Genomic DNA, 453,128 nt, shown 5'->3' with positions numbered 1-453,128 from the left:
GACACCACGCTCGAAGCCGTGTCGAAGATCCGCAGCGCGGTGCCCGGCGGCGTGATCAGCGCCGGCAACGCCAGTCAGTTTTCCGATGGCGCCTCGGTCGCGATCGTCATGAGCTCGGACGTGGCGCAGGCCAAAGGCTTGCAGCCGCTGGGGATCTTCCGCGGGTTCGCGGTCGCCGGCTGCGAGCCGGACGAGATGGGCATCGGGCCCGTGTTCGCGGTGCCGAAGCTGCTGAAGAAGGCGGGACTGTCGGTGGCCGACATCGGGCTGTGGGAACTGAACGAGGCGTTCGCCGTGCAGGTGCTGTATTGCGCCGACACACTGGGCATTCCGATGGACCGGCTGAACGTCAACGGCGGCGCGATCGCGGTCGGCCATCCGTACGGCGTTTCGGGCGCGCGGCTGGTTGGGCATGCGCTCATCGAAGGCAAGCGGCGCGGCGTCAAGTATGTCGTCGTTACGATGTGCATTGGCGGCGGGCAGGGCGCCGCGGGCCTGTTCGAAGTCGTCTGACGTAATGACCGGCGTTCCAGCGAATGCTGGAACCTATACTGATCGTGAGTCGCCCGCTCAGCATGGGTTCCTGCCTCCGCAGGAACGACAACCAGAACCATAACAACGGAGCAGCAATGATCAAACACATCGTGATGTGGAAGCTGAAGGATTTCGCCGAAGGCGCCGACCGCGCCGCCAATGCGGCAAAGATGAAGGAGAAGCTGGAAGCCTGCGCGAACATCGTGCCGGGCATCCTGAAATTTGAGGTGGCGCTGGCCCAGCCAGGCCTGGAAGCGACCTACGACGTGGTGCTGTATTCGGAATTCGACAGCAAGGCGACGCTCGACGCCTATGCCGCGCACCCGACCCACGAGGCGGTCAAGCCCTTCATCGGCGCGGTGCGCTCCGAGCGCCAGTGCATGGACTTCGAGGCCTGATATGCGAACCTCTCAAGAACTGTTTTCGCTCGCCGGCAAGACGGCGCTCGTCACCGGCGGCTCGCGCGGCCTCGGCCTGCAGATGGCCGAAGCGCTCGGCGAACAAGGCGCGCGCGTGGTGCTGTCGGCCCGCAAGCAGGAAGAACTCGACGAAGCAGTCGCGCATCTGAAAGCCCGCGGCATCGACGCTTCCGCCATCGCCGCCGACCTGTCCGACGACGCGCAGGTGCAGCCCTTCGTGGACGAAGCCATCAAGCGGCTCGGCCACATCGACATCCTGGTCAACAACGCCGGCGCCAGCTGGGGCGCGCCCGCCGAGGACTATCCGGTCGAAGCGTGGGACAAGGTGATGAACCTGAACATCCGCAGCATCTTCCTGGTTACGCAGGCGGTCGGCAAGGCGTCGATGATCCCGCGCCAGTACGGCCGCATCATCAACATTTCCTCGATCGCCGGCCTCGCTGGCAATCCGCCGAACACGATGAAGACGATCGCCTACAACACGTCGAAGGGCGCGGTGGTCAACTTCACCCGCACGCTGGCGGGCGAGTGGGGCCGCTACGGCATCACCGTGAACTCGATCGCGCCGGGCTTCTTCCCGTCGAAGATGACCAAGGGCGTGCTGGCGACGTTCGGCGAGGAAGTGCTGGCCAAGGATGCGCCGCTGGGCCGCATCGGCGACGACGAGGACCTGAAGGGCGCGACCATCCTGTTTGCGTCCGACGCGGGCAAGCACATTACCGGGCAGACGCTTGCCGTTGACGGCGGCGTGTCGGCCGTCTGAGGAGACGCGCATGAAAGACTTCAAAGGCAAGGTGGCGGTCATCACCGGCGCCGCCAGCGGCCTTGGCCGCGAATTCGCCAACCGCGCAGCGGCATTGGGGATGAAGCTGGTGCTGGCCGATGTCCAGCAGGATGCGCTGGAGCAGGCGGGGTTCGAGCTTGAGAAAACTGGCGCCGAGGTGTGCACGCTGGTGTGCGACGTGCGCAATGAAGATGAAGTGCGCGCGCTGGCCGCCGCCGCGGTCACGCGCTTCCACGCAGTGCACCTGCTGTTCAACAATGCCGGCGTAGGCTCCGGTGGCCTGATCTGGGAAAATTCGAGAGCCGACTGGGAGTGGGTGCTCGGCGTGAACCTTTGGGGCGTGATTCATGGCATACGGATGTTCACGCCGCTGATGCTCAAGCAGGCGCAGCTCGACCCAGCGTACGAAGGGCATATTGTGAACACGTCGTCGATGGCCGGGCTGCTGAATGCGCCGGCGATGGGCGTCTACAACGTATCCAAGCATGCGGTGGTGTCCCTGACGGAGACGCTGTATCACGACCTGCAGCTGGTGGATGCGCCGATCGGCGTGTCGGTGCTGTGCCCATATTTTGTGCCGACCGGGATCAGCCAGTCGCACCGCAACCGGCCCGACGACGTCAGGATGGAGGCCGCGCCGACGGCCAGCCAGAAGGCGGCGCAGGCGATGACGCAAAAAGCGGTAGAGTCGGGGAAGGTGTCCGCAGCCGACGTGGCGAAGATGACGTTCGACGCGATCGCGGCGGGGCAGTTCTACATTTTCTCGCATCCGGGTGCGCTGGGAGGCGTGGCGACGCGGATGGAGGACATCGTCAACATCCGCAATCCCAGCGATCCGTATGCGGCGACGCCGCACGTGCGCGATGCGCTAAAAGCGAAAATGGGGTCAGGTCCGCAGGACCAGACCCCGGCTGCGTGACGCGGCGCCGACAGTATCGGGGTCTGGTCCCGCGGACCTGACCCCATCTTGATTACTGCAGCAAGCGCTCGTGCAGCTCCGCCGGCGCGTCCGCGTACACCTTCACGACGGTCGACGTCCGGGTCCCGTACCCAGGCGTCTCGATGCACACCGCCGACAGCACGCGCTCCAGCCCGATCTCGATGCCGGTATCGGGCAGCCGCATGTCCGGCGCCCGGGTGGTATCGGCCAGCATCTCGAAATACGCATCCTCCGGCGCGCCCTGGCACAACAGGCTGGCGAACTGCGCCTTGGTGCGCACTACCTTCGGCCACGGCGAATCCAACAAGCCGTTGGAGATGCCGTAGATGCCCGGCGCCAGCGCCTTGCCGTTGCGTTCATCGCCGTCGGCCCGGTTGGAAAACCAGTACAGCGATTCGCGGTCGCCCAGCACCAGGTTGAAGCCGTTGTAGTCGCCAGCCGTGGGCGCAATGCTGGCGATGTACTCCGGCGCGGACATCGTCCCGAGCAGATAATCGGCCACCAGCGCGCCGCGTGTGGGCGCATCGGTGCGTCGATCCAGCGGACTGCGGATGTTCGTCAGCGCGGCGAACTTGCCGCCGGCCGATTCGTCCGTGATGCCCATCCAGCTGCCGCCGCCCCGCAAGTCGCGCCCGGCGTACACATGCGGATGCTCGGGCCACCGGCCGGCCGGAACTGCTGGCCGGTCATAGAATTCGTCGCGGTTGGCAGCGGCGACCAGCGGTGCGCCCGGAACAACCTGCCATGCAAAAACGATCAGGCACATTTTTCTAAATCCGTGAAAATTTCGGTATGGCGCGGGCCGGCGATCAGCTCGGCCAGCCTGGCATCGCGCACCGCGTCGGCCAGCGCCTGCTCGAAGCCGGCGCCGGTGGCGCAGTAGATTTCCATCCAGGTCTGCAAGCCGTCCTTCGCCTGCGGCCGGCGCTTGACCTGGCCGGCGCCCAGGCGCTGCTGCATCGCGCGCACGCGCGGCGCCAGGGCGGCGGCGTCGCTGTCGCGCACCTGGTAATAGATATACAGGTCATTCATGCCGGATCAGACCTCAAGCGCGTCGAGCAGGTAGGGCATGGACTTCAGGATCAGCGGCTCGCCATCGGCCGAACCGAGACGGATGTCGCCTTCGCCAAGCGCCGCGAGCTTCATCTCGACCAGCACGTCGACTCCGCCGGCGCCGTTTGGCGCGGCATTGACCAGCATGCCGCAAGGCTGGCCGGGGTCGGCCGCGGCGAACACCTCGTCGCCGGCTTGCGCGCCGGTGCTGTCGATGGTCGCCAGCACGGTCCGGCGCTTGAGCTTGCCAAGATACTGGCTGCGCGCGACAATTTCCTGTCCCGGGTAGCAGCCCTTCTTGAAGTTGACGCCGCCCAGCAGCTCGAAATTGACCATTTGCGGGACGAACTGCTCCTGCGTCCTGGCCGTGATCTGCGGTATGCCGGCGTGAATCGCCGACAGTTGCCAGGCCTGGTTGCCGCCCAGCGCGAGCGTGGCGCGCAGCGCCGGCATCACGGTGCTGGCGGTCTCGGGCGTCATGAGCCATTCGTAGCGCGGCGCCTCGAACGCGTCGGCGACGCGGATCACGGTGCCGATGGCATGGTCCACCTTGCCGTACGGCGCGGCAGGCAGCTCGCCGATGTGCTGGCGCAATGCCGCTTCGGCCGCGGCGCCGCCCAGGCCGAGCGTCACCAGGCCGGCGCCGGCGTCGGCCAGTTTGGCCTTGGCGCGCAGCACGAACATCGACAGGCGCTTTTGCAGCGGCGCCTGGAGTTCGCGCGGCAACTGCAGGAACACCGATTCGGCGTTGCGCCACATGAGGAAGGTCGCTTGCAGGCGGCCCTTGGGCGAGCAGTAGCCGGCCAGCCGCGCTTCGCTCGAACCCAGGTGCTCGACATCGTTGGTGAGCTGGTTATGCAGGAAACTTGCCGCATCGTCACCGGAGACCGAGATCAGGCCGAGGTCGCTGATGACGGCGACAAATCCGCCCGCCAGGTCCGCTGCGCTTAACGCGCGGCCAAAATCGGCCGCTTGCAGGGTATCATCCGGGCTGTGACGCGCGCCTTGGGACGCGAGATAGGCATTCCAGTTATCCATAAATTCCCAAATACTTTCTGTTTAAAGCATTATCATTACGGGTTCATTATAAAGATGTCGAGAAATTCCCGCCGGACTCCCCGCAAAACCAAAAAAACAAGCATGGGCTTCATAAAGAAAACTTTCATCACCGGCATCATTGTTGCAGTCGCGGCTGTCGGCGCTTTCACCTGGTGGTCGAAGCAGCCGATCACCACCGGAGAAGCGGTCATCCCGTTCACGGTCCTGCCAGGCAGCGGCGTGGGCGTGGCGTCGCAGCAGATCGCCGCGGCCGGCGTGCCCGTCAATCCTTTCCTGTTTTCGATGCTGGCGCGGGTGACGCAGAAGGCCTCGCGCATCAAGGCCGGTTCCTACGAGCTGAAACCGAACACGACGCCGCGGCGCCTGGTCGACCAGCTGGTGCGCGGCGAGTTCGCGCAGGAATCGCTGACCATCATCGAAGGCTGGACCTTCAGGCAGATGCGCGCGGCGATCGCCGCCAACAAGGGCCTCAAGCACGAGACCGCCGACCTGTCCGACCAGGAACTGATGGCGAAGATCGACGCCGACTTCAAGGCGCCGGAAGGCCTGTTCTTCCCGGACACCTACCTGTTCGCCAAGGGTTCGCCCGACATGCACATCTACAAGCAGGCGCATGCGGCGATGCTGGCCAAGCTGAACTCGGCCTGGGAAAAACGCGACCCGAGCCTGCCGTACGCCTCGCCGTACCAGGCGCTGGTGATGGCGTCGATCGTGGAAAAGGAAACCGGCCAGAAGTCTGAGCGCACGATGATCGCCGGCGTGTTCGTCAACCGGCTGAAGATGGGCATGCTGCTGCAGACCGATCCGACCGTCATCTACGGCATGGGCGAGAAGTACGACGGCAAGATCCGCAAGAAGGACCTGGAAACCGACACGCCGTACAATACCTACACGCGCGCAGGATTGCCGCCGACGCCGATCGCCTTGCCGGGCGTGCAGTCGCTCGATGCAGCGCTGGGGCCGGCCAAGACCGATGCGCTGTATTTCGTCTCGCGCGGCGACGGCACCAGCAAGTTCTCGGGCAACCTGACCGACCATAACAAAGCAGTCAATCAATTTCAACGATAAGCGTTTCATGACCCAAGACAGCAGCGCAGCACCAGGCAAGTTCATCAGCTTTGAAGGCATCGACGGCGCCGGCAAATCGACCCACATCGCCTTCGTGGCCGACTTCCTGAAGGCGCACGGCAAGTCCGTGGTGTCCTCGCGCGAACCGGGCGGCACCTCCGTCGGCGAAAAACTGCGCGATATGCTGCTGCACGAGAAGATGCACCTGGAAACCGAAGCCTTGCTGATGTTCGCCAGCCGCCGCGAGCACATGGCGCAGGTGATCGAGCCGGCGCTGGCGCGGGGCGAATGGGTGATCTCCGACCGTTTCACCGACGCCAGCTTCGCCTACCAGGGCGGCGGCCGCGGCCTGGACCGCGCCAAGATGGAGGCGCTGGAGCAGTGGGTGCATCCGCACCTGCAACCGGTGCTGACCTTCCTGTTCGACGTGCCGCTCGACGTGGCGCGCGCGCGCCTGGACGCGACCCGCACGCTGGACAAGTTCGAGCAGGAGCAGGCCGACTTCTTCGCCGCCTGCCGCAACGAATACCTGCGCCGCGCCGCGCAGTTTCCGGAGCGGATCGTGGTGGTCGATTCGACCAAGTCGATCGAGGAAACCCGCGCGACCCTGACCAGCATCCTTGAGAAGTTACTTTAACTTTGCAACGCAGCCTCAAAACCGCCATTCCTGCGAAGGCAGGAATCCATGCTGAGGCAGCACCTCCGCAATCGCTTGCAAGTACCTGATTCCATTACATGAATAACCCGATCTACCCCTGGCAGTCCGAGGCCTGGCAGCAGCTGCAAGTGCTGCGCGAACGCCTGCCGCACGCGATCCTGTTCTACGGTGAGGCCGGCACCGGCAAGGCCGATTTCATCGAAGCCTTTGCCCAGTCGCTGCTGTGCGAAAACGTCCAGGCCGATGGTTTTGCCTGCGGCGCCTGCGCGTCCTGCGGCTGGTTCTCGCAGCACAACCATCCCGATTACCGCCGCGTGCGCCCGGAGGCGCTGGAAGACGAGCCGCCGGCTGAAGGCGAAGAGGGGGCCGACGCCGACAGCGGCAAGAAAGCCAAGTCGGCCAAGGCGCCATCGAAGGAAATCAAGATCGAGCAAATCCGCCAACTGGCTGATTTCATGAACATTTCGACCCACCGCCAGGGCCTGCGTGTGGTGGTGCTGTATCCTGCCGAGGCGCTCAACACGCCGGCCTCGAACGCCTTGCTGAAAACCCTGGAGGAACCGCCGCCTGGCACCGTGTTCCTGCTGTCGTCGAACAGCCTGGACCGCTTGCTGCCGACCATCCTGTCGCGTTGCCGCAAGTTTGCGCTGCCGATGCCCGACCACGCCGCCGCGCTGGGCTGGCTGAAGGAGCAGGGCCTGTCCGACGCCGACAGCTGGCTGCGCGAGCAGGGCGGCGCGCCGCTGGCCGCGCTGGCCCAGTCGGAAGCGGGCAACCGCGAGGAAATGGACATCCTGCTGCAGATGCTGGCGCGGCCGAATGTGGAAAGCGCCCTGCGAACCGCCGAAAAATTGAGCAAGGCCCCGCTCGCCGCGCTGGTTTCTTGGCAGCAAAGGTGGCTGTACGACGTTTTCTCGTACAAACTTTCCGGCAGCATCCGCTATTACCCGCGCTACAAGAAGGAACTTGCAGCTTTGGCCGAGTCCGTGCACACTGCTAAACTGTTGCTGGCAATCAAGAATACGAACGAGCGCCGGGCGACGGCCGACCATCCGCTGTCGCCAAAACTGTTTGTCGAAGCGATGCTGCTTGACTACACTGGATGCTGCGCCCCATGAAAGGACTGGAATGACAGGCAACCCAACCGACCCGAGCGCGCCGAGCATTCCTCGGCCATCGGTGCTGTCGCTTGCCATCAAGGAAAAAGCGGCCTTGTACGCGGCCTACATGCCTTTCCTCAAGAACGGCGGCATGTTCGTGCCCACCGCCAAGCCGTACAAGATCGGCGACGAGATCTACCTGATCCTGGCGCTGATGGACGACCCCAACAAGTATCCGATTGCCGGCAAGGTCGCCTGGATCACGCCGCCCGCCGCCAATAACAACAAGGCGCAGGGCATCGGCGTGCATTTTCCGGACGACGAAACCGGCCAGCGCGCCAAGCTGCGCATCGAGGAAATCCTGGGCGCCGCACTGCGCTCGGCGCGCGCCACCCATACCCTCTGATTCTGGCAAGCGCGCCTGCCGGCATCCGGCTACAATCGCGGGATGTTTATCGATTCCCATTGCCATATCAATTTCCCCGAGCTGGCCGCTCGCATGCCAGAACTGCTCGCCAAGATGGACGAGAACAAGGTTACCCACGCCTTGTGCGTCTCGGTCGACCTGCCGGATTTCCCGCAAGTGCTCGCCCTGGCCGAGCAGTACTACCACATCTACGCCTCGGTCGGCGTACATCCCGATTACGAGGACACGCCGGAACCGACGGTGGATATGCTGGTCAAACTGGCGGATCACCCGAAAATCATCGCGATCGGCGAGACCGGGCTCGACTACTACCGCCTCGAGGGCGACCTCGAGTGGCAGCGCGAGCGCTTTCGCACGCACATCAAGGCGTCGCGGATCACCCGCAAGCCCCTGATTATCCACACGCGGGCGGCGAGCGAAGACACGATTCGCATCATGCAGGAAGAGGGCGCAGGCACCGACAAGGGCGGCGTTGGCGGCGTGATGCATTGCTTCACCGAGTCGCTGGAGGTGGCGCAGGCGGCGCTGGCGATGGGCTTCTACATTTCGTTTTCGGGCATTGTCACCTTCAAGAGCGCAAAAGACCTGCAAGCGGTCGCGCGCGCGGTGCCGCTCGAACGCATGCTGATCGAAACCGATTCGCCCTACCTGGCGCCGGTGCCGTTCCGCGGCCGCATGAACGAGCCGGGGTTCGTGCGCCATGTCGCCGAGTACATCGCCACGCTCAAGGACGTGCCGCTGGAACAGGTGGCCAAACAGACCACGGACAATTTCTTCAACCTTTTCAACGTGGTACGGTGACAAGCTGATGTCGATACTGATCCGTCGCATGATTCGTTGCGTCTGTATCATGATGCTGGGCTGCATCGGATCGACCGCCGCGCTGGCCGCCACCACCGACGAAGTTACCGGATTCTTCCGCGCGGTGCAGATGGACGACGCCACCACGGTCAGGCGCATGATCGCCGCGAAAACGCTGGGGCCGAACGCGATCGACCCGCGCAGCGGCGAATCGGCGCTGATCCTGGCGCTGCGCGAAGGGTCGAACCGCGTGGTCGACACATTGCTGACCGAGCCGTCGATCGACCTCGAAATCAACGCGCCCAACACCAATACCGCGCTGATGATGGCCGCGTTCAAGCACAACAAGACGGCCGTGATCGCCATGCTGTGGAAGGGCGCCAAGGTCAACCGGCCGGGCTGGACGGCGCTGCATTACGCGTCCGCGAGCGGGGACGACGACATCGCCAGGATCCTGCTGCTGCATGGCGCACAGATCGACGCCGAGGCGCCGGCCAAGTTCACGCCGCTGATGATTGCCGCACGCGAAGGCCAGGAATCGACCGTGCGAGTGCTGCTGGAAGAGGGCGCCGACGCCACCCGCCAGAACAGCGAATCGCTCACCGCCGCGCAAATCGCCCTGCGCGCCGACAAGCCGCGCATCGCCGCGGACATCGACGCGCACCTGGCCGCGAAAAAATAGGCCAAACCCCGAAATGGCATGGAAAAGCAATTGACCTTGCCGCATGGTATTCCCGCCCGATTGTCGATAATGGCTACGCCGTACCGATAACACGCATTAAAAGGAAAACCATGTTGAACGAACGCGAAATCGAGAGCTGCTACCTGGGGCAATTCATCCCCGTCCATTACCATCACAACATGCTGATGGACCAGAACCGGATGCACGGTTTCAAGTCGGCGATCAATTACGCGGTCAAGCCTGGCGCCAAGGTGCTCGAGCTGGGCGGCGGCACCGGCGTGCTGTCGTGGTTCGCGGCGGCCAAGGCCGACAAGGTCTATTGCGTCGAGTTCAATCCGGACATGGTCAAGGAAGCGCGCAAGTTCATGGCGATGAATCCGAATGGCCACAAGGTCGAGGTGATCCATGCCGATGCGTTCGAATACCTGCCGCCGGAGCCGGTGGACGTGGTCATCTGCGAGATGATCCACGTGGGCATGCTGCGCGAGAAGCAGGTCGAGGTGATGGAATCGTTCAAGCGGCGCTACCTGGCCCGTTTCGGCGGCCCGCTGCCGGTGTTCATGCCCGAAGCGGTCATCATGGCGGTGCAGCCGCTGCAGCTGGAATACGATTTCGAAGGCTTCTACGCACCGATCGTGCAATTCCAGGAAACCACCGTTGTCTATCCGGGCACGGTCGAATTGGCGGCGCCGGCGGTGTACAGCGTGATGGACTTTAGCCAGCCGACCGACACGCAGATCGCGTGGGAAGGCCAGTTCGTGGTCGAGAAAGCGGGCACGCTGAACGCGCTGCGCTTCATCACCAAGAACATCCTCGCCGTGGTGCCGGAAGAATCGGGCACGATCGACTGGCTGAACCACTACATGTCGCTGCCGCTGGCCACGCCGCTTGCGGTGCGTGCGGGCGACGTGCTGAACGTCAGCTTCCACTATCGCGCAGGCGGCTCGTTGCCATCGCTCGAAGCGACCATGCGCGCGGAAGTTGTGACCCAGGGCGTGGCGGAGCCGGCCCAGCGCGCGGCCGAATTCGCCTGATTTTCAGGCATTTCACGGTCTGGCTGCGGCAGGCGCAGCGGTTTTCCCGACGCCGGCCAGCGCCAGGCCGTAAAATGTGGGTCTTCGGATCCACATTTTTGAGCATCTCCCATGGAAAACATCGACCAGCGTTATCTCGTACAACAAAACAAAATCAGCGACGGCGAAACCAAGCCGCCCGTCTTCGCCAAAGTCATGCGCGGCAAGGACGGCAAGTTCGAGGGCGTTTCCTTCATCAAGAACAAGGAAAAGGCGACGGTGATGACGGTGGCCGAGGCCAAGCAGGCGATCGACTGGGCGCTGAGCAAGAAGCCCAATTCCAAAGAGTACGCCACCAAGATCATCTGCCTGGGCCAATAAGCCACCGCTTATCCTCAAATTTCGCCTCTCGTTCGCGCTGGCGTGCGTTTCGTCGCACGGTGTTTGCCCGCCGGCAGCGCGCGCCTTACAGTAGCCTCACGTAAATCGTCTTCCTGATGGAGAACGCAATGATGAGTTTCCTGGTGTGGTTGGTGCTGCTGTTCCTGTGCTGGCCGCTGGCCTTGCTCGCGCTGGTGCTGTATCCGCTGGCATGGGTGATCCTGCTGCCGTTTCGCCTCATCGGCATCGGCGTCGAGGCGGTGTTCGAACTGCTGCGCGCGGTCGTCATGTTGCCGGCGCGGATACTGCGCGGCAGTCCCGGGCGCTAGGATCGCCAGTGTGCTGCAACTAACAGACGGCGCGCCGGCGCCGGCCTAAGGTAAGACTCGGACCCGATTTTCACCCCGAATGCATCGGTCCGTCTTCACTGATAGGAAAAATCATCATGCGCTTGGACATTTACCGCAGGGCCGAGAACGACGGCAAGTTCTCTTATCTGGCCGTCCCGGAAACCCGCAATATTCCCGAAGAAGCCACCAACACCGACTGGCAGGTCGAGGCGAGGGCGGTCGAGGTCGAAGACGACGCCGAGCACCTGGAAGACTACGAGATCAATCGCGTGTCCGAGCAGATCGCCGAAAAAGGCTACGCAGTAACCTCGTTGCATTGAATTCAGACGGCCGTGCCGTCGACATCCCCACGATCGGCCAGTACAAGTCCGTTGTACTGGCCGATCGTTCGCTTTCGCTCTCCCTATAGATTTTCGTTCTGGACCTCGATTCCTTTAGAATTGGTGCACACTGCCGTTCGCTCAGCATTGAAGCAGACGCCGCATAACCAATAACAAAGGGACAAGCAACCATGGACAAGTCGAAAAGCGCGCTGACTAATGACAACGATTCGGCGTCGCAGTTCATCGACGCGAAGATCGAGGAGTTGGGCGGTTGGCGCGGCGAGACGCTGGCGCGGGTACGCAGCATCATCAAGCAAGCCGTTCCCGAGGTCGTCGAAACAGTCAAATGGCGCGGCGTCCCGGTGTGGGAACACTCGGGCATCATCTGCACCGGCGAAACTTACAAGACTGCGGTAAAGCTGACCTTCGCCAAAGGCGCGACTCTGGACGATCCGGCTCGTCTATTCAATTCCAGCCTAGAAGGAAACACCCGACGTGCCATCGATATTCACGAGGGCGAGACAATTGACGAAGCGGCGTTGAAGGCGCTCGTTCGCGCCGCCGCCGTCTTGAACGTTTCGGCATCCACCGTGCGTAGAAAGGCTGTTCGCTAGTCCTGTATGCAGCGGTTCGCGCGATCCAATGCGAAAAATGAACGGACTGTAAGGTCACACCGATTTTCGGATAATTTATATTATGTCAAATGATGTTCGGACGATGCCGGGCTTTCGTTCTCTTCTTTAGGATCTTAACCAATCTGCGGACCCAGCCTCAAAGACCGCGCCGCAGCTGCCGCCTCCCTCTTCAATCGCCTGCCCGACAAACGGCGCGCCAATTGGCGATCCGACCGCGCACTCGGCGCGGCTGGATTGGCGCACGCCTACAGTTTGATCTTGCCGTGTTCACCGGGCTCGATCTCCGGGCGTGTGCCGGTAATCGCCGCCTTGGCCATCTCGAACATCTGCGTGACCTTGTTCTCGTTCGAGTCCCAGAAGTGGACGGTGCGTGCCGCCACCCGCACCAGCACCACGTGCGGATCATCGACGCCGTTCGGGAACCAGGCGGCAACCATCGGATTCCACAGCGAGCGGATGCGCTCGCGGTCCACCACTCGTTCGGCAGTGCCGCTGATCGACACGTACAGGCTGTCGGCCGGCTCCGCGAAGCTGAGGTTGACCTTCGGATTGGCGGCGATGTTCTCCCACAGGTCGGTCGCGGTCGACGTATAGAACCACAGCCCGCCGTCGGCGTCGACTTCCTGGTTGGTCATCGGCTGGCTGGTCAGGTGGCCGTGCGCATCCACGGTGGTGAACATGGCGAAACGCACCGGCTTGATCTTGTCGCGAAGTTCGGCGACATGGGCGGAATGGTCGTAGGCGGACATGGGAATTCCTTCACTCGTTGGTAAGAATAGTTTAGCGAAGGTTGATCGTAGCCGCTGTCATGGACAAACTCTGTGCGCGCGCGAACGGAAGGGCTTGCGAAAAGGTCCATGCGACGCGACCCTGGGGTTGAACGCGCCGGCGAATCTGCCGTCGGGGCGACTAGGTTCAGGCCGCGCGACAAAAACGGGGTCAGGTCCGCAGGACCAGACCCCAAAAACAAAAGACCCGTACGCTTTCACGTACGGGTCTTTTGGAGGAAGGACTGACTTACTTGGCGGCGGTAGCGGCCGGCTGGTGCAGCACCTTGACCTTGGCTTTCTGCTTGATCACTTCGGTGTAGTTGTACATGTCCTGCTGGCCCAGCGCACTCGCGATCTGCTCGAGCTCGGACTTGCGGCGGGCCGCGTCCGGCGCCGCTGCCTGCGCCACTTTGCCGATGCGGTACACGCCGTAGCCCTGGCCCGGCAGGTCCACGCCCACGTAGGCCGGCAGCTTCGACACATCGGCTTTCAGCACGGCCAGCGCGGCCGCCGGATTGATCGCCGGCTGCTTGATGCGGCTGACGACCTTCGCCTCGCCGAAACCGGCAGCATCGCCCGACGCCTTGGCTGCGGCCAGCTTGGCCTCGCCCGCCTTGTGCGCCAGCTTGGCCGCTTCTTCGACCGTTACGCGCTGGCGGATCACCGCCTCGACTTCGGCCAGCGGACGCTTGCTCGCCGGCCTGAATTCGACCACGCGGCCGGCGATCAGGGTGTTCGGACCGGCCTGCACCGCTTCCGTGTTGCGCTTGTTCTTGACTGCGTCGTCGCTGAAGATCGCGGCGAGGAACTTGGCGTTGTTGTACGGCGCCGCGGCCAGCGCCGGCGATGGCGTACGGGTCAGGTTGTCGACCGTCTCGATCTTCAGCTTGAGCTTGTCGGCGGCAGGCTTCAGGCTCTCCGACTGCTCGTACAGCGTATTGTTGAACTGCTCCGCCAGTTCCGAGTACTTCTTCGACATCTTCTGCTTCTTCAGTTCGGCGGCGATCTCGTCCTTTGCCTGCTCCAGCGACTTCTGCATCGCCGGCTTGAGCGAGGTGACGGTGATGATGTGGAAACCGTATTCCGACGGCACCACGCCGCTGATCTCGCCCTGCTTGAGCTGGAAGATCGCGTCTTCGACGGACTTGACGAATGCGCCCTTCTCCACCACGCCCAGGTCGCCGCCCAGTTCGGCCGAACCCGGATCCTGCGAGTTTTCCTTGGCCAGCTTGGCGAAATCGGCTGGATTCTTTTTCACTTGCGCGAGCAGCGCGTTGGCCTTGGCCTGTGCGGCTGCCTTTTCGGCGGCCGTCGCGTCCTTCTTCACTGTGATCAGGATGTGGCTGGCCTTGCGCTCTTCCTTGGTGGCGAAACGCTGCTGGTTCTTGGCGTAGAAATCGGCGATCTCGGCGTCGCTGACGGCGACCTGGCCTTCCAGCGTCTCAGGCGTGAAGAGCACGTACTCCGCCTTCACCTGCTCGGGAATCTGGAACATCGCGCCGTTCTTGTCGTAGTAGGCCTTGACCATCTCGTCGGTCACCTTGACTTGCGAGGCGTACTCGCTGGCCGGGAGCACCAGTTCCTGCACTTCGCGCTCTTCGTCGTTGATGTCGGACAGGCGCGTGGCGACCGTGCGCGGCGCGAACGCGGTCGCTTCGACGGCGCCGGTCAGCTGCTGCATCGCCAGGTCGCGGCGCACGCGGGCGTCGAGGCCGACCGTGGTCAGGCCCTGCGCGGCGGCGACCGCCTTGTAGCGTTCGACGTCGCCGCTGAACTGCTCCTGGTAGAAACGGGCCAGGATCGCGTCGGTGATGGTCAGGTGGTTGCGCGCCACTTCGCCCGACAGCGCGCGTTCGGCGATCAGGTTGTCGAGGATGGCCTTCTTGGCTTCCGGCGTTTCAAACAGCTTCTGGTCGAATTGCGCGCCCATCATCTGGCGATAGCGGTCGATCTGGCTGCGCTGCGCCGATTCCCACTCCTGCTGCGTGATTTTCAGGCCGTTCACGTTGGCGACGGCGTTCGCGTCGCCGCCCTTGTCTTGGTAGCTGCTGACACCAACGAGCACGAACGACGGCAGGATCAGCAACATCAGCAAAATCTGCATCAGGCGCTTGTGGGTACGAATAAATTCAAACATGGTCAACCAATTCTTGTCGAGAGAATGCGATTAAATTTCAGACAAAAAAAAAGACGAACTCACGTTCGCCTTTCTTTCTTAATGCTGGCGGAGCGGACGGGACTCGAACCCGCGACCCCCGACGTGACAGGCCGGTATTCTAACCAACTGAACTACCACTCCTAATTCGGTGTGTTTTTTGGCGGAGCGGACGGGACTCGAACCCGCGACCCCCGACGTGACAGGCCGGTATTCTAACCAACTGAACTACCGCTCCGTTAAACACAATTTACTGCCAACCCGGATGTCACTCCTGGCTGCTTCTGGCGATTGTCACCTCGCCAAAGGCAATTAGTTTACTGCATCTTTCAGCGCTTTGCCAGCTTTAAATTTAGGAACTTTAGCGGCAGCGATTTTGATGGCTTCATTGGTGCGCGGATTGCGGCCGGTACGCGCTGCGCGCTCGCCCACGGTGAAGGTGCCGAAGCCGACCAGCGTGACGCTGTCGTTGTTCTTCAGGCTGGTGGTGACCGCTTCCATCATGGCGTCGAGTGCGCGCGTGGCGGAGGCCTTGGTGATGTCCGCCGACTTCGCGATTTCTTCGATTAGTTCTGTCTTGTTCACTCGATTCCCCATCCCTTGTTAAGTTCACGCGGTAGCGCGCGGCGGAAAAAATCCGCAGGGCGTATTAAACAAGCCGCCACCGTGTGTGTCAAGCGTGATCGCCGATTGCCGAATCGCAGATGGGGTCAGGTCCGCAGGACCAGACCCCGATGCTGCCAGCGCCGCGTCACGGCGCCGGGGTCTGGTCCTGCGGACCTGACCCCATTTTTGACGACACCACAAAAAAACAGGCACCACGAAGGCGCCTGCTTGACTGCTTGAAGAACCGCTTAGTGCTTGACGACCTCGCTCTGGCCATCGGCCTGCGCCGCCGCCGGCACGGCAGCCACCGGCGCCGCTTCGACGATCGCCTCAGGGAGGCGTTCCAGCGCGATCTCCAGCACCTTGTCGATCCAGCGCACCGGCACGATCTCGAGCTTGTTCTTCACCGTGTCAGGGATCTCGGCCAGGTCCTTGACGTTCTGCTCGGGGATCAGGACCGTCTTGATGCCGCCGCGCTGAGCCGCCAGCAGCTTCTCTTTCAGGCCGCCGATCGGCAGCACTTCGCCGCGCAGCGTGATCTCGCCCGTCATCGCCACATCGGCGCGCACCGGGATGCCGGTGAACACCGACACCAGCGCGGTCGTCATCGCGATACCGGCCGATGGACCATCCTTCGGCGTCGCGCCTTCCGGCACGTGGATGTGGATGTCGCTCTTCTCGAACACTTCGTTCTTGATGCCGAGGCGGTTGGCGCGCGAACGCACCACCGTGCGGGCCGCTTCGATCGACTCCTTCATCACGTCGCCCAAGGTACCGGTGCGCACGACGGCGCCCTTGCCCGGAATCTGCACCGCTTCGATGGTGAGCAGGTCGCCGCCCACTTCGGTCCACGCAAGGCCGACCACCTGGCCGACCTGGTTTTCCTTTTCGGCGACGCCGAAATCGTAGCGCCGCACGCCGAGGAACTTGTCGAGGTTCTTGTTGCTGACGATGACCTTTTTATCGGACTTCTTCAGCAGGAGCATCTTGACGACCTTGCGGCAGATCTTCGAGATTTCGCGCTCGAGCGAACGCACGCCGGCTTCGCGGGTGTAGTAGCGGATGATGTCGCGGATCGCCGACTCGGCCACGCTGATCTCGTCTTCCTTCAGGCCGTTCGCCTTGACCTGCTTTGGCAGCAGGTAGCGCTGGGCGATGCTGGTCTTCTCGTCTTCCGTGTAACCGGACAGGCGGATCACTTCCATGCGGTCGAGCAGCGCCGGCGGGATGTTGTACGAGTTCGAGGTCGCCACGAACATCACGTCCGACAGGTCGAAGTCCACTTCAATGTAGTGGTCCGAGAACGTGTGGTTCTGCTCCGGATCGAGCACCTCGAGCAGCGCCGACGACGGGTCGCCGCGGAAGTCCGCGCCCATCTTGTCGATCTCGTCGAGCAGGAACAGCGGGTTGCGCACGCCGACCTTCGACAGCGACTGCAGCACCTTGCCCGGCATCGAGCCGATGTAGGTGCGGCGGTGGCCGCGGATCTCGGCTTCGTCGCGCACGCCGCCCAGCGCCATGCGCACGAACTTGCGGTTCGTCGCACGCGCGATCGACTGGCCGAGCGAGGTCTTGCCGACGCCCGGAGGGCCGACGAAGCACAGGATCGGGGCCTTCAGCTTGTCCACGCGCTGCTGGACCGCGAGGTATTCCAGGATGCGTTCCTTGACCTTGTCGAGGCCATAGTGGTCGCCCTCGAGCACCTTCTCGGCGTTCGACAGGTCGTTGTTGACCTTGGACTTCTTCTTCCACGGCAGGCCGACCAGGGTGTCGATGTAGTTGCGCACCACGGTCGCTTCGGCGGACATCGGCGACATCAGCTTGAGCTTTTTCAGCTCGTTGGTGGCCTTGTCGAGCGCCTCTTTCGGCATCTTGGCGGCGATGACTTTCTTTTCGAGCTCGTCGATGTCGGCGCCGTCTTCGCCCTCGCCCAGTTCCTTCTGGATGGCTTTGACCTGTTCGTTCAGGTAGTACTCGCGCTGCGACTTTTCCATCTGGCGCTTGACGCGGCCGCGGATGCGCTTTTCGACCTGCAGGATGTCGAGTTCGCCTTCCAGCTGGCCGAGCAGGTGCTCGAGGCGCTTGGCGACGTTGAAGATTTCCAGGATGACCTGCTTCTGCTCGAGCTTGAGCGGCAGGTGCGCCGCCACGGTGTCGGCCAGGCGGCCGGCGTCGTCGATGCCCGACAGCGAGGCCAGGATCTCGGGCGGGATCTTCTTGTTCAGTTTGACGTACTGGTCGAACTGCTGGACGATCGCGCGGCGCATCGCCTCGACTTCGGAATCGTCGCCGATTTCCGAATTGATCGGGGTCAGGTCGGCGATGAAATGGGTCGGCGCATCGCTGATGTGGTTGATGCGGGCGCGCTGGGCGCCTTCGACCAGCACCTTGACGGTGCCGTCGGGCAGCTTAAGCATCTGCAGGATGTTCGCCACGCAGCCGATTTCGTAGATGTCGGACGCCGACGGCTCGTCCTTCGCGGCGGCCTTCTGGGCGGCCAGCATGATGCTCTTGCCCTGCTCCATCGCGGCTTCGAGGGCCTTGATCGATTTAGGGCGACCAACAAACAGTGGTATTACCATATGCGGAAACACGACCACGTCGCGCAACGGCAATAAGGGCAGCGTCGTTTGCTCGGTTAATTTCGAAGTTGTCATGGCATACCTTATAGAAAGCGTGAATACGATGTTGGCACTCGCTGCCTGAAAACAAGGCCGGTCTGCAAAAATATTTTCGACAAGTAATTCTATTGCATCGTCGATGTATTACGTGAATTACCGGCACGGTCCGAAAGGTTTATTAAACGCCAAATAAAAAAGCCACCGCACGGCAAGTGCCGCGAGTGGCTTTTCGATTGAAGCCTGATTCTTTTTTTGAGATAAATTGTACCGCCAAGAATTAACCCGCACACCGGATTTGTCGCATGTGTGCGGGGAAATTTCAGTTTTCCCCCGATGCTTTGGCCGGTTCGCTGTAAATCAGTAACGGTTTGGCGCCATTCGTGATCGTATTTTCATCAATTACGACCTTGACGACGTTTTGCTGATTTGGCAATTCGTACATCACATCGAGCAAAGCATGTTCCAGGATCGAACGCAAACCGCGCGCGCCGGTCTTGCGCGCCAATGCCTTGCGGGCAATTGCGTGCATCGCGGCCGGACGAATTTCCAGCTCGGCGCCTTCCATTTCCAGCAACTTGGAATATTGCTTGATCAGCGCGTTTTTCGGCTCGACCAGGATCTGGATCAGCGCGTCTTCGGTCAGCTCGTTGAGCGTGGCGACGACCGGCAGGCGGCCGACCAGTTCCGGAATCAGGCCGAACTTGATCAGGTCTTCCGGCTCGGCTTCCAGCAAAATTTCGCTGTTGGCGCGCTGGGTCTGGCTCTTGACGCTGGCCGAGAAGCCGATGCCGCTCTTTTCCGAGCGGTTCTGGATGATCTTGACCAGGCCGTCGAAAGCGCCGCCGCAGATGAACATGATGTTGGTCGTGTCGATCTGGACGAAGTCCTGGTTCGGGTGCTTGCGCCCGCCCTGCGGCGGCACCGATGCCATCGTGCCTTCGATCAGTTTCAGAAGCGCCTGCTGCACGCCTTCGCCCGAGACGTCGCGGGTAATCGACGGATTGTCCGACTTGCGCGAAATCTTGTCGATCTCGTCGATGTAGACGATGCCGCGCTGGGCCTTCTCGACTTCGTAGTTGCAGCTTTGCAGCAGCTTCTGGATGATGTTCTCGACGTCCTCGCCGACATAGCCGGCTTCCGTCAGCGTGGTCGCATCGGCGATCACGAACGGGACGTTGAGCATGCGCGCCAGGGTCTGGGCCAGCAGGGTCTTGCCCGAGCCGGTCGGTCCCACCAGCAGGATGTTCGACTTGGCCAGCTCGACGTCATCCTTCTTGCCCAGGTGCTTGAGGCGCTTGTAATGGTTGTAGACCGCCACCGACAGTATGCGCTTGGCAGTCTGCTGGCCGATCACGTACTGGTCGAGCAACTCGGCGATCTCGTGCGGGGTCGGCAAGTCGGACTTGGCGCCCGTCACCGCCTCGACGCTGGTGGTCTCGTCGCGGATGATGTCGTTGCACAGATCGATGCACTCGTCGCAGATGAACACGGACGGGCCGGCGATGAGCTTCTTCACCTCGTGCTGGCTCTTGCCGCAGAACGAGCAGTACAGGAGTTTTTCGCCGCTGGAGGATTTTTTGTCTGACATGGGGCAGATTTCTAAAAGATTGCTGTGAATATAACGCTAATACGGGTGCGCAACAAGGTGCCGATAAGTGCCATGCTACCCGAAATAAAAACGAAACGCCCGAACGTTGAAGCGCTCGGGCGTTTTCAGCAACACCACCCGGGGCCCGACCAGAAGCCTGACCCCGGCGTGCATCATGCTCGGCTGGTCAATACCTTGTCGATCAGTCCATAGTCGGCGGCTTCTTCGCCCGACATGAAACGATCGCGGTCGGTATCTTTGTGGATCTGTTCCATCGTCTTGCCGGTACGGTCGGCCAGGATCTTGTTCAGGCGCTCGCGCAGGTACAGGATTTCCTTGGCCTGGATTTCGATGTCCGAGGCCTGCCCTTGCGAGCCGCCCGAAGGCTGGTGAATCATGATGCGCGAGTTCGGCAACGAGAAACGCTTGCCCTTGGCGCCAGCGGCCAGCAGGAAGGCGCCCATCGAGGCGGCCATGCCGGTGCACAGCGTCGAGACGTCGGGCTTGATGAAGTTCATGGTATCGAAGATCGCCAGGCCGGCCGAGACCGAGCCGCCAGGCGAGTTGATGTAGAGCGAAATGTCCTTGTCGGGATTTTCGCTCTCCAGGAACAGCAGCTGCGCCACGATCAGGTTTGCCATCTGGTCATTGACCGGGCCCACCAGGAAAATCACGCGTTCCTTCAGCAGGCGCGAGTAAATGTCGTAGGCGCGCTCGCCGCGCCCACTCTGCTCGACCACCATCGGCACGAGGCCAAGTGCTTGTGTGTCCAATGCCGGATTATGATTCATGGCTTCTCTTTCCTCGTTATCTGACCGCAGCTTAAAGCAACTTTAAGCTTGTGCGTTGCTGCCCATCAATTCGTCGAAGGCTACTTCTTTCGCGGTGACCTTCGCCTTGCCCAGGACGTAGTTAACGACGTTTTCTTCCAATACAAGGGCTTCGACCTCAGCCAGGCGGCGACGGTCGCTGTAGTAGTACTTCAGCACTTCCTTCGGATCTTCGTAGCTCTGCGCGAAGTCTTCGATCTGGGCCTTCACCTGCTCTTGCGTGGCTTGCAGGTTATTTTCCGAAACCAGGCTCGACAGGATCAGGCCCAGGCGCACACGGCGCTCTGCCTTGGTGGCGAACAGCTCTGGCGGGAATGGCATGTTCTTGACGTCCATGCCGCGCTGCGCCATGTCCTGGCGGGTCATCTCGGCCAGGCGCTCGGTGTCCTGGGCGATCATGACCTTCGGCACCTCCATGTCGGTGACCTTGACCAGGGCGTCCATCACGGCTTCCTTGTTGCGGGCCTTGACGCGGCCGGCGACTTCGCGCTCGAGGTTGGTCTTGATGTCGGCGCGCATCTTGGCGGCGTCGCCGTCTTCGATGCCCAGCGACTTGGCGAATTCAGCATCGACTTCCGGCAGGTGGGCCCACTCGAGCGCCTTCAGGGTGATGGTGAACTGGGCAGTCTTGCCGGCCACATCCTTGCCGTGGTAGTCCGCCGGGAAGGCCAGGTCGAAAGTCTTCGACTCGCCCACTTTCAGGCCAACGGTCGCCGCTTCGAATTCCGGCAGCATGCGGCCTTCGCCGAGCACGAATGCGTAGTCTTCAGCTTTGCCGCCTGGGAACTCCACGCCGTCGATCGAGCCGACGAAGTCCACGGTCACGCGGTCGCCGTTGGCTGCGACAGCTTCGCCGCCGTCGCCGTGTTCGCCAGCTTCGCCCTTGGTGTGGTAGTGCACGCGCTGCTTGCGCAGGATGTCGATGGTCTTGTCGATCTCGGCGTCCGACACGTCGGCCTTGACGGTCTCGATTTCGACGGCCGACAGGTCGCCGACGGCAACTTCCGGATAGACTTCGAAGGTCGCGTCAAAGCTCAGCATGCCTTCGGCGCTGTCTTCTTTCGGCTCGATTTTCGGGAAACCGGCAACGCGCAGTTCGTTTTCGTTGGCGGCCTGGTTAAAGGCGCGGCCAACTTTGTCGTTCAGCACGTCCGATTCGATCTGGTAGCCGTACTGGGCTGCGACCATCTTCAGAGGAACCTTGCCTGGGCGGAAGCCCGGCGCCTTGGCCGTTTTGGCCTGCTGCTTCAAGCGCTTTTCAACTTCCGTACGGACGTCAGCCAGCGGAAAAGAGATCGTCATGCGACGCTCGAGTTTACCCAGGGTTTCGACTGCAGTTGCCATTGTAAAAATCGTCCAAAAAAAGTGTCAATATCATTCGTGGTGCGAGGAGGGGGACTCGAACCCCCACACCATTGCTGGCGTCAGGACCTAAACCTGGTGCGTCTACCAATTTCGCCATCCTCGCGGGATCGCAGCCGGATTGTACCGGATGCACCTGGTCGGCCGGCCAATACCAGCCGCCGGAAAACACAAAGGGCGCCCGACAATGAAACCGGCCGCCCTGCACTGCCTTGGTTAGGGGCTACAACTTCAACCCGGTATTTTACTGTATTTTCTGACACGACAGGGCTTTTTTCGATGTCGCCCCAGGCTTGTCGTTCCTGCGCAGGCAGGAACCCATACTGAGCATGAGTTAGTCAGCATGGGCCCCTGCCTGCGCAGGGGCGACGGCCAGGATCTTCCCCTGCGGGTCAGACCCCAGCCGCCGGCTTCTTCACCCGGAACCAAGCCGCATACAGGGCCGGCAGGAACAGCAGGGTCAAGCCCGTCGCCACCACCAGCCCGCCCATGATCGCCACCGCCATCGGCCCCCAGAACACGGAGCGCGACAGCGGGATCATCGCCAACGCCGCAGCGGCTGCCGTCAGGATGATCGGCCGGCAGCGCCGCACCGCCGACTCGACGATCGCGTCCCACGGCTCGGCGCCGTTGGCGATGTCTTTTTCGATCTGGTCGACCAGGATCACCGAATTGCGGATCACCATGCCGAACAGCGCGATCACGCCGAGATTGGCCACGAAGCCGAACGGCCGGTGCAGGATCAGGAGCGCCATCGCTGCGCCGGCGATGCCTAGCGGGCCGGTGAGGAACACCATTACCGCGCGCGAGAAGCTGTGCAGCTGCAGCATCAGCAAGGTGAACACGATGAACAGCACCAGCGGCACGTTGGCCGTGATCGACGCTTCGGCCGCCTTGCTGTCGGCCGCGGCGCCGGCCAGCTTGATGGCGTAGCCGGGCGGCAGGCTGGCGCGCAAGCCCGCCAGCTTCTCGCCCACCTGCGCCGATACGGTCGGCCCCTGGATGCCGTCGGCCACATCGGACTGCACCGTGATCGCCCATTCGCGCCCTTCGCGCCACACCACGCCGGGCTCCCACACGAAATGCGGCCTGGCGATCTGCGAGATCGTGATCGTCTTGCCCGACGCCGTCGCGATCGTCGAGTCGTTCAGCAGTTCCATCGTCGCGCGCTCCTCGTACGGCTCGCGCACCACGATGTCGATCAGCCGGTTCTCTTCACGGAACTGGCCGATCGGCGTGCCCGACAGGATGGTGTTCGCCGCGCGCATCACGCTTTGCGACGACACGCCGAGCGCGCGCAGCTTGTCCTGGTCAAGCTCGAGGCGCAGCACCTTCACCGATTCGTTCCAGTTGTCGTTCACGCCCAGCGCATTGGGATTGGCGCGCAGGATGTCCTTGACCTGGTCGGCGAGCTTGCGCACGATGTTCACGTCCGGGCCGGCGACCAGGAACTGCACCGGATACGGCACCGGCGGCCCGTTCGGCAGCAGCTTCACGCGCCCGCGCACTTCGGGGAAGTCTGTCTTGAACACCTCGACGATCTTCTTGCGCAGCGTCTCGCGCGCGGCGAGGTCGGTCGGCAGCACGACGATCTGCGACACGTTCGTCTGCGGGAATATCTGGTCGAGCGGCAGGTAGAAGCGCGGGCTGCCCGTGCCCACGTAGCTGGTCACGCTTTCCACGCCCGGCTGCCTGCGGATGAAGGCCTCGAACTTCTTCACCTGCGCTTCGTTGGCCGGGAATGCCGCGCCCTCCGGGAGCCACATCTCCACCATCAGCTCGCGCCGGCTCGAATCGGGGAAGAACTGCTTCTCGATGAAGTTGAAACCGAATACGCCCAGCGCGAACACCAGCAAGGTCAGCGCGATGGTGGTCTTGCGCCACTCGACGCAGCGATCGACCAGGCGCCGGAAGCGCCGGTAGCCTTCCGTGTCGAACACGTCGTGCTCGCTCTCGCCGTGCGCATGCGGTTTGACCTTCAGCAGCAGGAAGCCGATGTAGGGCGTGAACATCACCGCCGCCACCCACGACACCAGCAGCGCGATCGCGTTCACCGAGAACATCGTGAAGGTGTATTCGCCCGCGGCCGACTTGGCCAGCCCGATCGGCAGGAAGCCGGCCGCAGTGATCAGGGTGCCGGTCAGCATCGGCATCGCGGTGGAAGTGAAGGCGAAGGTCGCCGCTTCGAAGCGCGACAGGCCCTCCTCCATTTTCCGCACCATCATTTCAACGGCGATGATGGCGTCGTCCACCAGCAGGCCAAGCGCGATGATCAGGGCGCCGAGCGATATCTTGTGCAGGTCGATCGACAGCACGTTCATGAACAGGAAGGTAATCGCCAGCACCAGCGGGATGGTCAGCGCCACCACCAGGCCGGGCCGCACGTCCAGGCGCAGCGGCTTGGTGTGCAGTCCGAGCGCGACGAAGCTCACCCCCAGCACGATCAGCACCGCCTCGATCAGGGTGTGAATGAACTCGCTGACCGACTCGGTGACGGCGCGCGGCTGGTTCGACACGCGGTGCAGCTCGATCCCCACCGGCAGCTGCGACTTGATCCGCGCCAGCGTCTCATCGAGGCCTTTGCCCATTTCGATGATGTTGCCGCCCTTCTCCATCGACACGCCCAGCCCGATCACCTCCATGCCGTTGAAGCGCATCTTGTCCTGCGGCGGATCCTGGTATTCGCGCTTGATGGTGGCGATGTCGCCCAGACGCACCGTACGTCTGGAGTCTGACCCCGCGGGGTCAGACCCTGGCGCCTGCAACTGCAGATCTTCGAGTTCCTTGACCGTCTTGAGCGCGCCGGTCACGCGCACTTGCAGGTTGTCGGTGGGCGTGACGAGCACGCCGGTCGATTCCACCGCGTTCTGGGTGGCGATCTGGCTGACGATGGCCTCGAACGGCAAGCCAAGCTGGGCGAACTTCTTGTGCGACAGGAGGATATTGATCTTCTCTTCCTGCACGCCGAATTGTTCGACCTTGGCCACCAGCGGCACCCGCAGCAATTGCTGGCGCACGAAGTCGGCGTAATCCTTCACCTCTTTATAGCTGAAGCCTTCGCCCGACAGCGCGACGATCGAGCCGTAGGTGTCGCCGAATTCGTCGTTGAAGAACGGGCCACGCACGCCGGCCGGCAAGGTGGCGGCGATGTCGCCCAGCTTCTTGCGCACCTGGTACCAGGACGCCGCGGTCTCTTTTGGCGGCGTCGATTCGCGCAGCTGCAGGATGATCAAGGTTTCGCCCGGCTTCGAGTAGCTCTTGATCTTGTCGATGTACGGCGTCTCCTGCAGCTTGCGTTCGAGCTTGTCGGTGACCTGTTCGGCCATCTGCACCGCGGTGGCGCCCGGCCACACGGCGCGCACCACCATGTTACGGAAGGTAAACGGCGGATCCTCGTCCTGGCCGAGGCTGGCGTAGCTGACGATCCCGCCGATCAGCAGCGCGGCGATCAGGTAGCGCGTGAGCGGAATGTGTTCGAGCGCCCAGCGCGACAGGTTGAAGCCCTTCATTTCGCGGCCTCGGCGGGCATCAGCTTGACCTTCTGGCCGGCCTTGAGCAGGTTGGCGCCGGCCGTCACGACCACCTGGCCCGGCGCGGCGCCCGAGACCAGCACCACGTCGTTGCCGGACACGCCGCCGATCTGCACCGGCGCCATGCGCACCGCGCCGTTCTCGACCACCCACACCGACGTCACGCCCTTTTCCTGCACCAGCGCGCTCAAAGGCACGACGATGCGTGGGCTGGCGGAGTTGGACGAAAACTGCACTTGCGCCGTCATGCCCAGCTTGACGCCCTGCTGCGCCGCTGGAATCGACACCTTGATCTGGTAGGTGCGCGTGGCGGGATCGGCCACCGGCGACACTTCGCGCACCTTGCCCGGAATGACCACGCCCGGATTGGCCCACAGCCGCACCGTCACGTCGGCCACCTTGCGCAAGGTGTCGACCTTGTCCTCAGGGACACCGATGACGATCTCCTTTTCGTCCAGCCGCGCCACCCGCACCACCGGCGCGCCAGGAGTGACCACCTGGCCCACTTCGGCATCGACCGCCGTTACCACGCCCTCGATGTCGGACACCAGCGTGGCGTAGCCGGCCTGGTTGGACTGGCCGCGGTAGCCCGCCTGCGCCGCATCGACGCTGGCTTGCGCCGCCTTGTACGCGGACACCTTCGCGTCGATCACGGCCTGGCTGACGAAGTTCTTGCTGCGCAGCTCCTGGTAGCGCTTCATCTCCGCGCGCGCCAGATCGCGGTTCGTTTCGGCGGCTCGCAAATTTGCCAGCCCCTGGGCCGCGGACAGCTTCAGGTCCTGCGGGTCGAGCTGCATCAGCACGTCGCCGCGCTTGACCGCGCTGCCGACATCGACCTTGCGCGCGGTGATCTTGCCGCCGACTCGAAACGCCAGCCGCGATTCGAAGCGGGGCTTCACCTCGCCGGAAAACTCGGCGTTGACGCCGACGCTGCCGGCAGCCAGCGTCATGGTGCGCACGGGACGGATTTCCTCGGTCTTTTCGGGGGCTTTGGAGCAGGCGGACAACAAGGTGGCAAAGGCAGCGAGCGCAAAGGCCCGGCGCGCGAATTTGGATGCGGACACGATGATTTCCTTTATTATGCGGCAGCTAAGGCGACAAGCTTTCTATTTTGAAATTATTATAACCGCAATTCCAAACAAATGACTTTTGCGTCATTTACTGTCCATGCCTGTCGATCACTACGAAAATTTCCCGGTTGCCTCCTTCCTGCTGCCCAAACGGCTGGTGCCCGCGGTCGAGGCGATCTACGCGTTCGCCCGCAGTGCCGACGACATCGCCGATGAGGGCGACGCCACGCCCGCAGAACGCCTGGCAGGGCTGGCGCGCTACGAACAGGCGCTGGACGCGATCGCCCGCGGCGAAGCGACGGACGACCCGATGTTCGCGCGCCTGGCCGCCGTGATCAGCCAGTACAAGCTGCCGCTGCAGCCGTTTCGCGACCTGCTGTCCGCGTTCCGGCAGGATGTCGCTGTCAAGCGCTACCCGGATTTTGCCGCCCTGCTCGACTACTGCCGGCGCTCGGCCAACCCGGTCGGGCTGTTGATGCTGTGCCTGTACGGCGCCGCGGATGAGAATAATGTACGCGAATCCGATGCGATCTGCTCTTCCTTACAGCTGATCAACTTCCTGCAGGATGTCGCCATCGACCGCGAAAAAGACCGCATCTACCTGCCGGCAGACGACCTGGCGCGCTTCGGCGTGGACCCGGCCGCGCTGCGCGGCTGGACGGCCGATGCGCGCTGGCGTGAGCTGATGGCGTTCGAAGTGGCGCGCGCCCGTGCGGTGATGCTGTCGGGCGCCCCGCTGGCGCTGCGCCTGCCGGGCCGCATCGGCTGGGAACTGCGGCTGGTGGTGCAAGGCGGCCTGCGCATCCTCGAATCGATCGAACGCGCCGATTACGACGTCTTTACGCGCCGCCCGAAACTCGGGCCTTTCGACTGGCTGATCGTCGCCTGGCGCGCCTTGTGGATGAGGGGTCCGGTCCTGCGGACCTGACCCCATGTTAAGAATCTCGACAGATCAAGATGGGGTCAGGTCCGCGGGACCAGACCCCGGCGATGCGTGCGCTGCCGGTCTCGCCCGATCTTTGTCGCCGCCGCAGCCAAAAATCCATGCGTCCACGGCCCGCATTGCCTGCCGGACCTATAGAATAGCGGCTTCGATTCGCCAATAATTGCATTTTTATCCATGTCCCCCGACGAATACTGCCAGCAAAAAACCGTCCAGAGCGGCTCCAGCTTCTACTACAGCTTCCTGTTCCTGCCGCCCGAACGGCGCCGGGCGATTACCGCGCTGTACGCGTTCTGCCGGGAAGTGGACGACACGGTCGACGAAGCGACCGACGAATCGATCGCGCGCATCAAGCTGGCCTGGTGGCGCACCGAAGTGTCGGCCATGTACAAGGGCGGCGGCACCCATCCCGTAATGCTGGCGCTGCAGCCGCACCTGGCCGTCTACAACCTGCAGGAGCAGCACATGCAGGCGATCATCGACGGCATGGAAATGGACCTGAACCAGTCGCGCTACCTCGACTACCCTGCCCTCAAAAAATACTGCTGGCACGTCGCCAGCGTGGTCGGCATCCTGTCGGCCAGCATTTTCGGCGTGACCAATCCGCGCACGCTCGAATACGCCGAGAAGCTGGGCCTGGCCTTCCAGCTGACGAACATCATCCGCGACGTTGGCGAAGACGCGCGCAAGGGCCGCATCTACCTGCCGATCAGCGAACTGCAGCAGTTCGGCGTAACGGCGGCGGACCTGCTCAACGCGCGCCACAGCGACAAGTTCGAGGCGCTGATGAAGTTCCAGTCGGCGCGCGCGCAAGCCACCTATGACGAAGCGTTCGCGCTGCTGCCGCTGGAAGACCGGCGCGCCCAGCGTCCCGGCCTGATGATGGCGGCGATCTACCGCGCCGTGCTCGGCGAAATCGAGCGCGACAACTTCAACGTGCTGACCCATCGCACTTCGCTGACCCCGCTGCGCAAGCTCTGGCTGGCGTGGAAAACCTACATCCGTGGCTGATTCGGGCAAACGCGTCGCCGTCGTCGGCGGCGGCTGGGCGGGTTGCGCCGCGGCGGTGGAGCTGGCCGGCGCCGGCTGCGCCGTCACGCTGTTCGAAGCGGCGCGCACCTTGGGCGGACGCGCGCGCGCGGTGGAGCTGCACGGCCGGATGCTCGACAACGGCCAGCACATCCTGCTTGGCGCTTACAACGAGACGCTGCGGCTGCTGAACCGGGTCGGCGTGGATCCGAAGGCGGCGCTGCTGCACCTGCCGCTGCAGATGCGCTATCCGCCTGCCAGCGGCGGCATGGACTTCGTCGCACCGCGCCTGCCCGCGCCGCTGCACATGGCAGCCGCGCTGCTGCGCGCCAGCGGCCTCGCGTTCGCCGACAAGATGGCGCTGGCGCGCTTCTCGTCGACCGCGCGCTGGATGGGCTGGCAACTGAACGTCGATTGCAGCGTCAGCGAACTGCTGGAGCGCTTCGACCAGACGCCGCGGCTGGTGCAGCTGATGTGGCGCCCGCTGTGCCTCGCCGCGCTGAACACGCCGCCTGAGCGCGCGTCCGCCAGGGTATTTCTCGCGGTGCTGCGCGACAGCCTGGGCGCGAAGCGCGCCGCTTCGGACATGCTGCTGCCGCGACTGGACCTGCACACCTTGTTCCCGCGCGCGGCGGCAGCCTTTGTCGAACAGCGGGGCGGCGCCGTGCATTGTGGCGCGAAAGTGGCAGCCATCGAGGCAAGCGGGGGTGGCTGGCAGGTGGAGGCGACCGGCGCCGCGGTCGGCGGCGCATGCAGCTTGGCGTTCGATTCGGTAGTGCTGGCGGTGCCGCCGCCCGCCGCCGCGGCCCTGGCGCCGGGGCTGGCGGAGTCGCTGTCGGTGTTCGGGTACGAACCGATCACCACCTGTTACCTGCAATACGATGCCGGCGTGCGGCTCGTCCAGCCTTTCTACGCGCTGATCGACGATCCGGAAACCGGCCGCTGGGGCCAGTTCGTGTTCGACCGCGGTCAGCTCGACGCCGGCCAGTCGGGCCTGTTGTCCGTGGTCGTCAGCGCGTCGCTCGACGCCGCGGCGCTCGGTCAGGCGGCGCTGGCGCAGGCGATCGCACAGCAACTGACGGAAATATTCGGACTCGCCAGCCCGAGCTGGACCCAGGTGATCACCGAAAAGCGGGCGACGTTTTCCTGCACGCCGGGCCTGCCGCGGCCGCCGGTGCAAACCGCGCTGCCCGGACTGGCGCTGGCCGGCGACTACACGGCCAGTGACTATCCGGCAACCCTCGAAACGGCGGTGCGCAGCGGGGTGGCGGCGGCGCGGGCGTTGGCATGAGTCGAAGTCCAACGCCTGGGCTCAGCGGCGCGAGCGATTATCGCCCTATAGCGTCGCCTGCCCCGCGAATCTTGCAGCCTGTCGCATCCCGGTGGTTTCGCCCGGGCGCGGTCGGTACAGTAGCACCATCGACACTGGCACCTTCCACCGGACACCATCATGAACCTGCAACTTGGCATTCGCACCCTGGCACTGCTGGCAATCGTTGCCGCAAGCACAGTCGTGATTGTCCAGCCGGAGCTGATCGGCGGGACGAAGGCGGCCGCCAACATTGCACTTGTAGCACCACACGGAAATTGAAATGGGCAAACTGGAATTTCTCGACGCGCTGAAGCGGGCCATGACCGGCCTGGCGCCGGAACTGCAGGCGAAGACGCTGGCGTATTACGATCAGCGTTTCGTCGACGGCGTGTCCGCCGGTCGCACCGAAGAGGACATCGCGCAGGAACTCGACGACCCGAAGAAGATCGCGATGACTTTGCGCGCCAGCTCGCACCTGTCGGCATTCGAGCAGAAGCGCAATCCCTTCAACCTGCTGCGCTTCATCGTCTCCGCCATCGGCCTGGCGATCTTCAACCTGTTCATGGTGGTGCCGGCCGCGGTCTACGCCTCGCTGCTGGCCGCGATGTACGCCGCCGCGCTGGGCTTTTACATCGGCGGCATCGCCATTACCGCCAGCGGCCTGTCCGGCGCCAACGAGCTGGTGCTCGACGGCCCGCTGCGCCACTTCGTCATCGACGGCAGGGACGTGGGCGACGCCGAGACCAAGATCACCATCGGCGACACCGGCATCCGCGTGTCCCAGGACAAGCCGCAGGACGCGCCGCCGGCCCACGCCACCGACAACGCCGACGGCGAACCATCTCCGGAAGTCATCAAGCGCGCCGAGGAAGTGGCCGGCCGCGGCATCCGCATCTCGACCGACCTGGACGCCGGTTCGCGCACTACCCAGACCTTCTTCGGCCTGGCCATGGTGGTCGGGTCGATCATCCTGTTCCTGCTCAGCCTTGTCGTGACCAAGTACACGTTCGTTGGCATCAAGCGTTACGTTCAAATGAATTACTCGCTGCTCAAGGGCAGCTGACCGCGACGGAGACACGCATGCGCTCATTAATGAAAGTTGGATTCAGCCTGCTGGTGCTGGCCTTCCTGCTGATCGGCCTGTCGTACAGCATGCTGAGGGCCCAGGGAATCAGCAATCCCTCGAACGGCGCCGGCCGCGCCGTGCAAACCGAAACGCGCACGGTCAGCGGCGACATCCGCGGGATCGACCTGAACGGACCGATCGACCTGACCTTGCGCCAGGGCGCCGTGCCCTCACTGGTGGTGCGCGGCGAACAGCGCCTGCTCGGCAACATCGACACCACCCGGGGTTCCGACGGCACCCTGCACATCGGCACCACCGGCATGCTGCTGCACCATCGCCATCCGCTGCAGGTGACGCTGGTGCTGCCGTCGATCGAGGACATCGCGGTGCGCGGCAACGGCGACAGCACCATCAACGGCTTCAGCGGCGACCGCATCGAAGTGAACCTGGACGGCTCGGGCAACGTCAAGTTCAACGGCCGCTACAAGGAAGTCAGGGCCGAAATCCACGGCAGCGGCGAGCTAGAAATGAACGGCGGCGCCAGCGACAAGGTCGAAGTGGCGGTGGTCGGTTCGGGCAGGTTGACAGTGGTCGGCTCGACCAGGCAGTTCAAGGCCGAGCAGACCGGTTCGGGCGACGTCATTGCGCGCCACCTGAGTGCCGACGAGGTCAACCTGCAGATGATGGGATCGGGCGACGCGGTCGTCACCGCGCTCAAATCGGTGGATGTGACGCTGCGCGGCAGCGGCGACGCGGTCGTCTATGGCGGCCCGGCGCAGCGCAACGTCAGCCGCAACGGTACCGGCGAAGTCGCGTTCAAGCCGTAACGGACGTCGCACCTTATTCGACAGACTGAAGACCGTCATCCCTGCGAAGGCAGGGACCCATGCTGAATCCTCTTTACCTGGTTCGCACGCTCAGCGTGGGTCCCTGCCTTCGCAGGTAGGACGCTCGGGAAGCCAGTTCAGGACCCCGCGCGCTGCGGCTCGGCCGCTCGCAAAACACGCGGTCAGCAGATAGCCTCCGGTCGGCGCCTCCCAGTCGATCATCTCGCCCGCCACGAACACGCCCGGCAAGGCGCGCAGCATCAGGGTGTCCGGCTCCAGCGCATCGAAACGGACGCCGCCTGCGCTGCTGATCGCCTCGTCGATCGGACGCGCGCGTTTCAGCACCACTGGCAGGCGTTTGATGGCCGCCGCGAGCCGTGCCGGATCGGCGAATGCTTCCTTGTCCAGGCATTCGCGCAGCAGTCCGGACTTCACACCCTTGATCCCCAGCCGGCTTTGCAGGTGGCTCGACATCGAGCGCGCGCCGCGCGGATGGGTCACTTCGTCGTACACCCGGTCCTCGCTGAAATCCGGCGCCAGGTCGAGCCAGATGGTGGTGCTGCCATGCTTGGCGATCTGGTCACGCAGAGGCGCCGACAGCGCGTAAATCAGGCTGCCTTCAACGCCCGTCGCGGTGACGACGAACTGGCCCTTGCGCCGCACGGGTTTGCCGTCAGCACCGATGGATTCGATCGCCACCGTCAGCAGCGGATCGCCCGCGTGACGGCTGCTGAAATGCTCGCTCCAGTCGACATCGAAACCGCAGTTGGACGGCGCCAGCGGCGCCACCGCGACCGCCTTTTCTTCCAATAGCGGAACCCACGCGCCGTCCGATCCCAGGCGCGCCCAGCTTCCGCCACCGAGCGCGAGTACCACTGCGTCGGGCTGCGCCAGCTGCTCGCCTTCGGGGCTGGCGAACACCAGCTCTTCGCCGCGCCATCCCAGCCAGCGATGGCGCATGTGGAACTGCACGCCGGCTTCGCGCAGGCGGTGCAGCCAGGCGCGCAGCAACGGCGCCGCCTTCATATCGGTCGGGAATACCCGGCCCGAGCTGCCGACGAAGGTGTCGATGCCGAGACCATGGATCCACTCGCGCACCGCCGCCGCATCGAACTGCGCCAGCCACGCGCCGACCTGCTCCGCCCGCGCGCCGTAACGCCCGACGAAATCCGCGGCTGGCTCGGAATGGGTGATGTTCATGCCGCCCTTCCCCGCCAGGAGGAACTTGCGGCCGACCGACGGCATCGCGTCGTACAGGTCGACGCGCGCGCCGGCCTGGCTCAGCACCTCGGCCGCCATCAGGCCGGCCGGGCCGCCGCCGATCACGGCAACGCGGGGATTCATTGGAGCCATGCGGGTTTTCGATCTGAACGTGGAAAGGGCCGAATTGTAGTCGAGATCAGGTCGCGAAAATAGATGTAAAGGGTACTTGACATCCGAAATTGGCGCGTCTAGTATGTAAAGCATACTTTACTACATGGAGACGCAAAATGCAGCACGAAAAACGAGTCGCGAAGTCCTACCGCCGCGAACTGTGGCTGTCGATCCTGGTGTACGCGATCCTGCTGGTCGGCTCCATCCGCCTCGGACGTCCGATGGCCGAAGGCGCCCTGCGCACCGCCATCCTGGTGATGCCGATGGCCGGCTTCGGCCTGATGATCTGGGCCATCGCACGCAACTTGTCGCGCATCGACGAATACCAGCGCGCCCGGATGCTCGAAGCCTTTTCGATCGCCGCCGCCATCACCGCGGGCCTGAGCTTCACCTACGGCTTCCTCGAAACCGCCGGTTTCCCCAAGATCTCGATGTTCGCCGTCTGGATTGTGATGGGAATCTCGTGGGGCCTTGTCAATGGCGTGCGCGGATGGCTGTCGCGATGAACAACATCATCCGCCAGCTGCGCGCGGAGCATGGCTGGAGCCAGGCCCACCTGGCCGACCTGCTCGACGTGTCGCGCCAGACCGTCAACGCCCTCGAGACCGGGCGTTACGACCCCAGTCTGCCGCTCGCCTTCGCCATTTCGCGGCTGTTCGGCAAGCCGATCGAATCGATTTTCAACCCTGACCAGGAGTCATCATGAAAGCAGCACTGTTGTTGGCATTGATCCTCGGCGCCTGCGCCCCATCCTTTGCCGCGGAAGCGCCGGCGCCGCAGAACCGCTACGCAGCCACCATCGCACCCGCGGAGAGCTTCGAAGTGAACGGGATGCTGGTCGAGCGCCACGGCCAGCGCGGCTCGCCGATGATCCTGATCCCCGGATTGAGCGGCGGTTCGTGGGCCTGGCAGGACACCGTGCGCCGGTTCAGCGCCGAGCACGTGGTGTATGTCGTGACGCTGGCCGGCTTCGACGGCCGCGCGCCGATGGCCGGCAACCCGATCGACAATGCGCGCCAGTCGCTGCGCCAGTTGATCGTCTCGCGCAAGCTCGACAAGCCGGTGCTGGTCGGCCACAGCCTGGGCGGCGCGCTGTCGATCGCGTTCGCCGAGCAGGATTCGGCCCTGATCCGCGGCGTGGTGGCGATCGACGGCCTGCCGGTCATGCCCCGGACCGAGAGCATGCCGGCGGCACAGCGCGCGGCCATTGGCGGCGCCATGAAGGCGCGCATGGCCAGCTCCAGCGCCGAGCAGTTCGCCCTCGACCAGCAACAGTTCATGCGCGGCACCGGCGTGGTCGACATGGAGCGCGCCGACGAACTGGCGAAGCTGTCCGCGCGCAGCGATCCGGGCGCGGTCGGCGAAGCGGCGGCGGCGCTGATCGCGGCCGACTTCCGCCCCGGCCTGAAGGACATCACCGTGCCGGTGCTGCTGGTCGCACCCTACTTCGAGCCGGACGCGGTGCAGCGCGGCCTGACGCGCGAGATGGCGAAGGACTATTACACGTCGCTGATGGCCGGCACGCCGAAGCTGCAGGTGGTGTCGATCGCGCCATCGCGCCACTTCGTCATGTTCGACCAGCCCGACATGTTGGCCGATACGCTGCGCGGCTTCCTCAAGTCGCTGTAGGCAAGGAGGGGCTGGTTCCGCGGACCTGCCACTCTCCGGGAACGATCAGTGACAGTCGGCTTGCCAGCAGATTCCCGGTTGACTCAGACGGGCCTTGAGAAATGAGATGAACAGCTTGGTGCGCGCGGGCAGGTGCCGCGTATCGGTGATGACGTGCAGCGCGACCGGTTCCAATTGCCAGTCGGGCAGCACCCGCACCAGGCGGCCCGCCGCCACATTCGCACAGGCGATTTGCGGGTCCAGGCCCGCGATGCCGACCGAATTCGCCGCCCATTCCATGCTCAACGCCGCACTGTTCGAGATAAATCGCGAACCGCCCATGATCTCGACGATTTCATCGCCGCGCATCAGGCGGCGCCACACATCGGTCTCCCGGCTGGAGCGTGTCCCCATGCAGATGACGTGGTTGGCCAGATCGTTCGCGTGGGTGAGCGGCGCCGCGCGCGCCAGATAGCCGGGCGACGCATACAGGTAGCGAGGCAGCAGTGCGATCTGCCGCGCCACCAGGCTCGAAGGAGCGGTCGGCGCAGCCCCCAACCGGATGGCCATGTCGAACGGATCGGACTGCAGGTCCACCACGCGCGAGGACAGGTCGAAATCGAATTTGATCAGCGGGTAGGCCGCGGCAAATTCACCGAGCATGGGCGCCAGGTAGCCGACGCCGAAATCCGGGGTCATCGACACGCGCAGCGTGCCCACCGGCCTTTCGGCGACGTCGCGAAACGACTCGTGCGCGCAGAGCGCTTCCTCCACGATGCTTTGGCAGCGCTTGAAATACAGCTCGCCGGCGACCGTCAGTTCCACCCGCCTGGTGGAGCGGTGCAGCAGCAGCACGCCGATGGCCTTCTCCAATTCGGCGATATTGCGCGAAAGAGTCGAATTCGGCATGTCGAGCGCCTCCGCCGCGCCGCGGAAACTCTTGCGCTTCGCGACCTCGACGAACAGCCGCATGTAGTTCAACACATCCATTCGATTGCTCCATTTTCGGGATACTTAATTCAATTATAAGCATTTATCCCACATCCGGAACAGTGCAGAATGGAATCTTATCCACTTAACAAGGAGTCCATCATGCCTGACGTGCTTGCCTACGACACCCCGATCCGGCCGATCAAGCCCGCCGACAGGAAGCCGGCGCCCGCCCAATGCCCGTCCGACGCACCGCCTGCGCGCAGCACATTCTTCTCCGAGTGGCGCAAGGTCCTGGCGGGACGTCTTGGCAGGTAGAGGCAGGCAGGCAGAGGCAGGCAGGAACTAACGTCCGCCTGCCCGAATCCGCTCTATGGAAACCAGCGCTGGCCCGCTTGACCTTGCGCAGGCATCGCACCCAAGCAATGAACTGTTGAGCACCGCCGATGCCTAAGCAGTAGCGCTCGACCCGAGCCTGACTGGGCATCCGATGACCGCCGACCTGTCCGTACCGCCCCTTGGTGGCGCAGTGGCGAAATCCACTGTCCTTGCCGTGACGCGCGCTTTCATCGTCGGCCTCGGCGGCGCGCTCGCCGGCATCACCGCCGTCCTGTACGCCTGCGGCTACCTGGTCTCGCGCGCCCACCTGAGCATGCTCGGCCTGTATGGCCTGATCGATTTCAGCCACGACTACATCTTGCAGGAAGGCGCCAAATTCTTCCTCGTCACCGCCTATTCGGTCGGCCGCGATATGGTGCTGCCGCTGCTGGCCATCATCACGCCCATCGCCCTCATCGGCATCGTGCTTGGACTGCGGCTTCGCGCCACCGCCGCACGCTGGTGCGATGCGCTGCGCTCGCGCTTCCTGCACGTCGACGCCCGTCCGCTGGCGCGCGCCATCGCCTTCATCGTACTGTTCATCCTCTTTCTCTGGCATTCCGACATTTACCTCGACAAGTTCGAGCGTCCGCTGTGCTACGCCAACCTGCTGTATGCCGATGGCGGCACGGCGCAGTGCGGCGCGGCCGGCGGGCAAGGCGCCGACAGTCTCAGGAACGCGCTGATCGCCGCGGACAAAGCGCTGCTTCTTGCCGCCTTCCAGGAGCTGGCGATCGGACTGGCCGAGGCCATCCTCATCGCCTATCTCACCTGGCGCGTCACCCTCTCCTGGCGATGGCGCGCGTGGTGCGTGGCGCCCCCGTACTTCGCCACTGCGCTGTACCTGCTGTTGCTGCCGATGGACTACGGCGTGCTGCAGCGGCCGGCCAATTATCCGCGCATCGCGTTGACCTTCGACGGCGCGCCGGCGCTGGCAGCCGACGCGCCGGTTTTCCTGCTCAATAAGTCGTCCAGCGATTTCGTGGTGTGGGACGCGGCCAGCCGCAAATTGTTCTGGATACCCGCCGGCAGCGTCAAGCGCGCGGAGATCGACGGCGCTTACGATCTGTTCGATGCGCGCTGGCGCAAGAACCTCAGGCAAGGAGAGAAAAAATGAAAACCATCCCGCCGGCCGTAGCGGCCGTGCTGGCGTGCGCACTCGCCGCCGGTCCTTGCCCGGCGCGCGGACAAGCAGCGCCGCCGAACCTCAAGCTGCCAGAGGTGCGGGGCGATACCATCGCCAGGCTGGCCGTCGACGGCCCGCACGCCTTCATCAACCGCAGGCCCGCGCCCAGCGGCAGCTATGTATTTGACGGCGATACCGTCACCACCGGCCCGGGCACGAGCGCACTGCTGGTCCTCAACGATGGCGGCAGCGTGCAGCTCGACCAGAACACGGATCCCGAGTTTCGGCTGCTGCGCCAGGGCGCATGCCTGCTGATGTCGATCCTGCGCGGCCAGGCGGCGATCGACACCAAGGGCGGCTGCATCGAATTCCGCAACCAGCGGCTCAATACCGCCGGCGTGGCGCGCAGCGTGGTCAACATTCGGGTGACGAACAGGGAGGCTCGGGTGACCGTCATCGAAGGCAGCGTCGAGATGATGGCGCCGCGCATGGCGAAGCTTGGCGCGTACGACCAATATTTCGCCGCCAGCAACGGCAAATCGGCAATCAGGCGCATGACGGCGGCTGACGCACGCGCCGCCGGAGCCTGGCGGCAGCGCTATTTTCGCGCCGAGCAACCGGAGGCGGACGGACCTTCGGACACGGACAGCAGCGGCGCCGCCGCGGGCGCATCTTCCGGCTGGTGCTGTTTTCCGGCGGGCGCCGGCGCGCCGTCCAATCCGGCCGCATGCGGGCGCCAGCACGGGATCTTCCATCTCGGCGCGACCAACCCGAATGTGTGTCGGCCTTCCTACTCCCAGTAGCGGGCGATGCGCGCCTCTAGGTGGGGGCCGCCGTCAGCTGCGGCAGCGACGCCATCAGGTCGGCGAAGCGCTCGCCCTGGATCATCACGTGTTCGCGCGCCAGTTGCGCGGCCAGCTCACCGTCGCCCTTGACGATCGCCTGCACCATCGCGTCGTGCTCTGAAAACGAGGTGCCGACCCGGTCGCGCACGCGCAGTTGCAGCCGCCGGTAAGGCCGCAATCGGCGCGACAGGCTGCGCGCCTGCTCGATCAGGAACTGGTTGTGGCTGCCCGCATACACGGCGTAGTGGAACGCCTCGTTCTTGTAATAGTAGTCGTCGGGATCCTTCGACAAGCTGGCCTCCTTGCAGGCTTCGTGCGCGGCCAGCAGCGCGGCCTGTTCGGCCGGCGCCATGCGGCGCGCGCCCAGCCTGGCGCAGACCGCCTCCAGCTCCGACATCACCTCGAACATCTCGACCAGCTGCTGCGGTCCCAGTTCGGCCACCAGCGCGCCGCGGCGCGGGCGGATCACCACCAGTCCCATCGACGCGAGCTGGATCAGCGTTTCGCGGATCGGCGTGCGCGACACCCCGAACCTGGCCGCCAGTTCGGTTTCGTCCAGATGCTGGCCGGGCGCCAGCGTGCCGACGGCGATCATCTCCTCGATCGTTTCGCGCAGGCTTTCTGAGCGGCTTTTCATGTTGAATCTTCCAGACACTTGTATATAGTGATTCATTATAAAAGCTCAAATGAGCTTGACAACGTATTTTTTAAGTTTAATCTTGTATACATAAAGAAGAACGTTGCATACGTTTCCAGTCGGCAAGCGTCTGTCGCGATTCACCCGGAAGTTCATAAAAACCATCTTGGAGGATGACATGTCGGTAATGACCCGCAGGACCGTATTGGGCGCACTCGCCACCAGCCCGCTCTGGCTGAACACCGCCTGGGCACAAGGCAGCAAGATCAAGATCTCGCACCAGTTCCCCGGCGGCACAGTCAGCGAAGGCGACTTCCGCGACCGCCTGGTGCGCATGTTCGCCGCCGAGGTGGAAAAGCGCAGCAAGGGCGCCCTCAAATTCGAGATCTACCCCGGGTCGTCGCTGATGAAGACCAACGCCCAGTTCTCGGCCATGCGCAAGGGCGCGCTCGACATGTCGCTGGTGCCGCTGTCGTACGCCGGCGGCGAAGTCCCCGAGGTGAACATCGGTCTGATGCCGGGCCTCGTCACCTCGTACGACCAGGGCTACGGCTGGAAGAATGCCGAAGTGGGCAAGGAACTCAATCGCATCCTGCTCGAAAAAGGCATCGTTCTGGTCAGCTGGATTTGGCAAGCCGGCGGCGTCGCCTCGCGCACCAAGCCGATCGTCGATCCGGACGACGCCAAGGGCATGAAGGTGCGCGGCGGTTCGCGCGAGATGGACCTGATGCTCAAGGCCGCAGGCGCTGCCGTCGTCACGCTGCCGTCGAACGAGATCTACGCGGCGATGCAGACCGGCGCGATGGAGGCGGCGCTCACCTCCTCCACCTCGCTCATTTCGTTCCGCCTCGAGGAAGTGTCGAAGGCGCTGACCACCGGCCGCGGCGGCGCCTACTGGTTCATGTTCGAACCGCTGATGATGTCGAAGTCCGTGTTCGACAAGCTGACCAAGGAACAGCAGGCGCTGATCCTCACCGTCGGTGGCGAGCTCGAAACCTTCGCGCGCAAGGCCGCGATGGACGACGACCAGGCAGTGGCGGCGGTGTACCAGAAGGCCGGCGCCAAGGTGGTTGACCTGAATCCGGCGATCGTCAAGAAATGGCAGTCCATCGCGCGCGCCCACGTCTGGAAGGACTACGCCGACAAGAATGCCAACTGCGCCAAGCTGCTGGCATTGGCGGAGAAGACATTGTGAGCCATGGGTTCGAACTGGAGCCGGCCAAGGGGCCGGCAATTCCAGACCTGCCCGCGCTGGCCGGCTTCTCGCTCATGCTCGACCGCTTCAACGGTGTTCTCCTGAAGCTGTCGATGATCGCGATGATCTTCACGGCGCTGATCCTGACCTACTCGGTGGTGGTCCGCTACTTCTTCAAGACCCCGACCGACTGGCAGGATGAGGCATCGGTGTTCATGCTGGTCGGCGTGACCTTCTTCTGCACCGCCTACGTGCAGTCCTACCGCGGCCACATCGGCATCGAGGCGCTGTCCACGCTGCTGTCGCCGGCGGTCAACGCGGTGCGCCTGTTCATCGTGGACCTGGTCTCCTTCGTGTTCTGCGCCTTCTTCTCCTGGAAGTCGTGGGCGCTGTGCCACGAAGCCTGGGTAGACGGCATGACCACCTCATCCACCTTCGCGCCGCCGCTGTGGATTCCGTATTCGATGATGGCGGCCGGCATGACCATCCTGACCCTGCAGATCCTGGTCCAGGTTCTTGCCCACCTCACCAACAAGCGGAGCACGCGATGAGCGATCTGACTTTGGGCGCGCTGTACGGCGCCGTCACGCTGGTCGTGATGTTCTCCGGGATGCCGATCGCCTTCGCGCTGGGCGTCGTCGCCACCTCGTTCATGTACTTCTTCATGCCGTCGTCCTCGCTCGACACCATCACCCAGAACGTCTACGAGGAGATGGCGTCGATCACGCTGCTGTCGATCCCGTTGTTTATCCTGAAGGGCGCGGCGATCGGCAAGTCACCCGCCGGCAAGGACCTGTACTCGGCCATCCACACCTGGCTGCACAAGGTGCCGGGCGGGCTGGGAATCGCCAACGTGTTCGCCTGCGCGCTGTTTGCCGCAATGGCCGGCTCGTCGCCCGCCACCTGCTCGGCGATCGGCTCGGCGGGCATTCCGGAGATGCGCAAACGCGGCTACTCGCCAGGCTTCGCGGCAGGCATCATCGCCGCCGGCGGTACGCTGGGCATCCTGCTGCCGCCGTCCATCACCATGATCCTCTACGCGGTCGCCGCGGAGCAGTCGCTCGGGCGCCTGTTCCTGGCCGGGATCGGCCCCGGCCTGCTGCTGGTGATCCTGTTCGCCGGCTACGCCGTGTACCGCGCCCGTAAGGAGTATGCGATGGCGCTGGCCTTGTACGAAGGCGGCGGCGCCAAGTCGGCCTACCTCGAGGTCGAACATTTCACGCTGCGCGAGAAGGTGGAAATGCTGCCGCGCGTGCTGCCCTTCATCGTCCTGCTGATCGGCGTGATGATCGCGCTGTACGGCGGCTACGCCACGCCGTCCGAAACCGCGGGCCTTGGCGCCATGCTGGCGATGGTACTGATCGCCATCGTGTACCGGGTGTGGCGCCCGAAGGACCTGTCGCCCATCCTGACCTCGACGATCAAGGAATCGACCATGCTGCTGCTCATTATCGGCATGTCGTTGCTGTATTCGTACGTGATGAGCTACCTGCACATCAGCCAGTCCGCCGCGCAGTGGGTGGTGGACATGCACCTGTCGCGCTGGCTGCTGCTGGCGGTGATTCTGCTGATGGTGATCGTGTTCGGCTTCTTCCTGCCGCCGGTGTCGATCATCCTCATGACCGCGCCCATCATCCTGCCGCCGTTGAAAGCCGCCGGCTTCGACCTGATCTGGTTCGGCGTCGTCATGACGGTGGTGATGGAGATGGGCCTGATTCACCCGCCGGTGGGCCTGAACATCTTCGTCATCAAGAACATCGCGCCCGACATACCGCTGAAGGACGTGATCTGGGGCGTGATGCCGTTCGTCGGACTGATGTTCGTCGCGGTGATCCTGCTGTGCCTCTTCCCCGGCATCGCCACAAGCCTGCCGAACATCCTGATGGGAGCGAAGTAGTGAACGCGCCGCCGAAAGCCTGGAACACCCTTGAGACGAACCGCGCCGGCCGGCTGGCGCGGGCGCGCGACGTGTTGAAAGACGCCCTCGACGGCAAGGCTGTCCCGGCGGCGCGCATCGGCGACCTGCTGCACAACGTACTCGAATGCGGCGACCGGGTCTGCCTGGAGGGGAATAACCAGAAGCAGGCCGACTTCCTCGGCAAGGCGCTGGCCGCGCTCGACCCGGCGCGCATCAACCAGCTGCACATGCTGCAGTCGGTGCTGGCGCTGCCGGAGCACCTCGACGTGTTCGAGCGCGGCGTCGCCTCGCGCCTCGATTTCTCGTTCTCCGGCCCGCAGGCCGGCCGCGTGGCCAAGCTGGTCGCCGCCGGCAAGCTCAATATCGGCGCGATCCACACCTACCTCGAGCTGTTCAGCCGCTACTTCATCGACCTGCCGCCGCGCGTGTGCCTGGTCGCGGCCGAAGCGGCCGACCGCCACGGCAACCTGTACACGGGCCCGAACACCGAGGACACGCCGCCGATCGTCGAGGCCACCGCCTTCAAGAACGGTATCGTGATCGTGCAGGTGAACCGCATCATGGAGACGCTGCCGCGGGTCGACATCCCGGGCGACTGGGTGGACTTCGTGGTGCAGTCGCCCGATCCATACTATATCGAGCCGCTGTTCACACGCGACCCCGCGCTGATCTCCGAAATCCAGGTGCTGATGGCAATGATGGCCATCAAGGGCATCTACGCGGAGTACGGCGTGCAGCGCCTGAACCACGGCATCGGCTTCGACACCGCGGCGATCGAACTGCTGCTGCCGACCTACGCCGAGTCGCTGGGCCTGAAGGGCAAGATCTGCCGCCACTGGGCGCTCAATCCCCACCCTGCCCTGATTCCGGCGATCGAAGCCGGCTTCGTCGAATCGGTCCACTCCTTCGGCTCAGAGCTGGGAATGGAAGACTACATCCGCGCGCGGCCCGACGTGTTTGCGGTCGGACCCGACGGCAGCATGCGCAGCAACCGCGCGCTGTGCCAGGCGGCCGGCCACTACGCCTGCGACATGTTCATCGGCTCTACGCTGCAGATCGACATGCAGGGCAATTCGTCCACCGCCACAGCCGGGCGCATTGCCGGCTTCGGCGGCGCCCCGAACATGGGGGCGGACGCGCGCGGGCGACGCCATGCCAGCGAGGCTTGGCTCAAGGCCGGCCGCCAAGCGCGCGAAGGCCGCAACACGATCCCGCGGGGCCAGAAGCTGGTGGTGCAGATCGTCGAGACCTTCCGCGAGCATATGCAGCCGGCCTTCGTCGACAAGCTCGATGCGTGGGAACTCGCCGAGCAGGCAGGCTTCGACATCCCGCCGGTGATGATCTACGGCGACGACGTGACCCACATCCTCACCGAGGAAGGCATCGCCAACCTGCTGCTGTGCCGCACCGACGAGGAGCGCGAGCAGGCGATTCGCGGCGTGGCCGGCTACACGCCGGTTGGCATGGCGCGCGACAGGCGCATGGTCGAAAACCTGCGCGACCGCGGCATCATTCAACGCGCCGAGGACATCGGCGTGGACAAACGGCTCGCCTCGCGCGACCTGCTGGCCGCTAAGAACATGAAAGACCTGGTGCGCGCGTCCGGTGGGCTGTACGCGCCCCCGCGCCGCTTCCGGAACTGGTAAGGAATCGAACACATGGAAACGCTGGAATATCGGTTTGAACACGGCACCCGCGTGCTGCCCCCGCAGCCGCAGGTGGTCGGCGTGGTCGGCTCGGGCAACCTGGAAGTGCTGATCGAATCGGCGCCGCTGGCAGGCGCCTGCACCATCGAAATCAAGACCGCGGCTGTCGGCTTCGGCGCGACCTGGCAGGCGGTGATGCAGGACTTTCACCAGCGCTGGCAGCTGAAGGACACGCGCATCGCCATCAACGACATGGGCGCCACGCCGGCGGTGGTGAGCCTGCGCCTCGACCAGGCGGTCGAGACCATGCTGGAAGGGGCGCCATGAGCAGCTATCTCGAACTGACCGCGCGCGAGCGCATCGCCCGCTTGTTCGACGGCGACAGTTTTGTCGAATTCCTGCCGCCGTCGGCGCGCATCGTCAGCCCGCACCTGGGCCAGCTGGACGCGCCTGTATCGTTCGACGACGGCGTCATCGTCGGCCGCGCGCTGCTGGCCGGGGAACCGGTCTTCGCGGCGGCCCAGGAAGGCGGCTTCATGGGCGGCGCGGTGGGTGAAGTCCACGGCGCCAAGCTGGTCGGCCTGCTCAAGCGCGCCGTCATCGAGAAAATCGGCGCGGTGGTGCTGCTTTTGGAAACCGGCGGCGTGCGCCTGCATGAAGCGAACGCCGGCCTGATCGCCGTGTCCGAAGTGATGCGCGCGGTGCTCGATGCGCGCGCGGCCGGCGTGGCGGTCATCACGCTGGCCGGCGGCAGCAACGGCGTATTCGGCGGCATGGGCATCGTCGCGCGCTGCACCAATGCGATCGTCATGTCCGAAGAAGGACGCCTCGCGATGTCGGGGCCGGAGGTCATTGAAACCGCCGGCGGCGTCGAGGAATTCGATTCGCGCGACCGCGCCCTGGTGTGGCGCACCACCGGCGGCAAGCACCGCTACCTGCTGGGCGACTGCCAGGCAGTGGTGGCCGATTCGGTGGAGGCTTTCCGCCAGGCCGCCATCGATACCGTTGCCGCCTTCCGCGGGCAAACGACCGCATTGAGCCTGCAGGACCTGGAGCAGGAACAGGCGATGCTCGGCGAGCGCATCGAGCGCTTCGGCGCGATGTCCGAGCCGCTGGATATCTGGGCCGCTCTGGGCGTCGCGCGGCCGGAGGCAATTCCAATGCTCGATGCCGCCGATTTCATGGCGGCCGTCGCTTCGCATCAACTGGGAGGCCGCTGATGGACTGGAAAGCACTCGCCGGCGCCCTGTTCCCGCGCGGCCACGCGATCACTGAAGAAGACAACTTCCTGAGCGGCAGCGCGCAGGCAGGCGAGCAGACCATCGCCGTCGTCGGCACGACCGGCCATGCGCCCATCGGCGTAGAAATCGCGCTGGCGCAGGCGCGCTTCGTGCTGGAGACGGTCCGCGAACATCCCGGGCGGCCGATTCTGATGCTGGTCGATACCCAGGGCCAGCGCCTGCGCCATCGAGATGAAATGTTAGGCATCAACAGCTACATGGCGCACCTGGGCAAATGCGTCGAACTGGCGCGGCGCCAGGGTCACAAGGTCATCGCGCTGGTGTACGACCAGGCGCTGTCGGGCGGCTTCATCACCAGCGGCCTGATGGCCGACGCCTGCTACGCGCTGCCCGACGCCACCATCCGCGTGATGGGATTGCCGGCGATGGCGCGCATTACGAAAGTACCGGAAGAGCGGCTGGTCGAACTGGCCGCATCCAATCCGGTGTTCGCCCCGGGTCCGGAAAACTACCTGCGCATGGGCGGCGTGCAGGAAATCTGGAGCGGCGACCTGACGGCGCAACTGCAGCAGGCGCTCGACGCGTCGAATGGCGGCGATTTGCGCGGCGTGCTCGGACAGGCGCGCGGCGGCCGCAAGCTCGCGCAGCGCGTCATCGATGCGATCGTCTCGGGTAGCGATGTACTCGCGCCATGACATGGTCTGGCTGACGGGGCGCGGATGGGACGCGGCGCTTGCGCGCGCCCTCCCCGGCCAGCACGGGGCGATGGAACAGTGGAAGCAGCAAGGCTGGCCTGTGGTGGTGCGCCGCGATGAAGCCGGCGCCGCGCCGGGCACGGTCAGCCTGGGCCTCGCCATGCCGCCCGATGCGGTCGGCGTCAAACGCCGCATCGCTTTGCACGCGCTGGAAAGCGATGTTGCCGAAACCGCGCCGCCACTCTCGCTGTCCGACGCCGCCCACGCAGCACCCGCGCACTGGCGCCCCGATCTCAGCGCGTTGGTCCGCTCGGGCCTTCCCCTGCGCGCATTTGGATCCCTGGCGCTGCAGGCGATTACGGGCCAAGGCTACCTGACTGCCAAATCGGACATCGACCTACTGTTCCATCCGCGTACCCGCGCCACGCTCGACGCGGGGCTGGCATTGATGGCCGCAAGCGCGTTGCCGCTGGACGGCGAAATCGTTTTCCCGTCGGGGGATGCAGTCGCGTGGAAAGAATGGGCCGGCGCGGAGCGGGTGCTGGTCAAAGGGGCCGCCGCAGTTCGGCTGGCGCCTGTCGCGGAGCTTCTGGCGACCCTGGAGGACGCGTGAACCTCGTCGCGCCCGCAATGCTGGCGCCGGTCGCGCGCCCTGCAACCAATCCGCGCCGCTTTTGCGCGGAGGTCGCACGCATCGCCGTCGGCTGCCTGCACACCGAATTGATCCTGTACCCCAAGCCTGGACTGGTGTCGCTGGTCGATAACGGCAGCCACACCGACATGACGGCGGCCACCTTCGTTCGCAGCATGTTCGCGCTGCGCCACTATTTCGCCCGCATCTGCCGCGCGGGCTTCGACGACGCGCCGTTCGCCGTGTTGAAGCAGCTCGGCATCGAAGCCGAGGCGCGGATGATGCGCGCGACCGGCGGCATCAACACCCATCGCGGCGCCATTTTCAGCCTTGGCATGCTGTGCGCCTCGATCGGCCTCGCCCGTGCGCAAGGGATAGCGCCAGGCGCCAATGGCCTGCGCGCCGTGATGCTGATTCGCTGGGGCGAAGATTTGGCGGCGCATACCCGTCCCGCCGGCGCCACGTCGCATGGATTGCAGGCCGCGGCCCTTCATTCGGCCAGCGGCGCGCGCGAGGAAGGCGCGCTTGGCCTGCCGTCCGTGTTCGAGGTTGGCCTTCCCGCGTTGCGCCGCACACTGGCCGCGGGCCGCAGCATGCAATTCGCCCGCATCGACGCGCTGTTTGCGCTGATGGCCCATGTCAGCGACACCAATGTTCTGTATCGTGGCGGCGCGCAGGCCGCTTCGACGGTGCGCCAGCATGCCTCGTGTTTCATCGAGATGGGCGGCACCGCGCATCCGGAATGGCGCAGCTACGCCATCGCCTGTCATCAGGCGTTCGTGGCCGAACGCATCTCGCCTGGCGGCGCGGCCGACCTGCTGGCCGCCACCTGCCTCGTTCACGCGTATTTGGGTGGTATCGGGCCATGAGCGTGCGATTGCTCCTGCTGTGCCCCGGCCAGGGCGGGCAAAGCCCCGGCATGTTCGATCTCGCACGCACCGATGCGCGGGCCGCGGCACTGATCAGCAACCTTGGCCAGTTTGACAGGGATACTCTGTTCGAGAATCGCATTGCGCAACCTTCAGTTGTCGGCGCGACGCTGGCGATGTGGGAAGCGCTGAAGACGCGACTGCCGGCGCCGTCGCTAGTGGCCGGCTACAGCGTCGGCGAACTGTCGGCGTACGGGGTGGCCGGCGCGCTGGCGCCGGTCGATGCGGTCCGCATTGCGGCACGGCGCGCGCAGCTAATGGATGCGTCGGTCACCGCGCCGCAGGCGCTCGTCGCCATCAGCGCCATGCCTGTCGACCGCGTTCGCACGATCGCCGGCGCGAATGGCTTCACGGTCGCCATCGTGACTGGCCACGATAGCTGCATCGCCGGCGGATTGGAAAACACACTGGCAGGCCTTGAACACGTGATCGCACAGGCCGGCGCCAGGCTGCAGCGGCTACCCGTTGGCATCGCCTCCCACACGCCATTGATGGCCAGGGCGGTCGCGCCCTTCATCGCAGAACTTGAGACTGCCGACTTCGCGCCGCAGGCGTGTCCGGTGCTGTCGGGGATCTGCGCCGAAACCATCGTCGGCAAGTCGCGTGCCATCGAAGCGCTGTCGCGCCAGCTCGTCGAGACGATCGTCTGGGATGCCTGCATGGACGTCGCCATCGAAGCCGGCATCAACATTGCGCTGGAACTTGGGCCCGGCGCGGCGCTTGCGCGCATGCTGCAGGCACGACATCCGCAGATCCCGTGCCGCTCGGTCGCGGATTTCCGCAGCATTGACGGAATCGTTTCCTGGTTCGAGCGGGTGAGTTAAGATAGATCCATCAGTTCACGGGAGCGATCATGCAGTCAACGCGTCACTGGATCATGCAGTTCCTGCGGGAAGCCGCCATCCTATGCGCCATCCTGGTCGCCGTCGACCTCGCCATCGGCGTCAAGCTGGCCGACAGCTTCTGGATGTCGCTTGCCTACTCTGTGGCTGCGGCGGCAATCTTCACCGGCTACCGCTACCACCAGTCGCGCAAACCCTAGCCGCCGGTCACCGGCGGGAAGAACGCCACTTCGCAGCCTTCCGTCAGCCGAACCTGGGGGCCGCACATGATCTGGTTATACGCCATGCGCAGCGAGCGATCGGGCGCCAAGGCTTCGGCCCATACACCTCCGCGTGCCGCAAGGTGGGTGCGCACCGCGCCAACGGTCGTCACGTCGGCAGGCATCTCCGTCTCCTCTTGCGACAGGTCGAGCGTCTCGCGGACGCTGGCAAAAAAACGCAGCTTGATTTTCATTGGTTGCCTAATGCAGTAATTCGCTGAACGGGATAAAGCGCACGCTGTCGCCACGCGCGATCGCCTGGTTTGGTGGATTGTCGATCAGCCCATCACCCCACACGGTAGAGGTGAGCACGCCCGAGCTTTGATTCGGGAACAGATCGAGCCCGCCCTCGGCGTTGATACGGGCGCGCAGGAATTCGTTGCGCCGGTCCGGCCGGGACCAGTCGAAGTCGGCGCGCATCGCAAAACCGCGCGGCGGCTGCACGGGCGCGCCCTGCAGGCGCAGGATGAATGGCCGCACGAACAGCAGGAAGGTGATGAAGCTCGATACCGGGTTGCCCGGCAGGCCGAGGAAAAACGCATCGCCGCCTTCGCGCCGCACTTCGCCGAACGCCAGCGGCTTGCCTGGCTTGACGGCGATCTGCCACATGTTCAGGCGCCCTTCCGCCTCCACCGCCGGCTTGATGTGGTCCTCTTCGCCGACCGATACGCCGCCCGAGGTGATGATCAGGTCATTGTCGCGCGCGGCGCTACGCAATGTGGTGCGCGTGGCTTCCAGTGTGTCGGGCACGATGCCAAAATCGGTGATCGTGCAGCCGAGGTTCTCCAGCAGCGCGCGCAGGGTAAAGCGGTTCGAATTGTAGATCGCGCCGGGCGCCAGCTGGCCGCCGGGCGCTTCACCGGGCATGGTCAGCTCGTCGCCGGTGAAGAATACGGCCACGCGCAGCTTGCGCACCACCGGCAGCGCGGCCAGCCCGACCGAGGCGGCCAGGCCAAGCTCCTGGCTGCGCAAGCGCGTGCCGGCCGGCAGAATCACCGCGCCCGCGGTGATGTCTTCGCCGGCACGGCGTATCCATTCACCGGATGCTGGCGCGTGCCTGATCGTCACCGTGCCGTCCTCGTGCGCTTCGCATTGTTCCTGCATTACGACGGCATCGGCGCCCTCGGGAATCATGGCGCCGGTGAAGATGCGCGCGGCGCAGCCGGGTTCGAGGCGCACGCCGACGTGACCGGCCGGAATGCGCTGGCTGACGGTCAGCCGCGCCTGGCCGCTCGCGCAATCGGCGGCTCGGACCGCGTAGCCGTCCATGTGCGTGTTGTCTGCCGATGGCACCGCGATGGTGGATGCCTGCGGCGCGACGAGCACACGGCCGTTGGCGCACAGCGTTGGCACGATCTCGGAATCGATGACCGGACGCGCCGCATCGAGCATGAAGTCGAGCGCCTCGCGCACTGTAAGCATTGGCCGTTTGATTGTGGCGTCGCTCATATTACAGCCCCGTCTTCTCTGCGATGAAGGCCTTCACCTTTTCGACGTCGGGCGGCATCACCACGAATTTCTGCGGCAGCGATTCGATATCCTCGAAGCCGGCCGGACGTTCGGCGTCCATGCCGATCGCTTCCAGGATGGTCTCGTTGAACTTGGCGGCGAGCGCGGTCTCCAGCACGATCATCGGCACGCCAGCCTCCACGTGCTCGCGCGCGACCTTGACGCCATCGGCGGTGTGCGTGTCGATCGTGATGCCGCAATCGTCCTGCACGTCGCGGATGGTGTCGATACGATCCTTGTGCGTTGAACGGCCGGACAGGAAGCCGTACTGGGCGACCTTCTGCCATTCATCGCCATCGCTGCCCGGCTTGCCCGACAGGTCAAAGCCGCCGGCGGTGTCGACTTTCTGGAACAGCGTTCGCACGCGAGCCGGGTCGCGGCCGACCAGGTCGTAGACGAATCGTTCGAAGTTGGACGCCTTGGAGATATCCATCGACGGGCTGCTGGTGTGATAGGTTTCGGCGGACTTGCGCACGCGGTACACCCCGGTGCGGAAGAATTCGTCGAGTACGTCGTTTTCGTTGGTCGCGGCAACCAGCTTGTCGATCGGCAGGCCCATCATGCGCGCGATGTGGCCGGCGCAGATATTCCCGAAGTTCCCCGACGGGACGGTGAACGAGACCTTCTGCGCATTGTCGGTCGTTGCGGCGAGGTAGCCGCGGAAGTAGTACACGACCTGCGCGACGACGCGCGCCCAGTTGATCGAGTTGACCGTGCCGATCTTCTGCTTCGCCTTGAACGGCAGGTCGTTCGACACCGCCTTGACCATGTCCTGGCAGTCGTCGAACACGCCTTCGACGGCGATATTGAAGATGTTGGGATCCTGCAGGCTGAACATCTGCGCGGTCTGGAATGCGCTCATTTTCTTGTGCGGCGAGAGCATGAATACGCGGATGCCCTGCTTGCCGCGCATCGCGTATTCGGCCGCGCTGCCGGTGTCGCCAGAGGTGGCGCCGAAGATGTTCAGTTCCGCCTTGTCCTTGGCCAGCGCGTATTCGAACAGGTTCCCCAGCAGCTGCATCGCCATGTCCTTGAACGCCAGCGTCGGGCCGTTCGACAGCGCCTGCAGCATCAGGGTCTTGTCGCCGTCCTGTTCGAGTACGCGCAGCGGCGTGATGTCGGCGGCGGACTCGCCTTCGCGGACGTTACGGTAGACATCGGCCGTGTAGGTCTTTGCGGTCAGGGCTTTGAGGTCGGCGTCGGGGATATCGGTCGCGAATTTTTTCAGGATTTCATATGCAAGGTCGGCATACGAGAGCTTACGCCAGGCATTCAGTTCTTCGCCGGTCACCTGGGGATATTCGGCAGGCAGGTACAGGCCGCCGTCGGGCGCGAGGCCGCCAAGCAGGATCTTCGAGAAAGGCTGGGATTCTGACGCCGAAGCGGCGCGGGTGGAGACGTATTGCATGCTGGGGAAAGTCCGGTGGACGCTGCGATCGAGCGTTAATTATAGTGCGACCGGGGATTTCTTGCGGTGGAAGGATTTTGGCAAACGGCGCGGACAAAAGCGGGGTCAGGTCCGGCGGACCTGACCCCATCTCTTAACAGGCGGCGTGGTTGACGGTGACGACGTGGATCGCCAGGCCGCCCAAGGACGTTTCCTTGTACTTCTCCTGCATGTCGGCGCCGGTCTGGCGCATCGTTTCGATGACCGAGTCGAGGCTGACGAAGTGGGTGCCGTCGCCCTTGAGGGCCAGCGACGCCGCGGTGATCGCCTTGATCGCGCCCATGCCGTTACGCTCTATGCACGGAATCTGCACCAGGCCGCCGATCGGATCGCAGGTCATGCCGAGATGGTGTTCGATGCCGATTTCGGCGGCGTTTTCGATCTGCTCGTTGGTGCCGCCCAGGGCTGCAACCAGTCCGGCCGCCGCCATCGCGCACGCCACGCCGACTTCGCCCTGGCAGCCCACTTCGGCGCCGGAGATCGATGCGTTCTTCTTGCACAGCATACCGATCGCCGCCGACGTCAGCATGAAGTCGCGCACGCCCTTCACCGGATCGCTTGGACGGCAGTCTTCGGCGTAGTAGCGCAGCACCGCGGGAATGATCCCGGCCGCGCCATTGGTCGGCGCCGTGACGACGCGTCCGCCGGCCGCATTCTCTTCGTTGACCGCCATCGCGTACAGGCTGACCTGCTGCACGGCGTCGTGCGGCAAGTCGTTGGCGCGGTTGTCGCCATTCTTCGACGCCAGCACCTGGCGCCACAGATTGGCGGCGCGGCGCTTCACATTCAGGCCGCCCGGAAGCTGGCCTTCGGTGACCAGGCCGTGCGCGATGCAGTCGCGCATGACCTGCCAGATGTTGTCGAGGCCCGCGTTCAGTTCCTCGCCGCTCATGTTGGCGCATTCGTTCGCGCGCAGCATCTGCGGAATCGACAGGCCGCTGTTGCGGCCCAGCGCGAGCAGCTGGTCCATCGTGTCGAACGGGTATGGGACCGGATTGGTGCATTGGCCCGCACCCTGGCGCGCATGCGATTCGCCGGCGGCGTGGATGAAGCCACCGCCGACCGAGTAGAACACGCGCTCGATGACGCTGCCATCGGCCAGCTTCAGCGTGAAGCGCATGCCGTTCGGATGCTCGGGCAGCGACGAGGCGCGGTGCCATACCAGTCCAGTCTTGGCGCTGAACGGCACTTCCTTCTGTCCCAGCAGCCTGATGGCGCCATCGAGTTCGACTTCGGCCAGCTTGTCTTCCACTTCGTCCGGGTTGACGCCCTGCGGCGTCTCGCCCATCAGACCGAGGATGACCGCCTTGTCGGTCGCATGGCCGATGCCGGTCAGTGCGAGGGAACCATACAGCGCCACTTCGATGCCGACCGCGTCATCGAGCGATCCGCATTCGACCAGGAAGCGGCGCGCCGCCACCATCGGCCCCACCGTGTGGGAGCTCGACGGCCCGATGCCTATCTTGAACAGGTCGAATACACTCATGTCCATCTGTTTTGTCTCCGGTATCTTTTATAGTTTTTATACGACGATCAGGCGGTCTGGCCGACGTCGATATTTTCGAGCATGTCGGCGACCATCTTCTCGATGCCAACCTGCGGCTTCCAGCCCCAGTCCGCGCTTGCCACGCTGTCGTCCAGGCTTTGCGGCCAGGTCGCCGCGATGGCCTGGCGGCTGTCCGGCTTGTAGCTGATCTCGAAGTCCGGCAGCACGCGCTTGATGGCGGCGGCCAGTTCGCGCGGGTTGAATGACACGCCCGCCACATTGTACGAGGAGCGGATCGCGACCGAGTCGGCCGGCGCGTCCATCAGTTCGATGGTGGCGCGGATCGCATCGGGCATGTAGATCATCGGCAGCGTGGTCTCGGACTCGAGGAAGCACTCGTAGGTCTCGCCCTTCAGCGCCGAATGGAAAATCGCGATGGCGTAGTCGGTGGTGCCGCCGCCCGGAGGCGACTTGTAGCTGATGATGCCAGGGTAGCGGATGCTGCGCACGTCCACGCCGTACTTGGTGAAGTAGTACTCGCACAGGCGCTCGCCGGCCAGCTTGCTGATGCCGTAGATCGTGGTTGGATCCATCACCGTGTACTGCGGCGTGTTGACGGCCGGGGTGTTCGGGCCGAAGGCGGCGATCGACGATGGCCAGAAGACGCGCAGCGGCTTGCCCGCTTCGCCGCGCTCGCGCGCCACTTCAAGGATGTTCAGCAGGCCGTCCATGTTCAGCGTCCAGGCCTTCAGCGGCGCCTGTTCGCCGGTCGCCGACAGCAGCGCCGCCAGCTGATAGACCTGGGTGATGCCTTCGTCGGCCACCAGTTGCGCCAAGCGCGCCTGGTCCAGCACGTCGAGCTGAGTGTAGCGCTCGGCGTGGTAGACGTTGTTGGCGCCGATGTCGGAGGCGATGACGTTCTGCGCGCCGTGCTGCGCGGCCAGCGCGCCGACCAGTTCACTGCCGATTTGACCGTTTGCGCCGATGATGAGGATGCGTTCCATGTGTGCCTTGTTCTTTATTGCGTCAATGAGTTGAATCAGTTTTTCAGGATGCCGAGTTCGCGGCCGGCCTGCTCGAAGGCCTTGAGTACGGTGTCGAGCTGCTCGCGGGTGTGCGCCGCCGACAGCTGGACGCGCACGCGCGCCTGGCCCATCGGCACCACCGGGTAGAAGAAGCCCGACAGCAGCACGCCCAGCTCATACATGCGGGCGGCGAATTTCTGCGCGATCGGCGCGTCGAACAGCATCACCGGCACCACCGGGTGGGTACCTGGCTTGATGGTGAAGCCGATGCGTTCGATCTCCTTGCGGAAGTATGCGGTGTTTTCCTCAAGGCGGTCGCGCAGCTCGGTCGAGCTGGTGATGCGCTTGAGGACAGCCAGCGATGCGCCGGCGATCATCGGGGCCAGCGTATTGGAGAACAGGTACGGGCGCGACTTCTGGCGCAGGGTGTCGATCACTTCCTTGCGCGCCGAGGTGAAGCCGCCCATCGCGCCGCCCAGGGCCTTGCCCAGGGTGCCTGTGATGATGTCGATGCGGCCCATGACGTTGTGGTGCTCGTGGGTGCCGCGGCCGGTCTTGCCCATGAAGCCGGAGGCGTGCGACTCGTCGATCATGACCAGCGCGCCGTATTTGTCGGCGAGATCGCAGATTTCATTGAGCTTGGCGATGGTGCCGTCCATCGAGAACGCGCCGTCGGTGGCGATGACCTTGTGGCGCTTGCCGGCCGCGGTGGCCGCTTTCAGCTGCGCCTCGAGGTCGGCCATGTCGTTGTTCTGGTAGCGGTAGCGCGCCGCCTTGCACAGGCGAATGCCGTCGATGATCGAGGCGTGGTTCAGCGCGTCCGAGATGATCGCGTCGTTCTCGTCGAACAGCGGCTCGAACAGGCCGCCGTTGGCGTCGAAGGCCGCCGCGTACAGGATGGTGTCTTCCATGCCGAGGAATTCGGAGATCGCATTTTCCAGTTCCTTGTGGACGGTCTGGGTACCGCAGATGAAGCGCACCGACGACAGGCCGTAGCCGTACTTTTCCAGCGCCGCGGCCGCGGCTTCCTGGGTCTGCACGTCGCCCGACAGGCCGAGATAATTGTTGGCGCACATATTGATCAGGTGGCTGCCGTCGGCGCCATCGACTTCGGCGCCCTGGCGCGAAGCGAGCACGCGCTCAGGCTTGTACAGGCCCTGCTCGCGCAGCGTGTCCAGGTTGGTTTGCAGGCCGCTGAAAAACGCGTTCTTCGCTTGATCGCTCATTGTTATCCTCGTCGTGGGTGAATGCCGGCTTGACCGACTGTCTCTGTATGCTGTACCGTTGTTGCGTATCTTGCACCAGTTCGATAGCTTTAAGCTAATTCCGCTATCTCGAACTCAAATTCAATATAATGGATACTACCCAAGCCTGTTGAACTTGGCAAGTCCCGCCGTGGAATTCCCCTGGAAATGCATTTTGAACAAGAGCGCCGATTACTCATGAAGACACCTGTTTCGACCAATTCGCCGCCTGAGGTGGGCGCTACCTTGCAGCGCCTGCGGCTGGCGCGTGGACTGACGCTGGAAGACCTGTCGCGCATCGCGGGGGTTTCCAAGTCGATGTTATCGCAAATCGAGCGCGAGAAGGCGAACCCGACGATTGCCATCACCTGGCGCCTGGCCAATGCGCTGGGCGTGCAGATTGGCGAATTGCTGACGGCCGAAGCGCCCGCGGTGGAGGCGATCCGCGTGCTCGAAGCGCACGAGACCCCCACCCTGCCCGGCGCGCATGCCGGCTACACGTTGCGCATCCTGGGGCCGATGGATTTGGCCGGCAAATACGAGTGGTATGAACTGACCCTCGCGCCAGGGGGCGAGCTGGCGTCGCAGGCGCACGATCCTGGCACAGGCGAACATCTGACGGTGCTGCACGGCGCGCTGGAAGTGCAAGTGGGCGCGGACAAGAAGAAGATCAAGATCGGCGGCACGGCGCGCTATGCGGCCGACCAGGGACATGTGATTCGGAATACCGGGAAGACTGAAGCGAAAGCATTGCTGGTGGTGGTGCACCGCTAACGATTATTATGTCAGCGGAGGTTCAATATCATCCACTCACGCATCGCCTGATTCATCCTGTCCTGCCACCCATCACCGGTTGCCCTGAATGCGTCGAGAATATCGACATCTATGTGAACCATTACCGGTATCTTGTCTATCGGTACGGCCTTCCTGGCGGCGCGAGCAAATTCCTCAAACGATACCTCGCGATCGCCAATCATAGGCGTTCCCTTATCGAAAAACTCCGCCGTCAGTTCAGGTGCATCGTCCGGATCAACCCACTCTGTGGGCGAATTGCGCAATTTCCCGCTCATTGGCATACCTCATCGAAATTATCCGTCGTTTCGCGCCACGCGCGGTCCACACCACGATGACCCAACGCCCAGCGAGCGCACCGAAAGTACGGACGCGTTGCTCACCGTAATTAAACCTTGAATCAATAAAGTTAATCACTGGTCCGGCAAAAGACGTCGACCGCTTTCAGGAAATCCAACCCACGGTTGTCGATCGTCCATTCGCGCTTCCGGGGATCAAATTCAATCAACATTCTCAGTGTAGATTCGAGAAATTGGAGCGTCAAGGAGATCGGATCCCCCTATGACTCAGCAATTCGGCCAAAGTTCACGCTGGTGATTGAACACCAATTCAATAAAAAAGGCGCTAGACAAGTTCTCGTCTAGCGCCTCGATTTCGGTCAATGCATCGCTTACTGCGCGGCCACCTTGGCAGGCGCGTCCATCTTCAGGGCGCGGGTCAGGAAGCCCCAGCGATCGGCCACTTCTTCGATCTGCTTGGTGGTCGGCTTGCCGGCTCCGTGGCCGGCCTTGGTGTCGATCCGGATGATGATCGGCGCCCCGCCCGCCTGCGCGGCCTGCGCGGTCGCGGCGAACTTGAAGCTGTGCGCCGGCACCACGCGGTCGTCATGGTCGGCCGTGGTGATCATGGTCGCCGGGTAGCAGCTGCCGGCCTTGAGGTTGTGCAGCGGCGAGTACTTCACCAGCGCCTTGAACTGCTCGGGATCGTCGGCCGAACCGTAATCCGAGGCCCATGCCCAGCCGATGGTGAACTTGTGGAAGCGCAGCATGTCCATCACGCCGACCATCGGGATCGCCGCGCCGAACAGCTCCGGACGCTGCGTCATCGCCGCGCCGACCAGCAGGCCGCCGTTGCTGCCGCCGCCGATTGCCAGCTTGGCCGGCGACGTCACCTTGTTGGCGATCAGCCATTCGGCCGCGCCGATGAAGTCGTCGAAGACGTTCTGCTTCTGCAGCTTGGTGCCCGCTTCATGCCAGGCCTGGCCGTATTCTCCGCCGCCGCGCAGGTTCGCCATCACATAAACACCGCCCATTTCCATCCATGCCAGATTGGCCGGCGAGAAGCCGGGCGTCATCGAGATGTTGAAGCCGCCATAGCCGTACAGGTAGGTCGGATTCTGGCCATCGAGCTTGAGGCCCTTTTTGGAGACGATGAACATCGGTACCTTGGTGCCATCGCGGCTGGTGAAGAACTGCTGGCGAGTCTCGTACTGCGACGGATCGAAATCGACCTTCGGCTGGCGCAGCACGGTGCTGGCGCCGGTCTTCATGTCGAGCCGGTAGATCGTGGTCGGGTTGGTGAAGCCGGTGAACGAGTAGAACGTCTCGGTATCGCCGCGCTTGCCGCCGAAGCCCGCCGCCGAACCAATGCCCGGCAGCGTGACCTCGCGCAGCGCGCGGCCGTTACGGTCGAACACCTTGACCATGCTGCGCGCATCGGCCAGGTACTCGGTGACGAACTGGTTGTTGACGCGGCTTGCCGACACCAGCGTGTGGGCGCCCTCCGGCACGATGACCTTCCAGTTCGCTTCCTGTGGCTTGCGGGTATCGATGGCGATCAGGCGCTGGCGCGGCGCCTTGCTGTCGGTGACGAAGTAGAACACCGGGCCGTCGTTGTCGACGAACTCGTAGGCCGATTCGAAGGCATCGATCAGCGGCAGCACCTTGGCGTCGGGCCGGGTCAGGTCCTTGAAGAACACGCGGTTCTTGTGCGCGGTACCCTGGGTGGCGTTGATCAGCAGGTAGCGGCCGTCGTCCGTGACGTGGGCGCCGAAGCCCCACTCCTTCTGATCGGCGCGGTCGTAGACCAGTGTGTCGGCGCTTTGCGGCGTGCCGATTTTATGGAAGTACAGCTTGTGGAAGTAGTTGACATCGGCCAGCTTGGTCGCTTCTTTCGGCTCGTCGTAGCGGCTGTAGAAGAAGCCCTTGCCGTCGTGCGTCCAGGAGGTCGAGGAGAACTTGACCCACTTGATTTCGTCCTGCAGATCCTTGCCGGTGGCGATATCGCGCACCTTCCAGACGTTCCAGTCGGAGCCGGAGGCGGCGGTGCCATAAGCGAGCAGCTTGCCGTCGGGGCTGACGGCGGTGCCCGACAGCGCAACGGTGCCGTCGGCGGCCAGGGTGTTCGGGTCGAGCAGCACGCGCGGCGTGTCCGACAGCTTGTTCATCGTGTAGAGCACCGACTGGTTCTGCAGGCCGTCGTTGCGGCTGTAGAAATAGCGGCCGCCTTCCTTGTACGGGACGCTGTAGCGCTCGTAGTTCCACAGTTTGGTGAGACGCTGCTTGATCGCTTCGCGCGCCGGAATCTGGCCCAGGTAAGCCTGGGTGACCTTGTTTTCGGCGTCGACCCACTGCTTGGTCTCTTCGCTGTTGGCGTCTTCCAGCCAGCGGTACGGGTCGGCGACGACGGTGCCGTGATAGTTGTCGGTCTGTTCGACCTTCTTGGCGACCGGGTAGGCCAGCGGGGCGCTGGCCGGCGCGCAGGTCTGGGCCAGCGCGTTCACGCCGAACGTGGCGAGCAGCGCGGCGACCAGCGATGCATGTCTCATATGCATGGTAAGGATCTCTCGATATGGTTTTTATGGGGCGGCGGATTGCGCCTGAGGCGATTCTAGCGGATTTCGCTCAGCTGATGGTATCGGCGTAAGGCAGCGCCGAGCGCACCGGCGGCACCCAGTTGCGGATCCAGTCGACCAGCTTGTCGCCCGGGATCGGGCGGCTCATGAAGTAGCCCTGGCCCTCGTCGCAGCCCAGCGCGGCGAGCAGGCGCCACACCGCTTCGCTCTCGATCCCCTCGGCCACCACGCGCAGGCCCATGTTGTGGCCAAGATCGATGGTGGAACGGACGATCTTGGTGTCGCCGATGTCGTTTTCCATGTTCAGCACGAAGGACTTGTCGATTTTCAGTTCGTCCACCGGCAGGCGCTTGAGGTAAGCGAGCGAGGAGTAGCCGGTGCCGAAATCGTCAATCGACAGATCGACGCCCATCGCGTGCAGGCGCTCGAGCGTCTGCTGGGCGCGGATCGGGTCGTCCATGATCGCGCTTTCGGTGATCTCGAGGCAGAACGATTCGGGCGCGACCCGGTGGCGGCGCAGGATGTCGGTGAACTTGGCCGGCAGGTCCTGGTCGAGCAGGTCGCGGGTCGACAGGTTGACCGAGACTTTCAGGTGGATGCCCTTGTCGGCCATGTCGCGGCACAGCGCGGCCGACTGCTCCAGCACCCAGCGCGTGAGCACGCGGATGAATCCGGTCTGCTCGGCGAACGGGATGAATTCGTCCGGGAAGACATTGCCGCGCTCCGGGTGGACCCAGCGCACCAGCGATTCGACGCCAACCACTTCGCCGGTGTCGAGCTTCATCTTGGGCTGCACGTGCAGGCGGAACTCGTTGCGCTCGATTGCGGTGCGCAGTTCGGTCAGCAGCGACAGGCTGGTTTCGCTGCCCTTGTCGATCATCGCGTCGTAGACCACGGCGCCGTCGTTGCGCTGCTTGGCGGCGTACATCGCCACCTCGGCCATCGACAGCAGCGCCTCGGCGTCGGCGCCGTGCGCGGGGTAGCCGGCGATGCCGATGCCGGCGCCGATGTCGACGGTCTGGTCGTCGAGCGAGAGCGGCTGTTCCAGCGCGAGCAGGATCGCGGCGGCGATGACCTGGGCCTTGCCGGCGTCGGCGCCGGGCAGCAGCACGACGAATTCGTCGCCGCCGAGGCGCGCCACGTGGGCCTCGGGATGGGCTTCGACCACCAGCACCTGCAGGCGCCCGGCGACCTGGCGCAACAAATCGTCGCCGAAGCTGTGCCCCATCACGTCGTTGACATGCTTGAAGCGGTCGAGATCCATCATCAGCACGAACACCTGCTGCTCGCGCTTTCTGGCCTGCTCCAGCGATTCGTTGAGCAGCATGACGAACTGGGCGCGGTTGGGCAGGTTGGTCAGCGGGTCCCAGTACGCCAGCCGGCGGATTTCCTGTTCGCGCTTGGCGATACCGTCGCGCATGCTGTCGAAGGCCTTGGCGAGCGCGCCGATTTCGTCGCCCCGCTTCAATCCGGTCTGGGCGCGGTAGTCGCCGCGTTCGAGCCGGCGCGCGATGCCGGCCAGCTGGCGCAGCGGCTGGGCGATGCGCTTGGCGGTCAGCACGCTGGCCACCGCGGCGACGATGATGCCGACGATGGTGAGCACCACCAGGCGCCGCTCGAGGCGCGAATATTCGGCAGTCGCCTCTTCGATCGAGCGCGCAAGCACGACGCTGGCGCCGGACTCGCCGGCGCGGCCGATGTCGACCAGGCGCGCGCTGTACTTGCCGCCATCCATGTCGACGTCGAAGGTGCGGCCGGTGAGGCCCTGAAGCTGCGCCGCCATCGCGCCGGCGGCGCCAGGGGCCACCGTCGCGTCGCCAGCGAGCCAGCGGCCGTCGGGGCCGCGCGCGAGAATCGCCACTTCCAGCGCCGACAACTCCTTCATGTCCATCGCCAGCTGGCGGTCGATGGCAAAGCCCATTACCACCCAGGCGATGGTGATGGGCGCCTTGACCGGCATGACGACGATCTGGTACGGCTTGCTGTCGACCAGGGCGACGCCGGTGGCGCCTTCGCTTTGCTCGGCCTGGTCGAGCAGGCCGAGCACCAGTTTTTCCAGTTCGGCGGGCCGCCCGATGCCGGTGGAGACCTTGACCTTGCGTTCGCCGTCGACCAGCATGGTCAGGTTGGCGCGGGCGCGGCGCGCGCTGTTCTCGAGCGCGGACTGAATGGTCTCGCGGTCGCCGCTGCCGTCGTTGCCGACCGCCTGGACGAAGCCGGTGTCGCGCGCCAGCACCTGCGCGCTGAAGCGGCGCTTCTGGGCGTTCTGCTCCATCAGCTTGCGGAACACTTTTTCGCCGTTGGTCAGTTCGGCCGTGATCGAGGCGCGCGCGTTGCTGTCGATGCCGCGCTGGATCAGCACCAGGCCGAGCATTTGCAGCACGATGATCAGCGCGAGGAACAGCGTGGCGATGCGCCCTTCCAGGCTTTGGAAACCCAGCTTCATGGTCAATTGCCCGGATCGCCGTCGACCGGCGGCTTCATCGCGAGCCGGAAGCTGGCGGTGGCGGGCGCGTCGCCCGCAAGGACCAGCAACGCCTGCTCGGCCTGGGCGTTGGCGGCCATCGCGAAATGCCAGGCCTTGAGCGTATATTTACCGACCGCCGGCAATTCGATCCGGGCAATCCCCTGGGCGTCGGTCTTGGCAAAAAACGGCGTGTCGACCACCTTGACGTAAGCGACCATGCGGTCGTGGATGTTGCAGCCCAGGACGACGGTGCCAGCCTTGTCGAACACTTGCGGGGCTGCGGCCACGCCGGAGTACAGCTTCTGGTCGAACTTCTTGGCTGGCGAAAACGAGTAGATGTGGTGGCGCACCTTGTCGTTGTTCGGGAAGGAGATCTGGCTGCCGGCCTGGACGACGCTCACCAGCGGCAGGAACTTCAGCCCACGCTGCTCGATGGTGGCCGGCCTGGGGTTCCTCGGCGCCGCGGCGCCATTGTCCGGCTCGGCGTACAGCACCACGTCCGCCAGCGCCTTGCCGGCGGCGTCATGGACCTGGACGGCAACGCTCGAGGCGAACGCGGCCTGGGACAAGGCGGTGAAGCTGGCAACAATGGCGCCGCGCAGGGCAAGGTTCATGAAAATCGGAGGGTGGTCACAGTTATTGCCCATGTTACGGCATCGCGCCGGGCAAATGTAGAGCTACGGCAAAAATTCCCGATGGAATTTTCCGTTACTGCGGAAAAACAACGTGCGGTTGTCCTCAGTTGCGCTGCGCCAGCGCCTGCGACGCCGCGGCGTGGCTCACCTGCCACTGGCGGGTAAGGTCCAGCGCCGAGCCGATCTCGGCCGGCGAGAGGCGCCGCGCGACGATGCTCTTGTTGGCGCTTGCGGTTTCGTGGCCGCCCTCGGCCGCCAGCAGCAGCCACATGTAGGCGTGCACGATGTCGCGGGCCACGCCGCGCCCGGCTTCGTACATCGATCCCAGGTTGAACTGAGCCAGCGCGTGGTTGCGTTCGGCCGCCTGGCGATACCAGTAGACCGCCAGCGCATCGTCCTGCGGCACGCCGTGGCCGCCGGCGTACATCACGCCCAGGTTGTTCTGGGCGCTGGCGTCGCCCTGCTCGGCGGCCAGGCGATACCAGTGGGCGGCCCGGACGTCGTCGCGCGGCACGCCGCGGCCGTTGGCAAAAATGACACCCAGGTTGAACTGGGCATTGGCGGCTCCCTGGTCAGCGGCGCGCCGGTACCATTCGAGCGCGCGCCGCTCGTCGCGGGCGGCGCCGCGGCCGTTCGCGTACATGTTGCCAAGGTTGTATTGCGCGTTCGGATGTCCCTGCTCGGCCGCGCGCTGGTACCAGTTCAGGGCGCGGATCTCGTCCTGGTCCACGCCCTTCCCGCTCGACAGAAACACGCCGAGCTGGTACTGGGCCTCGCGGTCGTTCTGGTCGGCGGCGCGCTGCAGCCAGGCGACCGCGCGCAGCGGGTCGGCGCGCACGCCCAGCGCATCGGCGTACGCGATGCCCAGGTGGCGCTGGGCCACGGCGGCGCCCTGCGCGGCGGCCTGGCGGAACCAGCACAGCGCCTGCGCGTCGCTGGCCTCGACGCCGAGGCCGCGCTTGTACATCAGGCCGAGGTTCAGCTGCGCCTGCGCATGCCCCTGCACGGCCGCCTTGCGAAACCAGGCCATCGCCAGCGGATAGTTGACGGTGGCGCCGTGCCCGAACAGATAACACTCGGCCAGCAGGTTCTGGGCGCTGGAGACACCCTGCTCGGCGGCCCGGTAAAACCAGGCCAGCGCCAGTTCGTGGTTCTGCTCGAGGCCGCGGCCCTTGCGGTACATCTGGCCCAGGTTCTGCTGCGCCGAAGCGTCGCCCTGCTCGGCGGCGTTGCGGAACCAGTAAGCAGCCTCGGGATCGCTCTTTTCGACGCCGCGGCCGTTGTAGTACAGAGCGCCGAGGTGGTTCTGGGCGAACGCCAGCCCCTGCATGGCGGCCTGGCGCAGCCATTTGAAGGCGGCGGTATAGTCGCGCTCGATGCAATCGCCCTTCTTGTACATCAGGCCAAGGTTGAATTGCGCATAGGCGTCACCGCGCTCGGCAGCCTGACGGAACCATACATAGGTTTCGTAGTTGTCGCGCGTGTTATTCGGGCGGTTCATGACGCTCCTCGGCAGGATATCCTGGCTGCAACTTCGGGTAGCGGATTGCTAATTATTGCTAAAAGTCTAATGGTATGGACAAGCGAGGGTTTGACTGCGCACAATCGTGCATCCGTGCTGGCGCATGAAAAAACCCCGCGGTGATTGATCACGGCGGGGTTTAAGTGCGGCTGGCAACAATCAGGCGGCGGAATCCGCCGGTTTCGGTCCCAAGGCGTACATCAGCATGGCCAGCAGCGCCAGGCACCAGACGATCAGCGCGCCGGACGGCAGGTCCAGAAGCACCGACAGGATCAGCCCGCTGGCGTAGCCGCCGACGCCGGTCAGGTAGGCAAACGCCAGCTTGCGATTTTCCGGATAGTGGCGAACCGCCAGACTCGGTACGATCAGGCTGGCGAACACCAGGTAGACGCCGACCAGCTGGACCGATGCCGTCACCGCCAGCGCGAACACCAGGTAAAAGCCCAGCCGCGCCAGGCGCGCGTGGAACACGTACAGGATCGCCAGGATGATCGCGGCACCCAGCGCCGGCATCAACAACTGGCCGTAGCCGACCCACAGAATCTGGCCGGCGAGCAAGTCCTGCAGATGCTCGCCGCCATGCGGGTTGTGCGCCACCAGCAGCAGGCCGGCGCTGGCGGCCAGGATGAACATCACGCCGATCTGCGCTTCCTGCACCTCCGGCCAGCGCTTCTCGGTCCAGGTCAGCAGCAAGGCGCCCAGCACGGCGGCGACGCCGGCCGCCACCTGCACCGCCCAGCCGTGCGGGTCGAGGTCGCCCGAACCGGCGACGATCACGCCGAGCGCGGCGATCTGGGCAATGGCCAGGTCGATGAACACGATGCCGCGCTTGAGCACCTGGGCGCCCAGCGGGATATGGGTGGCGAGCACCAGCAGGCCGGCCAGGAAGGCCGGCAGCACGATCATCAGGTCGAAGGATTCCAGGTTCATTTATTCGCTTCCACCAGGCGCTGGACCGTGACGTCGAACAGGCTGAACAGGTCGGTCGCCTTCGCGTCGCCACCAACGGTGAACGGCAGCAGCACCGCCGGAATCTTGGCGTGCTCGGCCAGCCACTGCGAGGCGCGCGCGTCCTGGTAGCCGGCGCGGATCACCATCTTGGCCGGCTGGCGCTGCAACTGGGCCAGCAATTCGCCCAGGTGCGCCGCGCTCGGCTCGACGCCCGGCTTGGCCTCGAGCGTGCCGACCTGGCGCATGCCCAGCCAGTTCATCAGGTATTCCATGTTCTTGTGGTGTTCGACCACGGCAATCCCGCGCAGCGGCGCAGCCTGCTTCTCCCACTTGAGCATGGCGGCGTTCCAGCGCGCCGAGAAATCGGCCTGGCGCGACTGGAAGTACGCGGCGTCGGCCGGATCGAGTTCGGCCAGGCGCTTGGACAGCGCGGCGGCGACCAGCGCGATGTTGTGCGGATTTTGCTGGATGTGCGGATTGCCGGCGGCATGCACATCGCCCTCGCTGCGATCGAGCTTGTTCGGCACGTCGAGGCGCGGCACGAACGAACCGGCCTCGAAATGGCCCGGCTGGCCGGCGGCGATCTTGGCGTTGCCCGATTGCTGCACCAGCACCGGCAGCCAGCCCACTTCCAGTTCCAGGCCGGTGCACACGAGCAGGTCGGCGTTGCGGGTGCGCGCGATCAGGCCGGGACGCGCCTCGATACGGTGCGGATCCTGCAGGCCGTTGGTGGCGCTCGATACCTTGACCTTGTCGCCGCCGATTTCCTTCGTCAGCGCTTCCCATTCAGGCTCGCAGGCCAGCACGTTGAGGGCGGCGTGGGCCGACACCGAGAACAGCGAAGCGGCGCCCAGCAGCAGCGCGGACAGCAGTTTGTGATTGTGTTTCATGTCGACTCCTTAGAACGAGTGGGCCGCGTGCGTGCCCAGGCTCATGATGTATTGCAGGAAGATCTGGTTGTCGGTCACGCCGGGACGGGACTGGTCGCGCGCCAGTTGCAGGCGCAGGCGTGAAAATTCCGAGGGGCTGTAGTCGACCATCGCGCTGGTGCGCTTGGGCGAATAGGCCGACAGCAGGGGGAAGCTGGCAGCCGTGCCCGGCGCCGGCGTGCCGGAATCTAGGCGGTCGTAGCGCAGGCCCGCGCGCCAGTTCGGGATGAACTGGAACACGCCCTGCAGGTACCAGCCCGACTGCGTGCTGTCGTAGCCGCTCACGGCGGAGGCCGCCGCCAGCTCGCCGGATTCCTTGCGGCGGAAGTATTCGCCCTGCAGCTTGAGGTTGCGCTGGGTCGGGTTGCCGTTCGGCGCCCATTTGTAGATGGCGTCGGCGACGACCATGCGCGAACTGCCCGAGAACGCGGCGGCCTCGCCCATGTTGTCGAATTCGCGGTTGGCCGCACCGGTGCGCAGCAGCGACAGGCCGGCGCGCCAGCTGGCCGAGTCGCCGATGTCGTCGCCCACGTGGGCGTACAGCGCGCCCGCGCCGGCGCCGTTCTTGTTGCGCGCATTGCCGGGGAAGCTGCCGCCATTGCCCAGTTCGGCGCCGATTTCGACCAGGGTGTCGGTCGGCGCCAGCCACTTGGCCTGCAGTCCGTCGGGCTTGTACTGGCCGCCGAGGAAGGCCTGGTAGGCCAGCGGCGCATCGACGAAGTCCCAGGTGTGGGCGTGCTGGCTGTTCAGGTAGCCGATCGAGGACAGGAAACGGCCCGCCTTCAGGTTGATGCCGTTGGCGATCGCGCGGGTCTGGACAAAGGCCTCCTCGACGCCGACCGTGTCCTCGCCCGACAAGGCGAAGGTCAGCTGGCCGGAGAACATCGGGTCGATATTGGCGGCGAAGGTCAGTTCCGATTCGCCCAGGTTGAAGCCGCGCTTGCCGGGGCCAACTTCGCCCACCGGCGGCACAAAGCCCTGCAGGCGATACTTCTCGGGATCCTGCGACAGGTTGGCGTAGGTGCCGCCGAGCACCAGCGAGATGTTCGGATTGAACGCATTGGCGGCGGCCGGGGCGGCCGGGGCGGCTGCGACGGGCGCCGGGGCCGGCGCCGGGGTTTGCGCCGCCAGCGCCGCATTCTGCGCCTGGGCCGCGGCGGCCTGCGCGTCCTGCAGGCGTTGTTCGAGAGCCTGCAGGCGCGCCTCGTACGATTCCTTCATTTCCTTGATCTGGGCGCGGATGGCGGCCAGTTCCTTGTCGTCGGCGGCCGATGCGGCCAGTGGCGACGCCAGTGCGGCAGCCAGCGCCGCACCGAGTACGGTGGTCTTCAACATGTTAATTCCTTGCAAACAGAGAACAGCGAGGCGCGGCGCGACAACGCGCGCGGCGACCGGGAAACGGGCTGTGTCTAGGCGAAGGAAGGTGGCGCGCGCGACTGGAACACGCAGACGGTGCGCTCGCAGCCGGGCTGGGTGGGACTGGCGCCGAGGGCGCAGGTGGCGGTGCCGTCCGGCGCAAAGCTGCGGGTGTCGCAGCCGACAGCGCCGGCGATCTGGGCGAAGGCGAGGCATTGCTCGCAAGTCTGGTCCTGGGCGAAGGCGGACGACACGCCGCTCGCCTCCGTGGCGACGTGGTGCACGCGCGCCGCGCCGGCCCAGTGCGTCATCGCGTGCGACATCGCCATCTGCTGCGACATCAGCAGCAGCAGCGACAGCAGCACTCGGACAATGGATCGGCGGGTCATGATGCCGGTATTGTAATGCGATCAGTCCGCTGGTGTCGTTTTTTTTGCTTGCGCGTATTTATCGAGGAAGGCCGGCACTTTCGCGGCGGCGAGTTTGTTGACCGACACCAGCAGCGCCGACTCGACCTGCGGCACGCCGACCGACTTGCCGAGGTGGCGCGCGATGTGGTTCAGCAGTTCGGCGCTGACCTCGGCATCGGCCTCGGCGCGGTGGGCCGCGCTGCGGAACTGGATGCCCAGCTGGCGCGACAGGGCCCCGAGCTTGTAGCTGGGCAAGCCCGGGAACAGGCGGCGCGACAGCTTCAGCGAGCACACCAGCGCCTGGTGGGCCGGCGCCAGGTCGAGGCGCTCGGCCTCCGCCTTCAGGAATTTCTCGTCGAAGCTGGCATTGTGGGCCGACAAGGTGTCGCTGCCGATGAAGTCGAGCAGCTCGGGCACCACCCGGCACACCGGCGGTGCGTTGTCCACCATCTCCTGGCTGATGCCGGTGAGCGACGTGATGAAGGACGGAATGCGCGCATTGCAATTGATCAGCGAGACATAGCGCTCGGTGACGCGCCCGCCGACGATGCGCAGCGCCGCCACTTCGGTGATGCGGTCGCCCATGGCCGGCGACAGGCCGGTGGTCTCGAAGTCGAGCATGACGATTGGACGGTCGAACACGCTCATGCGCCACCCGGGCCGAATTTGCGGGCGGCGTCGATCGCCAGGCCGGCGCCGATCGAGCCGAACAGGTCGCCTTCGACCTTGCGCGCGGCCGGCAGCAAGGCGCCTATGCGCGCGCGCAGCGCAATCACGCCGCTCGAGCCGCCGGTGAAGAACACGGTGTCGACCTCGCCGGCCGCCACACCGGCGTCTGCCAGCAGTTTCAGCACGGTCTGGTCCACGCTGTCGAGCAGGTGGGCGGTTGCGGCCTCGAACTCATGGCGCTGCAAGGCCAGCGTTTCGGGCGGCGACAGGCGATCGAGCTCGATGCTGGCGCTGGCCGAGCCGGACAGGGCGATCTTGCCCTCCTCCACCTTGAGCGCGAGCCAGTGGCCGGCGCGCTCGTCGATCAGGCGCTGCAGGCGGCCGACCTTTTCCGGCTCGCGCGCGTCGCGCACGACGTCGGCCAGCTGGGTCCAGGTTTTCTTGGTGTAGGCCTGGTTGATCGTGTGCCAGGTCGCCAGGTTGAAGTAGTAGCTCGACGGAATTTCGCTGTCGTTGCTCATGCGGCTGCCGTAGCCCAGCAGCGGCATCACCGACGACAGGCTCAGGTATTTGTCGAAATCGGTGCCGCCGATGTGCACGCCGCCGGTGGCGAGGATGTCGTCGCGCCGCTCGGCCCGCTCAGTGCGGCCGGGTCCCAGGCGCACCAGCGAAAAGTCCGAGGTGCCGCCGCCGATGTCGGCGATCAGCACCAGTTCCTCGCGCTCGATGCGCGACTCGTAGTCGAAGGCCGCCGCGATCGGCTCGTACTGGAAGGCAATGTGCTTGAATCCCACCGAGCGCGCCACCTCGGCCAGGGTGTCTTCGGCCAGCTTGTCGGCTTCCGCACTGTCGTCGATGAAAAACACGGGCCGGCCCAGCACGACCGAATTGAACTGGTGGCCGGCGGCCTGCTCGCTGCGGCGCTTGACCTCGCCGATGAAGTGCGACAGCAGCATGCGGAACGGCAGCGCGCGTCCCGCCACTTCGGTCTGGCCGTCGATCAGGCTGGTGCCGAGCAGGCTCTTGAGCGAGCGCATCAGGCGGCCCTCGTAGCCGGCCAGGTAGTCGGCCAGCGCGGCGCGGCCGTACTTGACCTCTTCCTCGTCGGCGTTGAAAAACACCACCGATGGGAGGGTCGGCTTGCCGTCTTCGAGCGCGAGCAGGGCCGGATGGCCAGGACGAACTACTCCGACGGTGGAATTTGACGTACCGAAATCGACGCCGCAAGCGTTGGCCATGGGACCCTTCAACTGATTAAGGGGCGGTATGTTACCAGAAGCGGACCGATCGGACCAATGCGCGGAAAAAGAAGTGTTGGCTTTCGGTTGGCCGGCGCTGCGGCGCGACCGGTGCGCGCGCGGCTGTGGCAAAAAGTCATTTCCACGTGGAAATTAGTTGTAATTGGGCAAGTTCGTGCGTTACACTGGGCCATCCGCAACCAGGGCTGGTCTTGCCCCGCCCGATGACACACGCCACGCCGCCCCTGTCCCCCACGATCGCCGACATCAAGGCCCTGATCCACCGCGAAGCGCGGCGCGTCACCTCCTACGATGTCGCCATCGCGGCCGGGGTGTCGCAGTCGGCGGTGTCGCGCTGCTTCAAGCCGGGCGCCAGCGTGTCGAAGGCCACCTACGCGCGCGTGATGCAGGCCGCCGCCGAGCTGGCCTACACGCCGAACGCCGCCGCGCGCAGCCTGAACACGCGCCGCTCGAACCTGGTGGCGCTGATCGCCCCGGACCTGCTGCACCAGCAATCGCCCGAACTGCTGGCCGAGCTGAGCCGCCAGTTTTCCCTGCGCGGCATGCGCCTGGTGCTGTTTTCCCAGCCGCGCGAAGCGGCGCCCGGCTCGCTGTCCGAGGTGTGGGAACACCAGCTCGACGGCGCGATCGTCGCGGCCAGCCTGTCGGAGCCGCAGCTGGCCGAGTTCGAACGGCGCGCCCTGCCCTTCGTGCTGTTCAACCTCAGCGTGCGCGACAAGAACGTCAACGCCGTGCTGTGCGACCAGGTCGGCGCGGCCCGCACCATGGTGGCGCGGCTGGCCGCGGCCGGCCACAAGCGCTTTGCGATGATCGACGGACCGGCCGGCTCGGCGATGGCGCAGCAGCGCCGGCGCGGCGTGGCCGAACGGCTGGCCGAACTGGGCCTGGCGCCGCCCTTGTGCGTCAGCGGCGAGCACGACTACGCCAGCGGCGCGCGCGGGCTGCGCGAAATCGTCGCCCGCCTGGGCCATGCGCCCGACGCCATCATCTGCGGCAACGACGCGATGGCGATCGGCTGCCTCGACACGGCGCGCCATGAGCTGGGGCTTGCCGTGCCGGGCCAGTTGTCGGTGACCGGCTTCGACGGCATGGCGCAGGCCGGCTGGCTCAGCTACAACCTCACCACCTTGCGCCAGCCGGTGCGGCAGATGGCGCAGGCGACGGCCGACATGCTCGCCGGCCTGATCGGCACCGGCAATGCCGGTTGCGAGCGGCGCGTGTTTTCGGCCAGCGTGGTCGAAGGCGCCACCGCGCGGCTGGGCCCGACAGCCTGACGGGGTTCGGGGTCCAATCCTAATGCCGTTAAGTTAAGCCGTCGTACCTGCGCAGGCAGGTACCCATACTGAGCGTGCTTTGCCGCGTCGGCATGCTCAACATGGGGGAAACGCATGCGTTTCCCCTGCGCGGGTACGACGGTTTTTAGGCTGACGCCACTCCGTGCAGTGCTGACTTATTCCTTGACTAACGGCATTAGGGTCAGGTCCGGCGGACCCGCCCCCATGCGGTTAATGAATCGTCAGCGACTTGCTCGAGCCGCCCGCCTTCTTCGGCAGGGTCAGTTCGAGAATGCCGTCGTGGTATTCGGCGTTGGCCTGGGCGTCGTCGACCGACTGCGGTAGCGTGAAGCTGCGATAGTATTGCCCCCAGCTGCGCTCGGTGCACAGCATGTTCTCGCTCTTTTGCTCGCTTTGCTGCTCCGTTTGCGCGCTGATCGAGACCTGGTTGCCGTCGACGTTGACCTTGATGTCTTCTTTTTTAATGCCCGGCATTTCGGCCTTGACCACATAGGCCTTGTCGGTCTCGGACACGTCCATGCGCGGCGTCATGCCGGTCGAGCGCAGGCGCGGCCCCATCAGTGATTGATTGAACACTTCGTCCAGGCCGCGGAACGGATCGAGCCGCGCCAGTTCGGCAAAGGGATCGAAGCGGGTCAGGTTGCTTGCCATGATAAATACCTCCTCATAAACAGGTTGTTTCAGGGGTTGCGTTCGGCGCCCCGGTGCGCCGCGCCGAAGTGGCGCGCAAACCAGTCGACCGCCAGCGCGGCGGCCGCCTCGAGCGTGCCAGCCTCCTCGAACAGGTGGCTGGCGCCGGGCACGATATCGATGCGCGAGTCGCAATGCAGCAGTTCCAGCGCGCCCTCGTTGAGCGACACCACCTGCTCGTCGTTGCCGCCGACGATCAGCAGGGTCGGCGTGCGTACCTGCTCGAGCGCCATCGCGCCGGCCAGGTCGGGCCGCCCGCCCCGCGAGACCACGGCGGCGAACTGGCCCGGCTGGGCCGCGGCAAGGCGCAGCGCCACGGCCGCGCCGGTGCTGGCGCCGAACAGGCCCTGCGGCATCCCGCCATAGCCCTCGCGGGCGCGCACCCACGCGCAGGCGGCCGCCAGGCGCGGCTCGAGCAGCGCGATGTCGAAGCGCATGTGGTAGTCCTTGTCTTCGTCGGGGGTGAGCAGGTCGAGCAGAAGGGTTGCGATGTCGGCGCGATGCAGCTGGCGCGCGACGTAATGGTTGCGGGGACTCTTGCGGCCGCTGCCGCTGCCGTGGGCAAACACGACGATGCCGATGGGATCAGGCACCTCGCCGAGGATGCCTTCGAGCTGCACCGCGCCGGCGCCGATGCCGACTTCGGTGTCGGTCGCCGGGCTTGGGGGTCGGGTCGATGTCATTGTCTTGCCTCCCACGTCGCTTCACGTGGCCTATGAGACAAGTCTAGGAGGCCGCTCAATAAGGTTCTTTGATATAGATCAAAGTGGGCGGCCTCGCGCCGCCGGTCAGAGGTCGGCCAGCAGCACCTTGCCGCCGGCGCGGTCCGCCTGCAGCGCATTGATCAGCGCGTCGAGGTCGGTTTCCAGCCGTGCCAGCGTGTCCGGCTCGAGCCCGGCCAGCGCGCCGGGCAGGATGCCGGAAAACGGCGCCGGCGCCGCTTCCAGCACGGCCGCGCCGGCCTCGGTCAGGTGCAGGCCCAGCGCGCGCCGGTCTTCGGTGTCCTTCACCGCGCGCACCATGCCGCGCTCGAGCAGCACCTTGACCAGGTTGCTGGCGGTGGACTGGTGCACGTCCATCGAGCGCCCCAGTTCGCTCACACCGACGCCGGGCCGCGAGCGGATCACCGACAGCGCCCACACCTGGGCGCCGCCGATGCCGGCCGCGGTTTCCACCTGGCGGAAATGCACCTTGACGGCGTTAAATACAATCCGGAACTGGCGCAGCACGCGGCCGGCCTGGTCGGTTCCTGGGTCTGGGGTCGGGGTCGGGAGATCTGAAGGCATGCCCGCATGATAACGGAATCTCGGCGCGGCGCAAATCGCGGGTCGGCCGCCGCCGCGCCGCCGCACCTTTTTCGTGCGTCCGCACCAGCCTGGCCTACCCTGCGCACCGTTGACGAAATTTTACCAGCGGCATCAAATTATCCGTACAATCCCCGCATACCGAAATGATGCAACTGGCACGCCACGTGCTTGAATCGCATCTGATAAGCCTTCACTTTCCAAATAGGGAATTCCATGACCACGATCGACAACGCCGCACGCATCAGCACCTTGATCAGCCAAAACGAGCCGGCCATCCTGGCCGACTGGATCGCCAACCTGAACACCGTGATGGTGCGCAACGACGCCAGCGCCGACGAGCAGCTGCGCCGCCACTGCAGCCAGTTCCTCGGCCTGTTCAGCCAGGCGGCCAGCAAGGGCGGCGTCGAAGACATCGACCACCGCGCATGGGACGACGTGCGCAACCTGCTGACCGAAATCTCGGCCTCGCGCGCGCGCCAGGGCTCGACCCCGAGCGAGACCGCCACCTTCGTGTTCTCGCTCAAGCAGTCGCTGTTTACGGTGATGGGCAAGGAACTGTCGGCGCAGCCGGAAGAACTGGCCGCCGCGCTGTGGAGCCTGTCCACCCTGATCGACAAGCTCGGCCTGTTTACGATGGAAGTATTCCAGAAGAGCCGCGACCAGATCATCGTGCGCCAGCAGCAGGAACTGCTCGAGCTGTCGACCCCGGTGGTCAAGCTGTGGCAGGACATCCTGGCGCTGCCGCTGATCGGCACCCTCGACAGCGCGCGCACCCAGGTCGTGATGGAGAGCCTGCTGCAGAAGATCGTCGAGACCGGCGCGGCCATCGCGATCATCGACATCACCGGCGTGCCGACCGTCGACACCCTGGTCGCGCAGCACCTGATGAAGACCATCGCCGCGGCGCGCCTGATGGGCGCCGACTGCATCATCAGCGGCATCCGCCCGCAGATCGCGCAGACCATCGTGCACCTGGGCGTAAACCTGGAAGACGTCATCACCAAGGCGACGCTGGCCGACGCCTTCGTCATCGCGCTGGGCCGCGTCGGCGCCTCGATTTCGCGCGGCTAAGCCATGGAACGCATCCCCATTCTGCGCATCGGCAACCTGCTGCTGGTGACGATCCAGGTCGACATGCATGACCGCCTGGCGATGACCTTGCAGGACGACCTGACCGACCGCATCGTGCGCGACGAGGCCAAGGGCGTGCTGATCGACATCTCGGCGCTCGACCTGGTCGATTCCTTCATCGGCCGCATGATCAGCAACACCGCCTCGATGGCGCGCGTGCTCGACGCCCAGACGGTGCTGGTCGGCATGCAGCCGGCGGTCGCGATCACCCTGGTCGAACTGGGCCTCACGCTGCCGGGCGTGAAGACCGCTTTGAACGTCGAACGCGGCATGGCCATACTCGGAAAGACCTACCCGCGATGAGCGTTCGCTTCACCTCGGACCTGCTAACGCCCGCAAAGACAACGGTGGCACAAGCCGTGCTGCCGCTGGTGAGCGACGAGCATGTCGTGGCCCTGCGCCGCACGGTGCGCGAGCGCGCCGTCGAGATCAAACTGAGCCTGGTGGACCAGACCAAGCTGGTGACGGCCGCGAGCGAGCTGGCGCGCAATACCATCAAGTACGGCGGCGGCGGCGAGGTGCAGGTGCTGTGCCTGTCCGACGGCGTGCGGCACGGCGTGCAGCTGATGTTCGCCGACGACGGCCCCGGCATCCCCGACCTGGCGCTGGCGCTGACCGACGGCTACACCACCGGCGGCGGCCTGGGTCTGGGCCTGTCCGGCGCCAAGCGCCTGGTGGACGAATTCGCGATCGACACGCGTCAGGGCGAGGGCACGGTCGTGTCGGTGGTCAAATGGAAGCGCTGACCACCTCGCTGCGGCCGCATCACACGATAGCGATCACCCACGCCAGCGACATCGCGGCGGCACGCCGGGCCGGCCAGAGCATGGCCGACGCCATCGGCTTTGGCGACGTCGGCGCCGGGCGCCTGGCGCTGCTGATCAGCGAGGCGGCCACCAATATCCTCAAGCACGCGGTGGAAGGACGCATCTTCCTCTCCGAAGCGCGCAGCGGCGCCCACCGCGGCATCGACGTGGTGGCGCTCGACGCCGGGCCGGGGATCGGCAACCTGGCTCTCGCGCTGCGCGACGGCGTCTCGAGCGTCGGCACCGCCGGCACCGGGCTCGGGGCGATGCGCCGGCTGGCCGATGAATTCGACGCCTATGCGCCGCGCGACAAGGGCGCCGCCTTCTTCATGCGCCTGTGGAACGGCGCGCCGCCGCCCGCGCCCTACCCGCCGTTCACCTTCGGCGCCCTGACCGTGCCGATCGCCGGCGAAGACCAGTGCGGCGACGCCTGGGGCATGGCGTGCAGCCACGGCGCCCTGTCGCTGATGGCGATCGACGGCCTCGGACACGGCGCCGACGCCGCGGTCGCGGCCCATGCGGCGCTGACCGCGATGGCCGCGCGCCCCAACCTGGCGCCCGGCGCGCAGGTGGACAACTGCCACCTCGCGCTGCGCGCCACCCGCGGCGCTGCGCTGGCCGTCGCCCAGCTCGAATTCGGCGCCGACAAGCTGCGCTTTGCCGGCATCGGCAACATCGCCGCCTGCGTCATCGACGGCACCGCGCGCAAGCAGATGGTGTCGCACAACGGCATCGTCGGCCATAACATGCGCAAGGTGCAGCAATTCGATCACGCCTGCCCGCCCGGCTCGCTGATCATCATGCATTCGGACGGTCTGTCAACCAGCTGGGACCTGGGACAGTATCCCGGACTGTCGGTCTGCAATCCGGCCCTGATCGCCGCCGTGCTGCTGCGCGACTTCGGCCGCGCGCGCGACGACGCCAGCGTGCTGGTGGTGCGTTACCTGGGGCGGCCCTGATGGATAGCACGCGCATCCTGAACCAGGGCATCGAAGGTCCGCAGGACGTGGTCACGGTCCGCCAGCGCGCTCGCCAGGTTTCGGGAATGCTCGGCTTCGGCCAGCAGGAACAGGTGCGCATCGCCACCGCGGTGTCCGAGCTGGCGCGCTGCGTGTGCCGCCGCGTGTACGGCGGGCGTGCGGTATTCGCGCTGGAACAGGATGCCCGCCAGCGCAGCCTGTTGGTGACGATCCGCGACAACGGCGGCGCCGAACGGGTAGCGCCGAGCGCGTTCGAGCCGGATGCGGCCGGGCGCGAATTCGACACCGCCATCATCACCGCGCGCCGGCTGATGGACGGCTGCGAGGTCAGCTACCACACCGACCACGCCCTGACGGTGTCGATGCGAAAAACGCTGCACACCAGCCAGCGCATCGACCAGGCGCACCTGGTCCAGCTTGGCGCCCACCTGGCCGCCAGCCCCGAGCCGAGCAGCTTCTCCGAAGTGCAGCAGCAGAACCAGGAACTGGCGGCCGCGCTGGCCGAACTGCGCGAGCGCCAGGACGACCTGCTGGCGCTCACGCGCGAACTGGAAGACACCAACCGCGGCGTGGTCGCGCTGTACGCCGAGATCGAAGAAAAGGCCGAGCGCATTCGCAAGGCCGACGAAATGAAGTCGCGCTTCCTGTCGAACACCAGCCACGAACTGCGCACGCCGCTGTCGTCGATCCGCGCGCTGGCCCAGCTGCTGCTGGACCGGATGGACGGCGACCTGTCGGTGGAACAGGAACGCCAGGTCAGGTTCATCGCGGGCGCCGCCAACGACCTGTCGAACCTGGTCAACGACCTGCTCGACCTGGCCAAGATCGAGTCGGGCAAGGTGCAGATTACCAGCGCGCCGATCGACGTCGGCGACCTGTTCGCCTCGCTCAAGGGCGTGCTGCGGCCACTGGCGCAAAATCCCGCGGTCGAACTGGTGTTCATCGCGCCCGATCCGCCGGAATCGTTCGAATCGGACGAAAGCAAGGTCGCGCAAATCCTGCGCAACTTCGTCTCCAACGCGCTCAAGTTCACCGAGGCCGGCCAGGTGGTGGTGCAGCTGGCGCCGCAGGCGGAGCCGGACATGATACAGTTTGAAGTGTCCGACACCGGAATCGGTATCAGTTCCGAGCACCTTCAGCTGATCTTCGAGGAGTTCAGCCAGATCGAGCATCCGCTGCAGCGCGGCGCCAAGGGCACCGGCCTCGGTTTGCCGCTGTGCCGCCAGTTTGCCGCGCTGCTGGGCGGCCAGGTCGAGGTGCGCAGCACGCCCGGCGCCGGCTCCGCCTTCACCCTGACTCTCCCCCGTTATCCTCTCCAGCCCGAACGGGCCGCATGATATGAACCACCAAGACATCCTGATCCTCAACGTCGACGACAACGACGGCGCCCGCTACGTGAAAACGCGGATCCTGCTGGGCGCGGGATTTCGCGTCGAGGAAGCGGCCAACGGCACCGACGCGCTGGCGATGGTGGCGCGCAGCATGCCGGCGCTGGTGCTGCTGGACGTGAAGCTCCCGGACATCAACGGCATCGAGGTGTGCCGCCGCATCAAGGCCGATCCGGCCACCTGCGACGTGCTGGTGCTGCAGACGTCGGCCGCGCTGACCGGCCGCGACGACCGCATCCGCGGTCTGGAAGGCGGCTCCGACAGCTACCTGGCCGCGCCGATCGAGGCCGACGAACTGGTGGCCAACGTGCGCGCGCTGCTGCGCCTGCAGCAGACCAAGGCCGAGCTGAAGAACAGCGAAGAGCGCTTCCGCCAGCTGGCCGAAAACATCGGCGACGTGTTCTGGATGTTTTCGCTGCACGACGGCGCGCTGCTGTATGTCAGCGCCGCCTACGATGCGATGTGGGGCCGCGCGGGCGCCGCCTTGGCCGAGGCGCCCGAAGCGTGGATGGCGAGCGTGCATCCGGACGACCTGCCGGCGCTGGAGCAGCGCTGGCGCGAGGTGCGCGAGCACGTCGCCTACGACGAAGAGTACCGCGTCGTGATGCCCGGCGGCGCCGTGCGCTGGGTGCGCGACCGCGCCTTCCTGGTGCGCGACGCGATGGACCAGCCGTACCGGATCGCGCGCATCACCAGCGACATCTCGGGCCGCAAGGCGCTCGAAGGCCGCCTGCGCGCCGCCGACGAAAACAAGAACGATTTCCTCGCCACGCTGGCGCACGAACTGCGCAACCCGCTCTCCCCGATCCGCACCGCGGTCGAACTGCTGGAACACCAGGGTCCCGAGATGGCGGCGGCCCATGCCAAGGCGCGCGCGGTGATCTCGCGCCAGGTCGACCACCTGACCCGGCTGGTGGACGACCTGCTCGACGTGGCGCGCATTTCGGAAGGCAAGCTGACCTTGCGCCAGGAGCCGGTGGTGCTCCAGGACGTGCTGAAGGTGGCGCTGGAGACGGCGGCGCCGGTGCTGGCGGCGCGCCATCACAGCATCGACGTGGTCGCGCCCCAGCAGGCCTTGTGGGTGTGGGGCGACGCGGTGCGGCTGGCGCAGTCGATCGGCAACCTGCTGCACAACGCCGCCAAGTTCACCTCGCCGAACGGCAAGGTGCGGCTGGTGGTGGAAGTGGTGGCAGACGGCGCCACGGTCGACATCACGGTGCAGGACAACGGCATCGGCATTGCCGCCGCCAACCTTCCGCACATCTTCGACATGTTCACGCAAGGCGAGTTTGCGCCCGACCGCGCGCATGACGGACTGGGAATCGGCCTGTCACTGGTATCGACGCTGGTGGAGCTGCATGGCGGCCGGCTGACCGCCAGCAGCGCCGGCGCCGGCATGGGCAGCGCGTTCACCATTGCCCTGCCTTTGATGGCGGGGCCGGCCGGTGCGGAGGCGGTCGCGCCGGAGGATGGGGCGAACGGCGCGTCGGCCCTGTCGATCATCCTGGTGGACGACAATGTCGATTCGGCCGAAATGATGCGCGACCTGCTGTGCGCGCTGGGCCACACGGTCGACATCGCGCACAATGGCGCCGACGCGCTTGCGCTGGCGGCGGCGCGTGCGCCCGACGTGATGATCCTCGACATCGGCCTGCCCGACATGGACGGCAGCGAACTGGCGCGCCGCCTGCGCAAGCTGCCGGCGCTGGCGGCCACGCGCCTGATCGCCCACACCGGCTACGGCGCGCCGCACGACCGCGACAAGACGCGCGAGGCGGGATTCGACTTCCACCTCGTCAAACCGGTCAGCATGGACGACTTGCAGGCGGCCTTGCGGCCGAATCAGCCGTAGAGGCGAGGTAGATCAAGCCGGCGCCCACCCAGCCGGCTGCCGGCGCGCTACACTGAGGCACCTTGCCCCGGAGGACGATGATGCGTGTTGCATTCCTGCTGTCCCTGCTCGTTCCCCTGCTGTTCGGCTGCAGCACTGCCTACAAGACGCCGGTGTTCGCGGCCAAGGATGGCGGCTCGACCAGCTTTCCCGGCGCCGCCGAACTGCTCGACGCCGAACACCGCCTCAACGTCATCCTGGTCCACGGCATGTGCACGCACGACGAGAAATGGGCGCAGGATACCGCCACCGCCTTCCTCCGAGGGATGGGGCAATCCGATACGCAGGCCGGGCTTGCGCCGGTCCCCGTTCCCGGCAGCGCGATCCAGCTGTTCCAGCGCACCGTGCCGATCGGCCAGCGCGGCGAAATCAACCTGAGCGCGATCGTCTGGTCGCCGGCGACGGCTCCGCTCAAGCAGCAGTTGTGCTACGACCAGAGCGAGCGCACGCAGGGCGCCTGCGCGGAGCCGCGCTATCCCTACCAGCGCTACCGCATCAACCGCCTGATCAAGGACAGGCTGCTCGACGACTGCCTGGCCGACGCCGTCATCTACCTGGGCAAGTCGCGCGGCACGATCAACGGCCAGATGCAGGCGGTCATTGCGAAGGCGCTCAACGTGGCGCCGGACGCGAACAACCTGTTCATCGCCGACAGCCTGGGGAGCAAGATGGTGTTCGATGCGATCTTCAAGATGGCGATGAACCGCACCACGGCGCAGGAGGGCCAGCGCATCTTCAACAACACGGCGCAGATCTTCATGCGGGCAAACCAGATTCCGATCCTGGCGCTGGCGGACACTCCCTCGCAACAGGCCAGGATGTTCTCATGCGAGAGCGACGGCTACCCGGCCGATCCGATCGGCGACCTGGTGCGCCGCCAGGGCTGTCCGGGCGCCGAACGGGCTCGCGTCAGGGCTCCGCTGGTGGTCGCGTTCAGCGATCCCAGCGACGTGCTGTCCTATACGCTTGCGGGCAGTCCGCACGCACGATCCCAGCCCTACCCGGTGATCGACGTGATCGTCTCGAACGCGCCGGGCTACCTGGGATGGCTGGAGCGCCCCGACCACGCGCACCTGCACTACGACGAGAATCCCGAGGTCAATCGCCTGATCGGCTGCGGCAATCGCAGTCCCGCCTATTGCCGCCAGCCTGCCAGGTGACGTCAGCGATACGCGCAGCGCACGGCCCACACATCGTAATCGGCGCCCGACAGGCGCGCGTCCACCGTCAGCACGACCGGCCGGTCGCTGCGGTATTCGAGGCTGGCCTTGTTGCCGTCCTGGGACAGGATCGACGCCAGGAAAAACCGCGACGAGCGCTCTTTGGCGCAGTAGCTGTTGCCTGCCATGAGCAGCCGGGCGCGCGCCAGCACGTTCTGCTGGCGCTGCAGCAGGCGGATGACGTCGCGGTCGGCCAATCCCGCCGCGCGCCGCACGCGCCCCTCTTGCGATGCGCAGTCCCGCGCGCCCAGCCACGATTGCTGGTACGGTGCCGACGCGCGCCACTGCGGGTCCAGCGTGAATTGCACCACGTCGGCGGTGCACAGCGGGCCCGCCATACGCGGCGCGGCCAGCTCGAATGGCGCCGATTCGACGCGCCAGCGCCGCTCCCCCGCTGCTCGCGTGGCGGACAGTGAAGGCGGCCCGGACGCTTCCGGATAGGCGCGATGAAAGAAGCGGGCGAAGGAGGACTGCTCGGCCGCTGTCGGCTTGCGCTGCTGGGCGGGAGCGCCGGCTTCGGCGAAAGCGCTCGCGGCCGCCAGCACTGCACATAGAACAATCGGACCCAGCCGAAGGAGAGTAATTGGCATGGCGCATTATAGGCGGGCTGCGCTTGTGCGGGTGGCCAAATAGGCGCACGATGAACCTCTGAAGTTCAGATTGGCCGTGGAGAACGAAATGGCTGTACACGACACACAGGGCACGTTTCGCGGGCTGCCCCTGACGGAAGAGCAGAACGCCGAGGTGATGCACTACATTAATCGGCAGAAGCGCCGCGGTGCTCCGGTCGACGAGCACGAGATCAGCGCAATGCTGGCGGACATGCTCAATCCGCCCTCACAGGAAGACGTCGGCGCCGCCGCACTTGGCACCAGCACGTGCGGCGACGCGGAGCGCGCCAGCGGGTCGGTGGACGACGTCAGGGACCTCATCGAAGCGCAGGAAGACAAGAGCGCCGCGATGGAGTCGGAGGCGATGAAGCGCGCCGGCAGCTAGTGCGGGCCCGCTGACGCCCGAACGCCGGCAAGCCGCCCTCACTTGCCCGGCTTGAGAATCACCTTGGTCCAGCCCTTGGCGCGCTTGTCGAAATTCTCGTACGCTTCGGGCGCCTGCTCGAGCTTGAGTTCGTGCGAGATGATCATCGACGGCTTGGCCCTGCCCGCGTGGATCAGCTTGCCCAGGCTGCGGTTGTAAGCCTTGACGTTGGCCTGCCCGGTGGCGATGCGCTGGCCCTTGAACCAGAAATTGCCGAAGTCGAAGGCGAGCTTGCCCACTTTTTCCAGCTCGTCCTGCGCGTTCGGATCCTCCGGCACGAATACGCCGACCACGCCGATGTTGCCGGTCGCCTTGACCGTCTTGACCAGGTTATTCATGGTCAGGTTCGGCACTTCCTTGCCGTGCATGTTGCAGCACTGGTAGCCGACGCATTCGCAGCCGCAGTCGGCGCCCTGCCCGCCAGTCAGGTGCAGCACCTGCTCGACGCCGCCGCCTTCGGTGTCGTCGATGGCGATCGCGCCGATCTTCTCGGCCAGCTTCAGGCGGTCCTTGTGGGTATCGACCACGAACACCTGGCTGGCGCCGCGCAGCATGGCCGACGTCGCCGCCATCAATCCCACCGGGCCGGCGCCGTAGATCACCACCGAGTCGCCCGCCTGCACGCGCGCCAGCTCGGTTGCGTGAAACCCGGTCGGAAAAATATCCGACAGCATGACGTAATCGTTCTCCTTTTCCCTGGCGTCGTCGGGCAGCACCAGGCAGTTGTAGTCGCCGTAAGGCACGCGCAGCAGTTCGGCCTGGCCGCCGCTGTAGGGCCCCATGCCGGCGAAGCCGTAGGCCGCGCCGGCGTTGCCGGGATTGCAGGTCAGGCAGTACCCGGACAGGCCCTTTTCGCAGTTTGCGCAAAAGCCGCAGCCGATGTTGAAGGGCAGGCAGACCATGTCGCCGACCCTCACCTTGTCCACCGCCTTGCCGATCTCGATCACCTCGCCGAGGTTTTCGTGGCCCAGGATGCGGCCGGCTTCCATGTCGGTGCGGCCTTCGTACATGTGCAGGTCGGAGCCGCAAATATTGGTGGTCGTGATGCGGACCAGTACGTCGGTGGCCTTTTCGATCTTAGCGTCGGGCATTTCCTTGACCTGCACATCGCGCGGGCCGTTGTAGACAAGTGCTTTCATTGTTTTCTTCTTTCTGGAGAATGGTGCGGGTGGACGAAACCGGCATGAAGGCGGAACAACAACTGTGAGGCCTGAGGGGGCAAGCCTCTGTGCGCTGCTTAACGATGGCAGAGGGCGACAACTACTTACGCAGATGTCGTCCCGCGCCGTATAATGGATGCTTCGTCCCGCAACATTGCGCCGCCCCCCTCTCCATCGCCTTCATGATTCCCCATCCCCTCATCCTCAACGTCGACGACAACGATGCCGCCCGCCACGCAAAGACGCGCCTCCTGATGAACGCGGGTTTTGCCGTGCAGGAGGCCTCGAATGGCATCGACGCAATGATGATGGTAGCCAAGCTGCTCCCCAGGCTCGTCCTGCTCGATGTCAAGTTGCCGGATATCTCCGGTGCGGAAGTATGCCGCCGCCTCAAGGCCGATCCCGCCACGCACGGCGTGCTGGTGCTGCAGACTTCAGCGGCGCTGGTGAGCCTGCACGACACGCGGCTTGGCATGGCAGCCGGCGCCGACTCCTATCTGGCGGCGCCTTTCGAACCAAGCGAACTGATTGCGCGAGTGCGATCGCTGCTCGCCGCGTCCCAGTAAATCGACGACCCCACTTGAACCCGGCGCCGCGCCGGGCGTGCGCTTTCGACGAAAAGGCCGGTGAGAAGCTTCACCGGCCTTTCTTTTTGTTAATTAAGTTACCTTCCTGCTATAATTTTTCGCCGGCCGCGCCCCGCCTTGCGGCACTCACCAATGGATGACACCAGACCTATGAGCGTAGCTCCACCCCCTGCTGCGAGCTCGGACATCCGGTTCCGCGAAGTGTTCGACCAGGCCCCCATCAGCATGCAGCTGCTGTCGGCCGACGGCTTCACGCTGCAAGTCAACCGGGCGTGGGAAGCATTGTGGCAAGGTACGTTCGGCGATGCGCTCAAGGAGTACGTGCTTCACGGCGGCTACAATTTGCTGACCGACCCGCAGCTCCAGGCCAAGGGAGTGACCGCCTACCTGCTGCGCGCTTTCGCTGGCGAAGCGGTCGATATCCCGGCGATCCTGTACGACCCGGCGGAGCTGGGCATCATCGCCCGCCCGCGCTGGGTCACTGCGTGCGCACAGCCGATCAAGGACGCCTCCGGCCGCGTCGTCGAAGTAATCCTCATGCACGAAGACATCACCGAACGTGTCGAGTCCGAAGAGACGCTGCGCCTGTCCGAAGAGCGCTTCCGGTCCCTCGTCATCGCCAGCAGCCAGATGGTGTGGACCAGCGCCGGTGACGGCATGATCACCGAGGACTCGCCGAGCTGGCGCGCATTCACGGGGCAGACCTACGATGAATGGAAAGGCGTGGGCTGGCTCGACGCCGTGCATCCAGACGATCGCGCGCGCACCGCCGCGGTGTGGCGCGCCAGCGTTGCCGCCCAATCGATCTACAACGTCGAGTACCGCGTGCGCCGCGCCGACGGCGAGTACCGCTGGACCAGCGTGCGCGCCGTGCCGCTGCGCCATCAGGACGGGTCGATCCGCGAATGGATCGGCACGAACACCGATATCACCGAGCAGCGGCGCGCGCGGAAGCCGTGCGCCAAAGCGAACGGCGGCTGCGGCTGCTGCTGGACTCGATGCAGCAGAAGATCTTCACCACCACGGCGGACGGCAACGTCGATTACCTCAACCCGGCCTGGAGCCAGTTCACCGGGCTGGAGGCCGGCTCGATGCGCGATTGGAACTGGACGCAGATCATCCATCCGGACGATGTTGATGTGAGCGTCCGGCTGTGGCAAGAGGCGCTCGCGAACGGCGCCGAACTCCAGGTCGAACAGCGCTTCCTGCGCGCGGACGGCCACTTCCGCTGGCACCTGTCGCGCGCCGTGCCGGTGCACGACGAGGCCGGGCGCCTGGCGATGTGGATCGGTTCGAACACCGACATTCACGACGTCAAGCTGGTCGAGTCCGAGCTGGCGCGCAGACTGCGCGCGGAGCGCCGCCATTCCGCGGTGCTGGCCAAGGTGGCGGCGGCGTCGAACCAGCTGCACACCTCCGCGTCGATGGATGTCATTGCCGCGGAGCTGGTCGACATCGTGCGCGACATCCTCGACGTGCACCAGGCCGCGATCTCGTTCGATACACACGATAACCGCGCCCGCGCAATCAATGCCGCGTCGGTGTCGGGAAAATACGCGGGCATCTCCAGCGGTCCCGCCGGCCCGCAGCTGTGCGCGATGGTCTGCCGCGGCAACCAGCCCTTGCGCCTGACGCGAGACGCACTGCTGGCGCATCCCGGCTGGACAGGATTGGGCAGCGAAGCCGATCGCGCCAGCGGATGGATGGCGGTACCGCTCAAGGCCCAGGATGGATCCAACATCGGCATCCTGCAGGCCTGCGACAAGGTCGAGGGCGAATTTTCGGAAGAGGACGAAGCGATCCTGACGCAGCTCGCGTCGATTGCCGCCAGCGGCTTCGAGAACGCGCGCCTGTATGAAACGCTGCAGGAAGAGCACCGGCGCAAGGACGAATTCCTCGCCATGCTGGCCCATGAACTGCGCAATCCGCTTGCGCCGATTCGCGCCGCGGCCGACCTGCTGACGATCGCCAACCTGGGCGAAGAGCGCATCCGCAAGACCAGCGCCGTGATCTCCCGCCAGGTCGAGCACATGTCCAGCCTGGTGGCCGACCTTCTCGACATTTCGCGCGTCACGCGCGGCCTGATCGAACTGGAAGACCATTCGCTCGACATCAAGCGCGTGGTGGCGGACGCGGTGGAACAGGTGCGCCCGCTGGTCGAGGCAAGGAACCACGAGCTGACCGTCATCTCGTCGGCCGATTCGGCGTACGTCATCGGCGACCATATCCGGCTGGTGCAGGTGCTGTCCAACTTGCTGAACAACGCGGTCAAATACACGCCGCCTGGAGGCCGCATCGTCATCCACACGGAGGCGACGGCCAGCTCGGTCATTCTGAGCGTAGAGGACAATGGCGTGGGCGTTGCGGAGGAATTGCAGCCCTACGTGTTCGACCTGTTTTCGCAGGCGGCCAGAACGTCCGACCGGACCCAGGGCGGCCTCGGGATCGGCCTGGCGCTGGTCCGCAGCCTGATCATGCTGCATGGCGGCTCGGTGACCTGCCACAGCGGCGGCGCCGCCACCGGCAGCCGCTTCACGGTATCGCTGCCGCGCGTCGATCCGGTCCAGCTCAAGGCCGCGAAGGAAGAGCCGCACGATGGTCGCGGCGCGGCGGCGCGCAAGCTGCGCATTTTGCTGGTCGACGACAATGTCGATGCCGCGGAAATGCTGGCGATGCTGCTCGAAGCGGCCGGCCACGAAGTGCTCGTCGAGCACAACGGAGCTCGGGGACTGGAGCGCGCGCGGCGCGACAAGCCGGCCGTCTGCATCCTCGACATCGGGTTGCCCGACATGGACGGCAACGAGTTGGCCAGGCGCTTGCGCCAGCACCATGACACCGCGGAGGCGCTGCTGATCGCCGCGACCGGCTACGGCGGCGCGCACGACAGGGGCAACACGCTCGCTGCCGGATTCGATCATCACATGGTCAAGCCGGTCGACTCGGCTGCGCTGTTCGACTTGCTTGCACCGCTCGTGCCGGCCGGCTGAACCAATGCCGAGTGCGCGCTGACGGCGGTTGATAACGCCAATCTCCGGCCATCAAAAGCCCATAGCGAACATGTGAAGCAAGCTGACTTTATATCTTCGCTAACAGATGCCGCGTGAGGAATAGGATGACGGAACTGCCTACGAGCCATACAAGCATGAACGAGAGATAGCGGATCGCGAGCGGATCGAGTGCCGGCTTTGGCAACACAGTTAAGTTGCCTGAAATGCCGATGTCGGAAAGTGCCCACGTAAGGCACATCGCCATCAGGACGTACGAGGCTACTCCTCCAATTCCGACAAACCACCAAAGATGTCGAAGCGAGCCACTCCATGCATACGCGAAGACACCTACTGCAAACGCTGGACCGAGAAGTCCAAAAGGGATCGCAAGACTGAATGGGTTCATCGTAGAAAAATTCCAAAGTGGTTGCAATGCGTAAGTTTAACGAATTGCAACGTTAGCGGAATAATTCAGAGCCAACAAAGTAGGTCCAATAGTACTCACTTGGTCGATCCATTGGATGGGCCTCGAAATCACACACCCGCCGTGACCTTGTGTAGCCCGGTAGAGCCCCTCACCGCAGGATACTCTCAACATTGATAGCTACGCACAGGGCGGCAGCTTATCTATTCTGGCTACTCGGTTCAGATTCCCAACGCCGTATTGGAGCGCTATGCCTACCTTTATATTAAACGGGCCCGTGAATCAGTTCGGGCCCGGGAAGAAAGTATGCACGTTTACCGGCGGTACATTGCTCCATCCAGCCATGAAGCAGGGACCGGACGGGTCAAATTGGGCATTGCTTTCGCCAAATGAGGTGATCGACCTGTCTATCGCCCAACCTCGTTTTCAGCACGTTCCGCCTCATCACATCGATCACGTATGCGCACAGAAAAGTGGCTGGGCATTCAGGGTGTTCGATTCATCTTCGCCTCATGGGGTGGCGTTCCTGCACATCCAGCCGCCTGCAGCACTGGTGGAGAGAATGGGCGAAGATCCCAACATCCTTGAGTTTTCCGGCGCCGATATTCTGAGATGTTATCTGCATGCTGCAGATGGATCGCGCAGCCCGCGACTGTGGCGGAGGCACATGCCTAACTGGGACGAGATTGCCGTTAATTTCTGCATCAACCACGTGGCATGACACATCCCCCGTGCTGGCGAGCTCAATCTACACGAGTTACACAGCTCGCTTTCCCGGCAACGCACCCCAAGCCGGAGCGTAGTGTACATCTGGTTCGTCTTCACGAATCCTCCAGCACCAAACGCAAAAAAGGCCTGTGAGCAAAACTCACAAGCCTTTGATGTACAGCGTATTCTTGGTGGGAAGTGCAAGTTTCGAACTTGCGACCCCTGCAGTGTGAATGTTGGGCCCTAGACGTGTGCGGACTCCAGCGGAACAGGCGTCTCATAGGAGAACGCCCATTTTTTGTCCGTCAAAGTTCGCCGGAGTCCGACGCGATTTCCCGTACTTTTCCCGTACATTTTCTGTGGTGAACTTCGACGTGGCCATTGGTGTCAAACCGCCAGATGACTCATTTGGACGATCATGCCTAACAGGATCGACACCGTTTCAGGTCGCGCCAGACTGCCAGTTCGCCGCGAACCATACTGGGCTCGCGTCAGTCAAGGGCTCTACGTTGGATTTCGCAAGATGTCCACCCGCTCAGCTGGAACTTGGCTCGTTCGTTTCCGAGACGGGTTGGGAGCCGAGATTGAAAGCGGTATGGGCACACTGGAGCATTTTTCGGGAGCGGAGCGCTTCGATCGCGCGGCGGACGCGGCTCGCACTGTGGCCAACGACCGGCCTGTCCACGCAGTTACTAATGCCACTGTGTGGGATGCGTGCACTCAGTACGTTGAATGGATACTCGGTGTCAAGGATGGAAAGGCTGCCCGGGATTTAAACAGTCGCTATGAACGTTGGGTTCTCGGCGACCCCATTGAAACGATCGAGTTACGCAGCCTCAATCGCGATGATGTCCAGGCCTACCGTAGGCGTATGGTCGCCACGCCAGTGACCATCAATAGACGAGGCGATACTCGACTACGTTCAAAGAGCACCGTGAACAGAGACATCGCCGCAGTTCGTGCGGCGCTCAATTACGCTTACGCGAACGGGTTGCTAGGGTCCGATCGGGCATGGCGCGAACCATTGAAGGCGTTCGAGAATGCCACCAAACGGCGCCAGCTGTATCTCGATCGCGATCAGCGCCGGCGCTTTCTGCGATCTGCGCCCGCCGATTTAGCGCTATTCTTGCAAGGTCTATCGCTGTTGCCGCTTCGGCCGGGCGCTCTTGCTGCGCTCACCGTAGCAGATTTCGATCGCCGCTTGAACGTGCTGAATGTGGGGAGGGATAAGAGCGGGGGAAGCAGAAGCATTAAGCTTCCTCGCGAGACCGCAAATCTGCTCGCTACAGCGGCCGAAGACAGAATTGCCGACGCTCCCCTCCTCGCCCGTGCGAATGGACAGGCATGGAACAAGGATGCATGGAAGTGGCCATTAAAAGACGCCGCTGCGAGGGCCGGCCTTCCCGAGAGCACCACTGCATATACGTTACGTCACAGTGTCATCACAGATCTGGTTCACGGAGGATTGGACCTGCTTACCGTCGCGCAGATTAGTGGGACTTCTGTCGCCATGATCGAAAAGCATTATGGACATCTGCGCGGTCAAATCGCCGCAGATGCGCTTGCCAAATTAGTATTGTAGTTTCGGCGATGCCCATCCGTCTTCTGCTTAAATTCAATCCTAATCAGTCCCAACGCCACTGCGCTATACAAAGGCGACGGTGGGATTCGTATTGAGACGTGCGACCCGCACGGATACTGGCTTTCGCCGAGATTGATTTTTCCGCATACCCTTACCTATACCCTTACTATGGCTTACTCAATGAGGAGTAAGGCGCGTTTGGCGTTCAAGTGATTTTACGCCGATGATTCGACACCTGGGGTGAATGCCGTGCGGGAACTTTCTGGCCGGACACTTAAAATTTGCCAACCTTGTTCTTTGGACAAGCGAGAAACTCTCAAGACAATACGAATTCTTCGCAGGATTTGAATTGACGGTTGGGACAAGTGCTCCTGTGACCGCGGTCAGCCATGGGCCCATAGTCTCGTCCTTGTGAAGCGGCTTTGCATGCCGTATTGCTGAGTTAGGAATCAACAGTTGCGCAGTTTGGGTATCTGTAGTCTGCATTTTCGTGTCCCGTGTATCAGGCGTATGCCGCAGTTGAAAAAGTTTTTGGCAGCCCTGCAAGATGCATGTCCCCATGGAGCGTCTCGCCGGCGAGCCATCCGGCGACCTTTGCGCGCAGTCCTAGCAGCCGCGCGATATCGATGCCGCTTGAGGTTCGGCACCAATACCGAGGCGCGCAGGCCCGGCAGGGTGTTCGCAAACGCCAGCAGGTCGGCGATGTCGGCGAGCTGTGGAAGCAGCTTCGCAGGCACGAACGAGCCGACTTCAATTTCACGCAGGCCCGCGGCGTAAGCATCGCGAATCCATTCGAGCTTTTGCTCGGTCGGCATGACGGTGGCGATACTTTGCAGACCGTCGCGCAAACCGACTTCGCGAACGACCGCGGAGGAAGGTAGCTGTTGCATGTAGCGCTCCTCAGCCAATCTGTTTGAGTTCTGTCTTAAGGCGCTGGCAGCGCGCTACATATTCCGATGCGTTCTTGTGCATGCCCGCGATGTCCGCTTCGGTCAAGGTGCGCAGCACTTTCGCCGGGACGCCGACGATCAGCGAGTTATCCGGAAACTCCTTGCGCTCGGTGATCAACCCGCCTGCACCGACCAGGCAGTTCTTGCCGATTTTTGCGCCATTCAGGATCACGGCCTGGATGCCCACCAGCGAGCCCTCGCCTAACGTGCAGCCGTGAAGCACGGCCTGGTGGCCGATTGAGACGTCCGCGCCGATCGTCATCGGATAACCGGGATCGGTATGAAGCACGGCGCCCTCCTGCACGTTCACGTTCCGTCCGATGTCGATCAACTCGTTGTCACCGCGGATGACGACGCCGGACCAGACGGTGGAACCGGCGGCAAGGGTGAAATTTCCAATGACGGTTGCAGCGTCCGCGATGTAGGCGCTCGGATCGATCGTTGGCGTCACGCCAGTTAATTCGTAGATGGCCATTCTGAGTGTCCCCGTATCGATGCGCTTGTTAGGCGTGCGATTGAAGTGGAGTATAAAACTGCCAGATCGCATCTAAAGCGGCACTTTGGAACCCTAGAAATTCCGGAACGGAATTTCACGCCTCAGCTTTTGAGGAAGCATGCACTTACCAAACACAACAGTCAGCTTGGAATTTTTAAGGGGAGAAAACCTTGAGCAGCAAACCGCACAGGAGGATATCCAGTTGGAAAATTGGCGGGATTGGGGCCGCAGCCGTCATGCCGTAATTGACTTCGTTTATTACGCGTAAAAAACAGCCCAGGCGAAGTGGGCTATTTTTCTACTCTGGAGGCGAGGTTGTCAGCAGCCTCTCCCGATGAGAAACAGTGCCTGATTGATCATTGCCCACCACCCTATCCTCCATTCGTAGTCTGGATCTTGGTTGCCCTACAAGTATTGTCCAACTCAGTGTACGGTCCGCTTGCAGCGTTAGGTGACTTTGCCATTCGGGCTTTCCAAATGCCCTTAGCTGCACTTCGGTAAGTATTGGTCTTTGTCAAAACAACGTACAGACAGCTATAGCAAGATGGGTAACAGATTCACGCACATGGGTTGCAATTAGCGCGAGGCGGGGGGAGGCGTCATGGTAGTGAAATTGTTCTCAGCCATGCTCGGTGCGCTGCTACTGGCATGGATCGTTGTGTATGAATTTGGATGCCGCTTCAACAATTGGTGGTCTGGCGTAGAACTCGACGCCGCGTCATCGATGTACCTCCTGATCTTAGCGTTCGTTACGGGTCTTGTTCTGCGCGTGCTCGCGCAGGACGATTCACCATGACTCCGAGCGGCCCACCAAAGCTTCTGCTCGGCCGCGGCATTTCCTATATCCGGGTGTAATGCGCTAGGCGCGGATTCATTTTCGATTCACGCGGCATTCATTTTATGGCGTTCATTACAGGTTAAGTGCGGCAGCGGAAACAGCCTCACGTGCGTTAAGAATATCAATAATACCGCTATCGATAGCCCCTCGGAAATTCGCTGCTCGACTTGTCGATGAGACGTCGCTTCTGCTGTTAATCACCAACGCCTTTGCTGGCCGACAGAACCCCAGCCAAGGGTCGAGCGAACGCAAAAATCGCCGGGCGGCGGCAAAAAGCCATCGTCCCGGACAGCGTCTTAAACGACGCTGTAAAAAGCGCCGAGCCGGAACGCGAACAAGTCGTTTGATGTGGTATCCGATTACAGGCTGGCAATGACTGATCCACCTGTTGGCAATTTCCGTCTGCTACCATTGTCAATACGCCGAACCGCGGCGTATCGCAGCCCCGTCCCGGCGTTGGCGCACGACTCGTAGAGACCCATGAAGCTTCCGGCCTCCCTGCCCTTGCCGCTGTTCCGGCATCGCCGCGCCACCTTCAAAGACCAGTTCAAGCTACTTGCCGGCGCCCTTATCTATCCGGCGCAGACCTTGCGATGGCGCCAATTCCTGTCCAGCCACCCGTCGATGGCGCGCATGGCGCGCCAGTATCCGCGCGTCATGCACAAGATCTACCGCCCCTACCTGTCGCGCCAATTGCACTGCGCCGACCGGGTCGATGCGATGATCGGACACTACCAGCACATCTCCCGGTTCGGGCTCGAAACGCTGGTCGCACGCGCCGCGGCGCGCCCTGTGAAGCTGGCCGCATTCGAGGGGAAGAATGGGACGCCACTGGAACTGCGCCTGTGCGCGGCCAACGTCGGCCATCGCGAGGGCGAACTTACGCTGCAACTGTTCTGCGAGGAGTCGTTCGTCTATGCGATCAGCTTCACCCTGTCGGCCGCTCCCGGCGTGACCAGCATTCAGCTGGGCGCCCTGCAGGGCGTGCGCTCCGACGAAGGCGCGCAACTGATCAAACTTGTGACCAAGGCGCTGCACGGCTCTCGTCCGAGGAAGTGGATGGTCGCGCTGCTGCGCGACATCGGCGACTACTTCGGCTGCAAGACGCTGCGCATGGTCAGCAACAGCAACCGCGTCACCATCAACTGGCGCCGCCATCGTCGCATCTCTTCCGACTATGACGCGTTATGGCAAGAGCTGCAGGCCAAGCGCCGCGGCGACGGCGATTACGAAGTGCCCTGCGCGACAGCGCCGATGGAAATCTCCCCCGATGTGCCGTCGCACAAGCGCGCCGAGGCGCGCCGGCGCAACGAACTGCTCGCCGCGGCGTGCGGCCAGATCAGGTCTGCGCTCGACCAGCGCCGGGTGTCATCCGTTCGCGTCAGGCTCTCCGCCGTGCCCGCACCGCTACGCCTCGGGCTGCGCTTAGTAGCCGGAGCTCCCCCGGTCAGCGCATCCGTCGGTGCAGAGGAACGCCACGCGCAGTGCGATGGCGATGATGGCCAGCGAAGGACTGACCGCTCCGCACGACACAAAGAAGCGGGCGTCGACAACATGGAGATTGTCGAGGTCATGTGCCTTGCAGTTGACGTCCCCTCGCCGTCTGATAAATCGAGAAGGCGGCAACGGAGAATATTGCGGCCACTAAAAGCCCATTCAACAAGGTGGCACGTTGAACACTCATAGGCGTTTTGCTTATCTGTCATTAGTTTGCCTGCTCTTGCCGACTGCTGTCTGTAGTGACCGGCAGCTGCCAACAGCTTTTTTACCCGCCGATACCGCTCAGTGCAAGACAGTTGTTGCCGATTTGGCAAGTTAATGGTGCGTCAAAGGAAGCCGAGGCGGTGATATAGACGCAATGAGATTCCTTAACCACGGAGGTCTCATGGATTCGACGGCAGCGAGTACCTGTTTCCGACCGGCCTAAGAAAATCGCCACATCTGTCTACGCGCCAGTGCGCGCATCGTTACCAACCGGGTAGAAGCAATCGGCTTGGACGCGACCGCTTATGGAACCCACTCGATGCGGTGCGACGACCATACATGTACTACGCGGAAACCCATCTGAACGAACACAACTCCTCGCTAATTCTGTCCTAATACTTGAGTCGTATTCTCGGTTCCTTCGAATGTAGCCCCGTTTCCATTGGGCCATTCGCTTTGGAGGGCTTATGAGAAAGATCCTGACAGTTGCTGCCGCCGTATCATCGCTTCTGCTTTCAATTGCCAACGCTTATGCTGGCGACGGAACGCCAGCCAAGGTGGGAGCGGAGGCGAAAATCACGGAGCAGCAGGCCAAAGCCATTGCCTTGACCCGCGTTCCCAACGGGGTGGTTAAAAGCGCAGAACTGGAACGCGAACATGGACGACTGGTCTGGTCTTTCGATGTGGTGCGTGCGGGGCAAGGCGGTGTTACTGAAATTCAGGTGGACGCGCTAACCAGCAAAGTCGTATCCACCAAACACGAGACCGCGGTCGCTGAAGCGAACGAACTAAAGGCGGAACGTCTCGAAGCGACCGCGGCTAAGCAACGGCGACACCCTTGACTATGCGTCTCCCCCCCCTCGTCCCTGCGCCCCCAAGCGGCGCGATTGGCGGGGTGCGCGAAAAGGCCACGCCTGATACCACGGAGCGAACATGAATATATCAAATGAAATCTCCCTTTCGAACCGACTCTCTGAGCTGGGCAAGGTCCCAGCGGTCACACTTGGATTTTGGCTGATCAAGATCGCCGCCACCACCCTTGGCGAGACGGCCGGCGACGCGGTGACCATGTCGATGAATCTGGGCTATCTGACGGGTACCGCAATCTTCGCGGCAATCTTCGCGGCTGCGCTATTTTTTCAGATTCGCGCATCCCATTTCCGCCCCTTCCTGTTTTGGACCGTGATCGTCGCCACCACCACGGTAGGCACCACCCTGGCCGATTTGTTCGACCGTTCGCTCGGAATCGGATACATGGGAGGCTCCGCGCTGTTAGTTGCATGCCTGGCTGCGTCTCTGTATGTCTGGCATCGATCGCTCGGCTCGATATCGATCAAACGCCTGGACACTCACAAGGCCGAGTGCTTCTACTGGGCGACGATCCTGTTTTCGCAAACCTTGGGAACCGCTCTGGGCGATTGGGTTGCCGATCCAAAGTCCGGTTGGGGATTCGGCTATGAAGGCGGGGCACTGCTGTTTGCCGGAGCATTATTGATCGTTATCGCCGCTTACCGATGGACGCGGATTTCACACACGGCGTTGTTTTGGGCGGCTTTCATCTTGACCCGACCACTCGGCGCCACGGTCGGCGATCTGCTCGACAAACCAATCGCAAGCGGTGGATTGGCGCTCAGCCGATATTCAGCATCGGCCGCCCTGATCACCTGCATGCTTGCACTGATTTTCATTTTGCCCCAGCGCGCTGAAAAGCTCGAGCCGATTCGAATCGAGCGAGACTAACGCCCGTGCCGCGACCGCCAGGCCTGCCAGGCTGCGGTCACGTCGACGCCGCCCTTCCCTGACACCGGAAAAACAATGACTGGCATCCCTGTCCCAAGTAGTAGCCACAAGCGCTTAATCCTCCTGTTTGCTGGCGTACTCGTTCCACTGTTTGCGTTCGGGTTGCTCGCTGAAGAGGTCTTCGACAAGGAGATCTTTTCGTTCGACCAGCCGATTTTGTTGTTCCTGCACGCACATTCCACCCAGCGATTGGACCAGTTGATGGTATGGAGCTCTCGCGCGGGTTCCGCGCTGATGCTGGTGCCGCTGACCGTGATTATCGCGGCGCTTCTGTATCGACAGGCTGACCGCAAGCGGACCGCGTTTTGGGTGCTCGCCGTCGGTGGTGCAGCTTTGCTGAATCTGTTGGCAAAACTCAGCTTCGCACGCGCGCGTCCAACACTGTGGGTCTCCATTCTGCCCGAAACGACATTTAGCTTTCCCAGCGGGCATGCAATGGCGACGATGGCCCTGGTGACGGCAAGCGCATATCTGATGAGACATCGCGTCAACGCACGCGCGACAATCATCGGCTTCGGTGGTGTGTTCGTAGTCCTGGTCGGCATCTCGCGCGTCTATCTCGGCGTGCATTATCCATCCGACATCCTGGCCGGGTGGCTCGCCTCCTTTGCGTGGGTCACCGGTGCGGCGGTGGCCCTCAAGCTACGCTAACGCCGGCCAATCCTGCCCCTCGTATTCGCTCGCGCGCAGATTGACCTTGCCCGGCACGCGAAATTCGATACAGCCGGATTTATAGTCGTACGATATGGGGCCGCACCGCTTCGTGCACCGTAACAGCAGGCGCATGCTCGACGAACGAATCGAACCAAAGATAGAGCACCGGCGTGATGAACAGGGTGATCGCCTGCGATAACACCAGGCCGCCCACAATCGCCACGCCCAGCGGTTGGCGCAATTCCGCTCCGGCGCCGAGCCCCAACGCGATCGGCAACGCTCCCATGATCGCGCAGAACGTGGTCATCATGATCGGCCGAAAGCGCAGCAGGCAAGCCTGCCGAATCGCCGCCGCCGGCGACAGGCCCTCGTTGCGCTGTGCATCGAGCGCAAAGTCGATCATCATGATGGCGTTCTTCTTGACCACACCGATCAGCAGCAGGATGCCGATCATCGCGATGAAAGTCAGCTCCAGTCGGACCAGGCGCAGCGCCAACAGCGCCCCGACAGCGGCGGAAGGGATGCCGAGCAGGATAGTAATCGGATGAATCCAGCTTTCGTACAGCATGCCAAGAACCACGTAGATCACCGCCACGGCGATTAGAATCAACCACAACTGGGTGCTCTGTGCCTGCTGGAAGAGCGCGGCCTGGCCGGCGAACGCACCAAACACATAGCTCGGCAATCCGATCTGCTGTTTGGCCACGCCGATTGCCTGGGCCGCGTCCGACAGCGATTTTCCCGGCGCCAGGTCGAACGATACCGTCACGGCAGGAAGTTGGCCCTGATGGTTGACGGCCATCGTTCCCCGCGTGCGTGTGACCGCGGCAAACGCAGTCAGCGGAACCAGCGCTCCAGCCTTGCTACGTATGTATAGCTGTCCTAGCGCCGTCTCATCGCGCCGGTTCTCAAGCGCCATCTCCATGATGACCTGGTAGCTGTCTTCCGGCGCGTAAATGGTCGACACCTGTTGGCCGCCGTAGGCGCCATACAGCGTGCTGCGCACCGTGATCATGTCGACGCCGAGCAAGGCCGCCTTGTCGCGGTCGATCGTCAGTCGCGCTTGCAGCCCGTCCTTCTGCGCATCGGTGTTCAGGCCCACGAAGACGTCTGACTGCTTCATCGCGGCCACCATCTTGTCGGCCCACACATCGAGCTCGCCCGGGCTGACCGTCTGCAGCGTGTATTGGAATGTGCTTTTCGAGCCGCGCCCGCCAATGCGCAGGTTCTGGACAGGGCTGAAAAATACCTTGATCCCGGGAAGGAAGGCGGTCTCGGCGCGCAGGCGCTTGAGCACTTCCGGCAGCGCCGCGCGCTGGCCCTTGTCCTTTAGCGTCAGCGTGAATGCAGTGGTGTCATGGTCGACCTTGCTGACCACGTCGCGCACGTTGGGATCGGCGCGCAGCTTCTGCTCCAGCTGCACCGTCACGGCAAGGCGCGAATCGTAGCCCATGTCCTGCGGCGTATCGACGTTGACCGACACCTGACCGATGTCCTCCTGCGGAAAGAAGCCCTTCGGCGCGCTCAGGTAGAGCCAGGCAGTCAGGCCGAAGGTCGACAAGGCGATCAGCAGCACGGTCGTGCGATGGGACAGCGACCATTCCAGCCCGCGGCCATACCCTCGCAGGCTGGTCTGGAACAGGCGCTCGAAGGCGCGGCTCCAGCCCGGCGCCTTACGTGCGTCGTGGCCGCCCTTGATCAGCATGGGCACCATGATCGGAATCAGCGTCAGCGCCACCGCAGCCGACACGACGATCGACAGCGACACGACAATCGCGAACTCGTGAAACAGCAGGCCGGTCACGCCGGGCATGAAGAAAATGGGAATGAACACGGCGATGAGCGAGATCGAAATCGAGATCACCGTGAAGCCGACTTCGCGCACGCCTTGCAACGCCGCCTTGCGCGCCTCCATGCCGTTTTCGATATGGCGCATGATATTTTCAAGGACAACGATGGCGTCATCCACCACCAGGCCTACGGCGATCGTCATTCCCATCAACGAGATGTTGTCCAGGCTGAGGTTGAGCGCGTACATCAGACCGAACGTCCCGAGCAGCGAAATCGGCACGCTGATCGATGGCACCAGCGTGACCGCGAGGCGGCGCAGGAACAGCAGGATCACCATGATCACCAGGGCAATGGTCAGCAACATGGTCAGGTTAACGTCGTGGACCGCGTTGCGGATCGAGACGGACCGGTCCGACAGCGGCGTGATTTTTACTGACGCCGGCAGCTGCGCGCGCAGTTTGGGCAGCATCGCGAAGATGGCATCGACGGTGGCGACCGTATTGGCTCCAGGCTGACGCTGGATCGACAGCAGGATCGAGCTGGCGCCGTTGATCGCGCTGGTATTCTGGACGTTCTCGATGCTGTCCTCGACACTGGCGACGTCCGCCAGGCGGATTGGGCGGCCGTTGACGGTGGCGACGACCACCTTGCCGAAATCGGCCGCCTTCATCATGCCGCCGGCGATATTCAGCATCATCATCTGGCGCTTGCCGTCGAATTGCCCGGTCGGGGCATTCGAGTTACCAGCCTTGAGCGCGGCCGACACTTCCGGCAGGGTCAGGTTCACCGCTGCCAGCCGCGCCGGATCGACTTCGATGCGCACCGCGTAACGCTTCTGCCCCGTCACGTTGACCTGGGCCACCCCGTTCAGGGTGGACAGCGCGGGCACGATCAGGTTATCGGAGAAGCCGTTCAACTCGGTCAGTTTGAGCGACGGCGACGACAGGCCGATCAGCAGGATTGGCGCGTCGGCCGGGTTGACCTTGCGGTACGATGGCGGCGTGGTCATTTCAGCCGGGAGCGAACGGGTGGCGCGAAACAGCGCCGCCTGGACGTCGCCCGCGGCCGCATCGATCGGACGCGCGGGATCGAATTCCAGCGTGATCTGGGTCTCGCCCTGGATGCTGGTGGAGGTCGTGTTGATCAGGCCCGGAATCGCGGAGAACTGCTTCTCGAGCGGCGTAGCAACCGATGTCGACATCGTTTCGGGACTGGCGCCCGACAGCCTAGCTCCCACCTGGATGGTCGGCGTGTCGTAGGTTGGGAGCGCGGCGATCGGCAGCTGCAGCCAGCATGCGACGCCGGCGACGACGACGCTGATCCACGCGAGCATCGTCGCGATCGGCCTGGAAATGCACAGTTCGGAGATCTTCATAACGCCTTCGCTCCCGCTCGGGAGTCGATTGCGACAATCGCGCCGTCGGCCACGTTCTGCGCGCCATCGAGCACAACCCGTTCTCCCCCAGCCAAGCCCTGCACCACCGCCACGCCCGCCTGAATCCGCAACAAGGTGACCGGCTTGACGTGCGCGCGTTTGGCGCCGTCGACGACGTACACGAAGCGCCCCGACGGCCCTTCCAGCACCGCCTGCGGCGGCAGCACCACCGCGCCGCGGCTGGCGCCGGCTCTGATCACGACGCTGGCGAACTGGCCTGGCCACAAGCGATGTTCGGGATTCGTGAAGCGCGCCTTGAGGCTGATTGTCGCGCTGTCCGTGCTCACCGTGTTGTTCACGAAACTGAGCTCGCCGTCGATCACCTGGCCGTCGCCCCCCCGCAGCGAGGCCTTGATGCTGCCGGCGCCGCGCGCGGCAAGGATGGGCGAGAGCGCGCTCTCCGGCAGGTTAAATTCGACGCCGATTGGGTCGAGCTTCATGATGGTGACCAGCGGACTGGCGGCGGAAGTCTGCGCCAGGCTGCCCGGATGCACGGCGAGCGCGCCGGTCTGGCCCGAAATCGGCGCGACGATCCGCGTGCGGCCCGATTGCACCTTGGCGCCCTCGATATCGGCGCGGGCCGCCTTCAACTGGGCCTGCAGCGCGGCGACCTTGCTTTGCGCGGTGGCGACGGTGCTGGGCGACATGAAGCCCGATTTGACCAGCTCCTGCGAGCGCGCATAGTCGCGCACCGCGTCGTCGAGCTGGGCCTGCACCTGTGCGGCCTGGGCGGTGGAGTGACTGACCTGGGCCGCGACTTCGGCGCCGTCGAGCACAAACAGCAGCTGGCCTGCTTTCACCTGGTCGCCCTCGTGAAACGCCACCTCGCGGATGGTCGAATTGACCTGGGGGCGCACGTCTACCTGGTCAAGCGCGACCAGGTGACCCTGGGTCGAAAATTCGACCGGCAGGTCGACCACCTTGACGTCGACCAGCGACACCAGCGGCGGCGCCTTGGCCTTTACCTCCTTGGCTGCCGGCTGGCCGTTCATGTACCAGGCCGCACCGCCGGCTGCGAACACGCCGGCCGCGACCGCCGCCAGGATCATCTTGTTGTTGCTACTTGAAGCCATGCGTATCCTTGTTATTCAATTTTTGACGATAGCGAAATACCAGCCCGGTGGCCTCCTTGCGCTCGTGCAGGCTGATCACCCCTCCGAGCTTGAGTGCCGATTCGCGCGCGATCGCCAGGCCGATGCCGCTTCCCTGCCCCTGCGCGCCGGGAATGCGATAGAACGAATCGAACACGCGCTCGCGCTCGGCGGCGGGGACGCCGGGGCCGTCGTCGACCACCTCCACGACGGCCTCTCCGGCCTGTTCGAACACCCGCACCGACACCAGGCCGCCAGGAGGGGAATAATTCAGCGCGTTTTCCAGTGCGTTGCGCAGTATCTGCCGCAGCAGGTTGGGAGTCGCGGCGATCGACAGCGGCGTCACGTCGCCCAGTCCCAAGTCGATGCCCCTGCGCTCAGCCTGTGGCATAAATTCCGCCAGCAGTTCGCGCGCCATTCCGGGCAAGTCGATGCGCGCCGCGGCGGTTTCGCCCGACTGCGCCTTTGCCAGGTTGAGCAGCTGTTCCGTCAGGCGCCGGGCGCGCTCGATACCTTCCTGCAGCGGCGCCACGCGCTGGCGCACCGTCTCCAATGACTCCGCGTTGCGCAGGTTTTGCGCCTGCAGCAGGAGCGCGGTCAGCGGACTGCGCAATTCGTGGGCCGCGTCGGCGATGAAACGGCGTTGCTGCATGAGCATGGAATTGGCGCGTTCGATCAGGCGGTTGATCGCATGAACGAACGGGGTGATTTCGGCCGGCACGTCGCGGTCGGAGACTGGATCGAGGCGGTCGACCGACTGCTCGTCGAGGCTGTGCGCCAGGCGGATCACGGGCGCCAGTTCGCGCCGGATGATCCGCACCGTCAGCACAGGCAGCAACAATACCAGCAGCAGGAACGGCAGGAAGGCACGCACTGCGCTGTGCCTGGCGATCTCGTCGCGCGCTTCGGTCGGCTGGGCAACGACGGTCCGGCTGCCGCCCTGTCCTTCATCGACGTAGACGCGCAGCTCCTCCTTGCCAGTCGACACCGTGTACCATCCCTCCCTCAGAGGGGCGCGCCACCAGGGCGGTGGCGAATCGCCCGGGAAGCGCAGCACGGTCAGGCGCGCGTCGGGGTCGCCCCCGGGGCCGCCGGCGCGCGTTGAGGTGACGGAGACAGGGCCTCGCCTGGACGCGATTTCGGCCACCTGTTTGAGCAGGTCGTCCTGGAATTCGCGCGCTTCCAGGAATACGAAGCCAAACGACACAGCGGCGGCCAGCAGCGCGGCGATCATCATGGCCGCGCCGATGGTCAGGGATAAGTGGCGCTGCAGCGAGCGGTTCATCGGCCCTTCTCCACCATCCATCCGGCGCCGCGGACGTTCTTGATCACGCCGGCGCCCAGCTTTTTCCGGACCGAATGGATCAGGAAGTCGACCGCGTTGCTCTCGACCTCCTCGTTCCAGCCGTAGATGCGCGCTTCCAGTTCGCTCCTCGTCAGGATGGTCCCGGGACGCAGCAGCAGCGCGTGCATCAGGGCGAACTCGCGTGCGCTCAGCAGGCAGCGCTCCGTGCCGGCGCATGCTTGATGGGTGGCGGGGTCGAGTTCCACCAGGCCGTTGCCGAGCCGCGGTGTCGCCTGGCCAGCGGCGCTGCGGCGCGTGATCGCGCGCAGCCTCGCGAACAACTCGCTTGTCTCGAACGGTTTGACCAGATAATCGTCGGCGCCCAGGTCGAGGCCATCGATCCGGTCCTGCAGGCCGTCGCGCGCCGTGAGGATCACCACCGGGGCAGTGCTGCCGGCGCCGCGCAGCCGGCGCAGCACTTCCAGCCCATCATGGTCCGGCAGACCGAGGTCAAGCAGCACCGCCTGATAATCCTCCATCGCGAGCGCGCTGTGCGCCGACGCGCCGTCGCGCACCCAGTCGACGGCATAAGCGCCGTCGCGCAGCGCGGTGACTAGCGCCTCACCGATCATCGGATCGTCTTCCACCAGCAGGACACGCACGCGCTTACTTCGGCTTTCCGGCGCCGGCCTTGTCGAACGCCGCGAGCAGATCGGCCATCGCCTGTTGACAGGCGGCGGCGTCCACGCGGTCGGCACGCAAGGCTGACAACGCCCGGTCGATCGCCTTATCGAGCACGTGCCAGTCGGTCGCCGCGCGCGGCTTGAGGCCCGCTTCGGCTTCGTCCCAGCTGGTCTCGAGGTCCTTGATGCGTGCCTTCGCTTGCGCAAGCTGGCCTTTCGCGACCAGCGTCGAGGTGTCCTGGGCGATGGCACGGAAGCGGCCAAGGTCGCCAAGCTTCGATGCTTCACCGGCGCGCGCCGGCGCCAGTTGCAGGCCGGCCGGGCCAACACTCGTCACGGCCAGCAACGTCGCAACGCAGGTTGCCAGCGAGTGGCGAAGAATAGTCTTTGCTTGCATGTGTCGACTCCTGATGGTTAAGGGATGATGGGCGCCGGGGTCCGTGACCGGCTGATGGAAATGACCAGCGCTGCGATCACGGCAAGAAAAGCGGCGCTGGTATTGATGTTGCCCCAGCCGATGCCGCCGTACTCGGTCGACTGCGACAGCAGGTCGCCCAGAGAAGCGCCCAGCGGCCGGGTCAGAATATACGCCAGCCAGAACGTCAATACCGGATTGGCGCCAAAGCGGTAAGCGGCGAAGATGGCGAAAATCAGGCCGCAGAACACCATCACGCCGATACGAAAGCCAAGCCCCAGCGCCTCGGTTGCCAAGTCGCCGGCTGCGGTTCCAAGCGCAAACGTGAGCAGGATGACCACCCAGTAAAACAATTCGCGGCGCCGGGTGACGATGGACTGGATCGATAGCGTGCGCTCGCAACTGTACCAAACCGCGAACGCCACGGCCAGCGCGGCGCTGAACACCGCGGTGCTGGCGTACAGGCTCACGCCGAGTTTGTCGGTCAGGAAGTCCGTGAGTTGCGTACCGACAACGCTCAGCAGAACGACGGTGAGCCAGTAGGTCCACGGCACGTAGCGGCCGTTGCGCAACTGCAGCGCCAGCGCCAAGGCCAGCAGCGTCCCCATGATTGCATCGGTGACCAGCGGTCCGAGGCCGGCATTGACCGCCAGATAGTCGGCGCCGGTCTCGCCCACCGTGGTCGAAAGAACTTTAATAATCCAGAAAACCAGCGTTACCTCGGGCACCCTGTTGCGAACCAGGACGGAATCGGTGGCTGTCATCGGATGCATGGAATCTCGCTAATCAATAGAATTGTCGATATCCGAACGATAAGGCGGAATAATTAGCGCCGAATTAGGAGCAGCGCTTCCCGAGTGCTGGTTGCACCCGATGTGCCTGAATTGTTACCCCATGGGAGAATGACCGACGCAGTGTAAGAATTGTCGTCCGGATTCGCCAGTGACGGTTCAAGCGCTGCAAAATGAGGGCGCTTTCGCCATCAGACCAACGCGCAAAGTTTCGCGCTCGGCCTGATCAATGTCGAGAAGGCGCGCGCGGGGTCGCCGAATTCCTGTTGCATTGCGATTGTTGCGTCGATCTGTGGAGCGGTTTCACGGTCCTTACGCGGGCTGAGCCTCCTCATGGTGCCTCCAGGAGGCAGCCGATGAAACGCCAAAGATATGCTCCATTTTCGCGCCGCAATCACAATTACCAAGTCGCAACGATTCGGATAGACCGCGGACATCTTGCACTGATATCATCCTAACCCTTTTCTCTGCGATGTCATGCCGGTGGATTGGTCGCGTGCACGCATCCATTTGCTCCCGCACTCGCTGGCGCGGAATATCGTCAGTCAAGCCTACAATCACGGCTCATGCATTGAGCCTTCCACCGACATGGAATCGATTATGCGAATCTGCATCCATCTGCGCGCCGCCGCGCCGTTTCTGTTCTCGCTGCTGGCGCTCGCCGCGCCTGACGGCGCCCGCGCCGACGAGGAACAATGGAACGCGAAATTCCAGTCCACCTACATCTGGCAGCACAAGGATGCGTTCAGCTCGCCATACACCGGTGTCAACAGCTTGGCGCCGGCGGCCGAAAAAAGTTACTCGTTCACCGCCACCGCGGCATTTGGATTCAGGCCATGGGCCGGCGCGGAACTGTACATCGATCCAGAACTTGCGCAAGGCGTTCCCCTGTCGCACCTCGCCGGCCTCGGCGGCATGACGAACGGCGAAATGGCGCGCACCTCGGGCGCCAACCCGACCTTTTACCGTGCCCGCGCCTTTCTGCGCCAGGTGTGGGGACTGGGCGGCGGCAGCACGCAGGTCGAATCGGCCGCCAACCAGCTGGCCGGATTCACGGACCGCAGGCGCCTGACGCTCACCGCCGGCAATCTCGCGGTGGTCGACCTGTTCGACAACAACGCCTACAGCCACGACGCCAGGACACAGTTCATGAACTGGTCGCTGATCAGCTACGGCGCTTACGATTTTGCCGCCGACTCGCGCGGCTACACCTGGGGCGCGACGATCGAATACGTCGACGGCGATTGGAGTTTGCGCGCGGGCCGCTTCGTCCAACCGCGCGAATCGAACGGGCTGGCGCTCGATCCGAAGATCTTCCGCCGCTACGGCGACCAGGTCGAACTCGAGCATCGCCACGAGGGCGGTGCGGTCCGCCTGCTCGTGTTCCGCAACGTCGCCAATATGGGCACCTACACGGACGCACTCGCGCTTGGCGCACCGCCCGCGGTGGCCGGTGTGCGCAGTCGTCATGCGAAAATCGGCGTCGGCGCCAGCGTTGAACAGGCATTGACGGCGCAGGCCGGCGTGTTTGCCCGCGCCAGCTGGGCAGACGGCAAGACCGAGACCTACGCCTTCGCCGAAATTGACCGGTCGATGTCCGCCGGCGCGCTGGTCAAAGGCGCGGGTTGGTCGCGCCCCGCCGACACCGCCGGCGTCGCGCTGGCGCGCAACGGTCTGTCGGCGCCGCACATCGCTTATCTGGCTGCCGGTGGCGCCGGCTTCTTCCTCGGCGATGGCCGAATTACTTATCGGCCCGAAGTGGTGGGCGAATGCTTCTACAACCTGGCACTGCGCGACGGCGCCCACTTCGGCTTGAACCTGCAGCGCATCGCAAACCCCGCATATAACCGTGACCGCGGCCCGGTCACCGTGGCCTCCGTGCGGCTGCACGCCGAATTCTGAGCATGCCGATGAGCGAACGCAAGCAATTCTTCCCGCGCCAGGTCGTCGAAGCGGGCGGCAACCGGTGGGACTGGGCGCTGCTGCCGATCGTGCTGGCGGCCCTGGTCCTGCTGGCTTACGGCGCGGCGCAAATGGCGCATCCCTATCGCTTGGGCCAGCCAATGACGCTGTCGCTCGCGCCGGCCCAGCTGCCCTATTATCTGCTGCGCACGACGCTGCGTATGTTCCTGGCGCTGGGCGCCTCGGTGGTGTTCAGCTGCGTGTTCGCCACGCTGGCCACCAAATACCGCGCTGCCGAAAAGGTGCTCGTGCCCCTGCTCGACATCCTGCAGTCGATCCCCATCCTCGGCTTCCTGTCGATCACCGTGACCGGCTTCATCGCGCTCTTCCCGGGCAACCTGCTGGGCGTCGAATGCGCGGCGATTTTCGCCATCTTCACCTCGCAGGCATGGAACATGGCATTCAGCGCCTACCAGGGGTTTCGCACCGTACCGGGCGAATTGGTGGAGGCGGCGACCGTCTATCAGCTGTCTTCCTGGCAGCGCTTCTGGCGCCTGGAACTCCCGTACGCCATCCCCGGCCTGCTATGGAACATGATGATGTCGATGTCGGGCGGTTGGTTTTTCGTCGTCGCCGCCGAAGCGATCTCGGTCGCCAACCAGAACATCAAGCTGCCCGGTATCGGGTCGTACATCGCCTTGGCCATCGAGCAGCGCAACCTGTATGCGATCGGCTGGGCCATCGGCGCCATGCTGGTGGGGGTGCTGATGTACGACCAATTATTTTTCCGCCCTCTGCTCGCATGGGCCGACAAGTTCCGTTTCGAGGAGACCGGCAGCGAAACCGCCCAGCAATCGTGGCTGCTGACGTGGCTGCGCCGCACCGAACGAACCAAGGCGCTCGGCGCCCGCTGCATCGCGCTGCTCGAACGTTCGCTTGCGATCTTCCGGCTGCGCCACGACGGCACGTCGGTGCGCGCCCAAGCCGGCGTTGGCTCGATCGTCTCGGAACGCGCCTGGGATGCGATCATTGCGGCGCTGGCCTTCTATGCATTGTGGACGCTGGTGCACTTCGTCCAGAGCGAAGTGGGATGGGCTGAAGTTGGCCGCGTGTTCCTCCTCGGCTTCTACACCTTGAGCCGCGTGCTGCTGTTGCTGCTGCTGGCCGCCCTGGTGTGGGTACCCGTGGGCGTGTGGGTCGGGCTGAATCCGCGCCTGGCCCAGCGCGTGCAGGCGATGGCCCAGTTCTTCGCCGCCTTTCCGGCCAACTTGATGTTCCCCGTGGCGGTGGTCGGCATCGTGCATTTCAAGCTCGAGCCGGACATCTGGCTCTCGCCACTGATGATCCTGGGTACCCAGTGGTACCTGCTGTTCAACGTCATCGCGGGCGCATCGACGATCCCGACCGAACTGCGCTATGCGAGCCGCAATTTCGGCCTGTCCGGATGGCTGAAGTGGCGCCGTTACCTGCTGCCGGCGATCTTCCCGAGCTTCGTCACCGGCGCGATCACCGCTACTGGCGGCTCGTGGAACGCGAGCATCGTCGCCGAATACGTCACCTGGGGCGACACTACGCTGCAGGCGCACGGCATCGGTAGCTATATCGCCGAGATGACTGCGAAAGGAGACTTCCCCCGCATCGCGCTCGGCATCGCCATTATGTGCATTTACGTGATGGGTCTGAATCACTTCGTCTGGCGGCGCCTGTATCAGATGGCGGAAAACCGCCTGCATTTTTAGGAACATCCGATGTCCACTCCCATCCTCGAACTGAAAGGCGTCGGCAAGGCGTTCCGCTCCGCCGATGGCACTGCGCGCAATGTCCTCGAAGGCGTTGATTTCGCCCTGCACGAAGGCGAGATCGTCGCCCTGCTCGGCCAGTCCGGCTCCGGTAAGTCGACAATGTTGCGTATCCTCGCCGGCCTGATCCGCGCCGACCAGGGCCAGGTGCTGTACCGCGGCATGCCGCTGGCCGGCGCCGCGCGCGGCATCCGCATGGTGTTCCAGTCGTTTGCGCTGTTCCCGTGGCTGACGGTGCAGAAGAACGTCGAACTCGGCCTGGAAGCGCAGGGTGTCCCGCTGGCCGAGCGCGCGCGCCGGTCCGACAAGGTAATCGACCTGATCGGCCTGTCGGGCTTCGAGGGCGCTTTGCCGCGCGAATTGTCCGGAGGAATGCGCCAGCGCGTCGGCATCGCCCGCGCACTGGTGATGGAGCCAGAGGTGCTGCTGATGGACGAGGCCTTCTCCGCGCTCGACGTGATGACCGGCGAACGCCTGCGCGAGGAAATCCTCGAACTGTGGGAGTCCGGCAGCATCCCCACCAAGGCGATGCTGGTGGTGTCGCACAATATCGAGGAAGCGGTCATGATGGCCGACCGCGTGCTGGTCTTCTCCAGCAACCCGGGCCGCGTGCGCGCCGAATTGCCAATCGCACTGCCGCGTCCCCGCTCGGTCGAATCGGCCGAAGTGCGGCTGCTGATCGACGAGGTGTACGGCCTGATGACGGCGGGCAGTGCGCGTCCCGGCCGGACGGCGGAAAAGGAAGTCAAGCTGCAGCTGGGCGACCGTCTGCCGGAAGCGGACAGCGCGCGCATCGAAGCGGTGCTCGAACTGCTGCAGGAGGAACCGTTCCGCGGCAGCGCCGACCTGCCGCAACTGGCCGAAGAATCCGACCTGACCGACCGCGAACTGCTGGAAGTGTCGATCGCGCTGGCCTTCCTCGGCTTTGCCAGCCTGGCCAACGGCGACATCGGCATAACCGCGCTGGGCGAGCAATTCGTCGCGGCGGACCATGCGCAGCGCCAGGCGATTTTCGGCAAGCAGCTGCTCGAACACGTGCCTCTGGTGGCCTACATCTGCCACGGACTGGAACAGGACCGCTCCGGCGACCTGCCCAAAGAGCTGTTCCTGCGCCTGCTGCGCTTTACCCTCAACCCTGAGGAAGCCGAAAGCGCGCTGCGCGTGGCGATCGAGTGGGGCCGCTACGCCAACCTGTTCGAATACACTTTCCACACCGGGACGATTCAGCTGCCGCGCCCCGACCTGGTCGGCGAAGGTTGAAAAAACGGCCCGCAAGCGCGGGGCGAATGTGCTCTCGCACAGGAGAAATTCTCGCTCGATCGGCTACATGCCTTGTTCGACGAACTGCACCGGCCGCCATTTCAGCAGCACGTTCTCGAGCGCCGTCAATGCGTACTCCGCGGCCAGCGCAACGACCGCCAGCACAATCATCGCGGCGAACACGCCGGCCGCGTTGAAGGTTCCTTGCGCGGTCGAGATCAGCAGGCCGATGCCATGGCGCGCCCCGAGGAATTCGCCGACCACGGCGCCGACCAGCGCAAAACCGAAGCTTACGTGCAGGCTGGCCAGTATCCACGTCAGCGCCGATGGGAACACCACCGTGAACGTCACCTGGCGTTTGCTGGCGCCGAGGATATAGGCGTTGGCGATAAGGTTCTTGTCCGCTTCGCGCACGCCCTGGAAGGCATTGCCGAACACCACGAAGAACACCATCACCACCGCCAACGCCACCTTCGAGCCCATCCCGAGGCCAAACATGATGATGAAGATCGAACCGAGCACAACGCGCGGGATGGCGTTGGCCACCTTGATGTAGACGCTGAAGACGTCGGCCGCGAGCCGGTTCCTGCCCAGGCCAATCCCGAACAGGATGCCGAGGGCGCTGCCAATGATAAACCCGAGCGCGGTCTCCTCCATCGTCACCAGCAGCTCCTTCCACAAGGGACCTTGCGAAGTTCCCTCGGTCAGCCACACCTTTAGCTGGTCATAAATCGCCGACGGCTGGGAGAAGAAGAATGGGTCGATCAGGCCATACCGCACCGCAGCTTCCCATCCGGCGAGCGTGCAGACCGCAACCGCAATCCGCAAGAAAAGGACCAGGCGCCGATGATTGATCGCGCGCGCGATGGCTTTTCGTTCATCTTCCCGGTCGACCGGCGGCGCCGTCGTGCCATTCAGGGTATTCGTATTCATCTCGCTCCGATGTAAATCTGTACTTCGTCTTTGAGGTCCGACCAGATCCGCTTCGACAAGTCGATGAATTCGGGGGAGTAGCGCGCCGTGGCAACCTCGCGCGGACGCGCGAGCGGAATCTCGTAGCTGCTCTTGACCGAACCCGGGCCCTTGGTCAGCACTACCACGCGGTCGGCCAAGGCGATGGCTTCCTCGATGTCATGGGTCACGAACACGACCGACGCCTTCTTCTCGGACCACAGCCCCAGCAACTCGTCCTGCATCAGCGCCCTGGTCTGTACGTCCAGCGCCGAGAAGGGTTCGTCCATCAGCAAGATCTTCGGCTCGTTGATGAAGGTCTGCGCCAGGGCCACGCGCTTGCGCATGCCGCCCGAGAGCTGGTGCGGATAATGCCGTTCGAATCCGGCCAGCCCGACCCGGCGCACCCACTGCGCCGCCATCTCGGTCGCCAGCTTCTTGTCGGTGCCGCGATAAATCGGTCCGAGCGCGACGTTGTCGATCACGTTCTTCCACGGGAAAACCGCGTCGGACTGGAACACGAAGCCGATATCCGGATGGATGCCGGTGACGCGCTGGCCGAAAACGCTGACCGAGCCGGAAGACGGCGGATTGAGTCCTGTGATCATCCCCAGCGTGGTCGATTTTCCGCATCCGGTTGGTCCGACGATTGCGCAGAAATCGCCTTCGTTGACCGTCAGACTGAAGTCCGCCAGCGCCAATGTGGTCTTGCCTGCGGGGCTGATGAATTTGCGCGTGACGTTGCGCAGTTCGATCGCGACATTGGACATTATTTGACGGCCTTGACGAACTCGGTGCTGAAGGTGTTGGCCAGGTTGATGGACTTGCCCTGCACCGCCTTGTCGAAGCCGTTCAGCACCTTCAGCACCGTGGGCGGGCCGTTCTCGGGCATCACGCCGTCGGCGGTAAACATCATCTTGCTGGCCTCGAGCGCGTCGATGTACTGCTGGCGATTGACGGCTGAATACTCGGCCGGCATCTTCTCGGCGATCTCCTTGGCGCTGTGGGTGCGAATGAAGCGCAGCGTCTTGACGAACGCAGTGGCCAGTTTCTGCACCTGCTCCTTGTGCGTATTGACCCATGCGGTCGGCATGTACAGACAGGCCGCAGGATAGGTGCCGCCCAGCGCCGCTTCGGTTTCCTTCACCGTACGCAGGTCAACAAGGACGGTGGCCGCGCCGGTCGACAGGAGGCGCGAAATGGTCGGCTCGGTAGTCATGCCCGCATCGATCTTCCCCTGTCCCATCGCGGCGATAAAGCTCGCGCCCGCACCTACCGGCAGGGTGGTGAATTCGGTGTTCTTGATACCGGCCTTCGCCGCCAGGTACAAGGTGAGGAAATTGGTGGACGAACCGAGGCCCGTGACACCCAGCGTGCGGCCCTTGAAGTCCGCCGGCGAGCGCACCTCTTTCGCGGCCGCCTTTGATACCAGGATCACTTCGCCAGGCGCCTGGCTGAACTGCACCACCGACTCGACCATCTTGCCGCGCGCCTGCAGGTCGATCGTATGGTCGTAGAAGCCGATCACGCCCTGGGCTGCGCCCGACAGCATCTCGGTCTCGGCGTTCACGCCCGCCGGCTCGCTGAGCAGCTCGACGTCGAGTCCGGTCTCCTTGAGATAGCCGAGCTGTTCGGCCAGCTTCGCCGGCAGGTAGATTTGTTTCTCGATTCCGCCGACCATAATGGTGATTTTTTCCGCTGCGGACGCGTGCATGCAGCCCAGAAGCATTGCAAAGGCGGCGAGCGGCTTGAGGATGGTGTTCATGGTGTCTCCTTCGAATTATTTTGGGAACTGAACAATATAAGGGGCGGCGGCTTTCAAAATGCTTTCCTTTTGATTACCGCCTCGTGAGCGATCAGAACTTGAAGCGCATGCCGACCGCGGCTTCGTTCTGTTCCTTGAAGCCGTTGGCCTGGGCGGCCAGGTAGGTGCCGTCGGTCTTCAGGCGATCGACCGCCAGGTATAGTTCGGTGCGCTTGTCGAAGCGATAGAACGACGATGCGTACAAGGTCTTGCGCTTGCCGGTGCCGGTACGGGTGGCACTGGCGGTGTTGGCGAAGGCGTTGAGCACGTAGCCGCTGCCGTTGACGGCCGCATTGTTCGCATTCATGGTCTGCCAGCCCAGCTCGTAGTCGAAGCGGCCGGCCGGCGAGAAGCGCGCCGAGATGGTGTAGGCGTTGTCGTCGCGGTTCCCGATCGCCGCTGGCTGGTCCGCCGTGTAATGGACGTAGCCGGTATTCAGGCGCAGCAGGCCGAACTGGTAATTGCCGCCCACAGAATACGAGGTGTGCCTGAAGTTGTTGACGTTGGCGCTGGTGACGAAGCCGGCGATGTTGAGTTTGCCGCCGTTGTACGCCAGACCCAGCGATTTGGTGGTGCCACTGTCGAAGTCGCCCGGTACGCCGCCGAGCTGGTAACCGAGGCCGACCATGAACTTGCCGACCTGCTTCTTCCAGACGATGCCCTTGTCGTAACGGGTGCCGGTGGCGCTGCCCGAATAAAAAATGAACTGTTTGAAGTCGTTGTTGTTGCTGTAGCCGCCCTCTTCCATTGTCACGCCCGCCGAACCGTAGGGATCGCCGTAGATCTTGGAGAACTCGCGCGCCAGGGTGTTCTGGCGGCCCAGCGTGATGCGGCCGATGGTGTCGCTTTCCATTCCCAGCCAGGCGTCGCGGTTGAACAGCACGCCGGGCGAGTCCATATTGCCGGTCGGTAGTTCATACTCGCTCTCGAGCTTGAAGATCGCCTTCAGGCCGCCGCTGTCCTTCAGCACGTGCTGGCCTTCGATGCCCCAGCGATTGCCGCTGAACCAGGCGATTGGCATGTCGTTCAGGGTATTGCCGGCCTTGTCGGCATTGGTACGGCGGCTCAGGCTCATGTCGAGCAGGCCGTACAGGCGCACGTAATCGGCGCCGCTCTTGAGCATGACCCCTTCGCCGGGCGTCTGGCTGAGCGCATCGTCGGCCGCTGCGGCTTTCGGATGGGCTTTCGCGGCGGCGCTGGCGCGGATCTGCTCGAGCGCCTGCTGGGCCTGCTGCGCCGCAACCGTTGCGTCGGCTGCCGCCTTCTGTGCCTGCGCCAGGGCCTGCTGCATGTCATCGGAGGTCTGGGCATGGACGCCCTGCGCCAGCGTCGCCAGAACGGCGACCGCGATCAATCGTTGCTTCATTCTTGTGTCTCCTGGGGTTAGAAATGGACGTCTGCCAGACCCGTCTGATGCGGTTTTGGCCAACAGCAGCCAATGTAGAGCGCCCTACCCTTCTATTTGCCTTCAATAAACAGTGGCGGAAAAAATAATTGCCGCGTAATGAACGATTTGCCGAAATGCAGTACGCTGTGGCGATGAAACTTTTGCTAGTAGAAGATAATCAGGAGCTGTCCGGATGGCTGAGCCGGCTGCTCACCCAGTCCGGCTTTGCCGTCGAGCAGGCGTTTTCCGGCACCGATGCCGCGCACCTTCTGCTCACCCAGGCTTACGATGCGATCCTGCTGGACCTGACCTTGCCGGGACTGAACGGACAGACCTTGCTGCGCAGCCTGCGCGCCAAGAACAATCAGGTGCCGGTGCTGATCATCAGCGCGCAGAACACCTTGCAGGACATCATTGCGCACCTGGACTTGGGCGCCGACGACTACCTGGCCAAGCCGTTCGACATCCAGGAACTGGAGGCGCGCCTGCGCTCGCTGCTGCGGCGCGCGAGCGGCAAGGCCAATCCCGTCATTTTTTGCGGCGGGCTATCGTACGACACCAACACCAAGCAGTTCAGCAGCAAGGGCGCGGTGCTGGGGCTGACGCCGCGCGAGCACGCGGTGCTCGAGACTCTGATCCGCCACAGCGGCAAGACGGTGTCGAAACAGAATCTTGCCGACAACCTGTGCACGCTCGACGACATGGTGTCGGCCAAGGCGCTGGAGATTTACATCGTCCGGCTGCGCAAGAAGCTGGAGCAATCGGGTGCGCAAATCCTCACCTTGCGCGGCCTCGGCTACATGCTGAGCTATGTCGCCGCCTGACATGCGCGGCGTTGGCAGTCTCAAACGCCGGCTCGCCTTATGGGTGTTGTTGCCCGCCGTGCTGATCGCGGCGGTCGATTTCATGTTTGCGCGCAGCGACACCGATGGCGTGGCGACCCTGGTGCAGCAGCAGCTGCTCATGGGCGCCGCCAAGATCATCTCCGAACCGTTGGCGAAGATCGATGGCGGCTACGAGATCAGCATTCCGCCGGCGGCGTTCGAACTGTTCGCCAACAAGACCCAGGACCGGGTGTTCTACTCGGTGCGCAGCAAGAGTGGCATCCTGCTCGCGGGCGATGCCGATATGCCGCTGTACGCCGGAGCGCTGGAGATCGAGCAGGAAAAGTATTTCCTCGCATCGATGCGGGGCGAGCCAGTACGCGTGATCGCCTACAAGCATGCGCTGCCAAGCACGCGGTCGACCGATTACGCCATCACCGAAGTCGCCCAGACCCTGCATGGTCACACCGCATTCCGGCACGATTTGATGCGCACCGCCGTGCGCGAGACGCTGATTCTGTTCGTCCTGCTGGTCTCGGGCCTCGCATTCGCGGTGCGCTGGACGCTGCTCCCCTTGATTGCATTCGGCGCGCAGCTGCGCGACCGACGTCCCGGGTCTCTGCAAAAGCTCGACGCAGACACCTCGCTCGCCGAGCTGCGCCCGATCATCGTCGCGTTGAATGATTACGTCGTCCGCCTCGACCACACGCTCGGATCCTACGAGCAGTTCGTCGCGAACACCGCGCACCACCTGCGCACCACGTTCGCGATCCTTACGTCGCAAATCAACTTCGGCCGGCGCGATCCGAGCGCGAATGCCGCCTGCATGGAAGTATTCGGCGCGATGCAAAAGTCGGTCGCGCATGGCGGCCGCGCGATCAACCAGCTGCTGGTGCTGGCGACCGTGGAACAGAAGCGCCCCGACGCCGCGTCGGTGGCGGTCAACCTGGCGGCAACTGTCACCAGCGTCATCGAAGAACTCGCGCCGCTGGCGCAGCAAAAAGGTATCGAGCTCGGTGTCGACGCCCTCGACGAGCAGGCGACCGTGATGTGCTCCGCCTACCTGTTGCGGGAATTGATCGCCAACCTCGTCGACAACGCGATTCAGCATCTGGCCGGCAATGGAACCGTCATCGCCTCGGTGCTGCAAGCGGCGGACGCGACGGTGCTCGAGATCACCGATTCGGGCCCGGGCATTCCCGAGCACCAGCGCGCGCGCGTGTTCGAACGGTTTTACCGGATCGACCAGACCAAGGCGCAAAGTTCCGGCCTCGGCTTGGCCATTGTGAAGGAGATCTGCGACGCGATCGGCGCGCAGGTTGCCCTCTGCGCCGGCGATCACGGCGCCGGCCTGCGCGTCACCGTGCGCTTCCCGATCGCGGGCAACCATGACTGAGGCGAGCGGATACGTCGCGCAGTTTCGCCAACACTGGCCGCAGTATGCGATCGAAGCGGCGGGGCTGGGCGCCTTCATGCTCGTCGCCGCCCTGGTCGACACGGCACTCGAGTCGCACCGTTTTCCCCTGCACGTGCTGGTCGCCAGCGCGCTGCTGCGGCGCGCCCTGATGGGAGTGGCGATGGGCGGGACCGCGGTGGCGCTGATTTATTCGCCGTGGGGGGCGCGCTCGGGCGCGCACTTCAATCCCGCGCTGACCCTGACTTATGCGCTGCTGGGCAAGATCGGCCGCTTCGATGCCGCCATGTACGCGTGCGCGCAGTTCGCCGGCGGCGCGGCGGGCGTACTGCTCGCCCATCTGCTTGCCGGGCCGGCGCTGGCGGAAGCGCCGGTTTCCTTCGCTGTGACCGTGCCGGGCAGCTGCGGTGTGGGCGTGGCGTTCGGCATGGAAATGCTGATCTCGGCCATGCTGATGGGGGCGTCGCTGTACGCCAGCAACCAGGTGCGGCTAATGCGCTACACGGGTCTGATCTGCGGCGTGCTAATCGCGCTGTTCGTCACCTTCGAAGCGCCGTTTTCCGGCATGAGCATGAACCCGGCGCGCAGTGTCGGCTCGGCCCTCCCGAGCGGCATCTGGACCGCGATGTGGCTGTATTTCACCGCGCCGATCATGGGGATGGGCTTGGGCGCGCTGGTATATCGCGCCACCGGACCGGCCGTCGTGGCGTGCGCGAAGCTGAATCACGACACCGATGCGCCCTGTCCGTTCCGCTGCCATTTCACGGCCAGGGGCATTCACGTTCCGAGCCTGATCCGAGGCGCCGAATCCGAGCTCGCCAAACTCGATAAACGTATCCGCGGACGATGACGACGCGCCTTACGATACGATGAGTGCCGGCACGGTCGGTGTCGCTCGTAACTCCTTCGCCAGACCGGTAAATTGATAACTATGCCAATTCTTAATAATTCACCCTTGCGATCTGACCGCATCCAGGCCTGGCGCTGATGTTGGGCAGCTTGCTTCTCCCGCCAGGCGTTCATGCAACCGCCCTGTCGCTTCTGGTCGCGCGTGCGCTCCGAGCCTTCGCGGACGGCTATGTCGCTGTCTTGCTGCCGGCGTACCTGCTTGCCCTGAGCTTGGGGCCGTGGGAAGTGGGAGTGCTGGCGACGGCCACGCTGCTCGGGTCGGCGTGCGCAACATTGGCCGTCGGAGCGTGGGGGCACCGCGTGCACCATCACCGCCTGATTCTGGGCGCCGCCGCGCTCATGGCAGCCACCGGCTTCGCATTCAGCATGGCGTCGACGTTCTGGCCGCTGTTGGCGATCGCCTTCGTCGTAACACTGAACCCCAGCTCGGGCGACACGAGCGTATTCCTGCCGCTTGAGCATGCGCGCCTGGCCGAATGCGCCGACGGCGACGCGCGCACTTCCCTATTCGCCCGATACAGCCTCCTGGGGTCGCTTTCGTCCGCGCTGGGCGCCTTGGCAGCGGCGCTGCCATCCCACATTTCGGCCGCAACCGGTCTCTCCGCGGTCGATGGCTTACGCTGCATCTTCGGGCTGTATGGCCTGGACGGCTGCGGGGTGTGGATGCTTTCCCATCGCTTTCCGTCCCCCATGAAGCGGCGCCTCAGCCACGAACTCCGCTCGGCCGGTCGAGCCCTACTGTCGTCCGCCTGGCCGCCCTCTTCTCAGCCGACTCGTTCGCCGGAGGCCTCGTCGTCAACGCACTGCTGGCGCTCTGGCTGTTCAAGCGGTTCGACATGTCGGTGGCGTCTGCCGGCCAATTCTTTTTCTGGTCCGGGGTCTGCGCCGCCGCGTCGCAGCTTGCGGCGCCGCCGCTCGCGCGCAGGATCGGCCTGGTGAACACAATGGTCTTCACGCACATCCCGGCGAGCCTCTGCCTGATCGGCGCCGCCTTCGCTCCCACCATCTGGCCTGCCTTGGGGCTGCTGGTCGTCCGAGCGCCGCTGTCGTCGATGGACGTGCGGGCGCGCAGCGCCTTCGTCATGTCGGTGGTGACGCCAGCCGAGCGCGCGGCAGCCGCCAGCTTCACCCCGTCCCCAGGAGCATGGCGTCCGCCGCCCCGTTATTGGCGCCGGCCTTTTCGCTGCCGGCTTGCTCGCCGCTCCCCTGGTGGCGTGCGGCTGCCTGAAAATCGCCTACGACTTGGCTCTCTGGAAGTCCTTCAAGGACACCGAGCCTTTGCCCTGATGGAGGACGCGCGCGCCTATCTGCGTGTCGTCAGATCACCAACGGGTTTTGTTCGCCTCTCCACAATCAGCCAAAACCGCTCGTCCTCATCGCCCGGCCGGGCGCCCGACCAGACCAGCCTTTGGGCGCCGCCCGCTTCCACCGATGGCGTTCGCGTGGCGGGCCCCTCGACCAGCAGCGCGCCACAATGCCGCGAAGAGGCGCGCGTTGCCGTCATGCCGAGATAATAATGGAGCATCGCAAGCTCGCTTTCACCCAGGCCCGATTGCGACAGGCACTTCACGCCCGGCGGCAAAGCTTCGCGCACGGATTCGAACACGCTGCGATAGCTCTTGGCGGCGTCGATCCATGGCCCCCACAAGATGGCAAAGGACGCCCAGGTGACGGACAAACCGACAAACCAGCAGCGTAGCCCATACCCCCTGAAAACCCGCGCGCTCGCTGCGAGCCATAGCGGTATCGCCGTCGCCGCCAGCGCCGCGGCAAATCGCCATGCATCGAACACCGGATGAAACTGCGAAGGCAGGTAGTTCGCAACGATCGGCCAATCCGGCACACTTCCAGTCGCCATCATCGACGTCCAGCCAGTCCAGACCGCGATTGTCATTGTTCCGAACAAGGCGCAGGCGCCGCACGCCCACCATCGATCCAGCGTGCTTGGCAAGGACTCGGCGGCGGGCGCGGCGAGCAGCGCCAACGGCAACAGGATAGGCAAAGCGTAGTTGTCGCGGGCCGAAGCGGAACATCCGAGCACGAGCAGCAGGACCGCGCACAGCGTCAACGCGAGCTGAATCGCCGGGTCGTTCATCGCACCGCCGCGCCTTCGCCACAGCGTGAGCAGCGCCAGCGGCCAGCCAGGCAATGCAATCCAGGGAAGGTTCTCTATCCAGAACCACGGAGGGTGCGCAGCGCCGAGTTCGGCCACCGAAAATCCAAGGAACCTGCCGATGTTATTGGCCCATATCCATTCCTTCAGCAGTTCGGGCGAGCGGCCGAGCAACAGCATGGGCCAGATCGTCAGCCACGGCAGCGCGGCCAGGCAGCCCATCCAAAGCTCGCGCAGGTAGCTGCGCCGGCGCCACTGAACGAACAGCAGCGGCAGCATGAGCGCGCTGCATGCGAGGACGCCGGGGCCGAGCAGCCCTTTCCCCATGAATGCGATCCCGGCGCCAGTGCCGAGGATCAGTCCCGCGTGCTGACCATACCGTGCGGAGCGCAGCAGGCCACAGATAGCGACGCCAAAGCCGAACAGCATCGCAAAATCAGTCAGCATGAGGTGGGCGTACCGCTCCAGTCCGAGGCAGGACAACAGCACCAGCACGCCGACTTTCGCATGCCTGCCGTCCCAGCACGCGCGGACGGCAATCGCTGTCGCGATACAGGTGCCGACCAGGAACAGGGTCGTCGCAAGACGGGCCGCGTCGTGCGGCGCCAGGAAAGGCGAGGACATCCGCACGCAAAGCGCAGCCACCCAATAAAACAGCGGAGGCTTTTCCATGAAAGGCGCGCCGGCCATCGTCGGCACCATCCAGTCGCCGGAATCGAGCATGTTGCGAACAATATCGGCTATGTAGGTTTCGTCCTGCTTCCAGGGATCGTGGCCGATCATGCCCGGCAGCAGATAGCAGGCGACGAGCGCTGCAAACGCGATCAGGCCGTTGCCACGCGCCGACCATCGAACAAGGCGCGCGCCGCGCGATGCGCCAACAACAGCGATGGGCAAGCAGTGCGAGGCGCGAATTTTTCTGATGGTCTCCATTCGATTCCCATGGCCGCATCGTCAAGACAATCGTACCTCCTCCCGGCGCCGATTCCACATTCCGTGGCGCAAAACAAACAGTGTGTAATCGAGTGGTAATGGACCGATGCACACGGCGTACCCTGGGAAGAATGTTTAATGTTTGGCAGTCACGTCGGAAGTATATTTAACGCGCCGCGCCTGAACTTGTATATACCATTTTTCTAGCGCGTTAGCGACGTGGGACTACGCCGGAGCAGTCCGCCGGTAATTCCCCCTGTAGAAATTACCGGCTCGAGCATCCGGCGCGCCGCGTCGGAAACCGCGCTGCCGATCACCACGCTCAAGCATGAAGACATCGTGCATACCGGCGCCACCACGGCGCAGGACCTGGTCGCCCTGGTTCCTGCGAATTTCGGCGCTTCGGTGCTGGCAAACAACGGCGGCTCGACCGGGCGCCCTCCACCGCCAATCTGCGCGGACTGGGCTCGAACTACACCCTGGTGCTGCTCAACGGACGGCGCGTCTCCAACCACGGGCTGGGCAACAACCCGGTCGACCTGAATTCGATTCCGCTGCCGGCAACCGACCGTGTTGAGTTGCTGCCCGACGGCGCGTCGGCCACCTACGACGCCGATGCCATCGCCGGCGTCACCAATTTCTTTATCAGCAGCCAATGATGATGAAAACGTAATGATGAGGAGCCAGCGCGCGGGTTTATGCTGGCACTGTCGGTTCAAGCGTTAAGGTCATTGAACCGTCCCGCTTAAATGTGAACTTGAGGTGTCGATCATGGCCGTCATTCCCAACCGCACCCTACTTTCCGGCAGCGCCCCTGCTGCAGTCGCCCGGGTACACGCCCAAAGCCCCGTGTCCGCCGACGAACGTTTCGAGGTGACCGTGCGCCTGCGTCGCAAGGCGCCGCTTCCCGCGGCCCATGCGTCGATCGCCGCCACCGTGCAAGCGCGAAGCTATATGACGCGGGAGGAGTATGCCGCCACCCACGGCGCCGATCCGGCCGATATCGCCAAAGTCGTCGCCTTCGCGCAGCAGGCCGGGCTGGTGGTGGTCGATACCAGCGTGGCCCGCCGCAGCGTGTTCCTGTCAGGTACCGCGCAGCAGTTCGTGGACGCATTCGACACCGAGGTCGAGCAGGTCGAGCTCGATTCGGGGGTGTCGCGGCGCCGCACCAAGCCGATCACCTTGCCGGCCGACCTGGCCGACATCGTCGAAGGCGTGTTCGGCATTGGCGACACGCCGACCGCCATTCCCCATTTCCAGGTGCTCGCGGCGCCGGCAGTCATGCGCGCTGGCGCCGCGGCCAGTTCCTTCACGCCGCCCGAGCTGGCAAAGCTCTACAACTTTCCGACGGGCCTGGACGGCGCGGGCCAGTGCATTGGCATCATCGAGCTCGGCGGAGGCTACCGCTCGGCCGACATCAAGGCCTATTTCAGGCGGATGAACCTGCCGGTACCGCAAGTCAAAACCATTTCCGTCGATGGCGCCAAAAACCGTCCCACCAACGCCAACAGCGCCGACGGCGAAGTCATGCTCGACATCGAAGTGGCGGCGGCCATCGCGCCGAAAGCCTTGATTGCCGTGTACTTTGCGCCGAACACGGACAAGGGCTTCCTCGATGCCATCACGATGGCGATCCACGATACGGTCAACAAGCCATCGGTGATCTCGATCAGCTGGGGCAATCCAGAGAAGAACTGGACGGCCCAGGCGATGCAATCGTTCGACCAGGCCTTCCAGACGGCGGCGGCACTGGGCGTGACGATTTGCTGCGCCGCTGGCGACGCCGGCTCGGGCGATGAGAACCCGGACCACACGCAGCCAGACGGCCTGGCGCATGCCGACTTTCCCGGCTCCAGCCCGGCCGTACTGTGCTGCGGCGGGACGCGCCTGACCGCCGCCGGGGTCGAGACCGTCTGGAACGACGATCCGCTGCGCAGCGCCGGCGGCGGCGGCGTCAGCGACTTTTTCCCGCTGCCCGCCTACCAGGCTGCGGCCGGTGTGCCGGCGTCGGCCAATCCCGGCGGACGGGTTGGACGCGGCGTGCCCGATGTGGCGGCGGACGCCGACCCGGTCACCGGCTACATGGTGCGGGTCGATGGACATGAATACGTGTTCGGCGGCACCAGCGCGGTCGCTCCTCTGTGGGCCGGACTGATCGCGCTGATGAATCAGAAGCTGGGAAAACCCGTGGGATTTCTCAATCCCTTGTTGTACGACGCGGCGGTCAGCAAGGCGTCCTTTCGCGACATCACGACGGGAAATATCGGCGCCTATGAAGCGAAGCCCGGCTGGGACGCGTGCACTGGCTTGGGCAGCCCAAACGGGGCCAACTTGCTGCACGCTTTGGGCGGCTGAATCGGGGCGCCTGCCGTTTGACAAGGAGAAGACCATGCCGCATCCTCACCACGCGCGTCGCACAATCATCGCCATTTCGGTGCTCAGCTGCGCCACCTGCTTTGCCGGCCTTCTGTTCGCGCAGAATGGTTCGCCTGACATTCCTCGAGGCGTGACGACCAAAGTGCTGGGCAACATCGACCTCAACGGCCAAATCAACGACATCGCCGGCCGCCAGCTTCGCGCGCGCCTCGCGACCATGGAACCAGGCGGCCACCTCCCTGTCCATAACCACGCGGGCCGGCCCACGCTCGAATACATCCTCCAGGGCACGGTAATCGAAGTACGCAATGGCGTGGAAATCCCGCACAAAGCTGGCGACGTCGTCATTGCCACCCATGACGTCTCTCATGGCTGGGAAAATCGCAGCACGGCGCAGGTGATGCTGCTGCCGGTGGACATTTATAAACCATAGAAAAACGTTCTCATTTTTCAGCTGCGGGCGCCGCGCCAAATACCGAGCAGTAAGTCACGCTTCCTTCCAGGTTCGCGCCCGCGCCGCCGTTGCGATCGATCAGCTTGAGCCACCCGTTCGGATGCGACGCCGATGGCGTGCCGCCGCAGTTCACATGCACCCAGTGAAGCCCAAAGCCCTTCGTGTAGAGCGCGCCGCACACCTCGACCTTGTCGTTCAAGCGAATCGAATTGATCGGCGCCGGCACCGCAGCAACCCGGGGATCGAAACCGGCGGCGAACACATTATCGATCGCTACGTCATAGGTTTTGCCATCCTGGTCGGCCAGCAGCGACAGGTGCGTGTGCGAGAGTTCGATCCCTTTGCGGAACTGACCGTGCGCGAACCTCGGTCCCTGGACGACGACGCCGGTGCGATAGGCGCCGGCCGCGGCCACGCAGTCAGCCTCCTCACCGGCCCGGCTCGATGTGCTGATCACCAGCAGCGATAAACCAATCAGTAGCGCTTTCACAGCGTCTCTCCTTCGGTTGCGCACCTTTCGGCTTCTGGTCCAAACAATGCTTCATGCTACTACTGCGCCGATCAGTCTCCACAGACTGGGATCAAAGCGTGTTGTTCGCTTGCGTTACGGTCGATCTATCTTATGACAAGACGACTGCGCCGAGCCCTCATCAAAATTACGCAATCGCAACGATTCGGAGAACAAGCGGACATCTTGGACTGCTATCATCCGGCGCTTTGCGTCGCGATGGCATGCGGTATGATCGCGCTCACTGAGACATCATCGCACTCCGCGTGCAGGAGAGAATATTTGCCTATCGCATCATCGATCAAAATTGCCGGAATAACTCTGTTCACGATGTCGCTTGCCGGCTGCACATTCAATTTTCGCTTGCCTGCATCCGAACCAGTGCGCCTGACCGTGTTCCAGAACGGGCATGCAGGACAGGAGCGCAGCCTCGCCGCGGCCGATTCGATGCGGGAAGCCGCGAATCGCTGGCTCGCGGCCAACCCGGATGGCTGGAGCTACGCGTTCCAGACGCGCGATCCACGCCTCTACCTGCGCGGCAAAAGCTTTTACATGAACGTCTCGGAGACGGAAGTCGCGGTGAAATATTGCCGCGGATTTTACAACTGCCATTTCTGGGTCAAAAAAGACGACCGGCTGTTTATCCAGATGAGCACCGAATTGAAACGTCCCGGCTAAGGCGAGCTGAACGATACGCCCTGGCCTCGCTTGAGCGCTATTATCAAGTCGCAATCACTCCTCCACATGGCGGAAGGATCCCTCCGCTACCATTTCTACAGGCGCAATCCGCACCGTCACCGATCTTGTATCGCACGCTCCAACGAAAGCAATCAACACCATGTAATGCCTAGTCATTGAGGATGAAGTCGAAACCTCACGCTATATCTGCAAAGGCCTGCAAGAGGCTGGCATTTCGCCCGTCCGCTGCTACGCCGGTGAAATTGGCTTGCAGCACGCATTGGACGAAACCCGGGACGTCATCGTTGTCGACCGCATGCTGGCTGGATCGATCGATGGCCTCACCCTCATCGGCCAGCTGCGCGCACAGGCAAGCGCACGCCGATCATCGTCCTCAGCGCGCCGGCCAGCACCGATGTGCGTGTGAATGGACTGCGTGGCGGCGCGGGACGACTACCTGACAAAGCCGTTCGGCTTTTCCGAGCTGCTGGCCCGGATCGAAACTGTTGCGCCGCGTTGGAGCGGCACGGCAAAGCACGCGCCTGCAGGTCGCGGACCTGGCGATCGACGTGAATACGATGCGGGTGGCGCGCGCCGGCAAGGCGAACACGCTGCAACTGCGCGAATTTCGTCAGCTCGAGTTATTAATGCGCAATGCGGGTCAAGTAGTGACGCGCACCATGCTGCTCGAAGGCGTGCGGGAATATCACTTCGAACTGCAAACTAATGTGATCGACGTGCAGATCAGCCGGCTGCGCACCAAGCTCGACAAGGACTTCGGCCGAAAGCTGATTCACACCGTTCGCGGCGGTGGCTACCGCCTCGCTGCAGGCTCCGTTCCGGTCGATGCTTAAGCTGCCCGGTTCGGTCGCCGCCCGCCTCGTCATCAGCTACGGTCTCCAGGGGATCGTAGCGATGGTCGCCGTGTCCAGTGTGTTCTATTTCGGTACGGTCGGTGTTCTGCACAAGAACATCGACGAGAAGCTGCTCACGCCATCCCAGCGCTTCGCCAGCGAGACGCCAGACGAACTGGCCGAGAAAATCCGGCGCCAGTGAAACGATGGCATTGACAGCGACCGGGAAATCTATCTGCTGCTGGACGGCGGCGGCCAGCGCCTGGCAGCCAACTTCGAGAAATGGCGTGGACTCGAGAGTGACGCCACGGCAACCAGACCCGCGACCGGGTGCGCAACGGCGCGCCATCGCACGCGCGGATTCTGCACCAGCGCTTGCCGCGCGCCGAAACGCTCGTGATTGGCTACGATCTCGACGAGCGCAGCGCGATCGGCCGCATGATGTGGCGTTCGCTCGCAGAGGGCGCCGCGCTTTCGCTGGTGTCCACGGTGCTCGGCGCGCTGCTATGCCGGCGCCAGGTGGCGCGGCGCATCGGCGATATCCGGCGCGCCGCGAACGACATCGGCGCGGGCGATCTGCAGCGCCGTGTGCCGATCTAGGGCAGCGACGAGTTCGGCTTGCTCAATCGCGACATCAACACCATGCTCGACCGCATCGGCCAGCTGATGGAAGGCATTCGCAATGTGTCGAACGCGATCGCCCTGACCCGCGCACACCGCTAACGCGCATCCGGGGCAAGCTGGACGATGCGCTGCGTAACGAGGCGTCGGTCGAGGTGCTCGGCGGCGCTGCGCTCGGCGCCATCGACGATATCGACGACCTGATTCGGCTGTTCGAGCGCCTGCTGCAAATCGCCGAAGTCGAATCCGGCGTCGGCATCCATTCGGCCGAACCGATCGATTTGCAACGCGTCGCCTTCGACATGGCCGACATGTTCGATGCCAGCGCTCAAATGGCGGATGTGCGACTGCACGCCGGACCGGGGCCGCCGGTGCCGGTGCTCGCCGACCGAAACCTGGTCGCCACGGCGATCGCCAGCCTGATCGACAACGCGATCAAGCACGCCGGCGCCGGCGCGACGGTCACCGTCAGCACCGCCCTGCACGCGACCGACGCATCGATCACTTTGCGCGATAAGGGCCCGGGCATACCTGCCGGCGAGCACGCCAAGGTGGTCCAGCGTTTCTATCGGCTCGACAAGAGCCGCGCCATTCCCGGCAACGGCCTGGGACTGTCGATTGTGCATGCGATTGCGACCGTGCACGGCGGCGAATTGCGACTTGAAGATACCGCATCAGGGCTGTCAGCGCGCATACGGCTGCCGCGCCACTGATTCCCCGCTTGTTGCAGGGAGCTCTCAACCACGGGCTTTCCTCAGTCTTGCCATCGCATTGCGCATTTGTAATTGCCTTTTCAGGAGAACCTAACTTGGGTCAAGAAAACGCGCGTTCGGCCCATCTATGATCGCGTTGCGGATACCGGCCGAGGCCGCGCACATCGAAAAAAGTTCGGCGATCACATAACAGGATGAGACAACAATGAAGATGACATCTATCGCGGTTTTGGTTTCGGCGATGTTCGGCATGGCGGCATCCGCCAGCGCCGCTACGTCGGACGAAGTCGCCACGCTGCAGCAACAGATGGCGGCGCTGCAGCAGCAAATGGTCGCGCTGCAAAATAAGCTCAACACCGTCGCCGCAACGCCCGCCCCTGCTCCCGCGCCGGCACCAAGTGGCGCGGCAGCGGAGCCGCTGACCGCCCATGTCGGCGGCGCCAGCGTCACCCTGTACGGCTTCGCCGACCTCTCCGCGGATGCGACCTCGAACGGCAAGGAGCACCTGAACCAGGTCTCGAGCAACCTGTCCTACCTCGGTGTGCGCGCTGAGAAAGACCTTGGCGGCAGCGGCCTGAAGGCCATCGCGCAGGTCGAGACGCTGGTCAACGTGTCTGGCACACCGACCGAGACCAGCGGGCTGGGATCGCGCAATTCCTATGTTGGCCTGGCCGGCTCGTTCGGTAAGATCATGCTCGGCAAGACCGATACGCCGTATAAGCGCGCCACCGCGATGATGGATCCGTTTGCCTCCAGCATTGGCGACTACAACACCATCATGGGCAACACTGGTGGCGACCTGCGCGCCGAATTCGACGCGCGCATTCCGCATGCAATTTTCTACGACTCGCCGAAATGGAGCGGTTTTTCGATCAATGCTCTGTATTCGCCGGGCCAGAAATACGCCAACCTTGCGGACTCGGACAAGTACGCATTCGCGCAGGGGGAAAAGGTCTGCTCGGGCGCCACGCCGGGCAGTTCGGGTTCGTTGCCCGATCCGGGATCGACGCTGTGCAACGATGGCGCCTTCACCAACGCCTACAGCATCGCCGGCGCCTACGAGCAAGGTCCGCTGCTGCTGACGCTAAGCTATGAACGCCATCAGGCGGTCGACCGCAGTTCCGACAATGGCGGTGTGGTGTCAAACGAAAGCGCGGCGAAGGCGGCTGTCTCGTTCCATGCGCGCGGCAACCGGCTTTCGGCTGTCTACGAAAAGTTCTACCGCAATGGCGGCGTGGCGCCGGGCCTGAACGAGCGCGCGCGCAGCGGCTATTACCTCAGCGATGTTCAGGACCTGGGAAATGGCCTCGATCTGATGGCCGCCTGGGCCCACGCCGGGCAGACTCCCGGCGGTCCCGACTTCGGCGCTGCCGACGACAAGGCCAATATGTACGCCGTCGGCATGAAGTATCACTACGACAAGCAGACCGCGCTGTATATGACCGGGGCGCTGCTCAAGCAGGGTGCGGGCGCACACTACGCCCTCGGTGCCGGTGGCCACGGAACAGCCATCGCGTCGCCGCGCAATGATGCTGGCGACAATATTCCGGGCCAGACCATCAAGGCGCTGAGCGCGGGCATGCAGTACGCGTTTTAATGGGAGACTTCCGAATCGGGTATTGCTAACCGTTCTGTAATGCATCGCGCAACAGAAAGCGGTGATAATCAAGCTGTTTTCCAAGAAGGGTGTTCTTATTGGCCGCGTCGATCAACGCGGCCTTTTTTTTTGATTGTCCTCACGGCGCGACCACGATGCTGCCATTCATTTCCTCGTGACCGCTCCCGCAAAAGTTATCGCATAAAAAGGTGAACCTTCCGGGCCGGTCAGGTCGGAGGCGTAATCGTACCGGCTGGCCGATCGCAAGGTCGGTTCGAATCCGCCATTCCGGAATGCTGAACCCGTGCACGAAGTCGAGCGCGGTCAGCTCGAGCACGACCGCTTCGCCCACCTTCAGTTCGATCAGGTCTGGGGCGAATCGAAATTTGCGCGCCTCAATCTTGATCACTCTTCCCGCCTCCTCCGGCGGCGCGGAATGGACGGCACCGGCCAGCATCAATCCAGCACACCATGTCAAAGGGACCTCAATCAAAAAGCGCCGTCTCGAGCCTTGCATGATTTATCCCCTCCCGATCGGGAATTCAGTCATTTGGTAGGCAGCAGGCCTCGCCAACGCGTCGACTTCGCGGAACCCGAGCCCCTTGTTGGGCATGGTCGGATCCCATGGCAGTGGCGTGCGTTTTTCCTGCGAGCCGGGCGCCGGCAAGGGAAAGATCAGTGACTTGGCCGAATGGTGCGCGATGTGACCGGTCATATGGTGGTTCTCCTGGTGAATGTGACCGTAGAACACCGTCACGTTCGGATAAGGCATCAACAAGGCGATCGCCTGCTCGCCGTCACGCGTCGCCCAATCCCACTTCGGCTCCAGGTCGAACAGCGGGCGATGGGTCAGGACGACGATGCGGGCATCCGGGCGCTGGGTGGCCAGGTCGGACTTCAGCCACGCCAGCTGCGGCTCGCCGACGCGCGCGCCCGGGTCGGACACATTGTCGAGGGCGATAAAGTGCACACCTTTGTGATCGAAGCTGTAATGCGTGGGCCCGAACAACTCCTGGAAAGCCGCTCCCTGGTCGAGCGAAGCGTCGTGTTCGCCAGGCAGAAAGTGCACCTGCTTGACGTTCAGGGCCGCGACGATTTCCTTGAACTGCGTCATGCGGCGGCGCCGCTCCACGGGATCGTCCGTGGTGTGCGTCAGATCACCGGTGAAGACGATAAAGTCCGGACGCACTTCAAGCCCGTTGACCTGCGCCACGGCCTGATGCAATGTGTGCGCTGCGTCGGGATTGGCAGGGCCTTTGTAGCCCCAGTGCGAATCGGACAGCTGCACGAAAAAGAAGTCGTCTCTGGGCGTTGCTGCCACCGTCTGGAACAAGCCCGACATGAAGACTGCCCCGCCGCCGACGACGCCCAATTTCAGAAAATTCCTTCGATCGATCATGATGTGCTCCGCGCCTCATCAGGCTCAGGTTCAATAATGGAGGCCGCTTCCATGCCATAATTGGGTCGGGCATATGGGGCGGATCTAACAGTCAGAACCCGAATTCGGGCACAAATATTCCCCGCCGCCGCGATTTTTTTCTGACGTTGCGGGAATAAGCGCGCCCCGCGCCGAGTCTCCTTTACCGGGAGCGACCACGATGGGTACGTTGATCGGAGACGACGGGAACGACGCGCAGGCGCGTTTCGAGGCCATTGCGATGCCGCACCTGGACGCCGCATATAACCTCGCGCGCTGGCTGACGCGCAACGAGCACGACGCCGAGGATCTGGTGCAGAGCGCCTACCTGCGGGCATTCCGTTTCGCCTCGAGCTTTCGTGGCGGCGATGCGCGCGCCTGGTTGCTCACCATTGTGCGCAACACTCACTACACCTCTTTGCGCGACGGCCGCGCCGAACGCAGTGCCGTCAGTTTCGACGAGGAACTGCACACGGATGCCGCTGGCCAGTCGGGCGACAACGACCCCGCCTGTATCGTCGGTCGCCGCAACGCGGCGCTTACCGTGAACGAAGCGCTGGAGCAATTGCCAACGGCTTTTCGCGAGATACTGGTGATGAAAGAATTGGACGACCTCACGTACAAACAGATCGCGCAGGTGGCCGATATACCGATCGGCACCGTGATGTCGCGCCTTGCACGCGCGCGCAAGATGCTGCTCGACTGTCTGCAGCACGGCGCAGCAGGAGATTGAGATGGAATGCAAACATTCCCAGGAATGGATGTCGGCTTACCTGGACGAGGAGCTGGAAGCATCGACGCGGGTCCAGGTCGAAATCCATCTGGCCGGTTGCGCACAGTGCGCGCAGACGCTGGCGCAGCTGCAGGCCCTGCGAACCAGGCTTGCAGGGCACGCGATGCGCTACGCCGCGCCCGCGCACATGCAAGAGCGAATCCACACAGCGATCCGGGCCCAGCGCCAGGACCGCCCGGTTCACACTGTCAAACCGTGGCGCTGGAACTGGCTCGCCGCAGGCGCGGCCGGTGTCGCCGCCACGGCACTGGTCCTGATCGCTGCATGGAACCTGCCCATCCGGCAGCGCGGCGATCTGCTCGCGCAGGAAGTCGCCGCAAGCCACATCCGCTCACTGATGCCGAATCACCTCGCCGATATCGTCTCCACCGACCAGCACACCGTCAAGCCCTGGTTCGCCGGCAAGCTCGATTTTTCGCCGCCGGTGATCGATTTGGCGCAGCAGGGATATCCCTTGATTGGAGGGCGCCTCGATTTCCTTGATCAGCGGCCGGTCGCATCGATCGTCTACCAATATCGGAAACATATTCTCAACCTGTATGTGTGGCCTGCGGCCGCGCCCGACATGGCGCCGCAGGCAAGCAGCCGACAAGGATTTCAGTTGCTGCGCTGGCGCCAGGGAGGCATGCAGTTTTTCGCAGTGTCGGACTTGAATCCGCAGCAGATGGGCGCGTTCTCGCTTGCGCTGCGCACCCGGCTCGACGCGTCGCCGGGGCAGCAAGCCACCGCGCAAACGCGTTAATTTTTGCGTTCGCCGCAGCGATTGTTCACGCCGCGGCGAATAAGCCGGATTATCGGTCGTCTCCATCGCGGCCCGCCGATGCGGCGACGACCGGTCGCACGGCGACCAGGGAGCCGCTCAGCACCCATGCTTTCTGGCTTGGCGCGAAGCGGGGTGCCAGGTAGCCGTCGTTAATCTCGCGCGTCACGGCGAAACGGTGGAAGGCGGTCGCCGGCAGGAACAGGCGCGTGTTATCGGCAAATCCGTCGCTCGCTGAATCGACATCGCCTTCGGCCGCGGAGATCACGCCGTCGTTGTTGCTGTCGATGCGTTTGACCTCGCTCGCGTACGCATCAAACAGCCGTTGCGGGAAGCCCACTCCCGGCTCGAACGAGGCCAGGCGTTCATAGGTGTCGAAATAGATCTCCTGCGCCAGGCCGCTCGGAATGAAGCGCTGACGGAATTCGCGCTGGCCATCGGCCGTGGCATCGAACTTGTCCGGATCGCGCGGCCCGGAGCCTTGCGCCAGGCCCGCATTGTTCGGATTGTCCCCATACCTGAGCGCGTTGTTCTTCACGCCCGCGGGACCCGATCCCGGAATCAAGGACGACAGCGCGCCTACGTTGCCAGCCTCGAACGTGCCCATGATGCCGCCTGTGAACGGCAATTCATAGAGCGGATGAATCCAGTTCGTCGTGTAGTTGAACTCCCAATAGCCGTGGCAGTCGGTCTGCTGCAGGCAATTGAATGCGCCCATGCTGAGCTGAATCGGCACGACGTTGGTTTGCCGATCCGGGAAGTGATCGGATGCGCTCGGCAGGCGAACGGCATGTCCGTCGGTGGTGAACGTCCTGCCCGGGATATTCTGGCCAGATCCCATCGCCGCCAGCTTCTCCGCATCTTCCCGGGTGATCGTTCCGAACTGCGCATGCCCGCCAGGCCGCGGCCGTGCGACGCCGGGGACGGTCAGATCGTGGATCATCCACCCTTCATACCAGCCGCTTTCGTTATTGATCACGAACAGGTTCGAAAGATCCGTGAACACGTCGATGAAGGCACGAACGCTGTTGGGATCGGTTGGCAATCCTGGTTTCGGTTCGACCACCACCCGCACAGAACCAATGGACGGCAAACCGCAATTGCCACCGGTCGCGGTCAGCATCGCCGTGTCGTTGGCCCCAGGCAGGCGGGCAGTGAAAGGGTTTGGTTCGAACCCGTTCGAATCGAGCAAATAATATTGAAACAGCTGGCTGGGTTTGTCCGCCTCCGCATAGGCTTGTATCGGCAGGAAGGTGTGCGGCCGACCTGCCATTCGCTGCAGCCGGTCCTGCAGCGGGTCGGGCAAGTTCTTCACGTCGCCGCGCGTACGCACGGCTTCCTGATCAGCGGCGGCATTCGGGTTCGCGTGGCATGGCGGCGGCGGTTGCTCGGCAAACGCCGCTTCAACGAGCACCCCATTAAGGCCCGCCATGGTGATTACGCCTAGTGTCCAACGACGAACAGCGTAGCGTCGGCCTGAATTGCATTTTCGGTCCATGATTGTTCTCCGATCTCCACAGTTTTCACGCTTCGTAGGAGGTGCCGACACCGCTTCGTTGTCACCCTTCGCCAACGGTATCGCACCGGATCGCCGCCATGCGTTGTTCACCGGATGCTGGATCAGCAATGCATGATCGGGGTAGGAGGTTAATAACCGGGGGCGCCGCAAGGTTCAATTTTGAGAGCGCCGGGCATCGCACCGGTCGTTCCTCGGTCCGACAATGCTGGTGCTTTTTGTCGGTGTCTACAGTGCCACCGCGTCGAAGCGCGAGGAGTACTGAAACGCCGCAGCGCGGCGCCACGCGTTGGTCAGGCGATCCCGTACGCAGTATCGGTTTGTAATTTAACATTTAGCAACACCTGTCGGGAAAATGCGACCGGTGACGCCGTAACCGAGAGTTAACCCGGTCGGGATACGACCTTCGGTATAGTTAAGCCTTGTCACCCTCGATAATTCTGCCGTGCCAAAAGCACGGCTTTTTTTTGTTGAAGCCAGGCGGCCGCGATCCCGCACCTGGTTTGTCGAGAAGATGCGAGCCACCCGCGGCTCGTTACATAGTCGCAATTACGGATCCACTTCCCAGAAAGATCCGTCTGCTACCATTTCCCCTACGTAGAATCGCCGGTTTGCGCCCAGCCCGTTGCGGTTCGCTCGCACGAAACATTAAAAACCATGAAGCTTCCTACCTCGCTGTCCCTGCCACTGTTTCGGCATCGCCGCGCCACTCTCAAAGACCAGTTCAAGCTGATTGCCGGCGCCCTGGTCTATCCGGCACAGACCTGGCGCTGGCGCGCCTTCCTCGCCAGCCACCCGTCGACGGCGCTCCTGGCGCTGCAGTATCCGCGCGTCCTGCACAAGATCTACCGGCCCTACCTGTCGCGCCATTTGCACTGCGCCGACCGGGTCGATGCGATGATCGGCCACTACCAGCACATTTCCCGGTTTGGGCTCGAAACCCTGATCGCGCGCGCCGCGGCGCGCCCTGTGACGCTGGCCGCGTTCGAGGGGAAGAACGGGACGCCCATGGAAGTGCGCTTGTCCGCAGCGAACGTCGGCCATCGCGAGGGCGAGCTGACGCTGCAACTGTTCTGCGAGGAGTCGTTCGTCTATGCGATCAGCTTCACGCTGTCCGCCGCTCTTGGTGCGGCCAGCATTCAGCTGGGTGCCCTGCAAGGCGTGCGCTCCGAAGAAGGAGCGCAGCTGATAAAGCTGGTGACCAAGGCACTGCACGGTTCGCGCCCAAAGAAATGGATGGTCGCGCTGCTGCGCGACATCGGCGACTACTTCGGCTGCAAGACGCTGCGCATGGTCAGCAACAGCAACCGCGTCACGATCAACTGGCGCCGCCATCGCCGCATCTCCTCCGACTATGACGCACTGTGGCAGGAGCTGCAGGCCGAACAGCGTGGCGACGGCGACTACGAAGTGTCCTGCGCGGCAGCGCCGACGGATGTCCCGGCCGATGTGCCGTCGCACAAGCGCGCCGAGGCGCGCCGGCGCAACGAGCTGCTCGCCGCGGTATGCGGACAAGTCAGGTCGGCGTTCGACCAGCGCCGCTTATCAACCATGCGGAGCAAACTCAGGCGCGCGCGATCCCCGGCAGAGGCGCCCGTCGCGCCCCTGCACGAGGGCCTGCGCGCCGCCGCCTGAAGTACCACGTCCCCAACCTTGCGGCCCCAAAGCGAGAACCTTTATGCAATGCCTGGTCATCGAAGATGAAGTCGAAACGTCGCGTTATATCTGCAAGGGGCTCAAGGAGGCCGGGTTCATGCCAATGGCAAGCCTTAACGCCGACGAAGGCCTGCACCGCGCCCTCAGTCATGGCTGGGACGTCATCATCGTCGACCGCATGCTGGCCGGATCGATCGACGGATTAAGCCTTGTCGAAACCTTGCGCGCACAGGGCAAGCGAACCCCGGTGATCATCCTCAGCGCGATGGCCAGCACCGATGAGCGCGTGGCCGGCCTCAGAAGCGGCGCCGACGATTACCTGACCAAGCCTTTTGGCTTCTCTGAACTGCTGGCCCGCATCGAGGTGCAACTGCGCCGTGGCAGCGCCGCGAATCAGAGCTCCCTGCTGCAGGTCGCCGATCTCACGCTCGATGTGCGCACCATGCGCGTTTCGCGCGGCGGCAAATCGATCCCATTGCAGCTGCGCGAATTCCGCCTGCTCGAGTTCTTGATGCGCAATGCAGGCCAGGTTGTCACCCGCACGATGCTGCTGGAAGGCGTATGGGAGTATCACTTCGATCCGCAGACCAATGTCATCGACGTCCAGATCAGCCGCTTGCGCACCAAGATCGACAAGGATTTCGGCCGCACGCTGATCCACACCGTGCGCGGCGTCGGATATCGCATGGCCGCAGATCCCGTCGATACCGATGCTTAGCCTGCGCGGCTCGATCGCAGCGCGCCTGCTGCTCAGCTACGGGCTGCTTGGCGTCATGTCGATGGTCGCGGTCGCCAATGTGTTCTATTTCGGCACCATCGGCGTGCTCGACAAGAACATCGATGACGGCATTCAGACCCAAGCGCAGCGATTCGCCGGCCGCGCGGCCGCCGCGTCGCCTCAATTGCTGGCCGAGGAGGTGCGGCGCCAGCTCAACGACGGCATCGACAGCGACCGCGAGATCTATTTGCTGCTCGATTCCTCCGGCTCGCCGCTGGCGGGAAATGTGGCGAAATGGGCGGCAATCGACAGCTCCCCCGCCGGCATCTTCAGCCGCGACGTGGTGCGTAACGGCGCGCCCTCGCACGCGCGCCTGCTGGTCACATCGTTGCCCCTTGGGGGCACACTGGTGATCGGCTACGATCTCGGCGAACGCAGCGCGCTTCGCAATATGGTTGGTCGCTCGCTTGCCGAAGGCACCGCCCTGTCGCTCGTGTTCACGGTGATTGGGGCCCTCCTGTTCCGGCGCCAGATTGCGCGCCGTATTGGCGATATCCGGCGCGCCGCAAACGAGGTTGGTGATGGCGACCTGAAGCGCCGTATCCCGGTCTCGGGCACCGACGAATTCGCGCTGCTCAATCGCGACATCAACACCATGCTCGACCGGATCGGCCAATTGATGGACGGCATTCGCAACGTGTCGAACGCAATTGCCCATGACCTGCGCACACCGCTCACCCGCATTCGCGGCAAGCTCGATGACGCGCTGCGGCACGAGCGGTCCGTCGAGGTGCTGGCCGGCGCCGCGCAGGGGGCGATCGAAGACATCGATGAGCTTATTCGCCTGTTCGAGCGCCTGCTGCAAATTGCCGAAGTCGAGTCGGGCATGAACGTGCATGCGGACGAATCAATCGACCTGCAACGGATCGCCTCCGACATCGCCGATCTGTTCGACGCCACCGCGGAAGCGGAGCGCGTGCGCCTGTCGGTCGCGCCCGGCGCGCCGGTCCTCGTGCACGCGGATCGCAACCTGATCGCCAACGCCATCGCGAGCCTGATCGACAACGCCATCAAGCATGCCGGCCCGAACACCACTGTCAGCCTCAGCACTGCAATGACTGCGCGCGGCGCTTCCATTACCGTGCGCGACGACGGTCCGGGAATACCCGCCGGCGAACATGGCAAGGTGATCGAGCGCTTCTATCGCCTCGACAAAAGCCGCGCCATTCCTGGTAACGGCCTGGGCCTGTCGATTGTCCAGGCGATTGCCACCGCGCATGGCGGCGAGCTCAGCCTCAGCGACGCAGATCCAGGCCTGGCCGCACGGATTGACCTGCCGCGCGAGACCTCCATGGCAGCCACGACGCGCGCCAGATAAACCTCTGCCGGGGCGCGACCCGAAAATTCGCACATTCTCAATTAACAACGAACCAGAACTATTCAGCCAAAGGAGGGAGCAAATGAATACATTGGAGAAGGACTATGTTGTTTCCTATTTGACGTTGCGGCAGATGATCGGCTGGGCTGGCTTGCTGATGCCACTGGTGGTGCGCGGTGGCGGCTTGTTGTTCGAGGACATCGCCAGCAATGAATCGATCAGTGCATATTACTACACCGACATGCGCGATATTTTCGTATCCACGCTGGTACTGGTGGGCGCCCTTCTGGCATGTTACAGAACACCGCAACTGCGCGACAACCTCGCCTCTACAGCAGCCGGAATCGCTGCAATCGGAATCGGTCTGTTCCCCATGAACCCCTCCTATGCGGCAGAACTCATCGCCCAGCACCCCCATCTCACCAGCGCCGACTGCTATTCCATTCACGGCGTGCTCGGGTACCATTTTATATTTGTGGCCACCTTCTTCGCGCTCTCGTTTTACCTGGTCTATTTCCGATTCGCCGCCAACACGCCTGTGCATCCGGGGCGCAACAAGCTCATGCGTAACCGGATTTACAAGCTGTGCGGCCTCGTCATGCTGCTGGCGTTTGCGGCGATCGGCTGGATTGCCTTGGTGGCGCGCGGCGCATCCATTTTCTGGCCCGAGTCGGGCGCGGTGGGCGCCTTTGCGATCGCCTGGCTGGTCAAAGGGCAGACTGTATTGAAAGATACGCATTCTCCCCAAGTCGCCGCGCCGATGTAGGCCCATTGGCAGGCACAGCTCGAAACCGCGCGGCCGCTGGCGTGCCGGACCAACCTCGGCTGCGCCGCGCAAATCAGCGTTCGGACCAATTCGATACGCCTGGTGGCCCGACGAGCATCGCCGCCTGGTTGGGCACGGCCCGCGACGGGCGGGCCGTGTCACGCATTCAGAATGGCTTATTTGCCGATCTCCTTGCTGACCGCGTTTTCCTGCTGGTTCAGCGTCTTTTGTTCGAGCTTGGTGATGTGGCCACCGTTTTGGCTGGCCATCGCGCGCTCTTCCTGGCGAATCTGACGGTCCTTCCTGCGCAGACCGGCGGCCTGCGCCTTGGTCAAGTCGCCCTCCTTCACTTCGGCGCGAATGCGCTTGTTCTGATTCGCCAGGCGGTCGTTCACCTGGTCGCGGCGCGGGTGATGCTTTTCCCATTTGGTCTCGGCAGCGAAAGCGCTTCCTGCCACGCTCGCCATGACGGCGACCAGGGTGGACAGGACGAGTGCTTTATTGACGCGGTTCGAATTTTTCATCTTGGGTCTCCAGACTGTTGAGTTGATCGGATTGATCGGTGTGACAAGCTATCAACGCTGCTGCAGCGCGCCGCGACGACTTCGAACCTGTATCAATCGTAAGAAATTGCAACACGGAAATTTATCTTGTTGCCCCGGTCTTCGATGTCGGATTGATGGCGTTGACAATAACGCCATGTCCGTAGTCGTCTTCTGATAGCGAACTAACAGACGCCGGCCGGCACCCGCGCCATAGTGCCGATATGGCGCTACGCGTCCCACCACATTTATCGAGGTCCATCATGAAATTGAAATTTCTCTCCGCGTCTTTGTTACTCGCCCTTTTCGCTTCCGCAGGAATGGCCAACGCAGGCTGCGGTAAGGGTGCGCTGGTCGGCGGTGTCGCCGGCCACGTGGCAGGCAAACACGGCCTGGTAGGCGCCGCTGCTGGGTGCGCCATCGGCAGTCACATGAGCAAGAAGAAAGCGAAGGAGCAAGCAGCACAGCAGCCTGCGGCGGCGCCGGTCGCCGCGCCAGCGCCAGCGAGGAAATAGCCTTCGCATCGCGCCGGAGCATCGTCGACGACCTGTCGGCGTGACGTCGCTGCGCCGTAAGGCGCTGGAGTGACTCGCTTTTCGGCAAGGAAGAGCGCAATGGGCTGACTCAGCGGGCGCCATGCCCGCAGTTGCGGCGCGCTACGCTTGCGGGCGAAAAACTATGTAAGAGTGCCGACACGACTTGCGTCTTGTCGCGCCGGTCAAGCCGCGCTCGGCCTGCCAGAGCTGGCTCCGTCCCCGGGTGCTTCCACGATGGAATGTGCCCAGTTCATCAGCGGCTACACTTGGGGTGGCATAGTCCATGCCTACGTCAAGCAGGGCGGCGCAGTGGCCCCGGCGCAGTCGATCCAGCTGGCAGGATTTGCGCGAGCCGGCGCCCCGCCCGTTCCTGCAGATTGCACCAGCATCGGAACCAATATCGGCACGGTTGTCGCTCTCGACGCGAATGGCGTCCTCGGCGTCGGTCTGCTGCATGAGGATTGTGGCAACGCCAGCGCCACGAGCGCCATCAGCGGCACATACTACGCTTGCACCGGATCGACCTGCGCGGCGACCCAGGTCAGCAATCCCGTATTCGTCTTCGCGACGGACAACAATGGCATCGTGTTGACCTTGCCCGCCGTTGCCGCGGACGGCGCCAAATCCCTGAGCGGCACGCTGACGTTTGGCATTGGCACGCAAACCGACAACAGGATCGCCAGCGAGGTCCAATACGCCGCGGACTCTTCCGGCAATTTCACCACGACGGATTCGAAGGTAACCAGGGTGGTCCGTATGGGGCTTTACTAGTCGTATGACGCACGGATGCCGAGAGGACGTCAGTTCAAACCAAGGCGAGCGCGCCAACCCATCCGCGCCGCTATGCAATGCACTAGGGGCTTGCGTGAGGTTGGCTCATTCAGTTTCGAGTTGCGCAGACGGCGCCCGGCGTTGCGATGGTCGAAATAGCAGGCTTGGCCGAAACACAGTTGCCCATATAAACCACGAAGAAAAAGCGACACCCGCAATCGCGAGCAGCACGCCCACCCACGTGTCGGGAAGAACGCCTGGGGCGGTCAACACAGAATCAGTTGAATCCGAAGGGTTCACATGGACTGTGACTGCTGCGCCAAGTTGGAAATTCTTTGTGACTGATCGCGCACCAGAATATGAGCCGCATCCGTTGCCATACGCCACACGATCACCCCTGAAAGTCGTTCCATCAATCACGTAGGAATATTTCACGACTGGGTAATATGACGAACCCTTGCCGCAACCGCGAACAGGTTCTGATTCGATCACTATTCCCTCGACAGTCGGCCAACTGCCAGCCGCATTCGCAGCCGCATAGTCGAGTCCGAAATGAACTAGCCCAAAAATGGAAAGCGCGCCGATAAACGTGCAAAAGATCAGAAGATAGACCCTTTGAAATACACCGGGATTCGCTTGCTGTGCTTCTTTTTCCATGGTCTTGGTATCGAGTTTGCATTACATCAGCAGACACAGTCGCGAAAAAAAATATCCGATATTCAGCTGAGCAACCAGTCGCCAGGACCATTGGTCGGCGCTGACCCAACCGATAGCATTTATTCAACTGTATCCCAAATCAAGATGACTCGTCCAGAACATCGGGGTTTCTTCTTTTTCTAAAGAGTCACTGCGTTGAGGGCGATGCTCGCTCCACTAACTCTGGTCGGACTAGCCGCTGGCGTCGGGCCATTGCAAAGCCGCAGCGTCACCGCCATCAGAAAAAAAAGCCGCCTGCTCGCGGCCGTGTTCGATGGCCGGTCCACGACCGCATGCGCGTACCGCCCCCCTCAACAGCGAAACACACACGCGTTGCCTGGTCATCGAAGACGAATTTGAAACTTCCCTCTATATTCGCAATGGCATGAGGAGGTGGGGTATTCTGCGGTCGCATGCCGCGCCAACCCCGACCGGCTGCACCCGCGCCAGACTGTCAACGGGACTTCATCATCGTGGACCGGATGCCGGGCGGGTCGAGCGACGGCTTGGCTTTGGTCGAGCAACTGCGCGCATACAGCAATCAAACACCGGTGATCGTGCTCGGCGACCTGGCCGATACGAACGGTCGCGCCACCGGACCGCGACGCGGCGCTGCCGACTGCATCTCCGAAGCTGTCAGCTTGTCCGAATTGCTTTCCCGCGTCGAGGCGTTGGAGCACGGCGCCCGTGCGTCCCCTGGCAAACGGGCGCGCGAAGTTCAGATCATCCTTTACGCACCAGAGTCGATAGCGAGTTCGGCGCACCATTGGTGCACACGGTGCGCGGTGTGGGTCAGTGCCTCGCCGCGAAACGATCACCCTTGAATACCCGGCAGTCGCCATATCGCAATTTCGTCCTTCCCGTTGAAGGGGCCCGGTTTCATTATCGAGTGGATGTTCGTGCGAGCGCTCAGAAAAACGTCGCGAGAGCGATCGCCAATCCCACCGCCGCAGTTCCTACCGCCCCCCATAACAGCCAGCGGCGGCGAGTCAGTACCGTGATTGCGGCCAGCGCGATCGCGATCTGCAAGAACGTGAGCGCCAGCGCCAGCCTTTCGTGCGGACGCAATTTCGCTTCGGACTCTTCGCCCAATTTGCGCGACTCCGCCTGCAGCTTGAGCGCTTCTGCCTGCACCGCCGCCTTTTCCTTGTCCTGCTTCGACTTGTCGTCGAGGAATCGCTGCTTTACTAACTGGTCGGGCGCGAGCGCGCCGACCGCGTCATCCAGATGCCCTTTTACCGATTTCGCCTGGTAATAGGACCATTGGTCGCTCGCTTCAGCCTGTTTCAGAATGCTCTGATTTTTGAGGAACATCGCCTCGTTCTGCGCACTTCCACTCTGATAGCTGATCAGCGCGGCGACGGTGGCCAGCACGGCCGTCATTAGTGAAACTTTCTGTGCCAGGCCGTCCCGCTCCTTCTCGACCAGATCCTCCACGTGGTGTTCGTGCGGACTCGGCACTTCATAGTCATCATCCATTATTTTTCTCCATTTGCACGAAATTCGACGGCCAGCGGCGGTGCGCGCTTCCATGTCTGCGGCGCGCGGCGCCACCCCTGCCTGATGAACGGACGGTCCTGTCCAGACAAATACAATGCCGATGCGATCATCCAGCGCTGGGTCGGAGCGGGCCTCATCATCGATGCCGCCGCCAGCGCTAGCAGGCAGGCGACCACCAAGGGCCGGCGCATCTCCAGCTGCTGCGGCGCCGCCAAGGACCGCACCACCAACGCACTCGCAGCCGCTCCAATCAGCATGGCACCCACGACTTCCGCTACCGAATGCGCGTGCAGCTTGACCCGGGCCACTGCCACGCACGCCGCGACAATCAATCCAGACAAAAGACCGCACCAACGCAGGGGACGTGAGCGGCGGTGCAACGCCGACACGAAAGTGGCGGGCAGCACTGCGGCGGCCAGCGCGGCGTGTCCGCTGAAGCCAGTGAAATCCAGTGACCGGATGCCGACGCCCCACCCTAAGAAGGCGATCTTGCTGGCGGCCGTAAGGCATACAAGGCCGAGGATCGAACCGCACCACCACCGCAGCGTATGCCAGTTGCCGCTCGCAGCAAGTCCGCATCCGAGCGCCGTTGCGATAGGGATCATCACATTGAACGAACCGATACGGCTGATGAGCATCCAGCCGCTCATGCGCGGGCGTCGCCCGTCGTCCCCTGACTATGGGTATTGCTACATAATCGAATCAGTGACACGGTCAAAATCACACACCTGGAATTGAGTTGCATTACATTGCAGTTAGCGATCGGAGCGCGCAAGCAGCGCCTGTCGCTCTGTCGGCGGACCAGAAGCATCCGAGGCGAGCTACACGGAAGAGTACTGCATCGCACCCATTTTCTTGAGTTCATGGCCAGAATTTAATCTGTGCCCCCTGGCGCGGCAATCATCCTATCCCTGTAGTGCCGCATCGGAATCATGTCGAAAATTTAATCCGGGAGCGCGTTCGCGCCTGCTGTATTTCCCGTGCCGGCTGCTATTCTGAAATTCGAACCGCGCTACGAAAGAACGGAGGAATATCATGGATTCCGCTTCGGGAACAGGGCGCGACGTGCCCTTCGCTTGCGCCAGTTCGGCATCGCCTTGATGTGCGCCGCGGGTACATTGCCCGCATTCCAAGCGTTGGCGGACGGCGCCACGCACAATCACCGGCCACACGTCTTGATCGCCGATCAGTCTAACAATCGCGTGATCGAGGTCGATCCCGCCACCCACCAGGTGGTCTGGCAGTTCGGCACGGGCTCCGACGAGCCGGGCCCGAACAGCGTCGTCGGCGTCAACGACGCCGAAGGGGTCGGGCGATTCACGCTGATATCCGGTACCGCCATCCCGACGGGTTCCCCGCCCCTACCGGGCTGCTCGAATCCAGTCAACGGCTGCCCGGACAACCAAGTGATGCTGGTCAGCCATCGGGCCAGGATCGCATGTCAGTAAGGGCAGGCCGGCGTCAGCGGCGCGGGCTTCCACCAGCGCAACACACCGGTGCACGCCGTCGTGCTGTCGGAGTTTCAGCGACGTCGCGGACTGCATGTGATGATTACCGACCAGGCCAACGAGCGCGTGATCGTGGTGGATCGTTCTTGCCGCATCGTGTGGCAGTACACCCTCATTAGCGACCAGTTCAATCAGCGCGTGATCGAGGTAGACCACGCAAGACAAATCGTGCTCCAGCAGAGCGCCCTCAACATGGCCGGGGCCGGATTCAACCAACTGAACGGTCCCTGCGATGGCAAGAAGATCGGCGACTTACCGGGATCACGACGCCGGTCGATCCCGAGGCCGACGATGCGCGATGAGCGCCCCATGATGCCAGGTCATGCCACTGTTGCGGCAGGGCGGTCGGAGGTCCGATGAACGGCCGCGCGGGAAAGCAGAGGTTCCGGGTTGCATCAGCGCTGAGACGGCTCACGGCATCCTCATCACTACGGCATTGCCATCGGTCCAGAAGGGGTCGCCGGCCGCATTCTTATTGCGCTGCGGCCCCGCAATAGCAAGCATGCCGTCGCGGGTGGCGCCGACTTTGCCGAGCTCGCCCGCAACAAAGGCGCGCTCGTGGTCGATTGCGGGGTCGATGCGGTGCGTCGGCAGGTGCAGCGGCTTTGAAAGTTCCATGCCCACGTCGAAGCTGGCAGTAGCGACCCAGACCGGGCGGCAGTCCGGGTTCAGACAGGCGTCCGTGCGCCACACCCGCGCATGATGTCGCCGCCGAATCGTGGGCGCCCCGAGGTCGGGCTTTTCAAAGGTATAGCTCTGCGGCTGGTTCATGAAGAAGGCCGGCGTCGCCGGGCCGCTCGGATCGGGATCGTTGCGCAAGGCTGCAATCCCCTCCTTCAGCAGGAGCACGGGCGTCGGCGGATCCGCGCGGGTCCAACCGGCGTGTGCGAATGCCTCGTTGAGCTGGTCGGCCGATCCGACCAGCACCATCGATACCGGTTCCATTCGTCCACCGGTCAGGTCCTCGGACCATGGCGACAACGCGGCGGGAAGCGCACTGCTGAGACTTTCGAGCGCCTTGTTTGGTGCGGGCGAAGCGCCAGGCAGCAGTGTCGTGCGACCGTACAACACCATAGGCGCGATCAAGGTCAACACCAGCGCCCCATAGCCGGCGACACGTGCCGCACCCCTGCCCTCTGGCAGCTGAAAGGTGTCGAGCCAGGCAATCGGCTTTGCGTAGTAAAAGAAAAACAGTGCACTCAGCACCATCAGCGCCACCGCGAGACTGCCGAGCAGATCGGACGGCCAGTGCACGCCGAGATACAGCCGGGACAAACCGATCAGCCCCACCAGGATCATCAGCAAGGGCGCAGCCACGGCGCGCATTCCATCGCGCAATCGCCCGCCCAGCAACAAGCCGGCAATCCATCCGTAGACCACCACAGCAGTCAGGAAATGCCCCGATGGAAAACTCGCTTCGTGCGCAGTGACAATTGCATCGCTCGGCCGCGGACTGTGGACGAGCGCCTTCAGCACGACGGAAATGAGCGAGGACGCGCCGATTGCCAGCACGAAGCTGGCGGCCAGTCGCGCCTTCTTGCGCGAAAGTGCCAGCAGCGCGAAACCGCAGCACAGAAGCGCTAACGTGACAGGGCTGCCCAATTCGGTGATGAACAACATGAATCGAGTGATGTCGCTTGTCCGAAACAGCGGAACCGCATTATGCAGTCGAAGATCAAGGATCGCCAGCGGATCGCCCGACGCGAGTCCGCGCAGTACCCGCAGCAACGCCCAAGCGCCAATGCCGATCAGGAGCAGTGTCACTGTGGCCGGCAGCCCGAAGGGGTCGCGCAGAGTCAGCCGATGCAGCAGCGCGCGGGTCGCACGTGGAAAATGCATGCGCAGGGCGTCCAAGCCGCCGCGGCGGGCCAGCCACCGCGCGAGCGGGTCGACTTCAGGGGCGATCCGCCGCCATAACTGACGTTCGTGCTCAAGGAACAGCAACACCAAGTAGAGCAACCCCGCCGGAAATAAGAACAGCAGGCAGAAGAGTACGAAATAGAAGATGAAGGCTGGGAGCATCGATCGCTTCGCATATCGCTGGAATCTGCAGCAGCGCGACCAGGCGCGCGGGGGCCGCAGCGAAAGTACTTCGTTTATTCGCCTGGATGGGTCCATGCGCAAGTGCCATGATCCGCGCCCGCGCCAGCCATGTCTGTTCGAGAATTAACGCTGAGTCCTCGCCGCTGGCAAGGCATCGTCCTCGGCCGTGTCCAGCACAGGGCGCTCGAAAGCGCTTGCGGTATCAGGGTTTCGCGCTTGCTTCGGACGCGGACATCCCACTCCGCCGGGCTCGCGCCGAGAGCAAGCCTTGCGCCGCGCTCACAGCATCATCGACGCTCAGGTCGCCGAGGGCGGTCTCCGCCAATCCAGGAATATGCGCCCGGCCAAGCAGCGATAACACAGGAGGCTTGAGCCGGGCGAACAGCACTAGCTTTTGCTCGGCAACGAGGGCGGCGCAAAAATCTCTGATCGCTTCAAAACTCGAACTGTCCAGATCGGGTGATTCTTCGAGGCTGAGGATGACCGCCAGCGCGTCCTCGCCGGCGGCCGTGACCTGGCGCCGCGCTTCCGCCATGATCCGGTCGGCGTTGGCGAAGAACAAGCCGGTATCCGGACGCAGAATGAGAATCCCGTGCACCGGCTCGGCTTGCGGATAGACGATCCTGCTGACGAAATCGTGTCCATCGCCGAGCCGGGCGAGAACGGTGACGGATGACTCCGACAGCCTGCGCAGCAGCATCACCAGGCTGACAGCCACTGCCGCCAGCAAGCCATCCAAAATCCCAAACACCAGCACGGCCATCACGGCCGCGGCCACCACCAGTCGGTCGCGATGGAGCGCAAAGACGGGACGGAACACGGCTGGATGCAAGGTGTGACTGACCGCGTGGATGACGATCGCCGCCAGCACCGGTTCCGGCGTCAGCGCTATGAGCGGCAGCATCGTAAGGACGATGACGAGGAGCGCCGCTGCGGCGCACCAGCCGGCCCACCGCGACGAGGCGCCGGCTGCCTCGTTAGCTGAAGTGGCCGAATAGCCAGCCCCTGACGGCATGCCATGAAACATACCGGACACGAGGTTGGCGACGCCGATGGCGAGCAGGTCACGGTTGGGTGCGACGGCGTCGCCATGTTTCATCGCCAAACTGCGAATGGAACTGTACGATTCCGCATACAGGATCATGACCATTGCCAGACTGAGCTCGCCCACGCGCAGCCATTGGACATAGGACAGCGCCGGCACGGTGGGAACCGCCAGGTCCAGATGAATGGTCCCGACCAAACCGATGCCGTATTGCGACAGCTGCAGCCATTGGCCAGCGCCCACGCCGCATGCGATCACCAGCAGCCCGCCGGGCAGGCGCGGCACGCGCGCAAGGAAGAACAACAGTGCCAGTGCACCAACGGCGACGCCGAGCGCGGGCCAGTTCCAGACCCGCGCCTGGCCAACCAGATCGATAACGAAGCGGATCATGTCGCTGCGCGCCGGATGCACGCCGACCACATTGGCAAGCTGTTTGAGAATGATGACGATGGCCAGGCCAAATGCAAAGCCGCGCAACACCGGCTTCGCGATGAAATCGGACACGTTGCCGATTTTGGCCGCCCCCGCCAGGACGAAAAACAGGCCGGTTAGCATCACCATCGCGACGGCGACAGTCAGCCTGAGCGCATTGGCGCCATTGCTCATGGTGGCCGACGCCGCAGCCAGCACCGCCGCCGATGAAGAGGTCGCAGAGACGATCGCAAAACGGCTGGTACCGAGCACCCCGTAGCAAACCAGTCCCGCGAACAGGGCGATCACCCCCGCCTGGGGCGCCAGATTGGCAATGCTGGAATAGGCCACCGCCTCCGGCAGCAGCAAGCCCGCCAGCGACAGCCCGGCGATCAGGTCAGGCCAGGCGGGCGCCGCGAACCTCGCGCGCCTGCCAGGCACCGCTTGCGAGTCCGGCATCTATGCCTTCTCCGCCACGCCGCACCATCCGGGTAAATAGCGCGCCTCCTGGGCGCCGGCGATCTTGATTGCCCTGTGCAAGGCCGCCGGAAAATCGTGGTCGAGCAGCTTGCGCCCTATGCGTGCGCGAAAGAAGTCGGCCCACAGGAATTCGCTGAATGGCGTGACGTCCTTTGAAAAGCCGCCCGCCTGCCGCACCTCGCCCGCCAGGCTCCGGTAGGGATCGTCGTGCATCGCCGTAAGCCGGCCAGGTATCGCATCGAATCCGCAGCGCTGGCCCTGACTGTCGTAGGGGTGGACCCATTGGTGATGATCCATCACGTTCCAGAAGTGCGGCAATCCCAGCCAGGAGAGGTCCGTCAGCAGCATCAGGCTGACCGTCTTAACGTCCTCCTCCAGCAAGGCCAGGCCAAAATGGTGATGGTCGACGATGTAAAAGCGCTCGCCCGGGCCGGCGACGGCGGGAAACCAATGGCTGGACAAGGCGGCAATGCGCGCTTTGCGGCCCATCGCCCCCCAGTGCTTGCGCTTGAGGGCGACCTCTCGCTTGCCGACCGTGATCTGGGTCGGGTGCAGCTTTTCGAGCCTGGTGTGAATCAATTGCGGGTGAGCGTGCATCACTTGTCTCCTGCAGAAGGGCTTGTACCGCGTACGCGCGACGCGCGAATTCTCCGGGCGAGGCACCGCTAATTGCGACACGCCTCGATAGCGTCAGCACGTGCCCAGATGGGCGAACCAGGATGGGTCGTGCATGCCGGTATTCTGACGGAACGGTAATGCCTATGCGCGGAGAAACCATCGATAATCCATGAGGTAGCTCCCTTGAGCGTTGTTTTGGAGGCCGCGTGGATCAACGCGGCCATTTTTCTTGCGCACCCTGAATAACCGACGCGTTCGCCACAGACACCATGAATCTGCAACGGCCCACTTCGACCACCGCCACATACGGCGTTGCGGAATCCCTATGCTTTCGGCTGCGTCGCGGGCTTCTTGCGCGCGGCATTCTTCTTGAACTTCGGCGTGGCTAACAATGGAAGAATTGCCGCCTCAAATCCCTTTTCAGACAGCCTATTTAGCAGCTGCAGTCCCGCAAAGATGACATCACCTTTCTTGGCGGCGTGTCCCAGGCGCACGCTGCGCGACTTTAACTCATCGAGCAAGGCCGATTGCGATGCGGTCATTCGATGCGAAACTTTCAGACGATTCTCTTGCTTAGGCGCCCGCTTGGACCGGGCGACGACAGGCGCATCGACGTCCGCTGCGGCGGCAACGGCGTACGGCGGAGGCGCGGCAATGCTCTTCACCACAGGGGCGGCGTTCGCCGATACGCGACGTCGCGGCGGCGTTGGCACCTTGGTTTTGGTTGGCGGCATGGCTGGACTCCTTTGATGTCATGATCGATCATATGCCTGAGCAGCGCGCGGCGCAACGGGCGCGCCGTTGGACCAGCCGATGCAGTCGTTTCGATTACGCGACAACGGCCCCATCGCACCCTTTGCGTATGGCCAGCCCAGCGTCGGAATGATCTCGGCGCTTCCCGAAATGGGTCACATTAATTTTTCGAAAGGCTTGAATGAACACCTTGCAAATCCTGATCCTTGCCGCAGTCCAGGGCATTGCTGAACTGCTGCCGGTCTCCAGTTCCGCGCATGTCATTGTCGCGGAAAAGCTGATGGGACTCGATCCCACCGCGCCGCAGATGACGCTGCTGCTGGTGATGCTGCACACCGGGACAATGTTCGCCGTGATCGTCAATTTCTGGAAGTCCTGGCGCGAGACTTACTTCAGTTCGGCACAACAATTCACCAGCAATGGCGCCCGCCTCATGGTGGCGACAGCGGCGACGGGCGTAGTCGGCCTGGCGCTGATGCAGGGGATCAAACATTTCGTCGCAGCGAACGCATCCAAATTTGAGATCGAACAATTGTTCGGCAATGCACACCTCATGGCCGCAGCGCTGGCGGCGGCGGGGATCCTGATTATCATCTCGGCGCGAATAGCCGCGTCCGGCTTGAACAACGTATCGATGCGCAGCGCCCTGTGGATAGGCGCGGTGCAGGGGCTTTGCCTTCCGTTTCGTGGATTTTCGCGCTCCGGCGCGACGATTTCGACCGGGCTTGCGCTGGGAGTCGAGCGACGCCGTGCAGAACAGTTCAGCTTCGCCTTGGCAGTGATCCTGACACCGGTGGTGATCGCCAAAGAAGGCTACCGGCTGTACACGGTGGAGCACGCGGCCGGCGCTGCGGGCGCGCACGACCTCCTCCATTCCCTCGCGCCAGGCTTGCTCGGCATGGTGCTGAGCTTCCTGACCGGTCTGTTTGCACTGCGCTGGCTGTCACGCTGGCTCGAGCAAGGCCGGTGGTACCTGTTTGGCCTGTACTGCCTGATCGCCGCACTGATCGTTGTATGGGTCGGCTGAGCAGACCGGCGCGCGTCTTGGACTTCAACCCGTCCATCCTGGTGAAAACGATGTGCACCTTATGTTCCACGAACGCCGAACTTCAATATCCCCGCGCCCTATCGTTTGCGCCCCTGTCGCTGACTTCGTTGCAGGATTCGGGGGCTACCGTTCCACCGCATCGGTGCGCGAGTCGGGCCGAAACGCCGCTGCGCGGCGACATGTATTGAGAAGAGTGGCAAGGGTGGCCGAGCCGACCCTTTTCAATCCCAGAAGCGCTGCAGGATCCTGGGCGAGAATCTTCGCCGGCGTATCCATCCCGAGCATCATCATGGCACGCACGGTATGGGCAGACAGGCCCGGCACGCTGTGCAGGAATGAAGGGAAGAACAGCTCGACCATTTCTGGAAGCGCGAGCGCCGGATGGTCACGCAGGCCGGGCCAGCGCGGCGCCGTCATCTCGCGCGACAGCATTCCGATACGCTCGTCGATACTTATGTCCGACTCGACAATCTCTCGAATCGCGATCAGGCACGCGAGCAGTTCACCGCCCTGCCAAGGCACCATGCCAATCAACGACGGCACCAGCTGAGTCCCGTCGCCCGCAACACGCCAGTATCCCGTAATCCGTCCCTCTTCCATGTCGTGCGAACGAACGCCCGGAGCGTTTACCGCGCCATGCAAGCGCAGGGCACGCAGTGGCGTGGTCAGCCGAAGATGCGAGCAAAACCACAACGGCGCGGCGAAAGCCGCGGGAGAGCGCTCCAAACCGACGTGTCGCGCGCGCCGTTTCTCCGCCAGCCGTTCCGAGCATTGTGACCACCAATTCATCGTGCCCCCCACTCATGACTGTCAACGAACATGATAACGACGCAATCGCCGCGTCCGATTGGTGGCGGGCATGCATTACCGAATTGTAATTGCCGGCCTGCCCGCTGGAAACGTTGTTGTCGAGATCGCGTACCCGCCGAGCTGCCATTTTGAATTCGGCCATAAGGGCCGCGCGCGGTGTCGACTGCTGTCTTGCAGCCGATCCGGTCGTTGAATCTTCTCCCCGGGATGTGAGTGACGCGCAACCGCGGGCTATCCTTGGGATGCCTGCCGCTGCGACGGTCCAGCTTGCGTCAACTTCGCATCTTTGGTGAACCAGCGAACACAGCGTTGACCACAAACTCTCTATCATGTGGGTTTGCGGGAAGGCATCTTCCACCACGTGCTGTTGGCGCATCGAATCCATGCGCCCACCGGACCTGAGCGCTCCCTTCATTTCCTGATGCGCAGTATCGCGGCGAGTACGGTTTGCGCGCGCCCGCGCTCCTCTTTCGCAGGAATAAGAATGAACACACTAAAAGACGCTCCACCCGCTCACCTCCAGGACCACTTTGGCAAGGTGCCTGCCGTCACCCTCGGATTTTGGCTGATCAAGATTGCCGCCACGACGCTGGGAGAGACTGCCGGCGACGCAGTGACCATGTCAATGAATCTTGGCTACCTGGTGGGAACCGCAATCTTTGCTGCCATTCTGATCGTCGCGCTGATCGTCCAGATCCGCGCGAAGCAGTTCCACCCCTTGTTATTCTGGAGCGTCATCGTTGCCACCACGACCGTGGGCACGACCCTGGCCGACTTTTGCGATCGTTCCCTGGGAATCGGGTACATGGGAGGATCAACGCTCCTGTTCGCCCTGTTGATGGCATCATTGTTCACGTGGCATCGTTCTCTCGGTTCAGTATCGATTAACCGTCTCGACACGCGCAAAGCCGAATGCTATTACTGGGTGACGATCCTGTTCTCGCAAACCCTGGGCACAGCGCTGGGAGACTGGGTCGCCGATCCGAAAACCGGCTGGGGCTTCGGGTATGAAGGCGGAGCCCTGCTGTTTGCGGGCGGACTGTTGCTCGTGATTGCCGCGTACCGCTGGACCAGGATCTCGCACACCAGCTTGTTCTGGGCGGCATTTATTCTCACCCGCCCCCTCGGCGCGACGGTGGGAGATCTGCTCGACAAGCCGCTGGCAAATGGCGGCCTGGCGCTCAGCAGATATACCGCTTCCGCCGCACTGGCCACCTGCATGGTCGCGCTGATTTTCTTGCTTCCCCAGCGTGCCGAAAAGCTGGCGTCGGTGCGCCCCGACTAGATACGTCTATCAAAACCCTACTTGCCAGTAGAGCAATACGGGCCATACACTGAGCCTTGCGAACGGCCGGTTGAGTTAGCAGCCAGGAGCGGATGGTCGCCAAATGCTCAATCCGGAGTTGCCCGACGGCTTCTTAATGTCACCATCCATTGTGTTTCACGCAACCACTACGCAAATTGGCAGGTGGCCCGTTACAGGTCATAACAATTATGCCGGTATCTATGTCCCGAGAAGAGCTAGTTGCTTGGGCTGAAAGGTCAGTCGCGTTCTTTGGTCTCGATCTCACGAGAATAAGTACTGTTCTACTTGCACAGGCATATGCGTTCGAGATCAATAGCATGTTCAGCACTTTTGACCTCACCCAACCAATCAAGGTGCTCGAAGGTGTCAACGCCTCAAGCGGCACGCCTACGGAAGATCAGTTTCGCCATGCGCCGCTTGCGGGCCTTTACAAGAAGCACTTTACTAGTCCACGGTTTCTCACAAAGAACCTGCTTAACTTTCTTGGCAGCAACGAGGGCGGTGGCCATTTCAACGATGCCTGAGATGAAGCAGCCAAAGTAAGCGGTTCTGAGTGCATCGACGAAATCTTTACCAAACACCTCACTCATCACATTGTCTTCGATCCAATCGAGATGAAGACATCCGCAGCATGCGCTCCAGCCAGACCGGCGGGCGACCGCGCCACCCGAAGGTATGCGTGCCTTTTTCAACACCCGCTGCTAAGCTAAGAAAGCAGGCTCCTCTGGCGAGCAATTACGAGCTAGACTGTGCTTCTTTTAAGTCGCGATCTAATCAAATGACAGCGGTTCGACATGAAAAGGAATGGTATGGAATCGACCGGACAGGCATTCGCGGCCCACCATCGCTGGGATCGAAATTTCTTTCTCTTCATGATAGGCTTGATCTGGCTGGGCGTCATTATGGGCTTCGGCCCCGGAGTGCTGAAACACTTCACCGGCGAGAGGCAGGACAATCCCCTGATCGTTCACCTGCATGCCGCCGTCTTTGTCGCTTGGCTGGCCCTATTGACCACGCAGGCCCTGCTGATACGCACAAACCGCCGCGCCACGCATAAAAAGTTGGGAGGCGGGCTGGCGCTCTTGGCTGTCGTCATGATCGCCATCGGGCCGTTGGCCGAGGTCGCGATCCAGGTCGACCGGTTTGGCACACCCAGATCCAGACCTGCTTTTTTGGCTGTCTCCATTTTTCTAATGGTCGCCTTTGCCGGCCTGGTTGGCGTGGCCCTCAAACGGCGCGCCGATGCTGCGCTGCATAAGCGCTTGATATTGATGGCGACAATAATGATCGCCAGTGCAGGCTATGCGCGCTGGACCGGCAAATGGATCACTGAAATGATCGGCCGCGATCATTTTTGGGGCAATTTCACCTTCCTCTACCTGGGCGTAAATGTACTGTTTGCCATCATGGTCGGTTACGACCTGGTCACGCGGCGACGCCTCCATCCCGCAATGGTCGCGGGGCTGGTTTGGCTGCTGACCATCCAGTTGATCTCGGTGTGGTTGTATTTTTCGCCGTGGTGGCTGCGCTTCTGCACAACCTTGATCGGCCACTAGCCGCGCCACTTATCTAGACTGGTCATGATCATCAAAATTTGGTGACTGTTGAATGACAATTGGCACCCAAAAACGCGGCTCTGTTGAGAGGGTCTTCTTCACAGAAATCAGCAATTGTTCAGCGCTTCCCAGAGGTCGATCTAGGCGAGACAAGCGTGCTGGGCTGCGTGTTCACGTCAATCCAGCGGGGGCGATACAACTTGCGACGCTGAATGGATCAGCTGCAAAGTGGAGCAAGAAAGTTCATTGCTACTGGAGGCGCGCGTCGCCTGGAAGAGATGATTACGACGTTTCTCCCATGGAATACCGCCTGATAGCTGACCAAATCCGCATGCGAATGTGAAGTCTTCTCTCCATTGAGAGGTATGTGGTTCGCTATATACAATCGTCCGCTTTGGGTCGTAAGCGGACCTAGCGCTAAGTTTTTCTTCGACCCTAACCAGGCATTTTCAAAATACGACGTTTCCACGTCAGCCTCGTTCCCACTTAGCGAGCTTCCCGTTTTTCCTGTTCACCGGGTCGGCGGTTGCCGTACACTGATCGACCAAAATTGGGAGACAGCTGCCGTTCGGCACGGAGGAGTGTACGGGGTTGTTGCTATCCCGGCAAGCATGAAGTTATGGCTGATCTTTTGCAGCAAAAGATCAGCCAGGTTTTACCGACGTCGCCAGGTAGCGATAGTGCCGGCAGCGACGATGAAAAAAAGCACCCCGGCGCCGATCGGGTGTTGGTCGAGCACGATGACAAGCTGGGCGATGGCGTGCAGTGTGTCGGCGGAAAAAAAATTTTGCATGTCGAACTCCTGGATTGATTGGATAGAGACTGTGTCGTCACGATCAGCTCCATCTGTCCATTTTCAAGCGCCCTGACTCTTTCCGAAAGACCTGTGCAAGCACGGTACTTACTGTGCATGCAGAATGCTATTTGACAGCCGAGTTCCACTCACGTACCCATTTGCAAATTACCGGCTCACTGGTCAGTTCATCAGGCCATTTGTCCTGCATCGCTCGCGCGAACTCGGTCGTGTAGATGTAGCTATTCGGCTGCTCTCTCCACCGCTGCCAGTGCTCTTTAACTTGAGCTTTGATTACCTGTTTGGGGTCCTTTAAATAGCGTTTTGCCGCAGCTTTTGACATTCGGTCGCTGTGGACTTTAAGGTCAAACTGATAGCCCATATGTTGCCGGTTTAGTGAACGTGCCGTGAGAGCAAAATACCATGCAGCCCCATAGCTCTCTATTACGTTGTCACCGTCCGGCGCACTGCGCAAGAGCAACGCATGGTCAAGAATTGCTAACCCGAAGGCAGCACATAGATTGCCTGGTGTTGCAAGCGGATCTTCGCCCCCAGTGAAAGGGAAAATCTCTGTTGACACGTAGTCAGTGCCCCACTCGTCCCCGTCCTCACCCCATCCCTCAAACATCAATCGCAATGAATTTCGTGACGACCACCCTTCCCTCATGGGCTCACCACGCAAAATCTCTTGAACACTTAATGCACGATTGCGCAGCTCCTTTGCTACTGTTCGATTAAAAATACTAACTGTCCAGTCAACAAGCTCACAAATCTCGCTCGTTGGCCGATCGAACATTGAAATGCGGATGTCCTCCGCATCCTCTTGAGGTGGGTAAAAGTCCATTCCCCGTGCTTGCTCTCGTAGTTCGACAAGTAGATCTAAAACATAGTCAGGGCACCAGTCATGGACATCTTCTTTGGGACCAGGTGTCAAATATCGGGTAAAAATTTCTGATTGAAATAAGAATTTGTCTTTGGCGTTTCGTCTGCCTCGGACAGTGGGATTTTGCATTGACGCCTCCTTGGTGCGTTGCCACGGCGATCAGAAGCGCCACATAAAGTGGACTTCCAATGATCATTAAAGCAACACGTTATCATATTGGCATTAGTGTGCTAGGGGCGGCTCCCGCGAAAGTTGGCCCGTTTTTCGAAAAATAGGCAAAAATTTTCTCGATCCATAGGCGACAGGACGCGCGTTTTTGAAACCGGCTACAAGAATATTTTTTTCCTACTCAATTGCGGAGCCGCCTTGGGCGGCACGCCGTCGTGCGGACTCGGTTCGCCGCCTGACGCTCCCGGGTTTGCCGAAGCCCACGCGCAGGCGTCCGCCGAAGACAAAAGGTACGGCCACCTGCCGGAGTGCGATGCCAACCTAGACCGCTACCATATCGCATTCCTGCCGGCGGCCGATCAAGGCCAATCTGGCGTTCCCACCGGGGACTTAGCTCGCACACAGTTCGCGCATTTCGAGAGTCTCGGCGCCATGGTCGATCCCGACAAGTCCACCCGCTCGCGCCTGTACCGTGGCTTCCGCATGCCGGATGGCCGTACCGTGACCCTTTTCGAGCGGACGACCGTTGTGAGATTGAGCGTTCGCAAACAGGAGCTGGAAAGCGTTGCGAGCTCGTGATATGTTGTCGATTTTGAAAAAGGCAAGCTATGAGTGATCAGATTCGTGCCATGTGGCCACGCTTTGACGAATTGGCCGCAAAAGCTGAATCGTCAGAAGTGAGACTTATAATCGAAGCGATAAAGTTGCAATCCGGGTTGATGAATATGCGGCTTGGCGCAATCGAAAGCCTGAACGCCGTGCAGATGCGACAGGCCGGTGCGGCTGCGATGAACCCGCTTGGGCCCAGGCGCTGACCATCACGCCTGCGGCTTGATGCCCGAACGGCGGCAACCGGCCAAAAGCAGAACACATTTGATTGATAAGCAGTCGCGTTTTTTACTCGGCGGTGAGTTTTCGTGAGCTTTCGCGCAAAATTGGCGTCGTACAATTCCAGAGTGTCCATGACTCGAAAATGACGATGCGCAACGCGATCCTTTCCTGCCTGTTGCTCCTTTCAGGCATCTCCGGTCTCCACGCTGAGACTAGCTCCGCCCCTACCCATATATATGTCGCCGACGGCGAATTAATCTATGTGGGCGAAATTGACGAACTAGCGAACCAGCTCCTTTTCACGCTGTACGACAGCTTGACGGACAAACCGACAGTACTTTCCATCCAGAGCCAAGGAGGCAACGTGATTCCGGGAATGGCTCTTGGCCGCTGGGTACGAGCGCGCAAGCTTGACGTGAAGGTCATGGAATATTGCCTTTCCTCATGCGCCAACTACGTGTTCCCAGCCGGAGGACGCAAGGTTGTCAGCAACTTTGCAGTCATTGGGTTTCACGGCGGGGCAAACAGTTTGTACCTGCGCGTCGCCGAGGCCACCAACAAGATGCTGTCCGCAGGGCCGTCGGAGGAGATCAAGAAAATGGCGTCCGGGATGTTAAAAGATATGCAGGCCACTGCACAGCAGGAGCTGACCTATTTGAAGGCTCTCGGCGTGCGGGAGGACCTCGTCTCGTTGGGTCAGGAGGAGCGCTACCAGCCGATCTACAAAAATAATCCGAATACCGTCGGCTGGACTTATTCCGTTGACGACTTTGCTCGCATGGGCGTGCGTGACATCGTCGTGGTCAATCCTCCCTGGTCACCAAAGCTGTTGTCGGCGCAACAGCAATTTTGGATCCTTCCGCTGCAGTAAGGGCTTGCGCCTACCACAACAGCCGACAACCCACCGACGAGCATCGCCGGTCGATAGCGATGGTGTCGGGTTAGACTGCTTTCGGCCAAGAGCAGACATCGGAACTCTCACACTGGGCTCAACCCGCTGGAATCTCTGCCAATTCGTAATAGACCGGTAAGCCCAGCTCGTGAGCTAGCCTGACATCACCATCGGCGCCGCCTGAAGCGCCCGAAATACGCAGCACACCATCGCAGTGACTCAGCATCCGGGCCGCCACTGGATATAGGAACTGTTGGCTGATGCAGTCGCCTACTTCAGTCGAACCTGCTTGAGTCGCGAGCGGAAGCGCGGCCCATTCGCCAATCATGGGCATGTGACCGAGTCGGTACACCGCCAACGCGGCCGCCTCCAAGCGTTCGAGGTTTTTTGCGATGAGCACGGTGTCGCCATTTGTACCCGAGCGGTAAGGTCCTGCAATGAGGATCATTTTGGATGCCATGGTCAAACTCCTGTGAACAGATGTAGGGCCGCGTACTGCAGCAGCATGATAGTTTTGCCGTCCTGTATCTCACCGGACGCGATCGCCTCCAGCGCTTGGGGGAACGGAAGCTCCAGCACTTCGATGTCTTCGCCCTCCGCCTCGACTCCACCGCCTGAGTCGACCTTTGACATTGCGTCATACTCGGCCACAAAGAAATGCAGTTTTTCAGTGACTGACCCAGGACTCATGTAGGCATCGAATATCGGCCGCACTGCGTGTGTGCGGTAGCCCGTTTCTTCTTCGGCTTCCTGGCAAATACGTTCCTTCGGAGAGCTTGCGTCCAGCAAGCCAGCCGCAGCTTCGATCAACATGCCCTCATGTCCATTGACGAAGGCAGGTAACCGGAATTGCCGCGTCAGCACTACGGTCCCTTGCGCCAGGTTGTACAGCAATACCACTGCGCCGTTGCCACGGTCATAGGTTTCGCGACTTTGACGCTGCCAGACGTTATCGCGTCGAAGGTAGTCGAAAGTTGTCTTCTTAAGCACGTACCAGTCGTCGGACAGGATCTGCACATCGACGATACGGACACGCTCAGCAGTTGGGATCATCTCTACTCCTCGAGTTAGCTGCTTCATGCTAACATGCAAATTCGTTCAACTTCAAATGGTTTCGTGACTTCATGCTTACCTCTCAGCGCAAACGCGAAATTCTGGACACCTTGACCCGCGACGGCCAAGTAATCGCAAAAACTCTAAGCGAACGATATGCGGTATCGGAAGATACGATTCGGCGCGACCTCCGAGAGCTGGCTGCCGAAGGCCTGCTGCAACGGGTGCATGGCGGAGCGTTACCAGCCTCCCCGGCAGCGGCAGACCTGTCGGTGAGGGAGAATCTGTCTAGTCCATCCAAGGAGCGTATCGCCCGCACGGCCGCCCAGTTGGTTGCCCCCGGACAGACAATCATCCTCGACGGCGGCACTACCTCAATCCAATTGGTACGTTGTCTACCGAAGACTCTGGCGGCAACGGTAGTGACACACAGCCCAAACGTGGCAGTCGAGCTTGCTGGCCACCGCGACATTGAAGTGATCCTGATCGGTGGGCGACTGTTCCGTCATTCCATGGTGACCGTTGGCGCGGCGGCTATCGAGGCACTCGGGCACGTTCGTGCAGATATGTTTTTCATGGGCGTTACCGGCGTGCATCTTCGCGGTGGCCTGAGTACGGGCGATCTGGAAGAGGCATACGTCAAACGCGCGTTGTCCGTCCAAGCGGCAGAGACCATCGTGTTAGCCACCATCGAAAAGATCAACGCGGCGTCCCGTTGCAAGATTGGTGATATTGGATTGGCGAACAGCATGGTGCTTGAGCGAGACACGCCAGCCGACTTTGTTGCCGAGCTAGAGCGGCTCGGTATTACAGTGGTGTTGGCTTAATGTTCACAGAGTATTTTGAAACAGAGAGGCTAGATCGACGCGAACGTCTGGAATGGGTCGGTTGCGGCCGCTCGTGACAGAGCGTGACTTTTTCAGCTCGGCAAGGTGCTATGCTCGGCCAAACGGCCGAGTTCGGCCAAAAGCAGTCCTTTGCTCACCTTACAACCCAAATAGGTAAGTATGAACATCATTTCCGACGTTTTCGTACTGATCGGTGGAGCTTCAGCAACCACTGTGATTTTCTTCTATCTTCATAGCCGTTCCTCGATAGCCATCCGTCACACTTGGCGACTACCATACTTATTTCTTGGCCTTCTGTGGGCGATCTGCGTGATTGCCGACCGCTTTTTGGGGGTACTGCCATTATGGCCGTCTCATGTAGCCTTTGGTTGCTTCTTGGCTGCTATGGCTGCAAATTGCTACCTCAATTTTAAAAATGAAAAAGGCGTCCAATAGAACGATTGATCCGAACTGGTTACAAACTTTCCAACCGCTGTCTTACGCAGGCGACACGCTACGCAGCGTTTTCTTAGATAAATTTTGAGGCCCACCCGAACGTCTGGTTTGGGTCGGGTCCTGCCGGTCGTGACATTGCGAGAGTTTTCGATTATGACTAGATGTTATTCTGAGTCCAACGGCAGGATGCGGCCAAGAGTGCCCCTTTGAGGTCGCATGAGATAGACGTCCTCCTTCGCGCGGCAACGGACATACACCGAGGTCGGATACCGGCCTATAGTGTTGAAAAATTCAGTTACGAAACTGATACAAACTTTAATGAAAAATGAGCCGTTAAAGCCTCCTTTTCGACGTGTTGCACGCTGCCTCACATGTCTAGCATTGCTTGTTGGAATGCTGGTAATCATGCTTTTCGCGGCCATGTATTTACCGTCACCGATCAACAATATTTTGAATCCGCATTCCACAGGCGGAGGAATCACACTGCTGGTTCTATTCGGACTAGCCGTCATCAATTTTATTGCATTGATGTACTTCGTGTCGATCGCTGCAGTGGATTTGTATCGACAACCGGCCATGCGAAAAGCTTCCCATTGCTCGATAGTGATACTTGGCGTGCTTGGAATCCTGTTGCTCGGTTCCTGGCTGAACTGGTTTTATCACCGGTAGAACAGCAAATCGATCTTCGCTCCAATTTGGAGACAGAAATCCTCGTGTAGGAATTTTATGAACAATCGTATTTCCGTTCGCAGCAGTCCCCATTCGACTAGTAGCGGTCATTCGGATATTCACTTAGCTGTTCGAGGAGTCCGATGCTCATTTCTATCCAGCTCCAATTTAGTGCCGGTTTCGAGATAGTGGCCGTACAGGGAGATGTGGTCGCGATTCAGTTCCTGGAGACGGGTGTCGCGTTCTAGTGGCGTCAGCAGGTCGCGGAGGAAACTTGAAAGAGATAGCTAAGCCCGATAATTCGACAGCTCCCGATGAGACCGTCAATGCCATGCGTAGCCTTCGGCGCGCGCGCCAGTTCATGTGGGTATCGACCGTATTGGTAGCCGTGAGCTTGTTCGCGGTCATCGCATGCACACGCCTAGAATGGTCGCGCATCGTCCCGTATCTAATGTGGAACCACGTCGCCATCATTGCCGTATTCGCATTTGGCATGTTTGCTGTGCGCGGACTCAGCGGGCGCCCGCTCCACCGTTCCATGCCGCGACCCGGCGAGTTATTTGCCCGCCCAATCCTGATTGTCGCCGTGGTAGCTGCACTAGTCGCCGCTCCCAACTGGGTCGATACGCCATGGGACATGGGACCAGCGCCCGACGGCAGCATCGCGACCAGTCATAACTGGCATGCGTCGCCCGATGGCTCACATTACTTCGAGAGCTTCAATCGAGGGGCAGATCGCGAAATTAGCCAGGAGCAATATGATCAACTCAACCGCGGCTTGTATTCGATGTTTGCCCGAATTTGGGTTCTGTTCTCGTTCCTTGCCTTGATGACGTGGCGCTTCGTCGCACTCAGCAGGGATGCGCCGCCGAAATCTAATAGCGCGCCAAGCGCTCCCGCTGTACCGGCGGTCACCAATGATTCGTCCCGGTCAAAATCGACTGCCCTGATTGCAGCGATCTGGACCTTGGCAATTGGCGCCAACCTGGCGAACTTTGCACTAGGTGGGCAACAGGAATTCTGTTCGACGCCCATGCCCCCGGAGATGCAATTGATCGTCATGGCTATGCCTATCGTATTTTTCTGTGTTACGTCGATATTCATGAAGCGGGCTCTTTTCGTTTCGCCGTGGATTGCGAGCCTGATCGACCGAAAGAGGGGAGCCGGATTCAGCGCGAGTTTCATGGTCCGCCTGAAGCCGCTGTTATTGTTCTCGGCAACGAGTCTCATCTGTGCGGCGGGGACGGCAATGCAATGCGCGAAAGGTGGCGAAGGGCCAGTCGATTGGACGGTGCCGGGATTTCTGCTGTCATGCAGCGTCGCGTTTGCACTCACGCATGTGATGATGCGTTGGCGACGCGTGCCCGGCGTTTAGGCGGTTACGCTGCGCGATCTGTTCGGCGGAGCTCTTGCGGCCACCGCAACCGGCCCACAGCCGCCGTTGGCCTGATCAACAGCAGTATTTCCGAACGTCCGCAATGGGTCGGGAGCAGACGTCATAATGGATGATCCGCTATAAAATTCGTCTTCAGCTTATTTTTACGTTGAAATGACATGCTTCTCATCCGTTTGTGCTTTGCAGCGCTTTTTTCTCTTCTTACAGTAAATCTGTGGGCAGCAGATACCATTCGCCAGCGTCGTACGGTCGTTGTCGATGGAACCCTCGAGGAATGGACGCTCAGGTGGTCAGGGCCAGTGCGACCTGTTTGCTCAGCCTTGGAAATGACCCAAGCAGTTACATGTCCCTGTAGTGGCTTTACGTACGGCGAACAGGGTCATTTGTTCCTGGAGCGAAAACATAACGACGCGTTGCTCGAAAGTATGGACTTATCTCCACTATTTGCCGAATTCGACAACCCGGCTGATAACGGAAATGCCGCACTGGTGCTTTTACCGCGCAGGCTGAACGACCCTAGCGACGATTTCGGTGACCGCACCAAGGTGCGTGAGTTTGAAATCGAACTGCGGAAACGATCGCCTGTCGATGTTATGGATCTCAGAGATTTTACGCAAGACGGAATGAAGGCGAGTTTCCTGCTACAGGTAGGGAACGTGCCTTGTGGCAAACAGGAAGCCATGCTTATTGGTATTTCCCGGAAGTTTCCTAAATTGCACGCTTTCTCAACGGCCGCTCATCCGGAGCGCCCACTTGTTCTGCAACGCGGCGCATGGATGGCCTTGTTGGCAGCAGGTAGGAAAACCACAATTACGGATTTGGCGTGTGGTGACCACGGCAGTGAGAACGAAATAGAGCAAATCATTTACTCTCATGAGGGCAGTTTTTCTGTACGGGAAAATACATACTCTTGTGAGAAAGACGGGGCACGAGGACCACAGCTTCGAAGCGTAGACAAATGATCAGCTCCCCGGAGCATCCCTGATTACCGTCGCTGGCCGGAAGCAGGCATTCAGTTTCTGTACGTCCTAGGCCGAGTTTGGTTGAGAACTGTCGGTCGCGACAGTCTGCAACCGGCCAAAAGCGGACCTTCCGTTGTCGAGCAAGGTCCAGTGACTCGACGTCGTTTGAGAGCCGATACCTACGGAGTGAGGTGATCCGCGTTTGCGCGCCCTGCATTAGGGAACGCACGACGTATCGAGCGTCGAAATTTCTCTCGATGGAACATGATACTAACAAGCACGTATTTTCGTGCGCTAACCGGAGTTATCCCATGAAAATATCAGCACTTTCCATCTTGGCCTGCTGTTTGATCAGCGGCTCAGCATTTTCACAAGCCGCATCGACCCCGCCAGCAAAAACCGCCGCTAGTGCCCAAGCTGCCGCTGTCCATGCCATGTGCAAAGACGGCACAAGTTTTGACGGCGCAAGCATGCGCGGTGCGTGTAGCGGCCACGGTGGAGTGGATAAGAAGGCGTCGACAGCAGTGGCAGCTTCCACCGCCGCTAGTTCAGCTACAACGCCCGCTCCGAGTTCTAGCGTGAAAGCAACAAATGAAGCGACTGCATCAGCCGCACCGGCCGCCGGCGGAGGAGCCGGTAAGGTGTGGGTCAATACTTCGAGCAAGGTCTATCACTGCGCCAACGATAAATATTACGGTAAGACCAAAAAAGGCGAGTACATGACTGAAGCAGATGCAAAGAGCAAAGGGTTCCACGTCAGCCATGGAAAGGCTTGTGCCGCCTAAGGCGATTCGGCCACAGGTCAACGAAGCGGGCAATTGCCCGCTTTTTTACGCCTACAGGTAATGGAAAGCAGCTGCCCTTCTTGGCCCGGATTGCGGTCGGAGTCGACCTATTGAGTCTCCACATACGTAGACGGATCGATTTCTTGAGGACCACTCCGCTGAAATGTTTGGCTTCAAAAACCGCAAATTCTATTGCTAGATCGTGACGAGTGCTCAGGTCCACGGTTTGACGAAAATCGGCCAAGCCCTGGCGCTCCTCCTCGCCCATGTGATCGCTATTGGCCTTATTTACCTGGCTCACCGCTTCAAACCAACTTTCACTGCCAGCGCGGAGCGTTTGTACTTTAGCAATAGTATCGCGAATTTCGTTGTGACATGAATGGCATCTTTCGTTTCGCTTTTTGCATCAGGCGTACCGCCCTCCCACGTCCCATTCCTAACAGAGTGGGGTAGAAAAACGGTTCTGCGGCTTTTGCGTGTGCTTCACGAAAAGCACGAAGGGGAATGCTTGGCTGAACGATATCGCGCAATTCAAAATAACACATCCGTGCGAACCGCCACGAAATTCAATCACCACGCAAGCACACAGAGGATAAATGCGCTTGCGCGTCAGTCGCAGTGCCACGCAAAATATCTTCGGCCCGCACACGACCTGCGACCTCGTGCTATTTCTGTGGGAGTGGCCGAGTGAACGCGAGTTTGGAAAAATTACAAAATCGGTCTGACCAGCGGAATCGTTTGCTGATCGTTTCCCTGAACGAACAGGCGCTTCGCGGAGACGTTATCCGGAAAAGCTACTCTTGAATTGAACGCGACATGGAGCGTTAATCATGTGTTCCAGGGGAAACCATATGGCGGCGCGGCAGCGGGACACGCCGCAAGACCGCGACCACTATTCCATCCCAAGCAGTCGCAGTGCCCGCTCAAGTGCATCGATCTCGCGCTCAAGGTCGATGAACGAGCCATCAGCACCGAACGGGATCTGCGCATCATGAAGCAGCTCCAGCGCCTGATGCACCTTGCAGAGATCTGCAATGACGATGCTGTCTCGCTTCGCCTGCCTTATAAAATTACGCGCCGTACTCATAGTCATCAATGGTGAAACGAAGCCGCGCGCAGTCGGGCGCTGCACGACGCAGAAATCATAGTTCAATTCCCTCACCTTCGAAATTACAACCGCGACAGGTTAATGCTCACGTGGCGCGTTCTTACACATGCGTAATCAACGGTCCATTCGAATGACTGCGCTGGCGCAGTTCCGGTTCACCAGCGACACCGGAGTTATCGCAGGCGACCACAACTGTAGAGGCGAAAGTCGGCGACGACAAGCGCTGCAAGTCGGCCACGCACCGTGCTACCGCTGCTGTATCGGCCAGGCTTGTGACGATGCAAGGCAACGGAATGCTGATTCGCTTGGGGTAACTTCACGATCGCCCCCGTTCGCTCAGAAGGCGGGGCATGCCACCGTGGTCGAGCCGACCATTGCAAGATCGTACCGGATCGCAGCAGGAGCTACAGGCCGAGCGCAGCGGCAACGACGATCACGAAGTTATCTCCGCGTCGGCGACGATGGAAGTTTCCCCCCATGTGCCGTCGCACAAGCGCGCCGAAACGCGCCGGCGCAACGAACTACTCGCAGGGTTTGCTTCCAGGTCACGTCAGCGCTTCACCAGCGCCGGGTGTCATCGATGCTCGTCAGCTCTCTACCGTGCCCGCACCGCTGCACGTCGGGCTGCGCGTCGTAGCCTGAGCCCCCCCGTCAGCGCATCCGCTGGCGCAGATGATCGGCCACGCGCAGCGCGTTGGCGATGATGGTCAGCGAAGGATTGACTGCACCGCACGACACAAAGAAACTGGCGTCGACAACATAGAGATTGTCGAGGTCATGCGCTTTGCAGTTGACGTCCAGCGCGGACGTAGCGGGATCGCTGCCGAAGCGAATCGTTCCGTTTTGGTGGGCTGTGCCGCCAATCGGAATATCCTTGCCGAGATACAGATTGCGAGGTAGCAGGTGCGGATGGCAATCCATCGCATCGAGCATCTCGCGCAGCTTTTCGCGCAGCCGGTGGTGGCCTTCCATATTGTTCGGCGCAAGATTGAGCACGATGCCGCCATCGTCGGCCAGCGTGACGCGGTTGGCCGGGTCGGGCAAGTCTTCCGACGTGAGCCAGAAATCGATCGCGTGGCCGGCCAGTTCGGATAGCGCCAGCTCCGGATGAAACGGCAGCCAGGCTGGTAGTTCCGCGGCCATTGTGGCGCCGTGGGATTTGCCGAGCATCTGGATGTGGCCGAGCGGGTATTCCCAGTCGGGCGCGCCGAAGTAGTAATCGTTGATTGCTAAGGTCTTCTGGAACACGGTGTCGTTGCGGCGCCGGCTCACCGCCATGAAGGCCGAATTATTGTGGCGCATGTAGTGGCGACCGACGACATCGGAACTATTGGCCAGTCCTGTCGGATGCTGGGGCGAGGCCGAGCGCAGCAACAGTGCCGCGGAATTGATCGCACCGCAGGCAACGACGACGATGTCGCCACTGTAGATTTCCGACGCGCCGCCGCGGCGAACGTGAACACTGTTGACGTTGCGTCCGCCCGCATCGGTGCCGAGCTTCTCCACATAGGCATTGGTCAGCAGCGTGACGTTCGGATACGTCAACGCCGGCTCCAAGCAAATCGTCTGTGCATCCGCCTTGGCGCCGAGCAGGCATGGAAAGCCGTCGAAGGCATCGCACCGGATGCATGGGCTGTGCCGGTCGACCTTGCCCTCATGCTCGTCCAGCAGTATCCCAAGCGGCAAGGGAAACGGATGCAAGCCCTCGCCGGTCAGTGCCGTGGCGAGTTCGGCGATACGCGGTTCGTGGGACACCGGCGGATAGGGGTAAGGTCGCGATGAAGGCGGCTCGGTCGGATCCGCACCACGGGCGCCGTGTACATGGAACAGCGCTTCTGCCGCGCAGTAATACGGCTCGAACTGCGCGTAGCTCACCGGCCAGGCCGGCGAAACGCCGCCGTGATGGAGTATTTCGCCGAAGTCTTCCGCGCGCAGGCGCAGCAAAGCGGCGCCGTAAAATTTCGTATTTCCGCCCACGTAGTATTGAATTCCGGGCCGGAACGCGCGGCCTTCGCCGTCCCGCCAGATCTCCGGCGACTGGTATTTGGCCTGCACGAACACCGCGGACGGATTCCAGTTGTCCTGTTCGCGGCGCAGAAAATCCCCGCGTTCGATGATCAGAATGCGCTTGCCCTCGGGCGCAAGGCTAAGGGCAAGCGTGCCGCCGCCGGCGCCACTGCCGATGATGACGATGTCGTAGTGATTGGGGTTCATCTCGCGCGCTAACCTCCATGCGCGAAGCTTGGGTAGTCGGTCATGCCGCCATCGACCAGCACCGTCGTCCCCGTCACGTACGAGCCGAGATCGGACACCAGCACCGCCGCCATCTTGGCAATCTCCCCAACCTGCCCCATGCGGTTCAACGGGATCTTCTCCAGCAGGTCCGGCAAGCCGGCCGCGTCGCTCCACACCTCCTGGTTGATCGCGGTCTGGATCGCGCCGGGCGCCAGCGCCAGCACCCGCACGCCGAACGGCGCCGCCTCCTGCGCCAGCGTCTTGGTCAGCATCGACAGCCCCGCCTTGCTGGATGTGTAGGCGCTGTAGCCGGTCCAGGCAATGGTCTCGTGCACCGACGTGATATTGAGGATGACGCCGGCGCGCCGAGCGGTCATGCGCTTGAGCGCCGCCTGCGCACAGTAAAAGGAACCGAACAGGTTGACCTCGACTACCTTGCGCCAGCTGGCCGGATCGGCGTCCCATCCCAGCGCGCTGTGCCCATCGATGCCGGCGCAGTTGATCAGGATGTCGGGCGATCCGCACTCGCTGTCGGCGCGTTCGAACATCGCCTGGACCTGGCCCGGATCGGACACGTCGGCTTCGATCGCGGTCGCGCTTCCGCCAGCGGCGCGGATCGCATCGACCGTTTGCGTCACCGCCTCCGGATTGCCAAAATAATTGGCGACAACATGGGCGCCGCAGCGGGCCAGCGCCAACGCAATGCCCTGGCCGATGCCCGTTGCCGCGCCAGTGACCAGCGCGACTTTTCCTGTGAGTTCGATTTGCATTGTTATTGAGCCTTGTCTGGAGTGACGGCGGCATCGAGCCAGCCGCCGGTGACGGCGGCATCGAGCCAGCCGCCGGTGAAGCCGGCCCGGCGCAGGCCGGCCTGAATGTAGGAACAGTGGCGCATCAGGTTCCACACGAAGCCGGTGCGGTAGTTCTCGATCATCACGATGGTCGGGCCTTCATTGATGCCGAAATGGTAGGGCGAAACCCAGCCCGCCTTGTGCTGGCGCTCGCCCTCGAGATGGTAGGTCGGCGAGAACGATGCCTTGAAACCGTAAGGATTCACTTCGTGCAGGCGCATGCGCCAGAATGCTTCGATCGTCGGCAGCACCACCTCCGGCGCGAACGGCAGGCTGGCCACTACCGCCCAAGGCGCCAGCGTACCGTCATCGGGGCCGTAGGGCACGCCGCGCGCGACGTAATCGAAGAAGATGCGCTGGACGCCCTTGACCTTCTTGCCGACGTAGCCAGGTCCGTCGCTGGCGGTGACGCCCCAGCAGAATTCGCCGTACTGCTCGAAATTGAATGGATTGCGGATCGCATACTGCTGCTGCACCAGTGTCGCGCGCCGGCTGTTTTCGAAGTAATCGATGCCCCGCTCCTGCATGAAGCTGTCCTGCACGCCGCGCAGGTCAAGCCAGACGTGCGACATCTGGTGGATGAACAGCGGCCCGGCATACAGGTAATCGATATCGTAGATCGACTTCCATTCATAGCTGGCCAGCCAGGCGGCGTAACTGGCCGGCTCGACCGGCAGTGTCGGCGAGCCGAGCGCCAGGATATACAGGATCAGCGCCTCGTCATACCCTTCCCAGTGATACGGCAGGAAACCGGTTTCCGGCTTCCAGCCGTGGCAGATCAAGGGCGAACCGGCAAGCATCCATTGCCAGTCGACGCGGCGGTAGAGCAGATCGGCCAGGCTGCGGATGGTGGCCTCGTGTTCGTTGTCGGCGTCGAAGAACGCCGCCGCCGCGAGCACGCCGGCCATCAGCAGCGCTGTATCGATGCTCGACAGCTCGCAATCCCAGGCGCGCTTGCCCGTCTCCATGTCGAGGAAATGATAGTAAAAGCCCTTGTAGCCGGTGGCGCCGGGCGACTCGCTTTGCTCGCTCTGCGCGAAGAACTGCAGCGTCGTCAGGGTGCGCCTGGCCGCGTGCTCGCGCGACATCAGGCCGCGCTTGACGCCAATCGGATACACCGTCAGTGCCATGCCGACCGCGGCGATGCTGGCCGGCCAGTCGTCGGCCGACTTGTCCTTCACCAGACCGTTGCGCAGGTTGGTCTCCTTGACAAAATAGTCGAAGGAATCGCGCTGCAGGCTGGTCAGGAATTGGTCCTGGCTCCCTTCATCGATCATGCGTTCTCCCAGTCTACCCGCAGGAAAGCGAGCGCCTGCGCCGGAATCCCGAACTCGAGCCGCAGCGCGTCGCCATCCTGCACGAACCCCACCGCCGTGCGTGGCGGAACCGATACCGCCACCAGTTCCGCGACCTGAGCCTTGGCAAGATACTCGGGCCGGCCCATTTGCTCCCACTGCCTGGCCGGGTTGCAGTTTTCCTCATCGATACGTTCGATCCAGACGGCGCGCACCCGCCGCGCGGCGCAGCCGTACAGCGTGAGGGCCACGGTCTCGTCGGCGATCGGATGGCGCGGCATCGCCTGATTGATACACAATATATTGCATCCGGCCGCGTCGGCGCCCTGTTCGCCTACCCACAGCACAACGGTCGGATGCTCTTGCGCGACCGGATGATGTCGATCCCCCAGCCGCCGCAGCATCTGGAAGGCGCGGTAGATCGGCTTGGGGATGCCATGCAGGTTCATCAGGCCAAAGCCGCCGTGAAACGGCAGGCTGGGAAAATAGTTTTCCTCGAATATGTCGGTAAAGGTCCAGTAACTGTAAGCGTCCACGACATCGTCCACGCTCATCAGGATGCGCACCGCGAGCGCCGCCGCCCACGCATGATCGTGCAGTGGGTCGCGTGGATTCGACGTGACGTTCCACTCGGTGTAGAGCAGCGGCCGGCCCTGCCCCTGTTCGCGCGCGGCCAGAGCGCGAACGCGCATCACGTCGAGCGGCGCATGCTCGAGTTGGGTGACCGTATCGGCACCAATTTCACCGAAGGCGTCGGTCGGATAGAAATGCGTGCTGATGAAATCGACAGGCAGCTGGTTCACTGCGCAATAGCCGAGAAACTCCTCGATCCAGGCGTTCTGCGCGGTGGCGGGACCGCCGACGCGCAAGCGCGGATCGACCGCCTTGATCGCATTGGCGGAACTGGCATACAACTTGAAATAGCCTTCCTGTCCGCCGGTCCAGAACGCCTCCAGGTTCGGTTCGTTCCATACCTCGAAATACCATTGGGCCACCTCGTCGATGCCGTAGCGATCGACCCAGTGCGCCACCAGCCGGCGCACCAGTTCGCCCCACTGCGCATAGTCCTTCGGCGGCGTGATGTTGGCCTTGTAATGAAACACGATGTTCCCGCCCGACGACAGCGTGGCGGGCATGAAGGACAGTTCGACGATCGGCCGCATCCCGATCGACAGCAAAAAGTCGAAAATCTGGTCGGTGTTGAAGAACGAATACAGGAATTTCTCGTCCTGGCAAATCAGGGTGCCCATATCGTCGCACAGGATGCCGTGGAAACGCACGTAACGGAAATCCAGATCCTGCCTGGCCTGGCGCAGTTGCGCCTGCCAATCGGCGCGCAGCGCGGTGGGTGCATGGCAACTGCCGACGCTGGTCTGCCAGGGATGGCGCAGCGGAATCGCCGCTTCTGCGAGGTCACACATTAATTGAATCGACATTGAGCGCCCGTGAAATGGAATGGCGCGAGTGTATCGAGGCCGATGCTGCCAAACGGTACGCTAGCGAACAGTCCGGTAAAGTGCGGCCTTGGATTACCTATTCGTAATCACCGGCCCATCCCCATGACACCATGCACTTGTTACCATTTCGTCCAATCATATTTGCAGGAAGGACACCGTGCACACACTTCATCGCTTTGCAAAGAGCCGGCCCAGGCTGCTCATCGCGTTCGCGCTCGGCGCCGCCGCAGGCGTCCTGCTGCCGCCGCACTGGCGCATGGTGACGCGGCTATTGGGAGGCTGGAACGTCACAATCTGGTCCTACCTGGTTCTGATGGGCTGGCTGATGCCGCGCGCAAGTCATGCGCGCGTGCGGCGCATGGCGGAACAGGAGGACAACAGTGCCAAGGTCGTGTTGGCGATCATCTCCATCCTGGCCGTCGCCAGCATCGCCGCAATCGTTCTCGAGCTGACCGGCGTGCATGATTTGCCGTTCTCGCGCCGCGTCGGTCATTACATCTTTACCGGGGCAACGGTGTTTGGCTCCTGGTGCATGGTGGCGGTGATCTTCACCTTTCACTACGCCCATCTGTTCTATCGGGCAGATCCGGCCCGGCGCCCGTTGCGGTTCGCCGACGACGAGCAGGCGCCCGACTACTGGGACTTCCTGTACTTTTCGTTCACTATCGCGGTCGCCGCGCAGACCTCCGATGTGAGCATCATGAGTCGGAGCGCACGTAAGACCGTGCTGACGCAGTCCTTCCTGAGCTTCGTCTTCAACACCGCTATCCTCGGCCTCTCAATCAACATCGCCGCGGGGATCGTCGGAGGCTAGCGGCCCAATTCGGTTCATTACGAATTTGTAATTGCGGCAGAACCGCGGGCGAAATCACGTAGTGCATAATTTAGTACTCTCAACTTAATTTCGGAACCGCATACCATGCCATTGTCGAACACGATCAAGCGCGCACTACCGATGCTGCTGGCATGGGGGGCGTTCTGCCACGGCGCCGCCGCCGCGGAAGGCGAATACCGCCTCGCGGAAAAGACGGTACTGCCCGGCGCGGTGCGATGGGACTACCTGTCGATGGACGCAGCGTCCCATCATCTGTACCTGACCCGCGGCGACCATGTCGATGTATTCGATACGGCGGACAAACGCGTCGTCTCCACCATTTCCAATACCGCTGGCGTGCATGGCGTGGCCATCGCCAGCGATCAGGACCGCGGCTACACCAGCAATGGCGGCACCAACTCGGTGACCGTGTTCGCCTTGTCATCTTCGGCACCTCTTGCTACGGTATCGGTTGGAGGCAAACCGGATTCGATTGTCTATGACCCGAAAAGCCGACGCGTCTTCGTCGCCAATGGCGCGGACAAGAGCCTGAGCGTCATTGACGCGAGCACAAATAAAGTCGTCGCGACCGTGATCCTGCCAGGCGTCCCGGAGACGGCGGTAGTTGACGCCAAGGGGCTGCTGTTCATCGCTATCGAAGACAAGAACGCGATCGCTGTCATCGACACGGAAACCTTGCGCATCGTTCGCCGGATCGATGTATCGTCAGTCTGCGACGAGCCGGCCGGCCTGGCGATCGATATGGCTTCCGACCGGCTTTTCGCCGGCTGCCACAACCAAAAAATGGCAATCGTCGACGGCCTGACCGGCAAGATTCTCGCGGCGCCGGCGATCGGGCGCGGCAACGACGCGACGGCCTATGACCCCGAGCGCGGTTTGGCTTTTGCGTCGAATGGTGAAGGCACGCTCACTATCGTCGATGCGCATGCGCCATATGCGATCCTGCAAACCGTCGCCACCATGCCGCGCGCACGCACCATGGCGCTCGATCCCCGCACCCATGCGATTTATCTCGCGGCGGCCCAGATTGACGACGCGCCGGCGCAGCAGGTCCAAGGTCAGCAGCCCAAGACAAAACTGAAGCTGGACACGTTCACGGTACTTACCGTTTCGCCGCGCTGAATACCAGCGTCACGTCCCGACCGTTTCGCTTGTTTGGTGACATCGGGCGCGGACGTGGCCGGATCGCTGCCGACCCGGATCGTAACCTATTGATGGGCGGTGTCGCCAATCGGGATGTCCCGGTAGGCCGAGGTGAGCCAAGTCGATCGCGCGCAGTCCGGCGGCGATCGTATCGCCGCAGAACTGCCGAGCATCAGGATATGTCCAGCCGGGAATCGTGGACGGGCGTGCCGGTACAATAATTGACCGGCCGCTGCCGATTCTAGGTTAGCGGCCTTCTGTCTATAAGGCCGCTTCCGACTGCAAACATCTAGTGGCTTCGTGCCAGGAGCCGCCGTTTTGCGCCAATTCGATATTAGCTATCGAAAAGCCACCATTCGATAGCCAGCTATACGGTTAATTATCCGATTGACGAGGAAGATGACCTCACCGCTGGCTGGGTGGTGCTTCTGACGAATAACCAGTTCAACTGGAAGTTCGGGCTGGACTCCCTATGCAAGCTGCAGCGGTCACATCGTACCGCTTCCCGCCCAAGCGATGTCGACGTCAGTCTGTCAGCAACGTCCTCCGTTACCGGTCAAGTCCGGCAACACCAAAGCAGCGGCCACAGCGGCTTTTAGATCCTTTCAAGCGTTAGATTAATGTACATGCCCAGCGACGATTTCGCCCATTCCGGATGATTGACCTTGCATATCGCTTCAGGTTACAGCGGGTCGAAAACCTCCAGACGGCCAAGCAGCATGTGCAGTTCAGTCTGCCTACGGATACCGAGCTTGGCGAAAACTCCCTTCAGTTGCGTGCGCGCCGTATTGACGGAGATCTGCAAGGTGTCCGCTGCCTCCTTTAGCGACAGGCCCCGGCGTAACTGCTCAACCAAACGAACTTCGGCAGGACTCAGGCCAAACAATTCGTGCAGGCCCGTCCCTCCCTCAGGCTGGCGTTCTGAAATGTCAATCACAACCACCAGCGCGCTGGGCCCGCCGCGCTTCCACCCCTGTTCCCAGGTGTCGGGAAGCGGGATCACATTGAGAAAGACCGGGCGGCCGTCGGTCTGCTGTAGACGGACGATGGATGCGACGCGGGCGCCGGCACCGCATGCCCGCGTGACAGCCGACAGGACCTTACCATGGATGGGTGAACGGACAGTAAAAGGCTGCTCAGGCCTCGACAGCCAGGCGCTACCGGGCCGGTTGCTGAGCACCGGATGCCCGGCCATATCGACAATTATCAGCGGCATTGAAACCCGGTCGAGGACATCGTGCAGGAGGAAATTGGGCTGGGTCAGTGCCAGGAGACGAGAACGCAGTCGGGCCGCACGCTGGATATGCGGCATGAGCGTTTGCAGGCGCCGTGCCACTGGAGCCTGGTCGAGCATGCCCATGCGCGAACTCAAGGTCAGGAAACCATCGTGCCCGACCGAATCGCGAACCACCGGCGCTGTCATGGTCGAATCGAGCTCGTAGCGGCACAGGAAATCCTGGTAGAAAGGCGCGCGCCGCATCACCCCCGCACCGAGGTCGCGTTCGTCCAGGTACCATCCGCCAAGGGGCTGTTGGTCAACCCAGGCGCGCGCAGGATCGATCCAATGATAGTGGCGGGCATATTCTTCGCTCAACTCCGGCGGCAAGCCGATCTGTTCCCCGACCATGCCCTGATCACGGCGCCGGTCCCATACGACCAGGCAGGCAGCCTGCGAGCCTGTTGCTGCGGTAATCTTTCGCAGGGCCTCATCCCATCCGCGTGGCGCCAAAATGCCATCGTAGAACGAGCCAGCGAGCGCAAGAACTTCTGTATCTCCCATTGCTGCCCCTAGTGCAGAAATTGCACATAGTAGCTACAATTTTACACCTCGTCACTCATCCTATTGTAAATTTAATAATATGTTAATCGAGCGGTTGTGGCGGTCCATCCTGGCTGAAACGCCATGGTCACACGGGCTTCCAAATCAATCGGTATGGCGAGCCTGAGGTACCGAATCACGTAGGAACTTGTCTAATATCCGGTCAGGCATTCATTGCAAAGGATAAACCGGTCCACTGTCGGGCCCTCGTCTTAAAACACACCCCAATCGTCGTGGCGCTACATGTCTTGCCTTCGAATCATCAGCCGCCAGCTGCGGCATTTGGCGCCCTGGCGCACTGGGGAACACTGCCAACAAACGCATACGCAGGGGGCGCTCACCCGCCCGAAGCGGAACGGCAAAAATGCATTTCGCCACGCACTTCGCAGCGGCAAGCCTGTGCGGTACCGGAATCGGCCTGTGCTTTTTCCTGAGCCCGCTGGCAAGCTTCCCTTTCGCTGCGCGCGGTGCCCAGATGATCGGTGAAACCATCCTGCTTTTCACCGGGCCGCGGGGAGGCCACGACCGGCGCCGGTGAGCCCGGCGACCTGGGCGCCTTTGCTTCGCGCAGCCGGCGGTACGCGTCATCGAGGGTGTTGATATCAAGGTAACCGCTTTGTAGTCCACCTGCTGTCTTGAGGTGCTGTTCAGCGCACGTGAAGTCCCGACTGCCGATGCACCTATCGACGGCCTTGAGTTCCTTCACGAAGTCGAGCTGATCCTTCTTCTGTCGCGCCTGCTCTTCGTACCGCAGAATGTCCCCGGCGCTACCTGCGCCGCGAACCGGTAGGGGCTCGCTCGAATGGTCGATCGCCGGCGGCGCGCCGAGTTGGCTCGGCGCGCTGTAGGCGGCTTGGGCAGTCAAACGTTGGTACAGTTCACGCGCTGATGCCGTGCTACGCAACGCTGGGGAGTTCGCCCAGTCGGTGACGTGCTGCGCAGCGACCGCCACGACAACGACCGCGGCCACGCTTGCGACAAAAGGCGTCGTTGCGGCGATAACCCCAGCCGCGCTCGCCAGCTCTCCATGGGCAGCTGCTTGTGCAACTAGTCGCCCTGTAAAAGCTGCGGCTCCTACAAGCGAAGCATTGAGCATTTCTTGCATGGGGGAGGGGTAAAATTCGCGGGCGCCGGCACTCCTATCGCTGAAGAAGCGATGGATTAAATCGTCTACCTGGGCATGCGCCACCGGTAGAACTTCAAACTGCTTCCAACTGCGCGCCAGCACAGCAGTCACGTCGAATTTGCTTACTACCGCCTGCATTACCTCTGGGGTAACGTCCACTACATCGACGAGTGCTCCGTATCCCTGAAAAGCAGCGCTGGTCATGAGTCCCTGCCGCCAGCGTGTTCCGTCGCGAAACAGTACAGAGCCGGTTATCCAGCGGCGATCCGGTGAGTACAAACGGTATTCAATCCGTTCGTTACCGACCCGCTGCACCGTGATGCGCTCGCCGGTATCAACGGCCGCAATTTCGTTAAGACCATCACGATCATCGATAGTAAGGCGGATGCGCTGCGCCACAGTCCCCCCGAACACGGACCAGCTGCCGTTGCCATGGGTGATGGTACGCACGAGGTGAACCGGCCGTCCAAGATAGGTCGCAGTGAACAATAGTGTGTTATCGGCCACCTGGGCGTACGCCAGATCGCGCAGCTCACCATGTCCTGGTTCGCCGCGCGCAGCATTCGAATTCAGACTGAATATGAGGAAGCCCAGCAAGAAGCTGGCAAGCAGGAAATGGCGCATCATGATTCCTTGTTGGCGCGTGCGCGCGGCGGTTACCGTGCTTACTTGAGGGGTACGACGTCCACGCCGATCACGTCACGCTGTTTGCTACGTTCGTAATCGACCCTTGGCCGACCGTCGTGGCAAGCACTGCACGGCACGTTCGGGTAGCTGGTCGAAAAGGCCTTGCAGGCGCTCCTGCGTTCGCGCACTATTGCTTCGTTCACAGACGGCAGCGCACTGGCATTTTGCAGGCATTCCAATGCATGGTTCAGCCGGCATTCATCGCTACCTTGGTCGACGTCTCGGATCGTACTCATCACATTGTTGTAGCATGCGACGGAGGCTTCGGTCAGTCCACTGTAGCGGTCGACGATCCCCTTGCCGCCCGATTTCAACGCCATGGCCTCGGCACAGGGCTGCAAGCACGCGTTGGCCCCGCCCAGTTGCTTCACCAAGGCGCAGGTCCGTTTGGCGTCTTGCGACTGTGAAATGAAGCCCGTCGACTTTTGCATGCACACTTCCAAGGCGACTAGTGCGCACCGCGTGTCGACAACAGAATTGAGCGACTTTGGCAGGCTTTTGGCGCTTTCGGCACAGGCCTGTGCCCGGGCTTGAAATTCCTGGGTACCTGGCGATATTGACGGCAGACTCTGCGCCAGCACACCAGTAAAAGAGAGCGAGCAGGCAAGTATAGTCATCAGGCGAAAGCATTGCACCATTTCGAGACCCTCGACGTTTTTTAAGTGGTAACTGTGAAGACGCAGATCAACCGCACCCAATGCTTTTTACGTAATTGACGAGCGTGTTGTATTGCGACTTTGCAGTCGCTGCGGCCGTCGCGTTCCCGGCCGAGCAGTTGGCGATTGCTTGCTGGCGCATCGCTTCAGCATTTTGGACCTGGGGCAGGCACTGTCCGTCATTCTTGTACTTTGTAAGCAGCGCGTTGTAGCCTAATGTGTCTGGAAAAGTCGTGTTGTTGCAGGTAGCACTAACGGGGGCAGCAGAACTGATGTCGTCGCCGACGCCGACGCCGCAACCGGCAATGCCAAACGATGCAAGACATGCTGCGCCTAATACCAGTCGATAGTCTTTTTTCATAATTTTTCCCTTAGTAATCGGTTTTACAGGGTTGTCCGGGCTCCGCTTTTAAAGACGCGGTCAAACAAACGCCGTGATTCCAGACTACGTCAGGCAATAACTGTTGTAATCCCATAAACAGGGTATTGACAATTTGGGAAGCGCTGAACAATTCGAGTTGTGCCGGCAAAAATGAAATTGGCGCTGACCGCGAGGGATTTTTCGAACGCAGTCGATTTTCTGACTTTGCAGGTGCCACTGTCCGAGTTTTTCTTGGCGATTCCTCGCCTTTTTCATACTGCTGGCGCAATTTGGGTTAGAGTGTTGCGGCCACCGATTGAATCCACAGTCAGGAGCGGACGCTCAATGACGTAGTCCAGTCGATCAACGACAGCTCGTGCTGCCTCCACGTCCTTCCCAGTGGCGGTGTACGAAAACATCACGATCGAAATCCCAATTACTGTCAGTGGCGCCGGAAAAAGATGGGAACTAAGTCGCGCGGACATGCCGCGCGATGGAAAAATGCAATGAATTGACTTGGACGTGCAGTCGACAGATGACGCCCCTGTCGAAAGCCGAAGCAAAACGTGCATGTGCGAAATGCCACCGAGTAAAGGCCACATTCGACCTAAAATTTTTCGCGCATAACGGCGTAACTCTGCCCGCACCTAACAGAATTCAGCAAAGTCTATCCTTCGACATCCGAGAAAATCAACTGCGCCAGCCAGGACTGGGCGACGCATTTTCCTGACAATGCGTCCATTTCAAAGCCGCTGATCGTCACGGTTCCGTCGCCCAGCCAGCGCACAACCGCATCGCGCAGGGGAGGCAAGACGTCCACTCCAGATTCTGTCGTTCTCAAATAGGCAGTGCACACACTGCGGCGAAACTGCCTGTCATGTTGATCACACATGCTAAGCTTACCGACGTGTACCGGCTGCTGTGTCACCGCGCGATTGCGCGGCAGCGGTCTGCCGCCATCCTCAAACATTTGTGCCACCTTTACCAACATCTCGCCCCCGAAGAACTACTGTATGCGCATACAGTATAGCGCAAGCCGCTCCGACGGCAAGGTGCGCGGACCGATGGAGCTCCTTCTAACTCTGAAATAACGGGTGCAACAACGTCCGCATCACGCAGTAGCCAACGAACAGCGCAACTGTGACACCCAGCACTGCCGCAGTAAGCTCGACTCCAAAACGAACCACGCCGACCCCGAGCGCGACCATCACCCGCCATCCCAGCGCAATCAACCGGAACGGCACCGCGAGCTTCCAGAACAAGAACATCCCCCACGACCAGCAGGAACTAAAGACGTTAAACCGGCCTGGCTTGCCTGCCGCTCCGCCCAAATAATCCATTGTCGCCTCCATCGTTTACTGTCGATCGCGGGTAACTTCCCGGTCGCGCGCTTTGCGTCTCGTCCCTGCCGCCACCTCCAACGCCAGTTCGAGCGCAAGCTGTCGATCCTCTTCTCGTTCGGAGGCCGCCAGTGTCTGTGCGAGTCCCTGATAACCGGCCACCACCTGGGCCTCGGCCATGCGCGCCCTCTCGATGCGCTGCGGATCTGGCACAGCAATCCCGATCCGATCGAAGCGCTCCCCCCGCTCCTTCTTGTGGCGAACGCTTTGCTTGTCGCCACGTCGGGATTGCAAACGTTGCAGCCGCGGCGTCGCTTCGCATTCCACGCCATGCTCACGCAGGCGCTCCGCAAACGCTTCCCGCCAGCGCTGCAGGTCCGCCTTGCGCGGGTTCAGCCTCACACCGTCAAGCCCGATTGCTTTCACGCAGAGATGGACATGCGGGTTCGGAGACGGAACAGCGTCTGGGTCCGTATCGAAGGTATGCAAGGCCATCGCGTACTGATAGCTCTGAAACTCGGAAGCAGCAAATTCGCGGGCTGCACGTAGCACTGCGACATCTCTCGTTCCGTCGGGCATGGACAGAATGATGTTGAAGGCCTGACGCGTCGTCGCATTGTCGTCGATCGCGAAACCGCCAAAACGCCACTCGTCGCGCAAGGCAGCGAGGTCGTCTTTTCCAGTGAACTTGTCACCCTGTTGATCTTCCAGCGGGAGCTGGCCGTTGCGCGAAATGTAATCGAGGTGCGCCTTGATATGGCGGATAGTCTTCCCGCCTCCCGATATCCGCACCATGACCTGAGGTCGCCGCTTTACCAGCGAATGCACTCTGCGGCGCACCTGCGAGGCATCCATTCGCCCCGAACCGGCGCCGGCTGCCTGCGGCGCCAGTAGGCGCAGTCCTGTCATCCCTTTGCGGATCCGCTTCTTCACCGGCCCGCCATTGAAAACGCGGTTGCCCCATTCCTGCAGCGCATCGTCGACTTGGCGCGCGTTCATCAGTGACTCCAGCGGCTGGTGTTGGCCGTCATTACGCTGGCGACCTGGCCCGCGTGCTGCATGACGGTGGTGCGCAACGCCTCGATCAAGTCCCTTCCACCCGTGCCTATCGGTATGCCGTGGTTAGCGGCCCGCGCCAGCTGATTCAGGTTGCGACCGATCGCGAGCATCTGCAGGTTTGACCGCGCCAGCATCTCGAGCTCGCGCTGTCCGAGTTGCGGCGTCTTGTCCAATCGCGCGTTTATCAACGCGACGATCCAGCGCGTCAGCGAGAAGCCCTCGTGTTTCGCAATCGCTTCTGCGCGGGTCAGTTCGGATCGGGTCAGGCGGATCTCGCGCCGTATCTTTTCAGCGGATCGCGGGGTCTCTTGCGGCGCAGGTTCGGGAGCCGCGCCGGCGGTGAGCTTGGCGACGATGTGTCGGAACGCCTCGCTCGGGGTTGTCGAATGCGCCTTGCAGTAATCCAGCCAGGCCTGCTTGTATTCACCGAGGTCGATGTTGATACGGTTTGGGCGCAGTGCGGTCGTCATGGTCGTCTCGCGAGGTGGTCACGTCGGTCGATGAGTCCATGGTAGTCAAACGTGCGTGGAGCACTTTGACCGGCGTCAGCCTATCCTGCATTAGTCCTCAAGACCCCAATTATTTTAAAATTTAAAATGCCTGCGAGATATGGCTGCAAAATGTATCGCGACCAGGGGCGCAATGACCACAATTCGCCCCCAGGCACAGGTACACGCGCCCGCCCTCACTCTCGCAAAAAGACGCACAAACAAAAACGGGGCGGCTAACCGCGCCGTCCCTTCTTCCACCATCAGGCATCAACACGCCGAGATCATTTCAACCTCAATGGCTCCGGACATCACGCCACGTTGCCTAGCGCCCGCTTCGCCCCCTCGTGCAGCGAAAGCGGATGACCGGACGCTAGAGTTGAGTGACGGCTGTCGCCCCTTAACACACGTTCGCTTTGCGCTGGCACTCCTGTCATTCGACTCGCTCACTTCGCACATGCGAACGTAGAACAACAACGACTGTGCAGGAGGACGTTGTTCATGATGGTACCAACGACTGGCACAAGCGATTCGGCGTTGCCCCAGCATGCGGCGATGCGCGTTTACGCTCATCGGGAGTCCGCATGGGAAGCCTCGCGGAGGTGAGATACCGGGTTTGGCGGTTCCACCACACACGAGGAGGTCCGTTGATATCGGCGCAGCACATCACGGGCAATGAGGTAAGCCTGAATCTGCTTTTCGCTTATATACGACAAGCCGTGATGCCGCATCGCCGCGCGTTTGTATTTCGCTTTTTCCGATTGGGAAGTAGCGCGCCCTGAATTCATGATCAACTCCTTTCTCCGACAACAATCGGCGGCTGCAAGTATTGTTGCGTCCTTAAAGGTAAATACCACTTTCGGCGTTTCGACTCGCTTCCAACTTCATAGAAGCTCAGGATGCGAGGCCAGGCAACTGACTGCGAAGTCCAGTCATAATGAAGTGGATTCCGATGGCCGCCACGAACAGCGCCATCACCCGCGTTGCTACATTGATTCCGGTCCTGCCGAGCAATCGGTTGATCGGCAAGGCCAGACACAAGGTTACGCCAACGAGAGCGGCAGTCGAAACCGCCGAGCCGACCAGAGCTGCCTTCGCCTGCCAGTCTCCTATGTCGTTCGCCAAGGTGATCATCACGCCAATCTCCGCCGGGCCGACCAGCAGCGGGAACGCAAGAGGCGTAACGGCGATGGCCCGGTGGTCGGACCTGGCTTCGCGACGCTCTTCCGAAGTTTGCATAAAGCCACCGTAGTGCGCCTGGAACATTTCAAACGCGATGAAAAGTGCGAACAGTCCGCCGGCAATGCGGAAATCGTCGAGCCCGACATAGAAGAATGCCAGGATGTCACGACCAAACAGCGCCGAAGCCGACAAGAAAGCCGCTACCGCCAGGCTGGCAATCACAATGGTCTTGCGCCGTGTGCGTGCCGCCATGCCGTGAGTCAGGCTCAGAAAAATCGGGATTACGCCGATCGGATTGGCAAGTGCGTAAAGCAGCGTTGTGGTGCCAACAAATTCGTTCTGATGCATCTTATTCTTTTCCAGATAACATGGCGCGATGCCCCAGCAGGCCCTCGCCTGAAAGGACGGGCGTCCACATTGCACCTTTCTGAGCGCATCGCAGTCTCAATGCCGCCGGCGCTTAAAACGGCGCCGGGCGCCGGCCAGGCCACCGGAGGTTCCCAAGGAGCCATACGGTGGCCGCGTTCACCGTGCAATCGATTAGAAGGCCTCAGCGACTTGCTTTCGAATTTTGGCAAACCAGCCGGATCCGCTTTTGCCGGCCGCGGAGGCTTTCTCGATGGATTCCAGTTGGGCGTACATCGGCTGGAAGTCGCTCTTCTTCCCATAGCCGAGCATCTCAGCCATCTGCAATTGGGCGCGCACGCTCTTGAGTTGGTTCGCCAGCTTTTCGTTATCGTCTTTACTGCGGTCCTTTTTCTCCGCCAGAGCCTGCGCATCCTTCAGGAGGTTTTCGGCACGCAACTTCGGCAGCGGGATCACCTCGGTGGTGACTACCAAGGTACTGAGGGCCATTTCCAGCTGCGTCTTGGCCTCCTCGATTTTCCCCGCGTCGATCAGCGGCGTAATGCCCTTAATCGCCGAGGGGTAGGTCGCCAGCGGAATGTTCGTGGTTCGAATCTGAGTCTCGCTAGCAAGCGCTTCCACCAGGGGCCGCGCTCTGGGAATATCACCGTTTGAAAGTGCCCTTTTGGCGTCGGCAATTGCAAGTTTGAGCGTCTCCGGTTCGGCAAACACGTCGAACGTCACTACCTCGGTGGCAATGGGCGCGAGCCTGAGAGAAGGATCGCGAGCGACAATGAGCTCCAGCTTGCCGGTGGCGTCCGCAAGCGCTTTGAGCGCCACATCATTCTTCTTGTCCTCAAGTGCCTTGAGTGCCTGCTGCGTCTGGGCGATTGCTGCCGCAGCATCGGTCAGCAGCTGCTTGCGCTTCTCGGCGGCGGCGGCCGCAGTCTGCTTGTCAACCTGGGATTGAACCGCCTTGCTGGCCCCTGCCTGCATCTGCAGCTTGCTCGGGGTGGACGATTCTGCGGCAAGCAGCGGGGCCGCCGTTACCAGACCGACGCTCAGCAGTGCTGCCGCCAGCCCCTTCAGCGCATTTGAGCGCTGTGAATATTTACGATCACCTCCATTCGATGAACCGATTACCTCGTTTGGATAGGTCAGCATGAATGGCTTCATAGTGATGTCTCCTTTCGATTCATTAGATTCATGTCGGCCAGCGTCCGCCGGCGACATGAGCCCAGTAATGTAGCTCCAAGCCTGAAACATCCTTCATCCGATGACGTGGGCCGCCCGGCTTTGGCCGACCGGCGCAGCACCTCTGATGCTCAGGCTGTCCTTACAGCAATATGAACAGCGCGGGCCGCTTCCGCTTTGGGAAGCTCGATGCGCAGCACCCCGTCGCGGTAGTTGGCCCTGGCTTCTTCAGCCCTAACGCGCGCAGGTAATGCCACATCGCGTCGGAAGCTGCCATAAGCACATTGCACGACACTGTAGTGGCCACGTCCGATCTCTCGATCAGACCGTTTCTCACCCCACACGGTGAGAGTGTCGCCGTCCAATTCGATGTTGAAGTCTTCACGGCGCATTCCGGGTGCTTCGATGCGGACGATCACCTTTTCGTCGTCATCGAACACGTCCGATGCCATGAAGGCCCATCCGCCAAACGGCAACCGGCCTTCTTCGCGCGGGGACGGCGTACCCGATTGCGCCCCCGCGCCCGGCGCTGCCCAGAAGCGCGTCAGAGCGCCGCCGGCGCGGGCGCTAAGCTCACGCCAGCCCTCAGCCAAGGATTGCCACGCGTGGTCCGCGCCTTGCTTGAATTGCTCTGCAAGCTTCGTCATGGTGGTTCCTCCCTAACCTTCGGCCCAAGGTCAACCCGCCGATACGGGGATTCGCCGAGGCTGTGCCTGCGCCTGCTTGGGAATGCGCAGGCTGAGCACGCCGTCTTTCAGGTTGGCTTCGATGTGCGCCGTGTCGAGTTCGCGGCTCAAGGTGAAGCTGCGGCGGTATCGCGGCACGCGGACTTCGGCGTACACCGCCTCCAACCCATCTGGCGTGAGCTGCTGCACGCCACCCTCGATCAGCAGGGTATCGCCCTCGATCTTTATCTCCAGTTGGTCCCTCGGCACGCCGGGCATGTCAGCGAGCAACGTAATGCCGACAGCGTCCTCGAACACGTCAACCACTGGTTGCACAGCCCGTTGTGGCTCCTGATCGGCGCCTTGACGGGTCACTTGAGTGTTGTCGTTCATGATGAATTCTCCTTGTATGTTCGATGAGTTACTGCACGGTGATGCGCTTTGGTTGGGCCGATTCGTGACGGGCGATGCTTACATGCAACACGCCGTCGCGGTAAGTGGCATTGACCTGCGACGGATCGATGTCATCGGGCAAGGAGATGGCGCGCGCGAAGCTTCCTGAGCCGCGTTCGCGAGCGTACACCTGAACCTTCGGATCATTCGCAGGGATGCCTGCTACGCGTTCACCGGAAATGCGCAAAACGCCACGCTCAAGCGTCACTTCGGTTTTCGAGGCGTCCAGGCCGGGGGCGAACGCATAAATTTCCATGCTGGAAGGCGTGCGGCCGACATTGACTGCGGGCACCGTTCCGGAGGCGACGGAGCGGATGCTGGTCGGGAAACCAGAGACGCCAAACGCATCATCGAGTTCACGGCGCAGTCGCTCGAACTGGCCGAACAAGCTGTTGGGGTGATTCAAGATCGAGTCGTACATGGTATGTCCTCCGATTCAAAAGTTGCACCGGCAGGAGACCAAGACCAGCCGGCTCGAATCCGAAAATGGGGATTGACAAAAACGGCTTCAAGGGGGCGTTTCACAAAAAATGAACCTCCGCGGTGAGTTGCGTCCAGCGCACACTCCCGGCCGCATTCTGGCTTGGGGGAAGATTGGCGCAACGGGCGGTGCGGCCCGCGCTGCCGCCTTTGGATTGGTGCCGAGGCGCGCGCGCTTCACAGTGCAAACGGCGGCTCGAGGGCCGTGCCACGAGGTAACTGGCGCCGCCCTGACGGCATCCGGCGCGACTCACCTCAGTCTGCCAGCAAGTGGGCGGTGCGCGGTGCGCGAAGCGCTGCGCCGGGGTGGCCTGCAGATGGGCGCGAAGCGCCGAGCGTGCCGTGGCGGTGCGCGAAACGCTGCGCCGGGGTGGCCTGCAGCTGGGCGCGAAGCGCCGAGCGTGCCGTGGCGGTGCGCGCAGCGCTGCGCCGGGGTGGCCTGTAGCTGGGCGCAAAGCGCCGAGCGTGCCGTGGCGGTGCGCGAAGCGCTGCGCCGGGGTGGCCTGCAGCTGGGCGCAAAGCGCCGAGCGTGCCTTGGCGGTGCGCGAAGCGCTGCGCCGGGGTGGCCTGCAGCTGGGTGCGAAGCGCCGAGCGTGCCGTTGACGTTGCCGTTGCGAGAGGAGGACTGAAGGCAGGTCGCAGGCCTGGTCCGCAGGACGGAGCGCAGCGACCCGCAAGGAGGACGGGCCCGCAGGGCCTCGCCAGTCCAACCGACGAACCGCTACTACTTCGCCGCATCGACCAGCCGACTCACCAAGATCTCTGCACAAGGCACTTCCGCCTCGCGCTGATCGTCACACCACTGCACCCAGATCAACGCCTCGGTCGAAGGCCGCACCCGAAGCCGCATCACCGCCTCCCGCCCCTTCCAGGTCACGATCAACAGCGGCCGCCTGACCCGGTTATCCCTGCGTGCCGCCAAGCCGCGCAAAACGCCGCGTGCAGTGTCGGGCCCAGGCTGCGGCGCCCCAACAGGCGCGAGCCCGCCGGGGACCCGCGCCGCCCCCGCATCCGCACCGCCTGCCGCGCCGCCTGCAGGCAGACCGTCCGCCGTTGCCACCTCGCGCCGTCCGTTCCACTCCGACTCGAGCCGCTCGATCAGCGCCGCCCCAATCTCCGTGGCCGCCGCACATGCCGCCTCCACCATCGGCGCATCGCGCCGCCACAGGCGCAGCAAGCGATACAGGTACAAGGGCGTGCGGCACTTGCGCGCGTGATACAGCTCCAGCAGAAACGGCGGCGCCGCACCCGTGAGGCACAGCAGATGACTGAGCGCACTCGGTCGCATCCCCAAGCGTGCAGCGACCGCGATCTTCTGCTCGCCGGAGGCGATCTTCTTCGCCGCAAACAAGGCCAGCTCGAGCGGCTGCATCGGCGCGCGCCGCTGGTTCTCGGCCACCTGGGAATAATCGTCGAACTGGCGTGGATCCTCAGTGACGATGTAGGGCGCATCCGCCAGGCCGGCAGTCACTGCAGCCCGATAGCGGCGCGCCCCGAACCGGATCCGCAGCCGCCCGCCTTCCACCCGCCGCACCACGATCGGCTGCAGGATGCCGTGCGCAAGGACGTCGGCGACCAGCAGCTGGAATTCCTCCGCATCGTCCTCGAAGCGCGGATTGTCGGGATCTTCCTGGAACAGCGACAAGGGAGCGCGCGCCGCGATGCCACCAGCGTCACCACGCGGCGCATAATATTCATCGAGCATCGACAGGTCCAGCGCCATCGTCAAGCCTCCTTAAAAATACGCCGCTCAATCTCCTCGAACACCGGCCGCACCTCGCGCCACGCCTCGCGCGCGGCCGTACGCAAGCTCCCGGCCCCGACCTTGCCCTGTCCGCTGACCGAAGCATGGCGCAGCTGCCACAGCGGCACGCCGGCCGCCTGCGCTTCCGCGATCGCCGTCCGGGTCTGAATGAAGGCATAGCGCAAGAGCTCGCCAGGCAAAGAAATCAACAGCTGCGGATGCGCCTGCAGTAACTGCGTCAGATTCGCGCGCTGAAACGGCGTCGCCTCGACCATGTTCGGCAACAGCCCGATCAGATCCAGCTTCGGATTCATCAAGTCCCGCACCTTGTGCACGCCGTACCGCGGATGGCGCAGCAGCGAACCGATGCCATCGAGCGCCTCCTGGTTCAACTGCACCGGCGACAGCACGCAATCGGCGCAGATCAGCGCTGCCGCATACCGGATGTCCGGATTCGGGTTGGTGTCGATCACGCAGACGTCGAACTGCGCGCCGACCGCATCCAGAAAGCCCCGCAGGTTGGCCACATACGAATTGTGATGTTCCGGCTGCCTTTCCAGTCCACTCAAACGGACATCCCCGCTCACCACCACGAACGGAAAATCGATTAACGCCGTGACCGGTCCTTGCAGAACATCGCTCGCGGCACATCCGGCCAGGCGCGCCAGGCCGCTCTTGATCAAGGGTACCGACGAATTGCGCTGGTGATCCAGATCGAGGTGCAGCACGCGCTTGCCGCGCTCGGCCAGAAAGAACGCCAACTGCGTAGCGACGAAGCTCTTGCCCACCCCGCCCTTCTGATTCGCCAATGCCATCGTCTTCATCGTTCTTTCACCTCGTTTGGTCCATCCATCCACGTGCGTCCACTCCCGCGACAGCAAACACAAAGAGAATCGGAGCGGGGCCCAGCGTCCCGCACTTTGCCATGCCTGAACGATGCGTTGTCGAGGATCGCCACCTTGTCTGTTATGCATCAATCGCCGCGAGAACCCGAAGGCAATACTGAAACTATCGCAACATATGGGCGAGCCATGACAGGCGAGCCAGAGGAGCATGGTGCAGTCATGGCCAACATGCGGTGTGCACGCGAAGAAGAATTGATCCCCACCGTCGATGCCGGCGGCCTGGAAGAGATGCGGATCACCCGCGTCGGCGAATCGACCTACGTCCTGAGCGTCAAGCTCAAGTCTCCGCGACACCGGATCTACCTGTCCACCCGGCGCAACCCTGCGGCGCCGCGTCACTTCAAGCACATCGAGGCCGCCGCCGCCGCAGGTCGCAGAATGTTCAACGCCAGATATTTCACCCTGGTCCTGCACTGAGGCGGTACACGCACTATCCTGCGGTCCATCGAATGCGACACCGAGCCCACGCACGACCCGCACGCCAAGACCGACCAGGCACGCCCGATGTGTACAGCGTCAGCCTCAAGGGGCGAATCACATCGAACGCAACCTGAAGCCGGCATGCCCGCTTCGCTGAACGGACCACTTTGGCGCAAGCTCAAGCACCCTGATGCAGATCGCTGCTACCTTGCGCGCATGCTCCCCACAACAAGCTACCCGCGCTTCGCACGATACTCCGTATCGATCCTGCCGCGGCGCCGGTTCAACACCGTTGAAGGCGGAACAGCGACCCACGCCGCCAGCTCGAAAAAAAACGGAGAGTGCCTTACATGAACGTCCCCATCGACTTCGACGCGATGCTGCAAAGCTGCGCGCCGGCGGTGCACGCTTCCACGATGCGCCGGCTGGTCGAAGTCGAATCCTCCTTCAATCCCTACGCGATCGGTGTCGTGGGCGCCCGCCTGCAGCGCCAGCCCCGCACCTATCAGGAGGCGCTCGCCACCATCATCTGGCTGCACGCCAAGGGCTACAACTACAGCGTCGGCCTCGCGCAAATCAACCGGTACAACTTCAGCACGCATGGCCTGACACCGGCATCGGCGCTGCTGGCTTGTCCGAATCTGGCGGCTGGCGCCGCAATCCTGACCGATTGCTTCCGCCGCGCGAACTCGCAGGATCAGCCCCAGGCCGCCTTGCGCGCCGCGTTCAGCTGCTACGAGTCGGGCAATTTCACGACGGGTTTTCGCGACGGCTATGTGCAAAAAATCGTCGCCCCTCAACACTCAGCCGTGGCACGCACACCACATCAAGCTCAACGGTCCAACGTTGCTCGCGCCGCAACTGAACAGCCTGGTTCGGACGCCGGCGAACCACGCGGCACCGCGCCGCACCTCCGCACCAATCGGCGCCGCTCAATTCCGTAGAACGCCCTCAACCACGGGCTTTTGAGCCATATCCAATGTCTGCGATTTGAGCCGCCAAAACCATTGTTTTGGCTTTTTGTTTGCCATATAGTCAATGCTGTCGCCATTGCAAAACCACCAACATACGAGTACGTGGAGCAACCTCATCCAGTTCATTTTTTTGTTATGGAGCGCCAGACCATGCAATTCCAGCCATCAGCATCGCAGCACGCAAAATCCAGGAAGGCCGCCCTTCTTCGCCTTATTGCTGCGGTAAGCGCCCTCACCAGCGCGCCTGCCTTCGCGCAGATCACCAAGGTCGACACGGTGATGACCAACGTCCAGAACCTCCTTATAGGCATCGCAGTCACGGTTTTCACAATTGCGATCCTGTGGGCGGCGTATAAGATGGCCTTCCAACATGCCAAGTGGTCGGAGATCAGCAATATCGTCATCGGCGGCATCCTAGCGGGCGGCGCGCCCGGCATCGCAGCGTGGCTGATCAACTAAGCCATGTCCACTTTTCGCGATCCGATCTTCCGCGGATGCACGCGCCCGGCCACGTTCGGCGGCGTGCCCATGGTGCCGGGCCTGCTCGTGACCGGCGCGTTCCTGATCGCCGGCGGCTGGCTGTGCTACCTCGCCAGCGCCTACGCTGCGCTGTTCATGCTGACGCTGTACATCCCGATCATGATCGCGATGCGCGCCGTGACGCGCAGGGATGACCAGCGCCTGCACCAGCTGATGATGCGTGCGAAAATGCGCTGGCGCCAGCGGGCAGGCGTGCGGCAGTGGTCGGCGATCTCCTACTCGCCGCTGCGCTACAAGCGCCGCAAGGAGGCATGATGCACACCGCGATGCATCCGCGCCAGCGCGCCGCGGCACAGATTGCCAGCGCCGACTATCTTCCCTTCGGCACCCCGATCCGTCACGACGTCATCAAGCTGCGCCACAACGGCGACTATTGCGCCACCTGGCGGCTGGAGGGGATCTGTTTTGAGACCGCCGACCAGTCGGCCATCCAGGAACGGCACGACGCGCTGCACCAGTGCCTGCAGTCTCTGGGCGGCGGCCAGCACGCGCTGTGGTCGCACAAGGTGCGCCGCAGGGTGCGCGAGCGCCTGCCGGCGCGCTTCGACAACGCCTTCGCCCAGGCCTTCAGCGATCGCTACTATGCAGGCTTCGATGCGCGTGCTGCCGACGGCGGCCAGCTGCTGCATCCGCAGATGGTCACCGAGCTGTACCTGACCCTGATTTACCGGCCGCGGCCCGGCGCCGGCGGACGCCTGCTCAAGCGACTCCTCACCCGCAGCGCGGCTGAAGTGGCCGATCGCGAGGCGGAGGAACTGGACGCCTTCGACGACCTCGCCAAGCAACTGAACACCAGCCTGAAACGCTATGCGCCGGAGCGCCTGGCCACGTTCCAGCGCGGCGATGTCACGTTTTCCGAAGCCGCCGCCTTCCTGGGATTTCTGACCAACGGCGTCTGGGAGGACGTGCCGCTGCGCCGCGCCAGCCTGTCGGATTATCTGCCAACGTCGCGCCTGCTTTTTGGCGACCGCAATGGGATGCTCGAAATCTGGCACCCGCTCGCCCACAAGTTCGCCGGCTTCCTCGACTTCCAGGATTATCCGAAGTTCTCCGAACCGGGAATGAACAATGCGATCCTGTATGGCGACTACGAGTACATCGAGACCCAGAGTTTCTCCATCCTGAACAGGCGCGATGCGAAGGCGGCGCTGCAGCGCCAACAGGGGCAACTGACGTCCTCCGAAGACGCGTCGGCGATGGAAATCGCACAGATTGACGAGGCCATGAACGCGGTGGGCAGCGGACTGCTGGAGATGGGCGAATACCACTACACCCTGGCGGTCTTCGGCGATTCGCCGACGGCAGTGGCGCGCAACATCTCCGAGGCCAGGACCGCGCTGCAGGACGGGCCCGGGTTCCGAACGGCCGTCATCGACGCCATTCCCGAATGCGCCTGGTTCGCCCAGCTCCCCGGCAACTGGACGATGCGCCCGCGCGAGGCCTCGATCACCAGCCGCAATTTCGCCGCCCTGAGCCCCCTGCACAACTTCGCCCGCGGCAAACGCAACGGCAACCCATGGGGCGAGGCGTTGGCCTTGCTGCAAACGCCCAGCGGCCAGCCCTTCTATTTCAATCACCACGTATCGGCCGACGACCACGACGCCACCGACGAGAAAAAGCCGGGCAACACCGCCGTCATCGGCCAGATCGGTACCGGCAAGACCACGCTCGTGCTGGGGCTGATGCTGTTCGCCCTGAAGTACCCGGGCCTGCGCGGCGTGTTCTTCGACAAGGACCGCGGCGCCGAGATCGCGATCCGCCGTCTCGGCGGCAAGTACAACGCCCTGAAGCGCGGCGAGCCGACCGGATTCAATCCCTTCCAGCTGGCGCCCACCGAACACCACATCGGCTTCTGCGAAAGGTTCGTTCGACTGCTGGCCGGTCCCGCCGCGCCCAACCAGATAGCGGCCGAAGACGCCGAAATCAGCGCCGCCGTGCGCACCGTCATGAGCGAGAACGTCCATATCGAACTGCGCCGGCTGGCGTCGGTGTGGCAGAACCTGAAGGTCGTCCAGGGTGGCAACAGCGTGCGCGACCGCCTGGTCAAGTGGATCGGCAACCACCAGCACGGCTGGGCCTTCGACAATCCGCGCGACACCCAGGATTTCAGCGACCCAACGATCCGGATTCACGGCTACGACTACACCGAGTTTCTCGACGATCCCGAGATCCGCACGCCGATGATGGCCTACCTGCTGCACGTGACCGAATCGCTCATCGACGGCAATCCCTTCATCTACTGGATGGAAGAATTCTGGAAGCCGCTCTCCGACCCGTACTTTGCCGACTTTGCGATGAACAAGCAGAAGACCATCCGCAAGCAGAGCGGCCTGGGCGTCTTCATCACTCAGTCGCCGTCCGACGTGCTGCGCCACGCCATCGGCAAGACGATGGTCGAGCAATCCGTGACGAAGATTTTTCTCCCCAACCCTTCGGCCGACCATGACGACTACGTCGAGGGATTCAAGGTCACCGAACAGGAGTTCGAGATCATCCGCAACCTCGGCGAAGACAGCCGCCTGTTCCTGGTCAAGCAGGGGCACCGTTCGGCCATCGTGAAATTCGACCTCGGAGCGATGCCCGACGTCCTCAACATCCTGTCCGGCTCGCTGGACAACGTCGAACTGCTCGACGCGATCCGCGCCGAACTGGGCGACGACCCGGCGGTGTGGGAGCCGGAACTACACAAGCGCATCGCCGCACGTCGCACCCTCATGCGTCACTAAAGGAGCCCCATGGTACCGAACCGCCCCACCCTGCTCGCCACCATGATGTTGATGGCCCTGTTCTCCGGCTGCACCGACCGGGACCGGGAGCTCGCGCGCCGAACCGGCGATGGTTCGGACACCTTCAAGTACCAGCCGCCGGCCGGGTCGACACCGCCACCACCGAAAAAGGAAGTGGACAAGCCGCCTGCAAGGAACGGGGCGGACACGTTCCACTACAAGCCAGATCCCCGAGGCTTTCCAACCGCACCTAAACCAGCAGGAAAATAATCATGGGGATCGCCCAAGAAGTTGAAGCCGCGATCGACGGACTTCTCGACACCGCTGTGTCAAGCAAAAGCGCGGCGCTGTGCGCGGCGCTGGCGCCGATCGCCCTGACCGGCGCCACGATCCACCTGATCGTCATCGCGTTCACCATCATGCGCGGCGATGCGGGCGACCCGGTGCAGACCGTTGTCTGGAAATCGTTTCGCATGGCACTCATTGCCGGGATTGCTCTTTCGGCCGGCGCCTACCAGACCAATGTGCTCGAAGGGACCGCGGCGCTCGAATCTGCGCTTATCGAGTCGATGTCCGGCTTATCGTCGGTCGGAGCACTGATCGACGATTTCGCCAAGCCATTCGATGAACTGGGCGTACAGCTGTGGAATCAGGCGGTGGTCGGATTCTGGCCCAATTTTGGCCTAATGGCCGCAGCCGCCGCGGTGGCGATCGCAGAATGTTTTATCTTCAGCCTCGGCCTCGGCTTCTATTTGCTCGCGAAAGTTGCCCTCGCCATCGTGCTGGCGATCGGCCCGGCGTTCGTCCTGTGCGCGATGTGGCCGGCCACGGAAAAGTACACCGAAAGCTGGATTGGACAGGTACTCAATTGCGTCGTGCTCAAGGTGCTCGTTGCAACCAGCATCGTCATGTTGACCAGTTTCGTCAGCCAGTACGCCGCCCATATCTCGGCCACTCCTGACACAGCCAACGTAATTTCCGCCACGACCTCCCTGCTCCTGTGCTGCGGCGCCCTTGGCGTCGTGATGTTCAACCTGCCGCAGATCGCCGCGGCCTTATCGGGAGGCGTGTCGATCGCCGGCATCGGCCGCACCGTGGGCCGGGCACTACTCGACCTGATGAACAGGCCAGCAAAGGCAAAACCGGCGCCTCCCGGCAAGCCTGCCGGTGGCGCCATTTTCCCCGGAGGCGGAAACAGTACGGCGGGACCGCCCCCGCCCCCTCGCGCTCCGCTCTTTCAGCGCAACACCATTGAACGGCTTCGCAAAGCCGCATAGGAGACCCCATGAAAACGAGAATCCAGCGCGCCATTGGCGCACTCACAATCGCTGCCATGCTGGCGAGCGCCTCGCGAGCGTCGGCGATGCCCGTGTTTGATGCGACCGCTTTGGCGCAGGCCATTAAACAGGTTGAAGCCTGGCGTCAGCAGTTCGCGCAGATGAAGGCGCAGCTCAAGCAGATGGAGGACCAGCATGCGGCACTGACAGGCTCGCGCGGGCTGGGGAACATCCTGAATAACCCTCAGCTGCGCGCTACTGTCCCGGCCGATGTCGTGCAAGTGCTCGATGACGTACGTGCGCACGGCGCCGGCGCGTTGACTTCCCAAGCCGCCGGCATCCGCAATGCATCGATGATCTACGACTGCCAAGACCGCACGGGTGTGGACCGGACCACTTGCCAGGCCTTCCTGAACAACAGTGCCCAGGTCGGCGCGCTACAACAAAACGCGATGGTCCACCTGAATCAGCGCATGAACCAGATCGAGGGACTGCGCGGACAAATCAACGCAACTACCGATCCAAAGTCAATTGCAGAACTGACCGCGCGCCTGGTCGCCGAATCCGCACAGGTGACCAATGATGCAAACCGCCTCGTGGTTCTCAACGCGATGGCGGATTCGGCCGACCGCGCAAACCAGCAAGCCCTCAAGGAACGCGAGCTGTTGCGGTTGTCGCGCCGTGGCGACGGCAGCGATACCTTCGTGTACCAACCCTACGTCGCAAGATGAACGACATGTCCAAAACCGCCCACAAGGCTGAAGCCGTTCGCGTCCCTCCTTCGGGCGAACAGGCGTATTTCGCCGACGCGCTCGGATGGGAAGCCGACCGCGAAGCGCGCCGTGAGAAATCCGAACAGCGCGCCTGGCGGGTGGCCGGCGCGGCCTCGCTGCTGGCGGTGATTGCGCTAGTCGGGATCGCTACTCTGGCGCCCTTCCGGCGCAACGTCCCGTACCTGTTCGCGATGGAGAAAGCGACCGGCAACGTGGAATTCGTGGGTGCCATCGACGACCGCCGCATCGCCGGCTACCAGGAATTGCTCGACAAGCACTGGGCGCAACGCTACATCGTGGCGCGCGAGTCGTACAACTACAAGCTGCTCCAGTCCGACTACGACACCGTGCTCGGCATGAGCAATGAGCCGGTCGCGCGAGACTTCGCGCGCCTGTACGAAGGTGCGTACGCCCGCGACGCGAAATACGGCGCAAGCGTCGAGATGCGCGTGACGATCCTCAGCGTCCAGCTGTCCGCCAACGGCGCCGGCAGCCAGGCGGTAATCCGCTTCGCAAAATCGACCAGGCGGGTCGAAGCCGAATCGAACGACGCGCCGCAATACTTCGTCGCCACCATCGGCTACGAATACAAGCCCACCATGGCCGGCAAGGAAAAGGACCTGATCGCCAACCCGCTTGGGTACCGGGTGACCAGCTACCGGGTCGACGCCGAAATCGCTCCCATCGGCGCACCATCGCAAAAGAGTCCCGCATCATGAGAACACTGCAAAAAAGCGTCCTGCTACTGGCCGTCTCGATGGCAAACCTGCCTGCCGGCGCTGCGATCATCCCGGCGTCTACGCGCGCGGACCCGCGCATCAGCTACGTTCGGTACAGCAGGGACGACGTCACGGTCGTGCCGGTCCAGCGCGGCACCGTCACGCGCATCGTTCTTGGCGCGGATGAAAAAATCGGCAAGGACGGCACGGCGACGGGCTTCCCGTCGGACTGCACCAAGCCGGACCTCGAATGGTGCATCCACGCCGATCCCGGGACCAACCAGGTACTGGTCAAGCCGAAGGAAGGCGCCACCCACAACAATCTCGAGCTGAAAACGGACTTGCGGGACTACAGCTTTCAGTTGCGCGTGCTGCCTGACGCCGGCCCCACCCGCGCCGCCAAATCAAAGCGCGTGGCCTCCGCCCAGAGCGTGCCGATGTTCAGGGTGATGTTCACCTACCCCGAACCCGACATCAAAGCGGTGGCGACCACCGTGCTCGCGCGGCTGGCCACAGCGGCCGAGCGCTTGCCCTTGAGGACCACAGCGAACACGCCCGCCAGGCCCGCCCCGCGCAACTGGCGCTACACGATGCAGCTTGCCCCGGGCAGCAGCGACATCGCGCCAACGCTGGTATTCGACGACGGCAGGTTCACCTACTTCCGATTCCCCGCCAACCGCGAGGTGCCCACCATCTTCGCGCTGTCACCCCAGGGAGAGGAGTCTCGCGTGAACTTCCACATCGATGCGGGCGACAGCAGCCTGTTCGCCGTGCAGCGGATGGGCCGACGCTTCGTGCTGCGCCTGGGCGCGTCGGCCGTGGGTATCTGGAATGAGGCATTCGATCCGGACGGCGTGCCACCGGTGGCCGGCACCACCGTTCGCGGCGTAATCCGCGACCTTCGCGAAGGAAAATAACAATGTCCCAACTTCGAGAAGATCAGCCAGCTCAGACGATACCGGAGCCGACAGGCATTGTCTCGGTCAACAGCCGTGGCGGCCCTTCGCCTCGCAGAGGTGGAAAGATAGTAGCGATCGTAATCGCCGCTGCGCTGCTGGTCACCGCGACGGCGATGTCGCTCGCCAAATACCGTGACGCCGGCAAAGCGCAGGATGCCGCGCGCCGGCTTGCCAGCGCTGACCAAAACAAGCCTGGCGACTCCGGAAAGCGCCGCATCTTCAACACGGATCCCCCGCCCCTGCCTGGCGCCGCCGCGCCGAACCGGTCGGTCGGCGCCGGGGACGCCTCCATCGCCTGCCCAGCTGGGGCCACCAGTCGCCCCTTGCTTGGTCCGGACGGTATGCCGATGACCGGCCCCGGCGGGCAGCCGATCCGCGTCTGCGGCAACGGCCAGGTGATCGTGCCCGCGATCGCGCCCATGCCAGCGGATTCAGTGGCGCCCATTCCCCTTATCGCGAACGGCACGAAAGACGCGCGCGGCGCGCATCTGCCGCCGCCGGCCAGCCGCTACGGAGGCGACGTGGTGCTGCCGCCGCCGGCTTCCGGCGCAACGCAGGCGTTCGATCCGAACAATCCTTACATTCAGGCGCTTCTTCGTTCATCCGCCGGCACGGGACATCACGAAGATCCGGCGCAGGCGACGGCTGCCCAACCGTTACCCGCGCCGCACACAATCGCATCGCCGCAGGGCGCCTTAGCGACCATGCCGACAGGCGGCGCCGCGAAGGCGGTGAGCGCCACGATGATCGGCAACCGCGACATGATTCTGCCGGAAGGCCGCAGCATCGACTGCAACCTATCGGTGCGCATCGTCAGCGAAGTGTCGGGCAAGGCCACTTGCGTACTGTCCTCGAATGTCTACAGCGATAACGGCAAGGTCGTACTGGCCGAGCGCGGATCCACGGCAGTGGGCGAATATGTGGCGACCATGGCCCAGGGTCAGCGCCGCCTGTTCATCCTATGGACCCGGCTGCAGACGCCGAACGGCGTCGTGGTGAACGTCAATTCGCCGGCGGCCGACGCGCTGGGAACCTCCGGCTCGCCAGGGCACGTGGATAACCGCTGGCCGGAGCGGATCGGCGCGGCGGTCCTGCTGTCGCTGGTCGACGATGCCATCGCCTACGAAACGGCGAAAGCGTCCAGCGAGAATGGCGGCGGCGCCCAGGGCGTCGCGGTCTTTCAAAGCACGACGCAATCCGGCCAGCGCTTGGCGGAGCGCATCCTCGACAGCACCATCAACATCAAACCCACCATCTACAAACATCAGGGCGATCGCGCGACGATTTTTGTCAGCCGCGATCTCGATTTCGGAGGCGTCTATGCCCTACGACCGCAATGACATACTGGCGCAGGACGCGATGGTCAATGAGCTGCTGCGGCCTCTAGCGGAATTCCTCCGCATTCCGCATGCCACTGAAATCGTCGTCAATCGCGCGGGCGAGGTGTTCGTCGAAGCCGGCCCGTCGTGGAGCCGGCACGACGCGCCGATGCTGACGTTCGAGCGCTGCACCTCGCTGGCCAATGCCATCGCGTCCTACACCAGCCAGCGGATCGACGCCCAGACTCCGCTACTGTCGGCGCAACTTCCCGGCGACCAGCGCATCCAGGTCGTGGTGCCGCCCGCCGCGGAACGCGACACCGTTTCGCTCACCATCCGCATTCCCGATGCCGCGACCCGGAGTTTTGACGCCTATGAAACCGACGGCTTCTTCAGTCGCTATCTCTGGTCGCGCCGCGAAGCCGATACAGCACGCGAGCAGTGCCTCACCGCGGCACAGCGCACTCTGATGAAACATCTTGAAAACAGCCGGCTCGCGCAGTTCCTGGTCGAAGCGGTGCGCGCCAAGCAAAACATCGTCTTCGTGGGCGACACCGGCTGCGGCAAGACCTCGCTGATGAAGGCCGCGTGCCAGTATATCCCCGAGGACGAACGCCTGATCACGATCGAGGACGTGCGGGAGATCCACCTGGACCGGCATCCGAATCGCGTTCATCTGCTTTATTCGAAGAGTGGCCAGCGCGAGGGCACAGTCACGCCGTCGGACCTGATCGCAAGCGCGATGCGAATGAAGCCGGACCGGGTTCTGCTGGCGGAGCTGCGCGGCGCCGAAGCGTTCGACTTCCTCAAGCTGCTCACGACCGGCCACAGCGGCTCGATTTCCAGCTTTCACGCCGAGTCCTGCGCGCTGGCGCGCGAGCGCTACGTATTCATGTGCAAGGAACATCCGCACGCCGCCATCTATGACGCCGATTCCCTGAAACAGCTTGTGACGCTGACGATCGACGTCATCGTTCACATCGCGGTGGAGCGGCATGTCGAAGAACGCGGCTCGCCGGCGCGCAAGGAGCGGTATGTCTCCGAGGTGTACTACGACCCGCTGGCAAAGCTCGACGCGCGTTTCGGCAAGGGCGTCATCCATCGAGCGGCGGGCTTGTCATGACGCGCACTCAGTTGATCTTCGGCGCCGTCTACCTGGTCGCCGGCACAGTGATGGCGTGCTACCTCGCCGGCTGGCTGTACTTCATCGTCAGCAAAGCGGCACCGGCCGGCGTCGGCGTGGACAGCTGGCTGCGCTACTGGGACGCCTACTCCGGCGACGCCATCCAGCGCAAGCGCTTGCTGCTCGCGATGGCGCTGGCGCTGGCTGCGGTCTTCGCAATCCCGGTGATCGTGCTGGTATCGCAGGCGCGGGCGGGAAGATCGCTGCACGGCGACGCCCGCTGGGCCACGCGTGCGGAGATTCGCAAGGCGGGCTTGTTATGAGCGGCGTCATCGTTGGCAAATACCGCGGCGAGTATCTGATCGTCGACGGCCAGCAATTCATCCTGCTGGCCGCGCCTACCGGCTCGGGCAAAGGTGTCGCGCTGGTCGTACCCAACTTGCTCAATTACACGGACTCGGTGGTCGTGTTCGACCTGAAGCTGGAGAACTTCCGGCTAACGTCTGCTTTCCGCGCCAGGCACGGGCAACAGGTGTTCCTGTTTGCGCCGTTTGCCGAAGACCGGCGTACGCACCGCTGGAACATGCTGGACGCGGTCTCGCGCGATCCGCGCCGCAGGGTCGGCGACATCCTGGCGATTGGCCAGGTGTTCTACCCGGGCGATTGCGATCCCCGTGAAAAATTCTGGAACGACAATGCGCGCAATCTGTTCCTGGCCTTCGTGCTGTACCTGATCGAAAGCCCAACCCTTCCGTGCACGATGGGAGAAGTATTCCGTCAATCGTCTGGGAAGGGGAAATCGCTCAAGGACCACATCCAGGGCGCCATCCTTGCACGCGCCAGCAGCAAGACACCGCTCAGCGAAGACTGCGTCGATGCGTTTAACCGCTTCCTGTCCGCGCCGGAAAACACGCTGGGCAACATCATCTCGACCTTCAACGCGCCGCTGCTGGTGTTTGCCAATCCGCTCATCGACGCGGCGACCTGCACTTCGGATTTCGACCTGCGCCATTTGCGCCGCCAACGCATCTCGCTGTACGTCGGCGTCGAACCGTCCCGGCTGGCCGACGCGGCCCTGCTGGTCAACATGCTGTTCTCCCAGATTATCAGTCTCAACACCAGGGAGCTTCCCGAGAACAATCCTGATCTGCGCCACCAGTGCCTCTTGATCCTGGACGAGTTCGCCGCGCTCGGCAAGATTGGCATCATCGCCAAGGCCAATCCCTACATCCGCGGCTACAACCTGCGGCTGCTGACGATCGTCCAGAGCATCTCGCAGCTGGAAGCGATCTACGGTGCGGGCGACACCCGAACTCTGGTCACGAATCACGGCGTGCAGATTCTGTTTCCGCCGCGTGAACAGAAGGATGCGAAGGAATACAGCGAAATGCTCGGCTACCTCACCGTTAAGTCGATCTCCACCGGTGTGAACCGGCCAAGGTCATTCGGCCAGCTCGGGTCGTCGTCGGAGAACGCGACCGACCAGCGTCGCGCGCTGATGCTGCCGCAGGAACTGAAGGAGATGCCGCAGACGCAGCAAATCATCGTCATGGAAAACACCCGGCCAATCCTGTGCGACAAGGCCAGGTATTACGAGGATCCGCAGTTCATCGAACGGCTGAAGGAGGTCAGCTCCTGTCTGGCGATGCTGGACCGGCGGCCGAACAAACCCAAAGGCCTGCTGCCACGCCTGGGACTCGGACGCGAACGCGCCGTGCAGCCGACCGAAGCGCAGCTCAAGCATGCGGCTTTCGTGCTGGAGGAGCTCAGTGCGCAGGTGCCCGTTCTCGACATCGCACTGCACAAGGCCAAGGTGGAACAGAAAATTCGTCCCCTTCGAGAAGAGGAAAAGCTCGATCTGTCGCTGCTGGCTATCGACGTCCAGGCGGTGCCGCGCTTCGCCGATCCGGAAGCGCCGACAGAGCAAGAAACTGAAGCCGTGGTCGAAGCGATATTCAGCCAGCTCGGCAGCTTCGCCGCAATCGATACCGCCGACGTCTTCGAGCCGCCCCAGCCCGATGCAGGAAACGAGATTTCCCAAGGGGACTCCTCGTTGCACGCAGTGAGTGCTACGCGACAGGCGCCCTCCCGGGCCACGCAGGCGATCGCCAGGCCTCCGCCCGCCGGGACCATCGACCTGTCCGTTCTGGATCAATGAACAATCAGCTTAGAGGAATGCCCATGCGACGTCTCCTTTCAGTGCTGCTCGCACTCGCCTTGCTGTCTTCCGGCTGTAGCTCGCCGCCCCGTCTGAATACCCCCGATGGCGCATCGCGCGTTCCGATCAATCGTGCCGACGCGATGGCAGAGTACAGCCGCGGGCTGGAGCGCGACCAGGCTGCGGAACGAGACCAGGGGGCTATCCAGCAGGCGGAACTGCTCAAACGCGACATCGAAAATTTGCGCGCGTATATGGCAGCATCGATGCGCCCGCCGGAAGCGCCGTCCGCCGCTCCCATAATTCCGCCCCCTTCCTCCGCACCATCGGCACCGAGTCAGCGACGTGCGGCTCCAGCCAACGTCCTGCCAATGCCGGCGGAGATCGTTCGCGCGGACGACCAGGTCGTCCTGTTCCGCAGCTTCTTCTCCAATGGCGACGCGCAGTTTGTTCCCAGCCCGGTTTTTCAACAAGCCCTCGTCAAGGCAGCAATGGAAGGCCAATCAATTGCGATCTGGGGAGCCACCGACGCGCGAGTAAAAACGCCGGCAAGCGAAGCCATTGCACGACAGCGCGCCAAAGCGGCGCGCAATTTCCTCGTCGGCAATGGCGTCGACCCGGCGAAAGTGAGGACGCATTTCCTGGCGGCGGGCGGTTTCGTCGCCGACAACTCCGTGCCCGAAGGGCGAATGAAAAACCGGCGGGTGGACATCGAGGTCTCAAACCGGCGAACGCCTGGTGAACCGCGGCAATAACAAAGTGAAGGGAGAGGCGCACCAATGAATACGATCGACTTGGAATCCGAGCGAGCACCAGCGCTGCCAGACCGGCAGGGAACGACTGCGCTCGACATCAAGGAAGAACAGCAGCGAGCGCACGGCCCGACTGAAAATACGCCGGAGGTTTCCGCCGCACTTTCGCAGGCGAGGATGGAGGCACACGATCCTTCCAATCTCGATTCCTCCGCGAGAATCCCGATGGATTCGGCGTCCCCTGACTATGACGGAACGGTCGCGCCTCTTCCCGCTGAAAGCGCCCCCGCAACCTCCGGAGCACCGCTGGCTGGGGCGGTGCCAAAGGAGCACGAGGTTCCGCGCGGCCCGGCCGATGAAGCGCATGCGGCGGCGCCGGCCGGCGCGAACATAAGGCTGCCGGGCGCCGAGGCGGAAAGGATCAGCGCCGCGTTTGTCGCCAGCCTTGAGGCCCGGATGGCGAAGTCCGGTCTTGAGGAGCTCGGATGGCGCGATCGTACCGACCTCGCGCCGGTGTTGCGCGATCTCGAAGTGCTGGCCGGCGCCAGCTGGAGAGCGGCCGCAAACCTGTGGGACAAGTATCGCCCCGACGACCCCGACAAGCCGATCTTCATCGACGCCGACGACAAGGATCCCGCGCCGCATGTAGGGCAACCTGAATCGCCAAAGAACGACGAGCCGTCTTTCAATGCGCCAGGCACCTCGCTTGATGGTTCGAAGTGGCCGAAATCGGACCTCGTTCCGGCGCCGGCGGTGCTGGCGAGGCGCTATCTGGTCGCGGATAACAAATTCTACTTCCGGGACGATCCGAACCTGCTCGCCTTCGAAGACAAGGGCAAGCGCATCGCGACGGAGCATAACGATCCTCTGATCGCGCGCTCGATGGTCGAACTGGCAGAGGCAAAACAATGGACCAGTATCCGGGTCAAGGGCACGGACGAATTCAGGCGCGAGGTGTGGCTGGCGGCATCCTTACGCGAGATCGAGGTGGAAGGATATACGCCGCACGAAGTCGACAAAGCCCGTCTGACAGAGTTGCGCGCGGAACTGCAGCCCAGGCGGCACAACGCGATCGAGCAAGGGCGGGACCGCACGCATTCTGTCGTTCGTGCAGCACCCGCCAAACAGGACGGTCCGGTCGAACGCCGGATTGAGCATGCCGACGAACACCATCAAGACGCGTACCGCTCCCTCAGCAAGCAGCAGCGTGTGGCCGTCGATACGCTGCGCGCCATTCTCACCGAACGTGGCGACTCTGCGAAAGCGGTCGCAATGGCTTCAGAGTTAGCCACCGAACGATTCCAGCAACAGCGCGTGTACGTCGGCAGGCTGCTAGAGCACGGCCGCGCTCCATACGAACATAACCCAGATGAGAAACAAAATTACTTCGTCACGATCAAGACGATCGACGGCGACAGGACCATCTGGGGTGTCGATCTGGAGCGCGCCATCGGTGTCGGAGGAATCAAGCAGGGTGATGACATGGCCCTGGTGTACCGAGGCCGGAAGCGGGTCACCATCACCGACCAGGTGCGCGATCGCGGCGACCAGACGACGCAAAAGCCGATCAAGGAAGTCAATCGTAATGCTTGGGAAGCGGACAAGCTCGACCGGCTGCGAGCCGAAGCGTTGGAACGTGTTCGCATCGCGGCAAAGGCGACGGAACATGCCCAGCCTATGGTGCCCGTCTACGACCTGCCCCCGCGTCTCGAGGCGCCGCACCCCGACAAAGACCGCAAGGTAGACCCCACTCTGAACCGTTAGCCCTTAATCACATTGCCATCCACCAAACTCGAGGAGATCGGAATTGAACAGCGCAGTGCTCGAAAGAGTCAAGGAAACGCCAGACCAGCCAAAATTTATCAAGCTACCCGAAGTAGTGTCGATCTGCTGCATGTCGAAAACCAGCATTTACGCAGCCATCCGCCAGGGGAGATTTCCGAAACCAGTCAAGCTGGGAAATCGCTGCGCCGTGTGGGTCAAGAGCGAGATCCATGGATGGGTTGAATCGTGCATCGCGTCGTCGCGCGAAAGAACGGAAACCGGCGATTAATAATGAGGTTCAATCTTCCGATCCGTGCTACGGGGCGGCCCTCAAGCAGTGGATCAGCTACCTCTACAAGAACCGCACGAAGGACGGCATAGGAGCACCCATTTATGCAGCAGCCGTAGGAAGACTGGCCGCAAGGATGCCCCAACCGAAGGGGCACCCTGACATCTGACAGCTACGAGCGCCACACCGCCCGGCAATGCTGGATCGACAGGGGGTGGCTATTGAACTTCGTCAGCAGGAACTGTTCGACAATCCAGAACAGGGGATTAGTCAGATTTACGACGAACCCGCTACCCTTTTATTTGTGTTTCCCGTAGCGGTTCCCAGTGCGGCTATTACGGTACGAACCGCCTTTGTGGGAGCTACCACGTCCGCCAGCGTAATGCCCGCCATGACTACTTGTATGGTGCCCACCACCGTAATGAGCATGCCCTCCGCCTCTTCCCCCCTTGGCGAACGCCGGAGCAGAAAAAGCAAGCAAGACCGTTAATGCTGCAACAGTGAATATCTTCATAGAGACTCCGTTAAATTTTAAGCCACGCCTCCATGGGAAGAGCAAGCGCCCTGTTTGCCACCAGACGGAGAAACCCAGCCGTCCTTGCATACAACATTTCCATCGTTAGCACCCGCTCCACAACCAGTCAGTAAGGTACTAAAAATCACACAGATACACAGCATTAAGGTTTTCATTCGTCACCCAAAAAATATTGCAGTAAATAAAATACTATTTATTAATTGAGTAAAATGCAATCCGTTTTAAAAAATGTAGCGGTATTGACACACCACCGTAAATACTTTCCAGCGCGTCTGTACGTAGGCTCAATTAGGGAGAGGACGAGCACGTCAAGATGCCCAACCAGCTAGAAGCTAGGCCGGCGAAAGCGACCTCCGAATTTCGCAGCCCACCTATCAGGGTGGCGCGGCGGCTGACGTCCGCAGATCAACTTCAGCATCACATCGCCCTCCTCCTCGCACACCGGCATCCACCGTTCGGCATTAGCGTAGGGGAAGGAGTATCGGTCGTGCACGTCCGCCGAAGTGCGCAGCGGTTCGCGGCCGTTTCCCGTACTTTTCCCGTACAACGCAAAAAAGGCCTGCAACTGATCGTTGCAAGCCTTTGAATTTAAAGCGAATCTTGGTGGGAAGTGCAAGTTTCGAACTTGCGACCCCTGCAGTGTGAATGCAGTGCTCTACCCCTGAGCTAACCTCCCGAAGCGGGGCGTATTATGACATATCCCCGCGAAAACGTCACGAAAAGTTATGCATCCGCGTAATTTCTCCAGACGCACTGGCCTTTGACCGCCTTGTCGAGGCCGCCCAGCACACTTGCGTGCTCGGCCATCTCCTCGTCGCTCGCGACCAGCACGAAAATTTCCGCCAGCGGCACTGCCTCCAGCAGGCCGCCGCCCGACGCCGAATCTTCTTCCGTATCCATCCACATGGAATTCTGCCCGCGCGTCATCGACAGGTAGACGTCGGCCAGCAGTTCGGCGTCGAGCAGCGCGCCGTGCAGCTTGCGGTGCGCGTTCGACACGCCGTAGCGGTCGCACAGCGCGTCGAGCGAGTTGCGCTTGCCCGGATGCATCTCCTTGGCGTTGACGAGCGTGTCGATCACGCCCGAGCAGTGCTCGGTGAAGGAAGGCAGGCCCAGCAGCTTGAATTCGTGGTTCAGGAAGCCCAGGTCGAACGGCGCATTGTGGATGATGACTTCGGCGCCCTGGATGTACTCGCGCAGCTCGTGCACGATCTCGGCGAACTTCGGCTTGTCGCGCAGGAATTCGGTTGTCAGGCCGTGGACCGCCAGCGCGCCCTCTTCCGAATCGCGTTCGGGATTGATGTAGCGGTGGAAGTTATTGCCGGTCAGCATGCGGTTGACCAGTTCGACGCAGCCCACTTCGATGACGCGGTCGCCGGTGCGCGGATTCAGGCCGGTGGTTTCGGTGTCGAGGACGATTTGACGCATAGGGACTCAGTGAATGAACGGGAGGAGCGCGGCAGCATTTTACCAGACGGCAACAGCCTGGCCGTAGCCAGGCCGGTTGGACACCGGTTATTTGCGAACCGTCTCCACGCCGCGGTTGGCCAGCACGTCGGCCCGCTCATTGCCCGGATGGCCGTTGTGGCCGCGCACCCAGCGCCAGTCCACCTTGTGCTCGGATTGCGCCGCGTCCAGCGCCTTCCACAGGTCTTCGTTCTTCACAGGCTCCTTGGCCGCGGTCTTCCATCCACGCTTCTTCCAGCCGTGAATCCACTCCGAGATGCCCTTCTGTACGTACTGGCTGTCGGTATGCAGCACCACCTCGCACGGCCGCGTCAGCGTGGTCAGCGCCTCGATCACGGCGCGCAACTCCATGCGGTTGTTGGTGGTGTTCAGCTCGCCGCCGAAGATTTCCTTTTCATGGCCATCGGCCACCAGCAAGGCGCCCCAGCCGCCGGTGCCGGGATTGCCCTTGCACGCGCCATCGGTAAAAATCTCTACTTTGCTCATCGATGCTGATTTACTTTCTGTTGGTTGCCGGGACCGCCTGCGGGGCCACCGTTTTTTTGTTCCATGCGGGACCGATGATGGTCATCCCCTTGACGCGCTTGATCGCGTGCACCATGTACACCGCGCCAAGATACGGCCACCAGCGCTGCCCCGTGCGCTCCATGAAGGCGAAGCGGTTGAGCCACTGCGCGCTGCGGCAAGGCGGCGCGTAGCAGCCGAAATGGCTGCGGCTCACGCCAAGATTCAACAATTTTAACCAGTCTTTCATGCGCGGCATAGAGATGAATTCGCCAGCGACCGGCAAATAGGGGCTGCGCGCGATCCGCCCCATCCCCTGGCGCACGCCCCACAGGCTGGCCGGATTGAAGCCGCAGATGATTACCTGCCCCTCGGGAATGAGCACCCGCTCGACCTCGCGCAGCACCTGGTGCGGCTCGGCCGCGAATTCGAGCACGTGCGGCAGCACCACCAGGTCCAGGCTCTGCGACGCGAACGGCAACTCGGCAAATTCGAGCGCCACCGCGATCTGCTTGCCGGTCGAGGCGATCGCCAGTTCGTCGGCCGTGGACGTGCGCGTTGCCGCCTGCCACTTGTTGGGCATGCGGTTGGCCGCCAGCGCGTCGATCTGCGGCAGGCCAATCTGCACCGCGTTGAAGCCGAAGATATCGGCCGTCAGCTCGTCCAGGCAGGCCTGCTCCCACGCGCGCACGTAGGCGCCGGCGGGCGATTGCAGCCAGCCGTCGAGCGCTATAATGGATTTTTCAGATGCCTCGCTATCCATGCCTGCCTTTTCGTCGAACTCCACTATGATTCCATCGCTACGCGTGCTTGCCGTTCCCGCCTTCAAAGACAACTACCTGTGGCTGGTGCATGACGGCGTCCATGCCGCCGCCGTCGATCCCGGCGACAGCGCGCCCATCCTTGCCGCGCTGGCCGAGCACAAGCTCACCCTCACTGCCATTCTACTCACCCATCACCATGCTGACCACATTGGCGGGGTGCCCGGACTGCTCGCGCACGCGAACGTGCCGGTGTTCGGCCCGCGCAACGATAACATTTCCGCGGTGACTGTGCCGCTGGGCGAAGGCGACCGTGTCGAGGTACCCGGCCTGGCGCTGACCTTGCGCGTGCTCGACGTGCCCGGCCATACCAAAGGCCACATTGCGTACGTGCGCGAAACGCCAGGCGAGCACTGGCTGTTTTGCGGCGACACGCTGTTTGCCGGCGGCTGCGGCCGTATCTTCGAGGGAACGCCGGCGCAGATGGCCGGTTCGCTCGGCAAGCTGGCCGCGCTGCCCGACGACACCAGCGTCTACTGCGCGCATGAATACACGCTGGCCAACTTGCGCTTCGCCAATGCGGTCGAGCCAGGCAATCGGCAACTGCACGCGCGCGTAGAGGCCGACAGCGCCAAACGGGCCGCCGGCCTTGCTACCGTGCCGTCGACAATCGGCACTGAGAAAGCGACCAATCCCTTCCTGCGCTACCGCGAACCGGAAATCGTCGCCAGCCTGGTGGCGGCGCACAAGATCGATGCCGGCGCCGCCCCGCTGGCCGCGTTTGCCGCGCTGCGCGAGTGGAAGAACAGTTTCTGATGACGGCCACGGTCACCTTCTATTTCGACCCGGTCAGCCCGTATGCGTGGCTGTCCACGGCGGCGTTGGATCGCATCGAAGCGGCTGGCGCGGAAATCGTGTTTCAGCCGGTGCTGTTCGCGGGCTTGCTCAACGCGCACGGACAGAAAGGTCCGGCGGAAGTGCCGGCCAAGCGCCAGTACCTGTTCAGGGATGTGATGCGTGAAGCGGCCCGGCTCGGGCTCGGCTTCAAGGGGCCGCCGGGGCATCCGTTCAATCCGCTGCAGGCGCTGCGGATGTGCCTGGCGTTGACGCGGCAGGATCAGCGGCGAAGATTTGCGCTGGCCGTAATGAAGGCGTGCTGGGAGGACGGGAAGGATGTGTCGAATGGCGAGGTGCTGATGCGCATCGCCGATGAATTCGGGCTGGACGGCGCAGCGTTACGCGATGCGGCGCAGCAGCCGCACATCAAGGCGCAGTTGGCGTCGGACACGGAGAAGGCAATTGCCTGCGGGGTGTTCGGGGTGCCGACGTTTGGCGTGGACGGCGAATTGTTTTGGGGCGGAGACCGGGTCGATGCGCTGGTTCGCCATTTGCAGGGCGAGCGGATCGACGAGCAGGCGCTTGCAGATTTTCTTGCAAAGCCGCCGTTGGCCGAACGCAGGCGGTAAAACAAATGGGGTCAGGTCCGCAGGACCAGACCCCGGAAACGCGGCCGCCGCAAGTCGGGGCCTGGTCCTGCGGAGCGGCGGGGACGCCTAGTCCCCATCTTCGGCTAATCCTTAAATTTCTTCGTACAAAGGCAAGGTCAGGAATTCTTCAAACGATTCCGACGTCGCCATCTGCTCGAAGATCTGCGCGGCGCGCTCGTAGCTCGGGTTGTCGCCATTCGGCGCATCCAGCTTCACCTTGGCCAGCTCTTCCGGAATCATCGCGCGCACCATCTCGGCGGTGACCTTGCGGCCGTCTTCCAGCACACCCTTGTCCGAACGAATCCACTGCCAAACCTGCGAGCGGCTGATCTCCGCGGTCGCCGCATCTTCCATCAGGTTGTGGATCGGCACGCAGCCATTGCCCGTCAGCCAGCTGCCGAGGTAGTGGATGCCGACGTTGATGTTGTAGCGCAGGCCCGCTTCCGTGATCGGCGCTTCCGGCTTGAAGTCGAGCAGCTGCGCGGCCGTCACATTGACGTCCGGACGCTGCTTATCGACCTGGTTCAGGCGCTCGCCCAGTACCTTGGTGAATTCGGTCATCGCCAGCTCGACCAGCCCAGGGTGCGCGACCCAGCCGCCATCGTAGCCATCGGTTGCGTCTCGCGCCTTGTCCACGCGCACGCCCGCCATCGCGATCTCGTTCTTTTCCGGATCGTTCTTGATCGGGATGAGCGCGGCCATGCCGCCCATCGCCTGGGCGCCGCGGTGATGGCAGGTCTTCAGCAGCAGCAAGGCGTAGGCGCGCATGAACGGCGCCGTCATCGTCACTTTCGGACGGTCGGCCAGGCAGAAATCCTTGTCCAGCTTGAACTTCTTGATGCACGAGAAAATGTAATCCCAGCGGCCCGCGTTCAGGCCCGCGCTGTGCTCGCGCAATTCGTACAGGATCTCGTCCATCTCGAACGCGGCCATGATGGTTTCGATCAGCACAGTCGCCTTGATCGTGCCCTGCGGGATGCCAAGCTCGTTTTGCGTCATCACGAAAATGTCATTCCAAAGGCGCGCTTCCAGGTGCGACTCGATTTTCGGCAGGTAGAAATATGGGCCGAGGCCGCGCGCCAGCTGCTCCTTGGCGTTGTGGAACATGAACAGCGCGAAGTCGAAGATGCCGCCGGAGATGCGCTTGCCGTCCACCAGCACGTGCTTTTCGTCCAGGTGCCAGCCGCGCGGGCGCACGATCAGCGTGGCGATCTTGTCGTTCAGTTTGTACGACTTGCCCTTCTGTTCCAGCGTGATGGTTCCGCGGATCGCTTCCATCAGGTTGATCTGGCCGTCCACCTGGTTATGCCAGTTCGGCGTCTGCGAGTCCTCGAAGTCGGTCATGTAGGCGTCGGCGCCCGAGTTCAGTGCGTTGATCACCATCTTGCGGTCGGTCGGGCCGGTGATTTCGACGCGGCGGCATTGCAGTGCCTGCGGAATCGGCGCGATCTTCCAGTCGCCGGCGCGGATGTGCGCGGTCTCGGCGAGGAAATCGGGACGCTCGCCGGCGTCGAGGCGCTTGGCCTGCTCGGCCCGCTTGGCCAGCAGTTCCTGGCGGCGCGGCTCGAAGGCGCGCGTCAGCTTGGTGACCAGCGCGAGCGCCTCCGGGGTCAGGATCTTTTCGAAACCGGGCTCGATCGCTCCGGTGATTTCCATGCCGGCTGGGGTGGCGATGCTCATGCGTGACTCCTGTTGAATGAATTTTTGGGATGGACTGCGGCATTGCACAACGACGCTTCAGTATAGGTCAGTTGGCGATTAATATCTTTTCCAGTATATTCACTCGACCGTACCTAAACGAGACAAAAAATACATTCATCTGTGTGTTTTTGTATCAAATCACCGAGACTTCACCTATGGGCCAGTTCCGCCAGATATCCACTTTCGTCGAAGTCGTCGCCCGCGGCAGCCTGTCCGCGGCGGCCCGCGCCGAGGGGATCGCGCCGGCCATGATAGGGCGCCGCCTCGATGCGCTGGAGGCCCGCCTGGGCGTCAAGCTGTTGCAGCGCACCACGCGCAAGCTCGCGCTGACCAATGAAGGCGCCGCCTTCCTGGAAGATTGCCAGCGCATCCTGGGCGAACTGGAACAGGCCGAATCGGCGGTGGCCGAGCGCAGCGCGCGCGCCAGCGGGCACCTGATGGTGTCGGCGCCGGCCGGCTTCGGGCGCCAGCACGTGGCGCCGCTGCTGCCCTCCTTCCTGGCCGAGCACCGCGATGTGACCATCAACCTGAACCTGAACGACCGCGTGGTGGATGTGGTCGGCGAAGGTGTCGACGTGGCGATCCGTATCGGCAGCCTGTCCGATTCGAGCCTGGTCGGGGTCAAGCTAGCCGACAACCAGCGCGTGCTGGTCGGCTCGCCCGCCTATTTCAAGCGCCACGGCACGCCCTTGTCGCTGGCGGATTTAGGCAAGCACAATTGCCTGGCGATCAGCAGCGAAGGCAGCCAGCGCGGCTGGACCTTTCTCGACAATGGCAAGACTGTGACCGTGAAGGTGGCGGGCAACATGGTGTGCAACGACGGCGAAGTGCTGCACGACTGGGCGCTGGCCGGCAAGGGGCTGGCGTGGCGCTCGATGTGGGAAGTGGGGCCGGAAATCCGCGCCGGGCGCTTGCGCACCGTGCTGGACCAGCATGCGGCGCCGGGCAGCGACATCCATGCGGTGTTCGCGCAGCGCCGGCACTTGCCGCTGCGGATCCGCGCATTTGTCGACTTCCTGCGCCACACCTACAACCAGCCCGACTATTGGCGGGGTCTGGTCCTGCGGACCTGACCCTATTTTGGGAGTCGCAACGAAAATCCAGATCGGGTCAGGTCCGCAGGACCAGACCCCGATGCTCTTTGCGCCGCGATTCCAAAAGCATCAGGCGAAAAAAAATCCCCGGAAACCGAGGATTTTTTGTTTCGTTGACTCAGCTACCTATTAGATAGGCTGAATGTTCGATGCTTGCTTGCCCTTAGGACCAGCGGTTACTTCGAACGATACGCGCTGGTTCTCTTGCAGCGATTTGAAGCCTGCCGACTGGATAGCCGAGAAGTGAGCGAACAGATCTTCGCCGCCTTCGTCAGGGGTGATGAAGCCGAAGCCCTTCGAATCATTGAACCATTTTACGATGCCAGTTGCCATTACAATTTCCTATTTCAGTTAGTTGGGCTTGCGCCCGTTTTAGATCGTTTGAAGAAGCAAGAAAGGAATGACAGACAGACTGCACTACTACCTCGAATCCAACGATCCCACATTATACCGAATTAAACTAAAAAAACACGTTCCCCGCAAAATAAAAATGCGCTGCACCCTAAAAATTCCAAACAACAACTTTTACGGGGTGCGTTGGCGGCGCAGCACGGTTGAATATAAGGCATCAACAGGCCTTGGGTTTGCGCCAGATCAAACGTCGCCGTCCGCGCCGTTGCAGGCGCTATGCCGGATAATCGTCCGATTTCGGGTCGGCCGCGGCCCACGCGGTGTATTGATCCAGGCTGGCGAGCCAGTCCTGCCAGTCGGCCGCGGGAACCTGCTCGAACGCCATCAGCACCCGCAGGCGCTGCTCGATGGCGCGCGCCTGCTGACCCATCGTGCGAAAGCCGAAGGTCGCCGCGGACCCGGCGATCGTATGCAGGATCTGGTGCAGCTCGGCGACCTGCCCCGGATCCGGCGCCTGCGGATCGAACCGCGCGCGCAGCTCGCCCAGGCGCGCCAGCGTGGCGGGCACGCCGGCGGCGAACTTGTCGTTCAGGGCGCGCAGGCGGGAAAAAAACTCCTGGTCAATCAAATCGCAACCCCTGCTTACTTGGTGCCGAAGATGCGGTCGCCGGCATCGCCCAGGCCAGGCACGATGTAGTCATGGTCGTTCAGGTGCGAATCGAGCGAGGCGACGTACAGCTTGACGCCGGGATGCGACTTCTGGAACACCTCCACGCCTTCGGGCGCGGCCACCAGCGCCAGGAAAATGATCTGGTCGTCGGAAACGCCGCGCTTTTTCAGCACATCGACCGCATGCACGGCCGAATTGCCGGTCGCGACCATCGGGTCGCACAGGATGAAGATGCGGTCGGCGGTGTCCGGCAGGCGCACCAGGTATTCCACCGGCTTGTGGGTATCCGGGTCGCGGAACACGCCGATGTGGCCGACGCGGGCCGACGGCACCAGCTCCAGCAGGCCGTCGCTCATGCCGATGCCGGCGCGCAGGATCGGCACGATGGCCAGCTTCTTGCCTGCGATGACGGGGGCGTCGATGGTCACCAGCGGGGTCTCGATCGAGCGCGTGGTCAGCGGCAGGTCGCGCGTGATCTCGTAGCCCATCAGCAGCGTGATCTCCTTGAGCAGCTCGCGGAAGGTGCGGGTCGAGGTATCGCGCTCGCGCATGTGCGACAGCTTGTGCTGAATCAGCGGGTGGTTCAGGATGAACAGGTTGGGGAAGCGTGGATCTTGTTTCATGGAGGGCATTCTGTAGATTGTTGTGGCTTGTGCCGGCATTATCCCAGCCATTGGGGGCATTTGTCCCTATTTTAAGAAAGAAATATCGGATTCTTTTGGCGCCGCGGCCGCCAACCCGGGGTCAGGTGCGGCGAACCCGGCCCCATTTTTCGGCTATTCGACAAGCGAGCGCGCGAGTATGGCGGCGCAATCGACGCCATCCGGCAGCCGCCCAAACGCCCCGCCCACGTCCCGCTCCAGCCGCGAACGCACGAACGCATCGGCCACATACGACGGCGCATGCCGCACCAGCAGCCCCGCCTGCACCGCGACGACGATCCGTTCGGCCAGCCGGCGCGCGCCATATTCGTCGGCCTGTGCGCCCGCCAGGTCGGCCAGCAGGCGGTCGGCGTAAGGCTTCAACGGCTCGCCAGCGAGCGCCAGCTCGGCCGCCAATGCCTCGCGCGCCGCCGGGGTCTTGCCGAACGCGCGCAGCAGATCCAGGCACATCACGTTGCCCGAGCCTTCCCAGATCGAGTTGACCGGCGCCTCGCGGTAAAAACGCGCCAGCGGGCCGTCCTCGACGTAGCCGTTGCCCCCCATGACTTCCATCGCTTCGAAGCAGAAGCCTGGGCCGCGCTTGCAGATCCAGTATTTGCCGGCCGGCGTCAGGATCCGAGCCAGCAGCGCTTCGGCCGGATCGTCCGGATGGTCGAAACAGCGCGCCAGCCGCAGCGCAAACGCCGTCGCCGCTTCCGATTCGAGCGCCAGGTCGGCCAGCACGTTCTGCATCAGCGGCTGCTCCGCCAGCTTGCGACCGAATGCGGATCGCCCGCGCGCATGGTGCAGCGCGTGGGTCAGCGCGGCGCGCATGATGCCGGCGCTGCCGATCACGCAATCGAGCCGGGTATGGCTGCCCATCTCCAGTATCGTGGGGATGCCGCGCCCGGCCGGGCCCACCAGCCAGCCGGTGGCGCCGGCGAATTCCACCTCGGACGAGGCGTTCGAGCGGTTGCCCAGCTTGTCCTTGAGGCGCTGCACGCGGATCGCGTTGCGGCTGCCATCGGGCAGGAAGCGCGGCACGAAGAAGCACGACAGGCCATGCTCTTCCACCTGCGCCAGGATCAGGTGCGCGTCCGACTGCGGCGCCGAGAAGAACCACTTGTGGCCGACGATGCGCCAGGTATCGTCCGCACCGCGCGTGGCCCGCGTGGTATTGGCGCGCACGTCGGTGCCGCCCTGCTTCTCGGTCATGCCCATGCCGATCAGGGCGCCGCGTTTCTGGCCAATCGGCAGCGGGCGCGGATCGTATTCGCGCGACAGGATCTTCGGCAGCCACTCGTCGGCGATGGCGCCGGCCTGGCGCAGCGCCGGCACCGACGCATACGTCATCGTCACCGGGCATTGGGCGCCGTTTTCGACCTGGCCGAACAGCAGGAACTGCGCCGCGCGCGCCACCTGGGCGCCGGGCCGGCCGCCTTCCCAGGGCGAAGCGTGCACGCCGGCGCCGATCATCAGCGCCATCAGCTTGTGCCACGACGGGTGGAACTCGACCTCGTCGATGCGGCGCCCGCTGCGGTCGAAACTGGTCAGCCGCGGCGGATTGGCGTTGGCCTGGCGGCCCAGGTCGAGGATCTCGGGGCTGCCGAGCTGCCCGCCCAATTCCCGCAGCGCCGGCTCGGCAAAGCCGCCGCCCTCGCGCTCGAGCGCCTCGCGCAAGGCGGTGTCGCAGGCGAACAGGTTCACCCCTTCGAAGGGAGGCGCCTGATTGAATACTTCGTGCGTGTCGAACTCGTTCATCCTGATCTCCGAATCGGCGGAAAGGTCGTTGCTACTTATATTAGAGCACGCTCGGGCTGTGGTGCTATGTTTCTGCGCTGAATCAAAAAATCGTGCTTTCAGGCATTTTTAAAGAATATTTAATGCGTTTTGGCATCTTTCAATGATACATTTCATATTATTTTGGTAAAAATGCCTCAGTGAAATGAAAACACCGCACCAGGTTCAAGATCCCGTATTTTCGCCAGTCACCAGACAGAAGGCCTGAATTTAAACGATGCGCGCCAGCTCACTCTCCGTGCCCACGCAGGAATTCGATCATGAGCTGGATCTTCTCATGGACGCTGCCGGCGACATCGCATTTCGGATCGATCCGGGCGGCCGCATCCTCGCGAGCAGCCGGCGCACCGCCGCTCTGCTGGGCGCCGCCGCAGCGCAGGGCGCCCTGCTCGTCAATCTCGTCGCCGATACCGAGCAGGCGGCGCTGCGCGAGGCGATTGCCGGCGCCGGCGGCCCTGACGCAGCGCTGGTACAGGCCCGCCTGAAAACACCCGACCAGGACAGCTGGTTCGAGCTGCGCATTGCGCGCCTGGGCGATGGCCTGCTGGCGGTCGGGCGCGACATGTCGGCCCAGCGCGCCACCGAAGAACGGCTGCGCCATATGGCCACCCACGACGCCCTGACCGAGCTGCCCAACCGCCTGCTGCTGTCGGACCGCATCCGCATGGTGATCGCGCACGCGCGCCGCTCCGGACAGGCTTTTTCGGTCGCCACGGTCGGACTGGACGGCTTCAAGAAGGTCAACGACGGCCTGGGGCACCCGATCGGCGACGCGGTGCTGCGCATGGCCGCGGCGCGCCTGCGCAAGACGCTGCGCGACAGCGATACGCTGGCGCGTGTCGGGGGCGACGAATTTGTCGCCGTCCTGCCGGGTACCTTTACCGAAGCGCAGATCAAGCTGGTCACCGGGCGCCTGCTGGCGACGCTGCAGTCGCCGTTCGAAGTCGAAGGCCATACCATCTACATCGGCGCCTCGGTCGGCGTGTCGGTCTATCCACAGCACGCCGAGGACGAAGTGCGGCTGGTGGCGCTGGCCGACGCCGCCATGTCGCGCGCCAAGGAAACCGGCAAGGCGCGCTGCGTGGTCTGGAGCGCCGGCCAGGCCGGGCCGCCGCAGCACGACATCTCGCTCGAAGCGGCGATGTTCCAGGCGGTGCGCGAAGGCGAGTTCCAGCTGTATTACCAGCCGATCGTCGATACCCGCACCCGCCAGATCCAGGGCTTCGAGACCCTGATGCGCTGGAAGCACCCGGCCCTGGGCATGGTGCCGCCGGCCCGCTTCATCCCGATCGCCGAAACCAATGGCCTGATCAACCTCCTCGGCGCCTGGGCATTGAAGGCGGCCTGCGTGCAGCTGAAGAACTTCGAGAAGGCCGCCAAGCGCGACCTGTACATCTCGGTCAACATCAGTCCGCGCCAGTTCCGCAGCGATAAATTCCTCGAGGTGCTGGACGACGCCCTCGCCTTCTCCGGCCTGCGCGGCGAGCAGCTGGTGCTGGAGATCACCGAAGGCACCCTGATGATCGACCCGGCCCACGCCGAGACCATCCTCACCCGCATGGCCGAGCGGCGCGCGCGCATCGCGATCGACGATTTCGGCACCGGCTACTCGTCGCTCGCCTACCTGAAGCGCTTCCCGATTTCGGTGCTCAAGATCGACCGCGCCTTCGTCAAGGACCTGCCGGCGTCGGAAAAGGACGGCGCCATCTGCAACGCCGTGCTCGACCTGGCGCGCCACCTTCAACTGTCGGTGGTGGCCGAGGGCGTCGAGACCGAGCAGCAGCTCGACTTCCTCGAACACGGCGGCTGCCAGTACATCCAGGGCTACCTGACGGGCAAGCCGATGACCGCGCACGTCGCCGCCGCCGCGCTGAAGGAAGACCTGTACGCCGCATTCCTGCCAACCGATAAACGGGCGGAGGCAACATGACCAGATCGCCATCGCCAACGCCGGCAGCCGCCGCCACCCTCGCCCTGCTGTGGGAGCGCGTGCGCCTGCGCGGCGACATGCCAGGCTTTGCGCGCGCGATCGGCGCCATCCTCGGCGCCATGCGCGGCGAAGACGACAGCCAGTTCGACATGGCGCAGACCGTGCTGACCGACCCGGTGCTCACGCAGAAGGTGCTGCGCCTGGCCAACAGCGGCATGTATGCGGCCTTCGGCCAGCACGTCAACACCGTCACCAAGGCGATCCTGGTGCTGGGCACCGACGCCATCGGCCACCTGGCGCTCGGCCTGAAGCTGATCGAGGAACTGTCGACCGCCTCGCCCGACCCGAGCATCGCACACGTGGAGATGGAAAAGGCCGTGCTGTCGGGGATGGTCGCGCAACAGGTTGCGCTGGCGGCGGCCACCTCCGACCCGGAAGAAGCGGTGGTCTGTTCCATGCTCCATGCGCTGGGACGCATGATGATCACCTTTTATATCCCGGAAGCGTGGCTGCGCCTGCAGGAGCACAGCGGCGCCGGCCGCGAGGACGCCGCCGCGCTCGAGGTGCTGGGCCTGTCGATGGAGCAGATCGGCCACGCCGCGGCCGAAAACTGGGGCCTGCCGCGCAACCTGATCGCCGGCATGCGCCGTGTCGAAGCGGGAGAGCGCGCAGACACCTTCAGCCACGCCGACTGGCTGTCGGCGCTGGCGACGATGGCCTCGCAATGCGCCGACTCGCTGTGGAACGACGACGAGGCGGGCAATGCGCGGGTGGCCGAACTGGCCGGGGCGTTCTCGGAGATGCTCGGCGTGGAACCGGAAAAGATCCTGCTGGCGATCGAGAAGGCCAAGATCGCCGCGGCCGCCGACCTCTCGATCGCGCCGCTGTCGAAGCCGGCCGAGCGGCGCGCCCGCGCGCTGGCCAGCAACCGCAAGCGCGCCGAGGGGCACAAGATCCTCAGCAGCGGCGTCGCCGACATGCGCGACTTCGTGGCCAGCGCCAGTCCAGGCCAGATGATGTCGATGGCGCTCGAAACGGCGTACCAGGGCCTGACTTTTTCTCGCGCCGTGGCCTTCCTGCGCAACCGGCGCGACCGCAACTATGCGGCCAAGATGGGCTTCGGCGACGGCGTGCGCGAATTGCTGCCGTCGATGACGTTCCCGGACGCCTACGAAGCGAACGTGTTTCACGCCGCGCTGAACAACGACCGCGTGATCTTCATCGAAAACGCGCGCGACCCGAAGTTTGCAGCCAAGTTGCCGCAGTGGTGGAAGGCCTCGCTGTCGGACGCGCGCAGCTTCGTCATCCTGCCTATTTGCAGCGACGGCAAGCCGGTCGGATTCATCTACGGCGACTGGGACGAAAGCTTCCCCGCCATCGCGCTGAACCAGGCCGAATTCGTGCTGCTCAACGAAGTGCGCGCGCTGGTCGTGCGCAGCGTCGAACGGCGCCGCCAGGTGGAACTGGTGAGTGGCGCCTGATCGCTGCGATCAAATGGCGATACAGTAAGCCGGTCACTCAGCATGGGTTCCTGCCTCCGCAGGAACGACAGATCAAAGATTGTTGGCCCAAAAACCGTCGTTCCTGCGCAGGCAGGAACCCATACTGAGTGTGAGTCGCTGGGCGGTACATTCAGGGCTTCGAAGACCGGTCCTGGATACTGGTACCGATCTTCCCGATATCCGGCGTGTCCACATGCACATCACCGCACTGCGCGCGATGCATCAGCGCGTGATCCATCAGCACCAGCGCGAGCATCGCCTCGGCGATCGGCGTGGCGCGAATTCCGACGCACGGATCGTGGCGGCCGAAGGTCTCGACCATCACCGGATTGCCCTCCTTGTCGATCGAGCGCCGCGGCGTGCGGATCGACGACGTCGGCTTGATCGCGATCGACACGGTGATGTCCTGCCCCGTCGATATCCCGCCCAGCATCCCGCCGGCGTTGTTGCCCACGAAGCCTTCCGGCGTCAGTTCGTCGCCGTGCTCGGAGCCCTTCTGCGCGACCGAGCGGAAGCCGGCGCCAATCTCGATTCCCTTGACCGCGTTAATGCCCATCATCGCATACGCGATATCGGCGTCGAGCTTGTCGTAGATCGGCTGGCCCAGCCCGACCGGCACGTTGCGCGCGACGACATCGATGCGCGCGCCGATCGAGTCGCCCGCGCGGCGCAGCTCGTCCATCGCCGCCTCCATCTTCGCGATCAGCGCGGCGTCGCCGGTGGCCGCGAAAAACGGATTCTCGCGCACGTGCTCCCAGCCCTGGAACGGCACTTCGATGTCGCCCAGCTGGCTCATGCAGCCCATGAACTCGGTGCCGTATTTCTGTTTCAGCCACTTCTTCGCGACCGCCGCGGCGCCCACCACCGGCGCGGTCAGGCGCGCCGACGACCGGCCGCCGCCGCGCGGATCGCGCACGCCGTACTTGTGCCAGTAAGTGTAGTCGGCATGGCCCGGGCGGAAGCTCTCGGCGATGTTGCCATAGTCCTTGCTGCGCTGGTCCTCGTTCGGGATCAGCAGCGCGATCGGCGTACCGGTGGTCACGCCCTGGTACACGCCCGACAGGATCTGCACCGTGTCCGATTCCTGGCGCTGGGTGACGTGGCGCGAGGTGCCCGGCTTGCGGCGGTCGAGGTCGGGCTGGATGTCCGCCTCCGACAGCGCCATCCCCGGCGGACAGCCGTCGATGACGCAGCCGATCGCCGCGCCGTGCGATTCGCCGAAGGTCGTGACTGTGAACAGCTTGCCAAATGAGTTGCCGGACATGGGAGAAGGGAGTCGAGTGAAAGAATGGTCAATTCTACCAGCCGGGGCCCAAGTGCATCGGCCAGCCCTCCGCGGCCGATTTTTTTGCCCAGGACGCCTGTCGCAAATTAGTTACCCTCAACCCATGTTTTTTGTTGGCAATGCATCGAAAAGCGCTTGCCCGCGGCAAACCACTATATACTGAGGATGCCCCACGTTTCGAGTGAATCCAGGAGAAGCCCCACATGTCCCAACCGAGTACGCCCTTACATAGTGTCAAGGACGATCGCGACGACCTGGTATTCCTGGATGAGCAAACCGCGGCGCAGCCTGGCGAAGCGTGCGGCGCGGTCTGGCGCGTGATGATCGTGGACGACGACGAAGATGTTCATTCGACCACGACTTTCGCGCTCGGCAACCTGGACATGCAGCAGCGCCCCCTCGAGTTCGTGCATGCGTATTCGGCCGCCCAGGCGCGCGAAATGCTGCGCCACGAAGCCGACATCGCCGTGATCCTGCTCGACGTCGTCATGGAGCAGGACGACGCCGGCCTGCACCTGGTGCGCTACATCCGCGAAACGCTCAAGCTGCACGACGTGCGCATCATCCTGCGCACCGGCCAGCCGGGCTACGCGCCCGAGATCGACGCGATCCGCGATTTCGACATCAACGATTACAAGACCAAGTCGGAACTAACCCGTATCAAGCTGTACACGACGGTGACGGCGGCGATCCGGTCCTACGAACAGATCCGCGCGATCAACAGCAGCCGCCGCGGCCTCGATCAGATCGTGCGCGCCAGCACCGAGCTGATGTCGCTGCACGGCGTGAAGAATTTCGCCTCGGGCGTGCTGACCCAGGTAGCCGACATCCTCGGCACCGACGAAAACGGCGTGCTCTGCGCCCACGAACCGGCCGACGTGCGCGCCCAGCACCTGCCGGTGATGGCCTGCGCCGGCGCGTTCTGCCGGCTCGGCGGCGGCGTGCTGACGCCGCAGGTCGACCCGCGCGCATCCGAGGCGATCGGCCGCGCGCTGTCCCAGCGCACCAGCATCTTCACGCCCGAATCGGCCACTCTCTACTTCGGCGGCAAGGCCAGCCGCGATTTCGCCGCCTTCGTCCCGCTCGCGCGCCCGCTCGACGACATCGAAAAGCGCCTGCTCGAGGTCTTCTGCAGCAACGTGTCGGTCGGCCTGGTCAACGTCGAACTGGTGAGCCACCTGCACAACGCCGCCTTCTACGACCAGCTCTCGAAGCTGCCGAACCGCACCCGCCTGGTCGAGATCCTCGACGCCACGCTGGCCGGGCCGGCGCGCGAAAGCGCCACGCTGGCGCTGGTGGACCTCGACCACTTCGCCGAGACCAACGACGCGCTGGGCCACCAGTTCGGCGACCTGCTGCTGGTCGCGGTGGCGGCGCGGCTGCAGGCGCGGCTCGGGCGCAACCTGACGATCGCGCGCATCGGCGGCGACATCTTCAGCGTGCTGGGCGACTCGTCGGCGGTCAATCCCGACAACATCCTGGCGCTGTTCCAGACGCCGTTTTCGATCGACGGCCAGGACGTGCGCGTGTCCGCAACGCTTGGCCTGGTGCGCCTGGCCGAGCACGACGGCACCGGCGCCGATGCGCTCAAGGACGCCGACATCGCGCTCAAGCGCGCCAAGGTGCAGCAGCGTTCCGGCCACTTCTTCTTCTCGCGCAGCATGGGCGTCGAGATCCGCGAGCGGGTGCGCATGATGCACGCGCTGCGTACCGGTTTCGCCAGCGGCGAGCTGTCGGTGGTGTACCAGCCGCAGGTCGATCTGGCCGAACGCCGTCCGGTCGGCGCCGAAGCGCTGCTGCGCTGGCAGGCCGGCAACGGCGACTTCATTTCGCCCACGCGCTTCATCCCGATCGCCGAGTACTCCGGCCTGATCATCGAAATCGGCGAGTTCGTGCTGCGCGCCGCGTGCGCGGAACTGGTGCGCCTGCGCGCGGCCGGCCACCTCGACTTCACCGTCTCGGTCAACGTCTCGCAAGTCCAGTTCCGCCATCCCGGCTTCCTGGCGATGCTGCGCGCCGCGCTGCAGGACACGGGCGCGCCTGCGCGCTACATCGAACTCGAGATCACCGAATCGATGGCGATGGAGGAACCCGGACTGCTCATCGAGATGCTCGCCGAGGTCAAGCGCACCGGTGTGTCCATCGCGATCGACGACTTCGGCACCGGCTTCTCGTCGCTGTCGTATTTGCAGCGCCTGCAGATCGACCGCCTCAAGATCGACCGCGCCTTCGTCACCGAGATCACCGGTTCGGCGCGCGGCAGCAGCATCGCCGAGATGGTGATCCAGCTGGGACGCAACCTGGGCTTGTCGGTGGTGGCCGAAGGCGTGGAGGACGAGCGCCAGGCCCACATCCTGCATGCGCTGGGCTGCCCGATGGCGCAGGGATTCCTGTTTGCCCGGCCGATGTCGCCGCCGGCGCTGTACGACTGGCTGCGGCGCGAAGGACAGGCGCTGCGCGCGTGAACCCCGGTGCCCCCGAACGATTAAAAAATCCAGCCTGCGCGCTGGATTTTTTTCGCCCCGCCCCCCTCAAAGAAGCCTTATTCAAGGCGCATAAGTCGTTGATTTTATGCGTAAAACATATTTTTTGTTAGTGAACACAAGCGCAAATAATGGGTCTATGATCTGGAACAACACGCCCCCTCTGGACCGGTTTTTCGGCGCAGACCGGCTGGCACTCCAACCCGCTTTCACCCACCCGGCCCACAAGGCCCGGGTCATAGCAAATGCCAGCGCACTGGCATTATTTGTCGACCGTTGTTCAAAACTACCAGGAGAACAAGCATGTCCGATTCTGAATTCATCGATGCCGATCCTATCTATCTGATGTGTGGTAACCTCGGCATGCCCGGCGCGCCGATCCTGAGCTTGGCGCTGATGTACGACACGGGCTCCGGCATGATCAGCGGCCAGGGGATGATCACGCAATCGGTCGCGCCGCCGAACGGACGCATCGCGATCCATGCCATCAGTGGAGAGGTGCACGGCCTCGGCCTCGGTGGCGTCACCCGCGTCATGACCCTGACCGGCACGTTTCAGGGAACGCCGCCAACGGCTCCGGTAACGGAGCGATTCACGGCGATCATCACCACCGACGAACGCTGGCAGGGACACGGCACCTTTACCTACGGCGGCAATACAGTCCGTAACGTCCCGGTCAAGCAGCGCGGCTGATCGCGCCCGGTACCAGCGGTGGCGCCAGGCCTGGCGCCACCGTTCGCGCCTGAACAATGTACATCCTGTCGTCGCCACCAAGGAGATATGATGCCCGCACCCGCCACCCCAACCGAATTTCGACGCCCGTGGGACAATCCCGCCACCGCGCTGCTGATCGACGCTTTCCATGACAACAGCATCGACTGGAAGCAGCTCAAGACCGAGCCGCGGGTCGTCGCGGTCATCCACAAGGCCACGATCGGCGTCTCCGGTCTCGATCCGGCCTACTTCAAGCGGCACGACGAGGCCAGGCAGCGCGGCTATCTGTGGGGCTCCTATCACTGGGGCGTCGCCGGAGAGCCGGAGAAGCAGGCCGACTTCTATCTCGACAAGGTCAAGCCCGCGGCCAACGAACTGATCGCGCTCGACCTGGAAGACGTGTCGTCGACCAAGCTGATGAACGCGGAAGAGGCGCTGCGCTTCATCCGGAGGATCAAACAAAGAGCCGGGCGTTTTCCGGTCCTGTACACCAACCACGCGAGCGCGCGGGCGCTGACCGAAAAATTCGCGGATACGGAATTGGCCGATGTGCCGCTCTGGTACGCCCGCTTCAAGCCGGAGGTGACCGACTTCCCCAAGGGCCTGTGGCCGACCTACACGATGTGGCAATTCTCCAGCGAGCTGCTGGCGCAGATCGTCGTACCGGGGATCAAGCCGGATATGGATGTCAACGTCTTCAATGGCACCGTGGCCGAACTGAAGGAGCAGTGGCCGCTGACCAGGGCAGCGGCTTGAGGGGAATGTGCGTCAGTCTTCCTGCTCGGTCTCGGCCGGCCAGTCGCGGATGTACGCCTTGAGCATGCGGTTCTCGAAGCTCTGGGCTTCCAGCACCGCGCGCGCGACGTCGTAGAACGAGATCACGCCGAGCAGCGTCTTCGCGTTCATCACTGGCAGGTAGCGCGCGTGCTTCTCGAGCATCATGCGGCGCACCTCGTTCACCTCGGTGTCCGGCGTAACGGTGATCGGATGGTCATCCATATGCTTGCGCACAGTGCCCGCGCCCACCGCGCCGCCGTTCTTGTGCAGCACCTTGATCACTTCGCGGAAGGTCAGCATGCCGACCAGGTCGCCGAATTCCATGACGACCAGCGAACCGATATCCTTCTCAGCCATCGTGTTGACCGCATCGACCAGCAGCATTTCCGGGTTGGCGGTGTAAAGGATGTTGCCCTTCACCTGGAGAATTTCAGAGACTTTCATGATGGCCGCCTTGTCTGCGTGGTTTGAGGCTGATTGCGTTTGTATCAGGCATGATTCGAATGTAGCCTAACCGTAGCGAAAAATCCAGCTTTGCGGATAAACAAAGCAACATCCGCCATTCGAATAAATGCTACGATTCGGGCCATTCAAATCTGTCAACGAGCACATCATGAGCGGCCCCAATTACCCCGGTTTCGACACCCTGTCGCTGCACGCCGGCAGCACGCCCGACCCGACCACCGGCGCGCGCGCGACCCCGGTCTACTTCACCTCCTCGTTCGCGTTCAAGGACTCGGACCACGCGGCGTCGCTGTTCAATATGGAGCGCGCCGGCCATGTCTATTCGCGCATCTCGAACCCGACCAACGCCGTGCTGGAAGAACGCATCGCCGCGCTCGAAGGCGGCGTGGCCGGCATCGCCACCGCCAGCGGCCAGGCCGCGATGCACCTTGGCCTGGCGACCATCGCCGCCGCCGGCTCGCACATCGTCGCTTCGCGCGCGCTGTACGGCGGCTCGCACAACCTGCTGGCCTACACGCTGAAGCGTTTCGGCATCGAGACCACCTTCGTCGATCCGCGCGACCTCGACGCCTGGCGCGCCGCGATCCGGCCCGAAACGCGCGTGCTGTTCGCCGAAACGCTGGGCAATCCCGGCCTGGACGTGCTCGACATCCCGCGCGTGGCCGAGATCGCGCATGAGCACCATCTGCCGCTGATGCTCGATTCGACCTTCACCACGCCCTATTTGCTGCGTCCGTTCGATCACGGCGCCGACCTGGTGTTCCACTCGGCGACCAAGTTCCTGTGCGGTCACGGCACCGCCATCGGCGGCCTGCTGGTGGACGGCGGCACCTTCGACTGGCAGCGCGCCTACGACCAGACCGGCCGCTTCGCCGAACTGTGCGAACCGTATGAGGGCTTTCACGGCATGGTGTTCGCCGAGGAGTCGACGGTCGCCCCGTTCGCCCTGCGCGCCCGCCGCGAAGGCCTGCGCGACTTCGGCGCCGTCATGAGCCCGCACAACGCTTTCGCCGTGCTGCAGGGGATCGAGACGCTCAGCCTGCGCATGGACCGGCACGTCGCCAACACGCGCAAGGTGGTGGAATTCCTGCTCGCGAATCCCGCAGTCGAATCGGTGTCGTACCCCGAACTCGACACCCACCCGGACTATGAACTGGCCAAGACTCTGCTGCCAAAAGGCTGCGGCGCCGTGTTCTCGTTCGCCATCAAGGGCGACCGCGCGGCCGGGCGGCGCTTCGTCGATTCGCTGCAGGTGTTCTCGCACCTGGCCAACGTCGGCGACGCCAAGTCGCTGGTGATCCATCCCGCTTCGACCACCCACTTCCGCGTGCCGGCCGAGCAGCTGGCGACCTCCGGCATTGGCGAAGGCACGATGCGCCTGTCGGTCGGCCTGGAAAACGTCGACGACCTGATCGGCGACCTGGCGCGCGGCCTGAAGCTGTCGCAGAAAGGAGCCTGACGTGATCTACGACGTGCAAGGCTTCGAAGCCTACTGCTACACCGGCGGCAAGCCGTTCAATCCGGCCCAGCCGACCGCCGTGTTCATTCACGGCGCCCAGAACGATCATTCGGTGTGGGCCCTGCAGACCCGCTACTTCGCCCATCACGGATTCAATGTGCTCGCAGTCGACTTGCCCGGCCACGGCCGCAGCAAGGGCGCCGCGCTGGCGAGCGTCGAAGCGATGGCTGGCTGGCTGATCGCGCTGCTCGACGCGGCCGGCGCCGATCGCGCTCTGCTGGTTGGCCACAGCATGGGATCCCTGATCGCACTCGAGGCATCGCACCAGGCGCCGCACCGCGTCAGCGGCCTGGCGATGGTGGGAACCACCTACCCGATGAAGGTGTCCGATGCGCTGCTCGAGTCGGCGAAAAACGACGAGCCGGGCGCGATCGACATGGTCAACATCTGGTCGCACACGATGACAGCGCAAAATCCCGCTTGCCCGCTGGCCGGCGTGAGTTCGATGGGCACCGCGCGCCGCCTGATGCAGCGCATGTCGGCCATCAATCCAGAGCATCTGTTCTTCACCGACTTCACTGCCTGCAATGCCTACGCAAACGGCGAGGCGGCGGCGCGGGCCGCAAGCTGCCCCGTTCTGTTCATCTTAGGCAGCAAGGACATGATGACGCCGGCGCGCTCGACCAAATTGCTGACGTCCACGGTCGCGCAAGGCAAGGTCGTCCAGGTCGATGCCGGTCACTCGCTGATGGCCGAGCAGCCGGGCGCGGTGCTCGACGCGCTGTATTCGTTCGCGAAGGGACTGTCATGAGCGCGCGCATTGCGAGCTTCGCCGAGTTCTATCCGTTCTACCTGACGCAGCACGCCGACCGCATGTGCCGGCGCACGCATTTCATCGGCTCGTCGCTGGCGCTCGCGTGCATCGCGGCGGCGATCGGCACGGGCAGCGCGTGGTGGGTGCTGGCGGCGCTGGTGGCCGGCTACGGCGGCGCCTGGATCGGCCATTTCTACTACGAGAAGAACCGGCCGGCGTCGTTTGCCCAGCCGCTGTATTCTTTTCGCGCCGACTGGGTGATGTACTGGCAGATGCTGACCGGGAAACTCACCTGGTAGGAATCGCTAGCTCAGTATGGGTTCCTGCCTGCGCAGGAGCGACAGTCAATTAGGTTGTCGTTCCTGCGAAGGCAGGAACCCATGCTGAGGTCGACCTCACGCTGCCGCGAAGTGCTCCGCCAGCGTCTGATCCAGCCCCTGCTCCACCGCCACTTCGACCCGCTTCGCCAGCGACGACGTATCAAGCGTCAGCACCGACTCTTTCAGATCCTTCGCGGCCCACGCATCCACAGCCACGCCGCCGAACACGAACAGCCGGTACACCTCGGCGACCTTGATCTTTTCCGGATTGATCAGCAGGACCCAGTTGTCGGCCCCTTCCCTGACCGGCTTGCCCCAGCGCGAACGCGTGGTCGTCTCGGCCAGCACCCGGCCGACCCAGCCCACCGCCACCATCCGCTCGAGCAGCGTGGTCATCTCGTCGAAGCCGATGCGCGTATGCGCCCGGATCGTCGCGCTCGACACCAGCGCCGAATTGGTCAGCCGCGCGCCGCCGTGCAGCACCTTCAGGATCGCCATCGCATCGACGAAGGCGCCGCCCGGCACCGGCGCGTGCCACCAGCGCTCGTACTTCACCACTGGCAGCGCGGCCGTGATCAGCGCGCCGACCAGGGTTATCAGCCAAGACAGGTACATCCACAGCAGGAATAGCGGCAGCGCCGCAAGGGCGCCGTAGATGATCGTGTAGTTCGGGAACTGCTTGATGAATACGGCGAACCCGCGCTTGGCGATCTCGAACGCGACCGCCGCCACCAGCGCGCCCCACACCGCGTCGCGCCAGTCGACGAAGCGGTTCGGCACCACCATGAACAGCAACGTGTAGGCGCCCGTGGTCAGCATGACCGACAGCAGCGTGTAGAACAGTGCGCCGATGAGCGGCACGGTGCGCATCAGGTCATTGGTCGCCAGGAACAGCTGCGACGTCACCGTCAGCGAAAGCCCGAACAGCAGCGGACCGAGGGTCAGCAGCGCCCAGTACATCAGCACGCGCTGGGCCAGCGGGCGGGTGCGCTTGACACGCCATATCTGGTTGAACGCCCGCTCGACCATGCTCATCATCGCGCTCGACGTGAACAGCAACGCCACCGCGCCCACCGCCGACAGCTTGGTCGCCTTGCTGGCGAACTGGGTCAGGTTGCCGATAATCGTGTTGGCGATCCCCTTCGGCATCACGGTCTGCACGAAGTAGCTTTCGAGCGAGGCGCGGAAGGAGTTAAATACCGGGAAAGTGGTGAAGATCGCCAGCACGATGGTCAGCAGCGGCACCAGCGCGAGCGTGGTCGTGAAAGTCAGGCTTCCAGCCACCTGCGGCAGCCGTTCCTCGGTCAGCCGGCGCCGCGCAAAACGGAACAGGTCGCGCGCCTCGCTCCATGTCAGTCCGCGCACCATGTCCACGCTCACGTTGATCATTTCGCTGGTCGACCTTGAAAGTGTATGAACGGTTTTTGAAAGCATCCTGCGGCGCTTGTCCCTGTATAAATCGCCCTATAATACCAATGATGAACCCAACCAATCCGATAATTCTTGTTTTGTACTACTCCCGCCACGGCGCCACGCGAAAGCTGGCCGAACTGATCGCCCAGGGGATCGAAAGCGTTCCCGGGATCGACGCGCGCCTGCGCACCGTGCCGGCCGTTTCGACCGTGGCCGAAGCGACCGCGCCCGACATCCCGGCCAACGGCGCCCCCTACGTGGAAAAGGAAGACCTGGCCGAATGCGCCGGCCTCGCGCTCGGTTCGCCAACCCGCTTCGGCAACATGGCCGCGGCGCTCAAGTACTTCCTCGACGGGACCGCCACCGAATGGCTGGCCGGCACCTTGTCGGGCAAGCCGGCGGTGGTGTTCACCTCGACCGGCAGCCTGCACGGCGGCCAGGAGTCCACGCTGCTGTCGATGATGATCCCGCTGCTGCATCACGGGATGATGGTCATGGGCCTGCCGTACACGCACCCCGAACTGATGACCACCTCCAGCGGCGGCAGCCCTTATGGCGCCACCCACTGGTCGGGCATCGACGGCGACAAGGGCATCACCGAAGACGAAAAACGACTGGCCATCGCACTGGGCCGGCGCCTGGCGCTGACCGCCGCAAGCCTGCAGGGAGCGCGCTGATGGAATCGAACAAGGTCTTCCACGTCGGCGCCATCGTCAGCCTGATCGCGCTGATCGCCTGGCTGGTGTTCTGGGAGATGTGGGTCGCGCCGCTGCATCCGGGCGGCTCGGTGCTGGCCCTCAAGGCGCTGCCGCTCCTGATTCCGCTGCGCGGCGTCTTCAAGCGCGACATCTACACGCTGCAATGGTCGTCGATGGTGATCCTGCTGTACTTCACCGAAGGCGTGGTGCGCGCCTGGAGCGACACCGTCGCGCTGTCGCGCACCATGGCGATCGGCGAGATCGTGCTGGTCTGCGTCTACTTCGCCTGCGCGCTGCTGTACCTGCATCCGTACAAAAAGGCCGCCAGGAAGATGGCCAAGGAACTGCTCGACAAGGTCAAATCCGCCAAAAATGAGTGCTGATTTTCTCCAGCGCTGCCGCGACATCGCCGGCCCGGAGCACGTGCTGACCGATGCCGCCGACTGCGCTCCCTTCCTGACCGATTGGCGCGGCCGCTTCACCGGGCGCGCGCTGGCCGTGCTGCAGCCGAACGAGCCGCAGCAAGTGGCCCAGCTGGTGCGCGCCTGCGCCGACCACCGCATCGCGCTGGTCCCGCAGGGCGGGCGCACCGGCCTGGTCCTGGGCAGCGTGCCGGACGCCAGCGGCGATGCGGTGGTGCTGTCGCTGTCGCGCATGAACCGCATCCGCGCGCTCGATGCGGTCAACCGCACGATGACCGTGGACGCCGGCTGCATCCTGCACGACATCCAGCAGGCGGCGGCCAGCGTGGACTGCCTGTTCCCGCTGTCGCTGGCGGCCGAAGGCAGCTGCACCATCGGCGGCAACCTCTCGACCAACGCCGGCGGCACCGCGGTCCTGCGCTACGGGAACGCGCGCGAACTGTGCCTGGGCCTGGAAGTGGTCACGCCGCACGGCGAACTGTGGAGCGGCCTGCGCGGCCTGCGCAAGGACAATACCGGCTACGACCTGCGCGACCTGTTCATCGGCGCCGAAGGCACGCTGGGCGTGATCACCGGCGCCGTGCTCAAGCTGTTCCCGCAGCCGAAGGGATCGATGACGGCGCTGGTGGCGCTGGCCGCGCCGCGCGACGCACTGGCCCTGCTGACGCTGATGCAGGACCAGTGCGGCGCAAGCCTGACCGGCTTCGAGCTGATGTCCGACTACTGCCTGCGCCTGGTCGCAACCCATTTCCCGCACCTGCCCACGCCCTTCGTCAAGCGCCACCCGCAGTACGTGCTGCTGGAAGTGTCGAGCAGCGAATCGGAAGCGCATGCGGCCGGCCTGCTGGAAGACGCGCTGAACGCCGCGGTCGAGCGCGGCCTGGCCGACGACGCCGTGCTGGCCACGTCGAACGCGCAGTCGCAGTCCCTGTGGCACCTGCGCGAGCACATCCCGCTGGCGCAGGCGGCGGCCGGCAAGAACATCAAGCACGATATCTCGGTGCCGATCTCCGGCATCGCCGACTTCATCGACAGCACCGACGCCAAGCTGCAGCAGGCCTTCCCGTCCTGCCAGGTGGTCTGCTTCGGCCACCTCGGTGACGGCAACCTGCATTACAACGTCGCGCCGCCCGAGGGCCAGCCGCACGACGAATTCCTGGCCCACCAGGACGCCATCAACCGCATCGTGCACGACAGCGTCGATGAGGCGAGCGGCTCGATCTCGGCCGAACACGGCATCGGCGCCCTCAAGCGCGACGACCTGGCCCGCTACAAGTCGAAGGTCGAACTGGACATGATGCGGGCGATCAAAGGCGCGCTCGACCCGCTCGGCATCATGAACCCCGGCAAAATCTTGTGACCCTGCCCGGCCTGCTCTCGCGCTGGCTGCTGTTCGGCGAGTGGCGCGCCCACCCGGTGCGCGCACTGCTGGCGATCGCCGCCATCGCGGTCGGCGTGGCGATGGGCTTCGCCATCCACCTGATCAACGCTGCGGCGTTCAACGAGTTCTCGGCCGCGGTGAGCAGCCTGGCGGGCCAGGCCGATGTCCAGGTGGCCGGCCGCGAGGCGCTGTTCGACGAGGCCATCTACCCGGTGCTGGCGCAGCGCGACGGCGTGGCGGTCGCTTCGCCCGTGCTGGAGCTCGATGCCGGGGTGACTGGCGTGCGCGGCGCGCTGAAGATCATCGGGATCGATCCTTTCCGCGCCGGCGCCGTGTCGCCCGACCTGCTGGGCGCTACCGACAAGCCGTTCGACATGCTGGCCGACGACGCCGTGTTCCTGTCGCCGGCCGCGATGGCATGGCTGAACGCCACGACGGGCGGCGCGGTCGCGCTGCGCGCCGGTTCCGGCGATGTGAAGCTGCGCGTGGCCGGCGGCGTGCTGCGGGCGCGCGCCGGCCAGCGCATCGGCGTGATGGACATCGGCGCGGCGCAGTGGCGCTTCAACCGCGTCGGCAAGCTGTCGCGCATCGACCTGAAGCTGCGCGAGGGCGTCGATCGCAACGCATTCGAGCGAACGCTGGCAGCAACCCTGGAGCACGACTTCCCGGGCCGCTTCCAGGTCTCCCGGCCGAACGACGCCGATCAGGAAAGCCGCACCAACACCTTAAGCCGCGCCTATCGCGTCAACCTGACCGTACTCGCGCTGGTCGCCTTGTTCACCGGCGCCTTCCTGGTGTTTTCGACGCAGGCGCTGTCGGTGATTCGCCGCCGCAGCCAGTTCGCGCTGCTGCGGGTGCTGGGCGTCGAGCGTCGCCAGCTGCTGGCGCAGGTGCTGCTCGAGGGCGTCAGCCTCGGCGTGACCGGCGCGGGGCTCGGCATCGCGGGCGGCTTCGCGCTGGCGGCCACCGCATTGCATTTTTTCGGCGCGGACCTCGGCGCCGGCTACTTCAGCGGCGTGCGGCCCACCGTGCATTTCGCCCCGGTCGCAGCCTGCGTGTTCTTCGCGCTGGGCCTGGGCGTCGCGCTGCTGGGATGCCTGGCGCCGGCGCTCGAAGCCGCCCGCGCGGCGCCCGCGGTCGCCCTCAAGTCGGGCAGCGACGAACCGGCGCTGTCGGGACTCGCGCGGATCTGGCCTTCGCTCGCCTGCCTGCTGGCCGCAGCCTTGCTGACGCGCGCGCCGCCAGTGTTCGAGCTGCCGCTGTTCGGCTACGGCGCCATCGCGCTGCTCCTGATCGGCGGTATCGCCATGATGCCGCGCCTGGCCGCCACCCTGTTCGGCGCCATCAACCGGATCGCGATGCGAAGGCGCCAGCATCCGGTGCCGGCGCTCACCATCGCGCGGCTGGCGAATGCCTCCGGCCAGGCCGCGATCGCGCTGGGCGGCGTTCTGGCCAGCTTCAGCCTGATGGTCGCGATGGCGATCATGGTGTCGAGCTTCCGTGTCTCGGTGGACGACTGGCTGGTGCAGATCCTGCCGGCCGACCTGTACGTGCGCAACGCCGCCAGCGGCAACACCGCTTCGCTCGGGCCGGAACAGCAAGCGGCGCTGGCCAAGCTGCCGGGCGTCACCCGCATCCAGTTCCTGCGTTCGCGCGCGGTCTCGCTCGACGCCGCGCGGCCCGCGGTAACGCTGATCGCCCGCGATATCGACGCCGCCGATCCGGGCAAGGCAATGGTGATGGTCGGACGCACTGCAGCCCCGCCACCCGGAGCGATGCCGGCCTGGGTGTCCGAAGCGATGCTCGACCTGTACCGGGTCAGGGTCGGCGACACGATGCAGATTCCGCTGAGCGGCGCACTGCGCCCGTTCTTCATCGCCGGCGCCTGGCGCGACTACGCCAGCCAGACAGGGTCGGTCCAGGTCCGCCTGGCCGACTACCGCGCGCTGACCGGCGACCAGGAGGTGAGCGACGCCGCCATCTGGACCCAGGATGCGGCCCAGGTCAGCGAGCGCCTGCGCGCCCTGCCGTTCGGCGCCGCGCTGCAACTGGCCAGCCCCGGCCAGATCCGCGCGATGAGCCTGAAGATATTCGACCGCAGCTTCGCCGTCACCTACCTGCTCGAGGCGATCGCGATCGCCATCGGCCTGTCCGGCGTGGCGGCGACCTTCTCGGCGCAGACGCTGGCGCGGGCCCGCGAGTTCGGCATGCTTCGCCACGTCGGCGTGACGCGCGCCCAGGTGCTGCGCATCCTGGCGCTCGAAGGCGGCGCGCTGACCGCGCTCGGCGTTGCCTGCGGCTTCGCGCTGGGCCTCCTGATCAGCCTTATCCTCGTATTTGTCGTCAACCCGCAGTCCTTCCATTGGACCATGCAGCTGCACCTGCCATGGGCGCTGCTGGCCGGCGTCGCCTCGCTGCTGATCGTCGCATCGGTGCTGACCGCGCTGGTCTCGGGCCGCTACGCGCTCTCCGGCGGGCCGATTCGCGCGGTGCGGGAGGACTGGTGATGCGCTTCTTCCTCGCCCTGCTCCTGCTGCTGGCCCAATGCGCGCAGGCCGCGGCGCCAGTGTTCGCACCGGTCACGCCGGGACGCACGCTCAGCTTCCCGGCGGACTTCGGCGCCCATCCCGAATTCAAGACCGAGTGGTGGTACGTCACCGGCTGGCTCACCAAGCCCGATGGCAAGCCGCTCGGCTTCCAGGTCACCTTCTTCCGCAGCCGTACCGCCGCGGACGACGCCAATCCGAGCGCGTTCGCGGCGAAGCAGCTGATCATGGCGCACGCCGCGATCTCCGATCCCTCGCTCGGCAAGCTGGCGCACGACCAGCGCAGCGGGCGCGAAGGATTCGGCATCAATTATGCGAAATCTCGCATAACCGACCTGAAGCTGGGCGACTGGCGCATGGTGCGCGGCGCCGATGGCGTGTACACGGTTGCCGTCAAGTCGTCCGAACTGACGCTCGAATTAAAGCTGGCGCCGTCAGGGACCGTGATGGCCCAAGGCGACGCCGGCTACTCGCGCAAGGGCCCGCATCCCGCGCAGGCCAGCTACTACTACAGCGAGCCGCAGCTAAGGGTGAGCGGCATGGCCGGCCGCGCCGGCACGGCGCCAGTGAAGGTGGCCGGCACCGCCTGGCTCGATCACGAGTGGTCCAGCCAGGCCCTCGATCCAGACGCCGCGGGCTGGGACTGGATCGGCGCGAACCTCGACGACGGCTCGGCCCTGATGGCTTTCCAGGTTCGCGGCAAGCAAGGTGGTAAACTATGGGCGCATGCAGCCTTGCGCGATGCATCCGGCAAGGTGACGCAGTATTCGCCCGACCAGGTCCGTTTTACCCCGCAGGCGCGGTGGAAGTCGCCGCGCACCAACGCCGTGTATCCGGTGGCGGCCACGCTCGTTACCGGCGCCGCCAGCTGGAGCATCAAGCCCTTGCAGGAAGACCAGGAACTCGATGCGCGGCGCTCGACCGGCGCCGTCTATTGGGAAGGCGCGGTCACGATCGAGCGCAATGGCGCGCCCGCCGGCCATGGCTACCTGGAATTGACGGGCTACGAACGGCCGATGACACTTTAAAATAACACCGAAAATATCGATGACCAACAGCTCCACCAGCACCACGCAGCCTGATTCGAACCGCAAGGGAAGCCTCGCCGCCTTCAAGGGACTGCTCCCCTTCCTCCGCCCCTACCGCCGCCAGTTCGTTTTCGCCGGCATCGCGCTAGTGCTCGCCGCCGGCGCCACCCTCGCCATTCCCGCCGCGTTCAAACAGATGATCGATTTGGGCTTCGGCGCCGGCGCCGGCGCGAAGAGCATCAAGAATGTCGACGCGACTTTTCTCGCGCTGTTTGGCGTGGCCACCGTGCTGGCGGTCGCCACTGCGGCGCGCTTCTACACCGTGTCGTGGCTGGGCGAGCGCGTGACCGCCGACATCCGCAGCGCGGTGTACAGGCACGTGGTTGACCAGAGCCCGGAGTTTTTCGAGACCACCCAGACCGGCGAGGTCCTGTCGCGCATCACCACCGACACCACGCTGATCCAGGCGGTCGTCGGAACCAGCATCTCGCTCGCGCTGCGCAACACGCTGCTGTTCGTGGGCGGCCTGGTCATGCTGTTCATCACCAGCATCAAGCTGTCCTCGATCATCCTCGGCCTGCTGGTGCTGGTGGTGGTGCCGATCGTGTTGTTCGGGCGCCGCGTGCGCAAGCTCTCGCGCGACTCGCAGGACCGCATCGCCGATGCATCGGCCATGGCCGGCGAAATCCTCAACGCCATGCCGACGGTGCAGGCGTTCACCCACGAGAAGATCGAATCGTCCCGTTTCGGCAAATCGGTCGAAGGCGCCTTCCAGACCGCGATGCGCCGCATCCGGGCCCGCTCGCTGCTGACGATGCTGGCCATCGTGCTGGTGTTCGGCACCATCGTGTTCGTGCTGTGGCTGGGCGCCCACGCGGTGCTGGCCGGCTCGATGACCGGCGGCGACCTGGGGCAGTTCATCCTGTACGCCTCGATCGTGGCCGGCTCGATCGGCGCGCTGTCCGAGGTGATGGGCGAAGCGCAGCGCGCCGCCGGCGCCACCGAGCGCCTGCTCGAACTGCTGTCGGCGCGTTCGAACATCCAGAATCCTTCGAAGCCGCTGCCGCTGCCCGCGCGCGCGGCCAACGGCGCGGCACTGGCGCTGAAAGACGTGACCTTCCACTACCCTTCGCGTCCCGAAACGTCGGCGTTGTCGCACCTGTCGCTGAACATCAAGCCGGGCGAGACGGTCGCCGTGGTCGGCCCTTCCGGCGCCGGCAAGACCACCCTGTTCCAGCTGTTCCTGCGCTTCTACGACCCGCAATCCGGCGTCATCACCCTCGACGGCGTGGACATCCGCCAGCTCGACCTGCACACCCTGCGCGACGCCATCGGCATCGTGCCGCAGGATACCGTGATCTTCTCGGCCGACGCGATGGAGAACATCCGCTACGGCCGCGCCGGCGCCACCGACGCGGAGGTGATCCAGGCCGCGAAGCTGGCCGCCGCCCACGAATTCATCGAGCGCCTGCCGCAGGGCTACAAGTCCTTCCTCGGCGAGCGCGGCGTGCGCCTGTCGGGCGGACAGCGCCAGCGCATCGCCATCGCGCGCGCCCTGCTCAAGAATCCGCCGCTGCTGCTGCTCGACGAGGCGACCAGCGCGCTGGACGCGGAATCCGAACGCCTGGTGCAAAGCGCATTGGAAGCGGCGATGGTCGGCCGCACCACCGTCATCATCGCCCACCGCCTGGCGACGGTGCAGCGCGCCGACCGCATCATCGTGATGGAGGATGGGCGCATCGTCGAAACCGGCACCCATTCGTCGCTGGTCGCGCTGGGCGGCATCTACGCCAACCTCGCCGCGCTGCAGTTTCACAGCGTGCATGTGGCCCACTGAATATCGTTGCTGCGTCGCAACGATAGATTGATTGGAAGGAAAGACCTATTTCCGCGTGGAAACTCCGATGGTATGATGCCGCCCTTCGATATGGTAGGCACGACACTGGAGTTTCATGGGCAGCAGCAGCGCAATCAATCCGGCCAACTGGGGCGTCGGATCCAAAATCACGGCATTTACGTTCGGCCTCGTCGGCCTGATCCTCGGCGCGCTGGTCTACACGATCGGACTGACCACGGCCTCGATGCTCGATGCCCGCGCCACCGCCAGCGCCGCCAGTGAGCTGCGCGGTATCCTCGATATGGCGGCGGTCTTCAACCAGGCCGCCTCGCACGAAGTCCAGGGACTGAGCCGCCTGCTCGCCGCGGATTTCGACGGCGGGTTTGCGCTCGATGGCGCGGCCCTCAAGCTCAAGGGCGCCGACCTGGACGCCGGCGCCTTCACCCGCTTCAGCACGCGTTCCGGCGCCAGCGCCGCGGCCTTCGCCTTCGATGGCATGAAGTTCGTGCGCGCCGCCGGATCGGAGCAGCTTCCCGTTCCCACGATCGGCCGCGACGGCAAGTCCGCCACCATCCTGGCGCCGGTCGCCGGCAAGCAGCACATGGTGCGCTTCGATGCAATCAAGGCTGCCGACGGCCGCATGATCGGGGCTTTCGCCGTCGGCATCGACGTTTCGGCCGGCATGCAGGCGCTCACCGCGAAGATAAAGCAGATCAAGGTCGGCGACACCGGCTACTTCTTCGTCCTCAATTCCGCCCCGGGCGCGGGCTACGGCACACTGGTCGTGCATCCGGCCAAGGAAGGCGCCAACATCCTCGAAAGCAAAGACTCCGACGGCCACTACTTCGTCAAGGAGATGCTCGAAGCGAAAGCGGGCGTCGTCAGCTACCCCTGGCTGAACGCCGAGAAAGGCGAAACCACGCCGCGCCGGAAAACCGTGACCTACGGCTCCTTCCCCGAGTGGAACTGGGTCGTCGCAGGCGGCACCTACAACGATGAAATCACGCGTGGCGCGGCGCACGAACGCAACCGCTACATCGCATTCGGCCTGGCCGCGCTGGGCGTGTTCGCCGCGCTCCTGTTCCTCGTCGTGCGCAATGTCGTGACACGCCCCCTGGGCCTGGCGCGCGACGCCGCGCTGGAAATCGCCGGCGGCAACCTGAGCGTCAACATCGGCAGCAGCCGGCGCGACGAGATCGGCGGACTGGCCGACGCGATGAACGCCATCAGCCGCAACCTGTCGTCGGTGGTCGGTGAAGTCCGGGCCGGCGCCGAGCAGATCGCGACGGCGTCGAGCGAAATCTCCACCGGCAACGTGGATCTGTGCGCCCGCACCGAGCAGCAGGCGTCCAACCTGGCCGCCACCGCCACCTCGATGGAGCAGCTCACCGTCACGGTCAAGCAGAACGCCGACAATGCGAGGCAGGCCAACCAGATGGCGCTTGGCGCATCGAACGTCGCGGAAAGAGGCGGCGCCATGGTGATGAAAGTGATCGACACCATGAACTCGATCCATCAGACCTCGCGCAAGATTGAAGACATTACCGGCGTGATCGACGCCATCGCGTTCCAGACCAACATCCTGGCCCTCAACGCCGCGGTCGAAGCGGCGCGCGCCGGCGAACAGGGGCGCGGTTTCGCGGTCGTGGCCAGCGAAGTGCGCAACCTGGCGCAGCGCAGCGCCGCCGCTGCAAAGGAGATCAAAGAGCTGATCGGCGCTTCGGTGGTCCAGGTAGGCCTGGGCAGCACCCTGGTTGCGGACGCCGGCGTGACGATGAACGAAGTGCTGGCCAGTGTGGGCCGGGTCACCGATATCATGGCGGAGATCAGCGCCGCCAGCGCCGAGCAAAGCGGCGGCATCGAACACGTCAACCGCGCCATCGCGCAGATGGACCAGGCCACGCAGCAGAACGCCGCGCTGGTCGAGGAAGCCAGCGCCGCGGCCGAGGCGATGCAGGACCAGGCGGCGACCCTGGCAAGCGCGGTGCGCTTGTTCAAGCTCGCCGCGCAGCCGGCGCTCTTGACGTGATCAAAATGGGGTCAGGTCCGCGGGACCAGACCCCGGCTTCGATCCGCGGCGCATGAACATCGGGGTCTGGTCCCGCGGACCTGACCCCAGCCCTTGGTCGGCGGCGGCGATTCGGTGTAAAGTTGCGGTCTTCACCTAAGGAGCCGCCTTGACCGACGCCGAACTGCAGGCCGCATGCCACACCGTATTCCCGGGCCATAAAACACGCACGCCGGCCCAGATGTTCGCCGCGATGGCCTCGTGGTGCGAGCAAAACGACATCGCCCACGACATCTACGGCAGCGGCGCCCTGATCCAGGAATTCGAGCGCAAGGTCGCCGCCGTCCTCGGATTCGAGGCGGCGGTATTTTGCATCAGCGGGACGATGGCGCAGGTCACCGCGCTGCGCCTGGCCTGCGAGGACCGCGGCAGCCGCCTGGCTGCGCTGCACCCGACCTCGCACATCTTCGTGCACGAACGCTCCAACTACCAGCTGCTCGGTCACTTCGACGCACTGCAAATCGGCGACCGCCACCGTCCCTGGACAGTCGACGACCTGGCCGCCGTGCCCGACAAGCTGGGCGCCGCCGGCATGGAGCTGCCGATGCGCGAAATCGGCGGCCAGAATCCCTCGTGGGACGAACTGGCGGCGATCAAGGCCCATTGCCGCGAACGCGGCGTCCACCTGCACCTCGACGGCGCGCGGCTGTGGGAAGCCGCTGCGGGCTACGGCCGCGCGCCGGCCGAAGTCGCCGCCGGCGCCGACTCGGTCTACGTCTCGCTGTACAAAGGCATCGGCGGGCTTGGCGGCGCCATGCTGGCCGGCAGCGCCTCGTTCGTCGCGCGCGCGGCCGAATGGTTCCGGCGCCAGGGCGGCAACCTCGTTCATCGCTCGCCGTACGTGGTGTCGGCGGCGATGCAGTTCGACCAGCGCCTGGCGGCCTTCCCGGCATATTTCGCCCGCACCGAATGGCTGTACGACGAATTGCGCGCGCACCCGCTGATCAAGCCGAACCCCGCGCGCCCGCAGGCCAACCTTCTGCACCTTCACCTGCCGGTGTCGCGCGAGCGCGCACTGGCGATCCGAGACGAAATCGCGCGCGAACACGGCGTCTGGCTGTTCGGCCGCGCCTCGCACGCCGCCCTGCCTGAGTCCAGCGTGGTCGAACTCTACGTCGGCGACAATCTGCTGAACATGGACGACGGCGCGGTGCGTTCCGCGCTGGCCCTGTTCAGCGCCGCCCTGGCCCGGTACGCTACAATCCCACTATAAAGACAGCGAGCCCACACATGCGCCAATACCTCGAATTCATGCGCCACGTGCGCGACCACGGCAGCGTCAAGACCGACCGCACCGGCACCGGCACGCGCTCCGTGTTCGGCTACCAGATGCGCTTCAACCTGCAGGACGGCTTCCCGCTGGTGACCACCAAGAAGCTGCACCTGAAGTCGATCATCCATGAACTGATCTGGTTCCTGCAAGGCTCCACCAACATCGCCTACCTCGAAGAGAACGGCGTGTCGATCTGGGACGACTGGGCCGACGCCGACGGCGAGCTGGGGCCGATCTACGGCTACCAGTGGCGCAGCTGGCCGGCGCCGGACGGCAGCCACATCGACCAGATCACCCAGGTGCTCGACCAGATCAAGTACAACCCGGATTCGCGCCGCATGATCGTCTCGGCGTGGAACGTGGCCGACGTGCCGAAGATGAAGCTGCCGCCCTGCCACGCGCTGTTCCAGTTCTACGTCGCCGACGGCAAGCTGTCCTGCCAGCTGTACCAGCGCAGCGCCGACATCTTCCTCGGCGTGCCCTTCAACATCGCCTCCTACGCCTTGCTGACCCACATGATGGCGCAGCAGGCCAACCTGGAAGTGGGCGACTTCATCTGGACCGGCGGCGACTGCCACCTGTATGCGAACCACCTCGAGCAGGTCGAGCTGCAGCTCTCGCGCGCCGAGCTGCCGCTACCCAAATTGGTCATCAAGCGCAAGCCGGCCACGCTGTTCGATTACAAGTTCGAGGACTTCGAAGTGGCCGGGTACGAATCGCACCCGCACATCAAGGCGCCGGTCGCCGTCTGACGGGAACTCTGGCTGCGGCACAGCTGTCTCATGGTAGTAGCGGCGACGTTGAGGCGCCCCGAACCGAGGCACACCCATGCTTTCCACGGATCCCGCCAGCCTGAAGAAAACCGTCACAGGCATCGAAGGATTCGACGAAATCACCGGCGGCGGCTTACCGCAGGGGCGCACCTCCATCGTCATGGGCGGACCCGGCAGCGGAAAAACAGTGTTCGCCCTGCAAACGCTGATCAACGGTGCGCGCCTGTCCGGCGAACGCGGCATCTTTGTTGCGTTCGAAGAAAATTCGCGCAGCGTCATCGCCAACGCCGCCTCCTTCGGCTGGGACCTGTCGGACCAGGACAAGCTGCTGTTCCTCGACGCCGGCATGTCGCCCGACGTGGTCCAGACCGGCCGCTTCGACGTCAGCGGCTTGCTGTCGGACATACGCGCCCGGTTCACCGAAAACCGCGCCACGCGCATCGTGTTCGACTCGATCGACGTCCTGCTGGCCCTGCTTGACGACCCCTTCACCGAACGCCAGGAACTGTACCGCATCCAGGACTGGATGGCGGCCAACAACGTCACCGGCATCGTCACGGCGCGCTCCCTCAGCCGCAGCGGCTACCCCACACTCGGCTACGACTTCCTCGAATTCATGGCCGACTGCGTGGTGCACCTGGGCCACCACATCGTCAAGGGCATCGCTCACCGCGACCTGCGCGTGGCCAAGTACCGCGGCTCGGCCATGCACGAGGGCGTGTTCCCCGTCATCATCGGCGCGCACGGCATGGAGGTGGCCAGCCCGATCCCCGTCGAAATGACTTTTCCCAGCTCCACCGAACGGGTGTCCACCGGCATCGAACGGCTCGACACGATGCTACTGGGCGGCTATTTTCGCGGCAGCACGGTGCTGGTTTCGGGCGCCCCGGGCACGGCCAAATCCACGCTGGCGGCGGCCTTCGCGGACGCGTCCGCGCAGCGCGGCGAACGCTGCTTGTACGTCAGCTTCGACGAAAGCAGCACCGAAATCGTGCGCAACATGGCCTCGGTCAACCTCGACCTCGGCGCCCATGTCGAGGCCGGCAAGCTGCGTTTCTATTCGGTGCAAAGCAGCGCATTCAATGCCGAGCAGCACCTGCTGGCGATCAAGGCCATCCTCCTCGAGTACCAGCCGGACTGCCTGGTCATCGATCCGCTGTCGGCGGTGCTGAGGTCGGCCAACAGCGAGGCGGTGCTGGACGTGCCGATGCGCCTGATCCACTACACCAAATCGCAAGGCATCACGATGCTGAGCACCAGCCTGGTCGCCAACAGCGAAAGTCCCGAAAGCACGGAAATGAACGTGTCCACCATCGCCGACACCTGGATCCACCTGTCGTTCAAGGTCCAGATGGGCGAGCGCAACCGCCTGCTCACCATCGTCAAGTGCCGCGGCACCGGCCACTCCCGCCAGGGCCGCGAACTGATCCTCTCCGACGCCGGCCTGACGCTGTCGGACGTGTACCTCGCCGGCGGCGAAGTCCTGATGGGCACGCTGCGCTGGGAAAAAGAGGAAGCGCTGCGGCGCGAGCGGGCGCTGACGCACTCCGGCCTGCTCAAGCGCGAACGCGAACTGGCGGTAGCGGAAGCGGAAGTACGCGCCCGTCTCGACGTGCTGAATCGCGAACTGGAACTGCGCCGGGCGGAAAGCGCCGCGCTGGCCGAGGAAATCAGGCTCGAGCAACTGCAGGCCGACACATCGGCGAACGAAATCGGCCGCCGGCGCGGCATCGACCAGGCGCAGCGGCCGCCATGAACGCCGCCACGCCCGCCGCGGCCGGCAACGGCGACCTTGCCCTGTACCGCAAGGTATTCGACAGCTTTTCCGAAGGCATCATGATCACCGATGCGCGGCGCCGCATCCTGGCGGTCAATCCCGCCTTCACCACGATGACCGGCTACGGGTCCGCCGAAGCGGCCGGGCGCCGTCCCGGCTTTCTGGAACCGGAGCGTGGATCGGGCGCCGGCTACCGCGCCGGATACCGCGCCGGCTACCGCGCCATCTGGCGCGCCGCGCAGCGCGACGGCCACTGGCACGGCGAAGCTTGGTGCCACACCAAGGCCGGCGAACGACACCGGCAGTGGCTGTGCGTGAACGCCGTCGCCGACGAGGCTGGCGACGCGCGCCACTACATGGCGGTGTTTTCCGAGCTGACCGAGCGCCAGGCGGTGGACGACCGCAACAGTTTCCTGGCCCAGCACGACGCGCTGACCGGCCTGCCCAACCGCCACTTGCTGGGCGACCGGCTGGCGCAGGCGCTGGCGTCTGCCACCCGCCACGGCGGCCAGGTCGCGCTGCTGTTCCTCGACCTCGACCGCTTCAAGCTGGTCAACGATTCGCTCGGCCACCGGGTCGGCGACCTGCTGCTGTGCAGCGTCGCGGCCCGCCTGAAGTCCCTGCTGCGGGTGGAAGACACGGTGGCCCGCCTCGGAGGCGACGAGTTCGTATTCGTCATCCCGCAATTCGACCGTCCCGACATGCCGGCCCACGTGGCGCAGAAGATCATCTGGGCGCTGGGCGAGCCGCATCAGATCGAGGGCGCGCAGTTCGCCACCGGCGCCAGCGTCGGCATCAGCCTGTACCCGGCCGACGCCGGCGACGGCGACATGCTGATCCGCAACGCCGACAGCGCCATGTACAAGGCCAAGGCGCGCGGCGGGAATTGCTACGAGTTCTACACCACCAACATGACGAACCGGGCGATGGAGCGGCTGACCCTCGAAAGCAGCATGCGCGCCGGACTCGGGCGCGGCGAGTTCATCGTCTTCTACCAGCCCCAGGTGGAGGTGGCGACCGGGCGCATCGCCGCCGTCGAGGCCTTGCTGCGCTGGTCGCATCCGACCCTGGGGGTGCTGCCGCCGGACCGCTTCATCCCGGTCGCCGAGGAAACCGGCCTCATCGTCGAACTGGGCGACTGGGTCTTGCGCGAAGCCTGCCTGCAGAACAAGCGCTGGCAACGCCAGGGTCTGCCGCCGATCCCGGTGGCGGTCAACGTGGCGGCCCGCCAGTGCCGGTCCGAACTGGCGGCGAGCGTGCGCGCCGCGCTCGCCGAGAGCGGCCTCGATCCCAAATACCTGACGCTGGAGTTGACCGAGACGACCCTGATGGGCGATATCGGCGCGGTCCTGCACGAACTGAAGGCCACTGGCGTGGAGTTGTCGATCGACGACTTCGGCGTCGGCTATTCCAGCCTGAGCTACCTGAAGCGCTTCCCGATCGACAATCTGAAAGTCGACAAGTCCCTCATCGCCGAGATCGACATTGGCGACCGCAACAGTTCGATCGCCGGCGCCGCCATCGCGCTGGCGCACAGCCTGGGCCTGTCCGCGACGGCCGAGGGCGCCTACGCCGCCTGGCAGGCGCGCTTCCTGCGCGAGCGCGGCTGCGACCTGGTGCAGGGCTACTTCTACAGCCGGCCGGTGCCGGCCATGAAGCTTGCGTCGCTGCTCAGGCATGGACGCGTCAAGCGGCTGGGACCGAGCTACATCCAGGCCGTGCCTTCGCCATGGCGCGGGACGGTGCGGGCGTCGTGACGGCGGCGGCTGGCTCAGGCGCGCAGCGGCTGCTAAAATACCCACTCATTTTTCGCATACGGAATTTCCTGAAATGAAGCACGGCTCACCCGCGCTCACCCTGGTGGTGGCGATCGACGCGCAGCGCGGCATCGGTGTCAACAACACCCTGCCCTGGCACCTGCCCGAGGACCTGGCGCACTTCAAGCGCGTCACCACCGGCCACCCGATCATCATGGGCCGCAAGACCTTCGACTCGATCGGCCGGCCGCTGCCGAACCGGCGCAATATCGTCGTCACCCGCAATGCCGAATGGCGCCACGATGGCGTTGACGCGGTCACCTCGCTGGCCGACGCCATCGCGCTGGCCGGCGGCCAGGAAGCCTGCATCATCGGCGGCGCCCAGATCTTCACCGAATCGATGCCCCTGGCCGACCGCCTGGTCATCACCGAGATCGACCATACCTTCGATTGCGACACCTTCTTCCCGCCGCTGCCGCCCGGCCAGTGGATCGAAACGGCGCGCGAGAAGCACCATTCCGACGCCAACGGCTACGATTACTCCTTCGTCACCTACCATAAAGCGAACTAACAATGTCAGGACACGGTTTCCACGTACACGGCCCGCACGACCACGCGGTTGAACACGCAGCGCACGGCGGCGACAGCTTCTCGAACAACATCGCGGTCATGACGGCGATCCTGGCCACGGTCGGCGCCCTGTTCGGCTACCTGGGCGGCTCGACGCAGAACGACGCGGCGCTGTTCAAGAACAACGCGGCGATCGACAAGACCGAAGCGGCCAACGCCTGGAATTACTACCAGGCCAAGTCGAGCAAGCAGAACCTGGCCGAGATGGCGATGACGCTGCCAGGCGTCGATCCCGCCAAATACAAGGCCGACGTGGCGCGCTACGAATCCGAGAAGGGCGACATCAAGAAGAAGGCCGAGAAGTTCGAGGCGTCGTCTACCGAGTGGAACCACAAGTCCGACGCGGCGATGCACCAGCATCACCAGTGGGCGCTGGCCACCACCGCCGAGCAGATCGCCATTTCGCTGGCCGCGATCACCCTGCTCACGCGCAAACGCTGGCTGATGATCGGCGCCTACGCCGTCGCCGCGGTGGGTGTGGCGCTGGGCGTGTTCGCCTGGCTGCACATCGATCCGGTCGGCGCGCTGCTGGGCGGCGCGGCGGCCCACTGACCCGCACGTCGTTCCCGCCATTGGCGAGAACGACTTCCTGCGCAGGCAGGAACCCATACTGAGCTTGCTCCACCTTTTTTCTCGCTCAGCATAGGTACCTGCCTTCGCAGGTACGACCGGCAACAGTATTGTGCGACAGCAATCGCCCGTTGTCGGCTAAGCTGGCTTAAAGTTTTTTCACCGGATTGCGGACATTTCTGCGAAAATCCGCTTCTTATTTTCTTCGGTGCCGTGAGCAGCATCCCGCCCTGGCCGGCGCGGACTGCCCTCACGGCGCTTCGCTTTGGAGTTGCCATGAAATTTCGTTTCCCCATCGTCATCATTGACGAGGACTTCCGTTCCGAGAACACCTCCGGCCTGGGCATTCGCGCCCTGGCCGAAGCCATGGAAAAGGAAGGCATGGAAGTGCTCGGCCTGACCAGCTACGGCGACCTGTCGCAGTTCGCGCAGCAGCAGTCGCGCGCGTCGGCCTTCGTGCTGTCGATCGACGACGAGGAATTCGGCGGCGGCTCGCTCGAAGAAACCGACTTCGCGCTGACCGCGCTGCGCTCGTTCGTGCAGGAGATCCGCCACAAGAACGCCGACATCCCGATCTACATCTACGGCGAAACGCGCACCTCGCGCCACATCCCCAACGACATCCTGCGCGAGCTGCACGGCTTCATCCACATGTTCGAGGACACGCCGGAATTCGTCGCGCGCCACATCATCCGCGAAGCGAAGTCCTACCTCGACGGCCTGGCGCCGCCGTTTTTCCGCGCGCTGGTCAACTACGCCAACGACGGCTCGTACTCCTGGCACTGCCCCGGCCACTCGGGCGGCGTGGCCTTCCTGAAGTCGCCGATCGGCCAGATGTTCCACCAGTTCTTCGGCGAGAACATGCTGCGCGCCGACGTCTGCAACGCGGTCGAGGAACTGGGCCAGCTGCTCGATCACACCGGCCCGGTCGCCAAGTCCGAGCGCAATGCGGCGCGCATCTTCAACGCCGACCACTGCTACTTCGTCACCAACGGCACCTCCACCTCGAACAAGATGGTATGGCACTCGACCGTGGCGCCAGGCGACATCGTCGTTGTGGACCGCAACTGCCACAAGTCGATTCTGCACTCGATCATCATGTGCGGCGCGATTCCCGTGTTCCTGATGCCGACCCGAAACCACCTGGGCATCATCGGCCCGATCCCGCTCGAAGAGTTCACGCCCGAGTCGATCGCCCGCAAGATCGAAGCCAATCCGTTCGCCCGCGAAGCCGTCAACAAGAAGCCGCGCATCCTCACCATCACCCAGTCCACCTACGACGGCGTGGTGTACAACGTCGAGACCCTGCGCGAAATGTTGGACGGGAAGATCGACACGCTGCACTTCGACGAAGCATGGCTGCCGCACGCGACCTTCCACGACTTCTACAAGAACATGCACGCGATCGGCCGCGACCGCCCGCGCGCCAAGGAATCGATGATCTTCTCGACCCAGTCGACCCACAAGCTGCTGGCCGGCCTGTCGCAGGCCTCGCAGGTGCTGGTGCGCGAGTCGGAATCGGTCAAGCTCGACCAGGACGCCTTCAACGAAGCCTACCTGATGCACACCTCTACCTCGCCGCAGTATTCGATCATCGCCTCGTGCGACGTCGCCGCCGCGATGATGGAAGCGCCGGGCGGCACCGCGTTGGTGGAAGAGTCGATCTTCGAAGCGCTCGACTTCCGTCGCGCGATGAAGAAGGTGGACGCCGAATTCGGCAACGACTGGTGGTTCAAGGTCTGGGGCCCGGACACCTTCTCGGAAGAAGGCATCGGCACCCAGGAAGACTGGATGATCCGCGCCGAGGATGACTGGCACGGCTTCGGCAAGCTGGCGCCGGGCTTTAACATGCTCGACCCGATCAAGGCAACGGTGGTCACGCCCGGCCTGTCGCTCGACGGCCAGTTCGGCGAGTCCGGCATCCCGGCCTCGATCGTCACCAAGTACCTGGCCGAGCACGGCGTGATCATCGAGAAGTGCGGGCTGTACTCGTTCTTCATCATGTTCACGATCGGCATCACCAAGGGCCGCTGGAACACGCTGGTCACCGCGCTGCAGCAGTTCAAGGACGACTACGACAAGAACCAGCCGATGTGGCGCATCCTGCCGGAATTCGCGCAGGCCAACCCGCGCTACGAGGCGATGGGCCTGCGCGACCTGTGCCAGTCGATCCACGACTTCTACAAGGCCTACGACGTGGCGCGCCTGACCACCGAGATGTACCTGTCGGACATGATCCCCGCGATGAAGCCGTCGGACGCATTCGCCAAGATGGCGCACCGCGAGATCGAGCGCGTGGCGATCGAAGACCTCGAGGGGCGCATCACCGCGATCCTGCTGACGCCTTACCCGCCGGGCATTCCGCTGCTGATTCCGGGCGAGCGCTTCAACAAGACCATCGTCGACTACCTGCGCTTCGCGCGCGACTTCAACGAGCGCTTCCCTGGCTTCGAGACCGACGTGCACGGCCTGGTCAAGCGCGAAGTGGATGGCAAGCGCGGCTACTTCGTCGACTGCGTGAAGAGCGACGGCGTTCGTCCAATCCGATAGCATGCAAGTACGGGGTCTGGTCCCGCGGACCTGACCCCATTTTCAGATTGCCCGTATCTGTTCCCAAGTGGTCACCCCCTGCAGTATCTTCTCGATCCCATCCTGCCTGAGCGTACGCATTCCCTGCCCAATGGCCGCGCGCAGCAGTTCGGCGGCCGTGACCTTAGCGTGAATCATTTGCTTGATCGCCGCCGTGGCGATCAGCAGCTCGTGCACACCCACCCTGCCCTTGTACCCGCTGTTGTCGCAACGCGTGCAGCCCGGCGCCCTCTTCAAGTGAATCCTGCCGTCCGCATCGCCGTGGCGCGCGCGCCATTGCGCCTGCACCGCCGCGGGCTCTAGTTCGGTCTCGAAGCAGTAGGCCTGCGCCAGCACGCGGATCTGCTCGTCGGAGGCCACAATCGCCTGGCTGCATTCGCTGCACAGGCGCCGCACCAGCCGCTGCGCCAGCACCGCGATCAGCGCATCGGCAAAGTTGAAGGGATCGAGTCCGAAGTCGAGCAGGCGCACCATGCTCTCGGCCGCGCTGTTGGTGTGCATCGTCGACAGCACCAGGTGGCCCGTCAGTGAAGCCTCGATCACCGTGCGCGCCGTCTCGGAGTCGCGCGTTTCGCCGACCATGATGATGTCGGGATCGGCCCGCATCAGGCAGCGCAGCACCGCGGCGAAGCTCCAGCCGATCTTGGCCTGGACCTGCACCTGGCGCAGCCCCTCCTGGACGATCTCGATGGGATCCTCCACCGTCCAGATCTTGTTCGACGGCGTATTGAGCCTGGCCAGCAGCGCGTGCACCGTGGTGGTCTTGCCCGATCCCGTCGGCCCGCACACGAACAGCAGGCCTTGCGGCTTGCCGGCCAGTTCGCGCAGGTGTGCGAGCACGTCGGGCGCGAGCCCCAGCGCGTCGAGCGAAACCGCCGTCGGCGGCGTCAGGATGCGCATCACGATGTCCTCGGCGCCGCCCGAAGTCGGCACGGTGGCCACCCGCAGGTCGACGCGCGCCAGCCCCACGCGATCGAAGCTCACCTTGCCGTCCTGCGAATGGCGCTTCTCCGAGATGTCCAGCTGGCTCATGATCTTGATGCGCGAGATTAGCCCGTCCTTGAACCTGGCCGGCACGTCGGAATAGTGGAACATCACGCCGTCCTTGCGGAAGCGCACGCACACCGGCCGGTCGCCGCGCATGGTCTCGATGTGGATGTCCGAGGCGCCGTACTCGATCGCTTCCATGACGATCATGTCGACCAGGCGCACCACGGCGCCATCGGCCTCGCCGGTCGAATCGATCTCGGGCAGGACCATCATGTCGGCGTCGGCGCCGCTGCGCCGCGTGGCCAGCTCCGAGATCTTCTTCGGCGCGCCAAAGCCGATGCCGCAGTGCTCCATTACCTCCGCCAGTTCGTCGGCGCCTGCCATCACCGCATCGATCTTCAGCTTGGTGTAGAACGCCAGCTCCTGCAGGGGCTCGGTCGCCAGCGGGTTCTCCACTGCCACCACCATGCGCGTATCGGTGCGAAACAGCGGCAGGATGCCGTGCTTGCGCATGAATTCCTCGTGCATGGCGTTCACCAGCACCGGCTCCAGCTGGAACTTGAGCACGTTCACGTACGGGATCCCGAGCCGGCGAAACAAGGCGCGCCGCACGACGAAGGAATCGACGATGCCCATCTGGACCAGGATGTTCCCCAGCGGCGCCTTCTGGTCGGCCAGCTGGCGGTCGAGCGCCAGCGCAAGGTGGCTCTTCGATATCAGTCCCTGCTCGAGCAGCGCTTCGCCGAGTTTGAGCTTGACCATTTCCTCGCGGTCGCGCAGGACGGCTTCGAGCTGCTCGCGCGTCGTGATGAATTCCCATTGCAGGTACTGGCTGATCCTTGTTGCGCAATGCGGCGGCTGGTCGCTTTCTGCGCTGGTATTCACGCGGCCTCCCCGATCGACATGAAATATCGATTTTGCATAACAGCGCACTTTCTGTTGTTGACCGCGCCGGGGCGCGCGCGAAAAAAAAGAGCCCGAAGGCCCTTTTTTCCATCAGCTTGCAACATCAGGCCTTCGGCAATGTCACACCGTGCTGTCCCTGGTATTTTCCGCCGCGATCCTTGTACGACGTTTCGCATACCTCGTCGCTTTCGAAAAACAGCACTTGCGCGCAGCCTTCGCCAGCGTAGATCTTCGCCGGCAAGGGCGTCGTGTTGGAAAACTCCAGCGTGACGTAGCCTTCCCATTCCGGCTCGAACGGCGTCACGTTGACGATGATCCCGCAGCGCGCATAGGTGGACTTGCCGAGGCAGATGGTCAGCACATTGCGCGGAATGCGGAAGTATTCGATGGTGCGCGCCAGCGCGAACGAGTTCGGCGGGATGATGCAGACATCGCTCTTGATATCGACGAAGGAGTTTGAATCGAAGTTCTTCGGGTCGACGATGGTGCTGTTAATGTTGGTGAACACCTTGAATTCGTCGGCGCAGCGGATATCGTAGCCATACGACGAGGTGCCGTACGAGATCACCTTGCGTCCGTCGCCGTCCTGGCGCACCTGGCCCGGTTCGAACGGCTCGATCATGCCGTGTTCTTGCGCCATGCGGCGGATCCATTTGTCGCTTTTGATAGTCATCGGTTCGCAGTTCCATGGTGAGGTGGGATGCCCGGGATTTTACGCGAAAACGCCCACTTCCACTCAGTCGGCCTGCTCACCAAGCAGCCTCGCGATCATCTCGCGCGTCAGTTGCGCGGCCAGCTCCGGCGACTCCATCGGGAACAGGTGGCCGCCTTCGATCCGCGCGAAATTGCCGCCGACCAGGCGGCGCGTGGCATCGAGTCCCGCCTGGCGCAGCTCCACCGAATCGGTACCGCCGACGAAGCCGATCGGCACGGGGAACGGCGGTTCCACCAGCTTGCCCAGGTGATGCGGCAGCGAGCGGTAGATTGCCGTCTCCACGTCGCGCGAAAAGCGCAGCTGCACGCCGTCCAGATGCGGCGCCAGCCCGTGTTCCATGTAGTCCGCCAGCACGCCAGGCGCCCACGCCGCGAAGATATCCTTAGCCGCGAAGTGCTCGTACGCGGCCTGTGCATCCGGCCAGGTGGTGCGGCGCCGCTGCGAAAATTTGGCGGGCGAGAAGCTGTCGTCCCAACGCCGCGCTTTCGCCACCCGCAGCAGCCACGCGCGCCAGCCGGCCACCACCGGGGAATCGAGCATCACCACGCAGCGCGCCAGTTCGGGACGCTGCTTGGCCGCCATCAGGCTGAGCATGCCGCCCAGCGAGTGGCCGACGAGGATCGCGGGCGACGGGTACTGCTCGAGCTGGGCAATCAGTTGCGCGACCAGGCCGGGCCAGCCGTCGGATACCGGAAACACCGGATCGTGGCCAAGCATGTCGCTCGCGTGCACATCGAAGTCGTCGCGCAAGCCTTCGAAAAAACGGCGGTACACGCCGGCGGGGAAGCTGTTCCCGTGGGTGAAATGAAGCAGTGGTTTTGTCATGTTCGCAATTGTAATGCGCGTGCACGCTACAGTAGTAGAAGGATTCCCCTATACGCCGGCCGTGCTGGCCGTCAGGGTATCGGCTGCCGATGAGTTTGTGTATTTACATCGGGTTCGATTACACTTGATTCATAGGCGAGAGAATTCGCCCCAACAGCCCCAACAGTTAGGAGGGTTTTTTCATGGAAAGACGCAATACAAACATCCTGTCGACCTTGGTCGACGCGGGGAACTGCTGTGCCCCTTAGGGGAGTTTATTTGTTTGTTTTTGCAGTTGTCGTTTGGCGAAGTACAGGTCTTGATCCTAAGTCGATATTGTTCTGGTTCAATATCTTCACCCAGGTCGATTGGGAATATTTCATTTCCCGCGCCGCTGTCATCGTTGCCCTTTTCATGTTTTTCGCTCACCTGAGAAAGGTATTCGAAAAAATGTTAAGTCAGTTCAACCCAACGCCGTGGGGAGCCAACGTAATTTCATGGGCATTGGCCTTATTGGTGCTGTATGAGGCGTACCACACCATGACCCATCTCTTGCAGGCGTAAAAAACTACAATCCAGTTAGACGCTAATAAGAAAAATACGAATTGCAAGCCGGCGATAAGTCCGGCTTTTTTTTGCCTCAGACCTGAAAAAAGACATCCTTTTGCGGCACGTTCCTCCGCATGATTAATGTTCGTACCAGTAACGTGCATGGTCGCGCCGATACTCGCTGGCAACGACCACATTTCCGAATTGCAGCTGAATTGCGCCCGATTCGTCGGTGCGCATGCGGGCGATGCCCATCTCGCGGTATCGCTCGTAGACCTCCGCCTTTGGATGGTGATATCGATTGCGGTACCCGACCTGGAATATGCCCAGCGCCGGCTGCACCGCCCGCAAGAAGCCCGGCGTCGACGATGTGCCGCTGCCGTGATGCGGCGCGAGCAGCACGTCGGCGCGCAGCTGGCCGGCGGACGCCAGCACCAGCTGCGCTTCCTGCGCCGCTTCGATGTCCGCCGCCAGCAGGACCGCGTGCTTGCCGGCGCTGATGCGCAATGTGCAGCCGCGCGCGTTCGGCTTGAGCGCGGCATTGTCGTAGCTGGCCAGTGTCGGCTGCAGCATTTCGAACTGCACGCCGTCCCAGCTCCATTGCTGGCCCGCCGCGCAGCGCGAGTGCGTGCCGGCGGCGCGCACGATGGGATGCGCCGGCGGCAGCGACGACGCTACCCAGCCGACCTTCACGGCGGCCATCACGGCCAGGGCGCCGCCGGCGTGGTCCGCGTCGCTGTGCGTGATGACCATGCCGTCGAGCCGGTCGATTCCGCGCGCCTTCAGGTAAGGCCCGATCACGCGGTTGCCGCCGTTCGCGTCCGGCGAGTACAGTGGTCCGGCGTCGTACAGCAGCCGGTGGCCCGATGTTTCGATCAGCAGCGCCATGCCCTGCCCGACATCGAAGGCGGTGACTGCCATCTCTCCTTGCGCCGGGTGCGACGGCAGGCTGGCCAGCAACGGCAGCCATGCCGCGGCGCCGGTCCAACGGTGCGGCCATCCGCGCGGCGCCAGCATCCACAGGGTTCCGGCGAACGCAAAGCAGAACACCCACGGCGCCGGCGTCGGCGCGCTCCATACCGCCAGCGGGCTTGCGGACATCCATTCGAGAAAACCAGCCAGGCCTTCGACCGCAAAGTGGGCAAGTGCGAGCAGCGCGCCGGACAGCGGCGCCGGCGCCATGCTGCCCGCCAGCGCCAGCGGCGTCACGACGAAACTCACCAGCGGGATCGCCACCGCATTCGCAATTGGGCTGGCCAGCGAGACCTGGGCGAACAGCAGCATGGTCAGCGGCACCAGCCCAAGCGTGACGACGTATTGCGTGTGCGCGCCCAGCCGCAGCGCGGCCTTGAACCCGGCCTGCCGCGCGCCCACCCGGCCGACGGTCGCGTACAGGATCACCGCCACCGCGCCGAACGACAGCCAGAAGCCTGGCCAGAGCACTGCCCAGGGATCGAGCAGCACCACCAGGCCGAGCGCCGCGCACAGCACATGGGAGACGCTGGCGATGCGGCCCGACCACAGCGCCGCGGCGACCACCGCCAGCATATAGAGCGTGCGCTGGGCGGGGACGCCAAAGCCGGCCAGCAGCACGTACAACAGCGCGGCGCCGGCGCCCGCGAGCGCAGCGACCTTTTGCGCCGGCAGCATCAACGGCAACTGCGCGCCGGTGAAGAAGGAGCGCCTCCACAGCCAGCCCGCCAACAAGGCAAACACGCCGGCGATCATCGTGATGTGCAGGCCCGAGATCGAGATCAGGTGGCTGATTCCGGTGCGGTTGAATACCGTCCAGTCGGATTGGTCTATCGCGCGCTGGTCGCCGACAACCAGCGCCACGATCACGCCGGCGTACTGCTTGCCCGGCAGCGCCGCGAGAATGCGGTCGCGCAGCGTGGCCCTGCAATGCTCGACCAGGTTGCCGATGCTGAAAACGAAGCTGTCTAGCCGGCGATTGGCCTCGCCGGCAGGCCGCACGTAGCCGGTCGCTCGCACGCCCTGCTCGAGCTGCCACACTTCATAGTCGAAACCGTAGGGGTTGGCGTTGCCGTGCGGGCGCTGCAGCCGCACCGTCAGTTGCCAGCGTTCGCCGGGCTGCACCGCGCCGACCTGCTGGACCTGGTCGCGAAAGCCGGCGTACCAGGCCAGCGACACGCGCGGCGGCACCGCCATCGGCTCTCCCACCACGCGTTCGACGGCGAAGTTGAACCGGACGCCCTGCTCGAACCGGTATGGCAGGCTGTCGATGGTGCCCACCAGCGTGACATCACGGCCTTCGTCTTCCTTCGCCAACTGGGGCGCCAGCGCCAGGTGGGCGATCAGCGCGGCCCAGCAGAAACCCAACAAGGCGCCGGCTGCGGCCGCGCGTACCGCGCCGCGCAAGGCCAGGAGCAGCGCCAGCGCCACTGCCGCGCACACCGCCATCAGCGCGCGATCGGGCAGCTCGCCCATGGTCTGGAGCCAGGCAGCGCCCGCCACGAATCCGAGGATCGCACATCGCATGGGTCAGCACCGAAGACGCAAATGCGCCAGTGTGGACCAATGCGCTCACATCGATATTGCGCCAGACCGGAAGTCGAGCAAAAAGGCGGCTTTAAAAGCGGAGAATGGGGTCAAGTCCGCAGGACCAGACCCCGGTCTGCTGCCGTTCCGGGCCGGGATCCTTCGGGCGAGACTCCATGCCCGATGCTAGCGAGGGATGTTTATTCTCATGAAATCGACCAGCACCTTTGTCAACTCGGGCGCGAGCGGCAGCGCCGGGTCGAAATAGGAAGGAAATGGAGGGCTTTCGTTGGGGGCGACCATTTTCAACACATGGTTCATACCTGGAATGACGGCCAGCTGCGCCTGCGGCCGCGCCTTTTTGAGCAGCTCCGCCTCGCTGACGGCGACCTGCACGTCGGTCGTCCCTTGCACGATCAGCACAGGCACGGTCAGCGCGGCGATGCTTTGGGCCGGATCGTAGCGGAACCAGGACACCAAGTAAGGCTGCACGCTCAAGCGGTACAGCACCTGCAAGCTCGCGGGAACCGCGGAAGTCGTCCGTCCTTGCTCCAATTCGCTCAGGATCGTCTCGCTCTGCGCGGCCAGTTCGCCGCCCAGCTTCGTGGCCAGTTGCGCCCGCAGCACGGCGGACGCGGGCCTGCCGGCGCCGGCAAGGGAAACGAATGCGCTCGCGCCAGCCCTGCGCGCGGCCACCATGCCGATCAGCGAGCCTTCGCTATGGCCGATCACGGTCACCGATGAAAAGCGTGGATCGCCCTTCAGTTTGGCGATCCAGGCGGCGGCATCGTCGATGAAATGGTCGAAGCGCACATCCTTTTCCTGGCTCCCGGCGGCGGCGCTGCCAGCAAGGCCGCGCTTGTCGTAACGGACGCTTGCGAACCCGGCCTCGCCTAGCGCCTGCGCCAGCAGCATCAGGCTGTTGTTCGCGCCGGGGAACATCGCGCTGTTGCCATTGCGGTCGGTTGGCCCGGAGCCCGCTATGATCAGCGCCACCGGCACCGGCCCTTTCGCCGCGGGCAGCACCAGGCTTCCGGCAAGCTGGCCGGTAGGCGTGTCGAGCGAGATCGCGACGACGGCGGTCGCCGCCCTTGCTTGCGCGGACGAGGCGATCAGGAAAGCCGCAAGTGCGGCATAGACCAGGCGCAGGAGATCAGGTTTCAAGGTGGGCACTCCCTTTCAATCAGTTTGCATAACACCTAGCGAGTCTCGATCCGTTCTTCCCTCGTTGTCAAGCGCCTCCGACGCAACTTCGTGTGCACAGCGACCCGAAAACCCACGATAATCGTTTGCATGAGCTGCGCCATCTTCGACCACGCGTATTTACCGGCACCCGGATCGCCATGACCTATCTCGATTTCGTCAGACTGTTTTCGTCGCCCCCGACCGCGCTCCTGATTTCGGCGTTCGTCGTGTCCGTCTTCTGTTTCCTGTTTTTCCTGATAGGGAGCGTCAAGTCAGATGGCGCGGCCTCGTCGTACTGGAAGCGGCTGGGCCTTGTGGCCGAAGTCTGCGTGGCCGTCGGCCTGATCGGGCTGGCGACTTTCGCCGGCAGGATGAAGATCAGCGCCGACCACCAGATTCTGGAGCACCGCGTCCGGATGGCGCAGGCCGCGGTCGACGAGCATTTGCGCGTTGTGATCATCGAAAACTGCGTGCCGCTTCCGGCAAAGCGCGCGCTGGCGCCCTTCAACCCGGCCGTCGTCAAAAAGGAGCTGTGCACCGTCGCGCGCGCCTACGGCAGCGCCACCGGACTAGCCGGCGAACGGGAACTGGCCGAACGCTCCCTGCGCGATTTCAGCAAACGCTATCCGGGCTGCATACCGAACGTTTTCACCAGCCATTCGGATTGCGGCGCTCCCGTCGCCGAAGCGGGCAGGCTCGCCGGCGAGATCGCGGCGCTGGAGGCCAGCAAACGCGCAGCCCGCGACGACGAGGCGATGGCGGGGCTGCTGGAGAGCCCGAATGCCTGGGGATTCCTGTTGCTGGCGTTTGTCGTGGCGGCCATCGGCGTGGCGATCAAGTGCGCCCGCGCCGCCGCCGAGGTGTCGGAATCACGGCGGTAGCAGGCGCGCCAGCCGGGGCAGCGCGGCGAGCGCGTTGTCCCACGTCGCCATGGCCACCTGCGCAGGCGTCATGGCGCGCATCTCGGCCAGCACGGCGCCAATGGCCGGCAATTGCTCTGGGCTGTTGCGGGCGGGATGAATCCATGCCGGCGAAATGTCCGGCGCATCGGTTTCGAGCACGATGGACTCCAAGGGCAGCGTGGCCGCGAGGCGCCGGATCTGCAGGGCGCGCGTGAACGTCATGGCGCCGCCGAAGCCAAGCTTGAATCCCAGGTCGATGTAGGTTTGCGCCTGCTGGAAGCTGCCATTGAATGCGTGCGCGATGCCGCCGGCAGGCCTGATCTGGCGCACATGCTTGAGCACCTGGTCCTGCGAGCGGCGCACATGCAACAGCGCCGGCAGGCCGAAATCGCGGGCGATGCGCAACTGCTCGCGCAGGAAATGATCCTGCTTCTCGCGCATCGCCGGTTCGCACAGCATCGGGATAAAGAAATCGAGGCCAATTTCACCGATGGCGACGAAACGGGGATCGTCCATCGCCGCCTCCACCAGGGCGCGCAGCGCGGCCAGGTCTTCCTCGACCGCGTTTGGAACGCACATCGGATGAATGCCAAGCGCGTAGCTGGCGTTCGGCGCCGTCGCCGCAAGCTGGGCGACCGGCGCGAAATTGTAGCGGTCCACGGCCGGAATCACGATCATCGACACGCCCGCCTTGCCGGCCTGCTCGGCCACCGCCAGCGACTCGCCGCCGAATTCGTGCGCGTCGAGATGGCAATGGGTGTCGATCCACATGGCGGGCCTTATTCGGGCTGCAGTCCGTTGTCGGTCAGGCGGAACACGCGGTCGCAGCGGCGCGCCAGCTCGATGTCGTGGGTGACGATGACAAACGCCGTGCCCAAGGTTTTCGACAGTTCCAGCATCAGGTCGAAGATCGACTGCGCCGTGGCGTGGTCCAGGTTTCCGGTCGGCTCGTCGGCCAGCACGCAGGCCGGCTGCGTCACCAGCGCGCGCGCCAGCGCCACCCGCTGGCGTTCGCCGCCGGACAGCTCGCCCGGGCGGTGCGCCACCCGCTTGCCCAGCCCGACCCGCTCCAGGATCGCCTGCGCCTTGGCCACCGCGTCCGCGCGCTTTTCGCGGCGGATCAGCAGTGGCATCGCCACGTTGTCGAGCGCCGAAAACTCCGGCAGCAGATGGTGGAATTGATAGACGAAGCCCAGCGCCTCGTTGCGCAGGTCTCCGCGGCGGGTTTCGGACAGTGTCGCAAAATCCTCGCCGAGCAGCGTTACCGAGCCCGTGGTCGGCGTATCGAGGCCGCCCAGAAGGTGCAGCAGCGTCGATTTGCCCGAGCCGGAGGCGCCCACGATGGCGATGCGCTCCCCGGCGCGGATACTGAAATCGACGTGGCTCAGCACCTCGACCGAATAGTCTCCCTGCCTGAAGGTCTTGCCCAGGCCGCGGCACGCCAGGACCGGCATATTGGCTTGCTTATTCATAGCGCAGCGCCTCCGCCGGCTTCACGCGCGACGCGGCAAAGCTTGGATACAGCGTGGCCACAAAGGCCAGTATCACGGCCAGGCCGCCGATCTTGGCGACATCCGGCCAGCGCAGGTCGGACGGAACGGTGCTGATGAAGTAAATATCTTTGGACAAAAACTGCACTCCCAACAGGTGTTCGATAAACGGCACGATGACGTCGACGTTCAAGGCGACCAGCACGCCGAAGCCGACCCCGATCGCCGTGCCCATCAGGCCCACCAGCGCGCCCTGGATCATGAAGATCTTCATGATCGAACGCGGCGAGGAACCCAGCGTGCGCAGGATCGCGATGTCGGCCTGCTTGTCGGTCACCGTCATCACAAGCGTGGACACCAGGTTGAACGCCGCGACCGCGATGATCAGGGTCAGGATAATAAACATCATCTTCTTTTCGGTCTGTACGGCCGCGAACCATGTCGCATTCTGCTGCGACCAGTCGCGCACCACCAGATCGCCGGGCATGCTGGCCTTGAGTTCCTGCGCCACCTGCGGCGCCTGGTGCATGTCGGCGATGCGCAGGCGCAGGCCGGACGGGGCATCGAGCCGCTCCATCTTTTCCGCGTCCTCAAGGCTGATGAACGCCAGGCCCGAGTCGAATTCGTAGTGGCCCGCCTCGAAGATGCCGACCAGCGTGAATGTCCGGGTGCGCGGCAGCATGCCGGCCGGCGTGGTCTGCGCCTGCGCCAGCAGCATCGTCACCTTGTCGCCCATCGACAGGTTCAGCGCGCGCGCCAGGGCGTAGCCCATCACGATGTTGAACGATCCTGGCTTCAGGTCGTCGAAGCTGCCCGCCTTCATTTGCTTCGCGACGTCCGATACCTTGGTCTCTTCCGACGGAATCACGCCGCGGATGATCGCCGGGCGCATCACGTCGCGCACCAGCATGCCCTGGGTCTCGACGAACGGCGCCGCGCCCTTGACCGCCGGGTTCCTGAAAGCGTCCTGCACCGACGTCTGCCAGTTGGGCAGCGCGCCGCGCGGATCGAACACTTCGATATGCGCCAGCACCGACAGCATGCGGTCGGTGACTTCTTTCTGGAAGCCGTTCATCACCGACAGCACGACGATCAGCGCAGCCACGCCAAGCCCGATGCCGGCCACCGAAATGAGGGAGATGAAGGAGATGAAGCTGTTGCGGCCACTGCGCTTGCCGGCGCGCGTATAGCGCAGGCCGACCAGCCATTCGTACGGCAGTTTGTGGATGATACTCATGGGCTCCGACGGGAAATTCGTGTGAGCCCGAAGTGTGCCACACAAAGCGCATCGCCGACAGAGGTTGTCACAATTGAATCGCGGTGCGCGAATTTCCGGCCGGCGCGCCCGATGGCCTACAATGTCGGCCATGATCGAAATAACGCTTGTCCTGCCGTTCGCCCTCCCCCCGCCCGAACTCGCCCCCGACCTGGTACGCGCCCTGCAGGCGCCCGGGCTGGCCGCGCTGTTGTCGCGCACCTCGGCCAATCGCGCCCTCGCCGCCGATTCCGACGCGCGCGCCCTGCCGCACGAACTGTGGCTCGGCCGCGCAATCGGGCTGTGCGACGGGCGCAGGCTGGCGTTCGCCGCGGCGGCGATGCGCGGCTTCGGCCTCGATCCCGCGGGCGGCGCCTGGATGATCGTCAATCCGGCCCACATCGAAATCTCGCGCACCTACCTGATGATGGGCGACACGCGGCGCCTCGGACTCGTGGACTCGCATTCGCGCGCGCTGTTCGACAGCGCCAAACCGTATTTCGACGACAGCGGCCACACCCTGCTGTACGGTGACGCCCACACCTGGTTCATGCGCGCCGGCGCCTGGGCGGCGCTGGACACTGCCTCGCCCGACGCCACCGGCGGCATGAACCTGACCGACTGGCTGCCGCAAGGCGAGCATGCGCTCGACTACCGCAAGCTGCAGAACGAAGTGCAGATGCTCTGGCACCAGCATCCCGCCAACGTCGAACGCGAAGCGCGCGGCTGGCCGGCGATCAATTCGTTCTGGCCGTGGGGCGCCGCCGATGCGGGCGACATGCCATCGGCTCCATTCGCATGCGCCGGATCGCCGCCCTGGCTGTCGGCGATCGCGCAGCAGCACGGATCGTTCGCCGGGCTGCTGGCCGGAGCGGACAATCCAGCGCTGTTCTGCGACGGGCGCCTGGCCGAAGCGGCGCTCGCGACCGACTGGGCCGGCTGGCTGCAGCACATGCAACAGCTCGACCAGGACACCTTCATGCCGCTGCTCGACGCCGTCACGAGCGGCCGTGCGGCCAGGGCACGGCTGGTGCTAAGCCACCGCAACGCGCTTGCCGAATTCACCACCTCCGCGATGGCGCAACGCAAATTTTGGCGCCGCCCGACCTTAGACCGACTGCTTCCATGACCCGCATTTCCACCCGTCCCTGTTCGTTCCGTACTTCCGAGATGCTGCGCCAGGGCGGCGTGCATCCCGTCCTCGCGCGCCTGTACGCCTCGCGCGGCCTGACCGACACGCGCGAGCTGTCGAGCGAACTGGCCGCGCTGATGGCGCCATCGGGCTTGCGGCATATCGACGCGGCCGCCGTGTTCCTGGCCGACTCCATCGCCGCGGGCAAGAAGATGACCATCGTCGCCGACTACGACTGCGACGGCGCCACCGCCTGCGCCACCGCGCTGCGCGGCCTGCGCGCAATGGGCGCGACGGTCGACTACATCGTGCCGAACCGCTTCGAATACGGTTACGGGCTGACGCCGGAGATCGTCGAACTGACCGCTCGCGAGAAGGCGCCCGACATCATCATCACCGTCGACAATGGCATCGCCAGCATCGACGGCGTGGCCGAGGCCAACCGGCGCGGCATCGAAGTGGTGGTGACCGACCACCACCTGCCGGCCGACACGCTGCCGGCCGCGCGCGTGATCGTCAACCCGAACCAGCCAGAATGCGGCTTCCCCAGCAAGAACCTGGCCGGCGTCGGCGTCGTGTTCTACGTGCTGCTCGCGCTGCGCGCCGAGATGCGCCGGCGCGGCATCTTCGACGCCCAGACCCAGCCCAAGCTCGACAGCCTGCTGGACCTGGTCGCGCTGGGCACCGTGGCCGACGTGGTGCGGCTCGACCCGAACAACCGCATCCTGGTCGCCCAGGGCATCAAGCGCATGCGCGCCGGGCGCATGCACCCCGGCGTCGCGGCGCTGTTCCGGGTCGCCGGCCGCGAAGCCAGAAGCGCCTCGCCGTTCGACCTCGGCTTCGCGCTCGGCCCGCGCCTGAACGCGGCCGGCCGGCTCGACGACATGTCGCTCGGGATCGAGTGCCTCGTCACCGACGACGAGGGGCGCGCGTGGGCGATCGCCCAGCAGCTCAACGAGATCAACCTGAAGCGCCGCGAGATCGAAGCGGAGATGCAGGACGCCGCGCTGTTGCACCTGGACGCGTGGCAGCCGGCCGACAGCAGCACCATCAGCGTGTTCGACGCCGGCTGGCACCAGGGCGTGATCGGCATCGTCGCCTCGCGCCTGAAGGAGAAATTCTTCCGTCCGACGATCACCTTCGCGCCCGGCGCGGACGGCTGGATCAAGGGATCGGGGCGCTCGATTCCCGGCTTTCACCTGCGCGACGCGCTCGACCTGGTGTCGAAACGGGCGCCGTCTCTGATCGACAAATTCGGCGGCCACGCAATGGCGGCCGGCCTGACGCTGCGCGCCGACGCCTTCGACGCGTTTTCCGAAGCGTTCGAAGCGGTCGGCAAAGCCTGGCTCAGCGAAGCGCAGCTCGAACGGGTGATCGAAACCGACGGCCCGCTGGAAGATGCGTACTACACTACTCAATTCATCGAGCTGGTGGACGGCCAGGTCTGGGGCCAGGGCTTTGCGCCGCCGGTCTTTTGCGACGAATTCCGCGTCATCAGCCAGCGCATCCTGAAAGAGCGCCACCTCAAGCTGCTGCTCGAACGGAATGGCCACCGCTACGACGCAATCTGGTTCGGACACACCGCATCGCTGGGCGAACGCGCGCGCGTGGCGTTCCGGCTCGACGCCAACGAATACAACGGCGTCACCAAGGTACAGCTGATGGTGGAGCACGCCGAGCCGCTCTGAAATCCCGCTCCTGCGAAGCCAGGCAGGACAGGCTTTTTCAGCCTCCGACAGCTATGTGTAGTAATAGGTTGCCGCCCAGCGCCCTTTCATTACACTTGGCTTCAGAACGGGTGATTTTTCGCCCGCAGCCCCTGTCCGGAGGAGCCACCATGACCCTGCATGTGCCTTCGTCCCTGCTGCTGCAGGCCGGCGAAAACCATGAGGCGCAGCGCTTCCTGCTCGCGTCGACGGAATGGATCGACCTGCAGACCCGCGTCCAGGCGATGCTGGCCCTGCCCTCCGGCCTCGGCGAATTCGAGGAACGCTATGGCGATGCCTCCGGCGTCCAGATGAAGCAGTGCTTCGATGCGATGCACAAGCTGCAGCAGGCCGCCACCCGCTACGGCAGCCCGAAACGCCTGCGCGCGCGCATCCTGAACGACCCGCTGTTCCTCGCGAAAGCGGCGCGTCCCCGCAACGAGGCCCTGGCGGCGACGGTATGGACACTTGAACATGCGCACGAGGATGCCCTGGCGCTGGCGGCGGCATTCAGCGCCATTCCCGCCCTGGCCCGCAGCGGATCCGCGGGCGAGGCCTGCGCGGCCATCAGGGCGCTGTTCCTCGGCGAGGGCCGGATCATCGACCGCATGCACCAGACGATCGACCAGCTCAATGTCCTGATCGGGGAATTCCAGGCGATCGAAAGCGAACTCGATGCCGCGCAGCTGTCGATGACGGCGTTCACCGAGCGCGGATCGCGCATGCGCTCCAGCCTGGACAAGGAAATCGGCGCCCTGCAAGTGGGCGTGGTCGCGCTCGAGCGAGCGCGCGAAGCGGCCTACCAGAAGTGGCTTGCGCTGGCCATGTCCTCCTGCATCGTGCCCGGCACGATCGCCATTGCGGGGACCATGCTGATGGTCACGCTTGCCCTGCCGCCGGGCGCCGCCAGCTTCGCCATCGGGCCTGCCGCCGCCGGCCCCAGACCGCAGCGTCGGCGGCGGCGCTGGCCAATGCGGCCGCGGCCTCGCGCGCGGCGTACGACAACCTGGTTGCGGACTTGCAGGCGGAAAGCGACTTCTTCGCCACCCAGGCCTGCTTCCGCGCCGACCTGGGTGCGCTCGACCACCTGATGAAATTCTCGCTGCCCGATTCGAGCGGCGTGATCGGCGACCTGGTCGCGCTCAAGCACGGCTGGACCGGCGCGATCCGCGAAATGAGCGCGCGCGCCAATGAACTGAGTGCCGCCAACCTGCACAGCGCGGCCTGGCTGGACGAGCAGGTTACGACGCCGGCGGCGAACAGCTGGTCGCTCCTCGATGGGGCCATCCGTGCGTTCGTGGCCGGCTCGTTCCTCGAAGCGGAGCCGGTCGATTTCGGCGGCGTCCTGCCACGCGACGACGGCGCCTGGCAGAGCCACTTCACCTTCCGCAAGGCCGCCTGAGATGAGGCAACAATCTTGAATGCCGCCGCATTGTCCGCCCCGCCGTCGATCGGCCCGCCGTCAGGGATGCTGGCGTACGTGCCGCCGGGCCATCCGGCCCGCTTCTCCCTGTGCTGCGACGCCTGGCACGACTTGCTGGCGTTCCTGAACGCCGCCTGCGCCCTTCCGGCGGCGACGCGCGGCTCCGGGCCGATGCAACTGGCCCTTGCCGCCGCCGAGCAATGCGGCAATCCGGGCGCAATCCGCGCTGCGTTGCGCGAGTCGCCGTCCCTGCTCGACGCCTGGGAGGCGCCGGCCGGCATGGTCGCCCACACCGCCTGGCTCGCAAAACGGCTCGCCGACGCCGCCGGCATGCTTGCCAGCGGATTCGAGAGCGCGCTGCGCAACCTGCCCGACGTGCCGGCAAAGGAGCAGGCCGCGGTGCTGACGGCCTGGCTGTTCGATCGCGCGGTCGGCCCGGTGCCGCTTGCGCAGGCAATGGCGGCCGAAACCGAGAGGCTGGTCTCGAAGTTCCGCGGGCTGGAAGGCAGCATCCTTCGCTGCAGCCAGGATCTGGAATTGGAAGTGAGCGTTCCGCGCGCGGCCAAGGCGGTTGGGGGCATCCTCGGCCGGCTGGTGTTGCTGGAGGCGGCGTGGGTCCAGGTCCATTCGCACATGGCCCTCTTCGGTAATAGCATCAACGAAGCGCATGTGGGCGCGCAGCCCTTCCTCGATCCGGCGCGGTCGCGGCGCGCCATCGCGGCGTGGAAAACAGTCGGCGAGGCCTGCGGGCGCTTTGCCGCTTCGCTTGGCTACGACGACGAAGGCACCCACCGGAGGCAAGCATGACGTTTATGCCAGATACGAGCGCGGTCGCAGCGGCGACATTATCGGCGGCGCACGCCGTCTCGGTGCCGTATGCCGCGCTCGAACGCCGTGGCGACGGCTGCGCGCTGGTCTTCGCGAGCACGTCGTGGCGCCATCTCCAGACCTGGATTTCCCTGGCCAGGGAACTGCCCGCCTCCGCCGGCGGCGAGGACGGCGCGGGACAGGTGCTCGACAACGTGCGCGACGCCGCCTGCGCATTCGGGTCGCCGGCGCTTGTGCTGCAGCAGTTGCGCGGCCAGCCCGCTGCCTTGTCCGGCGAGCTGGCGCCCGAGCGGCCGTATGCCGCGGTGATCTGGTGGACTGGGGGCCTGCAGGAGGCGGCCGGCCTGACCGCGTCCATCCTGCAGCGGATGGCCAACGCGCACGACGGCGCCGACGGATCGCGCAATCAACTGCGCATGCTCGGCGCGATCGCCGATCAGGCCAGGCGCAGGATCGCGCCGCTGCTCGACGGGCTAACCGACGCCAGAACAGCGCTGCTGGACGCGAATCGCGCCCTGTCCGAAGCCAGCGCCCGGGTCGGCGAAATGCTGCTGCAACGCCAGGATGCCGTCACCGGCGCGCACGAACGCGTCAGCCGGCTGGAGCGTCAGCTCGCCCGGCTTGGCCTGTTCAACGCCCATCGCAAACAGGCGGTGGTGTCGCGGCTCCATGCGATGCAGCGCGATCGCGCCGCCGCCATGCAGCGCGAGCACTGCATCGAGGTCCAGCTGCGCGCCTTCGACGCCCTGCTCGATGAAGGCGCCTGGATCGGGCCGGCGCTGGCCGATGCGCTCGAATCGCTGGAAAAGCTGAGGACCGCGTGGACCCGTTTTGGCTCGGGCATGACGCAGCTGTCGGTCGAAGCGTCCGACTGGGAATTGGCCGATCCGCGCTGGCTGGAGCGCACGCTCGGCCTGGCCGATGCGGTGCGGCAGTGGACCGCGCTCGAGCGCGCCGCGCGCGATTTCATGGCCGACCTGCTGCCCGCGGGATCCGTCGAGAGAGTGTGAAGCCCGCCGCGGCTACGGCTTCTTGCAGTCGCAAACGTCCGAGCCGCGGTCGAACACGATGCGCCACCGTCCCGGGGCTTCCAGGCGCCAGATCGAGCTGAATCGCGAGACCAGCTTGCCGCTGGGGTCATACACCGGCCCGCCGCTGATGGCCAGCGTTCCCGAGTCGAGCACTTCGACCTGGTCCGGCTCCCATGAGAACGGCGCGGCGGGCTTGTCGAAGAAGCGCTTCCAGCCCCTCGCCACGGCCTCCTTGCCGCGCATCGGCGGCGCCGGATCGTTGAAAAACACCGCCTCGTCCGACAGGAAGCTGGAAAACGCCGCGTGGTCGCGTGCCTTCATTGACGCCGCGAAGGCGCGCTCGGTGTCGGTGACCTGCTGCTTCAGTTCCGCATTGGTGGGCGCCGCGGCGCCCGCGCCCGCGGCTAACAGGGCCAGCACGATGCCGGCGGTCGAGGATAGAAGGCGCATCGGTCGCTCCTGGTGTGAAGGATGCCCCATTCTGGCACAGGGATGTCCGGACGACAACATCGGGCCGCTTGCGCGCGTGCCGGAAATGGAGTATAACTTCTCCATAACCGGAGCCATCATGAACCTCGCCTACGCTTACCCGAAGAGCCGATTCGAACCTGCCGTGCTGGTCGACCTGAATGCCAGGGCCGAGCGCGAGCGCTTGTCCAAGTCCGCGCTGAAGGGCTTCTTCAAGCTCGCCGCCGCCTGGAAGCTGCGCGACGAAGATGCCCGCGAACTGCTCGGCGGCCTGTCCTCGTCCGCCTTCTACGAGTGGAAGAAGAACCCCGACCGCGTGCTCGAAGTGGACCGCATCACGCGTATTTCCTACCTGCTCGGCATCTACAAGGCGCTGCACATACTATACGGCGACAAGCTGGCCGACGAATGGGTGGCGCTGCCCAACAAGAACCCGATATTCGCCGGGCGCACGCCGCTGTCGCAGATGCTGGCCGGCGGCCTGCTGGCGATGCAGACCGTGCGCAAGCTGCTCGATGCGCGCCGCGGAGGCCTGTAACCTTGGCTCTCCTGCCGGTGACTCCGCTGCGCCAGTTCGACACCTGCCGCCTGATCCCGTCGCGATTCGCCGACCTGGAAGACTCGGTGCTGGCGCCGCTGGCCGAAGACGACGACATGCTGCGCGACCTGTTCGACCTCGATAACGCCACCAACGAGCGCCTGCGCGGCGAATACGGCGGCCTGCCCGGCATCGGCGTCGATGAACTGGTGTTCGGCGTTCCCAATTTCCGCATCATCAATGCCGCGTACACCTATCCCCGCCCGGAAGGCAGCCGCTTCAACGACGGCGAGCGCGGCGCCTGGTACTGCGCCTTCGAGCCGGAGACCGCGCTAGCGGAGATCACCTTCCACAAGACCGTCGAGTATCAGGAAATCGGCCGCTTCGACGACAGCGTCAGCTACCAGACCATGCTGGCCGACTTCACCAGCACCTTCCACGACCTGCGCGGCGCGCGCAACTTCACGAAAACGCTGGCGCCCGACAGCTACATCGCCTCGCAGGCGCTGGCCGAAGAGCTGCTCGAGGGCGGCTCGATGGGTATCATCTATCCCAGCGTGCGGCGCGCCGGGGGCACCAACCTGGCCTGCTTCCGGCCGGCGCTGGTGGGCAACGTGCGCAAGGGCAGCGCCTATCGGTTAACATGGGCGGGTTCGCCGACTCCGGTCGTCGAGTCCATCTGACTTTTACCACAGCGCCATGAAGACCAATCCAGACAAAGACATCGAACTGCACAACAAGATCAACAGCGAAACCGCGCGCCTGCCGTGGGCCGAGCTGGCCCGCCATTTCGCGCAGGGATCGGTGATATTCGTCAGCCCCGACCTCGACCTGATCGACGTCGCGGTGCGAATTTCGCACGACGACAAGGACAGCATCACGCGCTGGATGGGCGAGGGGAAAATCGGCAAGGTGACCGACGAACAGGCCCTGGCCTGGGGCGAGGCAGAGGCCCAGCTATGGACGTCCGTGGTACACCCGTTCATCCTGGTTCAGCAGGAACGCAAAACGCTCAACTGACGCGGGTGTTCAGGGTCTGACGGGGACGCCGAGTCCCCGCGGAGTCAGACCCTGGCGTTGCGGTTCAGCGCGACAAATCCACCGCGTACAGCGCATACCCCTTGCCGCCGCCATCGTCGGCGCGCAACAGCGACACATTCTCCAGCCCCGCCTGGCGCGCCACCTCCAGCATCCCCGGCGCCGAATGAAACACCACCGGGCCGGCCGTCTTCAACTTCGCAAAATGCCAGCTGCGCTGCGCCCCGTGCGCGGCCAGCGTCAGTTGTTTCGACGCCTTGATCCAGTTGATCAGCACTTCGCGGTTGGTGTCCGGCGACGCGAACACGGTCTTGCTGCCGTCGAGGCCAGGGAATCCCCCGCCGCCACTGGCCCGGTAGTTGTTGGTGGCGACGATGAACTCCTGCCCCGATTCGACCGGCTTGCCGCGGTAAGCCAGCTTGCCGACCCGCTTGCCGGGCGGCTGGGTGATGTCGATCTCGTAGCTGAAGTCAGCCGACGTAATCGTATCGAAGTTATAGCTCGGGAAAGATGGGTTGACCAGCTCCTGAGGCGCCGCCTTTGACGGATCGATGGTGTTGAAGCGTCCCGCGCCGTGTTCCAGCCAGGCTTTCAAGCCGGCGCCGTCGACCTTCACCGCATACAGCGTGTTCGGATACAGGTACAGGTCCGCCGCGTTGTTCAGCGCCAGGCTGCCGGCGCGCACGTCGGTGAAATCGCTGACGCCGGCCGAACCGCTCTTGAATGCCGACGCCATCGACAGCACCGGCAGCTTCGCGTACTGCGGCAGGTTCGCCTGCACATACTTCGTCACGTAATCTGCCTGAGCGTGGTTCACCGGCGCGATCGCCGATTCGTCGCCAACGTCGGCGAAGTAGCTCGACATGCGAAACGCGCTCGACCCAACCGGCGTCTTCACGTATGCGATCGTGGCCTGGTGTTCGTTGGCTACCAGCGCCGCGATTTCCGGATCCGGCGCCGCCGACTGCGCGCTGCGCGCCTCGACCGTCGTCTGGCCCTTGTCCACTACCCAGTGCGCCCCGTCGTATTTCAGGTGCAGCCCGATCACGCCCAGGTGCTTGCCCCACAGGTTCGCCATCGTGGTCGGCACGCCGTTGACCAGGCCGTGCGCCTTGTCCACGCCCGGCAGGTTGAACTGCGCAACCGTGCTGGCGGCGTTCGGAAAGATCTGGTGCGAATGCCCGATCAGCATGGCGTCGATGCCGGGAACCTGCGACAGGTGCCAGTTGCCGTTTTCGATATCCGGCGTGTAGGGACTGTTATCCAGGCCGCCGTGCGAAATCGCGATCACCACGTCGGCGCCCTCGGCGCGCATCTGCGGGATGTACTTCATCGCCGTCTCGCGGATTCCCTCCGTGTAGACCTTCCCGTCGAGCCAGCGCTTGTCCCACGCGACGATGGTCGGCGGGGTGAATCCGATGATGCCGACCTTGAGCGTCGCGGTGACCGGCTTGCCGCTCGCATCCAGCGCGCTGACCTGCTTTGCGATGATCCGGTACGGCGCGAACAGCTGCTTGTGTGTCTTGGTGCTGTAGACGTTTGCCAGCACTTGCGGGAAGGCCGGTCCGGCGCAGCGCGGCTTGGCCGGATCGAGGCCTTCGACGTCGAACTGGCTGCCGGTGACCTGGCTCAGGTAACCCAGGCCGTAGTTGAATTCGTGGTTGCCGATGCCGCCGCCCTCCACGCCCAGCTTGTTCATCACCTTGTACACCGCCAGCGTTTCGGAACATGGCAGCGGCGCGACAAGGGCCTGGTAGTCGGCCAGCGCGGTGCCCTGGATGGTGTCGCCGTTATCGAGCAGCAGCGTGTTCGGGAACTCCGCGCGCGCCTTCTTGATCAGCGTCGCCGTGCGATCGAGGCCGAACGACGGATCGGGCGCCAGCTTGTAATAATCGTATCCAAGCACGTTGGAGTGAACGTCGGTGGTCTCCAGCACCGCCAGCGTGGCAGTCGCCCCGGCGGTCACTGGCGAATGCACGGTGGCGCAGGACGCGAGCAGCAGCGGCGTCAAAACGATGCAGGTTTGATAAGCGAAACGAAGATTCATGGGGCAGTCCGGATGGTCAGATCGCAAACATCATACGGTAACGGCGGCGCTGCGATCAAGGCGATTGGCGCGCGGTGGGGTATAATCGAAGGTTCGATTCAACCAATTCTAGAAGACCGACACGATCATGGAAGCTGAACGCATCAACGCCCTCTCCGCCCTGCTTAACGACCTGACCAGTCGTGAAGCCGAACTTCGGAGGTATCTTTGACTTCGATAAGAAGTCCGAGAAGCTCGAGCAGGTAAACGAAGAGCTGGAAGATCCGACCGTCTGGAACGATCCGAAGCGCGCCCAGGACCTGGGCAAAGAGAAGAAGGCGCTCGAAGGCGTCGTGCACACCCTGATCAAGGCCGACGCGGACCTGAAGGACGCGAACGACCTGTTCGAAATGGCGCGCGAAGAGAACGACGACGACACGCTCGAAGCGGTCGTCGCCGACGCGGACGCCATCCAGAAAGTCATCGAGGGCATGGAGTTCCGCCGCATGTTCAGCGGCCAACTTGACGCCAACAACTGCTTCATCGACATCCAGGCCGGCGCCGGCGGCACCGAAGCCCAGGACTGGGCCTCGATGCTGCTGCGCCAGTACCTGCGCTATTGCGAGCGCAAGGGCTTCAAGGTCGAGATCCTCGAACAGTCCGACGGCGAGGTTGCCGGCATCAAGACCGCCACGCTGAAGGTCGAGGGCGAGTACGCCTACGGCCACCTGCGCACCGAAACCGGCGTGCACCGCCTGGTGCGCAAGTCGCCGTTCGATTCGGCCAACGGCCGCCACACCTCGTTCACCAGCCTGTTCGTGTATCCGGAAGTGGACGATTCGATCGAGATCGAAGTCAATCCGGCCGACATCCGCGTCGACACCTACCGCGCGTCCGGCGCCGGCGGCCAGCACATCAACAAGACCGATTCGGCGGTGCGCCTGACCCACGGCCCGACCGGCATCGTGGTGCAGTGCCAGAACGACCGCAGCCAGCACCGCAACCGCGCCGAGGCGATGGAGATGCTCAAGGCGAAGCTGTACGAAGCAGAACTGCGCAAGCGCATGAGCGAGCAGCAGAAGCTGGAAGACTCGAAGACCGACGTGGGCTGGGGCCACCAGATCCGCTCGTACGTGCTGGACCAGTCCCGCATCAAGGACCTGCGCACCAACTTCGAGACCGGCAATACCAAGAACGTGCTGGACGGCGACCTGGACGACTTCATTTCGGCGTCCCTCAAGCAAGGCGTATAAGCGATGGCTACCGAAAAAAGCGCATTCATCTTCGACATGGACGGCACGATCGTCGACAACATGGCGTTCCACACGAAGTCGTGGATCACCTTCTTCGAGCAGCGCGGCATGTCGATCGATGAGGAGGAATTCTTCCGCACCACGGCCGGCCGGCAGGGCAAGGAGATCATCCGCGCCCACATGGGCGAGCACCTTGAAGACCACGAAGTCGTCGCGCTGAACCAGGAGAAGGAATCCGTTTATCGCGAACTGTACGGTCCGCACCGCAAGACCGTCGGCGGTTTCGACGACCTGATCGCGCGCGCCAAGCAGCAAGGCGTCGTGCTGGCCGTGGCCACCGCGGCGCCGACCGCGAACATCGAGTTCACTCTCGATGGCCTCGACCTGCGCCGCCATTTCGACGTCATCGTCGGCGCCGCCGATGTCGCGCGCGGCAAGCCGAATCCCGATGGCTTCCTGCTCGCCGCCGAACGCTGCGGCGTGGCCCCGGCCAACTGCATCGTGTTCGAAGATGCGCCGCTGGGCGTGGAAGCGGCGCGCCGCGCCGGCATGCGCTGCGTGGTGCTGACCACGACCCTGCCTGCCGAGGCGTTCGCCGAATTCGACAACGTAATCGCCATCGCCAGCGACTTTTCCGCGCTCGACATCGACGCGCTGTTTGCCGCCTGACCAACCTACACCAACAACATCAATTATGACTACGGATATCCAGGACCAAGCCGCCCAGCCGGCTGACGAAAACAAGATCATGGCCGAGCGCCGCGCCAAGCTGGCCACGCTGCGCGACAAGGGCGTCGCCTTCCCGAACGACTTCCGCCCCGAGCACAAGGCGTCCGAACTGCACGCCGAATTCGGCGGCAAGTCGCGCGAAGAGCTCGAGGCCAATCCGGTCGCCGTGGTGCTGGCCGGCCGCATGATGCTCAAGCGCGAAGCGGGCAAGAAGGCCGCGTTCGCGACGCTGCAGGATTCGTCGGGCGCGCGCGCCGACGGCCGCATCCAGATCTACGCCACGCTCGACCTGACCGGCGCCGAAGCGATGGAAGCGCTGCACCACTACGACCTGGGCGACATCCTCGGCGTCGAAGGCACGCTATTCAAGACCAAGACCGACGAGCTGACGGTCAAGGTCACCAAGCTGCGCCTGATCACCAAGTCGCTGCGTCCGCTGCCGGACAAATTCCACGGCCTGGCCGACCAGGAAACCAAATACCGCCAGCGCTACGTCGACCTGATCATGAGCGAAGAGACGCGCCGCGTGTTCAAGGCCCGTACCGCCGCGATGTCGTCGATCCGCCGCTTCATGGAGAAGAACGACTTCATGGAAGTCGAAACGCCGATGCTGCACACGATTCCGGGCGGCGCCGCGGCCAAGCCGTTCATCACGCACCACAACGCGCTCGACATGGAGATGTTCCTGCGGATCGCGCCGGAGCTGTACCTCAAGCGCCTGGTGGTCGGCGGCTTCGATCGCGTATTCGAAGTGAACCGCAACTTCCGCAACGAAGGCGTCTCGCCGCGCCACAATCCTGAATTCACGATGATGGAATTCTATGCGGCGTACACCGACTACCAGTGGATCATGAACTTCACCGAAGCGGTAATCCGCCAGGCCGCGATCGACGCGCACGGCACCGCGATGCTGACCTACGGCGGTCGCGAGCTGGACCTGTCCAAGCCGTTCCACCGCATGACGATCGTCCAGGCGATCAACAAGTTCGCGCCGCACTACACCAACGAGCAGCTGCACGACATGGAATTCCTGAAGGCGGAGCTGCTCAAGTTCGGCGTCAAGCCGTTCGCCACGTCGGGCCTGGGTTCGCTGCAGCTGTCGCTGTTCGAAGAGACTGCCGAAGCGCAGCTGTGGGAGCCGACCTTCATCATCGACTACCCTGCCGAAGTGTCGCCGCTGGCGCGCGCATCGGACACGGAGCCGGGCATCACCGAACGCTTCGAGCTGTTCATCGTCGGGCGCGAAATCGCCAACGGCTTCTCGGAGCTGAACGATGCGGAAGACCAGTCGGCGCGCTTCCTGGCGCAGGTGGCGGCCAAGGATGCGGGCGATGAAGAGGCGATGTACTACGACGCCGACTACATCCGCGCGCTCGAATACGGCATGCCGCCGGCCGGCGGTTGCGGCATCGGCATCGACCGCCTGATGATGCTGATTACTGACTCGCCGAACATCCGCGACGTGATCCTGTTCCCGCACTTGCGCAAGGAAGACTAAGCGGCTGATAAGAAGATGGTGACTCGGCGTCCCCGTCGCTCCGCAGGACCAGACACCGGGCTCGCGACTTTGGGGTCTGGTCCTGCGGGCCTGACCCCATTTTGAATTTTTTAGTAGCCGAATCGAGTGGCGACATGGCTGGCCGCGACCAGCGCCGCGACCAGCCCTATCATTTTCCAAGTCTGCTTTCGAAACGCATCGTGTATTTCGACTCGCAGTGCTTCGATTTGAAGTCGGAGATCATGATAGTCAGATTTCTGTTCAAGGCGTAGGCCTTGCAAGTCGGACTTCGTCGCATAGTTCGAAAGAATGACGGCGACATTGATCTTCAAGGTCGTCAGTTCATCCTCAACGGAGCGCGGATCTGAGTTCATCCCTTATGCTCGCGCGGCGCGAACATGGCGTCAACGGCCGCACGATTGAACCGCGCCTGCCGTTGAGCCACCTCAGCAACGCTACTGTATCACCCGATAGCAAGGCACATACGTCTTGCCCGGCAGTTTCATCCGGCTTTGCGCGACGAACGACGACAGCAGCGAATCCATCGGCCCCATGATCGCCGGATCGCCGTGAATCTCGAAGTGGCCATATTTCTCGATCGCGCGAATCCCCTCGTTCTTGACGTTACCCGCGACCACGCCTGAAAACGCGCGCCGCAAATTGGCCGCCAGCAGGTGTGTTTCCTGATTCTTGTGCAGGCTCAGGCTGCGCATGTTTTCATGCGTCGGCTTGAATGGGCGCTGGAATTCCTGGTCGATTTTCAGCAGCCAGTTGAAGTAATACGCGTCGCTGCGCGATTTGCGGAATTCGCGCACTTCCTTGATTGCCATCTGCATTTCGCGCGCCACCGCTTCCGGATCGTCGACGATGATCTTGTAGCGCTTCTGCGCCGCGGCGCCAAGCGTGGTGCCGATGAATGAATCGATCTGCCTGAAATAATCGCGCGCGGTTTCCGGCCCGGTAAAAATCAGCGGATACGGAATCTCCGCGTTATCCGGATGCAGCAGGATGCCGAGGATATAAAGAATCTCCTCCGCGGTGCCGGCGCCGCCCGGAAATACGATAATCCCGTGGCCGGTGCGGACAAACGCTTCCAGCCGCTTTTCGATATCGGGCATGATCACCAGGTCGTTGACGATCGGATTTGGCGATTCTGCCGCGATAATGCCCGGCTCCGAAATTCCGAGATAGCGCCCGCCGGTCAGCCGCTGCTTCGCGTGGCCTATGGTGGCCCCCTTCATCGGCCCCTTCATCGCGCCCGGGCCACAGCCGGTGCAGATATCGAGGTCGCGCAGCCCCATCTGGTAGCCGACCTCCTTCGAATAATTGTATTCCACGCGGTTGATCGAATGGCCGCCCCAGCACACCACCAGGTTCGGATTGCGCTGCGGTTTGAGCACATTCGCATTGCGCAGGATATGAAACACCGAATCGGTAATGCCGTCCGAACGGGTCATGTCGAAATTCGGGTTGTCGGTCACCTCGTTGCTGACGAAGACAATATCGCGCAGCACCGCAAACAGGTGCTCGTGAATACCCTTGATCATTTTGCCATCGACGAAGGCGATCGCCGGTGCGCTTTTGATATCGAGCTTGATCCCGCGTTCGCGCTGGACGATGCTGATATCGAACGATTTATACCGTTCCAGCAGTTCCTTGCCGTCGTCGATCGAGCTGCCGCAGTTCAGCACCGCGAGCGCGCAATTGCGAAAGATCTGATACAGGCCGCCCTGGCTGGTATCGAGCAGTTTGGCCACTTCCGCTTTGGACAAAACTTCCAGCCGGCCTTCCGGCGAAATCAGGGTATCGACAACGTCGTGGTGGTCCATGGTGCACTTCCTTTTCTGATTCTGTGAAATCGAGCCTGCACTGCCAATATACGACAACTCGCCGGGCTGCGGGTTGCAGATTATCGCAGTGGTGCGCCGCGCCAAATGCGGCCCAAATAACACATCTGGCAAAAATTCGCTGACGGTGCTCGATTTACATTAGAATGCAGCCCTATTGGAATTGGCGGCGAGCTCAGGAGGCACATTCTTCCCTCCGCGGCACGCTGCATTTTTCATATGATTTATCCATTCATAACTATATTCGGGAGAAACCCGCATGAGCGGTGCAGCTACACCAGGCCAGCAAGTCGTAATACCGGAATTCAAGCAGATCATGGGTCACCCAAGTCCGCTGTGGATGTTGTTCATGACCGAGTTCTGGGAGCGCTTCGCGTTCTACGGCATCCGGTGGGCACTGGTGCTCTACATCGTTACCCAATTTTACGGCGGCTCCTCCGTCGGCGAGGCTGACGCCAACCTGACCTACGGTTCCTACCTCGCGCTGGTGTACGCCGGCGCCGTGTTCGGCGGCTACGTCGCCGACAAAGTCATCGGCTACCAGCGTTCGATCCTGATCGGCGCGGTCTTCATGGCCGCCGGCCTGTTCGCCATCACCATTCCCGATCCGAACATCTTTAAACTGGGCCTGGCCACCATCATCGTCGGCAATGGACTGTTCAAACCGAACATCTCCACCATGGTCGGGAAGCTGTATTCGATCAACGACACCCGCCGCGATTCCGGCTTCACCATTTTCTACATGGGTATCAATGCCGGCGCCTTCCTGTCGCCGATCCTGACGCCTATCCTCGCGCAGAACTTCTTCGGCACTCCGGAGATGCCCGCCTATAAAGTAGTGTTCTTCGCCTCCGGCATCGGCATGCTCATCAGCCTGGTGTGGTTCGCCATCGGCCGCAAGACCCTGCAAGGCATCGGCGCCCCGGAAGGCGCAGCGCAAAATCCGATGCGCATGGTGATGGTGGTCATCGGCGGCTTGTGCGTCATCCCAGTCATGTACGGCCTGCTGAAGGCTGGCGCCGGCAATCTGCAGATCGTCTTGTCGATTCTGTTCGTCCTCCTGGCCATCATGCTGATGATCGAAGGTATCCGCGGCGGCAAGGTCGTGCGCGACAAGACCATCGCAATGCTGATCATCTTCTTCTTCAATATCCTTTTCTGGATGTTCTTCGAGCAGGCAGGCAGCTCCTTCACCTTCCTGGCCGATAAGATCGTCAACCGCAACCTGGGCAGCTTCGTGTTCCCAACCGGCTGGTTCCAGAGCGTGAACTCGGTCGCCATCATCGTCTGCGCGCCGATCATCGCGTGGATCTGGGTGGTGCTGGGCCGCCGCGATGCGAACCCGTCGATCCCGCGCAAATTCGGCCTCGGCATCATCTTCAACGCGCTGGCCTTCGGCCTGTTGATCTACGCCCTGTCCGCGCTGGTTGGCGCCAACGGCAAAATCCCGTTCTGGACCCTGTTCGCCGTCTACTGGATCCAGTCGGTGGGTGAGCTGTGCCTGTCGCCGATCGGCCTGTCGATGGTGACCAAGCTCGCGCCGACCCGGCTCGTCGGCCTGGGCATGGGAGGCTGGTTCCTCTCGACCGGCATCGGCAACAACCTGTCGGGCATTTTCGCCAGCTATGTCAGCGGCAAGGAAGGCATGTCGGTGGCCTCCGCCCTGTCCGGCTACACCTTCGGATTCTGGTCGCTGATGGCCGGCGGCGTCATCCTGCTGCTGCTCGCCCCCGTAATCCAGAAGCTGATGCACGGCGTGAAGTAAGATTTGAATCGGGGTCTGGTCCCGCGGACCGGGCCCCATCCGCACTACAGCGACTGCGCCAGCGCGCGCCGCATGTCATCCATCTCCCCCACCAGCCAGGCGCGGAAACGCTGCACCTTCGGCATGTTCTCCTTGCTGCGATTGACCAGGAAGCGGTAACCGCTGCCGAATGGCGCGCTGCGGCAGTTGATCTGCCTGAGCGATCCCTTGAGGATGTCCTGGAACGCGATCCCGTACGCCACCAGCGCAATGCCCTGCCCCGCCACCGCCGCCTGCGCCAGCACGCCCCAATGGCTGTAGCCGCGGGAGAAATCGTAGTTCCCCTTCAGCGCCTTGTTCTCGTTTAAGAGCTGCAGCCAGGACTCCGGCGTCTTCTCGTACAACAAAGGGAAGTTCGGCAGGTCGGCCAGCGTCAGCTCGGCCTGGCCGGGCGCCAGCAGGTCCGGGCTGTAGACCGCGATCAGGCGCTCGCGAAACAGCAGCGCGGGGTCGCCATCGGACACCGGCCCGTAGCGCACCGCCACGTCGGTGCTGTCGTCTTCCAGGTCCACCGGCGCGTCATTCGAATCGATGCGGATATCGAGTTCCGGATACAGCTTGGTAAAGCGATGCATGCGCGGCACCAGCCACTTGATCGCGAACGAGTGAGTGGTCGATATGCGCAGGATGGTTTCTTCGTCGCCGCCCTGCAGCGCGCCGATCTTGACGCGCAGCTCGTCGAGCACGCGGCGCACCGCGACGGCCAGTTCCTGGCCCTTTTCGGTCAGCGTGATGTGGCGAGGATGGCGGATGAACAGCGCGAAGCCGACCGTCTCCTCCAGATGCTTGACCTGCTGGCTGACCGCGGCCGGGGTCTTGTGCAGTTCCTGGGCGGCCAGTTTGAAACTGCCCCAGCGGGCCGCGCAATCGAAATCGATCAGGCCGGCAAGGCTGCGCAAAGGCCTCATTTCGCCTCCATGCATAAGTTTTTCTTAGTCATAGCGTAAATTTTTCTCGGTTGATGCTAAAGCGCTATAGGTAGAAAATATACCGGAATCGACAAGGGAACGCCATGCGCAAGAATATATTGGTTATCGGCGGAACACGCTATTTCGGCAAACTGCTCGTCCAGCGCCTGCTCCAGGCCGGCCACAGTGTCACCATCGCGACCCGCGGCCTCGCGTCCGACCCGTTCGGCGACCGCATTTCCCGCATTCGCGTCGACCGCCGCAACGAAAGCGCAATGCGCGCCGCCTTCGCCAATATCCCCGGCTACGACATCGTCTACGACCAGATGTGCTACAACCCGATCGACGCGGCCATCTCTGCGCGCGTCTTCGGCGGCAAGGTAAAGCGCTACGTGATGGCGTCGGCCATCGACGTCTATCGCCCGCTGCTGGGCAGCCAGGACGCGCCGTTCGCCGAATCGGCCATCAACGTGCTGGCGCAGCCGATCGACACGCGCTACCCGTGGCACGACCCCAACCTGGCGTGCGAAAGCTACGTGATGGGCAAGCTGCAGGCCGAGGCCTATTTCTACCGCGACGGCTCGCTGCCGGTGGTGACGGTGCGGATCGGCCACGTGCTGGCCGGCGCCGAGGATTTCACCGGCCGCCTCGCGCACTACGTCGATCTGGTCCGTTCGGGCGCCCCGCTGCGCTACTCGAACGCCGCGGCGGCCAGTTCGTTCATGTCCGTCCAGACGGTCACCGACTTTCTGGTATGGACCGGCATGCAGGACTTCACCGGCCCGGTCAACGCCGCCTGCGACGGCGCGCTGTCCGCGTTCGACCTGTACCAGCGCGTCGGCATGGCGCTCGACGAGCCGGTCAAGGCGATTCCGGTGAAGCACGCCGCCGAGGCGGGCCAGCTGAGTCCTTTCGACCTTCCGTCGCAGCTGATGGCAGACACCAGCCGTGCAACACAGCTTGGCTACCGTTTCGGTCACAGCGACCACTGGCTCGACAACCTGATTCGCCAGCACGACCTGGCGTTTGTCTAACCAGGTTGTCGTACCTGCGTGGGCAGGTACCCATGCTGATTACGCTTTACCGTGTCTGCTAACTCAGTATGGGTTCCTGCCTGCGCAGGAGCGACGGCTTTTGAGCTAGCGAATTACGCCTGTCTGGGCTCGCGGCCGATCCAGTACAGCAGGAACGCGATCGCCGCGTACGGAATTAGCGACAGCAGGTCCGCTGCCGGCCCGCCAAAGAACGGGTTGGCTTTTTCCGCCCACGCCGTGAGCGCCGTGTCGAAGTCCGTCATCACGCCCGCGGTGATGGCGATCACGATGCCCGCTAGCGCGCCGCCGGCGATATAGCCTGACGCCAGCAAGGTGCCCGAACTGCGGTCGCCGGCGGCCTGCAGCTCCTCCTCCGATAAATTCGCATACTGCGGCAGCTTGCCGTTGCGGCGATCGACCAGCCAGCGGATAAAGCCGCCAACTGCGATTGGCAGCGTGGACACCAGCGGCAGATACACGCCCACCGAAAACGCCAGCGACTGCACACCCGCCATCTCAAGCACCACCGAGATCATCACGCCGAGCAGCACCAGCGTCCAAGGCAGCTGCTGGTCGAGGATGCCCTTGATAATGTACGACATCAGCACGGCCTTCGGCGCGTCGTACTTCTTCACTTCCGAGCCATCCGGCCGCTTGTGGTGAGTACCGTTGATGCCCGGATCGACCAGGTAGGCCAGCTTGCCGTCGCCGGCGACCAGGTATTTGCCGGCTGGGCCGCCGGCGGTGTCGGTCTTCTGCCAGACCTTGTAAGTCTTGCCATCGGCTTGGGCTCCCTGGATCTGCGCGGTGGCAGTCAGCTTCGAGGGATCGACCGCGATGCCCGGCGCGACCTGCGCGGCAGGTACGTACACGGTGCTCGCGTCGTTCAGTTTCAGCAGGATCGGGCCGAGCACCAGTGCCGACGCGAGAGCGCCCCACAGGATCGCGTACTGCTGCAGGCGCGGCGTGGAGCCGACCAGAAAGCCGGTCTTCAGGTCCTGCGAAGTGGTGCCCGCATTGCTGGCGGCGATGCAGACGATCGCGCCGACTGACAGCGCGGTCACGTAATACTGGCCGCCCGTCCATCCCATCAGCAGGAAGATCAGGCAGGTGAACAGCAGCGTGGCAACCGCCATCCCGGATATCGGATTCGACGACGATCCCACTTCGCCGGTCAGGCGCGACGACACGGTCGAAAACAGGAAGCCAAACACCAGGATCAGCAAGGCGCCCAGGAGGTTCATGTGCAGCGGCGTGGCCAGCGTGATGACGGCGATGATCGCCAGGCAGCCGATCACCACCCACTTGAGCGGAATGTCCTGGTCGGTACGCAGCGCCTTGTCGGCGCTGGAACCCTTGCCCATGCCGGCCAGGCCGCCCTTTAGCCCCTTCCAGATGGTCGGCATCGCGCGCGCGAGGCTGATCAAGCCGCCCGCCGCCACCGCGCCGGCGCCTATATACAGGACATACGCGCTGCGGATGTCGTCCGGGCCCATGTCGCGGATCAGCATGGTGCCGGGCGACAGCGGCACCGTCAGCAGCTCGCCGAAAAATTTGATCATCGGGATCAGCAGCAGGTAGGACAGCACGCCGCCGCCGGCCATCGTAAACGCGATGCGCGGGCCGATGATGTAGCCGACGCCCAGCAGCTCCGGGGAAATCTCGGCGCCTACCGAGCCGGCCTTCAGCGGCGCGCCGAAGATGAAGTTGGAGGTGTCCTTCCAGCCCTTGAACGAGATGCTGGCCACTTTGTACAGCAGGCCCAGGCCGAAGCCGCCGAAAATGATGAAAGCGCGGCGCCTCGCATCGCGCTCCGCCTCGGAGCCTTCTTCCCGGATTTCGCCGGCGGCCGCGCGCGAGGCTTCGGTGGCAGCGGCCTTGAGCACTTCGGCGCAGGCGGTGCCCTCGGGATATTTGAGTTCGCGATGCTGGTCCACGATCATCGTGCGCCGCATCGGGATCATCATCAGGATGCCGAGCAGGCCGCCGAGGATCCCGACCAGCATCACGCGCGAAATCTCGAGGTCGAAGCCGAGGATCATAATCGCCGGCATGGTCACGCCCAGACCAAAGGCGAGCGACTCGCCGGCCGAGCCGGCAGTCTGGGTAATGCTGTTCTCGAGGATGGTGGAGTCCTGGCCGCCGGCCTTTTTCGCCAGCCCGAACAGGGTGATGGCGATGACCGCCACGGGAATCGACGCACTGACCGTCAGGCCGACCTTGAGCACCAGGTAGAGCGACGAGGCGCCGAACACCACGCCCAGCACGACGCCCATGAACAGGGCGCGGAACGTCATTTCGGGCAGCTGCGCCTCGGCGGGAATGTAGGGCTTCACAGCGGGCGGAGTCGAATCGTGGGGCATCTGGTATTCCTGGAGTGGCTCGAAGGTATTGACATGTGCGCCCTGCCCGACAGCGCTTGGCGCAGGCGAGACTATCGCATAAGGTGGACCGGATCGAAAGCGGGATTATAATTTCGCGCAACCTACCGAAGAGAGCACGTCTTGACACGAACGAACAAGCAGTCGCAACGCCCCCAATCGGCCCGGGGATTCTTCATCCTGGCCGCCCTTGTCCTCCTGTTGATTGTCGTCGGCGCGGTATTGTACGGTGTGGCCGCTCTGCTGCCGAACGTGCCGGCCATCGACGCCGTCACCGATTACCAGCCGAAGATTCCGCTGCGTGTTTACACGGCCGATCATGTGCTGATCGGCGAATTCGGCGAGGAACACCGGGACTTCGTGCCGATCGAGAAAATGCCGGCGCTGATGAAAAAGGCGGTGCTGGCGATTGAGGACAAGCGCTTCTACCAGCACGGCGGCATCGACTGGATACGCGCAATGGGCTCGGCCAAGGCGAACCTGCGCGGCGGCTTCCGCCAAGGCGGCTCGACCATCACGATGCAGGTGGCGCGCAACTTCTTCCTGTCGCGCGACAAGCTCATCGCCCGCAAGCTCAACGAAGTGGCGCTGGCCTACAAGATCGAAGCGGCGCTGACGAAGGACCAGATCCTCGAGCTGTACATGAACCAGATCTACCTCGGCCAGCGCGCCTTCGGCTTCAGCAGCGCGTCGAAGATCTACTTCGGAAAATCGCTGAACGACCTGTCGGTGGCCGAGATCGCGATGCTGGCCGGCCTGCCGCAGAATCCAGCGCGCCATAACCCGGTGGTCAATCCGAAAGGCGCCCGCGCGCGCCAGCACGTCGTCCTCAAGAGCATGCGCGAGCAGGACGTCATCACCGAGGCACAGTACCAACAAGCGCTGGCCGAAACGCTGCACATCAACCAGAAGGGCCAGGAATACGACACCCACGCCGAGTACGTCGCCGAAATCGCCCGCCAGGCGGCCTACGCGCAACTGAAGGAAGACGCCTACACCAAGGGCATCGTCGTCACCACCACGATCCTGAAAGCCGACCAGGACGCCGCCTACCAGTCGCTGCGCCGCAATGTGCTGGCTTACGACCAGCGCCACGGTTATCGCGGCCCGGAGGCGTCCATCGACCTGCCGGCCGACCAGGAGGAGCGCGACGACGCCATCGACGAAGCGCTGCAGAAGCGCCGTTCCAGTGACGGCCTGCCTCCGGCGGTGGTGCTGGCCGCGTCGCCGAAAATGGTGCGGGTCCAGACCGTCGACGGCGAGACGCTGGAAATTACCGGCGCCGGCCTGAAATTCGCCGCCGCGGGCCTGTCGCCGAACGCCAAAGGCGCCATCCGGATCGCGCCGGGTTCCATCGTGCGCCTCAGCCAGGAGGGCAAGAAGAACTGGGCCATCGTCCAGCTGCCGCAGGTATCCGCCGCCTTCGTGTCGATCGACGCAGACACAGGCTCGTATCACGCGCTGGTCGGCGGCTTCGACTACAACCTGCAAAAGTTCAACCACGTGACCCAGGCATGGCGCCAGCCGGGATCGGCCTTTAAGCCTTTCCTGTATTCGTCGTCGCTCGAAAAGGGATTTTCGCCGGCCACGCTGATCATGGATGCTCCGCTCGACATGCCGGGCGAAGACGCGGGCAAGACCTGGTCGCCGCAAAATGACGACAACGTGTTCGACGGACCGATCACGATGCGCGCCGCGCTGGCAAAATCGAAGAACGTGGCGTCGGTGCGCCTGCTGCGCGCGGTGACGGTCCCGTATGTCCACGACTACATCGGCAAATTCGGCTTCGAAAAGGAGCGCCATCCGAACAACCTGACCATGGCGCTCGGCACGGGGGCCGTCACGCCGCTGCAGATGGCCGGCGCGTACGCGGTGTTCGCCAACGGCGGCTACCAGGTGCAGCCCTACCTGATCAGCAAGATCGAGGACGCCCGCGGCGTGGTCATCGCCGAGGCGAAGAAGCCGGAGATTCGCAAGGACGAAAACCGCGTCATCGACGAGCGCAACGCCTTCGTCACCGACAGCATGCTGCGCGACGTGACGCGCTACGGCACCGGCGCGGATGCGACGAAAAAGCTGGGCCGCGCCGACATCGCCGGCAAGACCGGCACCACCAGCGATGCGATGGACGGCTGGTTCGCCGGCTACGGCGCGAACATCGTCGCGGTGGCGTGGATGGGTTACGACGAGCCGAAATCGCTGGGCGGGCGCGAATTCGGCGCGACGCTGGCGATGCCGATCTGGATCGACTACATGCGCGTGGCGCTGGCCAAACATCCGGAGCAGGAACGCAAGGCGCCGGAGGGCGTGGTGCGGCAGGATGACGACTGGGTCTATGCGGAATATGCGGGGACGACCGAGTTCAAGAGCATCGACGTGCCGGCCGCGCCCGAGGCGGCGCCGGCGGAAGCTCCGCCACCGCCGCAGTAATCGGGGTCTGGTCCGGCGGACCTGACCCCATCTGGGACATATCAGTGGCGTTTTCAAAATGGGGTCAGGTCCGCGGGACCAGACCCCGATGCTGCAAAGGACGGCTCCGTTCTCCCCGCGCTTTGGATTTTGCGATGACGCGGTTATGATGAGACGCTTTTTTAATAAAAATCTCACATATTGGAGTGCTGCGGATGGCGACGGTGTCAAAGGCTGAACCAAAAGAGATCACGATCCGCGGCATTGTCCTCGGCGTGGTCATCACCCTGATATTTACAGCGGCGCAGGTTTATCTCGGCCTGAAAGTGGGCCTTACCTTCGCCACATCGATCCCCGCCGCGGTGATTTCGATGGCGCTGCTCAGCGCCTTCAAGGACGCGACGATCCAGGAAAATAATATTGTCCAGACCATCGCGTCGGCCGCCGGCACGCTGGCGTCGGTGATCTTCGTGCTGCCTGGCCTGCTGATGATCGGCTGGTGGGCGCACGTGCCGTTCTGGCCCACCTTCGGCTGCTGCGCCGTCGGCGGCGTGCTCGGCGTGATGTACACGATGCCACTGCGGCGCGCGCTGGTATCGCAGTCCGACCTGCCGTATCCGGAAGGCGTGGCCGCGGCCGAAGTCCTGAAAGTGGGGATGTCCTCGCGCAGCGGCGCGCAGGAAGGCAAGGCCGGACTGTGGGCCGTCATCTGGGGCAGCATCGCATCGGCCGCCTTCGCAGCCTTCGCCGCCGCCAAGCTGATCGCCGCCGAAGTGTCGGTCTACTTCCGCGCCGGCCAGGGCGCCACCGGCATCGGCGCATCGAGCTCGCTCGCGCTGATCGGCGCCGGCCACCTGATGGGCATCACCGTCGGCATCGCGATGCTGGCCGGCCTGGCGATCGCCTGGGGCGTGCTGGTGCCGATGATGACGGCAATGCAGCCGGCAGCGGCGAGCGTTTCCGCCTCCGACCTCGCGCAGGGCGTATGGAGCAGCCAGGTGCGCATGATAGGCGCCGGCGCGATCGGCGCCGCCGCAATCGTCACCCTCGCCAGCCTGGCCAAGCCCGTCATCGGCGGCCTGCGCTCGGCGATGGCCGCCGCGCGCCACGCCAAAACCGACGGCGCCGTGATCGCCCGTTCGGAACAGGACCTGCCGATCTTCATCGTCGGCCTGGTCACCCTGATCTCGATGGTGCCCGCCGGCTGGCTGCTGGCGGCATTCCTGCAAGGCGGGCCGCTGGCCAGCCTGTCGGTGCCGCTGGTGGCCGTCGGCGTCGCCTACATCCTCTTCGCCGGCATGTTCGCCGCCGCGGTCTGCGGCTACATGGCGGGCCTGATCGGCTCCTCGAATTCGCCCGTCTCCGGTATCGCCATCCTCACCATCCTCGGCGCGTCGCTCAGCGTCGGCATGGTCGCGCGCCACACGATCGGTCCGGACGTCGCCCAGGCGCTGGTCGCCTTTGCCCTGTTCGTCACCACCGTCGTGCTGGCGGTGGCGGTGATCGGCAACGACAACCTGCAGGACCTGAAGACCGGCCAGCTGGTGGACGCAACGCCGTGGAAGCAGCAGGTCGCCCTGCTGGTCGGCGTGGCCGCCGGTTCGGCCGTGGTGCCGCCGGTGCTCGAGCTGCTCAATCGCGCCAACGGCTTTGCCGGCGCGCCGAACCTGGAAGCGATTTCGTCGACCCCGCTGGCGGCGCCGCAAGCGACGCTGATATCGACGCTGGCCAAGGGCGTCATCGGCGGCAACCTGCCGTGGAACCTGCTCGGCTACGGCGTCCTGATCGGACTGGCCCTGGTGGTCATCGACTACGTGCTGAAAAAATCGAGCAATGGTAAATACAGCCTGCCGCCCCTGGGCGTCGGCCTGGCGATCTACCTGCCGAGCGCGGTCACGCTGCCGGTGGTGGTGGGCGCCGTTGCCGGCTACCTGTTCGAACGGTCGGTCGAACACCGCACCTTCGGCGAAGCGGCCAAGCGCATGGGCGTGCTGATCATGTCCGGCTTCATCGTCGGAGAAAGCCTGTTCAACGTTGCGCTCGCAGGGCTGATTGTCTCGACCGGCAAGGGCGAGCCGCTGGCAATCACCAACGGCTTGAGCGAAGCCCAGGCGATGATGATCGCCACCGTTCTTGGCGCGGCGATGGTCGCGGGACTGTATCGCTGGGCGGCGAACAACGCGCAACGCGTCCAGGCGTAAGCTGGCCGCCGGTCCGCCGGACTGGCCCGCATCTCGGGTAGAATGGACCATCTTTTTTAACTGGCCATTCTTCCCGCCCGATGATCAACTGGATTGCGCGATGGTTCAATCGATCGGCCGATGAGGCGCCCAGGCCAGCGCCTGCGCCGGCCGCGCAGACCCCGCAACCCGAGCCGGCGCAGCATCCTGCCGGCATCCCCGCCTTGTTCTACCGCTGGCTGGCCGGGCCGCCCGGCGCCGACATCCTGCCTTCCACGGAACGCCTGATCCTCGACGAATTCGCCCGCCTTGTGGACTCGCCTGAAGCCGGCGCCGACCTGGTGCCGCGCGTGCCGGCGGTGATCCCGCAACTGCTGCGCAGCCTGCGCGACGAATCGATGTCCGGCGCCGACCTGTCGCGCCAGCTGGCGCAGGACGTCGTGCTGGTGGCCGAAGTGATCCGCGAGGCGAACAGCCCGTACTACAGCCCCGCCGCGCCGATCAGGAACATCGAAGCGGCCGTCCTGCTGCTCGGGCAGAACGGCATGCGCATGCTGCTGGCGCGCGTCGCGTTCCGTCCCATCATCAACAACCAGTCCGGCCCGTTCGCGCTGCAGGCCGCGCCTCTGGTCTGGCGCCAGTCCGAGGCGTGCGCGATGGCGGGCAGCATGCTGGCGCCTCGAATGGGCGCCAATCCGTTCGAGGCCTACCTCGCCGGCTTGCTGCATCACGTGGGCCTGATCGTCGCGCTGCGACTGATCGACCAGATCTACACCGGGCCCGCGCTGCCGCAGTCCGACGACTTCGGCGGGCCACTGGTGGCGAACGCGCGCGTGCTGTCGGCCCGCATCGCGGCGCTGTGGGAATTCCCCGCGTCGGTCTGCAACGCCATCGTCGATGCGGGGCAGCCCGACGCCGCGCCGCTGGCGCAGGTCCTGGCGCTGGCCGACCACGTGGGCATGCTGCGCCTGCTGGTCGACGCGGGCGTCATCGGCGCCGACGATCCCGCGGTACTTGCCCTCGCCGCCGATGCGCGAGCGGTCTTCGATAAACTCAGCACCGAGGAACATTAATGCCGTTTCAGATCGAGAACAAGCTGGTGATCGGGGTCGCGTCCAGCGCCCTGTTCGACCTGACCGGGTCGCACCAGGCATACCTGGATGGCGGGCCGGAAGAGTACCGCAACTTCCAGGAACAGCATCTGGACGTGATCCTTGAAAAAGGCGTCGCCTTCCCCTTCATCCGGCGCTTCCTGAACATCAACAAGTGCTTCCCGCGCCAGTCGCCGGTCGAAGTGGTGCTTTTCTCGCGCAACTCCCCGGAGACCGGCTTGCGCGTGATGCGCTCGATCGCCCATTACGGCCTCGATATTTCGCGCGCGTCGTTCACCACCGGGAAGTCGCCCTACGCCTATCTGCCGGCGTTCAATACCTCGCTGTTCCTGAGCGCGAACGAGGAAGACGTCAAGAACGCGATCGAAGCGAACTATCCGGCCGGCCTGGTGCTGCCGTCGAAGATCGCCGACGACGATGACGACATCGAACTGCGCGTCGCCTTCGACTTCGATGGCGTGATCGCCGACGACGAGGCCGAGACGGTGTTCAAGCAGAACGGCCTGGACGAATTCCACGCCCACGAGGCGCTCCACGTGGGCCGCCCGCACCAGCCAGGCCCGCTGGCCGACATGTTCCAGAAGCTGGCGCTGATGCAGCGGATGGAAGAGCGCATGGAAAAGCGCGACCCGAACTACCGCCGCATCCTGCGCATCGCCATCATCACGGCGCGCAGCGCGCCCTCGCACGAGCGGGTCATCACCACCCTCAAGAGCTGGGGCGTGTCGGCCAACGAGACCTTCTTCCTGGGCGGGATGGACAAGGCGCGCGTGCTGTCGGTGTTCAAGCCGCACATCTTCTTCGACGACCAGCTCACGCACCTGAAGTCCTCGCCGGGCGGGACCATCCCGATGGTGCACGTGCCCTTCGGGATCGCGAACCGCCGGACTTAGGCCCGACACACCCGGCCGATCGCAGCGATTCGGCGAGCCAGTCGGGCGCCCGGTTGAGCGCTCTCAACAAGTGCCAGGCGCACTCAAGCATACTTCCCTTGGGCCACCCCATGTCTGAACCAGGCTTTTTGGTGCGCCCATTGAAATAGCGGGCATCTCGGCTCGCGACCTTTGCCCGGCACCTACCAGTGGATCCCATGGCCTATTCCGAGTATTTGCACAGCGCCTATGCGAGAACGCGCGCGCTCGGCATCCCGGCCGAAACGATCCGACACGGCGCCGGGCCAATTCCTGTCGAAACCTTGTTTGACGCCGTTGGAGGCTTGGCGGATCTGACCCGGCAGCTGGCAAAGGGCATCTCCACCTCCAGCACCTGCGACGTGGCGCTCGAGTGCGCGACAGTGTCGGTGGCTGCAAAACCGCGGTTCGAGCGCGCGATCCAACGTGAAATTGTTCTCACGCTTGGATCGGCGGAGTATCAGGGCATCCCGATCCTGTCGGCCGATATCGAAGACATCCAGGAAATCCGTCGGCGCGCCAATTATCACGTGTGGTGGTCGCTGGGGGCAGGTCAAATCGTCGACATGACCCTGATGGTTCACCTCGCGCTGTTAAAGAACGCCACGCCACCGCGCATCCTGCCGATTATCGGCTCGCCCGACGATATCCCTCAAATCAAATGGCGGCCATACCTGGTGGGAAGCGCGGTCCTCGAGGCATTGACCAGCGAGCCGTACCCCGTCCTCGCCCGCTGAGCGCTTCTGCCCGCGGCAACTGGTCAAAACATCCAGCCACGCCCGCCCTGCGATGCAATCACGCCTCTCCGATAAACGCAAGATGCGATATCTTCGCCGCCGGCGCCAGGTCTCCCTGCTGGCCTCCCCCATGCGCGGGGGCGCCAGCGGCCACCCTGCCGACGGTCTCCGGCGAGATCGACGCCCACTCGGACACCAGGCTGGTAACGCTTTTCAGGAGCGCACTGTGTTCATTCTGCGTCGCGATTGCGGCGCCGAGCTGATCCTCCAATTGCTGGGTTTTGGTGACCAGCGCCTCTCCAGGTGGCTCGACGCCGACCGATGTGAATTTCTGCATCAGCGCCTCATGGGCGTCCTTGAACCCGCTGATTTTCGACGCGAGGTCCAGAAAGGCGGCGGCTGCCTCAGCGCGCTCCGCATCGGTGATCTTTGCGCTGGTCGCCTCTCCCTCCAGTGCTTTTTGCTTCTTCTGAAGCATGCGCAGGGTATCGAAATAGTTGAGCATGTACTGTTTTTTGACTGCGGTTTCCATTTTCTCGCCTCCTCTTATTTTGATTCTGAGTCAGATGCATCAACTTCCGCCTTGGCTATCTCTTCTTTCTCCTTCTCCACGCTCGCCTTGACGGCTTTCCAAAAGGCGAAGAATTCCGCCCTTCGAATCCCGCCGCCAAGCTCTTTTCCCATCTCCGCAAGCGCGGTCTGGGCGGCGGACGTCGATTCCTTCGTGGTTGGCAGCGGCGTCAGCAGAGCGGCGACCGCAGCTTCATTCTGGGCAGCGGCATTGACGTACGCGGCGTCTTCGTCGGCCAGTGCGTCCGTGCTTGCCAGCAGCGTGTCCAGGATGCGCGCGGTCGCCCTGTCGCCCACGGCAGCGCGAATGCGCATATCGCGCTTTGCAATCTTTTCGACGGCCGCCAGCGCATCCTTTTGCGCGCGAAGGGACGCGCTCCTTGCGTTCAGCGAATGCGTTTCGATTCGGCGGAAGTCCGCCAGTGAAGTCTCCAACTCCGAGATGAGCGCAACGCCGTGATTCGCTTCGTCAAGCGCCACTTGCTGTGTCTTGCAGCCGCCCAGGACAAGGCCGAGCGAAACCATCATGAGCAGTCGAATCATCAGTTCACCCCTTTGCCGATCCAAAGCATTGCCGCAGCGGTGACGAAGGCCGCGACATCCTCTTTCTTGATGCCCATTTCACCGAAATCGCTCATCTGGTCGACCACCGACGTGACCAGCGTATTCCATTGGGCGATATTGCCTTCGGCGTGGGCCAGCGCCCTTTCGTATTCGAGCGCATTGAGTTGATATTGAATCTTGCTGACCGACGCTTCCAGGCGCCCCTTTGAATCAAGATAGAGCGAAGCCGCCTTGAGCACATTCGCCTTGGCCTCAACGAGCTTCATTCCATCTTTTCCCGAGGCCTGCCTGTCGTCCACGGGCTGAAGGGCTTCCGACAAACTCCAGGCCAAACAGGGATCGCAGTGGTTGGTCAGGAAGTCGTAGGCGTCCCGGATTGCCCTCAGGCGCTCGAGTTCCCACCTGAACTGCTCGCGCAGCAGGCTTGCTTTCGTCAACTGAGAAGCGACATCGCGCGCCGCGGCGTCGGCTCTGACATTTTCCAGGTTCTTCATCAGCACCAGGGGCGCCAACCGCGGTTTCTGTGCGTCTGCAAGCGCGACATTCGCGCGATCGATCAAGTCGGGGAACTGCGTCAAGATCTTCGCCGCAGTGGTGGCGTCGTCCGGCGCCTTACCGGTCTCGCGCGATTTCTCCACCGTCGCGACCAAATCGTTCAAGGACTTGACGCGCGCGTCGGAAATGAATTTGGACGAAAAGGCGTCGGGCAGCTTGTCGATTGCGCCGGCCAGGGATTTCATGCGCTCAAGCGCGGCGTCGACCTTATCGCGCGCGCCTGTCGGATTCTCCTGCAATGCCTTCATTGCCGTATCGAGTTCCTTGGCGGCCGCGCGATAACGATTGCGCTGGTTAGCCCCTGCCTTTTGACTTGCTTCCAGCGATGTCGAGGCTTCATTAATTGCAGCCATCTTCGCTTTCAGGCTGCCATCGAGCGCCGCCTTGACATCCGCAGTCGCGTCCACAAGGAACCTGCAGGTCGTATCCGCGCGCATCCAGGCCGCGTCGATGAATTCACCCTCCGCGCGCGGGTGTGCCTTGATCCACTCGGTCAGCGATTGGTCCGCGGTCCCGTCGATAATGCTTGCGCATGACGGCATTTCAAGCCCAAAACGCGTGAACTCGCCTTCCACGATTTTCAGGAAGCTCTGTTGCTCCACCTGGTCCGCGAGCGCAGCCAGCAAAGTATCGGCCTTGCTGGCATCCGCGGCATCGCTGCCCTCGCTGCCAATCAGCAAATGCAGGTCGTGCCGGATAGGTTTGAGCAGGGTGTTTTCAATCGGGCCACCCAGCACCATGGTCAATGCAGTCCGATCGCGCGCGGCTCGCTTTAAAGCGTCTTCGGTGCGCAGTTGCTCGGCCAGTAACGCTGCCTCGTCCTTGCGCGCCACGGTGAGTTGGCCCGCAAGGTCGACTTTTTTCCAGGCCTCTTTAGCGGAAATGGCTTGTTTGTGGCGGGTCTCACTGTACATTGCGCACCCCGGTAAGGACAGCGACATACCGACGACAAAGCCTGCAAGAAATACGCGTGCAGCGAGTATCCGCATACCACTTCTCCGGTAGACAATCCACAAGTCACTCAAGCTCTCTCAGAGGTAACGCGACGCTCGGACGCATTTGAGAGAATGCCGAAAATCACTTGCCAATCTACCAGAAAATATTGCCAATACATCAATCATTGATAATAATATTCCGAATTCCGCACACCGTCCAACGCCGGTCTTCAATGGTAACGCGCAAGGGGTGGAACTATAGAAGCACACTCGATGACGGTCCGATCCGGAATGACGAATGCTCAGTGACGAAGCGAGCAAGGGATTACGACTATAATTAGTCACCAAAGCCCATCGTTTTCGCCTCCTGCATGCCCTTCGATTTAAAGAAATCCCTTCCCAAATCCGGCACCCGTTTCGCGCTGCCGGCCCTGTACGGCTCGTCGGACGCGTACGCCCTTGCCGTAGCTGGCCTGGAACTGAAGAAGAACAAGCAGATGCTGACGGTGATCGTTGCCAGCGCCAGCGACGGCCAGCGCCTGCTCGACGAAATCCCGTGGTTCGCCAACGACCAGCTTTCGTGCCACCTGCTGCCTGACTGGGAAACGCTGCCCTACGACGCGTTCTCGCCGCACCAGGATCTGGTGTCCGAGCGCCTGGCCACGCTGCACGAAATCCAGAACGGACAGTGCGACGTGCTGGTGGTGCCGGCCACCACCGCGCTGGTGCGCCTGGCGCCGCCGTCCTTCCTCGCGGCCTACACCTTCTTCTTCAAGCAGGGCGAAAAGCTCGACGAAGCGAAACTCAAGCAGCAGCTGACGCTGGCCGGCTACACCCACGTGTCGCAGGTGATGTCGCCGGGCGAATACTCGGTGCGCGGCGGCCTGATCGACCTGTTCCCGATGGGTTCCGCGCTGCCGTACCGGCTCGACCTGTTCGGCGACGAGATCGAAACCATCCGCACCTTCGACGCCGACACCCAGCGCTCGCTGTACCCGGTGCGCGAAGTGCGCCTGCTGCCTGGCCGCGAATTCCCGATGGACGAGCCGGCGCGCACGAGCTTTCGCAGCCGCTGGCGCGAGCGCTTCGAGGGCGATCCCTCGCGCTCGGTGGTGTACAAGGACATCGGCAGCGGCATTGCGTCGGCCGGCATCGAATACTACCTGCCGCTGTTCTTCGAAGAGACGGCGACCCTGTTCGACTACCTGCCGATGGAAGCGAGCCTGGCGCTGGTGGGCGACATCGACGGCGCCATCAAGCGCTTCTGGACCGACACGCAATCGCGCTACCGCTTCCTGAAGGCCGACCGCGAGCGGCCGATCCTGCCGCCGGACGAGTTGTTCCTCAGCGACGAAGGCTTCTTCGCGCTGGCCAAGCCGTTCCCGCGCTGGGTGATCGGCAAGGACGCCGACTCCGCCCCGTCCGAACTGTCGGCGCCGATCCCGAACATCGCGGTCAACCGCCGCATCGACGATCCACTGGCCAACCTGCGCGCCTTCCTGTTCCAGAACGACTCGCGCGTGATGATCTGCGCCGAATCGAACGGCCGGCGCGAAACGCTGCAGCAGTACTTCAACGAGTACAGCCTGGACGTGGCGCCGGTCGAAGGCTTCGAAGGCTTCCGCGCATCGAGCGCGAAGCTGGCCCTCGGCGTCGCGCCGCTGCAGGCCGGCTTCGAGCTGTTCGAGCAGCAGACCGGCAACCTGGTGTTCATCACCGAGACCGAGCTGTATGCGGGCTCGGGCCGCCGCGTGGGCAAGAAGAAGCAGGAAGGCGCGACTCAGGTCGAGTCGATGGTGCGCGACCTGTCGGAGCTCAAGATCGGCGACCCGGTGGTGCACATCAACCACGGCATTGGGCGCTACATGGGCCTGACCAGCATGGACCTGGGCGAAGGCGAGACCGAGTTCCTGCACCTCGAATACGCCAAGGACACCAAGCTCTACGTGCCGGTCGCGCAGCTGCACGTGATCTCGCGCTATTCCGGCGCATCGCCGGAGGACGCGCCGCTGCATTCGCTCGGCTCGGGCCAGTGGGAGAAAGCCAAGCGCAAGGCGGCCGAACAGGTGTGCGACACCGCCGCGGAGCTGCTCAACCTGTACGCGCGGCGCGCGCTGCGCCAGGGCCATTCTTTCGAGTATTCGGCGCACGACTACCAGAATTTCGCCGACAGCTTCGGCTTCGAGGAAACGGTCGACCAGCAGGAAGCGATCAACAATGTCATCAAGGACATGACCAGCGGGAAGCCAATGGACCGGCTGGTATGCGGCGACGTCGGCTTCGGCAAGACCGAAGTGGCGCTGCGCGCGGCCTTCATCGCCGTCATGGGCGGCAAGCAGGTGGCGATCCTGGCGCCGACCACGCTGCTGGCCGAGCAGCATGCGCAGACCTTCGCCGACCGCTTCGCCGACTGGCCGGTGCGCATCGCCGAGCTGTCGCGCTTCCGCACCGGCAAGGAAATCAACAACGCCATCAAGGGCATGGCCGACGGCACGCTCGACATCGTCATCGGCACCCACAAGCTGCTCTCGCCCGACGTCAAGTTCACCCGCCTGGGCCTCGTCATCATCGACGAGGAACACCGATTCGGCGTGCGCCAGAAGGAAGCGCTCAAGGCCCTGCGCGCCGAGGTGGACGTGCTGACCCTGACCGCCACGCCGATCCCGCGCACGCTGGGAATGGCGCTCGAAGGCCTGCGCGACTTCTCGATCATCGCCACCGCCCCGCAGAAGCGCCTGGCGATCAAGACCTTCGTGCGCAGCGAGGACGGCTCGGTGATCCGCGAAGCCTGCCTGCGCGAACTCAAGCGCGGCGGCCAGATCTACTTCCTGCACAACGAGGTCGAGACCATCCAGAACCGCCTGGCGATGCTGCAGGAGCTGCTGCCGGAGGCGCGCATCGGCGTGGCGCACGGCCAGATGCACGAGCGCGACCTGGAACGCGTGATGCGCGACTTCGTGGCGCAGCGCTTCAACATCCTGCTGTGCACGACCATCATCGAGACCGGCATCGACGTGCCGACCGCGAACACCATCATCATGCATCGCGCTGACCGTTTCGGCCTGGCGCAGCTGCACCAGTTGCGCGGCCGGGTCGGCCGTTCGCACCACCAGGCCTACGCCTACCTGCTGGTGCACGACGTGATGAGCCTGACCAAGCAGGCGCAGCGCCGCCTCGACGCGATCCAGCAGATGGAAGAACTGGGCAGCGGCTTCTTCCTGGCGATGCACGACCTCGAGATCCGCGGCGCCGGCGAGGTGCTGGGCGAGAACCAGTCCGGCGAGATGCTCGAAATCGGCTTCCAACTGTATTCCGACATGCTGCACGAGGCGGTGCGTTCGCTCAAGGCGGGCAAGGAGCCTGACCTGGCGGCGCCGCTGGCGACCACCACCGAGATCAATCTGCACGTGCCAGCGCTGCTGCCGTCCGACTTCTGCGGCGACGTGCACGAGCGCCTGTCAATCTACAAGCGGCTGGCCAACTGCAACGAGGCCGGCAAGATCGACGACATGCAGGAAGAGCTGATCGACCGCTTCGGCAAGCTGCCGGAGCCGGTGAAAGCGCTGATCGAGACGCACCGGCTGCGCATCGCCGCCAAGGCCGTGGGCATCGTCAAGATCGACGCGCATGGCGAAGCGGCCAACCTGCAGTTCATGGTCAATCCGCCGATCGACTCGATGCGCATCATCGCGCTGATCCAGAAGAACCGCCACATCAAGCTGGCCGGGCAGGACAAGCTGAAGATCACCGCGGCCATGCCGGACCTGGCTGCGCGCGTGACGCAAGTGAAGCAAACCATCAAACAACTGCTGGCGTGACAAACAAATGACGATGAACCTGGTTTTGCAAGGCCCCGCGGCATCGATGCCGGAGCTGCGCCGGATTGCCACGCTCGCCCTGCCGGCGCGCATGCTCGAACTGAATCCGCACGCGCTGCGCTGCGAGCAGGTGGACGACTCGAACGGGGTGCGCCAGGCGGTCGAACTGGCGGCGCTCGAAGCGCGCGTGGACGCGACCTTCATCGACGCCGCGCGCACGCTGGCCGACTACCGGCTGGTGGCGATGGACATGGATTCGACCCTGATCACCATCGAGTGCATCGACGAAATCGCCGACATGCAGGGGCTCAAGCCGCAGGTTGCCGACATCACCGAGGCGGCGATGCGCGGCGAGATCGAATTTGCCGAGAGCCTGACGCGGCGCGTGGCGCTGCTCGCGGGCCTCGACGCGAGCGCGCTGCAGCGGGTGTACGACGAGCGCCTGCACATTTCGATGGGCGGCGAGGCGATGCTGGCCGGTGTGAAGGGGGCCGGGCTCAAGACGCTGCTGGTGTCGGGCGGATTCACCTTCTTCACCGAGCGGCTGCAGGAGCGGCTGGGGCTCGATTACACGCACGCGAACGTGCTCGAAGTCGAGCATGGCAAGCTGACCGGGCGCGTGGTTGGCGGCATCGTCGATGCGGTGGGCAAGATGCAGACCGTGGAGCGCGTGTGCGCGGACATGGGCATCGACCCGGAGCAGGCCATCGTCATCGGCGACGGCGCCAACGACCTGAAGATGATGGGGATTGCGGGACTGTCGGTGGCGTTTCGCGCCAAGCCAGTGGTGCGTCAACAGGCCAACATAGCGCTCAATTTCACGGGCCTCGACGGACTGCTCGCGATCCTGGGCTGATCAAGTCGCGGCGTTCAACTTCGGGGTCTGGTCCTGCGGACCTGACCCCATGTTGGAAGTATCGACGACACCGTGGCAAAATCAAAATGGGGTCAGGTCCGCGGGACCAGACCCCGATGCTGCCGGCCGCGGCAATTTTTCACCTTAACGTAAGCGCTTCAGGACCAGCCCCCTCCTCCTTCAACGCCACGCCTGAAATGCGGCGCTGGCGCGCTGCGTGCACCAGATAGTCCAGCTTCGAAGCCGCGTCCGCATAGCCGAGGCCCTCGGGCCGGACATTCGAGATGCAGTTGCGGCGCTCGTCGGTCATGCCGACGCGCGGTTGCCAGGTCAGGTACAGGCCCATGCTGTCGGGCGAACTGAGACCCGGCCGCTCGCCGATCATCACCACCACCAATTCGACGCCCAGCAGCTGCGCCACCTCGTCGCCCACCGCGACGCGTCCCTGTTTCACGATCGCCAGCGGCGCCATCGGGCCGGGATTCAACGCCGTCCAGGCGCGCAGGAATGGTTCCGCATGCCGCTCGATCGCGAGGGCCGACAGTCCGTCGGCAATGACGAAGCCGGTTTCGTAGGCCGCTGGAGCCAGCGCCATTTTCGATTCGTCGTCGAGCCGCCGCCCCAGATCCGGCCGGCGCAGGTAGGTCGCACGGTCGGGCGCGGCGCTGTGAAGACGGATGCACCGCAGTCCGAACGACACGGCCAGGCGCTCGGCGAGCGCCGCGTCGTCGAGTTCCATGTGCACCGCGTCGCGCGCCTGCGCGTGCGCGAGCTGGAACGCAAGTTGCGGCGCTGTCGGCTGACTCACGCCGCTTCGCCCGAGCGCAATGCGCGCTGCAGTCCACTGGCGTAACTGCCCCCACGGATTCACTGTAACGATGCTCATGATTCCAGCCCCACCGCGCGCGCCAGCTGCGACGCTGCAAGAGCGCCGTCGCCGGCAAATATTCCCATCCCGATCAGCCATTGTTCGAACTCGGGCGCCGGCTTCAGTCCGAGCAGGCGCCGCACGTACAGCGCGTCGTGGAAGGAGGTGGTCTGGTAGTTCAGCATGATGTCGTCGGCGCCCGCGACGCCCATCACGAAGTTGCAGCCGGCCGCGGCGAGGAGCGTCAGCAGGCTGTCCATGTCGTCCTGGTCGGCCTCCGCGTGGTTGGTATAGCAGACGTCGCAGCCCATCGGCAGCCCGAGCAGCTTGGCGCAGAAATGGTCTTCCAGCCCCGCACGGGTTATCTGCTTGCCGTCGTAGAGGTATTCCGGGCCGATGAAGCCGACCACGGAGTTGACCAGCAGCGGCTTGAACCTGCGCGCCACGGCGTAGGCGCGCGCCTCGCAGGTCTGCTGGTCGACGCCGTGGTGCGCGTTCGCCGATAATGCGCTTCCCTGTCCCGTCTCGAAATACATCACGTTGTCGCCCACCGTTCCGCGTCCGAGCGACAAGGCCGCATCGTGCGCTTCGGCCAGCAGCGCGAGGTCGATGCCGAACGCGCGGTTGGCAGCTTCGGTGCCGGCAATCGACTGGAACACCAGATCCACCGGCGCCCAGCGCTCGATGGCGGCCATGGTGTTGGTGATGTGAGTCAGCACGCAGGACTGTGTCGGGATCGCCAGCCGGCCGATGAACTGGTCCAGCATGTCCAGCAGCGTGACGATCTGCGCCACGTTGTCGCCGGCCGGATTGATGCCGATGACCGCGTCGCCGCTGCCGTACATCAGACCGTCGAGGATGGAAGCCGCGATGCCGCGCGCGTCGTCGGTCGGATGGTTCGGCTGAAGGCGCGTGGACAGGCGGCCCGGCAAGCCGATAGTGCCGCGGAACGCGGTCACCGCGCGGCACTTGGCGCCCACGACGATCAGGTCCTGGATGCGCATGATCTTCGACACGGCTGCCGCCATTTCGGGCGTGATTCCCGGCGCCAGCGCGGCCAGCGCGGCGGTGTCGGCGGCATCGGACAGCAGCCAGTTGCGGAAGTCGCCGACGGTGAGGTGACTGACCGTCGCAAAGGCCGCGGGATCGAGGCTGTCGATGATCAGGCGGGTGACTTCGTCGCTTTCGTACGGCACCAGCGCCTCGTGCAGAAAAGTGGACAGCGGCAGTTCGGCCAGCGCCATCTGCGCCGCCACGCGCTGTTCGGCGCTCTCCGCGGCCAGGCCAGCGAGCACGTCGCCGGAGCGCAAGGGCGTCGCGCACGCCATCAGCGCGCGCAGATCGCGGAAGGTGTGGGTCTTCGTACCGATTACGTGCGCGTACTGCGGCATAGGCAACTCCGAAGATGGGGTCAGGTCCGCCGGACCTGACCCCGGGTTTGTCCGCGCCGCATGAGAAGAACCGGCACCATCACACTACCCTGCCCCAGCGCCAGATCGAACTGTTCGACCGGTGAGAACCCCAGCGCCTCATACAACGGCACGCCCGGCATCGTGGCAACCAGTTCGAGTCGCGTAAAGCCTGCGGCGGCAGCCTCGCTCGCGCAATGCGCCATCAGCATCGACCCCAGCCCGCGCCGCGCCATCGCCGGATCGACGAAGAACGCGCGGATCTTTGCCGGCTCGGTCGCCGGATCGAGCAGACGCTCCGGCTTTGACTTGGCCTGGTCGCCGCCGTAGCTGGTCGAGCGCTTGCCCCAGCCACCGCAGGCGACGATTTCGCCGCCGCATTCGATCGCGTAATAGCTGCCGTCAGCCACCAGCTGGCTGTCCACGCCGAACACTTCGCGCGTTACCGCCGCAATCTGCTCCTGTGTGTAAAAACCAACGCTCAGCGCACGCGCGGAACGCTCGATCAGTGCCTGCAAGACCGCCACATCCTGCGCCAGCGCCACTCTGAGAATGGGTGTCTGGTCCGCCATTATTTCCATTGTCCCGGTGAGTGTAACAAGCTGTAATTGCGCGGCAAGAAAACCGAAAACTTCATATAGTAGTCATATGATAAGCGCCCATTCCGCGAGGACACCATGAAAATCTTGATTCCCCTGCTCTGCGTGGCCGTGCTGAGCGGCTGCGCCTACCCGCCGCCCGCCCCGTACGCGCAGCGCTATCCGGCCGCCGGCGACCCAAGCCAGTGGCACACCGTTTCCGTCACGCCGGTCGCGCCGGGCACGGGAGCGCGCCTCGGCGCCGAGCCTGGCAAGTACGTCCAGTCCACGTCCCAGCCGATCGTCGAATCCCGCCCGGTCTACGTGCAGCAGCCGGTCTACTACGCGCCGGCCCCGGTCTACTATGCCCCGGCCCCGATGTACTACGCCCCGGCGCCAGCCTATTACTATCCGCCCATCTCGCTGAGCCTGGGCTTCGGGCACAGCTGGGGCGGCCGCCACGGCCGCAACTGGGGCGGCATCGGCATCGGCACGCACTGGCCGTAAGCGTCTGTAGATTTGCACCAATTTAACAAGGCCGCCCCCTCAGGCGGCCTTTGTATTTGCGCTGTAAGTACTTGATCTTCCTACAGTTGTTTCCTTACCGATTCCTTACAGGTATGCATGGTGCATTGCGTCATAGCAAACGATTGCTGTTAGCAAAATGCTCCCATACAATGAACCATCGATGGGGGCAGCAGACCAGCGTACGGCAATAGAAAAACACTATGGAGACAGCAAAAATGAATTTCAAGTTGAAAGCGATTGTTGCGGGCGTATCACTGGGTTTTGTCATGTCGGCGATGGCCGCCGAGCCGATCAAGATCGGCGTATCGGGCCCATTCACCGGCGGTTCCGCGCCGATGGGCGTGTCCATGCGCGACGGCGTCAAGCTGGCCGTCGCCGAGATCAACGCCAAGGGCGGCATCCTCGGCCGCCAGATCCAGCTGGTCGAGCGCGACGACGAGGCCTCCCCGCCGCGCGGCAAGCAGGTCGCCCAGGAACTGATCAACAAGGAACACGTCGTCGCCACCGTCGGCTACATCAACACCGGCGTGGCGCTCGCTTCGCAGGGCTTGTACCAGGAAGCCAAGATCCCGGTCATGAACAACGTGGCCACCGGCTCGGTCATCACCCAGCAGTTCGCCAAGGACCCGGAAAACTACATCTTCCGCAACTCGGCCAACGACACGATCCAGTCCGAGATGATCGTGCAGGAAGCGGTCGACCGCCGCCACTTCAAGAAGGTGGCGATCCTCGCCGACTCCACCAACTACGGCCAGCTCGGCAAGGATGACCTCGAGAAGGCGCTGGAGAAGCGCAAGATCAAGGCGGTCGCGGTGGAAAAATACAACCTCAAGGACGTCGACATGACGGCCCAGCTGCTCAAGGCCAAGCAGGCCGGCGCCGAGGTGGTGCTCACCTACGGCATCGGCCCTGAACTGGCGCAGATCGCCAATGGCATGGAAAAGCTGGGCTGGAAGGTGCCGATGATCGGCAGCTGGACCCTCGCGATGGGTAACTTCATCGACAACGCCGGCAAGAACGGCGACGGCACGCGCATGCCGCAAACCTTCATCCAGGACGCCAGCACACCGAAGCGCAAGGCCTTCATCGACGCCTACATCAAGGCCTACAAGCCGGCCGGCGACCGCATGCCGTCGGGCGTGTCGGCAGCCCAGGGCTACGACTCGATCTACCTGCTGGCCGCGGCGATCAAGCAGGCCGGCAGCACCGAAGGACCGAAAGTGCTGCACGCGCTGGAGAACCTGAACGAGAAGGTCGAAGGCGTCGTCACCACCTACAACAAGCCGTACAGCCACACCGACCACGAGGCGATCGACTTCGGCAACACCGTGTTCGGCGAAGTCAAGGGCGGCAAGGTGGTCCTGGCGAAGTAAGCGCTTCGATTCATGCCATCTATGGCCAGTCTTGAGGATTCAAGCCTGGCCATTTTCTTGTTGACCGGTGGCGCCCGCGCGCCATCCATCGGGTGAAATCATGGATATCCTGCTTCAGATTATTTTCAGCGGCATCGCGCTCGGCATGATCTACGCCGTCATCGCGTTCGGCTACCAGCTGACCTTCGCCACTTCCGGCACTCTCAACTTCGGCCAGGGCGAGGCGCTGATGCTCGGCGCGCTGGTCGGCCTGTCCCTGGTCAGTAACATCCACGGCGGCCCTTACATGGGCTACCTGCTGATGATCCCGGTGGTGCTGGTGTTTGGCGCGCTGCAAGGCATGTTCGTCGAATGGATCGGCGTGCGCCCGGCCATCAAGATCAAGTCCGAATTCGGCTGGATCATGTCCACCATCGCGCTGGCGATCATCTTCAAGAACGTCGCAGAAAATATCTGGGGCAAGGACGACCTGACCTTCCCTTCCCCGCTTTCCACCACGCCCTTCCACGTCTTCGGCGCCAACGTGCAGCCGATGCAGATCGCGGTGGTGATCGGCGCCGTCGCCATCATGCTCGCGGTCGAACTGTTCAACCGCAAGTCGATTTACGGCAAGGCGGTCGTCGCCACGTCCAACGACCGCGACGCCGCCGGCCTGATGGGCATCAACACCAGCATGGTGATCACGTTCTCGTACGCGCTGTCGTCGGCCACAGCGGCCTTCGCCGGCGTGCTGGTCGCGCCGCTGACGCTTACCGGCGCCACCATGGGCGCCTCGCTCGGTCTCAAGGCCTTTGCGGTGGCCATCATCGGCGGCCTGACGTCGGGCATGGGCGCCATCGTCGGCGGCCTCATTCTGGGCATCGCTGAAACCGCCACCGGCTTCTACCTGTCGACCGGCTACAAGGAAGTGCCCGGCCTGCTGCTGCTGCTGCTGGTGCTGGCCATCAAACCGGCCGGCCTGTTCGGCAAAACCGCGATCAAGAAGGTCTGACCCATGAATAAGAAAAACTTAGTCATCGGACTGGCAGGCATCGCGGCGCTGATCGCCTATCCGGTCCTCGTCCCCAATCCGTACTACATCCACCTGGCCGAAACGATCCTGATCTACGCGATCCTGCTGTTCGGCCTCGACATCGTGGTCGGCTACACCGGCCAGGTCTCGCTCGGACACGCAGGCCTGTTCGGCATCGGCGCCTACCTCACCGGCGTGCTCGTGTTCAAGCTCGGCGTGCCCTGGCCGCTGGCGATGATCGGCAGTATCGGCGGCGCCGCGTTGTTCGGCGCGATCCTCGCGCTCCCGGCGCTGCGCGTGACGGGCCCCTACCTTGCGATGGTCACGCTGGCGTTCGGCACCATCATCCAGATCCTGCTCAACGAAATGACCTGGCTCACCGAAGGCCCGCTCGGCATCAAGATCGCCAAGCCGGTGCTGTTCGGGACCAAGCTGACCGAGGTGGGCTACTTCTACCTGGTCGCCGCGCTGATGGTGATCTCGCTGATCGTGGTGCACCGCACCCTGCGCTCGAACCTGGGCCGCGCCTTCGAGGCACTGCGCGACAGCCCGATCGCGTCCGACTGCATGGGCGTGTCGGTGTACCGCTACAAGGTCTACGCCTTTGTCATCAGCGCCGGCCTGGCGGGTCTCGCGGGCAGCCTGTTCGCGTATTCGGAAGAATACATCTCGCCTCAGACCTTCAACTTCGAACTGACCATCCTGTTCCTGCTGGCGGTGATCATGGGCGGGCGCAAGACCCGCTCGGGCGCGATCATCGGCGCGATCATCGTCGTGATGCTGCCCAGCCTCCTGGCCGACATCGCGCTGTTCCGCATGATTGCGATCGGCGCCGCGGTGCTCGCGGTGGTGGGCGCCGGCATCGCGCTGGCAAAGAAGAAAAGCACGCCGGGCCGCGTACTGGTGCCGGTCGTCGCCACGCTCGGCATGGTGTTCTTCTCCTACCGGCTGGAGAACATGATCGACTGGCGCCTGACCATCTTCGGCCTGATGACGCTGTTCGTCGTGTATTACCTGCAGGACGGGATCGTCGGCTTCCTGCGCTCGCTGATGGGGCGCGGTGCGGCGCATGACGCCTCGCTGGCGGTGGCCGCGGCCGGCGCCGATCCATTTGCCGGCGCCGACGGCGGCGCGGCCGGCGCCACGCTGCTCAAGGTGGACCAGGTGCTGATGCAGTTCGGCGGCCTGAAGGCGCTCAACAAGGTGGACCTGAATGTCGCGCAGCGCTCGGTGCACGGCCTGATCGGCCCGAACGGCTCGGGCAAGAGCACGATGATGAACGTGCTGACGGGGATCTACCAACCGACCGACGGCAAGGTGGCCTTCGACGGCGTGGTCATCACCGGCCGCACGCCATCCCAGATCGCGCTGGGCGGCATCGCCCGCACCTTCCAGAACGTGCAGCTGTTCGGCGAGATGACGGCCACCGAAAACGTGCTGGTCGGCCTGCACCACACCTTCCGCTCCAACGTGCTAGACGTGATGCTGCAGACGCCGCGCTACCGGCGCGAGGAAAAGGCCGCGCGCGAGCGGGCCGCCAGCATCCTCGAATTCGTCGGCCTGTCGTCGCTGGCCAACGAGGAGGCGCGCAACCTCCCCTACGGCAAGCAGCGACTGCTCGAAATCGGCCGCGCGCTGGGCCTGAACCCGCGCCTGCTGCTGCTCGACGAGCCGGCCGCCGGCCTGACCGCGCCCGACATCAAGGAGCTGATGGCGATCATCCGCAAGATCCGCGACCACGGCATCACCATCATCCTGATCGAGCACCACATGGATGTCGTGATGAGCATTTCCGATACCGTCACCGTGCTCGACTTCGGCCAAAAGATCGCCGAGGGCACGCCGGCGACGGTCCAGGGCGATCCGAAAGTGATCGAAGCTTACCTCGGCGGCAGCAGCGGCGACAGCGCGCACGCCGCGGCGCACTGAAAGGACAGCCATGTTATCGATCCAGAACCTGCAAGCGGCCTACGGCAAGGTTGAAGTCCTGCACGGCATTTCGCTCGAGGTCCCGAAGGGCAAGCTGGTCACGCTGATCGGCTCGAACGGCGCCGGCAAGACCACCACGATGCGCGCCATCTCCGGCATGATCCGGCCGAAGGGCGGCAGCGTCACGCTCGGTGGGCGCGACATCACCGGGCTCGAATCTCACAAGATCGCGCGCGCCGGCCTGGCCCATTCGCCGGAAGGACGGCGCGTGTTCGCCACCATGAGCGTGACCGACAACCTGCTGCTCGGCGCCTTCCCGCGCTTTACCCGCTCGCGCCCGAAAGGCGACATCAAGCACGACCTGGAAAAGGCGCTGGAACTGTTCCCGCGCCTGAAGGAGCGCCAGCACCAGCTGGCAGGCACGCTGTCCGGCGGCGAGCAGCAGATGCTGGCGATGGCGCGCGCGGTGATGCTGAACCCGGAAGTCATCCTGCTCGACGAGCCGTCGATGGGCCTGGCGCCGATCCTGGTGGAAGAAGTATTCCGCATCATCGCCCGGCTGAAAAGCGAAGGCGTGACGATGCTGCTGGTCGAGCAGTTCGCCGCCGCGGCGCTGAACGTCGCCGACTACGGCTACGTGCTGGAGAACGGCAGCATCTCGGTGCATGGGCCGGCCGAGAGCCTGAAGACCGATCCGAAGGTAGTCGCCGCGTATCTCGGCGGCGGGCAGTCGCACTAGGCGCGGCGATGAACCACGGCGCCCTCGGCGCGCGCGACTATGCCGCCGCGCTGGGCGTCGTCCTGATCTGGGGCACCAACTTCCTCGCGATGAAATTCGCGCTGCACGACATGACGCCGTTCCAGCTCGGCGCCGGCCGTTACGTGTTCGCCGCGCTGCCGCTGGTGCTGTTCATCCGCCCGCCCAAATTGCACTGGAAATTCGTGGTGCTGTACGGCCTGCTGCAAGGCGTCGGCCAGTTCGGCTTCCTGTTCCTGGCGCTGAAAGTGGGCATGTCGGCGGCGCTCGGCTCGGTGCTGATGCAGACCCAGGTGTTCTTCACCGCGCTGCTCGGCTTCGTCCTGCTGCGCGAGCACGCCAGCCGCGCCCTGCTGGCCGGACTGTTCCTGGCCGCGCTGGGCATCGGTTGCTTCGCGATGAACTACCTGTCGCCGGGCGCCGACGCCGGCGGCACCACGCCGCTCGGCTTCGTGCTGGTGCTCGGCTCGGCGGCGATGTGGTCGGCGTCGAACATCGTGGTGCGGCGCGCGCAGCAGTCGGCCGCGCAGTTCGACGTGATGCCGTTCATGGTCTGGAGCTCGCTGGTGCCGATCATCCCGTTCGCGCTGCTGTCGCTCGCCTTCGATGACCCCGCGACGCGCTGGCGCTGGACCGCGGCGCCGTGGACCACCTGGCTGTCGCTGGCCTACCTCGGCTGGTTCGCCACCATCCTCGCTTATGCGCTGTGGACCGGCCTGCTCAAGCGCCATCCGCTGAACCGGGTCGCGCCTTTTTCGCTGGCGGTGCCGGTGGTGGGCATCAGCTCCGGCATGCTGGTGCTGGGCGATTCCATCAGCGGCTGGCAATGGGCCGGCATCGCGCTGGTGGTGGCGGCGCTGGCCACGGTGATGTTCGGCGCGCGCTGGCTGCAGCGGGGACGTTAATGATCCGATGTCATTACAGCGTTCCTGTAGAATGCGCGCTTACCTCCTGGCCCCGATCCCGATGAAACTGCGCACCTACTACTTGCTGCTGGCAATGGCTATCCTCGTGCCGGCGGCGATTTTCTGCGCGATCGCGCTGAAGGTGATGCTCGACGCGCAGCACGATTCGGCGATCGAACGCATCCAGGGCAGCGCGCGCCTGGCCGCGATCGTGATCGACAGCGACACCCGCCGCGCCGATGCGGTGCTGCGCGCGCTGGGCGCATCGAGCGCGCTGGACGAAGGCGACCTGCGCCGCTTCGACGCGGAAGCGCGCGCCGTCAACGCCGGCGCCGGCGCCTGGATCATCCTGTACGACACCAGGGGCCAGCAGCTGGTCAACACCCGCCGCCCATTCGGCACGGCGCTGCCGGTGCGTCCCGACCCGGAGCAGATCACTCACCTGCTGGCGACCGGCGCGACCAATATCTCCGGCCTGCGCTGGGGCTCGGTCCTGCTGAGTAACTTCGTGATGGTGGAGACTCCGGTACGGACGCACTCGGGCCGCCAGCACGTAATCGGCCAGGCCTACTCTCCCGAATTCTTCACGCGCGCTTTTGCGGGCAGCGCGATCCCCGCCAGCTGGCGGGTGCAGGTGTTCGACGCCGACGGCACGATCATCGCGCGCAGCCACAATCTGGAAAAGTTCATCGGCAAGCCGGCCACGCCGGAAATGCTCAAGGCGATGCGCTCAGCCCAGGACGGCGTGCTACGCCACGTCACGCGCGACGACGTCGAAGTCTACGACGTGTTTCACCGCATACCGGGGTCGGGATGGACCATCGTCGTCGGCGCCCCGGTGGCCGAGATCGACCACGCGGTGTGGCATGGCGTGGCGGCGATCGGAGTCGGCCTGTTCGTCGCGATGGCCGCCGCGCTGACGCTGGCCATCGTGGCCGGGCGCCGGCTGGTGCGCTTCGTGGCCGGCGCGTCGCAGGCCGCGCGCCAGCTTGGACGCGGCGAACCGGTCGAGCCTCTCGCATCGGCCAGCATCGTCGAACTGGCGGAGCTGCACGAAGCCATTCACGAGGCAGCCGATCGCCTGCAGGCGGAGGTGCGCTCGCGCGGCGCGGCCGAGCGCGAGCGCAACCTGCTGCTGGTGCTCGAACGCGAGGCGCGCACCCGCGCCGAGGACCAGAACGCGGCGAAAGACGAATTCCTCGCCATGCTCGCGCACGAACTGCGCAACCCGCTGTCGGCGGTCGCCAGCGCGGTGCAGCTGCTCGACAGCGGCGCCCCGCTCGACGATGCCCTGGCCGCGCGCGCGCGCGACGTGGTGCGGCGCCAGACCGGCCACCTGCGCAAGCTGGTGGACGACCTGCTGGAAGTGAACCGCGCGCTGATGGGCAAGCTGACGCTGGCGCGCGCGCCGGTGGACCTGGCCGACGCGGTGGCGCGCTGCGTCGATACGCTGCAGGCGAGCGGACGCACCGCGCACTTCGATTTCCACCTCGACCTGGCGCCGGCCGTGGTCCATGCAGATCCGACCCGGCTGGTGCAGGTGATCGACAACATCCTCGACAACGCCGTCAAATACAGCCCGCGCGGCGGCCGCGTGGACGTCGTCCTCCGGCACGACGGCGGCAGCGCCCACCTGGTGGTGCGCGATTCGGGCATGGGCATCGCGCCCGAACTGCTGCCGAACGTCTTCACCATCTTCGTCCAGGGCAAGCAGTCGCTGCAGCGGATCGAGGGCGGTCTCGGGATCGGCCTGTCGCTGGTGCGGCGCCTGGTCGAACTGCACGGCGGCTCGGTCGCGGTCGACAGCGAAGGCGACGGCAAGGGCGCCTGCGTCACCGTGCGGCTGCCGCTGCTGGCGGACCAGTCGCCGCTGGCCGTGGCCAGCGTGGCGCCTCCCGCTCCCGCGCGGCGCCGCGTGCTGCTGATCGAAGACAACGAGGATGCGCGCGACATGATGGCGGCGCTGCTCGAAATGCTGGCGTGCGACGTGACGGCCGCGGCCAACGGCCCGCAAGGCATCGCGCTGGCGCGCCGCGCGCAGCCGGAGATCGCCTTCATCGACATCGGCCTGGCCGGCATGGATGGCTACGCGATCGCCGCCGCCCTCAAGGCCGATCCGGCGACGGCCGGCATCGAACTGATCGCGCTGACCGGCTACGGCAGCGCCGACGACCGCCAGCGCGCGTTCGACGCCGGCTTCCAGCATCATTTTACGAAACCGATAACGATCGAACAGCTGGAGCTTGCCCTCTCGCCAACTGCGTTGTGGGCGCACAACTGAAGTGCTCGCCAAGGGCCTGCGGTTTCACAATTGTGATTGCGGCGAATTTGGCTTTCATGGGAGTATAGCTCTTCCTTATTCCCCCTCACCGCCCGTGGAATGCGAAGATCGGCCCCGATGCCGATTGCACAAACCGGGCAAAGCAAAGGCAGCCATGCAGCTCGATCCCCAGTCCCTTCCCGACCCGCGCACCCTGGGAAAGCGGGCCATGGCGCTGGCCATGCTGGACGCGATCATCTGTCCCGAATTCGAGTACCGGTATTTCAGTTACGACGCGACCTGGGGCGACGACGAACAGATGGGCGCGATGCACAACGGCGAGGGCGACCACTGGTTCCTGCACCTGGGGCAGTTCGGCGCGGCGATCAAGGGCCATGTGCAGGAGCTGCCGCGCACCGAAACGCGCGCGCTGGCGCTGCAGGTGCAGCGCGGCCTGCCCGACGAATTCGACAGCTTCCTGCATGAGCCGTCGTTCTCGATGGACGCGGTGAGCTACTGCTACTGGCTGCGCCGCGGCGACAGCGCCTGGAACAAGGTCGCCCATCCCGACCAGTCGCTGGCGCACCGCTACGACGGCTCGGAAGACTACCTGTCGATCCTGGTGGCGCCGGCCGGCTGCTACTACGACTACGCCAGCGACTACTTCGAGTGCGAGCCGCCGCTGGCCAGCATCGAGCATATCTACGCCCATGCGCCGCTGACCGCGGCCATCGTCAAATCGCTCAATCCGCAATTGAGCCTGGAGGACGCGCACGCCGCGGCGCGCCAGATTGGCTACCCGAGCATGCCGCGCGCCAGGTCGAGCGTGCCGCTGGCCTGCTCCGGCGCCTGAGCGTTTCTCACCGCGTCCTGCAGCGCCAGCGCCTGGTCGACGAAGGTCTTCGACATCGTATTATCGAAGACGCACCAGACAGCGCGCCCTGCGGCGATGTGGCCCGCCATGTCGTGGCCTAACTGCGCCAGCCAGGGCAATTCGTAATCGGAATAATAGACGCGCGGTGCGCCGTGCAGCCGGATGTAGATGTGCTGCGCGGTCGGCACGTGTTCGCCCGGCTGTCCCTTGGGCGGATCGGCGATCACGCGGGTGACGCCGGCGGCGTGCAAGATGGCAGTCGCCTCCTCGCCAAACCACGTCGGATTACGCGCCTCCAGCGCAAGCATGCAGCCGAAGCGCTGTTTGAGACGGACGAAAAAATCCGCGGCGACATCCGCGTCGAGGACGAGGCTCGGCGGCAGCTGCACCAATACACAGCCGAGCTTTTCACCGAGCGCGCCCGCCTCCATCGCAAACTGGTCCATCTGCGCGTCGCCGCCCACCAGGCGCGCGTCGTGCGTGATGGAGCGCGGCAGCTTGACCGAAAAGCGGAACTGCGCCGGCACGCTGGCCGCCCAGCGCGCGTACGTCGAGGCCTGGTGCGGACGATAAAAACAGGAGTTGATTTCGACGGCGCTGAAGACCGCGGCGTAGCGTTCGAGATGGCTGCCCTCGACAGGAAATGCGTCGCACGACTGGCGTGGAATGCTCCAGCCGGCGCAGCCGATCAGGGCAGCGGGGGGAAGTGGTGGATGAGTCATCGGGCGATTCTACGATAGGCGCAAATACGGCGGCGTACACCACGCCCGTCGTGCCAGCGAATGCTGGTACCCATACTGCGCGCGCGTCTCGACTAAAAGGTGGCTCAGCATGGGTACCTGCCTCCGCAGGTACGACAGCTTCTACAGGACGCGGGCTCCGGCACGCTCGATTTACAATGGTCGTTCGAACAAGATATCTGGAGGATACCGATGAGCGACCCTGTCCACGTGGTGTGCCCGCATTGCGACGCAGTGAACCGCCTCGCCCATGAGCGCCTGGCCGACCAGCCGGTGTGCGGCAAGTGCGCGCAGCCGCTGTTCCTGGCGCGCCCGCTCGATGTCGCCGGCGCGCGGTTCGCCAAGCACATCGAGCGCAGCGACCTGCCGGTGCTGGTCGATTTCTGGGCGCCGTGGTGCGGCCCGTGCAAGATGATGGCGCCGGCCTACGCCCAGGCGGCGGCGCAGCTCGAGCCGGGCATGCGCCTGCTGAAGGTCGATACCGAGCAGGCCCAGGACCTCGGCGCGCGCTACAACATCCGCTCGATCCCCACGCTGGCGCTGTTTCGGGGCGGCCGCGAAGTCGCGCGCCAGCCGGGCGCGATGGATGCGCGCGGGATCGTCGCCTGGGCGATGCAGCACGCACGATGAAGTGATCGAAATGCCAACACCCTGCTACAATCGGCGCATCTCAACGAAGGAGCAACCATGTCCCAGCAACTGGTGTTAGACAGCAGTCTCGAAGAAACCAAGCAGTTCGCGCGCATCTTGTACATCGTCCACGCGGTGATCTTTCTATGCTCGGCCGGCGCGTTGTCGATCATTCCGCTGATCGTCAACTACGTCAAGCGTCCCTACACCGAAGGCACGCTGGTCTACAGCCACCATACGTGGATGATCCGCACGTTCTGGTTCTATGTGCTGTGGATGGCGGTGGGATGGGTGGTCCTGTTCACGCTCGGCCTGGTGCTGATCGGCTTTCCGATGGCGTGGGCGATCTGGGGCCTGGCGTGGCTGTGGTACGCCTACCGCGTGATCAAGGGACTCATCGACTTGAACAACAACCGGCCGATGCCGGTGTAGAGATCAAAACGGGGACTCGGCGTCCCCGTCGCTCCGCGGGACCAGACCCCGATGTGCTTATAACGCCGCGAGCGCCTGCTCGATGTCGGCGATCAGGTCGCCCGTGTCTTCCAGGCCGATGTTGAAGCGCACCAGCATGCCGCCGTCGTGCCAGCCCTGGCGCATTCCCTGGATCCGGTACGGCATCACCAGGCTGTTGGCGCCGCCCCAGCTGTAGCCGAGGCCGAACAGGGTCAGCGCATCGACGAAGCGGTCGGTCTGCGCTTCCGTGTACTTAGGGTCGAACAGCACCGAGAACAGGCCGCCGGCGCCGATGAAGTCGCGCTTCCAGATGTCGTGGCCCGGGCAGTCCTCGAACGCGGGATGCAGCACCTTGCTTATTTCAGGCCGCGCCTTGAGCCACTGCGCCACCTGACGCGCGCTCGCGTCGTGCGCATCGAAGCGCAGCTTCATGCTCGGCAGGCCGCGCATCACCAGGTAGGCGTCGTCCGGGCTCACGCCCATCCCCAGCCGCATGTGGGCCAGCGCCAGCCGGTCGTTGAGCGCGCGGTCGCGCGTGACCAGGGCGCCCATCAGGACGTCCGAGCCGCCCGACTGGTACTTGGTCAGCGCCTGCATGATGATGTCCACGCCGTGGTCGAAGCCGCGCAGCGCGAGGCCCGCCGACCAGGTGTTGTCGAGCGCAACCAGCACGCCCTTCTCGTGCGCGGCCTTGCAGATGGCCGGCAGGTCCGGCACTTCCATCGACACCGATCCCGGCGCCTCGGTCCAGATCAGCTTCGTGTTGGGCTGGATCAGGTCCGCGATGGCGGCGCCCACCAGCGGGTTGTAGTAGCGCGCGGTGATGCCGAAGTCGCGCGTGAGCCAGTTGCCCAGCTCGCGGTTCGGGTTATAGACGTTATCCGGCAGGAGCACGTCGTCGCCGGTTTTCAAAAGCGCGAAGTCGACCATCGCGATCGCCGCCAGGCCGGACGGCGCCAGCAGGCAGTAGCTGCCGCCTTCGATTTCGGCCAGGCGCGCTTCCAGCGTGAAGGTGGTCGGCGTGCCGTGCAGCCCGTAGGTATAGGCGTTCTTCTCTTTCCACTCGCCCGAGCGCATCGCGGCGACGTCCTTGAACAGCACCGTCGAGGCGTGGTGGATCGCGGTCGGATAGGCGGCAAAGCCTTCCGGCGCTGCGTAGTCGCTGTGGATCAGCGTGGTCTGCGGCGACTTCTTCTTCATTACGCCACCGAGGCCCACAGGTCATGCGCGTCGGCGGAGGTGACGACGACATCGGCGAACTCGCCCACCACCAGCTTCTTGCCCGGCACCAGCGAGCGCTTGATGTGCACCACGCCGTCGATTTCCGGCGCGTCGGCGGACGAACGGCCGATCGCCTCGCGGGCGTTGACTTCATCGATCAGCACGCGCACGGTCTTGCCGACCTTGGCCTGCAGGCGCTTGGCCGAAATCTCTTCCTGGAGCAGCATCACGCGCGCACGGCGCTCTTCGCGCACTTCTTCCGGTACCGGATTGTCGAGCAGGTTGGCGGTGGCGCCTTCGACCGGCGAATAGGCGAAGCAGCCAAGGCGGTCGATCTGCGCTTCTTTCAGGAAGTCGAGCAGGTATTCGAATTCGGCCTCGGTCTCGCCGGGGAAGCCGGCGATGAAGGTCGAGCGGATGGTCAGATCGGGGTTCATCGCGCGCCAGGCCTGGATGCGGTCGAGGTTCTTCTCGCCGCTGGCCGGGCGCTTCATGCGCTTGAGGACATCGGGATGCGCGTGCTGCATCGGAATGTCGAGGTAAGGCAGCACGTGGCCGCCGCTCATCATCGGGATCACCTGGTCCACGTGCGGATACGGATAGACGTAGTGCAGGCGCACCCAGGCGCCGTACTGCGCGGCCAGCTGGCCGAGCGCTTCGACCAGCTGCGTCATGTGGGTCTTGACCGGGCGGCCGTTCCAGAAGCCGGAGCGGAACTTGACGTCCACGCCGTAGGCGCTGGTGTCCTGCGAGATGACCAGCAGTTCCTTGACGCCGGCCTTGAACAGGTTTTCGGCTTCGAGCATCAGGTCGGCGATCGGACGCGACACCAGGTCGCCGCGCATCGACGGGATGATGCAGAAGCTGCAGCGGTGGTTGCAGCCCTCGGAAATCTTCAGGTAGGCGTAGTGTTTCGGGGTCAGCTTGACGCCTTGCGATGGCACCAGGTCGAAGAACGGCGCGTGCGGCTTGGGCAGGTGGGTGTGGACCGAGTCCATCACTTCGGCCAGCGCGTGCGGGCCGGTCACGGCCAGTACCTTCGGGTGCACCTTCATGATGATGTCGTCGCCGGCCGCGTCCTTCTTGGCGCCGAGGCAGCCGGTCACGATGACCTTGCCGTTTTCGGCCAGCGCCTCGCCGATCGCGTCGAGCGACTCCTGCACCGCGGCGTCGATGAAGCCGCAGGTGTTGACGATCACCAGGTCGGCGCCGTCGTAGGACTTGGCGGTGTCGTAGCCTTCCGCGCGCAGCTGGGTCAGGATCTGTTCGGAGTCCACCAGCGCCTTCGGGCAGCCGAGCGACACGAAGCCGACCTTGGGAGCGGCGACAGGAGCGTTGACGAGGGATTCAGGTGCGGCGGGAACGGGGATGCGGCGAAGTTCGGTCATGATGGGGAGGCTGTACTCAGGCAGACTAATCTTCCATTGTACCGCATCCATACAGATGTCGTACCTGCGGAGGCAGGTACCCATACTGAATCCGCTTTAACTATGTTGCTTGTTCAGCATGGGTTCCTGCCTGCGCAGGAACGACGGTCTTACGGCCAACGCTCTATTTTTTTGTATCTACCGGCGGGAACGGGAAGGCGCCGAAGATGGTCTTGCTCTGGCTTTGCATCTGTTCCTGCATCTGCACGAACAGGTTCTTGCTCTGGTCGATGTAGTTGTTCATCATCCCTTGCATCATCGGGCCCTGCACGTTCATGAACTGGGTCCACATTTCCGGGCTGAACGGCTTGCCTTCGAAGCCGCCGGTCGTGCCGGTGGTGAACTTGTTCTGGATGTCGGTGAAGGCCTGGACGTTCTTTTCCAGGTAGGAACCCATCATTCCCTGCATGGCATGGCCGTAGTAACGGATGATCTGCGACAGCACGGCGCTCGAGAACATCGGCGCGCCGGCCGCCTCTTCTTCCAGGATGATTTGCAACAGGATGCTGCGGGTCAGGTCTTCGTTCGACTTGGCGTCGACCACCGTGAACTCGTCCGCGTCGAGCACCAGTTGCTTGACGTCCGTCAGCGTGATGTACGAACTGGTCTGGGTGTCGTACAGCCGACGATTGGGATATTTCTTGATCAGGCGTTCAGTACTTTTCTTTGCACTACTCATCTCAAGTTCCACTTATTGCGCCGCAGCGCATTCTTAAAAAAGCGAACTGGCGTCCGCTCCGTGACTGGCCTATATGTGAATTATAGGTTGAACATCCGTCAAAATACCATGTTGCGCGAGCAAGTGCAGCATTTATCAGCACGCAACATAAAGTAAAAGCCTGACAACCTTTAATCGGCCCGGGTTTTGACGTAGCGGCCCGGCGCCGGCTCGATCACCGGGTACTGCTTGCTGCCGGCTTTGGCAGGCGCCTTGACGTCTTTTCCGCCATGTTCGGCCAGGAATGCGGCCCATTCGCCCCACCAGCTGCCCTTGTGCTCGGTCGCGCCTTCCAGCCACGCCGCGTTGTCGAGGATCTTCGCCTTGCCCTTCGGCTTGGCGTCGTTGGTCCAGTAGCTGCGCTTGCCTTTCGAGGCGGGATTGATCACGCCGGCGATGTGGCCGGACGCGCCGAGCACGTAGCGGTTGTTCTTCGGCTTGCCCGGATTGAGCAGGCTCATCGACTTGTACGCTGCTTCCCACGGCACGATGTGGTCTTCGCGCGAGCCGTAGATGAATACCGGCGCGTCGATGGCGCCGAGATCGACCTTGGCGCCGGCCGTGGTCAGCGCGCCCGGTTCGCGCAGCTTGTTTTCCAGGTACATATTGCGCAGGTAGAAGCAGAACATCGGTCCCGGCAGGTTGGTGCTGTCCGAGTTCCAGTACAGCAGGTCGAACGGCGGCGGCTCCTTGCCTTTCAGGTAGTTCGACTGGACGTAGTTCCACACCAGGTCGTTCGGGCGCAAGGAGGAGAAGGTGGTGGCCAGGTCGCGGCCCGGCATCAGCCCGCCCTTCGCCAGCTGCTTCTCGCGCTGCGACACCTGGCTTTCGTCGATGAAGACGTCGAGCACGCCGGTGTCTTCGAAGTCGAGCAAAGTGGTCAGCAAGGTCAGGCTGGCGGCCGGCTGTTCGCCGCGCGCGGCCAGCACCGCCAGCGCGGTCGTGACGATGGTGCCGCCGACGCAGAAGCCGAAGGCGTTGACCTTGTCTGCCCCGGAAATCTCGCGCGCCACGCGGATCGCTTCGATGGCGCCCTGCTCCACGTAGTCGTCCCAGGTGACCTTGCCCAGGGTCTTGTCGGGATTGCGCCAGGAGACGAGGAACACGGTATTGCCCTGCTCGACCGCGTAGCGCACCACCGAGTTTTCCGGCTGCAGGTCGAGGATGTAGAACTTGTTGATGCACGGCGGGACCATCACCAGCGGCACGGCGTGCACGGTGGCGGTGGTGGGCGTGTACTGGATCAGCTGGAACAGGTCGTTCTCGAATACCACCTGGCCGGCGGTGGTGGCGACGTTGCGGCCGACTTCGAAAGCCGATTCGTCGGACAGCGAGATGCGGCCCTTCTGCATGTCGCCCAGCATGTTGGCCAGGCCCTTGGCCAGGCTCTCGCCCTTGGTGTCGAGCAGCTGCTTCTGCGCTTCCGGATTGGTAGCCAGGAAGTTCGCCGGCGACATCGCATCGACCAGCTGCTGCACGGCGAAACGGATCTTCTGCTTGTCGCGCGGCGCCGCGTCGACCGCTTCGGCCATCGCGGTGAGGAACTGCGAATTGAGCAGGTAGGACGCGGCGGAAAATGCCGCCAGCGGATTGGCCAGCCATTCCGGCGCGGCAAAGCGGCGGTCCTTCAGTTCCGGGGTTTTCATCATGGCCATGTCCTGCCACAGCGCGCCGGCCTTTTGCAGGTAATCGTTGCGCAGCGACTCCAGCGCGGCCGGGCTGATGTGGGCGCCGACCTCTTTCAGCACGCCGGCCAGCGGATTGGCGTCCGCCTGCGGCAGCTTCATCCACGACTGCCAGGTGGATGGATCGGCAAACTGCGCCATCCAGGCGCTCGTCATGGCTTGGGGATCAGGCTTGTTCATGAGTGGGGTCCATTGGTTACAATTGCGGTTTCTGCCGAAGGGAATGTATGTGGATCGTCGCCGTTGCCTGGATTTACGTGGTGGGCCTGATGGCGCTCACCGAACCGACCGTGGTCGCTGGAATTATGACCTTTTTGGCGTATTGCGTGTTGCCATTATATATACTTTTCTATATCGCGGGATCGAAGGGGCGGAGGCAGCGGCGTGAAAATGGGGTCAGGTCCGCAGGACCATACCCCGACCTGCCGCCGCCGTCCGATTAATCCGGCTTCAGCCAGATCAGGCTGGCCTGCCGGCCCGTCACACCGTCGCGCCGGTACGAATAAAAACGGTCCGCTTCGCTGGCGGTGCAGTGACTGCCGCCCCACACCCGCGTCACGCCATCGCGCGCCAGCAGCAGCTTGGCGAGCGCATTCATGTTGGCCAGGAACTTGCCGGGCCGGCCGGGATACGGCGTGAACGCCACCCTCACCTTGTCCGCATCGGCGCCGCTGGCCAGGAAGGCGTCGAGCACGTCCGGTCCCACTTCGAACTGCGCCGGGCCGATCGCCGGGCCGAGCCAGGCCGTGATGTCGCCGGCGCCGGCCTCGCGCATGGTCGCCACCGTCGCGCCGAGCACCCCGCCGGCAAGGCCGCGCCAGCCGGCATGGGCCGCGCCCACCACCTTGCCTTCGAGGTCGGCAAACAGCACCGGCAGGCAGTCCGCGGTGAGCACCGCGCACACCACGCCAGGCTGCGTGGCGATGCTGGCGTCGGCCACCCGCACCGGCTGGTCCGGCCCGACGCTGGCCGCATCGACCACGGCCACGCCGTGCACCTGCGAAATCCACGCCGGGTCGCCCGGCAGCATGGCGCGCAGCGCGGCGCGGTTCTTGCGCACGGTGTCGGCATCGTCGTTCACGTGCATGCCAAGATTGAGCCCGCCGCCGCCCATGCCGTCATCGTAGGGGCCGACGCTCCAGCCGCCGCGGCGCGTGCTGGCCAGCGCGCCGACGTTTGCGGGCGCGTCCGGCCAATCGGGCAGGATCATTTCGGCCATCAGACCAGGTCCGGCTCTTCGATCCCGGCGTCGGCGATCAGGCCGGCGAAATCGGCGGCCAGCGGCACGATCCATTCGCAGTCCTCGCCGGTGGCCGGATGGACCAGGCCGAGGCGGCGCGCCTGCAGCGCCTGGCGCGGGAAGATCGGCGTCAGGTGCTGCTTGCCGTACACCGCGTCGCCGACCAGCGCGAAGCCGAGGTGCTGCATGTGCACGCGGATCTGGTGGGTGCGGCCCGTCTCGAGCTGGCACTGCACCAGGCTGACCGGGCGGCGGTCCAGCAGGCCGCTGGCGATGCGCTGGTAATGCGTGATCGCCGGCTTGGCCGTGAAGTTGTTCGACACCGCCATCTTGACGCGGTCCTTGGCGTCGCGCGCGATCGGCGCATCGACCGTGCCCTCCTCGCGCGGCGTGCCCCACACCAGCGCGAAGTACTCGCGCTTGACGGTGCGCGCCGCCAGCTGGCGCACCAGGTCGGTCTGCGCGGCCAGCGTCTTGCCGACCACCATCAGGCCGCTGGTGTCCTTGTCGAGCCGGTGCACGATGCCGGCGCGCGGCACGTTGGCCAGTTGCGGGCAATGGAACAGCAGGCCGTTGAGCAAGGTGCCCGACCAGTTGCCGGCGCCCGGATGCACGACCAGCCCGGCCGGCTTGTTGATCACCATGATGTGCTCGTCTTCGTGGACGATATCGAGACGGATCTCCTGCGGCGTGAAGGCGGTGTCCTCGGGCGCGGCCTGCGGGGTGACGACTACCGTTTCGTCGCCATACGCGGTATCCTTGCCGCGCGCCGGCTTGCCGTCGACCAGCACGTGGCCGCCGTCGAACCATTGCTGCAGGCGGCTGCGCGAAAATTGCGGCACCAGGCCGGCGATCACTTTGTCGAGGCGCTGGCCGCAGGCGGCCGGCGTCAGCTCGAGGGTGATCGGGGACAGGTCGGCGCCGCCGTTCTCATAGGCGAAATCGACGTCGATCTCGTCGTCGAAATCAGTGTCGAGAGGTAAATCCGCCGAATTCGGCGTTGAAGTTAAAGTCACAGCAGTCCCATCGGCTATAATCAGCCTTTCGTTGATTCTCGGTTAATACTCTCTTGCAAAACGTCATGCAAAAAAAATTATCGTTGTTTGTTGCTTCGTGTGTACTGCTAGGTATGTCGGCTTGCAGCCTGTTGCCGGATAAAGCCGACGAGACCAAAAACTGGTCGGTGACGAAATTATACTCGGAGGCGCGTTCGGAAATGGACGGCGCCCACTACGAGGCAGCCATCAAGCTGTGGGAAAAGCTGGAAGCGAACTACCCGTTCGGCACCTACGCGACCCAGGCGCAGATGGAAATTGCCTACGCTTACTACAAGACCCAGGACCAGGCCCAGGCGCTGGCCGCGGTCGAGCGCTTCATCAAGCTGCACCCGAATCATCCGCAGGCCGACTACATGTACTACCTGCGCGGCCTGATCAACTTCAACGACTCGATCGGCTTTCTCAGCGTGATCTACTCGCAGGATCCGACCGAGCGCGACCCGAAGGCGACGCGCGAATCGTTCGCCGCGTTCAAGGCGCTGGTCGACAAGTTCCCGGACAGTAAATATACGCCGGATGCGATCGCGCGCATGAAGTACCTGGTCAACGCGATGGCGCAGTATGAGGTGCACGTGGCCAATTACTACTATCGCCGCGGCGCCTACCTGGCCGCGCTGAACCGCGCGCAAGGCGCCGTGACCGACTACTCCGATGCGCCGGCGCGCGAAGAGGCGCTGTTCCTGATGATCCGCTGCTACGACAAGATGGCCAACCTCGACCTGCGCGACGACGCCCAGCGCGTGTTCGTCAAGAACTATCCGAACAGCCGCTTCCTGAAACCGAACGCCGGCAAGGGCGGCTGGTTCAATTTCCTGTCGAAGAAGGCTGACTAAGGTTGTCGTTCCAGGACTAGGCGCCCCCCTTGGCTGGAACCCATACGCCGCGTGCTAATCGGCGTCAGCATGGGTTCCTGCCTGCGCAGGAACGACAGACTTTACGCTTCGACTTTTCGCCGGAACACCCACTCGTTGGCGCTCGACGCCTTCTTGTCGAACGCGTAGCCATCGACCTTGAAGCGCTTGAGTTTCTCGACGTCGGTGATGCCCTTCTCCGCCGCGTAGCGCGCCATCATGCCGCGCGCGCGCTTCGCGAAGAACGAGATGATCTTGTACCGGCCGTCCTTCCAGTCCTCGAACACGGGCGTGACCACCGGCACCGGCAGCAGCTTCGGCCGCACCGACCGGAAATACTCCTCGGACGCCAGATTGACCAGCACTTCGGCGCCGTTGGCGGCAATCGCCTCGTTCAGCTTGCCGGTGACGGTGTCGCCCCAGAAGCCGTACAAGTCCTTCGCGCCGGGCGTGGGCAACCGCGTGCCCATTTCCAGCCGGTGCGGGTGGATCAGGTCGAACGGGCGCAGCACGCCGTACAGTCCCGACAGGATGCGCACGTTCTGCTGGGTCCAGCCCAGCGCCTTCGGCTTGAGCGAGCGCGCGTCGAGGCCGGTGTAGACGTCGCCGTTGAACGCCATGATGGCCTGGCGGGCGTCGGCGGTGTCGGTGCTCCAGGTGGCGTAGCGCGCGACGTTGAGCGATGCCAGCGTATCGGACAGGCTCATCAGGTCAGCGACCTGGCCCATCGAGTAGCCGCGCAGAACGTCGATCAGTTCGCTGGAGCGGTCGAGCAGGTCGGGCGTGGTGGTCAGTTTCGTGGTGGGGCGGGTCTCGAAGTCGAGGGATTTTGCAGGCGACAAGACAATCAGCATAAGATTCAATCAACATCCAACAAATAGAATTGCCGACATGATACCCGTACCAGCCGAACGCATCGTCATCGATACCAATGTTTGCCTCGACCTGATGGTGTTCCACGATCCGCGCTGGGCCAGCCTGCTGGCCGCGCTCGAGAGCGGCGCCGTCGAAGCGGTCACCCGCGCCGACTGCCGCGACGAGTACAACGTCGTGCTGCACTACAAGCACCTGCCGCTCGACGACGACAGCCGGCCGCTGGCCTCGGCCCGCTTCGACAAGCTGATCACGGTGGTGGCGCCCGACGCCAGCCCGGTGCGGCTGCCGGTATGCACCGACCGCGACGACCAGAAATTTCTGGAGGTCGCGCGCGACGCCCGCGCCGCTGTGCTGATCACCAAGGACAAGGCGCTGCTGAAGCTGGCGCGCAAGACGGCGCAGGCGGGCTTGTTTCGGATTATGCTTCCGGAGGCGTGGATCAAGGCCCAGGCCGCGGCTATGCTGGAATAGCTGGCCAGCTCGGCCTGTATTCATCGGACAGGCAAAACGGGCGCACAAACAGGCGCACCATCCGCGACCTCTCCCAAGGGGGAACTGGGGAAAATCCACCTATGCTTCAGTGTAGTGTTGATAGTCATAGGACTCTGTTATCCTTCTGTCAGCAAACGACCAGGCGCGGCCGTTTATGTCGCCGCGTACCAAATCCTGAAGAGTGTAATGCCCAAATATCCTTCGCACCCCTTTGTCGCCGGCGTTTTTATGTTCTGTGTGATGGCGTTGGGCCAAGCGCAGGGATTGGGATTCGGAAGCCCAAAATCGGATGATCCAATTTATAGAGGGGACTACTTTTATAATTTTGAGAACTCCATTCTGACCCCTGACGGTAAAAGTGAGGCGTGGTGCATTAATTCGGACATGTCGAAGGCGATGCTTCCCGCCAAGAATCCCGGCGAGCAATGGGGCACTTCGTATGTTGTCGTCCGAGGCAAACTCGGGCCGGAGGGCAGCTTCGGAGGATTGGGCCGCTGCAAGCGCTTGCTGGAAGTTACCGAAATACTAGAGGTGAAAAACGTGCGTGGGCGGAAATAGCCACACGTTGCCAGCTATGTCGAAGGAATTTATGGCGTGGTCACGGCCGGGTGCGCCCGCCGACGCCACGCCCGCCCCCGCTGCCCGAGTCTGACCAAAGGAGGAGCCTCGCAATGACCATCACCATTACCGCGTTTGAGCGCTCGCCCGATGGCGGCAAAGGACTGGCGCGCGACACGCGCGTTCGCTGGGCGCTGGAAGAAGTGGGCCAGCCCTACGAGGTCCGCCTGGTGTCGTTCAGTGCGATGAAGGAACCCGCGCACCTGGCGATTCATCCTTTCGGCCAGATCCCGACCTACGAGGAAGGCGATCTCGCCATCTTCGAAACCGGCGCGATCGTGTTTCACATCGCAGACCATTACCCGGGGCTGCTACCGCAAGATGCCAATGCGCGGGCGCGGGCCATCACGTGGATATTTGCCGCGCTCAATACGGTGGAGCCGCCGATCCTCGAGTTTGGAAACGCCAGGCTCCTGGAGCGCGACAAGCCCTGGTACGCAGAGCGGCTGCCCTTGGTCGAAGACCGCGTTCGCGGTCGCCTGGCCCCGCTTTCCTCCCGGCTTGGCGACGCCGACTGGCTCGACGGCCCGTTCAGCGCCGGAGACCTGATGATGGTATCCGTGCTGCTGAGGCTGAGGGCGTCGGGCATTCTCGACGAATATCCGAACCTCGCCGCGTACGTCGCCCGCGGCGAAGCGCGGCCCGCCTACAAACGGGCTTTCGATGCTCAACTGGCGGTGAACAAAGCTCCCGCCGGCTGATCGCAGTCGCTCGCTTGCGGCCGCATATACGATTCATATATAATTCGTATATATTACATATATTCGAGGACTCCATATGGGCATCGTAAACATCGACGATGATCTGCACGATCAAATCCGCAAGGCGAGCGCGGTAAGCGGTCGGTCAATTAACGCGCAAGCGACTTTCTGGATCAAGATCGGCATGCTGGCCGAAATGAACCCGACGCTGACCTTCAATGAGATCGTCGGGCGGGAACTGCGCGCCGCCGGCGTCGAGGCGCCGTCTCTCAGTTGCGCGCTAACATGATCAAGCAACCTGAAGAAGTCGCCCTGATGGCCGAATCGGGAAGGCTGCTGGCGAACGTATTCGGCTACCTCGACCAATTGAGCCTGATCGGCATGTCCACCATGCAGGTCAACGATTTGGTCGATAGCTACATCGTGAATGATCTCAAAGCACGGCCGGCGAGCAAGGGCCAGTACGGATTTGCCTACGCGCTCAACTCCTCTCCCAACAAAGTCGTCTGCCATGGCGTTCCGTCCGAGTCGGATATCCTGCGTAACGGGGATATCGTTAATTTCGACATCACGCTGGAAAAGCACGGATTTATCGCCGATTCCAGCAAGACCTACCTGGTTGGCGACGTGTCGCCCGCGGCCAGGCGGCTGGTGCAAGTGACCTACGAAGCCTTGTGGAAGGGAATCAAAGTTGTCCGTCCCGGCGCAAGGCTCGGCGATATCGGCCATGCGATCGAGCGACATGCCCAGCGCAATGGCTACTCGGTGGTGCGGGAGTACTGCGGGCACGGCATCGGCCGTGAGATGCACGAAGATCCCCAGGTGCTGCATTGGGGAAAGCCCAATACCGGAATGCTGCTACGCGAAGGGATGGTCTTCACGATCGAGCCGATGATCAACCAGGGCCATCATGCCGTCGAGACCGAAGACGATGGCTGGACGGTCGTTACGATGGACGGCAAACTGTCCGCGCAGTTCGAGCATACGGTGGCGGTGACACGCGACGGCGTGCAGGTCCTGACGCTGCGCCCCGACGAACGACCGGCGCGCTGAATCGAGTCGCCCCGCGGCCGGTGCCGATACGGGGCGCATCCTTATTCGGTAAGGAGCGCCGCTTCGACAATCACTTTTCTATCAACACGATAGCCACGTCACGGGTGTACCCGGTCCCGGTGAGCGTCAGCGTCGTCGAGATGCCCCCTGCCGTCGTGTAATTACCCTGGGCAACGCCTTTCACCTGATGCGATTCGGACACGATGCCATCGAAGGTCAGCGAGAGTGCTGGTCGCTGAAATGTCCCGGAGACGGTGATGGGAACCGCAGGGCTCGCGTTCCCCTCTTTCCAGGTGCCGGTACCGCTTACCTGGCCATTGCTTCCTTCCTGAAGCTTGAAGTCGAGGGTAACGGGGTTCGTTCCTTGGGAAAACCCGGTCCAGTCGCCCGTCACTGACTGGACTTTGGCGGACAGGGAATTATTGATATCTTGCTCCGTGGGCCAGCTACCGCCACAGGATGCGATCATCAGAGCAACCAGCGCCCCGGCCGCAATCGTCATTTTACGCATGGCACTGCCTCCTCTCAATTAGACAAGCTGAACTGTACAGGAGACTGGCGCCGCAGGCTATTGCGAAGGTGGCATGAGGCTGCTTGCCGCGCGGCCGGGATTGTTTAGGCTGCGCGAACAGGGTGGATCAACGCTTTATTTCAGCCAGCGCTTCGGGCAGCCGCGCTTCCATTCGGCCGCCTGCGGCGCCGCCAGAGTTTTCGAACGATCCAGGCAGGCACGCCGAAGAACAACAGCCATGGAATCAAATAGGCAATGCCGCTAATTGCAATCGATACTCCCTGCGAAAGATTGGAGCCAAAGTCAGAGGCGGCGAGCGCGATCGGTCTCCAGAATGACTGATTGCGGTCGGCGCGGATAACGACGCTCAGAATCTCCGTCTCCACGCGCTCCAGCAAACCTGCCTGCTTTCCCGCGATCGCTTCCCGCTATGGACTTGCGCGAGCTCCCGATTCACCTTGATCAGCGTGTCGCCACGCGCGAGCGTATAGCCCGCATCAGGCCCCAAGAGGCGAATGTAAGCAGCGGCCAGGCAATGATGAATGCTCCGTGAAACAGTCCCCAACTATGAAATACTGGCCAATTCATGGCTCCGAACAGCCAGCCGAGGGGGAACATTAGCGCGAATCCAAGGGCTATTGAAATCAAAAAAATCATGAAAAAACGGATCCCCTGATGCTGTTTGAATTCATGGTCGTCTCACCTCATGGACTGGTTGTTCCTGGCCGATTGCCGCCGAAAGAATAACAGATCTGAACCGCTGCGACCGCCGCAATCTGAGGTTGAAGATCGCTCGTTCCACTGTCGGCTGCTGTATGCAATCGAAGGGCGGCAACAAGCCGCCGCTGCGCTAGAATAGGTACACCAACAACTTTCCCGCATTCCACATGACGACACCCGTCCTTCGCACCCGGTTGCCCGCAGTCGGCACCACGGTGTTCACCCGGATGTCGGCGCTGGCCATCGAGCACGGCGCGGTCAATCTTGGGCAGGGCTTTCCCGACTTTCCTTGCGACCCGGCGCTGCCGGACATGGTCTCGGACGCCATGCGCGCCGGCCACAACCAGTACCCAATGATGGCCGGCGTGCCTGCGTTGCGCGAAGCGGTCGCCGCGAAGATCGCCGCCATCTACGGGCGCCAGTACGACGCCGCGACCGAAATCACGATCACGGCCGGCGCCACCCAGGCGCTCACCACCGCGATCCTGTGCTGCGTGCACCCCGGCGACGAAGTGATCGTCATCGAGCCGGCCTACGACAGCTACCTGCCGGCGATCGAACTGGCCGGCGGCGTTGCGGTGCCGGTGCCGATGCAAGTCGGCGAAGAAGGCTACAGCGTGCCTTGGGACCGGGTCGCCGCCGCGGTCAATGCGCGCACCCGGCTGATCGTCATCAACTCGCCGCACAACCCGACCGGCACGGTATTCCGCCGCGCCGACATCGACGCGCTGGCCGGCATCGTGCGCGGCACCGGCATCCTGATCCTGTCCGACGAGGTCTACGAACACATGGTCTATGACGGCGCGCCGCACGAATCGATGTGCCGCCATCCGGACCTGGCGGAGCGCTCCTTCGTCGTCTCGAGCTTCGGCAAGACCTATCACGTGACCGGCTGGAAGATCGGCTACGTGGCCGCGCCGGCCGCGCTGTCGGCGGAATTTCGCAAGGTCCACCAGTACAACGTGTTCACCGTGAACACGCCGATGCAGCACGGCGTGGCCAGCTACATGGCCAATCCGTCGCCTTACGTCGAGCTGCCGGCGTTCTACCAGCGCAAGCGCGACCTGTTTCGCATGGGCCTCGCGAACAGCCGCTTCACCTTGCTGCCGGCCGACGGCACCTACTTCCAGTGCGTGCGCTACGACGCGATTTCCGCCCTGCCCGAAGCCGCATTCGCCGAATGGCTGACGCGCGAAGTGAAGGTGGCGGCGATCCCGGTGTCGGCGTTCTACCACGACGCCACCGAGTCCGGCATCGTGCGCTTCTGCTTCGCCAAGCAGGACGCCACGCTGCAATCGGCGCTCGAACGCCTGGCGAGCCTCTAGATGGACGCGCCGGCCGCCTCGGTCCTGCATGGCCTGAACGCGGCGTGCGCGACGCTGGACCGGCTGCTGGCGCACTTGCGCGAGGTGGGCGACGCCCCCGCCGACTTGCGCGAGGTCGCAAGCGCGGTGGCCAATGCCGTCGACCGCGGGCCGGACGTCGCCATCGCCTGCATCCTGCTCAACCAGATCGCCGGGCGCTACGCCGTGCGCCATTGCATCGACACCGCCGTGATCGCGTCTGTGCTGGCGCGCGCGATGGGCAAACCGCCGCTCGAAGTGATGACTGTCGCCGCGGCGGCGCTGACCATGAACGCGGGAATGATGCGTCAGATCGAGAAGTTCCAGGACCGCACCCTGCCCCTGAGTCCCGATGAACGCGCGCTGGTGCACGGCCATCCGGCGGAGAGCGCGGAGCTGCTCCGCTGCGCCGGCGTCGGCGACGAGCAGTGGATCGCCTGCGTCACGCAACACCATGAAAATCATGACGGCAGCGGCTATCCGGACGGACTGCGCGAAGCCGAGATCGATTTGGATGCAAAGCTGGTCGGCATGGCCGACCGTTACTGCGCCTGCGTCTCGGCGCGCAACTACCGCCGTTCGATGGCGCCGCCGCTGGCGCTGGCCAGGCTGCGCGCGGATACGGCGAACGATCCAGAGCTGGTTGCGCTGTTCCAGGAATGCATCGGCGCGTATCCGCCCGGTACTTTGGTGAAGCTGCAAAACGGCGAACTTGGCGTGATGGCGGCGGCGGCCACGGTGCATGTGCTGCGCGACGACTGCGGCAATGCCGTTTCGATCGTGCGCGACACCGGCGACATGCCGATCGCCGAAGCGCTGCACGAGGACGATGCCCGTCTGCGTTTCAGCATGAAGGCGGTGTGGGGGCCCCTCGCCGCGTTGTGAATACGGAGCTCGTCTGACTGGGGTCTGGTCTTGCCGTGCGACGGGGACGCCGAGTCCCCATTTTTATTTCGCCACGAATCTCAGGGTGGGGTCAGGTCCGCAGGACCAGACCCCGACGGTGTACCATATGACGATGACCGATCAAGCCAATCCAGCACGCCGCCGCGTCTACCTGATGCGCCACGGCAGCGTCACTTATTTCGACGAATCGGGCAAGCCGTTCCTGCCCGAATCGGTCGCCCTCAACGCGCAGGGCCGCGAACAGGCCAGCGCCGCCGGCCGCGCCTTCGCAGATCATGGCGTTCGCTTCGACCGCGTCATCGTCTCGGGCCTTCCCCGCACCGTTGAAACCGCGCAGCGCGTGCTTGCCGAGACCGGCCAGGACATCGCCATCGACCGCTGGCCCGAACTCGAAGAAATCCGCGGCGGCCGGCTGTCGGCGATTCCCGATGCCGAACTGCGCGACGCCTTCACCGGCGCCTTCGAAGGCATGGTCAGCGCCGACAAACGCTTCCTCGGCGGTGAATCCGTTGGTGAACTGATGGACCGCATCCATCCCGCGATTGCCCGCCTGCGCGCCGACCCGGCGTGGGACACGGTGCTGCTGGTGCTGCACGGCGGGGTCAATTGCGCGATCCTGTCACTCGCGCTGACCGGGCAGCGCATGTTCCTCGGCGGGCTGGCGCAGGCGGCCGGCTGCATCAACGCCCTCGATGTCGGCGCCGCCGATACCGACTGGGTGGTCCGCTTCGTCAACTACGCGCCGCCGGCGCCGCTGCACGGCGAATCGCGCAGCACCACGATGGAAGCGCTGTTCGCCCAATACAAGCGCTCGCGATGAAGGGGTCTGGTCCTGCGGACCTGACCCCATGTTGAGAGTATCGGCGAAATCAAGATCGGGTCAGGTCCGCCGGAGCGACGGGGACGCCGAGTCCCCGGGTTTGTCGCTGCCGCGTGACGCCCCCTACGCCCCCATCCACTTCGCCAGTTCCAGCTTGGCGATCGCGTTCCGGTGCACCTCGTCCGGCCCGTCCGCCAGCCGCAAGGTGCGGTTGCCGGCCCACTGCGACGCCAGCGGAAAATCGTCCGACACGCCCGCCGCGCCATGCGCCTGAATCGCCCAGTCCAGCACTTCCTGCGCCACGTTCGGCGCCAGCACCTTGATCATCGCGATCTCCGCTGCCGCCTGCTTGTTGCCGACCGTGTCCATCATGTAGGCCGTCTTCAAGGTGAGCAGGCGCGCGGTGTCGATCTTGATGCGCGCTTCGGCAATCCGCTCGCGCCACACGCCCTGCTCGGACACCTTCTTTCCGAACGCGACCCGCGCGTTCAGGCGCTTGCACATCAGCTCCAGGGCGCGCTCGGCCACGCCGATCGACCGCATGCAGTGGTGGATCCGGCCCGGCCCAAGGCGGCCCTGGGCGATCTCGAAGCCGCGCCCTTCCCCCAGCAGCAGGTTCGACGCCGGCACGCGCACGTTCTCGAACAGGATCTCGCAGTGCCCGTGCGGCGCGTCGTCGTAACCGAACACCGGCAGCGGACGCACGATGGTGATGCCCGGCGTATCGGCCGGCACAAGGATCATCGACTGCTGCGCGTGGCGCGCGGCAGTCGGATCGGTCTTGCCCATCACGATGAAGATCTTGCAGCGCGGGTCGCCCGCGCCGGAAATCCACCATTTGTGGCCGTTGATGACGTACGAGTCGCCATCGCGCTCGATGCGGGTGGCGATGTTGGTTGCGTCCGACGAGGCCACGCCCGGCTCGGTCATCGCGAACGCGGAGCGGATCTCGCCGCGCAGCAGCGGCTCCAGCCACTCGCGCTTGTGCTCCTCCGTGCCGTAGCGCTCGATGGTCTCCATGTTGCCGGTATCGGGTGCGGCGCTGTTGAACACCTCCGGCGCCCATACCACGCGGCCCATGATCTCGCACAGCGGCGCGTAATCGAGGTTGGACAATCCTTCCGGCGCGCGCACGGACTTCGGCAGGAACAGGTTCCACAGGCCCTGCTGGCGCGCCAGCGGCTTGAGGCGTTCGACCAGCTCCGTCGGAATCCAGCGGTTACCTTTCTCGAGACCGTTGCGGTCGACCTCCTGCTTGAATGCCTTTTCGTTCGGGTAGATATGCTCGTCCATGAAGGCGAGCAGGCGGCCCTGCAGTTCCTTGCAGCGGTCGGAGTAATCGAATTCCATGGTCGGTCCTTGAGTGAGTGATCGGGTCAGGCCATGCTGGCCAGCGCGTACTGCCATCCCAGTTCGGCCATCGGCCGCGCGGCCTTGCCGTTCTGGAGCGCCTGCGGACTCGATGCGGTCCCGTCGACATAGCGCTTCATGATGCCCTGCATGATGCCGGCGAGGCGGAACATGTTGTAGGCCAGGTAGAAATTGAAGTCCTCGGCGCGGATCGTGGCGCCGGTGCGCGCGCAGTAGGTGGCGATGTACTGCTCCTGGCTCGGGATGCCGAGCGCTTCGAGGTCCAGGCCCGCGATGCCGCGGAACTGGCCCGGCTCGATGTGCCAGCTCATGCAGTGGTACGAGAAGTCGGCAAGCGGGTGCCCCAGCGTGGACAGTTCCCAGTCCAGCACCGCCAGGATGCGCGGTTCGGTCGGGTGAAAGATCATGTTGTCGAGCCTGAAGTCGCCGTGCACGATGGCGGTCTGCTCGCCGGCCGGAATGTTCCGCGGCAGCCATTCGATCAGCTGGTCCATCGCCTCGATGGTCTCGGTGGCCGACGCCTGGTACTGGCGCGTCCAGCGTTCGATCTGGCGCGCGAAGTAGTTGCCCGGCTTGCCGTAGTCGGCCAGGCCGATCGCGGCGTAGTCGATCGTGTGCAGCCTGGCGATCACGCGATTGGTTTCGTCATAGATGGCGGCGCGTTCGGCGGGCGTCATGCCGGGCAGCGACTGGTCCCACAGCACGCGGCCTTCGATGTACTCCATCAGGAAGAAGGCGCGCCCGATCACCGATTCGTCGGTGCACAGCAGGTACTGGCGCGGGGTGGGAAATCCGGCGCGGTGCAACGCATCCATGACGCGGTATTCGCGGTCGATCGCATGTGCCGACGGCAGCAGCTTTGCGGCGGGGCCGGGCTTGGTGCGAAGGACAAAATACTGTCCGCCGACCGACAGCTCGAAGGTCGGATTCGACTGGCCGCCCTTGAACTGCTTCACTTCGACCGGCCCGTCGGGAAAATCAGGGATGTTTGCGCGCAGATAGGCGCCCAGCGCATCGACGTCGAAGCGCTGCCGCTCCGATACAGCCTTGGTGCCCATCATCTCATCGAACATGACGTCTCCTTCGTTTTATTTATTCTAGTTGATGCCGTCCGCGCCCGGGGTCTGGTCCTGCGGACCTGACCCCATTTTCAATAGCGCCGCATCAGGAATTCGGCAGCGCAAACCGGCCGCGGGCTGCCTTCGCATTCGACAATCACCGACCACTCCAGCTGCATCCCGCCCTCGATCGGCTCCACCCGGGCCAGCGTCAGGCGCGCGCGCAGGCGGCTTCCGACCGGCACCGGCGCCGGAAACCGCACTTTGTTCATCCCGTAGTTCAGCACCATCTTAGCGCCCAGCAGCCGGATCGCGTTCTCGAACATCGCCGGCAGCAGCGACAAAGTCAGAAAGCCGTGCGCGATGGATTTCCCGAACGGCGATTCGCGCGCGCAGCGTTCCGGATCGACGTGAATCCATTGATGATCCGACGTCGCGTCGGCAAAGGTGTCGATGCGCTCCTGCGTGATCTCGATCCAGTCCGACACCGCGACTTCCGTGCCGACCAGTTCCTCCAGGTTGTCGATATCACGCATCGGGACGACGCCCGAACATGCCCATGCCTTCGATCGTGCACACCGCTTCGCCATGCTGGTTGGTGGCGGTCCACTTCGACCACACCACGCCGCGGTCCGGGCGCGATGCCGAAGCCTTTACCTTGGTGGTCTCGTAGCTGACGCTGATGGTGTCGCCTGCGCGCACCGGCTGCAGCCAGCGCACGCCGTCCAGGCCGGGCGATCCCATGCTCGACGCTTCGCACATCAGTCCATCGACCACCATGCGCATCATCATGCTGCAGGTATGCCAGCCGCTGGCGATGACGCCCTTGAAGATCGACTGCGCAGCGGCGTCGTGGTCGACGTGGAATGGCTGCGGGTCGAACTGCCGTGCGAAGGCGATGATCTCTTCTTCGCTGACGGTCTTGCTGCCCAATTCGATTATTTGACCAGGATGGAAGTCCTCGAAGTACCTCATGCCGCGACCTCCGCAAACCCGGGCTGCGCCATGAAGCGCTTCAGGTGGTGGTCGGAGTCGCCAAGCGTCAGTTCGATCATGGTCAGGCGCTTGAACATGTGCGCGGCCGGCAGTTCGTTGGTCACGCCCATGCCGCCGTGCAGCTGCACCGACTGCTGGCCGATGAACTTCATCGCCTGGCCGACGCGGAACTTGGCCGCGGCAACCGTGCGGCGCCGTTCGTCCGGCTCGGCCGACAGTTTGACCGCCGCCAGCAAGGCCATCGATCGCGCCTGCTCGAGGTGGATGTACATGTCGGCCATCCGATGCTGGAGCGCCTGGAATTTGCCGATCGGCGCGCCGAACTGGGTGCGCGTCTTCAGGTATTCCAAGGTCGCGTCAAAGATCGCCTCCATCACGCCGAGCGCTTCGGCGCACAGCAGGCCGGCGCCATAGTCGGCCGCCGCTTCCAGGATCTCCCAGCCCTTGCCCGCTTGCCCCAGCAGCGCGTCGGCGCGCACATTGGCGAAGGCGATGTCGGCGGCGCGCTGGCCATCGAGCGTGCGATAGCCGGTGACGGTCACGCCTGGCGCATCGGCCGGCACCACGAACAGCGAAATGCCGTCATGGTCGCGCTGCCCGCCGCCGCTGCGCGCAGAGACGATCAGGCGGCCCGCCTGCGCGCCATGCACGACGACGCTCTTGCTTCCGTTGATGGCCCACGCGCCGCCATCCTGCGCCGCAGTGGTAGCGATATCGGCCAGGTCATGGCGCGACTGGCGCTCGCCCAGCGCGCACGCCAGTTTCAGTTCGCCCGCGGCAACCTGTTCGAGCAGCTCCTCGTGGCCGCCGGCCAGCTTGAGGAATTCGGCGCCCATCACGGTCGCGAAGTAAGGCTCGACCACCAGGCCGCGACCCAGTTCCTGCATCACGACGAACATGTCGACCGCGCTGCCGGCAAAGCCGCCCTGCGCTTCCGGCACCGGCAAGGCGGTCATGCCCAGCTCGACCAGCGTCGCCCAGGCGGCGTCCGATACCCCGGCATCCGAGCCGATGATCTTCGCGCGTTCCTCGAAGCTGTAATCCTTCGCCACCCAGCGTTTGAGCGCGTCGGCGAACTGCAGCTGTTCTTCCTTGAAGTTGAAATCCATGCTCAGGTCCTCACAGGCCCAGGATCATCTGGGTGATGATGTTTCGTTGAATTTCGTTCGAGCCGCCGTAGATCGAGGTCTTGCGGACGTTGAAGTAGTGCGCGGCCAACGGCGCGGCATCGTCGTCGGCGATGCTGTGTTCATGCTCGCCTTCGAGGTAGGCCGGGTCGAACGGCAGCGCCAGCGGGCCGGCCGCTTCGACCATCAGTTCGGTCAGCATCTGCTGGATCTCGGTGCCGCGCACCTTCAGCACCGACGCCTCGGGACCCGGCGCCTTGTGCGCCTGCGCCAGCACGCGCAGCACCGTCATCTCCAGCGCCATCAGTTCGATCTCCAGCGTGGCGACCTTGGCGCCGAACAGCGGGTCGGACAGCAGCGATTGGCCGTTCACCGTCTGCTTCGCGGCGAAGCGCTTGAGGAAGGCAAGCTCGCGCTTGGAGCGGCCCACCGCGGCGATGCCGGTGCGCTCGTGGCCCAGCAGGTACTTGGCGTAGGTCCAGCCCTTGTTCTCCTGGCCGACCAGGTTTGCCACCGGCACGCGCACGTTATCGAAGAACACCTCGTTCACTTCGTGGTCTTCGTCGAGCATGATGATGGGGCGCACCGTGATGCCTGGGCTGTGCATGTCGATCAGCAGGAACGAGATGCCTTCCTGCTTGCTCACGCCGCTGTCGGTGCGCACCAGGCAGAAGATCATGTCGGCGTGCTGCGCCAGCGTGGTCCAGGTCTTCTGGCCGTTGACGATGTAGTGGTCGCCGTCGCGCACCGCGGTGGTCTTGAGCGATGCGAGATCGGAGCCGGCGCCCGGTTCGGAGTAGCCCTGGCACCACCAGTCCTCGCAGGACAGGATGCGCGGCAGGAAGTGGGCTTTCTGTTCCGGGCTGCCGAAGGCGATGATGACCGGCGCGACCATGTTCACGCCGAACGGCAGGATCGGCGGCGTGCCGGCGCGCGCGCATTCTTCTTCCCAGATGTGGCGCTGCACCGGCGTCCATCCGGGGCCGCCGAATTCCACCGGCCAGCCCGGCGCTACCCAGCCCTGCTTCGCCAGGATGCGGTGCCAGCGCACGTAGTCGTCCTTGGCCAGGCGCAGGTGCTTGCGCACTTTCTGCTGCAGGTCGGCCGGCAGGTTGGCGTCGAGGAAGGCGCGCGCGGTGTCGCGGAACGCCAGGTCTTCGGCGGTGTAATTCAGGTCCATGCAGTCTCCTTGTTATGCGCCGCCTAAAAAAGCACGATCGTTCAGGAAGATTCTACCCGAAAAAAAACCGCCGGAGGCGGTTCATTCTGCAGCGTGCAAAACCGGGGTCAGGTCCGGCGGACCTGACCCCATGTTCGCATCAGTTGCCGGCGTCCTTGGTCGGCGCGCGGTACGGCATCACGCGCGAGGCCATGCGCGTGTCGGTCTTGAGCATCGCCGCTTCGTCGGCCAGCACGTGCGCAGCTTCCTGCAGAATCACGTCCTTGGCGTTCTTGAAGGCCTTCTCCGCCGCCAGTTCGGCCGCGAGGTTGCGCTCGTCGGCCTGCAGGCCGTCGTCCTGGCGCGGCGAGCCTTTCAGCGCAAGCGCCTTGACCGGCTTGACCGGCGCCGGCACCTTGCCGCGCGCTTCCTTGCTTTCCGGGCCGGCGGCAGCTTCGTCCAGCGGCGCCTGCGCCGCCAGGCGCGCTTCACGCAACTTGGCGCGGGCTTCCTGGGCATCGCGCTCCTTGCGGCGCACGGCCTCGTTCAGCGAGATCGCGTTTTCCTTGCGGATGCGGCGGAACTCGTTGATGTCTTCCTGCAGGTACTGGAAGTCCTTGTCCTTGGCGATGCGCGTATCGTGGCGCTTCTGCAGCGGCGCGATCAGTTCCTTCAGGTCGCCCGACGGCACGTAGCTGGCAGGCTTGATCGCCACCCATGGCAAGGCGTTGTCGTAGGTGGACTCGCCGAAGCTGTCGTTGTCGCCCGTGACCGGGAACTTGATGTCCGGGGTGACGCCGCGCAGCTGCGTGGTGCCGCCGTTGATGCGGAAGAACTGGGCCACCGTCATCTTCAACTCGCCGTAGTGCACCTTGTCGCTCGGCGCGAAGCGGTCGAGGTTGACCAGCGACTGCACGGTGCCCTTGCCGAAGCTCGGCTCACCGATAATCAGGCCACGGCCGTAATCCTGGATCGCCGCGGCGAAGATCTCCGACGCTGACGCCGAACCACGGTTGATCAGCACGCCCACCGGGCCGTCCCACGCCAGGCCTGGCACGGTGTCGCTCTCGACATCGACGCGCCCATCCGCGGTACGCTGCTGCACCACCGGGCCCTTGTCGATGAACAGGCCGGTCAGTTCGACCGCCTCGACCAGCGAGCCGCCGCCGTTGTTGCGCAGGTCGATCAGCACGTTGTCGACCTTGTCCTTTTTCAGCTCGCCGAGGATGCGGGCGACGTCGCGCGTGGCGCTCTTGAAGTCCTTGTCGCCCTTGCGGCGCGCTTCGAAGTCCTGGTAGAAGGTCGGCAGCGAAATGACGCCGACGCGGCGCTTGACGCCGCCGTCGCGCACTTCGATGATCGACTTCTTGGCCGACTGCTCTTCCATGCTGATCTTCTTGCGCACCAGCGCCACGGTAGTGTGCTTGCCGTCGGTGCCAGTCTCGCCCGGCAGCACGTCGAGGCGCACGGTCGAATCCTTGGTGCCGCGAACCAGCTGCACGACGTCGTCGATGCGCCAGCCCAGCACGTCGGTGAACGGGCCCGAATCGCCCTGCGCCACGCCGACGATGCGGTCGCCGACCTTCAGCTTGTTCGACAGCGCGGCCGGGCTGCCCGGCACGATCTCGCGGATGATGGTGTATTCGTCGCGCGTCTGCAGCACGGCGCCGATGCCCTCCAGCGACAGGCGCATCGCGATGTCGAAGTTTTCCGCCGAGCGCGGGCCGAGGTAGTTGGTGTGCGGCTCGATCGCGGTGGCGTACGCGTTCATGAACATCTGGAACACGTCTTCGTTGTTCAGCTTGCGCATGCGCGTGACGTAGTTCTCGTAGCGCTTGTCGAGCGTTTCGCGGATCGACTTGTCGTCCTTGCCGGCCAGTTTCAGGCGCAGCCAGTCGTTCTTCACGCGGCGGCGCCACAGGTCGCGCGCCTCGTCGTCGTTCTTCGGCCAGGCCGCCTTTTCGCGGTCGAGCTGGAAGGTCTCGTCGGAGGTGAAGTCGAATTTGCCCTTGAGCAGTTCACGCGCGTACGCCATGCGCTGGTTGAAGCGCTGCTGGTACAGGTTGTAGATCGTGAACGGCAGGGTCAGGTTTTCGTTGTTGATCGCGTCGTCGAGTTTTGTGCGAACGACATCGAACTGGTCCACATCGCTTTGCAAGAAATACAGTTTCTCGCCGTCAAGTGTCTTGAAGTAGCGGTCGAAGATCTTTTCCGACAACGCGTCGTCGAGCGGCATGGCCTTGTAGTGGTAGCGCGCGAGGAATTTCGACGCCCACAGCGCGGCCTGGGCCTGGGCCGCTTCCGGCTTGAGCTGGGTCGTGCCGATTTTCTCGGGCTGAGCCAGGGCGAGAGGGGCGGACATGGCGAACGCCATTGCAACGATGAAAATCTGCTTCTTCATTCTTGGTCTCTCCGTGCGGGATACTGTGTAAAGCGGGCGGTCCGGGCGTTGAATTGCGCAAAACGGCCAATCTGAACGATTCTAACAGGATACCGGCCCAGCGCAGAGCCAGCTTGAGTGATTTTCACTGGCAGCTTACGGGGCGTCAGACGTGGGCGGTCACGCTTTTACAAATGGATACAGGCCGGGATGGTAATGCGCCAACAGCGCCGCGCCGGCAGCGATGATCAACAGATAAGGCCAGGAGCGCCAAGCGATGCGCCAGTCCACCGGCGATGGCCAGAACGACAGGAACTGCGGCGCCAGCGCGAACGCCAGCAGCAGGTCGAGCGGCTGGAAATGCCAGCCCGGCGCGGTGCGCCAGCGCGCCACAAGGAATGGAATGGTAATGATCAGGAAAGGCGCCAGCGCGGCCGGCGCGGCGTTGTACCAGCGCACCCGGGTCAGCGTGACGGAGCCGAGCTCCCAGTGGCCGGTCTTGACACGGCGCGGGATGATGGTGAGCGAGGTCGGACGGGCGCCCGTCACCAGGCCGACCAGGTAGTGCGCCAGTTCGTGGCAAATGGTGCCGGCGACGGTAAACAGGAAGAAAAACGGGTGCGAGCCGGCCAGGATGCGGATCAGCAGGGCCAGCGCGGCCGTCGGCGCCAGGTACAGCAGCACATCGGTGTGCTGGCACAGGAACGCGGGCGCGAGCGCGCGGCAGCTGGCGACAAAGCTCATCGGTCAGCCGGCGCGCACGCCGCTCAGGCGTAGAAGCAGCGGCCGCAGGCCTGGCGGTAGCTCTCGTTGCCGCCGATGCTGACCTGCTCGCCTTCGCGGATGCGGCTGCCCTGCTCGTCCACGCGCACGTTCATGGTCGCTTTTTTCCCGCAGGTGCAGATGTTCTTCAGCTCTTCGATGTCGTCGGCCAGCGCCAGCAGGTAGGCCGAGCCGGGGAACGGGTCGCCGCGGAAGTCGCTACGCAATCCGTAGCAGATGACCGGCACGCCGCGCACCTGCGCCAGCTGGTGCAGCTGCTGCACCTGGGCGGTGGACAGGAACTGGGCTTCGTCGATCAGCACGCAGGCCACCGTCGGCGCCTCGGCCAGGAAATCGGTATCGGGCTCGAAGATGTCGACCTCGCGCTGCGGGCCCAGGCGGGAGGTGACGCGTCCCACGCCGTAGCGGCTGTCGATGGCGGCGGTGTACAGCTTGACCTGCTGCCCCTGCTCTTCGTAGTTGTGCGCCACTTGCAGCATGGCGGTCGATTTGCCGGCGTTCATCGCCGAATACCTGAAATAGAGTTTTGCCACTGCCTGCCTCGTGCCCTGTTGGATGCGGGATTATAGCAAAGCGGCGCCCTGGAAATGGAGCAAACCATGGCTGTCCGATGTTATGGATCGGGGCCGCGATAACGAGTTGCCCGCGGCGGCGACAACCCCGGGGACTCGGCGTCCCCGTCGTTCCGCCGGACCTGACCCCAGCCCTTGGGCCGCGGCCCGAACGAACTATTGGCCCGGGTGATACTTCCTTTCGAGCGCCTTTTCGATGTCGCTCTTATAGAAAAGCACATCCTTGAACTGGCCCTTGCTGTACATTTCGGCCTGGTCGCTGAAATGCTTCGACGCCGGATTGGCGCTTTCGCCGCCGGCCAGGATGCTCTTCGCGCGCAGCCGCGGGCCGAATTCGACCACGGCCACGAAGCTGTTGCCGCGGTCGCCGTAGATCCGCTTCGTCTTCTGCTTCGCCACCATGCCGAACGACGCCAGCGAACCCCAGGTCGCCGACGTGAACGCCACCGGCCAGCTTGGCTTGCTGTCGTCGTACTGCTGGTCGATGTCGCCGCTGATGCGCTGGAAGCGATTGATCTCGCCCCACGGCGTCTGCCACGATCCGAAATCCGCCTCCAGCTTGGCCGATGCTCGCGCCAGTGCCTGCAGGCGGTCCTGCGCGCCGATGTCGGTGGTGATGTAATCGGCCACCGGCACTTCCTTCGCCTTCGCCGCGGCCGACGCGGCGGCAACCATCTGCTGGCCCCAGTACACCGCGAGCGAGGTCGGCACCGACGCCGTCGAAAAGCGCAGGTCCCAGCCGCGCAGGGCCGCAACCTGCGCCGCCAGTTGCGCCTTCAACGGATCGTTGGAGTCCAGCGCTTCCCAGTCCTTGACCACGGCCGGCACCAGCGGCTCGAACGCGGTCAGGTAGCTGTCGTAGGCGGTGGCGATCAGGCTGTCGAGCGTGAAGCCGCTTTGGTCTTTCAGCACCTTCACCGCATGCAGGCCGCGCGCGTTTTCCGGCAGCGACCACATATACGCCGGATAGTCCTGCACGCGAGGGCTGCTGGCGCCGGACGACGCGAACGGCCAATTATTGGTGTTGAGGATGTAGCCGCTGGCCGGGTTGTGCAGCGTGATGGTCTCCTTGATGTCGTGCAGGCCCTTCCACTCGGTGGCCGGATTGCTGCCGTCGACCGGGTGCTTCCAGTCGAAGGATGGATCGCGGCGCGGCACGAAATTGCCGTGGAAGTAGGCGATGGTACCGTCCGCGTCCGCGTACACGGTATTGTTCGACGAATTGGTGCGCAGCTCCATCGACTTGTAGAACGCGCCGTAGTTTTTCGCCTTGGTGCGCGTGTACGACTGGGTCAGCGCCTTGAGCGGCTCATCCATCAGTCGGACAGCAACCCATTTGCCGCCGGCCTCGCGCACCACCGGACCGTGATGGGTGAAGTACGCGGTGACGGTCTTGCTGGCCATGCCGCCGGCGGTCTTGTAAGGCAGCGTGATCGGCACCGCCCGCACCTGGCGCTGTTCTCCGCCGTACCGGTAGAAGAATTTGCCGTCCTTTTCCGTGATCGTTTCGAGGTACTCGTCGATGACGTCGCCTCCGCCGGAGGTATGCATCCACCCTGCCCGCTCGTTGAAGCCCTGGTAGACGAAGAACTGGCCCCAGGTCACCGCGCCGTAGGCGTTCAGCCCCTGCTCGCTGACCATGTGGACTTCGGGCCGGAAGTAGAACGAGGTGTGCGGATTGATCAGCAACAGCGCGTGGCCGGAGGCACTGCGTGACGGTGCGATCGCAAAGCCGTTCGAGCCGCGCGGCTCCGGATCGAAGCCGGTGCCGGCGTCGGCCAGCGCGGCCTGCGCCGGCTTGCCGTACATCTGCTCGAGCTTCTTCAGGTCGATCGACTCGATGTCGCCGCCGATGCTGCCTTCGCTGAATGCCAGCGCCATCCACGGCTCGAAATGCGTCAGCAGCTTCGGCTTCACTCCCGGATGCGTGTGCAGGTAAAAGTTCAAGCCATCGGCGAACGCCACCATCAGCTGCTTCAGCCACGCGGGGCTGGCCGCGTACTTGGCCTGCATGTCCTGCGGCGTGATGAACATCTTCATTCGCAGGTCGCGCCAGATTTCGGCCTCACCTTCGACTTCGGCCAGGCGCCCGAGCGCGTTGATGTAATTGAGTTCGACCCGGTTGAAATCGTCCTCGGCCTGCGCGTACAGCAGGCCGAACACCGCGTCGGCGTCGGTCTTGCCGAATACGTGGGGGATGCCCCATTTGTCGCGCATGATCGTCACGCGCTTTGCGGTGGCCTGCCAGCGCGCCTGTTCAGATGAGACGCGCGTCGCCGCCGGCGGAAACCAGACCGCCTCCGCAGGCAGTTGGGTGAACAGGCAAGCGCCGCCAAGCAGCGCACTCCAGACGAAACGTGGTGACGTCATCGGACGAGATCCATGTGAAGGTTATTGTTATTGGTCGGCCGCCGGGAGTCCCAGCTTTTCGCGGAGTTCGGCGTTTTCCTGCGTGAGCGTATCGACCTTCTGGCGCAGCGCGGCCACTTGGGCGCGCAGCTCGCCGGCTTCGTCCTGCGCCGACTCCTTCGGCGGACGCGCGGCGGCCTTCTGTTCGCGCACCTGGCGTGCGGCCTGCTGCAGTTCCTTGCGCCCGCCCGCGACCGCGGCGATCTGCACCGATTCCGGCAGCGAGGCGACGTTGGCGGCTGCATTGATCGAAATGGTCCCGGAGCGCACGGCTTCCACCAACTGCGGCGTGGCAGCCTTCTGGATCCGCTCGATCTGGCTGATCGTGTTGCTCGACACGCGGGCGGCCTTCGCCACGTCCTCGCGCGTGTTCCATGGCGGCGATTCAGGCACCTTCTTTTCCGCTTCGGGCGCGGCCTTCGCTTCCGGCTCGGCGGCGCGCTGGGCGACGCGGGCGGTGACGATATCCTTCTTGCGCAGGGCCAGCACGCCGCGCTGGTAGTCCGACACGCTGCGCCGCGCCAGGTGGTTATCGATCACCCAGAGCATGACGTCGTCGATCGAGTTGAAGTTCGTGTTCTGCACGGTGCGGAACTCGATGCCGTGGCGGGTGCAGATATCGTAGCGGTTATGACCGTCGATCAGCACATCGCCCCACAGCACCAGCGCATCGCGGCATCCTTCGGCCAGCAGGCTGCGTTCGAGCGCGGCATGTTCATTGGCGGTGAGCGGATCGATAAACGAACGCAGTTCTTCGTTGATAGTGATGTTCAATTCTTGTCCTCGGAGTTCGGGCGCGCCAGACGGCCGGCGCGCCGCCAGAATGCTACACCATCCGAGGTTGTCGCCAAAGCTAATCGTTGACGTCTTGATCACCGCGTTTTCACAGCGGCAGGGGCAGCACGCTGCGGCATGCAAAGGCGGGGTCAGGTCCCGCGGACCTGACCCCATCCTGGTCGATGCGGTGGAAAAGGATTCTCGCTCAACGCAACGCCGTTATGCCGTCAGCTTCCTCGCCCGACATGGTGCCAATGTGCTAAAATCTCGCCCGCTGCCCGGGTGGTGAAACTGGTAGACACCCGAGACTTAAAATCTCGTGTCAGAAATGGCGTACCGGTTCGATTCCGGTCCCGGGCACCAACAATTGGTATCGACATTCGTCGCGACCTCTCCCCCTTTTGATACTGATTTGCGCGGTGCGCGTGCGCACACGGAGGCTACTGGCGATTGTGGCAGCGTAACCCGGCCATGCTGCAAACACGGGAATGCAAACCCCTTCTAGCGCATCGCGCCGTTCACGTGAAAATCTCCGTTCTCGTCGAAAATGAACCCGACCTCCCCGGTCTTGACTTCCGCTTCCAGCGCGGCCAGGTCCCGTATTCCTAATTTCGGCAGCATGTCGAAGGTGCAGAGATAGAGCATTTGACCGAATGTGGTCTTTGGCGCGTTTGCCATCTGTACTTGTTGCGGAACTGCGGCCCTGATCGTCGATGTTCGTGCCGCCGGATCGTACTCGTTCCGGAACAATGGTCGGTGAGATAAGCTCCAACTGACGAAACTAAGATGTGCCAGCATCTCCCGTAGCTGAATGGGACTCATGGGCTTGCCTGCCGTCGCGTCAATATGGCCTTTCAAGAACGGTTGGCTCAGTTTGGCGTCGTCCAACGACGCCAATAAGGCAGTGTCGCCCACCCTGAGCAGTATGGTATTGATACCATTGATATCTCGGAAATCGAACGGGGTGCTGGTCGGCCCCTCCGGCGCGTTCAAAACCAGGAAAGTGCCGATGCAGGCGGGCTCAAGTTTAGCGCCTGTGTAGATACTCCGAATCACCGCATGGATGTGATGGAGCCACGCGAAGTCGTATTTGCTCGAAATCGGTTGCTCTCCCTTTTGTTTATTAAGGTGGAGCCGCAGCTGAGTATCCTTGAGGTGCGTTTTGAAGAAGACAAACGCGACCCAAACAAACAGCAACTCGCTGGATTTTCGATCCAAGCCTGCCGTGAGACTTGCATATCCTTGGGTGAGCAAAGGTTGGACGCGTTCTTCGAGGTTTTTGCCGTAAAAACTGTTGCATTCACGGCAGCACGGAAGCGTGTATTGGCTGTACTTCAGTTTTACCGTATTTGGCAACGTAATCGACTGGTCGAACAGACCTGCCCAGCGCAGCAGCCATTTAGGAATCACGTGTTCATCGTTGAATGTTTCGTCGCGAGGGGTTCCGCAAATGAAACAGTGACCGTCCTTACAAATATCATTAACAAATTTATTGAAGCTGAACGCGACAATGCGCCCTCCATCCATGACCGTTCCCGCGTCTGGATCGAACTGACTTTCCATATATATTCCTCCCGATGAGATGCGGCATTTTCTCAGAAGCCATGACTTGCGTGTGTTTGGTTGCGTATGTATATCAAACTGGTGCCGCCCAACTGCAGACGTCATGATGCAGGTTTGGAGCCGGAATTGAACAGTTTACAGGAGGCTAGTGGCGATTTTTCGCATTTGGCATACTTTGCATCAAACGATGGTTGGACGACGAAATCAATCAGAGCGAAACTGAGCTTGCCGCAATCGCCCCCACCCTGAACATCGGCTTCAAGAAGATGGCGAGTGCGATGACCAAAGGCCAAGTCATTTTGACCGACGTCCCCGCCATCCGAGGGGATACCACAAACAAGATCTGGTTGTCGAAAGCTGCGGCGGCGCCGGGTTCCGCTGCTAGCGACGGGCTCCGAGTAATCTATATAGAAAGTGCTTTCTTTGATAGTAAGAATATCCTGTCCGGCAAAAAGAACTGGACCCGAATACTTGTTCACGAGATGGCTCACGTGGAACTTGCAGCGGTCGACGTGCGCTATGCCCACGACTCATTAGGGATGAAGCCGGAAAAGAATAACTTCAATACCGCCACCTGCCTGACCAATGCGGAAAGCTGGGCCTTTTTCGCGGCGGACTGCGCGGGAGCGTTGGATGATGGGGTTCGGGGACGAGTCCTAAAATGACTTGCAGCGCTACTACTCGTCACTTTGCCGCAAGCCTTATCGTAATGAATTTTGCGGCATTCCGTCGCCCACCGCAGCCAAGGAGTCGTCCATGTCGGGTTTATCATTCAGTCGCCCTCCGGCACCTCATGTGCCCCCAGTAACGATCGGTGGGATTCGTTACGAACCGACCACTCAGTCGGCGACACCGGGTCCCGATCATGCACCTGGCGTGCTGGGAGCATACGATGCGGCTACCGGCGCCCGACTCTGGACACTCAAAGTCTACGACCTTGCGATCGATCCGCGGCTAGAGTCCGACGTGCAGGAAGACCATTTCAGGACCCTGGCCGCGACGTCTGACGGCAAGCTGCTTATCGTCACCGAAACTGGCCGGCGGTATGAAGTTGATCCAGCGAAGCGAATCGCCCGGGCATTGCCTTGATGGCCTCTGAAATTCTTGCGTGACGCGAAACAGAAGGCTGCACGCCCTGCCACGACCCGAAACATTGCCAAACGCGAGGCGCCCATCTGAAATTCGAAATCCCTCCCAGCAGCCGCTGAAAGCGAAGCTGTATCTGCGGTACACGCTGCAGCGCCGATCCCGAACATGCAACGATGGGCCACATTCGTTTGATCCGATTTCAACCCTCCATTGTCGAGAAATTTTACAGGAGGTCGCGCTTCTCTTACTTTCTCAGCGCAAACTATTGTTTACAAAGGCTTGTTAGTTCGGGCACGTTAATTGCTTTACTTCTATTGCGTGTGGTATTTGAATCGAGGTAATAGTCGTGACCAAACAAGGGGATAAACGTGTTTAATAAAAAAATGAAATCAGTAATCAAGTCGGCCGGCATGTCGATGTTCGCCTGCGCCGCGCTGCTGTCGGCCGGATCGGCGGGCGCCGTCACCATGCTTGGGCAGGCGCCGGACCCATCGCTAATCGTCCAGGCAGGGGGCTTTGAATGGGTGTATGCAGGTCCCTGCGCCGGCCTTCAGCCAAGCTGCGGCGTGGTCCAACTGCACCATGGGTTCGAATTCGCTACCGATGATCAATGGAACGCGAGCTTTTCCGATTTGTCAGCGCTGATGGCCGCCTTCCACACCACCAGCTCTCCGCTTTGTGCCTCAGCTTATTTCAATACCCAGTACGACCACTGCGACGGTGGCGACGTCGGCCTTGGTTACGTGTGGCACTCGCCACTGGCGCCGTCATTAGGACAGCGCAACAGCACGGCGGCTGAGACCTTCCTGGTTCGTGCGCCGGCGGTTTCCGACGTCCCTGAACCTGGCAGCCTTGCCCTGATCGGCCTGGGCCTGGCGGGTTTCGCGGCAGCGCGCCGCCGTCAAGCGGCAAAAAAATAACAATTTTCGGCGTCATCCCGCGGCCCGCCTTGTGCGGGCTTTTTTGTTGTTCAGGCAGATGCCAATCGGCCGGCATCGGGCTGCATGACAGCTCACTTTTCCCCGATGGTCTTCGCCAGTAGCTCCTCGGCCCGGTCCAAAAAAATCGAGCTTGGTTGCCGGGTTCAGCCCGTTCAGCGCCAACCGTCGAAATATGGATATCGAACCATTGCCACTCGACGTCCATAAGTGGCATTGCATCACTCGCCGCGTTGCTCCCGTCCAGCTGCCAAGTAGACAAAAAATGAATCGAAATCAAGCCTCGCTCTGAGCGTCACCGCACAGAAGGAAGGCTGTGCGCCTTGTATTGTTGACAAAACATATCAATGCAAGGAGATCACGATGAACACCCAATTTGCCGGCAAACGCCTTATGTGCGCGCTCGCCTTCATTGGCCTCGGCGTGGTTTCAGGCGCCGCTTCGGCCCAGAGCCAGGAATATCGCCGCGGCTACGACCAGGGCTACCGCGACGGCATGGCGGCGGCGCAAAGCCGCGGTGGCCAGGAATACGGCGGCCGCGGACGGATCCACATCGCCGAAGCCCTCTACGGCGTGCGCGACGCCTCATGCGACGCGCGCGAAGCGGTGCGCCAGATGATCGGCCGCTACCCCAACCCGACCATTACCGCCGGCAACCAGCTGTGCGGCGATCCCGCCCGGGGAGCCCGCAAGCGCCTGACCGTCACCTACCGCTGCGGCGACAGCGCACTGATGCGCGCACAGGCCGACGAAGGCGACAGCATTACCCTTAACTGCCAGTAAGCCGTCCACAAATAACCATCCTTTTTGGAGAAGACCACCATGAACGCCTGCCCGGATTGCGGTTCGACTCATACGCGACGTATCCCCCGCACAATGCTCCAGCGCCTTGTGCTGGTCAACAGCAAGAACATCCTTTGCTCGCACTGCGGAGAGCGTTCGCTGGTGCTGTGGCCGAACTTGTTCCAGCGCGCCGCGCGGCCCGAGCGCGCGATCATCCGTCCTCCCGTGCTGGCACGGCGCATGATGTACTGAATTGCTGCGCGCCCCGCCAAGGCCGCCCGCGAGGCGGATTTTTGCTTTGCGGATGGGACGGCTTGATCGAATCGAAATCGGCCGCAAAACGCGGCAACTTGCGGGCCTCAAAACGGTCTTAAGATACAGACCGGCACTTTCACCGAGGAAGGCGCGCATGAGCAGGCTCGAACCAGTCAGGGACACCTTGCGGGAAGGTGAATATTACGCGGGCCTCATTCTGGGAAAGGATGGCGCGCCGGACCATCACCTCATTCTGCTGCCGGGCGAAATCGACGACGTCACCTGGGCCGCCGCGCGCGACTGGGCCGTGCGGGCCGGCGGCGAGCTGCCCAACCGGCGCGAACTGGCGCTGCTGTTCGCCAACCAGAAGGAGCACTTCCAGCGCGTGTGGTACTGGTCGCGCGAGCCGTCGGAAACCCGCTCGCAACTGGTGTGGGGCGAGAACTTCTCGAGCGGCATTCAGACCATGTATGGGCGCCAGTTCCATGGCCGCGCCAGGGCCGTGCGGCGCGTCATCCAGGAAGATGGGGGCAGCAGCGCCGCGGCACCAGAGCCCGATGCCGCCAGCGCCGCGTGACGAAGCCGGGGGTCTGGTCCTGCGGACCTGACCCCATTTTTGCGTGGCCGCGAGTGCTATGTGCTCTACCGTACAGTCGAGTGATCAATCTTCCGCTATCGTTGCGTCAGCAAATCTTGATATCTCGTCAACCACGCCGTAGAGGAAAATAACATGGCCACAATAATGAGCCTCATCGTCTATCTGGTCATCTTCGGACTGATCTGGTGGCTGGTCAGCCTGCTGCCGCTGCCGGCGCCCGTCGCGCAAATCGTGCGCGTGCTGTTCATCATCCTGCTGATCCTGATCGTGCTGTCGGTGTTCGGAATTATCCCCGGTGGCTACCTGCCGCGGCTGAACTTCTAGCGCGCCTCAGCTTCAACAAAAAACCCGGCTTCGCGCCGGGTTTTCTGTTTTTGCTCACTGCGATCAGCGCGCCGGCACGACCGTGCGCCCGACCGGCTGCTCCATGTTGGCCAAGAACCAGGTCGTGGTGGCCATCACGGCGACGTGGCGGCGCAGGTCTTCGGGCTTGACCTTGTCGAGCGTGTCGGCCGGCGTGTGGTGATAGTTGAAATAGGTCGATTCATCGATCAGCGGCGCGAAGCTCGGCACGCCGGCCGCCTCGAGCCCGTGCAGGTCGCCCGTGCCCAGCACGTCGGTCCGCTGCAGCGCTCCCGCCCCCATCGGCGCCAGCGCGGCGCGCAGCGGTGCGAACTGCTTCATCGATTCGAACGGCACGCTGGTGCGCATGCCGAATACCCGGCCCGATCCCTCGTCGTTCTCGATCGCCGCGAAGTGCTTGCCGGCGTCGGCCTTGTTCGCTTCCAGGTACGCCTGCGCGCCGCGGCCGCCGTTTTCCTCGTTCATCCAGGCGATCAGGCGGATGGTGCGGCGCGGACGGAAGTCGAGCTTCTTCAGGGTGTCGATCACCGCCATCGCGCTGACGACGCCGGCGCCGTCATCGTTGGCGCCGGTCGCCAGGTCCCACGAATCGAGGTGGCCCGACACGATGACGATTTCATCGGCCTTGTCGGTGCCCGGCAGGTCGGCGATGACGTTGAAGCTGTCGGCGTCGGGCAGCGTTTGCGGCGTGAGGGTCAGGTGCATGGTCACCGGCCCGCGCTTGGCCAGGCGCGCCATCAGCATCGAGTCCTCGGTCGATACGGCCGCGGCCGGGATGCGCGCGCCGTCCTGCAGGCCGCTCGCGCCGGTGTGCGGCAGACGGTAATCGGCGCCGCCGACGGAGCGCACCAGCGCGGCCGCGGCCCCCATCTGCGCCGCCATGCGCGTGCCACCGCCGCGGTACTGCACGCCCTGACCATACGCCTGACCGGCCTGGCCGTGATCGGCCATCTGCTGGTCGAACGGCACGTCGAACAGCACGATGCGGCCCTTCACCTCGGCCGCGCGCGCCTTCAGTTCGTCGAAATCATGAACCACGATCACCTGCGCGGTCAGGCCGGCCGCCGGCGTCGCGCCCGATCCGCCCAGCGCGGTGAGCACCACTTTCTGCGACAGGCCGGCCGGACGGCCCGCATATTCGGTTAGCTCGGCGCTCTCGGCGCCGCGCACCCAGTGCGGCACTTTCACCGGCTGCAGCGTCACCTTCGCGCCGATCTTGCGCATCGCCTCGGCCACCTGCGTCACCGCGGCCGCGGCGCCCGCGGATCCCGACAGGCGCGGTCCGATCAGGTCCGTCATGTCGGCCAGGCGCTCGTAGGCCCAGTCGCTCTTGAGGGCCGCGGCGCGGATCTGGCCCAGCGCGGCGGGATCGTTACCCGGCGTGGCGGCGGCCGCGTTTGCGGCCAGCACGGCGCCGGCGAGAATGGACAGGGCGAACGGGAACAGAGTGCGATTCATGCAGCAGGTCCTTCGATAGGTTCATGAGGACTCGAACAATATCCCATTTGTACCCATTTTGTACACGCCCGCGATGGCGTGTTTACGCCGCTTCGCCACGCACCAGCCGCACCAAAGTGATCTCGGAAGGCGCGCCGAAGCGTTTCGGCGGGCCCCAGTAACCGGTGCCGCGGCTGGTGTACACCCACAGGGAGCGAAACCGGTTCAGGCCCGCGGTGAACGGCTGCTGCAGGGGCACGAACAGGTTCCAGGGGAAGAACTGGCCGCCGTGCGTGTGGCCCGACAGCTGCAGGTCGAAGCCGGCGTCCGCAGCCGCCTCCGCGCTGCGCGGCTGGTGCGCCAGCAGCACCCTCACCCGCACATTGGCGGGCGCGCCGGCCGCTGCGGCGTGCGGGTCACTGCGGTGCGATTCGTCGAAATGGTGAGCCGAAAAATCGGCAACGCCGGCAATCATCACGGCGTGGCCGTCACGCTCGCGCACCACGTGCTGGTTGATCAGCACCGTGATGCCGAGCCGGCGCAGTTCGGCGATCCAGGCGTCGGCGCCCGAATAGTATTCGTGGTTGCCGGTGACGAAAAACGCACCGTCACGCGCGGACAACCGTTCGAGCGGCGCGGTGTGCAGCGCAAGGCGCGGCACGCTGCCGTCAACCAGGTCGCCGGTGATCGCAATTGCGTCGGGCTGCAGTCCGTTGACCCTGGTGACGATCGCATTCAGGTAGCCGCGCCTGATCGTGGGGCCGACGTGGATGTCCGATATCTGCGCGATCGTGTAGCCGTGCAGCGCGTCGGGCAGCCCGGCGATCGGCACGTCGACTTCGACCACCTTCGCAAGCCGGCGCGCGTTGACGAAGCCGACCAGCGTCACTGCCAGCGCCAGCAGGGGAACGCCGAAAGCGCTGGCCCGCGCAAGGGCCGGCGTGCCCGCGCCGAACAGCGCCAGCACCAGCATGACCGCATCGCGCAGCACGGTCAGCACCAGCAGGGAAGAAAACAAGCCCATGGCCAGCAGGCCGGCCCAGGTCAGGCGTTCGCCCCAAGGGCCGCGCTTCAGCCGCGAGGCGAACAGGCCCGTAGGCACCAATAGCGTGGACGCGATCAGCATCGCGATCCCGGCGCCCTGCCCGGCGGCGCCGAGCGCCATGGCCGGGATCAGCCGCCAGCCGATATAGGCGTGCAGCAGCGCGAGCAAAACGGCGACGGTGAGAAAGGAACGGCGGGGCATGGAGGGTCCGGAAAGGGTGAATTGGCCGCGTAAATACACTGTATGTTACATGCGACACAGGAGTTGTAAGAGTCTGTATTAAGAATGGCGCGAGATTCTGGACACACATATAGTGACTCCATGCCCAGCACTTTATACGATCATTCCGATCCAGGTTGAGGCAAGAGGAAATCGCCATGTTGAACAAAAAATTCGTAGGCGCGGTGCTTCTGGCCGCAACGGCCGTCTCGACGACGGCAATGGCTCAGGACCGCGGTGCGAATACCGCGGTCGGCGCCCTGATCGGTGCCGCAATCGGCCACAATGCCGGTGGACGCGATGGCGCCATCGTCGGCGGCGTGCTGGGCGCTGCGGTCGGCAATTCGATCAGCACCAACAACGACCGTTACTACGACAATCGTAGCAACGGTTACTATTACGACAACCGCGGCTACGCGCCGGCGCCAGCGGCGTACTACGACAGCCGCGACTCGTACAGCAATACGTATTACGCACCGGCCCCAACGTATGTACAGCCTGCCCCGGTGTACGTCGAGCCAGCGCCGGTGTACTATACCCCTGCGCCGAGCTACTACTACAGCCGTCCTTCGACCGTCGTGTATTTCAGCAGCGGCGGCGGATACTACGGCGGCCACGGCGGATACCACGGTCACCACGGTCACCGTTAATCGCAGCACAACGCAGTTCATCAAACGCCGCCCGGGCAACCGGCGGCGTTTTTTTTCGTCCGCCCCCCGCTAACCTCCGCTGACGGCACTCGCCGTCCCATCGAACGGGGGAAGCATGCTGGATGCGGGCGCGGTCATCACACTCGAAGCGGGCGCCTACCGCCTGCGCGCGCCGCTGGCCCGCTCGGCCTACGGGGTGGTCTGGTGCGCCGACGCGCTGCCGGCTGGCCGCCAGGTTGCGCTCAAGCTAATTAACCGGGAGCAGATGGCGCGCGCCCGGCCGGAACAGCGCGAGCGCTGGATCGCCAGCGCCAGCAAGGAGATTGCGTTCCTGCGTTCGCTTGCGCCCTGGGACGAGCGCCACATCGTCCGCCTGCTCGATAGCGGCATGCACGACGGCTTGCCCGTGATGGCGCTCGAACTGCTCGACGCCGACGTGGCGAGCCATGTCGCGCGCCTGCGCCGCGCGGGCGGCGCGATCGGCTTCGGCCAGGCGCTGTCCTGGCTCGGCCAGATCAATGACGCGCTGGCAAAAGTGCATCAGTACGGCTGGCGCTACCTCGACCTGAAGCCGTCGAACGTCCTGCTCGACACCGTCCGGGGCGGAGTCAAGCTGACTGATTTCGGCACCAATCGCCTGCTCGGCGAAGCGGCGCCGCACGGCTACGCGGGCACCGCCAACTGGCAGGCGCCGGAACAGTTCTTCCCGGACCGCGATGGCCGCTACCACACCGATACGCGCAGCGACTACTTTGCGTTGGGCGCGATGTTCTACTACCTGGTCACGGGCGGGCTGCCGCTGCGCTTTTGCAGCGATTGCGGCCAGGCCTACCGTGAACACCAGGCCGGCGGCGCCGCGTTCCTGCTGGCCAGCCACGGCGGCGCGATGCCGCCCACGCTGCGCGACGACGAAGCTGTCCAGTTCGCGCAGCGGGCCGGGGAAGCCGGCACACCGGCGCTCGCCCTGCTGCGCCGCCTGCTCAGCGCCGATCGCCACGAGCGGCCACCCCACGCGCTGGCGATCAGCCGCATGATCGCCGATGTGCGCAGCGCCACCACCGTGTCGAGGGCGGCATGATCCGGCGCCTCCACCTTGGCGGATTCCTGGTCGCGGCGATCGCGCTCGGCGTGCTGTGCGCCTTGCAGCTGGTGGCGCTGTGGCGCTCGCCGGCGGTGATGTCGCCGGCACTCATCGCGCTGTCGCTCAAGCCGGGCGAGTCGATCACGCTGGGGCGGCAGGAACTGGCCGCGCCGCAGGCCGACAGGGCCCACGTCGGCATTCGGCGCGATCTGGCCGGCCGCTGGTTTGCGCGCAATGTGAGCGGCAACCGGCAGCTGCTGCTGCAGCGCGACGGATCGGAGCTGCGCACCGGGACAATCGCCCTGCGCGAAGGCCAGCAATTTCGCATCGGCGGCGCCTTGTTCACGGTGCAATCGGGCGACGACCATTCCGTCGCATTTGCCGGCGCCGGGCAGCGCTGGCGCTACGACGGCGCAACCCTGCAGCGTGACGGCCGCGCTCTGCCGCCCTGCCCCGACGCCCGGCTGGGCGCCCGCGTCGCGGCGCTGTGGAACCGCTGGGCGCCGCGCACGATGACCTTCGCGCGGCCGCTTTCATTCGGCGGCAATCTGTATTGCGACAACCGCCTGGGACTGGAACACATCGAAATCGGCGCCGCGACGCTTGGCCGCAGCAATGGCCGGCTGCTGCTGGCAAGCGGCGGCGGCACCGCGCCGATGCTGGTGGCCTCGGGCGCCGGCAGCTTCGACCTGGCGCGCAACGAAGTTCCGCTCGACGGCGTAACGGCGCTGGTCGCCGGCCATACGCGCCTTGCGATTCGCATCGCGAACGACCGCTTGGAATTCAGGCCAGTGGGCCACGTCGCCCTGTTCCTTGACGCGCGCGTCGAGCTGCCGCCGCAGGTCCAATGGGAATGGGGCTGGCGACGACCGTGGGCGCTGTCCGGCGGGCCGGCGTGGCTCCTGGCGCTTGTGCTGTGCGGCGCGCTCGCGGCCACCGGCGCCCTCGCATGGCAGCGCGGACGCTGGCCGTTCGAGCGCGGCGTCGCCCCCGCCACCCGCGCGGCGAGCTTTGCCACGGTGCTGCTTGCCATCGCCGGCATCGCCGCCCTGGTCCTGCAGCGCGCGGGCACGCCGCCCGGCGTCGGCGTGTCGATCCTGCTCGGATGCGCCGCCATGTGGTGCTGCCTGATGCTGCCGGGACGCCCGTCGCTGGTGACGGCGGCGGGCGTGCTGTTGCTTGCCGTGGGCCTGCTCGCGCAGCTCGAACTGGGCCTCGGCGCCATGGAGTCGTCCTGGCTGCGCCACTATCAGAAGTCCACCGCGCTGCTGGCAATCGGCCTCGGCATCGGCGCGCACCTGCGGCTGCGGCTGGGCGGACGCGCTTTCGTCATGCCGCAGACCCGGCTCGAATGGATGCTCGCGCTGCTCGCGTGCGGCGCGCTGGCGGCCCTGCTGCTGCAAGTGGTGCTCGGCGACGAAACCGGGGTGTTCGACCTGCAGCCGGTGGAATTCGCCAAGCTTGCGCTGACGGCGCTGACCGCGCACTGCATCGCCCTCGGTCTCGGATGGGATGCGGCGCTGCCCGCGCACATCCATCCCGTCCTGCGCTGGTTCCGGCTCGCCGCCCCGGCGCTGCTGTTCCTCGCCCTGCTTGGCCTCGCGCTGGTGCAGGTGGACGACTACTCGCCGCTGATCCTGCTGCTGGTATGGAGCATGGCGATGGCGTTCGCCTGGTCGCTGGCGGCGCGCAAGTATCTCGCCACGGCCGCCATCGTCGGCCTCGCCTGCGGCGCCGCGGCGTCCATCGCCTGGCTGCGCGGCGCCGGCGCCGGCGAGGTGTCCCAATGGACCTTTTACGCCGACCGCTTCCTGGTGTGGCTGGATCCGGCCAGCCATCCGCACACCGGCCAGCAGCTGCTGCTCGGTGCGCGCGCCATCGCCGAGGGCGCGTGGTGGGGCTCGGACCAGTTGCTCGGCATCTCGTCGCTGGGCCAGCCGGCCGGCAGCGCGCTGCACATCCCGCAGGTGCAGGACGACTTTGCGCCGTCGTTCTTCGTGAACCGACACGGCCTGGCCGGCGCGCTCGCGCTGTGGATGCTGCAGGCGCTGTTCCTGGTCGGGGTGCTGCAGACAGCCGCGCGCTCGTATGCCGCCAGCGTCGAAGCGCGCGATTTCCGCCACGCCTGGATGGGCCGCTTCCGCTGCTTCGCACTGTGCGGCGGCGCCGCCTTCGTGCTGGGCCACTTCCTGCTCTCGTGGGGCACCAACCTGGCGATTTTCCCGATCATGGGCCAGCCCATGAGCTTTCTCTCGGCCGGCGGCAGCCACCTGCTGTTTTTCATCTGCCCCCTGCTAGCGTTCAGTGCGATCAGCGCCCAATCATCCGAGGAGATTCAATCATGCCGGTCTATGTCCAACACGAAGTGCTAGGCAAGGTGCCTGATGTCTTCAACGCCGAGGCGCTGTGGCAGGCGCCGGGGCTGGCGCTGTTTGCGCGCAGGCCGCTGCTGCGCGACCTGCTCGAACGATCGCCGCGCGAACACCGCGGCCGCGCCGCCACGCGCTGCTTCTCGCACGTGACGCTGATGCTGCCGCAGGACGAGGTGGACGACGATCGCCACCTCACGCGCGGCGCGCGCGTGCGCGACCTGGCGCAGTCGCTGGCCCAGTTGCATCAGAAGGATTTCGGCGACCTGCTCGGCAGCGACGAGGTGCGCTACGACGTGGTCGGCGCCGACTCGCTGGAGCCGGGCCAGGTCGAGGTAAAGTTCGGGCACGCGGTGTACCTGCCGGCGCCGGATGAAAAGGTGCTGTACGCGGTCACGACGTCGCGCGACAGTGCGATCTGGAAGCCGGTGTGTTCGATCTACCCCAACCAGCGCCTGGCGCTGATCGGCGCGGACGACCAGTCGGCCAGCCACGCGGCGCCGGACTGGCCGTTCGGCGCCGACGGCGCGATCCTCCTGATCAACGACGGGCCGGATGCCCCGATCGAGGTCCAGGTGCGCCCGAAAGGCGCATTCGATTGCACCTTCGATCCGATCGGCGGCTACTTCACAGTGAAGTCGAAGCTCGATGGCCCCGGGGCCAGGCTGCTGATGAAGGTGACGCGCGTCGCGCCCGCAGCCGCGGCGCCGGACAAGCCGGCGGCAGCGTCGCCGATCCAGCTCAAGCCCGCAGCCGTGTGGAAGACGCGCTCGCGCGCGCCGGACGAAGTCGAACTGACCGCGGTGCCGGGCAGCCACCGGCCTTCGACGCCCGTCGAGGGCGACGCGACCTACGCGCCCGTGTCGCAACAGCGCGTAAGCCTGGTGGCGCTGGCGATGCCGCGGCTGTCGCGCTACCGCGAAACCGGCGCGCTGGCCCTGGAAATCGGGCTCGATCGCACGCTCGGCGTGGCCGCCCACGCCGAAGATGCCATCATCAGCTTCGCGGTGGACGCCGGCGACGAACTGCACGCCATCACCGGCGCCGGCCGCGAACGCATCGCGGTGCCGGCGACGTTTACGCCGGTCGAAGGCGGCACGGTGACGCTGTCCGCGGTGGCGCCCGAGATGGCCGACCGCTACTCGGCGATCCTGACCCTGGCCAATCCGCCGGCCGTGCCGGCGGCCAGCGGCGCGCGTTTCGTGTTCGGCCGCAGCGCGCCGATGCTGGCGGCGCTGCGCGTGCTGGACCAGGCGCGCTTCCTGCGGCGCTCGGAAGGCTTCGACAGCGCCAGCGCGGACCGCATCGGCCTGTCGCGCAATGCCTTCAGCTTCGAAGCGGCGGGCGGCGGCTACCAGATCGGCCGCCTCAGCGCGACGCAGGCGCTGTACCACCTCGACGAGCAGATGCGCTTCGTCGCCGGCATCGGCGGCGACACGCCTTACCTGCTGCCGGCCGGGCATCACTTGGTGGCCGGCCATTACGTGCTGCGCTTCGACGCGTAACGGAGGCTGGCATGGCTTACATGATCGCGGCGTTCGCGGCGGGACTGGCGCTGACGCTGGTGCTGGCGGCGTTCCTGACGCCGGGCCGCTGGTGGAAGCGGCCAAACGCGCGCGCCTTGGCGATCCTGGTTGCGGGAACGTGGGGCATCGGGAGCCTGCTTTTCCAGGCGCTGCCGAAACCGGCGATGGCCACGACGACGGCGACCGAAGGCCTCGCAGCGATCCGGCCGGTGTGGCCGACGGCGGGCCGCAGCTACCTGGTGTTCGAGGATCTCAACCTGCGCGCCGGCAGCGGCATCGGCGCGCGGCGGCTGGCGGTGGTTCCTGTCGGCGCGGTGGTGACGACGACCGGCACGCGCGAAGGCGATTGGTGGGAGGTCAGCACGCGCGTGGGCGGCAAGCCGGCGACGGGATGGGTCAGCAGCCTGTGGCTGCGGCGCGCGGACGAGCGGCGTTGAATGATGGGGTCGCCGCTTTCACGCGCTTTCGCGAGGACGACGACCATTATCCCGTCGTCTTCGCGAATGCGGAGAACCCATTGCCGAATTAATCGATTGTTCTTACACTCGGTCGCAACAATAACTCTCGGGGAGCGACCGCGATGTACGGCTTGATCGGAAAGATACGTTGCGTGCCGGGCCAGCGCGACGCACTCGTCGCCGTTCTCCTCGAAGGCACGTCAGCGATGCCGGGCTGCCACAGTTACGTGATCGCCAACGACAAAACCGATCCCGATGCGATGTGGATCACCGAAGCATGGGACAGCCAGGACAGCCACGAGGCGTCACTGTCCCGCCCGGCGGTGCAGCAGACAATCGCCAAAGGTCGGCCGATGATCGCCGGTTTTGGCGAACGGTTCGAGACCGAGCCGCTCGGCGGGATCGGCATGGCGAAGCCACAGCAATGAACATGCGCCACTTCTTCGGACTGGGCTGCATCACTTTGCTGTTCCCGGCGGGGGCCAGCGCCGACCGAACCCGGTACTACCGCACAGTCGACCTGCAGGCCGACTCGTCGCACCTGATTGCGCGCCATCCTCATCAGGGAACCGACGGCGCGATCTGGAACATCACGCTGGAAGAGTGCGACACCGGCCACACGACAGTCATACCGGATGTCCCTGCGTCGACCTATCTGTGGATCGCGCGGGCGTCGAACTTGTGGTCGGGCGATCCAACATCAAGCTTAAAAAGACCGGACTAGCTGGTGATCTACTCCGCGGACGCCGAGCGCCTGCTCGAACAAGACATCGGCGCCTTCGACTGGGCGTACAAAAATGAATCGGTCACCAACTTGATCAAATCGTATCGCGCACCGAATCCCGACATCACGATTCGGCAGCAACGCAACGATTGCACGCTGTCGCTCACCGACGACAGCGGAGTGATCCGGGAATTTCTTTTCAGCTGCCCGCGGGGGCGCGGCCGGCAACTGGACGCGTTGACGGTGAAATAACACCCCCCATTTCTAGTAGCTTGCCCGGGTTGCTCGCTGCGCCTAGCATCGAAATAACTTCTGCACACCGACGGGAAGCGATGCAGGAAGACTAAAAGCGCCTTCACCCGGCGATCCCGTATGCTCCGCAGAAGGGCCAACCTGGCGTGGGTACGATCTCGAAGGTAAGACCCTCGCTCTCGCGACTGGTGGTCCACGATCGCGCTAAACCTGAGGCAGTCCCATGAACGATAACCCGTCGCCAAACGAACAGAGTGCTGCGCTCAGCCAATCCGCGTCGCTTGACTTGGTTCTCAATACATTCGATTCAAGATTAAAACACCTCGAACAGCCAGAAGAAACGAGTCGTTTCGCCTGGTTGCAGAAAAAGGCAAGCTTCTTCGCGCTGATGATTGGCATTCTGCTCAGTACGATTTCTCTTTTTGACATTTTTTGGACTAAACCGCGGGAAACACTATTTCGAGAGACCGAAGAATTCAACAAGGCCGTAAATGCAGTGGCGAATCTACGCCAAAATATGATTCAACTGCAGTACCAATCCAATAATCCGCAAATGGTGATGGCTGTGAACTCGATGGTTACGCCGCAAGTGCTGGCGAATATTCAGTATGCAACGACGCTTTTGCCTCGGATTGGCGACCAAGCGGGAATTCCACAACTGATCGTTTTGATATCGGAGTCATTAAATATTTACGATTGGAAAAGCGCTGATATTTTTGTCGAACGCGCAATCAAGGTGAAAGACGCCGTTCCCTCGCTTCAGTCGGAAGCGCGTCGTTACAAGGCGCGCTTAAGTTCTCCACTGGAAAAATACAAGAGGGCAGAAAAGCGTTTGAGGACTCGCTTAATGTCTTGCGAAATGAAGCAGGGTTTGGAATCAATGGGGTACGCGCGTACATCATTAGCGATTGGGCCATTTCCGAATTCGCGATGGGTGACTGTGGCGTAGGCCTAGAACGAATCCGACAGTTTATGCAATATACTCTGGACCCGCAAATTCCGCCGCCCAGTCGTGCGGCTCTGATCTCCACGTTGAAATCCCAGATTGACCAACTCCAGTTACGGGATAAACGCTGCCCTGTCCCCACCGAATTACAATCTCTCCAGTAATACCGGCGATCTCGGTGGTTTAGAGGTTTTTTGTTTAAACAAAGAATTTCCAACCTTAAGGGAAATATCCATGCGCGCACTAAAAAGTTCGATGTTGGCGTTGGGATTGATGTTCGGCTTCCCCCATGCAGGCCAATCGCAAATCATAAACATCTTGGGACCCACACCCATCATTGCGGGCGTTCGGCTTCAGTGCAATGGCGCCATATCATACGTCGCCAACATCTCGGATATCGCAATGGCAACGCCAGGGCAACTTTTATTTCGCCCGGATTTTTTCTTCCTTCCACCTACCATCCAGTGGTTCATCTATACCCATGAATGTGCGCATCAGGTCGTTGGGAGCAATGAAAACGCTGCGGATTGCTGGGCAATAAAACTCGGCCGCAACCAAGGCTTTTTTTCACTCCAGGCGTTGAATCAAATTTGCGGATACACGTTTCCTTCTCCTGGCGACTGGACTCATCTGCCAGGACCGGCCCGCTGCGCGCAAATGGCCATGTGCTACCGTACACCTTGATTTGGGCATTGGAGGATTTACAGGGTGAGTGCCATTAATCTGCATTGAGCGCCATCGGATTGAAAACCATCCCCTTGGCTTCCTGCGTCGGCCCCGTGCGCACGAACCCCAGCGCCTCGTACACCGGCACCGCGTAGTTGGACGCGTTGACGGTGAAATTGCCGCTGCCGCCCGCCTCGATCGCGGCGGCCCGCGCCGCCTCCCACAGCCGGCGCGCCACGCCCTGGCGATGCCAGTTGCGGTCCACGAACATGTGAAACAGGTGCGAGCGGTCGCGCATGCCGGCAAAGCCGACGATCGCGCCGTCAGCTTCGGCAACGTGGTACACGAAGCCGCTATCGATGAAGCCGCGGATACCTTCTTCGTTGTTTTCCCGCAGCACCGTGGCCCCGCCCTCCGGGGTCGACTCATGCAGCACGAATTCGAGCATCAGCGCCCTCAACATGCCCGCCACCACTGGTACTTCCCCCGCCTCCATCGGCCTGATTCGAATCATTGGTCATTTCGTCCATGTTGTTACTCCCGCCAACATAGCACAGCCCATCAAATAATGCCCACGAATGTTGACGCACAGCACTATCGGGCCTAGACTGGACTCATCATGTCCAAAGACAGTTTGTCCGTTCCCCTCCCGGCGCAGCCGGTGCGCCGCAAGGTGCCCCTGTCGAAGCCGCTTCGGCATCCCCGCTACCGGCGCCTGTGGACGGCCAACCTGGTGTCGAACCTGGGCACCTGGATCCAGACTTTCGCATCGGCCTGGCTGATCGCCTCGCTGTCGCATTCGGCCTCGGTCACCACCCTCGTCCAGACCGCCAGCTACGTGCCGATCTTCCTGTTCGCGCTGTTCGCCGGCGTGGTCGCCGACGCGGTGGACCGCCCAAAGTTCCTGTTCTTCTGCAACCTGTTCATGGCGCTGTGCGCCTGCACCCTGGCCGGCCTGGTGATCACCGGCCATGTGACGGCCGCGCCCGTACTGGTGCTCACGTTCTGCCTGGGCACCGGGTCCGCCTTCATGTGGCCGGCCTGGCAGGCGTCGATGTCGGCGCTGGTCGAGCCCGACGAACTCGAGGCCGCCGCCACCCTCAACAACCTCAGCTACAACGTCGCCGCCATCCTCGGCCCGGCGCTGGGCGGGGTGCTGTTCAACCTGGTCGGTCCGGGCGCGCTGTTCCTGGCCAATGCGCTGTCCTTCATCGGCCTGCTCGCCGTGTACCGCGCCTGGTGGCGCGAACGCCTGCCCACGACGGCGAAGCCCACGCCCTTCCTCGAAAGCATGAAGGCGGGCTTGTCGTGCGCTTTCGGCTGCAGCCGCTACCGTCACATCCTGTTCAACGTATGCACGGTGTTTTTCGCCACCATCGCCTTCGCCGGCCTGCTGCCGGTGTTCGTGCGCGACGTGCTGCGGATGAATTCGAGCACCTTCGGCATGCTGATGGGTAGCCTGGGCGCCGGCGCCGTCATCGCCGCCTTCCTGCTGCCGGGCCTGCGCGCGCGCTTCGACCGCACCCGCCTGCTGAGCGCGGCGCTGCTGGTGTACGGCGCCATGCTGATCACGCTGTCGTTCGCCCGCTCGCTGGCGGTACTGGTGCCGATGATCGTGCTGGCCGGCATGGCGTGGTCGGCCACCGTGTCCACCCTCAATGCGGCGGCGCAGTCGTCGTTCCCGCCGCACATCCGCGCACGCACGCTGTCGATCTACCTGTTCGTGATGGCGGCCGGCTACACCGCCGGCAGCCTGGTCTGGGGCCGCATGGCCGATCACTTCGGCGTGCGCTTCGCCTTCGCCGTCGCCGGATCTTGCGTGATTGTCAACGCCATCGCCCTCGCCACCGGCAAGCGGGAAAAGCCGCTCTAATCGGCGCATGGAAAGCTGCGAATCCTTGGTAAGCTGTCAGCATTGTTATTCTGCCTGCCCGCTTGCCAATGATTCGTTCGCCAGACAGCCTCCGGTTCGGCCCCCGCCTCGATATCGCGGCCGGCAGCGTTGCCGGCGCCGATCCGTTTGCCGGCCTTGAAAACCAGGACAACCTGCTGCTGATCGACAGCGCCGGGCGCGCCGTGTTCCTGCGCGACGAGCAGCTCGCGCAAGTGCAGGTCGACGGCTGGGCGCGCGGACACGTCCGCATCGCGGTGCTCGACGGCATGGGCGGACACGGCCGCGGGCGCGAAGCGGCCGAGGCCGTCGTCGCCGGGCTGCTGGAGATGCCCGCCTGCACCACCATCGCGCAACTGGAGGACCACCTGGCACGGCTACACGCGCGCCTGCAGGCCGAATTTGCCGGCGGCGCCGACGCCGAACGGCGCCCCGGCACCACGCTGACCCTGCTCGAGCTGCCGCCAGGCGAGGCGGCGCTGCTGTATCACGTCGGCGACTCGCGCCTGTACGAAATCACGCCGGAGCGCATCTACCCGCTGACGGTCGATCATGTGCCGGCCACCGCGTTCGCGATGACGGGCGTGCTGGGCGAACAGGAATGGTGGCAGCAGGTGCACGGCGAGCACCGTTCTCAGATCGCCCAGGCGTTCGTGCTCGGCAATGCCTTCGCCGACCCGGCGCTGCTCGACGATGCATTGTTCGCGCTCACGCCGGCGCGGCTGCCGCGTTTCCTGCGCCACCTGCCAGACCGCCGCGCCGTCGCGCTGCGTCCCGATGCGGTGTACCTGCTGGCGACCGACGGCTTCTGGGCCTGCGCCGAGCCGCACCTGTGGGTGAGCCGCTGGCCGGAAATACTGGGCGCCGGCCGCAGCGCCGCGGACATGGTGCAGCTGCTGTTCGACGCCATTCGCACCACGCCGCCGCCCGGCCTGCACATCGATAACCTGACCGCGATCGTCCTGCGGCCGCTGGCGGACCCGGACCCTGAGGACGAGACATATGCTTGACTAGTCAAGTATCTTTAATTGCAGCCCAGAAAAATAGGTGGCACACTCTACAACAGATGCTTTGCCGGAATTTGAAGAAACCGGCGTAAGCTAGAGTTAAACAGACGACAAACGTTGCTATGAACAAATGCAGTAACGCCGACCACCCGCACTGTACCTTGTGGGTGATGCTAGGGGATACCTCTTGCGCCAGCGGGCATGCCCAGCCGGCCGCAGCGCCGCCGACGAGTTTCGACTTGATCAGTGCGGTGCGCAGCGCCCGCGCCGCCGGCGGCGATGCGGCGCACGCGCTGGTCCCAACGGCCGTTGCGCAGGCGCTGCCGCTGCTGCAGCGCCCCCACCTGCACGTCAGCGGCTTCGATCCGCGCGCGGCGGGCGGCCGCCAGGCCATCAAGGTCGAGCTGCGAGGCATGCCGGCCGACGCGGCCCCGCTCATCACCATGCAGCTGCGCTCGGCGCTGATCGCGGGCGGCGGCGCGCGCCACGCTTTCGCGCGCACCACGCGCGGCGACTGGCGCCCGGTCTTCATCGAATTTTCCTCGCGCGACAAGGAACACGGCCAGTACCAGATCGACGTCCAGCTCGACAGCGAGCCGGACGGCCAGCCGGCGCGCCGCTGGGCCTGCACCATGGTGCTGCTGGTGCCGCGCGCCGACGCCTCGCTCACCGAAATCCACCAGACCTTCCTGTCGACCCACAAGAATGTGCGCGTCATCGCGGACGACGCCTCGATCGCGAAGGTCAACGCGCAAACCGGCGGCGGCCGCCTCGACATCGACGTCACCGCGCGCAATGCCGCGATCGCCCACCTGAACCTCGACGGCGGCGCCGGCAAGGTGGACCTGGGCTTCTCCACCATCGCGTGGGACGAAGACCTGATCGAGATCGACATCCCGGAACGCACCGAGCCGCACCCCTTCCCGGCCAGCAGCGCCTGCCTGGTCAACGCGGCGCCGGACGCCGGGGCGCAGCGCCAGGTGCGCCTGTTCGCGCTGGACGAATGCGTGCTGGGGCGCTGGGAACAATACGACCCGGAGGCTGACGTGCTGCTGGCGCACTTCGGCGACGACGGCCAGGACCGCAACGGCCTGACGCGCCGCCTGTCAGGGCGCCACGCCATCATCCGGCGCGGCGAGCGCGGCTTCGAGATCGAGGACGTGTCGCGCTACGGCATCCTGCTCGACGGCGTGTGGCCGGGCAAGCACAAGCCGGTGCCGCTGCGGCTGGGCATGCGCATCGAACTGACCGCCAGCATCAAGGGCGTCGTCGTGCTCAACGTTTCCGCGCTGCTGCCGAACGGCGTGATCATGCACCGCATCGACCAGGGCGAGTTTGCCGAGTGCTTCTATTTCCTCGAGCCGGGGCGCCATCCCGGCTTCCCGCTGCCGGCCTTCCCGCGCGAACCGCGCGCGGCCGTGATGCCGCTGCTGTATCACCAGAACGGCGGCTTCTGGCACCTGGACGCGGTCACCGGCGTCGAGACGGCGCTGGGGCCGGCGACATCGCTCGAACGGCTCAGCCCGTTCCAGCGGCATGTGCGCTTCACCAGCGAGCCGTATCCGGAAAGCTGGATCATCCGCAGCCGGTCTGGCCAGCTGCAGCAGGCGCTGGCGCAGGACATGCACACTGCCTAGTTGGGCGGGGTCAGGTCCGGCGGAGCGACGGGGACGCCGAGTCCCCAGGTGTTGGTCCGCGGCGTCGACAACGTCGCTGCCCGGTCGACTCTATTCGACGCTTCCGCGCGCAACGCTACGTCGAGCGACAGGAAGAGTCGCTCGCTGTTTCGCAAGCCAGCCGCGGGAAGGCTGGCCAGCATCGCTTACCAGTGCGGCACCAGCACCAGGAACACCAGCGAGATGCCGATCAACAGCGCGGCTTCCAGCGTGAACACAATGGCGGGGATTTGCACATCTTTAGGGATCTTCATGGCGCTTCCTTCCAGGCGTTGCCACGTTATGCTGGCGCCGCGCCGTCAGGAAACACCATGAATCAGCGCAGCGGCCTCGGCAGCGAAATCCACTCGGTTTCGCCCGGCACTTTCGCGTAACGCTGCTGTTCCCAGTCGTCCGCGGCCTGCGCCAGGCGCTCCTTGCTCGACGATACGAAGTTCCAGAACAGGAAGCGATGGCCATCGAGCGGCGCGCCGCCAATCACCACAAATTGTACTCCGGTCGCCGTCGTGATGCGCGGGCGCCCGCCGGTTTCGAAGTAAGCCATCGTGTGCGGCGCCAGCGCCTCGCCGTCGATCGCCAGCTCTCCCGCCACCGGGTAGATCGCCGCTTCCTCCGGAAGCTTGTCCAGTACCAGTTCGGCGCCGGCATCGAGCCGGATGTCGAGGTAGAGCGTTTCGCTGAAGGTCGCCACCGGCGAGGTCAGGCCGAAGGCGCTGCCGATCAGCACCCGGGCGACGCCGCCATCGAACGGCGCGACGGGAATCTGGTCGGCCGCCGTGTGACTGAATCCGGGCGGCCCCTCTTCATGCTCTTTGGGCAGCGCGGCCCACAGCTGCAGGCCGTGGCTGCGCCGCGCCTTGCCCACCAGGTCCGGCGGCGTGCGCTCGGAGTGGACTATGCCGCTGCCGGCCGTCATCCAGTTGATCGCGCCCGGCTCGATGCGCTGCACCGAGCCCAGGCTGTCCCGGTGCAGCATGGCGCCCTCGAACAGATAGGTGACCGTGGCCAGGCCGATGTGTGGGTGGGGCCGCACGTCATGGTTGGCGTCGGGCGGCGCGTCGATCGGCCCGAAGTGGTCGAAGAAGATGAACGGCCCCACCGCCTGCTTCGCCGCGGCGGGCAAGATGCGGCGCACCATGAAGCCGCCTCCGAGGTCTTTTTCGTGCGGCTTGAAGAAGTATTCGATGGCCATGGCGTCACGCCAGCGCGGTGGTGATTTCGGTGGTCACGGTGGTCATCAGCTTGTGCACCGGGCACTTGCCGGCGACCGTCAGCAGTTCCTGGCGCTGCGCCTCGGTCAGGTCGCCGCCGAGGTGCAGGACCGTCGCCAGCTTGTACACGCCCTGCCGCTCGGCGCTGGCATCGCGCACGACGTCCACCTTCACGTCGCGCAGGGGAATGCCCTTGCGCCCGGCGTACCACACCAGCGTCATCGCCTTGCAGGACGCGAGCGCCGCATCGTACAGGTCGTGCGGCGACGGCCCGGAATCGGTGCCGCCTTCCTCGATGCTGCCATCGGTGACGAACTGATGGTCGCGCACGTGGACGACGTGGCCCAGCGGCTGCGACAGGTCGCGGGTGACGGAGATCGACATAAGGTTCCTTCTGAAGGCTGTAGTGGAACCCAATAATCTACACCAATTCAAACGGAGACGGGGTCTGGTCCCGCGGACCTGACCCCATTTTGAATTCACAGCAAATTGCGCGCCACCCGAAAGCCGACAATGCCATTGCTGCGTCCCGCCGAAAAGCCGTTGCGCAGCGCAGAGCGCAGGTAGCGCGGGCTGTACAGCCATGAACCGCCGCGCAGGATGCGCCGTCCCGGATCGCCGCCCTCCTCCCAGGCCGCGCCCGTGTTCGGCGCACCGTCGTAATTGTCGTGCACCGGGTCCTGCACCCACTCCCACACGTTGCCGTGCATGTCGTACAGTCCCCACGGATTCGGCGGAAACTCGCCGACCCGCGTCGTGCCGCGCCGGTATTCGCCCATCGCGCTGCCATTGTAGCTATGGTTGCCGTCGAAGTTGGCCAGATCGGTGCTGATGGCGTCGCCGAAGCTGAACGCCGTCTTGGTGCCGGCGCGGCAGGCGTACTCCCACTCCGCCTCGCTGGGCAGGCGATAGCGCTGGCCGGTCATCTCGCCCAGCCACGCCACGTAGCGCTGCGCGTCGTGCCACGACACCCCGACCACCGGATGATCCTCGCCCTGCGCGAAGCCCGGCGCGTCCCAGTTGAACTCCTCGTGCGGCTGCCAGCCGGTCGCCTCGGCGAAGCGGCGCCATTCGCCAACGGTGACCGGATAGCGCCCCAGCGCGATCGGCTGTTCGATCCCGACCCAGTGCTGCGGCGTCTCGCGGTCCAGCCACGATTGCAGCGATCCGGCCTCCATCGCTTTTTTGCGTTCGTGTTCGGGCGAGCCCATTTGAAAGCGCCCGGTCGGAATCAGGACCAGGTCGGGCGCCACCCCCGAGCCGTCCAGGAAGCGGTCACGCAGCACGCCTTCGGTGTCGGCCACCGGGCTCGCGGCGGTCGGCAGCAGCCGGTCCAGTTCCGCCTGCACCCGCGCTGCCGCTTCGAGGCGCGCGCGATGCTGCTCTTCGCGATACGCCGCCGCGGCCTTCGCCTGCAGCAGCTTGCGCTGCCGTTCTTCCTGCTCCAGCCGCGCCTTCTCGGCGTCGGCCGCGCGCCGGTCGCGCAATTGCTGGCGCAGCGCTTCCTTGCGCTCGCGCCGCGCCGCTTCCGCCAGCGCGCGCTCGGCCTTTTCCTTCGCGCGCCGTTCCTGGTCGCGGATCAGCTGGGCCGCCGCTGCCGCCTGCGCATTGGCCTTGCGCTGCGCCGCCAGCTGCTTTTGACGCAGCTCCTCCCGCGCGCGCGCCTCCGCCTGTTCGGCGGCGATTTGCTGCGGCGTCGGAGCAGCGGCGCGGCGCAGCTGGTCGAGCAGGTCGGCCACGCTGGCCGGCCGCTGTTCCGGGTCCATGGCAAAGCCGGACTGCAGCACCTGCCATTGGGGCGCGGTGAGCGCGGCCGGCTGCGGCGGCTGGTGCGCCGCGCTGCGCACGCCGTCGAACGGCATGCGTCCCTCAACCATCTGGTAGATCATCACCGCGACCGCGTACACGTCGAGCGCGCGCGCTGGCTCGCGCTGGTAGACGCCCGCTTCCGGCGCCCGGTAGCCGGCCGTGCCGGAACTAGCCGGCGCCTCCAGCCCGATATTGCTCGCGCTCGAACGGGCGCGCGCGGCGATGCCGAAGTCGAGCAGCTTGACCTCGCCCTTTTTGGTGACGAACACGTTGCCGGGCTTGATATCGCGGTGCACCAGCCGGTGCCTCTCCCACGCATACGCCAGCGCCTCGGCCACCGGCGCCAGCAGCCCGGTCGCGCGTTCGAGCGAAAACGGCCCCTCGCGCGCCAGCAGGCTGTCGAGGTCCTCGCCTTCCAGGCATTCCATGATGATGAAGTAGCTCGCCGTGGCCGGGTCCTGCGCCCATTCGTAGACCCGCACGATATTCTCGTGGGCCAGGCGGCGCGCCTGGGTCGCCTCCTCGACCAGCAGCTTGGCAAGCGTCGGGCTGACGGTCAGCTGCGGCGGCAGGATCTTCAGCGCCACGCAGGCGCTGTGACCGAGTTCCTCATGCGTGGCCAGGTCCATCGCCTGCCACACCTGGCCCATGCCGCCTTGCGCGATCAGGCGTTCGAGCTTGTAGCGGCGGTTCTGCGGGCCGATCTCCTGGCCCGCCATCAGTCCGATCTCGGTACCTTGGCGGACAGGCGCGGACACCCCGCCCGGCGGCGCGTACTCGGCGTCCAGGATGGCGTTCTTGCGGCTGTCGAATTCCTGCAGGCTTAGCAGCCCGTCTTCGTGCAGGGCGCGCAGTTCGCGGATCTTGTCTCGTGCGGTCTGCATCGTTCCAGTCAGGGTCGGAGGGCCGCGCCGCACTGCGCGCAGAAGCGGTCGCCCGGCTGCGCCGCGTGGCCGTTGTCGCAGCGCGGCGTGCCCCGCTGCAGGTCATGCTGCAAATTGACCAGGTCGAGCTGGTGGCGCCGGTCCTTGTCCACCTCGGCGTCGCGCCGCGCCGCTTCCTGCTGCACGCGCTGCTCCGCCATGCGCGACGCTTCCTGCGCAGTGACGTTGTTGGTGGCGCCGACCACGCCGGCCAGCGCCGCCAGCTGCTGCGGACTCATTCCCGCATGGACCTGCGTCTTCATGTAATCGGCCAGCGCGGCGGCGTTCGGCGCCGCAGCCAGCGCCACCTTGGCAGTGTCGCCCATCGCGCCGATCGCCTCGACCCGCGCAATTTCGATGCGCGCCATGTCGGCCAGATGCGCCAGGTGCGCGAACTTGTCCTCGCGCTCATGCTCCAGGCGGCGCAGCTCGTGCTGCCATTCGGCTTCCTGCGCCTGCCGCTTCATCGCGAGCCGCGCCTCCTCGCCTTCGAGCGCCAGTTTCTGCGCCTGGCGTGACTGCACGCCGTCGGCCTCGATCGTGCGCAGCAGCTTTTCGTACTGGGCGATCGATTCGGCCGTGGCGCCTTCGCGCCGCATCGCTTCCAGCTTCTGGTTGGTCTCCTCGGCCAGCAGCGAGCCGCCGCGCAGCAGTTCATGCTGGCGCTCCAGCGCCACTTGGTTTTCCCATTCCTGCATGCGCTCGGCCTCGCGCTTGTGCGCCGCGTTGATCAGCGCCAGCGACTGCCACCTGGCCTTGTGCTCCTCTTCCTCGATCTCGGCCAGGCGCCGCGCCGCCGCCTTCTGGCCCGACTGCAGGCGATCGAGTTCGGCGCGCTTGCGCGACTCGTCTTCGATCAGCATCGCCTGCGCGACCTTGTTCTCGATCTGCTGCTGCAGCAGCCGGTGCGAAAAACGCTGCTGCGCCAGCTGGCGTGCCTCCAGCGCTTCCTGCTGCGAGATCTCCAGTTCGGTGCGCATGCGGATCTGGGCGATGTGGCGCAGGTGCGCCCAGTCGGCCGATTCGTCGGCGCGCGCCGCGTCCTTCTTGGCCAGCTCGTGCTCCAGTTCGGCCAGCACGTCGCCGGCGCCGCGCTCGATCGCTTGCTTGCGGTTCTTCGACTCGACGACGCGCGAATACAGCTCGATCTCGCGCGCGCGCACCGCCTGCATGCGCTCGGTGTTTTGCAGAGACAGCTCGGCGCGTTCGATGGCTTCATCCTGGCGCAGCTCGGCGCGGCGGTAGCGCAGCCGGCTTTCGAGTTCCTCGCGGTGGATGCGCTGCCATTCGGCGTCGTCGTACAGCTGGTCGAGCTGCTTCGCATGTTCGAGTTCGACGTGGCGGTCGTCAACCACCAGCCACAAGGTGCCGATGCGCTCGCGGCTGGCGTCGAATTTGTCGTGCTTCAGCGACACCGTATCGACCTGCACCGCCGCCAGCCCGTACTGCGCCAGCCGCATCTTCAACGCGCCCTGCAGCCGTTCGTCGAGCTGGGCCCGCAGTTCCGGATTGCGCGCCATGTCGCGCAGCGACTGACCGGCGATGAATTCGGCGGCCAGCTGGCGCACCGATGGCGCCAGCAGCTCGCGCAGGTGTTCCGTCGTGACGGTGCCCGGCAGGGTCATGAAGTGGCGCGCGAAGGCGGCTACCTGCTCGATCCGCACGCTGACGGTGACGCTGGCCGCAACGGGCAGGTGCTCGGCGGTCGGCAAGTCGTTAAATTCGAACTGGACCGGCATGGCGGCGCTGCGGGTGATCAGGATTTCGGCGTGCTGGTTGCGCAGCAGGTGGTTCAGGCGCGTGAAGAAGCCCTCGATTTCGTATTCGCCCTGCGGCACCTCGGTGGCCTTGTCGCCCTGCAGAATATAGGCGCGCGTGGTGGCCGGCACGCGCAGCGTCTTGACGAACAGGCCCGAAAGCTCGCGCACGCCGAAGAACACGGCCAGTTCGCCGGGGCCGGGGATCCAGCGGTTCTCGCGCAGCACGGGCTCGTTGCGCGGCGCGCCGAGCGTCAGCCCGCACTGGGCGCAGTAGCCCGCGCCGTCGGCGTTCTTGTGCTCGCAGCGCGGACATTTGACGCCGCCAAATCCAAACATCTGGAACATATCGACTCCTGGTTATTCTATCCGTGGCCCTCCCGCTTCGATTCTAGCAGGGGCAGGCATGCTTTTACATGACGCACGCGAGGCGTGCGCCGCTATTGTCTAGATGATCCCGATGCGCCCGACGCAGGCCACGCTGGCGCCCTTGGCGCGCACCGCCTGCGCGAACCCGGGCGCCAGCTCGTTTTCCCACGCGGCCGGCAGCAGGATACGGTCGCCGTCGACCGCCTGCTGCAATATCAGCGCGCATTTCGGCTCGCGTCCATCGACCGGATCGACCCGCCCCGCATGCCAGGCGCCGGAGCAGCCGGTGGCGATAATCCGGCCGCGCGGCAGGAACTCGCGCCCGCGCGCGAGGCGGTCGGCCATCACCAGCGCCAGCTCGAAGGAATTGCCGTGAAAGCGAGGCTGGCCGAAACGCACCACGCTGCGCCAGCGCCCCAGGCCGCGTCCGTCGAAATGGCGCGCGCCGGCCAGGGCCTGGCGCACCGCCAGCTGCTGCGTCAGGTCCAGGCCGGGCGTGGCGATCGCGTCTTCTTCCTCGCCGGCTTCGCGCGCCAGCGGAAAAACGCTGACCTCGACCCAGCACAGGCTGTCGTTGATGCCGCCGCTGTGCAGCGGGAACCAGGCGCGCGCCGACGACACCGCCCCCGCTTGGTCCGGCTGGCCGGTCAGCATGCCGAGATGCGCCAGTCCGTCCGGCCCGCCCAGCAGCGCGTGCTGGGGCGCGCCGCCAACCGCATGGCCGCCGATCCGTCCCAGTTCCCATGTATCGGACCAGCCGTTCGCCAGGGCCGGCGCGGACGGCTGCCAGACCCCGCGCACGATGCGGTCGGCCAGCACCACCGCCAGTTCCCAGTCGCGCTCGTGGATGCCAGGGGCGCGGTCGATGCTCACCACGACCTGGTCGCGGCTGTCGAAACGCGGCTCGGTGTGGCGCGCCAGGCGCAGCACCTGCAGCATGCGCTCGGCCAGCGCCGGCGATCCGGCGCCGCTGCACTTGATGTCGGCGCGGTCGGCGCGCGGCCGCCGGGTCGCCGTCGCCGTCAGGATGGTCCCGTCGGCGAGCAGGCTGCAGCATTCGGCGCTGTCGGGCAAGCGGTTCATGCCGGCTCGCTTTCGGACAGCGCGAGACGGCGCTCGCCGGTATGGTATTCGAGGTTGGCGACGATGCGCTCGGCCTCGTCGAACAGGCCGGCCATCTGCGCGTCGCCGCCCGGCTGCAGGCGCGCCAGCAGCGCCCAGGCCTCGTCGAGGGCGGCGACCGCGCGCCGGACCTGCCGGATGCGCCGCGCCTGCTGGCACGCGTCGAGCGGCACCCCCGGCGCCGCCAGCTCCAGCGCCGGCATCGTCGCAGCCGACAGGTTGGCCAGGTCCAGCCGCTGCAGCAGTTCCTGGTGGCGGCGGAACAACCCTGCGCCTGAAGGCAGCACGGCAAGGCGCAGGCCGCACATCACGCATGGCAGTTCGAGGAACAGCCGGCGCAGCGCGCGCGCGTCCGACAGCGGCTCCGGCGCTGCCGCAGGCGCGACGGCGCTCGCCGATTCGGGAGCGGATTCGCGGCGCGCCAAAAGGATCTGCGCGAAATCGACCGTTTCGCCAAGGTCGGCCGGCACGCACTCTTCCACCGTTACACCGAAGCGCATGTACAGAAGCTGGTTGAAGCCGGCGCGAAACGCATTCCACTCGGCCAGCGTCGTGCAAGGCGGCAGTTCGAGGTGGCCCTGCGACAGTTCGTGGCGCAGCGCGGCCTGGATCGCCTCGCAGAACCGGTCCAGCGGGACCGCATCGGCCGCTTCGCTGGCCAGGTACAGGTCGAACCGCTGCTGCGCCACGCGCGGATCGGGGCTGTCGATCGCAAAGGCCACGCGCAGGCCGATTTCGGGAGCCTGCGCGAAGGGAGCCAGGTCGGCATGGTAGGGGCCGGGGTGGAAGGCCCATGCGGTTTCGCCGGGCTCCGGCGCGAGCCTGGCGCCGTCGGGCGCGCGCCGGGTGCGACCGCCGCGGTCCACCAGCACCGCGGCGCACCCGGGCGGAACGGCGGCTCCGGCAGGCAGCGGCATCGCAATCACGGCGGCACCCAGCCCCGACGTATCCACGACGGGGCCGCGCTCAGGCCATTTGAAGAGGCCAGCCATCGTGCTCAGATCCTCACCGGTTCGACCGCGAAGCGCGCGCCGAACTGCTGGAAATGCTGCGCCGGGGGAGTCTCGAACGGCCACGCGTTTTCGCACTCGCCGTCGGCGTCCAGGCGTCCCTGCAGGACGATAGCGCCGCCGCCGTCGGTCACGCGCAGCATCGGCTGTTCGCGCATCAGCTGCGGCGCGAACGGCGCGGCGGCGGCGAGCTTCAGGATCACCTGCCAGCCAGCACCCTGAGGCAGGAAGTGCAAGGCCCAGTGGCTGTCGTCGGTCGCCAGCTGTTCGACCGCTGCGCCGCCCGACGCGGCGCGCAGCATGCCGTCGCTGCCCGACCATACGTTGCCCGAAGCCGCACGGGCGATCGACAACTGGCGCAGGCGGCGCAGGGTCAGCGGGGAATCCGCGAGCGCCTTCTTCTCGCCTGCGCCCAGGGGGCGGCTGCCGTCCAGGGCTGCGTTCAGCACGGCGTCGTCGAGCATCAGCCGGTCGCCTTCAACGCGGCGTGACAGCAGCAGCTTCTCGCGCAGCTTGTCGTCGAGGGTCTTCACATCGTTCTCCTTCATGGTCGCTGCGCCCCAAGGAGCGTGGCGATGGCGGCGTCGCGCCGCTTGCGCAGCGTCGGCAACGAGACCTGGTCCATCATCGCCAGCTGCTGCATCGTCGGCAGTTCGCCGGTGACGGGATCGAGCCATTCGGCAGGATAGCTGTCGTCGTGCGCCCCCAGCATTTTCAGGTACACCGCCAGGCGCACGGGCAGCGATTGGCCTGCCATCGGCCCGGCGGCGCTCATCAGATTCATGTAGCCGGGGGCCGGTGAAACATCGGGCTCGCGCTCCGCTTCGTCGAACACGCGGGCCAGGTCGTCCAGCCAGCCCGCGGCGTCCACGCCGTCCTGCTGCCAGTCGCAGTCGCGGTTGGCCGACAGTTCTTCGTAGTCGCCAATCTCGCGCAGCATCGCGCCGATCCGGTCCGGGCAGTGTCTCAAGCTCGCGAAGCGCTTCGAGCGGGTATGCAAGGGACCCGGGGCGCCGGTGAACCGCTCGCGCGACTCGCTCCAGTTGATCACCCATTCCGGCTTGCAGCCGGCGATCGACTTCATCTGGCGCACTTCGATCGGGGCCGCCGCCGCGCCCACTTCGCGCCCGAGGATGGCGCCGACCTGGCCCGGATGCTGGCGCCAGGCGTCGAAGATCCGGGCGATGTCGCCGTACGCGGTGTCGATCATGCGGTAGGCGTACATCTTGTTGGGACTGCAGCTGCGCCCGCACGCGACCTGGTAGTTGTCCGAATCGACCTTGTCGCGCAGGACCGCGTACATGTCGTTGACCTTCTTGCGCAGGATCGCGTCGCCGCCGGCCTGGTCCCAGAACGCGCCGATCTTTCCGTGCTCGTTCTCCACCGCGACGGCGAACGCGTCCCAGTCGGCGGGCCGAGCCTGCAATTCGAACAGCAGGCCGAGCGCCAGTTCCAGCACGCTCTCGCCGTAGCTGTTGGCGGGCGTTTCCGCGCGCGCCGACCGCCAAGTGGCGCGCAAGGCGCCCGATGTATGGTCGACATATTCGGACAAGGCGGCCGGGCGGCAGCCAGGATCGAGCAGGCGCGCCGGCGAGGCATGGGCGAACGCCGCCAGGGAGCACAGTCCCAGCATCTTGCGCACTTGTTCCCACCCGTGCTCCTGGTAGCGGGTCCCCGGCAGGCGCATACCCTTTCCTCGAATCGTCGTTGGCCGGTCCGCCCGGTGGCGGACACATCAAAATCATGCCATACAACCGCGGTCCGCAAGGCGCGCTTGAACCGCCTATTTACCCTTCTGTTCATGATTCTGCGCAAGCGCGGACGCCAGCACCGCCGCGACGACCGGCGCCGCGTGTTCGCCGCCGGTGGCGTCGGAGTGGCTGACGAAGGCTGCCAGCGCCAGCCGGTGCGGCTGGCGAGGCAGGCTGCCCGGCTCCAGCCAGCCGGTGAACCAGACGGTGGCCGAGTCGCCGCCGCCCTGCGGGCCGGTGGGCGCAGTGCCGGTCTTGCCGGACAGGCGCGTGCGCAATCCGTCGAAGCGCTTGTCGCGGAAGGCGCCGGCCGCGGTGCCGACGTCCACCACGCCTTTCATGCCGGCCCGGATGCGGTCCAGCCGCACGCCGAGCGGCGGCATCGGCGCTTCCACGGCGTTGCGCTTGTCGAGCGAGAGCAGCAGGCGCGGGGCGATCACCCTGCCCTGGCCGACCGCCCCGGCGGCCAGCGCCATCTGCAGCGGCGTGACTTGCATGCGCAGGCCGATCGACATCTGGCGCAGCTCGTGGCGGGTGTGGATCGGGTCGATGTTCGAAGGGCTGGCTTGAAGCGCATCCCACGCCGACCAGCCGAAATCGGCCGGCAGCAGGCCGGCGTCGAGACGCAGCGCCTGGCCGAATCCGAGGCGGTGCGCCATGGCGACGATCGGCCGCACGCTGTCGAGCGCGCCCGGTTCAAGCGGCTGCAGATCGGGCGCGCCGCCCTCGGCGCGGCCGAACAGGCTGCGGTCGCTCAGTTCTCCCGACCAGGCGAACCAGGTGTTCAGGCTGTATGTCAGCGCCTGCGCCAAACCCAGCCTGCCGTCCTGCGCGCGCCGGTCCAGGTGCTGGTCCTTGTAGTTGGTGATGTGCGCCAGCGTGGCCGACACCGGATAGACCGAGGCGTCGGTGCGGAACGCGAAGCCCTTTTCGCTTGCCACCCGGTTGATCGCCGGCAGCGGCATTCCCGCCAGCAGCGCTTCGAGCTGCGGATCGCGCCGCGCGGCTTGTTCTAGGCCCATCGCGCTGATCACCTTGAAGGTCGAGCCGGGACTCGAATGGGCGCCGCCGTCGTGCTGCAGGGCCGGCAGCCGCAAGGGGCTGCGCGCCGGGTCGGTGCGGTCGAAATTGCGCACTTCGTTCCAGTTCGCCGCGGAGACGGGCGCGTTGCCGGCGCCGGCCGCCGCCAGGATGTCGCCGGTTTCGGTGTCGAGGATGACGATGCCGGCGTGCCTTCCGGCCGGGGCGGGCGAGCCGCCGCTGCACGATTTGCCGTCCCAGCGGCCGCGCCGCATGCCGATGCAGTCGAGGGCGCCCTGGCTGGCCGCCTGCAGCGCAAGGTCTAGCGTCAGGCGCGCGTCGTGCGGCGTGCCGCCGGGCGCCGGCAGCCGTGCCAGCATGCCGGCCACGCTGCTGGCGTGATCGGGCCGGATGCCGAGCAAAGGCGCAAGGCCCGCGTCGATCGCCGCGCGCGTCGGCGCACCGGCGCTCCACAGTGGCACACCATTGCGGTCTTCCAGCGTCACCTCGGCCAGGGCGGCCGGCCGCGGCGCGGCCATCGGCGCAAGCTGCTGCCAGTCTAGCTGCCCGCCGACGACGCGCAGGTGGCGGTACTGCAGGTCGCCCGGCATCGCCAGCGCCGTCATGTCGAGGGGCGTGGCGTCGAGCGACACGCTGCGCGCGCCGGGCAGCAGTTCCAGCACCAGCACCTGGGCGGCGTCGCGCGAGGGGCAGGCCCGCCCGCCGCAGGCATCCTGCGCCGTGCGCACGCGCGCACCCTGCACGTTGGCGGCGCGCCCGATCAGCATCAGCTTCACGGCTTCGCCGCCCTGCGCCGGCTGCGCGAGGTCGAGCGTCAGGCGCGCGGCGCCGCCGCCGGGCCACGCGTCGATACGGGTCCACGGCGCCCATCCCTGGGCGAGCCCGGTGAACAGGCGCGCCGCCGACGCCGGCATCGCGCTGCTCTGCGAGGCGGGCGCCCCTGCCACGCTGGCCTGCCATTGCCCTTCGCGCGCTGCTTGCGGCACGCGCCATGCCAGCAGGCGCCGCTCGCCATTGAAAACGCGTATCTGTTCCCGTACGTATTCGCCGTCGGCCATGCGGTACAGGCGCCGCAGCACCTTCACGCCGGCCGGATCCAGCACCACCTTGTCCCATCCGGCCAGCTGGCCCGCCCTCTCGGGGGCAGGAGCGGCGCGCCACGCGGCCAGGTCGCGCGGCGCCAGTTCCGCCAGGCCACCGGCGCCCAGGCGGATCATGCCGCGCCGCCGCAGCTCCTGGAACAACGCCTGGTCTTCCACGCCGCGCGCGGGGTCGATCGGCACCAGGTAGCGTCCCGCGGCCAGCCATGCGGTCACCGGCTGTCCGTTCGACGGATATGCCGTCACCTGGGCCCTGGCGGCGGATGTCGATGGCGCCGTGCGCACCACCTGCACCACCAGTTCGCCCGCGGGACAGGCGCCGCCGGCACGGCGCTGGATATGCATCGCGGCGTCGCGGCGCCACACCAGCCAGCCGTCACGCCGCAGCGCGACCTGGCCGTGAGCGCCCTGACCCGGCTTGCCCCAGTCCGCGTCGCCGATCCAGCGCACCGCGCGATCGGCGCTGTCCCAGCGCAGCTGCAGCGGCTCGGCGTCGGGCGCGGCGAAATCTCTGATGGCGTTTCCGCTGACCTGCACGCGCGGCATGTCGGCCGTGTCCGGGCCGCTGAGCGCGACGTTGCGCAGCGGCGCCACCCTCGCGGCGCGTTCGGCCCAGCGCGCCACTTCGTCGAAGCCGTAACCGATCCGGATCGTCAGCAGGCGGCCGTCCCGCGTGCCCGCCATCTGCGCGCACAGGTCGATGCGCAACGGCGGCGCGCTGCGCATGCCGGCGGCGACCAGCAGCGCGCCCGCCTCGTGCTCCTCCACCGTAATCCCGCCTTGCTCAGGCACGCTGAACGCGATGCCCGGCAGCGCGGGCTGGAACGCGGCCACCGGATGCGGCAGGCCGCCGGTGCCGGGAACGTCGCCGGCCACCGCGAGGCTGCGCGCGTGCGCGGCGAGCAGCAAGGCGCCGCCCAGCGCCGCCAGCGCGCCCGCCGCACCGATCCAGTGCACCGCCGTGAGCGCGGCCGGGCGGACCCTAATGCGCAAGGCGGGCGTTGCAGCGGGTTTCGTACGCGGCCGGGCGCCGGCGCGCGTTGCCGCGTTCAGGTTGCGCGCGCGACGCCATGCGACGTGCCGCGCGCGCGCCTGGCGCACCAGGTTTCGGATCGAGCCTTGCATGGGTTCCCCGTCAGGAAAGGCGGGTCCGCACCTGCGCACGCCGTCTGCTCAGCCTTAGCGGGGGGGAGGCGAAAAAGGCCGGGTTCGCTACTGCGCTTCGTCGCCTTTTTTTGCAGGCCGGGACGCAAAATCGGCGACTCGTCGCAACCGGCTGGCGAGGGCGCCGGCGCTTGGCTACAGTGCAGTCATCGCAACGCCACACTGAAAGGAACTACCATGAACGTCCTCAAAAACTTCGAAGCCGTTTTCGCCGTGGCCCTCGGTGTGGCCGTCTCCGCCGCCAACCTGGTGGGCTCGCCCGAAACCGCCGCCCCCGCCGCGCAAGCGATCAGCACGAGCGTGGCGACGCCGTCGAAGATGGCCGTCGTGTCGGTTCCCGCCAAGCGCATGACCGCGCTCGAGAAGCAGCGCTCGCTGGAAGATGAGCGCCTGCTGGCAAAGCAGGAAGCGACCCGCAACCGCATCTGATTTGCACGGGGCCAGTTCGCAAGATTGGCCCCTTCCGTGCGTTGGCGCACATCGATTTGGGCGTCATCTGTTTCAGTTGTAAGCAAATTCATCAAATCTCCGCAAGGCCGCGCCGGCTTGATATATTGAATCGCAGGCTTTTGAAACGGAGACCAAAATGAAACGTACACTGACACTCGCAACACTGATCACCCTCGGCGCCGCAGCCTGGATGCCGTTGCCCGCACTGGCGCAACCGGGCTTCAACGTGGTGATCCAAACCGCGCCGCCGGCGCCGCGTTTCGAAAGCGTGCCCGCGCCGCGCCACGGCTACGTCTGGGCACCGGGCTACTGGAACTGGGAAGGCGGCCGCCACGTGTGGATCGCCGGCCACTGGGAGCCGGAGCGCAGCGGTTACCACTATCGCAGCAGCGAGTGGATCCGTGACGGCGGCGGCTACCGCCTGGTGACAGGCGGCTGGCAGCCCGTCGCCCAGGTGCGCTACGACGACATTCGCATCGCCCCGCCGGCGCCGCGCTACGAGCGCATCCCGCGCGCACGGCATGGCTATGTATGGCAGTCGGGTTACTGGGACTGGCGCGGCAACCGCTATGAATGGATCCCGGGGATCTGGGTCGCGGAGCGTCCCGGCTACGTGTACTCGCAACCGGTCTGGGTGCAGCGCGACGGCCGCTGGTTTTTCGAGCAGCCGCGCTGGAATCCGCGCGGCGGCCACGACCGCGACCGGGACGGCATCCCCGACCGCTACGAGCATGGCCGTGACCGCGACCGTGACGGCATTCCCGACCGTTACGAGCATGGCCGCGACCGTGACCGCGACGGCATCCCGGACCGCTACGAGCAAGGGCGCCGCGACCAGGACCGCGACGGCGTGCCGAACCGGTACGACAGGGATCGTGACGGCGACGGCGTACCGAACAACCGCGACGCCCGTCCGGACAACCCGTACCGCAACTAGAGCGGGATCAAAAAAGGCGCTGCGGCGCCTTTTTTTCGATGTGGCGATTCATGCGGCGGACGAGGTGCCCGAGCCCGTCAGACCGGCGGCGGGGACTCCTGTCTGAGGTGTCCGCCCTCGCCCTCCCAGTTGACTTCCTCCGGGGGGAGGTCATGGCCCGGCGGCCGATACCGGCTCGACTTCTTGATTGCGCTATCGATTTCCTGGGTCGTCATCAGCACGACGACCTTGCAGGCCGCGGCGCCGGCAGCGTTGACCTTCATCGACAGCGCGGCGGCGGCGCTATTGTCGGGCAGCTCGCCAATGATGAAGACGTCCTCGTCGCCGAAAGCGTAATGCATGGACTCGACCTTCCCGCCCAACGAGCTGAACAGTTCGTCGACCGCGGTGCGGCGTCCCGTCCCGCCCTCCTTGAGCAGACCGGCGATGCCTTCAGCGCGGTAGCTCGCTTCGATCAGATATTTGGCCATGGCAATCCCCTTCCGCATTCAAGAGAAGATGGCTCATTCTGACACGCTTTCCTCGCGCTGGCGCGTGCACGCGCGGCGTGCGGGCGGTGGCGGAAAGGCTATGGTTCGCCGGCGCCTTGGAGTTTCTTTTGCAGTGCTTGAACGAAAAGAAGATCAGTCACGCCGTCTTCCATGTCTTCGTCTTCGCTCGAAAGAAGCTGGGCCTCGTAGCGTTTCAGAGAGATCAGCAGGTAGGCGACTTCGGTGTCGGTAAAGTTGAGCGTCATGGTGATGTTCGTCATTTAGAAATGCACCAATCGATGCGCTTGAGAGGCGGGCGCACCGGTCAGTGCGGCGTCGCGAGTGCGATGCGGCGCTCGATGCGCGCCAGTTCCGCAGTATCGCCGGCGGCCCGGGCACGCTGCGCGGCGATGCCCAGCCAGGTGAGCAGAGGCCGGCGCCAGCCCTGCGCCGAGGCAGTCTCCGTCGCGGTGGCGATGTCGGCCGGCGCAATCCGGCCGGCCTGCAGCATCGCGCCCGCCGCGACCAGCCGCGACAACGGATCGGCCACCGCGGCCAGGGATCCGGCGCCGCGCGCTATCGCCTGGTGCTGCTCCGGCAGCAGCGCCGCATCGAGTCCCTGCCAGCGGCCCGCCAGGTAGGCCGCATAAGCGCGTTCGACCGGCGTGGCATCGGCCGCCAGCGGCGCGAAGCCTTCGCATTCGCCCACCACGACGCTGGCGGTGTAGACGGCGCAGCGCACCAGCTCCGCGTGCGCCACCAGATCAAACCGGCCTGTGCTGGCCATCTCGCTGCGGGCGCGCGCGAAGTCGTTGGCGGCGATCGCGCTATTGCCCTTCAGGTATTCGTCGGTGAAGTTTTTCAGCGAGTCGGCCGCATTGGTGCGCCACGATGGTTCGGCCGGTTTGCTCGCGCATCCGGCCAGCACCAGCGCGGCGCATATCAGGATCGTCTTCATGGCAGTTTCAGCTCCGTCTTCTTGGCGAATGGCCATTTGCGGTTGATTTCATCGACCAGGCGCGTCACCTTGTGCAGGCTCGCATCGACTTCCGCGCGCAAGGCGCCCAAGTCCTCGGTCGCCAAGCGCGCATTCTTGCCGACTGCCTGCGCCTCGACCAGCACCGCATCGACCTTTTTGAGCGTGACGCTGGCGTCCTTCAACAGCACATGCAGCTGTTCGACGGCGGCCTCGGTGTCGTCCATCACGCCGTTCTTGCCGAACACGCGCCGGTCGGCGTTGGCCAGCAGGGCATTGACCCGATCGAGCGTGAGCATCAGCTTCTTCGCCTCCTCGTCGCTGCCAAGCGCGCCGCCCAGAAGGCCGTATTTGCCTGCCAGGCGTCCGGTCGCCACCTGCACGTTGGCCAGGCTCGCGTTCAGGCTCGAATCGCTGCGCGTCATCGCATCGAGGTTCTCCAGCAGCGCACGGGCGCTTGCCACCAGCCGCGGAATTTCGGCGGCGGTGTCGCCGCGCAGGACGGTGCGCGTCGCGCCTTCCTCCAGCGGGGGATCGGTGAGGATGCCGCTGAACGCCTTGAGCCGCGTCTCGCCGACCAGCCCGCGCTCGAGCGTGAACACGCTCGACACGCGCAGCCACTTCGAGTCCTTCTTCGGCACATCGACCAGGATGCGGGCCTTGCCGTCCGGCGCCAGTTCGACCTGGCGCACGCGCCCGACCGGGAAGCCGGCGAAAGTGATGTCCATCCCGGGGATGACGCCTTCTGAATCGTCCGACACGAGCACCAGGCGCTGGGTCGGCTCGAACACGCCGCGGGCGTACATCACGTACAGCAGGAAAGCCGCGATCAGCGACATCAACAGGATCAGCAGGATCACCGCTTTCGCTTCGACGTGCGGCGGCGACTCGGCATTCGGTTCGGTCATGCCCGCTCCTTTTAAAAGTATTTGACGGCCAGCGAGGCCGCCTCGATCACAAACAGAACGAACAGCAGGCGCACCGCGCCAGGCTGCATGGTGGACCTGTCGGCGCCGCCGCTGCGGCGGATCTCCAGGATCGCCGCGGCGGGAATCACGGCCACCGCAAGGCCGAACAGGATGGTCTTGAGCGCGAAGCCCATCGACACGGTCGGCTCGAACACCCGGCCGACCGTGCGCGTGTAGTCGTCCACGCCCCACGGCGACAGCCCATAGACGTTCAGGTAGGCCAGCACCAGCACCAGCGCGCTGCTGACCAGCGCCAGCGTCAGCACGGCGCAGGCGTTGCCCGATACTTCGGCAACCAGGTCGCGCCGAAGCCGCCAGGTGGCGTCGGGCGACTGGTCAGCGGCGAGCGGCTCCAGCGCCGTGGCGTTGAACGCAAGGCCGGCGCGCAACGCAACGAACAGCGCTGCCGATAAAGGAATCAGTTCCAGCACCAGCACCCGCACCACCATCTCCAGCGCAAACCGCGACAGACCGTAGCTGACGGCTGTGACCAGGACGATGCGGATGATCACCAGGCTGACCAGCGCCGACAGCGCGGTGAACCACGGCAGCACCTGCCAGGCGCCGAAGTAGATCTGGCGGGCGGTGGCGATGCGGTGTTCGCGCGTGTAGGTCGATGGGGTGAACGCCAGCACCAGCGCGATGGCGCCGAGCAGGAACATGCGCCACCAGCTTGCAGCCCAATGCGCGGCAAAACCGAACCAGTGGGTCGGCTTGACGTAGAGGAGGCGGATCAGGCGCATTCGCCTATGATACCGCTGACTTCATCTTCGTCGTTCCAGCGGAGGCTGGAACCCATACTGAGCATGAACTCTACGTCAGCATGGGTTCCAGCCTGCGCTGGAACGACAGTGTTGAGGCTGTTACTCAATGCCGCCGCGCTTCCTGCACGCCGGGCACCTCGCCGATCGCCGCCAGCGCCTTCTGCAGCTGCGAGGTCGAACCGATTTCGGCGGTGAAGGTCATGCGCGCCTGCCCCTTGGCGCTTTGCGTGTTCACGCCGGTCACGTTGATCTTTTCACGCGAGAAGACCTCCGAGATATCGCGCAGCAGGCCCTGGCGGTCTGCGGCGAGGATGAACAGGTCGACCGGATACACGGTGTCCTGTCCGGCGCGGCCCCAGTCGGTGTGGATCACGCGCTCCGGCGCCTTGGCGCGCATCTCGGCAAAGTTCTTGCAGTTGGCGCGGTGGATCGAGACGCCCTTGCCGCGCGTGACGAAGCCGACGATGCTGTCCGGCGGCGCCGGCTTGCAGCACTTGGCCAGCTGCGTCATCAGCCCGTCCGTGCCTACCACCAGCACGCCCGACTTGGCGCCCTGCTCCACGCTCGAGGCGCGGCTGGTGCGCACCACCACCGCGTCTTCCGGCTCGACCGGCTCGCCGGTGTCGTGCAGCGCCTGCTCCACGTGGCGCAGGCTGAATTCTTCCTTGCCGACCGAGACGAACAGGTCGTCCACCTTCGAGAAGCCCAGCTTCTGCGCCAGCGCTTCGAGGTTGACCGCGGTCTTGCCTTCGCGCTGGAGCGACTTTTCGACCAGGGCGCGGCCGTGCGCCAGCGTCTCGGCCAGGTCGATCGCGTGGAACCAGGCGCGCACTTTCGCCCGGGTGCGGGTGCTGACCGTGTAGCCGGGGCTAAGCCAGTCGCGCGACGGTCCGGCGGTGCCTGGCGCGCCCTTGGCGGTGATGATTTCGCAGGTCTGGCCGTTGCGCAGCGGCGTATTGAGCGGCACCATGACGCCGTCGACGCGCGCTCCGCGGCAGCGGTGGCCCACCTCGCTGTGCAGGTGGTAGGCGAAGTCGATCGGCGTGGCGCCGGCCGGCAGTTCGAGCACGCGCGCCTGCGGCGTCAGCACGAAGATGCGGTCGTCCAGGTTGGTCGCCTTGAGCTTTTCCACCAGCTCCTTTTTCTGCGCGTCTTCCTGTCCGACGACGGCGTCGGCGACGTCGGTCTTCCAGGCCAGCAGCTGGCGCAGCCAGGCGATTTTCTCGTCGTACTTCTGGCCCTTGAAGTTGGAGCCGCCCTCCTCCTTGTAGCGCCAGTGCGCGGCGATGCCGTACTCGGCGAAGTTGTGCATCTCCTGGGTGCGGATCTGCACTTCCAACGGACGTCCGTCGTCGGCGGTGACGACCGTGTGCAGCGAGCGGTAGCCGTTCGGCTTGGGCCGCGAGATGTAGTCGTCGAATTCGCTCGGGATCGGGGTCCAGATGTTGTGCACCAGGCCGAGCACCGCGTAGCAGGTCTTCTCGTCCTCGACGATCACGCGGAAAGCGCGCACGTCGTACAGGGAGGAGAAATCGAGCTCCTTGCCACGCATCTTGTTCCAGATGCTGTAGATGTGCTTCGGCCGGCCAAATACGTCGGCCTTGATGCCGGCCGCCGCCAGTTCGTCCTCGAGGCGCTTGATCGCCGACTGCACGAAGCCCTCGCGCATCATGCGCTTCTCTTCGAGCATTTTGGCGATCTGCTTGTAGGTGTCCGGCTCGAGGAAGCGGAACGACAGGTCTTCCAGCTCCCATTTGAGCTGCCAGATGCCGAGCCGGTTGGCGAGCGGCGCGTACAGGTCCATCGTCTCGCGCCCGTACGCATGGGTCATCTCGTTGAACAGCTTGATCTCGGCGAAGTAGCGCAGCGTGGTCACGCAGGACGCAAGGCGCATCAGCACCACGCGCATGTCGGTGGCCATCGCCAGCAGCATCTTGCGCAGCGTTTCGATCTGGGCCACGGCCTGCTGGGCGGCGCCCCTGCCGCGTCCCGCCGGCTGCTGGCCGGCCTGCTGGCCGACCGTCAGGTCGCGCAGCCGGATCAGCTGGCGCAGGCCGGACACCAGGTCGGTCACCTCTTTGCCGAAGCGCAGTTCCAGTCCGGCCGCTGCGGCAGGATCGATCACGGTCAGCTCGAACAGCAGCGCGGCGATGCGCGTTTCGGCGTCGCTGCGCAGGAAGGCCAGGGTGCTGGCCACGCCGATCGAAAACTCCAGCGCGCCCTGGCCTGAGCTGCACTTCCTGTCGTCGTAAGCCTCGTTGGCATAGGCCAGCGCCGCTTCGACGCGCGCGCTGTCCTCCGGGCCGAGGCCCTGAATGAGTTCAGCTGTAGCGCTGCCCAGCGCTGCGATTGCAACCATGACGGATCAGCGCAATGCCGCGGTCACGCAGATCTCGACCAGGCAGGCGGGATTGGCCAGTTTCGCTTCGACGGTGGCGCGCGGCGGCGTGTGGCCGCTGGCGACCCATTCGTCCCACACTTCGTTCATGCCGGGGAAGTTGGCCATGTCGGAGATGAAGATCTGGCACATCAGGATGCAGGTCTTGTCGCTGCCCGCTTCGGTCAGCAGGCGGTCGACGTGGCCAAGCACTTCGCGGGTCTGGCCGACGATGTCCTGGCCGGTGTCCTCGGCGATCTGGCCGGCCAGGTACACGGTCGAGTTGTGGATGGCTACTTCGGACAGGCGCTTGCCTACGTGCAGTCGGGTGATTTCCATATTGTTCTATTCCTCTGTTGATTTAACCGACCAGGAACTTGCGTGCAATCGCAATCTGATCGGCGTTGATGAAAGTCGGCGCGTGGCCGGTGTTGGGGATCTCGACCAGTTGCGGCTTAGGGCCGCGTGTGAGCATCGCCTGCGCGGTCTCGCGCGAGAGCAGGTCGGACTCGGCGCCGCGCACCAGCAAGGTCGGGCAGCGGATCGCATCGTAGGCGGCCCACAGCGCCGCTTCGTCGGCCTTCGCTTTTTCCGGCGTCGAGCCCCGCAGCGGTTCGGCCAGCCCCATGTCGTAGTGGCGCACCCATTCACCGTCCTCGTTCTGGCGCAGCACGTCGGCCGCCAGCTTGTGCCACTGGTCTTCTGTGTGGGCGCCGAACGACGCCGACACCTCGCGCACGAATTTGGCGCCTTCGCTGAAACTCTTGAAGCGCAGGTCCTGGGCGATGTAGTCGCCGATGCGCGCCAATGCGACCGGGTCGAGCGTGGGGCCGATGTCGTTCAGTACCAGCCTGGCGATGGGGCTCTCCGGCAGCGACGCCAGGCCCATGCCGATCAGGCCACCCATCGAGGTGCCGAACCAGTCCACCGTGCCGCCGTCAGAATTGGCGGTAACGCGGGCGATCAGGGTAACCATGTCGGCGATGTACTGGGGGATCTGGTACAGCAGCGGATTACGCAGGCGCCCCGAGCGGCCGCGCCCCACCACGTCCGGGCACACCACGCGGTAATGGTCCGACAGCGCCTGCGCCAGCGAGTCGAAATCGTCGCCGACCCGCGTGACGCCATGCACGCACACCAGCACTTTCTGGTTGTCCGGGTCGCCCCACTCCTTATAGGCCATGCGGTGCAGGCCGGCCGGCGAGATGCACTGTACTGATTTGATTCTTGCTGCGGTCATGCGCTCTCCCGTCCTCGAAGGACTGCTTCTATTTTGTCCACATCCGACATTTTACCGGTCGTTGCGATTAAAATCTTGCACACACCCTTCGTCCAGCCCATTTTTATAGAGGAAATCATGAAAAGTAGCATGTTGAGCGGCAAGACAGCGTTAGTGACTGGCTCCACTTCGGGCATCGGATTGGGCATTGCGCGCGCGCTGGCGGAACAAGGCGCCAACATCGTGTTCAACGGTTTCGGCGACGCGCAGCAGATCGAGGCGCTGCACACCGGCGTGGCCGCCGAATTCGGCGTGAAGACGGCGTACCACAACGCCGACATGTCCAAGCCGGTCGAAATCGAGGCGCTGATGGCGTTCGCGGCGGAGAAGTTCGGCGGCGTCGATGTGCTGGTCAATAACGCCGGCATTCAGCACGTGGCCAACATCGAAGACTTCCCGGTCGAGAAATGGGATGCGATCATCGCGATCAACCTGACCTCGGCCTTCCACACCTCGCGCCTGGCGCTGCCGGGCATGAAGCAGAAGAACTGGGGCCGGATCATCAACCTAGCGTCGGTGCACGGCCTCGTCGGCTCGGCGCAGAAGTCGGCGTATGTCGCGGCCAAGCACGGGCTGGTCGGCTTCACCAAGGTGACGGCGCTGGAGACCGCGCACACCGGCGTGACCTGCAATGCGATCTGCCCGGGATGGGTGTTGACGCCGCTGGTGCAAAAGCAGGTGGACGACCGCGCTGCCAGGGAAGGCATCAGCAACGAGGCGGCCAAGAAGGCGCTGCTGTCGGAGAAGCAGCCGTCGGGCGAGTTCGTCACGCCGGAGGAACTGGGCGCGCTGGCGGTGTTCTTCTGCAGCCCCGCCGGCGACCAGGTGCGCGGCGTGGCGTGGAACATGGATGGCGGCTGGGCCGCGCAATAAGTTAACCTTGAAACCGTCGTTCCTGCGAAGGCAGGAACCCATGCTGAGCGCGCAGCACCGCTCCGGCAATTTCAGCATGGGTCCCTGCCTGCGCGGGGACGACGTGCGCCTGTCTGGAGTAATAGATGCGTATCGTCGTAAAGCTTGCCCTCATCACCTTTAGCCTGATCTCTCTCGCCGCCCACGCGGCCGATCCCCGCCCCACCCTGCTCACCGCCGATCGCGTCTGGACCGGCGACGGCGCCGCCCACACCGGCTGGGCCGTGCTGGTCGCGCAAGGCCGCATCCAGGCCGTGGGCCCCGCATCGACCATCACCGCGCCGGCGGACGCCGAACGCATCGACCTGCCCGGCAAGACCCTGATCCCCGGCCTGATGGACCTGCATTCGCATGTCCTGCTTCACCCTTACAACGAAACCAGCTGGGACGACCAGGTGATGAAGGAGCCGGTGGAATACCGCACCCTGATGGCCGGCCAGCACGCCGCGGCGACCCTGCAGGCTGGCTTCACCACGCTGCGCGATCTCGGCACCGAGGGCGCCGGCTACGCCGACGTGTCGATCAAACGCGCCATCGAGGAAGGAGTGATTCCCGGCCCGCGCCTGTACATCGCCACGCTGGCGATCGTCGCGAGCAGCAGCTACGGGCCCGCGGCGCGCAACTACCGTCCCGATATGGAACTGCCGCACGGCGCCCAGGAAGCGACCGGCGTGGACGGCGTCACGCGCGCCGTGCGCGAGCAGTCTTCGCGCGGCGCCGACTGGATCAAGTTCTACGCCGATTACCGCACCGGCATCGACGGCAGCACGCGCCCCACCTTCACGGCGGAGGAGATGAAGGCGATGGTGCAGGCCGCGCACGTCACCGGCCGCAAGGTCGCGGTGCATGCAAGCACCGACGAGGCGACCCGCATGGCGGTGCTGGCCGGCGCCGACACCATCGAGCACGGCTACGGCATCACGGAGGCGACGTTTCGCCTGATGGCCGAGCGCGGCACCGCCTACATCCCAACCCTGACCGCGCCTGAGGCGATCGGCGAGTACTTCCAGAAGCACGTGCGCGGCGGCGCGCCAACGGCCGGCATGACGCAGGCGGCCCAGGCGTTCCGGCTGGCGCGCAAGGCCGGCGTCATCATTGGCAACGGCAGCGACGTGGGCGTGTTCACCCACGGGACCAACGCGCGCGAGCTGGAATGGATGGTCCGGCTGGGCATGACGCCGACCGAGGCGCTGCGCGCGGCCACGTCGGTCAGCGCAGCGATTCTGGGTAAATCGAAGGACCTGGGACAGCTCAAGCCGGGCATGCTGGCAGACGTCGTTGCCGTCGAGGGCGATCCGACGGCCGACATCGCGGCAGTCCGCAAGGTGGGATTCGTGATGAAGGGCGGCGCGGTTTACCGGCGCCCGTGACAACACCGGGGACTCGCCGTCCCCGCCGCTCCGGCGGACCTGACCCCATATTCTGGCTTTGACATGTGTTCCAATATGGGGTCAGGTCCGCAGGACCAGACCCCACTGCTAGTTGCAGGCCTTGCGCAGTTCCTGCACCTGCGACTGGCGCCACTTGTCGGTCGCATTCAAATTGTTGGACGCGGCGAACTCCTCGTAGCGTTTTGCGGCCAGGCCAAGATAGCCGCATGCGGCGGCAGTCTGGTTAGCGCGCAGGGCCACTTCGGCCGTGCTCTGCCACGCCTGGGCGCTTTTGCGCAGCTTGGCGACATCCCTGGGTTCGGCCTCATATTGCGTAAGCAGCTCGGCCAGCGCCGGTTCAGCCGCGGCGAAGGCTTGCGCCGCCGTGCCGCGCGGCTGGATATGCGCTTCGAGCAGGGAAACGCGGGCGTCGCGCGCGCCGCCTTCGAGCTTGTGCAAGCCCGCCAGCGTCTGAACCGCGTCGCGGCCGTGGTGCTGCAGGTTCTGCACGTGCGCGCGCGCCAGGTCGATCTCCATCAGGCCCGCCTTCAGCGCAGCGTCGGCGGGATTGGCCTGCGCTTGTGCCGCGTAGGTCTTGCGCGCCGCCGCGTACTCGGCCTCCGCCGCCGGATAGTCCGTGGCTGCGATCAGCGCATTGCCGATCGCCGTGTGGGCGTCGGCGACGCCCAGCGCATCCTGCGCGCTGCCGGCGTCCTTGGCGGCGATCATCTCGCGCATCGCCAGTTCCTTGCGCAGCGCCGGCAAGCCGTCCTGCGGCTCGGCCTGGGCAGCAGCCGTCGCCGCGGGCGCCGCTGCGGCCGGGATGTTCCGGGCAGCGTCGGACAGCGCGGTTGCGACAAGACCTTCCGCTTTCGCGCGCGCCTTGTCCGATTCCATTGCGTGCCAGACGGCGGCGCCGGCGACGGCCACCAGCAGCGCGACGGCGGCGGCGGTGACGAACGGGAAGCGCTTGTTCTGCACGCGGCGGCGTTCGACCCCGGCAGGCGACGCTTCAACCGGCTCGCGCGCGAGGAAGCGATCAAGGTCGCCGGCGAGCGCGTCGGCGGAGGCATAGCGCCGCGCGGGTTCCGGATCGAGCGCTTTCAGGAGAATGTCGTCGATGTCGCCGCGCAGTTGTGCGGCCAGTTTCGCATCGGGCTTGAGCAGTTCGTCGGGCGCCAGTTCCGGCAGTGGCGGGTAGTGGCGCTCGGCGGCCTGCGCGACCGCATCGGACGCGCGCACCGGCGCCGCACGGGGCCTGGCGTGGATGATGCCGGCCGCTTCCGCGGCATTCGGCGAACGTCCGCTCACCAGGCCATACAGGACGGCGCCAAGCGAATAGACGTCGGCGCTGGTCGTGAGCGGCAGTCCGGCCAACTGCTCCGGGCTGGCGAAAAGCGGCGCGACCGTCCAGGCGCCCGCATCGCCGGCGTCGGCCACGTCGGCCAGCATCACTTCGCCATCGGGCTTGACCAGGATGTTGTCGGGCTTCAGATTGCGGTGCATGACCAGGTGCTGGTGCGCGTGATGCATTGCGCGGCAGGCCTTGGCAAACAGCGCGACACGCTGGTGGAGGTCGAGCTTCATGCTGGCGCAGTAGCGGTCGATCGGCACGCCGTCGCCTCGCTCGCCAGCGAAAAACGGCTGCACGGCCACAGGCCGGGCGGCCTCGGGCGCCACATCCGGATCGGGGCGCGGCGGAGCCGGGCCGTCATCCTCGCGCGCTTCCACCATCTCCAGCGGCGCCTCGAGGAATTCGTCAAGCTGTTCGATGCGCGCCAACAGTTCGCGCACCAGCGCGAGCAGGTCGGGTTCGCCGGCGCAGGCGTCGGCGATGAATTGCTGGCGGTCCGCAGGCGGCAGGTCGAGCGCGCGGTACAGCACCGCGTTGGCGGGTTCGTGCAGGTGTCGGGTCATGGAGTGGTTGCCGGTTTTTCAGGCTGGATGCAAATTAACAATATTAGTTAGCGTTGAGTATATTTTGACAATTCGCGCAGCACAACCGATTTCCGTTTGGAGGCGCGTTCTTGTGGATATCCACAATTGCCCGTCATGGCAAATTGAGTAATCATGCATACATTACTAAAACCGCCACGCGAGACAGCCATGAAAAAACCTTTCTACAAAATCCTGTACGTGCAGGTCCTGTTCGCCATCCTGTGCGGGGTCCTGCTCGGCGTGTTCTATCCCAAGCTGGCGGTGGACATGAAGCCGCTGGGCGACGGCTTCATCAAGCTGATCAAGATGATCATCGCCCCGGTCATCTTCTGCACCGTCGTGGCTGGTATTGCTGGTATGCAAGACATGAAGAAAGTCGGGCGCGTGGGCGGCAAGGCGCTGCTGTACTTCGAGGTGGTCTCGACGTTCGCGCTGGCGATCGGCCTGATCGTCGCCAATGTGATCCGCCCGGGCGCCGGCTTCAATGCCGATCCGGCCACACTCGACACCAAGTCGATCGCCGAGTTCACGGCGAAGGCGAAGACCCAGAGCACGGTCGACTTCCTGATGAACATCATTCCGAACACCTTCGTCGATGCGTTTGCCAAGGGTGAGATCCTGCAGGTGCTGCTGATCGCGATCCTGTTTGGCGTATCGCTGTCGCTGCTGGGCGAGCGCGGCAAGCCGGTCACCAAGCTGATCGACGACCTGTCGCACGCCATTTTCGGCGTGGTCGGCATCGTGATGAAGGTGGCCCCGATCGGCGCGTTCGGCGCGATGGCCTTCACGATCGGCAAATTCGGCATCGCCTCGCTGCTGCCGCTGATGAAGCTGATGGGCTCGTTCTACCTGACCTGCGGCCTGTTCGTGGTGGTCGTGCTGGGCGCCATCGCCTGGTACACCGGTTTCTCGATCCTGCGCTTCATCTCCTACATCAAGGAAGAGCTGCTGATCGTGCTGGGCACCAGCTCGTCGGAAAGCGCCCTGCCGGCCTTGATGCGCAAGCTGGAAAAACTCGGCTGCTCGAAGTCGGTGGTGGGACTGGTGGTGCCGACTGGCTACTCGTTCAACCTGGACGGCACCAATATCTATATGACGATGGCCGCGCTCTTCGTGGCGCAGGCGACCAACACCGAGCTGACCATCTGGCAGGAGTTGACCATCCTGGGCGTGGCGATGCTGACCTCGAAGGGCGCGTCGGGCATCACCGGCGCCGGCTTCATCACGCTGGCGGCGACCCTTGCGGTGGTGCCGACGATTCCGGTGGCGGGCATGGCGCTGATCCTGGGCATCGACCGCTTCATGAGCGAATGCCGCGCGCTGACCAACTTCATCGGCAACGGCGTGGCGACGATCGTGGTGTCGAAGTGGGAGCACGAATTGGACCACGACCAGCTGGCGGCGGAACTGAAGCATCCGTCGCACCTGGAGGAAGACAAGGAGATGTTCCCGGCGCGGGAAGCGGCGTAATAGCCGAACCTGGGGACTGGTCCTGCGGACCTGTCCCCATTTTTTTGAGGCCGCATGGAAGATGGGGTCAGGTCCGCAGGACCAGACCCCGGACCTTAGTTGCGCCGCGGGTCGAAATCGAGCTTCTTCATCGCCGCATCGAGGCTCTTCGCGCTTTTCGCATACGCCGCCCACGGCTCGTTGCCCTTGTCGAGCCGCGTGTGTGCGTTGCGCACGTTCCACTGGTCGCCCGCCTTGACCGACTCCAGTTCCTCCCACGCCAGCGGCACAGAAATGCCCAGGCCCGGCCGCACCCGCGCCGACCACGCGCACGCCGTCGTCGCGCCGCGGCCGTTGCGCAGATAATCGATGAAGATCTTGCCCACCCGGTTGCGCGGCCCGCTCTTGAACGCGAAACGGTCCGGCAAAGTCATCGCCATGTGGCTGACGATCTCCTGCGAGAAATCCTTCACCGTGTCCCAGTCGTACTGCGGCTTCACCGGCACCACCACGTGCAAGCCCTTGCCGCCGCTGGTCTTCAGGAACGCCGGCAGCCCAAGCTCGTCGAGGAAGGCCTTCATCAGCTGCGCGGCCTCCTGCATCGTCTTCCACTCCACGCCTTCGCCCGGGTCGAGGTCGAACACCATGCGGTTCGGCTTTTCGTAGTCCTTGCCGGTGGCGTTCTGCGTGTGGATCTCGACCACATTCCACTGTGCCGCCGACAGCAGCCCGTTGGCGTTGCCGATCTCCAGCATTGCGGGATGATCGGGATCGAGCGCCTGGTCCATTTGCTTCACACCAGGCAGCTTGCCCACGTCCGCGTGCTTCTGGAAGAACAGCTCGCCCCCCACGCCGGCCGGCGCGCGAACCAGCGATACCGGCCGCCCTTTCAGGTGTTCCATCATGAGCGAGCCGATCAGCGCGTAATAGCGGATCATGTCGAGCTTGGTCGCGCCGCTCTGCTTGTCGATCACGCGGTCGGGATTGCTTACTTTCAGGCTGGCCGGTAACTTGCCCTGCGGCGCCTCCGGTTCGGTTTGCTGGTCCACAACTTCCTCCACATGTTTGGGCAACTCGCGCGTGATGACCTTGGCCGGCTTGTCGTCGCGGAGTCCCTGGAACACTGCATGGCGCACCGAGCCCGACGAGGTCCATTCGGCAAAGCTCACTTCGGCGATCAGTTTGGGTTCGACCCAGTGATGCTTGCGGCCGGCCACCGCTTTCGGCGGAAACGGACTGACATCGGTATCGAGCTTGCCGAGCTTTTCCTTCAGGTCGCGCAGCGTCGCCTCATTGAATCCGCTGCCGACGTTGCCGGCGTATTGCAGCACGCCATCCTTGTCGTAGGTTCCCAGCAGCAGCGCGCCGATGCCGGTGCGCGAGCCTTGCGGATCGGTGTAGCCGCCGATCACGAACTCCTGGCGCTGCCCGCACTTGAGCTTGATCCAGTCGGGCGACCTTCGCTGCACGTAGCGCGATTCGCGCCGCTTGCCGATCACGCCCTCCAGCCCCATCTTGCAGGCCGCCGCCACCAGCCCTTCCGGATCGCTGCCGAACTCGTCGCTGAAACGGACGATCCCTGACCCCGTGTGGTCCAGCACGTTCTTCAGCGCGGCGCGGCGCTGGTCCAGCGGCACCTCGCGCAGGTCGTAACCGTGCAGATAGGGAACGTCGAACAGGAAATACACGATCTGGGCGGTGTCGCTGCCGTCGAACGCCAGCTGCAGCTTGCCGAAGCTGGGCCTGCCGTTCTCGTCATGGACGACAATTTCGCCGTCGTACCAGCCGTCCGGCAGTCCCATCCGCAACAGCTCCTTTTGCAGCGGGCCGAGCTTGCGGGTCCAGTCGTTGCCGTTGCGCGTGAACAGCCTGACGTCCTTGCCTTCGACGCGGGCGAGCATGCGGTAGCCGTCGAACTTGATCTCGAACACCCAGTCCTCGGGCGAATGCGGCGGCTTGTCCACCAGCGTGGCCAGCTCGGGCGCCAGCGTGTCCGGCAGGCCGGCCTTGACCGCGCCCGCCGGCGGCCCGCCGGGCTCCGCGGCCGCCTTGACTGACTTTGCCGGCGCCGCCGGGGTTTTGAGTTCCTTCACGCTGTCGGGCATTTCGTCGATGACGGAAAACTCGCTGGCCGGGCGGGCGTAGTCGTCCTTCTCCTTGATCAGCAGCCACGGCTCCTGCTTTTCGCCCTTCCCTTTCATTCGGATCAGCGCCCACTTGCCGTGCATCTTGTGGCCGTGCATCTCGAACTTGAGGTTGCCGGCCGCATAGCCCTCGTGCGGATCGCCCAGCGGTCGCCAGGTGCCCTTGTCCCAGATAATCACCTTGCCGGCGCCGTATTGTTTCTCCGGAATGGTGCCTTCGAAACTCGAATACGAGATGGGGTGATCCTCGACGTGCACCGCCATGCGCTTGTCGCGGGTGTCGTAGCTCGGGCCTTTGGGAACCGCCCAGCTCTTCATCGTGCCGTCGAGTTCCAGCCGGAAATCGTAATGCAGGCGGCTGGCCCAGTGCTTCTGGATCACGAAGGTCAGCGCGTCCGGATTCTGTTCGCCGCCCTCGGCCGGCTCGGACGTGATCGAGAAATTGCGCTTGGCCTTGTAAGCTTTGAGTGCGTCGGACATGGGTCGGCATCCAGGACTGTGGCGGTACTGACGAGTGTAGGGCGCGCCCCTCGCGAGGACTGTACGCCAGCTAACCGTGATGCCGTCTTTGTAAGGGATTGTAAGGGCGGTCAACTGGGCATGCATACGCCGCGTTTTTGAGCTCAGGAGTTCGGGATTGTCCCAATCCAGATTAACCAAGCTAAAGGAATTACACCATGAACAAACTCATCGCTACCCTGGTTGCCGGCCTGTTCGCTACCGCCGCTTTTGCACAGACTCCTGCTACGCCAGCGACCCCGGCAACGCCGGCCGCCAAGGCGGAAATGAAGGCTGACGCCAAAGCGGCAAAGGCGGAAGTCAAGGCCGAGGAGAAGGTAGAGAAAGCCGCCGCCGACGCCAACGCCGACAAGGCAGTGGCCGATGCGAAAGCCAAGAAGGCCAAGGCCAAGGCGCACAAGAAGGCCGTCAAGGCAAAGGCCAAAGCCAAGGCCGACAAGGCTGAAGCAGCGATCGACGCGAAAGCCGACGCCGCCAAGTAATCCGGCAGCGCTGGAAGTAAAAAAGACAGGGCTCGCCCTGTCTTTTTTTTGTGCTTGTCGTTCCTGCGAGGCAGGATCGACGCCCGTCAGATTTCCCAGCCGCCGCCGAGGGAACGGATCAGGGCTACAGTCGTCACGGCCTGATTGCCGCGCAACTGCGCCGCATTGCGCTCCACCAGCGCCAGGTTGCGCTGCGCATCGAGCAGGTCCAGATAGCTCGAACGACCCGCCTGATACAGCTTCTGCGCCAGGTCGGCCGAACGGCGCGCCAGCACGACGCCCGCCTCCACCTGCTCCGACTGGCCCGCGAGGATGCGCAAGCCGGCCAGGTTATCCTCGACTTCGGCGAACGCCACTAGCACGTTCTGGCGATACGCCGCGACCGACTCCTCCAGCACCGCTTCGCTGCGCGCGACGTTGGCCTTGTTGCGGCCGCCGTCGATGATCGGCATCGACAGCAGTGCGCCCAGCATCCACGACCGGCCGCTCAGCTTCAGCACGTTCGACAGCGCGGTCGATTCGCCTCCCCCGGCAGCGGACAGCCCAAGCGCCGGGAACATCGCCGCGCGCGCTTCGCCGATGCGCGCATTCGATGCCACCATCGCGCGCTGCGCCGCCGCCACGTCGGGACGCCGTTCCAGCAACTGCGACGGCAAACCGGCGGGAATCACCGGCAGCAGCGTCGTCTCCAGCAGCGGATTGGCCTGCGCGGAAAACGCGGCCGCCGGCTTGCCGAGCAAGACCGCCAGCGCATGCTCCAGCTGCACGCGCTGTCGCTGCAGCCCGATCGCTTCGGCGCGCGCCGCGGCCAGGTCGGCCTTCGCGCGCACCAGGTCGAATTCGCCGATGTCGCCATTGTCGAAGCGGCTCTGGTTTCCCTTCACGCTCTGCGCACGAAGATCGACGCTTTTCGCCAGCGTCGCCAGTTCGGCGTCGGTCGAGCGCAGGCGGAAATAGGTCTGCGCCACATCGGCCTGCAACGCGAGCAGCACCGACTTGTAGGTCGCTTCGGAGCCTGCCGCATCGGCTTGCGCCGCGCTGACGCCCGCGCCGATGCGTCCGAACAGGTCCACCTCATAGCTGGCCGTCAGCTTTGCCTGGTAGCTGGTGGCCTGCGCCACCGTGGGGCTGGCGCCGCGATGCGCGCCCACGCCTGCGCCCACCTGGACGCCGCGGTCAGCTTCGGCGATGCCGGCCAGCGCCCTCGCCTGCTTCACGCGCGCCGCCGCGACGGCGAGATTCGCGTTGGCTTCGGTGGCCTGGCCGATCAAGCCGGTCAGCTCGGGATCGTGAAACGCCAGCCACCACTGGCCGCGCGGCTGCGACTCCGCCGGCCGCGCCACCTTCCATTGCGTGCCGTCAGCCGCCACCAGCGGCTGCTGCGATTCCTTGAACGCCGCCGGCATCGGCAGCGCCGGCGCCTTCAGCTCGGGCGTGGTCGAACACGCGGCCAGCAGCAGCGCCGCCAGCAAGGGTGCGGTCTTGATCATCAGTGGACTCCTTCAACTTGCGCGGCAACCGCCACGCTGGATTTCTTTTCAAAGCGCTTCGCGAACGTGCGCAGCAGGACGTAGAACACGGGCGTCAGGAACAGGCCGAAGAAGGTCACGCCCAGCATGCCGGCGAATACCGCCACACCCATCGCGTGGCGCATCTCGGCGCCGGCGCCGTGCGAGAAGACCAGCGGCACCACGCCCATGATGAACGCGGTCGACGTCATCAGGATCGGGCGCAGACGTTGACGGCAGGCTTCGAGCGCCGCCTGCACCACGCTGCGGCCGTGGTCTTCCAGCTCGCGGGCAAACTCCACGATCAGGATCGCGTTCTTGGAGGCCAGCCCGACCAGCACGAACAGCGCGATCTGCGTGAAGATGTTGTTGTCGCCGCCGGTCAGCTTGACGCCAACCAGCGCGCACAGGATCGACATCGGCACGATCAGGATCACGGCCAGGGGCAGCGTCCAGCTTTCGTACTGCGCGGCGAGCACCAGGAACACCAGCAGCACGCACAGCGGGAACACGTAGATCATCGTGTTACCGGACAAGATGTCCTGGTAGGTCAGCTCGGTCCATTCGAAGCTCACGCCTTTCGGCAGCACTTCGCGGGCAATCTTCTCGATTGCCGCCTGGGCCTGGCCGGACGATACGCCCGGCGCCGGGCCGCCATTAATGTCGGCCGACACGTAGGCGTTGTAACGCTGCACGCGGTCCGGGCCATAGCTGTCCTTCACGCGCATCAGCGACGACAGCGGAATCATCTCGCCCTTGTCATTGCGGACCTTCAGCTGCGCGATATCTTCCGGCTTCGAGCGGAACGGCGCGTCGGCCTGCACGCGCACCTGGTAGGTCCGGCCGAACTGGTTGAAGTCGTTCACGTACAGCGAGCCGAGATTGATCTGCAAGGTTTGATAGATTGTCGCCAGCGGCACGCCGAGCTGCTTGGCCTTGGTGCGGTCCACGTCCGCGAACAGCTGCGGCACGTTGATCTGGAAGCTGGAGAACACGCCGGCCAGGTTCTTGTCGGCCCAGGCCTTGCCCTGGATCGCCTGCACCGCCTTGTACATCTCGTCGTAGCCGACGTTGGCGCGGTCCTCGACCATCATCTTGAAGCCGCCCGTGGTGCCCAGGCCATTGACCGGCGGCGGCGGGAACACCATGATGAAGGCGTCCTGGATCGTGCCGAGGCGCTTGTTGATTTCCGCGGCGATGGCGGCGCCAGTCTGGTCCTTGCCGGTGCGCTGGTCGAAAGGTTTCAACGTGGTGAACACAATGCCGGCGTTCGGCGCGTTGGTGAAGCCGTTGATCGACAGGCCCGGGAACGCCACCGACGATTCCACGCCCGGCACTTTCGAGGCGATGTCGGACATGCGGCGGATAACGGCGTCGGTGCGGTCGAGCGAGGCGGCGTCAGGCAGCTGGGCGAAGCCGACCAGGTACTGCTTGTCCTGCGCCGGCACGAAGCCGCTCGGGACCACCTTGAACATGAACACCGCGCAAATCGCCAGCATCGCATACACGCCCAGCGCGGCGGTCTTGCGTTTCAGGACGCCGTTGACGCCACTCTCGTAGCGCGTCGAGGTGCGGCCGAAGAAGCGGTTGAACCAGCCGAAGAAGCCGCCGAACAGCTTATCCATGCCGCGCGTCAGCTTGTCCTTCGGCGCGTGGTGGGGTTTCAGCAGTGCCGCGGCCAGCGCCGGTGACAGGGTCAGCGACGAGAAGGCCGAGATGACGGTCGAAATCGCAATCGTCAGCGCGAACTGGCGATAGAACTGGCCGGACAGGCCTGACACGAACGCGATCGGCACGAACACGGCGCACAGCACCAGCGCGATGGCGATGATCGGGCCGCTCACTTCTTTCATCGCCTGCACCGTTGCGTCGCGCGGCGACAGACCGCCTTCAATGTTGCGCTCGACGTTTTCCACCACCACGATGGCGTCATCGACCACGATACCGATCGCCAGCACAAGCCCGAACAGCGACAGTGTGTTGATCGAAAAGCCGAAGCCGAGCATCACCGCGAAGGTGCCGATGATCGATACCGGCACCGCGACCAGCGGAATGATCGACGCGCGCCAGGTTTGCAGGAACACGATCACCACCAGCACCACCAGCGCGACCGCTTCGAGCAGGGTGTGGATCACGGCCTTGATCGATTCGCGCACGAACTGGGTCGGGTCGTAGACCACGCTGAAATCGACGCCTTCCGGGAAGTCCTTCTTCAGTTCGGCCATCTTGGCGCGCACGTCGGCGGACAGTTGAAGCGCATTCGAACCCGGCGCTTCGAAGATGGCAATCGCAGCGGCCGACTTGTTGTTCAACAGCGAGCGCAGTGCGTAAGAGTTGGAACCGAGTTCGAGGCGAGCCACGTCCTTGAGTTGCGTTACCGCGCCGTCGGCGCCGGTGCGCACGATGATGGCGCCGAATTCCTCGATCGAGGACAGGCGTCCTTGCGTATTCACGGTCATCTGGAACTCGGAGCCCTTCGACGGCGATGCGCCGACCACGCCGGCGGCGACCTGCACGTTCTGCTCACGGATCGCCGCGACGACGTCGGCCGCCGTCATGCCCCGCGCCGCCACCTTCTGCGGATCGAGCCAGACGCGCATGGCGTAGTCGCCGGCGCCGAACAGCTGCACGTCGCCCATGCCGTTGATGCGCGCCAGCTGGTCCTTCACGTTCAGAACCGCGTAGTTGCGCAGGTAGACGTCGTCGTAGCGGCCGGTCGGCGAGACCAGGTGCACCACCATGGTCAGGTTGGGCGAGCTTTTCACTGCGGTGACGCCGATCTGGCGCACTTCTTCCGGCAGGCGCGGCAAGGCGCGCTGGATGCGGTTCTGCACCTGCGACTCGGCCTGCTCGACGTCGGTGCCGACCTTGAAGGTGACGGTCAGCGCGAGCGAGCCGTCCGAGGTCGATTGCGACGACATGTACAGCATGCCGTCGGTGCCGTTGATCTGCTCTTCCAGCGGCGCGGCGACGGTCTCGGCGATCACCTTGGGATTGGCGCCCGGGTACTGCGCGCGCACCACCACTGATGGCGGCACCACGTCCGGGTACTCGGAGACCGGCAGCTTGAAGATCGACAGCAGGCCGGCCACGAAAACGATGATCGACAGGACGGCCGCAAAAATCGGCCGGTCGATGAAGAATTTGGAAAAGTTCATATTATTTATCCTTGCGGTCGGCCGTCGCCGCGGCCAGTTTGATGTCGCCGGCGCCGTCCATCGCCACCAGCTGCGCCGTGACCGGTGCGCCCGGATGCACGCGCTGCAGGCCATTGACGACGATTTTCTCGCCCGGCTTCAGGCCTTCGCGCACCACGCGGAGGCCGTCGGCTACGGGGCCGAGCGTGACGGCGCGGTATTCTGCGGTGTTGTCTGCCTTGACGACATAGACGAACTTGCGGTTCTGGTCGGTGCCGATGGCGCGCTCGCTGATGACGGCGGCCGTGGCCTTCGCGTGCGGGTCGCCGGACAGCTGGACGCGCGCGAACAGGCCAGGGACCAGCGTGTTGTCCTCGTTGGCGAAGGTGGCGCGCATGCGCACGCTGCCGGTTGCGGCGTCGAGGCGGTTGTCGACGAATTCGAGCTTGCCCTCGTGCGGGAAGCCCTGCTCGTTGGCCAGGCCGACCTTCACCACCACGGGCGCGCCCTTCTGCGACACGCGCGCCACGCGCAGGTAGGTATCCTCGTCGCCGTCGAAGGTCGCGTAGATGTCCTTGTTCGACACCACCGAAGTCAGGACTGCGGCGCCATCGACCAGGTTACCCGTGGTGATTTCGGCCTTCGAAACGCGGCCCGAGATCGGCGCGGTCACATTGGTGTAGGCCAGGTTCAGTCGCGCCGCTTCGAGCGAAGCCTGGGCGGCGCGCACGTTGGCGTCGAGTTCCTTCAGGCTCGATTGCTTCTCGTCGACTTCGCGCTGGGCGATCGCCTTGTCGGCCAGCAGGCGCTGGGAGCGATCCAGTTCCAGGCGCGCCAGGTCGGCCTTGGCGCGCGCCGAGACGGCGGCCGCCTCGGCGCGGTTGGCTTCGGCCTGGAACGGACGCGCGTCGATCGTGAACAGCACGTCGCCCTTCTTCACCAGGCTGCCGGGTTTGAAGTTGACGGCGGTGATGAAGCCTCCGACGCGGGCGCGGATGTCGACGCGCTCCACCGCTTCGAGGCGGCCCGAAAATTCCTGGGTCTCGTTGACCTGCTTTTCGAGGACGACTGCAGCGGTGACGGGCGGACCGCCTGCCGGCGCGGCCGGTGCCGCGCTGTTCGCGGGTCCGCAGCCGGACAGGGTCATCGCGACCAGCGCGGCCGCGGCGGCCAAAGGCGTGACGATCAATTTGAAGTGGCGGGTGGTTTTCATGTTTTATCCCTATTTAGTGGCAATACGGTGCCCGGGGTCAGGCCAACAGACCTGACCTCCAAGGCGAAAAAGGTAAAGCGATCCCGCGACGCCCGTTTGAGGCGCCTGATTCAGCGGTGACGGTGGTAGTTAGTTAGCTGCCGGGAGATTCCAGCGCATTGAGGAATCGGGAAATCTCGGTGAGCGCCGAGGCCTTGCAGGCACACTCGTTGCGCGCGCCTTCGTCCTGCAGCGGCGCCGGCTCCAGCCGCTTGAGCGTGGTGGACACGCCGGCCGCGGACAGCTTCGATGCGTATTGTTCGGCCTCGTCGCGCAAAGGGTCGTCTTCGGCCGACAGGATCAGCGCCGGCGGCAGGTTCTTCAGGCGGCTCGACTGCAGCGGCGACGCGTACGGATGGATGCGGTCGGCGGCGTTCGGCAGGTAGCCGCGATAGCTGGCGGCGCAGGTGTCGGCCACTTCGGCCATGCCGTCGTCGAGCTTCACGTCGCGCATCGAACAGGTGGTCAGACCGGGATCGAGCATCGGCATGATCAGGATCTGGCCGGCCAGTTCAGGGCCGCCGCGGTCGCGCGACATCAGCGCGCATACCGCCGCCAGGTTGGCGCCAGCTTCGATGCCGGCCACCACCAGCCGCTTGCCGCTCCAGCCCAGCTTGGCCTTGTTCTTCTTCGCCCAGGCCAGCACCGCATGGGCATCTTCGACGGCGGCGGGAAACGGCTTGATCGTCGCCAGCGTGTAGCACGAGGCCAGCACCAGCTGGCTGGTGGCGCCGCAGGACATGTGGCGCAGGAACTGGTCGGCGTCATCGAGGCCGCCGCCCACGAAGCCGCCGCCGTGGAAAAACACCACCAGGCTGTCCTTCTTCGAGCGCGTCGCATCGGCGGTGTAAAGGCGCGCGACCAGAGGGCCCTCGGCGCCGCCAACTTCGAGTTCGCGGATGTTCAGGTGGGGCAGATCGACCGCGATGTTCATTGCGCGCTCCCTTCGGCAGGCTGGTCGGCGCAGGCCAGTTTCGAGCCGTTGAACAGGTCATGTGCGAGTGCGTCAAAACCAAGGCTCTCGACTTGCGCGGCCCGCTGGTACGGGTCGGAATAAGTCATGCCGGTGAGGACCAGCAGGCTGGCAACCAGTGCCAATACTGTAATGATGGCGTCCTTGTATCGCATGACTTCCTCCCGACCGCTTCCGAAAATTGCTGCATCCCTCGATCCAGTACAAGCAGTGTAGTCTTGATCTACAATCTGATAAAGACGCCATTAACGAATTGATTGTTCATGGCTGTGAACAATGCGAGGATCAATGAACAAATTGCAGGCGATGGAAGTGTTCGTGCAGGTGGTCGATTGCGGCAGTTTCACCAAGGCGGCGGACCAGCTCCAGCTGCCCAAGGCGACGGTGTCGACGATGCTGCAGTCGCTGGAGAAGGCGCTGTCGGTCAAGCTGCTGCACCGCACCACCCGGCACGTGAGCGTCACCTCGGACGGCGCTGCCTATTATGAACGCTGCCTGCGCATCCTGTCGGACGTGCGCGAAGCCGAGGAGTCCTTGTCGCGCAACCGCGCCAGTCCGAGCGGGCGGCTGCGCGTCGATGTCTCGACCGGCACCGCCAACGACATCATCATTCCTTCCCTGCCCGATTTTTTCGCGCGTTACCCGGACATCTCGCTCGAATTGGGTTGCGGCGACCGGCCGGTGGACCTGGTCGAAGAAGGCGTCGATTGCGCCATCCGCGCCGGCATCCTGCCCGACTCGAACCTGATCGCGCGCCGTATCGGCATCCTCAATTTCGTCACCTGCGCCACGCCGGCGTACGTCGCGCAGTACGGCCGGCCCACGCATCCGCGCGACCTGCTCGCGCACCGGTGCGTGAACTACTTTTCGCAAAAGACGGGGAAGGTGTTCGATTGGGACTTCACGCGGGGCGACGAAGAGATCAGCATTCCGCTGCCGTCCAACCTGGCGGTGAACGATTCAACGGCCTACATCACCGCGGGCCTTAACGGGCTTGGGGTGATCCAGATGCCGACCTATTCGATGGAGCCGTATCTGGCCTCGGGCGAGATGGTGCTGCTGATGGAAGACTGGGGCAGCCCGCCGCTGCCGGTCAATGTGGTATATCCTCAGAATCGCCACCTGTCGGCCAAGGTGCGCGTGTTTGTCGAATGGGTGGCCGACTTGTTCGTGACCCACCCGCGCTTCCAGTCCAAACCCGTACATCAAAAGGGATGACATGCAAAATATCGTTTTCCTCGACCGCGACAGCCTGCTGGCCAATGTACGCAAGCCGGCGTTCGAGCATCAGTGGCGCGACTATCCGGCAACGCAGCCTGGCGAGGTGGCCGAACGGCTGGCCGGGGCGACGATTGCCATCACCAACAAGGTGCCGGTGCGCGCCGCGGACATCGCACGCCTGCCGGACCTGAAGATGATCGCGGTGGCGGCGACGGGCACGGACAACGTCGACCTGGCGGCATGCCGGGAGCGCGGCATCGTGGTGTCGAACATCCGTAATTATTCGGTGGTGGCGGTGCCGGAGCACTGCTTCGCGCTGATCCTGGCGCTGCGCCGGAACCTGCTTGCGTACAGCGCCGACGTCAACGCGGGGCTATGGCAGAAATCGAGCACGTTCTGCCTGTTCAATCATCCGATTGGCGACCTGGCGGGCAGTCGGCTGGGGATCGTCGGCTACGGCGCGCTGGGGCACAAGGTGGCGCAGCTTGGGCGCGCGTTCGGCATGCAGGTGTGCGTGGCGACGCGCACGCCGGTGGACGATCCGGAAGTTACCAACCTGCCGCTCGAGGAGCTGCTGCGCACCTGCGACGTGATCACCCTGCACCTGCCGCTGAACGACAAGACGCGCAACATGATCGGCGCGCGCGAATTGAGCATGATGAAGAAGACCGCGCTGCTGATTAACACGGCGCGCGGCGGGCTTGTGGACGAGGCGGCGCTGGCGCAGGCGCTGAAGGATGGCGTGATCGCTGGCGCCGGCTTCGATGTGTTGAGCAAGGAGCCGCCGGTGCCGGACAATCCCCTCCTCGGGCTCAATCAGCCGAACTTCATCCTGACGCCGCACGTGGCGTGGGCCAGCGCGGGGGCGATGCAGACGCTGGCCGATATGCTGATCGATAACGTCGAGGCGTTCGTCGCAGGGCAGCCGACGAACGTGATGTAGCAGGCTCAGTATGGGTTCCTGCCTTCGCAGGAACGACGGTTTCGACTACTGCGGCGGGGTCGGAGGCGGCGACGTTGGCGCAGCCGGTTCGACACGCGGCTGTGCAGGCTGCGTGACGGCCGGCGCTGGCGCTGGCGTTGGCGCCGGCGTTGCCGTCGGCGCCGGCTGCGCCGCCTGCATCATCTTCATCGCCTCGCGCGCCTGCGGGCTGTCCGGGTTGACGCCGGCCGACTGCAGGGCGTTGCGCACGGCATCGTTGCCGGTCACGCCGCCGAACGTGTAGCGAAAGCCCGCATACAGCCGGCGCTGGTGGACAGTGACGTCGGTACGGTCGCGCAGGATGTCGGTGTCGACGCGGAACTTCTGGCCGGTCGAATTGAGCACGTCGTTGGCGCGCACGTTGAACGACAGGCGCGGGCTCACCTTGTGTTCGTACGTCAGAATCAGCATGCCGAACGGTTCGCGGTAGCCTTCGCCGGACAGCAGCTTGCCCTGGTGGTGAGCCATCAGGGTCATCACATTCTTCGGGTCGATCTGCCACTGGCCGCCGCCTTGCAGGTACAGCGATGGCGAGGAGCGCTTCTCGCCGGTCAGGCCGAGTGCGCCGATCCGGTCCTGTTCGATAAAGCCCCAGTTACCGTTGAACATGAAACGGAGATTCGGCAGCGTCACGCCGCCAACTTTCATATTCGGCGGAATCATGCCCATGACCGAGAATTCGACACCGCCGGAGCGGCGGTCGCCCAGATTGTCCTTGGTGGTGAGCAGCGTGTTATCGCTGAGGAACACGCGACGATCGGTGATCACGTCCGATTCGCGCCGCAGATAGCCGCGCAGGCTGACCGGCATCAGGCCCTTGATCTTGGTCTCGTAGCCCAGTTCCAGCGAATGCAGTTTCACCGGATGCAGGCGCGGGTTGCCGGAGCTAACGTAGTAATCGCTGGAGTAATTGATGAACGGATTCAGCTCGCCCGAGCTCGGACGGGAAATGCGGTCGGCGTAGGACAGGCGCAGATTCGAATTCGGATCCAGCTTGTAGGTCAGGAACAGGCTGGGCAGATAATTCGTGTAGCTGTTGCCGGCCTGGATGTTGCTGGTGACCTGGTCCAGTTCGAGGTCGGTATGCTCGACGCGCAGGCCGCCCTTGAAGGACCACAGCTTGTTGATCGGCATTTCATAGGTGCCGTAGGCGGCAAGCACGTCCTGATCCAGCTTGAACAGATTGCTGCGCCTGGTGTCGAGGACGCCGCCGGCGAGGAACAGGTAACGGTTGTCGGACGATTGGCCGGTGCGCTGCCAGCGTCCGCCCGCGGTCAGGAAGCCCGGTCCCCACTTGCCACTGTAATCGCTGCTGAGGTCGGTCAATCGTACCCGCAGCGTCGTATCCTGCGCGTAATCGCGCAGGACGGGAGCGCCGACGGCCGGCATCGCCAAAGGCTCGTAGAGAACGGTGGAATCGATATTGTTGGTGTTCGATGAGTGGCGCAGATCGACCTTCAGAGTGCTCCCCTCCGTGCCGAAGCGGCGCTCGAAACCGGTGACGAACTCATGATTGAGGGCGTCGCCTTCGGTAGTGCGGCGCGTACGGTAATCGACCACAGGGACCAGTCCGGTGCGCAGATCGCTCAGATGCTCGTCCTGGCTGGCGTCGTTGCCGCGCTTGTTGAGCGAGACGGACCCGGTGACGGTATCGCGCTCATTAAAGTTGTAGCGGCCGCCCACGCCGCCCTGGATGAAGTTCGTGAGTCCCCGGCGTTCGGTGTTCTGGCGCAGGCGGCTGATGGCGCCCGTGGCCGGATCGATGCGTTCGCGCGCTTGTTCGGTCTCCGTCTCGTTGCCGTCCCGCCGCACATTGAGCGTGCCGTTGACCGAGGCGTAGCCGGCGCTGTAGCTGCCGTTGGCAAAGGCATTGCGCCGTCCGCCGGGACCGATGTTGCCGGCCACGCTACCGTTGCCGCCCGGCTTCGTATAGCGGCGCGAAATGAGATTGAGGATGGGGCCGCCGCCTGCTTCGTTGCCGAACTCCGCGCCAGGATTATTGATCACCTGTACCGATTCGTAGTTCTCCGCCGGCAGCGCATTGATGGCGGCCGCCCGGTTCTCCCCCTGCAACTGGGCGGTGGGTTTGCCGTCGACCAGCACGGTTACCCGCTCGCTGCCGCGCAAGCGCACGGTCCCGTTGGGATCGACGTTGACCGAGGGCACATTGTTGAGCACGTCACCGATCGACGCGCCGGCCGTACTGGCGTCGTTCTTGATGTCGTAGACCTGGCGATCGACCCGGTTGGTCTCGCGTTCCTTGACCACGTTGACGACCTGAACCGGACCGGTCGGCGCCGGCACTGTATCCGATGACGTGGCCGCGGACTGCTTGCCATCGGTCCTGGCCGCCGGCTTGGCGGCGGTAGTCGCCGCAGCCGGCTGTGCGGTGCTGGTGGCGGTGGTCTGTGCGGCGGCTTGCAGGCTGAAGGTAAGCAGGAAAACGGCGGCGGCAATCGGTGTGCGGGACGCGAGCGCGCCCGGCGCGGGAGCGCGGAACATATGCATGTGAATGTTTTTAAATAGAAAGTTTAACTTTTAGGAAAGTACCACTTTTCTTTCCTGGCGGCTAGCCCCCGCGGCGGCGCCGCAAGCTTTATCAGTTGTCGGATTTCTCCGTCAACCAAGCGACTTTCTGATTCGATATGTGCTCCTGCCCCAGGATATCTCGATACATTTCTGGTTTTCGAGCCTCCTTGTATCGGGTACCGCCAGCGTGGACGAGTTTTTCAGGCACCAGGGTTGCAATCGCTATTCCTTCGTCAAGGCGAGGACACTCGGCAATAACATCACCGAAAGGATCAATGATCATCGAACATCCATTTTTCAGCTGATCGTCATCCATCCCGATTGGATTTGAGAACACGACATAGACTCCGTTATCGTATGCCCTCGCCGGCAGCCACTTCATCAGCCAGGCCCTGCCCTTCAACCCTTCGAATTCAGTACGGAGGGAAGTCGGGTCATTTTCTTTGTTCTTCCAAAGTTCCGGGTCAACGAAACCAGCGCCAGGCCTGGTCGAGGGCGTGCACATCGTCACATGGGGCATGAATATTATCTGCGCACCCAACAAAGTAGTGGCTCTAACATTCTCAATTACATTGTTGTCGTAGCAGATCAGGACGCCACACTTCCATCCCTCTATTTCAAAGACAACATACTCGTTGCCAGGGGTTAGGTGCGGGTTGATGAAGGGATGGAGTTTGCGGAACTTTGCTACAAAACCGTTCGGACCGACACAAATATAAGCCTTGTACAGCTTCCCGTCCGTTCCCAGCTCAAAGAGTCCAGCAAGTACATAAATATTGAGGCGCTTGGCGATTTCAGTCAACCTCGAGGTACAGGGCCCTGAGGGGATCGGCTCGGAAATTTCAGTAAGCTGTTCCTTGGATAAGTTCCTGGCGAACGTGTAGCCGGTGATGGAACACTCATGAAAGGCAACAACTTTCGCTCCGGAGAATGCTGCCTGTTCGCAAAAATGCTGTATGCGATCCAGGTTGCGACTCTTGTCCCCGCTGAAGTTTTCAAACTGCGCCGTTGCTACTTTCAATGCCTTCATCATCACTCCTGTGCGCAACCGTTGCGCTCCTCGCCGTACGCTCAAATCGAGCCGGGGCGAAGATTTTAATATGTCCCGGGCAGCAGTGTGTTCTTGTCCAAGTCGCTCACGGCGCGCAGGCCGCAGAACGCCATCGTCAGGTCGAGTTTGTTGTGTATGAATTCCAGGCACTCGGCGACGCTCGTCTCGCTACCAGCGCTAACCCGTCAGGAAAGGGCGCCCGATATGGAGGCGTCCGCCTCCGACCCATTGCGGACGTTAAAATAGAAGTCGGCTTATCGCTCTAGGTGCTCGCGCTACGCCGACCAATGAATATTGTGCCAACTAGCATCACTACGCCGGGCAGCAAAAACAGAGGCTGCGCATCGTAGCACCGCGATGCCGCGTCTCGTATTAGCTCTATGACTTCCCCAGCGGGGATCGCGGAACGACCACCAACATCTATCTTGGCGTATTCAATTCTGAGAATTGGTCTGATCCCATCGCGAATAGATTGAACTGCTTGCAAGAAGACCAGCCAACTGAATCCCGCTCCGACCAGTAAGTAACCCAATTTACGCATCACGTCGCTTCATATTGTGGTTTTCAAAAGTGCGAACGACCGCTTCAATCAGCAGCCGAAAGCAGCCGGACTGCTCTTAACCGATTTCAGTCCGTCACGGCCTCATCGAGCGACGGATACGATTTCAATAGGTTCCGGGCAGCAGGATGTTCTTGTCGACGTGGTTCACGTCGCGCAGGCCGCAGAACGCCATCGTCAGATCGAGCTCGTTACGGATGATCTCAAGGCACTTGGTCACGCCCGCCTCGCCGCCGGCGCCCAGCCCATACAGGAACGGCCGGCCGATATACACGCCCTTCGCGCCAAGGGCCAGCGCGCGGATCACGTCCTGCCCCGAGCGAATGCCGCCATCCATGTGCACCTCGATCTGCTTGCCCACCGCTTCGACGATCGCCGGCAACGCACCGATGCTCGACTGCGCGCCATCGAGCTGGCGGCCGCCGTGGTTCGACACGATCAGCGCGTCGGCGCCGCTGGCCGCGGCCAGCTTCGCATCTTCCACGTCCATGATGCCCTTGATGATCAACTTGCCGCCCCAGCGCTGCTTGACCCACGCCACGTCGTCCCACGACATGCGCGGATCGAACTGCTGCGAGGTCCACGACGACAGCGACGACATGTCCGACACGGCGCTCGCATGGCCGACGATATTGCCGAAGAAGCGGCGCTTCGTGCCCAGCATGCCCAGGCACCACGCCGGCTTGGTCATCAGGTTGGCGATGTTCGCGATGGTCAGCTTGGGCGGCGCGGTCATGCCGTTGCGGATGTCCTTGTGGCGCTGGCCCAGCACCTGCAGGTCGAGCGTGAGCACCAGCGCCGAACACTTCGCGGCGCGCGCGCGCTCGATCAGCCGCTCGATGAACGGGCGGTCCTTCATCACGTACAGCTGAAACCAGAACGGCTTGCTGGTGTTGGCGGCGACGTCTTCGATCGAGCAGATGCTCATGGTCGAGAGCGTGAACGGCACGCCGAATTTTTCGGCCGCGCGCGCCGCGAGGATTTCGCCGTCGGCGTGCTGCATGCCGGTCAGGCCAGTCGGCGCCAGCGCCACCGGCATCGACACGTCCTGGCCGATCATCGTGCTGCGCAGGCTGCGGTCCTCGAGGTTGACCGCAACGCGCTGGCGGAACTTGATCTTGCCGAAGTCGGCCTCGTTGGCGCGGTATGTCGATTCGGTCCACGAGCCGGCATCCGCGTAATCGTAGAACATGCGCGGCACCCGTTTCTTTGCCAGTTCGCGCAGGTCTTCGACGGTCGTGATGATGGTCATGAAGCGATCCCTCTTGTTGTTAAGTTGTGAAGTAGTAATCTACCAGAAGAAGAGTTTCCGGAAAAAACTTTGCGCCGTCGCGGCGATGGCTCTGGACAAGCGCGCCACGGTTCATTACAATGCTGCTTCTTCGGAGGGCAAGCCCTCCGGTTCCAAAGCGAATCGGCAACGACAGAGCAACGGAACACCAGGCAGGGAAGTCCTGGTTTCGAAATGGCTACAAGTTAGCCCTTCCGAAAACAAGATGGAACTGCTAGAATGCTTGCTTCGCGGCTGTAGCTCAGCTGGATAGAGTACTTGGCTACGAACCAAGGGGTCGTGGGTTCAATTCCTGCCAGCCGCACCAAAATTCGTAAGACGAAAGGCCTGAAGAGAAATCTTCAGGCCTTTTTTCTTTGTCGATCCAAGATGGGATCAGGTCCGCAGGACCAGACCCCGACAGCCTGCCCCACTCCGTCATTCGTCGGCGATGAAGGCGCGGATGATGCTCTCGAAGTCGGGATCGGCCACCAGCCCCAGCGCCTTGGCGCGCGCCGTGTCCCACGCACCCGGCCAGCTGTTGACGATGCGCTCGATCGCCGGGTCAGGCGCAAACGTGATGCGCGCCACCGCTTCTGGCCCCGCCACCTTGCCCAGCGCTTCGACCATCTCGCCCACGCTCACCGAAATGCCCGGCAGGTTGATGGTGCGGCTCATGCCCAGCGCCGGTCCATCGAGTTCGTGTCCCGCAATCAGCGACTCGATCGCGCCGCGCGGCGACAGCAGCCACAGGCGCAGGTCCGGCGACACCGGGCACACCGCAGCCTCCCCGTTCAACGGTTCGCGGATGATGCCGCTGGCAAACGAGGACGCGGCCTTGTTCGGCTTGCCGGGCCGCACGCTGATGGTCGGCAGGCGCAGCACGCGCCCGTCCACGAAGCCGCGCCGGCTGTAGTCGTTCAGCAGCAGTTCGCCGATCGCCTTCTGCGCGCCGTACGACGATTGCGGATTGAGCGCGGTGTCGTCCCTCACCAGCGCCGGCAGCTTGCCGCCATACACCGCGACCGAGCTGGTGAACACGACCTTGGGCCGGTGCCCGCGCAGGCGGCAGGCGTCGAGCAAGGCGCGCGAGGCGTCGAGGTTGATGCGCATGCCCAAATCGAAGTCGGCCTCCGCCGCGCCGCTGACGATCGCCGCCAGGTGGAAGATGGATTGGGTGCGTTCGTCGACCAGCTCGCGCAGCAGCGCGGCATCGGAGATATCGCCCGTCACCACGCGCACGCGCGGGTCGCCGAAATCGTTGCCCGCGACGACGTCGACCAGCACCAGTTCGTCGATGGTGCGCGGCTGGCCCTGGCTGTCGCTCAACTGGCCGCGCTTGAGCAGAGCGCGCGCCAGGCGCTGACCGAGGAAGCCGGCGCCGCCGGTGATCAGCACTTTCATTTGGCTTCTCCTTTCGATACGGCGGCAAGCCAGCCAAGGCCGTCCTCGGTGCGCCCGCGCGGCCGGTATTCGCAGCCGATCCAGCCGTCGTAGCCCAGCTCTTCGAGCACCCGGTACAGATAGGGGTAATTGACTTCGCCATCGTCCGGCTCGTTGCGCGCGGGGACGCTGGCGATCTGCACGTGGCCGATGCCGTCGAAGTGCTGGCGGAATTTCATCGCCAGGTCGCCCTCGACGATCTGCGCGTGGTAGAAGTCCATCTGCACCTTGACGTTCGGCGCGCCCGACGCTTCGCGCATCTCGTGCCCCTGCGCCTGCGTGACGAGGAAGTAGCCCGGCATGTCGCGGCCGTTGATCGGCTCGATGACGACGGTGATGCCGTGCGGCTCGAACACACCGGCCGCGTGGCGCAGGTTGGTAAGGTAGGTGGCGCGGCAGACCGCCAGGTCGGCATCGGCCGGAATCAACCCCGCCATCATGTGGACGCGTTTGGTGCCGAGCGCCTTGGCGTATTCGAGACCCTTCTGCACGCCCGCGCGAAATTCCTCTTCGCGGCCCGGCAGGCAGGCGATGCCGCGCTCGCCGGCCGCCCAGTCGCCAGGCGGCAGGTTGAACAGCGCGTTCTCCAGCTTGTTTTCGTCGAGCCATTGCGCCACTTCCTGCGGCGTGTGGTCGTAAGGGAAAAGGAATTCGACGCCGCGGAAGCCGGCGGCGGCCGCGGCGGCAAAGCGCTGCGGGAACGGATGTTCGGTGAACATCATCGTGAGGTTGGCAGCAAATTTCAACATGGGGCACCTTTTGAAATTAAATTTCAAGCTTGAATGTGGTCTTGAGGTCGTCGATTTGCGCGGCGTCCAGCGGCCGGGCCGGCACGTCGCGCAGCAGCAGGAACAGCTTGGCGGTTTCTTCCAGTTCCTCGGCGGCGTACACGGCCGCTTCGAGCGAGGCGCCGGACACCACCGGGCCGTGGTTGGCGAGCAGCACCGCGTTGTGTCTGGCGGCCAGCTTACTGATTGCCGGACCGAGTTCCGGATCGCCCGGCCGATGGTATGGCACCAGCGGCAGGCGCCCGATCTTCATCACGAAATACGGCGTCAGCGGCGGAATGCAGTCGTCGTGGTTCAAGCCGCACATGCACGATACCGCGGCGGAATGGGTCGAGTGCAGGTGGACGATGGCGCCGGCCTGCTCACGCGCCTGGTACATCGCGCGGTGCAGGAAGGCTTCCTTGGACGGCGGCTCGCCGCTGACCAGGCGCCCGTCCCAGTCGAGCTTCGAGATGCTGGCCGGATCGAGCCGGCCCAGGCTGGCGTTGGTCGGCGTGAGCAGCCAGCCGTCCCCGAGCCGCACGCTTAGGTTGCCGCTGCTGCCGGCGGTCAGGCCGCGCTCGAACAGCGAGCGGCCGAAGTCGACGATCTGCTCGCGCTGGCGATTTTCATTGGCACTCATGCGAGCTTGCTCCATGCCTTGACGAAGAAATCCGGACTGCCGAAATTGCCCGACTTGAGCGCCAGCGCCAGCGGCTGGCCACCACCCTCTTTCAACACCGTGGTCCAGGGCACGCCGGGATCGATCTCGGGGCCGATGCGCAATCCGGTCACGCCGAGCGCCTTGACGACGGCGCCGGAGGTCTCGCCGCCGGCGACGATCAACTGGCCGACGCCAAGCTTAACGAGGCCGCGCGCAATGTCGGCCAGCGCGTTTTCCACCAAACTGCCGGCGTGCTCGACGCCCAAGTGCGCCTGCACCGTGCGCACTTTTTCCGGCGTCGCGGTGGCGTACACCAGCACCGGTCCGCGCGACAGGCGATCGGCCGCCCAGTCGAGCGCGGCGGAGACGACATCGTCGCCGCGCGCCAGTTGCAAGGGATCGATGACGAAGGCCGGCGCTGTCTCCGCCATCAGCGCCACCTGCGCCTGCGTAGCGACCGAGCAGCTGCCGGAGATCACCGCGCGCAGGCCGCCGGTGGCAGGCAGCGCATCGGCCGCATCGTGCCGGGCCAGCAAGCCGCGGCGGCGGAAGTTTTCCGGCAGGCCGAGCGCGATGCCGGAGCCGCCGGTAATCATCGGCAGGTCGTCGCAGGCGGCGCCGATTTCTTCCAGGTCGCGATTGGTCACCGCGTCGACGATGGCGAAGCGCGCGCCCTCCGCCTTCAAGGCCTCGAAGCGCGCCTTGATCGCTTGGGCGCCCTGCCCGACCGCCTTGTAATCTGCCAGGCCGACCTTGCCTGCCACCTGCTGCTGCAGCACGCGCACCAGGTTGGCGTCGGTCATCGGCGTCAGTGGATGGTTGCGCATGCCCGATTCGCTCAGCAGCTCGTCGCCGACGAACAGGTAGCCCTTGTAGATGGTGCGGTTGTTCGCCGGGAAGGCCGGGCAGGCGATGGTGAAGTCGGTGCCCAGCGCCTCCATCAGCGCTTCCGCCACCGGCCCGATATTGCCGCGCGCCGTGGAATCGAAGGTCGAGCAGTACTTGAACTGGAACTGGCGGCAGCCGGCCTGCTGCAGCCAGCGCAGCGCCGCCAGCGATTCCTCCACCGCTTCGGGCGCCGGATTGGTTCGCGACTTGAGCGCGATGACGATCGCGTCGACATCCTGCGGCGGTGGGCCGGCCGGCACGCCGATCAGCTGCACCGTGCGCATGCCCGCCTTGACCAGCATGCCGGCCAGGTCGGTCGCGCCGGTGAAATCGTCGGCGATGCATCCGAGCAGGACAGTCATGGCCGGCTCCCTGGCAGCGTGATGCCCGGGAAGACTTTGACGACGGCCGAATCGTCTTCGCCGCCATGCCCGGCCGCCGAGGCCTGCATGAACATCTGGTGCGCGGTGGCCGACAGCGGCAGCGGGAACACGCTCTTCTTCGCGTAGTCGAGCACGATGCCGAGGTCCTTGACGAAAATATTCACCGCCGACAGCGGCGTGTAGTCGCCCTTGAGGATGTGCGGCACGCGGTTCTGGAACATCCACGAACTGCCGGCGCTGTTCGAGATGACTTCGTATAGCGCGTCCGGATCGCAGCCTGCGCGCAGGCCCAGCGCCATCGCCTCGGCCGCGGCGGCGATGTGCACGCCGGCCAGCAGCTGGTTGATCATCTTGACCTTGGAGCCCTGTCCCGGCTGGTCGCCCAGGCGATACAGCTTGGCGCAGATGGCGTCGAAGATGCGGGTGCAGGCATCGAAGGTTTCCGGCGCGCCGGCCGCCATCACCGACATCTGGCCCGTCGCGGCCTTGGCGGCGCCGCCGGAAATCGGCGCGTCGATGAAGCGCAGGCCCATCCCTAGCAGGCGCGCGCCCAGCGCCTCGGCGAATTCCGGCGCCACGGTGGCGTTGGCGATCACCACCGATCCGGGCTTGAGCTGAAAGGCGGCGCCATTCTCGCCGAACAGCACCTGCTCGGTCTGCGCCGCGTTGACCACCACGATCAGCATCGCATCGACCTTGCCGGCCAGTTCCGCCGGCGACGCCGCGGCGTGGCCGCCCTGCGCCACCAGCGCCCGCACCGCCTCGTCGCGCACGTCGCAGGCATGCACTTCCAGGCCAGCGCGCAGCAGCGATTGGGCGATGCCCATCCCCATCGCGCCGAGGCCAACTACCCCGACGCGGTCGATTTGCTCTGCCATGATCATTACTCCTTAACGGTTGACCATTTTGGCCGGGATGTTCAGCACGATGAGCGCGCCGCCCACCAGCACGCCGGACAGGACGTACAGCGCGATATCGGTCGAATGCGTCAGGTCCTTGATCCAGCCGATCAGGAACGGGCTGGCGAAGCCGGCCAGGTTGCCGACCGAGTTGATGGCGGCGATGCCGGCTGCGGCGCCCACGCCGGAGAGGAACGAGGTCGGCAGCGCCCAGAACAGCGGCGCCGAGGACAGAACGCCGGCCGCGGCGATCGACAGCGCGACGATGGCAAGACCGGTGTTGGTGGTGCCGGCCAGCGCGCTGCCGACCAGGCCGACGGCGCCCAGCAGCAGCGGGATCACCAGGTGCCAGCGGCGCTCCATGTGCTTGTCGGAGCTGCGGCCCAGGTACAGCATCGTCACCACCGCGGCGGCGTACGGAATGGCGGTGAACATGCCGATGTTCAGCACGCCCTTGATGCCGGCCGTCTTGATCAGGGTCGGCAGCCAGAACGTCAGGCCGTACTGGCCGGTGACGCAGCAGAAATAGATCAGCGCCATCAGCCACACGCGGGGGTCGGCAAACACCGCGCGCAGCGAGGGATGGACCACCTTGCCGGCCGTCTCGTGGCTGATCTTCTCTTCCAGCAGTTTCTTTTCAGGTTCGGTCAGCCACTTGGCCGCGCGGATACCGTCGTCGAGATACACCAGCACGATCAATCCCATCACGATGGCGGGCACCGCCTCGACCAGGAACATCCACTGCCAGCCGGCCATGCCGCCCTTGCCGGCGAACGACTCCATCACCCAGCCCGACAGCGGGCCGCCGATCAGGCCGGCCAGAGGAATGGCGGTCATGAAGGTGCACACCATGCGCGAGCGGCGCTCGGCCGGGAACCAGTAGGTCAGGTACAGGATGATGCCGGGGAAAAAGCCCGCTTCGGCCAGGCCGAGCAGGAAGCGCATCACGTAAAACTGGATGGGCGTGGAGACGAACATGAAGGCGCCGGAGATCAGCGCCCAGGTGATCATGATGCGGGCAATCCAGACGCGGGCGCCGACCTTGTGCAGGATGACGTTGCTGGGCACCTCGAACAGGAAGTAGCCGAAGAAGAACACACCGGCGCCGAGGCCGTAGACGGTTTCGCTGAACTTCAGGTCGGTCAGCATCTGCAGCTTGGCGAAGCCGACATTCACGCGGTCGAGGTAGGCCACGATGTAGCACAGCATGAGGAAGGGCACGATGCGCCACGTGACCTTGCGATACACCGATGCTTCGTCGGCGTCCGCGTTGGGGGAAGCAGGCCGGTCCAGCCCTGGATGCGTTCCGGTAATCGCCATCTTTGTCTCCTGATATCGGTTAAGAAATCGGCCGCCTGGTTTTTTTGCCGCGGGATGCGGTTGGCGAGTTGTATAAAAGCTGATTTGCTGTATATTATTTGTACGAAGTATGCGTGTCAAGCTGTATATTTGTATAATTCGCGGTGCATACGCAAAGGAAATAAAGATGGAACAACCGATGGACCTGCCCCCTGTTAGACCCGAACCGGACCGCATCGGTTTCGAAGCCGGCACGTTGGGCGCGCGCACTGCCGCCAGGCTGCTGGCCAAGATTCGCGAGGACGGGCTGGCCCCGGGCACGCGCCTGCCGTCCGAGCAGGCGATGTCCGAGCATTTCGGCGTCAGCCGCACCGTGTTGCGCGAGGCGATCGCCCAGCTCAAGGCCGACGGCATCCTCAGCAGCCGCAAAGGCAGTGGCACCTTCATCTGCGCCGAGGAGCCGCAGCCGTCCGCCGGCGAAGACGCGGCGACCGAGCAATCGGTGCAGTCGCTGCTGAACCTGATCGAGGTGCGCCGCGGCCTGGAATCGGAGACGGCGGCGCTGGCCGCGCTGCGCCGCACGCCGGGGCAACTGGCCGAGATCGAGCATGCGCTTCGCCGCATCGAGGAAGCGGTGGCCAGCGGCGTGAGCGGCGTCGAGGAAGACGTGCGCTTCCACCTGAGCATCGCCGAGGCCACCGGCAATCCTTACTGGGTCAAGTTCACCGAGATGTTCGCCCAGCCGACGCGCGCCGCGGTCAAGGTCACGCGCGCCAATGAAGCGCGGCGCGCGGACTTCTCCAACCAAGTGCGGCAGGAACACGAAAAGATCGTGCAGGCGATCGCCGCGGGCGACCCGGAGCTGGCGCGCAAGGCGGCGGCCGAGCACATGATGCATGCGGCCGAACGGGTGCGGCTGGCAGATCGTGATTTCTGGCGCGGCGAAGGCGGCGCGATGGCGCGCGGGCTGAATGACGCCCCGCCCGAAACGCCCGATCCCGCGGCTTGATCAACGCTTGCGACATGCTTGGCGTTTTGAAAAACCCCTGCTATAATCTTGTCTTTCGCGGCTGTAGCTCAGCTGGATAGAGTACTTGGCTACGAACCAAGGGGTCGTGGGTTCAATTCCTGCCAGCCGCACCATTATTCGTAAGACGAAGGGCCTGAAGAGAAATCTTCAGGCCCTTTTTCTTTGCCGGGATCGAATCCCTGGCGTTCCCGGCTAGATCAGGGCCCGGATGTAGTTGGCCGGGGCGTGATCGGCAAACTCGCGCAGCCGCACCTTGTCGATATCCAGGACATCGATCGTTGCAAACCACACGTGCCCCAATAACTTGTCTTGTTCGATGTTGCGAGGAGATGGCAGCAGCTGTTGCAACTTTCCGTCGCGGTCGATGTAGGTCATCAGCCCCACGTGCTTGTACCCCACCCCGCTTCCAACGGCACCAGCGTCACTCCATCGCAGCAATCGACGTAGCGCCGAACCGCGCGTCCCGCAAAGCTCGCGGCAAATTCCTCATTGCCTACCCGGGGCGACCCAAATGTAATGAGTTCGGCGTTTGGCACGCGCGCCGCGGCCAGCGTTGCCAGCGCCGCGCCGAGACTGTGCCCGGTAAAAACAGGCGGCTGCGGCGACGCATTCGCGGCGAGCCACTCCTGCACCTGTGGCCAGATCGATTGCAGCGCTTTCTCGAAGCCCCAGTGGACCATTCCCCGGTAACCCGCCACTGTCATGGGTATGCATTCTGCGTCATGGATTACATCGGTCAAATCGTCGGTCTGGGTACCGCGAAACGACACGAACCGCCTGGCGTCTTTCGCTTTGACCGCGAATGCCTGCGACCCTTCGCTGTTGAAGCAAGCGGGTTGGCCGAAGCCACCGGTTGCCAGGATCTGCGCTAGCCTCGCCTGCGCCGCAGCGTTTTTTTCAAAACGCGTGTACGCAAGCCGCGCCAGCTCGGCGCAAACGCAGTCGAGTGAAGGGTTCGCAACCAAGCCAAAAATGCTGGGGCCACGCTCGGGATGGTAGAGCGAATCGCGATGGGAATGGTATTGTTTGATGTACTGCAGCGGTTGCATCTCGTCGTCCGACATCGCCTCTCTCCCCAAACAGCAGGCCCGCGGAATGCGTCAGCCAGACCAGATGGTAATCAAGCGCTGCGGCGGCGGCTACCTGTTCAATCCGATTGGAAATGCATCATCGACTACTGATGCGTCATGCCTGCAATGCCTGTGGGTGCGGCGAAAATGGGGTCAGGTCCGCAGGACCAGACCCCGATAGATAACACGAGCGCCCTGTCTCTCAGGTACGCATCTTCTTCACGATGGCGCGGTTGCTGAGAATTTCCTCGATCTGCTCGAAGCGCACGGGCTTGACCATGTGGTGGTCGAACCCCGCCTCGAACGCCAGCTGGCGGTCCTTTTCCTGGCCCCAGCCCGTCACCGCAATCAGCAGCGTCATCGGCCCGCACGAGAGCTTGCGGATGCCGCGCGCCAGGTCGTAGCCGGACATCTGCGGCAGGCCGATGTCGAGGAAGGCGAAGTCGGGACAGAAGCGCGCGGCGGCCGTCAGCGCGTCCGGTCCGTTATGCGTGATGACCACGCTGTGCCCCATCGCCGAGAGCAGCGCGCCGATGCTGTTGACGAAGTCGACGTTGTCATCGGCCAGCAGGATGCGGTAGGTCTCGGCGCTGATGAAGGCGGCCGGCGTGGTCTTGGTCGGCAGTTCAGGCTCGACCACGATCGGCAGGCGCACCGTAAATTCGCTGCCGCGCCCGATCCCGCCGCTGCGCACTTCGATGGTGCCGTTGTGCAGTTCGGCCAGGCGCCGCGCCAGCGACAGGCCCACGCCCAGGCCGGCGTTGGTGCGCTCGAGCGTGGAGTCCACCTGCACGAACATCTCGAACACACTATTGAGCATGTCCGGCGCGATGCCGATGCCGTTGTCGGCCACGGTGACGATCAGGTTCTTGTCCTCGACCCGCGCCGACAGGCTCACGCGCCCGCCGCGGTTGGTGTACTTGGCCGCGTTATTGAGCAGGTTCGACAGGATCTGCGCCAGCCGCGTGGCGTCGCCGTTGAGGAACACCGGGCGGTCCGGCAGGTCGATCACCAGTTCGTGGCCGTGCAGCTCGATGTAGGAGCGCACCACTTCGAGCGCGTCGTTGACCACCGCCTTCAGTTCGACCCGGCCCATCTTGATGGCGAACTTGCCGGTGTTGATGCGCGAGACGTCGAGCAGGTCGTCGACCAGGCGCACCATCTGGCGCAGCTGGCGTTCCATGATGTCGGTGGCGCGCTGGGTGGCCTGGGCGTCGCCGCTGCGCAGGCGCAGGATGTCGAGGCCGGTGCGGATCGGCGCCAGCGGATTGCGCAGCTCGTGCGCCAGCGTCGCCAGGAATTCGTCCTTGCGGCGGTCGGCCACCAGCAGCGCCTGTTCGGCGCGGTGGCGCACCTGCATCTCGTGCTCGAGCGTCAGGTTCGCTTCCTGCAGCGCGTGCGAGCGGCGCCCGATCTCGGCCAGCATGTCGTTGAAGGCCGTGACCAGCACGCCGATCTCGCCGCTGTCGTTGCCCGGCACGCGCAAGGTGAAGTCGCGCCGCTGCATCACTTCGCGGGCGACGTTGGTGACCGCCAGCAGCGGCCGCGTGATGCTCTGCTGCAGGCGCGAGGCGACCAGCGCGGCGATCACCAGCGCGCCCAGCATCACGCCGCCGAGGATGGTGGCGTAGCTGATCAGGCGGTCGATCAGGCCGTAGCGCGAACGCAGGTAGACCGTGCCGAGCAGCTCGCCGTTTTCGACGATGTTGTGCACCACCACCAGTTCTCCGTGCTCGATGCGGTAGCCCGGCTTGCCCGGCTTGACCGGAAAGCTGAGGTCGGCCGACGACTGCTGCGCGTAGGAGGCGAAACGCGCGCCGGCGGCGGTGTAGACGGCGCCCGACAGGATCTGCGGGCGCACCCGCAGCACCGCCAGGTTCTGCTGCGCCGACTTGGCGTCGTTGAAGGCGAGCGCCGGCGCGGTGACGCTGGCGATGATGTCGGCCTGGGTGGTCAGGTCGTCGACCCAGTATTGCTGGAACGTGCGCAGGTCATACAGCAGCATGGCGATCGCGGCCGACATCAGAGCGACGAAGGTGGTCGACACCGCCATGATGATCAGTTTGCTGCGGACAGAGCCGGTATCGTGCGTCGGCATTTTATTGTGCTCCCTTGCTCACATGGTTCGCCACCGTCAGCAGGCGCGAACTCAGTTTGATGTTGTTCCTGTCGGCCGCGTCGAGCGACACATCGAAGCGCACGCGCTCCTCGACAATCTTGAAATTGATGATGCTGCCGGCCTGCAAGCCGGTGCCGCATTCGGTGACCAGCAGTACCGGCACGGCCGGCGCCTGGCGCAGCGTGCGGGCGGCGCGGGCGCAATCGGCGCCGGCCACGAACAGCAGCTGCACTGCCGCCACGCTGTCGCCGTCGCGGAACTGCCTGACGGCGATGGGCCGGCTGTTGATGCTGCGTCCGGCGACGATACGGCCCAGCTCGGCAGCCATGTCGTCCGACCCTGCCACGCCGATCACGATGGGCGCGGCCGGATCGCTGAAGGCGTTCGCCGGAAACTCAGTGTAACCCAGGAACTTGTAGATGAACGCCGCCTTGACACTGCGCTCGAGCGCCACCGCGCTGGGTTGCGCCTGCGCCAGGCAGGCGGCCAGCAGCGCCGCGCCCGGCAACAGGCGGCGCAGCAGGAACCAGAGTATGCGCGGCGCGTTCAAAATCGCAGCGCCAGTTTGACGGACACGGCGCGCTCGATCATCTGGCGCGTGCCGGCCGTGCCGAATTCGGCATGCGAACGGTGCAGCAGGTTATGGCCGGCCAGCGACAGTTCCAGGTCGCGCCGCGGCTGCCACGCGAGGCGCGCGTCGAGCTCGCTGTAGCCGGGCACCGCCGGGCGCGGCAGGCTGCCGACCGCGCGCAGCAGCAAGTCGGCCTGCAGGTCGTCGGCAAGGTCGTGCGACGAGCGCAGCGACCAGTAGTGCGACGGGTCGTTGGTGGCCAGGCCGGTGCCGCCCGAACTGTCCTGGCTGCCGGGCGCCAGGTGGGTGCGCACGTCCTGCAGCACCAGCCCGCCGGACAGGCGCCAGTCGTCGCGCACCTGCCAGCGGCTCCACATTTCCAGTCCGCGCGCATTGCCGCGGCCGAAGTTGCGGAACTGGGCGCCGCCGCCGGCGACCGGCTCGAGCGTGCGCAGGCGGTCGTAGTCGCTGTAGAACAGGGTCGCCGCGTACGAGAAGGCGCCGCCCTGCTGGCCGCGGTAGCCCAGTTCGGCCACGCGCGCGGTCTCGGCGTCGAACTGCGGGCCGCCGGCGATGGTGTAGCGCGGCGCGGCCGGCGTCGAATTGCGGGCATCGACCAGCCACAGGTCGCGGTCGATGCGCGACGGCGTGCGCACGGTGCGCGAGACGCCGGCCCACAGCAGCTGGCCGGCGCGCAGCTTCCACGCCAGGTGCACGTTGGGCAGCGCTTCCATGCCGGTGTAGGTGTTGTGCTCGAATTTCAGCCCCAACGTCAGGCGCAACGCCTCGTGCAGGCGGATCTCGTCCTGCGCGAACACGTTGCCCCAGTGCAGGGCGCGCTCGGCCGGCGAGAACTGCAGCAGCGGCCCTCCTTCGAGCCGGTCGCGGCTGTAGCGATAGCCGCCGCCCCAGACCAGCTGGTGCGCGGCGCCGAGGGCGGCGCCGTGCTGGACTTCGACGTCCACCGTGTCGAGCAGCTGGGCGCCGGTATTGTCCTGGTCGCGCTCGGTGTGGTCGAGGTAGGCCTGCAGGCGCAGGTCGGAACCGTCGGCCAGGCGGCTGTCGATCCGGCCGAGCAGGTTGGCGCCGGCGATGCGGGTGTCCGGACCGGCGCCCGAGCTCAGCGCGCCCTGGTAGGCGTCGCCGCTGACGGTCACGTCGTGCACGGGGCCGTCCCAGTCGGCGCGAAACCCCGCCTGCTGGCGCCGCCAGTCGTTGCGCCCCGGGGCCCCGGCTTCGCTGAACGTCTGGGCCGCATCGGTGTGCCTGGCGTACACGCGGTAGTGGCCGCCATTGGAGAGCGGCAGGCCGTAGCGCGCAGTCGCCGAGCGGAGCCTGGCGCCAGCACTAACCGCCACCAGGCCGCCCTGCGTGTCGGCCGCGGGGCGCGTGATGATGTTGATCACGCCGTTGACGGCGTTGGCGCCCCAGATCGTCGCGCCCGGGCCGCTGATCACTTCGATACGCTCGATGTCCTCCATCGCCACGTCCTGGGCGTCCCAGAACACGCCGGAAAACAGCGGCGAATAGACGCTGCGCCCGTCGATCAGGACCAGCAGCTTGTTTTCCAGGTTCGAACTGAAGCCGCGCGCGGTGATCGCGTAATTGCGCGCATCGCTTTGCGCCACCTGCAGGTTCGGCGCCAGGCGCAGTGCTTCAGGCAGCGTGGCGGCGCCGGCGCGGCGGATGTCGGCCGCGCTGATCAGGTAGATCGAGGCCGGCGCGTCGGCAAGCCGGGTTTCCTGGCGCGACACGGAGGTGACGACGATGTCGGCCAGCTGTTCAAGCGAATAGTCCACCAGCGAGGCGCCCGCCTGCCCTGCCGCACCGGCGTCGCAAGCCAACGCGGTCAGCGAAAGGGCGACAACAGTGAGTGGAAGTGGCAGTTTTAGCATGGTTTCAATGGTAAAACACTTTCAATGAAGCAGACAGGGGCACACGGTTGATTGAGTAAAAGGCAAGCGAGCGCGGACGCCATCATAACTTGCCTGAAGGACATTAGGCGGGATTTCGCCTGCGGTGCGGAGGGTTGGCTAGTCGAATCCGTATTCGGCGGCGGCCTTGGCGGCCCACAGCGCCTCGTTGTAGGCAGGATAAGGGCGATCGTAGCTGTCCACGGCGCCGTCGCGGCCGATGAAGTGGGTCCACCAGCCGTCCGCACGGGCGACGATGGCGATGTCGCCCGGACCGCAGTGATCGGCGATCGGTTCGTCCGCATCGAGCAGGACGATATTGACATTGCGATGCTGGACGACGGTGGCCATCGGTTCCGATCAAATAGCGCCTGGGCGGCGACAGGCAATCATGACGAAAACGCCAGTATCCTGCAAACATTCGCGAACCCGATAACTGTCATCACGAATGAAAATTGGCGATTTTTGGCGCAATGCAACAAACTACGCCTGTCTCCTCTATTCTCCTCCAAGAAAATAGATTCAGCCCGCTCCCGTAGCGGGCTTTTTTTTGTCCGCAATGTCGCAAGCCAGTGCGCACGAATGAGCGATCACAAGGTTCGTCGCCCTCGCTCCACATATCGTTGAGCCAAAAAATGACGATTACTATGGGGGACCCGTGACTGACTGGCATCTGGTGCACTTGTTCGTCCCCACACTTCTTCCTTTGCTTTTTCTGGGTCTGCTGCGCCTTTTCCCGTTGCATAAGGTTGAAAGAGCACGGGCCAACCCGCTGGTGGCAGTCAAGGATGGTCAACTATCGTGGGCGGGACTCGGGATGTGCGTAAACGCGCTTTATGAACTCCGACACCCCGTCGTGGGAGCCGCCTTCTCGGAACTGTGGAGCGCGAACACATTCTGGATTGCGGTCGCGCTGCTGGTTTTTCATGCATTGATTGCCGCTACGGGGCCTGTCTTTCCAACGCGGAAGTTTGGATCCGGAGGACTTTGCCATACGATTCGCCATTACCGCGTTTTGGTTGCGTCCGCTTCGCTCACCTTTGGAGCTGCATGGCTCTACGCAGACATTCACTTCACCACACAGATCCACGCCGGTTAGCAAGAGGAGTAACATGGAACGCAGGATAAGTGGTTATGGAGTACATCATGACCGAATGGGTAAGTAAATTTCTGCAGAATGAGGAACGCAGCCGAAACTTGATCGCGTCGATCGGGTTTTGGGGCGGTGTTATCTTGTCGGTGCTGGCCATCCTTAATACTTTTCTCGCTAAGTAAAGTCCCCTCGCCTCGCACCTGCGATAGAACGCGCGGTCGTCGGAGATCGCCTGGTTTGCACTGAAGACCGATACAACCCGCGTCCGCGTCCGGACCTGCGGGCGACTATCACTTTGGTGTACGATGTGCGCTTTTCCGGCCGGCCAGAGCGATATGATGATTGAAGCACCCAAGTTTTCCGGCGTCGCCGGCGATATCGACTGGTCGCGCAGCGCGCTGGGCGAGCCGGCGCAATGGCCGCACGCGCTGCGGCTGACGCTCGACATCGTGCTCAACTCCCCGTTTCCGATGCTGTTGTGCTGGGGCCCCCAGCGCATCGTCGTGTTCAACGACGCCTACGCCGCCTTCGCCGGCCCGTCGCATCCGTCCGCCCCTGGCGCCAAGGTGCCGCCGATGCTGCCGGCGCCGCTCGAAGCGGCGTACGACGCTTTCGAGCAGGCGCTGGCCGGCCACACCGCGCAGGCGGCGCGCAAGACCGTCTCCTTCATCATTCCCGGCGGCCCGCAAACGCGCGACTGCGACCTGCATTTCACCCCGGTCCGCGACGAACGCCAGCAGGTGCTCGGCGTGCTGTGCTCCCTGGCCCCGGCCACTCAGCCCGCTGCCGAAAGCGCCGTGCCCGCGGCCGGCCTGCGCATCCTGGTGGTGGAAGACAACCTCGACTCGCAGTACCTGGTGTGCGAAATGCTGCGCGCCTTCGGCCACGACAACGACGGCGTCGCGCACGCCGAGGGCGCGCTGGAAAAGCTCGCCGCGGGAAACTACAACGTGCTGTTTACCGACGTCAGCCTGCCCGGCATGTCGGGCGTCGAGCTGGCGCGCCGTGCGCTGCAGGCCAATCCGGCACTGAAAGTCATCTTCGCCTCGGGCTACGGCGACGCCCTCCTGCGCCAGGTCGAATTCCCCCACAAGTCGCTGCAAAAGCCCTACGAAATCGAGCAGCTGCAAAAGGTCCTGGCCGAGGTCGGCGCAACAGTGTGAATACCAGCGCCATGTGTGCGCTAGAATCGTCCCTCATCGAAGCATGGCGCCCGCTGGCGCCCGCAGCACGAACATGACGATCGCGACGCATTACATGAGCAATCCACCACGGCCGCCTGGCGCCGCGTACCGCCGCACGGTTCACACCGGGCGCCCCCAATGACCGGCGACGGCGCAGACCGCGCGCGCATGGACGGCATGCTGGAACACCTGGCCGACGCATTCTGCGCGGTCGATCCCGCCGGCCGCATCACCTGCCTCAATCGCAGCGCGGCGGACTTGCTTGCCGCTCCCGGCATGGCGCGCGCGGACCTCGAAGGCCGCGTGCTGTGGGACCTGCCCGACCTGGAAGCATGCCATATCGGGCCGCCGCTTTCCCCCGCCACCGAATTTTTCCACGTCCGCCTGGAGCGCTGGTTCGAACTGCGCTGCTCGCCCTCGCCCGACGGGACGGCCTGCCTCTTCCTCGACATCACCGCGCGCAAGGCTGGCGAACAGGCGATCGTCGCCGCCAGCACGCGCCTGCACGTGGCGCTCGAAGCCGGGCGCCTCGGCGACTGGCGCTGGGATGCACGCACCGACCGCTTCACGCTGGGCGCTCGCGCGGCCGAACTGTTCGGGCTCGAGCCGGAAACGCCGCTGGCTTGGGACCAGCTGCGCGAGCGCCTGCACGGCGCCGACCGCGACATGGTGCGCGACCAGTTCCGCCACGCGATGGCGCACCGCGAGGACCTGGACGTCGAATTCCGCGTCGATGCCGCCGGCGGCCCGCCGCGCTGGATCTCGGTGGTGGGCCGCGCCGATTACGCCGACCGCGACCGCCAGCGCAGCGTGCTGGGCATGACCGGCGTGGTGCAGGACATCAGCGCCCGCAAGAACGCCGAGGACACGCTGCGCGAAAGCGAAGAAGTGCTGCGCGCGCTGGCCAACTCGATCCCGCAGCTGGCATGGATGGCGGTGGCCGACGGCCATATCGTCTGGTACAACGAGCGCTGGTACGAGTACACCGGCACCACGCCCGAGCAGATGGCGGGCTGGGACTGGCAATCGGTGCACGACCCCGAAGTGCTGCCGCTGGTGCGCCAGCGCTGGAAGGAGTCGATCCGCACCGGCAATCCGTTCGACATGGAGTTCCCGATCCGCGGCGCCGACGGCCAGTTCCGCTGGTTCCTCACGCGCGTGAACGCGGTGCGCGACCGCCAGGGCAATGTGGTGCGCTGGTTCGGCACCAATACCGACGTCGACCAGGACAAGCGCGTGCAGCAGGCGCTGCGCGACGAGTCGAACGTGCTGGAACTTCTCAACAGCACCGGCAGCGCACTGGCGCGCCAGCGCGACCTGCGCTCGCTGCTGCAGACCGTCGCCGACGCCGCCACCGGCATCAGCGGCGCGCGCTTCGGCGCCTTCGTCTACAACGGCGCCGACAGCGCCGGCGAGCCGTTCACGCTGACCGCGCTGGCCGGCGCGGCGACCGACGAATTCGCGCAGTTCGCCGGCGCCGCCGCGCAGTCCGATGGCGTGGTCCGCTGGGGCGACAACGGCGGCGACAGCGCGCAACGCAGCTTCCTCGAAGTGCCCGTGGTGTCGCGTTCGGGCGAGGTGCTCGGGCGCCTGCTGTTCGGCCATCCGGAACCGGGCGTGTTCACCGAACGCACCGAGCGCATCGTCGGCGGCATCGCGGCGCAGGCCGCGGTGGCCATCGACAACACCCGCCTGTACGAGGCGGCCCGGCGCGCCGCCGAAGAGCGCAAGGAGCTGCTCGAGAGCGAGCGGCTGGCGCGCGCCGAGGCCGAGCGCACCAGCCAGATGAAGGACGAATTTCTCGCCACGCTGTCGCACGAACTGCGCACCCCGCTGTCGGCGATCCTCGGCTGGGCCCAGGTCCTGCGGCGCGGCACGCGCGACGCGGCCGACCTCCAGCGCGGCCTGCAGACCATCGAGCGCAACGCGCGCGCCCAGGCCCAGCTGATCGAAGACCTGCTCGACATGAGCCGCATCACTTCCGGCAAGGTCATGCTCGACATCCAGACCCTGGCGCCGTCGGTGTTCGTCGACGCCGCCATCGAAACGCTGCGCCCGGCCGCGGAAGCGAAGAACATTCGGCTGGAGAAGGACTACGATCCCGCCACCGGCATGATCGCCGGCGACCCGGCGCGGCTGCAGCAGGTGGTGTGGAACCTGCTGTCGAACGCGATCAAGTTCACGCCGCGCGACGGCCTGGTGCGCCTCGGCCTGCGCCCGGCCGGCGGCAACGTCGAAATCTCGGTGGCCGACAGCGGCGCCGGCATCGCCCCCGAATTCATCACCCACGTGTTCGAGCGCTTCCGTCAAGGCGACTCCTCGACAACGCGCCAGCACGGCGGCCTGGGGCTCGGGCTGTCGATCGTCAAGCACCTGATCGAGCAGCATGGCGGCACGGTGCGGGTCGAAAGCGGCGGGGCCGAATGCGGCGCGACCTTCACGGTCGAACTGCCGGCGGCGTCCGCGCAGGTGCTGGCGGCGCGCGCCGACCGCGCCCCCTACAGCCCTCCTTCCCCGCTCACGCCCGACATCGTGGTGCGCGACCTGTCGAACCTGAAAGTGCTGGTGGTGGACGACGAGGCCGACGCGCGCGACCTGATCAAGCGCATCCTGTCGGACTGCCACGCCAGCGTCACCACCGCGCCCAACGCGCGCGCCGCGCTCGAGGCCTTCCGCGCCGCGCCGCCGGACGTGATGATCAGCGACCTGGGCATGCCCGAAATGGACGGCTTCGGGCTGCTGGCCGAGGTGCGCGCGCTGGCGGGCGGCGCCGCCGTGCCGGCCATCGCGCTGACCGCGTTCGCCCGTTCCGAGGACCGCCTGCGCGCCCTCGAAGCGGGCTTTGCGGCGCACATTTCCAAGCCGGTCGAGCCGAGCCAGCTGATCGCCACCGTGGCCGACATCAGCGGCCGGCCGCAACGCTGAGCAACTCCTACCGTACTACGAGTCACTGTCCTACAAGAAACAAACCGAAGTTTGCTACACTGTTGAGAGATACCCGGCATGTCACATAACCGTTATGCCGCATGGGTAAAGAATTTGCTCCTTGACCGAGATCCCGCATGCCGAGCCGAGAAGATATCCTAAACGCAAAAATTTTAGTGGTGGACGACTCCCCCGACAATATCGAACTGATGGAAGAGATATTGCGGGCGGAAGGCTACACCAGCGTCAGCTCGACCATGCTGCCGGAACAGGTGTGCCCGCTGCATCGGCAACACAACTACGACCTGATCCTGCTCGACCTGCAAATGCCCGGCCTGAACGGCTTCCAGGTGATGAAGGGCCTCAAGGAGATCGAGCACGGCGGCTACCTGCCGGTGCTGGCCCTGACCGCCCAGCCGAGTTTCAAGATCGCCGCCCTCGAGGCCGGCGCGCGCGACTTCATCAGCAAGCCGTTCGACCTGCTCGAAGTGCACAAGCGCATCCACAACATGCTCGAAGTGCGCCTGCTGTACCGCGAGCTGGCCCAGTACAGCCGCGCCCAGCAGGAACTGGCGCTGCACGACGCGCTGACCGGGCTGCCGAACCGGCGCCTGCTGGAAGACCGCATCGCCACCACCTTGCAGCACGCCAGCCGCAATCATCACAAGGCGGCCATCATGTACATCGACCTGGACGGCTTCAAGGCGATCAACGACACCTACGGCCATGCTTACGGCGACGAAGTGCTGAAGACGATTTCCAAGCGCCTGCTCGAATGCTCGCGCAAGGAAGACACGGTGGCGCGCCTGGGCGGCGACGAATTCATGGTGGTGCTGGGCGAAGTGTCGGGACTGGCCGACGCGCACGGGCCAGCGGCCAAGCTGGTCGAGGCGGTGTCCGAGCCGATCTTCATTAACGACCTCACCTTGCAGCTGTCGACCAGCATCGGCATCAGCATCTACCCTGACGATGCCGAGACCGTCGATGCGCTGATCAGCATTGCCGACTACGCGCTGTACGAAGCCAAGCGCGGCGGCAAGAACCGCTTCTGCGCGACGTCGGCGCAGCCGGCGGCGAAGGTAGCGATGCCGGCCGAACTGGTGCCGCGGACTTGATCGGGGTTGCGGTCTGGTCCGGCGGACCTGACCCCGTTCCTGTCGCAGGCTGATGTCCCGCCGCGAATCCTGCGATGGCCTCGGCCCAATGCGAAAAAGCCAGCTTCGCAGCTGGCTTTTTCGTGTCGCGTCGCTTTACTTGGCCGCCTTGGCATTGACGGCGAACTTCGCCGCATCCTGGTGATCGGTGGCCGCGTCCACTTTTTCGGGCGGCACTTCAATCCGGGTAATGCCCGCATCGACCGAAATCGGGTCGCTCGCCGGGAAAGTCATTTCAACCGCTTCGTCAAGCAGAGTCTCCTTGGCCTTTTGCTCCGTGGTGTCGGTTTCTTCTTCGGCCAGCGTCTTGATCGCGCAGGCCCACTTGACGAAGCGCAGGTCGGCCAGCTCGCCGATGGTGTTCACGCCAAACGCCTTGCTCATCGCGCGCGCGTCGTCCGGACTGACCCCGCGCAGCGCGCTGATGGGCGCCTCGACCAGCTCGCGGAAGCATTGGGTCTTGAATTTGTCGTCTACGATCGTTTCGATATTCATCATCTGTCCTTTCAGGTGGGAAGCCGGTTCGCCATTCGCGGGCAAACTGGACACAATGGAACTATGTCACAGCGCCTTGCGAGGGTATGTGCGGCACCGAACAATCCGCACAGTTAGAACCAATAGTGCCTTGCATTTTGACAGCGCCCCGGACCGGGACTATCATGGCTGACACCGCCTGTCTTTCCGGTATGTACGAAACGTGCGTGCTGGCAATACAGTTTCTGCTATCCTGTCCGTCGGGCTTTGCAATGGCCCCAACTACCTAGATCCCGTAGCGCAGGAATGACGTGCCTAAAACAGAAAAACCGAAAATCCTGGTCGTCAACGACGACGCGGCAAGCCTGCTGGCACTGACCAGCCTGCTTGACCAATGGGCCGCGCAGACCAACTACGAGGTCATGACCGCCCGTTCGGGCCAGGAAGCGCTGCGCCAGGTCCTGCTGCACGATTTCGCCGTGATCCTGCTCGACGTGAACATGCCCGGCATGGACGGCTTCGAGACGGCCGAGGCGATCCACCAGCGCGCTCGCTCGGCCGACATCCCGATCATCTTCGTGACCGCCTTCCTGGCCGACGAGATCGACCGCGTCAAGGCCTACCAGCGCGGCGCCGCCGATTTCCTGTTCACCCCCGTGATCCCGCAGATCCTGCACGCCAAGGTGTCGGTGTTCGTGGCATTGGCGATGAAGAACGAGGAATTGCGGCGCCAGACCCAGAAGCTGAGCCAGCGCACCACCGAGCTGACCGCCACCAACAAGCGCCTGACGCGCGAGATGGAAGAGCGCCAGGCGGCCGAGCGCAAGAACCACGCGAAGGACGAATTTTTGGCCATGCTGGGCCACGAACTGCGCAACCCGCTGTCGGCCATCAGCAGCGCCGCCTCGCTGATCGGCCTGGCCGGCGCCGGGCCCGAGGTGGTCAACCGCGCCAAGATGATCATCCAGCGCCAGAGCCAGCACCTGTCGCGCATCGTCGACGACCTGCTCGACCTGTCGCGCGCCATGTCCGGCAAGATCCTGCTGGCGCGCCAGCCGCTGGAGATGTCGGCGCTGGTGTCGGCCTGCCTCGACACCTTCAAGGCCACCGGCCGCACCGGCAACTACACGATCGATACCGACATGCAGCCGGGCTGGGTCGACGGCGACCCGACGCGTCTCGAGCAGATCGCGACCAACCTGATCGACAATGCGCTCAAGTACACGCCGCACGGCGGCAGCATCCACATCTCGATGCGCGACGACGACCACCACAACCAGGTGCTGCTGACGGTGCGCGACACCGGCGTTGGCATCGCGCCCGATCTGCTGCCGCACGTGTTCGACGTGTTCGTGCAGGGGTCGATCACGATCGACCGCTCGCAGGGCGGACTGGGCATCGGCCTGGCGCTGGTGCGCCGGCTGGTCGAGCTGCATGGCGGCAGCGTCAGCGCCGACAGCAACGGCGCCGGCGAAGGCAGCACCTTCACGATCCGCCTGCCGCGCACCACGGCGGTCGCGGCCAGCGTGCCGCACGCGGCGCAAGCTGTGGATGCGGGCAAGCCGACGGTGCTGCTGATCGAGGATAACGAGGACGGCCGCGAAATGATGGCGACCATGCTCGACGCCTACGGCTACTCGGTGCAACAGGCCGCCGATGGCGTACAAGGCGTGCAGATGGCGCATGCCGGCGCGCCGGACGTCGCGCTGGTCGACATCGGCCTGCCGGGGATCGACGGCTACGAAGTGGCCCGCCGCCTGCGCGGCAGCGACACCACGCGCCATATCAGGCTGATCGCCCTGACCGGCTACGGCCTGGCGGACGACCAGCGGCGCGTGCTCGAAGCGGGCTTCGACGTGCACCTGGTCAAGCCGGTGGACATCAACCACCTGCTCGCGGCGATCGGCTGCGGGCACGAAGTCGCCGCTAAATAAGGTATGGGGTCTGGTCCTGCGGACCTGACCCCATGTTGAGAATCCCGCCGGCGCCACCACACCGGTGACCAAAAAAAAGCTTGTTCCGAACCTGTGTGGCGAAATCGAAATGGGGTCAGGTCCGCAGGACCAGACCCCGATCCTGCGAGCCGCGCCAATTTTTTCACCTTCACTGGACGGCATCAGGGCCGGTCCGCAGGACCAGACCCCGCCCTACATCACATCGTCGCGGCCAGTTCGTCCTTGCGCGCGGCCATCTCGGCGCCCAGCGCAGCCAGGTCCAGCTTGGCCTTCTTCGCTTTCGGGAACATCTCGCCCTCTTCCTCGCCGACGTGGTGATCGATCTGCTCGCCCAGCACCTTGACCTTGGCGTCGTACAGTTCATCTTCCGGATCCATTTCCTGGATCTGGGCGATCAGGTCCTTGGCGCCGGCGTGCTCGACCAGCGCTTCGTCGAGCAGGTCGGCGGCTTCCTTGCTGGCCGCGCGCAATGCCGGATAGAAGATTTCTTCCTCGATCGTTGCATGCAGGGTCAGCGCGGTACAGATCTTGTCGGCCAGCTTCTTCTTGCTGGCGTTGGCGCGGTCGCCCAGACCGTCGTATTCCTCGAACATCGTCTTCACTTCCTTGTGGTCGGCGGTCAGCATCGCAATGGCGTCAGTCGGCTTATTCATGGGGTCCCCTATTTTCGGTTGGAAATAATGGCGAAAATGCCATGGCCCAATGATGGCATTCAACCCACCGGGCGACTGTTCGACACCTAACCGATGCCGCCGTCACGACCATGGCGACACCCCCGCGTGCACCTGTTGTATGATCTTGGAAACTTTTTCACAGGCTTCCCCAATGACCGCACCGGCAGTCCCACCTTCAGACACGCCACCGGATCGCCTCGCGGCGGCGCGCACCGACGACCTGCGCGAACTGCTCGGCCACCTGACCACCAGCTGGGACGACGACCGGCGCCTGCTGGCGCGCAAGCTGCACGACACCATCGGTTCGTCGATGACGGCGCTGACCATGCACCTGCACCTGTTGAACGCGCAGCTGCCCAAGGAGCAGGCCCTGCTCGACCGGACCGCGCAGATGAAGCAGCTGCTGCAGACCCTGATCACCACCAACCGCGAGATGCAGGTGGCGCTATGGAACGACAAGCTGGAATTCCTCGGCCTGCGCGCGGCGATCAGCGAGGCGGTCGACCAATTCCGCGAGCAGCACGGACTGGTCACGCGAGTCAGCCTGCCGGAGCACGACACCAGCTACCCGCGCCTGCAGGGCGTGGCCTTGCTGCGCTGCCTGGAAGAAGGCTTGCGCAATATCGCCGCGCACGCGCACGCCACCGAAGTCGATGTGATCCTCGACGACGACGGCGACCAGGTGACGCTGACGGTACGCGACAACGGCGTGGGCATCGATGCTTCCGTGCTGGCGGCCGCCGACCGCCACGGCCTGCGCGCCTTGCGTGAACGGGCCGCCTACCTGGGCGGGCGCCTGACCGCGGCGCCTGCGCCGCACGGCACCGTGCTGACCCTGACCCTGCCCCGCGACGACGCAGCCGGCGGCGCGCTCAGTGCAGCTTGACCAGCGGCGTGGTGCGCCGGATCAGGAAGCGCGCCAGCGCCAGCAGGCCGGTGCGCATCGTCCCCAGCACCGCGCGGTGATGCATCAAGTGCAGGCTCACATACATCATGCGGGCCAGGAAGCCCTCGACGAACCAGTTGAATCCCCGTAGCGCGCCCATCAGGCTGCCGACCGAGGTGGTGCTGCCCACCGATACCAGCGAACCGTAATCCGTATAGGCGTATCCCTGGCGCTGCTCCGGCTTGCCCGCCGCCTGCAACAGGAACGAGCGGCGCAGGTAGTCGGCCTGCTGGTGCGCAGCCTGTGCACGCGGCGGCACCGGCTTGCCGTTGCGGTCCACGCAGGCCGCGCAATCGCCCAGGGCGTAAATGTGCTCGCTGCCCTTCACGCGCAGCCGCTCGTCCACTTCGAGCTGGCCGCCGCGGTTGGTCGCCAGCCCTAGGTCCGACAGCAGCTGCGGCGCGCGGATGCCGGCGGCCCACACGCACAGGTCGGCGCGGTAGGCGTTGCCGGCGGCGTCCTGCACCCTGCCCGGCTCGATCGAGGTCACCTTGCACTCGGTGACCACCCGAATCGCGCGCTCCTTCAGCAAGGCCAGCGCCGCCTGCGACACGCGCTCCGGCAGCGGCGCCAGGATGCGCGGCGCACCTTCGAGCAGCGTGATGTGGACGTCGCGCAGCGCCTCCAGGTGGTCGAAGCCGTAGCTGGCGTACACCCCGCTCGCCTCGCGCAGTTCCGCCGCCAGCTCGACGCCGGTCGCCCCGCCACCGATGATGACGATGTCGATCGCCGCGGGCTTGCCGTCGCTCTTGTCCTGGTCTGCCATCGCCAGCAGGCGCAGGAGCCTGAGGCGAAAGCGCTCGGCGTCCTCGGTGGCGTTCAGGGAGATCGTGTGTTCGGGCGCGCCCGGCACGCCGAAGTAGTTCGAGGTGCTGCCGATCGCCAGCACCAGCGAAGCGTAGTCGATGCTGCGGGCCGGCAGGACTTCCTCGCCGCCGGCGGTGTCGACCGCGCCCACCCGCAAGCGGCGCCGGTCCGCATCGAGCCCTTCGAGCGCGCCGTAGACGAAGGTGAAGCCGTTGTCGTGCGCGAGCATCTGGTAGGACAGGCCCTCCTGATGGATATCGAGGGTGCCGGCGGCGACTTCGTGCAGCGACGGTTTCCAGATGTGATACAGGCGGCTGTCGATCAGCATCACCTTCGAGGGCCCCAGCTTGCGCCCCAGTTTGCAGGCCAGCTCCAGCCCGCCCGCGCCACCTCCGACCACCACGATTTCGCTGCGCAATCGACTCTCCCGAAAAAGAAAATGGCGTGTTCGAAGTTATCGAACACGCCATAGTCTACTATGCGGCGCGAATCGCCGTGCGCGGCGGCTTAGTCGCCGTGCTTGCCGTGGCCGTGGCCGTTGCCGTGACCGTTGCCGTGGCCATGGCCGTTGCCGTGACCGCGGTCGTCGTCGCGGTCGTCGCGCTCGTGGCGGTCATGGCGCTCGTAGTCGCGGTTATCGCGGTAGAAGTTCTCGCGCACCACGACCGGACGCGGCGCCTCGCGGTAGTGCTGTTCACGGTAGCGCGGAGCGTAGGTGTTGTTGTACCAGCCGTCCTGTACGAAGAACACCTGCTGGCCGCAGGCGTTGTACTGGTAGCAGTGCTTGTTCCAGTGCTTGCGGTGGCCTTCCGGCACGCGCAGGTAGACCGGGGCGCCGACGTAGCGCACCTGGCGCTCGACGATGACGGGCTGGGTGTAATAGACCGGCGGCGGCGGGAAGCCGCCGATGTTGAGCTGGCCATAGAAGCCCGGCTGGCCGACGTTGATGTTGACGCTGGTCTGGGCCATTGCGGGTGCTGCGGCGGCGGCCGCGAAGATGGTGGCGGCGATGATCAGGCTTTTCATGTTGAACCTCTTGTCGTTATGTGTGCGATGAGAGGTACTTTACCAGATGCAACAGACTCGTCTGTACGCCAGGACACCGATCTTACTATTCTTACACCTGCTTACAAGTGAGGGACCAAACCGTCACATGTTGCGGAACAGCGCCATGAACGGCTGGCTCACTGCCAGCGTCTCTGGCCGCGTCTTGAGCCGCACCACCCCGCGCCCCATCTCGTCGCGCGCGATCGACGCGATCGCCTTCAGATTGACGATGGTCGAGCGGTGGATCTGCTTGAACATCGCCGGGTCGAGCACCTCGAGCAGGTCGCGGATCGGCTTGCGCAGCAGCGCCTCGCCTTCGGCCGTCATCACCACCGTGTACTTGGTGTCGGACTGGAAGTAGGCGATGTCCTCGACCATGATCAGGCGCGTCTCGCTGCCGGCGCTGGCGGTCAGCCACACCAGCGGCGGCGCCCGTTCCGCGGCCGGCGCCACCGCCCCGAGCTGGCGCAGCAGCGCCGCCAGCGCCGCCGGATCGGGGGCGGCCGCGCGCGTCTTCAGCCGGCGCACCGTGGCCGCCAGGCGTTCCGGCGCCACCGGCTTTTGCAGGTAATCGACGGCGCCGCGCTCGAACGCGTCGATCGCGTACTGGTCGTAGGCGGTGACGAACACCACCTGGGTGCGCGGGCTGCACTCGGCCAGCGCCGCGGCCACCTCGAGTCCCGACAGGCCGGGCATGCGGATGTCGAGGAAGGCGACGTCGGGCTGGTGCGCGGCGATCGCCTCCAGCGCCGATGCGCCGTCCTCGCAGGCGGCCGCCACTTCCAGCTCCGGCCACGCTTCGGCCAGCATCTGCAGCAGCGCCTCGCGCAGCAGGGTCTCGTCTTCGGCGACGACGCAAGTAGTCATTGCGCGCTCCGCGGCACGGTGATGGTGGCGGCCACGCCGGACGGGAAATTGGCCACGATGGTGAAGCCCGCCGCCGCGCCGTACGCCAGGCGCAGCCGCTCGCGCACGTTGCGCAGGCCGATGCCGGTGCCGCCGCCCTCGGCGGAGAAGCCGCGGCCGTCGTCGGCCACCGTCACCGCCACGGAGGTCTCGAGGTCGCGCGCCAGGATCCACACCGTGCCGCCGCCCGTCTGCGGCTCGAGGCCGTGCTTGATCGCGTTCTCCACCAGCGTCTGCAGCATCATGGTAGGGAACGCCACCAGGCGCAGGTGCTCGGGCACGTCGATCTGCAGCTGGAGGCGCGAGCCCATGCGGATCTTCAGGATGTCGAGGTAGGCGCGCGCCCGTTCGAGCTCCTCGCCGACGGTCGACAGCGCGTCCTCGGTGCGCGGCAGCGAATGGCGCAGGTAGGTGATCAGGTTGCCCAGCATTTCATCGGCGCGCGCCGGATCGCTGCGCGTGAGCAGCTGGGCGCTGGCCAGGGTGTTGTACAGGAAGTGCGGTTCGACCTGCGCGTGCAGCAGCGAGAGCTTGGCCACGGTCAGCTCCTTTTCGGTCGCGGTCTGGCGCGCCGTGGCCTGCTCGGTGCGGCGCCGCTCGGCGACCCGGCGCGCGATCGCGCGGCCCAGCGCTTCGGCGTTTTCCAGGTTGGTGCCGTAGTCGATGAAGAACCAGTCGGTCCAGGCGGCGCGCTCGGGCTCGCAGATCAGGGTCACGCTGCCGGCGTCGCCGTTGGGCGTGACGGTCATCAGGATTTGATTGCGCAAGGTGTGCAGCGTGGTGAGGTGCTTCCACGAGACCGCGTCGCCCGGGTAGGGATTGACGCGCTCGACGCGGGCTCGCACCTGCAGGCTGTCGCGCGTCGATTCGACGTCGCGCACGCCGGGCAGTTCGCGGATCGCCGCATCGACCAGGTCGAACGCCTCGCCCGCCTCGAGCGGAATTTCGACCTGGCGGCGCTGGCGGCGCGACAGGCTCGACGCATCGACGCCGCCGGCGATCAGGCGCACCCGGCGCACGTGCGAGAACGCGCCGGTGACGATGATCGCCGCGAGCACAAAGCCGAACAGCACGATGTAGCCATCGATATGGGAATTGCGCAGGAACGCCTCGTGCAGGACGATGGCAAGCGCGATGTACGCCATCGTCCAGGCGACGGTCAGGCGGGTGACGAAAAAGGTGCTCGAAATCATGATCGGTTCCGGTAAGGGTGGGCTTGCAGGAACGTTAGCAAGGGCCGCCTTTGGGCGTCGGTATTATCCGATGAAACCCGGCAAGCGGGTGATGAAACACCAAAATTTGCGCCCGGCGCCGCCAGCCGATCGGCGCCGCCGTATTGTCCCCTTCCACGGAGGCCAGATCGGCGATCCTCCCGCCGGGCGCCGGCCCACAAAAGCGGTGTAGGACTGCACTTACATAACGTATACAAGTAGTTACATACGGCGGGAACGTGCCGCGCCTGGCTCCAATATCCCTACCTTATTTCCCAATAACCCTTCATTATATTTCCGATCAGAACTTATAGTTGCATTTATGAACTTATATGCGGAACAAATCTAATAGGGAAAAAACAACGTCTAGGAGAAAATTGTCGCAATCTCCATAGTGATTTAGAACAAGTTTATGTAGTATTCGGTTTCCATTCAGAAATTTCTAGTGGTAAATTGAACGCAGTCGCATAGTCAGCCGGCACTAAAAGTTCCAGCAATGGCCGCGGCGAGTTAATAAAGAAAAAAAACGTTCTCATCGACGAAAACAACAAGGAGTTACAAATGAACATGACTACAGTTAAGCAGCACAGCCTGAAAATTGCCTTGGTGTCGGCCTTCGCGTTCGGCGCGACGGTAATGAGCGGCGGCGCCTCGGCCGCCAACAACGCCACCGCGTCGGCTACTGCAACTGTTGTGACCCCGATCGCGGTCACCAAGGCGACCGACCTGGTGTTCGGCAGCTTCTACCCAGGCGCCACCACCGGCACCGTGGACGTCAACACCAACGGCACCCGCACCGTCAGCGGCGGCGTCGCGGTCGCATCGGGCGGCGCTACCCCGTCCGCAGCCAAGTTCGACGTGACCGGCCAGGCCAGCGCGGCTTACACCATCACCTACGCAACGGGCGTGACGCTGACCGGCCCAGGCGCACCAATGGCCCTGACCCAGATCAGCGACCTGACCGGCGCCGGCGGCGCGGCGACCCTGAACACGGCAGGCACCCTGACCGCCGGCGGCACCCAGTCGATCTACATCGGCGGCAGCCTGGCGGTGGGCGCCAACCAGACGGCCGGCGCCTACAGCGGCACCATTAGCGCCACCGTCGTCTACAACTAAGCAATGCGCCCGCGCGCCTGCCGACCGGCGGGCGCGCGGGTTGTTGATTTATTAAAATGGCAATTGTCAAACTCCCGCAGTTACTGCTTCTCCTGCTCCTGCTGCTGGCGGCCTCGGCGCATGGCGCCAACAAGACCGGCAACGTCACCAACACGCGCGGTCTGAGCTTCGGCAGGTTCGCTCCGCCCACCACCGGCACCGGCACCATCATCATGAGCACCGCGGGGGTGCGCACCAAGACCGGCGGCGTCATGCTGTTGTCGGGCGGCACCATCACCTCGGCCTCCTACAGCCTGACCGAATCCGGCGCGGGCAAGTCGCTGCAGTTCACCACGATCACCTTGCCCACCAGTATCTCGCTCACCAGCGGCGCCAATTCCATGACGCTGAACAACTTTGTCAGCGATCCTCCGAACACCGTGCTTGGCACCGGAAAAACGACCGTACTGGTCGGCGCTACCCTGAACGTCAACGCAAATCAGGCGCCCGGAAATTACTCCGGCACCTATAGCATAACTGTCAATTACCAGTAATGCCGAGTATAGTGACCGCAGTAAAGGAGTCAGCAATGCAATTTTCCATCCCAACCCCCTGCCGGTTCCGCCGCCTGGCGTTCGCTTTCCTCACGGCCCTGCTGTTGCTTCCGCAAGCCGCCCTGGCCGACCTGATGCTCTACCCAACCCGCCTGGTATTCGAAAAGAACACCCGCACCGCGCAGGTCGACCTGATCAACAACGGCAGCGAGCCGACCACCTACCGCATCAGCGTGGTCAACCAGCGCATGGGCGAAGACGGCCAGTTCCTGCCGGTCGACACCCCGGTCCCGGGCGAACTGTTCGCCAACGACATGGTGCAGTTCTCGCCGCGCCAGGTGACCCTGCAGCCCGGCTCCAGCCAGACCGTGCGGGTGATGATCCGCAAGCCGGCCAGCCTGGCCCCGGGCGAATACCGCTCGCACCTGCATTTCGAGAAAATGCCCGAACCGCGCGGCGCCAACAGCGTCGAGCCCGGCGTCAAGGACAAGGAAATCGGCATCGTGCTGACCGCGCTGGTGGGCGCCTCGATCCCGGTGATCGTGCGCCACGAGGTCGAGCCGGCCACCGTGAGCCTGTCGCACCTGGAACTGCTCAAGGCGCCGGCCGCGCCCCAGCCGACCCTGGCACTGCAATTCGACCGCGCCGGCAACAGCTCGGTGTACGGCGACCTGGCCGTCGGCTTCACGCCGAACGGCGGCGCCGAGAAAATCATCGCGCGCGCCAACGGCCTGGCGGTCTACAACCCCAATCCGCTGCGCCGCGCGAAGCTCCCCCTGCAGGTGCCGGCCGGCGTGGTGCTGGCGCACGGCACCTTGCGCGTGACCTACAGCGCGCGTCCCGAAGCGGGCGGCGCCGTGCTGGCCGAAGGCACCCTGCCCCTGCCCTGACCCGCCAGCGGCGACGGCGCGTCCGCCCGGGCGCGCCGCATTCCTGAAGTGCGGGTGAAATAGCCTCATTCTCCCCCGATGGCGCGAACGCGGAATGACGAATAATCATTCCGTGATCACCCAATTGGCATTTATCCGAAAACTGTTCGTGACCCTGCTGGCCCTGCTGCTGGCGGCGGGCGCGTTCGCGCAGGGTTTCGGGCCGCAACCGAAGGACGCGCCGAACCTGGTGCTGCTCGAAGTGCGGCTGGACGAGCACTCGCTGTCCGACTCGCTGACGGCCTACCAGTTCGGCGACGACGTCTTCCTGCCGCTGGGCGAACTGTCCAAGCTGCTCACGATCGCCATCCGCACCCAGCCGGCCGAGGGCCGCGCCAGCGGCTACATCCTCGACGAGCAGCGCGGCTTCAGCCTGGACGTGATCCAGCGCGAAGTGAACGTGAACAACCAGCGCGAAGTGCTCGACCGCGCCAAGGTCAAGCTGCAGGCCGACGACATCTACGTCGCCAGCCGCGTGCTGTCACGCTGGCTGCCGGTCGATCTCGATGTGGAGATGTCGAGCCTGACCCTGCGCGTGAAGCCGCGCGAAAAGCTGCCGCTGCAGGCCGGCCTCGAACGCAAGGAACGCGGCAAGCGTGGCGCCGCGCGCGGCGAGTACGTCGATCCGGACTTCCCGCGCGTGGCAACCCCTTACCGCAAGTTCGACACGCCGTTCATCGACCAGACCCTGGGCGCGGACGTGCGTCACGGCGGCGCCGCCAGCCAGACCAGCGCCACCTACACCGCCTACCTGACCGGCGACCTGGCCGGCCTGGAAGCGGAGCTGTACGCCAACCGCAACCTGCGCGAGGGCGCCACCGACCTGCGCTGGTCGCTCGGGCGCAACGACCCGGACGCGCGCCTGCTCGGCCCCCTGCGCGCGCGCACCGCGATGATCGGCAGCGTGCCGGCTCCCGGCGTGGCCAACATCGCCGTCAGCAGCGCCACCGGCGATGGCGCCACCCTCTCCAACCGGCCGCTGAACCAGCCCAACCGCTTCGACCGCCACAGCCTGCAGGGCGACCTGCCGCCGGGCTGGGACGTCGAGCTGTACTTCAACGATGGCCTGGTGGCGTTCCAGCAGTCGCGCCCGGACGGCAAGTACAGTTTCGCCGACCTGCCGCTGGTGTACGGCGCCAACGAATTCCGGCTGGTGTTCCACGGTCCGCTCGGCCAGCTGCGCGTCGAGCGCCAGAGCTTCCTGCTCGAGCAGTCGATGATCGCGCCCGGCCAGGCCTACTACAGCATGACGCGCCAGCGCGACGAGTCCGGCCACGCGCGCTCGGTGGCGCAGTTCGACTGGGGCCTGACGCGCCAGCTCAGCGCCAACGGCGGCCTGGTGCGCCTGGCGCAGGACGGCAAGGACAAGCGCTTCGCCAACCTGGGCCTGCACGGCTATCTCAATTCCTACATCGTCAGCGCCGACCTGGCCACCTCGGACGGCGGCGGCCAGCTGGCCCAGGTCGCGCTCAAGACCCAGCTCTTCGGCCTGTCGGTCGGCGCCAGCCACGCCGAACTCAAGGACTTCTCCAGCGAACTGTACCTGCCTTCACGCGACCCGATCCGCTCGCGCGACGAGCTGCAGCTCGACGGCTCGCTACCGGCCGGCGCCGGCGCGCGCCTGCCGGTGTCGCTCCAGGTGCAGCGCGACCGGCTGGCGTCGGACGCCCAGAACATCGAGCTGTCCGGGCGCGTCTCGGCCTACAAGTTCGGCACCTCGGTGACCAACGCCCTGCGCTGGCAGTCGCACAGCGGCGTCAAGACGGCCGACGGCTTGCTGCAGGCGAGCCGCCGCGTGGCCGGCATCGGCGTCAGCGGCCAGCTGCAGTACAACATCGAGCCGCACCTGTCCACCTCGACCCTGGCAATCTCCGCCGACAAATATCTCGACGACGGCTACCTGCTCAACGTCGGCGTGCAGCGCGGCTTCCAGCAGCCGGAATACCGCATCACGGCGGGCATGAACAAGAGCCTGGGCAGTTTCGGCCTGGGCGTGAACGGCTATTATTCGAGCCGCGGCGAGTACGGCGTGGGCGTCCAGCTGTTCGTCGCGATGGGCCTCGATCCGCGCCGCGGGCGCTGGATCACCGAGGCCCAGCCGATGGCGCCGACCGGCGCCGCCTCGGTGCGCGTGTTCCTCGACAAGAACCAGAACGGCGTGATGGATCCGGGCGAGCAGCCGCTCGAGGGCGCCGGCTTCACCGTCAACGGCGGCGGCACCCTGGCGCGCACGGGCCCCGACGGCATCGCCTACCTGAACCGCCTGCCGGTCAAGCAAAACGTCGACATCGGCTTCGACGTGACGACGCTGGAAGACCCGCAGCTTGCCGCGCAGCAGAAGGGTTTTCGCGTCGTGCCGCGGCCGGGCAAGGTCAGCCAGCTCGACTTCGCCGTCAGCGTCACCGGCGAGATCGACGGCACCACCTATATGCTGGTGGGTGGCGAACGGCGCGCCGTCGGCTCCCTCGAGCTCGAATTGGTCGACGCCAGTCACAAGGTCGTCGGCACCGCCAGGAGCGCCTCGGACGGCTACTTCGTCATGTCCAGCGTGTTGCCGGGCAATTACATCCTGCGCCTGTCGAAAGAGCAGCTCAAGCGGCTCGACCTGAGCGACATGGGCATGCACCTGATCACCATTTCCCCGGACGGAAACTTCGTCAACGGCCGCGAACTGTACGTCGAGGCCAACCCGAAGTAAGGCGCGCCGCCGGCCGCCCGGCGCGGGTATGATCGAGTCAGCACGAAGGCCTTGACATCAACCCGGAGGAACCCGCCCATGGATCGCCGCCCCGCACGCTGGACCGCGCTCGCCCTCGCCTGCCTGCTGCTGGCGGCCTGCAAGGACAAGCACGATCCGCTCAAGCCGACTGTCGCGCAGCCGGCCGTCGCCGCGTCCGCCGCGTCCGCGTAGGCGCGGATTGCCGCTTCCCGCACTTGTCGGTGCGCGACAGGGTAAACTGTTGCCGTTTTCGTCCATTACCAGGTGCTACCCATGTCGTTTGTCTCCCTCGGCCTGATCGACCCGCTCGTCCGTACCCTCGCCGAACTCGGCTACGAAACGCCGACGCCGGTGCAGGCGCAGGCCGTTCCGGCCGTGCTGGCCGGCCGCGACGTCATGGCCGCCGCCCAGACCGGCACCGGCAAGACCGCCGCCTTCGCGCTGCCGATCCTGCAGAAGCTGACAATGGAAGGCACGAAAGTCGCGTCCAACTCGGTGCGCGCGCTGGTGCTGGTGCCGACCCGCGAACTGGCCGAACAGGTCCATCAGAGCTTCCTTGCGTACGGCGCCAGCCTGCCGCTGCGCACCCACGTCGCATACGGCGGCGTGAGCATCAACCCGCAGATGATGAAGCTGCGCAAAGGACTCGACCTGCTGGTCGCCACGCCCGGGCGCCTGCTCGACCTGCACCGCCAGAACGCGGTGAAATTCGACCAGGTGCGGACGCTGGTGCTCGACGAAGCGGACCGCATGCTCGACCTGGGTTTTGCGCGCGAACTCGATGCCGTGTTCGCCGCCCTGCCCGCGCGCCGCCAGACCCTGCTCTTTTCCGCCACCTTCTCCGACGAGATCCGCGCGATGGCCGGCAAGCTGCTGCGCGACCCGCTCAGTATCGAAGTCAGCCCGCGCAACACGACCGTGAAAGCGATCGCCCAGTGGATCGTCCCGGTGGACAAGAAGCGCAAGCCCGAGCTGTTCATGCACCTGCTGAAGAAGAAGCGCTGGGGCCAGGTGCTGGTGTTCGTCAAGACCCGCAAGGGCGTGGACCAGCTGGTCGACACCCTGCAGGCGCACGGCGTGGCGGCCGACTCGATCCACGGCGACAAGCCGCAGCCGGCGCGCCTGCGCGCGCTCGAGCGCTTCAAGGCCGGCGAAGCGCGCATCCTGGTCGCCACCGACGTCGCCGCCCGCGGGCTGGACATCGACGACCTGCCGCTGGTGGTCAACTTCGACCTGCCGATCGTCGCCGAGGACTACGTGCACCGCACCGGCCGCACCGGGCGCGCCGGCGCCTCGGGCGAAGCGGTGTCGCTGGTGTGCGCCGACGAAGTGGTGCAGCTGGCCGCCATCGAGGTACTGACCAAGCAAACCTTGCAGCGCGTCGACGAGCCGGGATTCGAACCGGACCACCGGGTGCCCGTCACCAATACCCGCGGAGAAGTGGTGAAAAAGCCGAAAAAGCCGAAGAAGCCCAAGGGCGACGCCAGGGTCACCGAAATCGACGTGCGCTTCGCCCGCCGTTGATTGCTCAACAATTTGGCAGGGCCCCGCCCCGGGGCTTATAATGGGGATTATGGAACACCCTCTCCCCCACCTCGCCCCCGTGCACTTCAACATGCACGCGCTCAAGGCCAGCTGCTCGGCGTGCAGCATGCATCAGCTTTGCCTGCCGATGGGCCTGGACGCGGTGGACATCACGCGCCTCGACGACGTGATCGGCAAGCGCCGCAGGGTCGCGCGCGACGAGCGCCTGTACCAGATGGGCCAGCCGTTTCGCAACCTGTACGCGATCCGCTTCGGCCATTTCAAGACCTACCAGATCAACGCGGCCGGCGAGCAGCAGATCACCGGCTTCCAGATGGCCGGCGAGTTGCTGGGCATGGACGCCATCAGCGGCGACCGCCACCACTGCGACGCGGTGGCGCTGGAAGACAGCGAGGTGTGCGAGATTCCGTTTGCCGACCTGGAAGACCTGTTCGCCCATGTGCCGACGCTGCTACGCCACTTCCACCGCATCATGAGCCAGGAAATCACCCGCGAGCAGAACGTCATGCTCCTGCTTGGCAATATGCGCGCCGAACAGCGCTTCGCGGTATTCCTGATCAATCTGTCGGCGCGCTACGCCGCGCGCGGCTACTCGGCCACCAGCTTCCAGCTGCGCATGTCGCGCGAGGACATCGGCAACTACCTCGGCCTGACCATCGAAAGCATCAGCCGCCTGCTGTCGCGCTTCAAGAAGCAGGGCCTGGTCCGGGTCGACAAGCGCGAAGTCACCCTGCTCGAACCGGCGCTGCTCAAGGCAATGGCCGCCGGCACCGAGCAGTGCCACCCCATGTCGTAAGCCGGGGTCTGGTCCCGCGGACCTGACCCCAAGTTGAGAATCTCGACGACAGCGCGATTGCACCGGTATTTTCGATAATCTGTGGCGAAATCAAAATGGGGTCAGGTCCGCAGGACCTGACCCGCCATGGGTTAAAACGGCGGATCGCCTTCGGGCGTAAAGGCCAGGTAGCACGTCAGCATGCTCGCCAGCGCGCACAGGGTCCAGAACAGGAAAAAGCCGATGCCGTAGATCGCCATCGGCGCCAGTCCCGTCTCCTCCAGGCGAACCAGTTCGGCTGGATCGAACAGCGCAAAGAAGCAGCCCTCGGCCAGCGCCGCCGCCAGGAACGACGGCCACAGCACGATCATCGCGACCCGCTTCATCGGGCCTCCGGCGCGTCGGCCAGGATCTCCACGCCCTGCCGGCGCGGCCAGCTCCAGCTGCGCGCCAGCCGCCACTCCCGCCGCGAACCCTCCACCACCACCTGCCAGTGCGCCCGCTCGAGCATCGGCAGGGCCAGCGAAAAATGCCCTGCGGCGTCGGGCGTCGCCAGCAGCCGCAGGTCCTTGGCCGGCTGGGTCGGATGCGCCAAATAGATGTAGATCGGCGCCGCCAGCGGCGCGCCGGCGCTGCGGATGCTGCCCGACAGCGTCGCGCTGGCCGGATCGTAGCGCGCCTCGAACGCAAGCTGCAGCGCGGTCGCCGCGCGGTCGCGCCGCAGGTCCTGGTTGATCGCCTTGCCCTGCTTGTAGTAGTCGTCGACCACCATCGCGTCGGGCCGGGTGGTCGCCAGGTAGCCGGCGAAGGCGCCGCCCACCAGCACGAAGGCGGGGCCGAACATCAGCAGCCACGGCCAGCGGTGGGTGTACCAGGGCGCCGCGCCGGCGCCGGCGAGCGGAAGTGAAGCGCTGTGCATGGGTGTCTCCTTCTTCTTCATTGTTTGGGCACGATGAAAACGGCCTTCTCCGTCACTGCCAGGCCCGGATCGTCCACGGCCGTCAGGCCGAATTCTATCCGGTTCGATCCTGTTTTGGCGCCTTCTCGCGGCGCCTGCACGCGCACCGCGACGGCGCGCGCGCTGGCGCCGTCGAGCTTCGTCATGTCGGTGGTGGCAAGCCGGATCGACGGCAGGCCGGACACCGAGATGCGGAAGGTGTGGGCCGTCTCCGCGGTGTTCATCACCTGCAGCCGGTAGACGTTTTCGATCACCCCGTCCTCGACTTCGCGGCCCATCGCGCCGCGGTCGCGCATCACGTCGAGCTTGAGCGGCGTACGCAACGCCAGCGCGGCGCCGAGCGCGCCGCCGATCAGCGCCAGCAGCGTGGTGTAAATCAGCACGCGTGGACGCAGCAACCGGGCCCGCACCTGGGCCGAAGACCAGCCCCTGGCCAGCGCCTGCTCGGTCGAATACCGGATCAGCCCGCGCGGGCGCTCGACCTTGTCCATCACCGAATTGCAGGCGTCCACGCAGGCGGCGCAGCTGATGCATTCATACTGCAAGCCCTTGCGGATGTCGATGCCCGTCGGGCAAACCTGCACGCACATGCCGCAGTCGATGCAGTCGCCTTGCGCCTTGCCCAACGCGCCGCGCGGTTCGCCGCGCTTGGCGTCGTAGGTGACGATCAGCGTGTCCTTGTCGAACATCGAACTCTGGAAGCGCGCGTAGGGGCACATGTACTTGCAGACCTGTTCGCGCAGCCAGCCGGCGTTGCCGTAGGTGGCCAGCGCGTAGAACAGGATCCAGAACGTCTCCCACGGACCGAGGCGCAGCGCCGATACTTCGGACATCAGGGTCGACATCGGCGTGAAGTAGCCGGCGAAGCTGAACCCGGTCCACAGCGCCACCGCGAACCATGCGGCGTGCTTGGTGCCCTTGCGCGCGATTTTGTCGGCATTCCATGGCTGGCGGTCGAGCCGGATGCGCGCGCTGCGGGCGCCCTCGATGCGGCGCTCGATCCACATGAAGATTTCGGTGTACACGGTCTGCGGGCAGGCGAAGCCGCACCAGACGCGCCCCGCCACTGCGGTGACCAGGAACAGCGCGAACGCGCACACGATCAGCAGCGCGGCCAGGTAGATGAAGTCCTGCGGCCACAGCACCACCCCGAAGATGTAGAACTTGCGCGCGCCCAGGTCGAACAGGATCGCCTGGCGGTCGTTCCAGCGCAGCCAGGGCAAGCCGTAGAACACGATCTGGGTCAGCCAGACGCAAGCCCAGCGCAGCGAGGCGTAGCGTCCCTTCGTCTCGCGCGGATAGATTTCCTCGCGCGCGGCGTACATCTTGATGACGGTCTCGCGGGGTGCTGCATCACTCATTTTGCCGCTTCCCCGCCGTTCTCGTTCGACAGGCTCCAGACGTAGGCGGCCAGCACATGCACCTTCGGCTCGCCCAGGAACGCCTCGAACGCCGGCATGGTGTTGGTGCGGCCCTTGCGGATGGTCTCCATGATGGTGTCGGCGCTGCCGCCGTACAGCCAGACCTTGTCGGTGAGGTTGGGCGCGCCCAGCGCCTGGTTGCCGTGCCCGTCGGCGCCGTGGCAGGCGGCGCAGGCGGCGAACTTCGTCTTGCCGAAGGCGACCTTGATCGGGTCGGTGGTCAGGTCCGACAGGCTGCGCACGTAATGCGCGACGTTCTCGATATCCTTGTCCGAACCCAGCGCCGCGCCCATCGGCGGCATCTGCCCGGTACGGCCGTGCATGATGGTGGCCTTGATGGTGGCCGGCTCGCCGCCATGCAGCCAGTCGCTGTCGGTCAGGTTCGGGAAGCCCTTGCCGCCGCGCGCGTCGGAGCCGTGGCACTGCGCGCAGTAGGTCAGGAACAGCCGTTCGCCGATCTGGCGCGCCTGCGGATCGGCCGCCACCGTCTTCAGGTCCTGTTTCGCATACTTGTCGAACAGCGGGCCGTATTCCGCCTCCGCCTGTTTGAGTTCGGACTGGTAGGCGCCGGCCGATTTCCAGCCAAGCCTGCCGGCGTAGCTGCCCAGGCCGGGGTACAGCACCAGGTAGCACAGCGCGAACACGATGGTCATGTAGAATAGCCACATCCACCAGCGCGGCATCGGCGTATTGAGCTCGGTCAGGTCCTCGTCCCACACGTGCCCGGTGGTGGCGCCGGCGCCGGCCTTGACCCGGTGCTTCGACTGCGACCACAGCAGGATCCCGCAGCCGAAGATCGACAGCAGCGTGATGATGCTGATGTAGTAGTCCCAGAAGCCGTTGACGAAATCAGCCATGCTCGTACTCCTCCTCGTCGGCGAACGGCAGCGCCGCGGCCTTGTCGAAGTCGGCGCCGCGGCGGGCCGCGAAGGTCCACAGCAGGATTCCCACGAAGGTCGCGAAGCTGACGACGGTCATCACGCTGCTCGCGCTGTCAAAAATACGTTCGATTGCCATGCTAGTTCCTTGTCTTGATCAAGGTGCCCAGTCCCTGCAGGTAGGCGATCAGCGCATCCTGCTCGGTCTTGTCCGCCAGCTGCGCCGGCGCCTCCTTGATTTCCTGCTCCGAATACGGTACCGACAGGCGCTGGAGCGCGCGCATCTTCGGCACGACGTCTTCCGGCACCAGCTTGGTGCGCGCCAGCCACGGGTAGTTCGGCATGTTCGACTCCGGCACCACGTCGCGCGGATTGTCCAGGTGGGTGCGGTGCCACTCGTCGCTGTAACGACCGCCCACGCGCGCCAGGTCGGGGCCGGTGCGCTTCGAGCCCCACTGGAACGGCCGGTCGTAGACGTACTCGCCGGCGACCGAATAGTGGCCGTAGCGCTCGGTCTCGGCGCGGAACGGACGGATCATCTGCGAATGGCAGTTGTAGCAGCCTTCACGCACGTAGATGTCGCGCCCCACCAGGCGCAGCGGCGTGTACGGCTTGAGGCCGGCGATCGGCTCGGTGGTCGACTTCTGGAAGAACAGCGGCACGATCTCGACCAGGCCGCCGAACGACACCACGATGAGGACGAGTCCGATCAGCAGCCAGGGATTCTTCTCGATCCATTCATGCGAAAACTTCATTTGCTTCTCCAGTGTGTGCGGGTACAAGGGCGGGAATGCGCGGGTCGACCGAGACGGTCTCGCGCATCGTCATGAAGGCGTTCCAGGCCATCATCGCCATCCCGGACAAGTACAGCAGGCCGCCGGTAAAGCGCACCACGTAGTACGGGAAGGTCGCCTTGACGCCTTCGACGAAGGTATAGGTCAGCGTGCCGTCAGGATTGACCGCGCGCCACATCAGGCCCTGCATCACGCCGGCGATCCACATCGACGCGATGTACAGCACGATGCCGATGGTGGCGACCCAGAAGTGCATGTCCACCAGGCTGGTGCTCCACATCGCCTTCTTGCCGGACATGCGCGGAATCAGGTAGTAGATCGAGCCCATGGTGATGAATCCGACCCAGCCGAGCGCACCGGCGTGGACGTGGGCGATGCCCCAGTCGGTGTAGTGCGACAGCGAGTTGATGGTCTTGATCGACATCATCGGGCCCTCGAAGGTGGCCATGCCGTAGAACGACAGCGAGACGATCAGGAACTTGAGGATCGGGTCCGAGCGCAGCTTGTGCCAGGCGCCCGACAGGGTCATCATCCCGTTGATCATGCCGCCCCACGACGGCGCCAGCAGGATCAGCGAGAACACCATGCCGATCGACTGGGTCCAGTCGGGCAGCGCGGTGTAATGCAGGTGGTGCGGGCCGGCCCACATGTAGGTGAAGATCAGCGCCCAGAAGTGCACGATCGACAGGCGGTACGAGTACACCGGGCGCTCGGCCTGCTTCGGAATGAAGTAGTACACCATGCCGAGGTAGCCGGCGGTGAGGATGAAGCCGACCGCGTTATGGCCGTACCACCACTGGATCATCGCGTCCTGCACGCCCGAGTAGGCGGAGTACGATTTCGTCAGCGATGCCGGCATGCTGGCGCCGTTGACGATGTGCAGCAGCGCGACCGCGATGATGTAGCCGCCGAAGAACCAGTTGGCCACGTAGATGTGCTCGACCTTGCGCTTGATGATGGTGCCGAAGAAGACCACGGCGTACGCGACCCACACGATGGCGATCAGGATCGAGAGCGGCCATTCGAGTTCGGCGTACTCCTTGCCGCGCGTGAAACCCATCGGCAGCGTGATCACGGCGCCAACCAGCACCGCCTGCCAGCCCCAGAACGTGAAGGCGGCCAGGCGGTCCGAGAACAGCCGCACCTGGCAGGTTCGCTGCACGACGTAGTAGGATGTGGCGAACAGGCCGCAGATGCCAAAGGCGAAGATGACGGCGTTGGTGTGCAGCGGGCGCAGGCGCCCGTACGTCAGCCAGGGTATGTCGAAATTGAGCGCGGGCCACGCCAGCTGCGCGGCGATGAAGACGCCGACCAGCATGCCGATGACGCCCCATGCGATGGTGGCGATCGTGAACTGCCTGACGATCTTGTAGTTGTAGTTGTTAGCGGTTTCCACCAAACTCTCCTGAGAATACAAACATGACAGCAGAAGAGTAAATTTCTCAACTTCAAAAATCTTTGATGTGAATCAAATTGCTGAGTAACGAAAGGCATGGGTTCCTGCCTGCGCAGGAACGACGGCAAATCTTTACGCACCGCTGTCGTCGTCGTGAAGGATGCGGTGCGCCGGGCCTTCGAGGTCGTCGAACTGGCCGCTGTCGGAGGCGCCGAAAAAAACCCAGAGCGCCAGCCCAACCAGGGCCACGCTCAACGGCACCAGCAAATACAAGGCTTCCATTCAAGCTCCCCGCGCGCGCAGGCGCAGCGCATTGGCCACCACGACGGCGGAACTGAGCGACATGCCGACGCCCGACATCCACGGATCGAGCAGCCCGAAAGCGGCCGCCGGGATCGCGCAGGCGTTGTACAGCGTGGCCCACGCCAGGTTCTGGCGGATGACCGCCAGCGTGCGGCCGGCGGTCGTCGCGCACTCGGCGAGGCTCGACAGGCTGCCGGACATAAGCACGCAGTCGGAGTGCATGCGCGCCAGGTCGCTGCCCTCGCCCATCGCGAACGACACGTCGGCCGCGCGCAGCACCGCCGCATCGTTGATTCCGTCGCCCACCATCGCCACCACCGCGCCCTGCGCCTGCAGCGCCTGGACGAAGGCGAGCTTCTGGTCCGGCATCTGGCCGCCCAGCGCACGCGCAATTCCCGCCTCGCCGGCCACCCGGTCGCACACCGGCTGCTCATCGCCGCTCAACAGGATCACTTCAATTCCGCGCGAACGGAAATGCCGCACCACCGCCTGCGCATCCTCGCGCAGCGGATCGGCCAGTTCGAAGCGGGCCAGCACGGAGGCGGGGCCGGCCAGGTACACGTGCGTTGCGGTGTCGTTCTTGGGTTGTTCTCGTCCGCCGCCGGCGAATGCGGCGCTGCCGAGGCGGAAAGTCAGTCCGTCGATGACGCCGCTTACACCCTCGCCCGGGAAATGGCGCACCGAATGGGCTACCCGCGGGTCCGCGCCGGCCGCTTCACGCAGCGCGGCCGCCAGCGGATGGGTGCTCGACGCCTCCAGCGCCGCGGCGATCGCCAGGCATTCCTCGGCGCTGCGGCAATCGAGCCGCTGCACCGCGCGCAGCACCGGCCGTCCGGCGGTCAGCGTGCCGGTCTTGTCGAACACGACGTGGGTCACGCGCGCCAGCGTTTCGAGCACGTGCGGCTGCACCGCCAGCACGCCGCGCCGAAGCAGCCGGCTCGCGGCGGCGGCCAGCGCCGTCGGCGTGGCCAGCGACAGCGCGCACGGACACGACACCACCAGCACGGCGATCGCCACCTGCCAGGCGCGCGCCGGGTCGGATTTGTGCCAGAACGCGAACACCAGCACCGTCAGCGCCAGCAAGGCCACGACGAACCACGCCGCCACCTTGTCGGCCCACAGCGCGATGCGCGGCTTGCCCTGGCCCGCGCGCTCGACCAGCCCGACCAGCAGGGCCAGCGTGCTTTCGCCGGCCACCCGCTCGACCCGCAGAACGACCGGCTGGCCGGCATTGACGGCGCCGCCCGGCACCAGCTCGCCCACGCCGCGCGCCTGCGGCCGGCTTTCGCCGGTCAGCAGCGCCAGGTCCACTTCGGTGGCGCCATCGACGATCACGCCATCGGCGGCGGCGGCCTCGCCCGGGCGCAGCAGCAGGTGCTCGCCCACGGCAACCTGGCCGGCGGCGACCAGCTCGGTGGCGCGGTTCGAAGGCCAGCCGCTCATGCGCGCCGCGGCCGCCGGCAAGGCGCGGCGCAGCCGGTCCAGCGCCTGCGCGGCCGAGCGCCGCGCCGACAGTTCCAGGTAGCGGCTGGCCAGCAGCAGGAAGACGAACATCGTGATCGAGTCGAAGTACACGTCGCCGTGCCCGCGCACCAGCGCCGCCACGCTGCCGCCGAACGCGGCCGCGATCCCCAGCGCCACCGGCACGTCCATGCCGGGCATGCGCTGCCTGATGCCGTTCCAGGCGCCGCGCCAGAACGGCTGCGCGGAGTACGCCACCGCCGGCAGGGTGAGCAGCAGCGCGGACCAGTGCATCAGCGCCGTCATGTCGGCGTCCATGGTGCCGTCGTCGGCCAAATAGACCGGCAGCGCGTACATCATCACCTGCATCATCGACAGGCCGGCGACGAACAGCCGGCGGAACAGCTGCTTGCGCTCGCGCTCGAGCTGCTCCGCGTGGCGGCAAGGATCGTAGGGATAGGCCGCGTAGCCGATGTCGCGCAGCGCGCCCAGGATCACGCTTGGCCGGCATTTCTCCGGCGACCATCTGACCTTCAGCCGGCCTGTGGCCGCGTTCATGTCGGCGGCGCGCATGCCCGGCACGGCGCGCAGGCGGCGTTCGATCAGCCAGACGCAGGCGGCGCAGCGGATGCCTTCGACGCTGTAGAGCGCTTCGCTTGCGGCGCCGTCGTCGTCGTACAGCGCCAGTTCGGGCGGCGCCAGCGCTTCCAGGTCGGCCGGCGCCGCAAACTCGCTGCGGCTCGTGTAGAAGTCGGAAAAACCGTTGGCGACAATCGAAGACGCCACGGCGGCGCAGCCGGGACAGCACATCGGCCGCGCGGCGCCGTCGACGACGGTGTGCCAACTGCTGCCTGGCGCCACCGGCAAGCCGCAGTGGAAACAGGATGCCGGCGAGGGCAGCGCGCTCACGGCAGCCATCCCGGCGCGCCGACGCACAGCGAGTCGATCCAGCCGTGGCTCACGCCATTGGCCGCGCGCGCCAAGCCAAGCAGTCCGTAGGCAAGCACCACCAGCCCGCTCGCCACGCGCACGGCGCGGCGGCCGGCGAAGGCGCGCAGGCGCGCGCCGGCCAAGCCCATCGCGGCCAGCATCGGCAAGGTGCCGAGGCCGAAGGCGGCCATCACCGCGGCGCCGGACAGCGCCGAGCCGGAGAACGTGGCCGTCAGCAGCACGCTGTAGACCATCCCGCACGGCAGCCAGCCCCACAGCGCGCCCATCGCCACCAGCTTGGACGGCGAATCGAGCGGCAGCAGCAGCGCGGTGGCCGGCTCGATGCGGCGCCATGCGCGCTGGCCGAGCCGCTCGAGCTGCGCCAGGCCGCGCCACACATCCATCAGGTACAGGCCGAGCACCGCCAGCATGATGTTGGCGAGCCAGTAGCCGGCCGTCTCGATCGCGGCAAGTCCGGCCAGCGCCCGCGCGCCGCCGGCCATGCCGCCGGCCAAGGCGCCAGCCGCGCAGTAGCTGGCGATGCGTCCGCCGTTGTAGGCCAGCACCCGTCCCAGCGCCGCGGTAGGCGCGGTGCGCACGGTCGCCACGCGCACCGGGAAGCTGCGGGCGGGCGCCAGCGAAAACGCGCTGACGATCCCGCCGCACATGCCGGCGCAGTGGACGCTGCCGAGCAGGCCGACCAGGAAGACCGGCGCGAGGCTGATGCCGCTCATCGCCGCGACCTCAAATGGTTTTGGAGTAGCGCGGCGCGGCCTGCTGCTCGGCCAGGTAGCGGTCGAACACCATGCACACATTGCGGATCAGCAGCCGGCCCTTGAGCGTCACGCTCAGGTACTCCGGGGTGATGGTCAGCAGGCCGTCGTCGGCCAGCGCGCGCAGGCGCTCGAGCTCCGGCGCGAAATAGTCGGCGAACACGATCGGGAAGGACTGCTCGATCGCCGCGACCGACAGCTCGAAATGGCACATCAGCATCTGAATCAGGGTGCGCCGCAGCGCATCGTCCATCGACAGCTCGACCCCGCGCTCGATCGGCAGTTCGTTGTTGTCGATGCGGTCGTAGTAGGCGTCGAGCGTCTTGACGTTCTGGCTGTAGGTCATGCCCACCGCGCCGATCGCCGACACGCCGCACGAGACCAGGTCGGCGTCGGCGTGGGTCGAGTAGCCCTGGAAGTTGCGGTGCAGGCGTCCCTGCCGCTGCGCCACCGCCAGGTCGTCCTCCGGCCTGGCGAAATGGTCCATGCCGATATAGACGTAGCCGGCCTCGGTCAGGCGGCGGATGCACAGCGCCAGCATGTCGAGCCGCGCGTCGGGGCCTGGCAGGTCGGCCTCGTTGATCCGGCGCTGCGCCTTGAACAGGTGCGGCAGGTGCGCGTAGTTGTAGATCGCCACGCGGTCCGGGTTGGCGCGCACCACCTTCGCCAGCGTCTGGGACATCGTCATCACGGTCTGCTTCGGCAGGCCGTAGATCAGGTCGATGCTGACCGAGCGAAAGCCCGCCTCGCGCGAGGCGTCGATGATGGCCTGGGTTTCCGCTTCCGGCTGGACCCGGTTCACCGCCTTCTGCACATCGGGGTCGTAATCCTGCACGCCCAGGCTGATCCGGTTGAAGCCCTGGCGCCGCAGGCTGTGCACGCGCTCGCGCGTGACCGTGCGCGGATCGACTTCGATCGAATACTCTCCAGCCTCATCGGGCGCGAAATCGAACTTGCGGCGCAGGTGCGCCATCAGGTCCTCCATCTGCGCGTCGGACAGGTAGGTCGGCGTACCGCCGCCGAAATGCAGCTGCTCGACCCGGCCCGCTCCCGCCAGCAGCGCCGCCTGCATGGCGATTTCGCGTTTCAGGTAGCCCAGATAGGTCGCCGCCTTCTCGCGGTTCTTCGTGACGATCTTGTTGCAGGCGCAGTAGTAGCAGACGGTATCGCAGAACGGGATGTGAATGTACAGCGACAGCGGCCGCGAGGCGCCGCGCGTGCGCAGCTTGGCCACCGTTTCCACGTAGTCGCGGTAGCCGAAGCTGTCGCGGAAGCGGTCGGCGGTGGGATAGGAGGTGTAGCGCGGGCCCGGCCCGCTCAGCTTGCGCACCAGCTGGGCGTCGAACTGCACCATCGGTGCGAATGAAACGGTTGAAGCGGAAGACATCGATTAACTCCGGCTGCCGGCCGCGCCCGGACGTGGACGCGACACTGATCGGGAGCCAGTGTATTGATGAGCCGCATCAAAATCTTTGACATGCATCAAAAACGGCGCGCGCGCCTCCAGCTTGAACACCGACACCGCGCGCGCCAGCTCGCTCGCCTGCGCGGCCACGCCAGCGGTGGCGCCGGCCGACTGGCGCACCAGCGCCGCGTTCTGGCGCGTCACATCGTCCAGGTGCGCCAGCGCCTCGTTGACCTGGCCGATCGCGCCGGCCTGCTCAGCGCCGGCGCGCGCGATGTCCTGCATGATCGCCGCAGCCGCGTCCACCGAACCGACCGCGCGGCCGACGGTGGCGCCGGCTGCGTCGACCAGCGTGCCGCCCAGCCGCACCTGCTGCACCGACGCCTCGATCAGCGTCTTGATCTCTTTGGCGGCCGTCGCCGAGCGCTGCGCCAGGCTGCGCACTTCGCCGGCGACGACGGCGAAGCCGCGCCCCTGCTCGCCGGCGCGGGCCGCTTCGACCGCGGCGTTGAGCGCGAGGATATTGGTCTGGAAGGCGATGCCGTCGATCAGGCCGATGATGTCCACGATGCGGGCGGCCGACGCGCTCACCTGCTGCATGGTCGCGCCCACGCGCGCCACTTCGGCGCCGCCCTGGCCGGCGACAGCGGCCGCGGTGGCCACCATGTCGCGGGCGCGCCGGGCGCCATCGCTGTTTTCATTCACCGATTGCGCGAACTGCTCCATGCTGGCCGCGCTCTGCTCCAGGCTCGCAGCCTGCGATTCGGTGCGCCCGGCCAGGTCGCCGTTGCCATCGGCGAGCTCGCGCGTGGACTGCTCGATCGTACGCACGCTGGACCGCACGTCGCCCACGATGGCGCGCAGGTTGACGGTCAGCTGGTCGAGCGCGCGCAGCAGCAGGCCCGCTTCGTCGGCGCCGCCTTCCTGGACGCGCTGCGACAGGTCGCCGCCGGCCAGCGCGCGCACCGCGTCAGCGGCGCGGCACAGCGGCGTCACGGTCGCGCGGTGGATGCCGCGCCAGCCGGCCAGCGCCAGCGCCATTCCGCCCAGCGCCGCCAGCTGGATCGACGGGCGCAGCGCCGTCGCCGCCACCGCCGCAAGCAGCAGCGCCAGCGGCGCCATCACGCCGGCGATGCGCAGCCCGAGCGGCAAGGCCTGCAGGCGCGCCAGCCACTGCGCCGGCCCGCGCCGCACCACGGCGCCATCGCGCACGGCCAGGCCGCGCTGTCCTTCGCGGATGCGCCGGTAGGCCGCCTCCGCGGCGTCGATGGCGGCGCGCTCGGGCCGGGTGCGCACCGACATGAAGCCGACCGTCTGGCCGCCTTCGCGGATCGGCGTCACGTTCGCGCGCACCCAGTAAAAGTCTCCGTTCTTGCGGCGGTTCTTGACCATGCCGGTCCACGGCCGGCCGGCCTTCAGGCAGATCCACAGGTCGGCGAAGGCTTCAGGCGGCATGTCGGGGTGGCGCACCAGGTTGTGCGCCTTGCCGAGCAGTTCCGCTTCGCTGAAGCCGCTCACTTCGATGAAGCAGGGATTGACGTAGGTGATCCGGCCCTTGATGTCGGTGGTCGAGACGATCGACTGATCGTCGCGTACCAGGTATTCGATGCCGGTGACCGGCAGGTTCTTGCGCACAGCTATCCTCTTTATTTCCACATAACAACTTCTATTGACGCATGGAATTGTAGGGAAGTAGCCGGCCGCTTTCTTTGATCTGCATCAAAACGCGAAACTAGCCGAGCGGCAGGCGCAGTCGCATCGTGCCCTCCTCCGGCGCCGGCGTGACTTCGAAGCCGAGGCTTTTGACCAGCCGGATCACCCGGGTATTCTGCGGCAGCGCCTCGCCGACGATCTCGCGCGTGCCGCGGCTGCGGCAGTAGGCGATCAGCTTGTTCATCAGGATCCTCCCCAGCCCGTGGCCCTTCAGGTCCGAGCGCACGGTGACGGCGAATTCGGCCGCGACGTTGTCCGGATCGGCCACCACCCGCGCCACGCCCAGCGTCTCGGGCTGGCCGTCGGCGCCGGCGCGGGTGGCGATGAAGGCCATCTCGCGGTCGAAATCGATCTGGGTGAAGCGCGCCAGCTGCGATGGCGCCAGCTCGCGCAGGCGCATGAACATCCGGTAGCGCACGTCGTCGGGCGAAAGCGCGGCGAAAAACGCCAGGTGCGCCGGCCCGTCCTCGGGCACCACGGGCCGCAGCATCAAGTCGCGTCCCTCGAATTCGATGGTTTCTTCCAGCTCGCGCGGATAGGGGCGTATCGCCAGGCGGTCAAGCCCGCTGGCGCCGCGGCCGGCCGGCGCCACCCGCATGCGCGCGTCGAGCGCGACAGCGCCGGCGCTGTCGGCCAGCAGCGGATTGATATCGAGCTCGATCACTTCCGGTATGTCCGACACCAGCTGCGACACCTGGATCAGCGCCGACAGGATCGCCTCCATGTCGGCCGGCGGCCGGTTGCGGTAGCCCGCCAGCAGCCGCGCTACCCGGGTGCGGCCGACCAGGTCGCGCGCCAGCACCGAATTGAGCGGCGGCAGCGCCACGGCATGGTCGGCGGTGACCTCGACCGACACCCCGCCCTGGCCGAACAGGACCACCGGGCCGAACACCGGGTCGGTGGCGGCGCCGACGATCAGCTCGTGCGCCTCCGGCCTGCGCGCCATCTGCTGCACCGAAAACCCTTCCAGCCGCGCACCGGGCGCCAGCTCCCCGAGCCGCTTGACCATGCGCTGCGCGGCCGCGCGCACCGCTTCCGGCGAGTCGAGGTCGAGCGCGACCCCGCCGACGTCGGACTTGTGGATCACGTCGGGCGAGACGATCTTCACCGCCACCGGGAAGCCGATCTCGCAGGCCGCCTGCACCGCCTGCGCTACGTCCGGCGCCAGGCGCGTCTGCACCACGGGAATCCCGTAGGCCGCCAGCACCGCTTTCGATTCCGGTTCGGACAACTGCGCGCGCCCTTCCGCCAGCGCGCCCTCGATGATGCGGCGCGCGCCGTCGCGATCGGCCGCGGCATTGGCGACCGATGCGGCCGGCACCTGCATCAGCAGTTGCTGGCTCTGGCGGAAGTGCACGATCTGCAGGTAGCCGTTGACCGCGTCCTCGGGCGTATCGAAGGTCGCGATGCCGGCGTCGGAGCAGATCCGGCGCGCCTCGGCCACGGCGTCCCCGCCCAGCCAGCAGGCCAGCACATTGCGCGAGGCGCCGGACGCGAGCGGCGCGATCGCCCGCGCGATGTCGGCGCTGGGCACGATGGCGGTGGGCGCGTGGATGAACAGGATCGCGTCGTTCTGGCTGTCGGCCAGCAGCAGTTCGAGGGTCTGGCGATAGCGCTCGGCCGGCGCGTCGCCGATGATATCCACCGGGTTGGCGTGCGGCCAGGTCGGCGGCAGCACGGCGTCGAGCGCGCGCAGCGTGTCCTCCGACAGCGGCGCCAGCGTGCCGCCGCCGCACACCAGCGCATCGGTCGCCATGACGCCCGGGCCGCCGCCGTTGGTCATGATGGCCAGGCGCTCGCCGTGCAGGGGGCGCGCATGGGCCAGCGTTTCGACGGCGGCGAACAGGTCCTCGGTGGTCAACACGCGCAGCATGCCGGCGCGCCGGATCGCCGCATCGTACACGTCGTCGGCGCCGGCCATCGCGCCGGTGTGCGAGGCGGCGGCCTTGGCCCCTTCCGGCACGCGGCCCGCCTTCAGCACCACCACCGGCTTGCCGCGGGCGGCGGCCCGCGCGGCCGACATGAACTTGCGCGCGTGGTGCAGGTCCTCGATATATAGCAGGATGGCGCCGGTGTCGCCGTCGCTGGCCAGGAAATCGAGCACGTCGCCGAAATCGACGTCGGCGCTGTCGCCCAGCGAGATGAAGCGCGAGAAGCCGATGCCGCGCGACCTGGCCCAGTCGAGCACCCCGGTCACCAGCGCGCCCGACTGCGAGACGAAGGCGATCTTGCCGGGCAGTGCGTCGGTGTGGGCGAAGCTGGCGTTCAGGCCGATGCCGGGCACCAGCAGGCCGACGCAGTTCGGTCCCAGAAGCCGCAGCAAGGTCGGACGCGCCGCGTCGAGCGCGGCCTGCTGCAAGGTGACGCCCTGGGCGTTGCGCGCGCCCTTCAGGCCGGCGGTGAGCACGATCGCCGCGCGGCAGCCGCGTTCTCCAAGTTCGCGCACGATGCCCGGCACGGTCGCCGGCGGGGTGCAGATCAGGGCCAGCTCGGGCGCCTGCGGCAGGTCGGCCACGCTGCGGTAGCATGGCAGCCCGGCCAGCTCGCCGTATTTGGGATTGACGGGATAGACCGGCCCCTTGAAGCCCGCTCCGAGCAGGTTGCGCAGGACGGTGGCGCCCACGCTGCCAGGGCGCCCCGAGGCGCCGACCAGCGCCACCGATTGGGGCGCGAACAGGTGCTGCAGGTTGCGAACGCTCATGGTCAAAGTCCTCTCATCGCGAGCGTCCACTATACCGGATCGGCGGCGCGGGCCCATGCCGTGCGCGGCGTGAGGCCCCGGGCTTGTTACACTCATCGTTTCCATGCGTGCGGCACAGGGCGGCGAATGACAGAGCAGACCAAAGACGACAACAAGGCGGCCACCAAGAAGGTAATCTACGCGGCCGTCTTCGCCAACCTGGGCATCGCCGTCGCCAAGTTCATCGTCGCCGCCATCACCGGCAGCGCCGCGATGATGGCCGAAGGGATCCACTCCGCGGTCGACACCGGCAACGAAGTGCTGCTGCTGATCGGCGAGAAGAACGCCGCGCGCCCGCCCGACCAGGCCCACCCCTTCGGCTACGGCAAGGTGGTGTACTTCTGGGCGCTGATCGTCGCGCTGTCGGTGTTTTCCCTTGGCGGCGGCTTGTCCATCTACCGCGGCGTGCATGGCCTGATCGATCCGGAACCGATCGAGAACGCGCTGTGGAGCTATGTGGTGCTGGCGGTCGCCGCGGCCTTCGAAGGCTACAGCTGGAACCTGTCGCGCCTCGGCCTGAACAAGTACCGCAAGGATGGCGACAACCTGTGGCAGGCGGTCCGCGCCAGCAAGGATGCGGCGGTGTTCACCGTCTTCATCGAGGACACGGCGGCGCTGGCCGGCGTGCTGGTCGCGGCCGCGGGCATCGGGCTTGGCCAGCTGTTCGACAACGACCTGTTCGACCCGGCCGCCTCGATCGTCATCGGCCTGCTGCTGGTCTGCGCCGCCTTCACGCTGGCGCGCGAGACCGGCGCCCTGCTGGTGGGCGAGAGCATCGGGCGGGAGGAAACCGGCGAACTGCGCGAGATCATCAACGCCGATCCGTCGATCGACAAGGTGACGCGCGTGCTGACCATGCAGATGGGACCGGACGAGGTGCTGCTGACGGCGTCGGTGCAGTTCCGGCGCGGGATGCGCATCGACGAAGTGGAGCAGGCGATCGAGCGGCTGGAGAATGCGGTCCGCAAGCACAATCCCGCGGTGCGCACGCTGTACTTCGAATCGGCCGCGCTGCGCTCGTCCTGGACCTAGCGCTTGGCCGCTTCCGCCGGGGGCAAGGCCCGCAGCTTCGGCGCCTGATGCCCAAGTTCGCGCACGAGCGCGTGCGCCAGGCTGGCGCAGTGCCCCTTGACCAGGGCCGCGTCGATCGCCTCGCCGGCCAGCGCCCGCAGCGCCTCCGACTCCGCCACATCGCCCACCTGCACGGCCGCCACCACGCCGCGTCGGCGCGCCAGCGGCGCACCGACGAAGCGCACCCGCAGCCGCCTGTCGAGAACAAAGGTGCCGCACACCAGCGTGTCGATGCCGACATCGAAGATGACGCGGTCAATCACCTCGACGGCGCGCCTGACCACGTGGGCCTGGGTCTTGGGCTTGGGCGCGAACAGGCGTTTCAACAGGCGCATGGCAACTCCGGGGCGGATGCGAATTTATATTTCGACAACCTTATCCGATCCTCACGCGTCTTTCCAGCGCTAATTCACCGCACGCGCGTCTTTCGGCACGCGTGCAGTCATTACGCAACACCTTATTCGCCCGGAGAATCGGGCGGGCGCCGCTCCTGCTGGAACTGGCGGTCCTGCTGCTCCTGCCGCAGCTGGCGGTCGATGTCGCGCTGGCGGTCCTGCTGGATCTGCCGGTCCACTTCGGCGTCGCGATTGCGGCGGCGTTCCTCCTGGTCCGCCGGCGGCGGCGCTTCCTGCTCCTCGATGACCATCGGTTCCGGTTCCGGCTGCGGCGGCGGCACGCCGTCCTGGCGCATGTCCCCGCCCTCCTCGATCACCTCTATCTGCTGCGGCTCGTCGGCCGGCGCCGGCGCGATCTTCGGCCCGCCCGGGAACTGCGCGGCGCGATCGAGCTTGCCGCTGTCAAGCGCCGCTTTGAAGAAGTCGCCCACCAGCAGCACCGCGTTATGGCCGCCCTGGCCCCAGTAGGCACTGCGCATGGCCACGCGGTTGTCGTTGAAGCCGACCCAGGCGCCCGCGACCAGGTTCGGATGCATCAGGATGAACCATCCGTCGGCGTTGTTCTGGGTGGTGCCAGTCTTGCCGGCGACATCGCCGGAAATGCCGAAGCGGCTGCGGATCGCCGTGCCGGTGCCGCGGTTGATCACCCCGCGCATCATGTCGATCAGCGTCACGGCCGACGCCTGCGACATCGCCCGCTGCGGCGCCTGGGCGCCGAAGCGCGCGACGACCTTGCCCTCGCGGTCGGTGATGTGGGTGACGAACACCGGCTTGCGGTAGTCGCCCTGCGCAGCGATGGTGGCGTAGGCGTTGACCATTTCCAGCAGCGTCACCGGGCTGGTGCCCAGCGCCAGCGACGGCACCGGCTGCAGCTTGCTCTGGTTGATGCCAAGCGCTTTGGCCAGGTTGATGATGCCTGGCAGGCCGACGTCCTGCATGACCTGCGCGGTGATCGTGTTCTTCGAAAACACCAGCCCGTCGCGCATCGTCATGCGCCCGCCCGTGGTGCCGGTCATGTCGGTCGGACGCCAGATGGTGCCGTCTCCGGCCTTGATGTTCATGACCGCGTCCACATACGGATGGTCTGGCGTGAGCCCCTTCTCCAGCGCGGCGCCGTACACCACCGGCTTGAAGGTCGATCCCGGCTGGCGCGCGGCCTTGACCACGTGGTCGAACTGCTCGCGCTGGAAGTCGCGGCTGCCGACCCAGGCGCGCACTTCGCCGCTGGCCGGATCGAGCGCGACGAAGCCCGCCTCGAGGCGCGATTTGGCCGCGCGCAGGTTGGCGATGAAGGTGCGGTCGGACTTGAGCCGCTTGAGCGCGGCCGCCGGCGCCTCGCCGTCCTCGACCGCCTTGCGGTATTCGGCCGACTCGCGCACGAAGGCGTCCAGCAGCGCGCCGTGCGACTGCCAGAAATACTGGAAGGGATTGACCGAGCCGCGCGCGGCGGCGTAGGCGCCGGTCGAGCCGGAGGTGTTGACGCCCGGCTGGCTCCATTCGACGTCGGCCACCGCCTGCAGCGCGTTGGCCTGGCGGTCCACCGCGCGCAGCGCCGCCTGTTGCAGGTCGAAGTCCAGGGTGGTGTGCACCACCAGGCCGTCGAGCTGCAGGTTGTAGTCGTTCTCGTCGGCCCAGTCGATCAGCCACTTGCGCACGTAGGCCGTGAAGTGGGTGTCGGTGCCGGGACGCTCGGCTTGGCGCGAGAAGTGCACGCGCAGCGGCCGGCGGATCAGCTGCTTGTAGCGCGCGTCGTTGATGATGCCGGCCTTGACCATCTGCCCCAGCACCACGTTGCGGCGCTCGACCGAGCGCTCCGGATTGGTGACAGGGTTGTAGTAGTTAGTCCCCTTGAGCATGCCCACCAGCGTCGCGCTTTCGAGGATATCGAGCTGGGCGGCCGGCTTGTCGAAGTAGGTGCGCGCGGCCATCTCGATGCCGAAGGTGTTGTACAGGAAGGGCACCGTGTTCAGGTAGGCTTCGAGGATCTCGGTCTTGCTGTAGGTCGCTTCGATCTTCAGCGCCGTGATCAGTTCCTTGAGCTTGCGGTTCAGGTTGCGCGAGCGGCCGATCTCCTCGGGGAACATGTTGCGCGCGAGCTGCTGGGTGATGGTCGAGCCGCCCTGCGCGTCGCCCTTGAGACTGTAGAACAGCGCGCCGGCGGTGCGCTTGAAATCGATCCCGTGGTGGTCGTAGAAGCGCTTGTCCTCGGTGGCGACCAGCGCGGCGACCACGTTCGGCGACACCTGGGCCAGCTTCACGCGCTCCTGCAAGCCCTGGTCGAAGCTGGCCAGCTCCTTGCCGTCGGCCGACACCATCGTCGACGCGCGCGCGGCCCGCGCCTGCTTGAGGTCCTTGATACCAGGCGTGACCGGGATCAGGATCAGCACATACACCAGCAGCAGCGCGGCCAGCGCGGCGAACGCCCACAGCGCGACCAGCGCGGCGCGCGTCAGCGGCGGCCTGCGCATCAGGTAGGCGTGCGCCCGCGTGTAGCCGGACAGCGCCCTCTCCCGTGCGCCGCCGGCCACCTGCCTGAGTCGTTCCTGCGTGCGTTTGCTATGTTCGTTCACTATGCTTGTTCCGCGATTGATTGATCCCAACGGGCAAGTATATCCGACCCGCACCGAATCTCTGTTCGCTAGCGTACAGGCGATGGCCTCCATCGCGAGCGAGGCTCTGTGATAAATTGCACACTTTGCCCACCCGGTTTATCCA

430 protein-coding genes, 7 tRNA genes and 4 pseudogenes (2 of these 441 only partly in view) are annotated in these 453,128 nt (G+C 64.4%); 232 read left to right on the top strand and 209 right to left on the bottom strand.

Going from position 1 to position 453,128, the window contains the following annotated elements:
• From Q4S45_RS09165 to Q4S45_RS09150, 4 genes are all read left to right on the top strand, one after another.
• Window positions 1-513, top strand: partial view of an acetyl-CoA C-acyltransferase gene (locus Q4S45_RS09165; RefSeq protein WP_305511155.1) — the final stretch only. The gene continues 666 nt to the left of window position 1, outside the view; 513 of the gene's 1,179 nt are visible here — the last part of the coding sequence; the start codon falls outside the window, past its left edge; the stop codon is at window positions 511-513.
• A gap of 116 nt (window positions 514-629) precedes the next feature.
• Window positions 630-932, top strand: coding sequence for a Dabb family protein (locus Q4S45_RS09160; RefSeq protein WP_305511153.1), 303 nt, complete (start codon window positions 630-632; stop codon window positions 930-932).
• 1 nt (window position 933) lies between these two features.
• Window positions 934-1,716 (top strand): SDR family oxidoreductase, encoded by a 783-nt coding sequence (locus Q4S45_RS09155; RefSeq protein WP_305511150.1) that lies wholly within the window; start codon window positions 934-936, stop codon window positions 1,714-1,716.
• Between the two features lie 10 nt (window positions 1,717-1,726).
• A complete protein-coding gene (locus Q4S45_RS09150; protein WP_305511148.1) occupies window positions 1,727-2,656 on the top strand; it encodes an SDR family oxidoreductase in 930 nt (309 codons plus the stop codon).
• A gap of 52 nt (window positions 2,657-2,708) precedes the next feature.
• Here Q4S45_RS09150 and Q4S45_RS09145 read toward each other — a convergent pair whose 3' ends face one another.
• From Q4S45_RS09145 to Q4S45_RS09135, 3 genes are read right to left on the bottom strand one after another with little or no spacing between them, the layout of a single operon-like run.
• Complete coding sequence (locus Q4S45_RS09145; protein WP_305511146.1) at window positions 2,709-3,443, bottom strand: NRDE family protein; 735 nt, start codon at window positions 3,441-3,443, stop codon at window positions 2,709-2,711.
• Window positions 3,434-3,709, bottom strand: a complete 276-nt coding sequence (locus tag Q4S45_RS09140; protein WP_305511144.1) for a DUF4936 family protein — start codon at window positions 3,707-3,709, stop codon at window positions 3,434-3,436. The genes Q4S45_RS09145 and Q4S45_RS09140 overlap by 10 nt, the downstream gene beginning before the upstream one ends.
• Window positions 3,710-3,715: 6 nt before the next feature.
• A complete protein-coding gene (locus tag Q4S45_RS09135; protein ID WP_305511143.1) occupies window positions 3,716-4,768 on the bottom strand; it encodes a folate-binding protein YgfZ in 1,053 nt (350 codons plus the stop codon).
• A gap of 102 nt (window positions 4,769-4,870) precedes the next feature.
• On the opposite strand from Q4S45_RS09135, the gene mltG reads away from it, so the two are divergent.
• The 11 genes from mltG to Q4S45_RS09080 all read left to right on the top strand — a co-directional run bounded on the left by mltG (window position 4,871) and on the right by Q4S45_RS09080 (window position 12,206).
• Window positions 4,871-5,857 carry an endolytic transglycosylase MltG gene (gene mltG, locus Q4S45_RS09130; RefSeq protein ID WP_305511141.1) on the top strand — a complete coding sequence of 329 codons (987 nt, stop codon included), beginning with the start codon at window positions 4,871-4,873 and terminating at the stop codon, window positions 5,855-5,857.
• A gap of 7 nt (window positions 5,858-5,864) precedes the next feature.
• Window positions 5,865-6,494, top strand: a complete 630-nt coding sequence (gene tmk, locus Q4S45_RS09125; RefSeq protein WP_305511139.1) for a dTMP kinase — start codon at window positions 5,865-5,867, stop codon at window positions 6,492-6,494.
• A gap of 98 nt (window positions 6,495-6,592) precedes the next feature.
• Window positions 6,593-7,633: a DNA polymerase III subunit delta' gene (locus Q4S45_RS09120; RefSeq protein WP_305511138.1), complete on the top strand. Its 1,041-nt coding sequence runs from the start codon at window positions 6,593-6,595 to the stop codon at window positions 7,631-7,633.
• 10 nt (window positions 7,634-7,643) lie between these two features.
• Entirely contained in the window at window positions 7,644-8,021 is a 378-nt protein-coding gene (locus Q4S45_RS09115; protein ID WP_305511136.1) for a PilZ domain-containing protein, read from the top strand.
• 42 nt (window positions 8,022-8,063) lie between these two features.
• On the top strand, window positions 8,064-8,843 hold the full coding sequence (locus Q4S45_RS09110) for a TatD family hydrolase (RefSeq protein WP_305511135.1): 780 nt from the start codon (window positions 8,064-8,066) through the stop codon (window positions 8,841-8,843).
• A gap of 7 nt (window positions 8,844-8,850) precedes the next feature.
• A complete protein-coding gene (locus Q4S45_RS09105; protein WP_305511133.1) occupies window positions 8,851-9,525 on the top strand; it encodes an ankyrin repeat domain-containing protein in 675 nt (224 codons plus the stop codon).
• A 110-nt stretch (window positions 9,526-9,635) separates the two neighbouring features.
• A complete protein-coding gene (locus Q4S45_RS09100; RefSeq protein WP_305511132.1) occupies window positions 9,636-10,559 on the top strand; it encodes a methyltransferase domain-containing protein in 924 nt (307 codons plus the stop codon).
• Window positions 10,560-10,670: 111 nt separating this feature from the next.
• A complete protein-coding gene (locus Q4S45_RS09095; RefSeq protein ID WP_305511131.1) occupies window positions 10,671-10,919 on the top strand; it encodes a hypothetical protein in 249 nt (82 codons plus the stop codon).
• A 128-nt stretch (window positions 10,920-11,047) separates the two neighbouring features.
• Window positions 11,048-11,248 carry a hypothetical protein gene (locus Q4S45_RS09090; protein WP_305511129.1) on the top strand — a complete coding sequence of 67 codons (201 nt, stop codon included), beginning with the start codon at window positions 11,048-11,050 and terminating at the stop codon, window positions 11,246-11,248.
• Between the two features lie 116 nt (window positions 11,249-11,364).
• On the top strand, window positions 11,365-11,589 hold the full coding sequence (locus Q4S45_RS09085) for a DUF6139 family protein (RefSeq protein ID WP_305511127.1): 225 nt from the start codon (window positions 11,365-11,367) through the stop codon (window positions 11,587-11,589).
• A gap of 191 nt (window positions 11,590-11,780) precedes the next feature.
• Window positions 11,781-12,206: a DUF1801 domain-containing protein gene (locus Q4S45_RS09080; protein ID WP_305511126.1), complete on the top strand. Its 426-nt coding sequence runs from the start codon at window positions 11,781-11,783 to the stop codon at window positions 12,204-12,206.
• 266 nt (window positions 12,207-12,472) lie between these two features.
• On the opposite strand, the gene Q4S45_RS09075 is transcribed toward Q4S45_RS09080, so the two are convergent.
• The 12 genes from Q4S45_RS09075 to Q4S45_RS09020 all read right to left on the bottom strand — a co-directional run bounded on the left by Q4S45_RS09075 (window position 12,473) and on the right by Q4S45_RS09020 (window position 26,753).
• Window positions 12,473-12,976 (bottom strand): pyridoxamine 5'-phosphate oxidase family protein, encoded by a 504-nt coding sequence (locus tag Q4S45_RS09075; protein WP_305511125.1) that lies wholly within the window; start codon window positions 12,974-12,976, stop codon window positions 12,473-12,475.
• Window positions 12,977-13,244: 268 nt separating this feature from the next.
• Complete coding sequence (locus tag Q4S45_RS09070) at window positions 13,245-15,134, bottom strand: SurA N-terminal domain-containing protein (RefSeq protein ID WP_305511123.1); 1,890 nt, start codon at window positions 15,132-15,134, stop codon at window positions 13,245-13,247.
• Between the two features lie 85 nt (window positions 15,135-15,219).
• Window positions 15,220-15,296, bottom strand: a tRNA-Asp gene (locus Q4S45_RS09065).
• Between the two features lie 17 nt (window positions 15,297-15,313).
• A tRNA-Asp gene (locus tag Q4S45_RS09060) sits at window positions 15,314-15,390 on the bottom strand.
• Window positions 15,391-15,464: 74 nt separating this feature from the next.
• The gene (locus Q4S45_RS09055; RefSeq protein ID WP_305511121.1) at window positions 15,465-15,737 is read right to left on the bottom strand and encodes an HU family DNA-binding protein; all 273 of its coding nucleotides are present in this window, start codon (window positions 15,735-15,737) and stop codon (window positions 15,465-15,467) included.
• A 269-nt stretch (window positions 15,738-16,006) separates the two neighbouring features.
• The gene (lon, locus tag Q4S45_RS09050; RefSeq protein ID WP_305511119.1) at window positions 16,007-18,415 is read right to left on the bottom strand and encodes an endopeptidase La; all 2,409 of its coding nucleotides are present in this window, start codon (window positions 18,413-18,415) and stop codon (window positions 16,007-16,009) included.
• 283 nt (window positions 18,416-18,698) lie between these two features.
• Entirely contained in the window at window positions 18,699-19,967 is a 1,269-nt protein-coding gene (clpX, locus tag Q4S45_RS09045; RefSeq protein WP_305511118.1) for an ATP-dependent Clp protease ATP-binding subunit ClpX, read from the bottom strand.
• Between the two features lie 173 nt (window positions 19,968-20,140).
• Complete coding sequence (gene clpP, locus Q4S45_RS09040; protein WP_305511116.1) at window positions 20,141-20,758, bottom strand: ATP-dependent Clp endopeptidase proteolytic subunit ClpP; 618 nt, start codon at window positions 20,756-20,758, stop codon at window positions 20,141-20,143.
• Window positions 20,759-20,800: 42 nt separating this feature from the next.
• Window positions 20,801-22,141 carry a trigger factor gene (tig, locus tag Q4S45_RS09035; protein WP_305511115.1) on the bottom strand — a complete coding sequence of 447 codons (1,341 nt, stop codon included), beginning with the start codon at window positions 22,139-22,141 and terminating at the stop codon, window positions 20,801-20,803.
• 37 nt (window positions 22,142-22,178) lie between these two features.
• Window positions 22,179-22,265, bottom strand: a tRNA-Leu gene (locus tag Q4S45_RS09030).
• Window positions 22,266-22,551: 286 nt separating this feature from the next.
• Complete coding sequence (locus tag Q4S45_RS09025; protein ID WP_305511113.1) at window positions 22,552-25,668, bottom strand: efflux RND transporter permease subunit; 3,117 nt, start codon at window positions 25,666-25,668, stop codon at window positions 22,552-22,554.
• Window positions 25,665-26,753 carry an efflux RND transporter periplasmic adaptor subunit gene (locus Q4S45_RS09020; RefSeq protein ID WP_305511111.1) on the bottom strand — a complete coding sequence of 363 codons (1,089 nt, stop codon included), beginning with the start codon at window positions 26,751-26,753 and terminating at the stop codon, window positions 25,665-25,667. The genes Q4S45_RS09025 and Q4S45_RS09020 overlap by 4 nt, the downstream gene beginning before the upstream one ends.
• A 103-nt stretch (window positions 26,754-26,856) precedes the next feature.
• Between Q4S45_RS09020 and hpnC the strand changes: the two genes are divergently transcribed.
• The 6 genes from hpnC to Q4S45_RS08990 all read left to right on the top strand — a co-directional run bounded on the left by hpnC (window position 26,857) and on the right by Q4S45_RS08990 (window position 31,936).
• Entirely contained in the window at window positions 26,857-27,687 is an 831-nt protein-coding gene (gene hpnC / locus Q4S45_RS09015) for a squalene synthase HpnC (protein ID WP_305511109.1), read from the top strand.
• A 192-nt stretch (window positions 27,688-27,879) separates the two neighbouring features.
• Window positions 27,880-28,713: a presqualene diphosphate synthase HpnD gene (gene hpnD / locus Q4S45_RS09010; protein WP_305511107.1), complete on the top strand. Its 834-nt coding sequence runs from the start codon at window positions 27,880-27,882 to the stop codon at window positions 28,711-28,713.
• Window positions 28,706-30,022, top strand: a complete 1,317-nt coding sequence (gene hpnE, locus Q4S45_RS09005) for a hydroxysqualene dehydroxylase HpnE (RefSeq protein WP_305511105.1) — start codon at window positions 28,706-28,708, stop codon at window positions 30,020-30,022. Before hpnD ends, hpnE begins: the two co-directional genes overlap by 8 nt.
• 159 nt (window positions 30,023-30,181) lie before the next feature.
• Window positions 30,182-30,322 carry a hypothetical protein gene (locus Q4S45_RS09000; protein ID WP_305511103.1) on the top strand — a complete coding sequence of 47 codons (141 nt, stop codon included), beginning with the start codon at window positions 30,182-30,184 and terminating at the stop codon, window positions 30,320-30,322.
• Between the two features lies 1 nt (window position 30,323).
• Window positions 30,324-31,106: a DUF1700 domain-containing protein gene (locus Q4S45_RS08995; RefSeq protein WP_305511102.1), complete on the top strand. Its 783-nt coding sequence runs from the start codon at window positions 30,324-30,326 to the stop codon at window positions 31,104-31,106.
• A gap of 17 nt (window positions 31,107-31,123) precedes the next feature.
• Window positions 31,124-31,936: a GIN domain-containing protein gene (locus tag Q4S45_RS08990; RefSeq protein ID WP_305511100.1), complete on the top strand. Its 813-nt coding sequence runs from the start codon at window positions 31,124-31,126 to the stop codon at window positions 31,934-31,936.
• 90 nt (window positions 31,937-32,026) lie between these two features.
• On the opposite strand, the gene Q4S45_RS08985 is transcribed toward Q4S45_RS08990, so the two are convergent.
• The gene (locus Q4S45_RS08985) at window positions 32,027-33,289 is read right to left on the bottom strand and encodes a TIGR03862 family flavoprotein (protein WP_374046086.1); all 1,263 of its coding nucleotides are present in this window, start codon (window positions 33,287-33,289) and stop codon (window positions 32,027-32,029) included.
• Between the two features lie 137 nt (window positions 33,290-33,426).
• On the opposite strand from Q4S45_RS08985, the gene Q4S45_RS08980 reads away from it, so the two are divergent.
• From Q4S45_RS08980 to Q4S45_RS08970, 3 genes are read left to right on the top strand one after another with little or no spacing between them, the layout of a single operon-like run.
• Complete coding sequence (locus Q4S45_RS08980; RefSeq protein WP_305511096.1) at window positions 33,427-33,816, top strand: hypothetical protein; 390 nt, start codon at window positions 33,427-33,429, stop codon at window positions 33,814-33,816.
• Window positions 33,813-34,016: a helix-turn-helix transcriptional regulator gene (locus Q4S45_RS08975; protein WP_305511094.1), complete on the top strand. Its 204-nt coding sequence runs from the start codon at window positions 33,813-33,815 to the stop codon at window positions 34,014-34,016. The genes Q4S45_RS08980 and Q4S45_RS08975 overlap by 4 nt, the downstream gene beginning before the upstream one ends.
• Window positions 34,013-34,939, top strand: a complete 927-nt coding sequence (locus Q4S45_RS08970) for an alpha/beta fold hydrolase (protein ID WP_305511092.1) — start codon at window positions 34,013-34,015, stop codon at window positions 34,937-34,939. Before Q4S45_RS08975 ends, Q4S45_RS08970 begins: the two co-directional genes overlap by 4 nt.
• A 45-nt stretch (window positions 34,940-34,984) precedes the next feature.
• Here the strand turns inward: Q4S45_RS08970 and Q4S45_RS08965 are convergent, their stop codons facing one another.
• Window positions 34,985-35,908, bottom strand: a complete 924-nt coding sequence (locus Q4S45_RS08965) for a LysR family transcriptional regulator (RefSeq protein WP_305511090.1) — start codon at window positions 35,906-35,908, stop codon at window positions 34,985-34,987.
• Between the two features lie 102 nt (window positions 35,909-36,010).
• Here Q4S45_RS08965 and Q4S45_RS08960 point away from each other — a divergent pair, with 102 nt between their 5' ends.
• From Q4S45_RS08960 to Q4S45_RS08950, 3 genes are all read left to right on the top strand, one after another.
• Complete coding sequence (locus tag Q4S45_RS08960; RefSeq protein WP_305511088.1) at window positions 36,011-36,166, top strand: hypothetical protein; 156 nt, start codon at window positions 36,011-36,013, stop codon at window positions 36,164-36,166.
• Between the two features lie 211 nt (window positions 36,167-36,377).
• Window positions 36,378-37,343: a hypothetical protein gene (locus Q4S45_RS08955; protein WP_305511085.1), complete on the top strand. Its 966-nt coding sequence runs from the start codon at window positions 36,378-36,380 to the stop codon at window positions 37,341-37,343.
• The gene (locus tag Q4S45_RS08950; RefSeq protein WP_305511084.1) at window positions 37,340-38,155 is read left to right on the top strand and encodes a FecR family protein; all 816 of its coding nucleotides are present in this window, start codon (window positions 37,340-37,342) and stop codon (window positions 38,153-38,155) included. Before Q4S45_RS08955 ends, Q4S45_RS08950 begins: the two co-directional genes overlap by 4 nt.
• 16 nt (window positions 38,156-38,171) lie before the next feature.
• Here Q4S45_RS08950 and Q4S45_RS08945 read toward each other — a convergent pair whose 3' ends face one another.
• A complete protein-coding gene (locus tag Q4S45_RS08945) occupies window positions 38,172-38,834 on the bottom strand; it encodes a GntR family transcriptional regulator (RefSeq protein ID WP_305511080.1) in 663 nt (220 codons plus the stop codon).
• A gap of 178 nt (window positions 38,835-39,012) precedes the next feature.
• Between Q4S45_RS08945 and dctP the strand changes: the two genes are divergently transcribed.
• The 11 genes from dctP to Q4S45_RS08890 are packed head-to-tail and all read left to right on the top strand — an operon-like array spanning window position 39,013 to window position 48,131.
• On the top strand, window positions 39,013-40,029 hold the full coding sequence (gene dctP, locus Q4S45_RS08940) for a TRAP transporter substrate-binding protein DctP (protein ID WP_305511078.1): 1,017 nt from the start codon (window positions 39,013-39,015) through the stop codon (window positions 40,027-40,029).
• A 47-nt stretch (window positions 40,030-40,076) separates the two neighbouring features.
• On the top strand, window positions 40,077-40,580 hold the full coding sequence (locus tag Q4S45_RS08935) for a TRAP transporter small permease (protein WP_374046104.1): 504 nt from the start codon (window positions 40,077-40,079) through the stop codon (window positions 40,578-40,580).
• Window positions 40,577-41,926 (top strand): TRAP transporter large permease, encoded by a 1,350-nt coding sequence (locus Q4S45_RS08930; protein WP_305511074.1) that lies wholly within the window; start codon window positions 40,577-40,579, stop codon window positions 41,924-41,926. The genes Q4S45_RS08935 and Q4S45_RS08930 overlap by 4 nt, the downstream gene beginning before the upstream one ends.
• The gene (mdcA, locus tag Q4S45_RS08925; protein ID WP_305511072.1) at window positions 41,926-43,593 is read left to right on the top strand and encodes a malonate decarboxylase subunit alpha; all 1,668 of its coding nucleotides are present in this window, start codon (window positions 41,926-41,928) and stop codon (window positions 43,591-43,593) included. Before Q4S45_RS08930 ends, mdcA begins: the two co-directional genes overlap by 1 nt.
• Window positions 43,594-43,605: 12 nt before the next feature.
• Complete coding sequence (mdcC, locus tag Q4S45_RS08920) at window positions 43,606-43,920, top strand: malonate decarboxylase acyl carrier protein (RefSeq protein ID WP_305511070.1); 315 nt, start codon at window positions 43,606-43,608, stop codon at window positions 43,918-43,920.
• Window positions 43,917-44,813: a biotin-independent malonate decarboxylase subunit beta gene (locus tag Q4S45_RS08915; RefSeq protein WP_305511068.1), complete on the top strand. Its 897-nt coding sequence runs from the start codon at window positions 43,917-43,919 to the stop codon at window positions 44,811-44,813. The genes mdcC and Q4S45_RS08915 overlap by 4 nt, the downstream gene beginning before the upstream one ends.
• A complete protein-coding gene (mdcE, locus tag Q4S45_RS08910; protein ID WP_305511066.1) occupies window positions 44,813-45,529 on the top strand; it encodes a biotin-independent malonate decarboxylase subunit gamma in 717 nt (238 codons plus the stop codon). Before Q4S45_RS08915 ends, mdcE begins: the two co-directional genes overlap by 1 nt.
• A gap of 1 nt (window position 45,530) precedes the next feature.
• Window positions 45,531-46,142 carry a malonate decarboxylase holo-[acyl-carrier-protein] synthase gene (gene mdcG, locus Q4S45_RS08905; protein WP_305511065.1) on the top strand — a complete coding sequence of 204 codons (612 nt, stop codon included), beginning with the start codon at window positions 45,531-45,533 and terminating at the stop codon, window positions 46,140-46,142.
• 17 nt (window positions 46,143-46,159) lie between these two features.
• Window positions 46,160-47,029: a triphosphoribosyl-dephospho-CoA synthase MdcB gene (gene mdcB / locus Q4S45_RS08900; RefSeq protein ID WP_305512076.1), complete on the top strand. Its 870-nt coding sequence runs from the start codon at window positions 46,160-46,162 to the stop codon at window positions 47,027-47,029.
• Window positions 47,026-47,913: an acyltransferase domain-containing protein gene (locus Q4S45_RS08895; RefSeq protein WP_305511062.1), complete on the top strand. Its 888-nt coding sequence runs from the start codon at window positions 47,026-47,028 to the stop codon at window positions 47,911-47,913. The genes mdcB and Q4S45_RS08895 overlap by 4 nt, the downstream gene beginning before the upstream one ends.
• Window positions 47,914-47,942: 29 nt before the next feature.
• Window positions 47,943-48,131, top strand: a complete 189-nt coding sequence (locus tag Q4S45_RS08890) for a hypothetical protein (RefSeq protein ID WP_305511060.1) — start codon at window positions 47,943-47,945, stop codon at window positions 48,129-48,131.
• Here Q4S45_RS08890 and moaD read toward each other — a convergent pair.
• The 6 genes from moaD to kbl all read right to left on the bottom strand — a co-directional run bounded on the left by moaD (window position 48,128) and on the right by kbl (window position 54,884).
• Window positions 48,128-48,385 (bottom strand): molybdopterin converting factor subunit 1, encoded by a 258-nt coding sequence (gene moaD / locus Q4S45_RS08885; protein ID WP_305511058.1) that lies wholly within the window; start codon window positions 48,383-48,385, stop codon window positions 48,128-48,130. The two genes, Q4S45_RS08890 and moaD, sit on opposite strands and share 4 nt — an antisense overlap.
• Before the next feature lie 7 nt (window positions 48,386-48,392).
• The gene (gene glp, locus Q4S45_RS08880; protein ID WP_305511056.1) at window positions 48,393-49,613 is read right to left on the bottom strand and encodes a gephyrin-like molybdotransferase Glp; all 1,221 of its coding nucleotides are present in this window, start codon (window positions 49,611-49,613) and stop codon (window positions 48,393-48,395) included.
• 28 nt (window positions 49,614-49,641) lie between these two features.
• A complete protein-coding gene (thrC, locus tag Q4S45_RS08875) occupies window positions 49,642-51,108 on the bottom strand; it encodes a threonine synthase (protein ID WP_305511054.1) in 1,467 nt (488 codons plus the stop codon).
• 133 nt (window positions 51,109-51,241) lie between these two features.
• Window positions 51,242-52,639: an L-serine ammonia-lyase gene (locus Q4S45_RS08870; RefSeq protein WP_305511052.1), complete on the bottom strand. Its 1,398-nt coding sequence runs from the start codon at window positions 52,637-52,639 to the stop codon at window positions 51,242-51,244.
• Between the two features lie 41 nt (window positions 52,640-52,680).
• On the bottom strand, window positions 52,681-53,637 hold the full coding sequence (locus tag Q4S45_RS08865) for an NAD-dependent epimerase/dehydratase family protein (protein ID WP_305511049.1): 957 nt from the start codon (window positions 53,635-53,637) through the stop codon (window positions 52,681-52,683).
• A 35-nt stretch (window positions 53,638-53,672) separates the two neighbouring features.
• A complete protein-coding gene (gene kbl / locus Q4S45_RS08860) occupies window positions 53,673-54,884 on the bottom strand; it encodes a glycine C-acetyltransferase (RefSeq protein ID WP_305511047.1) in 1,212 nt (403 codons plus the stop codon).
• Between the two features lie 216 nt (window positions 54,885-55,100).
• On the opposite strand from kbl, the gene Q4S45_RS08855 reads away from it, so the two are divergent.
• A complete protein-coding gene (locus Q4S45_RS08855) occupies window positions 55,101-55,676 on the top strand; it encodes a helix-turn-helix domain-containing protein (RefSeq protein ID WP_305511046.1) in 576 nt (191 codons plus the stop codon).
• An 11-nt stretch (window positions 55,677-55,687) separates the two neighbouring features.
• Here the strand turns inward: Q4S45_RS08855 and Q4S45_RS08850 are convergent, their stop codons facing one another.
• The 12 genes from Q4S45_RS08850 to Q4S45_RS08795 form a co-directional block, all read right to left on the bottom strand.
• A complete protein-coding gene (locus Q4S45_RS08850; protein ID WP_305511045.1) occupies window positions 55,688-55,972 on the bottom strand; it encodes a BrnA antitoxin family protein in 285 nt (94 codons plus the stop codon).
• A complete protein-coding gene (locus tag Q4S45_RS08845) occupies window positions 55,932-56,111 on the bottom strand; it encodes a BrnT family toxin (RefSeq protein ID WP_308633175.1) in 180 nt (59 codons plus the stop codon). Before Q4S45_RS08845 ends, Q4S45_RS08850 begins: the two co-directional genes overlap by 41 nt.
• Window positions 56,112-56,364: 253 nt before the next feature.
• Window positions 56,365-58,527 carry a prolyl oligopeptidase family protein gene (locus tag Q4S45_RS08840; RefSeq protein WP_305511044.1) on the bottom strand — a complete coding sequence of 721 codons (2,163 nt, stop codon included), beginning with the start codon at window positions 58,525-58,527 and terminating at the stop codon, window positions 56,365-56,367.
• Between the two features lie 70 nt (window positions 58,528-58,597).
• Complete coding sequence (locus tag Q4S45_RS08835) at window positions 58,598-60,994, bottom strand: bifunctional diguanylate cyclase/phosphodiesterase (RefSeq protein WP_305511042.1); 2,397 nt, start codon at window positions 60,992-60,994, stop codon at window positions 58,598-58,600.
• Window positions 60,995-60,996: 2 nt separating this feature from the next.
• Complete coding sequence (locus tag Q4S45_RS08830; protein ID WP_305511040.1) at window positions 60,997-61,629, bottom strand: methylamine utilization protein; 633 nt, start codon at window positions 61,627-61,629, stop codon at window positions 60,997-60,999.
• Window positions 61,630-61,753: 124 nt separating this feature from the next.
• Window positions 61,754-63,151, bottom strand: a complete 1,398-nt coding sequence (locus Q4S45_RS08825; protein WP_305511038.1) for a hypothetical protein — start codon at window positions 63,149-63,151, stop codon at window positions 61,754-61,756.
• Window positions 63,152-63,331: 180 nt separating this feature from the next.
• A complete protein-coding gene (locus Q4S45_RS08820) occupies window positions 63,332-64,102 on the bottom strand; it encodes a metal ABC transporter permease (protein WP_305511036.1) in 771 nt (256 codons plus the stop codon).
• Window positions 64,099-65,013 (bottom strand): metal ABC transporter solute-binding protein, Zn/Mn family, encoded by a 915-nt coding sequence (locus Q4S45_RS08815; RefSeq protein WP_305511034.1) that lies wholly within the window; start codon window positions 65,011-65,013, stop codon window positions 64,099-64,101. Before Q4S45_RS08815 ends, Q4S45_RS08820 begins: the two co-directional genes overlap by 4 nt.
• A 9-nt stretch (window positions 65,014-65,022) precedes the next feature.
• Window positions 65,023-66,387, bottom strand: a complete 1,365-nt coding sequence (locus Q4S45_RS08810) for a TonB-dependent receptor (protein WP_305511032.1) — start codon at window positions 66,385-66,387, stop codon at window positions 65,023-65,025.
• A gap of 74 nt (window positions 66,388-66,461) precedes the next feature.
• Entirely contained in the window at window positions 66,462-66,797 is a 336-nt protein-coding gene (locus Q4S45_RS08805; protein WP_305511030.1) for a hypothetical protein, read from the bottom strand.
• A gap of 21 nt (window positions 66,798-66,818) precedes the next feature.
• Complete coding sequence (locus Q4S45_RS08800) at window positions 66,819-67,466, bottom strand: PolC-type DNA polymerase III (RefSeq protein ID WP_305511028.1); 648 nt, start codon at window positions 67,464-67,466, stop codon at window positions 66,819-66,821.
• Window positions 67,463-68,725: an Hsp70 family protein gene (locus Q4S45_RS08795; RefSeq protein ID WP_305511027.1), complete on the bottom strand. Its 1,263-nt coding sequence runs from the start codon at window positions 68,723-68,725 to the stop codon at window positions 67,463-67,465. The genes Q4S45_RS08800 and Q4S45_RS08795 overlap by 4 nt, the downstream gene beginning before the upstream one ends.
• A gap of 224 nt (window positions 68,726-68,949) precedes the next feature.
• Here Q4S45_RS08795 and Q4S45_RS08790 point away from each other — a divergent pair, with 224 nt between their 5' ends.
• Window positions 68,950-70,020, top strand: a complete 1,071-nt coding sequence (locus Q4S45_RS08790) for a LacI family DNA-binding transcriptional regulator (protein WP_305511025.1) — start codon at window positions 68,950-68,952, stop codon at window positions 70,018-70,020.
• 231 nt (window positions 70,021-70,251) lie between these two features.
• Here Q4S45_RS08790 and Q4S45_RS08785 read toward each other — a convergent pair whose 3' ends face one another.
• The 3 genes from Q4S45_RS08785 to Q4S45_RS08775 form a co-directional block, all read right to left on the bottom strand.
• Complete coding sequence (locus tag Q4S45_RS08785) at window positions 70,252-70,692, bottom strand: Hsp20/alpha crystallin family protein (RefSeq protein WP_305511023.1); 441 nt, start codon at window positions 70,690-70,692, stop codon at window positions 70,252-70,254.
• A gap of 29 nt (window positions 70,693-70,721) precedes the next feature.
• A complete protein-coding gene (locus Q4S45_RS08780) occupies window positions 70,722-71,414 on the bottom strand; it encodes a dienelactone hydrolase family protein (RefSeq protein WP_305511021.1) in 693 nt (230 codons plus the stop codon).
• Window positions 71,415-71,519: 105 nt separating this feature from the next.
• A complete protein-coding gene (locus Q4S45_RS08775) occupies window positions 71,520-72,017 on the bottom strand; it encodes a MarR family winged helix-turn-helix transcriptional regulator (protein ID WP_305511019.1) in 498 nt (165 codons plus the stop codon).
• Window positions 72,018-72,251: 234 nt separating this feature from the next.
• Between Q4S45_RS08775 and Q4S45_RS08770 the strand changes: the two genes are divergently transcribed.
• The 7 genes from Q4S45_RS08770 to Q4S45_RS08740 all read left to right on the top strand — a co-directional run bounded on the left by Q4S45_RS08770 (window position 72,252) and on the right by Q4S45_RS08740 (window position 79,394).
• On the top strand, window positions 72,252-73,109 hold the full coding sequence (locus tag Q4S45_RS08770) for an STAS domain-containing protein (protein ID WP_305511017.1): 858 nt from the start codon (window positions 72,252-72,254) through the stop codon (window positions 73,107-73,109).
• A 3-nt stretch (window positions 73,110-73,112) separates the two neighbouring features.
• Window positions 73,113-73,472, top strand: coding sequence for an STAS domain-containing protein (locus Q4S45_RS08765; protein ID WP_305511015.1), 360 nt, complete (start codon window positions 73,113-73,115; stop codon window positions 73,470-73,472).
• Window positions 73,469-73,915: an ATP-binding protein gene (locus Q4S45_RS08760; RefSeq protein ID WP_305511014.1), complete on the top strand. Its 447-nt coding sequence runs from the start codon at window positions 73,469-73,471 to the stop codon at window positions 73,913-73,915. The genes Q4S45_RS08765 and Q4S45_RS08760 overlap by 4 nt, the downstream gene beginning before the upstream one ends.
• Window positions 73,903-74,934 (top strand): ATP-binding protein, encoded by a 1,032-nt coding sequence (locus tag Q4S45_RS08755; RefSeq protein ID WP_305511013.1) that lies wholly within the window; start codon window positions 73,903-73,905, stop codon window positions 74,932-74,934. Before Q4S45_RS08760 ends, Q4S45_RS08755 begins: the two co-directional genes overlap by 13 nt.
• A complete protein-coding gene (locus tag Q4S45_RS08750) occupies window positions 74,934-76,292 on the top strand; it encodes a sensor histidine kinase (protein WP_305511011.1) in 1,359 nt (452 codons plus the stop codon). The genes Q4S45_RS08755 and Q4S45_RS08750 overlap by 1 nt, the downstream gene beginning before the upstream one ends.
• A gap of 1 nt (window position 76,293) precedes the next feature.
• Complete coding sequence (locus Q4S45_RS08745) at window positions 76,294-78,195, top strand: response regulator (protein WP_305511010.1); 1,902 nt, start codon at window positions 76,294-76,296, stop codon at window positions 78,193-78,195.
• Window positions 78,196-78,272: 77 nt separating this feature from the next.
• Window positions 78,273-79,394: a hypothetical protein gene (locus Q4S45_RS08740; RefSeq protein ID WP_305511009.1), complete on the top strand. Its 1,122-nt coding sequence runs from the start codon at window positions 78,273-78,275 to the stop codon at window positions 79,392-79,394.
• 2 nt (window positions 79,395-79,396) lie between these two features.
• Here Q4S45_RS08740 and Q4S45_RS08735 read toward each other — a convergent pair whose 3' ends face one another.
• Window positions 79,397-80,044 (bottom strand): hypothetical protein, encoded by a 648-nt coding sequence (locus Q4S45_RS08735; RefSeq protein WP_305511007.1) that lies wholly within the window; start codon window positions 80,042-80,044, stop codon window positions 79,397-79,399.
• Between the two features lie 88 nt (window positions 80,045-80,132).
• Between Q4S45_RS08735 and Q4S45_RS08730 the strand changes: the two genes are divergently transcribed.
• Window positions 80,133-80,450 carry a hypothetical protein gene (locus tag Q4S45_RS08730; RefSeq protein ID WP_305511005.1) on the top strand — a complete coding sequence of 106 codons (318 nt, stop codon included), beginning with the start codon at window positions 80,133-80,135 and terminating at the stop codon, window positions 80,448-80,450.
• A 38-nt stretch (window positions 80,451-80,488) separates the two neighbouring features.
• On the opposite strand, the gene Q4S45_RS08725 is transcribed toward Q4S45_RS08730, so the two are convergent.
• On the bottom strand, window positions 80,489-81,628 hold the full coding sequence (locus tag Q4S45_RS08725) for a glutathione-independent formaldehyde dehydrogenase (protein WP_305511004.1): 1,140 nt from the start codon (window positions 81,626-81,628) through the stop codon (window positions 80,489-80,491).
• 203 nt (window positions 81,629-81,831) lie between these two features.
• Here Q4S45_RS08725 and Q4S45_RS08720 point away from each other — a divergent pair, with 203 nt between their 5' ends.
• The 5 genes and pseudogenes from Q4S45_RS08720 to Q4S45_RS08700 all read left to right on the top strand — a co-directional run bounded on the left by Q4S45_RS08720 (window position 81,832) and on the right by Q4S45_RS08700 (window position 87,937).
• Window positions 81,832-82,215 (top strand): response regulator, encoded by a 384-nt coding sequence (locus Q4S45_RS08720; RefSeq protein WP_308633174.1) that lies wholly within the window; start codon window positions 81,832-81,834, stop codon window positions 82,213-82,215.
• Window positions 82,216-82,368: 153 nt separating this feature from the next.
• Window positions 82,369-83,127 (top strand): annotated as a pseudogene (locus Q4S45_RS08715) (PAS domain-containing protein); the annotation flags it as partial.
• Between the two features lie 65 nt (window positions 83,128-83,192).
• The gene (locus Q4S45_RS08710; protein WP_305511003.1) at window positions 83,193-85,223 is read left to right on the top strand and encodes an ATP-binding protein; all 2,031 of its coding nucleotides are present in this window, start codon (window positions 83,193-83,195) and stop codon (window positions 85,221-85,223) included.
• A 674-nt stretch (window positions 85,224-85,897) separates the two neighbouring features.
• Window positions 85,898-86,368, top strand: a complete 471-nt coding sequence (locus Q4S45_RS08705; RefSeq protein WP_305511001.1) for a hypothetical protein — start codon at window positions 85,898-85,900, stop codon at window positions 86,366-86,368.
• Between the two features lie 582 nt (window positions 86,369-86,950).
• Complete coding sequence (locus tag Q4S45_RS08700; RefSeq protein WP_305510999.1) at window positions 86,951-87,937, top strand: site-specific integrase; 987 nt, start codon at window positions 86,951-86,953, stop codon at window positions 87,935-87,937.
• Window positions 87,938-88,569: 632 nt separating this feature from the next.
• Here Q4S45_RS08700 and Q4S45_RS08695 read toward each other — a convergent pair.
• Window positions 88,570-88,827 (bottom strand): annotated as a pseudogene (locus Q4S45_RS08695) (hydroxymethylglutaryl-CoA lyase); the annotation flags it as partial.
• Window positions 88,828-88,837: 10 nt separating this feature from the next.
• A complete protein-coding gene (locus Q4S45_RS08690) occupies window positions 88,838-89,362 on the bottom strand; it encodes a gamma carbonic anhydrase family protein (RefSeq protein WP_305510997.1) in 525 nt (174 codons plus the stop codon).
• 622 nt (window positions 89,363-89,984) lie between these two features.
• Between Q4S45_RS08690 and Q4S45_RS08685 the strand changes: the two genes are divergently transcribed.
• Together Q4S45_RS08685 and Q4S45_RS08680 are read left to right on the top strand one after the other, a co-directional pair.
• Complete coding sequence (locus Q4S45_RS08685) at window positions 89,985-90,179, top strand: hypothetical protein (RefSeq protein WP_305510996.1); 195 nt, start codon at window positions 89,985-89,987, stop codon at window positions 90,177-90,179.
• A gap of 522 nt (window positions 90,180-90,701) precedes the next feature.
• Window positions 90,702-91,499: pseudogene (locus tag Q4S45_RS08680) on the top strand (DUF535 family protein); the annotation flags it as partial.
• Window positions 91,500-91,646: 147 nt separating this feature from the next.
• On the opposite strand, the gene Q4S45_RS23215 reads toward Q4S45_RS08680, so the two are convergent.
• Window positions 91,647-91,847, bottom strand: a complete 201-nt coding sequence (locus tag Q4S45_RS23215) for a GMC oxidoreductase (RefSeq protein ID WP_374046103.1) — start codon at window positions 91,845-91,847, stop codon at window positions 91,647-91,649.
• A gap of 545 nt (window positions 91,848-92,392) precedes the next feature.
• Here Q4S45_RS23215 and Q4S45_RS08670 point away from each other — a divergent pair.
• From Q4S45_RS08670 to Q4S45_RS08660, 3 genes are all read left to right on the top strand, one after another.
• Window positions 92,393-92,767 carry a PepSY domain-containing protein gene (locus Q4S45_RS08670; RefSeq protein ID WP_305510993.1) on the top strand — a complete coding sequence of 125 codons (375 nt, stop codon included), beginning with the start codon at window positions 92,393-92,395 and terminating at the stop codon, window positions 92,765-92,767.
• Between the two features lie 91 nt (window positions 92,768-92,858).
• Window positions 92,859-93,665: a hypothetical protein gene (locus Q4S45_RS08665; protein WP_305510991.1), complete on the top strand. Its 807-nt coding sequence runs from the start codon at window positions 92,859-92,861 to the stop codon at window positions 93,663-93,665.
• 75 nt (window positions 93,666-93,740) lie between these two features.
• Window positions 93,741-94,376: a phosphatase PAP2 family protein gene (locus tag Q4S45_RS08660; RefSeq protein ID WP_305510989.1), complete on the top strand. Its 636-nt coding sequence runs from the start codon at window positions 93,741-93,743 to the stop codon at window positions 94,374-94,376.
• A gap of 79 nt (window positions 94,377-94,455) precedes the next feature.
• On the opposite strand, the gene Q4S45_RS08655 is transcribed toward Q4S45_RS08660, so the two are convergent.
• The 6 genes from Q4S45_RS08655 to Q4S45_RS08630 are packed head-to-tail and all read right to left on the bottom strand — an operon-like array spanning window position 94,456 to window position 101,852.
• Complete coding sequence (locus tag Q4S45_RS08655; protein WP_305510987.1) at window positions 94,456-97,545, bottom strand: efflux RND transporter permease subunit; 3,090 nt, start codon at window positions 97,543-97,545, stop codon at window positions 94,456-94,458.
• A complete protein-coding gene (locus Q4S45_RS08650; protein WP_305510985.1) occupies window positions 97,542-98,678 on the bottom strand; it encodes an efflux RND transporter periplasmic adaptor subunit in 1,137 nt (378 codons plus the stop codon). Before Q4S45_RS08650 ends, Q4S45_RS08655 begins: the two co-directional genes overlap by 4 nt.
• On the bottom strand, window positions 98,665-99,981 hold the full coding sequence (locus Q4S45_RS08645) for a HAMP domain-containing sensor histidine kinase (protein WP_305510983.1): 1,317 nt from the start codon (window positions 99,979-99,981) through the stop codon (window positions 98,665-98,667). The genes Q4S45_RS08650 and Q4S45_RS08645 overlap by 14 nt, the downstream gene beginning before the upstream one ends.
• Complete coding sequence (locus Q4S45_RS08640; protein ID WP_305510981.1) at window positions 99,978-100,643, bottom strand: response regulator transcription factor; 666 nt, start codon at window positions 100,641-100,643, stop codon at window positions 99,978-99,980. Before Q4S45_RS08640 ends, Q4S45_RS08645 begins: the two co-directional genes overlap by 4 nt.
• Before the next feature lie 4 nt (window positions 100,644-100,647).
• Window positions 100,648-101,061, bottom strand: coding sequence for a histidine kinase (locus Q4S45_RS08635; protein WP_305510979.1), 414 nt, complete (start codon window positions 101,059-101,061; stop codon window positions 100,648-100,650).
• A gap of 17 nt (window positions 101,062-101,078) precedes the next feature.
• On the bottom strand, window positions 101,079-101,852 hold the full coding sequence (locus Q4S45_RS08630) for a hypothetical protein (RefSeq protein ID WP_305510977.1): 774 nt from the start codon (window positions 101,850-101,852) through the stop codon (window positions 101,079-101,081).
• Between the two features lie 618 nt (window positions 101,853-102,470).
• On the opposite strand from Q4S45_RS08630, the gene Q4S45_RS08625 reads away from it, so the two are divergent.
• Genes Q4S45_RS08625 through Q4S45_RS08615 form a run of 3 tightly spaced genes read left to right on the top strand, consistent with a single transcriptional unit; the run spans window position 102,471 to window position 106,831 of the window.
• Window positions 102,471-103,772: a carbohydrate porin gene (locus tag Q4S45_RS08625; protein ID WP_305510975.1), complete on the top strand. Its 1,302-nt coding sequence runs from the start codon at window positions 102,471-102,473 to the stop codon at window positions 103,770-103,772.
• Between the two features lie 8 nt (window positions 103,773-103,780).
• Window positions 103,781-105,511 (top strand): ABC transporter permease subunit, encoded by a 1,731-nt coding sequence (locus tag Q4S45_RS08620; protein WP_305510973.1) that lies wholly within the window; start codon window positions 103,781-103,783, stop codon window positions 105,509-105,511.
• 9 nt (window positions 105,512-105,520) lie between these two features.
• Window positions 105,521-106,831, top strand: a complete 1,311-nt coding sequence (locus Q4S45_RS08615; protein WP_305510971.1) for a nitrate/sulfonate/bicarbonate ABC transporter ATP-binding protein — start codon at window positions 105,521-105,523, stop codon at window positions 106,829-106,831.
• A 63-nt stretch (window positions 106,832-106,894) separates the two neighbouring features.
• Here the strand turns inward: Q4S45_RS08615 and Q4S45_RS08610 are convergent, their stop codons facing one another.
• The 4 genes from Q4S45_RS08610 to Q4S45_RS08595 all read right to left on the bottom strand — a co-directional run bounded on the left by Q4S45_RS08610 (window position 106,895) and on the right by Q4S45_RS08595 (window position 110,952).
• Window positions 106,895-107,764, bottom strand: coding sequence for an ABC transporter permease (locus Q4S45_RS08610; protein WP_305510969.1), 870 nt, complete (start codon window positions 107,762-107,764; stop codon window positions 106,895-106,897).
• A complete protein-coding gene (locus Q4S45_RS08605) occupies window positions 107,761-108,552 on the bottom strand; it encodes an ABC transporter ATP-binding protein (protein WP_305510967.1) in 792 nt (263 codons plus the stop codon). Before Q4S45_RS08605 ends, Q4S45_RS08610 begins: the two co-directional genes overlap by 4 nt.
• Window positions 108,552-109,547, bottom strand: coding sequence for an ABC transporter substrate-binding protein (locus tag Q4S45_RS08600; protein ID WP_305510965.1), 996 nt, complete (start codon window positions 109,545-109,547; stop codon window positions 108,552-108,554). The genes Q4S45_RS08605 and Q4S45_RS08600 overlap by 1 nt, the downstream gene beginning before the upstream one ends.
• 91 nt (window positions 109,548-109,638) lie before the next feature.
• Window positions 109,639-110,952, bottom strand: coding sequence for a porin (locus Q4S45_RS08595; RefSeq protein ID WP_305510964.1), 1,314 nt, complete (start codon window positions 110,950-110,952; stop codon window positions 109,639-109,641).
• 173 nt (window positions 110,953-111,125) lie between these two features.
• On the opposite strand from Q4S45_RS08595, the gene Q4S45_RS08590 reads away from it, so the two are divergent.
• The 4 genes and pseudogenes from Q4S45_RS08590 (at window position 111,126) to Q4S45_RS08575 (ending at window position 115,407) form a co-directional block, all read left to right on the top strand.
• The gene (locus Q4S45_RS08590) at window positions 111,126-111,797 is read left to right on the top strand and encodes a response regulator transcription factor (RefSeq protein WP_305510962.1); all 672 of its coding nucleotides are present in this window, start codon (window positions 111,126-111,128) and stop codon (window positions 111,795-111,797) included.
• 43 nt (window positions 111,798-111,840) lie between these two features.
• Window positions 111,841-113,193 carry a sensor histidine kinase gene (locus tag Q4S45_RS08585; protein ID WP_305510960.1) on the top strand — a complete coding sequence of 451 codons (1,353 nt, stop codon included), beginning with the start codon at window positions 111,841-111,843 and terminating at the stop codon, window positions 113,191-113,193.
• Entirely contained in the window at window positions 113,186-114,061 is an 876-nt protein-coding gene (locus Q4S45_RS08580; RefSeq protein ID WP_305510958.1) for an aquaporin, read from the top strand. The genes Q4S45_RS08585 and Q4S45_RS08580 overlap by 8 nt, the downstream gene beginning before the upstream one ends.
• A gap of 137 nt (window positions 114,062-114,198) precedes the next feature.
• Window positions 114,199-115,407: pseudogene (locus tag Q4S45_RS08575) on the top strand (MFS transporter).
• 16 nt (window positions 115,408-115,423) lie between these two features.
• Here the strand turns inward: Q4S45_RS08575 and Q4S45_RS08570 are convergent.
• Complete coding sequence (locus Q4S45_RS08570) at window positions 115,424-117,166, bottom strand: glycosyltransferase family 39 protein (protein ID WP_305510956.1); 1,743 nt, start codon at window positions 117,164-117,166, stop codon at window positions 115,424-115,426.
• A gap of 482 nt (window positions 117,167-117,648) precedes the next feature.
• Here Q4S45_RS08570 and Q4S45_RS08565 point away from each other — a divergent pair, with 482 nt between their 5' ends.
• The 3 genes from Q4S45_RS08565 to Q4S45_RS08555 all read left to right on the top strand — a co-directional run bounded on the left by Q4S45_RS08565 (window position 117,649) and on the right by Q4S45_RS08555 (window position 119,975).
• Window positions 117,649-117,825, top strand: coding sequence for a TonB-dependent receptor plug domain-containing protein (locus tag Q4S45_RS08565; RefSeq protein ID WP_305510954.1), 177 nt, complete (start codon window positions 117,649-117,651; stop codon window positions 117,823-117,825).
• A gap of 112 nt (window positions 117,826-117,937) precedes the next feature.
• The gene (locus tag Q4S45_RS08560) at window positions 117,938-119,521 is read left to right on the top strand and encodes a protease pro-enzyme activation domain-containing protein (RefSeq protein WP_305510952.1); all 1,584 of its coding nucleotides are present in this window, start codon (window positions 117,938-117,940) and stop codon (window positions 119,519-119,521) included.
• 34 nt (window positions 119,522-119,555) lie between these two features.
• On the top strand, window positions 119,556-119,975 hold the full coding sequence (locus Q4S45_RS08555) for a cupin domain-containing protein (RefSeq protein ID WP_305510950.1): 420 nt from the start codon (window positions 119,556-119,558) through the stop codon (window positions 119,973-119,975).
• Window positions 119,976-119,985: 10 nt separating this feature from the next.
• Here the strand turns inward: Q4S45_RS08555 and Q4S45_RS08550 are convergent, their stop codons facing one another.
• Complete coding sequence (locus Q4S45_RS08550) at window positions 119,986-120,486, bottom strand: hypothetical protein (protein WP_305510949.1); 501 nt, start codon at window positions 120,484-120,486, stop codon at window positions 119,986-119,988.
• Window positions 120,487-120,735: 249 nt separating this feature from the next.
• Here Q4S45_RS08550 and Q4S45_RS08545 point away from each other — a divergent pair, with 249 nt between their 5' ends.
• From Q4S45_RS08545 to Q4S45_RS08520, 6 genes are all read left to right on the top strand, one after another.
• Window positions 120,736-121,182 (top strand): hypothetical protein, encoded by a 447-nt coding sequence (locus tag Q4S45_RS08545; RefSeq protein WP_305510948.1) that lies wholly within the window; start codon window positions 120,736-120,738, stop codon window positions 121,180-121,182.
• A gap of 506 nt (window positions 121,183-121,688) precedes the next feature.
• Window positions 121,689-122,036 (top strand): winged helix-turn-helix domain-containing protein, encoded by a 348-nt coding sequence (locus tag Q4S45_RS23180; RefSeq protein ID WP_308633173.1) that lies wholly within the window; start codon window positions 121,689-121,691, stop codon window positions 122,034-122,036.
• Window positions 122,029-122,238, top strand: coding sequence for a hypothetical protein (locus Q4S45_RS08535; RefSeq protein WP_305510946.1), 210 nt, complete (start codon window positions 122,029-122,031; stop codon window positions 122,236-122,238). The genes Q4S45_RS23180 and Q4S45_RS08535 overlap by 8 nt, the downstream gene beginning before the upstream one ends.
• Before the next feature lie 194 nt (window positions 122,239-122,432).
• A complete protein-coding gene (locus Q4S45_RS08530; RefSeq protein ID WP_305510944.1) occupies window positions 122,433-122,636 on the top strand; it encodes a hypothetical protein in 204 nt (67 codons plus the stop codon).
• 176 nt (window positions 122,637-122,812) lie between these two features.
• Complete coding sequence (locus Q4S45_RS08525; protein WP_305510942.1) at window positions 122,813-123,370, top strand: sensor histidine kinase KdpD; 558 nt, start codon at window positions 122,813-122,815, stop codon at window positions 123,368-123,370.
• A gap of 205 nt (window positions 123,371-123,575) precedes the next feature.
• Complete coding sequence (locus Q4S45_RS08520; protein WP_305510941.1) at window positions 123,576-124,967, top strand: porin; 1,392 nt, start codon at window positions 123,576-123,578, stop codon at window positions 124,965-124,967.
• Between the two features lie 139 nt (window positions 124,968-125,106).
• On the opposite strand, the gene Q4S45_RS08515 is transcribed toward Q4S45_RS08520, so the two are convergent.
• Both Q4S45_RS08515 and Q4S45_RS08510 read right to left on the bottom strand, forming a co-directional pair.
• Window positions 125,107-125,484: a cupredoxin domain-containing protein gene (locus Q4S45_RS08515; RefSeq protein ID WP_305510939.1), complete on the bottom strand. Its 378-nt coding sequence runs from the start codon at window positions 125,482-125,484 to the stop codon at window positions 125,107-125,109.
• Window positions 125,485-125,487: 3 nt separating this feature from the next.
• Window positions 125,488-126,366 (bottom strand): metallophosphoesterase, encoded by an 879-nt coding sequence (locus tag Q4S45_RS08510; protein WP_305510937.1) that lies wholly within the window; start codon window positions 126,364-126,366, stop codon window positions 125,488-125,490.
• A 199-nt stretch (window positions 126,367-126,565) separates the two neighbouring features.
• On the opposite strand from Q4S45_RS08510, the gene Q4S45_RS08505 reads away from it, so the two are divergent.
• Both Q4S45_RS08505 and Q4S45_RS08500 read left to right on the top strand, forming a co-directional pair.
• Window positions 126,566-127,117, top strand: a complete 552-nt coding sequence (locus Q4S45_RS08505; RefSeq protein ID WP_305510936.1) for a sigma-70 family RNA polymerase sigma factor — start codon at window positions 126,566-126,568, stop codon at window positions 127,115-127,117.
• 1 nt (window position 127,118) lies between these two features.
• Window positions 127,119-127,919 (top strand): anti-sigma factor, encoded by an 801-nt coding sequence (locus Q4S45_RS08500; RefSeq protein ID WP_305510935.1) that lies wholly within the window; start codon window positions 127,119-127,121, stop codon window positions 127,917-127,919.
• Window positions 127,920-127,968: 49 nt separating this feature from the next.
• On the opposite strand, the gene Q4S45_RS08495 is transcribed toward Q4S45_RS08500, so the two are convergent.
• Window positions 127,969-129,369 (bottom strand): hypothetical protein, encoded by a 1,401-nt coding sequence (locus tag Q4S45_RS08495; RefSeq protein ID WP_305510933.1) that lies wholly within the window; start codon window positions 129,367-129,369, stop codon window positions 127,969-127,971.
• A gap of 741 nt (window positions 129,370-130,110) precedes the next feature.
• On the opposite strand from Q4S45_RS08495, the gene Q4S45_RS08490 reads away from it, so the two are divergent.
• The 4 genes from Q4S45_RS08490 (at window position 130,111) to Q4S45_RS08475 (ending at window position 133,971) form a co-directional block, all read left to right on the top strand.
• Complete coding sequence (locus Q4S45_RS08490; RefSeq protein ID WP_305510931.1) at window positions 130,111-131,088, top strand: DUF535 family protein; 978 nt, start codon at window positions 130,111-130,113, stop codon at window positions 131,086-131,088.
• A 43-nt stretch (window positions 131,089-131,131) separates the two neighbouring features.
• Window positions 131,132-131,827 carry a response regulator transcription factor gene (locus tag Q4S45_RS08485; protein WP_305510929.1) on the top strand — a complete coding sequence of 232 codons (696 nt, stop codon included), beginning with the start codon at window positions 131,132-131,134 and terminating at the stop codon, window positions 131,825-131,827.
• Window positions 131,820-133,205: a HAMP domain-containing sensor histidine kinase gene (locus Q4S45_RS08480; RefSeq protein WP_305510928.1), complete on the top strand. Its 1,386-nt coding sequence runs from the start codon at window positions 131,820-131,822 to the stop codon at window positions 133,203-133,205. Before Q4S45_RS08485 ends, Q4S45_RS08480 begins: the two co-directional genes overlap by 8 nt.
• An 82-nt stretch (window positions 133,206-133,287) precedes the next feature.
• The gene (locus Q4S45_RS08475) at window positions 133,288-133,971 is read left to right on the top strand and encodes a hypothetical protein (protein WP_305510927.1); all 684 of its coding nucleotides are present in this window, start codon (window positions 133,288-133,290) and stop codon (window positions 133,969-133,971) included.
• Window positions 133,972-134,147: 176 nt separating this feature from the next.
• Here the strand turns inward: Q4S45_RS08475 and Q4S45_RS08470 are convergent, their stop codons facing one another.
• Window positions 134,148-134,495 carry a hypothetical protein gene (locus tag Q4S45_RS08470; protein ID WP_374046085.1) on the bottom strand — a complete coding sequence of 116 codons (348 nt, stop codon included), beginning with the start codon at window positions 134,493-134,495 and terminating at the stop codon, window positions 134,148-134,150.
• A 281-nt stretch (window positions 134,496-134,776) separates the two neighbouring features.
• Between Q4S45_RS08470 and Q4S45_RS08465 the strand changes: the two genes are divergently transcribed.
• Together Q4S45_RS08465 and Q4S45_RS08460 are read left to right on the top strand one after the other, a co-directional pair.
• A complete protein-coding gene (locus Q4S45_RS08465) occupies window positions 134,777-135,028 on the top strand; it encodes a hypothetical protein (RefSeq protein ID WP_305510925.1) in 252 nt (83 codons plus the stop codon).
• Window positions 135,029-135,283: 255 nt separating this feature from the next.
• Window positions 135,284-135,820 (top strand): DUF3443 family protein, encoded by a 537-nt coding sequence (locus Q4S45_RS08460; protein ID WP_374046084.1) that lies wholly within the window; start codon window positions 135,284-135,286, stop codon window positions 135,818-135,820.
• Window positions 135,821-135,925: 105 nt separating this feature from the next.
• On the opposite strand, the gene Q4S45_RS08455 is transcribed toward Q4S45_RS08460, so the two are convergent.
• Window positions 135,926-136,477 carry a DUF3592 domain-containing protein gene (locus Q4S45_RS08455; protein WP_305510922.1) on the bottom strand — a complete coding sequence of 184 codons (552 nt, stop codon included), beginning with the start codon at window positions 136,475-136,477 and terminating at the stop codon, window positions 135,926-135,928.
• A gap of 512 nt (window positions 136,478-136,989) precedes the next feature.
• On the opposite strand from Q4S45_RS08455, the gene Q4S45_RS08450 reads away from it, so the two are divergent.
• Window positions 136,990-137,340: a hypothetical protein gene (locus Q4S45_RS08450; RefSeq protein ID WP_305510920.1), complete on the top strand. Its 351-nt coding sequence runs from the start codon at window positions 136,990-136,992 to the stop codon at window positions 137,338-137,340.
• Between the two features lie 85 nt (window positions 137,341-137,425).
• On the opposite strand, the gene Q4S45_RS08445 is transcribed toward Q4S45_RS08450, so the two are convergent.
• Together Q4S45_RS08445 and Q4S45_RS08440 are read right to left on the bottom strand one after the other, a co-directional pair.
• Window positions 137,426-137,995 carry a DUF4337 domain-containing protein gene (locus Q4S45_RS08445; protein WP_305510918.1) on the bottom strand — a complete coding sequence of 190 codons (570 nt, stop codon included), beginning with the start codon at window positions 137,993-137,995 and terminating at the stop codon, window positions 137,426-137,428.
• Complete coding sequence (locus tag Q4S45_RS08440; protein WP_305510916.1) at window positions 137,995-138,666, bottom strand: phosphatase PAP2 family protein; 672 nt, start codon at window positions 138,664-138,666, stop codon at window positions 137,995-137,997. Before Q4S45_RS08440 ends, Q4S45_RS08445 begins: the two co-directional genes overlap by 1 nt.
• Before the next feature lie 426 nt (window positions 138,667-139,092).
• Between Q4S45_RS08440 and Q4S45_RS08435 the strand changes: the two genes are divergently transcribed.
• Entirely contained in the window at window positions 139,093-139,464 is a 372-nt protein-coding gene (locus Q4S45_RS08435; RefSeq protein ID WP_305510914.1) for a hypothetical protein, read from the top strand.
• A gap of 99 nt (window positions 139,465-139,563) precedes the next feature.
• A complete protein-coding gene (locus tag Q4S45_RS08430; RefSeq protein ID WP_305510912.1) occupies window positions 139,564-139,884 on the top strand; it encodes a hypothetical protein in 321 nt (106 codons plus the stop codon).
• 51 nt (window positions 139,885-139,935) lie between these two features.
• Here the strand turns inward: Q4S45_RS08430 and Q4S45_RS08425 are convergent, their stop codons facing one another.
• The 4 genes from Q4S45_RS08425 to Q4S45_RS08410 form a co-directional block, all read right to left on the bottom strand.
• Window positions 139,936-141,546 (bottom strand): LssY C-terminal domain-containing protein, encoded by a 1,611-nt coding sequence (locus Q4S45_RS08425; protein WP_305510910.1) that lies wholly within the window; start codon window positions 141,544-141,546, stop codon window positions 139,936-139,938.
• 223 nt (window positions 141,547-141,769) lie between these two features.
• Window positions 141,770-143,482: a SulP family inorganic anion transporter gene (locus Q4S45_RS08420; RefSeq protein ID WP_305510909.1), complete on the bottom strand. Its 1,713-nt coding sequence runs from the start codon at window positions 143,480-143,482 to the stop codon at window positions 141,770-141,772.
• Window positions 143,483-144,100: a ParB-like protein gene (locus Q4S45_RS08415; protein WP_305510908.1), complete on the bottom strand. Its 618-nt coding sequence runs from the start codon at window positions 144,098-144,100 to the stop codon at window positions 143,483-143,485. It lies immediately after the preceding gene.
• A gap of 344 nt (window positions 144,101-144,444) precedes the next feature.
• Entirely contained in the window at window positions 144,445-144,855 is a 411-nt protein-coding gene (locus Q4S45_RS08410; RefSeq protein ID WP_305510907.1) for a hypothetical protein, read from the bottom strand.
• A 200-nt stretch (window positions 144,856-145,055) separates the two neighbouring features.
• Between Q4S45_RS08410 and Q4S45_RS08405 the strand changes: the two genes are divergently transcribed.
• Complete coding sequence (locus Q4S45_RS08405) at window positions 145,056-145,901, top strand: undecaprenyl-diphosphate phosphatase (protein ID WP_305510905.1); 846 nt, start codon at window positions 145,056-145,058, stop codon at window positions 145,899-145,901.
• A gap of 144 nt (window positions 145,902-146,045) precedes the next feature.
• Here Q4S45_RS08405 and Q4S45_RS08400 read toward each other — a convergent pair whose 3' ends face one another.
• The gene (locus tag Q4S45_RS08400) at window positions 146,046-146,648 is read right to left on the bottom strand and encodes a hypothetical protein (RefSeq protein WP_305510904.1); all 603 of its coding nucleotides are present in this window, start codon (window positions 146,646-146,648) and stop codon (window positions 146,046-146,048) included.
• A 568-nt stretch (window positions 146,649-147,216) separates the two neighbouring features.
• Here Q4S45_RS08400 and Q4S45_RS08395 point away from each other — a divergent pair.
• The gene (locus Q4S45_RS08395; RefSeq protein WP_305510903.1) at window positions 147,217-148,017 is read left to right on the top strand and encodes a hypothetical protein; all 801 of its coding nucleotides are present in this window, start codon (window positions 147,217-147,219) and stop codon (window positions 148,015-148,017) included.
• A gap of 395 nt (window positions 148,018-148,412) precedes the next feature.
• On the opposite strand, the gene Q4S45_RS08390 is transcribed toward Q4S45_RS08395, so the two are convergent.
• Entirely contained in the window at window positions 148,413-148,730 is a 318-nt protein-coding gene (locus tag Q4S45_RS08390; RefSeq protein WP_305510902.1) for a hypothetical protein, read from the bottom strand.
• A gap of 117 nt (window positions 148,731-148,847) precedes the next feature.
• Here Q4S45_RS08390 and Q4S45_RS08385 point away from each other — a divergent pair, with 117 nt between their 5' ends.
• Window positions 148,848-149,594 carry a hypothetical protein gene (locus Q4S45_RS08385; protein WP_305510900.1) on the top strand — a complete coding sequence of 249 codons (747 nt, stop codon included), beginning with the start codon at window positions 148,848-148,850 and terminating at the stop codon, window positions 149,592-149,594.
• 619 nt (window positions 149,595-150,213) lie between these two features.
• Entirely contained in the window at window positions 150,214-150,405 is a 192-nt protein-coding gene (locus tag Q4S45_RS08380) for a hypothetical protein (RefSeq protein ID WP_305510898.1), read from the top strand.
• A 109-nt stretch (window positions 150,406-150,514) separates the two neighbouring features.
• On the opposite strand, the gene Q4S45_RS08375 is transcribed toward Q4S45_RS08380, so the two are convergent.
• Window positions 150,515-151,399, bottom strand: coding sequence for a hypothetical protein (locus Q4S45_RS08375; protein ID WP_305510896.1), 885 nt, complete (start codon window positions 151,397-151,399; stop codon window positions 150,515-150,517).
• 123 nt (window positions 151,400-151,522) lie between these two features.
• On the opposite strand from Q4S45_RS08375, the gene Q4S45_RS08370 reads away from it, so the two are divergent.
• From Q4S45_RS08370 to Q4S45_RS08360, 3 genes are all read left to right on the top strand, one after another.
• Window positions 151,523-152,017, top strand: a complete 495-nt coding sequence (locus Q4S45_RS08370) for a hypothetical protein (protein ID WP_305510894.1) — start codon at window positions 151,523-151,525, stop codon at window positions 152,015-152,017.
• A 29-nt stretch (window positions 152,018-152,046) separates the two neighbouring features.
• Window positions 152,047-152,253, top strand: a complete 207-nt coding sequence (locus Q4S45_RS08365) for a hypothetical protein (RefSeq protein WP_305510892.1) — start codon at window positions 152,047-152,049, stop codon at window positions 152,251-152,253.
• 158 nt (window positions 152,254-152,411) lie between these two features.
• Window positions 152,412-153,140, top strand: a complete 729-nt coding sequence (locus tag Q4S45_RS08360) for a hypothetical protein (RefSeq protein WP_305510891.1) — start codon at window positions 152,412-152,414, stop codon at window positions 153,138-153,140.
• Window positions 153,141-153,258: 118 nt separating this feature from the next.
• On the opposite strand, the gene Q4S45_RS08355 is transcribed toward Q4S45_RS08360, so the two are convergent.
• Entirely contained in the window at window positions 153,259-153,621 is a 363-nt protein-coding gene (locus Q4S45_RS08355; protein WP_305510889.1) for a DUF4406 domain-containing protein, read from the bottom strand.
• A 2-nt stretch (window positions 153,622-153,623) separates the two neighbouring features.
• Window positions 153,624-154,214 carry a GDP-mannose pyrophosphatase gene (locus tag Q4S45_RS08350; RefSeq protein WP_305510887.1) on the bottom strand — a complete coding sequence of 197 codons (591 nt, stop codon included), beginning with the start codon at window positions 154,212-154,214 and terminating at the stop codon, window positions 153,624-153,626.
• Between the two features lie 71 nt (window positions 154,215-154,285).
• Here Q4S45_RS08350 and Q4S45_RS08345 point away from each other — a divergent pair, with 71 nt between their 5' ends.
• The 6 genes from Q4S45_RS08345 (at window position 154,286) to Q4S45_RS08320 (ending at window position 159,309) form a co-directional block, all read left to right on the top strand.
• A complete protein-coding gene (locus Q4S45_RS08345; protein ID WP_305510885.1) occupies window positions 154,286-155,041 on the top strand; it encodes a DeoR/GlpR family DNA-binding transcription regulator in 756 nt (251 codons plus the stop codon).
• Window positions 155,042-155,221: 180 nt separating this feature from the next.
• Window positions 155,222-155,497, top strand: coding sequence for a hypothetical protein (locus Q4S45_RS08340; protein WP_305510883.1), 276 nt, complete (start codon window positions 155,222-155,224; stop codon window positions 155,495-155,497).
• 318 nt (window positions 155,498-155,815) lie between these two features.
• Window positions 155,816-156,166, top strand: coding sequence for a hypothetical protein (locus Q4S45_RS08335; RefSeq protein WP_305510881.1), 351 nt, complete (start codon window positions 155,816-155,818; stop codon window positions 156,164-156,166).
• Window positions 156,167-156,440: 274 nt separating this feature from the next.
• Window positions 156,441-157,541 (top strand): hypothetical protein, encoded by a 1,101-nt coding sequence (locus Q4S45_RS08330; RefSeq protein WP_305510879.1) that lies wholly within the window; start codon window positions 156,441-156,443, stop codon window positions 157,539-157,541.
• Window positions 157,542-157,720: 179 nt separating this feature from the next.
• Window positions 157,721-158,524: a hypothetical protein gene (locus Q4S45_RS08325; protein ID WP_305510878.1), complete on the top strand. Its 804-nt coding sequence runs from the start codon at window positions 157,721-157,723 to the stop codon at window positions 158,522-158,524.
• A gap of 311 nt (window positions 158,525-158,835) precedes the next feature.
• A complete protein-coding gene (locus Q4S45_RS08320) occupies window positions 158,836-159,309 on the top strand; it encodes a signal peptide protein (protein ID WP_305510877.1) in 474 nt (157 codons plus the stop codon).
• Between the two features lie 892 nt (window positions 159,310-160,201).
• Here Q4S45_RS08320 and Q4S45_RS08315 read toward each other — a convergent pair.
• From Q4S45_RS08315 to Q4S45_RS08295, 5 genes are all read right to left on the bottom strand, one after another.
• Window positions 160,202-160,462 (bottom strand): hypothetical protein, encoded by a 261-nt coding sequence (locus Q4S45_RS08315; RefSeq protein ID WP_305510875.1) that lies wholly within the window; start codon window positions 160,460-160,462, stop codon window positions 160,202-160,204.
• A 606-nt stretch (window positions 160,463-161,068) separates the two neighbouring features.
• The gene (locus Q4S45_RS08310; protein WP_305510873.1) at window positions 161,069-162,631 is read right to left on the bottom strand and encodes a GMC oxidoreductase; all 1,563 of its coding nucleotides are present in this window, start codon (window positions 162,629-162,631) and stop codon (window positions 161,069-161,071) included.
• An 8-nt stretch (window positions 162,632-162,639) separates the two neighbouring features.
• Window positions 162,640-163,422 carry an SDR family oxidoreductase gene (locus Q4S45_RS08305; RefSeq protein ID WP_305510872.1) on the bottom strand — a complete coding sequence of 261 codons (783 nt, stop codon included), beginning with the start codon at window positions 163,420-163,422 and terminating at the stop codon, window positions 162,640-162,642.
• A gap of 2 nt (window positions 163,423-163,424) precedes the next feature.
• Complete coding sequence (locus Q4S45_RS08300) at window positions 163,425-164,780, bottom strand: glucoamylase family protein (RefSeq protein ID WP_305510870.1); 1,356 nt, start codon at window positions 164,778-164,780, stop codon at window positions 163,425-163,427.
• Entirely contained in the window at window positions 164,777-166,219 is a 1,443-nt protein-coding gene (locus Q4S45_RS08295; RefSeq protein WP_305510868.1) for a glycosyl hydrolase, read from the bottom strand. Before Q4S45_RS08295 ends, Q4S45_RS08300 begins: the two co-directional genes overlap by 4 nt.
• Before the next feature lie 193 nt (window positions 166,220-166,412).
• On the opposite strand from Q4S45_RS08295, the gene Q4S45_RS08290 reads away from it, so the two are divergent.
• Window positions 166,413-167,069 carry a DUF1345 domain-containing protein gene (locus Q4S45_RS08290; RefSeq protein ID WP_305510866.1) on the top strand — a complete coding sequence of 219 codons (657 nt, stop codon included), beginning with the start codon at window positions 166,413-166,415 and terminating at the stop codon, window positions 167,067-167,069.
• A gap of 105 nt (window positions 167,070-167,174) precedes the next feature.
• The gene (locus Q4S45_RS08285) at window positions 167,175-168,212 is read left to right on the top strand and encodes a YncE family protein (protein ID WP_305510864.1); all 1,038 of its coding nucleotides are present in this window, start codon (window positions 167,175-167,177) and stop codon (window positions 168,210-168,212) included.
• A 703-nt stretch (window positions 168,213-168,915) separates the two neighbouring features.
• Here the strand turns inward: Q4S45_RS08285 and Q4S45_RS08280 are convergent.
• From Q4S45_RS08280 to Q4S45_RS08210, 15 genes are all read right to left on the bottom strand, one after another.
• Entirely contained in the window at window positions 168,916-170,013 is a 1,098-nt protein-coding gene (locus tag Q4S45_RS08280; protein WP_305510862.1) for a helix-turn-helix transcriptional regulator, read from the bottom strand.
• 376 nt (window positions 170,014-170,389) lie between these two features.
• Window positions 170,390-171,805, bottom strand: a complete 1,416-nt coding sequence (locus tag Q4S45_RS08275; RefSeq protein ID WP_305510860.1) for a hypothetical protein — start codon at window positions 171,803-171,805, stop codon at window positions 170,390-170,392.
• Between the two features lie 38 nt (window positions 171,806-171,843).
• Window positions 171,844-172,296, bottom strand: coding sequence for a hypothetical protein (locus tag Q4S45_RS08270; protein ID WP_305510859.1), 453 nt, complete (start codon window positions 172,294-172,296; stop codon window positions 171,844-171,846).
• A gap of 253 nt (window positions 172,297-172,549) precedes the next feature.
• Complete coding sequence (locus tag Q4S45_RS08265) at window positions 172,550-172,882, bottom strand: hypothetical protein (RefSeq protein WP_305510857.1); 333 nt, start codon at window positions 172,880-172,882, stop codon at window positions 172,550-172,552.
• Between the two features lie 667 nt (window positions 172,883-173,549).
• Complete coding sequence (locus tag Q4S45_RS08260; protein WP_305510855.1) at window positions 173,550-173,852, bottom strand: hypothetical protein; 303 nt, start codon at window positions 173,850-173,852, stop codon at window positions 173,550-173,552.
• 106 nt (window positions 173,853-173,958) lie between these two features.
• Window positions 173,959-174,222 carry a hypothetical protein gene (locus Q4S45_RS08255; protein ID WP_305510853.1) on the bottom strand — a complete coding sequence of 88 codons (264 nt, stop codon included), beginning with the start codon at window positions 174,220-174,222 and terminating at the stop codon, window positions 173,959-173,961.
• Between the two features lie 15 nt (window positions 174,223-174,237).
• Window positions 174,238-175,221, bottom strand: a complete 984-nt coding sequence (locus Q4S45_RS08250; RefSeq protein ID WP_305510851.1) for a relaxase/mobilization nuclease domain-containing protein — start codon at window positions 175,219-175,221, stop codon at window positions 174,238-174,240.
• Window positions 175,221-175,751, bottom strand: a complete 531-nt coding sequence (locus tag Q4S45_RS08245) for a hypothetical protein (protein WP_305510849.1) — start codon at window positions 175,749-175,751, stop codon at window positions 175,221-175,223. The genes Q4S45_RS08250 and Q4S45_RS08245 overlap by 1 nt, the downstream gene beginning before the upstream one ends.
• Window positions 175,752-176,663: 912 nt before the next feature.
• Entirely contained in the window at window positions 176,664-177,299 is a 636-nt protein-coding gene (locus tag Q4S45_RS08240; RefSeq protein WP_305510847.1) for a MarC family protein, read from the bottom strand.
• A gap of 192 nt (window positions 177,300-177,491) precedes the next feature.
• Window positions 177,492-178,472 carry a YfdX family protein gene (locus Q4S45_RS08235; protein ID WP_305510845.1) on the bottom strand — a complete coding sequence of 327 codons (981 nt, stop codon included), beginning with the start codon at window positions 178,470-178,472 and terminating at the stop codon, window positions 177,492-177,494.
• A gap of 149 nt (window positions 178,473-178,621) precedes the next feature.
• Window positions 178,622-179,137 (bottom strand): Hsp20/alpha crystallin family protein, encoded by a 516-nt coding sequence (locus tag Q4S45_RS08230; RefSeq protein WP_305510843.1) that lies wholly within the window; start codon window positions 179,135-179,137, stop codon window positions 178,622-178,624.
• Between the two features lie 30 nt (window positions 179,138-179,167).
• Window positions 179,168-179,548, bottom strand: coding sequence for an Hsp20/alpha crystallin family protein (locus tag Q4S45_RS08225; protein WP_305510841.1), 381 nt, complete (start codon window positions 179,546-179,548; stop codon window positions 179,168-179,170).
• Between the two features lie 28 nt (window positions 179,549-179,576).
• Window positions 179,577-180,029 carry an Hsp20/alpha crystallin family protein gene (locus Q4S45_RS08220; RefSeq protein WP_305510839.1) on the bottom strand — a complete coding sequence of 151 codons (453 nt, stop codon included), beginning with the start codon at window positions 180,027-180,029 and terminating at the stop codon, window positions 179,577-179,579.
• A 783-nt stretch (window positions 180,030-180,812) separates the two neighbouring features.
• Window positions 180,813-181,811 carry a ParB/RepB/Spo0J family partition protein gene (locus tag Q4S45_RS08215; protein ID WP_305510837.1) on the bottom strand — a complete coding sequence of 333 codons (999 nt, stop codon included), beginning with the start codon at window positions 181,809-181,811 and terminating at the stop codon, window positions 180,813-180,815.
• 2 nt (window positions 181,812-181,813) lie between these two features.
• Window positions 181,814-182,656: a ParA family protein gene (locus tag Q4S45_RS08210; RefSeq protein ID WP_305510835.1), complete on the bottom strand. Its 843-nt coding sequence runs from the start codon at window positions 182,654-182,656 to the stop codon at window positions 181,814-181,816.
• Between the two features lie 240 nt (window positions 182,657-182,896).
• On the opposite strand from Q4S45_RS08210, the gene Q4S45_RS08205 reads away from it, so the two are divergent.
• From Q4S45_RS08205 to Q4S45_RS08125, 17 genes are all read left to right on the top strand, one after another.
• Window positions 182,897-183,154 (top strand): hypothetical protein, encoded by a 258-nt coding sequence (locus Q4S45_RS08205; RefSeq protein ID WP_305510833.1) that lies wholly within the window; start codon window positions 182,897-182,899, stop codon window positions 183,152-183,154.
• Window positions 183,155-183,507: 353 nt separating this feature from the next.
• The gene (locus Q4S45_RS08200; RefSeq protein WP_305510831.1) at window positions 183,508-184,101 is read left to right on the top strand and encodes a lytic transglycosylase domain-containing protein; all 594 of its coding nucleotides are present in this window, start codon (window positions 183,508-183,510) and stop codon (window positions 184,099-184,101) included.
• A 180-nt stretch (window positions 184,102-184,281) separates the two neighbouring features.
• Window positions 184,282-184,590, top strand: a complete 309-nt coding sequence (locus tag Q4S45_RS08195) for a TrbC/VirB2 family protein (RefSeq protein ID WP_305510829.1) — start codon at window positions 184,282-184,284, stop codon at window positions 184,588-184,590.
• A 3-nt stretch (window positions 184,591-184,593) separates the two neighbouring features.
• Window positions 184,594-184,926, top strand: coding sequence for a type IV secretion system protein VirB3 (locus Q4S45_RS08190; RefSeq protein ID WP_305510828.1), 333 nt, complete (start codon window positions 184,594-184,596; stop codon window positions 184,924-184,926).
• Window positions 184,923-187,397 (top strand): VirB4 family type IV secretion/conjugal transfer ATPase, encoded by a 2,475-nt coding sequence (locus Q4S45_RS08185; protein WP_305510826.1) that lies wholly within the window; start codon window positions 184,923-184,925, stop codon window positions 187,395-187,397. The genes Q4S45_RS08190 and Q4S45_RS08185 overlap by 4 nt, the downstream gene beginning before the upstream one ends.
• 9 nt (window positions 187,398-187,406) lie before the next feature.
• Complete coding sequence (locus Q4S45_RS08180; protein WP_305510824.1) at window positions 187,407-187,667, top strand: hypothetical protein; 261 nt, start codon at window positions 187,407-187,409, stop codon at window positions 187,665-187,667.
• A gap of 2 nt (window positions 187,668-187,669) precedes the next feature.
• Window positions 187,670-188,674, top strand: a complete 1,005-nt coding sequence (locus Q4S45_RS08175) for a type IV secretion system protein (protein ID WP_305510822.1) — start codon at window positions 187,670-187,672, stop codon at window positions 188,672-188,674.
• Between the two features lie 8 nt (window positions 188,675-188,682).
• Window positions 188,683-189,405 carry a P-type DNA transfer protein VirB5 gene (gene virB5 / locus Q4S45_RS08170; protein WP_305510820.1) on the top strand — a complete coding sequence of 241 codons (723 nt, stop codon included), beginning with the start codon at window positions 188,683-188,685 and terminating at the stop codon, window positions 189,403-189,405.
• Window positions 189,406-189,410: 5 nt separating this feature from the next.
• Window positions 189,411-190,166: a virB8 family protein gene (locus Q4S45_RS08165; protein WP_305510818.1), complete on the top strand. Its 756-nt coding sequence runs from the start codon at window positions 189,411-189,413 to the stop codon at window positions 190,164-190,166.
• Window positions 190,163-191,083, top strand: a complete 921-nt coding sequence (locus tag Q4S45_RS08160; protein WP_305510816.1) for a TrbG/VirB9 family P-type conjugative transfer protein — start codon at window positions 190,163-190,165, stop codon at window positions 191,081-191,083. The genes Q4S45_RS08165 and Q4S45_RS08160 overlap by 4 nt, the downstream gene beginning before the upstream one ends.
• A gap of 2 nt (window positions 191,084-191,085) precedes the next feature.
• Entirely contained in the window at window positions 191,086-192,465 is a 1,380-nt protein-coding gene (virB10, locus tag Q4S45_RS08155) for a type IV secretion system protein VirB10 (RefSeq protein WP_305510814.1), read from the top strand.
• Entirely contained in the window at window positions 192,446-193,567 is a 1,122-nt protein-coding gene (gene virB11 / locus Q4S45_RS08150) for a P-type DNA transfer ATPase VirB11 (protein WP_305510812.1), read from the top strand. Before virB10 ends, virB11 begins: the two co-directional genes overlap by 20 nt.
• Window positions 193,564-193,890 carry a hypothetical protein gene (locus tag Q4S45_RS08145; RefSeq protein WP_305510810.1) on the top strand — a complete coding sequence of 109 codons (327 nt, stop codon included), beginning with the start codon at window positions 193,564-193,566 and terminating at the stop codon, window positions 193,888-193,890. Before virB11 ends, Q4S45_RS08145 begins: the two co-directional genes overlap by 4 nt.
• A complete protein-coding gene (locus Q4S45_RS08140) occupies window positions 193,887-195,725 on the top strand; it encodes a type IV secretory system conjugative DNA transfer family protein (protein WP_305510808.1) in 1,839 nt (612 codons plus the stop codon). The genes Q4S45_RS08145 and Q4S45_RS08140 overlap by 4 nt, the downstream gene beginning before the upstream one ends.
• A gap of 23 nt (window positions 195,726-195,748) precedes the next feature.
• Window positions 195,749-196,480, top strand: a complete 732-nt coding sequence (locus Q4S45_RS08135) for an OmpA family protein (RefSeq protein WP_305510807.1) — start codon at window positions 195,749-195,751, stop codon at window positions 196,478-196,480.
• 24 nt (window positions 196,481-196,504) lie between these two features.
• Window positions 196,505-198,241, top strand: a complete 1,737-nt coding sequence (locus Q4S45_RS08130; RefSeq protein ID WP_305510805.1) for an LPD7 domain-containing protein — start codon at window positions 196,505-196,507, stop codon at window positions 198,239-198,241.
• Between the two features lie 43 nt (window positions 198,242-198,284).
• Window positions 198,285-198,530, top strand: coding sequence for an AlpA family transcriptional regulator (locus Q4S45_RS08125; RefSeq protein ID WP_305510803.1), 246 nt, complete (start codon window positions 198,285-198,287; stop codon window positions 198,528-198,530).
• Between the two features lie 1,136 nt (window positions 198,531-199,666).
• Here the strand turns inward: Q4S45_RS08125 and Q4S45_RS08120 are convergent.
• From Q4S45_RS08120 to Q4S45_RS08105, 4 genes are all read right to left on the bottom strand, one after another.
• Window positions 199,667-199,741 (bottom strand) — tRNA-Val (locus Q4S45_RS08120).
• A 47-nt stretch (window positions 199,742-199,788) separates the two neighbouring features.
• Window positions 199,789-200,493 carry a DNA polymerase III subunit epsilon gene (gene dnaQ, locus Q4S45_RS08115; protein ID WP_305510801.1) on the bottom strand — a complete coding sequence of 235 codons (705 nt, stop codon included), beginning with the start codon at window positions 200,491-200,493 and terminating at the stop codon, window positions 199,789-199,791.
• Between the two features lie 87 nt (window positions 200,494-200,580).
• Complete coding sequence (gene rnhA, locus Q4S45_RS08110) at window positions 200,581-201,018, bottom strand: ribonuclease HI (RefSeq protein WP_305510799.1); 438 nt, start codon at window positions 201,016-201,018, stop codon at window positions 200,581-200,583.
• 10 nt (window positions 201,019-201,028) lie between these two features.
• The gene (locus Q4S45_RS08105) at window positions 201,029-201,799 is read right to left on the bottom strand and encodes a class I SAM-dependent methyltransferase (RefSeq protein ID WP_305512074.1); all 771 of its coding nucleotides are present in this window, start codon (window positions 201,797-201,799) and stop codon (window positions 201,029-201,031) included.
• Window positions 201,800-201,824: 25 nt separating this feature from the next.
• On the opposite strand from Q4S45_RS08105, the gene gloB reads away from it, so the two are divergent.
• Window positions 201,825-202,613, top strand: coding sequence for a hydroxyacylglutathione hydrolase (gloB, locus tag Q4S45_RS08100; protein WP_305510797.1), 789 nt, complete (start codon window positions 201,825-201,827; stop codon window positions 202,611-202,613).
• On the top strand, window positions 202,613-203,263 hold the full coding sequence (locus Q4S45_RS08095; protein WP_305510795.1) for a 2-hydroxychromene-2-carboxylate isomerase: 651 nt from the start codon (window positions 202,613-202,615) through the stop codon (window positions 203,261-203,263). Before gloB ends, Q4S45_RS08095 begins: the two co-directional genes overlap by 1 nt.
• 111 nt (window positions 203,264-203,374) lie before the next feature.
• Here the strand turns inward: Q4S45_RS08095 and aceB are convergent, their stop codons facing one another.
• Window positions 203,375-204,964 carry a malate synthase A gene (gene aceB / locus Q4S45_RS08090; RefSeq protein ID WP_305510793.1) on the bottom strand — a complete coding sequence of 530 codons (1,590 nt, stop codon included), beginning with the start codon at window positions 204,962-204,964 and terminating at the stop codon, window positions 203,375-203,377.
• Between the two features lie 176 nt (window positions 204,965-205,140).
• Between aceB and Q4S45_RS08085 the strand changes: the two genes are divergently transcribed.
• Window positions 205,141-206,058: a LysR family transcriptional regulator gene (locus Q4S45_RS08085; protein ID WP_305510791.1), complete on the top strand. Its 918-nt coding sequence runs from the start codon at window positions 205,141-205,143 to the stop codon at window positions 206,056-206,058.
• 150 nt (window positions 206,059-206,208) lie between these two features.
• Here the strand turns inward: Q4S45_RS08085 and Q4S45_RS08080 are convergent, their stop codons facing one another.
• From Q4S45_RS08080 to Q4S45_RS08065, 4 genes are all read right to left on the bottom strand, one after another.
• Window positions 206,209-206,412 (bottom strand): cold-shock protein, encoded by a 204-nt coding sequence (locus Q4S45_RS08080; RefSeq protein WP_020703630.1) that lies wholly within the window; start codon window positions 206,410-206,412, stop codon window positions 206,209-206,211.
• Window positions 206,413-206,704: 292 nt separating this feature from the next.
• A complete protein-coding gene (locus tag Q4S45_RS08075; RefSeq protein ID WP_305510780.1) occupies window positions 206,705-207,058 on the bottom strand; it encodes an Hpt domain-containing protein in 354 nt (117 codons plus the stop codon).
• A gap of 14 nt (window positions 207,059-207,072) precedes the next feature.
• Window positions 207,073-207,723, bottom strand: a complete 651-nt coding sequence (gene upp, locus Q4S45_RS08070) for a uracil phosphoribosyltransferase (RefSeq protein ID WP_305510778.1) — start codon at window positions 207,721-207,723, stop codon at window positions 207,073-207,075.
• Between the two features lie 153 nt (window positions 207,724-207,876).
• Window positions 207,877-209,502, bottom strand: coding sequence for an isovaleryl-CoA dehydrogenase (locus Q4S45_RS08065; protein WP_305510777.1), 1,626 nt, complete (start codon window positions 209,500-209,502; stop codon window positions 207,877-207,879).
• Window positions 209,503-209,818: 316 nt separating this feature from the next.
• On the opposite strand from Q4S45_RS08065, the gene Q4S45_RS08060 reads away from it, so the two are divergent.
• A complete protein-coding gene (locus Q4S45_RS08060) occupies window positions 209,819-211,471 on the top strand; it encodes a bifunctional diguanylate cyclase/phosphodiesterase (protein WP_305510775.1) in 1,653 nt (550 codons plus the stop codon).
• Entirely contained in the window at window positions 211,468-212,952 is a 1,485-nt protein-coding gene (locus Q4S45_RS08055) for an HDOD domain-containing protein (protein ID WP_305510773.1), read from the top strand. The genes Q4S45_RS08060 and Q4S45_RS08055 overlap by 4 nt, the downstream gene beginning before the upstream one ends.
• 151 nt (window positions 212,953-213,103) lie before the next feature.
• On the opposite strand, the gene aroC is transcribed toward Q4S45_RS08055, so the two are convergent.
• Entirely contained in the window at window positions 213,104-214,237 is a 1,134-nt protein-coding gene (gene aroC, locus Q4S45_RS08050) for a chorismate synthase (protein WP_305510771.1), read from the bottom strand.
• A 224-nt stretch (window positions 214,238-214,461) separates the two neighbouring features.
• Between aroC and Q4S45_RS08045 the strand changes: the two genes are divergently transcribed.
• From Q4S45_RS08045 to Q4S45_RS08035, 3 genes are all read left to right on the top strand, one after another.
• Complete coding sequence (locus Q4S45_RS08045) at window positions 214,462-216,723, top strand: EAL domain-containing protein (protein ID WP_305510769.1); 2,262 nt, start codon at window positions 214,462-214,464, stop codon at window positions 216,721-216,723.
• A 321-nt stretch (window positions 216,724-217,044) separates the two neighbouring features.
• Window positions 217,045-217,434, top strand: a complete 390-nt coding sequence (locus Q4S45_RS08040; RefSeq protein ID WP_305510767.1) for a DUF1842 domain-containing protein — start codon at window positions 217,045-217,047, stop codon at window positions 217,432-217,434.
• Window positions 217,435-217,521: 87 nt separating this feature from the next.
• The gene (locus Q4S45_RS08035) at window positions 217,522-218,211 is read left to right on the top strand and encodes a glycoside hydrolase family 25 protein (protein WP_305510766.1); all 690 of its coding nucleotides are present in this window, start codon (window positions 217,522-217,524) and stop codon (window positions 218,209-218,211) included.
• Window positions 218,212-218,223: 12 nt separating this feature from the next.
• On the opposite strand, the gene Q4S45_RS08030 is transcribed toward Q4S45_RS08035, so the two are convergent.
• Entirely contained in the window at window positions 218,224-218,676 is a 453-nt protein-coding gene (locus Q4S45_RS08030) for a CBS domain-containing protein (RefSeq protein ID WP_305510765.1), read from the bottom strand.
• 169 nt (window positions 218,677-218,845) lie between these two features.
• Between Q4S45_RS08030 and Q4S45_RS08025 the strand changes: the two genes are divergently transcribed.
• Genes Q4S45_RS08025 through Q4S45_RS08015 form a run of 3 tightly spaced genes read left to right on the top strand, consistent with a single transcriptional unit; the run spans window position 218,846 to window position 221,269 of the window.
• Window positions 218,846-220,156: an O-acetylhomoserine aminocarboxypropyltransferase gene (locus Q4S45_RS08025; RefSeq protein ID WP_305510764.1), complete on the top strand. Its 1,311-nt coding sequence runs from the start codon at window positions 218,846-218,848 to the stop codon at window positions 220,154-220,156.
• A gap of 1 nt (window position 220,157) precedes the next feature.
• Complete coding sequence (locus Q4S45_RS08020; RefSeq protein ID WP_305510763.1) at window positions 220,158-220,967, top strand: alpha/beta fold hydrolase; 810 nt, start codon at window positions 220,158-220,160, stop codon at window positions 220,965-220,967.
• Window positions 220,964-221,269: a DUF962 domain-containing protein gene (locus Q4S45_RS08015; protein ID WP_305510762.1), complete on the top strand. Its 306-nt coding sequence runs from the start codon at window positions 220,964-220,966 to the stop codon at window positions 221,267-221,269. The genes Q4S45_RS08020 and Q4S45_RS08015 overlap by 4 nt, the downstream gene beginning before the upstream one ends.
• 96 nt (window positions 221,270-221,365) lie before the next feature.
• Here the strand turns inward: Q4S45_RS08015 and Q4S45_RS08010 are convergent, their stop codons facing one another.
• Complete coding sequence (locus tag Q4S45_RS08010) at window positions 221,366-222,679, bottom strand: YihY family inner membrane protein (protein WP_305510760.1); 1,314 nt, start codon at window positions 222,677-222,679, stop codon at window positions 221,366-221,368.
• 89 nt (window positions 222,680-222,768) lie between these two features.
• Here Q4S45_RS08010 and wrbA point away from each other — a divergent pair, with 89 nt between their 5' ends.
• From wrbA to Q4S45_RS07940, 14 genes are all read left to right on the top strand, one after another.
• Window positions 222,769-223,380: an NAD(P)H:quinone oxidoreductase gene (wrbA, locus tag Q4S45_RS08005; RefSeq protein ID WP_305512073.1), complete on the top strand. Its 612-nt coding sequence runs from the start codon at window positions 222,769-222,771 to the stop codon at window positions 223,378-223,380.
• On the top strand, window positions 223,380-223,784 hold the full coding sequence (locus Q4S45_RS08000; protein WP_305510757.1) for a DUF2069 domain-containing protein: 405 nt from the start codon (window positions 223,380-223,382) through the stop codon (window positions 223,782-223,784). Before wrbA ends, Q4S45_RS08000 begins: the two co-directional genes overlap by 1 nt.
• A complete protein-coding gene (locus tag Q4S45_RS07995; protein ID WP_305510751.1) occupies window positions 223,774-225,183 on the top strand; it encodes an FAD-binding oxidoreductase in 1,410 nt (469 codons plus the stop codon). The genes Q4S45_RS08000 and Q4S45_RS07995 overlap by 11 nt, the downstream gene beginning before the upstream one ends.
• Before the next feature lie 2 nt (window positions 225,184-225,185).
• On the top strand, window positions 225,186-227,711 hold the full coding sequence (locus Q4S45_RS07990) for an ABC transporter permease (protein ID WP_305512072.1): 2,526 nt from the start codon (window positions 225,186-225,188) through the stop codon (window positions 227,709-227,711).
• Window positions 227,711-228,778, top strand: coding sequence for a carotenoid 1,2-hydratase (locus Q4S45_RS07985; protein WP_305510749.1), 1,068 nt, complete (start codon window positions 227,711-227,713; stop codon window positions 228,776-228,778). Before Q4S45_RS07990 ends, Q4S45_RS07985 begins: the two co-directional genes overlap by 1 nt.
• Before the next feature lie 19 nt (window positions 228,779-228,797).
• Window positions 228,798-230,615, top strand: coding sequence for an ABC transporter transmembrane domain-containing protein (locus Q4S45_RS07980; RefSeq protein ID WP_305510747.1), 1,818 nt, complete (start codon window positions 228,798-228,800; stop codon window positions 230,613-230,615).
• Between the two features lie 115 nt (window positions 230,616-230,730).
• Window positions 230,731-232,644 carry a methyl-accepting chemotaxis protein gene (locus Q4S45_RS07975; RefSeq protein WP_305510745.1) on the top strand — a complete coding sequence of 638 codons (1,914 nt, stop codon included), beginning with the start codon at window positions 230,731-230,733 and terminating at the stop codon, window positions 232,642-232,644.
• A gap of 148 nt (window positions 232,645-232,792) precedes the next feature.
• Entirely contained in the window at window positions 232,793-233,896 is a 1,104-nt protein-coding gene (locus Q4S45_RS07970) for a low specificity L-threonine aldolase (protein ID WP_305510744.1), read from the top strand.
• A 17-nt stretch (window positions 233,897-233,913) separates the two neighbouring features.
• Complete coding sequence (gene thyA / locus Q4S45_RS07965; protein WP_305510742.1) at window positions 233,914-234,708, top strand: thymidylate synthase; 795 nt, start codon at window positions 233,914-233,916, stop codon at window positions 234,706-234,708.
• Between the two features lie 76 nt (window positions 234,709-234,784).
• Entirely contained in the window at window positions 234,785-236,485 is a 1,701-nt protein-coding gene (gene kaiC, locus Q4S45_RS07960) for a circadian clock protein KaiC (protein WP_305510740.1), read from the top strand.
• Entirely contained in the window at window positions 236,482-238,263 is a 1,782-nt protein-coding gene (locus Q4S45_RS07955) for a bifunctional diguanylate cyclase/phosphodiesterase (protein ID WP_305510738.1), read from the top strand. The genes kaiC and Q4S45_RS07955 overlap by 4 nt, the downstream gene beginning before the upstream one ends.
• Window positions 238,264-238,336: 73 nt before the next feature.
• On the top strand, window positions 238,337-238,834 hold the full coding sequence (locus tag Q4S45_RS07950; RefSeq protein WP_305510736.1) for a dihydrofolate reductase: 498 nt from the start codon (window positions 238,337-238,339) through the stop codon (window positions 238,832-238,834).
• Window positions 238,835-238,836: 2 nt separating this feature from the next.
• Window positions 238,837-239,445 carry a DUF4337 domain-containing protein gene (locus Q4S45_RS07945; RefSeq protein WP_305510735.1) on the top strand — a complete coding sequence of 203 codons (609 nt, stop codon included), beginning with the start codon at window positions 238,837-238,839 and terminating at the stop codon, window positions 239,443-239,445.
• A 294-nt stretch (window positions 239,446-239,739) separates the two neighbouring features.
• Window positions 239,740-242,013 carry an arginine/lysine/ornithine decarboxylase gene (locus Q4S45_RS07940; RefSeq protein WP_305510734.1) on the top strand — a complete coding sequence of 758 codons (2,274 nt, stop codon included), beginning with the start codon at window positions 239,740-239,742 and terminating at the stop codon, window positions 242,011-242,013.
• Between the two features lie 42 nt (window positions 242,014-242,055).
• On the opposite strand, the gene Q4S45_RS07935 is transcribed toward Q4S45_RS07940, so the two are convergent.
• The 3 genes from Q4S45_RS07935 to Q4S45_RS07925 form a co-directional block, all read right to left on the bottom strand.
• Complete coding sequence (locus Q4S45_RS07935) at window positions 242,056-243,927, bottom strand: GspE/PulE family protein (protein WP_305510732.1); 1,872 nt, start codon at window positions 243,925-243,927, stop codon at window positions 242,056-242,058.
• A gap of 124 nt (window positions 243,928-244,051) precedes the next feature.
• Complete coding sequence (gene dcd, locus Q4S45_RS07930) at window positions 244,052-244,621, bottom strand: dCTP deaminase (RefSeq protein ID WP_305510730.1); 570 nt, start codon at window positions 244,619-244,621, stop codon at window positions 244,052-244,054.
• A 63-nt stretch (window positions 244,622-244,684) separates the two neighbouring features.
• Window positions 244,685-245,488, bottom strand: coding sequence for an alpha/beta fold hydrolase (locus tag Q4S45_RS07925; protein WP_305510728.1), 804 nt, complete (start codon window positions 245,486-245,488; stop codon window positions 244,685-244,687).
• Window positions 245,489-245,746: 258 nt separating this feature from the next.
• Here Q4S45_RS07925 and Q4S45_RS07920 point away from each other — a divergent pair, with 258 nt between their 5' ends.
• Window positions 245,747-246,031: a hypothetical protein gene (locus tag Q4S45_RS07920; protein WP_305510727.1), complete on the top strand. Its 285-nt coding sequence runs from the start codon at window positions 245,747-245,749 to the stop codon at window positions 246,029-246,031.
• 123 nt (window positions 246,032-246,154) lie between these two features.
• Here the strand turns inward: Q4S45_RS07920 and Q4S45_RS07915 are convergent, their stop codons facing one another.
• Together Q4S45_RS07915 and Q4S45_RS07910 are read right to left on the bottom strand one after the other, a co-directional pair.
• Entirely contained in the window at window positions 246,155-248,515 is a 2,361-nt protein-coding gene (locus Q4S45_RS07915; RefSeq protein WP_305510726.1) for a DNA internalization-related competence protein ComEC/Rec2, read from the bottom strand.
• A gap of 186 nt (window positions 248,516-248,701) precedes the next feature.
• Window positions 248,702-249,688, bottom strand: coding sequence for an alpha/beta hydrolase (locus tag Q4S45_RS07910; RefSeq protein WP_305510724.1), 987 nt, complete (start codon window positions 249,686-249,688; stop codon window positions 248,702-248,704).
• A gap of 170 nt (window positions 249,689-249,858) precedes the next feature.
• Here Q4S45_RS07910 and Q4S45_RS07905 point away from each other — a divergent pair, with 170 nt between their 5' ends.
• Entirely contained in the window at window positions 249,859-250,581 is a 723-nt protein-coding gene (locus Q4S45_RS07905) for a hypothetical protein (RefSeq protein WP_305510722.1), read from the top strand.
• On the opposite strand, the gene Q4S45_RS07900 is transcribed toward Q4S45_RS07905, so the two are convergent.
• Genes Q4S45_RS07900 through Q4S45_RS07890 form a run of 3 tightly spaced genes read right to left on the bottom strand, consistent with a single transcriptional unit; the run spans window position 250,570 to window position 253,329 of the window.
• Window positions 250,570-251,373 carry a TatD family hydrolase gene (locus Q4S45_RS07900; protein WP_305510720.1) on the bottom strand — a complete coding sequence of 268 codons (804 nt, stop codon included), beginning with the start codon at window positions 251,371-251,373 and terminating at the stop codon, window positions 250,570-250,572. The two genes, Q4S45_RS07905 and Q4S45_RS07900, sit on opposite strands and share 12 nt — an antisense overlap.
• Before the next feature lie 8 nt (window positions 251,374-251,381).
• Window positions 251,382-252,074 carry a lipoprotein-releasing ABC transporter ATP-binding protein LolD gene (lolD, locus tag Q4S45_RS07895; RefSeq protein WP_305510718.1) on the bottom strand — a complete coding sequence of 231 codons (693 nt, stop codon included), beginning with the start codon at window positions 252,072-252,074 and terminating at the stop codon, window positions 251,382-251,384.
• Entirely contained in the window at window positions 252,067-253,329 is a 1,263-nt protein-coding gene (locus Q4S45_RS07890; protein WP_305510716.1) for a lipoprotein-releasing ABC transporter permease subunit, read from the bottom strand. The genes lolD and Q4S45_RS07890 overlap by 8 nt, the downstream gene beginning before the upstream one ends.
• Window positions 253,330-253,459: 130 nt before the next feature.
• On the opposite strand from Q4S45_RS07890, the gene Q4S45_RS07885 reads away from it, so the two are divergent.
• The 6 genes from Q4S45_RS07885 (at window position 253,460) to Q4S45_RS07860 (ending at window position 259,446) form a co-directional block, all read left to right on the top strand.
• Window positions 253,460-254,476 carry a hypothetical protein gene (locus Q4S45_RS07885; protein ID WP_305510714.1) on the top strand — a complete coding sequence of 339 codons (1,017 nt, stop codon included), beginning with the start codon at window positions 253,460-253,462 and terminating at the stop codon, window positions 254,474-254,476.
• The gene (recJ, locus tag Q4S45_RS07880) at window positions 254,473-256,167 is read left to right on the top strand and encodes a single-stranded-DNA-specific exonuclease RecJ (RefSeq protein ID WP_305510713.1); all 1,695 of its coding nucleotides are present in this window, start codon (window positions 254,473-254,475) and stop codon (window positions 256,165-256,167) included. The genes Q4S45_RS07885 and recJ overlap by 4 nt, the downstream gene beginning before the upstream one ends.
• A gap of 149 nt (window positions 256,168-256,316) precedes the next feature.
• Window positions 256,317-257,276 (top strand): hypothetical protein, encoded by a 960-nt coding sequence (locus tag Q4S45_RS07875; protein WP_305510711.1) that lies wholly within the window; start codon window positions 256,317-256,319, stop codon window positions 257,274-257,276.
• Window positions 257,276-257,587, top strand: coding sequence for a hypothetical protein (locus tag Q4S45_RS07870; protein ID WP_305510710.1), 312 nt, complete (start codon window positions 257,276-257,278; stop codon window positions 257,585-257,587). The genes Q4S45_RS07875 and Q4S45_RS07870 overlap by 1 nt, the downstream gene beginning before the upstream one ends.
• Before the next feature lie 15 nt (window positions 257,588-257,602).
• Window positions 257,603-258,415, top strand: coding sequence for a hypothetical protein (locus tag Q4S45_RS07865; protein ID WP_305510708.1), 813 nt, complete (start codon window positions 257,603-257,605; stop codon window positions 258,413-258,415).
• Window positions 258,412-259,446, top strand: a complete 1,035-nt coding sequence (locus tag Q4S45_RS07860; RefSeq protein ID WP_305510706.1) for a hypothetical protein — start codon at window positions 258,412-258,414, stop codon at window positions 259,444-259,446. The genes Q4S45_RS07865 and Q4S45_RS07860 overlap by 4 nt, the downstream gene beginning before the upstream one ends.
• Window positions 259,447-259,458: 12 nt before the next feature.
• Here the strand turns inward: Q4S45_RS07860 and Q4S45_RS07855 are convergent, their stop codons facing one another.
• On the bottom strand, window positions 259,459-259,917 hold the full coding sequence (locus tag Q4S45_RS07855; RefSeq protein ID WP_305510704.1) for a nuclear transport factor 2 family protein: 459 nt from the start codon (window positions 259,915-259,917) through the stop codon (window positions 259,459-259,461).
• A 118-nt stretch (window positions 259,918-260,035) separates the two neighbouring features.
• Here Q4S45_RS07855 and Q4S45_RS07850 point away from each other — a divergent pair, with 118 nt between their 5' ends.
• Genes Q4S45_RS07850 through Q4S45_RS07840 form a run of 3 tightly spaced genes read left to right on the top strand, consistent with a single transcriptional unit; the run spans window position 260,036 to window position 261,493 of the window.
• Complete coding sequence (locus Q4S45_RS07850) at window positions 260,036-260,473, top strand: antitoxin Xre/MbcA/ParS toxin-binding domain-containing protein (RefSeq protein ID WP_305510702.1); 438 nt, start codon at window positions 260,036-260,038, stop codon at window positions 260,471-260,473.
• 2 nt (window positions 260,474-260,475) lie between these two features.
• A complete protein-coding gene (locus Q4S45_RS07845; RefSeq protein ID WP_305510700.1) occupies window positions 260,476-261,156 on the top strand; it encodes an RES family NAD+ phosphorylase in 681 nt (226 codons plus the stop codon).
• A 16-nt stretch (window positions 261,157-261,172) separates the two neighbouring features.
• A complete protein-coding gene (locus tag Q4S45_RS07840) occupies window positions 261,173-261,493 on the top strand; it encodes a DUF2288 domain-containing protein (protein ID WP_305510698.1) in 321 nt (106 codons plus the stop codon).
• A gap of 64 nt (window positions 261,494-261,557) precedes the next feature.
• On the opposite strand, the gene Q4S45_RS07835 is transcribed toward Q4S45_RS07840, so the two are convergent.
• Window positions 261,558-263,558, bottom strand: coding sequence for a bifunctional 2',3'-cyclic-nucleotide 2'-phosphodiesterase/3'-nucleotidase (locus tag Q4S45_RS07835; protein ID WP_305510696.1), 2,001 nt, complete (start codon window positions 263,556-263,558; stop codon window positions 261,558-261,560).
• A gap of 127 nt (window positions 263,559-263,685) precedes the next feature.
• On the opposite strand from Q4S45_RS07835, the gene prfB reads away from it, so the two are divergent.
• The 3 genes from prfB to lysS all read left to right on the top strand — a co-directional run bounded on the left by prfB (window position 263,686) and on the right by lysS (window position 267,017).
• Window positions 263,686-264,790 (top strand): peptide chain release factor 2 gene (prfB, locus tag Q4S45_RS07830; protein ID WP_305510694.1). Its coding sequence is split into 2 segments (ribosomal slippage): window positions 263,686-263,766 and window positions 263,768-264,790, totalling 1,104 coding nucleotides; the frame shifts between segments, so codons are not numbered across the junction.
• Between the two features lie 3 nt (window positions 264,791-264,793).
• A complete protein-coding gene (locus Q4S45_RS07825) occupies window positions 264,794-265,459 on the top strand; it encodes an HAD family phosphatase (protein WP_305510692.1) in 666 nt (221 codons plus the stop codon).
• Between the two features lie 25 nt (window positions 265,460-265,484).
• Entirely contained in the window at window positions 265,485-267,017 is a 1,533-nt protein-coding gene (lysS, locus tag Q4S45_RS07820; protein ID WP_305510690.1) for a lysine--tRNA ligase, read from the top strand.
• 110 nt (window positions 267,018-267,127) lie between these two features.
• Here the strand turns inward: lysS and Q4S45_RS07815 are convergent, their stop codons facing one another.
• Together Q4S45_RS07815 and ppnN are read right to left on the bottom strand one after the other, a co-directional pair.
• Window positions 267,128-267,391: a hypothetical protein gene (locus Q4S45_RS07815; protein ID WP_305510688.1), complete on the bottom strand. Its 264-nt coding sequence runs from the start codon at window positions 267,389-267,391 to the stop codon at window positions 267,128-267,130.
• 81 nt (window positions 267,392-267,472) lie between these two features.
• Entirely contained in the window at window positions 267,473-268,846 is a 1,374-nt protein-coding gene (ppnN, locus tag Q4S45_RS07810; RefSeq protein ID WP_305510686.1) for a nucleotide 5'-monophosphate nucleosidase PpnN, read from the bottom strand.
• A 277-nt stretch (window positions 268,847-269,123) separates the two neighbouring features.
• On the opposite strand from ppnN, the gene Q4S45_RS07805 reads away from it, so the two are divergent.
• Window positions 269,124-270,629 (top strand): peptide MFS transporter, encoded by a 1,506-nt coding sequence (locus tag Q4S45_RS07805; RefSeq protein ID WP_305510684.1) that lies wholly within the window; start codon window positions 269,124-269,126, stop codon window positions 270,627-270,629.
• Window positions 270,630-270,673: 44 nt separating this feature from the next.
• Here the strand turns inward: Q4S45_RS07805 and Q4S45_RS07800 are convergent, their stop codons facing one another.
• Entirely contained in the window at window positions 270,674-271,576 is a 903-nt protein-coding gene (locus Q4S45_RS07800) for a LysR substrate-binding domain-containing protein (protein WP_305510682.1), read from the bottom strand.
• Between the two features lie 104 nt (window positions 271,577-271,680).
• Between Q4S45_RS07800 and Q4S45_RS07795 the strand changes: the two genes are divergently transcribed.
• A complete protein-coding gene (locus tag Q4S45_RS07795) occupies window positions 271,681-272,610 on the top strand; it encodes an NAD-dependent epimerase/dehydratase family protein (RefSeq protein ID WP_305510680.1) in 930 nt (309 codons plus the stop codon).
• Window positions 272,611-272,723: 113 nt separating this feature from the next.
• Here the strand turns inward: Q4S45_RS07795 and Q4S45_RS07790 are convergent, their stop codons facing one another.
• The gene (locus tag Q4S45_RS07790; protein ID WP_305510679.1) at window positions 272,724-274,973 is read right to left on the bottom strand and encodes an OPT family oligopeptide transporter; all 2,250 of its coding nucleotides are present in this window, start codon (window positions 274,971-274,973) and stop codon (window positions 272,724-272,726) included.
• Window positions 274,974-275,114: 141 nt separating this feature from the next.
• Here Q4S45_RS07790 and Q4S45_RS07785 point away from each other — a divergent pair, with 141 nt between their 5' ends.
• The 5 genes from Q4S45_RS07785 to Q4S45_RS07765 all read left to right on the top strand — a co-directional run bounded on the left by Q4S45_RS07785 (window position 275,115) and on the right by Q4S45_RS07765 (window position 282,340).
• Window positions 275,115-277,421 (top strand): penicillin-binding protein 1A, encoded by a 2,307-nt coding sequence (locus tag Q4S45_RS07785; RefSeq protein WP_374046083.1) that lies wholly within the window; start codon window positions 275,115-275,117, stop codon window positions 277,419-277,421.
• A gap of 194 nt (window positions 277,422-277,615) precedes the next feature.
• Window positions 277,616-279,601, top strand: a complete 1,986-nt coding sequence (locus Q4S45_RS07780) for an OPT family oligopeptide transporter (RefSeq protein WP_305510678.1) — start codon at window positions 277,616-277,618, stop codon at window positions 279,599-279,601.
• Window positions 279,602-279,681: 80 nt separating this feature from the next.
• Window positions 279,682-280,653 (top strand): HDOD domain-containing protein, encoded by a 972-nt coding sequence (locus tag Q4S45_RS07775; protein ID WP_305510677.1) that lies wholly within the window; start codon window positions 279,682-279,684, stop codon window positions 280,651-280,653.
• A complete protein-coding gene (locus tag Q4S45_RS07770) occupies window positions 280,653-281,585 on the top strand; it encodes a 5'-nucleotidase (RefSeq protein WP_305510675.1) in 933 nt (310 codons plus the stop codon). Before Q4S45_RS07775 ends, Q4S45_RS07770 begins: the two co-directional genes overlap by 1 nt.
• A 197-nt stretch (window positions 281,586-281,782) precedes the next feature.
• Window positions 281,783-282,340, top strand: coding sequence for a hypothetical protein (locus tag Q4S45_RS07765; RefSeq protein ID WP_305510673.1), 558 nt, complete (start codon window positions 281,783-281,785; stop codon window positions 282,338-282,340).
• 58 nt (window positions 282,341-282,398) lie between these two features.
• Here Q4S45_RS07765 and Q4S45_RS07760 read toward each other — a convergent pair whose 3' ends face one another.
• The 3 genes from Q4S45_RS07760 to Q4S45_RS07750 are packed head-to-tail and all read right to left on the bottom strand — an operon-like array spanning window position 282,399 to window position 285,018.
• Window positions 282,399-282,872, bottom strand: coding sequence for a hypothetical protein (locus tag Q4S45_RS07760; protein WP_305510671.1), 474 nt, complete (start codon window positions 282,870-282,872; stop codon window positions 282,399-282,401).
• Between the two features lie 14 nt (window positions 282,873-282,886).
• Window positions 282,887-283,453 (bottom strand): hypothetical protein, encoded by a 567-nt coding sequence (locus Q4S45_RS07755; protein WP_305510669.1) that lies wholly within the window; start codon window positions 283,451-283,453, stop codon window positions 282,887-282,889.
• Window positions 283,453-285,018: a hypothetical protein gene (locus Q4S45_RS07750; RefSeq protein WP_305510668.1), complete on the bottom strand. Its 1,566-nt coding sequence runs from the start codon at window positions 285,016-285,018 to the stop codon at window positions 283,453-283,455. Before Q4S45_RS07750 ends, Q4S45_RS07755 begins: the two co-directional genes overlap by 1 nt.
• Window positions 285,019-285,335: 317 nt before the next feature.
• On the opposite strand from Q4S45_RS07750, the gene mfd reads away from it, so the two are divergent.
• Window positions 285,336-288,782 carry a transcription-repair coupling factor gene (mfd, locus tag Q4S45_RS07745; RefSeq protein ID WP_305510666.1) on the top strand — a complete coding sequence of 1,149 codons (3,447 nt, stop codon included), beginning with the start codon at window positions 285,336-285,338 and terminating at the stop codon, window positions 288,780-288,782.
• A 13-nt stretch (window positions 288,783-288,795) separates the two neighbouring features.
• Complete coding sequence (serB, locus tag Q4S45_RS07740; protein ID WP_305510664.1) at window positions 288,796-289,638, top strand: phosphoserine phosphatase SerB; 843 nt, start codon at window positions 288,796-288,798, stop codon at window positions 289,636-289,638.
• A gap of 139 nt (window positions 289,639-289,777) precedes the next feature.
• On the opposite strand, the gene eutC is transcribed toward serB, so the two are convergent.
• Genes eutC through Q4S45_RS07725 form a run of 3 tightly spaced genes read right to left on the bottom strand, consistent with a single transcriptional unit; the run spans window position 289,778 to window position 292,487 of the window.
• Window positions 289,778-290,524, bottom strand: coding sequence for an ethanolamine ammonia-lyase subunit EutC (gene eutC, locus Q4S45_RS07735; RefSeq protein WP_305510662.1), 747 nt, complete (start codon window positions 290,522-290,524; stop codon window positions 289,778-289,780).
• A complete protein-coding gene (locus Q4S45_RS07730) occupies window positions 290,521-291,897 on the bottom strand; it encodes an ethanolamine ammonia-lyase subunit EutB (RefSeq protein ID WP_305510660.1) in 1,377 nt (458 codons plus the stop codon). The genes eutC and Q4S45_RS07730 overlap by 4 nt, the downstream gene beginning before the upstream one ends.
• Window positions 291,898-291,917: 20 nt before the next feature.
• Window positions 291,918-292,487 (bottom strand): GNAT family N-acetyltransferase, encoded by a 570-nt coding sequence (locus tag Q4S45_RS07725; RefSeq protein ID WP_305510659.1) that lies wholly within the window; start codon window positions 292,485-292,487, stop codon window positions 291,918-291,920.
• A gap of 105 nt (window positions 292,488-292,592) precedes the next feature.
• Here Q4S45_RS07725 and Q4S45_RS07720 point away from each other — a divergent pair, with 105 nt between their 5' ends.
• The 8 genes from Q4S45_RS07720 (at window position 292,593) to Q4S45_RS07685 (ending at window position 302,110) form a co-directional block, all read left to right on the top strand.
• Window positions 292,593-293,000 carry a hypothetical protein gene (locus tag Q4S45_RS07720; RefSeq protein ID WP_305510657.1) on the top strand — a complete coding sequence of 136 codons (408 nt, stop codon included), beginning with the start codon at window positions 292,593-292,595 and terminating at the stop codon, window positions 292,998-293,000.
• A 236-nt stretch (window positions 293,001-293,236) separates the two neighbouring features.
• Window positions 293,237-294,394 carry an ABC transporter substrate-binding protein gene (locus Q4S45_RS07715; RefSeq protein ID WP_305510655.1) on the top strand — a complete coding sequence of 386 codons (1,158 nt, stop codon included), beginning with the start codon at window positions 293,237-293,239 and terminating at the stop codon, window positions 294,392-294,394.
• Window positions 294,395-294,494: 100 nt separating this feature from the next.
• Window positions 294,495-295,385: a branched-chain amino acid ABC transporter permease gene (locus Q4S45_RS07710; protein WP_305510653.1), complete on the top strand. Its 891-nt coding sequence runs from the start codon at window positions 294,495-294,497 to the stop codon at window positions 295,383-295,385.
• A gap of 3 nt (window positions 295,386-295,388) precedes the next feature.
• Window positions 295,389-297,335 carry an ATP-binding cassette domain-containing protein gene (locus Q4S45_RS07705; protein WP_305510651.1) on the top strand — a complete coding sequence of 649 codons (1,947 nt, stop codon included), beginning with the start codon at window positions 295,389-295,391 and terminating at the stop codon, window positions 297,333-297,335.
• Window positions 297,336-297,345: 10 nt separating this feature from the next.
• Window positions 297,346-298,074 (top strand): ABC transporter ATP-binding protein, encoded by a 729-nt coding sequence (locus tag Q4S45_RS07700; RefSeq protein WP_305510649.1) that lies wholly within the window; start codon window positions 297,346-297,348, stop codon window positions 298,072-298,074.
• Window positions 298,075-298,082: 8 nt separating this feature from the next.
• Window positions 298,083-298,997, top strand: coding sequence for an EamA family transporter (locus Q4S45_RS07695; RefSeq protein ID WP_305510647.1), 915 nt, complete (start codon window positions 298,083-298,085; stop codon window positions 298,995-298,997).
• Between the two features lie 31 nt (window positions 298,998-299,028).
• Window positions 299,029-301,278, top strand: coding sequence for an ATP-binding protein (locus Q4S45_RS07690; RefSeq protein WP_305510646.1), 2,250 nt, complete (start codon window positions 299,029-299,031; stop codon window positions 301,276-301,278).
• Window positions 301,279-301,432: 154 nt separating this feature from the next.
• A complete protein-coding gene (locus tag Q4S45_RS07685; protein ID WP_305510644.1) occupies window positions 301,433-302,110 on the top strand; it encodes a hypothetical protein in 678 nt (225 codons plus the stop codon).
• Here Q4S45_RS07685 and Q4S45_RS07680 read toward each other — a convergent pair.
• Entirely contained in the window at window positions 302,053-302,853 is an 801-nt protein-coding gene (locus Q4S45_RS07680; protein WP_305510642.1) for a DUF72 domain-containing protein, read from the bottom strand. The two genes, Q4S45_RS07685 and Q4S45_RS07680, sit on opposite strands and share 58 nt — an antisense overlap.
• Before the next feature lie 210 nt (window positions 302,854-303,063).
• Here Q4S45_RS07680 and trxC point away from each other — a divergent pair, with 210 nt between their 5' ends.
• Together trxC and Q4S45_RS07670 are read left to right on the top strand one after the other, a co-directional pair.
• Complete coding sequence (gene trxC, locus Q4S45_RS07675) at window positions 303,064-303,501, top strand: thioredoxin TrxC (RefSeq protein WP_305510640.1); 438 nt, start codon at window positions 303,064-303,066, stop codon at window positions 303,499-303,501.
• A 57-nt stretch (window positions 303,502-303,558) separates the two neighbouring features.
• On the top strand, window positions 303,559-303,933 hold the full coding sequence (locus Q4S45_RS07670) for a hypothetical protein (RefSeq protein WP_305510638.1): 375 nt from the start codon (window positions 303,559-303,561) through the stop codon (window positions 303,931-303,933).
• Between the two features lie 57 nt (window positions 303,934-303,990).
• On the opposite strand, the gene Q4S45_RS07665 is transcribed toward Q4S45_RS07670, so the two are convergent.
• The 6 genes from Q4S45_RS07665 to Q4S45_RS07640 all read right to left on the bottom strand — a co-directional run bounded on the left by Q4S45_RS07665 (window position 303,991) and on the right by Q4S45_RS07640 (window position 311,261).
• Window positions 303,991-305,154, bottom strand: a complete 1,164-nt coding sequence (locus tag Q4S45_RS07665; RefSeq protein WP_305510636.1) for a cystathionine beta-lyase — start codon at window positions 305,152-305,154, stop codon at window positions 303,991-303,993.
• Window positions 305,154-306,563 (bottom strand): 30S ribosomal protein S12 methylthiotransferase RimO, encoded by a 1,410-nt coding sequence (rimO, locus tag Q4S45_RS07660; RefSeq protein WP_305510635.1) that lies wholly within the window; start codon window positions 306,561-306,563, stop codon window positions 305,154-305,156. Before rimO ends, Q4S45_RS07665 begins: the two co-directional genes overlap by 1 nt.
• A gap of 163 nt (window positions 306,564-306,726) precedes the next feature.
• Window positions 306,727-307,281, bottom strand: a complete 555-nt coding sequence (gene phaR, locus Q4S45_RS07655) for a polyhydroxyalkanoate synthesis repressor PhaR (protein WP_305510633.1) — start codon at window positions 307,279-307,281, stop codon at window positions 306,727-306,729.
• Between the two features lie 170 nt (window positions 307,282-307,451).
• The gene (gene phaC, locus Q4S45_RS07650) at window positions 307,452-309,185 is read right to left on the bottom strand and encodes a class I poly(R)-hydroxyalkanoic acid synthase (RefSeq protein ID WP_305510631.1); all 1,734 of its coding nucleotides are present in this window, start codon (window positions 309,183-309,185) and stop codon (window positions 307,452-307,454) included.
• Window positions 309,186-309,444: 259 nt separating this feature from the next.
• Entirely contained in the window at window positions 309,445-310,224 is a 780-nt protein-coding gene (gene pgeF, locus Q4S45_RS07645) for a peptidoglycan editing factor PgeF (protein WP_305510629.1), read from the bottom strand.
• Window positions 310,224-311,261: an RluA family pseudouridine synthase gene (locus Q4S45_RS07640; RefSeq protein WP_305510627.1), complete on the bottom strand. Its 1,038-nt coding sequence runs from the start codon at window positions 311,259-311,261 to the stop codon at window positions 310,224-310,226. The genes pgeF and Q4S45_RS07640 overlap by 1 nt, the downstream gene beginning before the upstream one ends.
• Before the next feature lie 65 nt (window positions 311,262-311,326).
• On the opposite strand from Q4S45_RS07640, the gene Q4S45_RS07635 reads away from it, so the two are divergent.
• Window positions 311,327-312,136, top strand: coding sequence for an outer membrane protein assembly factor BamD (locus Q4S45_RS07635; RefSeq protein ID WP_305510625.1), 810 nt, complete (start codon window positions 311,327-311,329; stop codon window positions 312,134-312,136).
• 101 nt (window positions 312,137-312,237) lie between these two features.
• Here Q4S45_RS07635 and yaaA read toward each other — a convergent pair whose 3' ends face one another.
• Window positions 312,238-313,008, bottom strand: a complete 771-nt coding sequence (gene yaaA / locus Q4S45_RS07630; protein ID WP_305510623.1) for a peroxide stress protein YaaA — start codon at window positions 313,006-313,008, stop codon at window positions 312,238-312,240.
• A 37-nt stretch (window positions 313,009-313,045) separates the two neighbouring features.
• Between yaaA and Q4S45_RS07625 the strand changes: the two genes are divergently transcribed.
• The 5 genes from Q4S45_RS07625 (at window position 313,046) to map (ending at window position 315,894) form a co-directional block, all read left to right on the top strand.
• Window positions 313,046-313,501, top strand: a complete 456-nt coding sequence (locus Q4S45_RS07625; protein WP_305510621.1) for a putative toxin-antitoxin system toxin component, PIN family — start codon at window positions 313,046-313,048, stop codon at window positions 313,499-313,501.
• A 207-nt stretch (window positions 313,502-313,708) separates the two neighbouring features.
• Entirely contained in the window at window positions 313,709-314,080 is a 372-nt protein-coding gene (locus Q4S45_RS07620) for a hypothetical protein (protein WP_305510619.1), read from the top strand.
• Window positions 314,081-314,193: 113 nt separating this feature from the next.
• Complete coding sequence (locus Q4S45_RS07615) at window positions 314,194-314,841, top strand: glutathione S-transferase family protein (RefSeq protein ID WP_305510617.1); 648 nt, start codon at window positions 314,194-314,196, stop codon at window positions 314,839-314,841.
• Between the two features lie 76 nt (window positions 314,842-314,917).
• On the top strand, window positions 314,918-315,130 hold the full coding sequence (locus Q4S45_RS07610) for a ParD-like family protein (protein WP_305510615.1): 213 nt from the start codon (window positions 314,918-314,920) through the stop codon (window positions 315,128-315,130).
• Window positions 315,127-315,894 (top strand): type I methionyl aminopeptidase, encoded by a 768-nt coding sequence (map, locus tag Q4S45_RS07605; protein WP_305510614.1) that lies wholly within the window; start codon window positions 315,127-315,129, stop codon window positions 315,892-315,894. The genes Q4S45_RS07610 and map overlap by 4 nt, the downstream gene beginning before the upstream one ends.
• A 70-nt stretch (window positions 315,895-315,964) precedes the next feature.
• On the opposite strand, the gene Q4S45_RS07600 is transcribed toward map, so the two are convergent.
• A complete protein-coding gene (locus Q4S45_RS07600) occupies window positions 315,965-316,405 on the bottom strand; it encodes a hypothetical protein (RefSeq protein ID WP_305510612.1) in 441 nt (146 codons plus the stop codon).
• A 140-nt stretch (window positions 316,406-316,545) separates the two neighbouring features.
• Complete coding sequence (locus tag Q4S45_RS07595) at window positions 316,546-316,803, bottom strand: hypothetical protein (protein ID WP_305510611.1); 258 nt, start codon at window positions 316,801-316,803, stop codon at window positions 316,546-316,548.
• A gap of 489 nt (window positions 316,804-317,292) precedes the next feature.
• On the opposite strand from Q4S45_RS07595, the gene Q4S45_RS07590 reads away from it, so the two are divergent.
• From Q4S45_RS07590 to Q4S45_RS07580, 3 genes are all read left to right on the top strand, one after another.
• Window positions 317,293-318,450, top strand: coding sequence for a pyridoxal phosphate-dependent aminotransferase (locus tag Q4S45_RS07590; protein ID WP_305510609.1), 1,158 nt, complete (start codon window positions 317,293-317,295; stop codon window positions 318,448-318,450).
• Complete coding sequence (locus Q4S45_RS07585) at window positions 318,451-319,353, top strand: HD-GYP domain-containing protein (protein ID WP_305510607.1); 903 nt, start codon at window positions 318,451-318,453, stop codon at window positions 319,351-319,353.
• A gap of 133 nt (window positions 319,354-319,486) precedes the next feature.
• Window positions 319,487-320,194 carry a histidine phosphatase family protein gene (locus Q4S45_RS07580; RefSeq protein WP_305512070.1) on the top strand — a complete coding sequence of 236 codons (708 nt, stop codon included), beginning with the start codon at window positions 319,487-319,489 and terminating at the stop codon, window positions 320,192-320,194.
• Between the two features lie 123 nt (window positions 320,195-320,317).
• Here Q4S45_RS07580 and Q4S45_RS07575 read toward each other — a convergent pair whose 3' ends face one another.
• From Q4S45_RS07575 to Q4S45_RS07525, 11 genes are all read right to left on the bottom strand, one after another.
• Complete coding sequence (locus tag Q4S45_RS07575) at window positions 320,318-321,544, bottom strand: acyl-CoA dehydrogenase family protein (RefSeq protein WP_305510605.1); 1,227 nt, start codon at window positions 321,542-321,544, stop codon at window positions 320,318-320,320.
• A gap of 26 nt (window positions 321,545-321,570) precedes the next feature.
• Complete coding sequence (locus Q4S45_RS07570; RefSeq protein ID WP_305510603.1) at window positions 321,571-322,638, bottom strand: phosphotransferase; 1,068 nt, start codon at window positions 322,636-322,638, stop codon at window positions 321,571-321,573.
• A gap of 77 nt (window positions 322,639-322,715) precedes the next feature.
• The gene (locus Q4S45_RS07565) at window positions 322,716-323,159 is read right to left on the bottom strand and encodes a MaoC family dehydratase (protein ID WP_305510601.1); all 444 of its coding nucleotides are present in this window, start codon (window positions 323,157-323,159) and stop codon (window positions 322,716-322,718) included.
• On the bottom strand, window positions 323,152-323,598 hold the full coding sequence (locus Q4S45_RS07560) for a MaoC family dehydratase (RefSeq protein WP_305510599.1): 447 nt from the start codon (window positions 323,596-323,598) through the stop codon (window positions 323,152-323,154). Before Q4S45_RS07560 ends, Q4S45_RS07565 begins: the two co-directional genes overlap by 8 nt.
• The gene (locus Q4S45_RS07555; RefSeq protein WP_305510597.1) at window positions 323,595-324,728 is read right to left on the bottom strand and encodes an acyl-CoA dehydrogenase family protein; all 1,134 of its coding nucleotides are present in this window, start codon (window positions 324,726-324,728) and stop codon (window positions 323,595-323,597) included. The genes Q4S45_RS07560 and Q4S45_RS07555 overlap by 4 nt, the downstream gene beginning before the upstream one ends.
• 10 nt (window positions 324,729-324,738) lie before the next feature.
• Complete coding sequence (locus tag Q4S45_RS07550) at window positions 324,739-325,926, bottom strand: acyl-CoA dehydrogenase family protein (RefSeq protein WP_305510595.1); 1,188 nt, start codon at window positions 325,924-325,926, stop codon at window positions 324,739-324,741.
• A 139-nt stretch (window positions 325,927-326,065) separates the two neighbouring features.
• Complete coding sequence (locus tag Q4S45_RS07545; protein WP_305510594.1) at window positions 326,066-328,306, bottom strand: carboxy terminal-processing peptidase; 2,241 nt, start codon at window positions 328,304-328,306, stop codon at window positions 326,066-326,068.
• A 159-nt stretch (window positions 328,307-328,465) separates the two neighbouring features.
• Window positions 328,466-329,029, bottom strand: a complete 564-nt coding sequence (locus Q4S45_RS07540) for a hypothetical protein (RefSeq protein WP_305510593.1) — start codon at window positions 329,027-329,029, stop codon at window positions 328,466-328,468.
• Window positions 329,030-329,052: 23 nt separating this feature from the next.
• Window positions 329,053-329,571: a thymidine kinase gene (locus Q4S45_RS07535; protein WP_374046102.1), complete on the bottom strand. Its 519-nt coding sequence runs from the start codon at window positions 329,569-329,571 to the stop codon at window positions 329,053-329,055.
• A 225-nt stretch (window positions 329,572-329,796) separates the two neighbouring features.
• Window positions 329,797-332,010 (bottom strand): penicillin acylase family protein, encoded by a 2,214-nt coding sequence (locus Q4S45_RS07530; RefSeq protein ID WP_305510590.1) that lies wholly within the window; start codon window positions 332,008-332,010, stop codon window positions 329,797-329,799.
• A 27-nt stretch (window positions 332,011-332,037) separates the two neighbouring features.
• Window positions 332,038-332,823: a hypothetical protein gene (locus tag Q4S45_RS07525; RefSeq protein ID WP_305510588.1), complete on the bottom strand. Its 786-nt coding sequence runs from the start codon at window positions 332,821-332,823 to the stop codon at window positions 332,038-332,040.
• A gap of 279 nt (window positions 332,824-333,102) precedes the next feature.
• Here Q4S45_RS07525 and Q4S45_RS07520 point away from each other — a divergent pair.
• Window positions 333,103-333,189: transfer RNA gene (locus Q4S45_RS07520), tRNA-Leu, on the top strand.
• 138 nt (window positions 333,190-333,327) lie between these two features.
• Here the strand turns inward: Q4S45_RS07520 and Q4S45_RS07515 are convergent.
• Window positions 333,328-334,389 carry a hypothetical protein gene (locus Q4S45_RS07515; RefSeq protein WP_305510586.1) on the bottom strand — a complete coding sequence of 354 codons (1,062 nt, stop codon included), beginning with the start codon at window positions 334,387-334,389 and terminating at the stop codon, window positions 333,328-333,330.
• A gap of 191 nt (window positions 334,390-334,580) precedes the next feature.
• On the opposite strand from Q4S45_RS07515, the gene Q4S45_RS07510 reads away from it, so the two are divergent.
• The 7 genes from Q4S45_RS07510 to Q4S45_RS07480 all read left to right on the top strand — a co-directional run bounded on the left by Q4S45_RS07510 (window position 334,581) and on the right by Q4S45_RS07480 (window position 338,376).
• Window positions 334,581-335,054, top strand: a complete 474-nt coding sequence (locus Q4S45_RS07510) for a M35 family metallo-endopeptidase (RefSeq protein ID WP_305510584.1) — start codon at window positions 334,581-334,583, stop codon at window positions 335,052-335,054.
• A 1-nt stretch (window position 335,055) separates the two neighbouring features.
• A complete protein-coding gene (locus Q4S45_RS07505) occupies window positions 335,056-335,478 on the top strand; it encodes a hypothetical protein (RefSeq protein ID WP_305510582.1) in 423 nt (140 codons plus the stop codon).
• Between the two features lie 368 nt (window positions 335,479-335,846).
• On the top strand, window positions 335,847-336,398 hold the full coding sequence (locus Q4S45_RS07500; protein WP_305510581.1) for a PEP-CTERM sorting domain-containing protein: 552 nt from the start codon (window positions 335,847-335,849) through the stop codon (window positions 336,396-336,398).
• A gap of 381 nt (window positions 336,399-336,779) precedes the next feature.
• Window positions 336,780-337,199 carry a hypothetical protein gene (locus Q4S45_RS07495; protein WP_305510579.1) on the top strand — a complete coding sequence of 140 codons (420 nt, stop codon included), beginning with the start codon at window positions 336,780-336,782 and terminating at the stop codon, window positions 337,197-337,199.
• A gap of 93 nt (window positions 337,200-337,292) precedes the next feature.
• Window positions 337,293-337,451, top strand: a complete 159-nt coding sequence (locus tag Q4S45_RS07490; protein WP_305510577.1) for a hypothetical protein — start codon at window positions 337,293-337,295, stop codon at window positions 337,449-337,451.
• A gap of 157 nt (window positions 337,452-337,608) precedes the next feature.
• Window positions 337,609-338,031 (top strand): DUF1566 domain-containing protein, encoded by a 423-nt coding sequence (locus Q4S45_RS07485; RefSeq protein ID WP_305510575.1) that lies wholly within the window; start codon window positions 337,609-337,611, stop codon window positions 338,029-338,031.
• Window positions 338,032-338,184: 153 nt separating this feature from the next.
• Window positions 338,185-338,376: a Thivi_2564 family membrane protein gene (locus Q4S45_RS07480; RefSeq protein ID WP_305510574.1), complete on the top strand. Its 192-nt coding sequence runs from the start codon at window positions 338,185-338,187 to the stop codon at window positions 338,374-338,376.
• A 63-nt stretch (window positions 338,377-338,439) separates the two neighbouring features.
• Here the strand turns inward: Q4S45_RS07480 and Q4S45_RS07475 are convergent, their stop codons facing one another.
• Together Q4S45_RS07475 and Q4S45_RS07470 are read right to left on the bottom strand one after the other, a co-directional pair.
• Window positions 338,440-339,873: a M20/M25/M40 family metallo-hydrolase gene (locus tag Q4S45_RS07475; RefSeq protein ID WP_305510573.1), complete on the bottom strand. Its 1,434-nt coding sequence runs from the start codon at window positions 339,871-339,873 to the stop codon at window positions 338,440-338,442.
• Window positions 339,874-339,955: 82 nt separating this feature from the next.
• Complete coding sequence (locus Q4S45_RS07470; protein WP_305510572.1) at window positions 339,956-341,098, bottom strand: metallophosphoesterase; 1,143 nt, start codon at window positions 341,096-341,098, stop codon at window positions 339,956-339,958.
• A 176-nt stretch (window positions 341,099-341,274) separates the two neighbouring features.
• Here Q4S45_RS07470 and Q4S45_RS07465 point away from each other — a divergent pair, with 176 nt between their 5' ends.
• The 10 genes from Q4S45_RS07465 (at window position 341,275) to Q4S45_RS07420 (ending at window position 349,806) form a co-directional block, all read left to right on the top strand.
• On the top strand, window positions 341,275-341,766 hold the full coding sequence (locus Q4S45_RS07465) for a glycine zipper domain-containing protein (RefSeq protein WP_305510570.1): 492 nt from the start codon (window positions 341,275-341,277) through the stop codon (window positions 341,764-341,766).
• A 115-nt stretch (window positions 341,767-341,881) separates the two neighbouring features.
• Window positions 341,882-342,844, top strand: a complete 963-nt coding sequence (locus Q4S45_RS07460) for a protein kinase (RefSeq protein WP_305510568.1) — start codon at window positions 341,882-341,884, stop codon at window positions 342,842-342,844.
• A complete protein-coding gene (locus Q4S45_RS07455; RefSeq protein WP_305510566.1) occupies window positions 342,841-345,219 on the top strand; it encodes an FtsW/RodA/SpoVE family cell cycle protein in 2,379 nt (792 codons plus the stop codon). The genes Q4S45_RS07460 and Q4S45_RS07455 overlap by 4 nt, the downstream gene beginning before the upstream one ends.
• Window positions 345,189-346,721: a hypothetical protein gene (locus Q4S45_RS07450; RefSeq protein WP_305510564.1), complete on the top strand. Its 1,533-nt coding sequence runs from the start codon at window positions 345,189-345,191 to the stop codon at window positions 346,719-346,721. The genes Q4S45_RS07455 and Q4S45_RS07450 overlap by 31 nt, the downstream gene beginning before the upstream one ends.
• Before the next feature lie 11 nt (window positions 346,722-346,732).
• Window positions 346,733-347,179 carry an SH3 domain-containing protein gene (locus Q4S45_RS07445; RefSeq protein WP_305510562.1) on the top strand — a complete coding sequence of 149 codons (447 nt, stop codon included), beginning with the start codon at window positions 346,733-346,735 and terminating at the stop codon, window positions 347,177-347,179.
• 143 nt (window positions 347,180-347,322) lie between these two features.
• Window positions 347,323-347,628 (top strand): putative quinol monooxygenase, encoded by a 306-nt coding sequence (locus Q4S45_RS07440; protein ID WP_305510560.1) that lies wholly within the window; start codon window positions 347,323-347,325, stop codon window positions 347,626-347,628.
• Window positions 347,625-347,924, top strand: coding sequence for a hypothetical protein (locus Q4S45_RS07435; protein ID WP_305510558.1), 300 nt, complete (start codon window positions 347,625-347,627; stop codon window positions 347,922-347,924). The genes Q4S45_RS07440 and Q4S45_RS07435 overlap by 4 nt, the downstream gene beginning before the upstream one ends.
• A gap of 3 nt (window positions 347,925-347,927) precedes the next feature.
• Window positions 347,928-348,176 (top strand): hypothetical protein, encoded by a 249-nt coding sequence (locus tag Q4S45_RS07430; RefSeq protein ID WP_305510557.1) that lies wholly within the window; start codon window positions 347,928-347,930, stop codon window positions 348,174-348,176.
• A gap of 223 nt (window positions 348,177-348,399) precedes the next feature.
• Window positions 348,400-349,125, top strand: a complete 726-nt coding sequence (locus tag Q4S45_RS07425; protein WP_305510555.1) for a hypothetical protein — start codon at window positions 348,400-348,402, stop codon at window positions 349,123-349,125.
• 96 nt (window positions 349,126-349,221) lie between these two features.
• Window positions 349,222-349,806, top strand: coding sequence for a hypothetical protein (locus tag Q4S45_RS07420; protein WP_305510554.1), 585 nt, complete (start codon window positions 349,222-349,224; stop codon window positions 349,804-349,806).
• Window positions 349,807-349,840: 34 nt separating this feature from the next.
• Here Q4S45_RS07420 and Q4S45_RS07415 read toward each other — a convergent pair whose 3' ends face one another.
• Window positions 349,841-350,302, bottom strand: a complete 462-nt coding sequence (locus Q4S45_RS07415) for a GNAT family N-acetyltransferase (RefSeq protein ID WP_305510553.1) — start codon at window positions 350,300-350,302, stop codon at window positions 349,841-349,843.
• A 105-nt stretch (window positions 350,303-350,407) separates the two neighbouring features.
• Between Q4S45_RS07415 and Q4S45_RS07410 the strand changes: the two genes are divergently transcribed.
• The 3 genes from Q4S45_RS07410 to Q4S45_RS07400 all read left to right on the top strand — a co-directional run bounded on the left by Q4S45_RS07410 (window position 350,408) and on the right by Q4S45_RS07400 (window position 354,323).
• On the top strand, window positions 350,408-351,661 hold the full coding sequence (locus Q4S45_RS07410; protein WP_305510552.1) for an MFS transporter: 1,254 nt from the start codon (window positions 350,408-350,410) through the stop codon (window positions 351,659-351,661).
• A 68-nt stretch (window positions 351,662-351,729) separates the two neighbouring features.
• Window positions 351,730-352,689: a PP2C family serine/threonine-protein phosphatase gene (locus tag Q4S45_RS07405; RefSeq protein ID WP_305510550.1), complete on the top strand. Its 960-nt coding sequence runs from the start codon at window positions 351,730-351,732 to the stop codon at window positions 352,687-352,689.
• 236 nt (window positions 352,690-352,925) lie between these two features.
• Window positions 352,926-354,323, top strand: coding sequence for an FHA domain-containing protein (locus tag Q4S45_RS07400; protein WP_308633172.1), 1,398 nt, complete (start codon window positions 352,926-352,928; stop codon window positions 354,321-354,323).
• A gap of 355 nt (window positions 354,324-354,678) precedes the next feature.
• On the opposite strand, the gene Q4S45_RS07395 is transcribed toward Q4S45_RS07400, so the two are convergent.
• The 9 genes from Q4S45_RS07395 to Q4S45_RS07355 all read right to left on the bottom strand — a co-directional run bounded on the left by Q4S45_RS07395 (window position 354,679) and on the right by Q4S45_RS07355 (window position 367,580).
• On the bottom strand, window positions 354,679-355,554 hold the full coding sequence (locus Q4S45_RS07395) for a pirin family protein (protein WP_305510549.1): 876 nt from the start codon (window positions 355,552-355,554) through the stop codon (window positions 354,679-354,681).
• Window positions 355,555-355,558: 4 nt separating this feature from the next.
• Window positions 355,559-355,957 (bottom strand): OsmC family protein, encoded by a 399-nt coding sequence (locus Q4S45_RS07390; RefSeq protein ID WP_305510548.1) that lies wholly within the window; start codon window positions 355,955-355,957, stop codon window positions 355,559-355,561.
• A 95-nt stretch (window positions 355,958-356,052) separates the two neighbouring features.
• On the bottom strand, window positions 356,053-358,266 hold the full coding sequence (locus Q4S45_RS07385; RefSeq protein WP_305510546.1) for a bifunctional serine/threonine-protein kinase/formylglycine-generating enzyme family protein: 2,214 nt from the start codon (window positions 358,264-358,266) through the stop codon (window positions 356,053-356,055).
• An 8-nt stretch (window positions 358,267-358,274) separates the two neighbouring features.
• On the bottom strand, window positions 358,275-360,410 hold the full coding sequence (locus Q4S45_RS07380; RefSeq protein ID WP_305510544.1) for a hypothetical protein: 2,136 nt from the start codon (window positions 360,408-360,410) through the stop codon (window positions 358,275-358,277).
• 99 nt (window positions 360,411-360,509) lie between these two features.
• Window positions 360,510-361,514, bottom strand: coding sequence for a hypothetical protein (locus Q4S45_RS07375; RefSeq protein WP_305510543.1), 1,005 nt, complete (start codon window positions 361,512-361,514; stop codon window positions 360,510-360,512).
• The gene (locus Q4S45_RS07370) at window positions 361,511-362,545 is read right to left on the bottom strand and encodes a hypothetical protein (protein WP_305510541.1); all 1,035 of its coding nucleotides are present in this window, start codon (window positions 362,543-362,545) and stop codon (window positions 361,511-361,513) included. Before Q4S45_RS07370 ends, Q4S45_RS07375 begins: the two co-directional genes overlap by 4 nt.
• A 5-nt stretch (window positions 362,546-362,550) precedes the next feature.
• Window positions 362,551-363,111: a hypothetical protein gene (locus Q4S45_RS07365; protein WP_305510539.1), complete on the bottom strand. Its 561-nt coding sequence runs from the start codon at window positions 363,109-363,111 to the stop codon at window positions 362,551-362,553.
• A complete protein-coding gene (locus Q4S45_RS07360) occupies window positions 363,108-364,250 on the bottom strand; it encodes a hypothetical protein (protein ID WP_305510537.1) in 1,143 nt (380 codons plus the stop codon). Before Q4S45_RS07360 ends, Q4S45_RS07365 begins: the two co-directional genes overlap by 4 nt.
• Window positions 364,251-364,346: 96 nt before the next feature.
• A complete protein-coding gene (locus Q4S45_RS07355; RefSeq protein WP_305510535.1) occupies window positions 364,347-367,580 on the bottom strand; it encodes a penicillin-binding transpeptidase domain-containing protein in 3,234 nt (1,077 codons plus the stop codon).
• 216 nt (window positions 367,581-367,796) lie between these two features.
• Between Q4S45_RS07355 and Q4S45_RS07350 the strand changes: the two genes are divergently transcribed.
• The gene (locus Q4S45_RS07350) at window positions 367,797-368,048 is read left to right on the top strand and encodes a hypothetical protein (RefSeq protein WP_305510534.1); all 252 of its coding nucleotides are present in this window, start codon (window positions 367,797-367,799) and stop codon (window positions 368,046-368,048) included.
• Between the two features lie 157 nt (window positions 368,049-368,205).
• A complete protein-coding gene (locus Q4S45_RS07345; RefSeq protein ID WP_305510533.1) occupies window positions 368,206-369,006 on the top strand; it encodes a hypothetical protein in 801 nt (266 codons plus the stop codon).
• 77 nt (window positions 369,007-369,083) lie between these two features.
• Here the strand turns inward: Q4S45_RS07345 and Q4S45_RS07340 are convergent, their stop codons facing one another.
• From Q4S45_RS07340 to Q4S45_RS07305, 8 genes are all read right to left on the bottom strand, one after another.
• The gene (locus tag Q4S45_RS07340) at window positions 369,084-369,476 is read right to left on the bottom strand and encodes a GYD domain-containing protein (protein WP_305510532.1); all 393 of its coding nucleotides are present in this window, start codon (window positions 369,474-369,476) and stop codon (window positions 369,084-369,086) included.
• A gap of 98 nt (window positions 369,477-369,574) precedes the next feature.
• The gene (locus Q4S45_RS07335; RefSeq protein ID WP_305510530.1) at window positions 369,575-369,757 is read right to left on the bottom strand and encodes a hypothetical protein; all 183 of its coding nucleotides are present in this window, start codon (window positions 369,755-369,757) and stop codon (window positions 369,575-369,577) included.
• 44 nt (window positions 369,758-369,801) lie between these two features.
• Entirely contained in the window at window positions 369,802-370,434 is a 633-nt protein-coding gene (locus Q4S45_RS07330; RefSeq protein ID WP_305510529.1) for a hypothetical protein, read from the bottom strand.
• Entirely contained in the window at window positions 370,431-371,360 is a 930-nt protein-coding gene (locus tag Q4S45_RS07325) for an MlaD family protein (RefSeq protein WP_305510527.1), read from the bottom strand. Before Q4S45_RS07325 ends, Q4S45_RS07330 begins: the two co-directional genes overlap by 4 nt.
• Before the next feature lie 11 nt (window positions 371,361-371,371).
• Entirely contained in the window at window positions 371,372-372,163 is a 792-nt protein-coding gene (locus Q4S45_RS07320) for an ABC transporter permease (protein ID WP_305510525.1), read from the bottom strand.
• Window positions 372,164-372,287: 124 nt separating this feature from the next.
• Complete coding sequence (locus Q4S45_RS07315) at window positions 372,288-374,543, bottom strand: bifunctional (p)ppGpp synthetase/guanosine-3',5'-bis(diphosphate) 3'-pyrophosphohydrolase (RefSeq protein ID WP_305510523.1); 2,256 nt, start codon at window positions 374,541-374,543, stop codon at window positions 372,288-372,290.
• A gap of 6 nt (window positions 374,544-374,549) precedes the next feature.
• Window positions 374,550-374,900, bottom strand: coding sequence for a RidA family protein (locus tag Q4S45_RS07310; protein ID WP_305510521.1), 351 nt, complete (start codon window positions 374,898-374,900; stop codon window positions 374,550-374,552).
• Window positions 374,901-374,922: 22 nt separating this feature from the next.
• Entirely contained in the window at window positions 374,923-375,801 is an 879-nt protein-coding gene (locus Q4S45_RS07305; protein ID WP_305510519.1) for an alpha/beta fold hydrolase, read from the bottom strand.
• Window positions 375,802-375,930: 129 nt separating this feature from the next.
• Here Q4S45_RS07305 and Q4S45_RS07300 point away from each other — a divergent pair, with 129 nt between their 5' ends.
• Together Q4S45_RS07300 and Q4S45_RS07295 are read left to right on the top strand one after the other, a co-directional pair.
• On the top strand, window positions 375,931-376,713 hold the full coding sequence (locus tag Q4S45_RS07300; RefSeq protein WP_374046101.1) for a 3-hydroxybutyrate dehydrogenase: 783 nt from the start codon (window positions 375,931-375,933) through the stop codon (window positions 376,711-376,713).
• A gap of 125 nt (window positions 376,714-376,838) precedes the next feature.
• Window positions 376,839-378,122 (top strand): amidohydrolase family protein, encoded by a 1,284-nt coding sequence (locus tag Q4S45_RS07295; protein WP_305510515.1) that lies wholly within the window; start codon window positions 376,839-376,841, stop codon window positions 378,120-378,122.
• Between the two features lie 108 nt (window positions 378,123-378,230).
• Here Q4S45_RS07295 and Q4S45_RS07290 read toward each other — a convergent pair whose 3' ends face one another.
• Window positions 378,231-380,039: a protein kinase gene (locus Q4S45_RS07290; protein ID WP_305510513.1), complete on the bottom strand. Its 1,809-nt coding sequence runs from the start codon at window positions 380,037-380,039 to the stop codon at window positions 378,231-378,233.
• A 189-nt stretch (window positions 380,040-380,228) separates the two neighbouring features.
• On the opposite strand from Q4S45_RS07290, the gene Q4S45_RS07285 reads away from it, so the two are divergent.
• Complete coding sequence (locus Q4S45_RS07285; protein ID WP_305510511.1) at window positions 380,229-381,530, top strand: dicarboxylate/amino acid:cation symporter; 1,302 nt, start codon at window positions 380,229-380,231, stop codon at window positions 381,528-381,530.
• 95 nt (window positions 381,531-381,625) lie between these two features.
• Here the strand turns inward: Q4S45_RS07285 and ligD are convergent, their stop codons facing one another.
• Window positions 381,626-384,133, bottom strand: coding sequence for a DNA ligase D (gene ligD / locus Q4S45_RS07280; RefSeq protein ID WP_305510509.1), 2,508 nt, complete (start codon window positions 384,131-384,133; stop codon window positions 381,626-381,628).
• 197 nt (window positions 384,134-384,330) lie between these two features.
• On the opposite strand from ligD, the gene Q4S45_RS07275 reads away from it, so the two are divergent.
• Entirely contained in the window at window positions 384,331-384,654 is a 324-nt protein-coding gene (locus tag Q4S45_RS07275; protein WP_305510507.1) for a hypothetical protein, read from the top strand.
• Window positions 384,655-384,740: 86 nt separating this feature from the next.
• On the opposite strand, the gene Q4S45_RS07270 is transcribed toward Q4S45_RS07275, so the two are convergent.
• The 5 genes from Q4S45_RS07270 to Q4S45_RS07250 form a co-directional block, all read right to left on the bottom strand.
• Window positions 384,741-386,144, bottom strand: a complete 1,404-nt coding sequence (locus Q4S45_RS07270; protein WP_305510505.1) for an efflux transporter outer membrane subunit — start codon at window positions 386,142-386,144, stop codon at window positions 384,741-384,743.
• Entirely contained in the window at window positions 386,144-389,320 is a 3,177-nt protein-coding gene (locus Q4S45_RS07265; RefSeq protein WP_305510504.1) for an efflux RND transporter permease subunit, read from the bottom strand. The genes Q4S45_RS07270 and Q4S45_RS07265 overlap by 1 nt, the downstream gene beginning before the upstream one ends.
• 1 nt (window position 389,321) lies before the next feature.
• Complete coding sequence (locus Q4S45_RS07260) at window positions 389,322-390,512, bottom strand: efflux RND transporter periplasmic adaptor subunit (RefSeq protein WP_305510502.1); 1,191 nt, start codon at window positions 390,510-390,512, stop codon at window positions 389,322-389,324.
• Between the two features lie 133 nt (window positions 390,513-390,645).
• Window positions 390,646-391,485: an alpha/beta hydrolase gene (locus Q4S45_RS07255; RefSeq protein ID WP_305510501.1), complete on the bottom strand. Its 840-nt coding sequence runs from the start codon at window positions 391,483-391,485 to the stop codon at window positions 390,646-390,648.
• Complete coding sequence (locus Q4S45_RS07250; protein ID WP_305510499.1) at window positions 391,482-391,679, bottom strand: hypothetical protein; 198 nt, start codon at window positions 391,677-391,679, stop codon at window positions 391,482-391,484. Before Q4S45_RS07250 ends, Q4S45_RS07255 begins: the two co-directional genes overlap by 4 nt.
• 133 nt (window positions 391,680-391,812) lie before the next feature.
• Between Q4S45_RS07250 and Q4S45_RS07245 the strand changes: the two genes are divergently transcribed.
• Together Q4S45_RS07245 and Q4S45_RS07240 are read left to right on the top strand one after the other, a co-directional pair.
• Window positions 391,813-392,742 (top strand): LysR family transcriptional regulator, encoded by a 930-nt coding sequence (locus tag Q4S45_RS07245; RefSeq protein WP_305510497.1) that lies wholly within the window; start codon window positions 391,813-391,815, stop codon window positions 392,740-392,742.
• 1 nt (window position 392,743) lies between these two features.
• Window positions 392,744-393,688, top strand: a complete 945-nt coding sequence (locus tag Q4S45_RS07240) for a D-2-hydroxyacid dehydrogenase (RefSeq protein ID WP_305510495.1) — start codon at window positions 392,744-392,746, stop codon at window positions 393,686-393,688.
• Between the two features lie 45 nt (window positions 393,689-393,733).
• Here Q4S45_RS07240 and Q4S45_RS07235 read toward each other — a convergent pair whose 3' ends face one another.
• The 3 genes from Q4S45_RS07235 to Q4S45_RS07225 all read right to left on the bottom strand — a co-directional run bounded on the left by Q4S45_RS07235 (window position 393,734) and on the right by Q4S45_RS07225 (window position 399,118).
• The gene (locus Q4S45_RS07235) at window positions 393,734-396,235 is read right to left on the bottom strand and encodes an outer membrane beta-barrel family protein (RefSeq protein WP_305510493.1); all 2,502 of its coding nucleotides are present in this window, start codon (window positions 396,233-396,235) and stop codon (window positions 393,734-393,736) included.
• A 91-nt stretch (window positions 396,236-396,326) separates the two neighbouring features.
• On the bottom strand, window positions 396,327-397,289 hold the full coding sequence (locus Q4S45_RS07230; protein WP_305510491.1) for a nitrilase family protein: 963 nt from the start codon (window positions 397,287-397,289) through the stop codon (window positions 396,327-396,329).
• Window positions 397,290-397,972: 683 nt separating this feature from the next.
• Window positions 397,973-399,118, bottom strand: a complete 1,146-nt coding sequence (locus Q4S45_RS07225) for an alpha-hydroxy acid oxidase (RefSeq protein WP_305510489.1) — start codon at window positions 399,116-399,118, stop codon at window positions 397,973-397,975.
• Between the two features lie 269 nt (window positions 399,119-399,387).
• Between Q4S45_RS07225 and Q4S45_RS07220 the strand changes: the two genes are divergently transcribed.
• Window positions 399,388-399,464 (top strand) — tRNA-Arg (locus Q4S45_RS07220).
• A gap of 110 nt (window positions 399,465-399,574) precedes the next feature.
• Here the strand turns inward: Q4S45_RS07220 and denD are convergent.
• The 6 genes from denD to Q4S45_RS07190 are packed head-to-tail and all read right to left on the bottom strand — an operon-like array spanning window position 399,575 to window position 405,500.
• Window positions 399,575-400,540: a D-erythronate dehydrogenase gene (gene denD / locus Q4S45_RS07215; protein WP_305510487.1), complete on the bottom strand. Its 966-nt coding sequence runs from the start codon at window positions 400,538-400,540 to the stop codon at window positions 399,575-399,577.
• A complete protein-coding gene (otnI, locus tag Q4S45_RS07210) occupies window positions 400,537-401,328 on the bottom strand; it encodes a 2-oxo-tetronate isomerase (RefSeq protein WP_305510485.1) in 792 nt (263 codons plus the stop codon). The genes denD and otnI overlap by 4 nt, the downstream gene beginning before the upstream one ends.
• A 16-nt stretch (window positions 401,329-401,344) precedes the next feature.
• On the bottom strand, window positions 401,345-401,989 hold the full coding sequence (otnC, locus tag Q4S45_RS07205; RefSeq protein WP_305510483.1) for a 3-oxo-tetronate 4-phosphate decarboxylase: 645 nt from the start codon (window positions 401,987-401,989) through the stop codon (window positions 401,345-401,347).
• The gene (gene otnK / locus Q4S45_RS07200; protein ID WP_305510481.1) at window positions 401,986-403,260 is read right to left on the bottom strand and encodes a 3-oxo-tetronate kinase; all 1,275 of its coding nucleotides are present in this window, start codon (window positions 403,258-403,260) and stop codon (window positions 401,986-401,988) included. The genes otnC and otnK overlap by 4 nt, the downstream gene beginning before the upstream one ends.
• Window positions 403,257-404,159, bottom strand: coding sequence for an L-threonate dehydrogenase (ltnD, locus tag Q4S45_RS07195; RefSeq protein ID WP_305510479.1), 903 nt, complete (start codon window positions 404,157-404,159; stop codon window positions 403,257-403,259). The genes otnK and ltnD overlap by 4 nt, the downstream gene beginning before the upstream one ends.
• Before the next feature lie 12 nt (window positions 404,160-404,171).
• On the bottom strand, window positions 404,172-405,500 hold the full coding sequence (locus Q4S45_RS07190; protein WP_305510477.1) for an MFS transporter: 1,329 nt from the start codon (window positions 405,498-405,500) through the stop codon (window positions 404,172-404,174).
• 166 nt (window positions 405,501-405,666) lie between these two features.
• Between Q4S45_RS07190 and Q4S45_RS07185 the strand changes: the two genes are divergently transcribed.
• On the top strand, window positions 405,667-406,488 hold the full coding sequence (locus Q4S45_RS07185) for a FadR/GntR family transcriptional regulator (RefSeq protein WP_305510475.1): 822 nt from the start codon (window positions 405,667-405,669) through the stop codon (window positions 406,486-406,488).
• Window positions 406,489-406,545: 57 nt separating this feature from the next.
• Window positions 406,546-406,622: transfer RNA gene (locus tag Q4S45_RS07180), tRNA-Arg, on the top strand.
• A gap of 79 nt (window positions 406,623-406,701) precedes the next feature.
• Here Q4S45_RS07180 and Q4S45_RS07175 read toward each other — a convergent pair.
• The 6 genes from Q4S45_RS07175 to Q4S45_RS07150 all read right to left on the bottom strand — a co-directional run bounded on the left by Q4S45_RS07175 (window position 406,702) and on the right by Q4S45_RS07150 (window position 412,533).
• Window positions 406,702-406,884: a hypothetical protein gene (locus Q4S45_RS07175; RefSeq protein WP_305510474.1), complete on the bottom strand. Its 183-nt coding sequence runs from the start codon at window positions 406,882-406,884 to the stop codon at window positions 406,702-406,704.
• Window positions 406,884-407,573 (bottom strand): lipase family protein, encoded by a 690-nt coding sequence (locus Q4S45_RS07170; protein ID WP_305510472.1) that lies wholly within the window; start codon window positions 407,571-407,573, stop codon window positions 406,884-406,886. The genes Q4S45_RS07175 and Q4S45_RS07170 overlap by 1 nt, the downstream gene beginning before the upstream one ends.
• Window positions 407,574-407,781: 208 nt before the next feature.
• Window positions 407,782-409,677 carry an ATP-binding protein gene (locus Q4S45_RS07165; protein WP_305510470.1) on the bottom strand — a complete coding sequence of 632 codons (1,896 nt, stop codon included), beginning with the start codon at window positions 409,675-409,677 and terminating at the stop codon, window positions 407,782-407,784.
• Window position 409,678: 1 nt separating this feature from the next.
• Window positions 409,679-410,248, bottom strand: coding sequence for a YfiR family protein (locus tag Q4S45_RS07160; RefSeq protein ID WP_305510468.1), 570 nt, complete (start codon window positions 410,246-410,248; stop codon window positions 409,679-409,681).
• A complete protein-coding gene (locus Q4S45_RS07155; RefSeq protein ID WP_305510467.1) occupies window positions 410,245-412,164 on the bottom strand; it encodes a TonB-dependent siderophore receptor in 1,920 nt (639 codons plus the stop codon). Before Q4S45_RS07155 ends, Q4S45_RS07160 begins: the two co-directional genes overlap by 4 nt.
• A 138-nt stretch (window positions 412,165-412,302) precedes the next feature.
• Entirely contained in the window at window positions 412,303-412,533 is a 231-nt protein-coding gene (locus Q4S45_RS07150; RefSeq protein ID WP_305510465.1) for a hypothetical protein, read from the bottom strand.
• Between the two features lie 307 nt (window positions 412,534-412,840).
• On the opposite strand from Q4S45_RS07150, the gene Q4S45_RS07145 reads away from it, so the two are divergent.
• The 5 genes from Q4S45_RS07145 to Q4S45_RS07125 all read left to right on the top strand — a co-directional run bounded on the left by Q4S45_RS07145 (window position 412,841) and on the right by Q4S45_RS07125 (window position 418,499).
• Entirely contained in the window at window positions 412,841-413,281 is a 441-nt protein-coding gene (locus tag Q4S45_RS07145) for a hypothetical protein (RefSeq protein WP_305510463.1), read from the top strand.
• Between the two features lie 47 nt (window positions 413,282-413,328).
• Window positions 413,329-413,457: a hypothetical protein gene (locus Q4S45_RS07140; RefSeq protein WP_305510461.1), complete on the top strand. Its 129-nt coding sequence runs from the start codon at window positions 413,329-413,331 to the stop codon at window positions 413,455-413,457.
• A gap of 153 nt (window positions 413,458-413,610) precedes the next feature.
• A complete protein-coding gene (locus Q4S45_RS07135; protein WP_305510460.1) occupies window positions 413,611-414,438 on the top strand; it encodes a response regulator in 828 nt (275 codons plus the stop codon).
• A 159-nt stretch (window positions 414,439-414,597) separates the two neighbouring features.
• Window positions 414,598-417,384, top strand: a complete 2,787-nt coding sequence (locus Q4S45_RS07130; RefSeq protein WP_305510458.1) for an ATP-binding protein — start codon at window positions 414,598-414,600, stop codon at window positions 417,382-417,384.
• Window positions 417,385-417,521: 137 nt separating this feature from the next.
• Window positions 417,522-418,499: a diguanylate cyclase domain-containing protein gene (locus Q4S45_RS07125; protein ID WP_305510456.1), complete on the top strand. Its 978-nt coding sequence runs from the start codon at window positions 417,522-417,524 to the stop codon at window positions 418,497-418,499.
• Window positions 418,500-418,634: 135 nt separating this feature from the next.
• Here the strand turns inward: Q4S45_RS07125 and Q4S45_RS07120 are convergent, their stop codons facing one another.
• A complete protein-coding gene (locus Q4S45_RS07120) occupies window positions 418,635-419,036 on the bottom strand; it encodes a hypothetical protein (protein ID WP_308633171.1) in 402 nt (133 codons plus the stop codon).
• 287 nt (window positions 419,037-419,323) lie between these two features.
• On the opposite strand from Q4S45_RS07120, the gene Q4S45_RS07115 reads away from it, so the two are divergent.
• Complete coding sequence (locus Q4S45_RS07115; protein ID WP_305510454.1) at window positions 419,324-420,946, top strand: response regulator; 1,623 nt, start codon at window positions 419,324-419,326, stop codon at window positions 420,944-420,946.
• 218 nt (window positions 420,947-421,164) lie between these two features.
• On the opposite strand, the gene Q4S45_RS07110 is transcribed toward Q4S45_RS07115, so the two are convergent.
• Window positions 421,165-421,620, bottom strand: a complete 456-nt coding sequence (locus Q4S45_RS07110; RefSeq protein ID WP_305510452.1) for a hemerythrin domain-containing protein — start codon at window positions 421,618-421,620, stop codon at window positions 421,165-421,167.
• A gap of 172 nt (window positions 421,621-421,792) precedes the next feature.
• On the opposite strand from Q4S45_RS07110, the gene Q4S45_RS07105 reads away from it, so the two are divergent.
• Window positions 421,793-422,527, top strand: coding sequence for a sensor histidine kinase (locus tag Q4S45_RS07105; protein WP_305510450.1), 735 nt, complete (start codon window positions 421,793-421,795; stop codon window positions 422,525-422,527).
• On the opposite strand, the gene Q4S45_RS07100 is transcribed toward Q4S45_RS07105, so the two are convergent.
• From Q4S45_RS07100 to Q4S45_RS07085, 4 genes are all read right to left on the bottom strand, one after another.
• The gene (locus tag Q4S45_RS07100) at window positions 422,514-423,812 is read right to left on the bottom strand and encodes an NAD(P)/FAD-dependent oxidoreductase (RefSeq protein ID WP_305510448.1); all 1,299 of its coding nucleotides are present in this window, start codon (window positions 423,810-423,812) and stop codon (window positions 422,514-422,516) included. The genes Q4S45_RS07105 and Q4S45_RS07100 overlap by 14 nt on opposite strands.
• Before the next feature lie 89 nt (window positions 423,813-423,901).
• Window positions 423,902-424,420, bottom strand: a complete 519-nt coding sequence (locus Q4S45_RS07095) for a hypothetical protein (RefSeq protein ID WP_305510446.1) — start codon at window positions 424,418-424,420, stop codon at window positions 423,902-423,904.
• A 123-nt stretch (window positions 424,421-424,543) separates the two neighbouring features.
• A complete protein-coding gene (locus Q4S45_RS07090; RefSeq protein ID WP_305510444.1) occupies window positions 424,544-425,308 on the bottom strand; it encodes a LytTR family DNA-binding domain-containing protein in 765 nt (254 codons plus the stop codon).
• The gene (locus Q4S45_RS07085; RefSeq protein WP_305510442.1) at window positions 425,305-426,540 is read right to left on the bottom strand and encodes a sensor histidine kinase; all 1,236 of its coding nucleotides are present in this window, start codon (window positions 426,538-426,540) and stop codon (window positions 425,305-425,307) included. Before Q4S45_RS07085 ends, Q4S45_RS07090 begins: the two co-directional genes overlap by 4 nt.
• 579 nt (window positions 426,541-427,119) lie before the next feature.
• Here Q4S45_RS07085 and Q4S45_RS07080 point away from each other — a divergent pair.
• The 7 genes from Q4S45_RS07080 (at window position 427,120) to fnr (ending at window position 434,196) form a co-directional block, all read left to right on the top strand.
• On the top strand, window positions 427,120-427,674 hold the full coding sequence (locus Q4S45_RS07080) for a DUF4402 domain-containing protein (RefSeq protein ID WP_305510440.1): 555 nt from the start codon (window positions 427,120-427,122) through the stop codon (window positions 427,672-427,674).
• A 56-nt stretch (window positions 427,675-427,730) separates the two neighbouring features.
• Entirely contained in the window at window positions 427,731-428,207 is a 477-nt protein-coding gene (locus Q4S45_RS07075; RefSeq protein ID WP_305510438.1) for a DUF4402 domain-containing protein, read from the top strand.
• Window positions 428,208-428,242: 35 nt separating this feature from the next.
• On the top strand, window positions 428,243-429,097 hold the full coding sequence (locus Q4S45_RS07070) for a molecular chaperone (RefSeq protein ID WP_305510436.1): 855 nt from the start codon (window positions 428,243-428,245) through the stop codon (window positions 429,095-429,097).
• Window positions 429,098-429,191: 94 nt separating this feature from the next.
• Window positions 429,192-431,834: a collagen binding domain-containing protein gene (locus Q4S45_RS07065; protein WP_305510434.1), complete on the top strand. Its 2,643-nt coding sequence runs from the start codon at window positions 429,192-429,194 to the stop codon at window positions 431,832-431,834.
• A 78-nt stretch (window positions 431,835-431,912) separates the two neighbouring features.
• A complete protein-coding gene (locus tag Q4S45_RS07060) occupies window positions 431,913-432,047 on the top strand; it encodes a hypothetical protein (protein ID WP_305510433.1) in 135 nt (44 codons plus the stop codon).
• A gap of 81 nt (window positions 432,048-432,128) precedes the next feature.
• Window positions 432,129-433,379: a DEAD/DEAH box helicase gene (locus Q4S45_RS07055; RefSeq protein WP_305510432.1), complete on the top strand. Its 1,251-nt coding sequence runs from the start codon at window positions 432,129-432,131 to the stop codon at window positions 433,377-433,379.
• Window positions 433,380-433,428: 49 nt separating this feature from the next.
• The gene (gene fnr / locus Q4S45_RS07050; RefSeq protein ID WP_305510431.1) at window positions 433,429-434,196 is read left to right on the top strand and encodes a fumarate/nitrate reduction transcriptional regulator Fnr; all 768 of its coding nucleotides are present in this window, start codon (window positions 433,429-433,431) and stop codon (window positions 434,194-434,196) included.
• 131 nt (window positions 434,197-434,327) lie between these two features.
• Here fnr and Q4S45_RS07045 read toward each other — a convergent pair whose 3' ends face one another.
• The 13 genes from Q4S45_RS07045 to Q4S45_RS06985 all read right to left on the bottom strand — a co-directional run bounded on the left by Q4S45_RS07045 (window position 434,328) and on the right by Q4S45_RS06985 (window position 448,908).
• On the bottom strand, window positions 434,328-434,561 hold the full coding sequence (locus Q4S45_RS07045) for a hypothetical protein (protein ID WP_305510429.1): 234 nt from the start codon (window positions 434,559-434,561) through the stop codon (window positions 434,328-434,330).
• Window positions 434,558-435,094 carry a FixH family protein gene (locus Q4S45_RS07040; protein WP_305510427.1) on the bottom strand — a complete coding sequence of 179 codons (537 nt, stop codon included), beginning with the start codon at window positions 435,092-435,094 and terminating at the stop codon, window positions 434,558-434,560. The genes Q4S45_RS07045 and Q4S45_RS07040 overlap by 4 nt, the downstream gene beginning before the upstream one ends.
• 17 nt (window positions 435,095-435,111) lie before the next feature.
• Window positions 435,112-436,494, bottom strand: coding sequence for a cytochrome c oxidase accessory protein CcoG (gene ccoG, locus Q4S45_RS07035; RefSeq protein ID WP_305510425.1), 1,383 nt, complete (start codon window positions 436,492-436,494; stop codon window positions 435,112-435,114).
• Window positions 436,491-437,411, bottom strand: coding sequence for a cytochrome-c oxidase, cbb3-type subunit III (gene ccoP / locus Q4S45_RS07030; protein ID WP_305510423.1), 921 nt, complete (start codon window positions 437,409-437,411; stop codon window positions 436,491-436,493). Before ccoP ends, ccoG begins: the two co-directional genes overlap by 4 nt.
• Window positions 437,404-437,571, bottom strand: coding sequence for a CcoQ/FixQ family Cbb3-type cytochrome c oxidase assembly chaperone (locus Q4S45_RS07025; RefSeq protein WP_305510421.1), 168 nt, complete (start codon window positions 437,569-437,571; stop codon window positions 437,404-437,406). The genes ccoP and Q4S45_RS07025 overlap by 8 nt, the downstream gene beginning before the upstream one ends.
• A gap of 1 nt (window position 437,572) precedes the next feature.
• Entirely contained in the window at window positions 437,573-438,187 is a 615-nt protein-coding gene (ccoO, locus tag Q4S45_RS07020; RefSeq protein WP_305510419.1) for a cytochrome-c oxidase, cbb3-type subunit II, read from the bottom strand.
• Window positions 438,171-439,622, bottom strand: a complete 1,452-nt coding sequence (gene ccoN, locus Q4S45_RS07015) for a cytochrome-c oxidase, cbb3-type subunit I (protein ID WP_305510417.1) — start codon at window positions 439,620-439,622, stop codon at window positions 438,171-438,173. The genes ccoO and ccoN overlap by 17 nt, the downstream gene beginning before the upstream one ends.
• Window positions 439,623-439,754: 132 nt before the next feature.
• Window positions 439,755-439,904, bottom strand: coding sequence for a cbb3-type cytochrome oxidase assembly protein CcoS (gene ccoS, locus Q4S45_RS07010; RefSeq protein ID WP_305510415.1), 150 nt, complete (start codon window positions 439,902-439,904; stop codon window positions 439,755-439,757).
• Window positions 439,905-442,304 (bottom strand): heavy metal translocating P-type ATPase, encoded by a 2,400-nt coding sequence (locus tag Q4S45_RS07005; protein WP_305510413.1) that lies wholly within the window; start codon window positions 442,302-442,304, stop codon window positions 439,905-439,907. It lies immediately after the preceding gene.
• Window positions 442,292-443,050 carry a sulfite exporter TauE/SafE family protein gene (locus Q4S45_RS07000; RefSeq protein ID WP_305510411.1) on the bottom strand — a complete coding sequence of 253 codons (759 nt, stop codon included), beginning with the start codon at window positions 443,048-443,050 and terminating at the stop codon, window positions 442,292-442,294. The genes Q4S45_RS07005 and Q4S45_RS07000 overlap by 13 nt, the downstream gene beginning before the upstream one ends.
• Before the next feature lie 10 nt (window positions 443,051-443,060).
• Entirely contained in the window at window positions 443,061-444,476 is a 1,416-nt protein-coding gene (hemN, locus tag Q4S45_RS06995; protein WP_305510409.1) for an oxygen-independent coproporphyrinogen III oxidase, read from the bottom strand.
• Window positions 444,477-444,479: 3 nt separating this feature from the next.
• On the bottom strand, window positions 444,480-446,129 hold the full coding sequence (locus Q4S45_RS06990) for a PAS domain-containing methyl-accepting chemotaxis protein (RefSeq protein WP_305510407.1): 1,650 nt from the start codon (window positions 446,127-446,129) through the stop codon (window positions 444,480-444,482).
• Window positions 446,130-446,226: 97 nt separating this feature from the next.
• Window positions 446,227-448,908 (bottom strand): bifunctional acetate--CoA ligase family protein/GNAT family N-acetyltransferase, encoded by a 2,682-nt coding sequence (locus Q4S45_RS06985; protein ID WP_305510405.1) that lies wholly within the window; start codon window positions 448,906-448,908, stop codon window positions 446,227-446,229.
• Between the two features lie 126 nt (window positions 448,909-449,034).
• On the opposite strand from Q4S45_RS06985, the gene Q4S45_RS06980 reads away from it, so the two are divergent.
• A complete protein-coding gene (locus Q4S45_RS06980; protein WP_305510403.1) occupies window positions 449,035-449,979 on the top strand; it encodes a cation diffusion facilitator family transporter in 945 nt (314 codons plus the stop codon).
• On the opposite strand, the gene Q4S45_RS06975 is transcribed toward Q4S45_RS06980, so the two are convergent.
• Both Q4S45_RS06975 and Q4S45_RS06970 read right to left on the bottom strand, forming a co-directional pair.
• Window positions 449,976-450,353 (bottom strand): hypothetical protein, encoded by a 378-nt coding sequence (locus Q4S45_RS06975; RefSeq protein ID WP_305510401.1) that lies wholly within the window; start codon window positions 450,351-450,353, stop codon window positions 449,976-449,978. The genes Q4S45_RS06980 and Q4S45_RS06975 overlap by 4 nt on opposite strands.
• Window positions 450,354-450,475: 122 nt before the next feature.
• Window positions 450,476-452,983, bottom strand: a complete 2,508-nt coding sequence (locus Q4S45_RS06970; protein WP_305510399.1) for a penicillin-binding protein 1A — start codon at window positions 452,981-452,983, stop codon at window positions 450,476-450,478.
• 144 nt (window positions 452,984-453,127) lie between these two features.
• Here Q4S45_RS06970 and Q4S45_RS06965 point away from each other — a divergent pair, with 144 nt between their 5' ends.
• A protein-coding gene (locus tag Q4S45_RS06965) for a metallophosphoesterase (RefSeq protein ID WP_305510397.1) crosses the window boundary here: on the top strand, window position 453,128 shows a 1-nt sliver of it. Its footprint extends 1,412 nt past the window's final position; just 1 of its 1,413 coding nucleotides falls inside the window; its start codon straddles the right edge of the window (only 1 of its three bases is visible, at window position 453,128); its stop codon lies off the right edge, out of view.

Source organism: Massilia sp. R2A-15, from assembly GCF_030704305.1.
Classification (GTDB): Bacteria; Pseudomonadota; Gammaproteobacteria; order Burkholderiales; family Burkholderiaceae_D; genus JAFCUW01.
The sequence above is the reverse complement of the archived record's forward strand: the minus strand, read 5'-3'. Positions and strand labels throughout refer to the sequence as shown.

Coding starts and splice junctions, on each gene's coding strand:
- Q4S45_RS08205 (WP_305510833.1), top strand. CDS start 182,897: ATGGCCAACATGCGGTGTGCACGCGAAGAAGAATTGATCCCCACCGTC.
- Q4S45_RS08790 (WP_305511025.1), top strand. CDS start 68,950: ATGACACACGCCACGCCGCCCCTGTCCCCCACGATCGCCGACATCAAG.
- Q4S45_RS08580 (WP_305510958.1), top strand. CDS start 113,186: ATGACTGAGGCGAGCGGATACGTCGCGCAGTTTCGCCAACACTGGCCG.
- Q4S45_RS08500 (WP_305510935.1), top strand. CDS start 127,119: ATGGAATGCAAACATTCCCAGGAATGGATGTCGGCTTACCTGGACGAG.
- Q4S45_RS07695 (WP_305510647.1), top strand. CDS start 298,083: ATGAACCACGGCGCCCTCGGCGCGCGCGACTATGCCGCCGCGCTGGGC.
- rimO (WP_305510635.1), bottom strand. CDS start 306,563: ATGACCGAACTTCGCCGCATCCCCGTTCCCGCCGCACCTGAATCCCTC.
- Q4S45_RS08555 (WP_305510950.1), top strand. CDS start 119,556: ATGCCGCATCCTCACCACGCGCGTCGCACAATCATCGCCATTTCGGTG.
- lolD (WP_305510718.1), bottom strand. CDS start 252,074: ATGAATAAGCAAGCCAATATGCCGGTCCTGGCGTGCCGCGGCCTGGGC.
- Q4S45_RS07470 (WP_305510572.1), bottom strand. CDS start 341,098: ATGCCCCGCCGTTCCTTTCTCACCGTCGCCGTTTTGCTCGCGCTGCTG.
- Q4S45_RS08890 (WP_305511060.1), top strand. CDS start 47,943: ATGCAGTCAACGCGTCACTGGATCATGCAGTTCCTGCGGGAAGCCGCC.
- Q4S45_RS06975 (WP_305510401.1), bottom strand. CDS start 450,353: ATGCGCCTGTTGAAACGCCTGTTCGCGCCCAAGCCCAAGACCCAGGCC.
- Q4S45_RS08470 (WP_374046085.1), bottom strand. CDS start 134,495: ATGAAAAATTCGAACCGCGTCAATAAAGCACTCGTCCTGTCCACCCTG.
- Q4S45_RS08630 (WP_305510977.1), bottom strand. CDS start 101,852: ATGCATCCGATGACAGCCACCGATTCCGTCCTGGTTCGCAACAGGGTG.
- Q4S45_RS08690 (WP_305510997.1), bottom strand. CDS start 89,362: ATGGCCATCTACGAATTAACTGGCGTGACGCCAACGATCGATCCGAGC.
- Q4S45_RS07710 (WP_305510653.1), top strand. CDS start 294,495: ATGGATATCCTGCTTCAGATTATTTTCAGCGGCATCGCGCTCGGCATG.
- Q4S45_RS08775 (WP_305511019.1), bottom strand. CDS start 72,017: ATGCCTTCAGATCTCCCGACCCCGACCCCAGACCCAGGAACCGACCAG.
- Q4S45_RS08870 (WP_305511052.1), bottom strand. CDS start 52,639: ATGGACATGAGTGTATTCGACCTGTTCAAGATAGGCATCGGGCCGTCG.
- virB5 (WP_305510820.1), top strand. CDS start 188,683: ATGAAAACGAGAATCCAGCGCGCCATTGGCGCACTCACAATCGCTGCC.
- Q4S45_RS08140 (WP_305510808.1), top strand. CDS start 193,887: ATGAGCGGCGTCATCGTTGGCAAATACCGCGGCGAGTATCTGATCGTC.
- Q4S45_RS08270 (WP_305510859.1), bottom strand. CDS start 172,296: ATGCAAAAGTCGACGGGCTTCATTTCACAGTCGCAAGACGCCAAACGG.
- Q4S45_RS08725 (WP_305511004.1), bottom strand. CDS start 81,628: ATGAAAGCACTTGTCTACAACGGCCCGCGCGATGTGCAGGTCAAGGAA.
- Q4S45_RS07310 (WP_305510521.1), bottom strand. CDS start 374,900: ATGGAAATCACCCGACTGCACGTAGGCAAGCGCCTGTCCGAAGTAGCC.
- Q4S45_RS07565 (WP_305510601.1), bottom strand. CDS start 323,159: ATGCGTGATATCGACAACCTGGAGGAACTGGTCGGCACGGAAGTCGCG.
- Q4S45_RS08595 (WP_305510964.1), bottom strand. CDS start 110,952: ATGAAGCAACGATTGATCGCGGTCGCCGTTCTGGCGACGCTGGCGCAG.
- Q4S45_RS08590 (WP_305510962.1), top strand. CDS start 111,126: ATGAAACTTTTGCTAGTAGAAGATAATCAGGAGCTGTCCGGATGGCTG.
- Q4S45_RS07495 (WP_305510579.1), top strand. CDS start 336,780: ATGAACACCCAATTTGCCGGCAAACGCCTTATGTGCGCGCTCGCCTTC.
- Q4S45_RS08235 (WP_305510845.1), bottom strand. CDS start 178,472: ATGAAGCCATTCATGCTGACCTATCCAAACGAGGTAATCGGTTCATCG.
- Q4S45_RS07000 (WP_305510411.1), bottom strand. CDS start 443,050: ATGAGCGGCATCAGCCTCGCGCCGGTCTTCCTGGTCGGCCTGCTCGGC.
- otnI (WP_305510485.1), bottom strand. CDS start 401,328: ATGTTGAAATTTGCTGCCAACCTCACGATGATGTTCACCGAACATCCG.
- Q4S45_RS08475 (WP_305510927.1), top strand. CDS start 133,288: ATGAATACATTGGAGAAGGACTATGTTGTTTCCTATTTGACGTTGCGG.
- Q4S45_RS07230 (WP_305510491.1), bottom strand. CDS start 397,289: ATGATGAAGGCATTGAAAGTAGCAACGGCGCAGTTTGAAAACTTCAGC.
- Q4S45_RS08485 (WP_305510929.1), top strand. CDS start 131,132: ATGCAATGCCTGGTCATCGAAGATGAAGTCGAAACGTCGCGTTATATC.
- Q4S45_RS07825 (WP_305510692.1), top strand. CDS start 264,794: ATGGCTACCGAAAAAAGCGCATTCATCTTCGACATGGACGGCACGATC.
- Q4S45_RS08310 (WP_305510873.1), bottom strand. CDS start 162,631: ATGAACCCCAATCACTACGACATCGTCATCATCGGCAGTGGCGCCGGC.
- Q4S45_RS07685 (WP_305510644.1), top strand. CDS start 301,433: ATGCAGCTCGATCCCCAGTCCCTTCCCGACCCGCGCACCCTGGGAAAG.
- Q4S45_RS07120 (WP_308633171.1), bottom strand. CDS start 419,036: ATGATGAATATCGAAACGATCGTAGACGACAAATTCAAGACCCAATGC.
- Q4S45_RS07090 (WP_305510444.1), bottom strand. CDS start 425,308: ATGACTACTTGCGTCGTCGCCGAAGACGAGACCCTGCTGCGCGAGGCG.
- Q4S45_RS08225 (WP_305510841.1), bottom strand. CDS start 179,548: ATGAACGACAACACTCAAGTGACCCGTCAAGGCGCCGATCAGGAGCCA.
- Q4S45_RS07485 (WP_305510575.1), top strand. CDS start 337,609: ATGAGCAGGCTCGAACCAGTCAGGGACACCTTGCGGGAAGGTGAATAT.
- Q4S45_RS07800 (WP_305510682.1), bottom strand. CDS start 271,576: ATGAGGCCTTTGCGCAGCCTTGCCGGCCTGATCGATTTCGATTGCGCG.
- Q4S45_RS07065 (WP_305510434.1), top strand. CDS start 429,192: ATGACGAATAATCATTCCGTGATCACCCAATTGGCATTTATCCGAAAA.
- Q4S45_RS08030 (WP_305510765.1), bottom strand. CDS start 218,676: ATGAAAGTCTCTGAAATTCTCCAGGTGAAGGGCAACATCCTTTACACC.
- glp (WP_305511056.1), bottom strand. CDS start 49,613: ATGCTTACAGTGCGCGAGGCGCTCGACTTCATGCTCGATGCGGCGCGT.
- Q4S45_RS07940 (WP_305510734.1), top strand. CDS start 239,740: ATGAAATTTCGTTTCCCCATCGTCATCATTGACGAGGACTTCCGTTCC.
- Q4S45_RS07975 (WP_305510745.1), top strand. CDS start 230,731: ATGGGCAGCAGCAGCGCAATCAATCCGGCCAACTGGGGCGTCGGATCC.
- Q4S45_RS07445 (WP_305510562.1), top strand. CDS start 346,733: ATGGCTTACATGATCGCGGCGTTCGCGGCGGGACTGGCGCTGACGCTG.
- Q4S45_RS07040 (WP_305510427.1), bottom strand. CDS start 435,094: ATGCACAGCGCTTCACTTCCGCTCGCCGGCGCCGGCGCGGCGCCCTGG.
- Q4S45_RS08195 (WP_305510829.1), top strand. CDS start 184,282: ATGCAATTCCAGCCATCAGCATCGCAGCACGCAAAATCCAGGAAGGCC.
- Q4S45_RS07665 (WP_305510636.1), bottom strand. CDS start 305,154: ATGAAGAAGAAGTCGCCGCAGACCACGCTGATCCACAGCGACTACGCA.
- Q4S45_RS07095 (WP_305510446.1), bottom strand. CDS start 424,420: ATGAAAAGCCTGATCATCGCCGCCACCATCTTCGCGGCCGCCGCCGCA.
- Q4S45_RS07490 (WP_305510577.1), top strand. CDS start 337,293: ATGCTCCAGCGCCTTGTGCTGGTCAACAGCAAGAACATCCTTTGCTCG.
- Q4S45_RS08180 (WP_305510824.1), top strand. CDS start 187,407: ATGGTACCGAACCGCCCCACCCTGCTCGCCACCATGATGTTGATGGCC.
- Q4S45_RS07350 (WP_305510534.1), top strand. CDS start 367,797: ATGAACGTCCTCAAAAACTTCGAAGCCGTTTTCGCCGTGGCCCTCGGT.
- Q4S45_RS07945 (WP_305510735.1), top strand. CDS start 238,837: ATGTCAGGACACGGTTTCCACGTACACGGCCCGCACGACCACGCGGTT.
- Q4S45_RS08750 (WP_305511011.1), top strand. CDS start 74,934: ATGGATAGCACGCGCATCCTGAACCAGGGCATCGAAGGTCCGCAGGAC.
- Q4S45_RS07625 (WP_305510621.1), top strand. CDS start 313,046: ATGATACCCGTACCAGCCGAACGCATCGTCATCGATACCAATGTTTGC.
- Q4S45_RS08670 (WP_305510993.1), top strand. CDS start 92,393: ATGAGAAAGATCCTGACAGTTGCTGCCGCCGTATCATCGCTTCTGCTT.
- Q4S45_RS07730 (WP_305510660.1), bottom strand. CDS start 291,897: ATGCCGCAGTACGCGCACGTAATCGGTACGAAGACCCACACCTTCCGC.
- dcd (WP_305510730.1), bottom strand. CDS start 244,621: ATGACTATCAAAAGCGACAAATGGATCCGCCGCATGGCGCAAGAACAC.
- Q4S45_RS07635 (WP_305510625.1), top strand. CDS start 311,327: ATGCAAAAAAAATTATCGTTGTTTGTTGCTTCGTGTGTACTGCTAGGT.
- Q4S45_RS07390 (WP_305510548.1), bottom strand. CDS start 355,957: ATGTCGATCTCCGTCACCCGCGACCTGTCGCAGCCGCTGGGCCACGTC.
- Q4S45_RS08810 (WP_305511032.1), bottom strand. CDS start 66,387: ATGTTGAAGACCACCGTACTCGGTGCGGCGCTGGCTGCCGCACTGGCG.
- Q4S45_RS08015 (WP_305510762.1), top strand. CDS start 220,964: ATGAGCGCGCGCATTGCGAGCTTCGCCGAGTTCTATCCGTTCTACCTG.
- gloB (WP_305510797.1), top strand. CDS start 201,825: ATGATTCCATCGCTACGCGTGCTTGCCGTTCCCGCCTTCAAAGACAAC.
- Q4S45_RS07225 (WP_305510489.1), bottom strand. CDS start 399,118: ATGACCATCATCACGACCGTCGAAGACCTGCGCGAACTGGCAAAGAAA.
- Q4S45_RS08210 (WP_305510835.1), bottom strand. CDS start 182,656: ATGAAGACGATGGCATTGGCGAATCAGAAGGGCGGGGTGGGCAAGAGC.
- Q4S45_RS08635 (WP_305510979.1), bottom strand. CDS start 101,061: ATGCAAGCAAAGACTATTCTTCGCCACTCGCTGGCAACCTGCGTTGCG.
- Q4S45_RS08735 (WP_305511007.1), bottom strand. CDS start 80,044: ATGCCAATTACTCTCCTTCGGCTGGGTCCGATTGTTCTATGTGCAGTG.
- Q4S45_RS08930 (WP_305511074.1), top strand. CDS start 40,577: ATGAGCGATCTGACTTTGGGCGCGCTGTACGGCGCCGTCACGCTGGTC.
- hemN (WP_305510409.1), bottom strand. CDS start 444,476: ATGTCTTCCGCTTCAACCGTTTCATTCGCACCGATGGTGCAGTTCGAC.
- Q4S45_RS09070 (WP_305511123.1), bottom strand. CDS start 15,134: ATGTTTGAATTTATTCGTACCCACAAGCGCCTGATGCAGATTTTGCTG.
- Q4S45_RS08730 (WP_305511005.1), top strand. CDS start 80,133: ATGGCTGTACACGACACACAGGGCACGTTTCGCGGGCTGCCCCTGACG.
- Q4S45_RS08975 (WP_305511094.1), top strand. CDS start 33,813: ATGAACAACATCATCCGCCAGCTGCGCGCGGAGCATGGCTGGAGCCAG.
- Q4S45_RS07725 (WP_305510659.1), bottom strand. CDS start 292,487: ATGGCGGACCAGACACCCATTCTCAGAGTGGCGCTGGCGCAGGATGTG.
- mdcC (WP_305511070.1), top strand. CDS start 43,606: ATGGAAACGCTGGAATATCGGTTTGAACACGGCACCCGCGTGCTGCCC.
- Q4S45_RS08420 (WP_305510909.1), bottom strand. CDS start 143,482: ATGCCGGACTCGCAAGCGGTGCCTGGCAGGCGCGCGAGGTTCGCGGCG.
- Q4S45_RS07955 (WP_305510738.1), top strand. CDS start 236,482: ATGAACGCCGCCACGCCCGCCGCGGCCGGCAACGGCGACCTTGCCCTG.
- Q4S45_RS07805 (WP_305510684.1), top strand. CDS start 269,124: ATGAGCGGTGCAGCTACACCAGGCCAGCAAGTCGTAATACCGGAATTC.
- dnaQ (WP_305510801.1), bottom strand. CDS start 200,493: ATGCGTCAAATCGTCCTCGACACCGAAACCACCGGCCTGAATCCGCGC.
- Q4S45_RS08545 (WP_305510948.1), top strand. CDS start 120,736: ATGATCGCGCTCACTGAGACATCATCGCACTCCGCGTGCAGGAGAGAA.
- ligD (WP_305510509.1), bottom strand. CDS start 384,133: ATGTCCGACGCACTCAAAGCTTACAAGGCCAAGCGCAATTTCTCGATC.
- Q4S45_RS07285 (WP_305510511.1), top strand. CDS start 380,229: ATGAAAAAACCTTTCTACAAAATCCTGTACGTGCAGGTCCTGTTCGCC.
- Q4S45_RS08615 (WP_305510971.1), top strand. CDS start 105,521: ATGTCCACTCCCATCCTCGAACTGAAAGGCGTCGGCAAGGCGTTCCGC.
- Q4S45_RS08285 (WP_305510864.1), top strand. CDS start 167,175: ATGCCATTGTCGAACACGATCAAGCGCGCACTACCGATGCTGCTGGCA.
- Q4S45_RS09135 (WP_305511143.1), bottom strand. CDS start 4,768: ATGGATAACTGGAATGCCTATCTCGCGTCCCAAGGCGCGCGTCACAGC.
- Q4S45_RS07905 (WP_305510722.1), top strand. CDS start 249,859: ATGACCTATCTCGATTTCGTCAGACTGTTTTCGTCGCCCCCGACCGCG.
- Q4S45_RS08600 (WP_305510965.1), bottom strand. CDS start 109,547: ATGAACACCATCCTCAAGCCGCTCGCCGCCTTTGCAATGCTTCTGGGC.
- Q4S45_RS07480 (WP_305510574.1), top strand. CDS start 338,185: ATGGCCACAATAATGAGCCTCATCGTCTATCTGGTCATCTTCGGACTG.
- Q4S45_RS07360 (WP_305510537.1), bottom strand. CDS start 364,250: ATGCGCCTGCCGGGGACCCGCTACCAGGAGCACGGGTGGGAACAAGTG.
- Q4S45_RS08305 (WP_305510872.1), bottom strand. CDS start 163,422: ATGCAAATCGAACTCACAGGAAAAGTCGCGCTGGTCACTGGCGCGGCA.
- Q4S45_RS07365 (WP_305510539.1), bottom strand. CDS start 363,111: ATGAAGGAGAACGATGTGAAGACCCTCGACGACAAGCTGCGCGAGAAG.
- Q4S45_RS08535 (WP_305510946.1), top strand. CDS start 122,029: ATGCTTAAGCTGCCCGGTTCGGTCGCCGCCCGCCTCGTCATCAGCTAC.
- otnK (WP_305510481.1), bottom strand. CDS start 403,260: ATGACTGTCCTGCTCGGATGCATCGCCGACGATTTCACCGGCGCGACC.
- mdcG (WP_305511065.1), top strand. CDS start 45,531: ATGGTCTGGCTGACGGGGCGCGGATGGGACGCGGCGCTTGCGCGCGCC.
- Q4S45_RS07475 (WP_305510573.1), bottom strand. CDS start 339,873: ATGAATCGCACTCTGTTCCCGTTCGCCCTGTCCATTCTCGCCGGCGCC.
- Q4S45_RS08945 (WP_305511080.1), bottom strand. CDS start 38,834: ATGAAAAGCCGCTCAGAAAGCCTGCGCGAAACGATCGAGGAGATGATC.
- Q4S45_RS09080 (WP_305511126.1), top strand. CDS start 11,781: ATGGACAAGTCGAAAAGCGCGCTGACTAATGACAACGATTCGGCGTCG.
- Q4S45_RS08805 (WP_305511030.1), bottom strand. CDS start 66,797: ATGACCCGCCGATCCATTGTCCGAGTGCTGCTGTCGCTGCTGCTGCTG.
- Q4S45_RS07245 (WP_305510497.1), top strand. CDS start 391,813: ATGAACAAATTGCAGGCGATGGAAGTGTTCGTGCAGGTGGTCGATTGC.
- Q4S45_RS08610 (WP_305510969.1), bottom strand. CDS start 107,764: ATGAATACGAATACCCTGAATGGCACGACGGCGCCGCCGGTCGACCGG.
- Q4S45_RS07375 (WP_305510543.1), bottom strand. CDS start 361,514: ATGAACCGCTTGCCCGACAGCGCCGAATGCTGCAGCCTGCTCGCCGAC.
- Q4S45_RS09090 (WP_305511129.1), top strand. CDS start 11,048: ATGATGAGTTTCCTGGTGTGGTTGGTGCTGCTGTTCCTGTGCTGGCCG.
- Q4S45_RS07415 (WP_305510553.1), bottom strand. CDS start 350,302: ATGATTCGAATCAGGCCGATGGAGGCGGGGGAAGTACCAGTGGTGGCG.
- Q4S45_RS06980 (WP_305510403.1), top strand. CDS start 449,035: ATGACAGAGCAGACCAAAGACGACAACAAGGCGGCCACCAAGAAGGTA.
- moaD (WP_305511058.1), bottom strand. CDS start 48,385: ATGAAAATCAAGCTGCGTTTTTTTGCCAGCGTCCGCGAGACGCTCGAC.
- Q4S45_RS08490 (WP_305510931.1), top strand. CDS start 130,111: ATGAAGCTTCCTACCTCGCTGTCCCTGCCACTGTTTCGGCATCGCCGC.
- Q4S45_RS08295 (WP_305510868.1), bottom strand. CDS start 166,219: ATGTGTGACCTCGCAGAAGCGGCGATTCCGCTGCGCCATCCCTGGCAG.
- Q4S45_RS08960 (WP_305511088.1), top strand. CDS start 36,011: ATGCCTGACGTGCTTGCCTACGACACCCCGATCCGGCCGATCAAGCCC.
- mfd (WP_305510666.1), top strand. CDS start 285,336: ATGCCCTTCGATTTAAAGAAATCCCTTCCCAAATCCGGCACCCGTTTC.
- Q4S45_RS08060 (WP_305510775.1), top strand. CDS start 209,819: ATGGACGCTGCCGGCGACATCGCATTTCGGATCGATCCGGGCGGCCGC.
- Q4S45_RS07450 (WP_305510564.1), top strand. CDS start 345,189: ATGCCGGTCTATGTCCAACACGAAGTGCTAGGCAAGGTGCCTGATGTC.
- Q4S45_RS07295 (WP_305510515.1), top strand. CDS start 376,839: ATGCGTATCGTCGTAAAGCTTGCCCTCATCACCTTTAGCCTGATCTCT.
- Q4S45_RS08430 (WP_305510912.1), top strand. CDS start 139,564: ATGATTACCGACCAGGCCAACGAGCGCGTGATCGTGGTGGATCGTTCT.
- Q4S45_RS07340 (WP_305510532.1), bottom strand. CDS start 369,476: ATGGCCAAATATCTGATCGAAGCGAGCTACCGCGCTGAAGGCATCGCC.
- Q4S45_RS08415 (WP_305510908.1), bottom strand. CDS start 144,100: ATGCACGCTCACCCGCAATTGATTCACACCAGGCTCGAAAAGCTGCAC.
- Q4S45_RS08795 (WP_305511027.1), bottom strand. CDS start 68,725: ATGGCCAACGCTTGCGGCGTCGATTTCGGTACGTCAAATTCCACCGTC.
- wrbA (WP_305512073.1), top strand. CDS start 222,769: ATGAACCCAACCAATCCGATAATTCTTGTTTTGTACTACTCCCGCCAC.
- Q4S45_RS09155 (WP_305511150.1), top strand. CDS start 934: ATGCGAACCTCTCAAGAACTGTTTTCGCTCGCCGGCAAGACGGCGCTC.
- aceB (WP_305510793.1), bottom strand. CDS start 204,964: ATGAGCATCGCCACCCCAGCCGGCATGGAAATCACCGGAGCGATCGAG.
- thyA (WP_305510742.1), top strand. CDS start 233,914: ATGCGCCAATACCTCGAATTCATGCGCCACGTGCGCGACCACGGCAGC.
- fnr (WP_305510431.1), top strand. CDS start 433,429: ATGGAACACCCTCTCCCCCACCTCGCCCCCGTGCACTTCAACATGCAC.
- clpX (WP_305511118.1), bottom strand. CDS start 19,967: ATGTCAGACAAAAAATCCTCCAGCGGCGAAAAACTCCTGTACTGCTCG.
- hpnC (WP_305511109.1), top strand. CDS start 26,857: ATGCCTGTCGATCACTACGAAAATTTCCCGGTTGCCTCCTTCCTGCTG.
- Q4S45_RS07985 (WP_305510749.1), top strand. CDS start 227,711: ATGCGCTTCTTCCTCGCCCTGCTCCTGCTGCTGGCCCAATGCGCGCAG.
- lysS (WP_305510690.1), top strand. CDS start 265,485: ATGACTACGGATATCCAGGACCAAGCCGCCCAGCCGGCTGACGAAAAC.
- Q4S45_RS08980 (WP_305511096.1), top strand. CDS start 33,427: ATGCAGCACGAAAAACGAGTCGCGAAGTCCTACCGCCGCGAACTGTGG.
- Q4S45_RS07130 (WP_305510458.1), top strand. CDS start 414,598: ATGACCGGCGACGGCGCAGACCGCGCGCGCATGGACGGCATGCTGGAA.
- Q4S45_RS08355 (WP_305510889.1), bottom strand. CDS start 153,621: ATGGCATCCAAAATGATCCTCATTGCAGGACCTTACCGCTCGGGTACA.
- Q4S45_RS07615 (WP_305510617.1), top strand. CDS start 314,194: ATGACCATCACCATTACCGCGTTTGAGCGCTCGCCCGATGGCGGCAAA.
- eutC (WP_305510662.1), bottom strand. CDS start 290,524: ATGAGCATCGTTACAGTGAATCCGTGGGGGCAGTTACGCCAGTGGACT.
- Q4S45_RS07680 (WP_305510642.1), bottom strand. CDS start 302,853: ATGACTCATCCACCACTTCCCCCCGCTGCCCTGATCGGCTGCGCCGGC.
- Q4S45_RS08460 (WP_374046084.1), top strand. CDS start 135,284: ATGGAATGTGCCCAGTTCATCAGCGGCTACACTTGGGGTGGCATAGTC.
- Q4S45_RS08190 (WP_305510828.1), top strand. CDS start 184,594: ATGTCCACTTTTCGCGATCCGATCTTCCGCGGATGCACGCGCCCGGCC.
- Q4S45_RS08840 (WP_305511044.1), bottom strand. CDS start 58,527: ATGCATATGAGACATGCATCGCTGGTCGCCGCGCTGCTCGCCACGTTC.
- Q4S45_RS08245 (WP_305510849.1), bottom strand. CDS start 175,751: ATGACGACCGCACTGCGCCCAAACCGTATCAACATCGACCTCGGTGAA.
- rnhA (WP_305510799.1), bottom strand. CDS start 201,018: ATGAGCAAAGTAGAGATTTTTACCGATGGCGCGTGCAAGGGCAATCCC.
- ppnN (WP_305510686.1), bottom strand. CDS start 268,846: ATGGACCACCACGACGTTGTCGATACCCTGATTTCGCCGGAAGGCCGG.
- Q4S45_RS07265 (WP_305510504.1), bottom strand. CDS start 389,320: ATGAACTTTTCCAAATTCTTCATCGACCGGCCGATTTTTGCGGCCGTC.
- Q4S45_RS08785 (WP_305511023.1), bottom strand. CDS start 70,692: ATGGCAAGCAACCTGACCCGCTTCGATCCCTTTGCCGAACTGGCGCGG.
- Q4S45_RS07760 (WP_305510671.1), bottom strand. CDS start 282,872: ATGGAAACCGCAGTCAAAAAACAGTACATGCTCAACTATTTCGATACC.
- Q4S45_RS09025 (WP_305511113.1), bottom strand. CDS start 25,668: ATGAAGGGCTTCAACCTGTCGCGCTGGGCGCTCGAACACATTCCGCTC.
- Q4S45_RS07330 (WP_305510529.1), bottom strand. CDS start 370,434: ATGAAGACGATCCTGATATGCGCCGCGCTGGTGCTGGCCGGATGCGCG.
- upp (WP_305510778.1), bottom strand. CDS start 207,723: ATGAAACAAGATCCACGCTTCCCCAACCTGTTCATCCTGAACCACCCG.
- Q4S45_RS07315 (WP_305510523.1), bottom strand. CDS start 374,543: ATGGTTGCAATCGCAGCGCTGGGCAGCGCTACAGCTGAACTCATTCAG.
- Q4S45_RS07610 (WP_305510615.1), top strand. CDS start 314,918: ATGGGCATCGTAAACATCGACGATGATCTGCACGATCAAATCCGCAAG.
- Q4S45_RS07025 (WP_305510421.1), bottom strand. CDS start 437,571: ATGGCAATCGAACGTATTTTTGACAGCGCGAGCAGCGTGATGACCGTC.
- Q4S45_RS07530 (WP_305510590.1), bottom strand. CDS start 332,010: ATGACGTCACCACGTTTCGTCTGGAGTGCGCTGCTTGGCGGCGCTTGC.
- Q4S45_RS08560 (WP_305510952.1), top strand. CDS start 117,938: ATGGCCGTCATTCCCAACCGCACCCTACTTTCCGGCAGCGCCCCTGCT.
- Q4S45_RS08135 (WP_305510807.1), top strand. CDS start 195,749: ATGCGACGTCTCCTTTCAGTGCTGCTCGCACTCGCCTTGCTGTCTTCC.
- Q4S45_RS07395 (WP_305510549.1), bottom strand. CDS start 355,554: ATGGCCATCGAATACTTCTTCAAGCCGCACGAAAAAGACCTCGGAGGC.
- Q4S45_RS08045 (WP_305510769.1), top strand. CDS start 214,462: ATGTCCCAACCGAGTACGCCCTTACATAGTGTCAAGGACGATCGCGAC.
- tmk (WP_305511139.1), top strand. CDS start 5,865: ATGACCCAAGACAGCAGCGCAGCACCAGGCAAGTTCATCAGCTTTGAA.
- Q4S45_RS07080 (WP_305510440.1), top strand. CDS start 427,120: ATGAACATGACTACAGTTAAGCAGCACAGCCTGAAAATTGCCTTGGTG.
- Q4S45_RS07255 (WP_305510501.1), bottom strand. CDS start 391,485: ATGAACATCGCGGTCGATCTGCCCCACCTGAACATCCGCGAACTCGAA.
- Q4S45_RS07815 (WP_305510688.1), bottom strand. CDS start 267,391: ATGAACTCAGATCCGCGCTCCGTTGAGGATGAACTGACGACCTTGAAG.
- Q4S45_RS08650 (WP_305510985.1), bottom strand. CDS start 98,678: ATGGCTTCAAGTAGCAACAACAAGATGATCCTGGCGGCGGTCGCGGCC.
- Q4S45_RS09085 (WP_305511127.1), top strand. CDS start 11,365: ATGCGCTTGGACATTTACCGCAGGGCCGAGAACGACGGCAAGTTCTCT.
- ltnD (WP_305510479.1), bottom strand. CDS start 404,159: ATGGCAGAGCAAATCGACCGCGTCGGGGTAGTTGGCCTCGGCGCGATG.
- Q4S45_RS09075 (WP_305511125.1), bottom strand. CDS start 12,976: ATGTCCGCCTACGACCATTCCGCCCATGTCGCCGAACTTCGCGACAAG.
- clpP (WP_305511116.1), bottom strand. CDS start 20,758: ATGAATCATAATCCGGCATTGGACACACAAGCACTTGGCCTCGTGCCG.
- Q4S45_RS09120 (WP_305511138.1), top strand. CDS start 6,593: ATGAATAACCCGATCTACCCCTGGCAGTCCGAGGCCTGGCAGCAGCTG.
- Q4S45_RS09145 (WP_305511146.1), bottom strand. CDS start 3,443: ATGTGCCTGATCGTTTTTGCATGGCAGGTTGTTCCGGGCGCACCGCTG.
- Q4S45_RS07575 (WP_305510605.1), bottom strand. CDS start 321,544: ATGGAATTCGATTACTCCGACCGCTGCAAGGAACTGCAGGGCCGCCTG.
- Q4S45_RS07790 (WP_305510679.1), bottom strand. CDS start 274,973: ATGCCCCACGATTCGACTCCGCCCGCTGTGAAGCCCTACATTCCCGCC.
- Q4S45_RS08145 (WP_305510810.1), top strand. CDS start 193,564: ATGACGCGCACTCAGTTGATCTTCGGCGCCGTCTACCTGGTCGCCGGC.
- Q4S45_RS08685 (WP_305510996.1), top strand. CDS start 89,985: ATGGTAGTGAAATTGTTCTCAGCCATGCTCGGTGCGCTGCTACTGGCA.
- Q4S45_RS07860 (WP_305510706.1), top strand. CDS start 258,412: ATGACGTTTATGCCAGATACGAGCGCGGTCGCAGCGGCGACATTATCG.
- Q4S45_RS08965 (WP_305511090.1), bottom strand. CDS start 35,908: ATGGATGTGTTGAACTACATGCGGCTGTTCGTCGAGGTCGCGAAGCGC.
- Q4S45_RS07105 (WP_305510450.1), top strand. CDS start 421,793: ATGACCGCACCGGCAGTCCCACCTTCAGACACGCCACCGGATCGCCTC.
- Q4S45_RS08665 (WP_305510991.1), top strand. CDS start 92,859: ATGAATATATCAAATGAAATCTCCCTTTCGAACCGACTCTCTGAGCTG.
- Q4S45_RS07300 (WP_374046101.1), top strand. CDS start 375,931: ATGTTGAGCGGCAAGACAGCGTTAGTGACTGGCTCCACTTCGGGCATC.
- Q4S45_RS07345 (WP_305510533.1), top strand. CDS start 368,206: ATGAAACGTACACTGACACTCGCAACACTGATCACCCTCGGCGCCGCA.
- Q4S45_RS07840 (WP_305510698.1), top strand. CDS start 261,173: ATGAAGACCAATCCAGACAAAGACATCGAACTGCACAACAAGATCAAC.
- Q4S45_RS07620 (WP_305510619.1), top strand. CDS start 313,709: ATGCCCAAATATCCTTCGCACCCCTTTGTCGCCGGCGTTTTTATGTTC.
- Q4S45_RS07550 (WP_305510595.1), bottom strand. CDS start 325,926: ATGGACCTGAATTACACCGCCGAAGACCTGGCGTTCCGCGACACCGCG.
- Q4S45_RS07890 (WP_305510716.1), bottom strand. CDS start 253,329: ATGAGTATCATCCACAAACTGCCGTACGAATGGCTGGTCGGCCTGCGC.
- Q4S45_RS07870 (WP_305510710.1), top strand. CDS start 257,276: ATGAAATTCTCGCTGCCCGATTCGAGCGGCGTGATCGGCGACCTGGTC.
- Q4S45_RS08385 (WP_305510900.1), top strand. CDS start 148,848: ATGGAATCGACCGGACAGGCATTCGCGGCCCACCATCGCTGGGATCGA.
- Q4S45_RS08010 (WP_305510760.1), bottom strand. CDS start 222,679: ATGATCAACGTGAGCGTGGACATGGTGCGCGGACTGACATGGAGCGAG.
- Q4S45_RS08280 (WP_305510862.1), bottom strand. CDS start 170,013: ATGGGAGATACAGAAGTTCTTGCGCTCGCTGGCTCGTTCTACGATGGC.
- Q4S45_RS08345 (WP_305510885.1), top strand. CDS start 154,286: ATGCTTACCTCTCAGCGCAAACGCGAAATTCTGGACACCTTGACCCGC.
- Q4S45_RS07140 (WP_305510461.1), top strand. CDS start 413,329: ATGACCGAATGGGTAAGTAAATTTCTGCAGAATGAGGAACGCAGCCGA.
- Q4S45_RS07560 (WP_305510599.1), bottom strand. CDS start 323,598: ATGAGGTACTTCGAGGACTTCCATCCTGGTCAAATAATCGAATTGGGC.
- Q4S45_RS08950 (WP_305511084.1), top strand. CDS start 37,340: ATGAAAACCATCCCGCCGGCCGTAGCGGCCGTGCTGGCGTGCGCACTC.
- Q4S45_RS08250 (WP_305510851.1), bottom strand. CDS start 175,221: ATGAACGCGCGCCAAGTCGACGATGCGCTGCAGGAATGGGGCAACCGC.
- Q4S45_RS08510 (WP_305510937.1), bottom strand. CDS start 126,366: ATGATCGATCGAAGGAATTTTCTGAAATTGGGCGTCGTCGGCGGCGGG.
- Q4S45_RS08240 (WP_305510847.1), bottom strand. CDS start 177,299: ATGCATCAGAACGAATTTGTTGGCACCACAACGCTGCTTTACGCACTT.
- Q4S45_RS08375 (WP_305510896.1), bottom strand. CDS start 151,399: ATGCAAAATCCCACTGTCCGAGGCAGACGAAACGCCAAAGACAAATTC.
- Q4S45_RS07320 (WP_305510525.1), bottom strand. CDS start 372,163: ATGCGCCTGATCCGCCTCCTCTACGTCAAGCCGACCCACTGGTTCGGT.
- Q4S45_RS08570 (WP_305510956.1), bottom strand. CDS start 117,166: ATGGAGACCATCAGAAAAATTCGCGCCTCGCACTGCTTGCCCATCGCT.
- Q4S45_RS07540 (WP_305510593.1), bottom strand. CDS start 329,029: ATGAGCTTTGTCGCCAGCTGCCGCGCGCTCGCGCCCGCGTTCCTGTGC.
- Q4S45_RS07590 (WP_305510609.1), top strand. CDS start 317,293: ATGACGACACCCGTCCTTCGCACCCGGTTGCCCGCAGTCGGCACCACG.
- Q4S45_RS08360 (WP_305510891.1), top strand. CDS start 152,412: ATGACGATGCGCAACGCGATCCTTTCCTGCCTGTTGCTCCTTTCAGGC.
- Q4S45_RS07060 (WP_305510433.1), top strand. CDS start 431,913: ATGGATCGCCGCCCCGCACGCTGGACCGCGCTCGCCCTCGCCTGCCTG.
- map (WP_305510614.1), top strand. CDS start 315,127: ATGATCAAGCAACCTGAAGAAGTCGCCCTGATGGCCGAATCGGGAAGG.
- Q4S45_RS07850 (WP_305510702.1), top strand. CDS start 260,036: ATGAACCTCGCCTACGCTTACCCGAAGAGCCGATTCGAACCTGCCGTG.
- Q4S45_RS08605 (WP_305510967.1), bottom strand. CDS start 108,552: ATGTCCAATGTCGCGATCGAACTGCGCAACGTCACGCGCAAATTCATC.
- Q4S45_RS07290 (WP_305510513.1), bottom strand. CDS start 380,039: ATGACCCGACACCTGCACGAACCCGCCAACGCGGTGCTGTACCGCGCG.
- Q4S45_RS07305 (WP_305510519.1), bottom strand. CDS start 375,801: ATGACCGCAGCAAGAATCAAATCAGTACAGTGCATCTCGCCGGCCGGC.
- Q4S45_RS08165 (WP_305510818.1), top strand. CDS start 189,411: ATGTCCAAAACCGCCCACAAGGCTGAAGCCGTTCGCGTCCCTCCTTCG.
- Q4S45_RS08990 (WP_305511100.1), top strand. CDS start 31,124: ATGCGCTCATTAATGAAAGTTGGATTCAGCCTGCTGGTGCTGGCCTTC.
- Q4S45_RS08740 (WP_305511009.1), top strand. CDS start 78,273: ATGATGCGTGTTGCATTCCTGCTGTCCCTGCTCGTTCCCCTGCTGTTC.
- Q4S45_RS07700 (WP_305510649.1), top strand. CDS start 297,346: ATGTTATCGATCCAGAACCTGCAAGCGGCCTACGGCAAGGTTGAAGTC.
- Q4S45_RS08350 (WP_305510887.1), bottom strand. CDS start 154,214: ATGATCCCAACTGCTGAGCGTGTCCGTATCGTCGATGTGCAGATCCTG.
- Q4S45_RS08625 (WP_305510975.1), top strand. CDS start 102,471: ATGCGAATCTGCATCCATCTGCGCGCCGCCGCGCCGTTTCTGTTCTCG.
- recJ (WP_305510713.1), top strand. CDS start 254,473: ATGACCCGCATTTCCACCCGTCCCTGTTCGTTCCGTACTTCCGAGATG.
- Q4S45_RS08325 (WP_305510878.1), top strand. CDS start 157,721: ATGCTTCTCATCCGTTTGTGCTTTGCAGCGCTTTTTTCTCTTCTTACA.
- pgeF (WP_305510629.1), bottom strand. CDS start 310,224: ATGGCCGAAATGATCCTGCCCGATTGGCCGGACGCGCCCGCAAACGTC.
- Q4S45_RS07385 (WP_305510546.1), bottom strand. CDS start 358,266: ATGCAGACCGCACGAGACAAGATCCGCGAACTGCGCGCCCTGCACGAA.
- Q4S45_RS07770 (WP_305510675.1), top strand. CDS start 280,653: ATGCCGTTTCAGATCGAGAACAAGCTGGTGATCGGGGTCGCGTCCAGC.
- Q4S45_RS08175 (WP_305510822.1), top strand. CDS start 187,670: ATGGGGATCGCCCAAGAAGTTGAAGCCGCGATCGACGGACTTCTCGAC.
- mdcE (WP_305511066.1), top strand. CDS start 44,813: ATGGACTGGAAAGCACTCGCCGGCGCCCTGTTCCCGCGCGGCCACGCG.
- Q4S45_RS07925 (WP_305510728.1), bottom strand. CDS start 245,488: ATGACAAAACCACTGCTTCATTTCACCCACGGGAACAGCTTCCCCGCC.
- Q4S45_RS08160 (WP_305510816.1), top strand. CDS start 190,163: ATGAGAACACTGCAAAAAAGCGTCCTGCTACTGGCCGTCTCGATGGCA.
- dctP (WP_305511078.1), top strand. CDS start 39,013: ATGTCGGTAATGACCCGCAGGACCGTATTGGGCGCACTCGCCACCAGC.
- Q4S45_RS08700 (WP_305510999.1), top strand. CDS start 86,951: ATGGGCACACTGGAGCATTTTTCGGGAGCGGAGCGCTTCGATCGCGCG.
- Q4S45_RS08850 (WP_305511045.1), bottom strand. CDS start 55,972: ATGAGCGGGAAATTGCGCAATTCGCCCACAGAGTGGGTTGATCCGGAC.
- Q4S45_RS08095 (WP_305510795.1), top strand. CDS start 202,613: ATGACGGCCACGGTCACCTTCTATTTCGACCCGGTCAGCCCGTATGCG.
- Q4S45_RS07750 (WP_305510668.1), bottom strand. CDS start 285,018: ATGCGGATACTCGCTGCACGCGTATTTCTTGCAGGCTTTGTCGTCGGT.
- Q4S45_RS07720 (WP_305510657.1), top strand. CDS start 292,593: ATGAAAATCTTGATTCCCCTGCTCTGCGTGGCCGTGCTGAGCGGCTGC.
- Q4S45_RS08765 (WP_305511015.1), top strand. CDS start 73,113: ATGGAACGCATCCCCATTCTGCGCATCGGCAACCTGCTGCTGGTGACG.
- Q4S45_RS07260 (WP_305510502.1), bottom strand. CDS start 390,512: ATGAAAACCACCCGCCACTTCAAATTGATCGTCACGCCTTTGGCCGCC.
- Q4S45_RS08830 (WP_305511040.1), bottom strand. CDS start 61,629: ATGAACCTTGCCCTGCGCGGCGCCATTGTTGCCAGCTTCACCGCCTTG.
- Q4S45_RS07150 (WP_305510465.1), bottom strand. CDS start 412,533: ATGGCCACCGTCGTCCAGCATCGCAATGTCAATATCGTCCTGCTCGAT.
- kbl (WP_305511047.1), bottom strand. CDS start 54,884: ATGAGCGATCAAGCGAAGAACGCGTTTTTCAGCGGCCTGCAAACCAAC.
- mdcB (WP_305512076.1), top strand. CDS start 46,160: ATGCTGGCGCCGGTCGCGCGCCCTGCAACCAATCCGCGCCGCTTTTGC.
- Q4S45_RS08855 (WP_305511046.1), top strand. CDS start 55,101: ATGAAGACACCTGTTTCGACCAATTCGCCGCCTGAGGTGGGCGCTACC.
- Q4S45_RS08620 (WP_305510973.1), top strand. CDS start 103,781: ATGAGCGAACGCAAGCAATTCTTCCCGCGCCAGGTCGTCGAAGCGGGC.
- Q4S45_RS09140 (WP_305511144.1), bottom strand. CDS start 3,709: ATGAATGACCTGTATATCTATTACCAGGTGCGCGACAGCGACGCCGCC.
- Q4S45_RS07455 (WP_305510566.1), top strand. CDS start 342,841: ATGATCCGGCGCCTCCACCTTGGCGGATTCCTGGTCGCGGCGATCGCG.
- Q4S45_RS08825 (WP_305511038.1), bottom strand. CDS start 63,151: ATGAACCGCCCGAATAACACGCGCGACAACTACGAAACCTATGTATGG.
- Q4S45_RS08465 (WP_305510925.1), top strand. CDS start 134,777: ATGAAATTGAAATTTCTCTCCGCGTCTTTGTTACTCGCCCTTTTCGCT.
- Q4S45_RS07775 (WP_305510677.1), top strand. CDS start 279,682: ATGATCAACTGGATTGCGCGATGGTTCAATCGATCGGCCGATGAGGCG.
- Q4S45_RS07045 (WP_305510429.1), bottom strand. CDS start 434,561: ATGAAGCGGGTCGCGATGATCGTGCTGTGGCCGTCGTTCCTGGCGGCG.
- Q4S45_RS08065 (WP_305510777.1), bottom strand. CDS start 209,502: ATGAACGAGTTCGACACGCACGAAGTATTCAATCAGGCGCCTCCCTTC.
- Q4S45_RS07380 (WP_305510544.1), bottom strand. CDS start 360,410: ATGTTCCAGATGTTTGGATTTGGCGGCGTCAAATGTCCGCGCTGCGAG.
- virB10 (WP_305510814.1), top strand. CDS start 191,086: ATGTCCCAACTTCGAGAAGATCAGCCAGCTCAGACGATACCGGAGCCG.
- Q4S45_RS06985 (WP_305510405.1), bottom strand. CDS start 448,908: ATGAGCGTTCGCAACCTGCAGCACCTGTTCGCGCCCCAATCGGTGGCG.
- Q4S45_RS08505 (WP_305510936.1), top strand. CDS start 126,566: ATGGGTACGTTGATCGGAGACGACGGGAACGACGCGCAGGCGCGTTTC.
- Q4S45_RS08720 (WP_308633174.1), top strand. CDS start 81,832: ATGATTCCCCATCCCCTCATCCTCAACGTCGACGACAACGATGCCGCC.
- Q4S45_RS07795 (WP_305510680.1), top strand. CDS start 271,681: ATGCGCAAGAATATATTGGTTATCGGCGGAACACGCTATTTCGGCAAA.
- ccoS (WP_305510415.1), bottom strand. CDS start 439,904: ATGGAAGCCTTGTATTTGCTGGTGCCGTTGAGCGTGGCCCTGGTTGGG.
- Q4S45_RS08320 (WP_305510877.1), top strand. CDS start 158,836: ATGAAAATATCAGCACTTTCCATCTTGGCCTGCTGTTTGATCAGCGGC.
- Q4S45_RS08220 (WP_305510839.1), bottom strand. CDS start 180,029: ATGTACGACTCGATCTTGAATCACCCCAACAGCTTGTTCGGCCAGTTC.
- Q4S45_RS07835 (WP_305510696.1), bottom strand. CDS start 263,558: ATGAATCTTCGTTTCGCTTATCAAACCTGCATCGTTTTGACGCCGCTG.
- Q4S45_RS07580 (WP_305512070.1), top strand. CDS start 319,487: ATGACCGATCAAGCCAATCCAGCACGCCGCCGCGTCTACCTGATGCGC.
- Q4S45_RS08800 (WP_305511028.1), bottom strand. CDS start 67,466: ATGAGCGTGTTCGACCGTCCAATCGTCATGCTCGACTTCGAGACCACC.
- Q4S45_RS07175 (WP_305510474.1), bottom strand. CDS start 406,884: ATGACCTACATCGACCGCGACGGAAAGTTGCAACAGCTGCTGCCATCT.
- Q4S45_RS08085 (WP_305510791.1), top strand. CDS start 205,141: ATGGGCCAGTTCCGCCAGATATCCACTTTCGTCGAAGTCGTCGCCCGC.
- Q4S45_RS07765 (WP_305510673.1), top strand. CDS start 281,783: ATGGCCTATTCCGAGTATTTGCACAGCGCCTATGCGAGAACGCGCGCG.
- Q4S45_RS07570 (WP_305510603.1), bottom strand. CDS start 322,638: ATGTTCGATGAGATGATGGGCACCAAGGCTGTATCGGAGCGGCAGCGC.
- Q4S45_RS07165 (WP_305510470.1), bottom strand. CDS start 409,677: ATGCCGACGCACGATACCGGCTCTGTCCGCAGCAAACTGATCATCATG.
- Q4S45_RS07240 (WP_305510495.1), top strand. CDS start 392,744: ATGCAAAATATCGTTTTCCTCGACCGCGACAGCCTGCTGGCCAATGTA.
- Q4S45_RS07355 (WP_305510535.1), bottom strand. CDS start 367,580: ATGCAAGGCTCGATCCGAAACCTGGTGCGCCAGGCGCGCGCGCGGCAC.
- Q4S45_RS08230 (WP_305510843.1), bottom strand. CDS start 179,137: ATGACGAAGCTTGCAGAGCAATTCAAGCAAGGCGCGGACCACGCGTGG.
- lon (WP_305511119.1), bottom strand. CDS start 18,415: ATGACAACTTCGAAATTAACCGAGCAAACGACGCTGCCCTTATTGCCG.
- thrC (WP_305511054.1), bottom strand. CDS start 51,108: ATGCAATACGTCTCCACCCGCGCCGCTTCGGCGTCAGAATCCCAGCCT.
- Q4S45_RS07705 (WP_305510651.1), top strand. CDS start 295,389: ATGAATAAGAAAAACTTAGTCATCGGACTGGCAGGCATCGCGGCGCTG.
- Q4S45_RS08130 (WP_305510805.1), top strand. CDS start 196,505: ATGAATACGATCGACTTGGAATCCGAGCGAGCACCAGCGCTGCCAGAC.
- kaiC (WP_305510740.1), top strand. CDS start 234,785: ATGCTTTCCACGGATCCCGCCAGCCTGAAGAAAACCGTCACAGGCATC.
- Q4S45_RS09150 (WP_305511148.1), top strand. CDS start 1,727: ATGAAAGACTTCAAAGGCAAGGTGGCGGTCATCACCGGCGCCGCCAGC.
- Q4S45_RS08300 (WP_305510870.1), bottom strand. CDS start 164,780: ATGATCGATGAAGGGAGCCAGGACCAATTCCTGACCAGCCTGCAGCGC.
- Q4S45_RS07885 (WP_305510714.1), top strand. CDS start 253,460: ATGATCGAAATAACGCTTGTCCTGCCGTTCGCCCTCCCCCCGCCCGAA.
- Q4S45_RS07690 (WP_305510646.1), top strand. CDS start 299,029: ATGCGCGCTTACCTCCTGGCCCCGATCCCGATGAAACTGCGCACCTAC.
- tig (WP_305511115.1), bottom strand. CDS start 22,141: ATGGCAACTGCAGTCGAAACCCTGGGTAAACTCGAGCGTCGCATGACG.
- Q4S45_RS08815 (WP_305511034.1), bottom strand. CDS start 65,013: ATGAAACACAATCACAAACTGCTGTCCGCGCTGCTGCTGGGCGCCGCT.
- Q4S45_RS07055 (WP_305510432.1), top strand. CDS start 432,129: ATGTCGTTTGTCTCCCTCGGCCTGATCGACCCGCTCGTCCGTACCCTC.
- hpnD (WP_305511107.1), top strand. CDS start 27,880: ATGTCCCCCGACGAATACTGCCAGCAAAAAACCGTCCAGAGCGGCTCC.
- Q4S45_RS08495 (WP_305510933.1), bottom strand. CDS start 129,369: ATGGCGGGCCTTAATGGGGTGCTCGTTGAAGCGGCGTTTGCCGAGCAA.
- phaC (WP_305510631.1), bottom strand. CDS start 309,185: ATGAACAAGCCTGATCCCCAAGCCATGACGAGCGCCTGGATGGCGCAG.
- Q4S45_RS08000 (WP_305510757.1), top strand. CDS start 223,380: ATGGAATCGAACAAGGTCTTCCACGTCGGCGCCATCGTCAGCCTGATC.
- Q4S45_RS08755 (WP_305511013.1), top strand. CDS start 73,903: ATGGAAGCGCTGACCACCTCGCTGCGGCCGCATCACACGATAGCGATC.
- Q4S45_RS07980 (WP_305510747.1), top strand. CDS start 228,798: ATGACCAACAGCTCCACCAGCACCACGCAGCCTGATTCGAACCGCAAG.
- Q4S45_RS07545 (WP_305510594.1), bottom strand. CDS start 328,306: ATGAAGAAGCAGATTTTCATCGTTGCAATGGCGTTCGCCATGTCCGCC.
- Q4S45_RS08040 (WP_305510767.1), top strand. CDS start 217,045: ATGTCCGATTCTGAATTCATCGATGCCGATCCTATCTATCTGATGTGT.
- Q4S45_RS07435 (WP_305510558.1), top strand. CDS start 347,625: ATGAACATGCGCCACTTCTTCGGACTGGGCTGCATCACTTTGCTGTTC.
- Q4S45_RS08820 (WP_305511036.1), bottom strand. CDS start 64,102: ATGAACCTGGAATCCTTCGACCTGATGATCGTGCTGCCGGCCTTCCTG.
- Q4S45_RS07585 (WP_305510607.1), top strand. CDS start 318,451: ATGGACGCGCCGGCCGCCTCGGTCCTGCATGGCCTGAACGCGGCGTGC.
- Q4S45_RS08035 (WP_305510766.1), top strand. CDS start 217,522: ATGATGCCCGCACCCGCCACCCCAACCGAATTTCGACGCCCGTGGGAC.
- Q4S45_RS08865 (WP_305511049.1), bottom strand. CDS start 53,637: ATGGAACGCATCCTCATCATCGGCGCAAACGGTCAAATCGGCAGTGAA.
- Q4S45_RS08405 (WP_305510905.1), top strand. CDS start 145,056: ATGAACACCTTGCAAATCCTGATCCTTGCCGCAGTCCAGGGCATTGCT.
- Q4S45_RS08520 (WP_305510941.1), top strand. CDS start 123,576: ATGAAGATGACATCTATCGCGGTTTTGGTTTCGGCGATGTTCGGCATG.
- serB (WP_305510664.1), top strand. CDS start 288,796: ATGAACCTGGTTTTGCAAGGCCCCGCGGCATCGATGCCGGAGCTGCGC.
- Q4S45_RS07950 (WP_305510736.1), top strand. CDS start 238,337: ATGAAGCACGGCTCACCCGCGCTCACCCTGGTGGTGGCGATCGACGCG.
- ccoP (WP_305510423.1), bottom strand. CDS start 437,411: ATGGCTGATTTCGTCAACGGCTTCTGGGACTACTACATCAGCATCATC.
- Q4S45_RS09110 (WP_305511135.1), top strand. CDS start 8,064: ATGTTTATCGATTCCCATTGCCATATCAATTTCCCCGAGCTGGCCGCT.
- Q4S45_RS08835 (WP_305511042.1), bottom strand. CDS start 60,994: ATGAAGCTGGGTTTCCAAAGCCTGGAAGGGCGCATCGCCACGCTGTTC.
- Q4S45_RS09115 (WP_305511136.1), top strand. CDS start 7,644: ATGACAGGCAACCCAACCGACCCGAGCGCGCCGAGCATTCCTCGGCCA.
- ccoO (WP_305510419.1), bottom strand. CDS start 438,187: ATGAAGTTTTCGCATGAATGGATCGAGAAGAATCCCTGGCTGCTGATC.
- Q4S45_RS08970 (WP_305511092.1), top strand. CDS start 34,013: ATGAAAGCAGCACTGTTGTTGGCATTGATCCTCGGCGCCTGCGCCCCA.
- Q4S45_RS07270 (WP_305510505.1), bottom strand. CDS start 386,144: ATGATCAAGACCGCACCCTTGCTGGCGGCGCTGCTGCTGGCCGCGTGT.
- Q4S45_RS07190 (WP_305510477.1), bottom strand. CDS start 405,500: ATGGCGATTACCGGAACGCATCCAGGGCTGGACCGGCCTGCTTCCCCC.
- Q4S45_RS08915 (WP_305511068.1), top strand. CDS start 43,917: ATGAGCAGCTATCTCGAACTGACCGCGCGCGAGCGCATCGCCCGCTTG.
- Q4S45_RS07915 (WP_305510726.1), bottom strand. CDS start 248,515: ATGCGATGTGCGATCCTCGGATTCGTGGCGGGCGCTGCCTGGCTCCAG.
- Q4S45_RS08440 (WP_305510916.1), bottom strand. CDS start 138,666: ATGAGCGGCTGGATGCTCATCAGCCGTATCGGTTCGTTCAATGTGATG.
- Q4S45_RS07085 (WP_305510442.1), bottom strand. CDS start 426,540: ATGATTTCGAGCACCTTTTTCGTCACCCGCCTGACCGTCGCCTGGACG.
- Q4S45_RS07875 (WP_305510711.1), top strand. CDS start 256,317: ATGACCCTGCATGTGCCTTCGTCCCTGCTGCTGCAGGCCGGCGAAAAC.
- Q4S45_RS07780 (WP_305510678.1), top strand. CDS start 277,616: ATGGCGACGGTGTCAAAGGCTGAACCAAAAGAGATCACGATCCGCGGC.
- aroC (WP_305510771.1), bottom strand. CDS start 214,237: ATGTCCGGCAACTCATTTGGCAAGCTGTTCACAGTCACGACCTTCGGC.
- Q4S45_RS08340 (WP_305510883.1), top strand. CDS start 155,222: ATGAACATCATTTCCGACGTTTTCGTACTGATCGGTGGAGCTTCAGCA.
- Q4S45_RS08445 (WP_305510918.1), bottom strand. CDS start 137,995: ATGGATGATGACTATGAAGTGCCGAGTCCGCACGAACACCACGTGGAG.
- Q4S45_RS08660 (WP_305510989.1), top strand. CDS start 93,741: ATGACTGGCATCCCTGTCCCAAGTAGTAGCCACAAGCGCTTAATCCTC.
- Q4S45_RS07855 (WP_305510704.1), bottom strand. CDS start 259,917: ATGCGCCTTCTATCCTCGACCGCCGGCATCGTGCTGGCCCTGTTAGCC.
- Q4S45_RS07465 (WP_305510570.1), top strand. CDS start 341,275: ATGTTGAACAAAAAATTCGTAGGCGCGGTGCTTCTGGCCGCAACGGCC.
- Q4S45_RS07275 (WP_305510507.1), top strand. CDS start 384,331: ATGAACAAACTCATCGCTACCCTGGTTGCCGGCCTGTTCGCTACCGCC.
- Q4S45_RS07110 (WP_305510452.1), bottom strand. CDS start 421,620: ATGAATAAGCCGACTGACGCCATTGCGATGCTGACCGCCGACCACAAG.
- Q4S45_RS07075 (WP_305510438.1), top strand. CDS start 427,731: ATGGCAATTGTCAAACTCCCGCAGTTACTGCTTCTCCTGCTCCTGCTG.
- Q4S45_RS07070 (WP_305510436.1), top strand. CDS start 428,243: ATGCAATTTTCCATCCCAACCCCCTGCCGGTTCCGCCGCCTGGCGTTC.
- Q4S45_RS08455 (WP_305510922.1), bottom strand. CDS start 136,477: ATGGAAAAAGAAGCACAGCAAGCGAATCCCGGTGTATTTCAAAGGGTC.
- Q4S45_RS08200 (WP_305510831.1), top strand. CDS start 183,508: ATGAACGTCCCCATCGACTTCGACGCGATGCTGCAAAGCTGCGCGCCG.
- Q4S45_RS08745 (WP_305511010.1), top strand. CDS start 76,294: ATGAACCACCAAGACATCCTGATCCTCAACGTCGACGACAACGACGGC.
- Q4S45_RS07370 (WP_305510541.1), bottom strand. CDS start 362,545: ATGGCTGGCCTCTTCAAATGGCCTGAGCGCGGCCCCGTCGTGGATACG.
- Q4S45_RS08985 (WP_374046086.1), bottom strand. CDS start 33,289: ATGGCTCCAATGAATCCCCGCGTTGCCGTGATCGGCGGCGGCCCGGCC.
- Q4S45_RS08425 (WP_305510910.1), bottom strand. CDS start 141,546: ATGCTCCCAGCCTTCATCTTCTATTTCGTACTCTTCTGCCTGCTGTTC.
- Q4S45_RS07515 (WP_305510586.1), bottom strand. CDS start 334,389: ATGGAAAGTCAGTTCGATCCAGACGCGGGAACGGTCATGGATGGAGGG.
- Q4S45_RS08215 (WP_305510837.1), bottom strand. CDS start 181,811: ATGGCGCTGGACCTGTCGATGCTCGATGAATATTATGCGCCGCGTGGT.
- mltG (WP_305511141.1), top strand. CDS start 4,871: ATGGGCTTCATAAAGAAAACTTTCATCACCGGCATCATTGTTGCAGTC.
- Q4S45_RS08515 (WP_305510939.1), bottom strand. CDS start 125,484: ATGCAAGGCTCGAGACGGCGCTTTTTGATTGAGGTCCCTTTGACATGG.
- Q4S45_RS07535 (WP_374046102.1), bottom strand. CDS start 329,571: ATGAACGCCGGCAAATCGACCGCCATGCTGCAAGTGGCGCACAACTAC.
- Q4S45_RS07155 (WP_305510467.1), bottom strand. CDS start 412,164: ATGCTAAAACTGCCACTTCCACTCACTGTTGTCGCCCTTTCGCTGACC.
- Q4S45_RS07995 (WP_305510751.1), top strand. CDS start 223,774: ATGAGTGCTGATTTTCTCCAGCGCTGCCGCGACATCGCCGGCCCGGAG.
- trxC (WP_305510640.1), top strand. CDS start 303,064: ATGAGCGACCCTGTCCACGTGGTGTGCCCGCATTGCGACGCAGTGAAC.
- Q4S45_RS07755 (WP_305510669.1), bottom strand. CDS start 283,453: ATGATTCGACTGCTCATGATGGTTTCGCTCGGCCTTGTCCTGGGCGGC.
- Q4S45_RS08055 (WP_305510773.1), top strand. CDS start 211,468: ATGACCAGATCGCCATCGCCAACGCCGGCAGCCGCCGCCACCCTCGCC.
- Q4S45_RS08365 (WP_305510892.1), top strand. CDS start 152,047: ATGAGTGATCAGATTCGTGCCATGTGGCCACGCTTTGACGAATTGGCC.
- Q4S45_RS07235 (WP_305510493.1), bottom strand. CDS start 396,235: ATGCATATGTTCCGCGCTCCCGCGCCGGGCGCGCTCGCGTCCCGCACA.
- Q4S45_RS07250 (WP_305510499.1), bottom strand. CDS start 391,679: ATGCGATACAAGGACGCCATCATTACAGTATTGGCACTGGTTGCCAGC.
- ccoG (WP_305510425.1), bottom strand. CDS start 436,494: ATGAGTGATGCAGCACCCCGCGAGACCGTCATCAAGATGTACGCCGCG.
- Q4S45_RS08645 (WP_305510983.1), bottom strand. CDS start 99,981: ATGAACCGCTCGCTGCAGCGCCACTTATCCCTGACCATCGGCGCGGCC.
- denD (WP_305510487.1), bottom strand. CDS start 400,540: ATGAAAGTGCTGATCACCGGCGGCGCCGGCTTCCTCGGTCAGCGCCTG.
- Q4S45_RS07170 (WP_305510472.1), bottom strand. CDS start 407,573: ATGTCGGACGACGAGATGCAACCGCTGCAGTACATCAAACAATACCAT.
- Q4S45_RS07335 (WP_305510530.1), bottom strand. CDS start 369,757: ATGACGAACATCACCATGACGCTCAACTTTACCGACACCGAAGTCGCC.
- Q4S45_RS08760 (WP_305511014.1), top strand. CDS start 73,469: ATGAGCGTTCGCTTCACCTCGGACCTGCTAACGCCCGCAAAGACAACG.
- Q4S45_RS07410 (WP_305510552.1), top strand. CDS start 350,408: ATGTCCAAAGACAGTTTGTCCGTTCCCCTCCCGGCGCAGCCGGTGCGC.
- phaR (WP_305510633.1), bottom strand. CDS start 307,281: ATGAGTAGTGCAAAGAAAAGTACTGAACGCCTGATCAAGAAATATCCC.
- Q4S45_RS08780 (WP_305511021.1), bottom strand. CDS start 71,414: ATGACATCGACCCGACCCCCAAGCCCGGCGACCGACACCGAAGTCGGC.
- Q4S45_RS07405 (WP_305510550.1), top strand. CDS start 351,730: ATGATTCGTTCGCCAGACAGCCTCCGGTTCGGCCCCCGCCTCGATATC.
- Q4S45_RS08105 (WP_305512074.1), bottom strand. CDS start 201,799: ATGGATAGCGAGGCATCTGAAAAATCCATTATAGCGCTCGACGGCTGG.
- Q4S45_RS07325 (WP_305510527.1), bottom strand. CDS start 371,360: ATGACCGAACCGAATGCCGAGTCGCCGCCGCACGTCGAAGCGAAAGCG.
- Q4S45_RS07900 (WP_305510720.1), bottom strand. CDS start 251,373: ATGTGGATCGACACCCATTGCCATCTCGACGCGCACGAATTCGGCGGC.
- Q4S45_RS07005 (WP_305510413.1), bottom strand. CDS start 442,304: ATGGCTGCCGTGAGCGCGCTGCCCTCGCCGGCATCCTGTTTCCACTGC.
- Q4S45_RS08255 (WP_305510853.1), bottom strand. CDS start 174,222: ATGGATTATTTGGGCGGAGCGGCAGGCAAGCCAGGCCGGTTTAACGTC.
- Q4S45_RS08705 (WP_305511001.1), top strand. CDS start 85,898: ATGCCTACCTTTATATTAAACGGGCCCGTGAATCAGTTCGGGCCCGGG.
- Q4S45_RS07460 (WP_305510568.1), top strand. CDS start 341,882: ATGCTGGATGCGGGCGCGGTCATCACACTCGAAGCGGGCGCCTACCGC.
- Q4S45_RS09160 (WP_305511153.1), top strand. CDS start 630: ATGATCAAACACATCGTGATGTGGAAGCTGAAGGATTTCGCCGAAGGC.
- Q4S45_RS07440 (WP_305510560.1), top strand. CDS start 347,323: ATGTACGGCTTGATCGGAAAGATACGTTGCGTGCCGGGCCAGCGCGAC.
- Q4S45_RS09095 (WP_305511131.1), top strand. CDS start 10,671: ATGGAAAACATCGACCAGCGTTATCTCGTACAACAAAACAAAATCAGC.
- Q4S45_RS07670 (WP_305510638.1), top strand. CDS start 303,559: ATGTCCCAGCAACTGGTGTTAGACAGCAGTCTCGAAGAAACCAAGCAG.
- virB11 (WP_305510812.1), top strand. CDS start 192,446: ATGCCCTACGACCGCAATGACATACTGGCGCAGGACGCGATGGTCAAT.
- Q4S45_RS07715 (WP_305510655.1), top strand. CDS start 293,237: ATGAATTTCAAGTTGAAAGCGATTGTTGCGGGCGTATCACTGGGTTTT.
- Q4S45_RS07600 (WP_305510612.1), bottom strand. CDS start 316,405: ATGCGTAAAATGACGATTGCGGCCGGGGCGCTGGTTGCTCTGATGATC.
- Q4S45_RS08265 (WP_305510857.1), bottom strand. CDS start 172,882: ATGAAAAAAGACTATCGACTGGTATTAGGCGCAGCATGTCTTGCATCG.
- Q4S45_RS08275 (WP_305510860.1), bottom strand. CDS start 171,805: ATGATGCGCCATTTCCTGCTTGCCAGCTTCTTGCTGGGCTTCCTCATA.
- Q4S45_RS08025 (WP_305510764.1), top strand. CDS start 218,846: ATGAGCGGCCCCAATTACCCCGGTTTCGACACCCTGTCGCTGCACGCC.
- Q4S45_RS08895 (WP_305511062.1), top strand. CDS start 47,026: ATGAGCGTGCGATTGCTCCTGCTGTGCCCCGGCCAGGGCGGGCAAAGC.
- Q4S45_RS09100 (WP_305511132.1), top strand. CDS start 9,636: ATGTTGAACGAACGCGAAATCGAGAGCTGCTACCTGGGGCAATTCATC.
- Q4S45_RS08335 (WP_305510881.1), top strand. CDS start 155,816: ATGAAAAATGAGCCGTTAAAGCCTCCTTTTCGACGTGTTGCACGCTGC.
- Q4S45_RS08185 (WP_305510826.1), top strand. CDS start 184,923: ATGATGCACACCGCGATGCATCCGCGCCAGCGCGCCGCGGCACAGATT.
- Q4S45_RS08995 (WP_305511102.1), top strand. CDS start 30,324: ATGGGCAAACTGGAATTTCTCGACGCGCTGAAGCGGGCCATGACCGGC.
- Q4S45_RS08410 (WP_305510907.1), bottom strand. CDS start 144,855: ATGCCGCCAACCAAAACCAAGGTGCCAACGCCGCCGCGACGTCGCGTA.
- yaaA (WP_305510623.1), bottom strand. CDS start 313,008: ATGCTGATTGTCTTGTCGCCTGCAAAATCCCTCGACTTCGAGACCCGC.
- Q4S45_RS09000 (WP_305511103.1), top strand. CDS start 30,182: ATGAACCTGCAACTTGGCATTCGCACCCTGGCACTGCTGGCAATCGTT.
- Q4S45_RS08770 (WP_305511017.1), top strand. CDS start 72,252: ATGACCACGATCGACAACGCCGCACGCATCAGCACCTTGATCAGCCAA.
- Q4S45_RS07425 (WP_305510555.1), top strand. CDS start 348,400: ATGAACGATAACCCGTCGCCAAACGAACAGAGTGCTGCGCTCAGCCAA.
- Q4S45_RS07125 (WP_305510456.1), top strand. CDS start 417,522: ATGCCGAGCCGAGAAGATATCCTAAACGCAAAAATTTTAGTGGTGGAC.
- Q4S45_RS08480 (WP_305510928.1), top strand. CDS start 131,820: ATGCTTAGCCTGCGCGGCTCGATCGCAGCGCGCCTGCTGCTCAGCTAC.
- Q4S45_RS08260 (WP_305510855.1), bottom strand. CDS start 173,852: ATGTTTGAGGATGGCGGCAGACCGCTGCCGCGCAATCGCGCGGTGACA.
- Q4S45_RS08395 (WP_305510903.1), top strand. CDS start 147,217: ATGAACACACTAAAAGACGCTCCACCCGCTCACCTCCAGGACCACTTT.
- Q4S45_RS07135 (WP_305510460.1), top strand. CDS start 413,611: ATGATGATTGAAGCACCCAAGTTTTCCGGCGTCGCCGGCGATATCGAC.
- Q4S45_RS07555 (WP_305510597.1), bottom strand. CDS start 324,728: ATGGATTTCAACTTCAAGGAAGAACAGCTGCAGTTCGCCGACGCGCTC.
- Q4S45_RS08655 (WP_305510987.1), bottom strand. CDS start 97,545: ATGAAGATCTCCGAACTGTGCATTTCCAGGCCGATCGCGACGATGCTC.
- Q4S45_RS08080 (WP_020703630.1), bottom strand. CDS start 206,412: ATGGCAACTGGCATCGTAAAATGGTTCAATGATTCGAAGGGCTTCGGC.
- otnC (WP_305510483.1), bottom strand. CDS start 401,989: ATGAGTGCCAATGAAAATCGCCAGCGCGAGCAGATCGTCGACTTCGGC.
- Q4S45_RS08380 (WP_305510898.1), top strand. CDS start 150,214: ATGGCTGATCTTTTGCAGCAAAAGATCAGCCAGGTTTTACCGACGTCG.
- Q4S45_RS09105 (WP_305511133.1), top strand. CDS start 8,851: ATGTCGATACTGATCCGTCGCATGATTCGTTGCGTCTGTATCATGATG.
- Q4S45_RS07185 (WP_305510475.1), top strand. CDS start 405,667: ATGGAACAACCGATGGACCTGCCCCCTGTTAGACCCGAACCGGACCGC.